This is a genomic window from Streptomyces sp. NBC_01006, from assembly GCF_045162725.1.
In the GTDB taxonomy this organism is placed as follows: Bacteria; Actinomycetota; Actinomycetes; order Streptomycetales; family Streptomycetaceae; genus Streptomyces.
Window position 1 is genome coordinate 1,204,873 of sequence record NZ_CP108700.1, and the last position, 454,735, is coordinate 1,659,607.

At 72.6% G+C, this 454,735-nt stretch carries 403 protein-coding genes and 6 pseudogenes (1 of these 409 cut by a window edge); 178 read left to right on the forward strand and 231 right to left on the reverse strand.

Annotated elements, in window-relative coordinates; genetic code table 11:
- A protein-coding gene (locus tag OG509_RS05385; protein ID WP_406180553.1) for a Crp/Fnr family transcriptional regulator crosses the window boundary here: on the forward strand, positions 1-58 show its final stretch. Its footprint begins 392 nt before the window's first position; the window shows 58 of its 450 coding nt (coding positions 393-450); its start codon lies beyond the left edge, outside the window; the stop codon is at positions 56-58.
- Between the two features lie 260 nt (positions 59-318).
- Positions 319-762: an SSI family serine proteinase inhibitor gene (locus tag OG509_RS05390; protein ID WP_406180554.1), complete on the forward strand. Its 444-nt coding sequence runs from the start codon at positions 319-321 to the stop codon at positions 760-762.
- 82 nt (positions 763-844) lie between these two features.
- Here the strand turns inward: OG509_RS05390 and OG509_RS05395 are convergent, their stop codons facing one another.
- Both OG509_RS05395 and OG509_RS05400 read right to left on the reverse strand, forming a co-directional pair.
- Positions 845-1,696 (reverse strand): GNAT family N-acetyltransferase, encoded by an 852-nt coding sequence (locus OG509_RS05395; protein ID WP_406180556.1) that lies wholly within the window; start codon positions 1,694-1,696, stop codon positions 845-847.
- A gap of 32 nt (positions 1,697-1,728) precedes the next feature.
- Positions 1,729-2,178: a hypothetical protein gene (locus OG509_RS05400; protein ID WP_406180558.1), complete on the reverse strand. Its 450-nt coding sequence runs from the start codon at positions 2,176-2,178 to the stop codon at positions 1,729-1,731.
- 156 nt (positions 2,179-2,334) lie between these two features.
- Between OG509_RS05400 and OG509_RS05405 the strand changes: the two genes are divergently transcribed.
- A complete protein-coding gene (locus tag OG509_RS05405; RefSeq protein ID WP_406180559.1) occupies positions 2,335-3,075 on the forward strand; it encodes an SIR2 family NAD-dependent protein deacylase in 741 nt (246 codons plus the stop codon).
- Here OG509_RS05405 and OG509_RS05410 read toward each other — a convergent pair.
- The 7 genes and pseudogenes from OG509_RS05410 to OG509_RS05440 form a co-directional block, all read right to left on the reverse strand.
- Positions 3,072-3,557, reverse strand: a complete 486-nt coding sequence (locus tag OG509_RS05410; RefSeq protein WP_406180561.1) for a VOC family protein — start codon at positions 3,555-3,557, stop codon at positions 3,072-3,074. The two genes, OG509_RS05405 and OG509_RS05410, sit on opposite strands and share 4 nt — an antisense overlap.
- Positions 3,558-3,695: 138 nt before the next feature.
- Positions 3,696-7,286, reverse strand: a complete 3,591-nt coding sequence (locus tag OG509_RS05415) for a CDP-glycerol glycerophosphotransferase family protein (protein ID WP_406180562.1) — start codon at positions 7,284-7,286, stop codon at positions 3,696-3,698.
- A gap of 179 nt (positions 7,287-7,465) precedes the next feature.
- Positions 7,466-7,840 (reverse strand): hypothetical protein, encoded by a 375-nt coding sequence (locus OG509_RS05420; RefSeq protein ID WP_134068110.1) that lies wholly within the window; start codon positions 7,838-7,840, stop codon positions 7,466-7,468.
- Positions 7,841-7,966: 126 nt separating this feature from the next.
- Positions 7,967-8,413: a roadblock/LC7 domain-containing protein gene (locus OG509_RS05425; RefSeq protein WP_406180565.1), complete on the reverse strand. Its 447-nt coding sequence runs from the start codon at positions 8,411-8,413 to the stop codon at positions 7,967-7,969.
- Positions 8,414-8,493: 80 nt separating this feature from the next.
- A complete protein-coding gene (locus OG509_RS05430) occupies positions 8,494-9,285 on the reverse strand; it encodes a transcriptional regulator (RefSeq protein WP_406180566.1) in 792 nt (263 codons plus the stop codon).
- Positions 9,282-9,701 (reverse strand): hypothetical protein, encoded by a 420-nt coding sequence (locus tag OG509_RS05435; RefSeq protein ID WP_406180568.1) that lies wholly within the window; start codon positions 9,699-9,701, stop codon positions 9,282-9,284. Before OG509_RS05435 ends, OG509_RS05430 begins: the two co-directional genes overlap by 4 nt.
- A 265-nt stretch (positions 9,702-9,966) precedes the next feature.
- A pseudogene (locus OG509_RS05440) lies at positions 9,967-10,197 on the reverse strand (helix-turn-helix domain-containing protein); the annotation flags it as partial.
- Between the two features lie 167 nt (positions 10,198-10,364).
- On the opposite strand from OG509_RS05440, the gene OG509_RS05445 reads away from it, so the two are divergent.
- Positions 10,365-11,624 (forward strand): helix-turn-helix domain-containing protein, encoded by a 1,260-nt coding sequence (locus OG509_RS05445; RefSeq protein WP_406180570.1) that lies wholly within the window; start codon positions 10,365-10,367, stop codon positions 11,622-11,624.
- Here the strand turns inward: OG509_RS05445 and OG509_RS05450 are convergent.
- From OG509_RS05450 to OG509_RS05465, 4 genes are all read right to left on the reverse strand, one after another.
- Positions 11,542-13,482 carry an APC family permease gene (locus tag OG509_RS05450; protein ID WP_406180572.1) on the reverse strand — a complete coding sequence of 647 codons (1,941 nt, stop codon included), beginning with the start codon at positions 13,480-13,482 and terminating at the stop codon, positions 11,542-11,544. The two genes, OG509_RS05445 and OG509_RS05450, sit on opposite strands and share 83 nt — an antisense overlap.
- A gap of 51 nt (positions 13,483-13,533) precedes the next feature.
- A complete protein-coding gene (locus OG509_RS05455; protein WP_406180574.1) occupies positions 13,534-15,003 on the reverse strand; it encodes a helix-turn-helix domain-containing protein in 1,470 nt (489 codons plus the stop codon).
- 233 nt (positions 15,004-15,236) lie between these two features.
- A complete protein-coding gene (locus OG509_RS05460; protein WP_406180576.1) occupies positions 15,237-15,692 on the reverse strand; it encodes a (2Fe-2S)-binding protein in 456 nt (151 codons plus the stop codon).
- A 53-nt stretch (positions 15,693-15,745) separates the two neighbouring features.
- Positions 15,746-17,956, reverse strand: a complete 2,211-nt coding sequence (locus tag OG509_RS05465; protein ID WP_406180578.1) for a molybdopterin cofactor-binding domain-containing protein — start codon at positions 17,954-17,956, stop codon at positions 15,746-15,748.
- Between the two features lie 315 nt (positions 17,957-18,271).
- On the opposite strand from OG509_RS05465, the gene OG509_RS05470 reads away from it, so the two are divergent.
- Both OG509_RS05470 and OG509_RS05475 read left to right on the forward strand, forming a co-directional pair.
- Complete coding sequence (locus tag OG509_RS05470) at positions 18,272-18,520, forward strand: SCO4226 family nickel-binding protein (protein ID WP_106977293.1); 249 nt, start codon at positions 18,272-18,274, stop codon at positions 18,518-18,520.
- Positions 18,521-18,728: 208 nt separating this feature from the next.
- The gene (locus OG509_RS05475; RefSeq protein WP_406180580.1) at positions 18,729-20,162 is read left to right on the forward strand and encodes a PP2C family protein-serine/threonine phosphatase; all 1,434 of its coding nucleotides are present in this window, start codon (positions 18,729-18,731) and stop codon (positions 20,160-20,162) included.
- A 128-nt stretch (positions 20,163-20,290) separates the two neighbouring features.
- Here the strand turns inward: OG509_RS05475 and OG509_RS05480 are convergent, their stop codons facing one another.
- On the reverse strand, positions 20,291-21,772 hold the full coding sequence (locus OG509_RS05480; protein WP_406180582.1) for a hypothetical protein: 1,482 nt from the start codon (positions 21,770-21,772) through the stop codon (positions 20,291-20,293).
- 230 nt (positions 21,773-22,002) lie between these two features.
- On the opposite strand from OG509_RS05480, the gene OG509_RS05485 reads away from it, so the two are divergent.
- Together OG509_RS05485 and kstD are read left to right on the forward strand one after the other, a co-directional pair.
- Positions 22,003-23,127 carry an aminoglycoside phosphotransferase family protein gene (locus OG509_RS05485; RefSeq protein ID WP_406180584.1) on the forward strand — a complete coding sequence of 375 codons (1,125 nt, stop codon included), beginning with the start codon at positions 22,003-22,005 and terminating at the stop codon, positions 23,125-23,127.
- Positions 23,128-23,331: 204 nt separating this feature from the next.
- Positions 23,332-25,128 carry a 3-oxosteroid 1-dehydrogenase gene (gene kstD / locus OG509_RS05490; protein ID WP_406180585.1) on the forward strand — a complete coding sequence of 599 codons (1,797 nt, stop codon included), beginning with the start codon at positions 23,332-23,334 and terminating at the stop codon, positions 25,126-25,128.
- 10 nt (positions 25,129-25,138) lie between these two features.
- On the opposite strand, the gene OG509_RS05495 is transcribed toward kstD, so the two are convergent.
- The 6 genes from OG509_RS05495 to OG509_RS05520 form a co-directional block, all read right to left on the reverse strand.
- Positions 25,139-25,639, reverse strand: a complete 501-nt coding sequence (locus tag OG509_RS05495; protein ID WP_053692757.1) for a hypothetical protein — start codon at positions 25,637-25,639, stop codon at positions 25,139-25,141.
- Between the two features lie 131 nt (positions 25,640-25,770).
- Complete coding sequence (locus OG509_RS05500) at positions 25,771-26,604, reverse strand: maleylpyruvate isomerase family mycothiol-dependent enzyme (protein ID WP_406180588.1); 834 nt, start codon at positions 26,602-26,604, stop codon at positions 25,771-25,773.
- 34 nt (positions 26,605-26,638) lie between these two features.
- A complete protein-coding gene (locus OG509_RS05505; protein WP_406180590.1) occupies positions 26,639-29,416 on the reverse strand; it encodes an ATP-binding protein in 2,778 nt (925 codons plus the stop codon).
- A 159-nt stretch (positions 29,417-29,575) separates the two neighbouring features.
- Positions 29,576-29,980: an ACT domain-containing protein gene (locus tag OG509_RS05510; RefSeq protein ID WP_406180591.1), complete on the reverse strand. Its 405-nt coding sequence runs from the start codon at positions 29,978-29,980 to the stop codon at positions 29,576-29,578.
- Between the two features lie 198 nt (positions 29,981-30,178).
- Entirely contained in the window at positions 30,179-30,919 is a 741-nt protein-coding gene (locus OG509_RS05515; RefSeq protein ID WP_406180592.1) for a response regulator, read from the reverse strand.
- Positions 30,916-32,145, reverse strand: coding sequence for a sensor histidine kinase (locus OG509_RS05520; RefSeq protein WP_406180594.1), 1,230 nt, complete (start codon positions 32,143-32,145; stop codon positions 30,916-30,918). Before OG509_RS05520 ends, OG509_RS05515 begins: the two co-directional genes overlap by 4 nt.
- Before the next feature lie 159 nt (positions 32,146-32,304).
- Here OG509_RS05520 and OG509_RS05525 point away from each other — a divergent pair, with 159 nt between their 5' ends.
- Positions 32,305-32,646, forward strand: coding sequence for a DUF4190 domain-containing protein (locus OG509_RS05525; protein ID WP_406180596.1), 342 nt, complete (start codon positions 32,305-32,307; stop codon positions 32,644-32,646).
- Positions 32,637-32,759, forward strand: a pseudogene (locus OG509_RS05530) (alpha/beta fold hydrolase); the annotation flags it as partial. The gene OG509_RS05525 and the pseudogene OG509_RS05530, both read left to right, overlap by 10 nt.
- Positions 32,760-32,968: 209 nt before the next feature.
- On the opposite strand, the gene OG509_RS05535 reads toward OG509_RS05530, so the two are convergent.
- The 5 genes from OG509_RS05535 to OG509_RS05555 all read right to left on the reverse strand — a co-directional run bounded on the left by OG509_RS05535 (position 32,969) and on the right by OG509_RS05555 (position 37,455).
- Positions 32,969-33,199 carry a DUF397 domain-containing protein gene (locus OG509_RS05535; RefSeq protein ID WP_099896005.1) on the reverse strand — a complete coding sequence of 77 codons (231 nt, stop codon included), beginning with the start codon at positions 33,197-33,199 and terminating at the stop codon, positions 32,969-32,971.
- Between the two features lie 162 nt (positions 33,200-33,361).
- Entirely contained in the window at positions 33,362-34,537 is a 1,176-nt protein-coding gene (locus OG509_RS05540) for a thiolase domain-containing protein (RefSeq protein ID WP_385577426.1), read from the reverse strand.
- Positions 34,534-35,613, reverse strand: a complete 1,080-nt coding sequence (locus OG509_RS05545) for a thiolase domain-containing protein (protein WP_406180599.1) — start codon at positions 35,611-35,613, stop codon at positions 34,534-34,536. The genes OG509_RS05540 and OG509_RS05545 overlap by 4 nt, the downstream gene beginning before the upstream one ends.
- Complete coding sequence (locus tag OG509_RS05550; protein WP_406180601.1) at positions 35,613-36,575, reverse strand: Zn-ribbon domain-containing OB-fold protein; 963 nt, start codon at positions 36,573-36,575, stop codon at positions 35,613-35,615. Before OG509_RS05550 ends, OG509_RS05545 begins: the two co-directional genes overlap by 1 nt.
- 79 nt (positions 36,576-36,654) lie before the next feature.
- Entirely contained in the window at positions 36,655-37,455 is an 801-nt protein-coding gene (locus OG509_RS05555; RefSeq protein WP_406180603.1) for a crotonase/enoyl-CoA hydratase family protein, read from the reverse strand.
- Between the two features lie 188 nt (positions 37,456-37,643).
- Between OG509_RS05555 and OG509_RS05560 the strand changes: the two genes are divergently transcribed.
- Positions 37,644-39,275: an acyl-CoA synthetase gene (locus OG509_RS05560; protein WP_406180605.1), complete on the forward strand. Its 1,632-nt coding sequence runs from the start codon at positions 37,644-37,646 to the stop codon at positions 39,273-39,275.
- A gap of 95 nt (positions 39,276-39,370) precedes the next feature.
- On the opposite strand, the gene OG509_RS05565 is transcribed toward OG509_RS05560, so the two are convergent.
- Complete coding sequence (locus OG509_RS05565; protein WP_406180606.1) at positions 39,371-40,234, reverse strand: alpha/beta fold hydrolase; 864 nt, start codon at positions 40,232-40,234, stop codon at positions 39,371-39,373.
- A gap of 130 nt (positions 40,235-40,364) precedes the next feature.
- On the opposite strand from OG509_RS05565, the gene paaK reads away from it, so the two are divergent.
- Both paaK and OG509_RS05575 read left to right on the forward strand, forming a co-directional pair.
- On the forward strand, positions 40,365-41,666 hold the full coding sequence (gene paaK, locus OG509_RS05570) for a phenylacetate--CoA ligase PaaK (RefSeq protein WP_406180608.1): 1,302 nt from the start codon (positions 40,365-40,367) through the stop codon (positions 41,664-41,666).
- Between the two features lie 129 nt (positions 41,667-41,795).
- Positions 41,796-42,617, forward strand: coding sequence for a YhjD/YihY/BrkB family envelope integrity protein (locus OG509_RS05575; RefSeq protein WP_406180610.1), 822 nt, complete (start codon positions 41,796-41,798; stop codon positions 42,615-42,617).
- A gap of 48 nt (positions 42,618-42,665) precedes the next feature.
- Here the strand turns inward: OG509_RS05575 and OG509_RS05580 are convergent, their stop codons facing one another.
- Complete coding sequence (locus OG509_RS05580) at positions 42,666-44,189, reverse strand: fatty acyl-CoA synthetase (protein ID WP_406187475.1); 1,524 nt, start codon at positions 44,187-44,189, stop codon at positions 42,666-42,668.
- A gap of 173 nt (positions 44,190-44,362) precedes the next feature.
- Between OG509_RS05580 and OG509_RS05585 the strand changes: the two genes are divergently transcribed.
- On the forward strand, positions 44,363-46,834 hold the full coding sequence (locus OG509_RS05585) for a penicillin acylase family protein (RefSeq protein WP_406180612.1): 2,472 nt from the start codon (positions 44,363-44,365) through the stop codon (positions 46,832-46,834).
- A gap of 62 nt (positions 46,835-46,896) precedes the next feature.
- On the opposite strand, the gene OG509_RS05590 is transcribed toward OG509_RS05585, so the two are convergent.
- From OG509_RS05590 to OG509_RS05600, 3 genes are all read right to left on the reverse strand, one after another.
- Positions 46,897-48,051: a calcium:proton antiporter gene (locus tag OG509_RS05590; RefSeq protein ID WP_406180614.1), complete on the reverse strand. Its 1,155-nt coding sequence runs from the start codon at positions 48,049-48,051 to the stop codon at positions 46,897-46,899.
- A gap of 152 nt (positions 48,052-48,203) precedes the next feature.
- Positions 48,204-49,757, reverse strand: a complete 1,554-nt coding sequence (locus OG509_RS05595) for an acyl-CoA synthetase (protein ID WP_406180616.1) — start codon at positions 49,755-49,757, stop codon at positions 48,204-48,206.
- 23 nt (positions 49,758-49,780) lie between these two features.
- Positions 49,781-50,887, reverse strand: coding sequence for a nitronate monooxygenase (locus tag OG509_RS05600; RefSeq protein ID WP_385577396.1), 1,107 nt, complete (start codon positions 50,885-50,887; stop codon positions 49,781-49,783).
- 144 nt (positions 50,888-51,031) lie between these two features.
- Here OG509_RS05600 and OG509_RS05605 point away from each other — a divergent pair, with 144 nt between their 5' ends.
- The gene (locus OG509_RS05605; RefSeq protein WP_406180617.1) at positions 51,032-52,861 is read left to right on the forward strand and encodes a serine hydrolase; all 1,830 of its coding nucleotides are present in this window, start codon (positions 51,032-51,034) and stop codon (positions 52,859-52,861) included.
- A 30-nt stretch (positions 52,862-52,891) separates the two neighbouring features.
- On the opposite strand, the gene OG509_RS05610 is transcribed toward OG509_RS05605, so the two are convergent.
- On the reverse strand, positions 52,892-53,278 hold the full coding sequence (locus OG509_RS05610; protein ID WP_406180619.1) for a VOC family protein: 387 nt from the start codon (positions 53,276-53,278) through the stop codon (positions 52,892-52,894).
- 138 nt (positions 53,279-53,416) lie between these two features.
- Here OG509_RS05610 and OG509_RS05615 point away from each other — a divergent pair, with 138 nt between their 5' ends.
- The gene (locus OG509_RS05615; protein WP_406180621.1) at positions 53,417-53,878 is read left to right on the forward strand and encodes a nitroreductase family deazaflavin-dependent oxidoreductase; all 462 of its coding nucleotides are present in this window, start codon (positions 53,417-53,419) and stop codon (positions 53,876-53,878) included.
- A gap of 6 nt (positions 53,879-53,884) precedes the next feature.
- Here the strand turns inward: OG509_RS05615 and OG509_RS05620 are convergent, their stop codons facing one another.
- The 5 genes from OG509_RS05620 to OG509_RS05640 form a co-directional block, all read right to left on the reverse strand.
- Entirely contained in the window at positions 53,885-55,453 is a 1,569-nt protein-coding gene (locus tag OG509_RS05620; RefSeq protein ID WP_406180622.1) for a phytoene desaturase family protein, read from the reverse strand.
- Positions 55,450-57,537: a protein kinase domain-containing protein gene (locus OG509_RS05625; RefSeq protein ID WP_406180623.1), complete on the reverse strand. Its 2,088-nt coding sequence runs from the start codon at positions 57,535-57,537 to the stop codon at positions 55,450-55,452. The genes OG509_RS05620 and OG509_RS05625 overlap by 4 nt, the downstream gene beginning before the upstream one ends.
- A 33-nt stretch (positions 57,538-57,570) precedes the next feature.
- On the reverse strand, positions 57,571-58,500 hold the full coding sequence (locus OG509_RS05630) for an oxygenase MpaB family protein (protein ID WP_406180625.1): 930 nt from the start codon (positions 58,498-58,500) through the stop codon (positions 57,571-57,573).
- 154 nt (positions 58,501-58,654) lie between these two features.
- The gene (locus tag OG509_RS05635; protein WP_406180626.1) at positions 58,655-59,830 is read right to left on the reverse strand and encodes an agmatine deiminase family protein; all 1,176 of its coding nucleotides are present in this window, start codon (positions 59,828-59,830) and stop codon (positions 58,655-58,657) included.
- A gap of 48 nt (positions 59,831-59,878) precedes the next feature.
- Complete coding sequence (locus tag OG509_RS05640; protein WP_406180628.1) at positions 59,879-61,489, reverse strand: serine/threonine-protein kinase; 1,611 nt, start codon at positions 61,487-61,489, stop codon at positions 59,879-59,881.
- 153 nt (positions 61,490-61,642) lie between these two features.
- On the opposite strand from OG509_RS05640, the gene OG509_RS05645 reads away from it, so the two are divergent.
- The 4 genes from OG509_RS05645 to OG509_RS05660 all read left to right on the forward strand — a co-directional run bounded on the left by OG509_RS05645 (position 61,643) and on the right by OG509_RS05660 (position 65,967).
- A complete protein-coding gene (locus OG509_RS05645) occupies positions 61,643-62,206 on the forward strand; it encodes a TetR/AcrR family transcriptional regulator (protein WP_406187476.1) in 564 nt (187 codons plus the stop codon).
- Positions 62,207-62,311: 105 nt separating this feature from the next.
- Positions 62,312-63,478, forward strand: a complete 1,167-nt coding sequence (locus OG509_RS05650; protein ID WP_406180629.1) for an agmatine/peptidylarginine deiminase — start codon at positions 62,312-62,314, stop codon at positions 63,476-63,478.
- 27 nt (positions 63,479-63,505) lie between these two features.
- Entirely contained in the window at positions 63,506-64,207 is a 702-nt protein-coding gene (locus OG509_RS05655) for an urease subunit gamma (RefSeq protein ID WP_406180630.1), read from the forward strand.
- A gap of 113 nt (positions 64,208-64,320) precedes the next feature.
- Positions 64,321-65,967, forward strand: coding sequence for an urease subunit alpha (locus OG509_RS05660; RefSeq protein ID WP_406187477.1), 1,647 nt, complete (start codon positions 64,321-64,323; stop codon positions 65,965-65,967).
- Here OG509_RS05660 and OG509_RS05665 read toward each other — a convergent pair.
- Positions 65,955-66,563 carry a TetR/AcrR family transcriptional regulator gene (locus tag OG509_RS05665; protein WP_406180632.1) on the reverse strand — a complete coding sequence of 203 codons (609 nt, stop codon included), beginning with the start codon at positions 66,561-66,563 and terminating at the stop codon, positions 65,955-65,957. The two genes, OG509_RS05660 and OG509_RS05665, sit on opposite strands and share 13 nt — an antisense overlap.
- A gap of 271 nt (positions 66,564-66,834) precedes the next feature.
- On the opposite strand from OG509_RS05665, the gene OG509_RS05670 reads away from it, so the two are divergent.
- From OG509_RS05670 to OG509_RS05695, 6 genes are read left to right on the forward strand one after another with little or no spacing between them, the layout of a single operon-like run.
- Complete coding sequence (locus OG509_RS05670) at positions 66,835-67,857, forward strand: agmatine/peptidylarginine deiminase (RefSeq protein WP_406180634.1); 1,023 nt, start codon at positions 66,835-66,837, stop codon at positions 67,855-67,857.
- A 27-nt stretch (positions 67,858-67,884) separates the two neighbouring features.
- Positions 67,885-69,543 carry an ABC transporter substrate-binding protein gene (locus OG509_RS05675; RefSeq protein WP_406180636.1) on the forward strand — a complete coding sequence of 553 codons (1,659 nt, stop codon included), beginning with the start codon at positions 67,885-67,887 and terminating at the stop codon, positions 69,541-69,543.
- Positions 69,540-70,499: an ABC transporter permease gene (locus OG509_RS05680; protein WP_406180638.1), complete on the forward strand. Its 960-nt coding sequence runs from the start codon at positions 69,540-69,542 to the stop codon at positions 70,497-70,499. Before OG509_RS05675 ends, OG509_RS05680 begins: the two co-directional genes overlap by 4 nt.
- Entirely contained in the window at positions 70,496-71,353 is an 858-nt protein-coding gene (locus OG509_RS05685) for an ABC transporter permease (protein ID WP_406180640.1), read from the forward strand. The genes OG509_RS05680 and OG509_RS05685 overlap by 4 nt, the downstream gene beginning before the upstream one ends.
- Complete coding sequence (locus OG509_RS05690) at positions 71,350-72,399, forward strand: ABC transporter ATP-binding protein (protein ID WP_406180642.1); 1,050 nt, start codon at positions 71,350-71,352, stop codon at positions 72,397-72,399. The genes OG509_RS05685 and OG509_RS05690 overlap by 4 nt, the downstream gene beginning before the upstream one ends.
- Positions 72,396-73,193: an ABC transporter ATP-binding protein gene (locus OG509_RS05695; protein WP_406180644.1), complete on the forward strand. Its 798-nt coding sequence runs from the start codon at positions 72,396-72,398 to the stop codon at positions 73,191-73,193. The genes OG509_RS05690 and OG509_RS05695 overlap by 4 nt, the downstream gene beginning before the upstream one ends.
- Before the next feature lie 21 nt (positions 73,194-73,214).
- On the opposite strand, the gene OG509_RS05700 is transcribed toward OG509_RS05695, so the two are convergent.
- Positions 73,215-73,838, reverse strand: a complete 624-nt coding sequence (locus OG509_RS05700) for a TetR/AcrR family transcriptional regulator (RefSeq protein WP_406180646.1) — start codon at positions 73,836-73,838, stop codon at positions 73,215-73,217.
- A 175-nt stretch (positions 73,839-74,013) separates the two neighbouring features.
- On the opposite strand from OG509_RS05700, the gene OG509_RS05705 reads away from it, so the two are divergent.
- Positions 74,014-75,192, forward strand: coding sequence for an agmatine/peptidylarginine deiminase (locus OG509_RS05705; RefSeq protein ID WP_406180648.1), 1,179 nt, complete (start codon positions 74,014-74,016; stop codon positions 75,190-75,192).
- A gap of 100 nt (positions 75,193-75,292) precedes the next feature.
- Positions 75,293-76,234 carry an ADP-ribosylglycohydrolase family protein gene (locus OG509_RS05710; protein ID WP_406180650.1) on the forward strand — a complete coding sequence of 314 codons (942 nt, stop codon included), beginning with the start codon at positions 75,293-75,295 and terminating at the stop codon, positions 76,232-76,234.
- A gap of 48 nt (positions 76,235-76,282) precedes the next feature.
- Here OG509_RS05710 and OG509_RS05715 read toward each other — a convergent pair whose 3' ends face one another.
- Positions 76,283-77,473, reverse strand: coding sequence for an acyl-CoA dehydrogenase family protein (locus OG509_RS05715; protein WP_406187478.1), 1,191 nt, complete (start codon positions 77,471-77,473; stop codon positions 76,283-76,285).
- A 182-nt stretch (positions 77,474-77,655) separates the two neighbouring features.
- Between OG509_RS05715 and OG509_RS05720 the strand changes: the two genes are divergently transcribed.
- Entirely contained in the window at positions 77,656-78,444 is a 789-nt protein-coding gene (locus OG509_RS05720; RefSeq protein WP_406180652.1) for a hypothetical protein, read from the forward strand.
- Between the two features lie 37 nt (positions 78,445-78,481).
- On the opposite strand, the gene OG509_RS05725 is transcribed toward OG509_RS05720, so the two are convergent.
- Together OG509_RS05725 and OG509_RS05730 are read right to left on the reverse strand one after the other, a co-directional pair.
- A complete protein-coding gene (locus tag OG509_RS05725; RefSeq protein WP_406180653.1) occupies positions 78,482-79,318 on the reverse strand; it encodes a ketose-bisphosphate aldolase in 837 nt (278 codons plus the stop codon).
- Positions 79,315-80,217 carry an SIS domain-containing protein gene (locus OG509_RS05730; protein WP_406180655.1) on the reverse strand — a complete coding sequence of 301 codons (903 nt, stop codon included), beginning with the start codon at positions 80,215-80,217 and terminating at the stop codon, positions 79,315-79,317. The genes OG509_RS05725 and OG509_RS05730 overlap by 4 nt, the downstream gene beginning before the upstream one ends.
- Before the next feature lie 150 nt (positions 80,218-80,367).
- On the opposite strand from OG509_RS05730, the gene OG509_RS05735 reads away from it, so the two are divergent.
- Complete coding sequence (locus OG509_RS05735; RefSeq protein WP_406180657.1) at positions 80,368-81,147, forward strand: DeoR/GlpR family DNA-binding transcription regulator; 780 nt, start codon at positions 80,368-80,370, stop codon at positions 81,145-81,147.
- 63 nt (positions 81,148-81,210) lie between these two features.
- Here the strand turns inward: OG509_RS05735 and OG509_RS05740 are convergent, their stop codons facing one another.
- The 3 genes from OG509_RS05740 to tdh form a co-directional block, all read right to left on the reverse strand.
- Entirely contained in the window at positions 81,211-82,125 is a 915-nt protein-coding gene (locus tag OG509_RS05740) for a LysR substrate-binding domain-containing protein (RefSeq protein ID WP_385577171.1), read from the reverse strand.
- 41 nt (positions 82,126-82,166) lie between these two features.
- Positions 82,167-83,375: a glycine C-acetyltransferase gene (locus OG509_RS05745; protein WP_406180659.1), complete on the reverse strand. Its 1,209-nt coding sequence runs from the start codon at positions 83,373-83,375 to the stop codon at positions 82,167-82,169.
- Positions 83,376-83,533: 158 nt separating this feature from the next.
- Positions 83,534-84,562 carry an L-threonine 3-dehydrogenase gene (tdh, locus tag OG509_RS05750; protein ID WP_387289971.1) on the reverse strand — a complete coding sequence of 343 codons (1,029 nt, stop codon included), beginning with the start codon at positions 84,560-84,562 and terminating at the stop codon, positions 83,534-83,536.
- 215 nt (positions 84,563-84,777) lie between these two features.
- On the opposite strand from tdh, the gene OG509_RS05755 reads away from it, so the two are divergent.
- Positions 84,778-85,686 carry an alpha/beta hydrolase fold domain-containing protein gene (locus tag OG509_RS05755; protein WP_406180662.1) on the forward strand — a complete coding sequence of 303 codons (909 nt, stop codon included), beginning with the start codon at positions 84,778-84,780 and terminating at the stop codon, positions 85,684-85,686.
- 54 nt (positions 85,687-85,740) lie between these two features.
- Here the strand turns inward: OG509_RS05755 and OG509_RS05760 are convergent, their stop codons facing one another.
- Both OG509_RS05760 and OG509_RS05765 read right to left on the reverse strand, forming a co-directional pair.
- Complete coding sequence (locus OG509_RS05760; protein WP_406180663.1) at positions 85,741-86,652, reverse strand: class I SAM-dependent methyltransferase; 912 nt, start codon at positions 86,650-86,652, stop codon at positions 85,741-85,743.
- A 106-nt stretch (positions 86,653-86,758) separates the two neighbouring features.
- Entirely contained in the window at positions 86,759-87,691 is a 933-nt protein-coding gene (locus OG509_RS05765) for a LysR family transcriptional regulator (protein ID WP_406180665.1), read from the reverse strand.
- Positions 87,692-87,822: 131 nt separating this feature from the next.
- Here OG509_RS05765 and OG509_RS05770 point away from each other — a divergent pair, with 131 nt between their 5' ends.
- The 3 genes from OG509_RS05770 to OG509_RS05780 all read left to right on the forward strand — a co-directional run bounded on the left by OG509_RS05770 (position 87,823) and on the right by OG509_RS05780 (position 93,319).
- A complete protein-coding gene (locus tag OG509_RS05770) occupies positions 87,823-89,325 on the forward strand; it encodes an MFS transporter (RefSeq protein ID WP_406180667.1) in 1,503 nt (500 codons plus the stop codon).
- Positions 89,326-89,374: 49 nt separating this feature from the next.
- The gene (locus OG509_RS05775) at positions 89,375-91,561 is read left to right on the forward strand and encodes a SpoIIE family protein phosphatase (RefSeq protein WP_406180669.1); all 2,187 of its coding nucleotides are present in this window, start codon (positions 89,375-89,377) and stop codon (positions 91,559-91,561) included.
- Positions 91,562-91,912: 351 nt separating this feature from the next.
- Positions 91,913-93,319, forward strand: a complete 1,407-nt coding sequence (locus OG509_RS05780) for an APC family permease (RefSeq protein ID WP_406180670.1) — start codon at positions 91,913-91,915, stop codon at positions 93,317-93,319.
- A 33-nt stretch (positions 93,320-93,352) separates the two neighbouring features.
- Here OG509_RS05780 and OG509_RS05785 read toward each other — a convergent pair whose 3' ends face one another.
- Complete coding sequence (locus OG509_RS05785; RefSeq protein WP_406180672.1) at positions 93,353-94,393, reverse strand: NAD(P)-dependent alcohol dehydrogenase; 1,041 nt, start codon at positions 94,391-94,393, stop codon at positions 93,353-93,355.
- A gap of 138 nt (positions 94,394-94,531) precedes the next feature.
- Here OG509_RS05785 and OG509_RS05790 point away from each other — a divergent pair, with 138 nt between their 5' ends.
- On the forward strand, positions 94,532-95,338 hold the full coding sequence (locus tag OG509_RS05790) for a helix-turn-helix domain-containing protein (RefSeq protein WP_406180674.1): 807 nt from the start codon (positions 94,532-94,534) through the stop codon (positions 95,336-95,338).
- A gap of 57 nt (positions 95,339-95,395) precedes the next feature.
- Here the strand turns inward: OG509_RS05790 and OG509_RS05795 are convergent, their stop codons facing one another.
- Together OG509_RS05795 and OG509_RS05800 are read right to left on the reverse strand one after the other, a co-directional pair.
- Positions 95,396-97,198 (reverse strand): glycoside hydrolase family 15 protein, encoded by a 1,803-nt coding sequence (locus tag OG509_RS05795; protein ID WP_406180676.1) that lies wholly within the window; start codon positions 97,196-97,198, stop codon positions 95,396-95,398.
- A gap of 70 nt (positions 97,199-97,268) precedes the next feature.
- Positions 97,269-97,826 carry a DoxX family protein gene (locus OG509_RS05800; RefSeq protein ID WP_403739759.1) on the reverse strand — a complete coding sequence of 186 codons (558 nt, stop codon included), beginning with the start codon at positions 97,824-97,826 and terminating at the stop codon, positions 97,269-97,271.
- Positions 97,827-97,959: 133 nt separating this feature from the next.
- On the opposite strand from OG509_RS05800, the gene OG509_RS05805 reads away from it, so the two are divergent.
- The 3 genes from OG509_RS05805 to OG509_RS05815 all read left to right on the forward strand — a co-directional run bounded on the left by OG509_RS05805 (position 97,960) and on the right by OG509_RS05815 (position 100,184).
- The gene (locus OG509_RS05805; protein WP_406180679.1) at positions 97,960-98,424 is read left to right on the forward strand and encodes a MarR family winged helix-turn-helix transcriptional regulator; all 465 of its coding nucleotides are present in this window, start codon (positions 97,960-97,962) and stop codon (positions 98,422-98,424) included.
- 62 nt (positions 98,425-98,486) lie between these two features.
- A complete protein-coding gene (locus tag OG509_RS05810) occupies positions 98,487-98,810 on the forward strand; it encodes a YkvA family protein (protein ID WP_385577126.1) in 324 nt (107 codons plus the stop codon).
- A gap of 90 nt (positions 98,811-98,900) precedes the next feature.
- Entirely contained in the window at positions 98,901-100,184 is a 1,284-nt protein-coding gene (locus OG509_RS05815; protein WP_406180681.1) for an SUKH-4 family immunity protein, read from the forward strand.
- A gap of 30 nt (positions 100,185-100,214) precedes the next feature.
- Here OG509_RS05815 and OG509_RS05820 read toward each other — a convergent pair whose 3' ends face one another.
- Positions 100,215-100,850, reverse strand: a complete 636-nt coding sequence (locus OG509_RS05820) for an alpha-ketoglutarate-dependent dioxygenase AlkB (protein WP_406180683.1) — start codon at positions 100,848-100,850, stop codon at positions 100,215-100,217.
- 359 nt (positions 100,851-101,209) lie between these two features.
- On the opposite strand from OG509_RS05820, the gene OG509_RS05825 reads away from it, so the two are divergent.
- The 6 genes from OG509_RS05825 to OG509_RS05850 all read left to right on the forward strand — a co-directional run bounded on the left by OG509_RS05825 (position 101,210) and on the right by OG509_RS05850 (position 107,911).
- Positions 101,210-103,177, forward strand: a complete 1,968-nt coding sequence (locus tag OG509_RS05825; protein WP_406180685.1) for an APC family permease — start codon at positions 101,210-101,212, stop codon at positions 103,175-103,177.
- Between the two features lie 92 nt (positions 103,178-103,269).
- A complete protein-coding gene (locus tag OG509_RS05830; RefSeq protein ID WP_406180687.1) occupies positions 103,270-103,830 on the forward strand; it encodes a universal stress protein in 561 nt (186 codons plus the stop codon).
- 99 nt (positions 103,831-103,929) lie between these two features.
- Positions 103,930-105,777, forward strand: coding sequence for a glycoside hydrolase family 15 protein (locus OG509_RS05835; RefSeq protein WP_406180689.1), 1,848 nt, complete (start codon positions 103,930-103,932; stop codon positions 105,775-105,777).
- Positions 105,778-105,838: 61 nt separating this feature from the next.
- Complete coding sequence (gene dhaK, locus OG509_RS05840) at positions 105,839-106,843, forward strand: dihydroxyacetone kinase subunit DhaK (protein ID WP_406180691.1); 1,005 nt, start codon at positions 105,839-105,841, stop codon at positions 106,841-106,843.
- Positions 106,844-106,898: 55 nt separating this feature from the next.
- On the forward strand, positions 106,899-107,510 hold the full coding sequence (gene dhaL / locus OG509_RS05845) for a dihydroxyacetone kinase subunit DhaL (RefSeq protein ID WP_406180692.1): 612 nt from the start codon (positions 106,899-106,901) through the stop codon (positions 107,508-107,510).
- On the forward strand, positions 107,507-107,911 hold the full coding sequence (locus OG509_RS05850) for a PTS-dependent dihydroxyacetone kinase phosphotransferase subunit DhaM (protein ID WP_406180694.1): 405 nt from the start codon (positions 107,507-107,509) through the stop codon (positions 107,909-107,911). The genes dhaL and OG509_RS05850 overlap by 4 nt, the downstream gene beginning before the upstream one ends.
- Positions 107,912-107,968: 57 nt before the next feature.
- Here OG509_RS05850 and OG509_RS05855 read toward each other — a convergent pair whose 3' ends face one another.
- Positions 107,969-108,403: an RNA-binding S4 domain-containing protein gene (locus OG509_RS05855; protein WP_406180696.1), complete on the reverse strand. Its 435-nt coding sequence runs from the start codon at positions 108,401-108,403 to the stop codon at positions 107,969-107,971.
- A gap of 134 nt (positions 108,404-108,537) precedes the next feature.
- On the opposite strand from OG509_RS05855, the gene OG509_RS05860 reads away from it, so the two are divergent.
- From OG509_RS05860 to OG509_RS05870, 3 genes are all read left to right on the forward strand, one after another.
- Positions 108,538-108,933, forward strand: coding sequence for a molybdopterin-binding protein (locus tag OG509_RS05860; RefSeq protein WP_053692665.1), 396 nt, complete (start codon positions 108,538-108,540; stop codon positions 108,931-108,933).
- A gap of 112 nt (positions 108,934-109,045) precedes the next feature.
- Entirely contained in the window at positions 109,046-109,867 is an 822-nt protein-coding gene (gene modA / locus OG509_RS05865; RefSeq protein ID WP_406180698.1) for a molybdate ABC transporter substrate-binding protein, read from the forward strand.
- Positions 109,868-110,028: 161 nt separating this feature from the next.
- Positions 110,029-112,020, forward strand: coding sequence for an ABC transporter permease (locus OG509_RS05870; protein ID WP_406180700.1), 1,992 nt, complete (start codon positions 110,029-110,031; stop codon positions 112,018-112,020).
- Between the two features lie 11 nt (positions 112,021-112,031).
- On the opposite strand, the gene OG509_RS05875 is transcribed toward OG509_RS05870, so the two are convergent.
- Entirely contained in the window at positions 112,032-114,695 is a 2,664-nt protein-coding gene (locus OG509_RS05875; protein WP_406180702.1) for a phosphodiester glycosidase family protein, read from the reverse strand.
- A gap of 454 nt (positions 114,696-115,149) precedes the next feature.
- Here OG509_RS05875 and OG509_RS05880 point away from each other — a divergent pair, with 454 nt between their 5' ends.
- Positions 115,150-115,842 (forward strand): DUF4328 domain-containing protein, encoded by a 693-nt coding sequence (locus OG509_RS05880; RefSeq protein WP_406180704.1) that lies wholly within the window; start codon positions 115,150-115,152, stop codon positions 115,840-115,842.
- 27 nt (positions 115,843-115,869) lie between these two features.
- Here the strand turns inward: OG509_RS05880 and OG509_RS05885 are convergent, their stop codons facing one another.
- Both OG509_RS05885 and OG509_RS05890 read right to left on the reverse strand, forming a co-directional pair.
- On the reverse strand, positions 115,870-117,939 hold the full coding sequence (locus OG509_RS05885; RefSeq protein ID WP_406180706.1) for a SpoIIE family protein phosphatase: 2,070 nt from the start codon (positions 117,937-117,939) through the stop codon (positions 115,870-115,872).
- 53 nt (positions 117,940-117,992) lie between these two features.
- A complete protein-coding gene (locus OG509_RS05890) occupies positions 117,993-119,252 on the reverse strand; it encodes a DUF6777 domain-containing protein (RefSeq protein ID WP_406180708.1) in 1,260 nt (419 codons plus the stop codon).
- 97 nt (positions 119,253-119,349) lie between these two features.
- Here OG509_RS05890 and OG509_RS05895 point away from each other — a divergent pair, with 97 nt between their 5' ends.
- On the forward strand, positions 119,350-120,660 hold the full coding sequence (locus tag OG509_RS05895) for a streptophobe family protein (RefSeq protein ID WP_406180710.1): 1,311 nt from the start codon (positions 119,350-119,352) through the stop codon (positions 120,658-120,660).
- Positions 120,661-120,667: 7 nt separating this feature from the next.
- On the opposite strand, the gene OG509_RS05900 is transcribed toward OG509_RS05895, so the two are convergent.
- From OG509_RS05900 to OG509_RS05910, 3 genes are read right to left on the reverse strand one after another with little or no spacing between them, the layout of a single operon-like run.
- Complete coding sequence (locus OG509_RS05900; RefSeq protein ID WP_406180712.1) at positions 120,668-121,627, reverse strand: serine/threonine-protein kinase; 960 nt, start codon at positions 121,625-121,627, stop codon at positions 120,668-120,670.
- The gene (locus tag OG509_RS05905; RefSeq protein WP_406180714.1) at positions 121,624-122,208 is read right to left on the reverse strand and encodes a hypothetical protein; all 585 of its coding nucleotides are present in this window, start codon (positions 122,206-122,208) and stop codon (positions 121,624-121,626) included. The genes OG509_RS05900 and OG509_RS05905 overlap by 4 nt, the downstream gene beginning before the upstream one ends.
- A 6-nt stretch (positions 122,209-122,214) precedes the next feature.
- Positions 122,215-124,602: an FHA domain-containing protein gene (locus tag OG509_RS05910; RefSeq protein ID WP_406180716.1), complete on the reverse strand. Its 2,388-nt coding sequence runs from the start codon at positions 124,600-124,602 to the stop codon at positions 122,215-122,217.
- A gap of 161 nt (positions 124,603-124,763) precedes the next feature.
- Between OG509_RS05910 and OG509_RS05915 the strand changes: the two genes are divergently transcribed.
- From OG509_RS05915 to OG509_RS05935, 5 genes are all read left to right on the forward strand, one after another.
- Positions 124,764-125,831, forward strand: coding sequence for a cation diffusion facilitator family transporter (locus OG509_RS05915; protein ID WP_406180718.1), 1,068 nt, complete (start codon positions 124,764-124,766; stop codon positions 125,829-125,831).
- A gap of 30 nt (positions 125,832-125,861) precedes the next feature.
- Positions 125,862-126,350 (forward strand): NUDIX domain-containing protein, encoded by a 489-nt coding sequence (locus tag OG509_RS05920; protein WP_406180720.1) that lies wholly within the window; start codon positions 125,862-125,864, stop codon positions 126,348-126,350.
- A gap of 48 nt (positions 126,351-126,398) precedes the next feature.
- The gene (locus tag OG509_RS05925) at positions 126,399-127,655 is read left to right on the forward strand and encodes a Tm-1-like ATP-binding domain-containing protein (protein ID WP_406180721.1); all 1,257 of its coding nucleotides are present in this window, start codon (positions 126,399-126,401) and stop codon (positions 127,653-127,655) included.
- A gap of 184 nt (positions 127,656-127,839) precedes the next feature.
- Complete coding sequence (locus tag OG509_RS05930; protein ID WP_406180723.1) at positions 127,840-129,459, forward strand: serine/threonine-protein kinase; 1,620 nt, start codon at positions 127,840-127,842, stop codon at positions 129,457-129,459.
- Complete coding sequence (locus OG509_RS05935; RefSeq protein WP_406180725.1) at positions 129,456-130,079, forward strand: hypothetical protein; 624 nt, start codon at positions 129,456-129,458, stop codon at positions 130,077-130,079. The genes OG509_RS05930 and OG509_RS05935 overlap by 4 nt, the downstream gene beginning before the upstream one ends.
- Positions 130,080-130,100: 21 nt before the next feature.
- Here the strand turns inward: OG509_RS05935 and OG509_RS05940 are convergent, their stop codons facing one another.
- On the reverse strand, positions 130,101-131,390 hold the full coding sequence (locus tag OG509_RS05940; protein WP_406180726.1) for an ATP-binding protein: 1,290 nt from the start codon (positions 131,388-131,390) through the stop codon (positions 130,101-130,103).
- 160 nt (positions 131,391-131,550) lie between these two features.
- Here OG509_RS05940 and OG509_RS05945 point away from each other — a divergent pair, with 160 nt between their 5' ends.
- Positions 131,551-133,008, forward strand: a complete 1,458-nt coding sequence (locus OG509_RS05945) for a hypothetical protein (RefSeq protein WP_406180728.1) — start codon at positions 131,551-131,553, stop codon at positions 133,006-133,008.
- 9 nt (positions 133,009-133,017) lie between these two features.
- Here OG509_RS05945 and OG509_RS05950 read toward each other — a convergent pair whose 3' ends face one another.
- A complete protein-coding gene (locus OG509_RS05950) occupies positions 133,018-133,842 on the reverse strand; it encodes an alpha/beta hydrolase (RefSeq protein ID WP_385573966.1) in 825 nt (274 codons plus the stop codon).
- Positions 133,843-134,021: 179 nt separating this feature from the next.
- On the opposite strand from OG509_RS05950, the gene OG509_RS05955 reads away from it, so the two are divergent.
- On the forward strand, positions 134,022-134,786 hold the full coding sequence (locus OG509_RS05955) for a trypsin-like serine peptidase (protein WP_406180730.1): 765 nt from the start codon (positions 134,022-134,024) through the stop codon (positions 134,784-134,786).
- Here the strand turns inward: OG509_RS05955 and OG509_RS05960 are convergent.
- From OG509_RS05960 to OG509_RS05970, 3 genes are all read right to left on the reverse strand, one after another.
- Complete coding sequence (locus OG509_RS05960; protein WP_406180732.1) at positions 134,756-135,304, reverse strand: NUDIX hydrolase; 549 nt, start codon at positions 135,302-135,304, stop codon at positions 134,756-134,758. The genes OG509_RS05955 and OG509_RS05960 overlap by 31 nt on opposite strands.
- Positions 135,305-135,393: 89 nt before the next feature.
- A complete protein-coding gene (lnt, locus tag OG509_RS05965) occupies positions 135,394-136,998 on the reverse strand; it encodes an apolipoprotein N-acyltransferase (protein WP_406180733.1) in 1,605 nt (534 codons plus the stop codon).
- A gap of 43 nt (positions 136,999-137,041) precedes the next feature.
- Positions 137,042-137,557 (reverse strand): hypothetical protein, encoded by a 516-nt coding sequence (locus OG509_RS05970; RefSeq protein ID WP_406180735.1) that lies wholly within the window; start codon positions 137,555-137,557, stop codon positions 137,042-137,044.
- A gap of 237 nt (positions 137,558-137,794) precedes the next feature.
- On the opposite strand from OG509_RS05970, the gene OG509_RS05975 reads away from it, so the two are divergent.
- Positions 137,795-138,712: an ADP-ribosylglycohydrolase family protein gene (locus OG509_RS05975; RefSeq protein ID WP_406187479.1), complete on the forward strand. Its 918-nt coding sequence runs from the start codon at positions 137,795-137,797 to the stop codon at positions 138,710-138,712.
- A gap of 53 nt (positions 138,713-138,765) precedes the next feature.
- Here the strand turns inward: OG509_RS05975 and OG509_RS05980 are convergent, their stop codons facing one another.
- Positions 138,766-139,560 carry a glutamate racemase gene (locus OG509_RS05980; RefSeq protein ID WP_406180736.1) on the reverse strand — a complete coding sequence of 265 codons (795 nt, stop codon included), beginning with the start codon at positions 139,558-139,560 and terminating at the stop codon, positions 138,766-138,768.
- 158 nt (positions 139,561-139,718) lie between these two features.
- Here OG509_RS05980 and OG509_RS05985 point away from each other — a divergent pair, with 158 nt between their 5' ends.
- The 5 genes from OG509_RS05985 to OG509_RS06005 all read left to right on the forward strand — a co-directional run bounded on the left by OG509_RS05985 (position 139,719) and on the right by OG509_RS06005 (position 146,063).
- Positions 139,719-140,888 (forward strand): glycosyltransferase, encoded by a 1,170-nt coding sequence (locus OG509_RS05985; RefSeq protein WP_406180737.1) that lies wholly within the window; start codon positions 139,719-139,721, stop codon positions 140,886-140,888.
- A gap of 258 nt (positions 140,889-141,146) precedes the next feature.
- Positions 141,147-141,662: a DUF6643 family protein gene (locus tag OG509_RS05990; protein WP_403739850.1), complete on the forward strand. Its 516-nt coding sequence runs from the start codon at positions 141,147-141,149 to the stop codon at positions 141,660-141,662.
- 70 nt (positions 141,663-141,732) lie between these two features.
- Positions 141,733-142,557, forward strand: coding sequence for an MOSC domain-containing protein (locus OG509_RS05995; RefSeq protein WP_406180738.1), 825 nt, complete (start codon positions 141,733-141,735; stop codon positions 142,555-142,557).
- 359 nt (positions 142,558-142,916) lie between these two features.
- A complete protein-coding gene (locus OG509_RS06000) occupies positions 142,917-143,453 on the forward strand; it encodes a hypothetical protein (protein ID WP_406180740.1) in 537 nt (178 codons plus the stop codon).
- Positions 143,454-143,585: 132 nt separating this feature from the next.
- Entirely contained in the window at positions 143,586-146,063 is a 2,478-nt protein-coding gene (locus OG509_RS06005; protein ID WP_406187480.1) for a right-handed parallel beta-helix repeat-containing protein, read from the forward strand.
- On the opposite strand, the gene OG509_RS06010 is transcribed toward OG509_RS06005, so the two are convergent.
- Complete coding sequence (locus tag OG509_RS06010; RefSeq protein ID WP_406180742.1) at positions 145,987-148,545, reverse strand: hypothetical protein; 2,559 nt, start codon at positions 148,543-148,545, stop codon at positions 145,987-145,989. The two genes, OG509_RS06005 and OG509_RS06010, sit on opposite strands and share 77 nt — an antisense overlap.
- A 220-nt stretch (positions 148,546-148,765) precedes the next feature.
- On the opposite strand from OG509_RS06010, the gene OG509_RS06015 reads away from it, so the two are divergent.
- On the forward strand, positions 148,766-149,263 hold the full coding sequence (locus OG509_RS06015; protein ID WP_406180744.1) for an SRPBCC family protein: 498 nt from the start codon (positions 148,766-148,768) through the stop codon (positions 149,261-149,263).
- A gap of 34 nt (positions 149,264-149,297) precedes the next feature.
- On the opposite strand, the gene OG509_RS06020 is transcribed toward OG509_RS06015, so the two are convergent.
- Entirely contained in the window at positions 149,298-150,434 is a 1,137-nt protein-coding gene (locus OG509_RS06020) for a PLP-dependent cysteine synthase family protein (protein WP_406180745.1), read from the reverse strand.
- Positions 150,435-150,632: 198 nt separating this feature from the next.
- Here OG509_RS06020 and OG509_RS06025 point away from each other — a divergent pair, with 198 nt between their 5' ends.
- A complete protein-coding gene (locus OG509_RS06025; protein WP_385573934.1) occupies positions 150,633-151,157 on the forward strand; it encodes an ATP-binding protein in 525 nt (174 codons plus the stop codon).
- A gap of 78 nt (positions 151,158-151,235) precedes the next feature.
- On the opposite strand, the gene OG509_RS06030 is transcribed toward OG509_RS06025, so the two are convergent.
- The gene (locus OG509_RS06030) at positions 151,236-152,573 is read right to left on the reverse strand and encodes an ROK family protein (protein ID WP_406180746.1); all 1,338 of its coding nucleotides are present in this window, start codon (positions 152,571-152,573) and stop codon (positions 151,236-151,238) included.
- Between the two features lie 44 nt (positions 152,574-152,617).
- On the reverse strand, positions 152,618-153,313 hold the full coding sequence (locus OG509_RS06035) for an alpha-ketoglutarate-dependent dioxygenase AlkB family protein (RefSeq protein WP_406180748.1): 696 nt from the start codon (positions 153,311-153,313) through the stop codon (positions 152,618-152,620).
- A 48-nt stretch (positions 153,314-153,361) separates the two neighbouring features.
- Here OG509_RS06035 and OG509_RS06040 point away from each other — a divergent pair, with 48 nt between their 5' ends.
- Both OG509_RS06040 and OG509_RS06045 read left to right on the forward strand, forming a co-directional pair.
- A complete protein-coding gene (locus OG509_RS06040) occupies positions 153,362-154,108 on the forward strand; it encodes a maleylpyruvate isomerase family mycothiol-dependent enzyme (RefSeq protein ID WP_406180750.1) in 747 nt (248 codons plus the stop codon).
- Positions 154,109-154,216: 108 nt separating this feature from the next.
- Positions 154,217-154,468 carry a DUF6332 family protein gene (locus OG509_RS06045; protein ID WP_406180752.1) on the forward strand — a complete coding sequence of 84 codons (252 nt, stop codon included), beginning with the start codon at positions 154,217-154,219 and terminating at the stop codon, positions 154,466-154,468.
- 37 nt (positions 154,469-154,505) lie between these two features.
- Here the strand turns inward: OG509_RS06045 and OG509_RS06050 are convergent, their stop codons facing one another.
- Positions 154,506-155,438, reverse strand: a complete 933-nt coding sequence (locus tag OG509_RS06050; protein ID WP_406180753.1) for a spherulation-specific family 4 protein — start codon at positions 155,436-155,438, stop codon at positions 154,506-154,508.
- 199 nt (positions 155,439-155,637) lie between these two features.
- Positions 155,638-156,336 (reverse strand): TetR/AcrR family transcriptional regulator, encoded by a 699-nt coding sequence (locus OG509_RS06055; RefSeq protein WP_406180755.1) that lies wholly within the window; start codon positions 156,334-156,336, stop codon positions 155,638-155,640.
- 146 nt (positions 156,337-156,482) lie between these two features.
- On the opposite strand from OG509_RS06055, the gene OG509_RS06060 reads away from it, so the two are divergent.
- Entirely contained in the window at positions 156,483-156,941 is a 459-nt protein-coding gene (locus OG509_RS06060) for a nitroreductase/quinone reductase family protein (protein ID WP_406180756.1), read from the forward strand.
- Between the two features lie 130 nt (positions 156,942-157,071).
- Here OG509_RS06060 and OG509_RS06065 read toward each other — a convergent pair whose 3' ends face one another.
- Positions 157,072-158,343, reverse strand: a complete 1,272-nt coding sequence (locus OG509_RS06065) for a geranylgeranyl reductase family protein (protein ID WP_406187481.1) — start codon at positions 158,341-158,343, stop codon at positions 157,072-157,074.
- A gap of 300 nt (positions 158,344-158,643) precedes the next feature.
- Here OG509_RS06065 and OG509_RS06070 point away from each other — a divergent pair, with 300 nt between their 5' ends.
- Complete coding sequence (locus OG509_RS06070) at positions 158,644-160,008, forward strand: dipeptidase (protein ID WP_406180757.1); 1,365 nt, start codon at positions 158,644-158,646, stop codon at positions 160,006-160,008.
- Positions 160,009-160,116: 108 nt separating this feature from the next.
- Positions 160,117-160,806, forward strand: coding sequence for an MBL fold metallo-hydrolase (locus OG509_RS06075; RefSeq protein WP_406180758.1), 690 nt, complete (start codon positions 160,117-160,119; stop codon positions 160,804-160,806).
- 3 nt (positions 160,807-160,809) lie between these two features.
- Here OG509_RS06075 and OG509_RS06080 read toward each other — a convergent pair whose 3' ends face one another.
- The gene (locus OG509_RS06080; protein WP_406180760.1) at positions 160,810-161,850 is read right to left on the reverse strand and encodes an NUDIX domain-containing protein; all 1,041 of its coding nucleotides are present in this window, start codon (positions 161,848-161,850) and stop codon (positions 160,810-160,812) included.
- Between the two features lie 208 nt (positions 161,851-162,058).
- Between OG509_RS06080 and OG509_RS06085 the strand changes: the two genes are divergently transcribed.
- The gene (locus tag OG509_RS06085) at positions 162,059-163,045 is read left to right on the forward strand and encodes a LacI family DNA-binding transcriptional regulator (protein ID WP_406187482.1); all 987 of its coding nucleotides are present in this window, start codon (positions 162,059-162,061) and stop codon (positions 163,043-163,045) included.
- A gap of 10 nt (positions 163,046-163,055) precedes the next feature.
- Here the strand turns inward: OG509_RS06085 and OG509_RS06090 are convergent, their stop codons facing one another.
- Positions 163,056-163,250: a hypothetical protein gene (locus tag OG509_RS06090; RefSeq protein ID WP_406180761.1), complete on the reverse strand. Its 195-nt coding sequence runs from the start codon at positions 163,248-163,250 to the stop codon at positions 163,056-163,058.
- A 200-nt stretch (positions 163,251-163,450) separates the two neighbouring features.
- On the opposite strand from OG509_RS06090, the gene OG509_RS06095 reads away from it, so the two are divergent.
- Positions 163,451-164,158: a hypothetical protein gene (locus tag OG509_RS06095; RefSeq protein WP_406180762.1), complete on the forward strand. Its 708-nt coding sequence runs from the start codon at positions 163,451-163,453 to the stop codon at positions 164,156-164,158.
- Between the two features lie 182 nt (positions 164,159-164,340).
- Positions 164,341-165,093: a WD40 repeat domain-containing protein gene (locus OG509_RS06100; protein WP_406180764.1), complete on the forward strand. Its 753-nt coding sequence runs from the start codon at positions 164,341-164,343 to the stop codon at positions 165,091-165,093.
- A 71-nt stretch (positions 165,094-165,164) separates the two neighbouring features.
- Here the strand turns inward: OG509_RS06100 and OG509_RS06105 are convergent, their stop codons facing one another.
- From OG509_RS06105 to OG509_RS06130, 6 genes are all read right to left on the reverse strand, one after another.
- Entirely contained in the window at positions 165,165-166,463 is a 1,299-nt protein-coding gene (locus tag OG509_RS06105; RefSeq protein ID WP_406180766.1) for a DUF6986 family protein, read from the reverse strand.
- A 153-nt stretch (positions 166,464-166,616) separates the two neighbouring features.
- Positions 166,617-167,579 (reverse strand): electron transfer flavoprotein subunit alpha/FixB family protein, encoded by a 963-nt coding sequence (locus OG509_RS06110; protein ID WP_053689933.1) that lies wholly within the window; start codon positions 167,577-167,579, stop codon positions 166,617-166,619.
- 58 nt (positions 167,580-167,637) lie between these two features.
- Entirely contained in the window at positions 167,638-168,423 is a 786-nt protein-coding gene (locus tag OG509_RS06115) for an electron transfer flavoprotein subunit beta/FixA family protein (RefSeq protein ID WP_078988286.1), read from the reverse strand.
- Positions 168,424-168,626: 203 nt separating this feature from the next.
- Positions 168,627-169,151, reverse strand: coding sequence for a flavin reductase family protein (locus tag OG509_RS06120; RefSeq protein WP_406180769.1), 525 nt, complete (start codon positions 169,149-169,151; stop codon positions 168,627-168,629).
- 71 nt (positions 169,152-169,222) lie between these two features.
- Entirely contained in the window at positions 169,223-169,453 is a 231-nt protein-coding gene (locus tag OG509_RS06125) for a putative leader peptide (protein ID WP_406180771.1), read from the reverse strand.
- Complete coding sequence (locus OG509_RS06130; protein WP_406180773.1) at positions 169,450-169,791, reverse strand: thioredoxin family protein; 342 nt, start codon at positions 169,789-169,791, stop codon at positions 169,450-169,452. The genes OG509_RS06125 and OG509_RS06130 overlap by 4 nt, the downstream gene beginning before the upstream one ends.
- A 236-nt stretch (positions 169,792-170,027) precedes the next feature.
- On the opposite strand from OG509_RS06130, the gene OG509_RS06135 reads away from it, so the two are divergent.
- The gene (locus OG509_RS06135) at positions 170,028-170,750 is read left to right on the forward strand and encodes a lysophospholipid acyltransferase family protein (protein WP_385583872.1); all 723 of its coding nucleotides are present in this window, start codon (positions 170,028-170,030) and stop codon (positions 170,748-170,750) included.
- Between the two features lie 97 nt (positions 170,751-170,847).
- Here the strand turns inward: OG509_RS06135 and OG509_RS06140 are convergent, their stop codons facing one another.
- The 6 genes from OG509_RS06140 to OG509_RS06165 form a co-directional block, all read right to left on the reverse strand.
- Positions 170,848-172,062 (reverse strand): alginate lyase family protein, encoded by a 1,215-nt coding sequence (locus OG509_RS06140; protein ID WP_406180774.1) that lies wholly within the window; start codon positions 172,060-172,062, stop codon positions 170,848-170,850.
- Positions 172,063-172,143: 81 nt separating this feature from the next.
- The gene (locus tag OG509_RS06145; RefSeq protein WP_406180776.1) at positions 172,144-172,761 is read right to left on the reverse strand and encodes a transglutaminase family protein; all 618 of its coding nucleotides are present in this window, start codon (positions 172,759-172,761) and stop codon (positions 172,144-172,146) included.
- A 72-nt stretch (positions 172,762-172,833) separates the two neighbouring features.
- Complete coding sequence (locus OG509_RS06150; RefSeq protein WP_406180777.1) at positions 172,834-173,895, reverse strand: threonine aldolase family protein; 1,062 nt, start codon at positions 173,893-173,895, stop codon at positions 172,834-172,836.
- Positions 173,892-174,656, reverse strand: coding sequence for an SDR family NAD(P)-dependent oxidoreductase (locus OG509_RS06155; RefSeq protein WP_406180778.1), 765 nt, complete (start codon positions 174,654-174,656; stop codon positions 173,892-173,894). Before OG509_RS06155 ends, OG509_RS06150 begins: the two co-directional genes overlap by 4 nt.
- Positions 174,657-174,682: 26 nt before the next feature.
- Complete coding sequence (locus OG509_RS06160; protein WP_406180779.1) at positions 174,683-176,089, reverse strand: DUF6421 family protein; 1,407 nt, start codon at positions 176,087-176,089, stop codon at positions 174,683-174,685.
- A 226-nt stretch (positions 176,090-176,315) separates the two neighbouring features.
- The gene (locus tag OG509_RS06165; protein ID WP_406180780.1) at positions 176,316-177,437 is read right to left on the reverse strand and encodes an LLM class flavin-dependent oxidoreductase; all 1,122 of its coding nucleotides are present in this window, start codon (positions 177,435-177,437) and stop codon (positions 176,316-176,318) included.
- Between the two features lie 49 nt (positions 177,438-177,486).
- Here OG509_RS06165 and OG509_RS06170 point away from each other — a divergent pair, with 49 nt between their 5' ends.
- On the forward strand, positions 177,487-178,134 hold the full coding sequence (locus OG509_RS06170) for a helix-turn-helix transcriptional regulator (RefSeq protein WP_406180781.1): 648 nt from the start codon (positions 177,487-177,489) through the stop codon (positions 178,132-178,134).
- Positions 178,135-178,322: 188 nt separating this feature from the next.
- Positions 178,323-179,015, forward strand: coding sequence for a glycerophosphodiester phosphodiesterase (locus tag OG509_RS06175; RefSeq protein WP_406180782.1), 693 nt, complete (start codon positions 178,323-178,325; stop codon positions 179,013-179,015).
- A 19-nt stretch (positions 179,016-179,034) separates the two neighbouring features.
- On the opposite strand, the gene OG509_RS06180 is transcribed toward OG509_RS06175, so the two are convergent.
- Positions 179,035-179,574 (reverse strand): GNAT family N-acetyltransferase, encoded by a 540-nt coding sequence (locus OG509_RS06180; protein WP_385583848.1) that lies wholly within the window; start codon positions 179,572-179,574, stop codon positions 179,035-179,037.
- A 147-nt stretch (positions 179,575-179,721) separates the two neighbouring features.
- Here OG509_RS06180 and OG509_RS06185 point away from each other — a divergent pair, with 147 nt between their 5' ends.
- From OG509_RS06185 to OG509_RS06195, 3 genes are all read left to right on the forward strand, one after another.
- Positions 179,722-180,249 carry a DUF5134 domain-containing protein gene (locus OG509_RS06185; protein ID WP_406180784.1) on the forward strand — a complete coding sequence of 176 codons (528 nt, stop codon included), beginning with the start codon at positions 179,722-179,724 and terminating at the stop codon, positions 180,247-180,249.
- Positions 180,250-180,340: 91 nt separating this feature from the next.
- Positions 180,341-181,279, forward strand: a complete 939-nt coding sequence (locus OG509_RS06190) for a M56 family metallopeptidase (protein ID WP_385583843.1) — start codon at positions 180,341-180,343, stop codon at positions 181,277-181,279.
- Positions 181,280-181,452: 173 nt separating this feature from the next.
- Positions 181,453-182,082, forward strand: coding sequence for a TetR/AcrR family transcriptional regulator (locus OG509_RS06195; RefSeq protein WP_385583840.1), 630 nt, complete (start codon positions 181,453-181,455; stop codon positions 182,080-182,082).
- 6 nt (positions 182,083-182,088) lie between these two features.
- Here OG509_RS06195 and OG509_RS06200 read toward each other — a convergent pair whose 3' ends face one another.
- The gene (locus tag OG509_RS06200) at positions 182,089-183,576 is read right to left on the reverse strand and encodes an LVIVD repeat-containing protein (RefSeq protein ID WP_406180785.1); all 1,488 of its coding nucleotides are present in this window, start codon (positions 183,574-183,576) and stop codon (positions 182,089-182,091) included.
- Between the two features lie 92 nt (positions 183,577-183,668).
- Between OG509_RS06200 and OG509_RS06205 the strand changes: the two genes are divergently transcribed.
- Both OG509_RS06205 and OG509_RS06210 read left to right on the forward strand, forming a co-directional pair.
- Positions 183,669-184,325 (forward strand): DUF305 domain-containing protein, encoded by a 657-nt coding sequence (locus tag OG509_RS06205; protein WP_406180786.1) that lies wholly within the window; start codon positions 183,669-183,671, stop codon positions 184,323-184,325.
- A 52-nt stretch (positions 184,326-184,377) separates the two neighbouring features.
- Positions 184,378-185,745: an FAD-dependent oxidoreductase gene (locus OG509_RS06210; protein ID WP_406180787.1), complete on the forward strand. Its 1,368-nt coding sequence runs from the start codon at positions 184,378-184,380 to the stop codon at positions 185,743-185,745.
- Positions 185,746-185,769: 24 nt separating this feature from the next.
- Here OG509_RS06210 and OG509_RS06215 read toward each other — a convergent pair whose 3' ends face one another.
- From OG509_RS06215 to OG509_RS06225, 3 genes are all read right to left on the reverse strand, one after another.
- The gene (locus tag OG509_RS06215) at positions 185,770-186,117 is read right to left on the reverse strand and encodes an ArsR/SmtB family transcription factor (RefSeq protein ID WP_406180788.1); all 348 of its coding nucleotides are present in this window, start codon (positions 186,115-186,117) and stop codon (positions 185,770-185,772) included.
- A gap of 96 nt (positions 186,118-186,213) precedes the next feature.
- Complete coding sequence (locus OG509_RS06220; protein WP_406180789.1) at positions 186,214-187,365, reverse strand: NADH:flavin oxidoreductase/NADH oxidase; 1,152 nt, start codon at positions 187,363-187,365, stop codon at positions 186,214-186,216.
- Between the two features lie 80 nt (positions 187,366-187,445).
- Complete coding sequence (locus OG509_RS06225) at positions 187,446-188,786, reverse strand: wax ester/triacylglycerol synthase family O-acyltransferase (RefSeq protein ID WP_406187483.1); 1,341 nt, start codon at positions 188,784-188,786, stop codon at positions 187,446-187,448.
- A 221-nt stretch (positions 188,787-189,007) separates the two neighbouring features.
- Here OG509_RS06225 and OG509_RS06230 point away from each other — a divergent pair, with 221 nt between their 5' ends.
- The 3 genes from OG509_RS06230 to OG509_RS06240 all read left to right on the forward strand — a co-directional run bounded on the left by OG509_RS06230 (position 189,008) and on the right by OG509_RS06240 (position 191,848).
- Positions 189,008-190,108 (forward strand): WD40/YVTN/BNR-like repeat-containing protein, encoded by a 1,101-nt coding sequence (locus tag OG509_RS06230; protein WP_406187484.1) that lies wholly within the window; start codon positions 189,008-189,010, stop codon positions 190,106-190,108.
- An 11-nt stretch (positions 190,109-190,119) separates the two neighbouring features.
- Positions 190,120-190,806, forward strand: a complete 687-nt coding sequence (locus OG509_RS06235) for a uracil-DNA glycosylase (RefSeq protein WP_406180790.1) — start codon at positions 190,120-190,122, stop codon at positions 190,804-190,806.
- 121 nt (positions 190,807-190,927) lie between these two features.
- Entirely contained in the window at positions 190,928-191,848 is a 921-nt protein-coding gene (locus OG509_RS06240; RefSeq protein ID WP_406180791.1) for a sirohydrochlorin chelatase, read from the forward strand.
- A gap of 99 nt (positions 191,849-191,947) precedes the next feature.
- Here the strand turns inward: OG509_RS06240 and OG509_RS06245 are convergent, their stop codons facing one another.
- The 6 genes from OG509_RS06245 to OG509_RS06270 form a co-directional block, all read right to left on the reverse strand.
- Positions 191,948-193,036, reverse strand: a complete 1,089-nt coding sequence (locus OG509_RS06245; RefSeq protein WP_406180792.1) for a lactonase family protein — start codon at positions 193,034-193,036, stop codon at positions 191,948-191,950.
- Between the two features lie 59 nt (positions 193,037-193,095).
- Positions 193,096-194,232 carry a nitric oxide synthase oxygenase gene (locus OG509_RS06250; protein WP_406180793.1) on the reverse strand — a complete coding sequence of 379 codons (1,137 nt, stop codon included), beginning with the start codon at positions 194,230-194,232 and terminating at the stop codon, positions 193,096-193,098.
- Between the two features lie 232 nt (positions 194,233-194,464).
- Complete coding sequence (locus tag OG509_RS06255) at positions 194,465-195,958, reverse strand: FUSC family protein (RefSeq protein WP_406187485.1); 1,494 nt, start codon at positions 195,956-195,958, stop codon at positions 194,465-194,467.
- Between the two features lie 274 nt (positions 195,959-196,232).
- Positions 196,233-196,856, reverse strand: a complete 624-nt coding sequence (locus OG509_RS06260; protein ID WP_406180794.1) for a class I SAM-dependent methyltransferase — start codon at positions 196,854-196,856, stop codon at positions 196,233-196,235.
- A gap of 110 nt (positions 196,857-196,966) precedes the next feature.
- Positions 196,967-199,114, reverse strand: a complete 2,148-nt coding sequence (locus OG509_RS06265; protein WP_406180796.1) for an FUSC family protein — start codon at positions 199,112-199,114, stop codon at positions 196,967-196,969.
- Between the two features lie 48 nt (positions 199,115-199,162).
- On the reverse strand, positions 199,163-199,756 hold the full coding sequence (locus tag OG509_RS06270; protein ID WP_406180797.1) for a histidine phosphatase family protein: 594 nt from the start codon (positions 199,754-199,756) through the stop codon (positions 199,163-199,165).
- Positions 199,757-199,903: 147 nt separating this feature from the next.
- Between OG509_RS06270 and OG509_RS06275 the strand changes: the two genes are divergently transcribed.
- Entirely contained in the window at positions 199,904-200,479 is a 576-nt protein-coding gene (locus tag OG509_RS06275) for an RNA polymerase sigma factor (protein WP_406180798.1), read from the forward strand.
- On the opposite strand, the gene OG509_RS06280 is transcribed toward OG509_RS06275, so the two are convergent.
- Genes OG509_RS06280 through OG509_RS06290 form a run of 3 tightly spaced genes read right to left on the reverse strand, consistent with a single transcriptional unit; the run spans position 200,406 to position 204,559 of the window.
- The gene (locus OG509_RS06280; RefSeq protein ID WP_406180799.1) at positions 200,406-201,491 is read right to left on the reverse strand and encodes a MerR family transcriptional regulator; all 1,086 of its coding nucleotides are present in this window, start codon (positions 201,489-201,491) and stop codon (positions 200,406-200,408) included. The genes OG509_RS06275 and OG509_RS06280 overlap by 74 nt on opposite strands.
- 36 nt (positions 201,492-201,527) lie before the next feature.
- Entirely contained in the window at positions 201,528-202,913 is a 1,386-nt protein-coding gene (locus OG509_RS06285) for a cryptochrome/photolyase family protein (RefSeq protein ID WP_406180800.1), read from the reverse strand.
- Positions 202,910-204,559: an SDR family oxidoreductase gene (locus OG509_RS06290; protein ID WP_406180802.1), complete on the reverse strand. Its 1,650-nt coding sequence runs from the start codon at positions 204,557-204,559 to the stop codon at positions 202,910-202,912. Before OG509_RS06290 ends, OG509_RS06285 begins: the two co-directional genes overlap by 4 nt.
- 87 nt (positions 204,560-204,646) lie before the next feature.
- On the opposite strand from OG509_RS06290, the gene OG509_RS06295 reads away from it, so the two are divergent.
- Positions 204,647-205,126, forward strand: a complete 480-nt coding sequence (locus OG509_RS06295; RefSeq protein WP_406180803.1) for an Lrp/AsnC family transcriptional regulator — start codon at positions 204,647-204,649, stop codon at positions 205,124-205,126.
- A gap of 46 nt (positions 205,127-205,172) precedes the next feature.
- Entirely contained in the window at positions 205,173-205,853 is a 681-nt protein-coding gene (locus OG509_RS06300) for an HAD family hydrolase (protein WP_406180804.1), read from the forward strand.
- Here OG509_RS06300 and OG509_RS06305 read toward each other — a convergent pair.
- The gene (locus OG509_RS06305; RefSeq protein ID WP_406180805.1) at positions 205,801-206,670 is read right to left on the reverse strand and encodes an ABC transporter ATP-binding protein; all 870 of its coding nucleotides are present in this window, start codon (positions 206,668-206,670) and stop codon (positions 205,801-205,803) included. The genes OG509_RS06300 and OG509_RS06305 overlap by 53 nt on opposite strands.
- Complete coding sequence (locus tag OG509_RS06310) at positions 206,618-206,785, reverse strand: hypothetical protein (protein WP_406180806.1); 168 nt, start codon at positions 206,783-206,785, stop codon at positions 206,618-206,620. Before OG509_RS06310 ends, OG509_RS06305 begins: the two co-directional genes overlap by 53 nt.
- 3 nt (positions 206,786-206,788) lie before the next feature.
- Between OG509_RS06310 and OG509_RS06315 the strand changes: the two genes are divergently transcribed.
- Entirely contained in the window at positions 206,789-206,965 is a 177-nt protein-coding gene (locus OG509_RS06315) for a hypothetical protein (RefSeq protein ID WP_406180807.1), read from the forward strand.
- Here OG509_RS06315 and mltG read toward each other — a convergent pair.
- Together mltG and OG509_RS06325 are read right to left on the reverse strand one after the other, a co-directional pair.
- A complete protein-coding gene (mltG, locus tag OG509_RS06320) occupies positions 206,962-207,864 on the reverse strand; it encodes an endolytic transglycosylase MltG (protein WP_406180809.1) in 903 nt (300 codons plus the stop codon). The two genes, OG509_RS06315 and mltG, sit on opposite strands and share 4 nt — an antisense overlap.
- Positions 207,865-207,927: 63 nt before the next feature.
- Complete coding sequence (locus tag OG509_RS06325; protein ID WP_406180810.1) at positions 207,928-209,784, reverse strand: ABC transporter ATP-binding protein; 1,857 nt, start codon at positions 209,782-209,784, stop codon at positions 207,928-207,930.
- Between the two features lie 112 nt (positions 209,785-209,896).
- On the opposite strand from OG509_RS06325, the gene OG509_RS06330 reads away from it, so the two are divergent.
- The 4 genes from OG509_RS06330 to OG509_RS06345 all read left to right on the forward strand — a co-directional run bounded on the left by OG509_RS06330 (position 209,897) and on the right by OG509_RS06345 (position 217,127).
- Positions 209,897-210,358: a MarR family winged helix-turn-helix transcriptional regulator gene (locus OG509_RS06330; RefSeq protein WP_385583774.1), complete on the forward strand. Its 462-nt coding sequence runs from the start codon at positions 209,897-209,899 to the stop codon at positions 210,356-210,358.
- A gap of 66 nt (positions 210,359-210,424) precedes the next feature.
- Entirely contained in the window at positions 210,425-213,361 is a 2,937-nt protein-coding gene (locus tag OG509_RS06335) for an FAD-binding and (Fe-S)-binding domain-containing protein (RefSeq protein ID WP_406180811.1), read from the forward strand.
- A gap of 134 nt (positions 213,362-213,495) precedes the next feature.
- A complete protein-coding gene (locus OG509_RS06340) occupies positions 213,496-215,349 on the forward strand; it encodes an ABC transporter transmembrane domain-containing protein (protein ID WP_406180812.1) in 1,854 nt (617 codons plus the stop codon).
- Positions 215,346-217,127 (forward strand): ABC transporter ATP-binding protein, encoded by a 1,782-nt coding sequence (locus OG509_RS06345; protein ID WP_406180813.1) that lies wholly within the window; start codon positions 215,346-215,348, stop codon positions 217,125-217,127. The genes OG509_RS06340 and OG509_RS06345 overlap by 4 nt, the downstream gene beginning before the upstream one ends.
- Positions 217,128-217,231: 104 nt before the next feature.
- Here the strand turns inward: OG509_RS06345 and OG509_RS06350 are convergent, their stop codons facing one another.
- Positions 217,232-218,023, reverse strand: a complete 792-nt coding sequence (locus OG509_RS06350) for a metal-dependent hydrolase (RefSeq protein WP_133898761.1) — start codon at positions 218,021-218,023, stop codon at positions 217,232-217,234.
- Positions 218,024-218,168: 145 nt separating this feature from the next.
- Between OG509_RS06350 and OG509_RS06355 the strand changes: the two genes are divergently transcribed.
- The 3 genes from OG509_RS06355 (at position 218,169) to OG509_RS06365 (ending at position 222,151) form a co-directional block, all read left to right on the forward strand.
- Positions 218,169-220,691, forward strand: coding sequence for a DEAD/DEAH box helicase (locus OG509_RS06355; RefSeq protein WP_406180815.1), 2,523 nt, complete (start codon positions 218,169-218,171; stop codon positions 220,689-220,691).
- 106 nt (positions 220,692-220,797) lie between these two features.
- Positions 220,798-221,700: an acyl-CoA thioesterase II gene (locus OG509_RS06360; protein ID WP_030158060.1), complete on the forward strand. Its 903-nt coding sequence runs from the start codon at positions 220,798-220,800 to the stop codon at positions 221,698-221,700.
- 49 nt (positions 221,701-221,749) lie between these two features.
- Positions 221,750-222,151: a YchJ family protein gene (locus OG509_RS06365; RefSeq protein WP_387283174.1), complete on the forward strand. Its 402-nt coding sequence runs from the start codon at positions 221,750-221,752 to the stop codon at positions 222,149-222,151.
- Here OG509_RS06365 and OG509_RS06370 read toward each other — a convergent pair.
- Together OG509_RS06370 and OG509_RS06375 are read right to left on the reverse strand one after the other, a co-directional pair.
- A complete protein-coding gene (locus tag OG509_RS06370; RefSeq protein ID WP_406180817.1) occupies positions 222,115-222,978 on the reverse strand; it encodes a DUF6397 family protein in 864 nt (287 codons plus the stop codon). The genes OG509_RS06365 and OG509_RS06370 overlap by 37 nt on opposite strands.
- Positions 222,979-223,080: 102 nt before the next feature.
- Positions 223,081-223,479, reverse strand: coding sequence for a roadblock/LC7 domain-containing protein (locus OG509_RS06375; protein WP_030158066.1), 399 nt, complete (start codon positions 223,477-223,479; stop codon positions 223,081-223,083).
- A 107-nt stretch (positions 223,480-223,586) separates the two neighbouring features.
- On the opposite strand from OG509_RS06375, the gene OG509_RS06380 reads away from it, so the two are divergent.
- Entirely contained in the window at positions 223,587-224,015 is a 429-nt protein-coding gene (locus OG509_RS06380) for a PPOX class F420-dependent oxidoreductase (RefSeq protein WP_406180819.1), read from the forward strand.
- Between the two features lie 40 nt (positions 224,016-224,055).
- Here OG509_RS06380 and OG509_RS06385 read toward each other — a convergent pair whose 3' ends face one another.
- From OG509_RS06385 to OG509_RS06405, 5 genes are all read right to left on the reverse strand, one after another.
- On the reverse strand, positions 224,056-224,739 hold the full coding sequence (locus tag OG509_RS06385) for a GTP-binding protein (RefSeq protein WP_406180820.1): 684 nt from the start codon (positions 224,737-224,739) through the stop codon (positions 224,056-224,058).
- A complete protein-coding gene (locus OG509_RS06390) occupies positions 224,739-225,119 on the reverse strand; it encodes a DUF742 domain-containing protein (RefSeq protein ID WP_030158072.1) in 381 nt (126 codons plus the stop codon). The genes OG509_RS06385 and OG509_RS06390 overlap by 1 nt, the downstream gene beginning before the upstream one ends.
- A gap of 17 nt (positions 225,120-225,136) precedes the next feature.
- The gene (locus tag OG509_RS06395) at positions 225,137-225,580 is read right to left on the reverse strand and encodes a roadblock/LC7 domain-containing protein (protein WP_030158074.1); all 444 of its coding nucleotides are present in this window, start codon (positions 225,578-225,580) and stop codon (positions 225,137-225,139) included.
- The gene (locus OG509_RS06400) at positions 225,580-228,180 is read right to left on the reverse strand and encodes a nitrate- and nitrite sensing domain-containing protein (protein ID WP_406180821.1); all 2,601 of its coding nucleotides are present in this window, start codon (positions 228,178-228,180) and stop codon (positions 225,580-225,582) included. The genes OG509_RS06395 and OG509_RS06400 overlap by 1 nt, the downstream gene beginning before the upstream one ends.
- Before the next feature lie 88 nt (positions 228,181-228,268).
- Entirely contained in the window at positions 228,269-229,096 is an 828-nt protein-coding gene (locus tag OG509_RS06405; protein ID WP_406180822.1) for an MHYT domain-containing protein, read from the reverse strand.
- A gap of 158 nt (positions 229,097-229,254) precedes the next feature.
- Between OG509_RS06405 and OG509_RS06410 the strand changes: the two genes are divergently transcribed.
- Complete coding sequence (locus OG509_RS06410; RefSeq protein ID WP_406180824.1) at positions 229,255-229,854, forward strand: class I SAM-dependent methyltransferase; 600 nt, start codon at positions 229,255-229,257, stop codon at positions 229,852-229,854.
- A gap of 66 nt (positions 229,855-229,920) precedes the next feature.
- Here OG509_RS06410 and OG509_RS06415 read toward each other — a convergent pair whose 3' ends face one another.
- Positions 229,921-230,835, reverse strand: coding sequence for an oxygenase MpaB family protein (locus tag OG509_RS06415; RefSeq protein ID WP_406180825.1), 915 nt, complete (start codon positions 230,833-230,835; stop codon positions 229,921-229,923).
- A gap of 135 nt (positions 230,836-230,970) precedes the next feature.
- Here OG509_RS06415 and OG509_RS06420 point away from each other — a divergent pair, with 135 nt between their 5' ends.
- Together OG509_RS06420 and OG509_RS06425 are read left to right on the forward strand one after the other, a co-directional pair.
- Entirely contained in the window at positions 230,971-231,765 is a 795-nt protein-coding gene (locus OG509_RS06420) for a hypothetical protein (protein WP_406180826.1), read from the forward strand.
- 23 nt (positions 231,766-231,788) lie between these two features.
- Positions 231,789-232,244: an SAM-dependent methyltransferase gene (locus OG509_RS06425; protein ID WP_406187486.1), complete on the forward strand. Its 456-nt coding sequence runs from the start codon at positions 231,789-231,791 to the stop codon at positions 232,242-232,244.
- A gap of 7 nt (positions 232,245-232,251) precedes the next feature.
- On the opposite strand, the gene OG509_RS06430 is transcribed toward OG509_RS06425, so the two are convergent.
- A complete protein-coding gene (locus OG509_RS06430; protein WP_030158088.1) occupies positions 232,252-232,434 on the reverse strand; it encodes a hypothetical protein in 183 nt (60 codons plus the stop codon).
- A gap of 280 nt (positions 232,435-232,714) precedes the next feature.
- Here OG509_RS06430 and OG509_RS06435 point away from each other — a divergent pair, with 280 nt between their 5' ends.
- Together OG509_RS06435 and OG509_RS06440 are read left to right on the forward strand one after the other, a co-directional pair.
- Positions 232,715-234,040 (forward strand): GAF domain-containing protein, encoded by a 1,326-nt coding sequence (locus OG509_RS06435; protein WP_406180827.1) that lies wholly within the window; start codon positions 232,715-232,717, stop codon positions 234,038-234,040.
- A 54-nt stretch (positions 234,041-234,094) separates the two neighbouring features.
- The gene (locus OG509_RS06440; RefSeq protein ID WP_406180828.1) at positions 234,095-235,618 is read left to right on the forward strand and encodes an aldehyde dehydrogenase family protein; all 1,524 of its coding nucleotides are present in this window, start codon (positions 234,095-234,097) and stop codon (positions 235,616-235,618) included.
- A gap of 209 nt (positions 235,619-235,827) precedes the next feature.
- Here OG509_RS06440 and OG509_RS06445 read toward each other — a convergent pair whose 3' ends face one another.
- Positions 235,828-235,938: a hypothetical protein gene (locus OG509_RS06445; RefSeq protein WP_406187487.1), complete on the reverse strand. Its 111-nt coding sequence runs from the start codon at positions 235,936-235,938 to the stop codon at positions 235,828-235,830.
- Positions 235,939-236,136: 198 nt separating this feature from the next.
- Positions 236,137-236,455 (reverse strand): annotated as a pseudogene (locus tag OG509_RS06450) (UDP-glucose 6-dehydrogenase); the annotation flags it as partial.
- 908 nt (positions 236,456-237,363) lie between these two features.
- On the opposite strand from OG509_RS06450, the gene OG509_RS06455 reads away from it, so the two are divergent.
- From OG509_RS06455 to OG509_RS06480, 6 genes are all read left to right on the forward strand, one after another.
- The gene (locus OG509_RS06455; RefSeq protein WP_406180829.1) at positions 237,364-237,660 is read left to right on the forward strand and encodes a lactococcin 972 family bacteriocin; all 297 of its coding nucleotides are present in this window, start codon (positions 237,364-237,366) and stop codon (positions 237,658-237,660) included.
- Between the two features lie 155 nt (positions 237,661-237,815).
- Entirely contained in the window at positions 237,816-239,930 is a 2,115-nt protein-coding gene (locus OG509_RS06460) for a hypothetical protein (protein ID WP_406180830.1), read from the forward strand.
- 46 nt (positions 239,931-239,976) lie between these two features.
- Positions 239,977-240,645, forward strand: coding sequence for an ATP-binding cassette domain-containing protein (locus tag OG509_RS06465; RefSeq protein WP_406180831.1), 669 nt, complete (start codon positions 239,977-239,979; stop codon positions 240,643-240,645).
- Positions 240,646-240,776: 131 nt separating this feature from the next.
- Positions 240,777-241,283 (forward strand): hypothetical protein, encoded by a 507-nt coding sequence (locus OG509_RS06470; protein WP_406180832.1) that lies wholly within the window; start codon positions 240,777-240,779, stop codon positions 241,281-241,283.
- Positions 241,284-241,616: 333 nt separating this feature from the next.
- Positions 241,617-241,802 carry a hypothetical protein gene (locus tag OG509_RS06475; protein WP_406180833.1) on the forward strand — a complete coding sequence of 62 codons (186 nt, stop codon included), beginning with the start codon at positions 241,617-241,619 and terminating at the stop codon, positions 241,800-241,802.
- Between the two features lie 6 nt (positions 241,803-241,808).
- A complete protein-coding gene (locus OG509_RS06480; protein ID WP_406180834.1) occupies positions 241,809-242,237 on the forward strand; it encodes a hypothetical protein in 429 nt (142 codons plus the stop codon).
- A gap of 310 nt (positions 242,238-242,547) precedes the next feature.
- Here the strand turns inward: OG509_RS06480 and OG509_RS06485 are convergent, their stop codons facing one another.
- On the reverse strand, positions 242,548-243,162 hold the full coding sequence (locus OG509_RS06485) for a TetR/AcrR family transcriptional regulator (RefSeq protein WP_406180835.1): 615 nt from the start codon (positions 243,160-243,162) through the stop codon (positions 242,548-242,550).
- Positions 243,163-243,295: 133 nt separating this feature from the next.
- Between OG509_RS06485 and OG509_RS06490 the strand changes: the two genes are divergently transcribed.
- Genes OG509_RS06490 through OG509_RS06500 form a run of 3 tightly spaced genes read left to right on the forward strand, consistent with a single transcriptional unit; the run spans position 243,296 to position 245,994 of the window.
- Entirely contained in the window at positions 243,296-243,754 is a 459-nt protein-coding gene (locus tag OG509_RS06490; RefSeq protein ID WP_406180837.1) for a cupin domain-containing protein, read from the forward strand.
- Positions 243,755-243,783: 29 nt separating this feature from the next.
- Positions 243,784-244,572, forward strand: a complete 789-nt coding sequence (locus tag OG509_RS06495; RefSeq protein ID WP_406180839.1) for an alpha/beta fold hydrolase — start codon at positions 243,784-243,786, stop codon at positions 244,570-244,572.
- Entirely contained in the window at positions 244,573-245,994 is a 1,422-nt protein-coding gene (locus OG509_RS06500) for an MFS transporter (protein ID WP_406180841.1), read from the forward strand.
- On the opposite strand, the gene OG509_RS06505 is transcribed toward OG509_RS06500, so the two are convergent.
- Positions 245,985-246,986, reverse strand: a complete 1,002-nt coding sequence (locus OG509_RS06505) for a helix-turn-helix transcriptional regulator (RefSeq protein WP_406180843.1) — start codon at positions 246,984-246,986, stop codon at positions 245,985-245,987. The genes OG509_RS06500 and OG509_RS06505 overlap by 10 nt on opposite strands.
- A 91-nt stretch (positions 246,987-247,077) precedes the next feature.
- On the opposite strand from OG509_RS06505, the gene OG509_RS06510 reads away from it, so the two are divergent.
- Positions 247,078-247,476 (forward strand): VOC family protein, encoded by a 399-nt coding sequence (locus OG509_RS06510; RefSeq protein WP_406180845.1) that lies wholly within the window; start codon positions 247,078-247,080, stop codon positions 247,474-247,476.
- A gap of 52 nt (positions 247,477-247,528) precedes the next feature.
- Here OG509_RS06510 and OG509_RS06515 read toward each other — a convergent pair whose 3' ends face one another.
- The 8 genes from OG509_RS06515 to OG509_RS06550 form a co-directional block, all read right to left on the reverse strand.
- Positions 247,529-248,236: a hypothetical protein gene (locus tag OG509_RS06515; RefSeq protein ID WP_406180847.1), complete on the reverse strand. Its 708-nt coding sequence runs from the start codon at positions 248,234-248,236 to the stop codon at positions 247,529-247,531.
- 282 nt (positions 248,237-248,518) lie between these two features.
- Complete coding sequence (locus OG509_RS06520; RefSeq protein WP_406187488.1) at positions 248,519-249,754, reverse strand: cytochrome P450; 1,236 nt, start codon at positions 249,752-249,754, stop codon at positions 248,519-248,521.
- 19 nt (positions 249,755-249,773) lie between these two features.
- Positions 249,774-251,417 carry a phytoene desaturase family protein gene (locus OG509_RS06525; RefSeq protein ID WP_406180849.1) on the reverse strand — a complete coding sequence of 548 codons (1,644 nt, stop codon included), beginning with the start codon at positions 251,415-251,417 and terminating at the stop codon, positions 249,774-249,776.
- A 70-nt stretch (positions 251,418-251,487) separates the two neighbouring features.
- Positions 251,488-253,092 (reverse strand): phytoene desaturase family protein, encoded by a 1,605-nt coding sequence (locus OG509_RS06530; protein WP_406180850.1) that lies wholly within the window; start codon positions 253,090-253,092, stop codon positions 251,488-251,490.
- Between the two features lie 73 nt (positions 253,093-253,165).
- Positions 253,166-262,855, reverse strand: coding sequence for an amino acid adenylation domain-containing protein (locus tag OG509_RS06535; RefSeq protein WP_406180852.1), 9,690 nt, complete (start codon positions 262,853-262,855; stop codon positions 253,166-253,168).
- Positions 262,856-262,972: 117 nt separating this feature from the next.
- Positions 262,973-263,794, reverse strand: coding sequence for a sterol desaturase family protein (locus tag OG509_RS06540; RefSeq protein ID WP_406180854.1), 822 nt, complete (start codon positions 263,792-263,794; stop codon positions 262,973-262,975).
- Positions 263,795-264,400: 606 nt separating this feature from the next.
- The gene (locus OG509_RS06545) at positions 264,401-264,721 is read right to left on the reverse strand and encodes a hypothetical protein (protein ID WP_406180856.1); all 321 of its coding nucleotides are present in this window, start codon (positions 264,719-264,721) and stop codon (positions 264,401-264,403) included.
- A 162-nt stretch (positions 264,722-264,883) separates the two neighbouring features.
- Positions 264,884-265,141, reverse strand: coding sequence for a hypothetical protein (locus tag OG509_RS06550; protein WP_406180858.1), 258 nt, complete (start codon positions 265,139-265,141; stop codon positions 264,884-264,886).
- Between OG509_RS06550 and OG509_RS06555 the strand changes: the two genes are divergently transcribed.
- Positions 265,119-265,400 (forward strand): alpha/beta fold hydrolase, encoded by a 282-nt coding sequence (locus OG509_RS06555; protein WP_406180860.1) that lies wholly within the window; start codon positions 265,119-265,121, stop codon positions 265,398-265,400. The genes OG509_RS06550 and OG509_RS06555 overlap by 23 nt on opposite strands.
- Positions 265,401-265,404: 4 nt before the next feature.
- On the opposite strand, the gene hisG is transcribed toward OG509_RS06555, so the two are convergent.
- The 7 genes from hisG to OG509_RS06590 form a co-directional block, all read right to left on the reverse strand.
- The gene (gene hisG, locus OG509_RS06560; protein ID WP_385589606.1) at positions 265,405-266,247 is read right to left on the reverse strand and encodes an ATP phosphoribosyltransferase; all 843 of its coding nucleotides are present in this window, start codon (positions 266,245-266,247) and stop codon (positions 265,405-265,407) included.
- A gap of 47 nt (positions 266,248-266,294) precedes the next feature.
- Positions 266,295-267,629 (reverse strand): hypothetical protein, encoded by a 1,335-nt coding sequence (locus OG509_RS06565; RefSeq protein WP_406180862.1) that lies wholly within the window; start codon positions 267,627-267,629, stop codon positions 266,295-266,297.
- Complete coding sequence (locus tag OG509_RS06570) at positions 267,626-268,633, reverse strand: RimK family alpha-L-glutamate ligase (RefSeq protein ID WP_406180864.1); 1,008 nt, start codon at positions 268,631-268,633, stop codon at positions 267,626-267,628. Before OG509_RS06570 ends, OG509_RS06565 begins: the two co-directional genes overlap by 4 nt.
- 76 nt (positions 268,634-268,709) lie before the next feature.
- A complete protein-coding gene (locus OG509_RS06575; RefSeq protein WP_406180866.1) occupies positions 268,710-269,894 on the reverse strand; it encodes an ATP-grasp domain-containing protein in 1,185 nt (394 codons plus the stop codon).
- The gene (locus OG509_RS06580) at positions 269,887-271,089 is read right to left on the reverse strand and encodes an MFS transporter (RefSeq protein ID WP_406180868.1); all 1,203 of its coding nucleotides are present in this window, start codon (positions 271,087-271,089) and stop codon (positions 269,887-269,889) included. The genes OG509_RS06575 and OG509_RS06580 overlap by 8 nt, the downstream gene beginning before the upstream one ends.
- Positions 271,086-272,285 carry an acetyl-CoA carboxylase biotin carboxylase subunit family protein gene (locus tag OG509_RS06585; protein ID WP_406180870.1) on the reverse strand — a complete coding sequence of 400 codons (1,200 nt, stop codon included), beginning with the start codon at positions 272,283-272,285 and terminating at the stop codon, positions 271,086-271,088. Before OG509_RS06585 ends, OG509_RS06580 begins: the two co-directional genes overlap by 4 nt.
- A 78-nt stretch (positions 272,286-272,363) precedes the next feature.
- Complete coding sequence (locus tag OG509_RS06590; RefSeq protein ID WP_406180872.1) at positions 272,364-273,317, reverse strand: pyridoxal-phosphate dependent enzyme; 954 nt, start codon at positions 273,315-273,317, stop codon at positions 272,364-272,366.
- 314 nt (positions 273,318-273,631) lie between these two features.
- Here OG509_RS06590 and proB point away from each other — a divergent pair, with 314 nt between their 5' ends.
- Together proB and proC are read left to right on the forward strand one after the other, a co-directional pair.
- Positions 273,632-274,789 (forward strand): glutamate 5-kinase, encoded by a 1,158-nt coding sequence (gene proB, locus OG509_RS06595; RefSeq protein ID WP_406187489.1) that lies wholly within the window; start codon positions 273,632-273,634, stop codon positions 274,787-274,789.
- Between the two features lie 55 nt (positions 274,790-274,844).
- A complete protein-coding gene (proC, locus tag OG509_RS06600; RefSeq protein ID WP_406180874.1) occupies positions 274,845-275,654 on the forward strand; it encodes a pyrroline-5-carboxylate reductase in 810 nt (269 codons plus the stop codon).
- A 37-nt stretch (positions 275,655-275,691) separates the two neighbouring features.
- Here the strand turns inward: proC and OG509_RS06605 are convergent, their stop codons facing one another.
- The 19 genes from OG509_RS06605 to OG509_RS06695 all read right to left on the reverse strand — a co-directional run bounded on the left by OG509_RS06605 (position 275,692) and on the right by OG509_RS06695 (position 297,905).
- Positions 275,692-276,690 carry an ABC transporter substrate-binding protein gene (locus OG509_RS06605; protein ID WP_406180876.1) on the reverse strand — a complete coding sequence of 333 codons (999 nt, stop codon included), beginning with the start codon at positions 276,688-276,690 and terminating at the stop codon, positions 275,692-275,694.
- A gap of 1 nt (position 276,691) precedes the next feature.
- Entirely contained in the window at positions 276,692-278,671 is a 1,980-nt protein-coding gene (locus tag OG509_RS06610; RefSeq protein ID WP_406180878.1) for an ABC transporter permease subunit, read from the reverse strand.
- 67 nt (positions 278,672-278,738) lie between these two features.
- The gene (locus OG509_RS06615) at positions 278,739-279,851 is read right to left on the reverse strand and encodes a glycine betaine/L-proline ABC transporter ATP-binding protein (RefSeq protein WP_406180879.1); all 1,113 of its coding nucleotides are present in this window, start codon (positions 279,849-279,851) and stop codon (positions 278,739-278,741) included.
- Positions 279,848-281,374, reverse strand: a complete 1,527-nt coding sequence (locus OG509_RS06620) for a GMC family oxidoreductase (protein ID WP_406180881.1) — start codon at positions 281,372-281,374, stop codon at positions 279,848-279,850. Before OG509_RS06620 ends, OG509_RS06615 begins: the two co-directional genes overlap by 4 nt.
- A complete protein-coding gene (locus OG509_RS06625; protein ID WP_406180883.1) occupies positions 281,371-282,879 on the reverse strand; it encodes an aldehyde dehydrogenase family protein in 1,509 nt (502 codons plus the stop codon). Before OG509_RS06625 ends, OG509_RS06620 begins: the two co-directional genes overlap by 4 nt.
- A 294-nt stretch (positions 282,880-283,173) precedes the next feature.
- Positions 283,174-284,094, reverse strand: a complete 921-nt coding sequence (locus OG509_RS06630) for an NADP-dependent oxidoreductase (protein WP_406180885.1) — start codon at positions 284,092-284,094, stop codon at positions 283,174-283,176.
- Positions 284,091-285,257, reverse strand: coding sequence for an acyltransferase family protein (locus OG509_RS06635; protein ID WP_406180886.1), 1,167 nt, complete (start codon positions 285,255-285,257; stop codon positions 284,091-284,093). Before OG509_RS06635 ends, OG509_RS06630 begins: the two co-directional genes overlap by 4 nt.
- Positions 285,258-285,384: 127 nt before the next feature.
- On the reverse strand, positions 285,385-286,167 hold the full coding sequence (locus OG509_RS06640) for an alpha/beta fold hydrolase (RefSeq protein ID WP_406180887.1): 783 nt from the start codon (positions 286,165-286,167) through the stop codon (positions 285,385-285,387).
- A 73-nt stretch (positions 286,168-286,240) separates the two neighbouring features.
- Positions 286,241-287,446, reverse strand: a complete 1,206-nt coding sequence (locus OG509_RS06645) for an acyltransferase family protein (protein ID WP_406180889.1) — start codon at positions 287,444-287,446, stop codon at positions 286,241-286,243.
- A gap of 16 nt (positions 287,447-287,462) precedes the next feature.
- The gene (locus tag OG509_RS06650; RefSeq protein ID WP_406180891.1) at positions 287,463-288,638 is read right to left on the reverse strand and encodes an acyltransferase family protein; all 1,176 of its coding nucleotides are present in this window, start codon (positions 288,636-288,638) and stop codon (positions 287,463-287,465) included.
- Between the two features lie 55 nt (positions 288,639-288,693).
- Complete coding sequence (locus OG509_RS06655) at positions 288,694-289,872, reverse strand: MFS transporter (RefSeq protein ID WP_406180893.1); 1,179 nt, start codon at positions 289,870-289,872, stop codon at positions 288,694-288,696.
- Between the two features lie 139 nt (positions 289,873-290,011).
- Positions 290,012-291,241, reverse strand: coding sequence for an MFS transporter (locus tag OG509_RS06660; protein ID WP_406180895.1), 1,230 nt, complete (start codon positions 291,239-291,241; stop codon positions 290,012-290,014).
- Positions 291,238-292,275: a zinc-binding dehydrogenase gene (locus OG509_RS06665; protein WP_406180897.1), complete on the reverse strand. Its 1,038-nt coding sequence runs from the start codon at positions 292,273-292,275 to the stop codon at positions 291,238-291,240. The genes OG509_RS06660 and OG509_RS06665 overlap by 4 nt, the downstream gene beginning before the upstream one ends.
- Positions 292,276-292,284: 9 nt before the next feature.
- On the reverse strand, positions 292,285-293,109 hold the full coding sequence (locus tag OG509_RS06670; RefSeq protein ID WP_406180899.1) for a sugar phosphate isomerase/epimerase family protein: 825 nt from the start codon (positions 293,107-293,109) through the stop codon (positions 292,285-292,287).
- 5 nt (positions 293,110-293,114) lie between these two features.
- Positions 293,115-294,212: an alcohol dehydrogenase catalytic domain-containing protein gene (locus OG509_RS06675; RefSeq protein WP_406180901.1), complete on the reverse strand. Its 1,098-nt coding sequence runs from the start codon at positions 294,210-294,212 to the stop codon at positions 293,115-293,117.
- The gene (locus OG509_RS06680; protein WP_406180903.1) at positions 294,209-295,225 is read right to left on the reverse strand and encodes an ROK family protein; all 1,017 of its coding nucleotides are present in this window, start codon (positions 295,223-295,225) and stop codon (positions 294,209-294,211) included. Before OG509_RS06680 ends, OG509_RS06675 begins: the two co-directional genes overlap by 4 nt.
- Positions 295,222-295,905, reverse strand: a complete 684-nt coding sequence (locus tag OG509_RS06685; RefSeq protein WP_406180905.1) for an HAD-IA family hydrolase — start codon at positions 295,903-295,905, stop codon at positions 295,222-295,224. The genes OG509_RS06680 and OG509_RS06685 overlap by 4 nt, the downstream gene beginning before the upstream one ends.
- Positions 295,906-295,914: 9 nt before the next feature.
- Entirely contained in the window at positions 295,915-296,667 is a 753-nt protein-coding gene (locus OG509_RS06690) for an SDR family NAD(P)-dependent oxidoreductase (RefSeq protein ID WP_406180907.1), read from the reverse strand.
- Complete coding sequence (locus OG509_RS06695) at positions 296,664-297,905, reverse strand: sedoheptulose 7-phosphate cyclase (protein WP_406180909.1); 1,242 nt, start codon at positions 297,903-297,905, stop codon at positions 296,664-296,666. The genes OG509_RS06690 and OG509_RS06695 overlap by 4 nt, the downstream gene beginning before the upstream one ends.
- Before the next feature lie 245 nt (positions 297,906-298,150).
- Between OG509_RS06695 and OG509_RS06700 the strand changes: the two genes are divergently transcribed.
- Positions 298,151-298,591 (forward strand): hypothetical protein, encoded by a 441-nt coding sequence (locus OG509_RS06700; protein WP_406180912.1) that lies wholly within the window; start codon positions 298,151-298,153, stop codon positions 298,589-298,591.
- A 3-nt stretch (positions 298,592-298,594) separates the two neighbouring features.
- On the opposite strand, the gene OG509_RS06705 is transcribed toward OG509_RS06700, so the two are convergent.
- The 3 genes from OG509_RS06705 to OG509_RS06715 form a co-directional block, all read right to left on the reverse strand.
- The gene (locus tag OG509_RS06705; protein ID WP_406180913.1) at positions 298,595-299,779 is read right to left on the reverse strand and encodes an MAB_1171c family putative transporter; all 1,185 of its coding nucleotides are present in this window, start codon (positions 299,777-299,779) and stop codon (positions 298,595-298,597) included.
- Positions 299,776-300,321 (reverse strand): hypothetical protein, encoded by a 546-nt coding sequence (locus OG509_RS06710; protein WP_406180915.1) that lies wholly within the window; start codon positions 300,319-300,321, stop codon positions 299,776-299,778. Before OG509_RS06710 ends, OG509_RS06705 begins: the two co-directional genes overlap by 4 nt.
- 189 nt (positions 300,322-300,510) lie before the next feature.
- Entirely contained in the window at positions 300,511-300,969 is a 459-nt protein-coding gene (locus tag OG509_RS06715; RefSeq protein WP_406180917.1) for an Lrp/AsnC family transcriptional regulator, read from the reverse strand.
- Between the two features lie 138 nt (positions 300,970-301,107).
- On the opposite strand from OG509_RS06715, the gene OG509_RS06720 reads away from it, so the two are divergent.
- From OG509_RS06720 to OG509_RS06735, 4 genes are all read left to right on the forward strand, one after another.
- The gene (locus tag OG509_RS06720) at positions 301,108-302,103 is read left to right on the forward strand and encodes an EamA family transporter (protein ID WP_406180919.1); all 996 of its coding nucleotides are present in this window, start codon (positions 301,108-301,110) and stop codon (positions 302,101-302,103) included.
- Complete coding sequence (locus OG509_RS06725) at positions 302,096-303,292, forward strand: aromatic amino acid transaminase (protein ID WP_406180921.1); 1,197 nt, start codon at positions 302,096-302,098, stop codon at positions 303,290-303,292. The genes OG509_RS06720 and OG509_RS06725 overlap by 8 nt, the downstream gene beginning before the upstream one ends.
- Before the next feature lie 427 nt (positions 303,293-303,719).
- Positions 303,720-305,783, forward strand: a complete 2,064-nt coding sequence (locus OG509_RS06730; protein ID WP_406187490.1) for a discoidin domain-containing protein — start codon at positions 303,720-303,722, stop codon at positions 305,781-305,783.
- A gap of 108 nt (positions 305,784-305,891) precedes the next feature.
- The gene (locus OG509_RS06735) at positions 305,892-306,521 is read left to right on the forward strand and encodes a TetR/AcrR family transcriptional regulator (protein WP_406180923.1); all 630 of its coding nucleotides are present in this window, start codon (positions 305,892-305,894) and stop codon (positions 306,519-306,521) included.
- Positions 306,522-306,555: 34 nt separating this feature from the next.
- Here the strand turns inward: OG509_RS06735 and OG509_RS06740 are convergent, their stop codons facing one another.
- Positions 306,556-307,515 carry a LysR family transcriptional regulator gene (locus tag OG509_RS06740; protein ID WP_406180925.1) on the reverse strand — a complete coding sequence of 320 codons (960 nt, stop codon included), beginning with the start codon at positions 307,513-307,515 and terminating at the stop codon, positions 306,556-306,558.
- A 159-nt stretch (positions 307,516-307,674) separates the two neighbouring features.
- Between OG509_RS06740 and OG509_RS06745 the strand changes: the two genes are divergently transcribed.
- Entirely contained in the window at positions 307,675-311,172 is a 3,498-nt protein-coding gene (locus OG509_RS06745; RefSeq protein WP_406187491.1) for a M28 family peptidase, read from the forward strand.
- 72 nt (positions 311,173-311,244) lie between these two features.
- Here the strand turns inward: OG509_RS06745 and OG509_RS06750 are convergent, their stop codons facing one another.
- On the reverse strand, positions 311,245-311,523 hold the full coding sequence (locus tag OG509_RS06750; protein ID WP_406180926.1) for a hypothetical protein: 279 nt from the start codon (positions 311,521-311,523) through the stop codon (positions 311,245-311,247).
- 154 nt (positions 311,524-311,677) lie between these two features.
- Between OG509_RS06750 and OG509_RS06755 the strand changes: the two genes are divergently transcribed.
- The gene (locus tag OG509_RS06755) at positions 311,678-312,964 is read left to right on the forward strand and encodes a VWA domain-containing protein (protein WP_406180927.1); all 1,287 of its coding nucleotides are present in this window, start codon (positions 311,678-311,680) and stop codon (positions 312,962-312,964) included.
- Positions 312,964-313,797 (forward strand): hypothetical protein, encoded by an 834-nt coding sequence (locus OG509_RS06760; protein WP_406180929.1) that lies wholly within the window; start codon positions 312,964-312,966, stop codon positions 313,795-313,797. The genes OG509_RS06755 and OG509_RS06760 overlap by 1 nt, the downstream gene beginning before the upstream one ends.
- A gap of 63 nt (positions 313,798-313,860) precedes the next feature.
- On the opposite strand, the gene OG509_RS06765 is transcribed toward OG509_RS06760, so the two are convergent.
- From OG509_RS06765 to OG509_RS06775, 3 genes are read right to left on the reverse strand one after another with little or no spacing between them, the layout of a single operon-like run.
- Positions 313,861-314,667 carry a hypothetical protein gene (locus OG509_RS06765; RefSeq protein ID WP_406180931.1) on the reverse strand — a complete coding sequence of 269 codons (807 nt, stop codon included), beginning with the start codon at positions 314,665-314,667 and terminating at the stop codon, positions 313,861-313,863.
- A complete protein-coding gene (locus tag OG509_RS06770; protein WP_406180932.1) occupies positions 314,664-315,317 on the reverse strand; it encodes a response regulator in 654 nt (217 codons plus the stop codon). Before OG509_RS06770 ends, OG509_RS06765 begins: the two co-directional genes overlap by 4 nt.
- Positions 315,305-316,540, reverse strand: coding sequence for a histidine kinase (locus OG509_RS06775; RefSeq protein WP_406180934.1), 1,236 nt, complete (start codon positions 316,538-316,540; stop codon positions 315,305-315,307). The genes OG509_RS06770 and OG509_RS06775 overlap by 13 nt, the downstream gene beginning before the upstream one ends.
- A 178-nt stretch (positions 316,541-316,718) precedes the next feature.
- Between OG509_RS06775 and OG509_RS06780 the strand changes: the two genes are divergently transcribed.
- Both OG509_RS06780 and OG509_RS06785 read left to right on the forward strand, forming a co-directional pair.
- The gene (locus OG509_RS06780; RefSeq protein ID WP_406180936.1) at positions 316,719-317,123 is read left to right on the forward strand and encodes an LPXTG cell wall anchor domain-containing protein; all 405 of its coding nucleotides are present in this window, start codon (positions 316,719-316,721) and stop codon (positions 317,121-317,123) included.
- 130 nt (positions 317,124-317,253) lie between these two features.
- A complete protein-coding gene (locus tag OG509_RS06785) occupies positions 317,254-317,526 on the forward strand; it encodes a hypothetical protein (RefSeq protein ID WP_406180938.1) in 273 nt (90 codons plus the stop codon).
- Here OG509_RS06785 and OG509_RS06790 read toward each other — a convergent pair.
- Complete coding sequence (locus OG509_RS06790) at positions 317,520-318,203, reverse strand: DUF2278 family protein (protein WP_406180940.1); 684 nt, start codon at positions 318,201-318,203, stop codon at positions 317,520-317,522. The genes OG509_RS06785 and OG509_RS06790 overlap by 7 nt on opposite strands.
- A 143-nt stretch (positions 318,204-318,346) precedes the next feature.
- Between OG509_RS06790 and OG509_RS06795 the strand changes: the two genes are divergently transcribed.
- Positions 318,347-319,015: a DUF6445 family protein gene (locus OG509_RS06795; protein ID WP_406180941.1), complete on the forward strand. Its 669-nt coding sequence runs from the start codon at positions 318,347-318,349 to the stop codon at positions 319,013-319,015.
- Positions 319,016-319,042: 27 nt separating this feature from the next.
- Here OG509_RS06795 and OG509_RS06800 read toward each other — a convergent pair whose 3' ends face one another.
- Complete coding sequence (locus OG509_RS06800; protein WP_406180943.1) at positions 319,043-320,227, reverse strand: acyltransferase family protein; 1,185 nt, start codon at positions 320,225-320,227, stop codon at positions 319,043-319,045.
- Between the two features lie 274 nt (positions 320,228-320,501).
- Between OG509_RS06800 and OG509_RS06805 the strand changes: the two genes are divergently transcribed.
- Both OG509_RS06805 and OG509_RS06810 read left to right on the forward strand, forming a co-directional pair.
- Positions 320,502-321,167 (forward strand): molybdopterin-dependent oxidoreductase, encoded by a 666-nt coding sequence (locus OG509_RS06805; protein ID WP_406187492.1) that lies wholly within the window; start codon positions 320,502-320,504, stop codon positions 321,165-321,167.
- On the forward strand, positions 321,151-321,801 hold the full coding sequence (locus tag OG509_RS06810; protein WP_406180945.1) for a cytochrome b/b6 domain-containing protein: 651 nt from the start codon (positions 321,151-321,153) through the stop codon (positions 321,799-321,801). Before OG509_RS06805 ends, OG509_RS06810 begins: the two co-directional genes overlap by 17 nt.
- 55 nt (positions 321,802-321,856) lie before the next feature.
- Here the strand turns inward: OG509_RS06810 and OG509_RS06815 are convergent, their stop codons facing one another.
- From OG509_RS06815 to OG509_RS06825, 3 genes and pseudogenes are all read right to left on the reverse strand, one after another.
- Positions 321,857-323,425: a hypothetical protein gene (locus OG509_RS06815; RefSeq protein WP_406180947.1), complete on the reverse strand. Its 1,569-nt coding sequence runs from the start codon at positions 323,423-323,425 to the stop codon at positions 321,857-321,859.
- A gap of 151 nt (positions 323,426-323,576) precedes the next feature.
- Positions 323,577-323,771 carry a hypothetical protein gene (locus OG509_RS06820; RefSeq protein ID WP_385586334.1) on the reverse strand — a complete coding sequence of 65 codons (195 nt, stop codon included), beginning with the start codon at positions 323,769-323,771 and terminating at the stop codon, positions 323,577-323,579.
- 98 nt (positions 323,772-323,869) lie between these two features.
- Positions 323,870-324,186: pseudogene (locus OG509_RS06825) on the reverse strand (ABC transporter ATP-binding protein); the annotation flags it as partial.
- 109 nt (positions 324,187-324,295) lie between these two features.
- Here OG509_RS06825 and OG509_RS06830 point away from each other — a divergent pair.
- Together OG509_RS06830 and OG509_RS06835 are read left to right on the forward strand one after the other, a co-directional pair.
- A complete protein-coding gene (locus OG509_RS06830) occupies positions 324,296-325,264 on the forward strand; it encodes a fibronectin type III domain-containing protein (protein ID WP_406180949.1) in 969 nt (322 codons plus the stop codon).
- 84 nt (positions 325,265-325,348) lie between these two features.
- Positions 325,349-327,451, forward strand: a complete 2,103-nt coding sequence (locus tag OG509_RS06835; RefSeq protein WP_406180951.1) for an ATP-binding protein — start codon at positions 325,349-325,351, stop codon at positions 327,449-327,451.
- Positions 327,452-327,595: 144 nt separating this feature from the next.
- Here OG509_RS06835 and OG509_RS06840 read toward each other — a convergent pair whose 3' ends face one another.
- A complete protein-coding gene (locus OG509_RS06840) occupies positions 327,596-327,781 on the reverse strand; it encodes a DUF5999 family protein (RefSeq protein ID WP_030158228.1) in 186 nt (61 codons plus the stop codon).
- 361 nt (positions 327,782-328,142) lie between these two features.
- On the opposite strand from OG509_RS06840, the gene OG509_RS06845 reads away from it, so the two are divergent.
- Positions 328,143-328,889: a hypothetical protein gene (locus OG509_RS06845; protein WP_406180953.1), complete on the forward strand. Its 747-nt coding sequence runs from the start codon at positions 328,143-328,145 to the stop codon at positions 328,887-328,889.
- 33 nt (positions 328,890-328,922) lie between these two features.
- Here OG509_RS06845 and OG509_RS06850 read toward each other — a convergent pair whose 3' ends face one another.
- Positions 328,923-330,155, reverse strand: coding sequence for an acyl-CoA dehydrogenase family protein (locus OG509_RS06850; RefSeq protein WP_406187493.1), 1,233 nt, complete (start codon positions 330,153-330,155; stop codon positions 328,923-328,925).
- Positions 330,156-330,348: 193 nt separating this feature from the next.
- Between OG509_RS06850 and OG509_RS06855 the strand changes: the two genes are divergently transcribed.
- Entirely contained in the window at positions 330,349-330,993 is a 645-nt protein-coding gene (locus OG509_RS06855; RefSeq protein WP_030860645.1) for a TetR family transcriptional regulator, read from the forward strand.
- Positions 330,994-331,032: 39 nt separating this feature from the next.
- Here OG509_RS06855 and def read toward each other — a convergent pair whose 3' ends face one another.
- Positions 331,033-331,596: a peptide deformylase gene (def, locus tag OG509_RS06860; protein WP_406180955.1), complete on the reverse strand. Its 564-nt coding sequence runs from the start codon at positions 331,594-331,596 to the stop codon at positions 331,033-331,035.
- A gap of 122 nt (positions 331,597-331,718) precedes the next feature.
- Here def and OG509_RS06865 point away from each other — a divergent pair, with 122 nt between their 5' ends.
- The 7 genes from OG509_RS06865 (at position 331,719) to OG509_RS06895 (ending at position 337,594) form a co-directional block, all read left to right on the forward strand.
- On the forward strand, positions 331,719-332,957 hold the full coding sequence (locus OG509_RS06865) for a MurT ligase domain-containing protein (RefSeq protein WP_266669266.1): 1,239 nt from the start codon (positions 331,719-331,721) through the stop codon (positions 332,955-332,957).
- A 19-nt stretch (positions 332,958-332,976) separates the two neighbouring features.
- A complete protein-coding gene (locus tag OG509_RS06870; RefSeq protein WP_406180957.1) occupies positions 332,977-333,705 on the forward strand; it encodes a type 1 glutamine amidotransferase in 729 nt (242 codons plus the stop codon).
- A 215-nt stretch (positions 333,706-333,920) separates the two neighbouring features.
- On the forward strand, positions 333,921-334,946 hold the full coding sequence (locus OG509_RS06875) for a 6-phosphofructokinase (protein WP_385586306.1): 1,026 nt from the start codon (positions 333,921-333,923) through the stop codon (positions 334,944-334,946).
- Positions 334,947-335,038: 92 nt separating this feature from the next.
- A complete protein-coding gene (locus tag OG509_RS06880) occupies positions 335,039-336,001 on the forward strand; it encodes a cytochrome c oxidase assembly protein (RefSeq protein ID WP_406180960.1) in 963 nt (320 codons plus the stop codon).
- A gap of 32 nt (positions 336,002-336,033) precedes the next feature.
- A complete protein-coding gene (locus OG509_RS06885) occupies positions 336,034-336,192 on the forward strand; it encodes a hypothetical protein (protein ID WP_406180962.1) in 159 nt (52 codons plus the stop codon).
- Positions 336,193-336,370: 178 nt separating this feature from the next.
- Positions 336,371-336,868 (forward strand): DUF6328 family protein, encoded by a 498-nt coding sequence (locus OG509_RS06890; protein WP_406180963.1) that lies wholly within the window; start codon positions 336,371-336,373, stop codon positions 336,866-336,868.
- A gap of 15 nt (positions 336,869-336,883) precedes the next feature.
- A complete protein-coding gene (locus OG509_RS06895) occupies positions 336,884-337,594 on the forward strand; it encodes a lysophospholipid acyltransferase family protein (protein ID WP_385586295.1) in 711 nt (236 codons plus the stop codon).
- Positions 337,595-337,643: 49 nt separating this feature from the next.
- Here the strand turns inward: OG509_RS06895 and OG509_RS06900 are convergent, their stop codons facing one another.
- The 8 genes from OG509_RS06900 to OG509_RS06935 form a co-directional block, all read right to left on the reverse strand.
- Positions 337,644-339,308 (reverse strand): alpha/beta hydrolase, encoded by a 1,665-nt coding sequence (locus OG509_RS06900; protein ID WP_406180965.1) that lies wholly within the window; start codon positions 339,306-339,308, stop codon positions 337,644-337,646.
- Between the two features lie 190 nt (positions 339,309-339,498).
- Positions 339,499-340,296 (reverse strand): urease accessory protein UreD, encoded by a 798-nt coding sequence (locus OG509_RS06905; protein ID WP_406187494.1) that lies wholly within the window; start codon positions 340,294-340,296, stop codon positions 339,499-339,501.
- Positions 340,297-340,352: 56 nt separating this feature from the next.
- Positions 340,353-341,039 carry an urease accessory protein UreG gene (gene ureG, locus OG509_RS06910; RefSeq protein ID WP_385586286.1) on the reverse strand — a complete coding sequence of 229 codons (687 nt, stop codon included), beginning with the start codon at positions 341,037-341,039 and terminating at the stop codon, positions 340,353-340,355.
- A gap of 41 nt (positions 341,040-341,080) precedes the next feature.
- Positions 341,081-341,755: an urease accessory protein UreF gene (locus tag OG509_RS06915; RefSeq protein ID WP_406180968.1), complete on the reverse strand. Its 675-nt coding sequence runs from the start codon at positions 341,753-341,755 to the stop codon at positions 341,081-341,083.
- A gap of 30 nt (positions 341,756-341,785) precedes the next feature.
- Positions 341,786-343,507 carry an urease subunit alpha gene (locus tag OG509_RS06920; RefSeq protein WP_406180970.1) on the reverse strand — a complete coding sequence of 574 codons (1,722 nt, stop codon included), beginning with the start codon at positions 343,505-343,507 and terminating at the stop codon, positions 341,786-341,788.
- Complete coding sequence (locus OG509_RS06925; RefSeq protein WP_406180971.1) at positions 343,500-343,811, reverse strand: urease subunit beta; 312 nt, start codon at positions 343,809-343,811, stop codon at positions 343,500-343,502. Before OG509_RS06925 ends, OG509_RS06920 begins: the two co-directional genes overlap by 8 nt.
- A gap of 14 nt (positions 343,812-343,825) precedes the next feature.
- Positions 343,826-344,128, reverse strand: a complete 303-nt coding sequence (locus OG509_RS06930) for an urease subunit gamma (protein ID WP_030158263.1) — start codon at positions 344,126-344,128, stop codon at positions 343,826-343,828.
- A gap of 317 nt (positions 344,129-344,445) precedes the next feature.
- Positions 344,446-344,895, reverse strand: coding sequence for an ATP-binding protein (locus tag OG509_RS06935; protein WP_406180973.1), 450 nt, complete (start codon positions 344,893-344,895; stop codon positions 344,446-344,448).
- A 196-nt stretch (positions 344,896-345,091) separates the two neighbouring features.
- Here OG509_RS06935 and OG509_RS06940 point away from each other — a divergent pair, with 196 nt between their 5' ends.
- Together OG509_RS06940 and OG509_RS06945 are read left to right on the forward strand one after the other, a co-directional pair.
- A complete protein-coding gene (locus OG509_RS06940) occupies positions 345,092-345,979 on the forward strand; it encodes a helix-turn-helix domain-containing protein (RefSeq protein ID WP_406180975.1) in 888 nt (295 codons plus the stop codon).
- A 12-nt stretch (positions 345,980-345,991) separates the two neighbouring features.
- Positions 345,992-346,222, forward strand: coding sequence for a DUF397 domain-containing protein (locus OG509_RS06945; protein ID WP_134068303.1), 231 nt, complete (start codon positions 345,992-345,994; stop codon positions 346,220-346,222).
- Positions 346,223-346,226: 4 nt separating this feature from the next.
- Here the strand turns inward: OG509_RS06945 and OG509_RS06950 are convergent, their stop codons facing one another.
- Positions 346,227-347,399, reverse strand: a complete 1,173-nt coding sequence (locus tag OG509_RS06950; RefSeq protein ID WP_387288592.1) for an 8-amino-7-oxononanoate synthase — start codon at positions 347,397-347,399, stop codon at positions 346,227-346,229.
- A 156-nt stretch (positions 347,400-347,555) separates the two neighbouring features.
- On the opposite strand from OG509_RS06950, the gene bioB reads away from it, so the two are divergent.
- The 3 genes from bioB to bioD are packed head-to-tail and all read left to right on the forward strand — an operon-like array spanning position 347,556 to position 350,836.
- Positions 347,556-348,809 carry a biotin synthase BioB gene (gene bioB / locus OG509_RS06955; protein WP_406180977.1) on the forward strand — a complete coding sequence of 418 codons (1,254 nt, stop codon included), beginning with the start codon at positions 347,556-347,558 and terminating at the stop codon, positions 348,807-348,809.
- Complete coding sequence (locus OG509_RS06960) at positions 348,802-350,115, forward strand: adenosylmethionine--8-amino-7-oxononanoate transaminase (protein ID WP_406180979.1); 1,314 nt, start codon at positions 348,802-348,804, stop codon at positions 350,113-350,115. The genes bioB and OG509_RS06960 overlap by 8 nt, the downstream gene beginning before the upstream one ends.
- 1 nt (position 350,116) lies before the next feature.
- A complete protein-coding gene (bioD, locus tag OG509_RS06965) occupies positions 350,117-350,836 on the forward strand; it encodes a dethiobiotin synthase (RefSeq protein ID WP_406180981.1) in 720 nt (239 codons plus the stop codon).
- 103 nt (positions 350,837-350,939) lie between these two features.
- Here the strand turns inward: bioD and OG509_RS06970 are convergent, their stop codons facing one another.
- Together OG509_RS06970 and OG509_RS06975 are read right to left on the reverse strand one after the other, a co-directional pair.
- Positions 350,940-351,566, reverse strand: coding sequence for a hypothetical protein (locus OG509_RS06970; RefSeq protein ID WP_406180982.1), 627 nt, complete (start codon positions 351,564-351,566; stop codon positions 350,940-350,942).
- 97 nt (positions 351,567-351,663) lie between these two features.
- Positions 351,664-352,086 carry a GNAT family N-acetyltransferase gene (locus OG509_RS06975; RefSeq protein ID WP_406180984.1) on the reverse strand — a complete coding sequence of 141 codons (423 nt, stop codon included), beginning with the start codon at positions 352,084-352,086 and terminating at the stop codon, positions 351,664-351,666.
- 206 nt (positions 352,087-352,292) lie between these two features.
- Between OG509_RS06975 and OG509_RS06980 the strand changes: the two genes are divergently transcribed.
- The 5 genes from OG509_RS06980 to mug all read left to right on the forward strand — a co-directional run bounded on the left by OG509_RS06980 (position 352,293) and on the right by mug (position 357,602).
- The gene (locus tag OG509_RS06980; RefSeq protein WP_406180986.1) at positions 352,293-353,642 is read left to right on the forward strand and encodes a hemolysin family protein; all 1,350 of its coding nucleotides are present in this window, start codon (positions 352,293-352,295) and stop codon (positions 353,640-353,642) included.
- A complete protein-coding gene (locus OG509_RS06985; protein ID WP_406180988.1) occupies positions 353,639-354,664 on the forward strand; it encodes a hemolysin family protein in 1,026 nt (341 codons plus the stop codon). Before OG509_RS06980 ends, OG509_RS06985 begins: the two co-directional genes overlap by 4 nt.
- A 69-nt stretch (positions 354,665-354,733) precedes the next feature.
- Positions 354,734-355,525, forward strand: coding sequence for an SGNH/GDSL hydrolase family protein (locus tag OG509_RS06990; RefSeq protein ID WP_406180989.1), 792 nt, complete (start codon positions 354,734-354,736; stop codon positions 355,523-355,525).
- A 71-nt stretch (positions 355,526-355,596) separates the two neighbouring features.
- Positions 355,597-357,030 carry an adenylosuccinate lyase gene (purB, locus tag OG509_RS06995; RefSeq protein WP_406180991.1) on the forward strand — a complete coding sequence of 478 codons (1,434 nt, stop codon included), beginning with the start codon at positions 355,597-355,599 and terminating at the stop codon, positions 357,028-357,030.
- Positions 357,027-357,602, forward strand: coding sequence for a G/U mismatch-specific DNA glycosylase (gene mug, locus OG509_RS07000; protein WP_406187496.1), 576 nt, complete (start codon positions 357,027-357,029; stop codon positions 357,600-357,602). Before purB ends, mug begins: the two co-directional genes overlap by 4 nt.
- Here mug and OG509_RS07005 read toward each other — a convergent pair.
- From OG509_RS07005 to OG509_RS07015, 3 genes are read right to left on the reverse strand one after another with little or no spacing between them, the layout of a single operon-like run.
- A complete protein-coding gene (locus OG509_RS07005; RefSeq protein ID WP_406180993.1) occupies positions 357,599-358,033 on the reverse strand; it encodes a hypothetical protein in 435 nt (144 codons plus the stop codon). The two genes, mug and OG509_RS07005, sit on opposite strands and share 4 nt — an antisense overlap.
- A gap of 40 nt (positions 358,034-358,073) precedes the next feature.
- The gene (locus tag OG509_RS07010; protein ID WP_406180995.1) at positions 358,074-358,823 is read right to left on the reverse strand and encodes an ABC transporter permease; all 750 of its coding nucleotides are present in this window, start codon (positions 358,821-358,823) and stop codon (positions 358,074-358,076) included.
- Between the two features lie 29 nt (positions 358,824-358,852).
- On the reverse strand, positions 358,853-359,764 hold the full coding sequence (locus tag OG509_RS07015) for an ABC transporter ATP-binding protein (protein ID WP_406180997.1): 912 nt from the start codon (positions 359,762-359,764) through the stop codon (positions 358,853-358,855).
- 109 nt (positions 359,765-359,873) lie between these two features.
- On the opposite strand from OG509_RS07015, the gene OG509_RS07020 reads away from it, so the two are divergent.
- The 3 genes from OG509_RS07020 to OG509_RS07030 all read left to right on the forward strand — a co-directional run bounded on the left by OG509_RS07020 (position 359,874) and on the right by OG509_RS07030 (position 362,963).
- On the forward strand, positions 359,874-361,049 hold the full coding sequence (locus tag OG509_RS07020; protein WP_406180998.1) for a sensor histidine kinase: 1,176 nt from the start codon (positions 359,874-359,876) through the stop codon (positions 361,047-361,049).
- A 4-nt stretch (positions 361,050-361,053) separates the two neighbouring features.
- A complete protein-coding gene (locus OG509_RS07025) occupies positions 361,054-361,704 on the forward strand; it encodes a response regulator transcription factor (protein WP_030158304.1) in 651 nt (216 codons plus the stop codon).
- A 101-nt stretch (positions 361,705-361,805) separates the two neighbouring features.
- A complete protein-coding gene (locus OG509_RS07030; protein ID WP_406181001.1) occupies positions 361,806-362,963 on the forward strand; it encodes an ROK family transcriptional regulator in 1,158 nt (385 codons plus the stop codon).
- A gap of 33 nt (positions 362,964-362,996) precedes the next feature.
- Here the strand turns inward: OG509_RS07030 and OG509_RS07035 are convergent, their stop codons facing one another.
- Positions 362,997-363,770 (reverse strand): GntR family transcriptional regulator, encoded by a 774-nt coding sequence (locus OG509_RS07035; RefSeq protein WP_406181002.1) that lies wholly within the window; start codon positions 363,768-363,770, stop codon positions 362,997-362,999.
- 294 nt (positions 363,771-364,064) lie between these two features.
- Between OG509_RS07035 and OG509_RS07040 the strand changes: the two genes are divergently transcribed.
- From OG509_RS07040 to OG509_RS07055, 4 genes are all read left to right on the forward strand, one after another.
- The gene (locus OG509_RS07040) at positions 364,065-364,916 is read left to right on the forward strand and encodes an alpha/beta fold hydrolase (RefSeq protein WP_406181003.1); all 852 of its coding nucleotides are present in this window, start codon (positions 364,065-364,067) and stop codon (positions 364,914-364,916) included.
- A gap of 106 nt (positions 364,917-365,022) precedes the next feature.
- Positions 365,023-366,618 (forward strand): alkaline phosphatase D family protein, encoded by a 1,596-nt coding sequence (locus tag OG509_RS07045; protein ID WP_406181005.1) that lies wholly within the window; start codon positions 365,023-365,025, stop codon positions 366,616-366,618.
- 213 nt (positions 366,619-366,831) lie between these two features.
- The gene (locus OG509_RS07050; RefSeq protein WP_406181006.1) at positions 366,832-368,283 is read left to right on the forward strand and encodes a GNAT family N-acetyltransferase; all 1,452 of its coding nucleotides are present in this window, start codon (positions 366,832-366,834) and stop codon (positions 368,281-368,283) included.
- 161 nt (positions 368,284-368,444) lie between these two features.
- Positions 368,445-370,187 (forward strand): DUF885 domain-containing protein, encoded by a 1,743-nt coding sequence (locus tag OG509_RS07055; protein ID WP_406181008.1) that lies wholly within the window; start codon positions 368,445-368,447, stop codon positions 370,185-370,187.
- A gap of 91 nt (positions 370,188-370,278) precedes the next feature.
- Here OG509_RS07055 and OG509_RS07060 read toward each other — a convergent pair whose 3' ends face one another.
- Positions 370,279-370,812: a rhodanese-like domain-containing protein gene (locus tag OG509_RS07060; RefSeq protein ID WP_406181009.1), complete on the reverse strand. Its 534-nt coding sequence runs from the start codon at positions 370,810-370,812 to the stop codon at positions 370,279-370,281.
- A gap of 94 nt (positions 370,813-370,906) precedes the next feature.
- On the opposite strand from OG509_RS07060, the gene OG509_RS07065 reads away from it, so the two are divergent.
- The gene (locus OG509_RS07065; RefSeq protein ID WP_053688949.1) at positions 370,907-371,353 is read left to right on the forward strand and encodes an Lrp/AsnC family transcriptional regulator; all 447 of its coding nucleotides are present in this window, start codon (positions 370,907-370,909) and stop codon (positions 371,351-371,353) included.
- Here the strand turns inward: OG509_RS07065 and OG509_RS07070 are convergent.
- The 3 genes from OG509_RS07070 to OG509_RS07080 form a co-directional block, all read right to left on the reverse strand.
- The gene (locus tag OG509_RS07070) at positions 371,343-374,354 is read right to left on the reverse strand and encodes an AAA family ATPase (protein WP_406181011.1); all 3,012 of its coding nucleotides are present in this window, start codon (positions 374,352-374,354) and stop codon (positions 371,343-371,345) included. The genes OG509_RS07065 and OG509_RS07070 overlap by 11 nt on opposite strands.
- Positions 374,351-375,517 carry an exonuclease SbcCD subunit D gene (locus OG509_RS07075; protein ID WP_406181013.1) on the reverse strand — a complete coding sequence of 389 codons (1,167 nt, stop codon included), beginning with the start codon at positions 375,515-375,517 and terminating at the stop codon, positions 374,351-374,353. The genes OG509_RS07070 and OG509_RS07075 overlap by 4 nt, the downstream gene beginning before the upstream one ends.
- Positions 375,518-375,639: 122 nt before the next feature.
- Complete coding sequence (locus OG509_RS07080) at positions 375,640-376,266, reverse strand: YigZ family protein (protein ID WP_387288618.1); 627 nt, start codon at positions 376,264-376,266, stop codon at positions 375,640-375,642.
- Positions 376,267-376,366: 100 nt separating this feature from the next.
- On the opposite strand from OG509_RS07080, the gene OG509_RS07085 reads away from it, so the two are divergent.
- Together OG509_RS07085 and OG509_RS07090 are read left to right on the forward strand one after the other, a co-directional pair.
- Positions 376,367-376,771, forward strand: coding sequence for a CoA-binding protein (locus tag OG509_RS07085; RefSeq protein WP_406181015.1), 405 nt, complete (start codon positions 376,367-376,369; stop codon positions 376,769-376,771).
- A 98-nt stretch (positions 376,772-376,869) separates the two neighbouring features.
- On the forward strand, positions 376,870-377,736 hold the full coding sequence (locus OG509_RS07090; RefSeq protein WP_406181017.1) for an EamA family transporter: 867 nt from the start codon (positions 376,870-376,872) through the stop codon (positions 377,734-377,736).
- A 32-nt stretch (positions 377,737-377,768) separates the two neighbouring features.
- On the opposite strand, the gene OG509_RS07095 is transcribed toward OG509_RS07090, so the two are convergent.
- On the reverse strand, positions 377,769-378,530 hold the full coding sequence (locus tag OG509_RS07095; protein WP_406181019.1) for an acyltransferase: 762 nt from the start codon (positions 378,528-378,530) through the stop codon (positions 377,769-377,771).
- Between the two features lie 136 nt (positions 378,531-378,666).
- Here OG509_RS07095 and OG509_RS07100 point away from each other — a divergent pair, with 136 nt between their 5' ends.
- Positions 378,667-379,218, forward strand: coding sequence for a gamma carbonic anhydrase family protein (locus OG509_RS07100; protein WP_030158329.1), 552 nt, complete (start codon positions 378,667-378,669; stop codon positions 379,216-379,218).
- A gap of 44 nt (positions 379,219-379,262) precedes the next feature.
- Here OG509_RS07100 and OG509_RS07105 read toward each other — a convergent pair whose 3' ends face one another.
- The 4 genes from OG509_RS07105 to OG509_RS07120 all read right to left on the reverse strand — a co-directional run bounded on the left by OG509_RS07105 (position 379,263) and on the right by OG509_RS07120 (position 383,426).
- Positions 379,263-379,910: a DedA family protein gene (locus tag OG509_RS07105; RefSeq protein WP_406181020.1), complete on the reverse strand. Its 648-nt coding sequence runs from the start codon at positions 379,908-379,910 to the stop codon at positions 379,263-379,265.
- A 57-nt stretch (positions 379,911-379,967) separates the two neighbouring features.
- On the reverse strand, positions 379,968-382,481 hold the full coding sequence (locus OG509_RS07110; RefSeq protein WP_406181021.1) for a beta-glucosidase: 2,514 nt from the start codon (positions 382,479-382,481) through the stop codon (positions 379,968-379,970).
- A 121-nt stretch (positions 382,482-382,602) separates the two neighbouring features.
- Positions 382,603-382,803 (reverse strand): type II toxin-antitoxin system VapB family antitoxin, encoded by a 201-nt coding sequence (locus OG509_RS07115; RefSeq protein ID WP_406181023.1) that lies wholly within the window; start codon positions 382,801-382,803, stop codon positions 382,603-382,605.
- Positions 382,804-382,973: 170 nt separating this feature from the next.
- Positions 382,974-383,426: a DUF4442 domain-containing protein gene (locus tag OG509_RS07120; protein WP_181382609.1), complete on the reverse strand. Its 453-nt coding sequence runs from the start codon at positions 383,424-383,426 to the stop codon at positions 382,974-382,976.
- A 95-nt stretch (positions 383,427-383,521) separates the two neighbouring features.
- On the opposite strand from OG509_RS07120, the gene OG509_RS07125 reads away from it, so the two are divergent.
- Both OG509_RS07125 and OG509_RS07130 read left to right on the forward strand, forming a co-directional pair.
- Positions 383,522-384,550, forward strand: coding sequence for a hypothetical protein (locus tag OG509_RS07125; protein WP_406181025.1), 1,029 nt, complete (start codon positions 383,522-383,524; stop codon positions 384,548-384,550).
- A gap of 95 nt (positions 384,551-384,645) precedes the next feature.
- Positions 384,646-385,971 (forward strand): MFS transporter, encoded by a 1,326-nt coding sequence (locus OG509_RS07130; RefSeq protein ID WP_406181027.1) that lies wholly within the window; start codon positions 384,646-384,648, stop codon positions 385,969-385,971.
- Here OG509_RS07130 and OG509_RS07135 read toward each other — a convergent pair.
- The 4 genes from OG509_RS07135 to OG509_RS07150 all read right to left on the reverse strand — a co-directional run bounded on the left by OG509_RS07135 (position 385,958) and on the right by OG509_RS07150 (position 389,955).
- Entirely contained in the window at positions 385,958-386,749 is a 792-nt protein-coding gene (locus tag OG509_RS07135; RefSeq protein WP_406187497.1) for a spermidine synthase, read from the reverse strand. The genes OG509_RS07130 and OG509_RS07135 overlap by 14 nt on opposite strands.
- A 90-nt stretch (positions 386,750-386,839) precedes the next feature.
- Complete coding sequence (locus OG509_RS07140) at positions 386,840-387,685, reverse strand: patatin-like phospholipase family protein (RefSeq protein WP_406181029.1); 846 nt, start codon at positions 387,683-387,685, stop codon at positions 386,840-386,842.
- A 94-nt stretch (positions 387,686-387,779) separates the two neighbouring features.
- Entirely contained in the window at positions 387,780-388,961 is a 1,182-nt protein-coding gene (gene tuf / locus OG509_RS07145) for an elongation factor Tu (RefSeq protein WP_406181030.1), read from the reverse strand.
- Positions 388,962-389,238: 277 nt separating this feature from the next.
- Positions 389,239-389,955, reverse strand: a complete 717-nt coding sequence (locus tag OG509_RS07150; protein WP_406181032.1) for a DNA alkylation repair protein — start codon at positions 389,953-389,955, stop codon at positions 389,239-389,241.
- Positions 389,956-390,004: 49 nt separating this feature from the next.
- Here OG509_RS07150 and OG509_RS07155 point away from each other — a divergent pair, with 49 nt between their 5' ends.
- From OG509_RS07155 to lnt (OG509_RS07175), 5 genes are all read left to right on the forward strand, one after another.
- On the forward strand, positions 390,005-390,730 hold the full coding sequence (locus OG509_RS07155; protein ID WP_385591623.1) for a TVP38/TMEM64 family protein: 726 nt from the start codon (positions 390,005-390,007) through the stop codon (positions 390,728-390,730).
- Positions 390,731-390,778: 48 nt separating this feature from the next.
- A complete protein-coding gene (locus tag OG509_RS07160; protein WP_406181034.1) occupies positions 390,779-391,657 on the forward strand; it encodes an undecaprenyl-diphosphate phosphatase in 879 nt (292 codons plus the stop codon).
- Positions 391,658-391,781: 124 nt separating this feature from the next.
- Positions 391,782-391,958: a hypothetical protein gene (locus tag OG509_RS07165; protein ID WP_099893904.1), complete on the forward strand. Its 177-nt coding sequence runs from the start codon at positions 391,782-391,784 to the stop codon at positions 391,956-391,958.
- A 69-nt stretch (positions 391,959-392,027) separates the two neighbouring features.
- Positions 392,028-392,498, forward strand: coding sequence for a nuclear transport factor 2 family protein (locus OG509_RS07170; protein WP_406181036.1), 471 nt, complete (start codon positions 392,028-392,030; stop codon positions 392,496-392,498).
- A 64-nt stretch (positions 392,499-392,562) separates the two neighbouring features.
- Positions 392,563-394,167, forward strand: a complete 1,605-nt coding sequence (lnt, locus tag OG509_RS07175) for an apolipoprotein N-acyltransferase (RefSeq protein ID WP_406181038.1) — start codon at positions 392,563-392,565, stop codon at positions 394,165-394,167.
- Here the strand turns inward: lnt (OG509_RS07175) and OG509_RS07180 are convergent.
- Positions 394,112-395,017, reverse strand: coding sequence for a Gfo/Idh/MocA family protein (locus OG509_RS07180; RefSeq protein ID WP_406181040.1), 906 nt, complete (start codon positions 395,015-395,017; stop codon positions 394,112-394,114). The two genes, lnt (OG509_RS07175) and OG509_RS07180, sit on opposite strands and share 56 nt — an antisense overlap.
- Positions 395,018-395,099: 82 nt before the next feature.
- On the opposite strand from OG509_RS07180, the gene OG509_RS07185 reads away from it, so the two are divergent.
- Both OG509_RS07185 and OG509_RS07190 read left to right on the forward strand, forming a co-directional pair.
- Entirely contained in the window at positions 395,100-395,624 is a 525-nt protein-coding gene (locus tag OG509_RS07185) for a DinB family protein (RefSeq protein ID WP_406181042.1), read from the forward strand.
- 159 nt (positions 395,625-395,783) lie between these two features.
- Positions 395,784-396,350, forward strand: a complete 567-nt coding sequence (locus OG509_RS07190; RefSeq protein WP_406181044.1) for a hypothetical protein — start codon at positions 395,784-395,786, stop codon at positions 396,348-396,350.
- A gap of 52 nt (positions 396,351-396,402) precedes the next feature.
- Here OG509_RS07190 and OG509_RS07195 read toward each other — a convergent pair whose 3' ends face one another.
- From OG509_RS07195 to OG509_RS07235, 9 genes and pseudogenes are all read right to left on the reverse strand, one after another.
- Positions 396,403-396,927 carry a hypothetical protein gene (locus tag OG509_RS07195; RefSeq protein ID WP_406187498.1) on the reverse strand — a complete coding sequence of 175 codons (525 nt, stop codon included), beginning with the start codon at positions 396,925-396,927 and terminating at the stop codon, positions 396,403-396,405.
- Between the two features lie 95 nt (positions 396,928-397,022).
- Positions 397,023-397,691: a uracil-DNA glycosylase gene (locus OG509_RS07200; protein ID WP_406187499.1), complete on the reverse strand. Its 669-nt coding sequence runs from the start codon at positions 397,689-397,691 to the stop codon at positions 397,023-397,025.
- A gap of 150 nt (positions 397,692-397,841) precedes the next feature.
- A complete protein-coding gene (locus tag OG509_RS07205; RefSeq protein ID WP_406181046.1) occupies positions 397,842-399,425 on the reverse strand; it encodes an ABC transporter substrate-binding protein in 1,584 nt (527 codons plus the stop codon).
- A gap of 152 nt (positions 399,426-399,577) precedes the next feature.
- Positions 399,578-400,351, reverse strand: a complete 774-nt coding sequence (locus OG509_RS07210) for an SDR family oxidoreductase (protein ID WP_406181048.1) — start codon at positions 400,349-400,351, stop codon at positions 399,578-399,580.
- A 19-nt stretch (positions 400,352-400,370) separates the two neighbouring features.
- Positions 400,371-401,132, reverse strand: coding sequence for a 3-oxoacyl-ACP reductase FabG (gene fabG, locus OG509_RS07215; protein WP_053688861.1), 762 nt, complete (start codon positions 401,130-401,132; stop codon positions 400,371-400,373).
- 179 nt (positions 401,133-401,311) lie between these two features.
- Complete coding sequence (locus tag OG509_RS07220; protein ID WP_030158369.1) at positions 401,312-401,695, reverse strand: DUF3037 domain-containing protein; 384 nt, start codon at positions 401,693-401,695, stop codon at positions 401,312-401,314.
- Complete coding sequence (locus OG509_RS07225; protein WP_406181051.1) at positions 401,692-402,531, reverse strand: HipA family kinase; 840 nt, start codon at positions 402,529-402,531, stop codon at positions 401,692-401,694. The genes OG509_RS07220 and OG509_RS07225 overlap by 4 nt, the downstream gene beginning before the upstream one ends.
- A gap of 54 nt (positions 402,532-402,585) precedes the next feature.
- Entirely contained in the window at positions 402,586-403,074 is a 489-nt protein-coding gene (locus tag OG509_RS07230; RefSeq protein WP_406181053.1) for an integrase, read from the reverse strand.
- A pseudogene (locus OG509_RS07235) lies at positions 403,055-403,183 on the reverse strand (IS701 family transposase); the annotation flags it as partial. The pseudogene OG509_RS07235 and the gene OG509_RS07230, both read right to left, overlap by 20 nt.
- A 658-nt stretch (positions 403,184-403,841) precedes the next feature.
- Between OG509_RS07235 and OG509_RS07240 the strand changes: the two are divergent.
- Positions 403,842-403,955, forward strand: a pseudogene (locus OG509_RS07240) (IS701 family transposase); the annotation flags it as partial.
- Positions 403,956-404,022: 67 nt separating this feature from the next.
- On the opposite strand, the gene OG509_RS07245 reads toward OG509_RS07240, so the two are convergent.
- From OG509_RS07245 to OG509_RS07260, 4 genes are all read right to left on the reverse strand, one after another.
- Positions 404,023-406,578, reverse strand: a complete 2,556-nt coding sequence (locus tag OG509_RS07245; protein ID WP_406181055.1) for an alpha-amylase family glycosyl hydrolase — start codon at positions 406,576-406,578, stop codon at positions 404,023-404,025.
- Between the two features lie 164 nt (positions 406,579-406,742).
- Positions 406,743-407,852, reverse strand: coding sequence for an XdhC family protein (locus OG509_RS07250; protein WP_406181057.1), 1,110 nt, complete (start codon positions 407,850-407,852; stop codon positions 406,743-406,745).
- Between the two features lie 73 nt (positions 407,853-407,925).
- Positions 407,926-409,401, reverse strand: a complete 1,476-nt coding sequence (locus OG509_RS07255; protein ID WP_406181058.1) for a glycogen synthase — start codon at positions 409,399-409,401, stop codon at positions 407,926-407,928.
- Between the two features lie 10 nt (positions 409,402-409,411).
- The gene (locus tag OG509_RS07260) at positions 409,412-410,851 is read right to left on the reverse strand and encodes an MFS transporter (protein WP_406181059.1); all 1,440 of its coding nucleotides are present in this window, start codon (positions 410,849-410,851) and stop codon (positions 409,412-409,414) included.
- A gap of 255 nt (positions 410,852-411,106) precedes the next feature.
- On the opposite strand from OG509_RS07260, the gene OG509_RS07265 reads away from it, so the two are divergent.
- The 6 genes from OG509_RS07265 to OG509_RS07290 all read left to right on the forward strand — a co-directional run bounded on the left by OG509_RS07265 (position 411,107) and on the right by OG509_RS07290 (position 417,691).
- The gene (locus OG509_RS07265) at positions 411,107-411,808 is read left to right on the forward strand and encodes a 4'-phosphopantetheinyl transferase (RefSeq protein ID WP_406181061.1); all 702 of its coding nucleotides are present in this window, start codon (positions 411,107-411,109) and stop codon (positions 411,806-411,808) included.
- A 153-nt stretch (positions 411,809-411,961) separates the two neighbouring features.
- Positions 411,962-413,254 (forward strand): MFS transporter, encoded by a 1,293-nt coding sequence (locus OG509_RS07270; protein WP_406181062.1) that lies wholly within the window; start codon positions 411,962-411,964, stop codon positions 413,252-413,254.
- Positions 413,255-413,310: 56 nt separating this feature from the next.
- Positions 413,311-415,005 (forward strand): AMP-binding protein, encoded by a 1,695-nt coding sequence (locus OG509_RS07275; protein ID WP_406181063.1) that lies wholly within the window; start codon positions 413,311-413,313, stop codon positions 415,003-415,005.
- 120 nt (positions 415,006-415,125) lie between these two features.
- On the forward strand, positions 415,126-415,365 hold the full coding sequence (locus OG509_RS07280) for an MbtH family protein (protein WP_406181065.1): 240 nt from the start codon (positions 415,126-415,128) through the stop codon (positions 415,363-415,365).
- A 5-nt stretch (positions 415,366-415,370) separates the two neighbouring features.
- Positions 415,371-416,681, forward strand: coding sequence for a condensation domain-containing protein (locus OG509_RS07285; protein WP_406181067.1), 1,311 nt, complete (start codon positions 415,371-415,373; stop codon positions 416,679-416,681).
- The gene (locus OG509_RS07290) at positions 416,681-417,691 is read left to right on the forward strand and encodes a ferritin-like domain-containing protein (RefSeq protein WP_406181069.1); all 1,011 of its coding nucleotides are present in this window, start codon (positions 416,681-416,683) and stop codon (positions 417,689-417,691) included. The genes OG509_RS07285 and OG509_RS07290 overlap by 1 nt, the downstream gene beginning before the upstream one ends.
- A gap of 60 nt (positions 417,692-417,751) precedes the next feature.
- On the opposite strand, the gene OG509_RS07295 is transcribed toward OG509_RS07290, so the two are convergent.
- The 12 genes from OG509_RS07295 to OG509_RS07350 form a co-directional block, all read right to left on the reverse strand.
- Positions 417,752-418,477 carry a thioesterase II family protein gene (locus OG509_RS07295; protein WP_406181071.1) on the reverse strand — a complete coding sequence of 242 codons (726 nt, stop codon included), beginning with the start codon at positions 418,475-418,477 and terminating at the stop codon, positions 417,752-417,754.
- A 241-nt stretch (positions 418,478-418,718) separates the two neighbouring features.
- Positions 418,719-421,043 carry an amino acid adenylation domain-containing protein gene (locus tag OG509_RS07300; RefSeq protein WP_406181073.1) on the reverse strand — a complete coding sequence of 775 codons (2,325 nt, stop codon included), beginning with the start codon at positions 421,041-421,043 and terminating at the stop codon, positions 418,719-418,721.
- On the reverse strand, positions 421,040-421,321 hold the full coding sequence (locus tag OG509_RS07305) for a phosphopantetheine-binding protein (RefSeq protein ID WP_387282168.1): 282 nt from the start codon (positions 421,319-421,321) through the stop codon (positions 421,040-421,042). The genes OG509_RS07300 and OG509_RS07305 overlap by 4 nt, the downstream gene beginning before the upstream one ends.
- Before the next feature lie 93 nt (positions 421,322-421,414).
- Positions 421,415-427,891 carry a condensation domain-containing protein gene (locus tag OG509_RS07310; RefSeq protein ID WP_406181075.1) on the reverse strand — a complete coding sequence of 2,159 codons (6,477 nt, stop codon included), beginning with the start codon at positions 427,889-427,891 and terminating at the stop codon, positions 421,415-421,417.
- Positions 427,888-428,112, reverse strand: coding sequence for a hypothetical protein (locus OG509_RS07315; protein WP_406181077.1), 225 nt, complete (start codon positions 428,110-428,112; stop codon positions 427,888-427,890). The genes OG509_RS07310 and OG509_RS07315 overlap by 4 nt, the downstream gene beginning before the upstream one ends.
- Before the next feature lie 154 nt (positions 428,113-428,266).
- Positions 428,267-429,847 carry a benzoylformate decarboxylase gene (mdlC, locus tag OG509_RS07320; protein WP_406181079.1) on the reverse strand — a complete coding sequence of 527 codons (1,581 nt, stop codon included), beginning with the start codon at positions 429,845-429,847 and terminating at the stop codon, positions 428,267-428,269.
- Between the two features lie 47 nt (positions 429,848-429,894).
- A complete protein-coding gene (locus tag OG509_RS07325) occupies positions 429,895-432,237 on the reverse strand; it encodes a xanthine dehydrogenase family protein molybdopterin-binding subunit (RefSeq protein ID WP_406181080.1) in 2,343 nt (780 codons plus the stop codon).
- A complete protein-coding gene (locus OG509_RS07330; RefSeq protein WP_387282163.1) occupies positions 432,234-432,710 on the reverse strand; it encodes a (2Fe-2S)-binding protein in 477 nt (158 codons plus the stop codon). The genes OG509_RS07325 and OG509_RS07330 overlap by 4 nt, the downstream gene beginning before the upstream one ends.
- A complete protein-coding gene (locus tag OG509_RS07335) occupies positions 432,707-433,573 on the reverse strand; it encodes an FAD binding domain-containing protein (protein ID WP_406181082.1) in 867 nt (288 codons plus the stop codon). The genes OG509_RS07330 and OG509_RS07335 overlap by 4 nt, the downstream gene beginning before the upstream one ends.
- Positions 433,570-433,836, reverse strand: a complete 267-nt coding sequence (locus OG509_RS07340; protein ID WP_319724066.1) for a hypothetical protein — start codon at positions 433,834-433,836, stop codon at positions 433,570-433,572. The genes OG509_RS07335 and OG509_RS07340 overlap by 4 nt, the downstream gene beginning before the upstream one ends.
- A gap of 33 nt (positions 433,837-433,869) precedes the next feature.
- Positions 433,870-434,448: an aromatic-ring-hydroxylating dioxygenase subunit beta gene (locus OG509_RS07345; protein WP_387282161.1), complete on the reverse strand. Its 579-nt coding sequence runs from the start codon at positions 434,446-434,448 to the stop codon at positions 433,870-433,872.
- Positions 434,441-435,763 carry an aromatic ring-hydroxylating dioxygenase subunit alpha gene (locus OG509_RS07350; protein ID WP_406181084.1) on the reverse strand — a complete coding sequence of 441 codons (1,323 nt, stop codon included), beginning with the start codon at positions 435,761-435,763 and terminating at the stop codon, positions 434,441-434,443. Before OG509_RS07350 ends, OG509_RS07345 begins: the two co-directional genes overlap by 8 nt.
- Before the next feature lie 259 nt (positions 435,764-436,022).
- Here OG509_RS07350 and OG509_RS07355 point away from each other — a divergent pair, with 259 nt between their 5' ends.
- Entirely contained in the window at positions 436,023-437,297 is a 1,275-nt protein-coding gene (locus OG509_RS07355) for a cytochrome P450 (protein WP_387282159.1), read from the forward strand.
- A 43-nt stretch (positions 437,298-437,340) separates the two neighbouring features.
- Positions 437,341-438,765, forward strand: coding sequence for an aminobutyraldehyde dehydrogenase (locus tag OG509_RS07360; RefSeq protein WP_406181086.1), 1,425 nt, complete (start codon positions 437,341-437,343; stop codon positions 438,763-438,765).
- A 57-nt stretch (positions 438,766-438,822) separates the two neighbouring features.
- Here OG509_RS07360 and OG509_RS07365 read toward each other — a convergent pair whose 3' ends face one another.
- The 9 genes from OG509_RS07365 to OG509_RS07405 form a co-directional block, all read right to left on the reverse strand.
- Positions 438,823-439,623, reverse strand: a complete 801-nt coding sequence (locus OG509_RS07365) for a thioesterase II family protein (RefSeq protein ID WP_406181088.1) — start codon at positions 439,621-439,623, stop codon at positions 438,823-438,825.
- 1 nt (position 439,624) lies between these two features.
- On the reverse strand, positions 439,625-441,097 hold the full coding sequence (locus OG509_RS07370) for a condensation domain-containing protein (RefSeq protein ID WP_406181090.1): 1,473 nt from the start codon (positions 441,095-441,097) through the stop codon (positions 439,625-439,627).
- 155 nt (positions 441,098-441,252) lie between these two features.
- Entirely contained in the window at positions 441,253-442,482 is a 1,230-nt protein-coding gene (gene glgA / locus OG509_RS07375) for a glycogen synthase (RefSeq protein ID WP_406181092.1), read from the reverse strand.
- Positions 442,464-443,357 carry an HAD family hydrolase gene (locus OG509_RS07380; RefSeq protein WP_406181094.1) on the reverse strand — a complete coding sequence of 298 codons (894 nt, stop codon included), beginning with the start codon at positions 443,355-443,357 and terminating at the stop codon, positions 442,464-442,466. Before OG509_RS07380 ends, glgA begins: the two co-directional genes overlap by 19 nt.
- Complete coding sequence (locus OG509_RS07385) at positions 443,351-444,187, reverse strand: LacI family DNA-binding transcriptional regulator (RefSeq protein WP_406181096.1); 837 nt, start codon at positions 444,185-444,187, stop codon at positions 443,351-443,353. Before OG509_RS07385 ends, OG509_RS07380 begins: the two co-directional genes overlap by 7 nt.
- A gap of 148 nt (positions 444,188-444,335) precedes the next feature.
- Complete coding sequence (locus tag OG509_RS07390) at positions 444,336-445,454, reverse strand: winged helix-turn-helix transcriptional regulator (protein ID WP_406181098.1); 1,119 nt, start codon at positions 445,452-445,454, stop codon at positions 444,336-444,338.
- A 118-nt stretch (positions 445,455-445,572) separates the two neighbouring features.
- The gene (locus tag OG509_RS07395) at positions 445,573-446,367 is read right to left on the reverse strand and encodes an SDR family oxidoreductase (protein ID WP_406181100.1); all 795 of its coding nucleotides are present in this window, start codon (positions 446,365-446,367) and stop codon (positions 445,573-445,575) included.
- On the reverse strand, positions 446,364-447,278 hold the full coding sequence (locus OG509_RS07400) for a VOC family protein (RefSeq protein WP_406181101.1): 915 nt from the start codon (positions 447,276-447,278) through the stop codon (positions 446,364-446,366). Before OG509_RS07400 ends, OG509_RS07395 begins: the two co-directional genes overlap by 4 nt.
- A gap of 52 nt (positions 447,279-447,330) precedes the next feature.
- Positions 447,331-448,851, reverse strand: coding sequence for a class I SAM-dependent methyltransferase (locus OG509_RS07405; protein ID WP_406181103.1), 1,521 nt, complete (start codon positions 448,849-448,851; stop codon positions 447,331-447,333).
- Positions 448,852-448,990: 139 nt separating this feature from the next.
- Here OG509_RS07405 and OG509_RS07410 point away from each other — a divergent pair, with 139 nt between their 5' ends.
- On the forward strand, positions 448,991-450,187 hold the full coding sequence (locus OG509_RS07410) for an NAD(P)/FAD-dependent oxidoreductase (RefSeq protein ID WP_406181105.1): 1,197 nt from the start codon (positions 448,991-448,993) through the stop codon (positions 450,185-450,187).
- 313 nt (positions 450,188-450,500) lie between these two features.
- Positions 450,501-452,105, forward strand: a complete 1,605-nt coding sequence (locus OG509_RS07415; RefSeq protein WP_406181107.1) for an ABC-F family ATP-binding cassette domain-containing protein — start codon at positions 450,501-450,503, stop codon at positions 452,103-452,105.
- A gap of 100 nt (positions 452,106-452,205) precedes the next feature.
- On the opposite strand, the gene OG509_RS07420 is transcribed toward OG509_RS07415, so the two are convergent.
- A complete protein-coding gene (locus OG509_RS07420; protein ID WP_406181109.1) occupies positions 452,206-454,275 on the reverse strand; it encodes a radical SAM protein in 2,070 nt (689 codons plus the stop codon).
- 105 nt (positions 454,276-454,380) lie between these two features.
- On the reverse strand, positions 454,381-454,698 hold the full coding sequence (locus tag OG509_RS07425) for an aldo/keto reductase (protein ID WP_406187500.1): 318 nt from the start codon (positions 454,696-454,698) through the stop codon (positions 454,381-454,383).
- Between the last annotated feature and the right edge of the window lie 37 nt (positions 454,699-454,735).

Sequence of the window (454,735 nt, forward strand, 5' to 3'; positions counted from 1 at the left end):
GCAGACCCGCACCCGGCTGATCGACCTCTACGCCCCTCGCATCGCGACGACGCGCTAGGGCGGAACCGGAACCGGCCCGGGACCGGCCCGGGACCGGCCCGGAGCCGGCCCGGACCCGCCCTCGGGAATGTTTCAGCGCGTGTGTTCGGCCGTTTCGTCGCTCCACTCCCCCACAGGTCAGCACCCCTCGCACGGCTGCGGTCTGCATACATTCGCTTACGATCGGTGACGGAAAATGGGGGTACGAACGGGCGTTCACGGTCCGTGTCGGTAAGACTCCTGTCCGCTATCCGAAGCAACCACTCAAGGGAGTTCGAAATGCGGTCCATCGCAAAGGGTCTCGGCCTCGGTTCCGCCGCCATGGCGCTCACCGCTCTCACGGCCCTGGCCTGGCCCGGAGCTGCCGACGCCGCACCGTCCGGTGCGGAGAGCCTGTACGCGCCCTCCGCCCTCGTCCTGAGCATCACGGCCGGGGAGGACGCCAGGTACGGCACGGTGGTGCGCGCCGTGACGCTCGTCTGCGCGCCGACCCCGGGTGGGACGCACCCGTCCCCGGCCGCCGCGTGTGCCGAACTGCGGGCGAACTCGCGCCAGTTGGACGCGGTCGCCGCGCCCGGCCCGGGCGTCGACTGTACCCGGGAGTGGAACCCGATGACGGTGACCGCGGACGGGGTGTGGCAGGGCCGCCGGCTGAACTACTCGTACACCTTCGGCAACCCGTGCGGTCTGCGGCACACCAGCGGCGCGCTCTTCGGCTTCTGACCCGGCACGACGCGACCGGCCGGGCGGCGTCGTGCGACCGCCGCCCGGCAGCCGGCTCCCGGCCCGGAGCTCCCCGCGTCCGTCAGCCCAGTTCGAGGCTGGTCACCCCGTACAGCCCGGCCAGTTCCACCTCCGGGGCCGGCCCGGTATACATCCGGGCGGCCTCGAACGAGGGGGCCAGCCCCAGGCCGGCCAGCAGGTCGGTGGCCACCGGATTGGCGTCGGGCACGTCCACGGCGACCGCCCCGTCGGGGGTGTGCTCCGCGAGCCGGTGCAGCAGGGCGGCCGCGACGGCCGGGGTGGAGGCGTACAGCGGGCCGATCCGGGAGGCCCCGCTGCACGGGCGGATCACCCCGAGCCCCTCGATCCGGCCGTCGCGGACGGCGGCGAGGGCGGTACGGCCCGGCAGCCCGGTCCAGGCGGACAGGAAGGCGTCGCGCGACTCGGGGAAGAACCGGCGGTCGTAGGCGGCGAGCATCCCGAAGGGCAGCGACGCTGCGTCGACCACCTCGAACCCGGCGCCGCCACCCGAGCCGTTCGGCTGCGGGACGCCCTCGTGGCGTACGTTGTTCCAGGCCGAACGGAACCCGGACTTGCGGTAGTTGTCCTGCTGGTCGACCACCCCGTCCAGGCCGACGAGCCGCCCGTCGAGCCGCTCCATCCCGGCCTGCCACAGCCGGATCCCGTAGCCCTGTCCGCGGAAAGCGGGACGGGCGATGTAGAAGCCGATGAACCCGAAGGCGGACCCGTACCGCACGGCCGAGATGCAGGCCACCGGCTCGCCGTCGATCCGGCCGACGAGGAAGCCGGCCGGATCGGCGACCGCGAACGCGAAGCGGTCGGAGTCCCCCGGGTTCCACCCCTCCTCGTCGGCCCAGCGGCGGATCAGTTCCATGTCGGCGGCGCTCGCGCCGCTGATCTCGAATCCCGTCATGTCCGGTGTTGTACCAGACGGAGTACGGGAGGTCAGCCGGCGCAGATCACGTCGTCGAGCTTGATCGGCCGGGAGTCGAGGCGCACGTAAGCGGTGAAGGTGTCCGGCTGGCCGGCCCCCCAGCGGGTGGTGACGGTGGCCCAGCCGACCCCGGCCGACTGGGCGACGGTGACCGGGCCGACCGCGATGTCCCAGGGCTCGTTCGAGGGCTCCTTCTGGGCGCAGAGCAGCACGTCCGAGCTCGGAGCGTGCGCCTGCTTCTCCTTGAGCTGCTGCGAGACGCGCTGGTCGCGGTCGTGCACGGAGGGGCCGTGGTGGCCGTAGAAGGCGGTGAGGAAGGCACCGATCTCGGAGCCGGTGTGCCGGTGGCGGGCGCCGACCGGGGCGGGGTCGGCGGCGGCGTCGGCGGGGGCGGGGGTCGGGGCCGGCAGCGCGAGCAAGGTCAGCAGCAGGGCACCGAGGCTGTACGAGGTGATCTTCATGCGGCATGTGTAACCACCGGGCGTCTTCACGGGCAGGGGTGGGCCTCGGATCTCACTCCTGTGGGGGGCGGGATTCACCGCAGGAACACCCCTCCCGGACCCGCCGCCGTTTAATACGGTCGCGGGTCCGGACCGACCGTACGTAGGGTCGGGGACATGGGGAAGCCGCTCGTCGCAGTGTTCAGTGGGGCCGGGATGTCCACCGATTCCGGGATTCCGGACTACCGGGGGCCGCAGGGGTTGTGGCGCCGGGATCCCGAGGCCGAGAAGCTGGTGACGTACTCGTACTACATGGCGGATCCGGAGATCCGGCGCCGCTCCTGGCGGATGCGTGCCGAAGTCGGGGCCCTCGGGGCGCAGCCGAATGCCGCGCATCTGGCCGTGGCCGAACTGGAGCGCACCGGCACCCCGGTACGGGTGATCACCCAGAACGTGGACGGGCTGCACCAGCTCGCCGGGATGCCGCCGCGCAAGGTGTTCGAGCTGCACGGGACCGCCCGGGCGGTGGTCTGCACGGCCTGCCACGCCCGGTCGGGGATGGACGAGGCACTGGCCCGGGTCGCCGCCGGGGAGCAGGATCCCGCCTGTCTGGTCTGCGGCGGGATCCTCAAGTCGGCGACCGTGATGTTCGGCGAGCGGCTCGACCCCCAGGTGCTGGCGCAGGCCGTGGCCGTGGCGAAGGGCGCTCACGTGTTCATCGCCGTCGGTACGACGCTCCAGGTGCAGCCCGCCGCCTCGCTGGCCGGGATGGCCGCCGAGGCGGGGGCCCGCCTGATCATCGTGAACGCCGAGGAGACCCCCTACGACTCCCTCGCCGACGAGGTGATCCGCGAGCCGATCGGGACCGCCCTCCCGGCCCTGCTGGCCCGTATCGCGGCGGGCGGCGACGAGGCCTAGCCGGCGTCGGCCGCCCTGCGCATCTCCGCCACGTCCAGCTTCTTCATCTTCATCATGGCCGCGGTGGCGCGGGCGGAGCGCCCCGGGTCCGGGTCGGTGACCAGCTCGATGGCGCCGTCCGGGATGACCTGCCAGGACACCCCGAACTTGTCCTTGACCCAGCCGCAGGCGGATTCCTCGCCGCCGTCCTTCGTCAGCTCGTCGTAGTAGTAGTCCGACTCCGCCTCCTCGGCGCAGTGGATCTGGAACGAGATCGCCTCGGTGAACGGGAACTGCGGGCCGCCGTTGAGGCCGATGAACTTCTGGCCGTTGATCTCGAACTCGACGGCCATCACGTCACCGGCCTTGCCCGGTCCCGCCTCGTTGTAGTAGCCGGTCCGCCCGATCTTCCCGTCCTTGAAGACGGACACGTAGTAGTCGGCGGCGGCCGCCGCGTTGCCGTCGAACCACAGACATGTGGTGAATCCGTTGCTGCTGCTCATGACTGCCTCCAGGCGGGTGCGTGGTCGAGTCCGTGCGGTGGGGCACCGTCTCGCTCCTATACAGACCGGCCCCGGGCCCGAAATTCATCGGTGGGCCCGGGGCCGGTCGGCAACGCTTCCTGAATGCACTCCAACGGCTTACACCGCCGGCTTGGCCCCCATGGAGAGCATCCGGTCGACGACGCGCTCGGCGGCGGCGCCGTCGTCCAGGTCGCAGAACTCGGCGCGGAACGCGGCGCGCGCCTCCTTGAACTCCGCCCCGACCGCTTCCGCGCCCCGCACGGCCTCGATCAGGCTCGCCGAGTCCGTCAGCAGCGGGCCGGGGGCCTTCGCCGCCAGGTCGAAGTTGAAGCCGCGCAGCGTGGTCCGGTAGTGCTCCATGTCGTACGTGAAGAGCAGGATCGGCCGGTCGGTGAGCGCGAAGTCGAACAGCACCGAGGAGTAGTCCGAGATCAGGACGTCGGCGACGAGCAGCAGGTCCGTCGCGTCGGGCCAGCGGGACACGTCGACGACGAACCCGTCGCGCACGTTGTCCCGTACCTGCTCGGTCACGTGGTGGTGGCCGCGGACCAGCAGGACGTGGTCCTCGCCGAGCTCGCGCCGCGCCGCGTCCAGGTCGATCTGGAGGTCGAGCTTGTAGCCGCCCGACCAGCCCTCGCGGTTCTCGCGCCAGGTCGGCATGTAGAGGACGACCTTCTTGCCCTCGGGCAGGCCGAGCCGGCGGCGGACCTCGGCGATCCGCTGCGCGTCGGGCTTGACGAGCGCGTCCGTGCGCGGGCTGCCGGACTCGATGACCTCGCCCTGGTAGCCGAGGGCGCGCTTGAGCAGCGGTGTCGCGTACGAGCTCGGGGAGGCGAGCAGCGACCACTGGGCGCTGTCGTGCTCCAGCGCCTCCAGGATCTCGGGGCTCGTGTAGTAGTCGTGGATGAAGTCGTGGCCGATCTCCTTGATCGGCGTCCCGTGCCAGGTCTGGACGACGATCTGGCCGGCGCGGCGCTGGAAGCGCTGCGGCACGCTGTCGTTCACGACGTAGTAGCGGGCCCGGGCCAGGACCTCCCAGGCCTCGGTGCTGTCGTACTGCACGGCGCGGGCGGTCGGGGGGACCTCGGCGCGGCCGTCACGGACGAGCCAGACGTGGTCCAGCTTCTCGCCGCGGCGCAGCAGTTCCTCGTGGATGGCGCGGGGCGCGTCGCCCGCTCCGTTCCCCTGGTGGGTGTCGTAGACGACGATGTCCTTGACCGGCAGGGCGCGCTGCGCCGGGTAGGTCTCGTACCGGGTGACGCGCTGGGCGTACCGGGTCCGGTCGTGCGGGCTGAGCAGCGGGTCAGCGACGAGCACCATGCGGTCGTAGAAGCGGGCCTCGACCCGCATCCGGCGGCCCTCGACGGTGATCGCGTGCGGTCCGGCGTGCAGGGCGGTGGGCGCGAGCTGCACCGGGGCGCCGCGGTCGACGCCGAGCAGGCCGGCGGTGGTGCCGCCCTGGGCGAGCGGGCGCAGGGTGGGCCACCAGCGGCCCTTCGGCAGCGTGGTGCGGCCGGCGTAGGACTCGGGGAGGACGGGCTCGAAGACGGATTCGAAGCGGTCGCCGTCCCGGGTGACGGGGTAGCTGAACTCGGTGCCGTGCGCGTCGTGCAGGACCAGCTCGTACGGCTCGTCCGCGGGCGCGACGAACCGGCCCTTGATCGTGAGGGTGCCGTCCTGGCCGGTGACCGAGTCGACGAGCGGCGGCGAGGGCTGCACGGAGAGGGTCAGGTGTCCGGTGTTGCCGCGCTTGGCGAAGAGGGCGCGGTCGGCGTTCCCACCGGTCAGGGGAACGACCAGGCCGGCGAATCCGCCGCGCTCGTCGTGCGCGAGGCGGTGCTCGGAGCCGTCGGCGCCGACCACGGTCAGGCTCCACGGCTCGGGGGTCCACTCGCCGGGCTCGCACTCCGCGTCCGGTACGGCGGCCAGCTCGGCCAGCGGTACGCGGACGGTGAACGGGATCCGGCCGGCGCCGCGGGAGCCGCTCGCGGCGGCGGTCTCGATCGGGAACGTGAGGACGGCGGCGGTGGAGACGTGCTCGGCGCGCAGGGTGGCGCCGGCGCCGATCTCGGCGGCGAGCTCGCCGGCCACCTCGACGGCTTCCTCGCCGGCCCGGCGGACGTCGAGGGCGCGGGCCCGGACGGTCTCGACCTGGATGGTGAGGGCGCCGGTGGCGTTCGGGACGATGCGGACGTCCGGGGTCACCCAGTGGGCGGGCGGGTTCTGGCCGGAGTCGGACTCACCGCCCTTGAGGCGGGCGCGGTGCAGGCCGCCGGCGCCGGTGACGGCGACGGAGGTGGTCCATATGCCGTCGGTCCACTTGCCGCCCGTCTGGAAGGCGGTGGGGTCGACGACGGCGGTGAAACCGGCCCAGTCGGCGTGGCGCAGCGCGAGGTGCGCGGCGTTGACGGTGGCCATCGGGGAGGCGACCGTACGGGCGGTGACCACGGTACGGCGGCGCTTGCCCCCCTCGCGGAAGACGAGCATCTTGCGCGAGCCGAGGCGGCTCTCCGCGCCGAGGTGGCCGGGAAGCGCGTAGCCGCGCAGCAGCAGCTTGCCGTCGCTCCAGACGGCCTGCTCGAGGCGGCTGACGACGCGGCGCTCGCGCGGGCCGAGGGTGAGGATCTTGGCGGGGACCGGCGGACGGCCGTGCAGGAACGGGTAGTCGGCCTGCGGGCGGGCCAGCCCCTTGACGGGGACGCTGTACGAGTAGTCGCTCTGGTGCTGCGTGAGGGCGATGAAGTCCTCGACGCGGCCTTCGCGGGCCAGGTACGCCTTGAGGCGGTCGGCGACGGTCAGGTCGGACCAGGGGCCGGTACCGATCTCGCGGACGAGGCCGCCGACCTCCTTGACGAAGGCGGCGCGGAAGTCGGCTCCGCCCTCACCGACGTACTTGTAGATGAGCGGGAGTTCCTCGCTCAGCACGTTGTAGTCGTAGTCGCGCAGGTAGCGGGCGTACTTGGCGCCCTCCTTGGCCTTGAGGGCCTCACGGACCAGGCGGACGGAGGTGACGCGGTCGATCAGGGAGACCGGGTCGGTGGAGCGCTGGGTGATGGAGCGCTCGCCGGTCTCGCGCACGCGCCAGTGGTAGACGCAGTCGCTGATGATGTCGACGCTGGACGCGAAGTAGTGCGCGGGGATGCTGACGGGGGCGTCCTCGTAGAGGATGCCCTCGGGGTACTGGAAGCCGTGCTCGTCCCAGAAGCTGCGCCGGTAGACCTTGTTCCACGCGGTGCGGTCGGTGACCAGCGCCGGGAACTTGGAGATGTGGGTCTTCAGCTGCGTCTTGGCGAAGGCGGCCCGGTGGCCCCAGGACTGCTGCATGCCGACGGAGCGGAAACGCTTCACGTTGCCGCCGGCGAAGTCCGAACCGGTCTCGTCGAGGGCCGCGATCAGACGCTCGTACGCGTAGTCCGGCATCGTGTCGTCACTGTCGACGAAGGCCAGGTACTCGCTGTCCTCGGAGGCGTGGCGGGCGCCCACGTTGCGGGCGGCGCCGAGTCCGGCGTTCTCCTGCATGACGACCCGGAAACGCTTGTCCCGCGCGGCGAAGGCCTTGGCGATGACGGCGCTGGTGTCGGTGGACCCGTCGTCCACGAGGATGCACTCGAAGTCGGCGAACGTCTGGGCGGCAATGGACTCCAGGCACTCGTCGAGATAGAGCTCGACGTTGTAGACGGGGACGACGATGCTCAGGCGCGGGGGCATGGGTGGCGGGTTCTCCAGCGTTTCAAGCTATTTCGATGATCAGGTGATGAGAGCATCCTACTCGGTAACGGGATGATAAAGTCCCCCCATCCTGGACATATGACCCGTGACCTCCGGGGCGGACGGCAAAGAATTCAGCCGCCCGCCACCTCGGCGTCGGAGTCGCACCGAACGTCTGCTCAGATTTCGAGCTCCGCCTCGATCTTCTTGAGCTGGTGCCGGGCCATCGCGAGGTTGGCCCGGCCGCGGTCGAGCGCGAGGTAGAGGAAGAACCCCTTGGAGTCGCGGCTCTTCAGCAGCCGGATGAGGTGGTACTGGGTGCCGAGGGTGATCAGGATGTCCTCGATCTCGTCCTTGAGGCCGAGCATCTCCATCGTGCGGACCTTGGCGCGGACCACGTCGGTGTTGCCGGCCGCGGCCACCGTGAGGTCGAGGTCCTTGCCGCCGCCGATGGTCCCGAGGGCCATGCCGCTGCCGTAGTCGACCAGGGCCGCGCCGATCGCGCCGTCGATGGTGGCGAGGGTTTCCTTGAGAGCGGTCTCCACGTTGGCCATGAGTGGCTCCTCTTCTTTCTTGTTCTCTGTGTTCTGGCGAATTTCAGGCGGTTCACCGGTGGGTTCCGGTGGATTCCGGTGGGTTCCAGTAGGTTCCGGAGGGTTTCCATGCCTGTTCTGTACTGACTACGCCTGGTCCGTACCGACATGGACGTGCGGGACCTCGGGGCCTCGGCGCCCGAGGACGTGGTCGATGAGCTCGGCTATGCGGAGGCTGGAGCGGCGGGCCTCCAGGTGGAGCCGGCCGACGTTGACGCGGGGCTCCGCGATCAGGGTGAGGACGGCGGCGTCCCCGGCCGCGTACGTGGCCACGTATCCGTGTTCGCCGCGTATGAGCAGTTCGCGGAATCCGCCCTGGCCGGTGGTGTCGCTGAGCCGCTGGGCCACGCCGAGGGCGGCGGCGGTCAGGGCCGCGACGGACTCCACCTCGGTGGCCGCGCTGTCCTGCGCGAGGACCAGGCCGTCGGCGCTGCCGGCGAGGGCGCCGGTGAGCTGGGGGACCCGGGCGCGCAGCCTGCGGAGCTCGGCGAGTATGTCGGCTTCGGCCTCGGGGGGCACCATCGCCGTGCTCATGTCGGCCTTTCTCCTTTCGGGCTGCCTCCGCTCGGAGCGGTCGGCGCGCTCCAAGCGCAGAGCCGGTCGCAGCGGGAGCCTCACAGGCTTGCCTCCAGTGCGTCGCGTAACCGGCGGAGCAGCGCCACGTCCGGGGATTGGGTCTGGGTGATCCAGTCGGGCAGGGGTGTTTCGACCGGCGCCAGGACCGGCGCGTGCGGGGTCTCGACGAGCCCGGCCGCCGCGAGGCGCCGTACGTCGAGCAGCGTGTGGAAGGCCGGGCGGCCCAGCACCCACGCGAGGTCCGCCGGGGTCCGTGCGCCGTCCGCCCTGGCGAGCAGGGCCCGCTGGCGGGGGGTGACGGTCTGGCCGGGGGCGGCGGCCCGGGGCACCACCGGGGAGGTGTCCAGCAGCGGGTACGGCCACACGGCGTCGAGCAGCTCGCGCCGGCGCCGGGTCTCCCGTTCGACGGCGGCGGCCGGGACCGAGCGGACGGAGCCGATCCAGTGGGTGGCCCCACGGCGGAACCGGGAGGGTCCGGTGCCCGGGGAGAGGGCGAAGAAGGCGGCGTCGAAGATGGCGGCGAGGTGGCAGATCTCCAGTTCGCCGCCGGCGAGACCGCCGCTGTCCACGAGGAAGCGGGCGACCTGGCGGCGGGCGCCGGCCCGGTCCACGGCCTCGCGCCAGCGCTCGGGGGCGAGGCCGCCGCCGGTGGTGAGCAGGACGTCGAGGCCGGGGGTGGCCGGGCTCTCGGCGTGCACTATGCGGCCGTCCTCCAGGAAGAGGGTGCCGCGGTCGCGGAGCAGGGCGCCGGTGGCGCGCTCTGCGGCGAGCCGGGTCAGGAGGGGCGAGACGGCGACGGCGGCGAGGCCGCCGACCTGGACGGCGGTCATCTGAGGACCAGCCCCTCGGCGAGGATGCGGAGTCTGTGCCGGGCGAGGGCGAGGTTGCCGTCGGTACGGTCCAGCCACAGGTGGAGGAAGACGCTGCTGTCGAAGCTGGTCTCGACGAAGCGGAGGACGTGGTAGCCGGTGCGGGTGGTGACGATCAGGTCCTCCACCGGCAGGCCCAGGCCCGCTTGGCCCAGGTCCGGTCCTGATGCGGAGTCGGGCGCCGGCTGGGCGAAGGACTCGTACTCGGCGGCCGCCCGGGCCAGCTCGGCGGTCTCGGCGGCGGTGGTCTCGTGGTCGCCGACCGGCGAGTCCCCGGCGGTGCCGAGGGCCAGTCCGCTGCTCCAGTCGACCAGCGCGGCCCCCCGCGCACCAGGCAGGGCCATGGCTTCGAGCAGGCATTCGTCGATCCCGGGCACGCGGGCTCCCCTCCCGGCCAGACGTGCGAAGTGCACGGTCTACGGCGCGACAGGAGGGAACTTACTCACGTTCCACTGCACGGAAGGGGCTTCTGGCATTTTCCGCGGGAACATGCACAGAACCACGCGGCTGCGTGGCCGGAACCCGTCGACTTCTGATCACGAATGTTGATCACGCAAGAGGGCGCACGGGGCGGCACAGGGCGCGCGGGTGTCACCGGGGGGCTCGGTCGGCGGCTCACGACGCAAGCGGAAGATGCTCCGCGAGCCGGAAGGCGCCGCCCTCGCGCTCGACGTAGCCCTCGTGGCTGAGGGTGCGCAACAGGTGGTAGACGGTGGGCAGCGGAATGCCGGTCAGCCGCGCGAGCCGTTTCGCCGTCACCCCGCCCTCCGCGTACATCGCCTCCAGAAGGCGCAGCGCCCGCTGCACGGAACCGATCAGGGTGGGTGCGCTCTCGCTGCTCTCGCTGTCCTTCTGACCGCCGTCGGTGACCATGAATACTCCCCCTGCTCCGGTACGAGTCCTGGCACCCCCATGAAAGTCGTTCCCGGCCCGCAATCCCAGCTGACTCGCGCACATCCGGACATAAGATCACCACGCCCCGGCGGTCGCCCGGTCCCGGCCCTCCCCACCACCCCCTCCCCCGTGTCACCCTGCCCGTCATGGAGCGGATCATCGAGGAGATACGCGAGGACCTGTCCCGCCGGATCACCGTGACGGCGGACCGGCTCGCCGACCGGACGCTGGCCGAGGATCCCGCGTACGCCGCCCTGCTCGGCCGGGCCGAGCTGCGCGAGCGGATCCGCCTCGACCTCCGGCAGTCCGTCGAGGGCCTGGACCGCGGCATCCGCGGGCTGCCCGTGGAGCTCGCGGGCGCCCGCGCCACCGGCACGCTCCTGGCCGAACAGGGTCTGCCGCTCGCCTCGTTGCTGCGCACCTACCGGCGCGGCGGCCGCATGGTGTGGCAGACCCTCAACGAGGCGGTGGCCGCGCACGATCCGGCGGCGCTGCCCCGGCTGCTGCCGGCCGCGGGCGTGCTGTGGGACGTACTGGACCAGCTGACGGACGCCATGGCCGACGCGTACCGCGGCACGGAGACCGCGCGCCGCGACCGCGACCGGGAGCGCCGGGCGGCCCTGCTCGACGCGCTGCTCGACGGCGCGGGCCCGCCGGACGGCCCCGCGGCCGTGGATGCGGCGGACCGGCTCGGCCTCCCCGGGCGCGGCCGCTTCGCGGTCGTCGTACTCGCACCGGGCGCACCGGGAAGTCCGGGTGGTTCCGGCGGCCCGCTCGCCCCGGACGGCCTGCGCGTGCTGTGGCGGATCCGCGCCGAAGGGGAGACCGGCCTGGTGGAGCTGGGCCACCATCCCCTGGAGTCCGTACGGGAGCTGCTCGGCCCGCTCGCGGCCCGGGCCGGGGTCAGCCCGGTCGTGGAGAGCCCCGGGGACCTGGCCCGGGCGCACCGGCTGGCCGCGCTCGCGCTGCGCACCGCCCCCGCGTCCGGCGGTCCGTGCACCGCCCTGCTGGACGAGCGGCTGCCGACCGCGCTGGTCGCCTCCCAGGCCGAACTCGCGGGCCGGCTGCGGCAGGTGGTGCTCGGCCCGGTGCTGGCGCTGCCCGCGGAGGACCGCCGGGTGCTGCTGACCACGCTGGGTACCTGGCTGACCTGCCAGGGCTCGACGACGTACGCCGCACAGCGGCTGTACTGCCACCGCAACACCGTCTCGAACCGGCTGCGCCGCCTGGAGCAGCTGACCGGCCGCACGCTCTCCGACCCCGCGCACGTGGTGGAGCTGGCACTGGCCCATGCGGCGGTGCTCCAGCGCGCGAACGCCCCCGCTACCTCGTCGACTTCGCCGACTCCGCCGACCGGGCCGACTCCAGCAGGTACGGTACGTCGATCACCGCGACCCCGGGGGTGAACAGCAGCCTCGCCTTCAGCCGGAGCGCGTTCTGGTTGTGCAGGGGCTGCTCCCACCAGTGCCCCACCACGTACTCGGGGATCACCACGGACAGGATGTCCGTCCCCTCGGCGGCGGCCAGCTCCTGCACGTACGCGAGCACCGGCCCGATGACCTCGCGGTACGGGGAGTGCAGGATCTTCAGCGGTACGCCCGGGTCGTGCTCGGCCCAGGCCTCGCGCAGCCGCCGCGCGTCCTCCTCGTCGGCGGCGACGGTGACGGCGGTCAGGGTGTCCGGCCGCAGCGCCTGTGCGTAGCCGAGCGCCTTCAGCGTCGGGGCGTGCACGTTGGACACGAGCACCAGCACATGGTGGCGGGAGGGCTTGCGCGGTTTGATCCCGGAGGCGACGGCGACCTGGGCCGAGACCCTGTCGTAGTGCCGGCGGACCACCTTCATGCCGAAGAAGAGCAGCGGCATCGCGATGACGACCAGCCAGGCGCCGTGCGTGAACTTGGTGGTCAGGACGATGATCAGGACCACGGCGGTCAGGGTGGCGCCGACCGCGTTGATCGCCAGCCTCCGGTGGATGTGGATCCGCTCCGCCCTGGGCGTGGCCGGGGAGGCGAGCTCCCGCCGCCAGTGCCGGACCATGCCCGACTGGGAGAGGGTGAAGGAGACGAAGACGCCGATGATGTAGAGCTGGATGAGGCGGGTCAGCTGGGCGTCGAAGGCGACGATGAGGGCGACGGCGGTGAGCGCGAGCAGCACGATGCCGTTGGAGTAGACGAGACGGTCGCCGCGGTTGAAGAGCTGGCGCGGCGCGTACCGGTCCTTGGCCAGGATCGAGGCGAGCATCGGGAAGCCGTTGAAGGCGGTGTTCGCGGCGAGGATCAGCACGCCCGCGGTGACGGCCTGGAGCAGGTAGAAGAGGAAGTGCCAGTTCCCGAAGGTGGCACGGCCGATCTGGGCGAGCGCGGTGGACATCGGCGTGCCGGCCGGCAGGCCCAGTTCCGTCGGGTCGGCGGCGACGTGCACCTGGTAGACCATGGCGAGGATGGTGATGCCGAGGAACATGGTCACCGACAGGACGCCCATCACGGCGAGGGTGTTGGCGGCATTGCGGCTCTTGGGCTTCCGGAAGGCGGGCACGCCGTTGCTGATCGCCTCGACGCCGGTCAGCGCCGTACAGCCCGAGGCGAAGGCGCGCATCACGAGGAGCACCAGGCCCAGGCCGGTGAACGTGGCTTCCGCGGTGATCGGGAGGTCGGCGGACTCGGCGCGGATGGTGTCGCCGGTCGCGATCCGGACGGCCGCCACGGCGAACATGACGTAGATGACGAGGACGAATCCGTAGGTCGGAACGGCGAAGATGCGTCCCGACTCCCGTACGCCGCGCAGGTTCATCAGCATCAGCAGCACCACGAACCCCACCGACAGGGCGACTTCGTGGTCACTGAGCGAGGGGATCGCGGAGGTGATGGCGTCCACGCCGGAGACCACGGAGACGGCGACGGTCATGACGTAGTCGACGAGCAGTGCGCTGGCGGCCGTCAGGGCGGCGGTCTGGCCGAGGTTCTCCGAGCTGACGATGTAAGCACCGCCACCACCGGGATAGGCGTAGCAGGTCTGCCGGTAGGAGGCGACGACCACGATCATCAGGAAGACGATGGCGGCGGCCGCGTACCAGGCGAGGTGGAGCAGCGCCGCGCCGCCGAGGGCGAGGATCAGCAGGATCTCCTCGGTGGCGTAGGCCACGGAGGAGAGCGGGTCACTGCAGAAGATCGGCAGCGCGAGCCGTTTGGGCAGCAGGGTCTCGCCCAGCCGTGCGGTGTCGAGCGGTTCACCCACCAGCACGCGCTTGAGATTGATACGCCTCATCCCGGCATGATCGTGCATGTTTCATGCGGTTTGTCCCTCATTGGGGCTGTGTCATGCCGCGGGCCCGGCGAGCCGGGCCAGTTCCTCGGCCCGGTGGGCCAGCCACAGGTCGTGGCGGGCGCTCGGCGACTGGAGCAGCGAACGCTCCAGCAGGGCCTCGATCCGGGTCAGCCGCTTGCGCGTGCCCGGCACCGAGATGCCGAGCGCGAGCGCCGCCGGGACCAGGTGCGCGTCGTGCCGCAGCCAGGCCCGTACGGTCTCGCGGGCGCCGGGCGGGGCCTCGCGCCCGGTCAGCGGCGCCAGGTGCGCGCGGGCCCAGGCCGCCAGGTCGGGGTGGCGCAGTACGCCGTCCAGATCGGCCGGAGCCCCGGGCGGGACCCCCGGGGAGGCACCCGGCCCGCCCGGGGTCAGCCGGAGCGCGAGCGAGAGCTCCGCCTGCTCGGGCAGGCGCGCGAGGTCCCTGCCGAGCACCGACTCGATCAGGCGCAGCCGGGTGGCCAGGGTGTTGCGGTGGATCTTCAGCAGCCGCGTCGCGTGCGGGCCGAAGTTCAGCCACGCGTGGGCGGTGGCCCGCAGCTCCTGCGGGCCGGGGTCCTGGGGACGCCGGGGTTCGTACGTGTGCAGGGGCGCGAGCAGGGTCTCGGCCCAGCCGGTCCCGGCCGCGTGGGCGGCCAGCTCCAGCTCGGGCCCGGGACCGAACCTGGCGTGCCGCCCGGCGCGGCCGCGGGCGACGGCCAGGGCGTGGAACGCCTGGGTGTACGCGGCCGGGGCCTCGCGCAGCCGCAGGTGCCCGCTGACCCCGACGGCGCGGTCGCGGGCCGCGCCCACCAGCGCCTCGGACAGCGGATCGTGCTCGGCCGAGACCGTCGCGGGACCGGCCGGGACCAGGGCGATGAGGTGGCGTACGTACACCGGGCAGCGCACGATCCAGGCCCGGCCGCCCGTCAGCTCCTCGCAGAGCCGGGCCACCTCGCCCCGCTGCCCGGCCCGGCATTCGACGACGTACATCCGCAGCGGGTCCGGCAGCGAGGGCGTGAGCGCCTCGGCGATCTGGTGGGCGGTGGAGAGCCGGCCGTTCATCAGCAGGTGCAGGACCGCCTCGCGGGCACGCGATTCGGCGAGCTCGGCCCGCTCCTCGCGCCGCTCGGCCTCCTCGGCGCGCAGGACGAGGGCCAGCACCGCGGCGGAGTCCGCGAGCAGCGCGGGCGCTTCCGGGTGGTGCGGCAGGTCGAGTACGGCGGCCAGGGCGCGGCCCCCGTCCAGCGCGAACAGCAGCGCGGCCGAGCGCTCGCCGTGCAGGACGGCCGAGCGCACGCCCCGGGTGCTCAGCTCCGCGGCCCCGCGGACGGCGAGCTCGGGGCCTGCGGGCGCGTCGGCGTCCACCACGCCGGTCCAGCCGCCCAGCCGGGCGGCGAGCCACTCCAACAGGGCGGCCGAGCCGCCGGAGTGGGCGATCCGGTGCACCTTGACGATGTCCTCGGACCGGCTGCGGGACCGGTCGGCGTGCGGTGGCGCAGCCACGGGCGGGTGCGAGATGAGAGGCTCCCTTCGGTCCGGGGTGCGCGGTCGCGGTCGGGCACCCGTCGTATCACTGTGCTCCGTGATACCCGTCCCGCGCCGTCACTGTGCAGGGCGGACCCTGCCAACCGGCGGCCGGGCGCCTAGGTTTGACCCCGAGCGGTCGGGTCCCGGCATCGACGGGGGAGTCGCCGGGACCCCTCTCGCCCACGGCCGCGCGGCTGAAGCCGGGCGGCTCACATCCGGGCGGCCGCGCTGCGGATGGCCTCCCGGATACGGAAGTAGGTGCCGCAGCGGCAGATGTTGGCGATCGCGTCGATGTCCTCGTCGGTGGGCGCGCCGGTGCGCTTGAGCAGCGCGACGGCGGCCATGATCTGGCCGGGCTGGCAGAAACCGCACTGGGCGACGTCCTGTTCGAGCCAGGCCTCCTGTACGGGGTGCAGTGCGTCCCCGTCCGCCAGTCCCTCGATGGTGGTCACCGTCTTGCCGGCGCACGCGGAGACGGGCACCACGCACGGGCGGATGTCCGACCCGTCGAGATGGCTGGTGCAGGCCTTGCAGACGTCCACGCCGCAGCCGTACTTGGGGCCGCGCACGCCCAGCATGTCGCGGAGCACCCACAGCAGGGGCAGATCGTCGGGCGCGTCCACGGTGACGCTCCGCCCGTTGACGGTGAAGGTGTGCGAGGGCACGGCGGACTCTCCTGAACTGGGCTACCGGCTAGCGGGGGGGGTACGGGGTGAAGTCAGCGGGGGTACGGGGTGAAGTCGACGTCGAAGTCGAGGGGGAAGCTGCGCGGCTTGGCGCCGGTGGCCCTGGCCCAGGCGTTGGCGATCGCACCGACCGCCGCCGGGACGCCGAGCTCGCCCGCGCCGCCCGGCTCCTCCCCGGTGGCCGGCAGCACGAAGACCCGTACGTCCTGCGGGGTGTCGCGCTGCCGCGCCCAGTGGAACTGGCTGTAACTGCCTTCCAGCGGCAGGCCCTTGTCCAGGTGCAGACCGGCCTTCAAAGTGGTGGAGATCGCGTCGGTGAGGCCCCCGATCATCTGAGCCTCCAGTCCGCGCGGATTGACGGGCAGGCCCACGTCCACCGCGATGACTGCCTTGGTGACGCGGACGCGCTCCGGGTCCCGGGCGTCGATCTCGACCAGGCAGGCCGTACGGGACTTGTACTCCTCGTGGAAGGCGATCCCCTGCGCGCAGCCCGCCGGCATCGGCCGCCCCCACTCCCCCTCCGTCGCCGCCATGTCGAGCACAGCGCGCTGGGCGTCGGTCTTCAGGAAGGTGCGCCGGAACCGGTACGGGTCCTTGCCGGTCCGCGCGGCGAGTTCGTCGACCACGATCTCCTCGGCGCCCCGGGTGTTGGCGGAGTACACCGAGCGCCAGGACCCGGTCGGGATGCCGGTGGGCACCTCGCTGAGCCCGTGGGTGGTGAGGCCGAAGTGGTAGGGGGACTTGATCGTGGTGTGGAACAGGGTCTGCGCGAGGGTGGCGTTGCCGATGCCGAGCGGCAGGCTGGCGGCGGTGGCGGTGATGATCTCGCCGAGCCCGTGCCGGAAGTCGGTCTCGGCGGCGGCCACCCGGTGCTCGAACGAGAGCACCTCGCCCAGCAGATGGGTGGCGCGGATCTTGTGGTGGGTGGCGGGGCGCATCCGGCCGTGCCGGGTGTCGTCGACGCGGGTCCACATCAGCCGGACGGGACGGCGGCAGGCCTTCGACACCCGGGCGGCCTCCAGCGCGGCGTCGAAGAAGAGCCGCCGCCCGAAGGAGCCGCCGGCCTGGACCACGTGCACGGTGACCTTGTCCAGCGGCAGGCCGAGATCGGCGGCGATGGTCTCGCGGGCCACGATCGGGGACTTGAGCCCGGACCAGATCTCGGCGCGGTCCTCCCGTACGTCGGCCACCGCGGAGTTGGTCTCCATGGGCGCGTGGCTGACGAAGGCGAAGTCGAACTCGGCGTCCACGTACGGGGTGAGCAGCGGCGGCACCAGCAGCGGCGGGGTGGCGGCGCGCAGCTTGGCGCGGACCTGCTCGTCGGAGAGCCGGTCGGCGGGGCCGGGGCCCCAGGTGACCTGGAGGGCGGTCTTGGCGTCGAGGGCCTGGCCGAAGGTCTCGGCGACGACGGCGACGCCGGTCGGGACGGTGACCACGTGCAGGACGCCGGGCATGGCCCGGACGGCTGCGAGGTTGGCGACGCCCTTCACGCTGCCGCCGAGGCTGGGCGGGCGGCGCACCACGCAGGGCTTGGCGCCGGGCACGTCGAGGTCGAGGGTGTACTGCTGGGCGCCGGTCACCATGGCGCGGGCGTCGATCCGGCCGGTGGGCCGGCCGACGAGGGAGTGCTCGGCCGCCTTCTTGGGGGTGGCGCCGAGGACGATCAGGGCGGGGTCGGCGGCGGCCGCGGCGAGGCCGCCGTACGCGGCGGTGCGGCCGTCGGGCGCCCGTACGACACCGTTCGCGGTGGTCAGCGAGGAGGCGGCGAGGTTCCAGCGGCGGGCGGCCGCGGCGACGAGGCGGGCCCGGGCGGTGGCTGCGGTCTGCCGGACGGGCCCGTAGAGGGAGCGGATGGAGTTGGAGCTTCCGGTGAGCTGGTTGAACAGCAGCTCGGGCCGCGCGTCGTCCAGTTCCACGCGGACGGCGGCCAGCGGCGCGTCGAGCTCCTCCGCGACGAGCATGGCGACGGCGGTGGTGAGCCCCTGGCCGACCTCCTCGCGGGGCAGCCGGAAGCGGATGCTCCCGTCCGCCTCGACGGAGAGCGCCAGCAGGGCCGAGGTGGGCGCGCCGGCCAGGATGAACAGGTCGCCGAGGTCCACCAGATCGGCGGGGGCGGGCAGGCTCGGGACCACGGCGTGGGCGGGCTGCGGGGCGAGGGCGTCGGCCCCGGCCCGGGTGACGAGGGCGAGCGTCGGCGCCGCGACGAGGTAGGTGAGGAAGGAGCGGCGGCTCTGCCCGGTCATGTTCTGCGTCCCCACCCTGCGCGGATCCGCGTGCACGGACCTCCACCGGCTCATTACCGGCACGTAGCGTAGCGATCATGGGATGATCTGTGAAGCGAGTGCGGCCGGCCCGCGCACGGACGGGGTCCTTCGTTCGGGGGTACCCCCGCGGGGGTGTTGATCCGGCTCGCTTACGGATTGCGCCGCCCGGAAGTGTCGTACGCCTCGCCCGTGCGATCGATCCGCGCCCTCCGGAGGGCCGGTTTCCGGCCGCGGGAGGACGATGGGAGGAGAGACGGCCGTACGCGCCGAAATCTCGCGAGGAGGTGTGCGGCGGTGACCATGTACATGGATGTCCACCACGGCATGAAGGGCATTACGGCAGCCGAGCTGATGGCCGCCCACAAGGCGGATCTGGCGATCGAGCACGAGGAGAAGGTGCACTTCGAGCGCGCCTGGGCCGACCCCGCTTCCGGCACGGTGTACTGCCTGTCCGAGGCTCCCTCGGCCGATGCCGTGATGCGGATCCACGAGCGCACGGGACACCCGGCCAGCGAGATCCACCCGGTGCCGATCAGCGTGTGACGCCGGAGACCACAGGCAGGCCCCGGAAGGACTGACCGGAAACGTTCGTACACGCGAAGGGGGGGCCGGGAGGCCCTTGGCATATGCCTGAAGCAAGGCCGTTACGGATGTTGCCAAACGCCTTACGGGTCGTCGCCGCCTGTGCAACAGTCGTAACCGGTCCTTCCTTCAGACATGGCCGTGCCGCGCCGCCTGTATCGGAGTTCTCATGCCGTCCCACCTCTTCGCGGACCGTCCCGCGCAGCCACCCGAGCCTGGGTCGGTGGACGCACTGATCTCGCAGACCCGGCGGCTCCGCGGCGAGGTGGACGCGGTGCGCCGCGACACCGTCGCCGACGACGACGATGCGCAGGGCCGCTGGCAGCGGGCGCTGTGCGATCTGGCCGTACACCAGCTCGACGACCTGGGCGAGCACTTGGGCCAGCTCAAGGAGGGCCTGCCGGCCGCCCCCGAACTCGACGGGCTCGCCGAGGGCGCGACGGAGAACGACTCGGCCGGGCCCGAGGCGCAGCAGACCCGCGTCGGCAGCGCCGAGTGGAACCTGCTCACCGACGAAGTCAACTGGTCCGAGGAGCTGTTCCAGATCTTCGGCCGCTCGCCCGAGGCGGGACCGCTCCCCCTCGACGAACTCGGCTCCACCCTCTTCTCCGAGGACCAGCCGCTGCTGACCTCGATGGTGACGGCCTGTCTGGTCGACGGGAGGCCGATCGACGGCGAGTTCCGCATCGTCCGGTCCGACGGCCGCGTCCGGACGCTGCACATGCGAGGCGAGCCGGTGCTCGACTCCGACGGCTGCACGGCCTCCATGTGGGCCGTGCTCCGGGACGTGAGTGAGCTGCGCCGAAGCCAGCGCGCCGTACGCGAGTCCCGTGACTCGCTGCAGCGCCGGCGGGAGATCGCGCAGACCGAGCACCGGCTGGCGGTCGAGTTGCAGGAAGCCGTGCTCCCCCCGTGGCGCGGCTCCCTGCGGTTCCCGCACCACATCACCGGCGCGCTCGACGTCGCCGCGCACTATCTGCCCGCCGCGAGGAGCGGGCTGATCGGCGGGGACTGGTACGACGCGCTCGAACTGCCCGACGGCCGCTCGCTGCTGACCGTGGGCGACCTGACCGGGCACGGGGTGACGGCCACCTCCGGGATGGCGATGATGCTCGGCGCCCTGCGCGGCATGGCGATGGCCGGGATCGAGCCGGGCCCGCTGATGGGCTGGCTCAACCAGCTCCTGGAGGCCTCCGTCCAGCCGGCGCTCGGCTCGGCGGTGTGCTGCCGCTACGATCCCGCCCGCCGTGTCCTGTCCTGGGCGCAGGCCGGCCACCCGGCCCCGCTGCTGTTCCGCGGCGGCTCGGGCCGCACCCTGCAGCCGCCGGAGGGCGTACTGCTGGGCGCGACCTCCGGGGCGGCGTACGGGCAGGCCGAGGAACGGCTGGACCCGGGCGACGTGCTCGTCCTGCACACGGACGGACTGACGCCGCGCAGCATCGAGTTCAGCCGGGCGGACGGAGCCGAGCGGCTGCTGGCCCTCGCGCCGCGGTTCGCGGGCGCGCGGTCGGCGCAGGACTGCGTGCGGATGGTGGTCGAGGAGTTCGGTGTGGGTGAACGCGAGGGCGACGCCTGCGTCCTGGTGGCCAGGGTCGGGGGCTGACCGCCCCGCGACGGACGGGTACCGCTTCAGGGCCGCGCCGCAAGGCGCGGCCGTTCTCGTCTCCGTACAGGTGTCGTGCGTACAGGTGTCATGTGGCCAGGTGTCGTGGGGACAGATGCCATCGGGGGCTAGACGGTGTGCTGCGACGGGCTGTTCGGCAGGGCCAGTTCGATCTCCGCGCGCAGGTCCTCGATCCCCGCGTACCCGGCGTACTGTCCGGTCAGCCGGTACATCTCGCGCAGCCGGTCCCAGGTCCGGTGCGAGGAGGTCTCGTTCATCGAGACCAGCGCGAGCCGGGCGTAGCGGTCGGCCTGCTCCGGGTCGTCGGCGATGAAGCAGGCCGACGCCATGGAGATGTAGTCGAAGATCTGCGAGCGCTGGTGGCCGCCGGAGCGCAGCCGCAGCGCCTCCCGGGCGTGCCGCTGGGCGATCGGCGCGGCCGACGGGTCGTGATCGGCGAGGGTGCGGAAGGCAAGGGCCTGCATGCCGTGCAGATCCGCCTCGTCGAAGTTCTGCATCCACGACGGCGGGGGGACGTCGCCCTTGTCCGAGACGAACAGGTCCTCGGCCTCGCCCAGGGTCCGGCGCATGGCCTGGCCCTTGCCCATCGCCGCCTGTGCCCAGGCCTCGATGGTGTGCAGCATGGCGCGGGTACGGGGCAGGGTCTGCTCTCCGGAGCCGGACTGGGCCAGCTTCATCAGGTCCAGGGCCTCGTGGGGCTTGCCCAGGTGGACCATCTGGCGGGCGGCCCGGGACAGCGCTTCGCCGGCCCGCGGCCGGTCCCCGCCCTCGCGGGCCGCGTGCGCGGCGATCACGAAGTACTTCTGCGCGGTGGGTTCGAGGCCCACGTCGTGGGACATCCAGCCCGCCAGCACCGCCAGGTTGGCCGCCACCCCCCACAGTCGCCGCTGGAGGTGGTCGGGGTGGTGGTACGCGAGCATGCCGCCGACCTCGTTGAGCTGGCCGACCACGGCCTTGCGCTGCAGTCCGCCTCCTCGCGAGGCGTCCCAGGCCCGGAACACCTCCACGGAGCGCTCCAGCGCCTCGATCTCCTGGGAGCCGATGGGGGCGGCTTCGTAGCGGTCGTAGCCGATCGGATCGGCCTGGTAGGAGTCGCCGAAGTTCTGCGCCGCCTTGGCGGGGGCGGGATCGGTGTGGAGCCAGTCGTTCATGGCGTGGGTGAGGGCGGAGCCGGCGGTGAGCGCGACACCCGCGCCCATCAGACCGCGACGGTTGAGCATGAGGTCCATTCCCGTGAATTCGGTGAGGACCGCGGCTGTGCGTTCGGGCGCCCAGGGCACTCCGTCGGGGTTCTCCTTCACCCCGTCCGGCTGCCGTTTGGTGGTGCGCCGCTGCCGTACGAACCCGAGGTCCTCGATGGTCACGACACGACCGAGCCGCTCGGTGAACAGGGCTGCCAGTACGGTCGGCACCGGTTCGCGCGGGGTCTCCCCCACGTCGATCCAGCGCCGTACCCGCGAGGTGTCCGTGGCCAGCTGGTGGTGGCCCATGGCCGCCGCCTGCCGGTTGACCATCCTCGCCAGCTCACCCTTCGACCAGCCGGCCAGACCGAACAAGTCGTTCAGGCGGGTGTTTGGTCCTTTGCTCACGTCAAGCCCCCAGGTTCTCGGCTGATTTGACAGTAGCCCGCCGTCAGAGGCCCCGTGCATATTCGCCAGCCTTCGCCAGGGCACGCTTCGTGGTCCGCCACCCACGGCCGGGTGTCAGGTAGGAATGCGCCTCCCCGACCCGGTCTCCGGGCGGAACTCCCCAGGGTGAAGTACGGGACCGGCGGGGTGGCGTACGCAACTCGTCGGCGCACGAAGGGATCCGTAACGCCATGTACGCAGCAACGTCCTCCGTGTCCGCCCCGGTCCGGCCGCACCGCACGCTCCAGGCGGGCGGCGGCCCCTACCTCGATCCCGGCCGCCAGGCGGCACCGGCGCAGGGCGCCGTACGGGCGCGGCGGATGCCGGGTGCCGGATCGCAGCCGCTCAGCGGAAGAATCGACCTCTCGGGGCCGCAGGGTGCGCAGCTGCGCACCGCGCTGGCCTCGGTGCAGAGGATCTGTCCGGAGTTCGCGCCGGTCCAGGTGCTGCGGCGCAGCGGCCGGTCGGTCCTCCTGGTCGGGACGACAGGCCGGATGACCGCGGTCGCCAAGGTCTTACTGGACCACTCGCCGGAATGGCGCGAGCGGTACCGGCACGAAATAGGGTCGTACCGGGCGTTCGTCCGGCACCGCCCGCCGGTCCGGGTGCCGCGGCTGATCGCCGCGGACCCCGAGAACTGCACGCTGGTGGTCGAACGGATGGCGGGCCGGGTCGCGGCTTTGCAGAGGCACCCCGTGGAAGCCCCGCCGCGGGCCGACGTACGGGCCGCGCTGGGCGCGGTGTGCCGGGTGAACCAGTGGCGTCCGCCGGCCGATCTTTTCGGGGACCCGCTGAACTACGGGCAGCGCGTGGCGCGGTACCACGAGCTGGGGCTGCTCACCGACCGGGATCTGGGTGATCTCCAGAAGCTGCTGTGCGGGCTGAAACTGGCGGGCGTCCAGCGGCAGTTCAACCACGGTGACGCGCTCCTGTCGAACCTGCTGCTGTCCCCGGCGGGGCCGGTGCTGCTCGACTGGGAGCACGCGGGCTGGTACCTGCCCGGTTACGACCTGGCCACGCTGTGGACGGTACTGGGCGACGCCCCGGCCGCCCGCAGCCAGATCAGCCGGCTCGCCCAGTCGGCCGGTCCGGCCTCGCGGGACGCGTTCCTGGTCAACCTGATGCTGGTGCTGACGCGGGAGATCCGGATGTGCGAGACGGCGGTCCAGCGCTCCATGCTGGCCACCGCCCCGAGCCACCCGCTGCCGGCGGGCTCCCTGTCCTCCGGCGAGGAGCAGCGGCTGCTGCTGCGCCGTCTGCACGACGACTGCGGCATGGCTCGCAGGGCGGTCCGGGCGGCGGTCGGAACCCGCTGATCCCGGCGGTCCGACCCCGTACGAAAATCCCGTGCCGTACGCACCCGGTGTGCGTACCACGGGATTTCGTGCGTTCAGGGCCGTCTCGCCACCCCTGCACATGCCTTGACATCACATGATCCCCCGAACACCTTTTCTGACTCGGCATCAGAAATGCTGGAGCCGCCGACCGCCCCCGCCCTCCCACTCCGCTGGAGCCCGCCCATGTCCTCCGCAAGCGCCGAGTCCGCATGCCCCACCCCTCCTTCCCGCCGTACGGTCCTCGCCGGTGCCGGGGCGGGGGTGCTCGCCGCAGCCGCGCTGCCGTCGCCCGCCGCGCGCGCCGCCGACGGAGCCGGTACGGGGGTTCCGCTCGGTGAGTACGACGTGGTCGTGGTCGGGTCCGGGGCCTCCGGGATGACCGCCGCGCTCACTGCCGCCAAACGGGGCCTGAGCGTGCTGGTGGTCGAGAAGGCGCCGACGTTCGGCGGTTCGGCGGCGCGCTCCGGGGCCGGGATCTGGCTGCCGAACAACTCGGTGATCCTGGCGGCGGGCGTGCCGGACACCCCGCAGAAGGCGGCGACGTACCTCGCGGCGGTCGTCGGCGACGGCTCACCGGCGGAGCGGCAGGCGGCCTTCCTCGCCAACGGTCCCCGGATGCTGGACTTCGTGATGGCCAACAGCCCCTTGCGCTTCCGGTACATGGACGGGTACAGCGACTACTACCCGAACCTGCCGGGCGGGCTGCCGAACGGCCGGTCCATCGAGCCCGACCAGATCGACGGCAATGTCCTGGGCGCCGAACTGGCCCGGCTGAACCCGGCGTACATGCCGGTGCCGGCCGGGATGGTGGTCTTCAGCCAGGACTACAAGTGGCTGAACCTGGCGGCCGTGAACGCCAAGGGCCTCGCGGTGTCCACGGAGTGCCTGGCGCGCGGCACCAAGGCCGCGCTGTGCGGGCAGAAGCCGCTGACGATGGGCCAGGCGCTGGCGGCCGGACTGCGGGCCGGGCTGATGCAGGCGGGGGTGCCGGTGTGGCTGAACAGCCCGTTGGTCGACCTGGTGCAGGAGGGGGGCGCCGTCACCGGTGTCGTGGTGGAGAAGGAGGGCGTACGGGGTGTCGTACGGGCCCGCAAGGGCGTGATCGTCGGCTCGGGCGGCTTCGAGCACAACGCGGAGATGCGGGCGCAGTACCAGCAGCAGCCCATCGGCACCCAGTGGTCGGTCGGCGCCAAGGAGAACACGGGCGACGGGATCCGGGCGGGGCAGCGGGCCGGGGCGGCGCTGGCGCTGATGGAGGACGCCTGGTGGGGACCGTCGATCCCGCTGCCCGGGCAGCCGTACTTCTGCCTGGCGGAGCGCACGCTTCCCGGCGGGCTGATCGTGAACCGGGCGGGTGCGCGGTTCGTCAACGAGGCGGCTCCGTACAGCGACGTGGTGCACGTGATGTACGAGAAGGACCGGGGGGCTGCGGGCTCGCACATCCCGGCCTGGCTGATCGTGGATCAGAACTACCGCAACAAATACCTGTTCAAGGACATCCTGCCGACGATCGTCTTCCCCGACGCGTGGTACGAGGCGGGCGCGGCGAAGAAGGCGTGGACCTGGGACGCGCTGGCGGGCCAGATCGGGGTCCCGGCGGGGGCGCTGCGGGCGACCCTGAACCGGTTCAACGCCCAGGCGTGGAACGGCACCGATCCCGATTTCCACCGGGGGGACACGGCGTACGACCACTACTACACGGACCCCGGGGTCCAGCCGAACTCGTGCCTGGCCCCGATCTGGGCACCGCCGTTCTACGCCTTCAAGATCGTGCCGGGTGACCTGGGCACGAAGGGCGGCATCGTCACGGACGCCCGGGCCCGCGCGCTGCGCCCGGACGGATCGGTGATCCGGGGCCTGTGGGCGGCGGGCAACGCGAGCGCGGCGGTGATGGGCCACAGCTACGCGGGGGCGGGATCGACGATCGGCCCCGCGATGACGTTCGGCTACGTGGCGGCGAACGACATCGCGGACGCGTAGCGCCGGGTGCCTAGCCCTGCTGGAAGAGCTCGGCGGGGAGCGGCTTGAGCAGTGCGTACAGGTCGTCGGTGATGGGCCGGTCCCAGCTGGCGATGGTGACCAGCACGTTGTCGCTGCGGTCGAACTGCACGCAGCTGATCCGGCCCTCGGAGAGCTTGACCTTCCGGACGATGAGGAGGTTGTCGCCCTGCATGACGGGGCAGTCCTCGATGCCGGTGACCTCGACGTCCTCGTCGTTCTCGAGGGCGTCGAGGAGCTGGGCCACCTCGAAGGGGACCTGGCCGTCGGTGAGCTCCCGGGCCGGGGAGCCCTCGGGGAGGTTTCCGATGATCATCGCGGGGCCGCGTCCGCCGAACAGGTCGTAGCGGAGAAAGACGCCCTGGCAGCTGCCGTCGGGCGCGGGCAGCAGCCCGGCCCCGAGATTGCCCGGCCAGTCCCCCGGGTCCATGGCCAGGACGTCGAAGTCCGGGCCGGCGGGTGTGGCGGCGCGGTTGCGGCGGAGGAAGGACATGCCGCCATGGTACGTGCCCGCCCCGCTTTCCGGCCCCGGGCCCCTCTCCCTCGGGGCGCGGGTCGGGCCGCCGCCGCACGGAGCCGCTCCCGGCCTGATCCGGAAGACGGGCCGGACGGGCCGGACGGGCCCTAGACCGGCGGGACCAGGGTGAAGTAGTGCGGCAGCAGGTCCGCGGCCCCGCTTACCGCCAGAGCGGTGGCCGGGATCCGCCGCCAGAGGAACAGCATCAGGTCCGACGCCGTGCCCGCGGCCTCGACGTCCACCGGGTCGGTGGCCCCGTGCTCCACCGTGACCTGCTCCCCGGAGAACGTGACCGTCCAGACCCCGGGGCCGTCCGTGCGCCGGAAGCGGTACCGCTCCCCCGCCCCGACCGGGGCCCCGGCCACGGCCCGCCGGAACGGGGCCATCGCCTCGAAGGTCTGCGGGACCGCGTCCGCCGCGATCTCCGCGTCGACCGGCCCCGGCGTCCCGGTCGCGGATTCCGCGTCCCACCGGTGCACCGCCAGCTCGATGGTCTGCATGCGCAGCCAGAAGCCACTCGTGTGCTCTGCGGCATCCGGCGACCACGTCCACACCGGTACGTCGGGCCCCAGCTCCCGGAAGTGGTCTTCCAGCTGCCGTGCACCCTGCGCGAACCATTCCGTGAGCGCGTCCGGCACCGGCCCCCGGTTCGGCGCCGTCTCGGGCTTCGGCCAGGCCGCCCGGACCGCCGGATCCTCCGGGATCCCGAAGATCGTGAGGTCGGTGTGGTCCGGCGCCTCGGACAGGCGGTCGCGCAGGATGCGGCCGACGAAGCGGTGCACCGCGCCCAGGTGGCCGAGGAGGTCGGAGGCCGACCAGCCGGGGCAGGACGGCACGAGCGGGACCGGTCCGCCGCCGGCTTCGGCGATCGCGCGCGCGATGGTCTTCTCGAAGGCCGCCGTCTCGTTGCGGAAGTGGGCGAGGCGCTGGTTGTGGTCCATGGCCTCACCCTGCCCCGGCCGACACCGTCCCGTATCAGCTTGAGCTGCGGGCGAACGCCGCCAGCGCGTCGGCCAGTCCGTTCCGGTCCGTGCCCAGTTTCCGGTAGACCGGCGACAGGTCCCGGCCCCGGGCCGCCGGTGCGTCCCGTACGGCCAGCTCCGCCAGCCGGTACTCCTCCTCCGTCAGCCCGGCCGCCCACGCCCCCTCCCCCGCGGCGCCGCCCAGGCTCGCCACCAGTGCGTCCGCCCCGCACTCCCGCGCCGTCACCACCGCCCGCGCCAGCAGCTCCGGGTCCCCGAGCTCCGTCCCCAGCGCGGCCAGCGCGCACGCCAGCTCGTACCCCGCCGGCGAGGCGGACAGCAGTTCCACCGCCTCCCGCAGCAGCCCCTGCCGCTCTTCCGGAGCCACCACCTCCGCCGCCACCCGCAGCGCCTGCCCCACCCCCGACGGGGCGCCGAAGGCGCGGGCCCGGCGTATCGCGTCGGCCGCCAGGGCCCGCGCCCGGTCGGGGTCCTCCGCCGCCACGGCCCGGGCCAGGTGCAGCTGCCACGGGCACCAGGACGGGTTCCGGATGCCGCGCGGGCTCAGCCTGCGGTCCACGGCCTCCAGCTCGGCCGCCGCCGCCTTCGTCTGGCCGCGGGCCAGCAGCAGTTCGGCGTACACGGTCTGCGAGTCCGGGAAGACCACCGCCGCCGGGAAGGACTCCCCGAACGCGTGCTCCCGCGCCAGCTCCCACGCCTCGTCCACCCGTCCCCGCGCGAGCAGGGTCGTGGCGAGGATCGCGATGGCGTACCAGTGCACGGGCGTACCGCGCCCCACCCGCTCGGCGAGCCGCAGCCCGGCCCGGGCCAGCTCCTCGGCCTCCGCGAGCCGCCCGCGCCGGTAGCGGATGTACGCGCGCAGGCTGTACGCGAACGACAGGTGGGCCCCGCGCCAGCCCTGCCGCTCGAACTCGGCGGTGCCCGCCTCGAACAGCTCCTCCGCCCGGCCGGGCCGGTCCGCGTACATGTGGACCATGGCGGCGAGCACCGGCACCTCGAAGCCCCGGTCCTCGTACGCCCAGCTGAACTCCGTGCCCAGGGCGCGTACCGCGTGGTGGAGGACCACGTCCACCGGCTCACCGCGCAGGCAGGCGTCCCAGGCGCGCAGCCCGATGACGTACCGCTCGGTGAGGTCGCGGCCGGTCAGCCGGTCCGCGAGGCGGGTCAGCCGGCGCGAGCGCGCCGGGGAGTCGGGCTCCACGGCGTTGAAGGCGTCCCACATGAACTGCTCGGACTGCAGGCGCAGCCGGGCCCGGACGTCCCGGGTGTACGGGATCTCCCGCGCGAGCGAGTCCGAGGCGTCGGCGAGGCGGTCGCTGTGGGCGAGGACCTGGGCGAGCCGGATGACGATGCCCTGGCGCAGGGCCGGGTCGTCGAAGGGTTCGGCGAGCGCGGCCCGCAGGTGGTTGACGGTGTTGGCCGGTTCGGTGAGGAGGGAGGCGCAGCCGAGCTCGTACAGCACGGCGGCGCGCTCGTCGAAGTCCGGGGGTTCGCGCAGGGCGCGCGCGAGCTGGCGGCGGGCGGCCTCGGGGGCGCCGGCCCGCAGGTTCTCGGCGGCGGCCTCGCGCAGGGTCCGTACCACCCAGGGGTCGTTCTCGGGGTGGGTCTCCAGCAGGTGGCGGGCGGCGGCGGAGGACCCGAGTCCGGCGTCGACGACGGCCACGGCGGCCTGTCCGTGGAGAGCGACGCGCAGGGCGTCGGGGATGGCCCGGTAGAGGGCGGTGGCGATGAGCGGGTGGACGAACTCCAGCCCGGCGTCGGGCTCTTCGCCGGGACCGGACAGGATGCGGGCCTCCCGCAGCCGTGCGGTGGCGTCGGCGGCCTCCTCGGAGCCGAGTCCGGCGACCCGGGCGGCGAGCTCCTGCGGGATGGCGGTGCCGAGGACGGCGCAGGCCCAGCCGAAGCGGACGGTGGAGGGGCCGAGCCGCTCGAAGCGGGCGACGAGGCCGCTGCCGCGCTGGGCGGCGGCGAGGTCGCGCAGCAGCGGGGCGCTGGCCGAGGTGGGGTCGAGGCCCTTGTCGCGGACCTTGGCGGTGAGTTCGACGGCCTCGAAGGGGTTGCCGGTGGTGACGGCCCAGGCCTCGCGGCAGAAGGCGTCGTCGGCGTGGTCGCCGACGGCCTCGCGGACCAGGGTGGAGACGGCGGCCTCGGTGAGCGGTGCGAGGGCCGGCGGGCGGTGTCCCGCGCGGCCGGGCAGCGTACGGAAGGCCTCGGCGTGGGCCGGGAGTTCCTCGGGGCGGTACGCGACGACGAGGAGCAGCGGGAGGTGTTCGGCGCGCGGGGCGAAGGCGGCGAGCCAGGAGAGGGATTCGGGGTCGGCCCAGTGCGCGTCGTCGAGGACGAGGGCGACGGGGGCGCGCTGCACGGTGAGGTGGGTGAGAACCCAGTCGAGGCCGTCGCGCAGGCCCTGGGGGTCGGGCGGGGCGCCCTGTTCGGGGGCGCACAGGCCGAGCGCGGGGCCGACGATGGAGTACCAGCTGCCGAGGGCGGCGCGCAGTTCCTCCTCGGAGCGGCCGGCCAGGTGGGGCTGGATGAGCTGGCGGGCGACGTGGAAGGGCTGGCTCTGCTCCTGTTCGCCGCCGCGGGCGGCCAGCAGGGTGCAGTTGCGGGCGAGGGCGCGGCGGCGCACTTCGGCGAGGAGGGTGGTCTTGCCCAGGCCGGCGGGGCCGGAGAAGGCGAGCAGCGTGCCGCCTGCGTCGCCGGTCGCGGAGTCGCCGAGCTGCTCCAGGGCCTCGTCCACGGTGGCGAGTTCGGCCTCGCGTTCGAACATTTTGCGCCGTCTGCGATTCGGGCGTTCCGTCATGGCTGGTACCCCCCAGGCCGGTTCGGGGGAACAGCGTACGCCCGCGCACGCACGCGGAAAGGCGTTCGGCCGAGAAGGATCGGAATCTTCGGGATCGGGTGTCCGGGCCGTTTACCGGTGTCTCGATTACATCGAACGGTTTGCCAGTTCTTCCAGTACGGCCACGGCTTCGGCCGCCCGCTCGGCGGGCACGAAGAGGTGGTCGTGGTGGTACCCGGCGATGACGTTGCAGCTGAGTCCGTGCGCGGCGAGCTCGGCGGCGAAGGCTCCGGTGAGGCCGACGGCGTCGAGGGCGGAGTGGATGCGCAGGGTGATCCACGCGGCGGTGTAGTCGTAGGCGAGGCCGGCGGCGTCGGCTTCCTCCTGGCGCAGGACGAGCGTGAGCCCCTCGGCCTCCAGGACGGTGGCGACGGGGGTGGTTCCGGCCGGGGGCGCCGTGGCTCCGGAGACCGTGCAGAAGACGTACCGCCCTTCGTGCAGCTCGGGGCGCATGCCGCTCAGCAGTTTCCTCAGGTCGCTCTCGCCGCTCATAACGCCACCCTACCCATCGTCCCGCTATGCCCGATTCCGCGCCTGCGGCGTCGGCGCCCGCGGAGGGTGAACGGCACACCTCCTGGCTGGAGCTGTCTTCGACCTGACGGCGGTGGCGGGCGTCGCCCAGGCCGTCGCCGGCCGTCGTACGGGCGGCGGTACCTGAGTCGGTGGCGATCGCGCGGGCCGTGTTGCGCCTCAGCCGGTGAACCCCGGCACCACCAGACCTGATTCGTACGCGATCACCACCGCGTGGGTCCGGTTCTGCGCACCGAGCTTGGTCAGCACGTTCCCGACGTGCGTCTTCACCGTCTCCAGGCTCACCATGAGCGACTGCGCGATCTCCGGGTTGGACAGGCCGGTGGCCATCAGCCGCAGCACCTCCTCCTCCCGCTCCGTCAGCGCCGCCTTCGGCAACGCCTCGGCGGAGCCCAGTGGGCGGGCGGTGACCATCCGGCGCAGGGTCGCCGGGAAGAGGATCGCTTCCCCCGCCGCCACCACGCGTACCGCCTCGGCGATCTGCCGGACCGGAAGCCGCTTGAGCACGAAACCGCTGGCCCCCGCGCTGAGTGCCGCAGTGACGTAGCCGTCGTTCTCGAAGGTGGTGATCACCACGACCTTCGGAGGTTCGGCCGACCGGGCCGGCTCGGCAAGGAGTTGCCGGGTGGCCTCGATCCCGTTGCACCGCGGCATCCGCACATCCATCAGGACCACGTCCGGCCGCAGCCGCCGCGCCTGCTCGACGGCCTCGACGCCGTCGGCTGCTTCTCCGACCACCGCGATCCCCGGCTGCGCCGCGAGCAAGGTGCGCAGACCGCTGCGGGTCACCTCGTCGTCGTCCGCGATCAAGAGGGTGACGGGGGTAGGGGCAGGGCTGGTGGCGGCGGGGCGGGAGCCGGCGCCCGTCATGGCGGCCGAGCTCGCGTCGGAGGCGGTCATGCCGAGCCCCGTACCGGCAGCCGGACCGCCAGCCGCCAGTGCCGCGGCCCGTCCGGGCCGACCTCGATCTCACCGTGCAGCAGCCGCACGCGCTCGGCAAGGCCGGGCAGGCCGTGCCCGGACGTCCGGAAGACACCCGCGCCCGTACGCATGCCCGCGCCCGCCCCATTGACCACACCGAGTTCCAGCCCGTCCGGTGCTGCCGCCACCCGGACCCCGATCGGGCCGCCCGTCCCGTGCCGCAAGGCGTTCGTCAGACCTTCCTGCAGGATCCGGTACGCGGCCCGGGAGAGCGTCCCCTGTACCTGGGCCGGCTTGCCGGACAGCTCCACATCAAGGACCGCGCCCGCGTGACGCAACCGGTCGAGCAGGTCGGGCAGGTCGGCCAGGGTCCGGGTCGGTGCCGTCTCCGCCTTCTCCTCACGCAGTACGCCCAGTACGTAGTCCAGGTCCTCCAGCGCGGCCCTGGCCGACTCCTCGATGCTGCGCAGCGCGGCCCGCGCCGCCACCGGGTCGGCGGAGAGCACCTCGCCCGCGACCGCCGCCTGGATCGTGGTCGCGGTCAGCGTGTGCCCGATCGAGTCGTGCAACTCGTGGGCCAGCCTGTTGCGTTCGGCAAGGCGCTGCTCCCGCTCGGCCATCAGCGCGAGCCGCTCGGCCGACGAAGGACCCAGGAGCCTGGGCGCCAGCCACCGCAGCACGCTCGTCACCACCACGCACACGACCGCCGCGAGCAGCAGGCAGCAGAGCGCCACCACCCAGCTGTGCCATCCGCCATCGGACCGCAGCGACCGGCCGAACAGACTCAGCCCGGCCTCGGCCCTGAGCCACCCCCCGGGGATGGCAATCCCCATGAGGACCAGCACACCGCTCGTCAGCGCCCCCGTCCACCCCAGCGCCACGTGCAGCACCAGCCAGAGGGGAGTCCGCCAACGGTCGGCGCCGGACGGCACGGCGGCAGGGGCCGGCAACGGCACCCTCAGAAGTTGGCGGGCGAACGCGATCAGTGCCCGCCGCGTGGTGCGGGCCAGGCCGACCGAGCCGATCAGTGCTGCCCAGACCAGGAGGACCAGGACGGCCTGCACTCCATAGGGAGCGGATGGCCACGCCAGTGTCGGCAGCAGGGCGAAAGGCAGCAGCGGAAGGCTCGCCAACGCGCCGCAATAGGCGAACAGCATGCCCGAATACGTGGAGCCGCGCAGCAGCGGCCGAAGTCCCCTGATCATGATCGCCCCAGTATGACCGGGCAGCTCACCGATGGCCTCCCCCGATCGGGGGAGCACCTTCTCCCGCCTTCCCGCGATGCGCATCCGCGACGCCGGAGGCCAGGATCGTGCCCTGAACAGTTGACCGGAGGACGTTTGATGAACACGCAAGGAACAGAGATGCCGACGCATCACACGGCATCCGCCAACGGCCTGGCCGGGGCCGCCGTGGTGCTAGGCGTCATCGGCTTGAGCACGTCGATCTTCTTCGTCGGCGGCCTGCTCGGCGGCATCGGCCTGATCCTGGGCATCGTCGCCCTGACGACGGCCAAGCGGACCGGCATCGGCCGGGGCAAGGCCCTCACCGGCGTGGTGACGTCGGCCATCGCGATCGCGGTGTCCGTCCTGGCCGCCGTCTTCTTCGTCTGGTACGCCAACAAGACGCAGGACTGCTATCAGCCCGACAGTTTCCAGCAGTACAAGCAGTGCGTCCACCATCAGCTCACCGGGAACGCGACATGAACGCCATCCGTGCCGTGCTGGGGGACAAGAAGATCTCCTACCTGGGGTTCTCCTACGGCACCTACCTCGGCGCCGTCTACGCGCAGACATTCCCCCGGCGAACCGACCGGTTCGCGTGAAACCACTCGATCAGCACCCTGATCAGGTCGAAGGACGCCAAGCAGCCCGGAGGCAACGCGAAGCGGCGCCGCCACTCGTTCGAGTGACGGCGCCGCTGAAGTTGAGGACATGCTCTCGCCTCGGTGGTTCCCCAAGGGCCCGATTGGCCCCTCAGCGGCCCCCAAGGCCGGGAAATGGCCTCGCTTTCCGGGAACCCACGCGACTACGTCAGGTCGAACTCGCCGCCCCTCGCGCCCAGTACGAACTTGCGCCACTCGTCGGGCGCGAAGATCAGCGAAGGGCTCTCGGGGCGCTCGCTGTTGCGCATCGCGATGAACCCCTCGACGAAGGCGATCTGGACGTCGCCCGCTCCCCGGCTGCTCGACTGCCAGTCCGCCCCGCTGAGATCGAGGTCCGGCTTGCCCCAGCCGGCTGCCAGGGGCTGTGAAGTCATGCTCTCGGCCACGTGCGTGCTCCTCCCGGTACTCCCGGTACGTCGTCCGGGGGCCAGAGTAACCATCGCAGCGGGTGCCGCACAGGCCACGGTGAGTCACCCGTGGCCGGTCCGGCACCACGCCGCGCGCCCGCCCCGCGCCCGCCCCGCGGCCGAGTCCGTTCAGGAGGCGGGCGGTTCGGCTCCCACCAGCCACATCGCGAAGAACTGCGCACCGCCGCCGTACGCGTGGCCCATGGCCCGGCGGGCGTCCGGGACCTGGTGTTCGCCGGCCCGGCCGCGGACCTGGAGCGCCGCCTCCGCGAAGCGGATCATGCCCGAGGCGCCGATCGGGTTGGTGGACAGCACCCCGCCCGACGGGTTCACCGGGAGGTCGCCGTCGAGTTCGGTGACCCCGGCCTCCGTGAGCTTCCAGCCCTCGCCCTCCTGCGCGAAGCCGAGGTTCTCCAGCCACATCGGTTCGTACCAGGAGAACGGCACGTACATCTCCACCGCGTCGATCTCCCGCCGCGGATCGGTGATCCCGGCCTGCCGGTAGACGTCTGCCGCGCAGTCCTTGCCCGCCTGCGGCGACACGAAGTCCTTGCCCGCGAAGAGCGTCGGCTCGCTGCGCATCGCCCCGCCGTGCACCCAGGCCGGCGGCCGCGGCGAACGGGCCGCGCCCGCACGGTCGGTGAGGACCATCGCGCAGGCACCGTCCGAGGAGGGGCAGGTCTCGGAGTACCGGATCGGGTCCCAGAGCATCGGCGAGGCCTGGACCTTCTCCAGGGTGATGTCGTGCTCGTGCAGGTGCGCGTACGGGTTCTTCAGCGCGTTGCGGCGGTCCTTGTACGCGACGAGCGAGCCGACCGCGTCGGGCGCGCCGGTGCGCCGCATGTACGCGCGCACGTGCGGGGCGAAGAACCCGCCCGCCCCCGCCAGCAGCGGCTGCTGGAACGGAACGGGCAGCGACAGGCCCCACATGGCATTGGACTCGGACTGCTTCTCGAACGCCAGGGTCAGCACGGTGCGGTGGACCCGGGCGGCGACGAGGTTGGAGGCGACGAGGGCGGTGGAGCCGCCGACCGAACCGGCCGTGTGGACGCGGAGCATGGGCTTGCCGACCGCCCCGAGGGCGTCCGCCAGGTACAGCTCCGGCATCATCACGCCCTCGAAGAAGTCGGGGGCCTTGCCGATGACGACCGCGTCGATGTCCGCCCAGGTCAGCTCGGCGTCGGCGAGGGCGCGCACCGCGGCCTCGCGCACGAGCCCCGCGATGGAGACGTCGTGGCGGGCGGCGACGTGCTTGGTCTGGCCGATGCCGACGACGGCGACCGGCTCCTTTCCCGTACGCGTCATGCGGGTTCCCCTTCCAGGACGGCGACCAGGTTCTGCTGGAGGCAGGGGCCGGAGGTGGCGTGCGCGACGGCCCGGTCGGACTCGCCGCGGTGGATCCGGGCGGCCGCCTCGCCGATCCGGATGAGGCCGGCGGCCATGACCGGGTTCGCGGCGAGCGCCCCGCCGGACGGGTTGACGGCGACGTCGTCCCCGCCGAGTCCCAGTCCCAGCGCCTTGCGGAGCACGACCTCCTGGGAGGAGAACGGCGCGTGCAGTTCGGCGGTGTCCACCGGGGCGTCGAACACGCCCGCGTGCTCGGCGGCGATCCGGGTGGACGGGGAGTCGGTGAGGTCGCGCAGGCCCAGGCCGTGCGCCTCGATGCGGTGGTCGATGCCGGTGATCCAGGCGGGGCGCGCGCACAGCCGCCGCGCGGTGTCGCCCGCGGCGAGGATGACGGCCGCCGCGCCGTCGCCGATGGGCGGGCAGTCTCCCGTACGCAGCGGCCGGACCTGGTAGTCGCCCTGCGGGACGGCGCCGCCGCTGAGCTGGGCGTGCGGATTGGCCTCGGCTGCGGCCCGGCTGCGGGCGCCGATGGCCGCGAGGGCGCCCTCGTCGGTCTCGCCCGCGTCGATCAGTGCCTGTGCCTGGAGGGCGGCCAGGGCCACCGAGTCGGGCCAGAGCGGAGCGAGGTAGTACGGGTCGAGCTGCCGGGTCAGGACGTCCCGTACGGATCCCGGGGAGGACTTCCCGTACGAGTACACCAGCGCGGTGTCGGCCTCGCCGGTCTGGATCTTGACCCAGGCCTCGTACAGGGCCCAGGCGCCGTCCATCTCGACGTGCGACTCGGAGATCGGCGGCCAGGCGCCGACCCCGTCGAGGGTCATGGTGAAGGAGAAGGCCCGGCCGGCGAGGTAGTCGCTGGATCCGGAGCAGGTGAAGCCGATCTCGCCGGCCTTCAGACCGGTCTGGGCCAGCACCCGGTGCAGGACCGGCATGACCATCTCGACTTCGCTGAGTTCGTCGCTGCGGCGCAGGTGGTCGCTCTGCGCGAAGGCCACGACGGCCACGTCCCGCGCGTACCTGCTCGTCGTGGGCATCAGATGAGCTCCTTGTACGCGTCGTAGTCGGCGTCCGGCTCGCCGGTGGGGCGGTAGTGGTCGGGGTGGCGGCCGCCCTCGGTCCACACGGGTTCGACGCGCAGGCCCATGCGGACCTGGTCGTACGGGATGCCCCCGATCCGGCCGTGCAGGGCGAGGTCGGCGCCGTCGAGGGCGATGTGGGCGTAGACGTACGGGACCTCGATGTCCAGGTTCTTCGCCTTGATGTTGACGATGCAGTACGTGGTGACCGTGCCCGCCGGGCCGACCTCGACCTGGTCGGTCGTGGCCACCCCGCAGGTGGGGCAGGCGCCGCGCGGCGGGACGTACACCTTGTGGCAGGAGGGGCAGCGCTCACCGACGGTCCGCCGCTCGGCGAGGGCGTTGATGTACGCGGTCTGGGCGCGGCCGGGGCTGTAGGTGTAGTCGAGGCGGGCGGCGGCGACGATGCCGGTGACGGCGTCGGCGAACTGCCCGTCGTGCGGGGTCGCCTGCGCCGTCTCCGCCGCCTCGTGCGGCTCGAAGCAGGCGATGTCCGTGATGGCGCCGGTGCGCTCGTCCGACCAGCGGATCCGTACCCGCATGCCGGTGCGGACGGCCTCGGGGCCGGGGGCGTCGAGGGCGTGCAGGATCGCGGTGTCGGCGCCGTCGAGGCGGACCAGGACCCAGGCGAAGGGGGCGGCGAGGGGCTGGTTCGGGCGCGGGGAGCCGTTCCACGCCCAGGTGGTGACGGTCCCGGTGGCGCCGACCTCGACGAGCTCGCGGATCTCCTCGGCGGTGACGGGATCGTACTCGACGGGCGGGACCATCACCTTGCCGTCGGCGGTCCTGATGCCGAGGACGACGCGCTCGCGCAGCCCGGTGAGGAAGGCGCTCTGGACGGGCCCGAGGGAGCGGGTGAAGGGGAACTCGACGACGAGGGGCGCGCGCAGCACCTCTGGCGGGGACGCGGCGGGTGTCATGGCTGTCTCTCCGATGTTCTGATGTTCCGAACGGCTGGGGGCGGGATCACGCGCTGGGCCACTTCCGGACGGCCGGCGGCTACTCCCGCCGGTACACGGCGGGCCGCTTCTCGGCGAAGGCCCGCGCCCCCTCCTTGGCGTCCGCGGTGTCGAAGACCGGCCAGCCCCGCAGCAGCTCCGAGGCCAGGCCCTCCGCCTCCGTCAGCTCGGCGGTCTCGTAGACCGAGGCCTTCACGGCCTCGACGGCCAGCGGCCCGCACGCGTTGATCTGCTCGGCGATCTCCAGGGCCTTGGCCAGTGCGGTCCCCTCGGGGACGACCTGCCCGACCAGCCCGATCCGGGCCGCCTCGTCCGCCGGGTACGGCCGGCCGGTCAGCAGCATCTCCAGGGCGTGCGTGCGCGGGATCTGCCGGGGCAGCCGTACCGTCGAGCCGCCGATCGGGAACAGGCCCCGCTTGACCTCGAACAGTCCGAAGGTGGCGCCCGCGCCCGCGACCCGGATGTCCGTGCCCTGCAGGATCTCGGTCCCGCCGGCCACGCAGTACCCCTCCACCGCCGCGATCACGGGCTTGCGCGGCCGGTGGTGGCGGAGCATGGCCTTCCAGTGCAGGTCGGGGTCGGCCTTGAGGCGGTCGCGGTACTGGTCGCCCGCCATCCCCTTCCCGGCCAGCGCCTTGAGGTCCATCCCGGCGCAGAAGTCCCCGCCCGCGCCCGTCAGGACCACCGAGCGGATCGTGTCGTCGGCGTCCGCCTCCAGCCAGCCGTCGTACAGCCCCACCAGCAGCGGCAGCGAAAGCGCGTTCTTCGCCTCCGGCCGGTTCATGGTGAGCACCAGCGTGGCGCCGTGGCGCTCCACGGTCAGGTGTTCCGTCCCACCCATTGCCGTCCTCCCGTCTCAAGACCTAGAACAGGTTGCAGGAGGGCCGGGTGCAGTTCAATAGTTTTCTGACACACAGTCAGTTTTCTTGGGCCACGCCCTTCCCACTTGGGCTGAGCGGCGCTCTAATGACCGCCGCGGGGCAACAGCCACGGCCCGGCAACGGGAAACCTCGGGGGTGAGGAGGAACGGTGGAGTACAACCTTGCCGACCTGTTCGAGTCGGTCGTCGACGTGGTTCCGGACCGCGAGGCCCTGGTGTACGTGGACCACCCCGGCACCGGCGCCGAGCGCCGCCTCACGTACGCGGAGCTGGACACCGCGGCGAACCGCATCGCGCACCACCTGCTGGACAGCGGTTTGACGGCCGGCGAGCACCTGGGACTGCACCTCTACAACGGCATCGAGTACCTCCAGACCGTCCTGGCCTGCCTCAAGGCCCGCCTCGTACCGGTGAACGTCAACTACCGGTACGTGGAGGAGGAGCTGGTCTACCTCTACAACGACGCCGACCTCGCCGCGCTCGTCTTCGAGGGCGAGTTCACCGGGCGCGTGGCCGCCGCCCTCCCGCAGACGACGAAGCTGCGCCACCTGATCCGCGTCGGGGCCGTCCCCGAGGGCGCCCCGGAGCCCTCGATCGCGCCGGTCGCGTACGCGGACGCGGAGGCGGCCGGGTCGCCCGCGCGCGGCTTCGCGCCCCGCTCCCCCGACGACCTGTTCATCATCTACACGGGCGGCACCACCGGCATGCCCAAGGGCGTCATGTGGCGCGCGGAGGACCTGTTCTTCGCGGGGCTCTTCGGCGGCGAACCCTCGGGCGAGCCGGTGAAGCGGCCCGAGGAACTCGCCGAGCGGGTCGCGTCGAAGGGCGCCGGGCTCACCTTCTTCCCCGCTCCCCCGCTGATGCACGGCACTTCGACGCTGACCTCGTTCATCGCCTTCAACTACGGCCAGCGGGTGGTCATCCACCGCAAGTACGCGCCGGAGGAGGTGCTCCGTACGATCGAGAAGGAGAGGGTGTCGAGCGTCTCGCTGGTGGGCGACGCGATGCTCCGGCCGCTCATCGACGCCCTGAAGGGCCCGCTCAAGGGGACCGACCTGTCCTCTCTGTTCAGCGTCTCCTCGTCCGGGGCGATCATGTCGGAGACGGTACGGGCCGAGTTCCAGCGGCTGGTGCCGAACGTGATGCTGCTGAACAACTTCGGGTCCTCGGAGTCCGGGTCGAACGGCCGGGCGGCCGACGACTCCGGCCCCGAGAAGGGCTTCCGACTCGTGGTCAACGACCGTACGCAGGTGGTGGACCCGGTGACGCACGAGCCGGTGCCGGTGGGCGTACCGGGGCGGCTCGCGCAGCGCGGCCACGTCCCGCTCGGCTACTACAACGACGCGGCGAAGACCGCCGAGACCTTCTTCCAGAAGGGATCCGAGCGGTGGGTGCTGCTCGGAGACATGGCGACGGTCGACGAGGAGGGCATCGTCACGGTCCTCGGGCGCGGCTCGCAGTGCATCAACACGGGCGGCGAGAAGGTCTATCCGGAGGAGGTCGAGCAGGCGCTGAAGTCCCATCCGGACGTGTACGACGCCCTGGTCGCCGGGGTGCCGGACGCGAAGTGGGGCAGCCATGTGGCGGCGGTGGTGCAGCTGCGGACGGGCGCGCCCGAGCCGAGCCTGGACGACATACAGCGGCACTGCCGGACCAGGCTGGCGGGGTACAAGATCCCGCGCCAGCTGGTCGTGACGCCGGCCATCCAGCGCTCACCGAGCGGCAAGGCGGACTACCGCTGGGCGAAGTCGGTGGCGACGGAGGCGGACGCGGCGCGCTGACCCGCGGGGTTGCGGAGGCGGTGGGCGGGGCCCTCTCGGGTCCCGCCCACCGCCGTGCGGTCCGGGCGGCCGCCGCAGCCGGAGGGCTCCGCCGCTCAGGCTCCGGTGGCCAGGAAGCCCTCCACGCGGGCTGCGAACCACTTCGGGTCGTCCAGCCACGGGAAGTGCGCGCCGCCCGGCTGGACGTCGGCGACGCCCCGCGGGAAGAGCCCCGCCAGTTCGGCGGCGAGGGCGGCCGTCGGGTAGTTGTCCAGCTCCCCGGCCAGCACCAGCACCTCGCCCGCCACGCGCCGCAGGGCGGCCCGGGTGGCGGGCGGGTCGAAGGCGCCGGGCCCCGCGTAGGCGGCGGCCGCCACCGCGTTCTTCTCCCGGTCGCTCGCCTCGACGTGGGCACGCGCCTGCGCGTCCCAGCGCCCGTACGCGAGGGGCATCACCCGGCGCCAGTCCGCCGGGGTGGGGGCGCCGCCGGCCGCCAGGATCCCGAGTATCTGCTCGTACGCGGCGATGGCCGTGTCGTACGGCTCGCCGCCCGCCCGCTTGCGGACCACCTCCAGGCGCTGCTCCGGGGTCGAGTCGATGCCCACGGCCCAGCAGGTCGGGGTGATCAGGGCCAGGCGGCGCAGCCGGTCGGGGTGCGCGGCCGCGTACAGCTGGGCGAGGTTGCCGCCGGCCGAGTGGGCCAGTACGTCCATGCGCTCCAGGCCGAGGTGGATCCGGAGCGCCTCGACGTCGGCGACCTGGTGGTCGACCCGGTACGTGGACTCGTCGGCCGGGACAGCCGAGCCGCCCGTACCCCGCAGGTCGAGGAGGACCAGCCGGCGTCCGGCGGCCAGCCCGCCGAGGTCGCCCATGTAGGAGGAGGCCCGCATGGCGCCGCCGGGGAGACAGACGAGCGGCTCGCCCTCGCCCCGGACGTGGTAGGCGAGTCCGGTTCCGTCGTATGTGGTGAAGATCGACATGGGCCCATCCCATCATGCGATCACTCGTTCGAGTCATTGATTTCGCCGCCGGGCTGGGGCAATCTACCGAATGATCGGTCGGTTAACCCGAATCAAAGCTCCGGTTCACGGTTCAAGATGAGGTGACGGCATGACGGCGCATGCGGATGTCCACGACGACGGAGAGCGGCTGAGCGCCGACGAGCTGGCCGCGCTCCAGCTGCGGCGGCTGCGCGCCACCTTGAGCCACGCCTACGAGCGGGTGCCGCACTACCGGCAGGCCTTCGACAAGGCCGGTGTGCACCCCGACGACTGCCGTTCCCTCTCCGATCTCGCCCTCTTCCCCTTCACCACCAAGGCCGACCTGCGCGACCAGTACCCGTTCGGCATGTTCGCCGTGCCGCGCTCCGAGGTGCGCCGCATCCACGCCTCCAGCGGCACCACCGGCCGCCCCACCGTCGTCGGGTACACCGACGAGGACCTCTCCACCTGGGCGGACGTGGTGGCCCGGTCCATCCGGGCGGCGGGCGGCAGACCGGGCCAGATGGTGCACATCGCGTACGGGTACGGCCTGTTCACCGGCGGCCTCGGCGCGCACTACGGCGCGGAGCGGCTCGGCTGCACGGTCGTCCCCGCGTCCGGCGGGATGACCGACCGGCAGGTGCGGCTGATCCAGGACTTCCGGCCCGAGGTCATCATGGTGACGCCCTCGTACATGCTCACGCTGCTGGACGAGATGGAGCGCCAGGGCATCGACCCGCGCAGCACCTCGCTGCGTACGGGGATATTCGGCGCGGAGCCGTGGACCGAGGAGATGCGCCGCGAGATCGAACAGCGGCTCGACATCGACGCGGTGGACATCTACGGCCTGTCCGAGGTGATGGGCCCGGGCGTGGCACAGGAGTGCGTCGAGACCAAGGACGGCCTGCACATCTGGGAGGACCACTTCTATCCGGAGGTCGTGGACCCGTTCACCGGAGAGGTGCTGCCGGAGGGCGCGTCCGGGGAGCTGGTGTTCACCTCGCTCACCAAGGAGGCCATGCCGATCATCCGCTACCGGACCCGGGACCTGACCCGGCTGCTGCCCGGTACGGCCCGGCCGGCCTTCCGTCGGATGGAGAAGGTGACCGGCCGCAGCGACGACATGATCATCCTGCGCGGGGTCAACCTCTACCCGACGCAGATCGAGGAGATCCTGCTCCGTACTCCCGGTCTGGCCCCGCATTTCCAGCTGCGGCTGACCCGGGAGGGCCGGATGGACGCCCTGACCGTACGGGTGGAGGCGCGCCGGGAGGCGGATTCCGCTCAGCGGCAGTCCGCGGCCGCCTCCGTGGTCCGCGCGGTCAAGGACGGCATCGGGGTCTCGGTGGCCGTCGAGGTGGTCGACCCGGAGACCCTGGAACGCTCGGTGGGCAAGATCAAGCGCCTGATGGACCTGCGCGAGCCGCGGTAGCCGACCGGGGGTGCGCGGTGCCGGGACGGGATCCGGCGCGGCCTCGGCCGGGCCCCGGAACCACCCCTTCGGGCCCACTTGCGGGGAGCCTCCGAGAGTCGGCGGGTCCGTCCGGGTAGTCCATGAGGCGTGACCTCGATCCTCCGCCAGCTCCACGACCGGCTCCAGGCCTCCCCGGCCGGGCTGGCGTGGAGCCGGGGGCGGGAGATGGAGCTCATGCACCGGGCCATGGGCTTCGCCGCCCTCGGCTTCCTGACCCTGGTACCGCTGCTGGTGGTCGTCGCGGCCGCCGCCCCCGGCAGCGGCTCCGGCTTCGGCCGCTGGCTCGGCCAGGCCCTCGGGGTCACCGAGTCCTCGCGGGCCCGGGTCGAGATGCTGTTCGCCGCCGCGGACCTGGCGCTCGAACGGACCACCGCGTTCGGGCTCGCGGCCCTCGCCGTCTTCGGCCTGACCTTCGGCTCGGCCGTGCAGACCGGGTACGAGAAGGTCTGGGACCTGCCCACCGCCCGCTGGCACACCATGTGGCGGCACGTCGTGTGGCTGGCCCTGCTGGTCTGCTACCTCGGGCTGCTCGTCGGGATCCCCGCACCGTCGAACGACGCCGTCGGCACGATCCTCGGCACCACCGGCGACCTGCTCGGCACCATCCTCTTCTTCTGGGGCTCCCAGCGGCTGCTGCTCGGCGGCCGGGTCCGCTGGCGGGCCCTGCTGCCGGGGGCGGTGGCGACCAGCCTGGGCCTGCTCGGCCTGCGGGTCTTCTCCAAGCTGGTGTTCTCCCCGCTGATCGCCTCCAACGCCGTCACGTACGGCCCCTTCGGCACGCTGCTGGTCGTCCAGTCCTGGCTGGTCGGCGTCGGTTTCGTGGTCTACGGCGGCGCCCTGGTCGGACGCCTGGCCCACGAGCACCTCACCCTCCGCCGCCTCCGGGACACCGGCCTGCTGCCCGAGTGACACCCCGGCCGGGCCTACCGGGCCACCGACCCTGCCGTCCCTGCCGGGCTACCGGCCCTCCCGGTCCTCCCCGTCCTCCTGACCGAAGCGGTCGCGGAGTTCGCGCTTGAGGATCTTGCCGCTCGCGTTGCGCGGAAGGGCGTCCACGAACACCACCCGCTTCGGGGCCTTGAAATGGGCCAGCTTCTCCCGCGCGTACGCCAGCAGCTCCGCCTCCGTCACCTCCCCGCGCGGCACCACGACCGCCGTGACCGCCTCGATCCACCGTTCGTCGGGCAGGCCCACCACCGCCGCCTCGGCCACCCCCGGGTGGGTGTAGAGCGCGTCCTCGACCTGTCGCGAGGCCACCAGCACGCCGCCCGAGTTGATGACGTCCTTCACCCGGTCGACGACCGTGAAGTACCCCTCCGCGTCCCGTACCGCTAGGTCCCCGGAACGGAACCAGCCGTCCCGGAACGCCTTCTTCGTCGCCTCCGGGTCGTTCCAGTACCCCAGGCAGAGCTGCGGCGAGCGGTACACCACCTCGCCCGCCGTCCCGTCCGGCACGTCCGCGCCGTCCTCGTCGACGACCTTCGCCTCGACGTGGCGGACCGGCCGCCCGCAGGACTCCATCCGCCCCTCGTGCTCGTCCGGTCCCAGGACGGTGGCCAGCGGGCCGATCTCGCTCTGCCCGAAACAGTTGTAGAAGCCGAGCCCGGGCAGCCGCGCCCGCAGCCGCTCCAGCACGGGCACCGGCATGATCGAGGCCCCGTAGTACGCCTTGCGCAGCGCGCCCAGATCGCGGCGCCCGAACTCCGGGTGGCCCGCCAGCCCGATCCACACCGTGGGCGGCGCGAACAGACTGTCCGCCCGCCCCGCCTCCACCAGGGCGAAGATCTCCTCGGCGACCGGCGCGTCCAGGATCGTGTTCTGCGCGCCCACCGCCAGGTAGGGCAGCAGGAAGACGTGCATCTGCGCCGAGTGGTAGAGCGGCAGCGAGTGCACCGGCCGGTCCGCCCCGGCCAGGTCCAGCGCCTCGATCGCGCTCTCGTACTCGTGGACCAGCGCCTTGTGCGTCATCATCGCGCCCTTGGGCAGCGCGGTGGTGCCCGAGGTGTAGAGCAGCTGCACCACGGCGTACGGGTCGCGGTCCGGTACGAAGGGCAGCGGATCGGCGAGCTCCCCCAGGAACGAGCCGGGCGCGTCGCGCAGCGGCCGTACGGCGTGGCCCTCGGGGATCCGCCCGGCCAGGTCCGGATCGGCGAGGACCAGCGCGCTCGTGCAGTCGTCCAGGATGTACGCGAGGTCCTCGCCGGTGAGGTTCTGGTTGACCGGGACGTGCGTGAGCCCGGCGCGGGCACAGGCGAGGAATGCGAGCAGGTAGGCGTCGGAGTTGTGGGCGAACGTCGCGACCCGGTCGCCGTCGGCCAGCCCGTACCGCTCCCGCAGGACGGCGGCGCCGGTGGAGACGGCGGCGTCGAGCTCCGCGTACGTCCACGTCCGTTCGCGGTAGCGGACGGCCTGCCGTTCGGGGACCCGCAGCGCGCTGTCGCGCACCAGCCCGTCGACCGTGTTCTGCCGCACCGCCCGCATTGCCGTCATGGCGTGATCCTCGTCTCCGCGCACACCCGAGGTCAATGACCCGGAAAGCCGGGATACCAAACGGGATGTTGACAGATCATCAGGTCGCCTGCGTGAGTGTGGGGGCACACAAGCACCGCCTGTACCGCGGGCAACCCAGCCCATCCGCAGGCTACTTGGGAGGCATGTTGCGCTTCTTCGATGGATACGGTCGCACCCGCCCGCTGCTCCGGCGCGCCGCGCTCGTCGGCGCCGCCCTGCTCGCCGCCACCGCGGCGGCCCCGCAGGCCTCGGCCGCGACCGCCGGGGCGGCGGCCGCCGACCGCACGCCCTCCGGCGGCGGCCTGTCGGCCGTCATCCGGTACACCGAGAACGGCATCCCGCACATCCTGGCCCAGGACTACGCGCACCTCGGCTTCGGCACCGGCTGGGCCCAGGCCGCCGACCAGGCCTGTGTGCTCGCCGACGGGTTCGTGACCGTGGCCGGCGAGCGCTCGCGCTGGTTCGGCGCCGACGCGGCGACCGACGGCTCGCTGTCCTCCGCGAGCAAGAACCTCACCAGCGACCTGTACTTCAAGGGGGTCCGCGAGTCCGGGACCGTCGAGAAGCTCCTCGCCACGCCCGCCCCGGCCGGTCCCACCCGGGACCTCAAGGAGCTGATGCGCGGCTGGGCCGCCGGGTACAACGCCTGGCTGGCCCAGAACAAGATCACCGACCCGGCCTGCAAGGGCGCCGCCTGGGTGCGCCCGGTCACCGCCCTCGACGTGGCCGCCCGCGCGTTCGCCGTCTCGGTGCTCGGCGGCCAGGGGCGCGCCGTGGACGACATCGCGGCGGCGCAGCCGCCCGCCCGGGCGGCCTCCCTCACGGCGGGCCCGACCACCGGCCCGAGCACCGACCCCGCGGCCGCCGCCGAGGCCGCCCGGGCCTTCTTCGACACCGGCCGCTACGACATGGGCTCCAACGCGGTGGCCTTCAGCGGCTCCACCACCTCGAACGGCCGCGGCCTGCTGCTCGGGAACCCGCACTACCCCTGGCAGGGTGGCCGCCGGTTCTGGCAGTCGCAGCAGACCATACCCGGCGAACTGAACGTCTCCGGCGGCTCCCTGCTGGGCACGCCCGTCGTGAACATCGGCTTCAACGAGAAGGTGGCCTGGAGCCACACCGTGGCCACCGGCACCCCGCTCAACCTGCACCAGCTCACCCTGGACCCGGCCGACCCGACCGCCTACCTGGTCGACGGCAAACCGGAGAAGATGACGCAGCGCCAGGTGACCGTCCAGGTGGCAGGCGGCGCTCCGGTCGGCCGCACCCAGTGGTGGACCCGCTACGGGCCCGTCATCACCGGCCTCGGCCCGGGCCTGCCACTGCCCTGGACAGCCGGCACGGCGTACGCGCTGAACGACCCGAACGCGGCCAACCTGCGCGGCTCCGACACCGCCCTCGCCATCGGCAAGGCCCGCTCCGTCGCCGGGATCCAGGACGCGCTGGGGGGCACGCAGGGCCTGCCCTGGGTCAACACGATCGCCGCGGACTCGGCCGGCGGCACGCTGTTCACCCAGTCCCAGGTGCTCCCCCGGATCACCGACGAGCTCGCCGCCCGCTGCTCCACCCCGCTCGGCCGGGCCACGTACCCGGCGTCCGGGCTCGCGGTCCTCGACGGTGCGCGCGCCGACTGCGCGCTCGGCTCGGACCCGGACGCCGTGCAGCCGGGGGTGTTCGGCCCGGGGAAGGCGCCGACGCTGCGCGACGCCCCGTACGCCGAGAACTCCAACGACAGCGCCTGGCTGGCCAATGCCGAGACGCCGGTGACCGGCTACGAGCGGATCTGGGGCAGCCTCGGCACCCCGCGTTCGCTGCGGACCCGGGGCGCGGTGGAGGACGTCTCCGCGATGGCCGCCAAGGGCGGGCTGACCGTGGCGGACCTGCAGAAGCAGCAGTTCGCGAACCGGGTGCCGGCCGGCGACCTGGCCGCGGCCGACGCGGCGAAGGCCTGCGCCGCCCTGCCCGGCGGCGCGGCCACCGCGAGCGACGGCCGGTCGGTGGACGTCTCCGCGGCCTGCGCCGTGCTGGCGGGCTGGGACCACCGGGCCGACACCGGCAGCCGCGGCGCGCTGCTCTTCGACCGGTTCTGGCGCAAGCTGACCGCGAGCACCCCGGCCAAGGACCTGTGGCTGGTGCCGTTCTCGGCGGCGGACCCCGTACGCACGCCCCGTACGCTCAACCAGGCGGCGCCCGGGATCGGACGGGCGCTCGCGGACGCGGTCGCGGAGCTGGGGGCGGCCGGCATCGCTCTGGACGCGCCGCTCGGCGAGCACCAGTTCGTGGTGCGCGGCGGGGAGAAGCTGCCGGTGCCGGGCGGCACCGAGGCGCTGGGCGTGTGGAACAAGATCGAGGCGCCGTGGAACGCGGCGGCCGGCGGCTACCCGGAGGTCGTGCACGGCTCCAGCCACATCCAGGCGGTCGGCTGGGACGGCAGCCGGTGCCCGGTGGCGCGCACGCTGCTGACGTACGGTCAGTCGTCGAACCCGGACTCGCCGTACTACGCCGACCAGACCCGGCTGTTCTCCCAGGAGCGGTGGGTGACCTCGCGGTTCTGCGAGCGGGACATCCTCACCTCGCCGCAGCTGAAAGTGGTCTGGCCGCGCGAGCGCCGCTGACCTGTTCCATTGACCTGTGTCATTGCCCGGCGGGGCCGGATCGTTCCGGCCCCGCCGCGGGCTCAGGGGCTGACGGCGAGGAACAGGTACGCGGCCAGCAGTACGAGGTGCACGCCGCCCTGGAGCAGCGTGGCCCGGCCGGGCGCGATGGTGAGGGCGCTGACCACGACGGTCAGGGCGAGCAGCACCATGTGGATCGGCCCGAGGCCCAGCAGCAGCGGGCCGGACAGCCAGATGGTGGCGAGGGCGATGGCGGGGATGGTGAGTCCGATGCTCGCGATGGCGGAGCCGTAGGCCAGGTTGAGGCTGGTCTGGACGCGGTCGCGGCGGGCGGCGCGGACGGCGGCGAGGGTCTCGGGGGCCAGGACGAGCAGGGCGATGATCACACCGACGACGGCGTTGGGCAGGCCCGCTTTGGCGACGCCCGCCTCGATGGTGGGCGAGACGGCCTTGGCGTCGCCGACCACGGCGATGAGCGCGACCAGCAGCAGGCCGAGGCTGACCAGGGCGGCGCGGGAGGTGGGCGGCGCGGCGTGGGCACCGTCCCCGTCACCGTCCCCTCCGCCGCCGGAAGCCGCGGCCCCGCCCCCGGCCGCGTTGCCCGTACCGGCCTCGGTGGCCACGGGCAGGAAGTAGTCCCGGTGGCGGACCGTCTGGACGGCGATGAACAGCCCGTACAGGGCGAGCGAGGCGACGGCGGCGAAGGCCAGCTGGGCGGTGGAGAACTCCGGCCCCGGCTTGCTGGTGGTGAACGTCGGCAGGACCAGGCTGAGGACGGCCAGGGTGGCCACGGTGGCCAGGGCCGCCCCCGATCCCTCGGCGTTGAAGACGGCGACCCGGTTGCGCAGGGCGCCGACGAGCAGGGACAGGCCGACGATTCCGTTGCAGGTGATCATGACGGCGGCGAAGACGGTGTCCCGGGCGAGTGAGGCGGTCTTGTCGCCGCCGTCGGCCATCAGGGTGACGATGAGGGCCACTTCGATGACGGTGACGGCGACGGCCAGGACGAGTGAACCGAACGGCTCGCCCACGCGCAGTGCGACGACCTCGGCGTGGTGCACGGCCGCCAGCACCGCGCCTCCGAGGCAGAGGGCGACCAGGGCCACGGCGTATCCGGGCAGATCGCGTCCCCAGCTGAAGACGAGCGCGAGGAGCGCCACCACGGGGACCACGACGGTCCAGTCGGTCAGGGGGAATCTGCTGGGTGCCGTACTCATATCAGCCAACTTGCCAGAAGCGTCCCCCGAGTGCGGCGCAAGGGACGCATCCAGGGCTCTGACGTGCCACTTCTCACGACATGTCGGGCGTGGCGGACCGAGTCCCGGCTCGCCACGCCCAGGCGCTCACATCGCGTGCTCACATTGCGCGCTCACATCGCGCGCTCGCGGCCCTCCCAGTACGGATCGCGCAGCCGCCGCTTGTACAGCTTGCCGTTCGGGTCGCGGGGCATCGTCTCGATGAAGTCGACCGACTTCGGCCGTTTGAAGCCGGCGAGCTGCCGCTCGCAATGGTGCAGGATCTCCGCGGCGAGGGCGTCCCCGGCGACGAAGCCCTCGGCCGGTTCGACGACCGCCTTGACCTCCTCGCCCCAGTCGGCGTGCGGGATCCCGAAGGCGGCGGCGTCCGCGACCGCCGGGTGGGTGAGCAGGGCCGATTCGATCTCCGCCGGGTAGATGTTCACCCCGCCCGAGATGATCATGTCGATCTTGCGGTCGCGCAGGAAGAGGTACCCGTCCTCGTCGATCAGCCCGAGGTCGCCCACCGTGAAGAAGTCGCCGATGCGGTTCTTCTTCGTCTTGCCCTCGTCCTTGTGGTAGCTGAAGCCGCCGGTGTTCATCTTCAGGTAGACGGTGCCGAGTTCGCCGGGCGGCAGCCGGTTGCCGTCGTCGTCGAAGACGGCGAGCTCGCTGATCGGCCAGGCCTTGCCGACCGTTCCCGGTTTCTTCAGCCAGTCCTCGGCGGTTGCGAACGCGCCGCCGCCCTCGCTGGCCGCGTAGTACTCCTCCACGCAGGTGCCCCACCAGTCGATCATCGCCCGCTTGACGTGGTCCGGGCAGGGCGCGGCCCCGTGGATCGCGTGCCGCATCGAGGAGACGTCGTACGCGTCCTTCGTCTCCTGCGGGAGCGCGAGGAGCCGGTGGAACTGGGTCGGGACCATGTGGGTGTGCGTGCAGGCGTGGTCGTCGATGAGCCGCAGCATCCCCTGCGGGGTCCAGCGGTCCATCAGCACCAGCGGGTGCCCGATGTGCAGGGCGGCGCCCGCGAATTGGAGGACGGCGGTGTGGTAGAGCGGCGAGCAGACCAGGTGGACGTTGCCGTCGAACGGCCGGATGCCGAAGATGGCGAGGAAGCCTCCGAGGTACGTCTCCTCCGGGAGCTTGCCGGGCAGCGGGCGGCGGATGCCGCGCGGACGCCCGGTGGTGCCGGAGGTGTAGTTCATGACCCAGCCGAGGGTGCGCCCCTCGGGCGGTGTCGCGGGCTGTCCACCGAGGAGCCGGGCGTACGGGTGGAAGCCCGCGACCGTTCCGACGGCGTAGCGGTGGCTCGCGGGAAGGCCCGCCTCGTCGGCCGCGGCGGTGGCGGCTTCGGCGAAGCGCTCGTGGGCGATGAGGACCTTGGCGCCGGAGTCGGAGACGATCCAGGCGATCTCGGGGCCGACGAGGTGGTGGTTGACCGGGACCAGGTAGAAGCCGGCCTGGGAGGCGGCGAGGTAGGCGGTGAGGAACTCGACGCCGTTGGGGAGGACGACGGCGAAGACGTCGCCCTTCTCCATTCCGGCGGCGCGCAGTCCGTGGACGAGGCGGTTGACGTCGGCGTGCAGCCGCCCGGCGCTCCACTCCTCACCCTCGGGGGTGATCAGTACGGTGCGCTCGGGGTCGGCGGCCGCCTGGGCCCAGAAACCGTTGGGGGGCTGGTCACTCATGGCAGTCATGCTGATCACGCCTCTCAGGCCCGGCCGGCGATGCGGTTGATGCGGTCGATGGCGCGCTCGAAGCCACTGGTGAGGTCGTCGAAGACGGCCTGGACGCTGCGTTCGGAGTTCATCCGGCCGACGATCTGGCCGACGGGGGTGCCGAGCAGCGGCCGGACCTCGTACTTCTGGATGCGGGAGACGGCCTCGGCGACGAGCAGTCCCTGGAGCGGCATCGGGAGCGCGCCGGGGCCGGCCGGGTCGTCCCAGGCGTCGGTCCACTCGGTACGGAGCTGGCGGGCGGGCTTGCCCGTGAGGGCGCGGGAGCGGACGGTGTCGCCGGAGCCGGCGGCCAGCAGCTTCTCGGTGAGGGCGCGGGAGTGCAGGTCGGCCTCGGTGGTGGTGAGCCAGAGGGAGCCGAGCCAGGCGCCCTGGGCGCCGAGGGCCAGGCCGGCGGCGATCTGCTCGCCGCTGCCGATGCCGCCTGCGGCGAGGACGGGGAGCGGGGCGACGGCCTCGGCGATCTCGGGGACCAGGACCATCGTGGCGATGTCGCCGGTGTGGCCACCGGCCTCGTAGCCCTGGGCGACGACGATGTCGATGCCGGCTTCGGCGTGGCGGCGGGCGTGCTTGGCGCTGCCGGCGAGGGCGGCGACGAGGACCCCGTGGTCGTGGGCGCGCGCGATGACGTCGGCGGGCGGGGAACCGAGGGCGTTCGCCAGGAGTTTGATGGGGTAGTCGAAGGCGACGTCGAGCTGGCGCCGGGCGACCTGTTCCATCCAGCCGGTGATCCGCCAGCCGGAGGCCTCGCCCTCGGCGAGCTCGGGCACGTGGTGTTTGGCGAGGGTGTCGCGGACGAAGGCGCGGTGGGCGGCCGGGATCATCGCCTCGATGTCGGCTTCGCTGATGCCGTCGACGGCTTTCTTGGCCGGCATGACGACGTCGAGGCCGTACGGCTTGCCGTCGGTGTGCTCCTGCATCCAGTCGAGGTCGCGTTCGAGGTCGTCGGGGGCGGTGTAGCGGACGGCGCCGAGGACGCCGAAGCCGCCGGCGCGGGTGATGGCCGCGGCGACCGCCGGAAAGGGCGTGAAGCCGAAGATGGCGTGCTCGACTCCCAGTTTCTTGCTCAGCTCCGTCTCCATGGGCGGCAGCATGCCGCAGCCCGGCGGCCGAGGGAAGAGGTTTCTGATGACTCGTCAGATTCTTTACGGGCCGGTCGGTGCGGGGCACGCGACGCCTGCGGGCAGATACTTCGGGAGGGCGGTTCGGCGAACAGGAGGCCGGTGGTGGAGGAGCTCACGGGGGACGGGGAAGCACGCCGCAAAACCCCTGCCGGGGCGGTGCTGAGCCGGCGGCGGCTCGGGGGGCGGCTGTTGGCGCTGGGCGGGGTGCTGCTCCTGCACGCCGCGCTGCCCGGGGCCGCGGGGGCCGCGGGGAATCCGGCCGAGCGGCGGGCCCTTCAGGGGCTGCGCCTGCGGTACGGGTCGGCGCGGCAGGCGGGGCTGGTCGAGAGGCACCTGGAGGCGGCGGCCGACGAGGCCCGGCGGTTCCTGGGACCCTCCCCGGAACACCCCTACTACGCCGGGGCCGTGGTGCTCGCCGGCCGGGGCCGCACGATCGCCCTGCACCGCGCCATGGGCGAGGCCGTTCGGTACGCCGACTACGACGGCCGCACCGACCGGGTCCGGGAGTTCCCGGCGGCTCAGCGCATCCCGATGGCCGAGGACACCGTCTTCGACCTGGCGTCGCTGACCAAGCTGTTCACCTCGCTCCTTGCCGTGCAGCAGATGGAGCGCGGGCGGTTGGAGCTGGAGGCTCCGGTGGACCGGTACCTGCCCGAGTTCACCGGCGGCGGCAAAGAGCTGATCACGGTACGCCAGTTGCTCACGCACACCTCGGGGCTGCGCTCGTGGGCCCCCTTCTACCAGCAGCCGACCCGCGCCGGGCAGTTGAGGATGCTGTGCGGTGTGCGCCCGCAGGACACGCCCGGGACGGTGTACCGGTACTCGGACCTCAACCTGATCACGCTACAACTGCTCCTGGAACGGATCACCGGTCACACTTTGGATCTCCTGCTCCACGACGAGATCACCGCTCCGCTCGGGATGCACCGCACGCGTTACAACCCACCGCTCTCCTGGCGCCGCCTCATCGCCGCCACCGAAGTGCAGCGGCCCCCCTGGTCCGGCCTGGACCGCGGACTGGTCTGGGGCGAGGTCCACGACGAGAACGCGTACGCCCTCGGCGGCGTCGCCGGCCACGCCGGCGTCTTCGGCACCGCCTGGGACCTGGCCGTCCTCGCCCGCACCCTCCTCGACGGCGGCGTCTACGCGGGCAAGCGCATCCTGCGCCCCGCCTCCGTCGAACTGCTCTTCACCGACTTCAACACCGCCTTCCCCGGCGACGACCACGGCCTCGGCTTCGAGCTCTACCAGCACTGGTACATGGGCGCCATGGCCACCCCGCACTCCGCCGGCCACACCGGTTTCACCGGCACCTCCCTCGTCCTGGACCCCTCCACCGACTCCTTCCTCATCCTGCTCGGCAACTCCGTCCACCCCGTCCGCACCTGGCGGGCCGGCAGCGCACCGCGCGTCGCGGTCGGCAACCGCTTCGCCCGCGCCGTCCCGGTCCGTACGAAGCACGGCGGCCCGGCCTGGTACTCCGGCATGGAGACCGGCGGCTCCGGCACCCTCACCCTGCCGCCGCTGACCCCGGCGACGGCCGCGGCCCGGCTGCGCTGCGCCGTGTGGTGGGACACCGTGCCCGGCGAGGGCGCCTTCCACGTGGAGGCCTCGGCCGACGGGGAGACCTGGGAGCCGCTGCCGTTCAGCACGCAGCGGTCGACGGGCGGCACCCCCGAGCAGTGGCCGCAGGGCAGCGCCGGCGGCTGGTCCGCCCGCATATGGCACCGCCTGGAGGCCCCCCTCACCGCCTGGGCGGGCCGCCCGGTCCACCTGCGCTTCCGGTACGCCGCGACCGGCCGCTACGTCGGCCGCGGGGTGTACGTGGACGTCGTACGGGTGGCGGAACCGGCCCGGCTCCTCTTCGCGGAGGACCGCCCGGCCGACGCGTCCCGTATGCAGGCCGCCGGCTGGACCCGCTCGACGGACTGACGCGCCGGGCGTACGGCCACCGCTGCGGCGTCAGGCCTCGCGGACCAGGCAGAAGGGGTGCCCGGCCGGGTCCGCGTAGACGCGCCAGTCGTCGGGCACGGCCCCGGTGCGCGCGTCCAGCAGCTTCGCGCCGCAGGCCAGCACCTGCTCCTGCGCCCGGTCCAGGTCCGCCGCCGCGAAGTCCAGGTGGAACTGCTGGGGGTGGGCGGGGTCCGGCCAGCGCGGCGGTCGGTGGTCCGCCACCCGCTGGAAGGCGAGCACCTGACCCGACGGGGTGTGCAGCGTCGCCCAGTGCTCGTCGACCGTCCAGCGCGGGTCCGGCCGGTTGACGGTCCCGCCCAGCACCTCCCGGTAGAACTCGGCAAGCCGCAGCGGATCGGGACAGTCCAGCACCACACACTGAAGTTCGGCGATCAAGGCCCGATCCTAGAGCGGCTCCCGGCGCCGACCTAGGCGGTGGCATAAAACCGTGCCCGACGCTGTTCGCACTCGTTGGGTTTCGTTGAGTCTTCAACCCCCCGCAGGCAGCTCAACAACGAAGGCAGGTACAGGCACATGGCGACCACCGACATCGACTGGGACCACCCGAAGGACCCCAGGCAGGGCACCTGGCAGCTCGACCACGTCAAGCAGTACGTCGCGACGAACGGGGCCGAGGGCCACGACTGGAACGGCACCCAGACCCTGCTGCTCACCACCGTGGGCCGGGTCTCCGGCCAGACCGTGCGCACCGGGCTCATCTACGGCGAGGCCGACGGCCGCTACCTCCTCGTCGCCTCCAAGGGCGGCGACCCCGAACACCCGCTCTGGTACAAGAACCTGACGGCCCACCCCGAGGTCCGCATCCAGGTCGGCCCGAAGGTCGTCCAGGGCACGGCCCGCACGGCGACCCCCGACGAGCGCGCCGCGTACTGGCCCGTGATGGTCAAGCACTGGCCCGCGTACGACGAGTACCAGACCAAGACCGACCGCGAGATCCCGATCGTCGTCATCGAGCCCGTCGGAGTCGCCGCGTAACTGCGGTCAGTGCCCCAGGACGGCCATCGCCGCGTTGTGGCCGGGGACCCCGCTGACGCCTCCTCCGCGCACGGCGCCCGCGCCGCACAGCAGGACGTTGGCGTACGGGGTCCCCACGCCCCAACGACCCGCCGCGCCCTGGTCGTCCGCGTACGGCCACGACAGGTCCCGGTGGAAGATGTGCCCGCCGGGCAGCCGCAGTTCTCGCTCCAGGTCCAGCGGGGTCTTCGCCTCGATGCACGGCCGCCCGTCCGCGTCGAAGGCCAGGCAGTCGGTGAGCGGTTCGGCCAGGTGCGCGTCCAACTGCGCGAGCGTGCCGGTCAGCAGCACCTCGCGCGCCCCCTGGTTGTCGTGTCCGAACAGCCGGGCCGGGGTGTGCAGGCCGAACAGGGTCAGCGTCTGGTACCCCTGCGCCACGAGCTCCGGTCCGAGGATCGAGGGGTCGGTCAGCGAGTGGCAGTAGATCTCCGAGGGCGGTACGGACGGGAGTTCCCCGGTGGCCGCCTCGGCGTAGGCCCGCGCCAGCTCCGCGTACCCCTCGGCGATGTGGAACGTGCCGCCGAAGGCCTCGCGCGGGTCCACCGAGGTGTCCCGCAGCCGCGGCAGCCGCCGCAGCAGCATGTTGACCTTCAGCTGTGCGCCCTCGACCGGGGGCGCCGACTCCGCCTCGCCCAGCAGTTCCCCCAGAGTCCGCGGCGAGGCGTTGACCAGCACCGTCCGTCCGACGACCCGTCCCTCCCCCGTCGCCGTACGGAACGTCACCTCGGCCGGCGCCCGCCCGTCCGTGTCGATCCGGAGCACCTCGTGCCCGGTCGCGATCTCGGCCCCGGCCGCCCGGGCCGCCGCCGCCAGCGCATCGGTGAGCGCGCCCATCCCGCCGACCGGAACGTCCCAGTCCCCCGTGCCGCCGCCGATGACGTGGTACAGGAAGCACCGGTTCTGTACGAGCGAGGCGTCGTGCGCGTCCGCGAAGGTACCGATCAGGGCGTCGGTGAGCACGACGCCCCGCACCAAGTCGTCCGTGAAATGCTCCTCGACGGCCCGCCCGAACGGCTCCTCGAACAGCATCCGCCAGGCCGCTTCGTCGTCGATCCGGGCCCGCAGCTCCGCCCGCGTGGGCAGCGGCTCGGTCAGCGTCGGGAACACCTTCTCGGCGAGCCGCCCGGTCCGCCCGTAGAAGGCGCGCCAGCTCTCGTACTCCCGCTCCGAGCCGGTCAGCCGCGCGAACGACTCCCGGGTGCGGGACTCCCCGCCGCCGACGAGGAGCCCGCCGGCCCGCCCGTCGCGCTCGACGGGCGTGTACGAGGACACCGTGCGCTTGCGTACGGCGAAGTTCAGCCCCAGGTCGCGCACGATCTTCGCCGGGAGCAGGGAGACGAGGTACGAGTAGCGCGAGAGCCGGGCGTCGACGCCGACGAAGGGGCGGGTGGAGATCGCGGCGCCGCCGGTGTTCCCGAGCCGCTCCAGGACCAGCACCGAACGGCCCGCCCGGGCCAGGTACGCGGCGGCCACCAGTCCGTTGTGCCCGCCGCCCACGATCACGTCGTCGTATACATCGTGCCCGAAGCTCGTCATGGCTCTTGGTAACACACCTGGCCGAGCCGCTCCAGACAGTGCGCCTCGTCGGCGTGGGCCGCCACCGTGTCCGGATGGTCGTCGCCGAGGGAGCGTTCGCGGATGCCGGAGAGGTCCCGGTAGACGGGCAGGGCCTCGTCCCAGCGGCCCAGCCTGCCCAGCCCGACGGCGAGCTCGCGCCGGCTGACGAGGGTGTCGGGGTGTTCGGCGCCGAGCGCCCTGGCCCGGGCGGCGGCCACCTGCCGGGCCTCGGCCACCGCCTCCTCCCAGCGCTCCAGCCGGCCCAGGTTGACGCCGAGGACGTGCCGGGCGCGGAGCGTCTCGGGGTCCGCGGCCCCGTAGGCGCGGGTGCGGTCGCGGACCAGGCCCCGGAACAGGTCCAGGGCCTGGGCGGCGTGGCCGGTGCGGCCGAGCGCGATGCCGGCTTCGTAGCGGGCGGCGAGGGTGTCCGGATGGTCCCGGCCGAGCACCCGTTCCCGTACGGCGGCGACGTGGCCGAACCCGTCCAGGGCCTCCTGCCAGCGGCCGAGGCGGCCCAGCGCGTACGCGACCTCGTACCGGGTCAGCAGCGTGTCAGCGTGCTCGGCGCCCAGCACGGCCGCCCGGTCGGCGGCGACCTCGGAGGCGGTGCGGTGGGCGTCGGCGAACCGGCCCAGCGCCCCGAGTTCGCAGGCGAGGTTGTGACGGCAGCGCAGCGTGTCGGGGTGGAGCGGGCCCATGGCGCGCTCCCGGGCGACGAGGACCGCGCGGTAGATGTCGTGGGCCTCGCGGTGGCGTCCGAGCCGGCTCAGTTCGTACGCCGCCTCCTGGCGCGCCGCGAGGGTGTCGGGGTGGTCGGCGCCGAGCACCCGGGTGCGCCCCTCGACGACGGCCTCGTACACGGCCAGGGCCTCCTCGGGCCGATCCGCGCGGCTGAGGGCGAACGCCCGGGTGTGGCCGGCGGCGAGCGCGCCGGGACCGGCCCCGTCGAGGCCGGTCGCGTCGGAGCCGGACGCGTCCGGGCGCGCGTACGGGACCCCGTACGGCGCGGTGAGCCGCGGGTCCTCGGCCGCGGCGGGGCGCAGGATCCGGTGCTCGCCGCTGGGGCGCCCGGCGGTCCAGGAGCCGGTGAGCACGGCCCAGGCGCCGCTCGCGGGGCGGGCGGCCGGGCCCGCCTTGCGGCCGGCGGTCATACCGTCGGCCCAGGCGGGCAGGGGCGCCTGGGCGCCGGGCAGGCCGCCGGGGCCGAGGCGGCCCTCGACGAGGCGCCGGTGGAGGTCGCGGGCGTCGCCGGGGCGGTCCTCGGGGCGCTTGGCGAGCAGGTCCAGGACCGCCTGCTCGAAGTACTCGGGCAGCTCGGAGCGGTGCCGGCGCAGCGGTACGGGCGCGTTGTCGCGGTGGCCGACCAGCACCGACCAGGAGTCGCCGAGGTCGAAGGGCGGGGCGCCGGTGGCGATCTCGTACAGGACGCAGCCGAGGGAGTAGAGGTCGCTGCGGTGGTCGACCTCGCCTCCCGCGATCTGCTCGGGCGACATGTAGTGCGGGGTGCCCATGGCCATGGCGCCGCCGGTGAGTTTTGCGGTGAAGCCGATGTCGTGGGCGAGGCGGGCGATGCCGAAGTCGCAGATCTTCACCGTGCCGTCGGTGAGCCGCATGATGTTGGCCGGTTTCAGGTCGCGGTGGACGACTCCCTGGTCATGGGTGTAGCCGAGGGCGGCGGCGAGCTGTTCGGCGGTGTCGACGACCACGTCCACGGGGAGCGGGCGCGTCTCGTTGTCGTCCAGCAGCTGGCTGAGGTTGCGGCCGTCGAGGAGTTCCATGACGAGGTACAGGGGGCCGCCCGCGGCGCTGTCGTCGCCGAAGTCGTGGACGACGGTGACCCCGCGGTGCTGGAGGGAGGCGGCGACGCGCGCCTCGCGGCGGAAGCGTTCGCGCAGGACCTGGGTGAAGTGGTTGTCCTGCTCGGGCCCGAGCGGTTTGAGGCACTTCACGGCGACCTGCCGGCCCAGCGACTCGTCCCGGGCGCGCCACACCTCGCCCATGCCGCCGCGCCCGATCAGATCGAGTGACCGGTATCGGCCCTGGATCAGTCTGGACTCCGCCATGTCTTAAAGCCGCCCCCGTTGTCGTGCTCCGTCCTACGCCCTCCCCGGCCGGTCCAGTATGGCCGCTGGTGTACGCAGTGTGTACGCCGAGGGGCGGCTCCCGGGGCCCATGCGACGCATCGCTTTCAAGATGTGACCTGGAGGCAGCTGCCACCGCAGACCTGCGGGAATGCTGCGCAGCAGGGTACCGGTGAGGCGCAGGCGACGGGTGATGACGGGCGCCGGTGGCGCCGCGCGCCCGTACAGCCGGTGCGCGTAGCCGGGGAGGGAACCGTAGGCCAGTTCCGCGATCGGGCGCCACAGCAGGTTTCGGCCAGGGACGAGAAGGGCAGGGGTGGGCGGGCTCCGCAGGAAGGCGACCACGGCGCGGGCGTCGGGTCCGGCGGCGAGCTCGGGGCGGACCTTCTCGAAGTACGCGGCGAGGGCCGCCGTGCCGGCCGGGACCTGCGCCGGGTCGAGGCCGACGAGGCGGGCGCCCACCCGGTTCTCGTCGACGTAGCGGTCGGCCTGGGCGGCGGTGAGCGGGACCCCGGAGCGGCGCAGGACGTGCAGGAAGCTGTCGATCTGCGCGCAGTGCACCCACAGCAGCAGCTCGGGGTCGTCGACGGGGAACCGCTCGCCGGTGGCTGGGTCGGTCGCGGACAGCGCCCGGTGGATCCGGCGGACGCGGGCGCCGGCGCGCTCGGCGGCCTCGGTGGTGCCGTATGTGACGGTGCCGACGAAGTCGGCGGTACGCAGCAGCCGGCCCCAGGCGTCGGAGCGGAAGTCGCTGTTCTCCACGACCCCGCGGACCGCGCGGGGGTGCAGGGCCTGGAGGTAGAGCGCGCGGATTCCTGCGATCCACATGATCGGGTCGCCGTGGCACTGCCAGGTGACGGACGCGGGCCCGAAGAGCCCGGGGTCGGGCCGGCGGTCGGGCTCGGGCTCGGGCGGGGTCGGTGCGCTCCCCGGGGTCGCGGTCATTCCCGTACCTCCCGTGTCGCCTCCGCTCCAGCCTACCGAGGCGCGGCGGGCCGGAGCAGAGGTGCGCACCCCGGCGCGTGGAAGCGCGCCCACCCCGTGCCGCACCACCCCGCACCACCCCGCGCGCGCCTGGGCCGCGCCGTCGAACCACCCGCTACTCGGCCGCGGGCTTGCCCGGCTGGTCGTGCGTCGAGCAGTGGATGCCGCCACCGCCGGAGGCGATGGTGTCGATCTTCACGGGCACGATCTCCCGCTGGGGGAAGTGCTCCTGGAGGATCCCCTTCGCCCGGTCGTCGGCCTTGGCATCCCCGAACCTGGGCATGAAGACGGCCCCGTTGGCCACGTAGAAGTTCGCGTACGTGGACACGAACGCGTCGCCGCGGCCGGTGATCCTGTCGAGGTCGGGCTGGGGCAGGTCGACGACCTCCAGCCGCTTGCCGCGCGCGTCGGTCGCGTCCTTGAACACCGTCCTCGCCTGATCGGCCGCGCGCGACCACACGTCGGGCGGGGTGCCGGGGAACGCCTGGTCCAGCAGGACGACGCCCGGGGCGGTGAACCGGACGAGGCTGTCCACGTGCGCGTCCGTGATGTCCTGGCCGCGCACCCCGGCGAGCCAGATGACCTTCTTGATGCCGAGGGTGCTCCCCAGCTCGGCCTCGATCTGGTCGCGGCTCTTGCCGGGATTGCGGTTCTTGTTGACCACCGAGCTCTCGGTGACCAGCAGGGTGCCCTGGCCGTCGGTCTCGAAGGAGCCGCCCTCGGCGACGAGCGGGGCCTGCACGCGCTCGATCCCGTACTTGGCGAGCAGGACCCGGCCGACCTGGGCGTCGTTGCGGTGCTCCTGCTTGTTGCCCCACCCGCTGAAGTTGAAGTCGACGCCGAGCAGCCTGCCGGGCTCCTCGACGAACACCGGCACGGTGTCGCGGGCCCAGAGGTCGTCCACCGGAACGGCGATCACCTCGACCTCCGAGCCGCACGCCTTCTGCGCCGCCGCCTGCTGGTCGGGCCGGGCGAGCATCACGACGGGTTCGTACGCGGCGACCGCTCGGGCCACCCGCGCGATGTCCTCCCGTACCGCCGGCAGCTGCTCGTACCAGACCCGGTCCAGCGCGGGCCAGGACATGAACGTCCGCGCGTGGCTCTCCCACTCGGCGGGGAACCTGCGTCCGGCGGCCGTGATCGTACCCGGGCCGGGGGTCGGCGAGGCATCGGTCCCGGCATCGCCGGAATCGGCCGGAGCGCAGGCACCGGCTCCGAGGGCGAGCGCACCGCCGATACCGGCGAAGGCCCGCAGAGCAGTACGACGGGGCATGGAGGAAGGGGAGGTCATGGTTCCACTGTGACACTGACTGAATATTCAGTCAATGAGCCGAGCGGGTCATCCGTCGCGGCGGTAGTAGTCCACGGAGACCTTCACCGGGCCTTCGCCGGGGCTCGCCGTGAGCACGGTCACGATCCCGACGTCCCGGCCGTCCTGGGCCCGTACGCAGAAGGCCCGGCCGGCGTGCAGCGCGGTGAACGGCAGCGCCGTGACGGGTTGGCTCTCGATGCCCTTGAGACAGTCGGCGAGCCCCTGCCCGCCGGCCGGCATGACGTACGTGTCACTTCTCTCGGACACGTAGAACTCGGTGGCGCTCCGGCCGACGTACCAGGAGGCGGTCTCCTGCGGTACGACCCGGCCCGCCTTGACGTCGAACTCGTAGCTCTGGTCCGGCGAGGTGAGTTCGGTGCCGGTGTGGACGGCGGTGTACCCGGCGGCCGGAGAGGCGGCGTCCGCGTCCTCACCGTCCTCGGAGTACGGGTCGAGCAGCGCGAAGGCCCCGCCGGCGCCCAGCAGCAGGGCGGCGCCGGCCACCGCCACCGTACGGCCCCGCCCGCGCCCGGACGCCGACGCCCGTCTGCGGCCGCGCGGCTGCGGGTCCTGCGCCGCCGGGGGATGCGGGGCGGCCCCGGCCGGAGCCTGCCCGGAAGGCCGCGGTACGCGCGGGGCGGCGACGGTGTGCGCCGCGTCGAAGGCGGTGGCGGTGGCGGTGGCCGGCACGGCGACCGGCGCACCGTCCGGCGGTGCGGGCAGATCGGCATGGCGGCGGAGCTCGGTGGTGACCTGGTGCGGCAGCCAGTCGTCGGTGAAGCGCAGCTCCCCGCCGACCGCGGGGTGGCTGCGTACGGCCTCGATCACCTGGGCGGTGGTCGGCCGGTGCGCCGGATCCTTGGCCAGGCAGTGCCACACCAGCGGCTGCAGTCCGGGCGGGACCCCGCCCAGGTCCGCCTCCTCGTGCACCACCCGGTACAGGGCGGCGGAGTCGGGGCCGGCGCCGAAGGGCGGCACGCCCCCGGCCACGTAGGCGGCGAGCGCGCCCAGGGCGAAGACGTCCGTGGCCGGGCCCGCCGGCCGGCCCAGCGCCTGTTCGGGGGCCATGAAGGCGGGCGTTCCCACGCGCAGCCCGGCGCCGGTCAGCGCGCCTGCGTCCGCGGCCCGCGCGATGCCGAAGTCGATGACGCGCGGCCCGTCGGCGGCGATCAGGACGTTGGCGGGCTTCAGATCGCGGTGGACCACGCCCGCCCGGTGGATCTCCTGGAGCGCCTCGGCGATGCCGGCGACGAGCAGGAGCACGGTGCGCACGGGCAGCGGGCCGTACGTGTGCACCGCCTGCTGGAGCGAGGGACCGGGTACGTACGTGGTGGCCAGCCACGGCGTGGGGTCGTCGGTCCCCGAGTCGACGACCTGGGCGGTGTACAGCCCGTGGATGCGCTGCGCGCTGGCCACCTCCTGCGCGAACCTGCGGCGGAACTCGGGGTCACCCGCGAGCTCGGGCCGGACCACCTTCAGCGCCACCGGGCGGCCGCCCGGGGTGTGGGCGAGGTAGACCCGGCCCATTCCGCCGGCGCCGAGCCGCGCGACCACGCGGTAGCCGCCCACCTCGCGCGGATCGTCGGCGGCGGGCTCCCGGAGGTGGTGCGGGGCGGTACCCGGGTGTCGTGTCGTCATGGCTCTCCCGGCGACTGGGGCGGATCGGCGGCTGGTGCGGTCGCCCGAACGACCCCGGATCCTATCCGACTGGAATTTCAGTCAGGAATGCAGTCGTAGGCGTCATGCGCACCCAGGTAGGGTGTCGGCGTGGCGGACCGTCGAACAGCAATCATGGAAGGGGCCGCGCGGGTCATCGCCCGACGCGGCGTGCGCGGCCTGCGCGTGGAGGAGCTCGCCTCCGAGGCGGGCGTGTCCACGGCGTTGATCTATTACCACTTCAAGGACCGCGCCGGAATCCTGCGCGCGACGCTGGAGTTCATCAACGACCGCGCCGGACGGTACACCACGGAGCGGGAGGCCGACGCTCCCGCGCTGGACGCCCAGGGCGAGCTGGAGGAGACCCTCCTCCTCGAATTCCAGGACAGCCCCGAGGTACGGGAGAACAGCACGGCCTGGGGCGAGCTGCGCGCGACGGCCGTCTTCGATCCCGACCTGCGCGAGGACCTGGCCCGCGCCACCCTCGTCTGGGTGCAGGAAGTGGGCGAGCTGCTGGGCCGGGTCCGGCCCATGGCGGGAGCCGCTGCGCTCGCCGGCGCCGCCGAGCGCCTGACGGCCCTGGTGGAAGGCCTGAGCTCACGCTGGCTGAGTGGCAGCCTGCCGCTGGCGCACGCGCGCGAACTGGTGACCACGGCCATCGCGGCCGAGCTCCGGCACCTGGGGCAGCCGGGCGGGTAGCCGCCGCGGCGAGTACGAGCCCCACCCCAAGCCCCTCCCTCCGGGTAGGGGCTTCTGTTCGTCCCGCGTATTGGCTGAATTTTCAGTCAATGACAGAGTCGGGACATGAGCACCTCCCACGACAACGGCCGCTCCCTCCTCAGCCGCCTGTTCGGTTCCGGCCAACCCTCGCGCAGGCGCGTCCTCGGCGCCGCGGGGCTCGGAGCCGCGGGTGTGGCGCTGGGCACCATGGCCGCGGCCCCGCAGCGGGCGAGCGCCGCGATACCGAGCCGCCGGGTGGACCGGGACGACGTACCGCATGCGCGTACGTGGATGTCCTGGCCCTCGCGGTCTGCCATCTGGGGCGGCCGGCGCCTCGCCGGGGTACAGGAGGACATCGCCCTGATCGCCCGGACCGTCGCCCGCTGCGAGCCGGTGGTCCTGTGCGCCCCGGACTCCTACACGGCCGCCAGGGCGCGGTCCCTGTGCGGACCGGGGGTCACGGTGCTCGACTCGATCCCCGCGGACGACCTCTGGATGCGGGACATCGCACCGGTCTTCCGCCGTGACGGCCGCGGCGGGCTCGACGCCCTCGGCCTCAACTTCAACGGGTGGGGCGGCAAGCAGACGCACTCCTACGACGCCGATGTCGCGCGGCTCGTCGCGGACGACGGCCATCTGCCCTTCATCAGGACGGACTTCGTCGGCGAGGGCGGGGCGATCGAGACGGACGGCGACGGCACCCTCATGGCCACGGAGAGCAGCCTGGTCAACAAGAACCGCAACCGGGGCATGAGCCGGGCCGAGATCGAGGGCGCCGTCCTGCACGCGTACGGCGCGGACAGGATGATCTGGGTCCCCGGCATCAAGGGCAAGGACATCACGGACGACCACATCGACGTGACCTCGCGCTTCGTGCGCCCGGGTGTGGTGATGGTGCAGGTCCCGCCCGCGGACCGGGACGACGTCTGGGCCCGCGACGCCCGGGAGCAGTTCTCGATCCTCTCCCGCGCCACCGATGCCCGGGGGCGGCGGCTGAAGGTGATCCGGGTGGAGGGCCCCGACACCGTCCGGTCGAAGGACTCCCAGTTCGTGGACTCCTACCTCAACTTCCACGTGGTCAACGGAGCGGTCATCACCGCCCGGTTCGGGGACGCGGTGAAGGACGCCGCCGCCCTGCGCGCCCTGGCTGAGGCCTTCCCCGGGCGGGCGGTCGTCCAGATCGACGTCGACCGGCTCATGGCGGGCGGCGGCGGCATCCACTGCTCCACGATGCACGAGCCGCTCCCGTAAGACCTCCGAGCACCGAATCGAGGCAGTATGCGACTGACACCCACCGAGCGGGACCGGCTGCTTATCTTCACGGCAGCGGAACTGGCCCGCGCCCGGCGCCGCCGGGGTGTGAAGCTCAACGTTCCCGAAGCGACCGCGCTGATCACGGACACCGTGTGCGAGGCGGCCCGGGACGGACGCCGCCTGGCCGAGGCGATCGAGGCCGGGCGCAGCGTCCTCGGCGCCGACGACGTACTGCCCGGCGTACCCGACGTGGTCACCGGCCTCCAGGTCGAGGCGGTGTTCGACGACGGGACCCGGCTCTGCGTCATCGACGACCCGCTCAGGCAGCGGGGTTCACTCGGCCTCGCCGCCCCCGGTGCGACCCTGCCCGGGGACGGCGAGGGCTACCGGCCCGCCGAACCGACGCTGCGACTGCCGGTGCGCAACACAGCGACCGTGCCGATCAGCGTCTCCTCGCACTTCCACTTCTTCGAGGCGAACCCCCGCCTCGCCTTCGACCGCGCGGCGGCGTACGGCACGAGGCTCGCCGTTCCGGCCGGCTCCACGGTCCGCTTCGATTCCGGATCCACCGTCTTCGTGGAGCTCCTGCCGATCGGCGGGGCGCGCGTCGCCATCGGTTTCGCCGGGCTCGTCGACGGACCGCTGGACGCCCCGGGCGCCCGCGAGGCGGCGCTGGCCAAGGCCCGGGCCACGGGCTACCTCACCGCATACCAGGAGCAGGCATGAGTGGCAGCGTCTTCGACGCCGCCGGCTGTCACGGCCGGCCAGGCGCGGCCCCGGCCGACGGCAGGGACCCGTACGACTACGTCGCCGTGCACGGGCCGCGGGCCGGGGACCGGATGCGGCTGGGCGACTCGGGCCTCATCGTGCGCGTCGAGTCCGACTCCCAGCGGCCCGGCGACGAGTTCCTGGCCGGGTTCGGCAAGACCGCCCGCGACGGACTGCACCTGAAGGCCGCCGCCGTCCGCGAGACCTGCGACCTGGTCATCAGCAACGTCCTCGTGATCGACGCCGTCCTCGGCATACGCAAGACCAGCATCGGCATCCGCGAGGGCCGTATCGCCTCCATCGGACGGGCGGGGAACCCCGACACGCTGGACGGGGTCGAGGTCGTGGTCGGCACCGGGACGACCATCGTCTCCGGCGAAGGCATGATCGCCACCGCCGGCGCCGTCGACACCCACGTCCACCTGCTCTCGCCCCGCATCATGGAGGCTTCCCTGGCCTCCGGCGTCACCACGATCATCGGCCAGGAGTTCGGCCCGGTCTGGGCGGTGGGCGTCAACTCCCCCTGGGCGTTGCGCCACGCGTTCAACGCCTTCGACGCCTGGCCCGTCAACATCGGCTTCCTGGCCCGTGGTTCCTCCTCCGACCCGGCTCCGCTCATCGAGGCCCTGGCGGAGGGCGGCGCGTCCGGCTTCAAGGTCCACGAGGACATGGGCGCGCACACCCGCGCCCTGGACACCGCCCTGCGGGTCGCCGAGGAGCATGACGTCCAAGTCGCCCTGCACACGGACGGGTTGAACGAGTGCCTGTCCGTCGAGGACACCCTGCGCGTCCTGGACGGGCGTACGATCCACGCCTTCCACATCGAGGGCTGCGGCGGCGGACACGTCCCCAACGTCCTGAAGATGGCGGGCGTGCCGAACGTCATCGGCTCCTCCACCAACCCCACCCTGCCCTTCGGCCGGGACGCGCTGGCCGAGCACTACGGCATGATCGTCTCGGCGCACGACCTCAAGGTCGACCTGCCCGGCGACGCCGCGATGGCCCGCGACCGGATCCGGGCCGGAACGATGGGCGCCGAGGACGTCCTGCACGACCTCGGGGTCATCGGCATCACCTCCTCCGACGCCCAGGGGATGGGCCGCGCCGGCGAGACGGTACGCCGTACGTTCGCCATGGCCGGGAAGATGAAGGGCGAGCTCGGCCCCCTGGACGGCGAGGGCTCGTACGGTACGGAGGCGAGCGGGGACGACAACGAGCGCGTCCTGCGCTACATGGCCAAGCTGACGATCAACCCCGCCATCGCCCACGGCTTCGCGCACGAGGTCGGCTCGATCGAGGTGGGCAAGCTCGCGGACATCGTCCTGTGGTGGCCCCAGTACTTCGGCGCCAAACCGCAGCTGGTCCTCAAGGCCGGATTCCCCGCGTACGGGGTGACCGGCGATCCGAACGCCTCCACCGACCGGTGCGAACCACTCGTCCTCGGACCGCAGTTCGGAGCGCACGGCGCCACCGCCGCCGACATCTCCGTCGCGTTCGTCGCGCAGGCCGCCGTCCGGAACGGCGATCAGATGCCGACGCGCCGGCGCCGCGTGGCGGTCCGCGGGACGCGGGGCATCGGACCGGGGAACATGCTCCGCAACGCCCGTACCGGCACGGTCGACGTACACCCCGGCACGGGCCTGGTCTCGCTCGACGGCGAGCCCCTCGTCTCGGCGCCCGCCGATTCGGTCTCGCTCAGCCGCCTCTACTTCCTGTAGCCGGCTCCGAACACCTCAGGCTCAGCGGTGGTGTTCAGCTCCACCTCGATGGCGTCCATGAGGAGCCGGCGTGCGTGCTCCAGGGGCAGCGAGCCGCTGAGCCAGCGGACGCTGAGGCCTTCGAGGAGGGCCGTCAGGCGTTCGGCCGCGGCCGCGTGCGCCGGCGCCGTGCCCATGGGCCGGGCGTGCGCGAGCAGGTCGGCGATCTCGTGCACCCAGGTGTGCGTGGCCCTGGCCACGTCCTCGCGCAGGTCGGCGTCGAAGACGGCGCTGGCCCTGAGCTCTCCCCACGCGGTGCTGTTCTCCCGTACTTCCGGGGTGTCCTGGAGTTCGAGGAGCAGTACCTGCGCCAGTTCGGTCCGCGGGTCGAGGGAGTCCAGTGCGGGATCGCGCTCCGCCGTGTAACGGTCGGCGCGGTCGCTGATGAACTCCAGGGTCCGGCGGAGGATCCCGGCGCGATCGGTGAAGTGGTAGTAGATCAGCGAGGTGGACACCCCCGCTTCGGCGGCGAGCTCTCCCACGCGCAGTCCGCGCACGCCGCGGCGCGCGATCACTCGCGTGGCGGCCCTGAGTATTTCCGTTCGACGGTCTGACACGAGGTGTCACTCTACCCGCCGAGCCGGTCACATGGGGCCATTTCCTGATCGAACAGTCAGGCACTTCCCCAGCCCGGTTGCCCACCATATCTGCTGGTCAGACACCCGGACTTGCGGCGCATCACAGCACCCCAGCGCCCACGAATCCCCTCGCAGGGCGCGCGACTGGCCGAATCGACGAGCACTTGACCAGAAGCATTGACTGAATTTTCAGTACGGAGGAGGATGCGGGGCACACGCCCCTCCCCTCCCTTCACACACAGGAGCGACCATGACGGATTTCCGGATGCCGGCCGAGTGGACCGAGCACGAGGGCTGCCTCATGGCCTGGCCCACGCGTCAGGAGCTGTGGGGTGAGGTCTTCGACGAGGTGAAGACGGAGTACGCGCAGGTCGCCGGCGCCATCGCGCAGTTCGAGCCGGTGACCATGGTGGCGCTTCCCGGCTCCGGCGCCGAGGCCCGTGAGCGGTGCGGTGAGGGCGTCACCGTCGTGGAACTGCCGCTGGACGACTCCTGGTTCCGGGACTCGGGACCGATCTTCGTGCTCGGGCCCGACGGGCGGCGTGCGGGGGTGGACTTCCGCTTCAACGCCTGGGGCGGCAAGCACCACCCGTACGACACCGACGACAAGATGGCGGCCGCCCTGCTGGAGCACTTCGGCGTGGAGCGCATCGCCTCCCCGATGATCCTCGAAGGCGGCGCGATCACCGTCGACGGCGAGGGCACGCTCATCACCACCGAGCAGTGCCTGCTGCACCCCAACCGCAACCCGGGGATGAGCAAGGAGGAGATCGAGGCCGAGCTGATTGCCCGCCTCGGCGTCACCAAGGTGATCTGGCTGCCGTACGGCGGTCTGCTGGACACCGAGACGGACGGGCACGTGGACGGGGTCTGCGCGTTCGTCGCCCCCGGCAAGGTGGTCGTACAGCTGCCGAGCGACCCGGAGCACCCCGACCACGAGCGGATGCGCGTGAACCGCGCCGTCCTGGAGGAGGCCACCGACGCCGCCGGGCGCCGACTGGAGATCGTCGACCTGCCGCAGAGCGCCTTCGTCGAGGTGGCCGGCCGTGAGACCGAGGTCGGCTACCTGAACTTCTACATCGCCAACGGCGGGGTCGTCGTCCCGGTCGCGGGCGTCCCCGAGGACGAGGGGGCGCTCGCCGTCATCGCGGCCGCGCTGCCCGGCCGCAAGGTCGTCGGCGTCCGCTCCCGCGTGATCGCGTACGGGGGCGGCGGCGTCCACTGCATCACCCAGCAGGTGCCGTCCCCGGTGCCCGTCGCCACCTCCCGCTGAGCGCCGAGCAAGGAAGAGAGAGCACCGATGCCGAGATCCCTTCCCCGGTCCGGGACCCGCACCGCCGCCCGCACCGCGGCCGCCCTCACCGCCCTCGCCGCCGTCTCCCTGGTCGCCGCCTGCTCCGGCCCGCCCAAGGACGGACCGGCCCCCGGGAGCGCCGCGTTCAAGCTCTCCGCGGGCACCCCGGCCGCCGCCGGCGAGCTGGACTCCTTCACCTGGGCCCTGTACGCCGAACCGCCCACGCTCGACTACATCGCCGCCTTCGACTACCCGCAGAACACCATCGTCTCCAACCTCTGCGAGAGCCTGATGCGGTGGACCCCGCAGCTCACCGTGGCTCCGGGCCTGGCCGAGAAGGCCGCCAACCCGGACCCGAACACCTGGGTCTACGATCTGCGCCCGGGCGTGAAGTTCCACGACGGCGGGGTGATGACCGCGGACGACGTGGTCTTCAGCCTCGGCCGGCAGCTCGACCCGGAGGGCGGATCGGCCTGGAACAGCAACTTCGCCAACGTCGAGTCGATCACCAAGACGGGCCCGCTCCAGGTCACGGTCAAGCTGAAGCAGCCGGATGCGCAGTTCCCCCAGTACATGGCGACCGCCGCCGGTGTCGTGGCCTCGAAGGCCGGTGTCGAGAAGGCGGGCAAGGACTACGGCACCTCGGGCAGCCTGGACTGTACAGGCCCTTTCAAGCTGGGCACCTGGAACAAGGGCCAGTCCATCGAGCTCCAGCGCTTCGACGGCTACTGGGGCGCCAGGGCGAAATCGGCGAAGGCGGTCTTCACCTTCCTCACCGACCCGTCCGCCCGTACCAACGCGATGCTCAACGGCGAGGCCGACGGCGGGTACCTGATCCCCACGGAGAGCTACGACCGGCTGAGCAGGAGCGGGGTGGGCACGCTCTGCTTCGGCGAGGGACTCAGCACCGTCAACGTCAACGTCACCAGCATGAAGGGCGCGCTCGGCGACGTACGGGTCCGCCGGGCCCTGTCCATGGCGCTGGACCGCCGGGGGTTCGTCAAGGCGGGCCTGGGCGGCGCAGGCACCGCCACCAACTCCCTCACCACCAAGGCCGTCTGGGCCGCGGCCCCCGAGGACGTCCGCAAGGCCGCCTTCGACGGACTGCCGTCACCCGAGCAGAACATCGAGCAGGCCAAGGCGCTGATCAAGGAGGCGGGCGCCACCGGCAAGACCGTGACCATCGCCACCAGCGCGATCGGCCAGGACGTATCGCTGCTGGCCACCGCGGTCCAGGCCGCCGGGAGCAGGATCGGGCTCGACGTCCGGCTGAAGACCATCGCCCCGAACGCCTTCACCGCCCTGTTCACCGACCCCCAGGCGCGCGAGGGCCTGGACATGTTCCCGGAGACGTACTACGACTCCATCACCGACCCGATGGACCTGCTCGGCAACTTCCAGACCGGGACGTTCCAGAACTACGCCGGCTACAGCGATCCGGCGTACGACGACCTCGTCACCAAGGCCCGGGCCGAGTACGACCCGGCCCGGCGGATGGCGACGGCCGCCCAGCTGCAGAAGAAGGCGGCCGACGAGGTCCTGTGGATCCCCGTGGCCGAGTGGCCGACGGCCCTCTTCCTGAACAAGCGGATCACCGGCGCGCCGACCACCATCTCGTACCTGTACTACCCGTGGGCCGCCGATGTCGGGGCGGCCGCGCGATGAGTTTCCTGAGATTCGCCGTACGCCGGCTGGCCGAGATGGCAGCCACCCTGTTCGGCGCCTCGTTCGTCATCTTCGGCGCGATGTACCTGGCGCCCGGCAATCCGGCGAGCTTCCTGCTCGCCGGGCGGTCGGCCTCCCCGGAGGCCCTGCGGGCGATCAACGCTCAATACCACCTGGACGATCCGTTCGCGGTGCAGTACGTGCGCTGGCTCGGCCAGGTGGTGCAGGGCGACTTCGGGCGCTCGATCACGTACCGCACCGACGTGTCCCGGCTGCTGGCGGACCGGCTGCCCAGCACCCTGCTGCTGATCTCCATGGCGCTCGTACTGGTCCTCGCCGCCGGCCTGCTGCTGGGCTGGATCGGCGCGGTCCGCGGCGGCGCCGCCGATTCGACGATCCTCGTCACGACCACCTTCGCGATCGGCACCCCGTCGTTCGTGGCCGCGGTCCTGCTCCAGGGCCTGTTCGCGGTGAAACTGCACTGGTTCCCCACCGGGGGCACGGGCGAGGGCCTCGGCCAGATGCTATGGCACCTGACGCTGCCCGCGGTCGCGCTGGCCCTCTACCTGATCGGGATGCTCGCCCGCGTCACCCGGGCCGCGATGCTCGAAGTCCTCGGCCAGGAGCACGTCACCGTCGCCCGCAGCCGCGGGGTCGCCGAACACCTGGTGGTCCGGCGGCACGTGTTCCGCAACGCCCTGGGCACCGTCCTCACCACGGGCGGGCTGATCGTCTCCACCCTGCTGGTCACCACCGTCCTGGTGGAGTCCGCGTTCAGCGTGGGCGGCATCGGCCAGCTCCTCGAACTGTCCACCACCACCAAGGACTTCCCCACGGTGCAGGCCATCTCCCTCATCATGGTCGCCCTGTTCATGACCGTGAACCTCTTCGTCGACCTGCTCCATCCGCTGGTCGACCCCCGGGTCGCCCTCGGCCCCCGGAAGCAGGCCGCATGAGCGCCACCGCCCTGCTGCGCCGGCCCGGCCTCGTCCGGATCCGGAGCTCCCGCGCACCCCTGTCCGCGCTCTGCCTGGGCTTCGTCGCCCTGGTCGTGCTCACGGCCCTGCTCGCCCCCTGGATCGCCCCGTACGATCCGAACGCCGTCGACCTGGGCAACGCCCTGGCCGGGCCGTCCGCGGAGCACCTCCTCGGGGTCGACGCCTCCGGGCGCGACACGCTGTCCCGGCTGGTCCTGGGCGCCCGTACCTCCCTGCTCGGCCCGCTCGGGGTGGTGGTCTTCTCCACCCTGGCCGGGGTCGCCATCGGGACGGCCGCGGCCTGGCGGGGCGGTTGGCTGGACTCCGTCCTGTCCCGCAGCACCGAGCTCGTCTTCGCCTTTCCCGGCATGCTGCTGGCCATCCTGATCGTGTCGGTCTACGGGGAGGGGTTGCCGGCGCCGGTCATCGCGCTGGCGATCGCGTACCTCCCGTACGTCAGCCGGCTCACCCGCTCCCTCGTCCTCGCCGAGCGGATGCGCCCGTACGTGGAGGCCTACCGGGTGCAGGGCCACTCCGGACTGCAGATCTGCCTGCGGCACGTCGTCCCCGGGGTCGCCCCGGTCGTCCTCGCCCAGTCCACGATCAACTTCGGCTACGCCCTGATCGACCTGGCCGGCCTCTCCTTCCTCGGCCTGGGCGTACCCGCCCTGACGCCCGACTGGGGCCGCGTGGTCTTCGACGGCAAGACCGCCATCCAGTCCGGCTACCCGCTCTCGGCGATCGTGCCGTGCGCGGCCATCGTCCTGACCGTGGTCGCCTTCAACGTCGTCGGCGAACGCCAGGCCGACAAGGTCGCCAGGAGGGACCGTTGAACACCCTCGACATCCAGGCGCTGCGGCTGTTGCTGCCGGACAGTGCCAGGCCCGTCCTCGACGGCGTCGACCTCACCGTCGCCGCCCGGGAGACCGTGGCCCTGGTCGGCGAATCCGGCTCCGGCAAGACCCTCACCTCGCGCAGCGTGCTCGGCCTGCTGCCGGCGGGTGCGGCGGCGGAGGGGGCCGTACGGGTCGTCGGCGACGACGTACTGACGATGACCGCCGGGCAGCTGCGGCTCCTGCGGACGAGCACGGCGGCCATGATCTTCCAGGACCCCCGGGCCGCCATCAACCCGATGCGCCGCGTCGGCGACTTCCTCACCGAGAGCCTGCGGCTGAACGCCCGGATGAAGAAGGACGCGGCCCGGGCGCGGGCGGTACAGATGCTGGAGGCCGTCGGTCTCTCGGCGGCCGCGCTGCGGAAGTACCCGGGGCAGCTCTCCGGCGGCATGCTCCAACGGGTCATGATCGCGGCGGCGCTGATGGGCGACCCGGCGCTGATCCTCGCCGACGAACCCACCACCGCCCTCGACGTCACGACGCAGGCGGAGGTGGTCGCGCTCCTCGGCGAGCTGCGCGAGAGCTTCGGCACCGGGCTGCTGTTCGTGACCCACGACCTCGGGCTCGCCGCGGCCATCAGCGACCGGGTGTACGTGATGTACGCGGGCCGGATCGTGGAGACGGGCCCCGCCGAGGAGCTGTTCGCGCGGCCGCGCCACCCGTACACGGCCGCGCTCCTCGATTCCACCCCGCGGCTGGACGCGCCGCGGGGCCGGCTCGCCGCGATCGAGGGCCGGCTTCCGAGCCTGCGCGAGGAGGTGGTGGGGTGCCCGTTCGCGGCGCGGTGCGCGTACGCGACCGACCTGTGCGGCCGGGAGGCGCCCGCGCTGCTGCCGCTCGCGGAGGGCGTGGCGGGTGTGGCAGGCGTGGCGGGCTCCGCGGGGGCGGCTGGTCATCTCGCCTCGTGCCACCACAGTGACCGGGTCCGCGGCGCGTCGGCCGGGCAGGACCGGTCCCCCGCCCGAAAGGAGAGCCACCGATGAGGAAGACCGTGCTGGAGGCCGTCGGCCTGCACCGGGCGTACGGGCCCGTCCGGGCGGTGGACGACGTCTCGTTCCGGCTGGCCGAGGGCGGCTCGCTCGGCATCGTCGGCGAATCGGGCTCGGGGAAGACGACCACCGCCCGTATCGTCGTCGGTCTCGAACGGGCGGACGCCGGTCAGGTCCGCGTCCACGGCCGGGACCGGGGCGATCGCGTACGCGGCAAGGCGCAACGCCTCGCGCGGGCCCGGGAGGTGCAGATGGTCTTCCAGGATCCGTTCCTCTCCCTGGACCCGCGCACGACCGTGGGCGGGGCGCTCCGCGAAACCCTGCGGCTGCACTTCCCCGAAGCCGATCACGGCCGGCGCATCACCGAGTTGCTCGACCAGGTGGGTCTGGGGGCACGGGAGGCGGACGCCCTGCCGCGGCAGCTTTCGGGCGGGCAGCGCCAGCGCGTCGCGATCGCCCGGGCGCTGGCGGTGGAGCCCGCCGTCCTGGTGCTCGACGAGGCGGTGGCCGCGCTGGACGTGTCCGTGCAGGCGCAGATCCTGAACCTGCTCGCCGACATCCGTGAACAGACTGGCATCGGCTACCTGTTCATCACCCACGACCTCGGCGTCGTGCGCTGTGTCACCGACGATGTCGTCGTCATGCGGCACGGCCGGATCGTCGAGGCGGGCCCGACCGCTCAGGTCCTCGCCGCGCCGGAGCATCCTTACACCCGGCTGCTGTTGGAGTCCGTCCCCCGGCCGGGCTGGGATCCGCAGGGCATCGCGGCGGCGCGGCGCGCGCTCTGAGAGGGGGGCGGGCGGCGCGGATCAGGGGCGGCGTACGGCTGCCGCGGTGAGGCCCTCGACGAGGACGCGTACGGTCGCCTCGGGGTCGACGCGGGGGTCCAGGGACTGGAGGGCGGCGAGCCCGTCGGCTGCGGCGGCCAGCGCCGTTCCCGGCGGAACGGGGTCGAAGGCTCCGGCGTGCTCGTCCGCCAGCACCTGGAACAGCCGGACGAAGCACTCGCGCCAGCGGCGGTACTCCCCGTCCACCGCGGCCCGGACCCGGTCGTCGTTCAACGCGAACCAGTGGAGGGCGGAGTGCAGGCGTGAGAGGTCCGGGCCCTCGGGCTGCGTGAGCAGTCCGATCACGCGCTCGGCGCGCTCGGCGAAGGAGCCGGGGCGGTCGACCGCGGCTTCCATCGGGCCGATCCACTCGGGCCCGATGTCCGCCACCACGGCCACGATCAGGTCGGTGCGGTCCTGGAAGTGGTAGTGGCACATCCCGTGCGAGATCCCGCAGAGCGCGGCGACGTTGCGGGTGCTGAACCGGGCGAATCCCTCGCCGGCCAGCAGGGTACGGGCGGCGGCGATCAGCCGCGCGCGGGTCTGCTCGCCCTTGGCGGACGACCGCCGCCCGCCCTCGCCCTGTGCTGCCAGTTCTGCTGCCACGGCGTCACTCTAACGACCCCGCGTCCACCGCACCGGTGGAACGATCACGCCCCTCCAACTCCCTTTCCGTATAGGCAAGTTGAAGCTGCACGAATTATTGACCGAGCGCTCGGTCAGTAATACGTTCCGGGCCAATCGGTGGAGCGATCCACCCCTGGCTGATCGGAGAACAGTGATGAACGATCACGCTGCACCCCAGGACCCGGCCGGCAGAACGCCGCGGCGGAGCCTGGACAGGCGAGGCTTCCTCACGGCGGCAGGTCTCGCGGCCGCCGGCGCCGCACTGGCCGCCGCGGGCGGCGAGGCTTTCGCGGCCACCCGCCCCTCGGGGAGAACGACGGCCGCCGGCGGGTTCGCGGTCCCGCTCGACACCGTCCGGCACACCCGTACCTGGATGGCATGGCCGGACAGCTCGGCCATCTGGGGGCGGAAGCTGGCGGGCGTCCAGGCCAACATCGTGCTCATCGCGAAGACCGTCGCCAAGTACGAGCCGGTCGTCATGTGCGCCAATTCGGCGAGCGTGTCGAAGGCGATGAGCGCCAGCGGACCGGCCGTCACGGTGATCGGCTCGATCCCCGTCGACGACTGCTGGATGCGCGACAGCGGACCGGTGTTCCGTACGAACGGCGCGGGCGGACTCGACACGGTCGGCCTGAACTTCAACGGCTGGGGCAACCAGCAGACCCACGCCAAGGACTCCCTGGTCGCCGCGCGGATCGCGGCCTACGTCGGGGTCCCGTTCACCACCGCCGCCTTCGTGGGCGAAGGCGGCGCGGTGGAGACGGACGGCGCCGGCACCCTCATGGCCACCCGCAGCAGCATCATCAACCCGGACCGCAACCCCGGCCTGACGCAGTCACAGATCGAGGCGGCGATGTGCGGCGCCTTCGGCGCCTCCAAGGTGATCTGGTTCAAGGGCGTCCTCGGCCGGGACATCACCGACGACCACGTCGACGCGACCTCCCGCTTCCTCGCCCCCGGCCAGGGGCTGGTCCAGATGCCGCTGTCGAGCGACACCGACCCCTGGTCGAACGACGCGCGCCAGCAGTACCAGATCCTCTCCACCTCCACCGGCACCCAGGGCAACCCCATCTCGGTCACCAAGCTCCAGGGCCCGGACTACAACCTCATCCGGTCCACCGACCCGAACTTCGTGGGCGCGTACGCCAACTACTACGTGTGCAACGGGGCGGTCATCGCCCCCCAGTTCGGCGACACCCGCGCCGACGCCGGAGCCAAGTCCGCCCTCCAGCGCCTCTTCCCGGGCCGCACGGTCGAGCAGCTCAACATCGACAGCCTCGGCGCGGGCGGCGGCGGCATCCACTGCGTCACCCAGCAGCAGCCCGCCCCGTAACCACACCCACCACACCCACCACACCCACCGCACGGAATGCGCGGGTGCCCCGGGAAAAACGTCCTTCACCGGGGCGCCCCCGTCCTGTGATACTGCTCCGATGATCAACCCACCTACCGCTGCGCTGGACTCGTTGTCCGGGCTCGCCTTCGGTGACGCCTTCGGTGACCGCTGGTTCGGCATCCTGCGCCGCGAGGGCCCAGCGGCCCTGGAAGCGCGGATCCTGCCCCCGGAGCCGCTGTGGCGGTGGAGCGACGACACCGCCCAAGCCCTCGTTCTCGTCCGGGAACTCGCCGAGGGCGGCGGCACCGTCGACCAGGACCGCTTCGCCCTTCGCCTCGCCGAGGCCTACGCCGACGACACGCACCGCGGCTACGGGGCCTCGATGCACGACGTGCTCCGCCGGATCGGCGCGGGCGAGCCCTGGCCGGAGGTGGTCACCGGTCAGTTCGACGGCCTGGGCTCCTGGGGCAACGGAGCAGCCATGCGCGTCGCCCCGCTCGGCGCCTGGCACGCCGCGGACCTCGACACCGTCGCCGAGCAGGCCGCCAGGCAGGGCGCGGTCTCACACCACCACCCGGAGGCCGTCACCGCGGCGGTGGCGGTCGCCTTGGCCGCGGCGCTGGCCACCCGCAGCCGGGGCGGGGCCGCCCCGGCGCGGCCGGACTTCCTCCGGGCCGTCGCCGAACGGCTCCCCGTCGGCGACGTCCGGTCCGGGGTGCGGATCGCGGCCCGGATGCCGGAGCACACTTCGGTCCGGCACGCCGCGGAGGTACTGGGCTCCGGCTACCGGATGTCCGGACCCGACACCGTCCCCTACGCGCTCTGGTGCGCGGCGGGACACCTCGACGACCTGCACGAGGGCCTGTGGTCGACTGTCGCCGGGCGCGGCGACATCGACACCACGTGCGCCATCGCGGGCGGGGTCATCGCCGCTCGCACGGGCGTCGCGACCCTTCCGCCCGCCTGGCACGCGGCCCTTGAACCGCTGCCCCCGGCCGTGTCGGCGACAGACCGGAGCGGGATCGATTCCCGGCCTTGATGCCAACTGTCCTTCTCTTGCGCCGACTACGGTTCCCCGTCACGGCGTTCAGCGGCGGACTCGGGGCATGCCCAGGCCGATCCAGGAGATGATCTCGCGCTGGATCTCGTTGTTGCCGCCGCCGAAGGTGAAGATGACCGCGCTGCGGTAGCCGCGTTCGAGTTCGCCGTGCAGGACCGCGCCCGCGGAGCCGTCCTTGAGGGAGCCGGCCGCGCCGACGACCTCCATCAGCCAGGCGTACGCGTCCCTGCGGGCCTCGGAGCCGTACACCTTGACGGCGGAGGCGTCCTGCGGGGTCAGGGTGCCGTCCTGGACCGCGTTGACCATCTGCCAGTTGAGCAGCTTCATCGCGTCGAGGCGGACGTGGGTGCGGGCGAGGCGGCCGCGGACCCAGGAGAGGTCGATGACGCGGCGGCCGTCGGCGAGCTTGGTCTCCGCGGCCCAGCGCTGGACGTCGTGCAGGGCGCGGATGGCCATCGTGCCGTGGGCGGCGAGGGTGACGCGCTCGTGGTTGAGCTGGTTGGTGATCAGGCGCCAGCCCTTGTTCTCCTGGCCGACGCGGCGGCTCGCGGGTACCCGGATGTTCTCGTAGTAGCTGGCGGTGGTGTCGTGCGAGGCGAGGGTGTTGATCAGGGTGCAGGAGTAGCCGGGGTCGGCGGTCGGTACGAGGAGCATGGTGATGCCCTTGTGCGCGGGGGCTTCCGGGTCGGTGCGGACGGCGAGCCAGACCCAGTCGGCGGTGTCCCCGTTGGTGGTCCAGATCTTCTGCCCGTTGACCACGTACGTGCCGGTCTCCTCGTCGCCCTCGCGGACCGCCTTGCACTTGAGGGCGGCGAGGTCCGTACCGGCGTCCGGCTCGCTGTAGCCGATGGCGAAGTCGATCTCGCCGGAGAGGATGCGCGGGAGGAAGTACGACTTCTGCTCGTCGGTGCCGAACTGCATGATCGTGGGGCCGACGGTGTTGAGCGCCATCAGCGGGAGCGGTACGACGGCCTGCGCGGCCTCGTCGAAGAAGATGAACTGGTCCATGGGCGACATCCCGCGGCCGCCGTACTCCTTGGGCCAGCCGACCCCGAGCCAGCCGTCGGCGCCGAGCTTGCGGATCGTCTCCCGGTAGAAGCGCTTCTGGGCGGCGGGGTCCTCGTAGCGGGCGTAGACGTCCTCCGGCACCAGCTCGGCGAAGTAGGCGCGCAGCTCGGTGCGCAACTGCTGCTGCTCAGGCGTGTATTCGAGGTGCACGGCCCCTCCGGGTGTCTCGCGGTCCAGCCGGTCGCTGTGGTGGCGGCGCACAGAGTAGAACGTGTTCCAAGAAGGGGGAAGGACTCGCGGGCCCCCGTTTCCGCCGATCGGCCGTCCGGGCGCCGGTCCGTGACCGACAATGGGCGTGCGGGGCGCGGGAGTTCGAGGATCCGGGGGGACACGTGGACGAGCAGGCCTGGGAGCGGGAATTCGCCGGGCGGGACCGGCTGCCGGAGCACCGGGATCTGCCGGGAGGTCAGGACCGGATGCCGGGGCGTCAGGACCGGCTGCCCGCCGGCCGGGCCGAGGACTCCGGGGGCGTGACCCAGATCCACGAGCCGGGAGCGCTGCCCGTCGATCCCGAGGCTCCCGACCGCCTGCGCTCGTGGGAGCTGCTGCCGGACGACGTACGGGCCAAGGCGCTCGAAAAGGCCGGCCGGTCCCTGGTGTGGTGGGCCCAGACCTACTCCGACGGCACGCCGTTCGCGCTGGTGCTGGGAGACCGGGGTCTGTGCCGGGTCCAGCCGGTGTACCGGGACGGCAGGGCGCAGGAGCACCGGGGTGAGCGGGTCCGGGTGGAGCCCGGCTCGCTGCGGACCCGTTCCTTCGACGTGCGTACGCCGCCGGCGGGCGGCGGCCCGGCCGCGGCGCCGGGCCGTCCCGGCGCGCCGGTGGAACGGCTGGTACTGGACCCGCCGGAGGCGCAGGGGGTGCTCGGGCACTTCCCGCTCGACGTGCAGGACTTCCTCCAGCGGCCCTTCCTGGCCGGCCGGCGGACCGTCACGGCCGAGTGGTACTACGAGGAGACCGTCGAGCCCTCGCACACCGGTCTGTTCGTCCTCCTGTGCCTGTCCACCGACCGCCACGTCACCGCGATCGAGGCCCGTCGCACCCTGGCGACGGGCGCGACACCGGACCGGGCCCGCTGGCACGCCCTCACGTGCCACGAGGCCCGGCTCGTCCCCCGCTGACCGACCCCCGCGCCGCGCCGCCCGTCCCGCCCCGTCGTCAGTTCAGCGCCGTGATCATCGCCGCGGCCGTCGCGGCCATCGCCGTACGGGCCGCCGTCAGGTACGGCCGGGGGTCCGCCGGGGTCAGGTGGGTGCGGATCGCCTCCGTCATGGCCACGTTCAGCGCGGTGCCGATGTTGACCTTGCGGATGCCGCCCGCCACCGCTGCCGCGAGTTCCGCGTCCGGCAGCCCCGAGGAGCCGTGCAGCACCAGCGGCACGTCCACGGTCTTGGCCAGGCGCGCCAGCAGCGCGTGGTCCAGCTCGGCGGTGCGGCTGGTCATCGCGTGGCTGCTGCCGATCGCCACGGCCAGCGCGTCGACACCCGAGTCGGCCACGAACCGCCGGGCCTCGTCCGGATCCGTACGGGCGCCCGGCGCGTGCGGGTCCAGCGGCGCCGCGCCGTCCTTCCCGCCCACCTCGCCCAGCTCGGCCTCGATCCACAGACCGTTGGCGTGCGCCCAGTCGGCCGCGGAGCGGGTGGCCTCCAGGTTCTCCGCGTACGGGAGCTGCGCGGCGTCGTACATCACCGAGCTGAACCCGGCGTCCGCGGCCTGCCGGAGCAGGTCGGGGCTCTTGACGTGGTCCAGGTGCAGGCCGACCGGGACCCCGGCGGCCTCCGCGCACGCGGCGGCGGCGCGCGAGATCGGCAGCAGCTGACCGCCGCGGAACTTCACGGCGTTCTCGCTGAGCTGGAGGATGACGGGCAGACCCGCCCGCTCCGCCCCGGCGACGACGGCCTCGGCGTGCTCCAGCGTGATGATGTTGAACGCGGCGACGGCGCGGCCGGCGGCAGCCGCGTCGAGGACGAGCGTCCCGGCGGAGACGAGGCTCATCGGACCGCCTCCTCACCGGCGGTGAGGATCACCGAGCGGGTCAGGTTCCGCGGCCGGTCCGGATCGAGGTCCTGGTGGGCGGCCACGGCGAGCGCCAGCCGGTGGACCCGTACCAGCTCGGCGAGCGGGTCGAGCCGGCCGGCCACCCACTGACCGCCGGTGGCCCGCACCTGATCGGCGAGCCCCTCGGGGGCCTCGCCGAGCGACCAGGTGAGGGTGCCGGGCCCGGTCACGCTGATCGGGCCGTGCCGGTACTCCATCGCCGGATACGACTCGGACCAGGAGAGGGAGGCCTCGCGCATCTTCAGCGCGGCCTCGTGCGCGAGGCCCACGCTCCAGCCGCGGCCGAGGAAGGTGAACTGCCCGCGGGTCGCCGCCTGTTCGGGCAGTGGTTCGGCGAGCGCGGTCCGGGCGTCGGCGACGGCGGCGGGGGTGTGCTGGCCGAAGTGGGCGCGCAGCAGGGTCAGGGCGGTGGTCGCGAAGCGGGTCTGCACGACGGACTGCTCGTCGGCGAAGTCGAGGACGACGAGCTCGTCGGCGAGGGTCATCACCGGGGTCGCCGGGTCCCCGATGACGGCGGTGGTACGCACTCCGGTGTCCCGCAGCCCGGCCAGCAGGTCGAGCACCTCGGTGGTGGTGCCGGACCGGGTGAGCGCGACGACCCGGTCGTAGCGGCGGTGCAGGGGGAACTCCGAGGCGGGGAAGGCGTCGGTCTCCCCCTGCCCCACCTCCTCGCGCAGGGCGGCGGCCGCCTGGGCCATGTAGTACGAGGTCCCGCACCCGACGATCGCGGTACGCTCCCCCGGCTGCGGCAGCAACGCCCGGTGGGCCGGGGCCAGTTCGGCGGCCCGCTCCCAGCACTCGGGCTGCGTGCCCAACTCGTACGCGACGTGGCTCATGGCGGCTCCCTGGCGTGGTGGGTGCAGTTTCCTGCAAGGTAGCGGCCCATTTCACGCAACTTCAAGCACCCTGAGGGGTTGATCTCCTGAGTTAATGTCGACGCGTAGGCCGTTGGAGTACACCCGAGGGGGTCGATCATCGTGGGGTCCATGACCCGCAAGGAGCGCTGGCAGACGCTGCTGGACCTGCTGGTGGAGCGGGGCGAGCTGGAGGTCGAGCCGACGGCGGAGGCCCTCGGCGTGTCCGCCGCGACCATCCGCCGTGACCTCGACCAGCTGGCCGAGCAGCAGCTGCTGGTCCGCACGCGCGGCGGGGCGGTGGTGCACGGCGTCTCGTACGAGCTCCCGCTGCGTTACCGCACCTCGCGCCGCGCGGCGGAGAAGCACCGGATCAGCGCGGCGGTGGCGGAGCTGATCACCCCGGGCGAGGTGATCGGCCTGACGGGCGGGACCACGACCACGGAGGTGGCCCGCGCCCTGGCCGGCCGCCCGGACCTCGCGGCGGGCTCGCCGGCGCTGACGGTGGTGACCAACGCGCTCAACATCGCGGGCGAGCTCGTCATCAGACCTCAGTTCAAGATCGTCCTGACGGGCGGGGTCGCCCGCCCCCAGTCGTACGAGCTGACGGGCCCGCTGGCCCAGCAGGTCCTGGGCCAGCTGACGATGGACACGGCGGTGGTCGGCGTGGACGCGTTCGACCCGGCGGACGGTGCGGCGACCCGCCACGAGGACGAGGCGGCGATGAACCGCCTCCTGTGCGAACGGGCCCGCCGGGTGGTGATCGCGGCGGACTCCAGCAAACTCGGGGTCCGCGCCTTCGCCCGCATCTGCCCGACACGGTCGGTGGACGTCCTGGTGACGGACACGGCCCTCCCGGACGACGTGGCGGCACGGTTCGAGGCGGCGGGGGTGGAGGTCCGGAGGGTGTAGTCGACGCCGGGTCGACCCGACGCGCCACGCCCCGTCCCGTCCCGCCCCGCCGCGCCGCGCCGCTCAGTGCGTCGGGAGCCTTCCCGCCTCCTCCGACAGGGCTGCCAGGATCGGGGCGATCAGGGGGTGGGATTCCGCGCCCCGGCGGGTCGCGGCGAAGACCCTCCGGGTGGGCGTCGCGCCCGATACCGGGCGGACCTGGACCTCCTTGAGGTCCATGCCGCGCAGCGCCGAGCGCGGGACCAGAGCCACCCCGGCCCCGGCGCCCACCAGGGCCGTCACGGCGCGGAAATCGTCCGAGGAGTGCACGAACCGGGGCTGGAACCCGGCCAGTTCGCAGGCGAGCAGGGTCACGTCGTGGCACGGGTTCCCGGGGTACTGCCCCACCCAGTCCGCGCCGGAGAGCTCCGCCAGCGGGACCTCCGGGAGGTCGGCCAGGGCGTGCCCCGAGGGGAGCACCGCGTCGAAGGGCTCCGCGTACAGCGGGAGGACCGACAGGCGGCCGTCGTCGGCGCCCGGGGCGCCGCGGTACTCGACGGCCAGCGCGAGGTCGGCCGCGCCGTCGAGCAGCAGGGGCAGGCTCTGATCGCCTTCCGCGTCCCGTACGCGCAGCCGGATGCCCGGGTGCTCGCGGGCCAGGCGGGCGATGGCCGGGGCGAGCACCTCGGCGATGCCCGTCGCGAAGGCGGCCACCGTCACCTCGCCCGCCGCACCTCCCGCGTAGGCCGCGAGCTCGGCTTCGGCACGCTCCAGCTGGGCGAGGACCTCGTGGGCGTGCCCGAGCAGGATCTCGCCGGCCGCCGTCAGCCGTACGCCGCGACCGCTGCGGGTCAGCAGTGCGTGCCCGGTCTCCTGTTCCAGCGCCGCGAGCTGCTGGGAGACGGCGGAGGGGGTGAGGTACAGGGCTGCGGCCGCGGCGGTCACCGTACGGTGGTCCGCCACGGCCCGCAGGATGCGCAGCCGGCGGGGGTCGATCACCCCACCATTCTCGCAGGTGGAGCGCCCTGCCCGACCCGCGCTCAGGCCTCCGTGGCCGCCAGGGCCGCACGGGCGTCCGCGAAGGCCGCCACCGCGCGTTCCACGTCCGCCGTCGAGTGGGCCGCCGAGAGCTGGACCCGGATGCGGGCCGCGCCCATCGGGACCACCGGGTAGGAGAAGCCGATCACGTACACGCCGCGCTCCAGCAGCAGCTCCGCCATCTTGGCCGCCTCCGCCGCGTCACCGATCATCACCGGGGCGATCGCGTGGTCGCCGGGGAGGATCTCGAAGCCGGCCTCGGTCATCTTCGTGCGGAAGAGCGCGGTGTTGGCGGCGAGCCGCTCGCGCAGGTCGCCCGCCGACTCCAGCAGGTCCAGGACCTTCAGGGACGCGGCGGCGATGACCGGGGCGAGGGAGTTCGAGAAGAGGTACGGGCGCGAGCGCTGGCGCAGCAGCTCGACGATCTCGGCGCGGGCCGCGACGTAGCCGCCGGAGGCGCCGCCGAGGGCCTTGCCGAGGGTGCCGGTGATGATGTCGACGCGGTCCATGACCCCGTGCAGCTCGGGCGTACCGCGGCCGCCGGGGCCGACGAAGCCGACGGCGTGCGAGTCGTCGACCATGACCATGGCGTCGTAGCGCTCGGCCAGGTCGCAGATCTCGGCGAGCGGGGCGACGTAGCCGTCCATGGAGAAGACGCCGTCGGTGACGATCAGCTTGCGGCGCGCGCCGCCCTCGGTGGCTTCCTTCAGGCGGGCTTCGAGTTCGGCCATGTCGCGGTTGGCGTGCCGGAAGCGGCGGGCCTTGGACAGGCGGATGCCGTCGATGATCGAGGCGTGGTTGAGGGCGTCGGAGATCACCGCGTCCTCGCCACCGAGCAGGGTCTCGAAGACGCCGCCGTTGGCGTCGAAGCAGGAGGAGTAGAGGATCGTGTCCTCCTGGCCGAGGAACGAGGACAGCCGCGCCTCCAGCTCCTTGTGCACCTCCTGCGTACCGCAGATGAAGCGGACCGAGGCCATGCCGTAGCCCCAGCGGTCCAGCGCGTCCTTCGCCGCGGCGACCACCTCGGGGTGGTCGGCCAGGCCCAGGTAGTTGTTGGCGCAGAAGTTGAGGACCTCGCCGGGGGCGCCGCCGGCGGTGACCGCCACGGCCGCGTTCTGCGGGGTGCCGATGACGCGCTCGGGCTTGTGCAGGCCCGCGGCGCGGATCTCGTCGAGGGTGGTGCGGAGGTCTTCGCGTACGGACTCGAACATGGGCTTCGGCTTCTCCTTGTGCGGCGGACGAAGGGGGCCGGGCCCCGCGGAGGGGGGAGGGTGGGCGGGGCCCGGCCGTAGGGAGATGGTTCGGTGGGACGGAGGCGGGGAGGAACGCAGGGCCGTTGCGCCCTCCGCTCCAGGGGCCGGAAGGGCCGTTACGCCGTCCAGTCCAGGATGATCTTGCCGCTGCGGGCGGTGGCCGCCTCGTCGAACGCGGCCTCGAAGTCCCGGTGCGAGTAGCGGCCGGTGATGACCGGGCTGAGGTCGAGCCCGCCCTCCAGCAGCACCGTCATCGCGTACCAGGTCTCGAACATCTCGCGGCCGTAGATGCCCTTGATCGTGATCATCGAGGTGACGACCTTCGCCCAGTCCACCGGGAACTCCTGCGCCGGCAGGCCCAGCATGGCGATCCGGCCGCCGTGCGTCATGTTGTCGATCATGTCGCGCATGGCCTCGGCGCGGCCGGACATCTCCAGGCCGATGTCGAAGCCCTCGCGCAGGCCCAGCTGCGCCTGCGCGTCGGCGATCGTCGACTTCGAGACGTCGAGCGCGAGCGTGGCGCCGGCCTTGCGGGCGATCTCCAGGCGCTCGGGGCTGACGTCGGTGATGACGACGTTGCGCGCACCGGCGTGCTTGGCCACGGCCGCCGCCATGATCCCGATCGGGCCCGCGCCCGTGATCAGTACGTCCTCGCCGACCAGCGGGAACGACAGCGCCGTGTGCACGGCGTTGCCGAACGGGTCGAAGATCGCCGCCACGTCCAGGTCCACGGCCGTCCGGTGCACCCACACGTTCTGCGCGGGCAGGACGACGTACTCGGCGAAGGCGCCGTCGCGCCCGACGCCGAGGCCGACCGTGCTGCGGCACAGGTGGCGGCGCCCGGCCAGGCAGTTGCGGCACTTGCCGCACACCAGGTGGCCCTCGCCGCTGACCAGCGCGCCGATCTCGATGTCCCGGACGTCAGCGCCGAGCGCGGCGACTTCGCCCACGAACTCGTGGCCGAGCACGAGCGGGGTCTTGACGGCGCCCTGCGCCCAGCCGTCCCAGGAGCGGATGTGCAGGTCCGTGCCGCAGATGCCGGTGCGCAGCACCTTGATCAGCACGTCGCCGGGGCCGTACTCGGGCTCGGGGACGTCCATGAGCCACAGCCCGGGCTCGGCCTTGTGCTTGACGAGTGCCTTCATGGGGGTGGCTCCAGGCATGCGGAGGGGGCGTTGCAACCACTGGTGCGGGTGCGACGTATCGACAGGTACCAATCTGCCGAGCGCGGAGGTGATCAGTCCATCGAGGATTTCTTAAGCGGGTCGACAGCCCAGCTTCACGCCTATGCTCCTCACGTGAAGGGCTGTGGCCTGGGCAGGGGCCCGCGGCCGGGGCAGGGAATGGGGAGGTGAGGGGCGTGCCGAGTCTGCGCAGCAGGGCGCTGTCGGTCGCGCTGATCGCGGCGGGGCGGCGAAGACGGTTCGCGAGTGCCGAGGCGGTACGCGCACGCGTGGCGGAGACGGCCCGCCGGCCGGCGTCCCACTTGCCGCCGCGCTCGCTGGGCCGGGTCGCGGACGTCTCCCGCACCTTCGTCGGCGCCTGGCCGGTGTACGACGCCTCGCCGCGCGGGATCGAGCCCGCGGCCCAGGTGCTGTACGTGCACGGCGGCGGGTACATCAACGAGCTGGTCCGGCCGCACTGGTCGATGATCCGGACCCTGGTCACGGAGGCGCGGGCCCGCGTCGTCGTACCGGCGTACATACTTGCCCCGCGGGGGACCGCCGACCGGACGGTTCCGGTGGCCGCGGACCTGCTGAGCGGGCTGATCGCGAGCGGCGGAGCGGGCGGCACGGTGCTCATCGGGGACGCCGCGGGAGCCGGGCTGGCACTGGCCGCCGCCCAGCGCCTGCGCGACCGTACGGGGGCCCAGCCCTCGCGGATCGTACTGATCTCGCCCTGGCTGGACCTGACCATGAGCCACCCCGACCAGCCGGCGATCGAGGCGGCCGACCCGTTCCAGGCCCGGTCGGGGCTGCTGGAGGCGGGCCGGCTGTACGCGGGCACCCTGGCCACCGACGACCCGCGGGTGAGCCCCCTGCACGGCTCCTTCGCGGGGCTGGCACCGCTGACGGTGTTCACCGGCACCCGGGACGTGCTGACGACCGACAGCCGGGAGCTGCTCGGCCGCGCCCGTGCGGACGGGGTGGAGGTGGAGTTCCACGAGGAGCAGGGGCTGCCGCACGGGTACCCGTTGCTGCCGGTGCCGGAGGGTCGGGCGGCCCGGGACCGGATCGTGGAGCTGATCAGGTCCGCCGCCGACGAGTGAGCCCGGGCGGGCGGGCCGACGGGCCGGCCGATGGATGGGCCGTGGTGGGGGCCGTCATGCGGTGCAGGTCATCAGCGAGCTGATCGGCCAGGCCCGGTAGGCGGTCCAGTACGCCTCGTCGCGCGCGCCGTCGGCGGGCGGGGTCCGGTTCGGCTGCCAGCCGACCGTGGAGAAGCCCGCCTCGACGGCGGCCTCGGCGAAGTCGGCGTGCGCCCATTCGCGGAACTCGAAGTCGGCCGGGGGCTGGGTCAGGAACTGCGCCTTCAGCAGCGGCGCGTCGCCTTCCTGGACGCGGTCGACGATCCGGACCCCGTACGGCGACCAGTCGACGTTCGGGAACGCGCCGGCGTTCGGCACGATGGCCAGCAGCCGGCCGCCGTCGCGCAGGTTGGCGCGGATGGACCGGAACATGGCGTGCAGGGCGGACCGGTCGCCGGCGTAGTTGAACAGGTACACGGCGGTGGCCAGGTCGAAGGGGCCCATCTGCGGCAGCTTCGCCGCGTCGGCGACCACGTATTCAATGGATCCGGCTTCGATGGATCCGGCTTCGATGGAGCCGGCTTCGATGGAGCCGGCTTCGATGGACGCCGCCTCGATGGGCTCCGCCGCGCCGTGGCCCTCCTCGGTGTCCCCGTCCGCTCCCGGAGCCGCCGCGCCCGCCGGCCGTACGGCACCCACGGCGAGCTCCAGCGCGCCCACCCCGTTCCCGCCGATCACCCCGTGCGCACGGGCCAGCCGGATCATCTCCTCGGAGATGTCCACGCCGACGGCCCGCCGGGCCCCGCCGCGCGCCAGCAGCCGCGTGTTGTAGCCGTATCCGCAGGCCAGGTCGAGGGTGTCGAGCCCGCGCACCCCGCCGAGCGCGTCGAGCGCCCCGAGCAGGGTGTGGGTGTCGGCCGCCGCGAAGGCCGCCGTGGTCTTCGACTCCACGAAGCGCTCGCCGATGGTGTCGTACTGGAACCGCATGCTCTGCCTTCCGTGGCGGGGTGGGACGCGTGCGTATCGTGCCCCGGAGCGCGGCCGGCCAGGACCGGTGCGGCGGCCCGTCCCCCGGACGGGGGAGGCGTTCGGGTCAGTGCGTACGGCGTACGGGGTGCCCGGCCACCGCCGGGAGCAGTTCGCGTGCGCAGCCCCGCAGCCAGGCGTGCGCCGGGTCGGCGTCGTGGCGCGGGTGCCAGGCGATGCCGAAGGGCAGCGTCGGCAGATCGAGCGGCACCTCGAAGGCCTCCAGCCCCAGCTCGGTGGCGAGCGGCACGGCCTGAGTGGCGATCAGGCCGACGAGGTCGCTCTCGCGCAGCAGGAACAGGGACGCGGGGTAGGAGCCGACGCTGCCCACCACCCGCCGGGACAGGCCCTGTCGGGCGAGGGCCGCGTCCACGGGGCCCTCCAGCCGTCCGCGCCGGGAGACGATGAGGTGCTCGGCGGCCGCGAACCGGCGGGCGGTCATCCGGCCCTTCAGCAGCGGGTGGCCGGCCCGGGCCACGCCCATCATGTGCTCGTCGAAGAGGTGCTCGACGCGCACCTCGGGAGACCGGCTGTCCACGACGCCGAGTTCGAGGTCGGCGATGCCCTCGCGCAGCGCCGGGGTGTCCACGTGGCTCTCCGACAGGAAGCGCAGCCGTACGCCCGGCGCCTCCCGGGCCACCCGGGAGAAGAGCGTGCCCCCGAAGGTCGCGGCGAAGGCGTCGTGGGCCAGCACGGTGAAGGTACGGGTGAGGGTGGGCAGGTCGACCTGCCCACCGCTCAGGAACAGGGCCCGGGCCCGTTCCACGACGGCCCGGACCTCGCCGTGGACGGCGAGGGCGTGCGGGGTCGGGACCATGCTCCGCCCGGCGCGCACGAGCACGGGGTCGCCGAGGGCCTTGCGGATCCGGCCGAGGGTGCGGCTCATGGCGGGCTCGGAGAGGTGCAGGCGGGCGGCAGCGCGGGACACGCTCGACTCCTCCAGGAGGACGTCCAGGGCGACGAGGAGATTGAGGTCCAGGCCGGATTGCGCCACACGCATTCACCCCTTGCAGAACTTGCACTGGAAAGCAGGTCACGCCAACTCTACGGTGAGGCACAGGGGATGGCGCCGACCGCGTTCCCCTCCCCCACGCCACACCACTTCACCGTCACCGACTCCGAGGAGGAGCCGTGCTCCGCCATGCCCTCAAGCGGGATGCCGCAGATCCCGAAGCAGATCGCGAAGCAGATCCCGGCACAGGTCCGTCCGCCCCGGCGCCCGCCGCCCTCACCCGGCCCGCATTGCTCGTCCTGTGCGCCTGCGTGCTCGTCGCGCAGGCCATGGTCGCGGCCGTCAACCTGCTGATACCGCAGCTCGCCGCTTCCTCCCTGCACCCCACCCCCGGCCAGCTGGTCTGGGCGGTCGACGCCTACGTCATCGTGTTCGCCGCGCTGCTCATCCCGGCCGGCGCCCTCGGCGACCGGTACGGCCGCAAGGGCGCCCTGCTGGCCGGGCTCGGGCTGTTCGCCGCGGGCGCGGCGGTCAGCGCGCCCGCCGCGGCCCCGGCGGTGCTCATCGCCGGGCGCGGCCTGTGCGGGGCCGGTGCGGCCCTGATCATGCCCGCCACCATGTCCGTACTGATCCACCTGAGCCCGCCCGAGCGCCGCGGCCAGGCGCTGGCGACCTGGACGCTGGCCGCCGGCCTCGGGGGCCTGGCGGGCAACGTCGGTGGCGGCCTGGCCGGGGAGTACCTGACCTGGCGGGCCCTGTTCTGGGCGGCCGTCCCGCTCGGCGCGCTGCTCGCGCTCGCCGTGGCCCGTACGGTCCCCCGCACGCCGGCCCGGTCCGACGCCTCCGTCGACCCGCTGGGCGCGCTCCTGCTGGCCGGGGCGCTCCTCGCGGTCGTCTACGGGATCATCGAGGGGCCCTCGTACGGCTGGACCTCGGCGGCGGTGCTGATCGCCTTCGGGGCCGGCGCCGGGCTGCTCGCGGCCTTCACCGGCCACGCGCTGCGCGCCGCGCACCCGTTGCTGGACCCGCGGATCTTCGCCTCGCGCAAGCTGCGCGCCGGGTCGCTCGGCATCGGCGCCGCGTTCTTCGGGCTCTTCTCCCTCTTCTTCGTCAACGCCCAGTACCTCCAGTACGCGAAGGGCTTCTCGCCCGCTGTCGCCGGTCTGGCGATCGTCCCGCTGACCATCGGCATGGCCGTCGTGCCGAAGCTCGGCGCCCGGCTGGCGGAGCGGACGGGGCCGCGGCTGCCGGTCGGCGCCGGGCTGGGCCTGATCGGGGCCGGGCTGCTGCTGGTCTCCACGGCCGACGCGGACACCCCGTACGCCCTGTACGCCTGCTACCTGCTGGTGCTGTCGGTCGGGACCGGCCTGTGCGCGCCCTCGCTGACCCTGACCGTGGTCGCCGAGCTGCCGGCGCACCAGGCCGGGCTGGGCTCCGGGCTGAACACCGCGGCCCGGGAGATCGGCGCCGCGCTGGGGGTGGCGGTGGTCGGCACGGTGCTGGCCTCCCGGTTCCACGGCGATCCGCAGGATCCGGCACAGATCGGCGCCTTCACGGACGCGATGGGGGCCGCGCTGCGCACGGTCGCCTCGGTGCTGCTGCTGGCAGCGCTCGCGGTGGTGGCCGGCTACCGCGGCGGCGCCGGTGCGGGGCGCGGAAGCCGGGAGGGGGCTGGGGGCTGAAGCGGGGAGACCGGGCGCTGACGCCCGGCCCCCGCCCACCGGCGCCGGGATGCAGCGTCCGGCGTCCGGGGGGCATGCTGACTGTGTGACGGCGAGACCGGACAGCGGCCCCGCCACCGACGCCACGGTCCGGGTGCTCGCGCGGGCCTGCGTCGATGCGGTGCATGCCGTCGGCGGGTTTGCGGGCGGGGTATACCTGCGCTCCGGAGCCGAGGGCCCGCTGCTGCTGGCCGTGGTCACGGGGCTGCCGGTGCGGCTGTTCCGTCCGTGGTGGCGGATGCACGTGAACCGCCCGTACCCGGTCGCCGAGGCCTACCGCTCCGGACAGTCGGTGCACCTGCCCGACGCGGAGGTGGCCATGCGGCGCTTCCCGCAGCTGATGGCAGGGCTGCCGTTCCCCTTCGGCTCGCTGTACGAGCCCGTCATGGCCGGGGCCGAGCGGTTCGGGGTGCTGTTCGTCCTGCGCCCCGCCACCCCGGGGATTTCGGTCAACGAGGCCGACCGGGAGCGGCTGCGTACCGCCGCGGACGGGCTGGCCGAGGGACTCGCCGCGTTGGGCGCGGCCGCCGAACCGGTGCTCTGGACCGGCGATCCGGTCGGCGTGCCTCCGCCGGACACCGCGCAGGGCGCCCGCGAGGCCGTGGAGCGGCTGACCCTCGCCGTGCTCTCCATGGACCGTGAGGGCAGGGTCCGCTACGTCAACCGTGCCGCCGCCGACCTGCTGGGGCTGGGCGCGCCGGAGCTGCGCGGGCGGGTGCTGTGGCAGGCGGTGCCGTGGCTCGGGCAGCCGACGTACGAGGACCACTTCCGCGGGGTGTTCATGTCCGGGGAGCCTGTGCGCTTCCCGGCCCGGCTGGGCCGGCAGCCGGACGCGGGCTGGGTGGAGGTGGACCTGTACCCGGGTGTGGACGGGGTGACCGTGACGATCGACGCGGCCGAGCCGCCCGTCTACGCGCCCGGATCGGTGGTCCGCCCGGGCGCGGGGCTGGGGCTGGGTTCGCCGGCCGACCGGGCCTCGGCGCTGTACCGGCCGGTGGCCCTCGCCATCGCGCTGACGGAGGCGGTCACGGCCCGCCAGGTGTCGGCGGTGGTCACGCAGGAACTGCTGCCCGCCTTCGGCGGCCGCCAGCTGGCGATCTACCTGCTCAACGAGCGGCATCTGCACCTGGCGTGGGAGACGGGCTTCCCGCAGGGCTTCCTGGACCGGTTCGACGGGGTGGCGCTGGATGTGCGGCTGCCGGGCGTGGAGACGCTGACCACGGGCCGGCCGATGTTCTTCGAGTCGATGGAGCACCTGGCCGCCGCCTATCCGGGGATCCCGCTGGACGCCCATGTCGGGGCCCGCGCGTTCCTGCCGCTGATCGCCTCGGGCCGGCCGGTGGGCTCCTGCATCCTCGGCTTCGACGCGCCGCGCGGGTTCAGCCCGGAGGAGCGTACGGTGCTGACCGCGCTGGCCGGGCTGATCGCGCAGGCCCTGGAGCGGGCGCAGCGCTACGACACGGAGGCGGCGCTGGCCCGCGGACTGCAGTCGGCGCTGTTGCCGCACCGGCTCCCGGTGCACGAGAACGTGGAGACGGTGGGCCGGTACCTGCCGGGCACGCAGGGCATGGACGTGGGCGGCGACTGGTACGACGTCGTCGAGACGGGCGAGGGCCTGCTGGCGCTGGTGATCGGGGACGTGCAGGGCCACGGGGTGGCGGCCGCCGCCACGATGGGTCAACTGCGCAGCGCCGTACGGGCCTTCACGCTGGCCGGCAGTGCGCCGGACCAGGTGGTGGCGGGCACCAACCGGCTGCTGATCGATCTCGACCCGGGCCAGTTCGCGAGCTGCTGCTACGTGCTGCTCGACCCGGTGTCGGGCCGGGCGCGGGCCGCCCGGGCCGGGCACCCGCAGCCGCTGCTGCGGCACGCGGACGGGCGGGCCGAGGTGCTGGACCTGCCGGGCGGGGTGGTGCTCGGCATCGACGCCGGCGCCACGTACCCGGTGACGGACCTGCGGCTGGCGCCGGGCTCGGTGCTCGCCCTGTACACGGACGGGCTGGTGGAGGAGGCGGGCACGGACATCGACGTCGGCGTGGAGCGGCTGCGGGCTGTGCTGGCCGCGGCCGGGCCGTCGCCGCTGACCGAGCTGGCCGACCGGCTGATCGGCGGGGCGGGGGGCTCCGCGGACCGGCCGGACGACATCGCCCTGCTGCTGGCCTCGCGTACGGACGGCCGGGCCGCCGCGAGCAGCTGATCCGGACCGACCCGGAAGCGACCCCGAGCCCCCACCCGGGTGCCCACTCCGTGGGCAGGTGGTGTCGCCCCGGGCACATGTCGGCAAAGCGGAAGAAAATTTGCCCGCCCTCCGCTGCGGTTCCCGCACCCGCACTCCGTGCAGCGTTTACGCGGTCTTAACGCTGCCGTAGGGCCACCGCCGCGGGACCCGACGATGGAATCCGCAGGAGAACTGCTCTTGACCTGCGAATCCCGCAGGGATTCGATGTCGGCCCGGGAGCCACTGAACCACTCTGCTCACCACCGCCTCGGAGGCGATACCGCTCCCGCACCTCAGTTCACCGCACCAGCCGATCGGAACCCCGCACCGATGTCTGAAACGATCAGCGCCCCTCAGGCCCTCGCCCCCGCCACCGGGCCCGTCCCCCAGAAGCTCAAGCGTTCCATCGGCGTCGTCGGCGGCACACTGCTGACGCTCTCGTGCGTGACGCCCGCTTCGACCTTGTTCGTCGTCGTGCCCGACCTGTTCGCCAGCCTCGGCTCGTGGACCGCCCTCACGATCGCCATCGGTTCGCTGCTCTGCATCGGCGTCGCGTTCTGCTACTCGGAGCTCGGCACCCTGATCCCCAGCGCCGGCGGCGAGTACGCGATGGTGTCGACCATGGCTGGCCGGCTGGCCGGCTGGCTGGTGTTCGTCCTCTCCCTGCTGGTCGTGATGATCGTGCCGCCCGTGATCGCCATGGGCACGGCCGACTACCTCGCGCCGATCGTGCACATACCGGCCCCGGTCGCGGGCGGCGGCGTGATGCTGCTCGCCACCCTCGCCGGCCTCCTCGACCTGCGGGCCAACGCCTGGATCACCGGCATCTTCCTGGTGCTGGAGGTGGTCGCCGCCGCGCTGGTCGCCGTACTGGGCTTCGCGCACAGCGAGCGCGGCGCCGACGCGCTGGTGCACGGCACGGTCGCGGCAGAGGGCGGCGGTACGTCCACGGTGACCGCGATGATGGTGGTCTCCGGGCTCGCCATCGCCCTGTTCATCACGCAGGGCTTCTCGACCGCCGTCTACCTGTCGGAGGAGCTGGAGAACCCGCGGCGCAACGTCGCCCGTACGGTGCTCGCCACCCTCGCCATCTCCACGGCCGTCATCCTGATCCCGGTCATCGCGATCACCGTCGGCGCGCCCGACCTCACGGCGCTGTCCGAGGGCGACCTCGGCGGGATGGTCACCGCCTGGTCCAACTCGGCCGTCGGCACCTTCGTCAGCCTGTGCGTCGCCCTCGCCATCATCAACGCCGGCATCGTCATGGTGATCCAGAACTCGCGCGTGCTGTTCGCCTCCGCCCGCGACAAGGCCTGGCCCGCGCCGGTCAACCACGCGCTGTCCAAGCTGGGCCGCTTCGGCTCCCCGTGGGTGGCCACCCTCCTCGTCGGCGTCCCGGGTGCGGCGCTGTGCTTCGTCAACCTCGACACCCTGTACGGGGTCACCGGCGTCTCGGTGACCGGCATGTACCTGCTGGTCGCCGTGGCCGCGCTGTTCGCCCGGGGCCGGGCGCACCGCGAGGTGGCCGCCTGGAGGATGCCGCTGTGGCCGGCCGTGCCGATCGTGCTGATCGCCGTACTCGCGTACATCCTCACGCAGCAGGAGACGCAGTACCTGCTGTGGACCGGCGGGATCGTGGCCGTGGCCACGCTGTACTGGGCGCTGTACCTGCGGCCGCGGCAGGACACCCGCTGGCTGGTCAGCGTCCCGGAGGACGACGAGCCCGCCGCCGTCTGATACGCGCTCCCCGATGGACGGGGCCGTACGGGGTCAGTTCCCGTCGGCCCCGTCCATCGTGATGACGACCTTGCCGAAGGGCGCGTCCGTCGCGTACTCGCGGTAGGCCGTGCGCGCCTCCTCGAAGGGGTGCACGCGGTCGATGACCGGGCGCAGGCCGTGGGCGGCCACCGCCCGGTTCATGTCCTCGAACTGCGTGCGGCTGCCGACGAACACCCGGCGGATCGTGGCCAGACTCGATGCGTACGCCGCGTGCGAGATCTCGATCCCGGACTTTCCGGCGCTCGCGGTGATCAGCAGGGCGATCTGCCCGTACAGGGCGCTCGCCCGCACCGACTGTTCGATGGTCTCGGGGCCGCCCGTCTCCACGACGAGGTCGGCGCCGAGGCCGCCGGTGAGGTCCCGTACGGCCCGGCCCCAGTCGGGGGTGCGCCGGTAGTCGACGACCTCGTCGGCGCCGAGTGCCTTGAGGCGGTCCGCCTTGTCGGCGCTGGAGGTGGTCGACACCACCCGGCAGCCCAGCAGTTTCGCGAACTGCACGGCGAAGAGGGCGACCGGACCTGTCCCCAGCGTCAGTACGGTCTGACCGGGCAGCAGCGGGTCCCCGCCGGTCAGCGCGTGCCAGGCGGTGACCCCGGCGCAGGGCAGCGTGGCCGCCTCCTCCCAGGTCAGGTGGTCCGGGACGCGGACCGCCCACTGCTCGTCGAGTACGGCGTACTCCGCGAGCATCCCGTCGAGGGTGCAGCCGGGCTGGTCGAGCGCGTCCGGGGTGATCCGGCCGGTGCGCCAGCGCGGGAAGTACGCGCAGGACACTCGGTCGCCCACCGCGAACCGGGTCACCGCCTCCCCGACGGCGACCACCTCGCCGGCGCCGTCGCTGAGCGGGACCACGCCGGGTACGGCGGGCAGCGGGTAGAGCCGGTCGAGGATGAGCAGGTCCCGCTTGTTGAGGGAGGCGGCCCGGACGGCGACGACGATGCCGGTGGGGCCGGCCGGCTCGGGCCGGGGTCCGCCGGAGTCGCGCAGCGCGATTCCCTCGATGCCGCCGAATGCTTCCAGGTGGTACGAGCGCATTGCGTCCTCCGGGCTTGTCGGTGCCGTGGTGCGGCGGGGTGTGGCGGGGTATGACGCCCAGATTCCGGGGTCGGGGACACGCCGGCAATTCCCTCCGGGGAATCGCCCGGTCCGGCCGGCGGCGGCTAGAAAGGGCACATGGCCACCACCGCTGCCCACGCACCCACCCCGTTCGCCCGTGAGGTCCGCCGGCGCCGGGCGCTGCGCCGGTTGAGCCAGCTCGAACTGGCCACCCTGGCCGGGACCACCCAGCGGCACCTCAGCTTCATCGAGAGCGGCCGCTCGGTGCCGGGGCGGGCGATGGTGGTCCGGCTCTCCGAATCCCTCGGGCTGACGCTGCGGGAGCGCAACTCCATGCTGCTGAGCGCTGGTTACGCGCCGGCGTACGCGGAATCGCCGCCGGAGTCGGCGGCCGTCGGGCCGGCCATGGAGGCCCTGCGCTCCATCCTGACCGGGCACCTGCCGTACCCGGCGGTGGTCGCCGGTCCACGCGGCGAACTCGTGCTGGCGAACGCCGCGTTCGAGGTGCTGAGCGAGGGCGCGGCCGCGCATCTGCTCGCGCCGCCGGTGAACGTGCTGCGGCTCGCGCTGCATCCCGAGGGCATGGCGCCGCGCGTGGCGAACCTCGCGGCGTGGGGACGGCACATCACGGAGAGCCTGCGAGCCCGGGCCACGGCCCACCCGGACCCGGAACTCGACGCGCTCATCGGCGAGTTGACCGGCTACCTGCCGCCGGCCCCACCCCCGGGCCCGGACCACCTGGGCTTCGCGGTCCCCCTGCGCCTGCACACCACCGAGGGCGAGCTCCGGCTCCTGACGACGCTGACCTCGTTCGCGACGGCCGTGGACGTCACCCTGGCCGAGCTCCACCTGGAAGCCTTCCTCCCGGCCGACCCCCCGACCGCCACCCTCCTCCACCGCCGCGCGACCGCCACCCCCGCCTGACCCGCCACCCCCGCCTGACCCGCCGCAACCGCCCGGCCCGGTCCGGCCGCGGGGCGGTCAGGGCGTGGGTGGGGGTTGGGTGCGGCCCAGGGTGATGGCCGTGTTCACCAGGCCTACGTGGCTGAACGCCTGCGGGAAGTTGCCCAGTTGGCGGCCGGACACCGGGTCGTACTCCTCCGCGAGGAGTCCCACGTCGTTGCGTACGGCCAGCAGCCGCTCGAACAGCTCCCGGGCCTCCTTCTCCCGCCCGGTCATGTGCAGCGCGTCGGCCAGCCAGAACGAGCAGGCGAGGAAGGCCCCTTCGTCGCCGGGCAGCCCGTCCACCGACGGGCCCTCGGTGCTGTAGCGGCGGACCAGGCCGTTGCTGCCGAGCTCCACCCGCACCGCGTCGACCGTGCCGATCACGCGCGGGTCGTCGGGCGGCAGGAATCCGACCCGCGGGATGAGCAGGGTGGCGGCGTCCAGTTCGCGGGAGCCGTAGTACTGCGTGAAGGTGCCCCGCACCGGGTCGAAGCCGTTCTCGATCACGTCCTGGTGGACCTCGTCCCGCATGGTCCGCCAGCGCTGCACGTCACCGAGGAGCGAGGGGTCGCTCTCCATCGTGCGCACGGCCCGGTCCGCGGCGACCCAGGCCATCACCTTGGAGTGCACGAAGTGCCGGCGCGGCCCGCGCACCTCCCACAGGCCCTCGTCCGGCCGCCGCCAGTTGCGCTCCAGGAAGTCGAGGAGCGCGAGCTGGATCCGCCATGCGTGCCGCTCCGAAGGCAGCCCGTTCGCCCTGGCCAGGTAGAGGGAGTCGAGGACCTCCCCGTACACGTCGAGCTGGAGCTGGTCCACGGCCGCGTTGCCGACCCGGACGGGGGCGGAGGAGGCGTAGCCGCGCAGCCACGGCAGGTCGGATTCGGGGATCCGGCGCTCGCCGCCGATCCCGTACATGATCTGGAGGTCGGCGGGGTCTCCGGCGATCGCGCGCAGCAGCCAGGAGCGCCAGGCGCGGGCCTCGTCCAGGAAGCCGGTCTCCAGGAGGGAGCCGAGGGTGAGGGTGGAGTCGCGCAGCCAGCAGTAGCGGTAGTCCCAGTTGCGGACGCCGCCGAGCTCCTCGGGCAGGGAGGTCGTGGCGGCGGCCGCGATACCGCCGGTCGGGGCGTACGTGAGGGCCTTGAGGGTGATCAGGGAGCGGGTCACCGCCTCCCGGTAGGGGCCCTCGTAGGTGCACTGGGCGGACCAGTCCCGCCAGGCGGCGAGGTTCTGCCGGAGCGTGTCGTACGGGTCGACGGTCGCGGGGCGCGGTTCGTGCGAGGCGTGCCAGGTGAGGACGAAGGCGACCTGCTCGCCCGGGGCGAGCGTGAACTCGGAGCAGGTGCTGTTGGCCTCGCCCCAGGTGGGTACGGACGGTTCGCTGCGGAACCACGCGGAGTCGGGCCCGGCGACGGCGACCCGGTCGCCTTCGGCGCGGCGGACCCAGGGGACGACGTGCCCGTAGTCGAACCGCAGGCGCAGGACGCTGCGTACGGTGACCTCGCCGGTCAGGCCTTCGACGATGCGCATCACGTCGGGGGCGTTGTCGCGCTGCGGCATGAAGTCCGTGACCTTGAACGAGCCGCCGTCCGGGGTGTCCCAGTACGACTCCAGGACCAGCGAGCCGTCGACGTAGGCGCGGCGGGTGCACTGCTCGTCGTCGGCGGCCCCGGCGGGCGAGATGCGCCAGTGGCCGTTCTCCTTGTCGCCGAGGAGCGCCGCGAAGCAGGCGGGCGAGTCGAAGCGCGGCAGGCACAGCCAGTCGATGGACCCGTCGCGGCCGACGAGCCCGCTGGTCATGAGGTCGCCGATGAGTGCGTAGTCTTCGATGGGTTGTGTCATTTGTGCGCTGTTCCCCCCAATGCCCGGGTCCAATCAATCCGGGACCCGGGCACCCTGCGGAGCGCGATGGTCAGTTGCGTACGAGGAGCAGCGCGCCCGCGATGACCACGGCGAGGGCGACGGCGAGGAGGCCGTGGGCCAGGCGGTGGCTGCGCAGTACGGGCAGGAAGCGGTCGGCGGCGTACTTGCCGGGTCCGGTCAGGGCCACGGCGGCCGCGGCGACGGTCAGGAGCAGCTCGTACTCGATGCCCTTGGGGGCGAAGAACGCGCCGGCGCCGTGGACGGCGATCGCGTTGATCATGGTGCCGACGACGGCGGCCCCGGCGAGCGGGGTGAGCAGCCCGAGGACGAGGCCGAGGCCGCCGAGGGTCTCGGTCAGGCCGGCGACGACGGCCATGGCGTCGCCCGCGGGGTAGCCGCTGGCGGTGAAGAACTGGCCGGTGCCGCTGATGCCGCCGCCGCCGAACCAGCCGAAGAGCTTCTGGACGCCGTGGCCGGCCATGGTGAGTCCGAGGACGACGCGCAGGAGGAGCAGGCCGGCGTCGTGGGCGGAGGTGGAGAGGGCGAGCGGGACGGCCGGTACGGCTGCGGCCTGCGGCTTCGTTGCGGTGACGGAGGGGCTGGTCATGGGGGGGGATCCTTCCGGTCGGGCGGTCCGGGCGGGGACGGGGTTGCAGTGGAGCAGGGTTGTTCAAATTCGAACCGCCAGCCCCGACCCTAGCGAGTGATTCAAATTGGAACAACCCGTGTAGGCTGGGCGCATGGCTGAAACGAGATGGCTGGACGAGCGCGAGATGCGCGCCTGGAGCGGCTTCCTGGCCGCGTCCGCCTTGGTGAACCGCCGCCTCGACCAGCAGCTCAAGGACGACTCCGGCCTCTCGCACCCGCAGTACGAGATACTCGTACGACTCGCCGCGGCTCCGGACGGCGAGCTGCGGATGACAGAACTGGCCAATGGCCTGATCAATTCGAAAAGCGGGCTGACCTACCAGGTCACCCAGCTGGAGAAGGCGGGACTGGTCCGCCGCCGCAGCTGCCCCTCCGACGTGCGCGGGGTCTTCGCCGTCCTCACGGACGCCGGCCGGGCCCGCCTGGAGGACGCCGCGCCGGGGCACGTGGCGGCGGTCCGGGAGTCGCTGATCGACGTGCTCACGCCCGCGCAGCTCGAAGCGCTGGCGGACGGGCTGGGCGAGGTCAGCCGCCGACTGCGCGAGCACGGCGGTTGACGGGCGGCGGATAGTGGACGGCAGGGCGCGGATGGCGCGGCCGGACGGGGTATAGGGGTGACATGGACGCAACGGTCTGGCTGACGATCGCCGCGCTCGTCGCCCTCGGTCTGGCGATCGCGGCCGGTGTGCTCCTCGTACGGGTCTTCGCGGCGCGGCGGCTCCTGCTCGACGCCGGGATCCCGCTGCGCGACAAGGCGCTGTTCTGGGTCGCGGTGATCTACACCGTCTCACCGGTGGACCTGATCCCGGACCCGGTGTACCTCGACGACATCGGCGTACTGCTGCTGGCGCTGCGCTCCCTGCACGCGGCGGCCGCGGCGGTGCGGCCGGGCGCGACGGCGGCCTCGAAGCCCGCCGCGGCGAAGGAGCCGGACCCCGCGTAGCGGCGGACCCCCACGGGCCGCGGAGGGCCATCACGGGCCCAACATCCCCTGGGTCGGGGACTGTCAGTGGCCTCCGGCACCATGGTCGGCATGCCTCGCGAAGATCTTGACGCCCTGTTCCCCTCCCCCGCCGCCCCGCTGGAGGCCGGAGCCGCCCGGATACGGGAGTGGCCCGACCCCGAGGTGGGGGACGGGATCGCCCGTGAGGTCTTCAGCCAGGCCGAGGCCGTGTTCGGGTACGCGGAGGTGTCGCGGGCGGAGTTCGGCTCGTGGCTCCACTTCGCCGCGAAGGTGCTGGGGCACGACGCGTACGCGGAGCGGATAGCCGCGGCCGAGCCCGGCATGCCGTGGCGGACCGTATGGGCCTGGTGGCGGCCGGTCGGGGCCTTCCGGGCCGAGCCGAACCTCAGCGGGGACGCCTCGGCGGTGGTCTTCGACGGGCCGGACGGCCGGAGCCTGCTGAAGGTCTGGTCGCTGTGGACCGAGGAACGCTGGTTCGATCTGGCCTCCGGCGCGCCCCACCCGGCGCCCGCCGCCGGGGAGTTCACCCGGCGCACGGCGGAGCCCGAGGAGGCGGAGCCGTTCCTCTTCGACCCGGACGAGGAGGCCTGGGCCCTGCACTGCCCCGGCACCTGGGAGGACCCGGTACCCCTCGGCGGGGGCCGCTTCCTGCTCGCCGAGGCCCGCGGGATCGTGGTGGTGGAGCGCAACGGGGCGGCGTCCGCGACCGGTTGGCCCGCCGGCGGCGCCGACACCTCCTCGTGGGACGAGGGCGCGAGCAATCCGTGGTTCGCCAGCCCGGAGCCGGGCGAGACCCCGCTGGACGCGGCCCGCGTGGAAGCGGTGTTCGGCGCCGACCGTACGGTCCGCGTACCGGATGCGCGGCTGCCCGCGGAACTGACCCACCTCCCGACCCGGGAGCTGATCAGCACCGTGGGCCTGCCGCGCCACTGGGCGGCGGGCGTGACCTCGTTCGAGCTCGCCTGGTCCGAGGACGGGCCCGGGGAGCCGGAGTCCGAGGACCACTTCGCAGGCCTCCTGTACCTGGGGACGTTCGAGCTGGGCTACGCCGACGAGGGCCATGTGCTCCTCCACCCGGAGACCGGCGCGGTGTCCCTGGTCCGCGAGGGCGAGGGGCCGTTCCCCTTCGCCCGGGACACGGAGACGTTCGTACGCCTCCTGGAGGCCGTGCGCCGCTTCATGGGGGCGTGCTGGGACCCGTATCCCGAGGAGAACGGCTACGGCTCCTTCCTCTTCGAGGTGGGGAAGCTGGAGCCTGAGGTCCTGGAGTCCGACGATCCCGAAGAGCCCGGCGCCGCGGTCTGGGAGCACATCTTCGCGTCCATCACGGAGCTGAGCGTCTACGGGTACTGAGCGGGGCCCCGAAGACGAGGGACCCCGGCTTCAGCGGACGCCGCGGGGGCGGTACTGGATGCTGATGCGCGGGCCGACGGCGCGGGTGGACTTGGGGATGGCGTGCTCCATCGTGCGCTGGCAGGAGCCGCCCATCACCACGAGGTCGCCGTGCCCCAGGGGCAGGCGCAGCAGGGTGGATCCCCCGTCGCGGGGGCGCATGACGAGGTCGCGGGGGTCGCCGACCGAGAGGATCGCGACCATCGTGTCCTCGGTGGCGGACCGGCCGGTGCGGTCCCCGTGCCAGGCGACGCTGTCGCGCCCGTCGCGGTAGAGGCAGAGCCCGGCGGTGGCGAAGGGCTCCCCCAGCTCGGCGGCGTAGTGCCCGGTCAGCGCGGAGCCGGCCTCGGTGAGCACCGGGTGCGGCAGCGGTTCGCCCTCGTCGTAGAAGGCGAGCAGGCGGGGTACGTCGACCTCGCGCTCGTACATCTGGCGGCGCTCGGCGCGCCACGGCACGTCCTCGGCAAGGTGCTCGAACAGCGTGTCGGCGCCCGAGAGCCAGCCGGGCAGGTGGTCGACCCAGGCCCCGGCGCCGAGCCCGGTCCGGCGCAGCCCCGAGAGGGGGCCGAGGCGGATCTCGTCGCCCTGGTCGAAGAGGGAGCCCTGGAGGCCGGGGATCGTACGCACGGATCCATCATATCGCGCCACTCGAACATTCGATCGATTCATGGCCCACGGGCGCCCGCTCCCCCGGAATCGGGCCGTCAAGGTATCGCTAGAGAGGCGTTAAGGAGCCGTCAAGACCGGTGGGGGTCGCGGGCTCGGACGGCAGTCCACGCAGGGCCGTGGTACGGCACGTCTACGCAGGTGGGAGGCGGGTTCGGGGTGGAGTACGGGGCTCCGCCCAACCGGAGCAATCCCCCGAGCGGCACCGTCAAGGGCCCGTCAGCATGAGAACGCGCGCGTGCACGAATGATCGAGTTCCGTACGCTTGCCCAGCCGTCGCACCGATGGCCGGATCCAAGCCGTACGAAGGAGCACCCGCGATGGCCACCCCCACCCAGCCGAGCCGCCTGAGGGCATGGCTCCTGGAAGGCCTGACCGACCAGACCAGACACCGTTCGGGCCATCGGCCGGTGGAGGAGCCGGACGGGAGCCCGGCGGCCGAGGCCGCCGACCACGGGCGGCCGTGGTGGCGCGTGATGTGCCTGACCGGTCTCGACTACTTCTCCACCCTCGGCTACCAGCCGGGCATCGCGGCCCTCGCGGCCGGCCTGCTGTCACCGCTGGCGACGATCGTGCTGGTGGTGCTGACCCTGCTGGGGGCGCTGCCGGTCTACCGCCGCGTCGCGGAGGAGAGCCCGCACGGCGAGGGGTCCATCGCGATGCTGGAACGGCTGCTGTCGTTCTGGAAGGGCAAGCTGTTCGTCCTGACCCTGCTGGGCTTCGCGGCCACCGACTTCCTGATCACGATCACCCTGTCGGCGGCCGACGCGACCGCGCACCTGGTGGAGAACCCGCATCTGACGAGCACGCTCAACGGCCATCAGGTCCTGATCACCCTGATCATGATCGCCCTGCTGGGCGCGGTGTTCCTCAAGGGGTTCAGCGAGGCCATCGGGGTGGCCGTGGTCCTGGTCTTCTCGTACCTCGCGCTGAACGTCGTCGTCATCGCGGTCGGCCTGTGGCAGGTCGCCAGTGAACCGCACGTCATCACCGACTGGAAGGAAGCCCTCACCGCCGAGCACGGCAACGTGTTCATGATGATCGCCATCGCGCTCGTGGTCTTCCCGAAGCTGGCGCTGGGTCTGTCCGGGTTCGAGACCGGCGTCGCGGTCATGCCGCACGTCCAGGGCTCCCCGCAGGACACGGAGGAGAAGCCCGCGGGCCGGATCCGCGGCACGAAGAAGCTGCTCACCACCGCCGCCGTGATCATGAGCGTGTTCCTCATCACCAGCAGCTTCGTCACCACCCTGCTGATCCCGCCCGCAGCGTTCCAGCCCGGCGGCGAGGCCAACGGCCGCGCCCTGGCCTACCTGGCCCACGAGTACCTGGGCTCCGCGTTCGGCACGGTCTACGACATCTCGACCATCCTCATCCTGTGGTTCGCGGGCTCCTCGGCCATGGCCGGCCTGCTCAACCTGATGCCGCGCTACCTGCCCCGCTACGGCATGGCCCCGCACTGGGCCCGCGCCCTGCGCCCGATGGTCATCGTGTTCACCCTGATCGCCTTCCTGGTGACGTGGATCTTCGACGCCGACGTCGACGCCCAGGGCGGCGCGTACGCCACCGGTGTCCTCGTCCTGATCACCTCGGCGGCCGTCGCCGTGACCATCGCCGCCCGCCGGGCCGGGGAGCGCGGCTGGGCGATCGGCTTCGGCGTGATCTCCGCCGTCTTCGTCTACACCACCGCGGTCAACGTGGCCGAGCGCCCCGACGGCGTGAAGATCGGTGCCTGCTTCATCGCCGGCATCATGGCCCTCTCCCTGCTCTCCCGCCTCGCCCGGGTCTTCGAGCTGCGCGTCACGCACGTGGAGTTCGACGACATGGCACGGCGGTTCATCCGCGACACCGCCAACCGCACGATCCGTTTCATCGCCAACGAGCCCGACAACCGGGACCTCGACGAGTACCGGCTGAAGAAGGCGCAGATCCGCGCGGACAACGACATCCCGGCCGAGGACGACGTCATGTTCGTCGAGGTCACCGTCCTGGACGCGTCGGAGTTCGAATCCGGCATGCGGGTGCGCGGTGAAGTCCTGCACGGCCGCTACCGCGTCCTGACCCTGGAGAGCTCCAGCATCCCCAACGCGCTCGCCGCCCTCCTCCTCCACGTACGCGACGAGACCGGCCAGCGGCCGCACATCTACTTCGAGTGGACCGAGGGCAACCCGATGGCCAACTTCTTCCGCTTCTTCCTCTTCGGGCAGGGCGAGGTCGCCCCCGTCACCCGCGAGGTCATCCGCGAGGCGGAACCGGACCGCAACCGCCGCCCCCACATCCACGCCGGCTGACGGCGAGCGGTATCAGCAACCCGTCATGGTTCGCGGCCTCCCCGTCAGGAAGCCGTCAGCGGACCACCCGTATCCGCCCGCCCGGCGCTTGCATGGGAGCCGGCAGCAGACCGGACGAGGGGTGGACGGTGGACGCAGTGCGGCACAGAGTCGTGGTCGGTGTGAGCGGGAGCTCGGGCAGCCTGACGGCCCTGCACCGGGCCGCCGCCGAGGCCCGGGCGCGGGGCGCGGAGCTGTGGGTGGTCCTGGCCTGGCAGGCGCCGGGCGGGGACATCGGCAGCCGCGGGCCGGGCGGGGTCCCGGTGCTGGCCGCCGCCAAGGCCGCGGCCGTGGAGCGGCTGCGGCTCGCCCTCGACACCGCGTTCGGCCCGGTCGGACCGGGCGTGACCCTCGCGGGCCACGCCGTACGGGCCACGGCCGGCGCGGCCCTCGTCGACGCGGTGGGCGGCCCCGAGGACCTGCTGGTCGTGGGGACGGGCGGGCGGGGGGCCGTACGCCGCCTGCTGCGGCCCTCGGTGGCCCGCCACTGCCTGGCGCACGCGCCCTGCCCGGTACTGACCGTGCCGCCGTCCCCGCTCCAGGCCGAACTCGACGCCGTCCACCGGCGGAACGTCTGGCGGCTCCCGCTGGACACGCGCGAACTCGCGGAGTGACTCGCCGAGTGACGCACGGCTAGCCGGTCCGGCCGGGCGCGATCCGGGCACCGTACGTACCGTGGGAGGGCAGGGCAGCCACTCACCACCGGAGTCGCCATGAGTGCCTATCCCCCGATCGCGGACCACGGTCTGATCGGCGATCTCCAGACGGTCGCGCTGGTCTCCAGCGCCGGGACCGTCGACTGGTGGTGCACGCCTCGGTTCGACTCGCCCAGCATCTTCGGATCCCTGCTGGACCAGGCCGAGGGCGGCCACTGCCACCTCGCGGTCGATCTCGACCAGGTCCCCGACGTGACGGTCAAACAGCTGTACCTGGCCGACACGGCCACGCTGCTGACCCGCTTCATGACCCCGGACGGCGTCGGGGAGGTAGCGGACTACATGGTCCCCGACCCGTCCCCCGAGGCCACGGACCGGCATCGGCTGCACCGGACCGTACGCGTGGTGCGGGGCACTCTGCCCTTCACCCTGGAGGTCCGGCCCCGGTTCGACTACGGCCGGGCCCCGCACACCCTGAAGCTCCTGGACGAAAGTACGGCCTTGATGCAGGGCCCGGGAACCGACCTGTTCGTCCAGACGAGCGCCCCGATCACCCTCACCCCGGACGGGCAGGACGCCGTCGCGCGCTTCACCCTCGCGGCGGGCGAAGTGGCCGCCGTCGTCCTGACGGCCGACGCCACCGGCGGCCCGCGCCCCGATCCCCTGAACCGCGAGCGCGCCCTGGCGGACTTCGACCGGTGCCGGGGCTTCTGGCACGACTGGCTGCACGCGTCCACCTACCGGGGCCGCTGGCAGGGGATGGTGAACCGGTCCGCCATCACCCTGAAGCTGCTCACGTACGCCCCCACCGGCGCGCCGATCGCCGCCGCGACCATGGGACTGCCCGAGCAGATCGGCGGGGAGCGCAACTGGGACTACCGCTACACCTGGATCCGCGACGGCTCCCTGACGGTGCGCGCGCTCACCAAACTCGGTTTCACCGAGGAGGCCATCGCCTTCCGCCACTGGGTCCGCGACCGCTTCGAGGCCGGCGGCACGGCCGCCGGTTACCCCCTCCAGATCATGTACCGCGTCGACGGAGACCCCCGTATGCCCGAGGAGGTCCTCGGGCACTGGGAGGGGTACCGGGGTTCGGCACCCGTCCGGGCCGGCAACGCCGCCGCCGACCAGGTGCAGCTCGACATCTACGGCGAGGCCGCCTACGCGTTCGGCGAGGGCAACGACATGGGTGCGCTGCGCGGCTGGAGGGCGTTCACGACGCTCATGGACTGGTTCTGCGACCGCTGGAACGTTCCGGACGAGGGAATCTGGGAGACCCGCGGGGGCCGCCAGGACTTCACCTACAGCCGCCTGATGTCGTGGGTCGCGTTCGACCGGGCGATCCGCCTCGCCCAGACGCACTCGCGGCCCGCGGACATCGCGCGCTGGACGGCGGCCCGCGACGCGATCTTCCTGCAGATCGGGGAGCGCGGCTGGAGCACCGAGCGGCAGGCCTTCGTCCAGAACTACGCCTCGGACGTCCTCGACGCGTCGCTGCTGCTCATGCCCAAGGTGGGTTTCATCTCGTCCACCGACCCTTCCTGGCTGTCCACGCTCGACGCGATGGACCGGGACCTCGTCAGTGACAGCCTGGTCTACCGCTACGACCCGGCTGCCTCGCCCGACGGGCTGCGCGGCTCGGAGGGCACGTTCAACCTGTGCAGCTTCCTGTACGTCGAGGCGCTGGCCCGGGCCGGCCGGATCGTCCAGGCACGGTACGCGTTCGACAAGATGCTCACGTACGCCAACCACGTCGGCCTGTTCGCCGAGGAGATCGGGGCCTCCGGCGAGCAGCTGGGCAACTTCCCGCAGGCGTTCACACACCTGGCGCTCATCGACGCCGCGTTGGCGCTCGACGAGGAACTGGACCGCCGGTCGGCATGGGCCCGCCGTCCGACTGGGTAGGGGAGCGAAGGCGCTGTCCCCCTCCCCCCCCGCCATTTGCCGGCCTCATCAGGAGATACCCATGCGGATGCTGATCAACAGTCCCGAGACCGTCGTCGCCGATGCGCTGCGGGGGATGGCGGCCGCGCATCCCGAGCTGGAGGTCGACGTGGAGCGGCGGGTCGTCGTACGGCGGGACGCCCGGGCCGGGGGCCGGGTGGGGCTGGTGTCCGGCGGCGGGTCGGGGCACGAGCCGCTGCACGCCGGGTTCGTGGGGTACGGGATGCTGTCGGCCGCGTGCCCCGGGGAGGTGTTCACCTCGCCGGTGCCCGACCAGGTGCTGCGGGCGGCCGCTGCCGTGGACTCCGGGCAGGGGGTGCTGTTCGTCGTCAAGAACTACACCGGGGACGTGCTGAACTTCGAGATGGCCGCCGAACTCGCCGAGGAGGACGGCCTGCCGGTGGAGCGCGTGCTGGTCAACGACGACGTGGCCGTCACCGACAGTCTGTACACGGCGGGGCGGCGCGGCACCGGGGCCACGCTGTTCGTCGAGAAGATCGCCGGTGCGGCCGCCGAGGAGGGCGCCCCGCTGGAGCGGGTCGCGGAGCTCGCCCGGCGGGTCAACGCCTCCTCGCGGAGCTTCGGGGTGGCGCTCAGCGCGTGCACGACGCCGGCGAAAGGCAGCCCGACGTTCGACCTGCCCGACGGGGAGCTGGAGTTGGGGATCGGCATCCACGGCGAGCCGGGCCGCGAGCGGCGGGCCATGATGCCGGCCCGGGAGATCGCGGAGCTCGCGGTGGGAGCCGTACTGGAGGAGCTCGGGGAGGTGGCTCCGGCGGACGGGCCGGTACTGGCGCTGGTCAACGGCATGGGGGCGACGCCGCTGCTGGAGCTGTACGGGTTCCACGCGGAGGTGGCGCGGGTGCTGGCGGAGCGCCGAGTGCCGGTGGCGCGGACGCTGGTCGGAAACTACGTCACGTCCCTGGACATGGCGGGGTGTTCGGTGACGCTGTGCCGCGCAGACGAGGAGCTGCTGCGGTTGTGGGACGCGCCCGTCCGGACTCCGGCCCTGCGGTGGGGCTGCTGAGAAGGTGGGCGGGCACGGTGCGGACAGGGTTGTGTACACGGGTGAGGAGACGGAATTGCGTGACGCGGAATTCTTCCGGCGTTGGATGACGGCCGCCGGGGCCGTGGTAGAGCGCGAGGCGGACCGGCTGACCGAGCTCGACTCCCCCATCGGGGACGCCGACCACGGGAGCAATCTGCTGCGCGGCTTCACGGCGGTACGGGCGGCCCTCGCTGAGGATCCCGCCGCGAGTCCGGGGGCAGTGCTGGTGCTGGCGGGGCGGACCTTGATCTCGACGGTCGGCGGGGCCTCGGGCCCGTTGTACGGGACGCTGCTGCGGCGCACGGGCAAGGAGCTCGGGGAGGCCGCCGAGGTCTCCGACGAAGCTCTGCGCAAGGCTCTGTACGCGGGAGTGGGCGCGGTGGCGCAGCTCGGCGGGGCGGCGCCGGGCGACAAGACGATGCTGGACGCGCTGGTGCCGGGGGTGGCGGCGCTCAGCACCTCGTACCGGGTGGCCGCGGACGCGGCGGAGAACGGGGCCCAGGCGACGGTGCCGATGCTGGCCCGCAAGGGGCGGGCCAGCTACCTCGGTGAGCGGAGCATCGGCCACCAGGACCCCGGGGCGACCTCGGCGGCCCTGCTGCTGGGGGCTCTCGCGGACACGGCGGACACGGCGGACGCCGTATGAGCGGGCCGACGGTCGGGATCGTGCTGGTGTCGCACAGCGCGGTGGTCGCGCAATCCGTGGCGGACCTGGCGCGGGGCCTGGCGGCGGGCGGCCCGGTCGTCCCGGTGGCCGCGGCGGGCGGCACCGCGGACGGCGGCCTGGGTACGGACGCGGACCGCATCGCGGCGGCCGCGCACGAGGTGGACCGGGGCGCGGGGGTCGCGCTCCTGGCGGACCTGGGCAGCTCGGTCCTGACGGTCAAGGCGCTGCTGGTGGAGGACGAACTCCCGCCGGGGTCCCGGCTGCTGGACGCCCCGTTCCTGGAGGGGGCGGTGGCCGCGGTGGTGGCGGCCTCCGCGGGCGCCCCCTTGGACGCGGTGGCGGCGGCGGCCGAGGAGGCCTACACGTACCGCAAGGTCTGACCCGCGGGCCGGGGCGTCCCTTTTCGGATCGCGCCGGCCCGGCTCGGCCCGGTCCGGTCAGCGGCCGCGGGCGCGGAGGGATTCGATTTCGCGGCGGTCCCGCTTCGTGGGGCGGCCCGTGCCGCGGTCGCGGACGCCGACCACCTCGGCCTCGATGCGCGTCGGCGCCGGCGGGCTGTTGTCGACGAAGCATTCCGCGGCCACCGGCGCGCCCACCCGCTTCGTCACCGGCCGCTTCACCACCACGATGCGCTCGCGCCCCGCGTGGAACAGCCGTACCTCGTCCCCCGCCCGCACCATCTGCGCCGGCTTCGCGCGCTCCCCGTTGACCTTCACGTGGCCCGCCCGGCAGGCGGTCGCCGCGACCGAGCGGGTCTTCGTCAGGCGGACCGACCAGATCCAGGCGTCCACCCGGGCGGATCCCGTGGTTCCCGTTCCCGTAGCCGTTCCCGTTGCCGTTCCCGCGCCCGTTCCCGTTGCTTCATCAGCCATGCCGAAACCTTAGCCAGCCGGCCCGCCCCGAGCGGAATGCATATTGGCGGAATCGCCAAGAGGCGTGGCATCTGCCATGTGTATCAGCCCAAGGGAATTGCAAATGCGGGATACGTGCCCCTACCTTGTCGCTCATGCAGTCCTACACCATCGGACAGGCGGCGCGCCTGCTGGGCGTCAGCCCGGACACCGCCCGCCGCTGGGCCGACGCCGGCCGTGTCGCGACCCACCGCGACGACGCCGGACGGCGACTGATCGACGGCCGCGACCTGGCCGCCTTCTCCGTGGCGGTGGGCCAGGGCGCCCACGCCGAGGACGAGGAGCCGTACACCTCGGCCCGCAACGCGTTCCCCGGCATCGTCACCGCCGTCAAGCTCGGAGACGTGGCCGCCCAGGTCGAGATCCAGGCAGGTCCCCACCGCCTGGTCTCCCTGCTCACCCGTGAGGCCGTCGAGGAACTCGGACTGGAGGTCGGCATGCAGGCCACCGCCCGCGTGAAGTCCACCAGCGTGCACATCGACCGCACCTGACCCTCCAGCACCAGCGCACGTTCTCACCCGCTCCGCCCGTCACCGGCGCGGGTCACCACCACGCGGAACCGGCACCAGGCCGGCCGCCGACCCGACCGAGGAGCACCAGCTCATGTCCCCGAGCCTGAATCGCCGCAGTGCCTTCACCGCCGCGCTGACCGCCGCCCTCCTCGTACCCGCGCTGGCCGCCTGCGGCAGCAGCGACAAGAAGGATTCCGGCGCCGCGGCCTCCCCCTCGGCCAACGCCTCCGCCTCCGCCGAGCCCAAGGCCGCGAGCCTCACCGTCCTCGCCGCGTCCTCCCTCACCGACGTCTTCAAGACCGCGGGCGCCGCGTACGAGAAGGCGCACCCCGGCACGAAGGTCACCTTCTCCTTCGCCGGCTCCCAGGAGCTCGCCGCCCAGGTGAAGCAGGGCGCCCCGGCCGACGCGCTGGTCACCGCCGACACCAAGACCATGGACGGGCTGAAGGCCGAGACCAACGACCCGGCGATCATCGCCAAGAACCGCCTGGTCATCGCGGCCGGCAAGGGCAACCCGTTCAAGGTCGACGAGCTGAAGGACCTGGCCGACAGCAAGCTCAAGGTCGTGCTCGCCGCGCCCGAGGTCCCGGTCGGCCGCTACGGCAAGCAGATCCTCGACGCCCAGAAGATCGAGGTGAAGCCGGTCTCCCAGGAGCCCAACGTGCGCGCCGTGCTGAGCAAGGTCGAGCTCGGCGAGGCCGACGCCGGCCTCGTCTACAAGACCGACACCATCAAGTCCGGTGACAAGGTCTCCGTCGTGGACATCCCGGACGCCGAGAACGCCGTGGCCTCCTACCCGGCCGCCACCCTGAAGGCGTCCAAGAACGCCGAGGCCGCCGCCGCGTTCGTGGCCTGGCTGAGCACCCCCGAGGCGCAGAAGATCCTCCAGGACGCGGGCTTCCAGAAGGCGTAACCGGCGCCGCGGCCGCCAGGATCGAGAGGGACTGCCTGGTCCGGGGGGACGGGCGGTCCCTTTCGGCGTGTCCCCGCCGACGCGCCGTACTCCCGTACTCCCCACGCTTCCCGTACTCCCCGCGCTTCCCGTCCCCCCGTACGCTTCGGCCAGGAACCCACATGAGCAGACACCGCACCCGCACCCGGCCCCCCGTGACCCTGGCGCTCCCCGCGCTGCTCGCCGTCGCGTTCCTGCTGCTGCCCCTCATCGGCATCCTGACCCGCACCGAGTGGGGCGAGGTCGGCGCCCACCTCACCAGCCCGGGCGTGGTCCAGGCGCTGCGCCTGTCGCTCTTCGTCTCCCTGTGGGCGCTCGGCCTCTCACTGCTCCTCGGTGTGCCGCTGGCCTGGCTGCTGGCCCGTGTCCCGTTCAAGGGGAAGGCGTTCGTCCGCTCGCTGGTGCTGCTCCCGATGGTGCTGCCGCCGACGGTCGGCGGCGTGGCGCTGCTGCTGGGCTTCGGCCGGCGCGGACTGCTCGGGCCCGGGCTGGAGGGCACGTTCGGGATCACTCTGCCGTTCCACACGTCAGGGGCCGTCGTGGCGGCCACCTTCGTCGCCATGCCCTTCCTCGTCATCAGCCTGGAGGGTGCGCTCGGCGGCCTCAAGCAGAGCTACGAGGAGACCGCCGCCTCCCTCGGCGCCTCGCCGGTCCGGGTGTTCTTCACCGTGACCCTGCCGATGGTGGCGCCCGGCCTGATCGCGGGCGCCGCCCTCACCTGGGCCCGCGCGCTCGGCGAGTTCGGCGCGACCATCACCTTCGCGGGCAACCTCCCCGGCACCACCCAGACCCTGCCGCTCCAGGTGTACCTGCTGCTCCAGGACGAGCCGGAAGCCGCCACCTCCGTCTCGCTGCTGCTGCTCGTGATCGCCATGGCCGTACTGATCGCCCTGCGCGGCCGCTGGACCGGAACCCCGGCCGCCGCCAGGCCCGCCGCGGCGCCGGAGATGCCGGACGAGGTGGCGGCCGCGGCCCCCGGGACCGAGCGGACGCCGGGCGCGCCGGTGCCGGCGGACCTGCCAGCCGGCCTGTCCGCCGCCCTGCCCGACGGCCTGCCCGCCGCCCCCGACGACGGTGGCCACTGGCCGCTGCACGCCACCGTCACCGGCTTCAACGAGCTCACCCTGGACGCCGAGCCCGGCACCACCATCGCCGTCGTCGGCGAGAACGGCGCCGGCAAGACCACCCTGCTGCGCGCCCTGCTCGGCCTCACCCCGCGCGCCCACGCCGAACTCCGGCTCGGCGACACCGACGTCACCGAGCTGCCCCCGCACAAGCGCCAGGTGGCCTGGGTCCCGCAGGACGGCGCACTGTTCCCGCACCTGAGCGCGCTGGCCAACACCGCGTACGGGCTGCGCGCCCGCCGGGTGCCGCGCGCCGAGGCCCGCCGCGAGGCGCAGCTGTGGCTGGACCGGCTCGGTGTCGGCCACCTCGCCGCCCGCAAGCCCGCTCAGCTGTCCGGCGGCCAGGCCCAGCGCGTCGCCCTGGCCCGCGCGCTGGCCGCCCGGCCCCGCCTGCTACTCCTCGACGAACCGCTCGCCGCCCTCGACCAGACCACGCGGGCCCGGGTCCGGCACACCCTGCGCACGCACCTGGCCGGCTTCGGCGGGGTCTGCCTCATCGTCACGCACGACCCCGTCGAGGCGGTCTCCCTCGCCGACCGGGTCCTCGTCCTCGCCGGCGGGCGCACCCTCCAGGACGCCCCGCCCGCCGAGGTCACCCGCCACCCCCGCTCCCCCTGGGTCGCCCGGATGCTCGGCCGCAACGCCTGGTCCGGCACCGCGTCGGCCGACGGCCTCGTACTCGCCGCCGGGGGCCGCCTGGTGGTGGCGGAGGCGCTGCCCGAGGGGTCCCCGGCGCTGGCGATCATCGGCCCGGAGGCGGTGTCGGTGCATCGCGACCGCCCGGCCGGCAGCCCGCGCAACGTCTGGCAGGGCTCCGTACGGGAGATCACCGCGGTCGGCAGCCGACTGCGCGTGCTGGTCGGCTCGGCCGAGGCCCCCGACCTGGTCGCGGAGATCACCCCGGAGGCCGCGGCCGAACTGGGCCTGGTCGACGGCTCGAAGGTGTGGACCAGCGTGAAGGCGACCGAGGTCACGCTCGTCGAGCTCTGACGCGTACGGGTTCAGGGCGTGTGCCGGACCGAGAGCCAGTCCCCCCGGGCGAAGGCGTCGACGCCGACCAGGGTCCGGCCGGTGCGCGGGGCGGCCACCGACAGGACTCCCTCGGAGCGGTCCGTGGCGAACTCCGGGGCACCGAGGGTGAGTACGGCGGCCCGTTTGCCGGTGGTGCGCCGGAACTCGGCGAGCAGACGCCCCGCCAGGGCCGCCTCCTTGAGGTCCACGCGGTCCGGCGCGTACGCCCGTACGACGGCCAGCGCGCCCGTGTCCGGCTCCCGCGCGGCGGCCGCCAGGGCCTCCCGCAGGGCCCGGATCCGGTACAGGCCGCCTCCCCCCAAGGTGGGCTTCGCGGTGTCGAGCGACAGGAACCGCACACCTCGGTGCACGAACTCCGGCCGGTCGGCGCCGGTCAGCGCGAAGTCGGCACCGCCGTCCCCGCCCCCGACGGCGAACCGCCAGGGCCGCGCCCGGACCCCGGCCTCGGTGGCCACGACCGGATCCCGGACCACGGGCACGGCGGCGGGTCCCGTCGGCGGGGTCCGGGCGCCGAGCGTGTCGAGCGCGAGCCGTCCGGGGCCGGTCCCCCCGACCGCCGAGAGCCGGGCCACGGTGAGCGGCGGCCGGGCGGTGGCCGGGAGCGGAAGGGTCACCTCCCGCCAGCCGGTCCAGTCCGCGGCGGGCCCGCCCACGGTGACGGCGGCCCCGTCCGCGTCGGCCAGTTCCACGGCGGGCCGGGCCCCGGAGCCGTCACCGCCGACCCAGAGCGTGAGCGAACGGGCGAGCTCCGGCACGGGCAGGGGGCGCGGCGGAGCGGCACTCCCCTGCGCCCCGGCCCGGGGCAGATCCAGGGCGAGCCCCGCGCCCGGATGCCCCCCGGCCACGGAAGCGCCCGCTCCGGTCCACTCCCCGGCGTCGGCCAGATCGGCGAGCGGCAGGGTCACCAGCCCGACGCCGAGCGGGATTTCGACGGCCGCGCCCGGCGAGCCGCCGGCCGCCCGGACCGTGGCGCGCAGGTGGCCCGTGGCCTGGGGGACGCGGGCGGTGACGGTGAAGCCGCCCCGGCCGTCATCGGCGACGCTCCACCGGGACCGGTCGAACTCCAAGGCCACGTCCCGGGGTTCCACGACGGCGGCGGCGCCCTGCACGTCGTACCCGGTGAGCCGGAATCCGGCCTTCTCCCCCTGTTCCGCGAGCCCGATCCGGGCCGGCGTGGGCCGGATCCGGGTCAGCGGGCCGAGCACCTCAAGCGGCAGCGCGCCATGCGCCGTCGCGCGCCGGGCGTGCGCCGTCGCACGACCGGGGCGCACGGCGTGGAACACCCCGCCGGAGTCGACCCGGCCGGCCCCCTCGGCGTACCACACCGGCGCGCCCGGGGCCGGGCCCAGCAGCGCGTCGTACCCGGTGGCCGAGAGGGTCCGGGTGAGCCCGGGGAAGACCCGGGTGAACTCCTCGGTGGTGCCGCCGACGGGCTCGATCCGGTACCCGGCGGTCCGGCCGGAGCCCGCCGGGGCCGTGAGGACGAGCCCGTTCGCCACGGGCCGCGGCCGCCCGTCCGACGGGGAGTTCTCCAGTGCCAGGGCCGTTGCCCCGCTCAGCCCCGCGAGCAGGGTCGAGGAACCGCCGCCGTCGAGGTTCATGGCCTCGTACGCGCCGAGCCGGTGCATCAGCCCGCCCAGCGCGGTCAGGGTCAGGCCGCCGCTGTCCCGCTGGCGGCCGTCCACGGTGAGGATCCGCAGCCGCCGCCCGTCGCGCGAGAACCCGACGGCCGTGCGCGGCGCGGCGGTGTCGTTCGGTTCGCCGTCGTGGTTCTGCGGGACACCGGCCACGACGAGGGCCTCGCGCCCGCCGACGGCCGCCACCGGGGTCGGTCCGTCGCCGCCCGGGACGGCGCGGGCGGCGACGGCCACGGCGTCCCCGGGCCGCAGGGCGGCGAGTTCGGCGGCGGCCGGCTCGCCGGCGGCCGCCGACAGCAGCGTGGTGCCGGGTTCCGGACGCTGCCGGCGGGCTGCGCCTCGTACGGGCGGGGCCGCGGCCGTGACCCGGCCGTCCCGGACCGCCACGGCGGTACCCAGGGCGGGCAGCTCCGCCCCCGGCCAGTCGGAGGTGTACGCGGACAGGCCCCCGGCGGCCGGCCGGGCCGCGTTGTAGCCGGTCAGCGGGCGCACCGCGCCACCGGGCAGGGTGACGCTCCCGTCGAGGCCGAGGCGCAGGACCCGGCCCCTGCCGTCGGCGCCGAACCCGACGGCCGGGGCCTCGCCGGGCCCCGGACCCGCGGAGTGCAGCAGTCGGCCGCCGCCGAGGCCGGGGCCCAGCGGTGCGCCCGTACCCCGGATGTCGAAGAAGTCGCCGTTCACGGCGGCGACCACGCGCCGCCCGGACCCGGCGGGGTGGCGGGCGGCGGACTCGGCGACGGTGGCCGGGCCGTGCCCGCCCAGGTACTCGGCGTGCACCCCGCCGCTCCCGCCGAGGTCGACGAGGAGCTCGTCGATCCGCAGCCAGCGGTCGGCCTCCAGCCGGTCGTACGACTCCAGCCGGATCCCGGGGGCGATCTGCCGGCCGGTACGGGCGGTCTCGATCCCGTCGGACCCCGCACCGGCGGCGAGCGCGGGGGCGGGGGTGACGAGGACGACGGTGAGCAGGACGGGCAGCAGCGGACGCAGGCTCAGCACCCAGGCAGGATCGGCCACTCGGCCCGCCCCGGGCGGGCACGACCGCCCGCGCCCCGCGGTTTCAGCCATTCGCCCGTCATTCGGCCCGCAGAAAGGATTTGGCCGCCGGATGCCGGGCTGGCAAGGTTCGAGCGTGCCCGCCGCAGGTCAGCGGGCATCCGCATCTCAGTCGCATGTTCCCGTGGGGGGTACACACCGCATGTCCTTGAACGAGCCGCAGGGCCCGCCGACTCCACCTCCGGCTCAGCCGCCGGCCGAGGCCACGGCCACGGCCGTATCGCAGCCCCCGGCCGAAGCCAAAGCCTCAGTACCGGCACCGGCACCGTCGCCGGAACAGCCTCAGCCGTACCCGGCGCAGGCCCAGCCGGCCCAGCCCTACCCCGGACAGCCCTACCCCGGACAGCCGTACCCCGGCCCGCCCCAGCCCGGGTACCCCGGCGGCCCGTACCCCGGCATGCCGTACGCCGCTCCGTGGCCCGCCACCGACGTGCTGCGCTCCCCGCGCGGCCTGGCGGTCGCGGTCACCGCGCTGCTGGGGGTCGCGGCCGCGGTCAACCTGTTCTCGGCGGCCATCAGCGGGTACGTCTTCTCGCTCATGAAGCGCGTGAGCGCCGACCCGGCGGACGTCGGCCAGGGCACGCTCGACCGGTCGGACATCCTGACGGCGGTCGCCGGCTTCCTCCAGGCCCTGATCCTGCTGGCCACGGCGGTCGTCTTCATCATCTGGTTCCACCGCGTGCGCGTGAACGGCGAGATCATGCGCCCCGACGCCTTCGTCCAGAAGCGCGGCTGGGCCATCGGCGCTTGGTTCATCCCGATCGGCAACCTCTTCCTGCCGTTCCAGATCGCCAAGCAGACCTGGACCGCCAGCACCCAGCTCGGGCCCGACGGCTCCTTCCGCGAGGTCTCGGCCGCGCCCCTCAACGCCTGGTGGGCCCTGTGGGCCTCCTCGCTGGTGCTCGACCGGGTGTTCAGCTTGATGTACAAGGGAGCCGACACCCCTGAGGCCCTGCGCGACGCGTCCGCCGTCGGGATGGTCACCGACCTGGTGACGGTCGCCGCCGCCGTCCTCGCCATCGTCTTCGTCCGCAAGCTGACGGCCATGCAGACCACCAAGGCGGAGCAGGGCCCGTACGCGGCGGTCTGATCCGCCGCCCGGTGGCGCCCCCGCACGTCACGGCGCCACCGCGTGCCCCGGTACGGCGAACTCGCACCACACGCTCTTCCCGCCGCCCCGGGGCTCCACGCCCCATTCCTCGGCCAGCCGGTCCACCAGCAGCAGGCCGCGCCCCGACACCGCCCAGTCGTCCGCCTCGCGCCGGCGCGGCAGGGCGCTGCTGGAGTCCTCGACCTCGATCCGGATCCGGCCCTCCGGGGTCAGCCGTACGTTGACGTGGCCGCCGCCGTCGGTGTGCACGAGGGCGTTGGTCATCAGCTCGTCCGCCGCCAGTTCGATCTCGTCGGCCCGGTCCGCGGCGCCCCACGCGGCCACCGCCGCGCGGATCAGGTGGCGCGCCATCGCCGGGCCGTCGGGGTCGCCCGGGGCGAGCGGCAGGCGCAGCGGGCCGCCGCCGCGCGGGACGGGGGTGCCGCGGCGGCGCAGCAGGAGCAGGGCCATGTCGTCGCCGACGCCCGCGTCCCCGACCAGGTCGCACAGGACGTCGGCGAGCTCCTCGACGTCCACGGGCCCGGCGCGGACCGCCTCCATGAGCTCCTGCATCCCTGCCTCGGGGGCGCCGTCCGGCCGTTCGAGCAGGCCGTCCGTGCACAGCACCAGGGTGTCCCCGGGGTGCAGTTCGAGGCTGGTGACGGGGTAGCCCGAGCCGACTCCCGGCTTGTCGCGCGACGGCAGCCCGAGCGGGAGTCCGCCGGCCACCGCGATGCGGTGGCAGCTGCCGTCGCCGCGCCGCACCACCGGTTCGAGGTGCCCGGCGCGGACCAGCTGGAGCCTGCCGGTGTTCAGGTCCACCTCGGCGTACGTACAGGTGGCGTACCGCTCCGTATCCAGCTCCCGCAGGAAGGTCGAGGCCCGCGCCATGGCCGTGCCGGGGGTGTGTCCCTCGGCTACGTACGCGCGCAGGACGATCCGCAGCTGGCCCATGACCGCCGCCGCGTCCGTGTCGTGCCCCTCCACATCGCCGATCATCACCCCGACGCGGCCCTCGCCGAGCGGGACCACGTCGTACCAGTCCCCGCCGATGTCCCGCCCCATCCGGGCGGCCCGGTACCGTACGGCGATCCGCGCGCCCGGCACCTCCGGGATCCGGCGCGGCAGCATCGCCCGCTGCAGACCCTCCGCCAGATCGTGCTCCTGCTCGAAGAGGATGGCCCGCTGGAGGCTCTGCGCGATGCCGCTGCCGAGCGCGACGAGCAGGTTCCGCTCCTCGGCGGTGAAGTCTCCGTCCCGCGTGTACAGCAGCCCGAGCGCGCCGACGGCCCGGCCCTGGGCGATCAGCGGCAGGTAGACGCCGCTGCGCACGGAGAGCGGCTCGATGTACGGCCAGAGCTGCGGGTAGTGCTCCTGGAACTCCTCGCGCGAGGCGATGAACACCGGCTGGAGGTTCCGTACGGCCTCGCTCATCGGGAGCCGCGCATCGATCCGGGTGTACTCGATCTCGGGGACGTACGAGCCGAGCTGCCCCTCGGCGACGAGGTGGATCCGGCCGCCGTCGACGATGCCGAGCATCACGCTGACAGCGCCGAGGTGGCCGAGGGCCTCGGGGTCCTTGAGGACGTCGGTCACGTCGTTGACGGTGCGGGCGTGGGCCAGGATCGCGCTGGTCCGCTCGACGACGCCGGTCATCCGGCGCCGCCCCTCGGCCTGCTCCCCGCCGGCTCCGGGCTCGCCGGGGTCGTGGGCGGCGTCGCGCAGGATCCCGATGATCCGGTACGGGCGGCCGTTGGCCTCGCGCAGGATGTGGCCCTGGATGTGGGTCCAGACCGGGGTTCCGTCACGCAGGCGGGTGCGTACGTACGCCCCGTAGTGGCTACGGCCGTCCTTGAGCGCCTGCGCGACCCGGGCGTCGAGCCGGACCTCCTCGCCGGGCGGCACCCGCACCCGCAGCCCCTCGGGGGTGCCGGTGAACTCCTCGGGGCGCAGGTCGAGGACCTCGAGGGCGGTGGGATCCAGATGCATCTGCCCACTGTCGAGGTCCCAGTCGAAGGTGCCCATGCGGTTGAGCGCGAGGCTCATGTCCGGCTGCGCGGGCCAGTCGACCTCGGGGCTCGCTCCCCTTTCGGCCATGCAGCCAGGGTCTCACCGTTCCCGGACGCCTGCCCGCACAGGCCGCCCGCCGGTCAGCCGGCGCCGTGGGCGGACGGCGCGGCGGAGTCGGACGGGTTCCCCGGCGGGGGCGCGGACGCGGGCTTGGACGCGGGCTTGGACGCGGGCTTGGACGCGGGCTTGGACGCGGGCTTCGACGCGGGCTCGGACGGCGGCTCGGACGCGGACGGGGACGCGGACGGGGACGGCGGCGGGGGCGAGGACTCGGGCGCCGACTCGGCCGGGGAGCGCGAGGGGGTCGGCGGGGTCGGGGACTGCGCGGAGGTCGCGGGAGCGGGGTGCGACGGTGTGACCGGCGCGGGCGGGAGCACCGGCGGCGGCACGGGCTTGTCGTGCTTGCCCTGGTGGTCGCCCCGGTCCCGCGCGAACCAGCGCCCGTCGTGGTGGTCGTAGACCACGAACTCGTGGACGACCGTCACCGACGGCACGATGGCCACCACCTTCGACGGCTGGTACGAGCTCCACGGCTGCCCGTGCCGCTTCGGGTCGGCGGCCAGCGCGACCGGGGGCCCGAGCGGGTTGCCGCACGCGCACCGCACCCGCGGCACCCCCCGGTCGTCGATCAGTACCGCCGTCCCGGCCTGGAGCACCGCCTGGAAGCCGGTGGCCTTCCCGTCGTGGTAGCCGTGGTTGGTGACCCGGGTGTCCGTGCGCAGCTGGACCGGGGTGAGCGCGCGCAGGTATCCGGGCACGGACTCGGGCCGGATGCCGAGCGCCGAGGCGAAGGCCCCGTTCTTGGCGGGCTGGGCGGACAGCAGCCGGACCTGCTTCTCGACGTCGCAGCTCGCCACGGACCGGGTGCCGCCGTACAGGCCCGGCGCCGAACCGCTGATGCTGCGCGTGGCGGTGGTGCCGGTGCCGGGCGTGGCGCTCTGCGCCGACGGCGCCGGGCTCTGCGGCGGCTCCACCGCCTCCTGTGTGGCGGTGGACTGCGTGAAGGGGGCGGGGCCGGTGGCGGAGGCCGGCTGGAGGAACACCTCGCCGCGGGCGGAAGGGGAGCCACCTGGCCGGGTCAGCACGACGGCCAGGACCACGGCGGCGGCCACCGCGACGAGTGCGCCGGCCACCCGGGGTACGGATCGCCACCAGGGCCCCTTGGCGGGCGGCCCCGGCGGCGTCCCTCCGGCCGGCGGGGCCGGCGGAGTGGGCGGCGGGCCCTGCCGCCCGCCCGAGAGGGGGCCGGACGGCGGACCGGTGGGGCGCGGGCCCGGCGGCTGCGAGGACTGCGTGGGCCGCTGCGGCTCCTGGCCGGGGCCGGAAGGTTGCGTGGTCACGGGCTCTTCTTCCAGGCGGCGGAGTTCCGGTCCCTGCGGACCATTGTGTGCGTCGTCCCGGTGGTGGCCGCAAGCCGAGCGTGCCTACGGTTGCAGCGTGAGCGAGAGCAGTCCGTCGTCACCGGGTCCGGTACCACCGCGCTCGGCATCCGGGGCCTCGGCGCGGGCATGGCGGGACGCCCTCGTCGCCGTCGTGGCGGGCTTCGCGGTGATGGCCGCCGTCGCCGCGGCCGGTCTGGCCTGCGCGGGAGCGACCGGCCTGCCGGGCGGCGCGTTCCCCCGGGTGGTCGCGGCGGTCGTCGTGATGGCGGTCGGCGGATCGGTCGAGGTGACGGGCGGGGCCGGGTTCCTGGCCGAGGCCGACGCGAGCCTGTCCGTACTCCCGCTCTCGGTGAGCCTCGCCGGGGCCCTCACGACCGGCTCCCTCTTCCTGCGCCCCCTGCACAACCGGGCGGTGGCCCGGCCGGGGGAGCTCCTGGCCCGGGCCGGACCCTTGGTCCTGCTCTGGCTGCTCGCCCTCACCGGCGCCGCGCTCCTCGCCCGCCACACCTTCGGGATCGCCACCGGCGACTCCCCGGTGGCCGACCTCGGCGAACTCCTCGACGTCTCCCCGACGGTGGGTTTCCGGGCGGCCCTGCCCGCAACGCTCGGCTGCGGGCTGCTGTGGATCCTGGGCCTGCTGCTGATCGCCCTGCTGGTCTCGCGCCGCGCGCCGCTCCCGGCCGGCCTCGTCCGCTTCCACACGGCGGTGCGGCCCGCCGCGTTCGCCACCGTGGCGCTGCTGCTCGCGTACGTGGTCCTCGGCATCGGCGTCGGTCTGGTGGTGGCCGCCACCCAGGGGCACGCGGACCGGACCTTCGCCGTGATCCTGCTCGGCCTGCCGAACCTCGCCTGGTTCGCGCTCACCCTGGGGTTCGGCGGGGCCTGGGAGGGCAAGGTCGAGGGGCCGTTCGGGCTGCCGATGCCGCAGTTGCTGGACGAGGTGCTGCGCGGGCACGACCTGTCCCGGGTCGATGTGGCCTCGCTCGCGCAGCGGGACTCCCGCGCCTGGTGGCTGGTGGCGGTCGCCGTCGTGCTGCTGCTCGGCACGGGCTTCCTGGCCGCCGTACGCTCCCCGGCCGGCGTCCGCGCCTGGCAGCACGCGCTCCATCTGGGCGTGGCCCTCGCCCTCGCCACCCTGATGGTGTGCCTGCTGGCCGGTGTCCAGGCCCGGTTCGGGCTGTCGCTGCTGGGCATCGGGGACGTCGGCGGGCTCGGCGGCAACGTGGAGCTGCGCCCGGTGCTGTGGCGCAACGTGGGCCTCGCCCTGGTCTGGGGTGCGCTCGCGGGCTTCCTGGGCGCGCTGCTGGCCCGCCCGGTGCACCGCCGCGGTCTCGTCGAGAAGCCGCCTGTCGCCACGGAGAAGTGACCGGTTCTCAGGCGGCGCCTCTGGTGCCTTCGCCCCGGAACACCGGCAGCGCCCAGCGCGGTGGCGGGGGTGGGGCGCCGGGCGGCGCAGCCGCCCGCGCGCCGGCCCGGCGCAGCGCCCCCGTGAACTCCAGGCAGCTGCTCCACCGGTCGTCCGGGGATTTGGCCAGGGCCTTCGCCAGCACCTCGTCCACCGCCGCCGGCAGGCTCGGCCGCCGTGAGCTCACCGCGGGCGGCGGATCGAACTGGTGGGCCCACAGCAGCGCCATGTCGTCGTCCCGCCGGAACGGCGGGCTGCCGGTCAGCATCTCGTAGACGACGCAGCCCAGGCTGTAGACGTCGCAGCGGGCATCGACCGGCTTGCCGGAGATCTGCTCGGGCGCCACGTAGTCCAGGGTGCCGACGAACTGCCCGACGCTCGTGAACCCGGTCAGTGACAGCGACTTCTTCGTCAGCCCGAAGTCCGTCAGGTACACGTGCTCGGGGTGCTCGCGGTCCGTCCCCTCCGCGACCAGGATGTTCCCCGGTTTCACGTCCCGGTGCACCAGGTCGTGGGCGTGCGCCGCGTCCAGCGCCGAGGCGACCTGGCCCGCGATCCGGGCCGCGGTCTCCACCGGCAGCGGCCCGGTGCGGTCCAGCAGGGCGCGCAGGTCCTGTCCGGGGACGTAGCGCATCGCGATGTACAGCAGCCCGTCGGTCTCGCCCGCGTCGAAGACCGGCACGATGTGCGGGTGGTCGATCGCCGCGGCGACCTTCGACTCGTGGGCGAAGCGCTGCCGGAAGACGTCGTTGCGGGCGAGTTCGGGGGCCAGCAGCTTCAGGGCGACCGGCCGGTCCAGCCGCAGGTCCCGGGCGAGGTAGACGACCGCCATGCCGCCGCGGCCGATCTCGCTCTCCACCAGGTATCCGGCGATCTGCTTGCCGCGCAGGTCGGAGGGGCGCCCGCCGAGGGGCTCGGCGGCCGTCACGGCCCTGCGCTCCCGGGCGGGGTCACGATCCGCGTGGGCTCATGTCCGACCGACGGCTCCGGCGGCTCCGGCTCGGCCGGGACCCCGGGCCCCTCGCCGACCGCGTACGGCACGAGGCCGGTGCCGTCCCCGTACATCCAGCGCCCGGTGGCCTCCTCGTACAGCCAGACGGACTCCCCGTCGACCACGATGCCGGCCCGCAGTCCCCGGGTCGCCCGCCGGAAGGCCTCGGCGTCCGTGCGCCCCGAGGCGAGGTCGGCGGCGGCCTGCCGGTAGCGCTCCAGGGCCTCGGCCCCGTGCGCGAGCAGCGGCAGCGGGTCCTCGGCGCGCGACGTCGGCCGGCCTCCGGTCGGCGGCGGCTCGGGTACGGAGACCAGGAGCCGCGCGTCCACCCAGGCGGACCAGCCGTTGGCGCACAGGATCTGCCCCCACTCCCCGCGCCGGGACAGCAGTCGTACGGGCAGGAAGGGGTCCAGGGCCGCGGTCGGCCGGGAGAGGTCGGCTTCCTCCCAGGCGGACAGCCCCTCCCGGGGGACCACATGGGTGGGGTGGAACTCTGCGGGACCGGTCGTACTGGTCATCGGCGGCTACTTCCGCATGATCGCGGGCTCGTGGCGGCGCAGCAGCCGCAGGACCAGCACCCCGAACAGGACGGACAGGGCGACGAGCATCCCCATGTCCAGCAGCCACACCCCGGCGCTGTGCGCGAAGAGCGGGTCGTCGGTGAGCTTCCCGGGCACGATCGCGCCGAGGTCGATGGTGCCGGCCATGGCGCCGAGCGCCCACCGGGAGGGCACCAGCCAGGCCAGCTGTCCGATCACCGGTACGCCGTCGAGCTGGAGCAGCGCCCCGCAGAAGACCACCTGGACGATGGCGAGGAGGACCAGCAGCGGCATGGTCACCTCCTCCTTGCGGACCAGGGCGGAGACCAGCAGGCCGAGCATCATCGCGGTGAAGGACAGCAGGGCGACGGCGAGGGTGATCTCGACGAGGGGCGGCATGAAGACGCCTTTGCCGCCGGGGGCGTTGGTGTCCACTCCGTACAGGCCGACCAGGGTCAGCACCACGGCCTGGGCGACGGTGATGGCGCCCAGCACCAGCACCTTGGACATCAGATAGGCGGATCTCGACAGGCCGACGGCCCGTTCCCGCTGGTAGATGACGCGCTCCTTGACCAGCTCGCGCACGGCGTTGGCGGCGCCGGTCAGCACGCCGCCCACGCACAGGATGAGCAGGGCATTGATCGCGGTCTCCGCGGTGAGGGTGCTGCCGGCGAGGGCCCTGGCCATGGCGCCCATGACGAACGGCAGCGCGATCATGATGGCGAGGAAGGTGCGGTCCGCGCTGAGCGCGGCGGCGTAGCGGCGCATCAGGGTGGAGAGCTGGGAGCCCCAGCTCTGCGCCTTGGGCGGCGGGGCGGCGAAGGCGGCCGCCGCGGACCGGTCCTGTGCCGACCGGGGCTGCCGCGCGGCGCTCTGTACGTACGTGCGGTGCTGCGGGGAGCTGCGGTACTCCCCCGCCCAGTCACGGTCCCGCTCGTTCTCGAAGGCTTCGAAGGCCTCGGGCCACTGGGCGAAGCCGAAGAAGGCGAGGGTCTCGTCGGGCGGCCCGAAGTACGCGATGCGCCCGCCCGGGGCGAGGACCAGCAGCCGGTCGCAGACGTCGAGGCTGAGCACGCTGTGGGTGACGACGATGACGGTGCGGCCGTCGTCGGCGAGACCGCGCAGCATGTGCATGACCGAGCGGTCCATGCCGGGGTCGAGCCCTGAGGTGGGTTCGTCCAGGAAGAGCAGGGAGGGCTTGGTCAGCAGTTCGAGGGCGACGGAGACGCGTTTGCGCTGGCCGCCGGAGAGGCTGTGGATGGGCTGGTCGGCGCGCTGTTCGAGGCCGAGTTCGCCGATCACCTCGTCGACGCGGGCCTGGCGTTCGGCCGGGGCGGTGTCCTGCGGGAAGCGCAGTTCGGCGGCGTAGGTGAGGGCGCGGCGGACGGTGAGCTGGGCGTGCAGGATGTCGTCCTGGGGGACGAGGCCGATGCGGCTGCGCAGTTCGGCGTAGTCGCGGTAGAGGTCACGCCCGTCGTAGAGGACCGTGCCGTGGTCGGCGGGGCGCAGTCCGGTGAGGGCGCCGAGCAGGGTGGACTTGCCGGCTCCGCTGGGGCCGACGACGGCGAGCAGGCATTTGGCGCCGACGGGGAAGGAGACGTCGTCGAGGAGGGTCTTGCGGCCGTGGTCGACGGCGACGGCGAGGTCCTGGACGTCGAGGGAGACCTCGCCGGTGTCGACGTACTCCTGGAGTTGGTCGCCGACGAGGCACAGGGCGGTGTGGCCGATGCCGATGATGTCGCCCTGGGTGACGGGGGCGCGGTCGGTGCGGGTGCCGTTGAGGAAGGTGCCGTTGTGGCTGCCGAGGTCGGCGATCTCGTACGTGCCGTCGGCGAGGGCCCGCAGTTCCGCGTGGCGGCGGGAGACGACGAGGTCGTCGATGACGAGGTCGTTGGCGGGGGCGCGACCGATGCGCACGGCGGTACGGGCGGGCAGCGGGCGCACGGTGGTGGGCCGGCGGAAGGTGCCGGTGAGGGACGGGTGGGACACCGAGGACGGACGGGAGCCGCCGGCCGGAACCGCCGAAGCGGCCGGGGCCGGGGCCGGGGCCGGGGCCGGGCCGAGCAGCAGGGCGCGCGGGCCGTCGGCTGCGCTGCCGAAGCGCAGCTCGCTGCCGGCGCCGACGTTCCAGGCGTGGATGCGGTGGCCGTCGGCCCAGGTGCCGTTGGTGCTGTCCTCGTCCTCCACGGTCCAGTGGTCGCCGTCGGGGCGCAGGATCGCGTGGTGCCAGGAGACGCGGGCGTCGTCGAGGCAGATCTCGCAGAGGGGGTCGCGGCCGACGTGGTATGTCCGGCCCGGGACCATCGCGGTGGTGCCGGCGTCGGTTTCCAGGACGAGCTCGGGCGCGGTCGGCACACCGGGGCGCTGGGCCATGTGCAGATTTTCCCACGATCCGCCCCACTCGGCAGGGATCTACATCACCGCAGGTCAGCGGCCTCTTATGGGTAATGACAACGGTCCCCGTTGCAGCCTTTGCCCATTGCGTCACGGTGCGCTTCACTTCACGCGTCGGAACCGAACACACGGGGGACGCCATGAGTGGGCACGACCACGCGCACGACGGCCACGCGCCGCACGACCACGGCCGCGATCAGGCCGCCGGCCACGATCACGGCGGGCACGGCGATCACGGCGGGCACGGCGGGCACAGCCACGGCGTCGCCGCGGACGCCGACCGCCGCTGGCTGGCCATCGCGCTCGGCCTCATCGGCACGTTCATGGCGGTCGAGGTCGTCATCGGCATCGTGGCCCAGTCGCTGGCCCTGATCTCCGACGCCGCCCACATGCTCACCGACGCCGTCTCGATCGTCCTCGCGCTGATCGCGATGCGGCTCGCGGCCCGCCCGGCGCGCGGCGGATTCACGTACGGCCTCAAGCGCGCGGAGATACTCTCCGCCCAGGCCAACGGGCTCACCCTGCTCCTGCTCGCGGTCTGGCTGGCGTACGAGGCGGTCCGGCGGCTGCTCGACCCGCCGCCCGTGGCGGGCGGGCTGGTCCTCGTGACGGCCCTCGCGGGCATCGTCGTGAACGTGGCCGCCGCCTGGTGCATCTCCAAGGCGAACCGCTCCTCGCTCGCCGTCGAGGGCGCCTACCAGCACATCCTGAACGACCTGTTCGCCTTCATCGGCACCGCAGTCGCCGGTCTGATCGTGCTCACCACGGGATTCGTCCAGGCCGACGCGATCGCCACGCTGGTGGTCGTGGTGCTGATGGTCCGGGCGGGCTACGGGCTGGTCCGCGACTCCGGCCGGATCTTCCTGGAGGCCGCCCCGGCCCACATGGACCCGGACGCGGTCGGCGACCGGCTCGTCGGACACCCGCCGGTGACCGAGGTGCACGACCTGCACATCTGGACCATCACCTCCGGGCAGGCGGCGCTGTCCGCGCACGTCCTGGTCGAACCGGCCGGCGACTGCCATGCCGTACGGCGCGACCTGGAGCGGCTGCTGGAGAAGGAGTACGGGATCACGCACACCACCCTCCAGGTGGACCACGTACAGGAGGCCCTGCTCACGGTCGGACGGCCGGGCGCGGACCCGGCCGACCCGCATTGCGCCGACGCGCACGGCCCGGTGCACCGGCAGGGCCCGCACGACCACTGAGGGGCCCGTTCGCGGGGCATATATGGACGCATGACACAGAAGCGCAGCGCCGGACTGCTCCTGTTCCGCCCGACCGCCGGGCCCGCCGGCTCCCCCGACGACGGCATCGAGGTGCTCCTCGGCCATATGGGCGGTCCGTTCTGGGAGCACAAGGACGACGGGTCCTGGGCCATCCCCAAGGGCGAGTACGAGGAGGACGAGGCGCCGATCGACGCGGCCCGGCGGGAGTTCACCGAGGAGATCGGCCTGCCGCCGCCGGAGGGCCCGTACCTCCCGCTGGGCGAGCTGCGGATCCCCGGCGGCAAGCTGGTGACGATCTGGGCGGTACGGGCGGACCTGGATCCGGCGCTGATGGTGCCCGGGACCTTCACGATGGAGTGGCCTCCGCACTCGGGCCGGACACAGGAGTTCCCCGAACTGGACCGGGTGGCCTGGTTCACTCCCCCGGTGGCCGAAACCAAGCTGATCGCCTCTCAAATCCCCTTCCTGGAGAGGCTGTTGGGGCTGCCGCGAGGTTGACCCGACCTTGACTTGCCAACAAACCCCACCCGCGTGGACATTGCACATATGACGAACGTCGTGCTGGTGGGAACCCTGGACACCAAGGGTGTCGAGTACGGCTGGCTGCGCGAGAGGCTGCTGCGCACCGGCGTCGAAGTGATCATGGTCGACACAGGAATCATGGGCGATCCCCGGGTGCCCGCGGACGTACCGCGCGAAGCGGTGGCCCGGGCAGCGGGAACGGAGCTGTCGGAACTACGTGCGGCCGCCGACCGGGGCGCGGCCGAGACGGCGATGGCCAAAGGTGCCGAGGCGACGCTGTTACGCCTGCACGCCGAGGGCCGGCTGCACGCGGCGCTCGCCATAGGCGGCAGCGGCGGCACCTCCATCGCCACCCGGGCCATGCGCGCGCTGCCGCTCGGCGTGCCGAAGCTGATGGTCTCGTCCATGGCGTCCGGGGACGTGGCCCCGTACGTCGGATCCTCGGACATCACGATGATGTACAGCGTGGTGGACATCGCGGGGATCAACAGCATCTCCGCGCCGGTCATGGCGAACGCGGTCGAGGCGGCCGCGGGGATGGCGAAGGCCTTCGAACGGGCCTCCCGGGAGCTGCGCCGCCCTGCCCGGCTGGGCGCCGGCTCCCGCCCGCTGATCGCCGCGAGCATGGCGGGCGTCACCACGACCGGTGTGGACGCCGCCCGCGAGAGACTGACCGAACTCGGCTACGAGGTACTGGTCTTCCACGTCAGCGGCACCGGCGGCCGCACCCTGGAGACCCTGGCCGGCCAGGGCATCTTCGCGGGCGTCCTCGACCTCACGCTCAGCGAGCTCGCCGACGACCTGTGCGGCGGCATCCTCACCGCCGGCCCCGACCGGCTCAGCGCCGCCGGGCGGGCCGGGATTCCGCAGGTGGTGAGCCTGGGGGCGCTGGACATGGTGAAGTTCGGCCCGCTGGAAACCCTGCCCGAACGGGCCCGCTACCGCCGGGTCCACGTACACAACCCGTCCATCACGGTGGTCCGTACGACCCCCGCCGAATGCGCGGAGCTCGGCCGCCGGGTCGCCGCCAAACTGCGCGCCGCGACCGGTCCCACGGCCGTCTGCATCCCGCTCCGCGGACTGTCCACGCTCGGCGCCCCTGGCGGCACCTACCATGACCCGGACGCGGACCGGGCCCTGTTCTCGACGCTGCGCGAGGGGCTGCGGGGCAGTTCCGCCCGGCTCTACGACTACGACACCCACATCAACGACCCGGACTTCGGGAGGGCGGCGGCCGACCGGCTGCACACCATGATCGGCGCGGAGCGGGCCGCGGCCTGACCCCCGGACGACCCGTGTACAGCCCCCGTAAAACCGCCCTGACCACCGTGTGAAATGCTCCGCGCGGTTGGGAACCGGCCGTGGCGGAAACCGTGTCCCTGGGTGTGCCCGCTCGCCACGAGCGGGCCCGGCGGACGGGGCCCGGTGAAGCCGCGGACGGGGACACGAGGGCGGGGACGGGGGCATGACGATGAAGAACGCGTGGACGGTGCCCGGCTATGCGCAGGTCCGGGAGCTCGGCTCGGGCGGCAGCGGCCGCGTGGTCCTCGCCGTCCACGAGGCCACGGGCACGCCGGTCGCGGTGAAGTACCTCAGCGACCGGCTGCGCGAGGACCCGGCGTTCGTCGCGGAGTTCCGGGCCGAGGCCCGCCTCCTCGGCGGCCTGGACACCCCGTACGTGGTCCGGTTGTACGAATACGTCGAGCACACCGAGGCGCCCGGCGGCGCCGCCATCGTCATGGAGCTGGTCGACGGGATCTCCCTGCGCGCCCTGCTGAAACAGGCCGGGCAGGCCGATCCCGAGGCCGCGCTGGTGCTGCTGAAGGGCTCGCTGCTGGGCCTGGCCGCGGCGCACCGGGCGGGCGTCGTCCACCGCGACTACAAGCCCGAGAACGTCCTGGTCTCCGCCGACGGCTCCTCGAAGCTGGTGGACTTCGGGATCGCGGCGCGCCGCGGTACGACGCCCGGGGTGGCCGGCACCCCGGCCTACATGGCCCCCGAGCAGTGGCAGGGCCGCCCGGCCTCGCCCGCGGCGGACGTGTACGCGGCGACGGCGACCTTCTTCGAGTGCCTGACCGGCCGCAAGCCGTTCGCGGGGGAGAACTTCGCGGAGCTCGCGGTCCAGCACATAGAGGCGCCCGTCCCGGAGACCGAGGCCCCGGAGCCGGTCCGCCCGCTGATCCGGCGGGGTCTGGCCAAGGCCCCGGAGGAGCGGCCGGAGAACGCCGAGGAGTTCGTGGCGGAGCTGGAGGGCGTGGCGCTCGCCGCGTACGGGGCCGACTGGGAGGAGCGCGGCCAGCGCAAGCTGGCGGCGCTGGCCGCGCTGCTGCCCCTGCTGTTCCCCTCCGCGGGCGCCCCGGCCGCGGGGACCACTGCGGTGGCGACGACCACGATCGCGGCGCCCTCGCGCTGGGCCCCGGGCCGGCGCGGGCTGATCGCGGGCGGCGCGGCCCTGGTCCTCGGGGTCCTGGCGGCGCTCACCTACAGCGCGGCCGGCGGGGAGGCCGGCGGGGCCGCGGCGCTGAACGCGTTCGCGACGTCGAGCGCGAGCCCGGGCGGTACGGGCCCCTCGCCGGCGCCGGGCCCGAGCGCGTCGGCGAGCCCCTCGCCGTCCGCTTCCCCGTCCCCCTCCCTCTCTCCGTCCGCGTCCGCGTCGCCCTCCTCCACTCCGAGCCCGAGCTACTCGCCGGTGGTGACGCCCACGGTCACGGCGCCGACGAGCGCTCCGCCCACCACTGCGCCGCCTTCGCCGAAGCCGACGGTGGTCGTCGGCGCGGTGTCCGTCACCGTCCGCCAGACGGGGAACTCCATCGGCCAGGCGACGGTGACCGTCGAGGCGAAGGGCACCGCGCCGGTGACGGTGGTGCTCGAATGGTTCACGGGTGACGTGGAGGGGAGGCTGGGCAAGCCGGACGGCTCCGCGGACGCCCTGACCTACCAGCCGGGCGCCGCCGCGCCACTCGTCAAGACCCACACCTTCTCCGGCACGGGCTGCTACTGGGGCGTGCGCGCCACCACCAAGCCCGCCGCCGGCAACGGTTCCTCGACCAGCCAGGTCTTCATCAGGCGGTGCACGATCTCATGAGCGACAGCGACAGCGACAGCGACGACGACTACAGCGCCACCGTCCTCGGCAGCCACTGGTTCAGCGGGCCGCAGCAGACCCGGCCCCAGCCGCAGGTGCCGCATCAGGAGGCCGTGCCCGACCGGGTCGAGGGCTCGGTCCTGAGGTTCGGCCCCGGGGTGACGGCCGCCATGCCGGCCCCCTTCCCCGTGGTCGCGGAACCGGCGCCGCCCCGCCGTCGGCGCGGGGAGTGGCGGCGGTACACCCTGGCCGCCGCGATCCTGCTCGTGGTGCTCGGGTACCTGGCCTGGCAGCGGTACGGACCCGCCCTCGAAGTACGGGACGTGACGGTCGCCACCGCCGACCCGCGGGGTCCCGGCTGCGACTCGACCGCCGATGTCGTGGCCGTCGTACGGACCAACGGGCGGCCGGGGACCCTCACGTACCGGTGGGTGCGCTCCGACGGCACGCAGTCGGAGCAACTCACCGAGCGGGTGCCGCGCGGGCGGAAGGAGGCCCGGCTGCACCTGCTGTGGACCTTCCAGGGCCGGGGCACGTACGGGGCCGAGGCGAAGCTCCAGCTGGTCTCGCCCGGGCAGCGCACCGCGGCGACGCGGTTCACGTACCGCTGCGCCGGCTAGCACCCCGACCGGACCGGGGTTTCAGAACCTGGCGTGGGCGGTGATGTCCGCCTCGAACTCCCCCGTCATCGCCGGGGTCACCGTCGGCCGGCACTGCGCGACCGCCGCCAGGTAGTCCTGTGTGGAGGCGCCGAGCTGGGCCGCCGCCGCTCCGCGCGCGCCCACCGCCTCCAGATCCCGCTCGAAGGACACCTGAGCCGCGATCCGCGCCGCGTGCTCGATGTCGGCCGGGGTGAACAGCTCACTCGCAGCCACCAGAGCCGCCACGTCCACGTCGGTGCGGCCCGCCGTGTAGCGGGACCAGATCGCGGCGCGCGCCCCGGCGTCCGGGGTGCCGATCGGGATCAGGTAGTCGAAGCGCCCGGGCCGCAGGAACGCCGGGTCCAGGGAACGGATGGAGTTGGTGGCGCACACCAGCAGCCGTTCGTCGCCCTCCCGGAATCCGGGGATCAGCTTCAGCAGCTCGTTGGTGACCCCGTGGATCCCGCCGGGCTGCGCGGGCTCGGTGCGTACGGGCGCGATCTCCTCCACCTCGTCGATGAAGACGAGGACCCGCTCCAGCTCGGCGATGCGGGCGAACGCGTCGCTCAGCGCGGTGGCCAGGTTGCCCTCGTCGGCGAGCCGGGAGGGCAGCAGCTCCACGAAGGGCCAGCCGAGCCGGGAGGCGATGGCCCGGGCGAAGGTGGTCTTGCCGGTGCCGGGCGGGCCGAAGAGGGTGATGGCGCGCGGCGGCCGCACCCCGTGCGCGGCGGCCCGCTCGGGCTCGGCGAGCGGGAGCACGACGCGCCGTTCTATGAGGTCCTTCTCGTGCTCCATTCCGGCGACCTTGGTCCACAGGTCATTGGGCAGGAAGCGGCCGCCGAGGTCGTCGAGGAGGCCGGCCGCCGGTCCGTGCAGCGGCTCGGTCTTCTCGAAGTAGGCGACGGCGGGCTGGCGCGTGTACCCCGCGTTGAGCAGGCCCTCGCCCAGCAGGTCCTCCTCGGGCAGGACGTACGCGATCCGCCCGACGCGGGCGGCGATCAGCCGCCGCTCCAGCTCGACGAGGAGGGCGCTGGCCAGGCCGCGGCCGCGCCAGCCTGCGGCGATCGCTATCCGCATGACCCAGGCCCGCTCGCCGGTGACGCAGGCGAGGGCCGCGCCGATCGGGACGCCCTGGTGGACGGCGACCACGCAGGGCTGCCGGTCGGTGAGGGCGCTGATGCACTCGGCGAGCGAGAAGACGGATTCCTGGCCGAGTTCGGCCGTGGTGTCGATCAGGTGGACGACAGCGGCGAGATCGCTCTCGCGGTAGTCGTGGATCAGCCAGTTCACCGGGTACCGCCCCTCGTTCGTGCTCCTGCGGCGAGGCTAGGGGCGGGCGGGCCCGGCGATCACGCTCCGCGGTGCACAACAGCCGGTCCGGAAGTCCTCCGCCGCGTCCATAGACTGGTGTCTTCCACCCGAACGCCAGACCGAGGATTCCAGCACCTTCATGCTTTGCCACATACCCGCGGCCAGACGCGGGCCCCTCGTCTGGCTGCTCCCCTTCCTGTGGACCGTCGCCCTCGGCCTGTGGGGGCTCTCGCGGCAGAACAGCGTGTGGCGGGACGAGGCGGCGACCTGGCAGGTGGCCGGGCGGTCGGCGGGCGAGATCGTGGACATGCTCGGCAACGTCGACGCCGTGCACGGGCTGTACTACCTGCTGATGCACGGGCTCTTCGAGCTCTTCGGGGCCGGTACGACCACGCTGCGGCTGCCGTCGGTCCTGGCGGTGGCGGCCGCAGCGGCGTGCGTGGCCGTGATCGGGCGGCGACTGGCCGGGTTCTGGGCGGGGCTGGGCGGCGGGCTGGCGCTCGGGCTGCTGCCGGCCGTGCAGTTCTACCTCCAGGAGGGCAGGCCGTACGCGCTGGTCGCGGCCGGTGCCGGGCTCTCCACGCTGCTGCTGGTGTCACTGCTGTCCGCGCCGCCGGGGCCCGGGCGGCGGGCCTGGCCGCGGTGGACGGCGTACGCGGTCACGGTGCTGGTGTGCGCGCTGCTGAACTGGCTGTCGCTGCTGGTCCTGCCCGCGCACGCGGCGACGCTGTGGTGGGTGCGGGCCGGGCGCGGTGCGTGGCTGCGCTGGGCGGCGTACGGGGCCTGCGCGGTCGCGGGGGCGCTGCCGCTGGTGCTGTTCAGCCGGAGCCAGTCCGACCAGGTGTCCTGGATACCGCCGCTGACCTGGCACATGATGATCGGCCCGGCGATCCTGCTGACGCTCGGGGGTGTCTGCGCCCTGGCGGACCGGCCGCGCGCGGGCCGGCTGTCGGCGACGGCCGTGGGGCTGCCGCTGCTGGCGGTCCCGCAGCTCGGCCTGATCGGGATCTCCCTGGTCCAGCCGCTGTTCCTGGACCGGTACGTGCTGTTCAGCATGGTGGGTCTGGCCCTGCTGATCGGGGCGGGGCTGGGGGCGGCCGTACGGGCCGCCCGGCCCCTGTTTCCGAGGGGAGCCGGTCTGCTCGTGCCGGGTGCGGTCGGGATCTCGGTGCTGGCGCTGCTGCCGGTGGAGCTGGGCAAGCGGGCTCCGGCCAGCCGGGTCGACGACGTACTGGCGGTGGCCGGGGAGGTGGCCCGCCTGGGGCGGCCCGGGGACGCGGTGCTGTTCGTACCGGCTGCCCGGCGGGACACGGCACTGGTCTCGCCGGGGGCGTTCGCGGGGCTGGCGGACGTGGCCCTGGAGCGCAGTCCCGTGGCCTCGGCCACCCTCAAGGGCGAGGAGGCGGATCCGGCGCGGATCCGGGAGGCGCTGCTCCGGCAGTCGCGGGTGCTGCTGGTGACGGACGCGGCGAAGGTGGCGAAACCTTCGGGGGCCGCCCGGGACGCGGCGAAGGCGGCGGTGCTGAAGGAGCGCTTCACGGTGGTGGAGGACCGCCAGGTCCGGGGCCGCCGGGTGACGGTGTACGAGCGCCGGTAGGGAGTGTTCTCACGCGGCCCGGGGGTGGGCCGCCTCGGTGTGGGAGTCCAGCCAGGACAGCGAGGCGCGGGCCAGGTCCGGCCAGCCGTGGTCGACGGTCAGGGAGTGGCCGCGGTCCTCGAAGCACTGGTACTCGGTCGTCGCGTGCGAGTGGCGGTACTGCTTGTAGGTCGAGCGGGTCAGCAGGTCCGGGACGGTGTGGTCGAGCCTGCCGGACAGCAGGAGCAGCGGACCGCGGGTCTCGTTGCCGGTGTCGACCTCGGCCGGGGAGTGCGGGGTGAAGTTCCCGAGCGCGAGCTGGAACAGCGGACGGGCGCTGCTCGGGATGGTCCACTCGTCGTACAGCTCCTCGGACTCCTCCTCGGAGACGGCGTTGGCGAAGCCGTAGCGGAACTGCTCGCGGTTGAGCGAGACCGACCGGCGGGTGTTGCCCGGGTTGTGCAGGACGGCGAACGTCGACTTGGCCTGGGCCGGGGCGATGGCCTTGACGCCCTTGATCTGTCCGGGGCAGATGGCGACGGCGGCCTCGGCGAGGCCCTGGCCGAGCAGGTGCTGTGCGATGAACCCGCCGACCGAGTGCCCGACGAGGACGGGCCGGGCGGGCAGGTCGCGGATGACCTTGGCGTGCGCGTCGGAGATCTCGACGAGTCCGACCCCGGCCTGGTCGTCGGGCCGGCGGCGGGCTTCGGCGACGGTGTCCGGGACCCCGGGCCACTCCGGCAGGACGGGCTCGTACCCGGCTTCGCGGAAGGCGTCGGCCCACCCCTCCCAGCTCGTGGAATGCAGCCAGAGGCCGTGGATGAACACCACGGGCGTGCGGTGCTGTGCGGTCATGGCGGGACACCTCCTGGACCCCCCTGCCGCCTCTGCCAGTCTCGCCCGCGCGGCGCACGACCGCCTGCGGAGCCCGAAACCACGGCACGAGCAGGGAGCGCCGATTCACAGGACATTCATATGGAATACCGGGCTCCGGGCATAGCTTCAGCGGGGAGGCTCGGGGCATGATCCCGCGCATGCTTCCCCGACCGGCCCACGGCCCCCGCGCCCGGCGGACGTCACGGATCCTGCTCGCGCTGGCCGCGATGGCCACGCTGCTGAGCGTGGACCTGCCCGACGCGGCGGCCGTGCCGCCCCTGGGGGTCACCGCCGAAGCCGGGTCCGACCCGACGGCGAACCGGGTCGGCGCCCTGTTCGCGGGCTCCCTCGACGGCGGGCACTTCTGCACCGCGGCCGTGGTGCACAGCGACGACCGCGATGTGATCGCCACGGCCGCGCACTGCCTGGACAACCCGGACACCACCGTGTTCGCGCCGGGCTACCGGGACGGCAAGGCCCCGTACGGCGTGTGGAGGCTGACGGGCGTGTCCGTCGCCCCGACCTGGACGGACGGGAGGGACCCGGACGCGGACGTCGCCTTCGCGACGGTCGCCCCGGCGGACGGCGGCACGGCGCGCATCGAGGACGCGGTGGGCGGCTTCCCGGTGGCCACCGAGCAGCCGGACGACGTGACGGTGACGATCCTCGGCTACCCCAGCGACGACGAGGCCGCGCTGCGCTGCGCGAACACCACGAGCCTGTTCTCCGAGACCCAGCGCCGGATCGACTGCCCGGACCTCAGCGGCGGCACGAGCGGCAGCCCCTGGCTGGCGGACGGCGCCCTGGCCGGCGTCCTCGGCGGCTACGAGGGCGGCGGCACGGTCCCGGAGGTCTCGTACAGCGCCGTCATGGACGACCAGGCACTGGAGCTCTACCGCGAGGCGGCCGTCTCCGCCGGCTGAGCCTCAGTACCGCCTTCGGGCACTCGGCGCTGCTCCGCCCGGACCCCGGCGACCGGGGCGAACCAGGTCGGGTCCTCGCGCTGGGCGCGGTGGATGCGGTCCACCGCGAAGGGTTCCAGCGGGGGCAGGGCGTCCACCTCGAACCAGGCCACCTCCAGCGACTCGCCGTCGTTGACGCGGGCCTCGCCGCCGGTGGCGCGGCAGCGGAAGGTGATGTCCTGGAACTGGCAGACGTCGCCGTTCGGGTACGTGATCGGCTCCAGCATCTGGACCAGCACCACCCGCTCCGGGACGCAAGTCACCGCCGTCTCCTCGTACACCTCGCGCACCGCCGTCTGCGCGGGCTGCTCCCCCGGCTCCGCGATCCCGCCGACCACGGACCAGTGGCCGGTGTCGGAGCGGCGGCCGAGCAGCACCCTCCCCTCGTCGTCGAAGACGATGGCGGTGACCCCGGGCAGCAGGAGCAGCTGGTTCCCGGCGGAGGCGCGGATCTGGCGGATGAACTCGGGTGTGGTCATCCTCCGACCCTACGAGGCCGCGCGCACCGACCGGCGCGGGGAGGGGCGGTGCGGGGCGGGGCGGGGCGGGGCGGTCCCCCGGGTCCGCCTCAGGCCGCCGTCCGGCGGGACCGGACCCGGCGGGCGAGGGTCCAGCCGAGGCCGCCCGCGGCGACCAGGAGCAGCAGGTACTCCGGCAGCGGGCCGTAGCGGGTGGCCGGGGTCTGCGTGGAGCGCAGCGGGATCTCTGCGACGAGCGCATCGGCCGTGAACATCTTCGTCTGCCGGACGATCTCCCCGTCGGGGCGGATCACGGCGCTGACACCGCTGGTGACGGGCACGAGCACGGTCCGGCTGTGCTCGACCGCGCGCACCCGGTCCATCGCGAGCTGCTGGTACGTCATCTGCGAGCGGCCGAACGTGGCGTTGTTGCTCGGTACGGCGATCACCTGCGCACCGTCCTGGACCGTGGAGCGCACGGCGTCGTCGAAGGCCGCCTCGAAGCAGGTGACCATGCCGACCGCGCTGCCCGCCATGGCGAAGACGCCCGGCTCCTTGCCGGGGCCGAAGTCGCGCTGCACCCGGTCCACGTCCGAGCTGAAGAGCCGGACGAAGGACCGCATCGGGATGCGCTCGCCGAAGGGCTGGATCTTGCGCTTGTCGTACGTGTCGACGGGCCCCTTGACCGGGTCCCACAAGATCATCGTGTTGCGCAGCGGCCCGGTCTCCGGGGCCAGCACGGAGCCGATCGCCACCGGCACGCCGATCGCCTTGACCGCGTTGTCGATGACCTCGTACGCGTCGGGCTGGGTGTACGGGTCGATGTCGGAGGAGTTCTCCGGCCAGACCACGAAGTCGGGCTTCGGGACCCGGCCGGCCCTGACGTCCGCGGCGAGCTGGAGCGTGCGGTTGGCGTGGTTGTCGAGGACCGCGCGGCGCTGGGCGTTGAAGTCGAACCCGGCGCGCGGGACGTTGCCCTGGACGACGGCGGCCACCGCCGTGCCCTCCTCGGCGGCGTCCGAGACCAGCGGCCGGGCGGCCAGGGCCCCGGCGAGCGGGGCGGCCACGGCGGTCGCGGCGAGCAGCGCGGCGGTGGCCCGCCGGGTGTCGATGCCGACGCGCAGCGCCTCGTAGAGCCCGAATCCGCACAGGGCCACGGCGAACGAGAGCAGCGGGGTGCCGCCGAGGGCGGCGAGCGGGAGGAAGACGCCGTCGGCCTGGCCGAAGGCGAGCTTGCCCCAGGGGAAGCCGCCGAACGGGGCCCGGGCGCGCAGCGCCTCGCCGGCGATCCAGACGGCCGCGCCCCACAGGGGCCAGGCGGGGAGCCGGCTGACGAGGGCGATCCCTAGGCCGGTGAGGCCGATCAGGAGGGCTTCGACGGTGGCGAGGGCCAGCCACGGGACCGGGCCGACGCCCTCGCTGGTCCAGATGAGCAGCGGCAGCAGGAAGCCCAGGCCGTGCAGGAAGCCGAGGCCGAAGCCGGCGCGGGCACGGCGGCCGCGGAGGCAGGCGCCGAGCAGGGCGAGGGCGAAGGGGGCCAGCCACCACAGCGGGCGGGGCGGGAAGCTCAGGTAGAGCAGCACGCCGGAGCCGACGGCGAGGGCGGCGCGCACCGGCCAGGCGGTCGCCCACCGTCGGGGGGACGCGGCCGGGGTTGCGGGTTCCGCTTCTCCGTCGACACCGGGTCCGGGCTCTGCGGTGACACTGCTGCTCATCTGCCGGAGTGTACGTGCCCGCCCGCGGGCAGCGGGAGAACCGTCAGTGGGCAAGTGCGCGCAGGTGGGTGCGGATGACGCGGACCGCGTTCTCGGCGTCGTCGACGGTGACGGTGAACACCTTGCCGTCGCCGAGCCGCAGCTCCACTCCCTCGCCGCGCCGGACGATCACGGCGGTTCCCCTTTCGGGCCGCCAGCGGTAGCCCCAGCCGCCCCACTGCTGGGGGGTGATCCGGGGAACGAACTCGGCGGAGGCCACCTCCGCGAGCCGGATCTTGCGGCGCGGCAGCCCGATGTGGCCGCAGCGGACCTCCATGGCCTCCGCGTCGACGGTGACGGCGACGTAGACGAAGGCGAGCGTGCCGTAGAGGATCAGCAGTCCGACGGCGAGGCAGCCGATCACGGACATCAGCAGCGGGACGATGCCGGAGGTCCAGTTCGAGTCGACGGCCAGCCCGACGCCGAGCGCGAGGCAGGCCGCGCCGGCCGCGGCGAACAGCCATTGCACCCGGTTGGAGGCCCGTCCCGTCCACAGCGGACCCGGGGGGTGAACCGTCATGTGTAGCAGCGTACTCACGTTCCGCATGTGCGGCACCGCCTCCGGACCACTCGGCGCGGACGCGTCGCACGCGTCGGAGCGCCGTCGTATGCGCGCCTGCCCGACCTGAACCTCAAGTAAACCTGAGGTGCTCCGGTCGCCCAGGTGACCGCTCACGACCACCCCGAGGGCGGGGTGATGCTTGCGCACGCGGTGTACTGGCCTGAGCACGCCCCGAACCGCCGAGGAGGAATTGTGATCGCTCGACTCGACCGCGCCGTGGGCGCCGTTCTGGGCTCGGCCGTCGGCGACGCCCTCGGCGCGCCCTACGAGTTCGGCCCCGCCGGGGAACTGACCGCGCGCGGCCGGGAGATGCGCGGGGGCGGCGGCTGGGATCCGGGCGAGGCGACCGACGACACGCAGATGGCGGTCCTGGTCGGCGAGTCCCTCCTGGAGCACGGCGGGCTCGAACTCCCCGACGTCTTCGGGCGGTTCCAGCGCTGGGCGGCCGCCGAGCCCAAGGACATCGGCCTCCAGACGGAGGACGTGCTGACGAGCGGCGACGCCTGGGACCTGGCCGCCGCACTGCACTTCCAGATCAACGCGCGGGCGGCGGGCAACGGTTCCCTGATGCGGGCCTCCACCTCGGCCGTGTACTTCGCCGCCGAGGGGCGGGCGGGGACGATGGACGCCGCCCGGCGGATCGCGGCCCTGACGCACGGCGACCGGGCCGCCTGGGAGGGTACGGCCGTACTGCACGAGCTCGTACGGGTGATGCTCGACGGGGGCGATCCGCTGGCCGCGCTCCCCGAGGTGCTCGACGCGGTGCACCCGGAGCACCGCGGCCGGTACGCGGTCGTCCTCGGCCCCGACTGGCATCCGGGACTGGCCACCGAGTTCAACGGAGCGGTGTGGCCCTGCCTGGGCTCCGCGGTGTGGGCGCTGCGGACGACCACCGGGTTCGCCGGGGCCGTACGGGCAGCCGTGGACCTGGGCGGGGACACCGACACGGTGGCGGCGGTCACCGGCACCCTCGCCGGGGCCCGCTACGGCCAGGCGGCGATCCCGCCGGAGTGGACGGCTCCGCTGCACGTACCACTGCCCGGGTTCGGGGACCGGGTGCTGGACGCGGACGGGCTGCGCGCACTCGCTCGGTCGCTGGCGGGCCGGACGTAGCGCCAGGGGGTGTCCGCAAAGTCCTAGGACTTTGCGGACACCCCCTGGCGGGGTCAGCGCCCGACGGCCGCGCCCTCGCCCGCGAGCAGCCGCCCTTCGGCGTACCCGAGCGCGGCGGCGGGGAGCGCGCCCTCCTCCCCGCTGAGCAGGACGGTCAGGGTTCCGGTACGCGGCAGGCCCGGTTCGGGGAGGGCGCCGAGACGGCGCAGCGCCTGTACGGCGACGGCCTCGGCGGAGCCGTGGTAGCGAAGCTCGGCGCCGCCGGTCCGCTCGGCCAGGGCGGCCCGGATGGGCGTCTCGACGAGCTCGTAGTGCGTGCAGCCGAGGACGACGTCGGTGACGTCGGCCGGGGTCAGCGCGGCGGCCGCGGCAACCGTCGCCGCGACGGCGCTGTCGTCCCCCGCCTCGACGGCGTCGGCGAGTCCCGGGCAGGGCACCTCGGTGACCCGGGCCCCGGTGGCGAAGTCACGGATCAGTCCGCGCTGGTAGGGGCTGCCGGTGGTGGCGGGGGTGGCCCAGATGGCCACGCGCCCGCCCGGTGCGGCGGCGGGCTTGATCGCCGGCACGGTACCGATCACCGGGATCCCGGGTTCGAGCTCGGCCCGGAGGGCGGGCAGGGCGTGCACGGTGGCGGTGTTGCAGGCCACGATCAGGGCATCCGGCCGGTGCCCGGCGGCGGCCCGGGCCACACCGAGGGCCCGTCCGGTCAGATCGGCGGGCGTACGAGGCCCCCAGGGCATGCCGGCGGGGTCGGAGGAGAGGACCAGATCGACGTCGGGCCGCAGCCGCCGCATTGCGGCAGCCGCCGCGAGGAGGCCGATCCCGGAGTCCATGAGGGCGATCTTCACCTCGTCACCTTAATGGAAGCCCGCCCCCGAGGTCCGCCGACCCCGACCCGACGGACCCCGCGCCCGCCCCACCGCCACGCCCCGCCCCGCCTCGCCTCGCCTCGCCTCGCCTCGGCCAAATCCACGACACCCCCCTCCGTCTTCGGCACACTGCCCGCATGGGCCTTCTCTGCGCCGCCTGCGCCTCCCTCGCCACCTGGATCTGGCTCACCTTCGCCCAGGGCATGTTCTGGCGGACCGACGTGCGGCTCCCGCCGCGTGGCGCCCCCGGCCGGTGGCCGTCCGTCGCCATCGTGGTCCCGGCCCGGGACGAGGCCGAGGTGCTGCCGTGCAGCCTTCCCTCGCTCATCGCCCAGGACTATCCCGGCGAAGCCGAGGTCATCCTGGTCGACGACGGCAGTACCGACGGCACCGGCGACCTCGCCCTGCGGCTGGCCGGGGAGCACCCCGGACTGCCCCTCACCCTGACCTCCCCCGGCGAGCCGGAACCCGGCTGGACCGGGAAGCTGTGGGCGCTGCGCCACGGGATCGCGCTCGCCCGGACCGCCCACGCCGCCGAGCCCGAGTACCTCCTGCTCACCGACGCCGACATCGCGCACGAGCCCGACAGCCTCCGCGAGCTGGTCGCGGCCGCGACCACCGCCGAGCTCGACCTCGTCTCACAGATGGCCCGCCTGCGTGCCGTCAGCCCCTGGGAGCGGCTCGTCGTACCGGCCTTCGTCTACTTCTTCGCGCAGCTCTACCCCTTCCGCCGGATCAACCGGCCGACCGGGCGGACCGCCGCCGCGGCCGGCGGCTGCGTCCTGCTGCGCACCGAGGCCGCCGTACGGGCGGGCGTGCCGGATTCGATCCGGCACGCCGTCATCGACGACGTCTCCCTCGCCCGCGCCGTCCGCCGCTCGGGCGGCCGGATCTGGCTGGGACTCGCGGAGCGGGTGGACAGCGTGCGCCCGTACGCCGGGCTCGGGGACCTGTGGCGGATGGTCTCGCGCAGCGCGTACGCGCAACTGCGCCACCAGCCGCTGCTGCTGGCCGGGACGGTGGCCGGGCTCGTGCTCGTCTACCTCGTCCCCCCGGCCGCCCTCCTCGCGGGACTGGCGACCGGGCACGCCGCCACCGCGTGGGCGGGCGGGCTCGCCTGGCTGCTGATGGCGGGCACCTATCTGCCGATGCTGCGCTATTACCGGCAGCCCGCAGCACTCGCGCCACTCCTTCCGCTCACGGCCCTCCTGTACCTCCTGATGACCGTCGACTCCGCCGTTCAGCACTACCGGGGCCGCGGCTCCGCGTGGAAGGGCCGAACCTATGCCCGCCCGAGTGACGCCTGAAACGGAAAACCACCCCCCGGCCCTCCCCGTTGCCGATGTCATCCCAGGTCATCGCATTGTGACGCTGCGTCAGTGGCAAGTCGGTGCAACAGCCAACCGGTGAGTACGAGTAGGAGCAACCCGGGGCGGAAGTGGCGAAATCGTGCACGTGAACAGGAAGTGAAGGGTGTGGCTCTGACCTGGGAATATGCAGGTCAGCGCGGTGTTCGTCACACCTCGCTATGGACCCGGTGAAGTCGTGGGCTTAACTTAGGTCCCATGACCTCCCCCCGCTCCACTTATGGCGGCGGTTACTACTCCGCGCCCTCCTTCCCGGACACCCCCATCTACGACTCCCTCGTCGCCGAACGCGGCACCCCGCAGATCGCCCCGATCCGCGTTCCGGCCGCGTACGACTCCCCGAGCTCCGGCTATTCGAGCGGCGGGTACCTCCCTGCCCTCGCCTCGTCGCTGCCCGCCCTGCCGGCCGCGCTGCCCCCGGCCATGCCGCAGCAGCAAGCCCCGGCGTACGGGTACCCGTACCAGCAGCAGGCACCCGCACCGATGCCCCTGCAGCAGGCGCCCGCTCCGTACATCCCGCAGCAGCAGCCGGCCGTGGCCCGCGCGGGCTACATGCAGCAGGCCCAGCCGCAGCAGCCCCGGCCGGTGGCCACGGGCACCGGGTACGAGGCGATGCGTCCGGCCGCACCGCGCCCGATGCAGGTTCCGGCTCCGGTTCCGGCCGCCTCGTACGAGGACCCGTACGGCCGCCCGTACCAGGGGCGCGGCTACTGACGGATCCGGTACTGACAGATCCGGGGACGCTCACTGGGGCGGGCGCGGGGGCTCCTGGCAGGATGCTCCCATGTCGAACTTGTACGTCCAGGCGCTCCACATCCATCCCGTCAAGTCGGTAGCGGGGACAGCTCCCGACGAGATGGCCGTGGAGCCCTGGGGTCTGTCCGGGGACCGGCGGTGGGCACTGGTCGACACCGAGGGCACGGTCATCACCCAACGCCAGCAGCCCCGGCTGGCGTTGGCTGCGGCGCGTCCGCTGGGGGGCGGCGCGGTCGCCCTGTCGGCGCCGGGCATGGCCGAGCTGGCCGTGGAGGTGCCGGAGCCGGGTCCGCTGGAGCCCGTCACCCTGTTCGGCAAGAAGATCGAGACCGTGGTCGCGGCGAGCGCCGCGGCCGACTGGTTCAGCGCCTACCTGGGGGTGCCGGCGCGGCTGGTGCACATGGACGACCCTGCCGTACGGCGGCCCGTCGACCCGCAGTACGCGCTGCCGGGCGAGACGGTGAGCCTCGCCGACGGCTATCCGGTGCTGCTCACGACCCTCGCATCGCTGGACGCGCTCAACTCGCTGATCGCACAGGGGGACCATCCCGAGGAGGGTCCGCTTCCGATGAACCGTTTCCGCCCCAATGTGGTGGTCGCCGGCGCCGAGGCGTGGGCCGAGGACGGCTGGCGGCGCATAGCGATCGGTGACGCCGTCTTCCGCGGGGCCCGGGAGTGCGGGCGGTGCATCGTCACGACCACCGACCAGGCGACGGCGCAGCGGGGCAAGGAGCCCCTCAAGACCCTCGCCCGGCACCGGCGGATCGGCAAGTCGCTGGCCTTCGGGCGGCAGCTGGTGCCGGTGCGGACGGGGACGGTGCGGGTGGGCGACGAGGTCCGCGTCCTGGAGTGAGCGGGGCGGCGGCGACCCCTCGGAATGACACCTTCGAGGGGCTGTGGGGGAACGCTGGAACCAAGCACCGTGAGCGGACCGTTGGTGCATTCGACGGCTGTGACAGGAAGGTGCGGAAGCAAGCTCGGCTACGACTGTGGCTACGGCTGCGGCTGAGCCCTCGCTTCCGGGACTTCATGCACCGGATCGGGTGACACGGCTGCCGCGCGTCCCGGAATGCGCCTTGCCCGGGGGTGCGGGAGGCTTGGACCGCAGGCAGACGGAGGCAAAGGGGGTGCCGGACCGTGTGGACAGCAACGGGTGTGTGGCGTTGGCGGCGCAATCCACTGCGCCGGCCGACTGATCTCTTCGAGGCATGGGTGGCGTTCGCCGCACTGGTGTGCGTCCTGCTGGTGGCTCCGGCCGTCGGCACGGTCGCGGGCCTGGAGGTGGACGGCACGCTGCAGCGGGCCGCGCGCGAACAGCGGCAGGAGCGGTACCTCGTCCCGGCGGTGGTGGTCCGGCCGGCCGTGGAGCCGCCCGCGGGGACGGAGGCCGATCCGTCGGCGCAGCGGCAGACCCCGCAGCGCACGCAGATCGTGGCGTCCTGGACGGCGCCCGACGGCAGCAGCCACCAGGGCACGGTGCCGGCCGCGGAGGAACCGCCGCAGGCGGGCGACCGGTTCCGGATATGGACCGATACGCAGGGCCGGCTCGTGGGGCGTCCCCTCGACGCGTCTTTGGCGAGCGCCCACGCGGCGGTGGTGGGCCTGGCCGCCGCGATCGGCGCGGCCGCGCTGGTGGAGACGGTCCGCCGCCTCGTCGTACGAAGGCTCATGCATCGTCGGTACATACGGCTGGACCGCGCGTGGGCGGCGGCGGGACCGGACTGGGGCCGGGCGGGCGCGGGCAGCTGACCTGGCATCTCACCGGCTCCGCGCGCGCTACGGTGGAGCGGCCGAAGTCGGTCGCCGCCAAGGCGGTGGGCGGCGGCGGTGGTTTCAGTGGCTTCGATGGCACGAGCACGAGGGCGGGGGCACGACAGCACCATGGCACAGGGCACGGTCCAGGTGACGCACGGCGGGTCTTCGCGGTGGCGGCGCCGCTCCGGTGAGTATCCGACGCTGGCCGCCGCGCTCGCCGTCGCGGGCGACGGGGATGTGCTGTCCATCGCTCCCGGCACCTACCGGGAGAACCTGGTGCTCGACCATGCCGTGACCCTGCGCGGGCCGGAGGGCTCGGTGGGGTCGGTACGGATCGCCCCGCTCGACGGGGTCGCGCTGACGGTGCGCGCCTCGGCCGTGGTCCAGGACCTGCACCTGGAGGGGCAGGACCGGGCGGCGCCCGCGCTGCTGGTCGAGGAGGGCTCGCCCGAGCTCATCGACCTGCGGGTCAGCACCCGGTCCGCGGCGGGGATCGAGGTGCGCGGCGGGGCCCGGCCCCTGGTGCGGCGGTGCACGGTGGAGAACCCGGCGGGCGTCGGGATCGCCGTACTGGACGGCGGTGGCGGGGTGTTCGAGGAGTGCGAGGTGGTGGCCGCCGGGCAGACCGGGGTCTCCGTCCGCGGCGGCGGGCGGCCGCGGCTGGAGCGCTGCCGGATCCACCACGCCTCGGGTGCGGGCATCGCGGTCACCGGCGAGGGTTCGGGCCTGGAGGCGCTGGGCTGCGAGGTGTACGAGATCAAGGGCACGGGGGTGCAGATCGCCGCGCGTGCGGCGGCCCGCCTCACGGACTGCTCGGTGCACCGCACTTCGACGGACGGGGTCACCCTCGACACGGACGCGGTGCTCACGATCGCCGGCTGCGACATCCACGACATCCCGGAGAACGCGGTGGACCTGCGCTCCCGATCCGTGCTCACGCTCAGCCGCACCACCGTCCGCAGGTTCGGCCGCAACGGCCTGTCCGTGTGGGATCCGGGTACCCGGGTGGATGCCGAGTCCTGCGAGATCCACGACAGTACGGGCGACTATCCGGCGGTGTGGATCAGCGACGGGGCCACCGCCTCGCTGAGCTCCTGCCGGGTGCACGACGTACCGGACGCGGTGTTCGTCCTGGACCGGGGCTCGCGCGCCGACGTGGTCGACAGCGATCTCTCCCAGGTGCGCAACACGGCCGTCTCGGTGAGCGACGGGGCCACCGCGCAGGTCGACGACTGCAGGATCCGGGAGGCGGCGACCGGGGCCTGGTTCCGCGACCACGGCAGCGGCGGCACCCTCGCCAACTGCACGATCGACGCGGTCCAGACGGGGGTGATCGTCACCAAGGGGGCCGATCCCGCGCTGGAGCGGTGCACGGTCAGTTCCCCCTCCGAGTCGGGGTTCTACGTGTCGGCGGGCGGCCGCGGCAGCTTCCAGTCCTGCCGGGTGACGGGCAGTTCCGGCTTCGGCTTCCACGTCATCGACGGCTGCCGCACCACGCTGACCCGCTGCCACACCGAGCGCTGCGCGCGCGGGGGTTACGAGTTCGCGGAGGACGGCCCGGTCGCCGAGGACTGCACCAGCGACGAGTCCGGATCACGGCTCGCCGCCCAGTCGGCGGGAGCCGGGACCGGGGCTCCGGCCGGTGAGCGCGCGGGGATCCGTACGGTCGGCGCGGTCCGGGGCCCGGCGGTGGAGGCGGCTCAGGTGCCGACCCCGCGCGGCGTGGCGGAGGCGGACCGGGAGTCGCCGGGGGCGGCGCGCGGCTCCGGCGAGGTGCTGGGGCAGCTCGACGGGCTGGTGGGCCTGGACAGCGTCAAGCGCGAGGTGCGGGCGCTCACCGACATGATCGAAGTGGGCCGGCGGCGGCAGCAGGCAGGCCTCAAGGCCGCCTCGGTACGCCGCCATCTGGTGTTCACCGGCAACCCCGGCACGGGCAAGACGACGGTGGCCCGGCTCTACGGGGAGATCCTGGCCTCCCTCGGTGTCCTGGAGCGCGGCCACCTGGTCGAGGTCTCCCGGGTGGACCTCGTCGGCGAGCACATCGGTTCCACGGCGATCCGTACCCAGGAGGCGTTCGACCGGGCGCGCGGCGGGGTGCTGTTCATCGACGAGGCGTACGCGCTGGCTCCGGAGGACTCCGGGCGGGACTTCGGGCGCGAGGCGATCGACACCCTGGTGAAGCTGATGGAGGACCACCGGGACGCGGTCGTGGTGATCGTCGCCGGGTACACGGCGGAGATGGACCGGTTCCTGACCGTCAATCCGGGTGTGGCCTCGCGGTTCTCGCGGACCATCACGTTCGGGGACTACGGGGCGGAGGAGCTGCTGCGGATCGTGGAACAGCAGGCGGAGGAGCACGAGTACCGGCTCGGGGAGGGCACCGCGAAGGCGCTGCTGGCGTACTTCACGGAGCTGCCGAAGGGGCCGGCCTTCGGCAACGGCCGCACGGCGCGGCAGACCTTCGAGTCGATGGTCGAGCGCCATGCGGGCCGGGTGGCGCAGCTCTCGGACCCGGGCACGGACGAGCTCACCCTCCTGTTCCCGGAGGATCTCCCGACACTTCCGACACTTCCGACCCTTCCGGTGCTGTCGACGCCTTGTTGACCCTGGGGCCGGGCACGGCCGGGGTGGCCGGATCCGGTGTGACGGGTGGGGCCGGTACTGCGCCTGCGGAGTGTGCGGCCGGTGCGTTGCCTTGCCCGGTCCGCCGGAACCGGGCAAGGCGGGCCGGTCCGGCCAGCCGCGCCAGGAGGGCGTCGCGCTCGGTGGCGAAGGCCGGGTCGGCCTGGTAGTCGAAATGGCCGAGGATCGGCGCGGGCAGCGGGTAGCGGGCGCTGCGCCCATACGCGAGCGGATCGGCCAGCGGCCCCCGGTCGACGGAGTCGGCGGGGCCCGGGGCCGGTGGGGCAGCTGGGCCTGGCGGGGTGGTGCCGGCCGGTGGGAGGACGGGGCCGCCGATCGGGTCCGTGGCGCGCCAGAGGTTGCGCCAGCAGTCGATGTCGGCGTGCAGCGCGGCGATCGGGCCCTGGCCGAAGTACGCCGGGAACCAGCGCCCGTAGAGCCGCCGGAGCGGGGAGCCGTACGTGAGCAGCGCGACCCGGCGGCGGACCTGCGGCGGCAGCTGCCAGACGGCGGCGGCCGCGAGGACACTGCCCTGTGAGTGGCCGGAGATGACCAGGCGGCCGCCGGTGCGGCCGGTCCAGCCGGTCATCCGCCACGTCAGGTCGGGGACGGCGCGCTCGGCGTAGCAGGGCGGTGCGAACGGATGGGCGGCGCGCGGCCAGAAGGTGCCGACGTCCCACAGCACGCCTATGGTGCGGCGGGCGGCGGGGTCCCGGTAGGCGCGGCGGCCCCAGGCGACGAACGCGGCGATGCCGAGGCCTATCAGCCAGGACCCGGCGTCCTGCGCCGCGCGGGCGGCGGTCTCCAGCAGCGGGTGGGCGCCGCGGGCCGCCTCACCCGGGACCTGCCCGCTGAGCCAGGCCCCGGCGAGGGCGCCCCCGCCGAGCAGCAGGGTGATCCCGGAGACCGCGGCCACGAACCAGGGCGCGGAGTCGGTGAGCGCGGCGGCGGCCCGGGCTCCGGCGATCCGGCGGCTGCGGTTCTCGTCGGGCGGCTCCCCGGGGTACTCGGCGGCCACCCCGGCGGCGAGCCGGCGCCGCGCGAGGACCCCCCGTACGGCGAACCAGGCCGCGAGCAGCGCCAGTACGAGGAGCAGCGGGGGCAGCACGGCCGCCTGCCAGGACAGCAGCACAGGCGGCGCGGGCACCGGTGCCCCGGCCGACGAGGGGGAGGCCCCGCCGTCCAGCCAGTCGGCGACCCGCTGGGCGACCCCGCCGGACATCACCCCGCCGAGGGCGCAGCCGAGCATGGCGATGCCGGGACCGCCGAGCCCGTACAGGGCGGTCGCCGGGTCGGGGGCCAGCCGGTACAGGCGGACGGCGACGGCGGCGAGCAGCAGGACGCAGCACCCCTGCCCGAGCATGAGCACGCCGAACGCGAAGTCGCCGGGGAGCCGCCCGGTGGAGGTCCACCCGGGGCGCGACCAGCCGGCGTAGAGCAGTACGGCGGCGAGCAGCGCGAGGGCGGAGCCGGGCAGCAGGGTGACGGCGGCCCGGTCGAGGCGGTGGTCGGCCCGGTCCTCGGTGCGGCCGCGCCGGCAGACGACCCAGGCGACGGCAACGGCCCCGGCGGCGAGCGCCGCCTCCACCGCCCAGCCGAGGGCTTCGAGTACGGGGCCGCCGCCGGCACGGCGGTCGTAGCGGGCGGTGGGCGCGGCGACGGCGGCCGCGACGATCAGCAGCCCGGCGGCGGTGTGCGCGGCGCGCAGCCGGGCCACGATGCGCCGCCCGTACCAGAATCCGGGCCGGCCGAGCGCGGGCGTACCGTCCGGCTCGGCGGCGAGGACGACGGTCTCCGCCGGCGGGGGCTGGGACTCGTACGCGCTCCACGTACGGTTCGACAGGTACCACAGCAGCCCCGTCAGCGCGGCCGGGACCAGCGCGCCGAGCGCGAGCCGCCGCCCCGGCTGGCCCCACCAGCCGCCCGGCTCCAGGAAACCGAGCCAGGACCGGGAGCCGGTGCAGGCGCCGGAGCCCGCGCACTGCCAGGCGAGGAGATCGAGCGCGACCTCGCAGGCGGCCGCGATCAGCAGCAGGGTGAGGCTGAGCGCGAGGACCCGTACGAGGACCCCGTACGTGCGCACCGCGCGCGGGGCCGGACCGGTGGCGGGCGCGGCCGGCCGGGCCCAGTGCGCGAGGTTGACCACCATGAAGGGCAGGAGCAGCAGCCACAGGGCGCGGGAGCCGTTGCCGGAGGTGAGCCGGGACCAGCAGTAGGCCTCGACCACGGGCCGGCCGGCGTACCACTCGGGGTGGGCCTCGGCGTCGACGTCCGCGGCGCGCCGGAACACGGCGGCGGTGGAGTCCCCGGTGATCCGCACGGTGCGCGGATCACCGAGCAGTTCCTCCGGGGGTGCGCCGTGGACTCCGTGCACGCGGAGTTCGAGGGCCAGGGGGCGTGGGGGTGTGAGGAGTTCGAGGGCCAGGGGATGCAGGGGCTGCGGGGGCTGGGGGTTGTCCGGCACGACGGCCTCCGCTCGCGGGGCGGGGTTCAGCGCACCTCCAGCATCCCGCGCCCCGCACCCCCTGCCTAGGGGGTGTCCGGGTGACCTTCGCGGCCGGGGCCTCGTACCGGGGCCTCCTACGCGGGCCCGCGTAGCGGCGTACGGGCGGCGGACATCTGACGGTCCGGCAGCTAAGGTACGCGGACGCACGTTCCACTGCGCACCCCCAGGAGGGACCGCCATGGCTCGCCGACTCCGCCCGGTGGGGCTGGACTTCATCGAGGACGCCCCGACCCGGCTGCGCTTCGCCGCACGGACGACGGCGGGGCCCGATGCCGTGTACCGGGCCCTGGCCGAGGACGTCGAGGGGTGGTCGCAATGGTTCGGGGCGGTGACCCTGGCCCGGCCGACGCACGGCGGCGCGGGCCGGGAGGTCCGGCTGGTCGGCGGGACCCGCTTCGAGGAGACGATCATGGCGGCGGATCCGGAGCGGCGTTACGCGTACCGGGTCGACGAGACCAACGCCCCCGGGATCCGCGCCCTGTTGGAGGAGTGGCGGCTCACCCCGGCCGACCCTTGCTCCGGCACCCTCGTCCGCTGGACGTTCGCGGTGGACGGACCGGCGCCGCTCCGGCTCGCCCTCACCGCAGCGCGTCCGCTCCTGGGGCAGTCGTTCCGGTCCGCGGTCCGCGCACTGGACGCCCGCCTGACGTCCCAGCGCCCGGCCGCCGGTCAGTGACACGGAGTTCGGGCCGGGGGCCCGGCCCGGCCGGTCAGGCCGTCGGCTCACGCCAGACGCCGGTCGCCAGCAGGGTTTCGAGGGTCTGCGTGTACGGGGCGATGTCCAGGCCCTGCGCGGCCAGCCACTCGTCCGAGTAGTACTTGTCCAGGTAGCGGTCGCCCGGGTCGCACAGCAGGGTGACCACGCTGCCCTTGCGGCCCTCGGCGACCATCTCCGAGATGATCTTCAGCGCGCTCCACACGCCCGTCCCGGTCGAGCCGCCCGCCTTGCGGCCGATGGCCTGTTCGAGGGCGCGGCAGGCCGCGACGCTCGCCGCGTCGGGGACCTTCATCATGCGGTCTATGGCTCCGGGCACGAAGCTCGGCTCCATCCGCGGCCGCCCGATGCCCTCGATGCGCGACCCGCAATCGCTGCTCGCGTGCGGGTCGTTGTTGGTCCAGCCGTCGAAGAAGCAGGAGTTCTCCGGGTCCGGGACGCACACCCGGGTGTCGTGCTGCATGTAGTGCACGTAGCGCGCGATGGTCGCGGACGTACCGCCCGTACCCGCCGTCGCCACGATCCACGCCGGCTCGGGGTAACGCTCCAACCGCAGCTGCTGGTACATCGATTCCGCGATGTTGTTGTTGCCGCGCCAGTCCGTCGCGCGCTCCGCGTACGTGAACTGGTCCATGTAGTGCCCGCCCGTGCGGGCGGCGAGCTCCGCGGACTCCTCGTACATCTTCATCGAGTCGTCCACGAAGTGGCATTCGCCGCCGTGGAATTCGATCAGCCGGCACTTCTCCGGGCTGGTCGTACGCGGCATGACGGCGATGAACGGGACGCCGATCAGCTTCGCGAAGTACGCCTCGGAGACGGCGGTCGAGCCGGACGAGGCCTCGATGACCGGGCGTCCGGGGCGGATCCAGCCGTTGCACAGCGCGTAGAGGAAGAGCGAGCGCGCGAGGCGGTGCTTGAGGGAGCCGGTCGGGTGCGTGGACTCGTCCTTGAGGTAGAGGTCGATGCCCCATTCCTCGGGGAGCGGGAAGCGCAGCAGGTGGGTGTCGGCGGAGCGGTTGGCATCGGCCTGAACCTTGCGGACGGCCTCCTTCAGCCAGGCGCGGTAGTCCGCGTCGCTACGGTCGACGTCGATTGTCGTAGCCGTCGTACCGGAGGTACGGGTGGTGCTCATGCGCCTTGCTCCTTCGTGCGTTCTTTCGCCCCCTGCTTTCGCAATGTACCTCCCTCACCTGCACAAACAGTCACTTTGAGTATCCATGCGGATCGCTTTCGATCGCGTTCGGTTGCATACACGGGCACCGTGGGTGACCCTGGTGGAGCATTACTGAGGGTGCAGCACCCGTAACACTCATGTCGGGGAGTCGCAGCCGTGATCAGTCATTCCCGCAGGCACTGCGTGGTCGAACTGCAGGCCTTGCCGTCCCGGATCGGACAGATCCGAAGGATCGTTTCAGCGCAATTGCGCCATTGGCAGCTCGATCCGCTCATAGACCGGGCTGCGCTCGGCGTGACGGAGCTGCTCAGCAACGTCCACCGCCATGCGCAGCCGGACAAGACCTGCACGGTCGAGATCGAGCTGCGGCTGGGGCGGCTCACCGTCTCGGTGTACGACAGCGATCCGCGGCTTCCCGTCCTGCGGGAGGCGGCCGCTGACGCGCTGGAGACCTGCGGGCGCGGGCTCGCGCTGGTCGCGGCCGTCAGCGAGGCCTGGGGGGCGCGGAACCAGGCCGACGGCCCCGGCAAGGTGGTGTGGTTCTCGCTCCGCGCCGCCCCGGTCGGCAGCGGCTCCAAGCCCGTACGGGAGCCCGCGCCGGCGGTGGTGGTCGCGGTGGACCCGAGCGCCCTCCCGGCAGCCGTGCCGGTGGCGGCCTCGGTCGGCGCAAGGCCCGGGTAGGGGTTCCGCCGCCACACCCCGCGGACCACGCCCCGGCGGCGGGCCCCGCCCGGCGCCGGGGCGTGGTCCGCGGGGTGCCTAAGCCACTGCCCCCAGCGTGCCCAGCGGGTCGTCCAGGACCGGCTGCCAGGCCAGCTCAGCGGCGCCCACCAGGCTGTTGTGGTCCAGGGTGCAGGGCAGGATCGGTACTCCCCCGCTGCGGCCCCACAGGCTGCGGTCCGCGACCACCGCGCGCAGCCGCTCCGGGTCCGCGTTCAGGAGCTCCCGGTGCAGCCCGCCCAGGATGATCCGGTCCGGGTTCAGGATGTTGACCAGCCCCGCGAGGCCCAGGCCCAGCCGGTCGATGAGCTCCTCGGCGGCCGCCCGTACCGCCGGCTGCGCGTACTCCTCGCCCAGCAGGTCGCGGGCCTGCTGGAGCAGCGACACCTCCGGGCCCGGGGTGCGGCCCGCCGCGGTCAGGAAGGCCAGTGGATCGGCTTCCACGTCCAGGCAGCCGCGGCTGCCGCAGTGGCAGGGCCGGCCCTCCGGGTTCACCGTGAGGTGGCCGACCTCCAGGGCCAGCCCCGAACTCCCGCTGTGCAGGCGCCCGTCCAGTACGAGAGCGCCGCCCACCCCGCGGTGGCCGGTGGCCACGCACAGCAGGTGCTGGGCGCTGCGGCCCGCGCCGTGCCGGTGCTCGGCGAGCGCGGCGAGGTTGACGTCGTTCCCGGTCAGGGCCGGGCCCTCGATCCCGGCCGCCTTCACGCACTGCGTGAAGATGGCCCGTACGGGAGCCCCGGCCGGCCAGGCCAGGTGCAGCGGGTTCAGCGCCGTACCTTCCGGCTCGGCGACCGCCGACGGCACCGCGAGCCCCGCGCCGATGCAGCGGCGGCCCGTCTCGGCGAGCAGGGCCGCGCCCGCCTCGACGACCTCGCCGAGCACCTGGGCCGGATCCGCGGAGACGGTGACCTTGCCGGGAGCGGTGGCCACGATCCGGCCGCCGAGGCCCACCAGCGCGGCCCGGAACCCGTCGGAGTGAACCTGCGCCGCCAGCGCCACGGGGCCGTTCTCGTCGATGGAGAGCCGGTGCGAGGGGCGACCCTGGGTGCCTCCGGCGCCGCCCGGGCGGGAGTCGACGCGGATCAGGCCCAGCGCCTCCAGCTCGGCGGCGACCGCCCCGGCCGTGGCGCGGGTGACACCGAGCTCGGCGGTCAGGACGGCGCGGGTCGGGGCCCGGCCCGTGTGGACGAGCTCCAGCGCCGGGCCGAGGGCGCCGCGGCCCCGCTCCAGCTTGGTCCTCGCCGAAGACGCAGCCGCGGACCCGGCCGAAGACGGTCCCGAAGACGCGGATTCGGCCGCCGACGCGGAAGACGCCGCGGACAGCGCGGACACCGCGGTCACATCCCCCACCCGCGGCGGGGCCCCGTTGCCGTTCATGAGAGCGATCCTCGCATGATCGGCGGTGTGCGCGGCGCCGACGATCAGTCGGGGGCCGCCCCGAGGCCACCGACCCGCAGGGTGATGTTCAGCCGCCCGGTCAGCCCGAGCCCGGGCGGGGCGGTGCCGGGCAGGACCTTCGGCACCCCGTGATGGGCCAGCCGGGCCGGGCCGCCGAAGACGAACAGATCGCCGCTGCGCAGCCGGACGTCCTGGTACGGGCGGCCGCGCGAGTCGGTGTTGCCGAAGCGGAACACGCACGTATCGCCGAGGCTGAGGGAGACCACCGGAGCCCCCGACTTCTCCTCGGCGTCCCGGTGCATGCCCATGCGGGAGTCGCCGTCGTAGAAGTTGATCAGTGCGATGTCGTACGCGTACGGAGCCGCAGCCGCGGCCGTCGGCGCTACCGCTGCCGCATCGTCGTTCCCGTACGCCGCCGCCACCGCCTCGCGCCCCAGCTCCGCGAGCCAGCCGGGCATCGGCTTGACCGGGGCCCCGTCGCCGTCCACGGCGGTGCGGGCGTACCCGTACGGATACCAGTGCAGCCCGAGGCACACCTGGCGGGCGGTCATCGTCCCGCCGCCGGGAGTCCGTACGGTGCGCAGGCCTGCGGGCGGCCGCGCCCAGGCGCGGCAGGCGGCGAGCAGCTCCCGCTGGCGCCCGGGCCCGAGCCAGTCGGGCACGTGCACGGCGCCGGGGGCGATCTCGGTCCGCTCGCGCGGGAAGAGTTCCCCGTCCATGGCTCCATTCTCACCGGCATTGTCGGTGGCCGGTGCGACACTGCCCGCATGAAGATCTCGGAGTACGTGGAGACGCTTGCGCAGGAAGGCGAGTTGCTCGCCGACACGGCCGAGCGGGCGGGTACGGAGGCCCCCGTGCCCACCTGTCCCGGGTGGCGGGTCGCCGATCTGGTGCGGCACACGGGCGCGGTGCACCGGTGGGCCGCCGGGTACGTCAGGGACGCGGTCGTGGAGCCGGGCCCGTTCCCGGACGCCCCGGAGCTGGTCGGCGCCGAGTTGCTGGCCTGGTACCGGGAGGGTCACGAGGCCCTGGTGCGGACGCTGACCGAGGCTCCGGCCGACGTGCAGTGCTGGACCTTCCTGCCGACGGCCGCGCCGTCACCGCTGGCCTTCTGGGCGCGCCGACAGGCGCACGAGACGGCCGTGCACCGGATGGACGCGGAGGCGGCGCTCGGCGTGGTCTACGCGCCGGTGGCACCTGAGTTCGCTGAGGACGGGGTGGACGAGCTGCTGACCGGCTTCCACGCGCGGCCGCGCAGCCGGATGCGGACGCAGGAGCCGCGGGTGATGCGGGTCCGCGCCGCCGACACGGGCGCGGTGTGGACCCTGCACCTGTCGCCGGAGCCGCCCCGCACGGTGTCGGGCGACACGGGCGACCCGGCGGACTGCGAGGTGATCGGGACGGCGTCGTGGCTGTACGCGGCGCTGTGGAACCGCCTTCCGCTGATGGGACCCGGGGTGACCGGGGACGAGTCGCTGGCGCGGCAGTGGGCCGAGGCGGCCGGGATCGGCTGACGGACTCCAGGGGTGGGGCGGGGCGGGAGCTGGGGGCGCCGCGCGGGCGGTCGAAGCAGCCTCAAGGCACTCTTGTGACGGTGCGGTACGGGATGTGACACTGCGTGGATGGGGCGACGGACGCAGGAGGATCGCGACGCGATCACGATAGAGATCGGCTACGCGTTCGTCAGCGGATGCTTCGCGGCCGCGCTCGTCTTCGGGGCGGTGTACGGCCCCGCCCTGGTCTTCGACGTCTCCCCCACCGCCGACGCGGTGCTCACGGTGGCGGCCGGGGTCCTGGCCGGGGCGGTGTTCCTGTTGCGGATCACCCACGTCCTGTGGCGCTTCGCCCGCCGCCCGGAGAACGACGGCCGCTGACCTCTGGCGCTCCGGCCGCCGCCGACCGCCTCGTCCGTCAGCCCAGGGTGGCGGCGTACAGCGTCTGGGTTCGGTATTTCCAACTCGGCGACTCATCCCAGGGGTTGGGCATCCGCGTGCCGGTCGCGTAGGCGTATCCGGCGCCGCGGTCGAAGGCCGTGCGGAGCGTGGTGCGCATGGCGGTGGCGTCCGGGACGGCGTGGACGAGGTGCCAGAACGCGGTGCCGGTCGGGTCGAGTTCCGTACCGGCGCGGTAGCCGCCCGAGTCTGCGAAAACGTTCCCTCCGAGCCAACCGCTTCCCGTGTACGCGGCGTACGTGTCCTCGAAGGTGACGAAAACGTCCGCGGTGCGGTGGCCGGGCTCCAGGTAGCAGTCGGCGATGGCGGTGCCGGGGTTGTCGACCACCAGCTCGGCGGCCGTGGGGTCCGCGGCGTCCATGGTGTCCTGCACGTACTCGCGCAGCTGCGCGTAGTGGTCGCGGGTGGCGTTACCGGGGCCGCAGTCGCGGCTGACGACGTCGAAGAAGATGCCGTCCACGTGGAGTCGGCCGTCGCGGGTCTTGAGGTAGTTGTCGACGGAGGCCTTGACGGCGGCGATGTCGCGGTTGCCGTGGTCCGTGTGGACGTAGCCGAGGACCTTCGTCTTCTCCCCGGTGGCGGTGGTCCCGGCCCGCAGGACGTCGGCGCGGGCCTGCCAGCGGGCGTCGAAGGGGGTGTCGCCGTTGCCCGGGTTGAGGACGACCACGGACGCGGCGGGCGCGGTGGCGACGAGGTCGCCGAGCATGCGGTCCCCGGCCCATGCGTACGCGGGGACGCCGATCTCCAGGCCCCGCACGCCGGCTGCCCGGGGTCTCGGGGCCGGGACGGCGTCCTCGGCCACCGTGCCGGCCGAGGCGGGCACGGCGGGCGCCGGGGCGGCCAGTAAGGAGGTGACCAGGACGGCGTACAGGGCCTTCACGGCGCGGGCCATGACTGTTCCTCCGACAAGGGGCGGGGGCAGGAGCACGACCCGACGAACACTAGACGGGCGCCCGTTCGGCGAAAGCCGAACCACTCGTATTGATGCGAGGAACAGACAAGCGATCTGTCACCTCATCATGTGAATCACGCGCATCACGCGGCCACACGGGCGGCCGCACAGACAGTCGTACGGATGGGCACCCGGGCCGTCATACGGCGGGCAGCCCGACCCCGTGGGCCAGTTGGCCCGCGGCGTGGGTGAAGAACGTGGCTCGGTCCTCGACGACCCGGTTGAACTGGCCGAACAGCTCGAAGGAGATGAGGCCGACCAACTGCGCCCAGGCCGCGACCAGGGCGGCGGTGACCTCCGGGGGCAGCCCTTCGGCGAAGTCCGCGGTCATCCGTACGGCCTCGGGGCGCAGGGCGGCGGGCAGCGGCGGCAGCGCGAGGCCGCGCCCGGCGTGGGCGGCCCGGACGATGCCGATGAGGGTGTTGCCGACGCGGGAGGCGGGGGCGACCGTGTCCATGGGGGCGCTGTAGCCGGGGACCGGGGAGCCGTAGATCAGGGAGTACTCGTGCGGGTGGTCCAGGGCCCAGGCGCGGACGGCCTCGCAGACGGCCGTCCAGCGCTCGCGGGGGGCGGCGCCTGCGGCGCGGGCGCGGGCGTCGGCCTCCTCGGCGGCGGCGCCGACGCTGTCGTAGGCGTCGACGATGAGGGCGGTGAGGAGCTCATCGCGGCTCGGGAAGTAGCGGTAGAGGGCCGAGGAGACCATGCCCAGCTCGCGGGCCACGGCGCGCAGCGAGAGCTTGGCGGCACCCTCGGCGGCGAGCATGCGGCGCGCCTCGTCCTTGATGGCGGCGGTGACCTCGATACGGGCCCGCTCCCGGGCCCCGCGCACGGTACTCATACGAGCAGTGTGCCAGAAGGCAGAGCACTGCCCAAAAATCAGAGCGCCGCTTCATTCAGAGAGCAGTGCTCTTGCTTTGGGGCAGCAATCCGTGCACACTGATCTCAAGCGAGAGCACCGCTCTCCCAATGCCCCCGGAGCAAGCCATGAACGCGCCCACCCCGTACTACGTCCAGGCCAGCCCGCTCGCCACCCGCTTCAACTCCCTCTTCGGGAAGCTGGCCCGGCTCGGCATCAGCCTGGCCGGCACCGCCGAGCTGTCGGTGCGCGGCCGCAAGTCCGGCCAGATGCAGCGGATCCCCGTCAACCCGCACACGTACGAGGGCGAGAAGTACCTGGTGTCGGCGCGCGGCCACTCCCAGTGGGTCCGCAACATGCGGGTGGCGGGCGGCGGTGAGCTGCGCGTGGGCCGCAAGGTGCGTACCTTCACGGTCACCGAGATCACCGATCCGGTGCAGAAGGCCGCCGTGCTGCGCGCCTACCTGGAGAAGTGGGGCTGGGAGGTCAACCGGTTCTTCCAGGGCGTCACCGCCCGGTCCACCGACGCGGAGCTCCAGGCCACCGCCGGCGACCACCCGGTCTTCCGCATCACCGTGTCGAACTGACGCACACGGAACACGGCGCACCCCACGCTGTGCCCCGCCCCGCCCAAAAACAGCGGCGGCCTTGCCCGCACACCCGGCAAGACCGCCACCCTCGTCCGCACCCCGGCCAGGAAGGGCCCGGGCCGGCGCTTTAAGCCTTCTCCGTCTCCTGGCCCTGGCCCTGGCCTTGTCCCTGCTCCGGACCCTCGGCCCGGTTCCGCGCCTGCTTGCCGTCCAGGATGTGCAGCGCCTTGCGGGCGATCGGATACGTCCGCACCAGGTCCGGCAGCGTCGTCGCACCCCGGGTGATGCGGGCGAAGGCCAGCCACGCCGGCCGGAAGCCGGTGATCGCCGCGTGCATCAGCCCCGGCCGGGCCTCGAAGGCGGTCAGCATCCGCTTGCCGACGCCCATCTCCACGCCCAGTCCGGCCTTGACCGCGAACGCGTAGTTCAGGGCCTGGCGGCGCGCGTCCACCGCGTCCTGCGCCTCGGAGATCTTCACCGCCCACTCCCCGGCCAGCCGGCCCGAGCGCAGCGCGAAGGAGATCCCCTCGCGGGTCCACGGCTCCAGCAGTCCGGCCGCGTCGCCCGCGACCAGGACCCGGCCCCGCGACAGCGGCGATTCGGGCTTGCGGCAACGGGTCAGGTGCCCGGACGAGATGGCGGGTTCGAAACCGGCGAGTCCGAGCCGGGCGATGAAGTCCTCCAGGTACCGCTTGGTCGCGGCCCCCTCGCCCTTCGCCGAGATGACCCCGACGGTCAGGGTGTCGCCCTTGGGGAAGACCCAGCCGTAACTGCCGGGCAGCGGGCCCCAGTCGAGGAGCACCCGCCCCTTCCAGTCCTCCGCGACCGTCTCCGGAACCGGGATCTCCGCCTCCAGGCCGAGGTCCACCTGCTCCATCTCGACGCCCACGTGCGCGCCGATCCGGCTCGCACTGCCGTCCGCGCCGACCACCGCGCGCGCCAGGACGGTCTCCCCGTCGGCGAGGACCACGGCGACCGTGCGCCGGTCGGGCACCGCCGCCCCGTGCTGCTCGACCCGCGTGACGGCCGTACCCGTACGGACGGTGGCGCCGGCCTTCTCGGCCTCGGCGACCAGCGCCGCGTCGAACTCCGGCCGGTTGACGAGGCCGAAGAGCATCTGCCGCGAACGGCGGGTCCGGGTCAGCTTCCCGTTCAGCGAGAAGGTGACCGCGTGGATGCGGTCCTGGAGGGGCAGGACGAACCCGGGCGGGAGGGCGTCGCGCGAAGGGCCGATGATCCCGCCGCCGCACGTCTTGTACCGGGGCAGCTCGGCCTTCTCCAGCAGCAGTACGCGCCGCCCGGCCTTCGCCGCCGCGAACGCGGCCGAGGCGCCGGCCGGCCCGGCCCCGACCACGACCACGTCCCATACCTCACCGGTGCCCCCGGGCACCTCGGCCACCCCGTCCTCCGCCCCCTGAGCGGCCTGCCCTGCTGCTGAGTCGGGTCCCCCGACGGTGCTGTCGTCGCTGCTCACGATGTGCTGCTGCTCCTGATCATGCGGTTGCTCCGATGCAGCCAAATCCTACGGCGCGAGTCCGGCCCGTCCTGCTGTGCGAGGATCGGGACTGTCTTTCGCCGTACCCGGCATACGCCCACCACGCGGATGCGGGCGGCGTACACGTACCGCCGAGTACACATACCCGGCGTACGCGTACACGGCGTACACCTACACAACGTCGCACCCAAGAGGAGCGTGCCCATGTCCCAGAATCCGATCGCCGAGACCATCGCCTCGCTGATGCCCCGCGCCAAGCAGGAGCTGAGCGAGCTGGTGGCCTTCCAGTCGGTGGCGGACTGGGCGCAGTTCCCGCAGAGCGAGAGCGAGGGCGCGGCCAACTGGGTGGCCGACGCGCTGCGCGCCGAGGGCTTCCAGGATGTGGCGCTCCTCGACACCCCGGACGGCACCCAGTCGGTGTACGGCCTTCTGCCCGGCCCGGAGGGTGCGCCGACCGTCCTCCTGTACGCGCACTACGACGTGCAGCCGCCGCTGGACGACGCCGCCTGGATCTCCCCCGCCTTCGAGCTGACCGAGCGCGACGGCCGCTGGTACGGGCGCGGCGCCGCGGACTGCAAGGGCGGGTTCGTCATGCACCTGCTGGCGCTGCGCGCGCTGAAGGCCAACGGCGGGGTGCCGGTGAGCGTGAAGGTGATCGTCGAGGGCTCGGAGGAGCAGGGCACCGGCGGCCTCCAGCAGTACGCCGAGGCGCACCCGGAGCTGCTGACCGCCGACACGATCGTCATCGGCGACACGGGCAACTTCCGGCTCGGCCTGCCGACGGTCACGGCCACCCTGCGCGGCATGTGCCTGATCAAGGTGAAGATCGACACCCTCGGCGGCAACCTGCACTCCGGCATGTTCGGCGGCGCCGCGCCCGACGCGCTGGCCGCGCTGATCCGGCTGCTGGACTCGCTGCGCGCCGCGGACGGTTCGACGACCGTCGACGGCCTGGCCTCGGACGCCGCCTGGGAGGGCCTGCAGTACCCGGAGGCGGACTTCCGCGCCGACGCGAAGGTGCTGGACGGGGTCGGGCTGATCGGCGAGGGCACCATCGCGGACCGGCTGTGGGCCCGCCCGGCCGTCACCGTGCTCGGCATCGACTGCCCGCCGGTCGTCGGCGCCACCCCCTCGGTGCACGCGAGCGCCGGCGCGCTGATCAGCCTGCGCGTGCCGCCGGGCGTGGACACGGCCGACGCCGTCAAGCTGCTGGAGGCCCACCTGGTGGCGCACACCCCGTGGCAGGCGCGCCTCGAACTCGAAGTCGTCGGCCAGGGCCAGCCGTTCCGGGCGGACACCGACAGCCCGGCGTACGCGTCGATGAAGGCGGCCCTGCAGGAGGCCTACCCGGGCCAGGAGATGCAGATCAGCGGTATGGGCGGATCGATTCCGCTGTGCAACACGCTGAACTCGCTCTACCCGGAGGCGGAGATGCTGCTGATCGGGCTGAGCGAGCCCGAGGCGCAGATCCACGCGGTGAACGAGAGCGTCTCGCCGGAGGAGCTGGAGCGGCTGTCGGTCGCGGAGGCCCTGTTCCTGGTCAACTACGCGGAGTCCAAGCGCGGCTGACCTGAGGACCGGTCGGCCTGTCGGGCTGCGCTACGGGCGAACTCCGCTCCCGGTGAAAGGCCGGCCGGGAGCGGAGCCGACGGACGGACACGGACGTACGTTCGGGGCATGGATCTTGTCGAAGTACTCCCGCAGCGGCTCCACATGCTCCGTTTCCCGATCGGCCAGGCGTACCTGTGGCGCGACGGTGAGGCCCTGACCCTGATCGACTCCGGCCACGTCGGCGCCGCGGCGGCGATCGAGGAGGCCGTCCGCTCCCTGGGGCTGAGCCCGGAGCGGCTGGAGCGGATCGTCCTGACCCACTGCCACCGCGACCACGTCGGCGCCGCGGAGGAACTCGCCGGGCGCTGGGGTGCGCAGGTGCTGGCGCACCGGCTGGACGCCCCGGTGATCCGGGGCGAGCTCCCGGTCCCGGAGCCGGTGCTGATGGACTGGGAACTCCCGCTGTACGCGCACGGCCTGACGGTGCCGCCGGCGCCGCCGACGCGGGTCGACCGGGAGGTCGAGGACGGGGAGGTGCTCCCGTTCGGCGGCGGAGCGGTGGTGGTCCACGCCCCGGGCCACACGCCGGGCAGCATCGGCATCCATCTGCCGCGCCACGGAGTGCTGTTCGCGGGCGACTGCATCGCGGGGGTGGACCGGGTGATGCTGGGCGTGTTCAACGTGGACCGCGCGGGGGCCCAGGCCTCGTTCCGGAGCCTGGCGGCGCTGTCCCCGTCGGTGGCCTGCTTCGGCCACGGCGACCCGCTCACCGAGTCCGCGGCGGCCACCCTCAGCGCAGCCGCGGACACGCTCTAGGGGTCACGGCGTGGGGCGGCCGGCCTCCAGGTAGAGGGGGCGGCCGCGCTCGCGGGCCCGCAGGGCCCAGCGGAGGCGCTCGTAGCGGACCGGTGGGAGCAGGCCCGCCGCCTCCTCCTCCGTGACGAACCGCCACGCCCGCAGCTCCGGACCCGGAAGCCGGAGCCCCGCCGCGGCGGCGGGTGAGAGCCGGCCACCGTCGAACAGCAGCCGCAGTCCCCCGTACGCCGGAGGCACCGGCGGCTCCCAGTCCACGACCAGCAGCCCCGGTACGGCGTCCAGCCTCAGGCCCAGTTCCTCCGCGACCTCCCGCACGCCCGCGCCGCCCGGCGCCTCGCCCGCCTCCACGACCCCGCCCGGGAACTCCCAGCCCGGCTTGTACGTCGGATCGACCAACAGCACCCGGTCCTCGTCGTCGAACAGCAGCACCCCGGCCGCCACCGTCTCCCGGGTCGGCTCCGGCGTCTGCACGATGTCGCAGACCCGGGCCGCGTCCGTGCGTACGGCTTCGGCTATCCGCTCCGCCGTCTGCCGCACGCTCAGGGCGCCGTTGTCGATGACGTGCGCGTCCGCCGCCAGCCAGCCGCCCAGCGCCTGCTGGTAGGCGGGGATGTGGTCGTACGCCCACTGACGCACCCTCACGTCCACGTCGGCGGGGTCCCCCGGCTCCTCCCGCGTCGCGATCCGCTCGCGCAGGATCGTTTCCTCCGGGGCGAGCAGCACATGCCGCACCGGAATCCGGCGCGCCGCCAGCCCGCCGAAGATCTCGTCCCGGTACTCCTGCCGCAGCAGCGTCATCGGCACCACCAGCACCCCGCCCAGCTCCGCGAGCATCGCGGCGGCCGTGTCCACCACCAGGCGCCGCCAGCTCGGCAGGTCCTGGTAGTCGGAGACCTCCGCGAGGCGTTTGCGCGGCAGCAGTTGGCGTAGTGAGTCGCCGACGAGCTCCGGGTCGTACAGGGTGCTGTCCGGCAGGATCCCGGTCAGTTCGCGGGCCGTGCTGGTCTTCCCGGCGCCGAATGTGCCGTTGATCCAGACAATCACGTCTACCCCTCTCCCCATGGCTCGTCCGGAGCCCCCAGTGGCTTGCCCGCATCACCCTGCCACGGAAACCCACTCCCCGGCCCAGTGCTTATCCTCAAGGTCGGAAAGATCGGATCCCAGACCCGCCCACCCCGCCACCTCCGGAGGTTTCCGTCCCGTGCCGCAGACCCGCCGCCCGTCCGACCCCCGCTACGGCAACCGGCCGACCATGAAGGACGTGGCGTCCCGCGCGGGCGTGGGCCTCAAGACGGTCTCGCGTGTGGTCAACGGCGAGGCGGGGGTCACCCCGGACACCGTGCGGCGGGTCCAGGAGGCCATCGACGCGCTCGGTTTCCGCCGCAACGACAGCGCCCGCGTGTTGCGCAAGGGGCGTACGGCCACCGTCGGGCTGGTCCTGGAGGATCTCGCGGACCCCTTCTACGGACCGCTGAACCGGGCCGTGGAGGAAGTGGCCCGGGCCCACGGGGCGCTGCTCATCAACGGGTCCAGCGCCGAGGACCCCGACCGGGAGCGGGAGTTGGCGCTGGCGCTGTGCGCGCGCCGGGTGGACGGGCTGATCGTGATCCCGGCCGGGGACGACCACCGCTACCTGGAGCCGGAGATCCGGGCGGGGGTGGCCACGGTGTTCGTGGACCGGCCGGCGGGCCGGATCGACGCGGACGTGGTGCTGTCGGACAGCTTCGGCGGTGCCCGCGCGGGCGTCGCGCACCTGATCGGGGGCGGCCACCGCCGGATCGGCTTCATCGGGGACCACCCGCACATCCACACTGCGACGGAGCGCCTGCGCGGCTACCGCGCGGCGATGGCGGACGCGGGCCTGCCGGTGGCGGAGTCCTGCGTCTCCCTCGGCTCGACCTCCCCGGACCGCGTCCGGGAGGCGGCCCGCGCGATGCTGACGGGCCCCGACCCCGTCACGGCGGTTTTCGCCGGGAACAACCGGGTGACAGTGACGCTGGTACGGGTCCTGGCCGAGCACCCGGTGCCGGTGGCCCTGGTCGGCTTCGACGACTTCGAGCTGGCCGACCTGCTGCGGCCCGGGGTGACGGTGGTGGCCCAGGACCCGGCGGCCCTGGGCCGGGTGGCCACGGACCGCCTGTTCCAGCGCCTCGCGGGCGCCGCCCTCGACCCGGCCCGCATCGAACTCCCGACCCGGCTGATCCCCCGCGGCTCGGGCGAAATCCCCCCGGCCGCATAAGGGGTTCGCTTCAGAAGATCAGCCCGCGCAGTACGGGTACGGCCCCGCCGGCGGCGGTGAGCCCGGCGAGTACGGACAGGGCGACGGGAACGCCGCCCAGGAAGCTCAGCCCGCCGACCACGCCGCCGATCAGCAGGGCGCTGACGAGCACGACGGCGGTGTGCAGGGACAGGAACGGCTGCTGCGTCTCACGTGGAGTGGTCATGGCTCGATTGCACCCCCGGCCGGGCCGCCGGCAGGCACGTACGGAACGAACCCGGTCCGAGCCGATCGCCCCGGAAACCCCCTGAACGACACTGGTGTTCGGCGGAACGCGCCCCCCGTTCCGAGCTGTTCGGGAAAGTTCCGGACTGTTCCGCCCGCGGCGTTCTAACCTGGGCGGCCACACATGGCCGAGGGGGGGACATGGGGGACATCGCGCCGCAGCCGCACGGCACCTTCACGACCTTCGAGGAGGGACTCGCCGCGCTCGCCGGTGATCTGACGCGATTACGGATCGAACGGGGCATGCCCTCGGACCGCGATCTGGGAGCGCGCGCGACCGGATCCATGACGCAGATCCGGCTGGCGGTGGCCACCCAGAGCGACATCTTCAACGGCAAGCGGCTCGTCCGGTTGGACACCTTCATGGCGCTGGTCCGGGTCCTGCTGTCCTACGACGAATACGGCCGTCCGACCGCCGTCCCCTCCCACACGGCACCCGAACTCGATGCCTGGCGTCGGCGCTGGCGGGAACTTGCCGCGCTGCAGTCCTCCGGGCACTCCCGTGCCCGTGCGGCCCGCGCCGCGCAGAGCGCCACCGAGGGCGCGGAAGCGGTACGGGAGTCCCTTGGGGAATCGGCCACCGGACCCCGCGCCCCCGCCGAGCCCCACCAGCCCGCCGACTCCCTCGGCCCGGCCGACCGGGCCCGGACACCACGGCATCCTGAACCGGTGGCCGATCCGACGGCCGGACCGGCCCCCGAGCCCACCGCCCGACCGGACCCCGACCAGCCCGTCGGCCCGCCCGCCGGTCCGCCCACCCGCCCGGCCCCGTACGCCCTCCGGCACCGCCTCGTCGGGCACCTCGCCTGTGGGACACGACGACCGGCCTGTCCGTCGGCCCGCCGCTGAGCGACCACGCCGGCCGGGTCGAGGACATCGCCTTCTCGGCGACCGGACGGCTCCTGGCCACCTCGTCCTCCGACGAGACGGTCCTGCTGTACGAACGGGCCGCCACACCCCGTACGACACCGCTCGCCGCCAAGGCCCTGGCCTCCGCGCCGGGAGAACGGCAGCCGGTCCGACTGCCGCCCGTGCAGGCCGGAGCCGCCCTCGTCAGGGTGGCCTGCTCCCCCGACGGCCGCCTCGTCGCTGCGACCACCGGTGCGGGATCCGTACAGGTGTGGGACCCGGTCACGCGTCTCCCCATCGGACCACCCCTGGTCGAGGGCACCGTCCTGCCCTGGTGTCTGGCGTTCTCGCCCGACGGCCGACTCCTCGCCACGGGGAGCGCGGACTGGACTCTGGCGCTCTGGAAGGCCTCGGGAAAACGCCTCGGCGAGTCCCCGCAGGCCCACGTCAACGAGGTCGTGGGAATCGCCTTCGCCCCGGACGGGAGGCGTCTGGTCAGCTCCGGCGCGGACGGCCGGGTGCAGTGGTGGGCTGCCGGCCCACGGCTGCGCTTCGACGGCCTCTCGCTCGGCCACCAGGGCACGGTGTGGTCGGCGGCGTTCTCACCGGACGGAACCGTCCCGGCCACTGCGGGAGCTGACGCCACCGTGCGGCTGTGGGAGCCGAACGGCGGCGGGCAGATCGGCGAGCCGCTGACCGGCCACTCCTCGGCGGTGTACGAAGTGGCGTTCTCGCCGGACGGGCGCCTGCTGGCCTCGGCCGGCGAGGACGGCCGGGTCCGGTTGTGGGACCCGTCGGCTGGCCGGCCCGTGGGCGGTCCGCTCGAAGGCCACGCCGAGGCCGTCAACGCCGTGGCCTTCTCCCCCGACGGGAGCCTGCTCGTCACCGCGGGCCGGGACGGAACCCTGAACCGCAGGATCATCGGCCCGCCGTAAAGCGCGCCATGACACGCCGCGAGGCCCGGCCGGGGCGTCCCCGGACCGGGCCTCGTCCATCAAACGGCGGATCAGGCGGTCGCCGTCAGCGTCGCCGAGCGGCGCGGGATCGCGAACGCGTCCAGCTCGGCGCGGGTCAGGCCGGTCAGGGCGGTGACCTCCTCCGCACCCACCGCGCCGCAGTCCAGGCCGCGGACCAGGTAGCCGGCCAGGGCCTTGGCCGTGGCGGGCTCGTCCATCACGTCGCCCTCGATCTTCGCGACGTACGCCTTCAGCCGCGCGGCAGCGGCTTCGAGGCCCTCGCGGTAGAAGGTGAACACCGCCGCGTAGCGGGTCGGCAGGTGGCCCGGGTGCATGTCCCAGCCCTGGTAGTACGCGCGGGCCAGGGCCCGGCGGGTGAGGCCGTAGTGCAGCTTCCACGCCTCGTGGACGTGCTCGGTGCTGCCGATCGGCAGGACGTTCGTGGAGCCGTCGGAGACGCGTACGCCGGTGCCGGCGGCCGCGACCTGCATGATTGCCTTGGCGTGGTCGGCGGCGGGGTGGTCGCTCGACTGGTACGCGGCGGAGACCCCGACGCAGGCGCTGTAGTCGAAGGTGCCGTAGTGCAGGCCGGTGGCGCGGCCCTTGGAGGCCTCGATCATCCGGGCCACGGTGGCGGTGCCGTCGGAGGCGACGATCGACTGGCTGGTCTCGATCTGGATCTCGAAGCCGATCCGGCCCGGGCGCAGGCCGCGGGCGGTCTCGAAGGCCTCCAGCAGCTTGACGAAGGCGCTGACCTGCTCGGCGTACGTGACCTTCGGGAGGGTCAGGACGAGGCCCTCGGGCAGCCCGCCGTGCTCCAGCAGCCCGGACAGGAAGATGTCGGTGGTGCGGATGCCGCGGTCGCGGACGTTGGACTCCATGCACTTCATGCGGATGCCCATGTACGGGGCGTTCGTGCCGTTGGAGAAGGCTTCGGAGACGAGGCGGGCGGCGCGGGCGGCCGCCTGGTCCTCCTCGTCGTCGGAGCGGACGCCGAAGCCGTCCTCGAAGTCGACGCGGAGGTCCTCGATGGGCTCGCGCTGCAGCTTGGCGCGGACCCGGTCGTAGACCGGTACGGCGAGCTCGTCGGAGATGCCGAGGACCTTGGCGAAGGTGGCGGCGTCCGGGGCGTGCTCGTCGAGGGCGGCGAGGGCCTGGTCGCCCCAGGAGCGGATGGTGTCGGCGGCGAAGACGTCACCGGGGACGTAGACCGTGTGGATGGGCTGGCGGGTGCCGGGGTCGCCCGGGTAGTGGCGCGCGAGCTCCGCGTCCACCGGCGCGAGGGAGGCGCTGATCCCCTCGCTGACCGCGCCTGCGAGGCTCGTCGCCACCTTCTCCTGCTGACCCATCGTGCACTCTCCTCTTTTTCCGCTTCACGGAAGCATAGATCCGCATAGCAGAATTTAATGAGGGGTTCTTGTCTAGTCAATGGTTGCAGGAAACACCTCGGGGCCGCGTGGTGAGTGTCACCACGCGGCCCCGAGTCACAGCATCGACGCAGGTCAGCCCTTGCGGGCCTTGATCTCCTCGGTCAGCTGCGGGACGACCGCGAAGAGGTCGCCGACCACGCCGTAGTCGACCAGGTCGAAGATCGGGGCCTCGGCGTCCTTGTTGATGGCCACGATGGTCTTCGAGGTCTGCATGCCGGCGCGGTGCTGGATCGCGCCCGAGATGCCGGAGGCGATGTACAGCTGCGGGGAGACCGACTTGCCGGTCTGGCCGACCTGGTTGGAGTGCGGGTACCAGCCGGCGTCGACGGCGGCGCGCGAGGCGCCGACGGCGGCACCGAGGGAGTCCGCGAGCTCCTCGATGATGTGGAAGTTCTCGGCGCCGTTGACGCCGCGGCCGCCGGAGACCACGATCGCGGCCTCGGTCAGCTCGGGGCGGCCGGTCGACTCGCGCGGGGTGCGGGAGACGACCTTGGTGCCGGTGGCCAGGGCGCCGAAGGTGACGGCGAGCGCCTCGACGGTGCCGGCGGCCGGGGCGGCCTCGACCGGAGCCGAGTTCGGCTTGACGGTGATGACCGGGGTGCCCTTGGAGACACGGGACTTGGTGGTGAAGGACGCGGCGAAGGCGGCCTGCGTCGCGACCGGGCCCTCGTCACCGGCCTCCAGGTCGACGGCGTCGGTGATGATGCCGGAGCCGATGCGGACCGCCAGGCGGGCGGCGATCTCCTTGCCCTCGGCGGAGGAGGGGACGAGCACGGCGGCCGGGGAGACGGCGTCGTACGCGGCCTGGAGCGCGTCCACCTTCGGTACGACGAGGTACTCGGTGAACTCGGGTGCGTCGGCGGTCAGGACCTTGACCGCACCGTGCTCGGCGAGCACGGCGGCGGTGGCCTCGGCACCGGCGCCGAGGGCGACGGCGACGGGCTCGCCGATGCGGCGGGCCAGCGTCAGCAGCTCGAGGGTGGGCTTGCGGACGGCACCGTCCGCGTGGTCGACGTAGACGAGAACTTCAGCCATGGGACTGCTCTCCTGCGATTGCGAAGTATCTGGGGGCTAACAGAGGTGACCGAAGCTCTTAGATGAACTTCTGGCCGGCCAGGAACTCGGCCAGCGACTTGCCGCCCTCGCCCTCGTCCTTGACGATCGTGCCGGCGGTGCGGGCCGGGCGCTGCGTCGCGGAGTCGACCGCGGTCCAGGAGCCCTCGAGGCCGACCTCGTCCGACTCGATCTCCAGCTCCTCCAGGTCCCAGGACTCCACCGGCTTCTTCTTGGCGGCCATGATGCCCTTGAAGGAGGGGTAGCGGGCCTCGCCCGACTGGTCCGTCACGGAGACGAGCGCCGGGAGGGAGGCCTCCAGCTGCTCGCTCGCGGAGTCACCGTCGCGGCGGCCCGTCACGGTGCCGTCCTCGACCTTGACCTCGGAGAGCAGGGTGACCTGCGGGACGCCCAGACGCTCGGCCAGGATCGCCGGGAGCACGCCCATGGTGCCGTCGGTCGAAGCCATGCCGGTGATGACCAGGTCGTAGCCGGCCTTCTCGATCGCCTTGGCGAGCACCAGCGAGGTGCCCATGACGTCGCTGCCGTGCAGGTCGTCGTCCTCGACGTGGATGGCCTTGTCGGCGCCCATGGACAGCGCCTTGCGCAGCGCGTCCTTGGCGTCCTCGGGGCCCACCGTCAGGACGGTGATCTCGGCGTCGTCGGCGTCTTCGGCGATCTGCAGCGCCTGCTCGACGGCGTACTCGTCGAGCTCCGACAGCAGACCGTCGACGTCGTCGCGGTCGACCGTCAGGTCATCGGCGAAGTGCCGGTCGCCGGTGGCGTCGGGCACGTACTTCACACAGACAACGATCCTCAGGCTCACGCCGGCTCTCCTACCGCATCGTCTTTTTTCTGATACCGCCTTGTGCAGGCAGCATAGGCGCCTTGTCGGGCGGATCCCGGTCGGGGCGGCCCGCGCTCCGAAGGGAATGTTACTCGTCAGTACACCGTGGGTGCTCCACGGTGGCAAGGCCGGTGAACTGTGATCTGTCCAACGCCGCCCGAACCCGCCCCAGCAGGGACGATTCAGTCGCGCAGCGCGTTGAAGCGACCCTGGTGGTACAGCAGCGGCCGGCCTTCCCCGGCCGGGTCCCCGGTCACCGCCTCCGCGATGATCACCCGGTGCGCCCCGGCCGGCACGCGCGCCACCACGCGGCACACCAGCCACGCCAGTACGTCGTCCAGCACCGGAACCCCGTACGGACCCGGGGCCCAGCCCGTGCCGGGCCCGAACCGGTCGGCTCCGCTGCGGGCGAACAGGCCCGCGAGGTCCTGCTGGTGCTCGCCGAGTATGTGGACGCCGAGGTGCTCGGAGTCGCGTATCGCGGGCCAGCTGGAGGCCCCCGTGGCGATGGTGAAGGACAGCAGTGGAGGATCGGCGGAGACCGAGTTGAGCGAGGTCGCGGTGAACCCGACCGGGCGGCCGCCGTCCTCGGCGGTGATCACGGCCACTCCCGCGGCATGCCGGCGGAAGACAGAGCGCAGCAGGTCGGGCGAGCCGGGCCGGCCGGAGTCGGCGGTGGGGACGGTGGAGGCGGTCGGGGCCGTCATGGAGGTGCTTCCTTCTGCCGCGGAGGCGGCGGACACGGGCGCGATGGGATCGGGTCGGGGACCGGGTTCGTTCAGTGGCCCTGACAACGCGCGCTCGCGTAGCGGACGAGGTCCACGTGGACCCGCCCGTAAAGCAGGAGTTCATACCGCATGCCGCCAGCCTGGCGATCTCCCGTGTACACAGTCAAGCCGCATCGGGCAGATGCGAGGCGCGTCACGCTGCGTGCGGGCGCGTGCACCGGCGCGCCGGTCATCAGGCGGGCCATCGGTCCGGTCATCGGGCCGGCCGCCGTGCCCGTCATACCGCGGCGCCCAGCGCGGCGATCACGTCCGCCTTGCGCGGCATCCCCACCGCGCGCCGCACGATCCGGCCCCCGGCGTCGAGGACGAGCACGGTGGGCGTCTTCTCGATGCAGAGGGCGCGCACCAGCTCCAGACGGGCCTCAGCGTCGATCTCGATGTGCTCGACGCCGTCGACCAGGCCGGCCACGTCGGCGAGGATCCGCCGGGTGGCCCGGCAGGGCTGGCAGAACGCGCTGGAGAACTGCACCAGGCTGGCCCGGCGCCCGAGCGGTGCGCCCAGTTGCGCCGCGCCCAGCCGTACCAGGCCCGTGACCTGCCCGTCCTCGTCCCCGTGCACCCCTGCTCCCGTCGCCGCGGACCTCGTTGCCGCATCATTGAACTGCGTTCGTACGGTGATCCGAGCGCCCCGGCTACGCGCCGCATTCCCGGCGTGACGAGAATCTCCTCGGGCACGGTCGTCTGGGCTGGCCAGCAGCCCGCGTATGGGGCACGATCCCCAAGGGCAGCGTACCTACGCAGCCGTAACTTCCGGCCGGGAGCACCTCCCCAGGCAGAAAGCGGGGTCTCCCCCTCATGGCTGAGCTCGTCTATCCTCCGGTGATCGGCGCCGCCCACACCCTCTTCAGGGCGCTGGACATCCGCATCGACATGAAGGGCACGGAGAACATCCCGCGCAAGGGCGGGGCGGTTCTCGTGTCGAACCACATCGGCTACCTCGACTTCATCTTCGCCGGCCTGACCGCGCGGCCGCAGAAGCGCCTGGTCCGCTTCATGGCGAAGGAGTCGGTGTTCCGCCACAAGGTGTCCGGTCCGCTGATGCGCGCGATGAAGCACATCCCGGTCGACCGCAAGCAGGGTGAGACGGCCTACCAGCACGCCCTCGACTCGCTGCGCGCGGGCGAGATCATCGGCGTGTTCCCGGAGGCGACGATCTCCCAGTCGTTCACCCTCAAGAGCTTCAAGTCGGGCGCCGCGCGCATGGCCCAGGAGGCCGGCGTCCCGCTGATCCCGGTGGCGCTGTGGGGCACCCAGCGGCTGTGGACCAAGGGCCGCCCGAAGAACCTCAAGCGCAGCCACATCCCGGTGACGATGCGGGTCGGCGAGCCCATCGAGGCGCCCACCGACCAGTACGCCGGGGCCATCACGCGCCGCCTGCGCGAGCGGGTGCAGGAGCTGCTCGACGCCGCGCAGAGCGCCTACCCGGGCAAGCCCAAGGGCCCCGAAGACACCTGGTGGCTGCCGGCGCACCTGGGCGGCACCGCGCCGACGGCCGCCCAGGTCAAGGAAGCGGGCTGATCCCGCACCATCAGGTCGGGTGATCGTGCGGCCCCGCTGTTCACGGCGGGGCCGCGGTCTCGTGCCGGCGTGCCGGCGTGCTGGTCGAGCCCGATCGTCAGTTCGGGTTCTCGGCGTGGGTCAGCGTCTCCCATGCCTCGAAGTGGTTCTCGGTGCCCGCCGGGCGCCGCCCCTCGGTGAGCTTGCGGGTGTTCTCCATGCTGACGCCCAGGCGCGTGTGCAGGGCGTTGTAGCCGACCTCGGTGGCCGGGCCGATGCCCTTCGTCACGCTCCCGCCGCACAGCCAGGACGGCACCTTCGCGCCGAGTTCGTACTGGGCGTGGAAGCCGAGCGCGTACCGGAACCGGTCCTTGAACTGCGGGTACAGGTCGCGTCCCTGGATCCGCGAGGTCTCCGCGACGTGCATGGTCGCGGCGATCGCCATCCCGGTGTGGCCGAAGTCCCGGCAGGTCTCCTGGGCGAGCCCGTCCACGAAGGTGCTCTGGCCCTGCCAGTAGTCGATCAGCTCGCTCTTGGTGTCGATGGTCGAGCGCGGCGGGTACGCGGGCTGCGCCCCGTCCGAGGCGAGGTAGAAGTACGCCGGGACCCGGCCTAGGTAGATCGCCATCGCCTTGTCGTAGCTCGCGCGGTCGTCGAGATGGACCGAGATGCCGATGGCGGCGTCCATCATGATCAGTTCCCAGTTGCCGTTGCTGTTCGGCTTCCCGTTGATGACCTCGGGCAGGTAGACGTCGCGCAGCATGGTGGCGAAGCGCCCCTGGTTCGGCCAGCCGCCGGTGTACGTGTGCTTGATGATCTCGGCGGCGCGCGGCCAGGTGGAGCCCGCCCAGCCGCTCTGCAGCGGGGCGTTGGTGTTGGTGTGGTCCTTGATCTTCGCGGACCAGGCGTCCATCAGCTCGATCGACTTCTTCGCGTACTTGGCGTCCCGGGTGATGTACCAGGCGAGGGCGTCGCTGTACGCGGCGATGGCGTCCTCGCGCTCCTCGGAACAGCCGTTGTCCGGGTTCGAGTACGAGCCGCACTCGACGACGGCGCGCGGTTGGGGCGTACGCGACTGCGAGCCGTACGGGCTGGCGAGCATCGCGTCGAACGCCGACTTCCACGGCTGCTCCCCCGCCTGCACCTTCGTGCGTACGAAGTCCAGCTGGGCACGGCTGCTCAGGACTCCGGGGTGCGCGAACTGCGCCGGAGCGGCGGCTGCGGCGGGAGCGGGAGCCGGCGGGGGCCCGGCCTGGGCGGTGGGGGTGAGGGTCAGGGCCGCGGTCAGGCCGAGTGCCAGGGCGGCCAGAGCTGTGGGAACTCCGTAGCGCATGGAGCACCTTCCGTTCGGGGTGGGGGGAACGGGGGATGTTCTGCCGCCGAAAGTACTCATGGGCATGCCAAGTTGACAACGTCATCCGACAGGAAACTTTCCTATCTCCGTCGGGAGGTTGCGCCACAGCTCCGGCCGATCGGCGGACCCCTGGAGGGCCGCCAGCGCGGCGGGGTGCGCAGCGGCGTACAGCTCGGGGTAGTCGACCTCACCGAGCCCGGGGCGCACAGGGAAGGCGAGTTGCTCGGTGTCCAGCGCGAACCGGGCGTCCACGCCGGGCTTGTTGCCCCGCGGGTCCTGGCGGGCCCAGTCCGCGGCCCCCGGCAACCGGAGGGCGATCAGCCCGTGCACGACGGGGTTCGAGCCGTCGTCGTCGGTGAGCCGCTGGTAGCAGAGGCCGGCCGGGATGCCCCGGGCTCGCAACAGGGCGACCAGCGCATGGGACTTGGCGAAGCAGATGCCGTTGCGGGTGCGCAGCACGTCCGAGGCGCGCCAGGAGACGCGCAGATCCCCGGAGTCGGCGGAGTGCGGGATGGTGTCGCGGACGAACTCGAAGGCGGCCTTGGCGTATGAGTATGCGTCGCCGGTGGCGGCCCAGAGGGCGTCGGCGGTCTCCTCCACGAGCGGGTGGTCGTGGTCGATGACCTCATCTGCCGCCAGATAGGCGTGCACATCCGGGCTTTGCGGGATCAGCTGCATGGCCCGGAGCATAGGCATACCCCCGACCGCAAATCAATGAATTTGCGGTCAGGGGTATATCTATTCAGATCTTCAGCGGGACAGCTCTTCCTTCAGCGCCTGGAGGAAGCCGTCCACGTCTTCCTCCTGGGTGTCGAAGCCGCACATCCAGCGCACGTGGCCGGCTGCCTCGTCCCAGAAGTAGAAGCGGTAGCGCTTCTGCAGCCGCCGCGACACCTCCTGCGGCAGCTTCGCGAACACCGCGTTGGCCTGCACCGGGTAGAGGATCTCCACCCCGTCGGTCTCGCGCACCCCCGCCGCCAGCCGCTGCGCCATCGCGTTGGCGTGCCGGGCGTTGCGCAGCCACAGGTCCTTGGCGAGCAGCGCCTCCAGCTGTACCGATACGAACCGCATCTTGGACGCGAGCTGCATCGACATCTTGCGGATGTGCTTCATCTGCCGGACCGCGTCCGGGTTGACGACCACCACGGCCTCGCCGAACATCATGCCGTTCTTGGTGCCGCCGTAGGACAGCACGTCCACGCCCACCGTGTTGGTGAACGTGCGCATCGGCACGTCGAGCGAGGCCGCGGCGTTGGCTATGCGGGCCCCGTCGAGGTGGACCTTCATGCCGTGGGCGTGCGCGTGCTCGCAGATCGCCCGGATCTCGTCCGGCGTGTAGACCGTGCCGAGCTCGGTGTTCTGGGTGATCGAGACGACCTGCGGCATCGCCCGGTGCTCGTCCTCCCAGCCCCAGGCCTGCCGGTCGATGAGCTCGGGGGTGAGCTTGCCGTCCGGGGTCGGGACGGTGAGCAGCTTGAGCCCGGCCATCCGCTCCGGGGCGCCGCCCTCGTCGACGTTGATGTGCGCCGACTCGGCGCAGATCACCGCACCCCAGCGGTCCGTCAGGGCCTGGAGGGCCGTGACGTTCGCGCCGGTGCCGTTGAAGACCGGGAAGGCCTCCGCGTACGGGCCGAAGTGGCTGCGGATGATCTTCTGCAGGTGCTCGGTGTACTCGTCCTCGCCGTAGGCGACCTGGTGGCCGCCGTTGGCCAGGGCGAGGGCCTCCAGGATCTCCGGATGGACCCCCGCGTAGTTGTCGCTCGCGAATCCGCGCACCGCCGGATCGTGGTGGCGGTGGGCATCGGTCTTCACGGTTGCGGAGTGAGCCACAGACGCTGTCCGTTCACATCGATGGCGGGCCGCTCCCAGACGCCGGCGATGGCCTCGGCCAGCTCCTTGACGTCGGTGAAGCCCGCGAACTTCGCATTGGGGCGCTCGGCGCGCATCGCGTCGTGCACCAGTGCCTTGATCACCAGGATCGCAGCCGCGGCGCCCGGGCCGTCCTCGCCCCCCGCCTTGCGGAAGGAGTCGGCGAGGGCGAGCGTCCAGGCCTCGGCGGCCGCCTTGCCTGCGTTGTACGCGGCGTTGTTGGCGACCGGCTTGTGCGCGCCGGACTGGCTGATCAGGACGTAGCGGCCGCGGTCACTGCGCAGCAGCCCGTCGTGGAAGGCGAGCGAGGTGTGCTGGACGGTGCGGATCAGGAGCTTCTCCAGGAAGTCCCAGTCCGCGAGGTCCACGTCGGTGAAGGTCTTGCTGCCGCGCCAGCCGCCGACGAGGTGGACGACCCCGTCGATCCGGCCGAACTCCTTCTCGGTCCGCTCGGCCCAGGCCTTGGTGGCCGCGAGGTCGAGCAGGTCCACGGTGTCACCGGTGACGGTGGCGCCGCCGTGGGCGTAGCGGGCCGCGTCCACGGACTCCGCGAGGCGCGTCGGGTCGGCGTCGGCCGCGACGACCACGGCACCGGCCTCGGCGAGGCGGATCAGGGCGGCGCGACCGGCGGGGCCGCCGGCCCCGGCGACCGCCACGACGGCACCCTGGAGCTTGCCGTTCCCGGACTTTCCAGCGCTGTTCATCTGTGCAGCCTCCTGTGCGCGAGCGCTCACGCGGCGACCCGCTCGGCCGAATCGGCGTTCACTGCAGTGATGCCCTTCGTGGAGGCGATCACTCCCTTGAGCTTCTTGGCGAGCGCCTCATAGAACATGCTCAGCGGAAACTCGTCGGGAAGCACGTCGTCGACGAGCTTGCGCGGCGGCTGCGTCAGGTCGAGGGCGTCGGGGCCCTTGGCCCACTTGGAGCCCGGGTGAGGGGCGAGGTAGGTGGAGACGAGCTCGTACGCCTTGAACCAGTGGACGAGCTTCGGGCGGTCGATGCCGGCCCGGTAGAGGTCCTCGATCTCGGCGCACAGCTGGTTGGTGACCTGCGGGGCGCGCATCCAGTCGATCTTCAGCTTGTTGTCCGTCCAGCGCACGACGTCGTGCTTGTGGAGGTACGCGAAGAGCAGCTGGCCGCCGAGGCCGTCGTAGTTGCGGTTGCGGTCACCGGAGACCGGGAAGCGGAACATCCGGTCGAAGAGGACGGCGTACTGCACGTCGCGGCCGTGCTCGTTGCCCTCGGACTCCAGCTTCACGGCCTCCTTGAAGGCGGTGAGGTCGCAGCGCAGCTCCTCCAGGCCGTACATCCAGAACGGCTGGCGCTGCTTGATCATGAAGGGGTCGAACGGCAGGTCGCCGTGGCTGTGGGTGCGGTCGTGGACCATGTCCCACAGGACGAAGGCCTTCTCGCAGCGCTCCTGGTCCTCGACCATGCGGGCGATGTCCTCGGGCAGCTCGATGCCCAGGATGTCGACGGCGGCCTCGGTGACCTTGCGGTAGCGGGCGGCCTCGCGGTCGCAGAAGATGCCGCCCCAGGTGAAGCGCTCGGGGGCCTCGCGGACTGCGATGGTCTCCGGGAAGAGCACGGCGGAGTGCGTGTCGTAGCCCGGGGTGAAGTCCTCGAAGGTGATGCCGAGGAAGAGCGGGTTGTCGTACCGGGTGCGCTCCAGCTCGGAGAGCCACTCGGGCCACACCATCTTCAGGACGACGGCCTCGAAGTTGCGGTCGAGGTTGCCGTTCTGCGTGTACATGGGGAAGACGACCAGGTGCTGGAGCCCGTCGGCGCGCTCGGCGGCCGGGTGGAAGGCCAGCAGGGAGTCCAGGAAGTCCGGCACCTTGAAGCCGTCCGCCACCCACTTGCGCAGGTCGGAGACGAGCGCGCGGTGGTACGCGGTGGCGTGCGGCAGCAGCGGCGACAGGGTCTCCACGGCGGCGATCACCTGCTCGACGGCTGCTGCGACCTCGGTCGGAGCCGGGGCGTCCGCGGCCTCGAAGTCGATCGAGCCGTCCTTGGCCTGCCAGGGGCGGATCTCCTCCACGGCGGCCTTGAGCTCGGGCCACGCCGGGTGGTCGACCACCCGCGCACCGGCGGCTATCACCGCACCGCCAGAACCCGGCACAAGAATTTCCGTCATGTCACTTCCTCCACAGGAGAACCTCGCGTCAACACAGCGTATGGGTGCGGGCCCCTCCTGCTCAAGGGGCTGTGCGGGAAATTATCCTGCGCGACCCCCATGGACACCGTAATTCTTCCCGCCGTCCACCGTCCCTGCGAGCGCTTCGCCCCTTTCGCGCACCGCCAACCGCACCCGTCGGCCCCGCGGGCGGGTGCCCGCGGGGCCGACGGGTGACGTCCGTCACTCAGGCGGTGCGGAAGTGCGGGATGACCTTCTCGCCCCACTGCCGCAGGGTTTCCAGGCAGGCCTCCTGCGGCACCGTGCCCATCTGGATCAGGCACATGATCTCGTCCGCACCCGCCTCCTTGAGCCGCTGCACGTACGCGATGGCGTCGTCGGCGCTCCCGTACGCGTGATCGGCGTGGAAGGTCGCCGTCGAGGTGGGCCGCACCGGTATGGCCTGCTCGTGCAGCCGGGCCACCACCTGCTCGGCCGCCCGGCGCATCTCCGTCGCCTCGTCGGCACCCGCGACCACGGCCTCGTCCGGGACGCCGGCGCCGCCGTACCAGTGGCCGATGGACTGGGCGAAGAACCGCTGGCCGCGGATGCCGATCCGGCGCGCCTCGGCCGGATCGTCGAGCACGACGGTCGGGCAGAGCACCGAGAAGTGGTCGTTGACCGCGGTGGAGACGAAGCGCGTGCCGTCCCGGCCGGCCACCGCCCCGTCGTACACGGCTCGCATCCTGGCGATGGACTCCGGCCCGGCGAAGCCCATCACCAGGGCCCCGACGCCCAGTTCGGCGGCCTGTACGAGGGTCTCGGCGCGGCTGCACGCCAGGAACAGCGGCGGATGCGGGGTCTGGCGCGGCCGCGGCAGGATCGGGTGCGGGTCGATGTCGATCAGCTCTCCGTGGTACTCCAGCTCCTCCTCCTGCCAGGCCTTGCCGATGATCCGCAGCGCCTCCTCCACCTCCTGCGTGGTGCGCTCCCGGTCGACCCCGCACAGGGAGGTCTCCTGCTCGGTGCCGCCGCGCCCGGCGCCCAGGTCGAGGCGGCCGCCGGAGAGCAGGTCGAGCATGGCGGCCCGCTCGGCCACCCGGACCGGGTGGTTGAAGTTGAAGGGCATGCAGACGACCCCGTGGCCGATGCGTATGGTGTGCGTCCGGGCCGCGACCCAGGTGAGGAAGACCTCGGGCGCCGACATGTGCGCGTACCACTTCAGGGAGTGGTGCTCGACGGCCCAGATCCGGTCGAATCCCATCTGCTCGGCGAGCACGGCCTGCTCCACGCAGTCGTGGATGACCTGGTGCTCCCGCTCCACGGTCGGGTCGGCGAGCTGAGCTTCGAAGATCACGGAGAATTTCACGATGCCTCCAGGGTTGCGTCCCGTGCCCGGCCTTACTTCAATTCGGAATATGACTAGTAGTCAGACGTCGAAGAAGCAAGACCTACCGGCGACCGCGTGGGCCGTGCTCGGGCTGCTGTCCTTCCCCGGGGAGCGCACCGGGTACGAGCTGAAGAAGTGGGCGGACTCCTCCCTGCGCTTCTTCTACTGGTCCCCGGCCATCAGCCAGATCTACGCCGAACTGCGCCGGCTGGAGGAGCTCGGGTACGCGGCCTCCGCCCGCTCGGGGCCGGAGGAGGCGCGGGCCAAGCGCCGCTACGCCATCACCGATGCGGGACGCGCGGCCCTCGCCGGCTGGGCCTCGGACACCGCGGAGGCCGGACCCCCGGTGCTCAAGCACGGGCTGCTGCTGCGGATCTGGCTCGGCCACCTCGCCGAGCCGGAGCTGCTGCGCGCGATGGTCGGCGACCACCTGGAGCACACCCGGGACGAACTGGCCGCCGTACGGGAGGCCATGGCGCAGGCGGACGACGTACCGGAGTGGGCCTTCCCCGCGCTCGCGCTGCGCTGGAGCGAGCGGCAGCACCTGGCCGAACTGGAGTTGGGCGAGGCCCTGCTGGCCGATCTGGCGGAGCTGGACCCGGCCGGTACGGGGACCTCGGCCGGAGCCCTGGCCGCGGATCGTCAAGGCAGCGGGGACGCGCCCACGCCCGGGTGACGCGGCAGGGCCGCCGCGGCGCGCTCGGCGGCGTACAGCCCTGGCGGGAACCGGCCGAAGGCCCCGTTCCGGGCGCTGCACGGGCGGTCCCATCGCATCCCCGGCGCACTAGCATGCGTCCTCACCGCCCGGCCGGTAGGGACACCGCGACCGTGCGGCGAGCCGCCGTCGACGGAAGCGAGAGAACCTTGACTTTCCTCACCATCGGTCACCGCGGGGTCATGGGTGTCGAACCGGAGAACACCCTGCGGTCGTTCGTCCGCGCGGAACGTTCCGGGATGGACGTCATCGCGCTGGATCTGCAGCTGAGCAAGGACGGCGTGCTCGTCGTCCTGCACGACGCCGAGGTGGACCGCACCACCGACGGCTCCGGAGCCGTCGCCGACCTGACCCTGGCCGCGCTGCGCGAGCTGGACGCCGGCCGGGGCGAGCGCGTACCGGTCTTCGAGGAGGTCCTGGACGCGGTCCGGACCCCGCTCCAGGTGTCGGTCCAGGACGGGCCGACCGCGGCGGCGCTGGCGGAGCTGGTCCTGCGCCGCGACCTGGGCGCACGGGTGGAGGTGGCCTCCTTCAGCGACGAGGCGCTCGCCGAGGCGGCCCGGCTGCTGCCGGGAGTGCGCAGCTGCCTGTACGCGGACCGGCACCTCGGGCACCGAAGGACCATCGTGGACCGGGCGCTGGCCGTCGGTGCGCACACCGCCGCCCTGAACATCCGCGAGCTCACCCTGGACACGGTGGAGTCGGTCCACGCGGCCGGGCTGCGGGTGACCGGCTGGACCGTCAACACCCTGCAACAGCTGCGGGTGGCGCGGGCGCTCGAACTGGACGGCGCGTCAACCGACTTCCCGGAGATCCGCAGCACGGGCCGGTTCATCGCCTGACGGCGGCTCCCGCTGCGTACTACAACGGCTTGACCAGCAGTTCGAAGGCCAGGTCGTCGCGGAGCGGGACGCCGAAGCGCTCGTCGCCGTAGGGGAAGGGGCTCAGTTCGCCGGTGCGCCGGTATCCGCGGCGCACGTAGTAGGCGATGAGCTCCTCCCGTACGTTCACCACCGTCATCCGCATCTCCTTGGCGCCCCACGTCTCGCGGGCGCGGCGCTCGGCCTCGGCGAGTATCTCCTTGCCGAGGCCGCCGCCCTGCAGCCCCGGGCGGACCGCGAACATCCCGAAGTAGGCATGGTCGCCCCGGTGTTCGAGCTGGCAGCAGGCGACGAGCTCGCCGGCGCGCTCGACGACGAGCAGGACGCTGTCGGCGGAGTCGATGATCGCGCGGACCCCGTCGGGGTCGGTGCGCTGCCCGTCCAGGTAGTCCGCCTCGGTGGTCCAGCCCGCGCGGCTGGCGTCCCCGCGGTAGGCCGATTCGACCAGGATCACCAGTTCAGGTACGTCCGTCTCCACGGCACTGCGGAAGTTCAGGGCGGTGGGGTGGGCGGTCGACATCGGGTGCTCCCGTTCTGCTCGGTGGCATATGACATGCCCGGTGCGGCAAGGAGAGCCTAACCCGGAGCGGCGTGCGGACATCCGGGCCTGGGCATCTCTTCCCGTGACGCCGACGAACCGGGAGGTTCCGCCGTGCACGGTCCCGCGATGTCACTTTCCGCTTCCCTCTCCGCCTGGCTCCTCGTACTGCTGTGTGCCGTGAGCGGTGCGTACTGCCTGTGGCGGGTGCGCAGATCGGAGCGGGAGGCACGCGGCGGGGCGGCGGGCGAGGCGCTGATGGCGTTCGGGATGGCGGCGATGGCCGTGCCCCCGGGCATCGGGCCGTGGGGGCCCGGGATCCTGCTGGCCGTGTTCTGCGGGGCCGCGCTGCACGCGCTGTGGCTGCTGCGGGGCGGGGTGCACCACGCGCACCACCTGGTCGGCTCGCTGGCCATGGCGTACATGGCGCTGACGATGGCCGACGGGCACGGGCACGGCGGGGGCCTGCCGCTCGTCACCGGGGCGCTGCTCCTCTATTTCGCGGGGTACGTGCTGCTCGGCGGGGCCCGGCTGGTGACGGCGGGCGGGGGTGCGCAGCCGGTCGCGGGCGGGCCGCCCGTGAAGGCCGCGGAGCTGACGCGGGCGTGCCGACTCGCCATGGGAATGGGGATGTTGGCGATGTTGCTGAGTCTGTGAGGCTCGGGGAGCCGATGGGCAAACGTGTCCTGCGTCACCAATCGCGAAAGGCCGTACCCGCAGGTAGCCCCGCGCTCATAGGCTGGTGGACATGATGGTCCCCGCCGCACTCCTGTTGCTCGGCGCCCTGACCGCGGTGCTCGCCCCCCGTCTGCTGGCCCGGGCCGACTGGCCCGAGCGGGAGCCCGTCGTCGCGTTGTGGGTGTGGCAGTGCGTGGTGGGCGCGGTGCTCCTGTGTCTCGCCCTGTCGATGCTGCTGAGCGCGGCCGCCGCCTGGCTGGCGGTCCGGGGCCGGCTCTTCGCGGCGGCCCCGCACGGGGTGGTCGACGCGTACGCGCTGGGCCCGACCGGCGGCCCGTGGGCCGTGGGGACCGCGCTGGCGCTGGCGGGCGGCGGGCTGTGGACCGGGGCCCGGCTGACCCGGGAGGTGCTGCGGGCCCGGGCCCGGCGCCGGGCGCAGGGCGCCGAGCTGCTCGTACGGGCGCCACTGCTGCCCGGGGAGGACCCGGCGGGGGCGCGTCTCGTCGTCCTGGAGGGGACGCGGCCCGACGCGTGGTGGCTGCCGGGCGCGGCCCCGCAGCTGGTGGTGACCACGGCCGCGCTCGGACGGCTCAAGGGGAGTCAGCTGGACGCCGTACTGGCGCACGAGCAGGGGCACGCGCAGGCCCGGCACGACTGGCTGCTGCACTGCTCGCGGGCGCTGGCGGGCGGGTTCCCGCAGGTGCCGGTCTTCGCGGCGTTCGAGGCGGAGATGCACCGGCTCGTCGAACTGGCCGCCGACGACGTGGCCTCGCGACGGTTCGGGAGGCTGACGATCGCGCTGGCGCTGGTCGGGCTCAACGAGGACCGGGGGGTGTTCGGGGCCTACCCGAGTCCGCAGCCGCACGTGTCGGAGCGGGTGCGGCGGCTGCTGTCGGCGGCGCCCCGGCTGTCGGCGGGCCGTCGGCTCCGGCTGACCGCACTGGCCACACTGGTCCCGGCGGTCCCGCTGGTCGTGGCCCTCATGCCGGGTCTGAGCGCACTCGCCTGAGCGCACCCGCCTGATCCCACCGGACCTGATCCCGCCCGTCCGGGCGGCAGGCCGAAAGTCGTCTTGCCCCGAGTGTGGAAGTCCCTGCTCTGGGTGATCCCCCGCGTCACCCAGAGCAGGTGGCCCCGTGCGCTGAGTATATTGGCTGGGAGCCAGTCAACGCAGGAGTAAGCATGTCCCCGCGCAGCGCATCGGTCAATGAAGAATTGCGCAGACGTTCCCGGGAGCGGCTGCTCCAGGCCACGGTCGAACTCGTCGCCGAACGCGGCTACGAGGCCACGACGCTCGGCGACATCGCCGATCGGGCGGGCACGGCCCGCGGCCTGGTCTCGTACTACTTCCCGGGCAAACGGCAGCTGCTCCAGTCGGCCGTCCACCGGCTGATGCACCTGACGCTGGGCTCGGCCCTGGAGCGCGAGCCGCGCAGCGACGACGGCCGCGAGCGGCTCGCCCGCGCCGTCGACGCGATCCTCGGGCTCGCCCGGGACGAGCCGCTGCTGATGCGGACACACATGGCGGGCATCCTCCAGGCCGAGGGGTTCGTCCAGTGCCCGGAGCAGCAGCGGCTGGCGGAGCTGCTCCGGGACACGGTCACGCGGTACGGATCGGCGGACGTGGACACCGACTACCCGCTGCTGCGGGCGCTGCTGATGGGCGCGGTGGTCGCGGTCCTGCTGCCGGGGGCCCCGATGCCGCTGGCGCGGCTGCGGGCGGAGCTGTTCCAGCGCTACGGGCTGGACTGGGAGCTCGGCTTCCCGCCGGACGGCGGACCGCCCGGCGGAACGTTTCCCTCAGCGGGCTGAGCCGGCTCAGTGGTACTCGGGCTGCGTCTGCACGTTGAGCCGGTCCATCCACACCCGCTTCGCGCTCTCGGTGCGCCAGTCGTCGATCCGCAGCACGTCGAGGCCCTTGGCGATGTCGTTCGAGTAGACGTACCCGTTGTAGTAGTACGCCGACCAGGACCCGCCGAGTCCGAGCTGGTCCGTGGTGAGCGGGCCGCGTTCGAAGTAGCCGATCTCCTTGGGCCGGGCGGAGTCGGTGAAGTCCCATACCGAGACGCCGCCCTGGTACCAGGACTGGACCATGATGTCGCGGCCGCCGCCGACCGGGATCAGCGAGCCGTTGTGCGCCACGCAGTTCTCGGTGTCGGCCTGGATGCGCGGGATCTTGAAATAGCTGCGGAAGACGAGTTTGCGCTGGTCGCCGCGGCCGGTGATGTCGTAGATGCCGTCGGCCCCGCGGTTCGGGCCGGTGGCCTCGTTGCAGGTGGCGCCGCCCCCGCCGCCCAGCTCGTCGGTGAACACCACCTTGTCGGCCTTCTCGTTGAAGGTCGCCGAGTGCCAGAACGCGAAGTTCACGTTGTCCTGCACCCGGTCGATGACCCGAGGCTGCTCGGGCTTGCTGATGTCGAAGAGGATGCCGTCGCCCATGCAGGCACCGGCGGCCAGCTTCTTCGACGGCAGCACGGTGATGTCGTGGCAGCCGGTGGTCTTGCTGACACCGGGGTTGGTGGGCGCGCCCGGATTGCCGCCGTCCGGGAAGAGGACGGGGAAGGCGACGACCGCCGCCTGCGTCGGGTTCTTCTTCGGGACCTTGATCACGGAGATGCCGTCGTGCGGCGGCTGACAGTCGGGAAACGCCTCGTTCGGGGAGTACGAGGCCACGTAGAGGTAGATGTCGCGCTCGCCCGGCACCAGTGTGTGGGTGTGGGAGCCGCAGTTGGTCTCCACGGACTTGATGTACTTGGGGTTCTTCTTGTCCTTGATGTCGAAGATCTTGATGCCCTCCCACGAGGACTTCTCCGTCGCGGGCTGCGAGACGCTGTTGCAGGAGTCGTCGCTGCGTGAGGAGTCGGTGGAGAGGAAGAGCAGGTCCCCCTGGACGGAGACGTCGTTCTGGCCTCCGGGGCAGAGCACCTGACTGACGGTCTTCGGGGCCTTCGGGTTGCCTATGTCATAGATGGTGAAGCCGTTGTAGTTGCCGGCGTAGGCGTACTTGCCCTGGAAGGCCAGGTCGGTGTTGATGACGCCCGGGTAGGTGCTCGGGATGTTGGTCAGGTGCTTGACGTTGGCGCTGTGCACGATCTCGTCCTGGCCGGGGATCTCGCCCGGGGCCAGTGCGCGGCCGCCCGCCGCCGGGTCGCCGCCCTGCGTGGCAGCCCTGCCGGGCGATAAGTCCCCGGGATCGGGGGTGGCGGCCGCGGGACCGGCCGCGAACAACGTGGTCAGCAGCCCGGCCGCGGCCACGGCCGCCCCCAGACTCCTGTGCCGCACTCTGGTGGTGTGCTTCGAGGTCACTGCGCCCTCCCATGGGAGTCCGGTCGATTCCGCTCGTGGTGGGAACGTGCCCGCCGGGGTACTGGAGCGGTCCCCGGCAGTATGTTCCCTTCATGGACATGGCAAAAGGGTTACTCGGCCGAACGACCGCGGCGGCCGTGGCCGCCGGGATCCTGCTCGCACTGGCCGGCTGCCGCGGCGGGGACGGCGGCGACGGGGCGAAGAACGGGGGCGCGGCGGTCATCGCCCCCGGCAGACCGGGTGAGCGGGCCCGCACCCTCTCCCCCGAGGAGGCCGCGAAGCGGCAGCCGGACGACGGTCCCAACGCGGCCGACCGGGCCTACGTACAGCACATGATCGAACACCACCGGCAGGCCCTCGCGATGAGCGCACTGGCCCCGGACCGGGCCTCGGCGGATGCGGTCAAACGGCTCGCCGAGCGGATCTCGGCCGCCCAGCAGCCCGAAATCGGCGCGATGGAGAAGTGGTTGGCGCGCTACCCGGCACCCTCCGGGGTCCCGGCGGCCGGCCACGACCACGGCGCGATGCCCGGCATGGCGACCGGGCAGCAGCTCGAACAGCTCGCCGGGGCGAAGGGCGCCGAGTTCGACAAGCTCTTCCTCACCCTGATGACCGCCCACCACGAAGGCGCCGTCAAGATGGCGGGCGAGGCGCTGGCCTCCGGGAACAACGGCGCGGTGGAGGAAATGGCCAACGAGGTGGTGGCCACCCAGACCGCCGAGATCCACCGGATGCGCGCGATGGGCTGACGGCCGCCGGGCCCGGTGGCATGCTGGGAGCACCTGCGGGAGGAGCTCCGCCGTGCTTCGTGTCGCCGTCGTCGGTTCGGGCCCCAGCGGGGTCTACGCCGCTCAGACCCTGGTACAGCAGCGTGAGGTGCCGGGCGTCCGCGTCGACGTGCTGGACCGGCTGCCCGCGCCGTACGGGCTGGTGCGCTACGGGGTGGCCCCCGACCACGAGAAGATCAAGTCGCTCCAGGGCAGCCTGCGCACCGTGCTGGAGGACGAGCGGATCCGCTTCCTCGGCAACGTCGAGGTCGGCGGAGCCCAGCTGTCCACCGCACGGCTGCTGGAGCTGTACCACGCGGTGGTGTACTGCGTGGGCGCCGCCCGCGACCGGTTGCTCGGCATCCCCGGCGAGGATCTGGCCGGGGTGCACTCCGCGACGGCCTTCGTCGCCTGGTACAGCGGCCACCCGGACGCAGTGGCCGAGGCCTTCGACCTGCCCGGGGTGGGCTCGGCGGTGGTCGTCGGGGCGGGCAACGTGGCCGTGGACGTGACGCGGATGCTGGCCCGGGGCGAACAGGAACTGGCCCCGACCGACATGCCGCAGCCGGCCCTGGGCGCGCTCGCGGACAGCGGTGTGAAGTCGGTGTCGATGGTGGCCCGACGCGGGCCCTCGCAGGGCAAGTTCACCACCAAGGAGCTGCGGGAGCTGGGCACGCTGCCGGGCGTGGCGGCCGTGGTGGACCCCGCCGAGCTGGCCCTCGACCCCGCGTACGCCGACCAGGACGCGGCCGCCGCACTGCCCGCGGTGGCCCGGCGCAACCTGGAGGTGCTGCGCGGCTGGGCCGGGCAGGACCCCGGCGGCGCGCAGCGCCGGATCGGCCTGCGGTTCTACCTGCGCCCGGTGGAGGTGCTGGCCGGCCCCGGCGGCCGGGTCGCCGGGATGCGCTTCGAGCGGACCGCCCCGGACGGCCGCGGCGGGGTCACCGGGACGGGCTCGTACGAGGACATCGAGGCGCAGCTGGTGCTGCGCTCGGTGGGGTACCAGGGGGTCCCGCTGCCGGGCCTGCCGTTCGACCCGGTGAGGGCCACGGTTCCGCACGCCGCGGGCCGGGTGCTGCGCGAGGGCCGGGCCTCGGTGGGCGAGTACGTGGCGGGCTGGATCAAGCGCGGCCCGACCGGGGTGATCGGCACCAACCGGCCCTGCGCCAAGGAGACGGCGTCCTCGCTGCTCCAGGACGCGGCGGTGCTGGCCCGTCGGGAGCTGCCGGGCGACCCGCTGGACGCGCTGCGGGCGGCGGGACTGCACCCGGTGGAATGGCCGGGCTGGCTGGCCATCGAGACGGCGGAGACCGATCTCGGGCGCTCGCTGGGCCGCCGCTCGGTGAAGATCCCGGACTGGCCGGGCCTGCTGACAGCGGCGACCGCAGGCCCGGGCACCTGAGCCCGGGCCCGTGCCCGGCCGGCCCTAGCGCGCCAGGCGCGCCTCTTCGGCGGCGGCCGCCGCGAGCACGCTGTCGAGCAGCCCCGGGAACAGGCTCTCCAGCTCCGCGCCGCGCAGGCCGTTCATCTTCGCCGTCCCCCGGTACACCTGGCGGACGACACCGGCCTCCCGCAGGACGCGGAAGTGGTGCGTGGTCGTCGACTTGGTGACCGGCAGGTCGAAGTACGAGCACGCCAGCTCGTCCGGCGTGGCCGCGAGGTCCCGCACGATCGACAGCCGGATCGGGTCCGACAGGGCGTGCAGCACCGCTTCGAGCCGGATCTCGGCGAGCCCGGGATGCGCGAGCGCACGGGTGGTGGCCGTATCCGTCACGTCTGACCTCGTCTCGTCCGGCTCCCCTGTTCGTACGAGAACCACCGTAGTACATCGACTGCCGCCGGAGGGGACGCGTACGGCCGAGCGCGGCGGCTACCAGGCACGGTGGTACGAGACGGGCACCCGTACCCCGGTGCCCGGCTCGGCGGCCCGTTCGGCGCCCAGTGCGGCGGCCGCGGTGCGGGCCCAGTACGGGTCGCGCAGCAGCTCGCGGCCGAGCAGAATCGCGTCCGCCTGCCCGTCCGCCAGGATCGCGCCGGCCTGCTCCGGCTCGGTGATCAGCCCGACGGCGGCCACCGGGAGGCCGGTCCGGGCCTTGACCTCGGCCGCGAACGGCACCTGGAAGCCGGGCCCCGCCGGGATGTTCGCCTTCGGGGCCATCCCGCCGGTGGACACGTCCAGCAGGTCCACCCCACGGCCCTGGAGCAGCGCGGCCAGCCGGACCGTGTCCTCGGAGGTCCAGCCGGACTCCTCCAGCCAGTCGGTGGCGGAGACCCGGAAGAACAGCGGCAGCTCCTCGGGCCACACCGCCCGTACGGCGTCGACGACTTCGAGGGCGAAGCGGGCCCGGTTCTCGAAGGAGCCGCCGTACTCGTCGGTGCGCCGGTTGATCTGCGAGGAGAGGAACTGGCCGATGAGGTAGCCGTGGGCGCCGTGGATCTCGACGACCTCGTAGCCGGCGGCCAGCGCGCGCCGCGCGGCGGCCGCGAACTGCCCGGTGATCTCGTGGATCTCGGCGGTCGTCAGCTCGTGCGGCACCGGGTCGCCCTCGGCGAACGGCACCGGGCTCGGGGCGCTCGGCAGCCACCCGTCCGCCTCGGGGCCGACGTATCCGCCGCCCTCCCAGGGCCGGCCGGTCGAAGCCTTCCGCCCGGCATGGGCGATCTGGATGCCCGGGACGGCGCCCTGGGCCTTGATGAAGGAGGTGATCGGGCGCAGCGCCTCGACCTGAGTGTCGTTCCAGATGCCGAGGTCGTACGGGGAGATCCGGCCCTCCGGGGAGACGGCGGTGGCCTCCTGGAGGATCAGGCCGGTGCCGCCCACCGCGCGGGCCGCGTAGTGCGCGAAGTGCCAGGCGTGGGCCACGCCCGCGGCCGGACCCGAGGCCTCGGCGACGTACTGGCACATCGGCGCCATCCAGATGCGGTTCCGCGCGGTGACCGAGCGCAGGGTGAAGGGCTCGAAGAGGGCCTCGGCGTGGGTGGCGGAGACGTGGGCGGCGGGGGCGATGGGGGCAGCACTCATGAAGGACTCTCCGGAGGTGGCCGGGCACGCCGCGGATCGGCGGCTTGTACGAGAGTCAGCGTACTACGATTCATCCCGTACTACGAGACCTCTCGTACAAGCTCGGCGAGCTCGGCGCGCAGCGCCTCCGCGAGGGCCGCCAGATCCGGCACGGCGGCCGCGTCGGCGACCAGGCCGTAGTGGACCGTGCCCTTGTACGTGGAGACCGCGACCGCGAGGGAGTGGCCGCGGGCGAGCGGGGCCAGCGGATAGACCTCGCGGACCCGGCTGCCGCCGAGCGAGAAGGTGAAGCCGGGCAGCGGGACGCTCGTGACCAGGATGTCGAAGAGCAGCCGGGCCGCCTGGGCTACCAGCGGGCCGCCGAGCCGGTGGCCGAGGGGGTGGACGTGGTCGGCGAGCAGGGCGACGGCACCGGCGCCGCGCGCGGGTCCGGCCTCCTTGTTGCGGTCCATGCCGAGCCGCACCCGGTCCAGGCGCAGCAGCGGGTCCGCTTCGGAGAGCGGGAGCCGGAGCAGGTAGCCGGAGAGCCGGTTGCCGTACTTCGCCGCACCACCGGGCCGGCGGCGGGATACCGGTAGCAGGGCGCGCGGGCCGGGACCCTCGGGCTCCGGGTCGCCGCGGCCCAGCAGCCAGCGCCGCAGGGCGCCCGCGACCAGGGCGATCAGCACGTCGTTGACGGTTCCTCCGGCGACCTTCCGGATGCGGTTGACGTCGTCGAGGTCGAGCGCCAGGCCGGCGACCACGCGGGTGCCGGTCTGCGCCGGGACGGCCGTCAGGGCCGCCGGGACCCCGAGGGGCAGGCCGGCGCGGGCCACGGAGGCGCCGATCTCCAGGGCCTGGCCGACGTCCTGGACCCGGGCGGCCAGCATCCCGGGGAGGCCGCGCAGGGCGGAGCCGGCGGCGGGCCGCGCTGCCGGGACCGGTCGCGCGGGACCCCGTACGGTCGGACCCTCGTCGAAGAGCAGGGCCGCCAGCGCCAGGGCCCCGAGCCCGTCGGCGAGGGCGTGGTGGAACTTGAAGAGCACCGCGAAGGAGCCCGGATCGGGCCCGGCCAGGACGTGCGCCTCCCAGGGCGGCCGGCCCCGGTCCAGCGGCCGCGCCATCAGGGGCCCGGCGGCGGCCCGCGGGTCGGGGGTGCGGACGAGGAACACGTGCCGGGCGGGATCGAAGTCCGCGTCGGACGACCAGGCGGCGGCGCCGATCGGCAGCAGCACGTCGTGGATGCGGCGGCGCAGGCCGGGGACGGCAGCGCAGCGGGCGGTGAGCAGTGCGGCGGCGCGGACGGCGGGGTCGGGGCCGGCGCCGGGGGTGTCGCGCGGGGCGGCCTCGAAGACCGCGAGGGCGCCGAGGTGCATGGGATGGGCGGCGGATTCGATCCGCCAGAAGGCGAGGTCGAGCGGTGACAGGTGCTCGGTGGCCACGTATTGCCTCTCGCGTGCGGTGGCAGAGGTGGAAGTCAACCCCCATCGGCCTCCTACGATCAAGTAGCCACCCTTTGGATACGCCTGTTGATCGATGGCGACCGACTGCTCGGCGCAGCGGACCGGCGCAGCGGCCGCTGTCGGCGGCCGGGTGCAGACTGGCTGGAAACGGTACGCAGCGACCGGGACGGCGAAGTCCGGAGGTGTCGGCCATGTCGGCCATGTCCGAAGTGATCCTGCTCGCGGGGACCCGCAAGGGCCTGTTCATCGGCCGCAGGCGGGGCGGCGCCTGGGAGCTCGACGGGCCCCATTTCAACGCCCAGGCCGTCTACGCCGTCGCGGTCGACCGGCGGGGAACCGTACCCCGGCTGCTCGTCGGCGCCGACAGTTCGCACTGGGGGCCGTCCGTGTTCACCTCCGACGACCTGGGGGCGAGCTGGCACGAGCCCGCAGCCCCCGCCGTGAAGTTCCCGAAGGACACCGGGGCCTCGCTGGAGCGGGTCTGGCAGCTGCATCCGGCCGGCCCCGAGGCGCCGGACGTGGTGTACGCCGGGACGGAGCCGGCCGCGCTGTTCCGCTCGACGGACCGCGGGGAGTCCTTCGAGCTGGTCCGCCCGCTGTGGGAGCACCCGAGCCGGGGGAGCTGGGTGCCGGGCGGCGGCGGCGAGGGCCTGCACACGGTGCTGACGGACCCGGCCGACCCCGCCAGGGTGACGGTGGCGGTCTCCACCGCCGGGGTGTTCCGGACCCTGGACGGCGGCGCCCGCTGGACCCCGTCCAACGAAGGCGTCTCGGCGGTGTTCCTGCCGGATCCGCATCCGGAGTTCGGCCAGTGCGTGCACAAGATCGCCCAGGACGCCGGGGACCGGAAGCGGCTGTACCTGCAGAACCATTGGGGCGTGTACCGCAGCGACGACGCCGGGGCGCGGTGGACCGACATCGGCGCCGGCCTGCCCTCCGACTTCGGCTTCGCGGTGGCCGCGCACCCGCACCGGCCGGACACCGCGTACGTCTTCCCGCTCAACGCCGACTCCGACCGGGTCCCGGCGGAGCACCGGTGCCGGGTGTTCCGTACGCAGGACGCGGGCGCGACCTGGGAGCCGCTCACGCGCGGACTGCCGGCCGGGGACCACTACGGGACGGTGCTGCGGGACGCCCTGTGCACGGACGACGCGGACCCGGCGGGGGTCTACTTCGGCAACCGCAACGGCGAGTTGTACGCCAGCGGCGACGACGGGGACAGCTGGCAGCTGCTGGCCGGGCATCTGCCCGACGTCCTGTGCGTACGGGCGGCGGTCATCGCTCACCGAATCGGCCAGTAGAGTGACTCGCTGTGGCAGCACGACCGTTGAACGAGATCGTCGAGCCGGGCTGGGCCCGGGCTCTGGAGCCGGTGACGGCGCAGATCGCCGCGATGGGCGACTTCCTGCGCGCCGAGATCGCGGCGGGGAGGACGTACCTGCCCGCCGGGGCGAACGTACTGCGCGCCTTCCAACAGCCCTTCGACGAGGTGAAGGTGCTCATCGTCGGCCAGGACCCGTACCCCACCCCGGGGCACGCGATGGGCCTGTCCTTCTCGGTGGCGCCCGACGTCAGCCCGTGGCCGCCCAGCCTCGACAACATCTTCCGCGAGCTGTACGCGGACCTGGGCGTACCCCGGCCGGCGAACGGGGACCTGACCCCGTGGACCCGGCAGGGCGTACTGCTGCTGAACCGCGCGCTGACCACCGCCCCGCGCAAGACCGGGGGCCACCGCGGCAAGGGCTGGGAAGCCGTCACCGAGCAGGCCATCCGGGCGCTGGCCGCGCGCGGGAAGCCCCTGGTGTCGGTGCTGTGGGGCCGGGACGCCCGCAATCTGCGGCCGCTGCTCGGCGAGTTGCCGGCGGTGGAGTCCGTCCACCCCTCGCCCATGTCCGCCGCCAACGGGTTCTTCGGCTCGCGGCCGTTCAGCAGGACCAATGACCTGCTGGTCCGCCAGGGAGCCCAGCCGGTGGACTGGCAGCTTCCGGCCGCCGGTTGATCTTTCGGTTGGTCTTTCTGTTGAACGGTATACGACATTCCACGGATAAATACGGACAGAAGCCGCCCGTTGAGGCCCTGCCCGAACACTCGGTTCCGATAAGCCAGTAGCATGCGGCGCCATGAGCTCCCCCACTGGGCCCGCGAATGGCCTGCCCGTACGAATGCCGCGACCCCGCCCTGCCGGACGGCACCGCCGACCCGAGCCCGCGGTGGCGCCCGAGGGCGCGCCCGCGCTGGTGCTCGCCGTGCCCGGTGCCCCTTCGGCCGCCTCCCGTGGGCTGGCGGAAGAGATCGTCAGCATCGGCCGCTCCGAGCTGCCGGGCCTGGACGCCCGCATCGGCTTCCTCGAGGGTGATGACGCCGAGGGCTCCGAGTTCCCGGCCCTCTCCCGCGTGCTGACCTCGGTCGCGGCCGAGCGCGTCGCTCGCGCGGAGTTCGCCCGCGCCGCCGGTCACCAGGTGCCCGCGCCGACCGGCCCGGACGCCGTGGTCGTCCCGCTGCTGGCCGGCCCCGACGCCGACCTGCTGCGCCGGATGCGCCAGGCCGTCATGGACTCCTCGGCCGCCGCCGAGCTGGCCGAGGTGCTCGGCCCGCACCCGCTGCTCGCCGAGGGCCTGCACGTGCGGCTCTCCGAGGCCGGACTGGCCCGCGCCGACCGCGCCCGGCTGTTCACCGTCACCACCGCCGCCGACGGCATCATCGTGGCCACCACCGGCGGCGAGGAGGCCGTCCAGGCCGCCGCGGTCACCGGCATGCTGCTGGCCGCGCGCCTCGCGGTGCCCGTCAAGGCCGCCGCGCTCGACCAGGAGGGCTCGGTGGCCGCGGTCGCCGAGCAGCTGCGCAGCGAGGGCTCGACGCAGCTCGCGCTGGCCCCCTACCTGATCGGCCCGGAAGCCGCCGAGGGGCTGCTGGACACGGCCTGCAAGGAGGCCGACTGCGCGGCCGCCGAGGTGCTCGGGGCCTACTCGGCGCTGGGCAAGCTGGTCGTCACCCAGTACTCCGCGGCGCTCGGTCTCACCCAGGGCGCCGCTGCCCACTGATCCCGCACAGGTCCGCTCGGACGAGGGCCCGCGCCCCCGGGGGTCGAACTCCCGGCGCGCGGGCCCTCGTCCGTGCGTACAGGGCTGCGGGCAGTCGGATCAGACGAAGACCACGCAGGTCGCGGCCGGCACCGCCACCGAGCCGGCCCGGCGCGGCTGCCCGGTCAGGGGGTCGACGTCGAACCAGGTGACGTCCCCGGAGCGCTCGTTGGCCGCGTACAGCCGGCGCCCCGAGGGGTCGACTGCCAGGTCCCGCGGCCAGCTGCCGCCGCAGTCCACGCTGCCCACCAGCCGCGGCCTCTCGGCCCCGTCGGCGAGCGAGAGGGTGGCGATGGCGTCGGCGCCGCGCACGGCCGCCCACACGAAGCGGCCGTCGGGCGAGGGCACCACGGCCGACGGGTAGGCCCGTACGGCCCCTGAAACGGCCGCGGACGCGACCGGAACCTCATCGATCGGTTCCAGTTGCCCGGAGCCGGCGTTCCAGCGGCAGACGGTCAGCTGCGGCTCCAGCTCGTGCAGGACGTAGACCACCTCGCCGCCCGGGTGGAAGGCGAGGTGGCGCGGGCCCGTCCCGGCACGCAGCACGGTCTCGCCGTGCAGGCGCAGCGCCCCGGTGGCCGGGTCCGGCGCGCAGACCCGGACCGAATCGGTGCCGAGGTCCACGCTGAGCACCCAGCGGCCGCTCGGATCGGGCAGCACCTGGTGGGCGTGCGGCCGTTCCTGGCGGCTCTCGTCGGGTCCCGAACCCTCGTGCGCGAGGACCGAGGCCGGCCCGGAGAAGCTGCCGTCCGCGGCGAGCGGGAGGCTGCTGACGCTGCCGGAGGTGTAGTTGGCGGTCAGCAGCCGGCGCCCGGCCACGCCGAGGTGGGTCGGTCCGGAGCCGCCGACGCGGACGGCGGGGCCGAGGGCGGTGAGGCCCTCGGGGGTGGGCCGGAAGGCGGCGGCCGCACCCTGCTCCGTCTCGCTCACCGCGTAGAGCACCCCGGTGTCCCGGTCGAGGGTGAGGTACGAGGGGTCCGCGACCGCGTCGGTGGCGGAGAGGAGGGTCAGCGCACCGGTCGCCGGGTCCACGGCCGCGGAGGTGATGCCGCGGCCGCCTCCCGAGGTGAACGAGCCGATGTGGGCCCGCAGTCCGCCGCCCCTGCCGTCCGTCCCGTTCGCAAGATCCGTACCGTCCGCGCCGTCCACGGGATGCCCCTCTCCACCGCTCCGGATCGATCCGTGCGGAGCCGACGGTAACAGAGGGTCTAGACCAGATCTCGCCCTTGGGCCCGTTCCTGCGCGCCCGGGTGGTGCACGTACGCCGTCGAGCTCGGGCGGTCGTCGTACGTGCGGTGGAAGACCGGGGTCGCGGAGCCCGAGATCGGCGGCACTATCCAGGACCAGTCGGCGCCCACCTCCCGCCCCTTGCGCTCCTCGCGCTCTATGTGGCTGAGGAAGCGCCGGGACTCGGTGTGGTGGTCCGCGATGGTGACCCCGGCCCGGTCGAAGGAGTGCAGTACGGCCCGGTTGAGCTCGACGAGCGCGCGGTCCTTCCACAGCGAGCGGTCGCTGGTGGTGTCGAGGCCGAGGCGCCGGGCGACGGCGGGGAGCAGGTTGTACCGGTCGGTGTCCGCGAGGTTGCGGGCGCCGATCTCGGTCCCCATGTACCAGCCGTTGAAGGGCGCGGCCGGATAGTGGATGCCGCCGATCTCCAGGCACATGTTGGAGATGGCGGGTACGGCGTGCCAGCGCAGCCCCCACTCCGCCCAGCCGGCGTCGTCGGGGTGCTCGATCGGGACTTCCAGCACGGCGTCCGCGGGGGTCTCGAACCAGCGGGGCTTGTCGTCGACGCCCTGGACCACCAGCGGCAGCAGATCGAAGGGGGTGCCCGCGCCCCCGGTCCAGCCGAGGCCGAGCAGGACACTGGTGAGCGGTGCGTTGCGGGCGTCGCCCACGGTGACGGAGTGGTGGTCCCCGTATCCGGCGTACCGGACGAGTTGCTCGCTCCAGATCAGCGGGCCGGGGCGGTCCGGGGTGTCGGGGGCGAAGACGGTGATGGTCGGTCTGACCCGGCCGCCGTTGGTCGCGTCGCGCAGGTGCTCGAAGCACTCGGCGGCTATGTCGTCGGCGTCGGTGAGGTCGCGGCGGTCGCGCACGCGCAGCGAGTTCCAGTACAGCCTGCCGATGCAGCGGTTACTGTTGCGCCAGGCGACACGGGCCCCGTGGACGAGCTCCTGCGGGGTGTGCCGGTAGCTTCCGGTGTCCGCGAGCTCGGCACGCACGGTGGCGAGCCGGGCCCGCGGATCACCCGCCGGCGGATTCTCCCGGTGGAAGAGTCGGATGAACTCCTCGGCTGCTTCCCACACTTGGGCTGTGGTCGAGCGCTGTTGAAGTATTTCCATCCCGGGCGGTTACCCCCTGTCCGACCAGATCCACCCTGTACGTGCCAGATGAATGTGCTGTCAACAACCACCCGTTGTACATGCCGCAGGTCAGCGGCATACCGCACGCACGGCCGGAACAACTCCACCGAGTGATCTTCGGGCCATTGCCCTGCGGAGGGGTCCTGACAGGGCGTAAGATCTGCCGCCATCGGGGCCCTGACCTCGTAGGTCAGGGCCCGGGCGGGCCGGATCAGGCGCCGACGGCGAGGGGCGCGCGGGGGTCGGTGCGCAGAGGGGTGTGGAGGGCCGCGAGGGCGTGCTCCAGGCCGTGCAGGTGCGCGAGGGCCGGCTCCTCGCCGGCGGGCCGGGGATGGGCGGGAACAGCGCGTTCCGCCGCGGCCCGCGGGGCGGTCAGCGCCTCAACGGCGCTCTCCACCCGCCAGCAGGCGGCGGCCAGCCGGGCGTCGTGCGAGGCCTGCGGGTCGGCGGCGACGGCCACCAGTCCGCGCACCTCGCGGGCGCAGTCGTCGAGCAGCCCGAGGACCTGCCGGGCCCGGGCCTTGCGGGCGCGCAGCGGGCTCAGCGGGTGGACGAGCGGCGCGAGGGCCATCCGTACGCGGGCCAGCAGCAGTTCGAGTTCGGCGGCGTGCGGGGCGGGATCGGCCTCGGGGTCCCCGGCGAGGCGGTCGAGCGCGGCCGCCGTGGACGCCCGTACGCAGTGCAGGGCGCGCTGGATCCAGGCATCGTTGGCGGCGTGCGTGGTCACCGGGAGGACGAGCACCACGGCGAGGGCCGCGCCCAGCGCGCCGATCGCGGTCTCCTCGAAGCGCAGGAGCAGCAGGCCGGGGTGCAGGACGCCGAGGAGCCCGTAGAGCAGTCCGGCCATGACGGTGACGAAGAACATCATCCAGGAGTACGAGGGCGCCGCGGTGTAGAAGATCCCGAAGACGCATACGGCGACCAGGGCGGCGGTGGGCGCGGGCGCCCCGTGCAGGGGTACCGCGATCAGCAGCCCGGCGGCGATGCCGACGACCGTGCCGAGGACCCGGCGGAACCCGCGGACGAGGGTTTCGCCGCGGGAGGCCGTGTTGACGAAGATCCACCAGGCGGTGCCGACGGCCCAGTACCAGCGGTCGTCGGAGAGCGCCTGGCCGATGCCGAGCGCGAAGGCGCAGGCGGCGGTGGCCTGGAAGGCCTGCCGCGTGGTCGGCCGGGCCAGGCCGGTGCCGGGCAGGCCGGGCGGCGCGGCGGGCGGCGGGGTGCGCCGCTCGATCGGCCAGAGGAGGAACCGCACCGCTCCGGCGGACAGCAGCGCCAGCCCGACGGCGGCGTACAGCTCGGGAAGCTGGCCGGGTACGGCGTGCAGGAACTGGGTGACGAAGAACATCATGAAGCCGAAGATCCCGAGGGCGTGCCCGCGCGGCCCCCAGCGGCGGGCGTAGACCCCGGCGAACACGACGGCGAGGAAGGCGGCGTCCCGGGCGAGCGGCACCCCGTGCAGGGTGGTGGCCAGTGCGAGGACGGGGAATCCGGCGACGGGCAGCAGGGCGCTGGTCACCCGCTGGGCCCGCACGGTCGTGTCGAGCACGGTGAACAGGGTGAGCAGGGCCGCCAGTCCCCCGGTGATGGAAGCGGTGAGGGAGAGGCCGCAGAGCTCGGCCACGGCGACGGCGAGCCCGACGCCCAGCACGGCCCGCAGCGAGTTCCTCAGTCTCAGGCGCCCCGGATCCGGAGCCACGAACATCCTCTTCACGGCGGTGTGCCGCCCCCCTTGCAGTGGTGCGCGCCGGTCCGGCGTCCGCCCGGGGGTGGTGGGCGGCAGGCGGGCACGGCGAAGGCGCCGCGCTCCGGACCGGCCTCGTTGCCGCCCGGCGCTGCGCGGCGCCGTAAGTACATGGATACGACACAGATAAGCATCTGAGGGCCCACTGGCTCAACACAGCTCCGAATCACTGGGCCATTGGCCCAGTACCGGAGGGTATTTATCGGCCACCTGAGGCCAACGGACCAGCACTCGCTCAGGCGGGGCGGCGGGCGTAGCAGAAGAAGTGCTCCTCGGGCTCGACCCCCGCGGGCCGGAACAGCGCGGTGTGGTGCTCCACCACCTCCAGGCCTGCCGCGCCCAGCAGCCGCAGGTGCTCCGCCGGGGACAGGCTGCTGACGGTGACCTCGTGCCCCATCCAGACGATGTCGAGGTCGCTGATGTCACCCGGCACGGTCGCCAGTACGAAGTACCCGCCGGGCGCCACCCACGAGGCCATCCGCTCCAGGGCCGCCGCGATCTCCCGCTGGTCCATCACGAGCAGCGGGAAGAAGGAGCACACCGCGTCGAAGGAGCCCTCCGCGGGCTCGTACGTCCGTACGTCGGCCTGCTCGAAGCGGGCCTGCGGAACCCGGGAGCGCGCGAGGTCGACCATGTGCGCCGAGACGTCGATGCCGGTCACCGCGCAGCCGGCCCGCGCGAGCGCCTCGGCGGCCGGGCGGCCCGTACCGCTGCCCACGTCCAGCACGCGGGCGCCGGGGGTGAGGCGGGCGGTGAGCCAGTCCAGTGCGGCGAGCTGACCGGGGACGCGCCCGAACACCCCCTCGTACCGTGCGCCGACATCGTCGAAGACCTCCGCCGCGGATTTGCCGCCCTTCATCGGCTCCCCCACCTTCACCCTCGATTCCTGTTCGCCACCGCCCGGCCGGTCCGGACGCCGTGGAGGTTCTGCCCGGGCCGGCGGCCGGGAAACGGCGGGGGCCCCTGCGCTCACCCCGGGGAGTGGGCCGCGGCGCGGCCCGACGCGATGAGCTGGAGGTCCGCCGTCAGGGAGTCGAGCCAGGCCGTCGTGGCGAAGTACGCGGGCCCGGCATCGGGCGGCGCCGCGTCGGTGGGCGCGGGCAGTGTGTCCGGAAGAAGGGCTACGGGACCGCCCGGCGGGCCGTGCCGGGTCTTGCGCGGGGCGTCGGCCGCTGCCGCCGCGCGGCGCAGTCCGGCCGCCACCCGGGCCGCGTACTCGCGCAGTCCCGCCGCCTCACTGCGCGCGAGCGGTGTCCCGTCGGCGCTGCCCAGCACCCGCCCGCCGCCCCAGAGCACGTGGTGCCCGGTCATCACCGCGGCCTGCCAGTCGGCACCGGGCCCCACCGGGCGCTGCCTCTCGCTCTGGTACTGGGCGTACGCCGACTCCGCCATCGACAGCGTGGTCCGGACCCGGTGCTCCGCGTCCCCGGGGGATTCCGGCAGCCGCCCGGGCGCCGCGACGACGGCGGTGGTCGACTCGACGTCGTCGGCGCAGGCGCGCAGCAGCCCGGCCACCGCCCGGGCCAGTTCCTCCTGGGCCCCGCGCGGCCAGGCGAGCAGCCCGCACACGATCCCGATCGCGCTGCCGATGAGCACGTCCAGGAAGCGGACCTCGGCCAGCTGCCAGGTGACCGGGGCCAGCTGGGCGAAGACGAGGGCGACGACGAGCGTGAACATCGCCTGCGCCCAGCCCACGCCCCGTACGGGACCGAGCGTGAACGTGAGCAGCATCAGCGGCGCGAGCGCGATCGCGTACACGGTGGTCTCCTCGCGGGCCAGTGCGAGCACCGTGCCGGCGGCGAGCGCGCCCACGCAGGTGCCGATCAGCGCGCTGCGCACGGTGCCCCGGGTCTGCACGGCGGTGGTCCGGGTGAGGCTGATGACCGCGAGCATGGCCCAGAAACCGTGCGGGAGGGAGTCGAGCCCGGCCACGGTACGGGCCACCGCGAGGGCCAGCGCGATCCGTACGGCGTTCTGGAAGTGGACGGAGCGCGGCCCCGTGTGCGCGGCGAGCCGGTGCCACCAGAGGCGGGGGGTGCTCTGCCGGACGTACCAGAACCGGTCCGCCGCGTCCGCGTCCGGGTGCGCCCCGCGCCCCTCCACGGCGATCTCCGATGCCGTGCGGAGCGCCACGGCGGCGTCCGCGACCTCCAGCAGCGCGGCCTGCCGGCGGCGGGACTCGGGCAGGTCGGCCGGGGTACGGGCGTTGCGGGCGCGCAGGCGCAGCAGCTCCGCCGAGTCCACCGGGGGCGGGCGCCCGTCGCGGAGCAGGGTGGCGGTCCCGGTCGCCGATTCCCGGACCGCGCCGAGGAGGTCGAGCCCGGCCTGTCTCGGCTCCCGCCCGGCCGGCGGTGCGGGCAGGTTCCGCAGCCGGGAGAGCAGGGTGCGCGCGGCCAGCCCGGTGTGGGCCATGGCCCGCTCGCGCAGGCCCGGCCCGGCGGGCCGTTCGGCCTCCGGGACGTGGGAGGGGCGCAGCGCCTCGGCTGCCGCCCGGGCCCGGTCGGCAGCCGGAGCGGCCAGTACGTGGGGCGGCTGCCCCAGCGCGGCGGCGCACCGGGCCGCCTCGGCCACGGCGCCCGCGGCCCGCTCCGCGTAGGTCACCGGGCGGGGGTCGGGCAGGATCAAGGCCTCGGCGAGGATCAGCAGCAGGAGGCCGGTGAGGGTGCCGACCAGACGCTCGCCGAGGGTGTGCGGGAGGTACGGCGGGAAGCTCGGCAGGATGTACAGGAGTTGGAGCCCGGGTGCGGCGCCCGCCGGCCGGGGTCCGGCCGCCGCCGAGAAGGCCAGGCAGAAGCCGATGACCGCCATGCCGAGGACGGCGCTCCAGGTCCGTACGGCGAGGAAGGTGCCCACGGTCACCAGGAAGCAGGCCACCGGGAGCAGCTTGACCACGACGGCGGCCCGCTGCCGTCCGGTGCCGGGGATCCGGGCGAGCCCGGCCAGGGAGACGGCGGAGAAGAGGGCGTAGGTCGCGCCGATGGGCCGGTCGTATCCGTACAGGAACACGAAGAAACCGGTGCAGGCGGCGAGCGTGGTGCGGACCGCCCGCCGTGCGGCCGCCGGCACCGGGCCGGTGCCCGTCCGGAGTTCCCGTTCGAGTTCCCCAAGGGCTCGCACGTTCTCAGAATCCCACGTGTACGGCCGCGGGACCTGGGGGCGCGGAACTCAGGGGTGGGTGTTCCAGCCCGCGATCACCGGGAGGCCGTGTTCGGTGGACAGGATGCTGACCGTGCCGGTGCGCAGCAGGAAGAGCCGGCCGTCCTGCGGGGGCAGGCCCAGGTAGCGGGCGGTCAGGACGCGCAGGAAGTGGCCGTGGGCGACGAGGACGGCATCGCCGCGGTCCTCGGCGAGGACCGCGGCCGCCCGGGCCAGGGCGCAGTCCGCGCGGGCGCCGACCTGGGCGGCGTCCTCGCCGGGGTGTTCGGCGTCGCCGGGCGGGACGCCGTCGGTCCACAGGGACCAGTGCGGCCGCGTCCGCCGGATCTCGGCGGTCGTGATGCCCTCGTAGCCGCCGTAGTCCCATTCGTACAGGTCGGGGTCGGTGACGCCGCCGCTCAGTCCGGCGAGTTCGGCTGTGGCGACGGCCCGGCGCAGCGGGCTGGTCAGCACCAGGGAGAAGTGCCGGTCACGGAAGTACGGGGCCAGCGAGATGGCCTCCTCGACGCCGGTGGCGGTCAGCGGGATGTCGGTCCGCCCGGTGTGGCGCCCGTTGGCGCTCCAGGCCGTCTCGCCGTGTCTCACCAGCAACAGGTCGCTCATGCTCCGGACCCTAAACCCTCCGGCGTGTCGGCGCCGGAGGATTCCTGCTGTTCCGGGGCAGGACGGCGCGTTCGGGGACGGGACGGCAAAATCGATGCGCAAATGCTGCGAGTGGCTCGTCGGGTGCGTGCTCGCGAGGGTCGGAGCATGGACGAGAGCGAGCGCGAGGAGTGCGTGGCGGCGGGTTTCGCGGCGGGCGACGAGCGGTGCATGGAGGCCGTCTACCGGCGCTGGCGGCCGCTGGTGCACTCGCTCGCCCACCGGTACCTGGGCGAGGAGCGGGAGGCCGAGGACATCACCCAGCAGGTGTTCCTCGCCGTCTGGCACGGCCGGCGCCGCTACCGGCCCGGGCCCGGCGGGCTCGGGGCCTGGATCACCGGCATCACCCGCCACAAGGTGGCCGACGCCCTGGAGGCGCGGACCCGGCGGGCCCGGGCGGCCGAGGCCGCCTCGCGCGCCTCCCGCGGTGTGGCCGAGCGTCCCGCAGGCCCGGCGCGGCAGGAGGCGGAGCAGGTCCTGGACCGGGTGCTGGTCCTCGGGGAGCTGGCCAGACTGCCCTCCGAGCAGCGGCGGGTGCTGCACCTAGCCTTCTACGCGGACCTGACCCAGACGCAGATCGCGGACCGCACGGGGCTCCCCCTGGGCACCGTCAAGAGCCACATGCGAAGGGCCCTGCACCGGCTGCGCCGGTCGCTGCCCGAGGCGGCGCGAGCGACTCGATGACCGCGAGGCCCGAGCGCAGCCCGTACAGCCGCTCGGTGCGCGGCGCCGGTGCGTCCGCGCCCCAGCCGGGTCCGGCGAGGAGCAGCGCCGGGCGGGCCCGGGCACCGCGCAGTCCCCACTCGATGCCGGCCACCGACCGGGCCAGGGCCGGGTCGGCGGTCGTACGGGACTGCGACCACAGGACGACGGTCCGCGGACCGGTGCGCCGCACGGCGTCGCGCAGGGCCTCGGCGGGCAGGGCTGCCCCGAACATCCGGGCCGGCACGCCCCGCTGGCCGAGGACCGCGGTCAGGGCCTCGATGGGCAGGCTGTGCTGCTCGCCGGGGACGCAGGCGAGGAGTACCGGCGGGCTCCGGGGCGGCTCGGGCAGGGGCCGGATCCGGTGCAGCGCTGCGGAGATCTGCCAGGACAGCAGGTGTTCGACCTCCACGTAGCGCTCCCCGACGGTGGCCCATTTGCGGCCCACGGCGTGCAGGGTCGGCGCGATGACCTCCTCCCAGGCCGTGACGAGGCCGTCCTCGGCCAGGGCCGCCTCCAGCAGTTCCGCCACGGTCGGCGCGTCCAGGCGTACGGCGGCCCGCGAGAGCCCCCGGCACTCCGGACGGACCGCGCCGAGCGGTAGGGCGTCGGGCCCGCCGGGAGCGGTCGACGGCGCCGCCTCGGCGCGGCGCGCTCGGGGGGCTCCTGGGGCTTCTGGGGCTTCTGGGGCTTCTGGGGCTTCTGGGGCTTCTGGGGCTCCGCCGAGCGCGGCCCGGGCCGCCTCGGCCGGCGGCACCCCGTCGGCGGTGAGCCGGCACATCAGCTCCAGCCGGGCGATGTCCCCCGGGGTCCAGCGCCGGTGCCGGCCGGGCTCCCGGCGGGCCGGGCCGATCGCGTACCGGCGCTCCCAGGAGCGCAGGGTCGTCGGCGAGACCCCGAGGCGGCGGGCGACCGCGCCGGTGCTCAGTGCGGCGGCGGGCCGGGGCGGCGGTGGTGTTTGGGGCGGCGGTGGTGTCTGGGGCACGCGGTCCACCCGCTCACGATAGGGCTCGGGAGCCGGGCCCACCGTTCACCGCGCTCCCCGTCCGCTCCGGAACCGGTCGAGCCCGTCGGCGAGTTCCACGATCCGGTCCGGGTAGGCGTACAGGGCCCGCTCGGGCGCGGGCAGCCGCCAGGGCTCGTGCACCTTCGGGGCGTCCAGCCCGGCGAGCTCCGGCACCCAGCGGTGCACGAAGCGGCCCGCCGGGTCGTAACGCAGGCCCTGGCGCACCGGGTTGAGGACCCGGTTGGGGCGGGTGTCGGTGCCCGTCCCGGCCACCCACTGCCAGTTGAGCTGGTTGTCGGCGAGGTCCCCGTCCACGAGGAGGTCCAGGAAGTACCGGGCGCCGACCCGCCAGTCCACGTACAGGGTCTTGGTGAGGAAGCTGGCGGTGAGCAGCCTGCCCCGGTTGTGCATCCAGCCCTCGTGGCGGAGCTGGCGCATGGCCGCGTCGACCACCGGGTAGCCGGTACGGCCCTCCTTCCAGGCCTCGGTCTCCTCCTCGGCGGCCGCCCCGGTGCGCCACTGGTCGCGGCGGTCGCGGTAGTCCCGTACGGCGGTCTCGGGGCGGGCGGCTAGCACTTGGTGGTGGAAGTCGCGCCAGCAGATCTGCCGGACGAAGGCCTCGGCGCCGGGGTCCGCGGCGGGGCCGGAGGCGGCGCGGGCGCGGTGGACGGCTTCGGTGGGCGAGAGCGTGCCGAAGTGCAGGTGCGGTGAGATCCGGGAAGTGGCGTCGCCGGCCAGGTCGTCGCGGGAGTCCGCGTAGCGGGAGAGGCCCGCGCGCAGCCAGCGCCTGAGGAGGTCGCGGGCCTCGCGTTCGCCGCCGCGGGCAAGGCCCGGGGAGACCCCGGTGACGTCCGCGCGGCGCGGCAGCGGGTCGGAGCCGATGCCGTCGGGCACGTGGACGGAGCGCGGCGCGGGGGCGACAGTGCGGGGCGGCAGTTCGGACCAGCGGCGGAAGTACGGGGTGAACACGGCGAAGTGGTCGGAGCCTGCGGGGAGTACGGCCCCGGGGGCGGCGACCGTGACCACCGCCTCGTGCACGTAGAGCCGTACTCCCTCGGCTTCGAGGGCTGCGCGCAGCCGTTCCTCGCGGGCGTGCGCGTACCCGCTGACCCCGGCCGCCATGTGGACCTCGTCGGCGTCGCACTCCCGGACGAGGGCGCGGACTTCGGCGACGGCGTCGCCGGAACGCAGCACCAGGCGGCCGCCGCGCTCGCGCAGTCCGGCGTCGAGATCGGCCAGGCAGTCGGCGAGGAAGGCGAGCCGGTTGGGCGCGGCGAAGCCGGCCGCGTCCACGGCCCGGTCGCGGACGAAGAGCGGTACCACCCGGTCGCAGGAGGAGAGGGCCGCGCGCAGCGGCGGATGGTCGTGCAGGCGCAGGTCGGAGGTGTACAGGACCACCGCGACGTTCATGGGTTCTCTCGCTCCGCGTCGGGACCGGGGGGACGGCTGTCGTCCGGTACTTCGGCGGACCGGGGCCGGTCGGATGCGGGCCGGTCGGATGCAGACCGGTCGGATGCCGGGTCCCCGATCGCGGCGGCCTCCTGGTCCAGGCGTTGGGCTGCGCGGGCGATGTTGCGGGCCATGCCCCCGAAGACGACGGCGTGGAACGGTGACACGCTCCACCAGTAGAGGTGGCCGAGCAGCCCGTGCGGATGGAACAGGGCCCGCTGCCGGTACCGGGCGCCCCGGACCGCACCGCCCTGGTCCCGGCCCGGCGGCGCGGCCGGGTCCGCGTACATCTCCAGCCAGGCCAGCCCCGGCAGCCGCATCTCCGCGCGCAGCCGCAGCAGGCGGCCCGGTTCGATCTCCTCCACCCGCCAGAAGTCCAGGGAGTCCCCCACCCGCAGCCGGGCCGCGTCGCGTCGGCCGCGGCGGATGCCGACGCCGCCGACGAGCCGGTCGAGCCAGCCCCGTACGGCCCAGGCCGGCGGGAAGGAGTACCAGCCGTTCTCCCCGCCGATGCCCTCCACCACCCGCCACAGCGCGGCGGGCGAGGCGTCGACCGCGCGTTCGCGCCGGTCGGTGTAGAGGCTGCCGCCCGCCCAGTCGGGGTCGGTCGGCAGCGGGTCGCTGGGCGCACCGGGCGGGGAGGCGGAGGACCAGCGGGTGGTCACGTTCGCCTCGCGCACCCGCCGCAGGGCCAGGGACACGGCCCGGTCGAAGCCGATCGGGGCGCCGGGCGGGTCGGGGACGTAGCGCGCGATGTCGTGCTCCGTGCACACGACCTCGTGGCGCAGGGATTCGGCGAGCGGCCGGGCCAAGGCGCGCGGCACGGGCGTGACGAGGCCGATCCAGTGGCTGGACAGCCGCGGGGTCAGCATCGGGACGCGCAGGATGAGCCGGTGGGGCAGGGCGGCCACGGCGGCGTAGCGGCGCATCATCTCCTCGTACGTGAGCACGTCGGGACCGCCGATGTCGAAGGCGCGGCTGACCTCGGGCGGCATGGCGGCGCTGCCGACGAGGTAGCGCAGGACGTCGCGGACCGCGATGGGCTGGACGCGCGTGCCGACCCAGCTGGGGGTGACCATGACGGGGAGGCGTTCGGTCAGGTAGCGCAGCATTTCGAAGGAGGCCGAGCCGGAACCGATGATGACGGCGGCGCGCAGGACGGTGGCCGGCACCCCGGAGCCGAGGAGGATCTCGCCGACCTCGGCGCGGGAGCGCAGGTGCGGGGAGAGGTCGCGTACCGGGATCCCGGCCGGGGTGAGCCCGCCGAGGTAGACGATGCGGCGGACGCCGGCCGCACGGGCCTGTTCCGCGAAGACGCGGGCGGCGGTGCGGTCGCGGTCCTCGAATCCGGATCCGGCGCCGAGGGCGTGGACGAGGTAGTAGGCGACGTCGATGCCGCGCAGGGCCGCCGCGACGGACTCGGCGTCGACGACGTCACCCCGGACGACCTCGGCGTCCCCGGCCCACGGGTGGTCGCGCAGCTTCTCGGGGGACCGGGCCAGGCACCGGACGCGGTGTCCGGCGTCGAGGAGCTCGGGCACCAGGCGGCCCCCGATGTATCCGCTGGCCCCGGTGACCAGGCAGTGCAGACCGGTGGTGGCCTTCATCGCTCTCTCCGTTCTCTCCGCATCTCTCCGCTCCTCGGCCGCACTCGCCGGAAGGGCACCGCACTGGGCCATTGGTACAGTCGCGGCATGGCGGTGGACGAGCTCGACACCCGGATCCTGCGTCTTCTGATCGAACAGCCGCGCACCAGCGTCCGCGAGTACGCCCGGATCCTCGGGGTCGCGCGCGGCACCCTGCAGGCCCGGCTGGACCGGCTGGAACGCACCGGAGTGATCACCGGAGCGGGTCCCGCCCTCTCCCCCGCCGCACTCGGGCATCCGGTGCTGGCGTTCGTGCACATCGAGGTCACCCAGGGGCACCTGGACGAGGTGGGCGACGCCCTCGCCGCCGTGCCCGAGATCATCGAGGCCTTCTCGATCACCGGCGGCGGGGACCTGCTGACCCGGGTGGCGGCCCGGGACAACGCGCATCTGGAGGACGTGATCCAGCAGCTGATCCGGCTGCCGGGCGTGGTCCGCACCCGTACGGAGGTGGCGCTGCGCGAGCGCGTCGCGCACCGGCTGCTGCCGCTGGTGGAGTCCGTGGGACGGGCAGCGCGCAAATCCTGACAGGATGGGTGAGAAAGGTAAGTAACCGGCAGGACGGGCAGAGCGGATGATTTCCGTCATATTCGATCTCGACGGCACCCTCGTGGACAGCGAGCCGAACTACTACGAGTCCGGGCGCCGCACCCTGGCGCGGCACGGGGTCCCGGATTTCACCTGGGAGCAGCACGCGCGTTTCATCGGCATCGGCACCCTGGAGACGCTGGAGATCCTCAGGGACCGGTACGGGATCCAGGCCCCGGTGGAACAGCTGCTCGCCGAGCAGAGCGCCGCCTACCTGGAGCTGGCCCGGGCCGGGACCGAGTCCTTCCCCGAGATGCGGAAGTTCGTGGAGCGGCTGCACGCGGAGGGGGTCCCGATGGCGGTGGCGTCCGGGTCCTCGCGCGAGGCGATCGACGCCGTGCTGGCGGTGACGGGCCTGGACTCGCTGCTGACCACGGCGGTCTCCGCCGAGGAGGTGGTGCACGGCAAGCCCGCCCCCGACGTCTTCCTGGAGGCGGCCCGCCGCCTCGGCGCGGACCCCGCCGACTGCGTGGTGGTCGAGGACGCGGCGCCGGGGGCGCAGGCCGCCCACGCGGCCGGCATGGCCTGCGTGGCGATCCCGTACGTGCCGACCACCGCCACCGACCCGGCGTTCACCGGTGCCGGCCTGCTGTTCCGCGGCGGGCAGCCCGATTTCAGCGCGGAGGCGGCCTACGAGTGGCTCTCGTCGCGACGGGCCGCAGCCTAGGACTTACCCGGTCCAGCAGCTCAGGCGGGCAAGACCGGGTCGAAATCCCCGGACCGTGCCGCCACCGGGTGGGTGACGGCCTGCGCCCGTCAGCTATCCGTCCGCCGTGCAGGACCGTTACGTCGTCGGCCAGCCGGTGCGCCTCGGTCAGAGCATGTGTGGAGGTGACGATGGTGTGGCCGTGATCGGCCAGCTCCGTCAGATGATCCGACAGCTGCTCTGCCATGGTCGGATCGAGACCGGACATCGGCTCGTCGAGCAGCAGAATCGGGGGGCGGCCGAGGAACGCTTTGGCCAGGCCCACTCGTTGGTTCTGGCCGCGACTCAGGCTGCCGACCCTCTGATCGGCGAGTCCCTCAAGTCCCAGCAGCGTCAGGACATCGGCGATCCGTGCCTCCGAAGGCCCGGATGCCAGGCCCAGTACACGGGCCCAGTAGCGCAGGTTGTCCATCACGCTCAGCCGGTGCGCCAGCGCCGACCGATGGCTGGCGAGCCCGATCGCGGATTTCACGTCCGCCTGACGGTACGGGTTCTTGCCGTCGACCAGGACGGTCCCCTGCATCGGGGGCAGGATCCCCGCGAGGACCCGGAAGGCCGTCGTCTTACCGGAACCGTTGGGTCCGAGCAATATGTGAACCCCCGGACCGTATTCAAGGTCTATGTCCCGTAAGACAACGCCGCTCCGATACGCTGCGCAGACTCCCTCTGCCGTCAGTGTGGCCATAGGTCCCACCTCGCACCGCAGATGATCAGTCGCCCTTCCGTCAGGCCGTGCCGAGTTCGGCCGGCGATCGGGCGAACTCGGGCTTCCCTGCATGGAGCTCGCCCGGTTCCTCTGCCTGCGGGGCAACCGACGCGGGCATGGCGGCGACGACCGGGCAACCGATCATCACCGGGGCGAAGCTCCACAACCCCATGGTCACAATGATCATCCCGTGGAGCATGACGTCAAACACCAGGGCAACTTTGCGCCATCGGTCCGACCCGAGCAGGCACACAGCGATGATCAGCTCCACGAGCAGCGCCCCCAGGTCATGCCGACCACCACCACGGGGATGCTGGCCCGCGGTACGGGCGGCACCCTCCCGCCGGCCGCCGTCCACTCCGCCTAGCCGGCGCGGGAGCCTGCCCGGGCGGGCCCGGCGGCGGCCTCGCGGGTGCCCGAACCCGTGCCCGAACCGGCACCGGCACCGGCCCGGATTCGGTTGAACTCGGCGACGTGCTTCTTGTGCTCCTCGTACGTCGCCGAGAAGCGGGTGTCCCCCGGCTTCACGGTGACGAAGAACAGCCAGTCTCCGGGCGTCGGCGCGACGGCCGCGGCCATGGCCTCAAGGCCCGGGCTGTCGATCGGCGTCGGCGGGAGCCCTTGGCGCTCGTAGGTGTTGAAGGGGCTGTCGATCCGCGTCTCGCTCAGCTTGGTGTCCACCGTGTTGCGGCCCAGGGCGTAGTTGATGGTGGAGTCCATCTGGAGCGGCATCGACCGCGCCAGCCGGTTGTGCACCACCCGGGCGACCTTGCCCCGGTCGCTGCGGGATTCGGCTTCCGCCTCGATGATGCTGGCGAGCGTGGCCGTCTGATACGGGGTCATCCCGTGTGCCTTGGACCCGTCGGCGACGGCCTTGGTCGCCAGCTTCCGGTTGGCCGTGTCCACCATGTAGGCGAGCAAGGCGGCCGGCGTGGACTTGGAGGTCACCGGATACGTCGCCGGGAACAGGAAGCCCTCCGGATTGCCCTTCGCCTCCGCGGGCAGGGCCAGTCCGGCCGTGGGGACCGCCGCCTTGGCGGAGCCGGCCGGGAGCTTCAGCTCGCGGTCGATCGCGGCGTACACCTGGGGTGCCCGCCAGCCCTCCGGGATGGTCAACTGGCGCGGCTTCTCGGGGGCTCCTCCGTTCCGCAGCAGCGGAAACAGAGCGGCCGCACCGATGGCGAGCAGCATGCCGAGGAAGAGCGCCAGACGGCCCCGGCGAGTGAGCCGGGAGCGACGCCGTGGCGGCTGGTACTCATGGCGCATGCGGGCACGCTAACCCGCGAAACGCCATATTTGCCGCATCACACCCGCACGCCAGTCATACGATCACACGTTTACCGGTGCAGGTTGCGCGACCTTCTCGGGCACGAGCGCGGCTTCCCGGTCCCGACGGACCAGGGCCGCGTACCGGCCGTCCGCCTCCAGCAGCTCCTCGTGCGTACCGCGCTCGGCGATGCGGCCCTTGTCCAGTACGACGATCTGGTCGGCGTCGCGGACGGTGGAGAGCCGGTGCGCGATGGTGATCGTGGTGCGGCCTTGGGACAGGTTGTCGATGGCCCGCTGCACGGCATGCTCGGTGCGGGTGTCGAGCGCGCTGGTGGCCTCGTCGAGGATGAGCACCGGCGGGTCGCGCAGGATGGTGCGGGCGATGGCGAGGCGCTGCTTCTCGCCGCCGGAGAAGCGGTAGCCGCGCTCGCCGACCAGGGTGTCGTACCCGTCGGGCAGGGACTCGATGTGCTCGTGGATCTGGGCCGCGCGGGCCGCCTCGGCTATCTCCTCGTCGGTGGCGTCCGGCTTGGCGAAGCGGAGGTTGTCGGCGACCGAGGCGTGGAAGAGGTACGTCTCCTGGGAGACCACGCCGATGGAGCGGGCCAGCGAGTCGAAGTCGAGATCCCGGACGTCCACCCCGTCGAGGGCGACGCGGCCGCCGGTCACGTCGTAGAGCCGGGGTACGAGGTAGCTCAGCGTGCTCTTGCCAGAGCCGGTCGGGCCGACCACGGCGAGCGAGCCGCCGGCCGGGACGGTGATGTCGATCCCCGTCAGCGTGGGCCCGTGCTTGGCGTCGTACGCGAAGTGCACGTCCTCCAGCCGGACCTCGCCCCGGGCCCGGTCCAGGCGTACCGCGTCCGCGCGCTCGGTGATGTCCACCGGCAGGTCGAGGTACTCGAAGATGCGGCCGAACAGGGCGAGCGAGGTCTGGATCTGCACGCCGGTCGACAGCAGGCTCACGGCGGGCCGGAACAGGCCCTGCTGGAGCGTGACGAAGGCGACGAGGGTGCCGACCGACAGCGAGGGGGCGCCCGGCCGGAGGGTTATGCCAGCGGCCCAGTAGATGAGCGCGGGCATGGCGGCCATGACGATGCCGATGGTCGACATCCGCCAGCGCCCGGCCATGCTGGAGCGCACTTCGAGGTCGACGAGCTTCTCGGACTCGTCGGAGAATGACCGGGTCAGCGAATCGGCGCGGCCCATGGTGCGGCCGAGCAGGATGCCGCTCACAGACAGCGACTCGGTGACCGTCGCGGCCATGGCCGCCATCTGCTTCTGCCGCTGCAGGGTGATCTTCTTGCGCTCGCGGCCCACGCGCCGGCTGATCCACACGAACAGGGGCAGCAGGAGCAGCGAGACGAGGGTGAGCCGCCAGTCGAGCGCGAGCATCGCGACGATGGAGGCGATCACGGCCGTCAGGTTGGAGACGAGCGAGGTCGCGGTGGAGGTGACGGTCGCCTGCATGCCGCCGATGTCGTTGGCTATGCGGGACTGCACCTCACCGGTCCGGGTGCGGGTGAAGAAGGCCAGCGGCATCCGCTGGAGCTGGGCGTACACGGCGGTGCGCAGATCGTGCATGACGCGCTGGCCGACGGTGGTGGAGATCAGGGTCTGGAGCACGCCGAAGACGCTGGTGACGACGGCGGTGAGGATCATGCCGAGCGCGAGCAGGCTCAGCAGCCCGGTGCGCCCCTGCGGGATGGCGACGTCCAGGATCTCTTTCAGCAGGAACGGCGAGGCCACCGCGACCAGCGAGGAGGCGCAGACGAGCAGCCCCACGACGGCAAGGCGGCCGCGGTAGGGGCGGAACAGGCCCACGATCCGGCGCAGCTCACGCGGCTGCTCCGCGGGGGCGGGGCGGTTGGGATCGAGGGCTTCTTTCGATGGGATCCATTTCGGCTCTTCGGGGCGCATGAGCCTCCTTCTGACGAGACCTGGCTGAGTACAAGACCTACGAGACTCGAATGAGCATAGCTCATTGTTACCTATACTCACAATGAATGTGGTCCTGGTACTGTTTCCCAGTATGAGGACCGCTTCCGAAACCGACAGCACGGACGGCGTGCTCGCCGAGCAGCTGCTGCGGCTGACCCGCCGGCTCCACCGGATCCAGAAGCACCACCTGGAACCGCTCGGCATCACCCCCGCCCAGAGCCGGCTGCTGCGCCTCGTCTCGCACTACGACGGCGACCGGCCTCCCCGGATGGCGGACCTCGCCGCCCGCCTGGAAGTCGTGCCCCGCGCCGTGACCACGCTGGTGGACGGCCTGGAGGCCGCCGAATGCGTACGCCGCGCGCCCGATCCGGCCAACAGGCGGGTCATAAGGATCGAGCTGACCGACACGGGCCGCGCCACGCTGCGCCGCCTGCGCAACGCGCGAACCGACGCGGCAGAGGAGATCCTGGCTCCGTTGACCGCCGAGCAGCGCGAGGTGCTCGGCGGTCTGCTGAACGCTCTGACGGACGCCCCGATGGAGCACGGCTGCTGAGAGGGCCGCCCCGGGGCCGCAGAGAGTTCCTCGGACTGGGCCGAACGAGTAAGCGAGGGGTCGCGCATGCCGCTGCTGGAACCGAAGCCCGGAGCCCTGCGGCCGCACAGCGTCGGCGGCCCCGCCCCCGACCGCGTTCCCGACCACCGCGGCGCCGGCACCCCGGAGCCGCTGCGCGCCGAGCTGACGGAGCTGCTGGGCGCCGAAAAGGTGCTGTGGAAGGTCTCCGACCTGGTCCGCTACGCCTCCGACGCCTCGCCGTACCGGTTCGTGCCGCAGGTGGTGGTGGTCGCCGAGGACATCGACGACGTCTCCGCGGTCCTCTCGTACGCGCACGGCCGCGGACGCGAGGTCGTCTTCCGTGCCGCCGGGACCTCGCTGAACGGCCAGGCCCAGGGCGAGGACATCCTGGTCGACGTACGCCGCCACTGGGCCGGCATCGAGGTGCTGGAGGAGGGCCGCCGCGCCCGGATCCGACCCGGCACCACCGTGGCGCGGGCCAATGCCGCCCTCGCCCGGCACGGCCGCGTCCTCGGCCCCGACCCGGCGAGCGCCATCGCCTGCACGCTCGGCGGGGTCGTCGCGAACAACGCATCCGGCATGACCGCGGGGACCACGAGGAACTCGTACCGCACCCTCTCCTCGCTGACCTTCGTGCTGCCCGGCGGGACCGTCGTGGACACCGCCGATCCCCTGGCGGACGAGGAGCTGGAGCGCGCGGAACCGGCGCTGTGCCGCGGGCTGATGGAGATCAGGCGCGAGATCGAGGCCGACCCGGAGCTCGTCGCGCGGATCCGGGCCAAGTACGAGATCAAGAACACCACCGGCTACCGCCTGGACGCGTACCTGGACGGCGCCACCCCCGTCGAGATCCTGCGCGGCCTGATGGTCGGCTCGGAGGGCACGCTCGGCTTCATCGCCGAGGTCGTCTTCGACACCGTGCCGCTGGACCGCGAGCTCACCAGCGCGCTGCTCTTCTTTCCCTCGCTGCCCGCCGCGGCGGCTGCCGTAGCGCTGTTCAACGAGGCGGGCGCCCTCGCCGTGGAGGTGATGGACGGCAACACCCTGCGCGCCTCGGTCAGCGTCGAGGGGGTCCCCGCCGACTGGGCCGGGCTGCCGAAGGACACCACCGCCCTGCTGGTGGAGTTCCGCGCGCCGGACGAGGCGGGCCGCGCGGAGTACGAACGCCGCGCCGCCGAGGTCCTCGCCGGGCTCGACCTGGTCGCTCCGGCGGCTTCGATCACCAACGCGTTCACCCGCGACGCGAGGACGATCAACGGGTACTGGAAGGCCCGCAAGGCCTTCGTCACCGCCGTCGGCGGAGCCCGCGCCCCCGGCACCACCCTGATCACCGAGGACTTCGCGGTGCCGCCCTCCCGGCTGGCCGAGGCCTGCGAGGCGCTCCTCTCGCTCCAGGCCGAGCACGGCTTCGATGCTGCCGTCGCCGGCCACGCGGCCCACGGCAACCTGCACTTCCTGCTCGCCTTCGACGCGGCGAAGCCCGCCGACGTCGAGCGGTACGGGGCCTTCATGGACGCCTTCTGCCGGCTGACGGTGGAGCGGTTCGACGGCTCGCTGAAGGCCGAGCACTCCACCGGCCGCAACATGGCCCCCTTCCTGGAACTGGAGTGGGGGTCCCGGGCCACCGAGCTGATGTGGCGGACGAAGCGGGTCGTCGACCCGGACGGACTGCTCGCCCCGCGCATCCTCCTCGACCGCGACCCGACGGCCCATCTGCGCGGGCTGAAGACGATCCCACGGGTGGAGGCGGTGGCGGACCCCTGCATCGAGTGCGGGTTCTGCGAACCGACCTGCCCCAGCGAGGACCTGACGACCACGCCGCGCCAACGGATCGTGCTGCGCCGGGAGATGATGCGCCAGCAACCGGGCTCCCGGGTGCTGGACGGACTCCTCGACGCCTACGGCTACGACGCCGTGGACACCTGCGCGGGCGACTCCACCTGCAAGCTGGCCTGCCCCGTCGGCATCGACACGGGCGCGCTGATGCGGGAGTTCCGCCACCGCCGGCACAGCCCGCGCGAGGAGCGGGCCGCCGCGCTCGCCGCACAGCGTTTCAAGGCCGTCGAGGGATCCGCCCGGCTGGCCGTGGCCGCCGCCGACAAGATCACTGCCCGGGTCGGTGACCGCCTGCTGGAGGCCGTCACCGCGGTCGCGCGCAAGGCCGTACGCCCCGACCTGGTTCCGCAGTGGCTGCCGCAGCTTCCCGGCGCCGCCGCCAAGAGGCTGCCCCGGACCGAGCGGGTGGGAGCGGCGGCGGTGTACTACCCGGCCTGTGTGAACCGGATCTTCGGCGGCCCGCAGGGCCGGTCCGGCCCCTCGCTGCCCGAGGCCGTGGTGGCGGTGTCGGAGCGGGCCGGGAAGCCGGTGTGGATCCCCGGCGACGTCTCGGGCACCTGCTGCGCGACGATCTGGCACTCGAAGGGCTACGACGCCGGCAACCGGGTGATGGCCAACCGGATCGTGGAGGCCGCCTGGGGCTGGACCGCCGGCGGGCGGCTGCCGCTGGTGGTCGACGCCTCCTCGTGCACGCTGGGCATCGCGCACGAGGTGGTCCCGTACCTGACGGACGACAACCGGGCGCTGCACGCGGAGCTGACGGTTGTCGACTCCGTCGTGTGGGCGGCGGACGAGCTGCTCCCGCACCTGGAGGTCCGGCGCACGGTGGGCTCGGCCGTGCTCCATCCGACCTGTTCGATGCACCACTTGGGCGACGTGGCGCAGCTGCGGGCGGTGGCCGAGGCCTGTGCGACGGAGGTGGTGGTTCCGGACGATGCGGGCTGCTGTGCCTTCGCGGGTGACCGGGGCATGCTGCATCCGGAGCTGACGGCCTCGGCGACGGAGCGCGAGGCGGCGGAGGTGATCTCGCGCCCGTTCGACGCGCATCTGTCGGCGAACCGGATGTGCGAGGTGGGCATGGACCGGGCCACCGGCCGCAGTTACCACTCGGCGCTGCTGGAGCTGGAGTGGGCGACCCGTCCTTGACTTGGCGATCCGCGGCGGGACGCGCCGCACACCCCGCTGCGTAGGGCCTTGGCCAACGCAAAATCGATTGCCCGGAACCGGTCCGGAAGGCGAACCTTGCACGGTTTGGACCACTCGACCAGTCATGGGGCGTCATGCAGATCAGCGATCTTCCGTATCCGGATCCCGGGGTACCCGACGCCCGTTCAGGCCCGCGCTTCCTGGTGTGGCTGGGCCGCGGCCAACTCGGCGGACAGGCCCGGAGCCTGTGCTGGGGACTGGTGCACTTCTGCGGCGTCGCGGGGCTGCCGTACGCGGTGGGGCTGGGCGTCGACGCGGTCGTCCGGCGCGACGGCACCGGGCTGCTGCTGGTCGGCGCGCTGCTGGCACTGATCGGCGTGGCCATCTCGGTCGGCGACGCGATGCTCCACCGGACCGCCGTCACCAACTGGATCACCGCCGCCGCGCGGGTGCAGCAACTGCTCGCCCGCAAGACCGCCGAACTGGGCTCGGCTCTGACCCGGCGGGTCGCGGCGGGCGAGGTGGTCGCGGTCTCCACGGGCGACGTGGAGAAGATCGGCTGGTTCGTCGAGGCGGTCTCCCGCTTCCTTGCCGCCGCCTTCTCCGTCGTCGCCATCTGCGTCGGCCTGCTGTTCTACGCGCCCGCCATCGGCGTGGTCGTCGCGATCGGCGTCCCCGTGCTGGCCCTGTCCGTGCTGCCGCTGCTGCCGCGCGCCACCCGGCGCGCCGACGTGCAGCGCGAGAAGGCCGGCAAGGCCACCGAACTCGCCTCCGACACCGTCGCCGGCCTGCGGGTGCTGCGCGGCATCGGCGGCGAGGAGCTGTTCCTGGGCCGCTACCGCGAGGCCTCTCAGGAGGTCCGCAAGGCGGCCGTGCGCAGCGCCCGGATGTGGGCGCTGATCTCCGCGATCCAGGTGCTGCTCCCGGGAGCCCTGCTGATCACCGTGGTCTGGTACGGCTCCGCACTCGTGCTGGACGGCCGGCTGGAGGTCGGTGAACTCGTCGCCGCCTTCAGCGCGGTGGCCACGATGCTCTACCCGCTGCGGCACTTCGAGGAGATCGCCATGGCGTACTCCTTCTCCCGGCCCTCCGCCGTGCGGGCCGCGCGGGTGCTGTCGCTGACGCGTACGGACGCCCCCGAGCCGGAGGCGCCCGACGCCGGGATCCCGCGGGCTCCGGCCCCGGGCGGGGACCTGTACGACCCCGCGACGGGACTGCTGGCCCCAGCGGGCCGGTTCACCGCCGTGGTGTGCGGGGATCCGGACCTGGCGGGCCGGCTCGCCGAGCGCCTCGGCGGGCATCCGGCGGACGACGGCCCGGCTGCCGAGCGGGTCTCGGTGCTGCTGGGCGGGGTCGCGCTGGACGAGCTCGCGCTGGACACCGCGCGCAGGCTGGTCCTCGTACAGGACAAGGACCCGGTGCTGCTGTCCGGGACGCTGCGCGAACTGTTCGCCGTACCGGCGTCCGGAGCGGTCGAGCCCGGGGCGGCGCTGGCCGCCGCCCAGTGCGCGGACGTCCTGGACGCGCTGCTGCAGTCGGCGCCGGACGGGGTGGAGGACCCGATGGACGCGCGGATCACCGAGCGCGGCCGGTCCCTCTCGGGCGGGCAGCGCCAGCGACTCGCGCTGGCCCGGTCCCTGGCGACCGACCCGGAGGTGCTGGTCCTGGACGAGCCGACCTCGGCCGTCGACTCGCACACCGAGGCGCGGATCGCGGACGGGATCACCACCCTGCGCGCCGGGCGCACGACGGTGGTACTGGCCTCCTCGCCGCTGCTCCTGGACCGCGCGGACCGGGTGGTCCTGATTCACGAGGGCGCGGTCGCCGCGACCGGTACGCACCGCGAACTGCTGCACGGCGAACCGCTCTACCGGGCGGTCGTCACCCGCGAGACCGACGAGGAACAGCGGGCGGCCCGGCCGGAGCTGACCCGGCTGGAAGAAGCCCGGCTGGAAAAAGCACTCACAGAGATCGAGGAATCCGCATGATCGGCGTGGCGCCGCCGCAATACGATCCGGCGGCCCCCGCATCGGCCGCCACCCTGCCCGTGGGCACGACGGCGACCGTACGGGGCTATGTGCGCGGCCTGTTCCGCCGCCACCGGCGGGCCTTCGTGGTGCTGGTGACGGTCAACGCGGCCGCGGTGACCGCCTCCATGGTCGGCCCGTACCTGCTGGGCCGGGTCGTGGACCAGCTGGCGGCGGAGGTCCGTGAGCTCCATCTGGGGCGCGTGGCCCTGTTGTTCGCGCTGGCCCTCGTGGTCCAGACGTTCTTCGTGCGGCTGGTCCGGCTGCGCGGCGCGATGCTCGGCGAGGAGATGCTGGCCGATCTGCGCGAGGACTTCCTGGTGCGGTCCGTGGGCCTGCCCCCGGGCGTGCTGGAGCGGGCCGGCACCGGTGACCTGCTGTCGCGGATCACCACCGACATCGACCGGCTGGCCAACGCGATGCGCGAGGCCGTGCCGCAGCTGGCCATCGGCGTGGTCTGGATCGGGCTGCTCTTCGGGGCGCTCACGGTGACCGCGCCGCCACTGGCCCTGGCCTCGCTGGTGGCGCTGCCGGTGCTGGTGACCGGCTGCCGCTGGTACTTCCGGCGGGCGCCGTCGGCGTACCGTTCGGAGGCGGCCGGGTACGCGGCGGTCGCGGCCGCGCTCACCGAGACGGTGGACGCCGCGCGCACGGTCGAGGCGCACCGGCTCGGGCCGGGCCGGATCGCCCTGTCGGAGCGGCGGATCAAGGAGTGGACGGCGTGGGAGCGGTACACGCTGTACCTGCGGACGGTCCTCTTCCCCGTCGTCAACGTCACCTTCGTGACGATCCTCGGCTCCGTGCTGATGATCGGCGGCTACTGCGTGCTCCAGGGCTGGATGTCCGTGGGACAGCTGACCACCGGTGCGCTGCTGGCGCAGATGATGGTCGATCCGATCGGCCTGATCCTGCGCTGGTACGACGAGCTGCAGGTCGCCCAGGTGTCGCTCGCCCGCCTGGTGGGCGTACGGGAGATCGAGCCGGACGCGGGTGACGCGGACGTCTCCCCGGAGGGGCGGGACGTCCGGGCCGACGAGGTGCGCTTCGGCTACCGGGAGGGCGTGGACGTGCTGCACCAGGTGTCCATGTCCGTGCCGCCGGGCACCCGGATGGCGCTTGTCGGCCCCTCGGGGGCGGGCAAGTCCACGCTGGGCCGGCTGCTGGCGGGCATCTACGCGCCGCGGACCGGCGAGGTCACCCTCGGCGGGGCGCAGCTGTCGCGGATGCCCGCGGAGCGGGTGCGCGAGCAGGTGGCGCTGGTCAACCAGGAGCACCACGTGTTCGTGGGCTCGCTGCGGGACAACCTGCGGCTGGCGCGCACCGGGGCCGGTGACGCCGAGCTGTGGGCGGCTCTGGGCGCGGTGGACGCGGATGGCTGGGCCCGGGCGCTGGAGAGCGGCCTGGACACCGAGGTGGGCTCGGGCGGTACGGCGCTGACCCCGGCGCAGGCGCAGCAGATCGCGCTGGCCCGGCTGGTGCTGGCGGATCCGCACACGCTGGTGCTGGACGAGGCCACCTCGCTGCTGGACCCGCGGGCCGCGCGGCATCTGGAGCGTTCGCTGGCCCGGGTGCTGGACGGCCGTACGGTGATCGCGATCGCGCACCGGCTGCACACCGCGCACGACGCGGACGTGATCGCGGTGGTCGAGGGCGGCCGGATCAGCGAACTGGGCTCGCACGACGAGCTGGTCGCGGCGGACGGCGCGTACGCGGCCTTGTGGCGTTCCTGGCACGGCTGACCGGCCCGCACCGCCTGCCGTACGAGGTGCCGTACGAGGCCCCGGTCCCCCGCAGCCGCGCGGGGGCCGGGGCCTTCGCCGTGCCGGACGAACTCCCGGATGAGCTAGATGAAGCCGAGGGCGGAGGCTCCGCCTATGCCGCCGAGCAGCATGAACACGGGCATGAGCACCTTGAGCTCCACCCAGCTGCCGGCCCGGAAGCGCATGCCCTTGGGCGGGCCGATGGGATACCAGCGCTTCCCGGCGATCGGCAGGGGCCACAGGATGGGGCAGCCGGAGACGGTCAGCGCGTCGCCGATGTCGTGGACCAGGGCGCCGAGCAGGATCGGCAGGCCGAGCCAGAGGTATTCCTGGCCGGGGCCGGTGAACAGCCATCCGGCGCCGTTGCCGGGCTGGTCCAGCACGCCGGCCAGGATCCAGGCACTGGTGGCGCCCAGCAGCCAGACCAGGACGTCGCTGGACATCCGGGCGGCCCGCCACAGCAGGCCCTCGACGGCCAGGACCAGGTGGACGAAGAGCAGGACGAGCACGCCCCAGCGGTCGGTGGTGGCCGCCAGTGCGGAGGACCCGGCGCCGATCAGGACGGCCCACAGCCAGGTGTGCGTCAGGGTGCGGTGGCCGCCGGTGCGGCGGGCGTCCTTGGGTGCGCGGGTGGCCTTGTAGACGGCGTAGGAGATCTTGTCGACCACCTCGCACAGGCCCCGGGAGAGCGGGCCGAAGGCGCGCGAGATCGTCGCCGACTTGTGGTCCAGGTCGGGGGCGAGGGCCGCGCCGGCACAGATGAGCGCGCCGACGACGAGGACCGGCCAGGGCATCGGGTGCCCGGCGGCCGCGGCCGCCGCTCCCACCCCCAGCCAGGCTGCCGCCCCGGACAGTGAGTGCGCCGGACCCATCATGGTCGTTCCCCGCCCCAGTCGTGTGGTGGTCGGGCCCTGTTGACGGTTTCGTTCGGGCCCGGTCAACGGCACAGCGTACCGGCGGTGATCTTCGATCCGTCCGCCGGTTCCCTCTTCCGGCGGGAAGCCAGGCAAGATGGGGGGTGTGACCCTCATTGATCAGCTCCCGCCGAACGCCGACCCCGACGCCCTCTTCGAGGCTTTCTCCTCGTGGGCGGAGGATCAGGGCATCACCCTGTACCCGGCTCAGGAGGAGGCACTGATCGAGGTCGTCTCCGGGGCGAACGTGATCTTGTCCACCCCGACCGGCTCCGGCAAGAGCCTCGTCGCGGCGGGCGCGCACTTCACCGCCCTCGCCCAGGACAAGGTCACCTTCTACACCGCTCCGATCAAGGCGCTGGTGTCGGAGAAGTTCTTCGACCTGTGCAAGCTCTTCGGCACCGAGAACGTCGGCATGCTGACCGGCGACGCCTCCGTGAACGCGGACGCCCCGGTGATCTGCTGCACCGCCGAGGTGCTGGCCTCCATCGCCCTGCGCGACGGCAAGTACGCCGACATCGGCCAGGTCGTCATGGACGAGTTCCACTTCTATGCCGAGCCGGACCGCGGCTGGGCGTGGCAGATCCCCCTGCTGGAGCTCCCGCAGGCCCAGTTCGTCCTGATGTCGGCGACGCTCGGCGACGTGAAGCGGTTCGAGGAGGACCTGACCCGCCGCACGGGCCGGCCGACCTCGGTGGTCCGCTCCGCGAGCCGGCCCGTACCGCTGTCGTACGAGTACGTCACGACGCCGATCACCGACACGATCACCGAGCTCCTGGAGACCCGGCAGGCCCCGGTGTACATCGTGCACTTCACGCAGGCCCAGGCGGTCGAGCGGGCGCAGTCGCTGATGAGCATCAACATGTGCACCCGCGAGGAGAAGGACAAGATCGCCGATCTGATCGGCAACTTCCGCTTCACCACCAAGTTCGGCCAGAACCTCTCCCGCTACGTCCGGCACGGCATCGGCGTCCACCACGCAGGCATGCTGCCCAAGTACCGGCGCCTGGTGGAGAAGTTGGCCCAGGCCGGCCTGCTGAAGGTGATCTGCGGTACCGACACCCTCGGTGTCGGCGTCAACGTCCCCATCCGCACGGTGCTGTTCACCGCGCTCACCAAGTACGACGGCAACCGGGTCCGCACGCTGCGCGCCCGCGAGTTCCACCAGATCGCCGGCCGCGCGGGCCGGGCCGGCTTCGACACGGCGGGCTATGTGGTCGCCCAGGCGCCCGAGCACGTCATCGAGAACGAGAAGGCCCTCGCGAAGGCCGGCGACGACCCGAAGAAGCGCCGCAAGGTGGTGCGCAAGAAGGCTCCCGAGGGCTTCGTCGCATGGTCGGACACCACGTTCGAGAAGCTCATCGCCGCCGACCCGGAGCCGCTCACCTCCCGGTTCAAGGTCACCAACATCATGCTGCTGTCGGTCATCGCCCGTCCGGGCGATGCCTTCCAGGCGATGCGCCACCTCCTGGAGGACAACCACGAGCCGCGCAAGGCGCAGCTGCGGCACATCCGCCGGGCCATCGCGATCTACCGCTCGCTGCTGGACGGAGGCGTGGTCGAGAAGCTCGACACCCCGGACGCGGAGGGCCGCACCATCCGGCTCACCGTCGACCTCCAGCAGGACTTCGCGCTCAACCAGCCCCTGTCCACCTTCGCGCTGGCCTCCTTCGAGCTGCTGGACCCGGACTCCCCCTCCTACGCGCTGGACATGGTCTCCGTGGTCGAGTCCACCCTGGACGACCCGCGGCAGATCCTGGCCGCGCAGCAGAACAAGGAGCGCGGCATCGCCGTGGGCGCGATGAAGGCCGACGGGATCGAGTACGAGGAGCGGATGGAGCGTCTGCAGGACGTCACGTATCCCAAGCCGCTCGACGAGCTCCTCTTCCACGCCTACGACGTGTACCGCAAGAGCCACCCGTGGGTCGGAGACCACCCGGTCTCCCCGAAGTCGATCATCCGCGACATGTACGAGCGCGCGATGACCTTCACCGAGTTCACCTCGTTCTACGAACTCGCCCGCACCGAGGGCATCGTGCTGCGCTACCTGGCGAGCGCGTACAAGGCGCTGGACCACACCATCCCCGACGACCTCAAGTCCGAGGACCTCCAGGACCTCATCGCCTGGCTGGGCGAGCTCGTCCGCCAGGTCGACTCCAGCCTGCTCGACGAGTGGGAGCAGCTGGCGAACCCGGAGGTGGAGACGGCGGAGCAGGCCCAGGAGAAGGCCGACCAGGTCAAGCCGGTCACGGCGAACGCCCGCGCCTTCCGCGTCCTGGTCCGCAACGCCATGTTCCGCCGGGTGGAGCTCGCCGCGCTGGACCACGTCGACCAGCTGGGCGAGCTGGACGCCGGGTCCGGCTGGGACGCCGACGCCTGGGGCGAGGCCATGGACGCGTACTGGGACGAGTACGACGACCTGGGCACCGGCCCCGACGCCCGCGGCCCGAAGCTGCTCCAGATCGAGGAGGACCCGGCGCACGGCCTGTGGCGCGTCCGCCAGACCTTCGCGGACCCGAACGGGGACCATGGCTGGGGCATCAGCGCCGAGGTCGACCTCGCGGCCTCCGACGAGGAAGGCCGTGCGATCATCCGGCTGACCTCGGTCGGTGAGCTCGGCGCGCTCTGACCTCCCCCTGGACTCCGTCCGGGGGGACCCCCACCCGCAAGCGACCGGCCCCGCCGACGCCGGTTTCCCGCCGGCTCCGCCCGGACCCAACAGTGGAGAACCTCTGATGACGAATCCCGCCGAGAGACTCGTCGATCTGCTCGACCTGGAGCAGATCGAGGTCAACATCTTCCGCGGCGCCAGCCCGCAGGAATCCCTCCAGCGCGTCTTCGGCGGGCAGGTCGCCGGCCAGGCCCTGGTGGCGGCCGGCCGCACCACCGAGAGCGACCGCCCGGTCCACTCGCTGCACGCGTACTTCCTGCGCCCCGGCATCCCCGGGGTGCCGATCGTGTACCAGGTGGAGCGGGTGCGCGACGGGCGGTCCTTCACCACACGCCGCGTCACCGCGGTCCAGCAGGGCAAGACGATCTTCAATCTCACCGCCTCCTTCCATCATCCGGAGGAGGGCAGCATCGAGCACCAGCTGCCTCCCCGACTCGACTTCCCCCACCCGGACACGCTGCCGAAGGTCGCGGACGAGATCCGCGAACACTTGGGCGCGCTGCCCGAGGCGCTGGAGCGGATGGCCCGCCGCCAGCCGTTCGACATCCGGTACACGGACCGGCTCCGCTGGACTCCGGAGGAGCTCAAGGACGCCGATCCGCGCAGCGCGGTGTGGATGCGCGCGGTCGGCCCGCTGGGCGACGACCCGCTGGTACACACCTGCGCCCTCACCTACGCCAGTGACATGACCCTCCTCGACGCCGTGCGCATCCCGGTCGAGCCCCTGTGGGGCATGCGCGGCTTCGACATGGCCTCCCTGGACCACGCCATGTGGTTCCACCGGCCGTTCCGCGCCGACGAGTGGTTCCTTTACGACCAGGAGTCGCCCATCGCGCACGGCGGCCGCGGCCTTGCCCGTGGCCGCATCTACGACCTGGAGGGCAGGCTGCTGGTCTCCGTGGTCCAGGAAGGCCTCTTCCGCCCGTACGCCGAGAACGCGGCCAAGCCGCCCGTGTCACCCCAGTAACCCACCCCCTTCCGGCAGTCCGTCCCGTCCACGAAGAGCTGAGCGCACCATGCCCACCCCGGCCCTCCCCTGCCCCTGCGGGCTGCCCGCCGCCTACCCGGAGTGCTGCGGCCGCTTCCACTCCGGTGCACAGCAGGCGCCCACCGCCGAGCTCCTGATGCGCTCCCGGTTCAGCGCGTTCGCCGTCGGCGACACCGCCTACCTGCTGCGCTCCTGGCACCCGAGCACCCGGCCCGGCCGGCTCGACCTGGACCCCGGCCAGCGCTGGGAGCGCCTGGAGATCCTCGCCACCGAGCGCGGCGGGATGTTCGAGACGGAGGGTTCGGTGGAGTTCCGGGCGCACTACCGCGAGGGCCGGCACACCGGTTCCCTGCACGAGCACAGCGCCTTCACCCGGGAGGCCGGGGCCTGGGTCTACGTCGGCCCCCTCTCCCCCGTCGACTTCGGCTGACCGCGGGCCCCGGTCAGCGCGAAGTCCAGGCTGGTGCGGTACCAGTGGACCTCGTCCGGCGGCTCTGCCCGCAGCAGCCGGAGCGCCACGGCAGCCGCGGCCGGGATCTGCGGGTGCCCGTAGGGCGGGGGCGGGGCGAGCGCGGCCAGCACGATCCGCTCCGCCGGATCTGGCACGGCCTCTCGCAGTTCCTCCTGTGGGAGGACCGAGGCGAGCACGGCGGCCCGCTCCCAGGGGTCGGCGGTTCGTCTCAGCAGTAGCCCCACATGCCGCCCGCGCCACTTCCGCGGCCGCAGATCCGCCTTGGCGGCCAGCAGCTCCCGGTCGGCCGGGGGTGCGCTCCCGCGCAGCATCCCCGACTCCCGGTCGGCGAACTCCCTCAGCTCCGCGGCCAGATAGAGCCACACCGCCGCCCGGTAGCGGTTGATCCGGTAGGCGACCGGGGTGATGTGCCCGCAGCGCGCGAGCCGGGTGAACCGGCCCGGGCTGATGCCCAGCACCGCGCCGGCGGCCTCGGCTCCGGCCAAGGTCTCGACCCGCTCGCGCAGCGCGTCCGGGAACCCCTCGGCCGACCGGATCCGCTCCAGCTCGGCCCGCGTGTAGCGCGCGGCCCCTCCCGGCGCCGGCGGCCCGGCCCGTACGATGCCCAGCTGCACGGCCCGGGCGAACTCGGTCCGGGTCAGCCTCAGTTCCTCGGCCGCCCGGGCTCCACCCACCGCCGCATCCGGCAGCAGGTCCGCCCGTACCACCCCCGACGGCCCGGCCGCCCGTACCACCGGCAGGGCCTGCCCCCGTACATCCGACAAGACCTGCGTCGCGACCTCCATGACGGTCCTCCCCCACACGAGACGATTACTCTGTGTGAAGACCGTAACTCAGCGCTACGATACCCGCGAGGCCTGTGGATAACTCCGGAAACCCGGCAGGCCTCAGCCCCCCGTGATCCGCCGCTCTGCCACTCCCAGGTGCTCCCCCACCCGGTTGACCAGCAGCGTCATCTCGTACGCGACCTGGCCGATGTCGGCCTCCGCGGCGCTCAGCACGCACAGCGAGCTCCCCGCGCCCGCCGCCATGACGAACAGGGCGCCGTCGTCGTACTCGACCATCGTCTGCCGTACCTCGCCCGCCCGGAAATGCCGGCCCGACCCCTTCGCCAGACTCTGCAACCCCGCCGCCACCGCCGCCAGATGCTCCGCGTCCTCCCGGGCCAGCCCCGCGCTCGCGCCCGTCACCAGGCCGTCGTTGGAGAGCACCACCGCATGCCTGACCTGCTGGACCCTGCGCGTCAGATCGTCGAGCAGCCAGTCGAGTTGCTTGTCCAGTGCCATTTCGAGCCCCTCCCCGTTGACGCCGCCGGCGTGGCCGCGCCCCACCCCTCGTAGTAAGTGCCGCCAGCCTTCCCCACCAGCGCCTTTCGGGCAAGGAGGATGTCCCCATGGCGAAGAAGATGACTCAAGAGGAATGGCGGGCATTCGTCTCGTACGGGACCCGGACCGGCAAGCTGTCCACTGTCCGCGAGGACGGCAGCCCCCACATCGCACCCGTCTGGTTCGTTCTCGACGGCGACACCTTCGTGTTCAACACCGGCAAGGGCACGGCGAAGGGGCGCAACCTGCTGCGCGACGGCCGGGTCGCGCTCTGCGTGGACGACGACCGTCCGCCGTACTCCTACGTCGTCCTCCAGGGGCGCGCCGAGATCGGCGAGGACCCGGAGGAGATGCTCCCCTGGGCGACGCGCATCGCCGCCCGCTACATGGGTGAGGAGCGCGCCGAGGACTTCGGCCGCCGCAACGCCGTCCCCGGCGAACTCCTCGTCCGCGTCCCCATCGACAAGGTGATCTCCGTCGACGGTGTGACCCACTGACGCGGGCGCCGCCGCCCCCTCGCCGCCCCAGGCTCGCCCCTCACACGGAATCGGCCTGCGGCTCCACCGAGTCCAGCAGCCGGGCGGTGTGCACCCGCCCGGCGTACTCGACCAGCCTGATCAGCACTTCCTTCCCCGAGTCCTTGTCCCGCGCATCGCACAGCACCACCGGAGTTCCCGGCTCCAGGTCCAGTGCCCGCGCCACCTCGTGCGCCCCGTACCGCCGCGCGTCCGTGAAGCAGTTGACGGCCACCACGAACGGGATGCGCCGGTGCTCGAAGTAGTCCACAGCCGGGAAGCAGTCCTCCAGCCGGCGCGTGTCCGCGAGCACCACCGCGCCGAGGGCGCCCTGCGACAGCTCGTCCCACAGGAACCAGAACCGGTCCTGCCCCGGCGTCCCGAACAGGTAGAGCGACAGTCCGGAGCGGATGGTGATCCGCCCGAAGTCCATGGCCACGGTCGTGGTCGTCTTCTGGGCGACCCCGCCCGTGTCGTCGACCCGTTCGCCCGCCTCGCTGAGGAGTTCCTCCGTCCGCAGCGGCCGGATCTCACTGACCGCGCCGACCAGTGTCGTCTTGCCGACCCCGAACCCGCCCGCCACGAGTATCTTCAGCGCGAGCGCGGCCAGTTCCCCGTCTTCCTCGGGATCCGCACCCGGATCGAGATCCGTCTCCGGGTCGGGCACCGAGGCCCGTCCGCCGGTTCCGTCGTGGTGTTGTCCCATCACAGCGCTCGCAATCCCTCGATGACTTCACGCAGAATCCGCTCGTCCGGCAGCCGGGCGGGCGGCACCGGCCGGCTCACCTTGACGTGCCCGCCCTCCAACAGGTCCCCGAGCAGCACCCGCACCACGCCCACCGGCAGGTCCGCGTCCGCGGCGAGCTCGGCCACCGACTGCGTCTCGGACCGGCAGAGCCCGAGCAGTGCCCGGTGTTCGGGGCCGAGCAGCGACTCGGCCGCCGCGTCCCCGCCCTCGCCGTCCACGACGACCAGCGCGATCAGGTCGAACCGGACCCCGTGGGGCCCCGGCTTCGTACGCCCGCCCGTCATGGCGTACGGACGGACGAGCGGGCCCGCGTCGGCGTCGTACCACTGGCCGTTCATGTACCGGACCGCCGCTCTCAGCCCGCGGCCGGCGGCCGCGCCGCGAACCGGGGCGGGGTGTACAGGTGCTCCCCGACCCGCTTCACCAGCCGGGCCATCTCGTACGCGATCAGCCCGATGTCGGCGCTCGCCGCGCTCAGCACGGCCAGGCAGGATCCGTCCCCGGCGGCCGCGACGAAGAGGAACCCCTCGTCCATCTCCACCATCGTCTGGCGCACGCCCCCGGCGTGGAAGTGCCGGCCCGCGCCCTTCGCGAGACTGTGGAAGCCGGAGGCAACGGCGGCCAGGTGCTCGGCGTCTTCCCGGCTGAGCGCGCTGGACGCGCCCACCGCCAGGCCGTCGTTGGACAGGACCACGGCGTGCCGGACCTCGCGGACCCGGACCACCAGATCGTCCAGCAGCCAGTCCAGTTCGCCGGACCTGCGGATTCCGTCGGGATTGAATCTCTGGTGCTCGATCATCACACTTCTCCTTCGCTGCCTGCGTGGGCGCCGGTCTCCTGGCCGCCGCGGACCCATCCGGCCCGGTAGGAGGCCATCCGGTCCCGGACCTCCTCCGGGCTGCGCCCGGGCGGCTCCTCGGGCGGACGCACCCCGGTGGGGGCCTTCGGGGCGGGGGCCTCGCGCAGCTGCGGCACCAGGCTGGCCTGGCGTACGCGGCGCGGCAGTTCGGTGACCGCCGCGCCTGCGGGGCCCCGCGACCGCAGGGAGGCCACCGGGGCCGGGGCCGGGTGCGGCGCCTCCTCCCGTACGGGGCTCCGCTCCGGTGCCGGGATGCCGCGCGGTTCCTCCCGTACCGCCGACCGGCGCGCGTCCTCCCGTACGACGGCCATCGCGGGCGGCGCCGGCGCCGGCTCCCGCGGCTCCGCCGCAGGCTCGAAAGGCTCGTCCGGAGCCGGCGCCGGGGCCTTCGCCGGCGCGGAGCCGGTCTCGATCGCGCCCTGGAGCAGGGAGTTCGGCAGGAGCACCACGGCGGTCGTGCCCCCGTACGGCGACGTGCGCAGGTGCACCCGCACGCCGTGCCGGGCCGAGAGCCGGCTGACCACGAAGAGCCCGAGCCGGTCGCTGTCGAAGAGGTCGAGGGCCTCGGACTGCTCGATGCGCCGGTTGGCCTCGTGGAGGGACTCTCGGCCCATGCCGAGCCCGCGGTCCTCGACCTCCAGGACGTATCCGGCGCCGACGGGCTCGCCGCTGACGCGGACCTTGGTGTGGGGCGGGGAGAACTGGGTGGCGTTCTCGATGAGTTCGGCGAGCAGGTGCGTGAGGTCGGCGACCGCGCCGCCGAGTACGGCGGCCTCGGCCAGCTGGCGGACCTCGACGCGTGGATAGTCCTCGATCTCGGAGACGGCGGCCCGTACGACGTTCGTCAGCGGGACCGGCATCCGCCAGGCCCGCCCGGGGGCGGCCCCGGAGAGGATGATCAGGCTCTCGGCATGCCGGCGCATCCGCGTCGTGAGGTGGTCGAGGCGGAAGAGGTCGCCGAGTTCGCCGGGGTCGTCGGCGCGCCGCTCCATCGAGTCGAGCAGGGTGAGCTGCTTGTGGACCAGGACCTGGCTGCGGCGGGCGAGGTTGACGAAGACGCCGCTCACGCCGCTGGCGAGCTCGGCACGCTCGACAGCGGCGCCGAGGGCCGCCCGGTGGACGGTGGCGAGGGCCTCGCCCACCTGGGTGATCTCGTCGTCGGCGGGCGGTGGGGGCGGGGTCTCGGCCTCGATGTCGATGTCCTGGCCGGCCCGCAGCCGGTCCATGGCGTGCGGGAGCTTGCGGTGGGCGATCTCCAGGGCGGTGTTGCGCAGCGAGACGAGCTCCACGACGAGGGCGCGGCCGATGCGCACCGAGATGACGAGGGAGGCGGCGACTGCGGCGAGACCCAGCAGTACGGCGGCTCCGGCGGGGCTCAGGCCGCCCTGGGCGAGGGGGTCGGTGCGGTCGACGGCTCCGGCGTGCGCGGCGGCGGCGATCTCGCGCATCGAGGTGCTGATGCCCGTGTACGCGGCGTCCCAGCCGGCGGGCGCACCGCGGGCCGTGTCCTTGGCCGGTCCGGCGGCGGATCCGGCTCCGGAACCGGTGCCGGAACCGCCGGCCGCTCCCGTGGCCGCCCCGGCCGTGAGCACCCGGTCCTCGGCAGCGGTCAGCTCGGCGTAGGCGGCGCTCTTCGCGACCGACTGCCAGGCGGCCTGCTGGGCGGCGGGCAGGTCGTCGGCGCTGCCCGCGGTGAGGGCGCGGCGGGTCTCGATGACGCCGGTGAGGCGCCGAAGCGTTTCGGCGGTGCGCGGCCCGGGCGCGGCGATCAGCGCGTCCTCGCGGGAGAGGAGCTCTCCGGCACGGGCGAATTCGAGCAGGACGCGGGCATCGGGGCCGAGTTCGGCCTCCGCGCCGCCGGTGAGGGAGCCGTCGACGGCGAGGGCGCTGTCGACCACGCGCGTGTAGGTCTCGTACGCCGCGTCCTGGGTCGCCCGCCGGTCCGTGACGTCCTTGCGGGTGGCGCCGAGCCCCTCCGCCGCGGCCACGAAGGCGCCGACGCGGACCACGACGTCGGTGCGGTGGTCACCGGACTCGGCGACGGTGTGCCGGTCGCCGAGCCGGAGCCGCCGGACGGCGGCGTCGGTGCGGCGAGCCTGCTGTTCGAGCGCGGTGCGCTGGTCGGAGACGGGATCGGCCAGGTAGCGGACGGCGGCGCGCCGTTCGGCCTGGAGCTCGGTGACGGCGGCCGCGACGGGGGTGCGTATCTGCTGGTCGACCCGCTGGGCGCGGGTGAGCCGGGCGATGTCCTGGGCGGTGCTGACGGTCGCGAAGCCCCAGAGGGCGAGGAGCGAGACGACCGGGACCATCAGGAGCGACACGATCTTCGCGCGGACGGAGGCGGGTCGCAGCCTCGGCCGCAGCCCCGGCCGGCGGGACCCACCGTCGGTGGCGGCCGCCGTCGCCGGGCCGGATCCGCCGGTCCGCCCGCCCTCCGGCGCCGGCTCCTCGGCGGGTGGTCCGGCGTGGGCCCGGCGGCCGCGCGCCGGGGGCGCGGGCAGCTGCGGCGCCGCTGCCGGTGGTCTGCGGGGTGTGCGCATGGGCTCCTCGTTCCGGGTGCGGTCCAGCAGGGTGGTTCGGGACAGGTCGGCAGGCAGGCACAGGCAGGCAGGTCGGCTGGTCGGCAGATCAGCGGGCCGCCGCGGGCGGCACCGCGGACGCCGCCTGCACCGGCCCCGATGCCGGTGCCTGCCCGCCCAGGTACCGGGCGGCCGACATGGAGGCGGCGTGCTCGTCGGCGGTCGGGGACAGCGCGACGAACGCGGAGGTGATGAACAGGTACGAGCCGAGCCCGACGGCGAGCGGGAAGATGAACTGCATCGCGGTGGCGCCGGGCAGGGCCTGGTCCGAGGGGACGACACGGACGGCGACCGCCAGCATCCCGGTGTAGTGCATGCTGCTGACGGCCGCGCCCATGACGAGCGAGGCGACGGCCACGGCGACCGGTGCCTTGATGTTCAGCGCGGCCCACAGCGCGGCGGTGGCCGCGACGACGGCGATGGCGACCGAGAGCCCGACCGTGAGCGGGTCGTACGAGATGCTGCCGTGCAAGCGCAGGGCGGCCATCCCGAGGTAGTGCATGCTGGCGACGCCGAGGCCGGTGGTGAGCCCACCCAGGACCAGGGCGCGGCCGCGGGCCCGTCCGTAACCGACGGCGAACACCCCGGCGCCGACGACGAGCACGGCGACGAGGAGGCTGAGGATGGTCAGCGGCACGTTGTAGTGGATCTCGGTGCCGGTGACGTTGAAGCCGAGCATCGCGACGAAGTGCATCGTCCAGATGCCGGTGCCGATGGCGGAGGCCGCGGTGAGGAGCCAGTTGCGGCGGGAGGATCCGTTCGTCGCGGCGAGCGCGCGGACGGTGCAGCGCAGCCCGAGGGCCGCGCCGATGGATGCCATCACATATGACAGTACGGGTGTCAGCCAGCCATAGGCCGCGTGGTCGAGGTGTCCCATGGCCCCGGGACGCTAGTCCGGGTGAGGGCGCGAACAAGGGGAGCATTTCGAAAGCAGCTGGAACTGCTGGAATATGACAGAGCTACGTACGTCTTCGATCACGCCACGTGCCACCTTGCACACGCACCGCGCGGAACCCCATGGGGGATCATGTCCACATGAGCGAAGACCACACGCACGTGCAGGAGTTCTTCGGAACGCGCGCCGCCGACTGGGACCGGAAGTTCCCGGCGGACGGGCCCGCGTTCACCGCGGCCGTGGCCGAATTCGGCCTGCGCCCCGGGGACCGCGTCCTCGACGCGGGCTGCGGGACCGGGCGGGCGCTGACGGCGCTGCGCGCCGCCGTCGGCCCGGCCGGCACGGTGCTCGGCGCGGACCTCACCCCGCAGATGCTCGCCGCCGCACGGCGGGCCGGGCGGGACGCCGAGGGCGCGCTGCTGCTCGCGGACGTGGCCCGGCTGCCGCTGCGCGACGGGGTGCTCGACGCCGTGTTCGCCGCCGGGCTCATCTCGCACCTGCCCGATCCGGAGGCGAACCTGCGCGAGCTCGCCCGCGTCGTCCGCCCCGGCGGCCGGCTCGCCCTGTTCCACCCCATCGGGCGGGCGGCCCTGGCGGCGCGGCAGGGCCGCGACCTGACCCCGGACGACATGCGGGCCGAGCACAACCTGGGCCCGCTGCTGGCCGGTTCGGGCTGGGACATGACCTCGTACGCCGACGAGGACGCCCGCTTCCTGGCGCTCGCGCTGCGCCGCGCCTGACCGGCCCCTCCCCACACCCACTTCGTACGTCGGCACCTGGCCCGGGATCCGAGGAGGTGCCCCGGATCACGCCGGAGGCTGGGCCTCGGCCTCGGCCGGTCGGCGGGGATGCGGTACGGGGCATCCCCCCGAGCCGGGCACCGGAAACGTGCCGAGCTCGCCCACGTCATAGCCCTGGGGGTAGCCCTTGATCTCCGGGTTCTGCCGGGCGTGGTGCGGGGCCTTGCGCGGCGGCAGCAGCCGGACGGCGCGCCCGCGCAGCTTGAGGGCGCCCCGGAACAGCCGCTTGACCTGCGGGTGGGGGCTCTCGTAGCGGAAGGCGGACAGGAGCGGCTCGTCGAGGAGGGAGAGAGCCAGTGCGCGCGCCGCGGGGGCGAGCGGCGCCGGGTACCAGGAGGCCATCAGGCCGATGGTGGAGTCGGCGACCTCGCGGCCGCCCTGGTCCCAGCCGAAGTGGGCTTCTTCGTACGCGTTCATGGTCTCCTCGAACTCCTCGTAGGAGCCCGGGATGTCCTTGATGCCCATGTGCCGGCCGAGCTCGGCGTAGTAGTTCGCGGCGGCGCGGCGCTCGTGGTGGGTCAGCGGGCGCCAGCCGTAGGCGTCCAGCCAGCGCACCGGAATCACCACGAACGTGGACAGGACGTAGCGCATGTCCTCGTTGCTGATGTCGTAGGCGCGGTGCATCTGGTTGACGCGGCGGATCGCGGTGCGTCCGGTCTCGCTCTCGAAGCCGTGCTCCACGACGGCGTCGAGGAGCAGCGAGGTGTCGTCGTAGCGCTTCTGCGGGCGGTCGGTGAACTCGGCGGTCTCGGCGAGCAGGCGGCCGATGCTGGGGACGGCGTACGTCCGCAGGAGGGCGAGCTCCAGGGCCCGGGTGAAGTCCCAGGGGAACTCGTAGGTGGTGGTGAGCCGGTAGATGGCGAGGAAGTCCTTGTCGGGGTCCAGACGGAGGATCTCCCTCAGCCGGTCGTAACGCTGCACCGGGTGTCCCTTTCTGTGGCGGGTGGCCAACTCTACGTGCAGGTGGCGGGCTTGGAAATCGACGGCCGCAGGCTCTCGACGCGGGGGTTACCCGCTGGTTAGGGTGCGCCGACGAGAGAGCGACCGGGAGGCCACGTGACGGACGAGGAGGGGGGCGGTTCGCTCTATGTGCTCACCGCCGTGCTGCTGACCCCCGCGCAGTTTCCGAGCATCCTTGGCGACGATTTCCCGGAGGCCTGCTCGCTGCTGGGTGTGAAGCCGGCGGCGCAGGGATACGGGCTGGTGCTCGGCCAGGACGAGGAGGGCGCGCGCTGGACGGTCGTCGTGGACGACGTCTCGCTCGTGGCCATGGCGATCGCCTCCTGGGACTGCGGCATGGAGTACGACCTGTCGCCCGACGAGCGGTCGATCGTGGTCTCGCTGGCGGGCTGGCCGCTGGCCCTGTCGGTGGCGGCGCCGGGTATCCCGGAGCCGCACGACCCGGAGCAGGGCGCCGACGGCACGGGGCGGGTGCCGCTGGCACCGCCGTCCGCGGAGGCGTGGGGGCCGGTGCAGCGGCGGATGGGCGCGGACCAGATCGCCCGGGAGTGGACGGACTGGCACGAGCGGATCGCGACGGACGGCGGCGCGGCGGCCGCGGCGCACCCCGGGCTCGCGCGGGCGCTCCGGGAGGCCCTGGAGTACACGCAGAGCCCGCCGCCGCCCGGCCGGGTCCGGTCCTCGTTCGCGGGCGAGGGGGTCCGGACGCTGCGGGTGGACGGCCGCGGGTGGTCGCTGGTGGCGCGGACCGGCGACACGGCCTTCGTACTGCTGGACGAGGAGCCGAGCGAGGTCCTCACAGTCCCCCGCGACGGGGATCCCGATCTCGGCCTGCCGAAACTGCCGGAGCTGCTCGCGGCCCTGGACCGCGTCGCCGTACGCCCGGCCTGAACCGAAGGAGAGACGCTGTGCTGGTGGAATCGGAGCCGGTGGCCGTGGTGGTGGGCGGCCGCGCGGAGGCGGTCGACGACGACTGGGGGCGGGAGACGGCCGTGATCCGCCTGGACGCCGGGCGGTTCGGCCCGGAGGCCCTGTACGGGCTGGCGGAGTTCTCGCACCTGGAGGTCGTCTACCACTTCGACCGGGTCCCGCTGGAGAAGATCGAGACGGGCGCGCGTCACCCCCGGGGCAACCCCGGCTGGCCGCTGGTCGGCATCTTCGCCCAGCGCGGCAAGAACAGGCCGAACCGGCTGGGCGTCTCCAGGTGCCGGATCCTGAAGGTGGACGGCCTGGACGTGCACGTGGAGGGCCTCGACGCGGTGGACGGCACCCCGGTCCTGGACCTGAAGCCGTACATGGCCGAGTTCGGCCCGCGCGGCGAACTGCGCCAGCCACAGTGGGCCACCACCCTGATGCGCGACTACTACTAGCCGCGCCTCAGCGGCCCAGCTGCTTCCTGGATATACCCCGCAGGCGACGCCGCTGGGAGGAGTCCAGCAGCAGGTAAGCGGCCGCCGGCACACCGATCAGGACCAGCAGTCCTGCCCAGAACCCGACCGTCCAGAACAACACGATGGCTGCCGCCACTCCGGCAACCGCGACCTTGCCGCGCTTGGACATCTGCGGACACCTCCACCTGTCGTCGTCCACTACCCCCCTCAACGCACCGCCGCGACCACGCGTTCCCGACCACCCCTCCTAGCGAAGACTCCGTACGCCTCCCGGCGCGGGCTGCCCCGTCCGTGCCCCGTCCGGCCCACGCGGCGGCCACCGTGCGCGGCCGCGCCGCGACGCCGTGGCGGCATTTCGGGCGCCGTGTGGCCGACACGGCGCTTGTCGCGACCCGGTACCCGCACGACGATGGGGGCGCTCCGGGTACCGCGGCACCACGGGAGGGTGAATGGACGATCCGTCGGTGGCACTGCCGGGCGGGGCCGATCCCGCCGAGCGCACGCGCGTACTGCGCCGGGCGCACAGCGCGTTCACGCAGGACGGGCGGGTCGAGGCTCCGGTCCGGGCGGTGATCGCGAATTCCTGGCGGCGGTGCGCCCGGGCCCGGGTCAGCCCGGAGTGCACGCCCCGGGTGGAGCTGGCGGAGGCGGACCTCCGGTCGTACCGGGCACAGCACCCCCTGGCCCGGGTGATGCCGGTGGTCCGGGATCTCGTGGGGGCGTTCGCGGCGCACGGGGCCCATCTGCTGGCGGTGTGCGACGCGCGGGGCAGTCTGCTCTGGGTGGAGGGCGAGTCGGCCACGCTGCGGCGGGCGGAGGGGCTCGGTTTCGTGCCGGGCGCCCGCTGGGCGGAGACGGCGATGGGCACCAACGCACCCGGCACGGCGGTCGCCGTCGGGGAGCCGGTCCAGGTCTTCGGGGCCGAGCACTTCAGCCGCCGGGTCCACCCCTGGACGTGCGCGGCGGCCCCGGTGCGCGATCCGCGGACCGGCCGGCTGCTCGGCGCGGTGGACATCACCGGCGGGGACGGCCTGGCCCATCCGCACTCCCTCGCCTTCGTGCAGGCGGTGGCCCGCGCCGCAGAGGCCCAGCTGGCGCTGCTGGACCCGGTCCCGCCGGCCGCCGGGGACACCCTCGGCGCCCTCGGCCGGGACGAGGCGCTGCTGGTCGGCGGGGGTGCCAGGGTCCGCCTGGGGAGGCGGCACAGCGAGATCATGGCGCTCCTCGCGCACCACCCGGCAGGGCTGTCGGGCGAGGAGCTGGCGATCGCGCTGTACGAGGACGAGTCGGTGTCACCGGTGACCCTGCGCGCCGAAATGTCACGGCTGCGCGGGCTGTTGGGGGACCGCGCCCCGCTCTCGCGCCCGTACCGTACGGCGGCGCCGCTGGAGGCGGACTTCACCCTCGTGACCCGCCACCTGGCGGCCGGCGCCGTTTCGGCGGCCCTCCACCACTACGCGGGCCCGCTGCTCCCCGGCTCGACCGCGCCGGGCATCGTCCGGCTGCGGCGCCGGATCGAGGGCCAGGCACGGGCCGCGGTGATCGCCCGGGCGGACGCGGGACTGCTGAGCGACTGGGTGTGCACTCCGTGGGGCGCGGACGACGCGGCGGTGTGGCGGGCGCTGGCCGCAGCGCTGCCGCCGGAGGGTCGCCCGGCAGCGCTGGCCCGCGTACGGGACCTCGACGAGGAACTCGGCGCCGAACCCTCCCTCGTACGCCCGGAGCCGACTCCGCCCCCGCGGCGTGCAACGTATCCGCAACCTGCCCGCTCCTAGCCTCCTCCCGAGCGCTGTCCGACGGCGGCCGGCGCCCGGCAAGGGGAGGACACCATGGCCCGTTACGCTGCGCCCGGTACCGAAGGCGCGCTGATGTCGTACGCGTCCCGGTACGGCCACTTCATCGGCGGCGAGTACGTCGAGCCCGCCCTCGGCGCCTACTTCGCCAACCCCTCCCCCGTCAACGGCCAGACCTTCACCGAGGTCGCGCGCGGCACGGCCGAGGACGTGGAGCGGGCGCTCGACGCGGCGCACGCGGCGGCGCCCGCCTGGGGTCGCACCTCGGTCGCCGAGCGGTCCACCATCCTGCTGCGCATCGCGGACCGGATGGAGCAGAACCTGGAGGCCCTGGCGGTCGCGGAGACCTGGGAGAACGGCAAGCCGGTCCGGGAGACCCTCGCCGCCGACATGCCGCTGGCCATCGACCAGTTCCGCTATTTCGCGGGTGCGCTGCGCGCCCAGGAGGGGGCGCTGAGCCAGCTCGACGACGACACCGTCGCCTACCACTTCCACGAGCCGCTGGGCGTGGTCGGGCAGATCATTCCGTGGAACTTCCCGATCCTGATGGCGGTGTGGAAGCTGGCTCCCGCGCTGGCGGCCGGGAACACGGTGGTGCTGAAGCCGGCCGAGCAGACCCCGGCCTCTGTCCACTACTGGCTGAGCCTGGTGTCGGACCTGCTGCCGCCGGGTGTGGTGAACATCGTCAACGGCTTCGGCGAGGAGGCGGGCAAGCCGCTGGCGTCCAGCCCGCGCGTGGCGAAGATCGCGTTCACCGGGGAGACGTCCACAGGGCGGCTGATCATGCAGTACGCGGCGGAGCACCTCAAGCCCGTCACCCTCGAACTCGGCGGCAAGAGCCCCAACCTCTTCTTCGACGACATCTGGACCACCGACGACGACCTGCGCGACAAGGCGCTGGAGGGGTTCACCATGTTCGCCCTGAACCAGGGCGAGGTGTGCACGAGCCCCTCGCGCGCGCTGATCGAGCGGGGCCGGTACGGGGACTTCCTCGACGCGGCCGTGGCCCGTACCGAACTGATCGTGCCGGGGCACCCGTTGGACACGGACACGATGATCGGCGCGCAGGCGTCCGAGGAGCAGTTGCGGAAGGTCCTGTCGTACGTGGAGATCGGCCAGAAGGAGGGCGCGAAGATCCTGACGGGCGGCCGGCGCATCGAGCAGGACGGTGAACTCGCGGGCGGCTTCTACGTGCAGCCGACCATCTTCGAGGGCGACAACCGGATGCGGATCTTCCAGGAGGAGATCTTCGGCCCGGTGGTGTCCGTGACCTCGTTCCAGGACTTCGACGACGCCGTCCGGATCGCCAACGACACGGCGTACGGGCTGGGCGCGGGCGTCTGGACCCGCGACATCAACACCGCGTACCGCGCGGGCCGCGCGATCCAGGCGGGCCGCGTGTGGACGAACTGCTACCACGCCTACCCGGCCCACGCCGCCTTCGGCGGCTACAAACAGTCGGGCATCGGCCGCGAGACCCACAAGATGATGCTGGAGCACTACCAGCAGACGAAGAACATACTGACCAGCTACTCCCCGAAGCGTCTCGGCTTCTTCTAGAGGCACGAGAAAAGGCGCCTGACCTGGGCTTTCGCCCGTCAGGCGCCTTCCGCTCGACCCGCTCGAAGCGGGAATCCATTTACTCCGTTCCGCCCAGTTCCTCCCACCCCTCTCCCGCTCCTGACCAGCGCTTGCGGACCAGTCAGGGACCAAACCGGTTCCTCGCGGGCCAGGTCGATGACGCGCCGGCGGGCGTTGACGGAGGCCGCTTACCGGAGCATGCCGACAGCTTCTGCGGCGTCGAGCTCGTCGGCGCGGGTGATGAAGCCGCCGAGGTCCTTGGGCAGGCAGCCGCCGCCGAACCCGAGGCCGGGCCGCATGCCGTGGCGGCCGATGCGATGGTCGTAGCCGAGGATGTCGGCGAGCTCGGCGGTGGCCCAGTCGGTGACGAGCGTCGGCGTTCCCGCCACGATGATCTTGGCGAACGCCTGCCGCAGGATCGACTCCGCCCAGGAGTGGAGGGTGTTGAACCCGAGGACGAGCCGGTCGGGGCGCAGGGTGTCCTCGACCGCGAAGGACTCGGGGAGGAACTCCGGGTTCCAGGCGACCTCGATAGGGTCCCGGGCCGGGGCCATCGACTGGAGGAGTTCGGCGATGCGGGGTGCGGTGCCGACCGGGACGGTCGACTTGACCGCGTTGACGGCCGGGGTCATCAGGCCGGGGGCCAGCTGGGTGACGGTGTCGAAGAGGTCGGTGAGGTCGCAGGCGTCGGCGCCGGGCTTGCTGCGGGGTGCCGACCCCGATGAAGTTCAGGTCGGCGAACTCGGCGGCCTCGCCGTAGGAGGCGGTGAAGCGGAGCCGGCCGGAGGCCGTGTGCTGGGCGAGGAGGTCGTCCACGTCGCGTTCGAAGGACGGGGCCTTGCCGGAGTTGAGGGGATCGACCTTTAAGGACCAAGGACGCCCCGCGTGTCCTGGCGTTCACCAAACTCATCGAGGCACGCGCCCACGCCCGCGAGAACAACGCCAGGGCCGCCTCACGGGCCCTGGCCGCGTCCGAGGACCTCATCAGCCAGGCCGACCAGACCAGCGGCGACGAGCCGGCCTGGATCGAATCCCATCACCACGCGAGGCTGTCCGCAGACGCCGCCGAGGTCTTCCGCGACCTGAAGAACCCGAAGGCATCGCTCGCCTGGAACCAGCGGGCCGCAGCCATGCCCTCCGGGGTCTTCACCCGGTCCGTCGACATCCTCGCCCGCGTCCAGTCCTTCCCGGGCCAAGGGAGTACGTCCGCGAGTTCAACACCGCCCTCGCACCCTGGCGGCGCGAGCCGGCCGTCCGCGACTTCATCCACCGCCCCCGCACCGAACTCGGCGTCGCCGCCTGAGCATGTCATCGACGACCAGGCCCGCCTCGTCCACGCCTGGGCAAGTCCGATCAGGTTCCGGCCAGGGGGCCGGGGGTTGTCACCCGGTTTCGAGGGAGACGCCTGTCAACGGCCACTGAACTGATTGGCTGTTGACAGGCCTGGACGAGGTGGTGACCGCGATGACGCTCACCCGGTGGGGAGCACACCGTACAGGCTGCGCCGGCGTCGCGAGGGTGTCCGGCCGCACTGCCCCTTTGCCGCTCACTGCCCGGCGAGTCCCGCCGCAGACGACGCTGATGTGCCGTGCATGGTTCTGCGCCATGGGCGAGCCTGGTTGCAGAGGGCAAGCATTTTCGGCCAAAGCCAATGAAGGTCGCTGACCTGCTGGTATGCCTAGATGCGTGCAGCCCAAGCCGTTACCTCGGGGCACGGATCGCTGATGGCTAGCACATTTCAAGCCATCGTCGCCGTCGCGGCAGGTTTCATCGTCCTGGGTGCTGCGGTTCCCGCGGTGGCTGCACAGTCGGACGTCAGTGGCGGCACCTGGTACTTCGGCACCAACAGCAGCGACTTCGTCTACTCGAACTACTACCACCCCGACCGGTGCCACGGCTCCTCCGCGAAGGGCAAGTACCTCGCCCAGAGCGGCAACGTCGACAAGGACAAGACGTCTTACGCGTCGGCACCTGAGGCGATGTGGGGCAACGAGTCGTACTACCGTTCCAACTGCGACTGAGACACCGCATGGCTTCGGATGCGTCGGATGTTCCGTAGCCGCTTTGACCGTGTGGGGCCCGGCAAGCCGGTCCCCACACGGTCGGCCCCACCGACGGTCTTCTCCGCGGCCGTCCCAGCGCATGCTCCCCCGACCACTCCGACCTAGGTATTCGATTGCTGCACCGAGGTATCAAGTTCGTCTACGCCGCCGTGTTCGCGTTATCCGCACTGGTGGCGTTTCTGTTCGTGCGGGGACTGGACGAGGACTACGTACTGGGTCACTCGGCTGTGGTCTGGGTACTCGACTCCGACGATTCCGTCAGCGGTTCCGACGTCGCGCGCGGCGTGGCGGCCTTTGCCGCCGAGCACAAGGTCACGGTGGCCCGTGAGGTGCCCGATCTGCGGAATCCCGATGGTCTTCGGCACCTTTACCTCGCCACCGGCGCCCCGAATTCGGTAGCAGCGTCGTGGCTGAAGGAGGGCTATCCGGCGTTCGGCCGGGACCTCCACACCGAGGTCCATCCCCTCGCCGAGATCGGGCAACGGGATCCGCGTGGCTACTACTACGTGTTCGGGCCGCCGGAGGCATCCGATGCGCTGGTAGCCAAGTTCAAGAACCTCGGGCTGCGAGCGACCATCCACCACCCGCTCTCCTTCGAAGAACTGACCCCCTTCTACGCGGACAGCATCCTGGTCTTGTCCTTCGCCGTGGTCGCCCTGGCCGCCATCACCATGACCGGTGCGAGTGTCCTGCTCAACGCGAAGGCGTACGGGGTGCTGCGCCTGCAGGGCAGGTCATTCACAGACATCCTCTTCCGAGATCTCCGCCAGTTGGCCGGGTTCGCCACGATCGCTGCCACCGCGGTGGTAGCCGGTGCCCTGGTCGTTCTGGCCCTCTACAACGGCCTGGCCTGGCTTGGCCTGTTCGCCTCGGTGGCCACGGGCATCGCCGGCCTCCTCGTCCTTCTGATCCTCGCCGCACACGCGGCCATGCTCGCCCTGACGTTCAGGACCGACGTCCTGCGCGCCCTCAAAGGCGAACTTCCGGCCCGGGCCGCATCCACTTCCGCCTACCTGGTGCGCGTACCCGCTCTCCTGCTCGCCTTCGGCATCGCCACCTCCACCGTGCTCGCGGCCCAGGACGTACTCTCCCGCCAGGACAGTCGCGAGCTCTACGCCAAGGTGGGTGACACCGCCGCCATCCGTCTCAACGGCAGCCTGGGCGAAGAGGACACCAAGACGCTGGAGGCCAAGGTGGGGCAGTGGCTGCGCCAATCCGACGCAGCGGGCGAGCTCATCGTCGCCGGCCGCCGGGACCTCCAGGACCTCGCCCCGGGCGCCGGCCTTCCCCAGGGCGAAATGCTCATCGTCAACGAGACCTTCCTCGACCGACAACCCTTCCTCGATCCGGCAGGCCGTCGCTACGCCCCCGCCCCGAAGGACGGCAAATCTCCGGACTCCCGCCCGGTGCGCCTGATCGTCCCTGCCTCTCTGAGCCGGCATGCACCGACCATCGCCGCCGAGATACCCGGAACCCTCAGCCCGGGCCACCGCGAACGGATCAAGGCCGACCAAATCGAGACGCTCCAGGCGGCGAACGGCCAGCAGGTCTTCGGTTACAACGCCGGGGAGCAGGTCCACACGGCCGCACGCAACACCAAGGAAGACCGCTCCCTCGTACACGACCCGGTTCTGCTGGTGGTCCCCAACGGGTCGACGTACCTCACCGACAACGCCTACACCTCGTTCGCGACGCAGGGAGGTGTGGTCTTCCCGGAACCGGTCGACATCCAGAAGGGGATCGACGCGAAGAAGCTGCAGACGTACGTGATCGCCATCCGCCCCGTGGGGCAGAACGCGGCACTGCAGATGCGGGACTCCGTCAACGATCTGCGGATGCAGCTGTTCAATCTCGGCATCGCCGTCACCGTGCTCATCATTACCGGCATCGGTGTCTGCATCGTCTACTCGCGCAAGAACGCCCAGGCGATTTTCGTCAAACACATCAGCGGCTGGAGGTTCGTCGCCAGCCACCGCTCCGTGCTCACTGTCGAAGGGATCCTCGCACTTCTGCTGGTCGCCTGGGTTCCCTTCCAGGTGTGGCAGCAGAACCGGGAACTGGAGCAGTACACCGCCGTCGGTATCCCCGCACCAAGCCAGCCCGCACAGATCACTGCGCTGGACCTCGGCCTCACCGGCGGGCTGGTCGCCCTGGAAGCCGGTGCGGTGCTGCTCGCCCTGGCCGTCTTCCACCGCCGCATCGTCAAGGAAGGGGCAGCCGAAGGGTAACCACTCCTACCGACGCCCCCACCCCTTCCCCCGCAGGAGCACTGCCGTGATCAGTATCGAGAACCTCTCCAAATCCTTCGGCCGGCGGACCTTGTGGTCCGATGTCGACCTCACCGTCAACAGCGGTGCCATGCTTGCCCTCGTCGGCCCCAGCGGATCAGGAAAGTCCACTCTCCTCAACTGCCTCGGCCTCCTCGAAGCTCCGAGCTCGGGCGCGATCCTGTACGACGGCAAGGACATCACCCGCTTCGATCGGCGCGGAGTCCGACGTTTCCGCCGCGAAGTGCTCGGCTACCTCTTCCAGAACTACGCCCTGATCGAGAACGCCTCCGTCGCCGCCAATCTGGAGGCCGCCGTCAAGCCGCGTCGGGCCCTGAGGAACAATCCGCGAGTCACCATTGCGGAGGCTCTCGACCGTGTCGGGCTCGCCGGCAGGGAGAAGGAAAAGATCCACCTCCTCAGCGGCGGGGAACAGCAGCGTGTTGCGCTCGCCCGGCTCATGGTCAAGCAGCCCGCCCTCGCCGATGAACCGACCGGGGCTCTCGACCACGACAACACCGTCATGGTCGTGGACATCCTCCGCGAGATGAGCGAGGCAGGATGCGCCGTCGTCATCGCGACCCACAACGACTACGTCCGCGACCGCTGCGACACCGTCTTCTCCGTTGACACGGCCACGCTGACGACTCCCCTCCGAGCCGAATCCACATACTGAACGGCCCCCTCACGCTGGTGATCGCTTCGGTCGGGGGCCGTCTGAGCAGGACGGGTGAGCATTGCAGGGCGGCGCTGGCTCGGTGCTCGCTCACTACCTGCCCGACGGGTCACGCCCTCTATCTGCTGGGGGTGGTTTTGGCGCGCGGCGGCCGGCACACGGCCGGGCTCACGACCGGATCCCTGCTCGTGGGCAGCGCCCGGCTCGCCCACCAGGCCGACCGCGCCCTGGACCGGGTCGCCGCGGCCACCCCGGAGGACGAGGAACAACTGCTGCTGGAGTACCTGCGATGCTTCGGCCACCTGGTGTACAGCCTCGACCCGGCCGAACCCACGGCGATCGACGATCCTTCGATGCTCCGCTCGGTGATCGCCGGCCGCCGCGACGGCGGCGAACCAAGCGCCCTGACACCGGCATCGAGCCATGACGGCGCCCCAGCAGGCCGGCTCGAACGCGGTCCGGTCGGCCGGCTGCGGCGCGGGGTCCGCCTGTGGCGAACCACTGGAGCGGAGTACTGGACGAGGCCCTGCACTCCTTCACGCTCGGCTGGCCGTTCATGCGAGCCGGATATCTCGCACTCGGCCGACGACTGGTACTCGCCGACCTGCTCGACGTCGACGATGACGTGTTCCACCTGACCGGGGAGGAGCTGAGCGGCTGGGTGAACGCCGCCGCGGACGACCCGTCGTGGCGTGAACTGGTGCGTGAGCGCCGGCTGCGGCGCCAGTGGCAGCGGCGGCTCAATTTGCCCGATGTGGCCCCGCCGACGCGCGGATCACGCTCTTCGGGTCCGGCATCACCTCCTTGACGCTGTTCGGGACCGAGCGGGGGGAGCACACGGGCGACGGGCTGAGCGGATCGGAGGTGAGTCCGGGGAGCTACACGGGCCGGACCCGGGTGATCCACGAGTTCGCGGACGCGGGCGCGCTGGAGAAGGGGGAGGTTCTCGTCGTACGCCTGGTGACACCGGCGTGGGCGCCACTGCTGGCCCGGGCCGGCGCGGCTGGAACACGATGTTCACCGACTCGCGGATCCGGTTCCCCCTCCTGGTGCGGATCGAGTTCGCCGTCCAGGCGGCGGCCGTGAGCCCGGAGGGGGTCGGCGAGTTCGTCCGGGTCGGCTACCTGCTGCGCGAGGGAGCCGTCGCCTGGGTGTAACTGGCCGTGCTGACGGTGCTGTCCGTACTGATCGTGAGCGTCGCGCGCACTCCGTCCGCCCCCGCCCGGGAGAGTCGGCTGCGCAAAGTCATGTTCGACGCGCGCACGGCACTCGGGCCGGTCCGCCGTCCGCACGTCTTCGCCGAAGCGGGGGCGGCCGCGCTCGCCACCCGGGCACTGGACTTGCCGGCTGCGGTGACCACCGCGGAGGCTCTGGATCTACGGCTGTCGGTGGCCGTCCTGGTGCTCGTACTGCTGTCGATCGAGGTCTCCGGCATCTTGCCGACCCTGCCGGGCCAGCTGGGTACCTTCGAGGCGGCCGTGCTGGGCACCAGCGGGCGCCCTTGGGCAGGCAGAGGGTTTGGCCTTCGCGCTGGTTCCCCATGCTCAACAAGTGCTCCCCCAGATCCCGCTGGGGGCTATCGCCATGGCTGACAACTCAACGGATCACGAGCCGCCCAAGCCGCCGTGGGAGTCCCTGTGGATTCCCTGGCGGGACTTCTGGCTTCCCGCCGACCCCGTGGACGCGATGCGCAAGCTTCGCATCGCGTACGACCGCGCCGCAGGCGAGCGCGTGAAGGTCTGCGGTCACATGGGTGCGGCAGAACTACCACTCCCGTGCGGTCGAGGTGCCGTGGGAACGGCGTTTCATCCGTCAGGCCTACGCTGCCGACGTGTCCGGCTCGGGGCGATGGCCCTTCTCGGTAACGCTTCGCGACGTACGAGGGTGACGTGAGCGCGGTCGTCAGCGTCGGACGGCGGCCCGGTGTACGGCGGCCTCGGTGAGCGTGCTCGCTGTGCGTACGGCGCTGGCCACGGCCTCGTCGGGGGCGAGCCCGCACAGGTCCATGAGGCAGAAGAGGGCCTCCGCGCTGACGGTGACGGCCAGGTCCCGCTCGAGCTGCGCGAACGCTTCCGGCTCCGCCTCCCCCAGCGCGTCCCGCAGCGGGATCAGCGCATGGTCGATCAGGCCGAAGCGGATGCCGGGGCGCGCGGCGGCCGTCCCGGGCCGGGTGACGGTGGCCGCGATCATGGCGCGTACCGCCCCCTGGCGGGCAAGGACGCCGCGGAGCATGAACTCGCAGGCGAAGGCCACCCGTTCGACGGGGTCGGTGGAGCGGGCGACCGGCCGCAGCGCGTCGGCGGGCGCGGGCCAGACCCCGGCCAGGGACTCACCGATGAGCGAGGGGAGGTCGGGGAAGTACCGGTAGGCGGTGGCCTCGGAGACCAGGGCCGCGCGGGCGATCGCGGGCATGGTCACCTCCGCGCCGGTACCGATGAGTGCGCGGGCGGCCTCGACGATCGCGGTGCGCGTGCGCTGCTTCTGATTGCTGCGGCCCGCCCCGGCCCCTGTCGTCATCACTACGTCCCCGTTCCTCCGCGTATAGGCGCGTACCGACCCTACCAGCACCCTCTCGTTATGAGAGTTCACTTGCATAACGCCGGTCCACCCTCCTATTCTCGTGAGAGCAAACTCTCACGAAGGAGCGGCTATGACGCAGGTTTCCGTGGTCGGCCCGGACGGCGGCGAGACGATCCGCCTGGGGCGGACCCAGATGCGCATCCTGGAGGACGGGGCCACCACCGGCCACCGGCTCGGGATCGGCGAGATCACCCTCGCCCCGCACACCGAGGGACCCCCGCAGCACCGGCACGCCCAGCACGACGAGGGCTTCTACGTCGTCTCCGGCACCGTGCACTTCACCATCGGCGAGACCGTCCACATCGCCCCGCCCGGCACGCTCGCGATGATCCCGCCCGGCGCCCCGCACACCTTCGCCAACCTCGGCGACGAACCGGCCGTGATGATCAACACCTTCACGCCCGACCTCTACGTGCAGTACTTCCGCGATCTGCGCGACATGATCGCCGGCTCCGGGGAGCTGACGCCGCAGGCGACCGTCGAGGCGATGAGCCGCTACGCCACCGTCCCCGCCACCGACTTCGCATGACACCCCCCGTACCGTCCAGGAGGAATCCCATGACCAGCACCGTCCACACCCTCGCCCACCCCTCCGGCACGCTCGACCTCACCGTCGACGACCAGGGCCAGGGGCGCACCTATCTGCTGCTCCACGGTGGCGGCGGCCCCCAGACCGTCGCCCCGTTCGCGCGGCTCCTCGCGGAGCAGCGCGACGCCAGGGTCGTCACCCCGGTCCACCCCGGCTTCGGCGGCACCCACCGCCCCGACTGGCTGACGGACGTCACCACCCTGGCCGAGAGCTACGCCCTGCTGCTGGACGAGCTCGACCTCTCAGGGGTCACCGTCGTCGGCAACTCCATCGGCGGCTGGATCGCCGCCGAACTGGCCCTGGTGGGCAGTGACCGGATCAGCGCCGTCGTCCTCGTCAACGCGGCGGGCATCCACGTCCCCGGCCACCCGATCGCCGACACCTTCTCCCTCACGCCCGCCGAACTCTCGAAGCTCGCCTTCCACGACCCCGCCGCGTTCACCGTCGACCCCGTCACCCTCCCGGAGGCAGCGCGCGCCGTCATGGCCGCCAACCGCTCCGCCCTGGAGGTCTACTCGGGCCCGCACGTGATGGCCGACCCGACGCTGCGCGGACGGCTGGCCGCCGTCGCGGTACCGGCCCTCGTCGCATGGGGCGCCAGCGACCAGGTCGTCGACGCCGACTACGGCCGCGCCTACGCCGCGGCCTTCCCCGACGGCGAATTCCGTCTCCTCCCCGACACCGGACACATGCCCCAGATCGAGACCCCCGGCCAACTCCTGTCCGTGGTAGCGGACTTCGCCGAGGCCCGGCACTGAGTGGGAAGCACCCTCGCTCCCGAGCCGGGCCGCGGCCGGCAGCTGCTCGTGCTGGCGATCTGCTGCCTGAGCGTGCTGCTGGTCAGCCTCGACACCACCATCCTCAACGTCGCCCTTCCCGCGATCGGGCAGGACCTGAACTCCTCGGCGACCGGCCTCCAATGGACCCTGGACGCATACACCATCGTCCTGGCCGCCCTGCTGACGTCGGCCGGTTCCACCGCCGACCGCCTCGGGCGCAAGCGCGTCTTCCGGATCGGGCTGGTCCTGTTCACCGTCGGGTCGACGCTGTGCAGCCTCGCACCGACGACGGGCTGGCTCGTGGCCTTCCGCACGGTGCAGGCGGCGGGCGGATCCATGCTCACCCCGGTCGCCATGGCCATCCTCACCCATGCCTTCCCCCATCCGCGCGAGCGGGCACGGGCGATCGGCGCCTGGGGTGCGGTCGTCGGGCTGAGCATGGCTGCCGGTCCGGTCCTCGGCGGCCTCCTCGTGCAGTCGGCGGGGTGGCGGTCGGTGTTCTGGGTGAACGTGCCGATCGGCCTGGCCGCGCTCCTGCTCACCACGCTCCACATCTCCGAGTCCCGGGCACCACACCCCCGTCGGCCGGACCCGGTGGGACAGATCCTGGTGATCGTCCTGCTCGGCACGCTGACGTACGCCCTCATCGAGGGGCCCGGCGCGGGCTGGACCTCGCCCCCGGTCATGGCCGGTCTGATCGCCGCGGCCGGCGCGCTGGCCTGGCTCGTACCGTACGAGAGCCGGCGCGACGAGCCACTGATCAACCCGAGGCTGTTCCGCAGCGGGCCCTTCAGCGGAGCCACGGCGACGGCGGTCTTCGCGTTCGCCGCGCTCAGCGGCTTCCTGTTCGCCAACACCGTCCACCTGCAAGGCGATCTCGGGCTGAGTCCACTGGACGCCGGGCTGCGGCTGCTGCCGATGGCGGCGCTGTCGCTGCTGTGCCCGCCGCTGTCCGGGCGGATCGTCGGCAGCCGCGGCCCGCGCGTTCCGCTGCTGATCGCGGGGGCCGGTATGGCCTCCAGCGGCGCACTGGCCGCACTGGTCACCCGCTCGGCCCACCCCTCTCCGCTCCTGCTGTCCCTGTCGTACGCACTGTTCGGGCTGGGCTTCGGCTTCGTCAACGCACCCGTCACGACCACGGCGGTGGCCGGTCTGCCCAGCGCCCAGGCCGGGGTGGCCGCCTCGATCGCCGCGACCAGCCGACAGGTCGGCGCGGCCCTCGGCGTCGCGGTGATCGGAGCCGCCGCAGCCTCCGGGGCGCGGTCGGCGGCCTGGTGGGCCATCACCGGATGCGGACTGGCCGTCCTGGCCCTGGCCGCTCTCACCTCCGGCAGCCGGCCCGCAGGTACCGCACGACGCGCCGCGGACGGTACGGGGACCTTGCTGATCCGTCAGACCTGAGGCGGTCTGCGCCGGGCGGAATCCGCGAGCCTGCCGGCGAGCGCCTCGACGAGGGCGCGGAGCTCATCCGGTCGTTCGATGACGAACGGCCGGTCCAGCGACGCGAGCACGGCGGGCAGCCAGTCGAGCCGTTCCACGCGCAACTCGACGCGGGACCATGGCGTGGCGTCCGAATCCGCGCCGCTCGCGGACGGTGGTTCCTCCACGATCGCGATGCCGGCGGGAAGCCGGGTGCGGATCTGCTCGGCCGTCGCCTGGACTCGCAGGGTCACCTCGTGGCGGTGCGGAGCGGTGGCCAGCCCGGCCAGGACGTGCTCCGCCGGGTCGAGTCCTGCGGGCGGCTCGAACGCGCCGGGCAGGGTCCTCGCGCCGGCGATGCGATCGAGCCGGAACGTCCGGTCCTCACCGATCGCGGGATCCGCACCCCTGACGTACCACCTGCCCGAGTGGGCGACGAGCCCGTACGGGTGCAGCGTGCGCTCGCTGCGCCGGCCGTCGGCGGCGGTGTACCGGATCGAGACCGGCCGGTGATGGCACACCGCGTCGGCGATCGCGAGCAGGACCCCGGCTTCCGGGGCGGCCGACTCGTCGGGCGGAGCCGTGAAGGCGAGGGAGCCGAGCACGGCGTCGAGTCTGCGGCCGAGCCGCTCGGGCAGCACCCGCCGGACCTTGGCCGCCGCCGTCTCGCTCGCCGAGCCGGTGGCCGTCATCAGGCCGGCTCGTCGGCCCGCGACCAGGCCGAGCAGCACGGCGAGCGCTTCGTCATCGCTCAGCATCAGCGGAGGCATGCGGTATCCGGAGGTGAGCCGGTAGCCGCCGTAGCGGCCGCGCACGGACTCGACGGGCACGTCGAGGTCGATGAGGTGGTCGACGTACCGCCGCACCGTGCGCTCGTCGACGTCGAGCCGACCGGCCAGTTCGGCCACCGTCCGGATGCCTCCCGACTGCAGGAGTTCCAGAAGGGCGAGGACGCGAGCAGTCGGTCGGGACATGCCCAGAAGTCTCCCTCAGATACCGGGCGGATTCTGTCCGGTATCGGTCGTAGCGTGCGATCAGAAGCACCGATCTTCCAGGAGAGAACCCATGGACTTCGTCTCGATCCGCATCATCACGGGCGACACCGCCCGCCTCGTCGACTTCTACGAGCGCGCCACCGGAGTGCGGGCGAGCTGGTCCAACGAGGACTTCGCCGAGCTCAGGACCGCCTCGGCCACCCTCGCGATCGGCAGCACCCGTACCGTGCCCCTGTTCGCGCCCGGTTCCGCCCGCCCGGCCGACAACCACAGCGTCATCATCGAGTTCCTCGTCGACGACGTGGACAGCGTCCACCGGAACCTGACCGGCTTCGTGGAGAACTTCGTCAACGCGCCCACCACGATGCCCTGGGGCAACCGCGCGCTCCTGTTCCGTGACCCCGACGGCAACCTCGTGAACTTCTTCACCCCGGTCACCCCGGCCGCCATCGAAAAATTCGCTCGCTGACGGGAGCACCGTCCCGGGCAGGCGGCTCACGGGTGCGCCGTCCAGCGGTTCGTCAGGCGAGGACGTTGACCGCCCGGGCGATGACGAGTCCCAGGATGACCAGGGAGACGATGGACTGGAGGGTCATGACGCTCTTGGCCCAGGGGGCGAGAGGCATGACATCGGTGGGACTCAATGCGGTGGAATTGGTGAATCCGAGGTACAGGTAGTCGATGTAACGGGGGCGCCAGTGCGAGGCGTTCAGTTCGGGGCTGAGCTGTTGGGGAAAGGCGAGTGCGGGGGTGGACGGCATGTGTTGGGCCCGGGCGGCCGGCCCGCCGCAGTCGAGTTCGAAGTACAGCAGGGAGAACGCGAGGACGGTGGAGGCCCAGACGCTGCCGCCGGCCAGCAAGAGGGCATTGGCGGAGTTGGTCTCGCTCCCGCCGTGGATGAGATCGTCGATCAGCCGTACGGTTGACCAGATGGCGCCGCACGCCAGCACGGTGACCAGGGCGATCGACACCGCGCGCAAGGCAGTCGAGCGGCGGCTGATCCGCACGGGATCGCCCGAGATCAGCGCCACCAGGAGCAGTCCTTCGGCGAGGGGAAGCGCCCATCGGGGCCCCAGGCGCAAGTCGTCGGGCAGGAGCAGGGTCAGCACCGCGGAAGCGATGACGGCTGCGGCCATCGGCCAGCGGGTCTCGGCGTGCACCACAGGCTGCGGCTCCGGCTCGTCCGCGCTGTTCGCACCGTTCACATCAGAGGGGTTCTGTCCGGTCACGGCCGACTGCTGCCCGGGCTCGGTGGCGGGTCAGATCGCGATGTCTGCCGCGGTCACCCGGCGCCGGGCGCCGCACACGACGAGTGCCCGGTCCGCGGCGACGGCACGGCGAGCGGCGCCGGTCGCCCATGATGTCGCGTTCATCTGCGGCTCCTCGAAGGTGAAGGCTCGTGGCGGCGGCTGCCTCGACGACCGTTCCTCGCTCGCCCGGACTCGAAGCTGGATCTTGGATCCCACCGTAGACCGAAGCAAATACGGCGGCGCGACCGACACGCTCGATCCTCACCAGGCGACGGGCAGTGACCGGAGGCCGCTGAAGAACTCCTTGGACCGCCATTGCAGCTCCTCCTCCGGTACGGCCAGCCGCAGACCCGGTAGGCGCGCCGTCACACGCTCCAGGGCCGTCTGGAGTTCGAGGCGGGCCAGGTGGGCGCCCAGGCAGTAGTGGATGCCGTGTCCGAAGCTGATGTGCGGAGTGCCCGGCCGGTCGAGCACGATGCGGTCGGGGGACGGGAAGACGCCGGGGTCGTGGTTGGCGGCCGCCTGGGAGACCACGACCGGTTCACCGGCCCGGACCAGGACACCGCCCAGTTCCACGTCCTCGCCCGCGTAGCGGGGCAGAGTGAGGCCGTTGAGCAGGGGGACGAGACGCAGGAGTTCCTCGACGGCGCGGGGGACCACGTCGGGTCGGTCCCGGACGGCCGCCAGTACGTCCGCCCCGTCGGCGCCCGCCTCCCGCGGGAGCAGCAGGACCGCGAAGAAGTTGGCGATCTGGTTGGTGGTGGTGACGAAGCCGCCGATGAGGATCTCGTTGAGCAGCCCCGTCAGTTCGTCCTCCGTCAGGACGCCTTCGTCGCAGGCACGGACCAGGACCGTGATCAGGTCGTCCGCGGGCGCACGGCGACGGGTCTCGATCCATCCGTACATGCGGGTGAAGAAGTCCTTGGCGTCACGCTGCACGGCCTCGCTTGTCACGCTGCCGGAACACACGGTGTCCGCCCATGCCCGTACGGCCGGCTGGTCGGCGTCGGGGACCCCGGTGAGTTCGCAGATGAGGGTCATGGGCAGCGGGAAGGCGAGGTCCTCCACGAGGTCGGCGGGCGGTCCGGCTGCCGCCATCCGGTCGAGCAGCCCGTCGGTGACCTCGCGGACGTGGCCGCGGAGCCGTTCGATGCGCCGGGCGGTGAACTCCTTGGCCAGCAGTGCGCGCAGCCGGGTGTGGTGGGGGGCGTCGAGGGCGATGAGGCCTCCGCCGGCCCGGGGCATGGGACCGATACGGGGCTGGTCGCGGCGGACGGCCTCCGCAAGGCTGAACCGGGGGTCCGACAGGACGGCGCGCACGTCCTCGTAGCTGGTGGCGAGCCAGGCGTCGTCTCCGTACGGCAGCCGGACGCGGACGGGGGGCTGATCGCGCAGCCGCCGGTAGCCGTCGGGCAGACCGAGCCCCCTGGTGGTCCAGAACGGGTACGCGAGGGGCTCCGGGGAGGTGTCCGGGGCGGGGGTGACATGAGGGGGCATGGTCACGGAGGTGCCTTTCTCAGCGGTGGGGGCCGACGGGGATGTCGACGTGGGTCGGCAGGGGCGCGCTGGTGTCGACGGAGGCTGTGAAGCCGATTCCGTCGTCCCGGCAGATGAACTGCATGACCTGGCGCCCGGCCGCGGCCGCGCGGATCAGGCCGCCGGTGGTGGCCCAGACCCCGGAGAGGTAGAAGTTCCCAAGGCCGGGCAGGACGGGTCCGTTCTTCTTGACGAGTTCCTCCATCGCCTCGCCGCTCTCCACGAAGGGCTGCCAGCCGAGGAAGGTGCCCTCGAAGCTGCCGGTGTAGCGGATCTGGGTGAGGGGGGTGCAGGTGTCCCGTACGGCGACGGAGTCCTTCAGCCCCGGGTACAGCCCGTCGAGGAAGTCGACGACGGCGTCCCTGGTACGCCGCTTCGCGAGGGCGTAGGCCTTGCCGCGCCGGACCGGGAGGGTGTGGAGTTCCGTCCCCCTGCGGGCACGGCTGAGCCGCTCCGGTCCCTCGGCGAGCTCCCGCCAGGGGGCGGTGTCGGAGAAGTAGGTGGCGTAGATGACGGTGGTGTCCCGGGGCGAGAGCTCGGGGTAGAAGCGGCTGCGGAACTGGACGTTGAGGCTGGGGTGCCGGATGCCGGTCAGCCGGGAGGCCGTCGCCTCGTCCAGCAGATGGGTGGTGGTGGGGTCGGCGTCCGGGAACGGGCGGCGCAGGCCGAGGAAGACGCTGGCGTAGCCGGGGAAGACCATGCCCGGCTGGTGCAGGGTCTCCCGGTACAGGGTGGCGTACTCGCCTTCCAGGTAGCGGCCGTCCAGCAGGTCGAGGAGGGTGGTGGGGCCGTCGCAGGCCGAGACGACGATGTCGGCGTAGTGCTCCTGGCCGTCGGAGAGGCGTACACCGACGGCCCGGTCGTTCCTGACCAGGATCTCCTCGACCATGGCGTTGTACGTGATCTCGCCACCCAGGCTCAGGTAACGCTGCTCGATGGAGCGGGCCAGCCCCAGGGAGCCGCCTTCGGGCACCCCGGCCGACCGGTGGGCCTGCGCGGCCATCTGGAAGTAGAACGGCAGGACGGGGAAGCCCGGGTGCTTCTCGTAGAGGATGTAGTTGAAGGCGTCCCTCAGGAGCGGGTCCTTGAAGCGGGCCGAGTACTCCGTCATCAGCACGGACATCGAGGTGCGGAAGAGGTTGAAGTACGGCAGGAAGCCGGCCAGCATCCGCCAGCGCTCACGGCGGGTCATCAGCGCCACCGGCTTGAGGAAGGGGTACGTCGGCAGGCAGGCGATGAACTTGCGCAGTCCCGCGCAGAAGGACCGGATGGCGCGGGCGTCGGGCGGGGACAGGGACAGCAGGTGGCTTTCCAGCCGGTCGGGGTCGCAGTAGAAGTAGACGGTGCGGCCGTCGCTGCCCCGCACGGTGTTGAACACGTCGAAGTGCCGCATCTCCTTGCCCTGGAGCGCGCCGAGTTCGAGCCAGATCTGGTGCATCTCGTTTCCGGGACCGTTGCCGAGCAGCCAGCTGATGCAGGCGTCGAAGGTGAAGTCACCGCGGCCCCATCCCGTGCAGCAGCCTCCCGGGATCTCGTGCATCTCGAAGACCCGGGTGCGGTAGCCGTTCATCTGGCCGTACGCACCGGTGGACAGGCCGCCGAGACCCCCACCGATGATGATCATGCTGTTTCTGCGCGTCGTTGCCGTTGTGGTTGCCGTTGTGCTTGCCGTTGTCGTCGCGGTCACTTGACGGTCACCTCACCCTGCGGGTTTCGAGCTGGGGCAGCCTTCCGAGCTTGTCCGGATGCCAGGGGACCGTGCCGCCGCTCTCCCAGGCACGGAAGTCCAGACCGAGTTCCTTGCACAGGTACTGGGTGACGAACCGGCCGCTGGCGGCAGCGCGGATCAGGCTGCCGCCCCCGAACCACTGGCCCGCCATCGAGAAGCCGTCCAGGCCGGGCAGCCGCATCCGGTCCTTGTTGATCAGGCCGGTGATCACGTCGTCGGCCGGTGTGAAGGACTTCCAGCCGAGGATGCTGCCGCCCCGTACACCGGTGTACCGCTCCGTGGTCGCGGGCGAGGCCACGTCCACGACCTCGATGGCGCGGCCGATGCCCGGGTGGTGCCGTTGCAGGAAGCCCCGGACGAAGTCCGCCACCTCCTGTTTGCGGGCCCAGTACGCCTTGCGGTCGCTGGTCCGCAGCCGCTTCCAGGAGTCGTAGTCGCTGAAGTAGGTGCAGTGGACGACGGACTTGCCGGGCGGAGCGAAACCGTCGGAGTAGCGCGAGCGCATCTGCACGACGAGGCTCTTCTGGAGGACGCCGGGCAGCGCTGCGCTGTCCTCGTCGGAGAGCAGGTAGGTGGTGCTGTGCCGGGCGGCCGGGTCCAGTTCGGCGTCGAGTCCGACGAAGGCCGAGACCACACCCGGGTAGAGCACGTCCGGGCGGCTCATCATCTCGCTGAAGAGCCTGTCGATCTTCGGGCTCGTATAACGGCCGCCGAGCAGCCCCTCGATGGTGGTGGCGCCGTCGCAGGCGGAGACGACGTGGTCGGCGAAGTGCCGCTCCCCGCCCCGAAGTTCCACTCCGATCGCGCGGTCGTTCTCCACCAGGACGCGTTCCACCCTGGCCCGGTAGTCGACCCGCCCGCCGAGTGCCGTGTAGCGCTCCTCCACCGAGCGGGCCAGGCCCAGGGAACCGCCCTGCGGAAAGCCCGCGTTGAGGTGGAACGCGCTGGCCATGTTGAACAGGTAGGGCAGCAGCGGGAAGACCTCGTGGTCCTGGAAGAAGATGAACGGGAAGGCCCGGCGCAGCAAAGGGTCTTCGAACCGGTCGCAGAACTTCTCCATGCGGGTCACGGCGGTGCGCCACAGCAGCCCGAACGAGGGCAGGACGGCCCGCAGGGTGGCCAGCTTCTCGCCCGCGGACTGCAGCGGCGGCGGGGTCAGGAAGGGGTAGAGGTTGATGCGGGTGAAGCGCCGCAGGTCGCGGCAGAACGCACGGATCGGGCGGGCGTCGCCCGGCGAGATCTCCAGGAGGTGCGCTTCGAGGCGGTCGGGGTCGTTGTAGAAGGTGACCGAGCGGCCCGTCTCGTCGGTGACGGTGTTGAACATCTCGAAGTTCGCGATGGACTTGCCGTCGAGGGCGCCGAGCTCCCGCCAGACCCGGCTCGCGTCGTTGCCCCGTCCCGTGCCGGTGAGCCACTCGATGCAGTAGTCGAAGACGTAGTCCTGGCGCGACCATGCCGTGCAGCAGCCGCCGGGCAGGACGTGGCGCTCGAAGATCCGGGTCTCCGCGCCGCTCATCTGTGCGTAGCAGCCGGTGGAGAGGCCGCCGATGCCCGCGCCGATGACGATCACGCGGGGCGCCCTTCCCGGGCCGCGGCCACCTCCCGGGGCCCATCGGCCCCTGTCCTCCCATACGGGCCTGTCGTTACGCGCCACGGGGAGCCCCCTGCGTGCTGCCGTCGCCGAACGCGGAGAGGACCAGGGTCGCGTTCCGTTCGGCGGGCTTCTCGTCGAGCATCTCCGCGTGCAGGCCCGCGCCGCGTACCAGGCGGCTGACGGTGGTGGAGGCGCTGTGCCAGCTGCCGCGCTGTCCGGCCGCGTAGAACTCGGCCTTCGCCTCGTCGGAGATGACGGTGACCATGGCCGCGACCGCTCCGCGGTTCGGGGTGCGCCCGCAGTACTCCAGGTAGTCCCTGGCCTGTTCGAGGGTCTGAGCGGTGACGGTCTCGGAGTGGGTGTGACGGCGCAGGTGGTCCCGCAGTTCGCGCTCGAACGCGTCGGTGTGCTCGGCGGAGAGCCCGTACTCCTCCTCGATGCGGTACGAGTCCATGATCACGACCTGGGCCACCACGCGCCCCCGCCGTTCGAGCTGCTTGGCGACCTCGAAGGCGAGGTTGCCGCCCAGGGAGTAGCCGAGGAGGAGGCAGGGCCCCTCGGGGTGCAGCGACTCCACGAGGTCGGCGTAGCGCGTGCTCTTGTCACCGTCGACGTGGTTGAAGGCGATCAGCTCGTACGGCCGGAGGTGTGCGGCGAAGTGGCGGTAGACGAGGCCGTGACCGCCGGCCGGCGGGAAGCAGAAGACGAGCGGTCCCTCGCCCGTGTTGAAGGACAGGTGGGAGAGGTTCCCGGAGATCCGGCCGGTGACGATGTCCTCGACCGTACGGGCCATGCCGTGCAGGGTGGTCACCTTGAAGAGCAGGCCGACCGGGATCGCGATGCCGAACTCCTTCTGGAGGCGGTGGATCAGCTCGATGAGGGTGATGGAGCTGCCGCCGGAGTCGAAGAAGTCGCTGTGCAGGCTGATGCCTTCGAGGCCGATCACCGCCTTCCAGTGGGCTGCCATGCGCTCCTCGTAGAGCGTGACGGGTGGTTCGTGGCCCTCCTGCGCGGGCTCGGCCCGGGGCACGGGCAGTGCGTCCGGGTCCACCTTCCCGTTCGCCGTCAGGGGGAGGGCGTCCACTGTTTCCAGGCGGGCCGGGATGAGGTACGTGGGCAGGTGGGCGGCGAGGTGGCGGCGCAGGGCGCGGGTGTCCGGCTCGGTGCCGGCGGCGCGGACCACGTACGCGCAGAGGGTCGGCTCGGCGCCACAGTCGGTCCGGACCATGGCATGGGCGTCGGCGACCTCGGGGAGCGCCGTCAGCAGTGACTCGATCTCCCCCGGCTCGATGCGGTGGCCGCGCAGCTTGATCTGGGCGTCGGCGCGGCCGAGCAGGTGGATGCGGCCCCGGGCGTCCCTGCGCGCCAGGTCCCCTGTGCGGTAGAGCCGCTCGGGGACGGCACCCGGACCGCGGTCCAGGGTGACGGTGACGAAACGGCGGTCGGTCTGCTCCGGGTCGCCTGCGTAGCCCAGGGCGAGGCCGGATCCGCCGGCCCACAGCTCGCCGGTGACCCCGGCCGGTACGGGCCGCCGGTGGGCGTCGAGGACGTGCAGCACGCAGTTCGGCAGCGGGGTACCGATGGGAACCATGCTGTTCGGGTCGAGGCCGTCGGTGGGGCCGTCGAAGCGGGCGCTGTCGACGGTGGCCTCGGTGAGGCCGTAGGAGTTGACGACCCGGGTCTCCGGCCCGCACAGCGCGCGCAGCCGCTCGTACTCGGCGACCTTCCACGTGTCGGATCCGACGATCACCAGCCGCATGAAGTCCAGCCGGTGGCCGCCCTCCTGGCAGTGGGTCATCAGCGCGCGGACCACGGCGGGGACGAATTCGGCGCAGTCGACCCCCTCGGCGGTCATCGCCTCGTGCAGCCGCGCCGTGTTGAGGAGCAGCTCGCGGTCGGTGAGGACGAGCCGGCCCCCCGAACACAGGGCACGGACCAGGTCACCGGTGAACACGTCGAAGGACACGCCGGCCATCTGCAGATGGACGCCTGGGCTCGTCTCCAGTCCGTACTCCTCGCGCCAGGCGGTGCAGAGAGCTGCGAGGGCGCCGTGGGACACCTCTACGGCCTTGGGCCGGCCCGTCGAGCCGGAGGTGTGGATGACGTAAGCGGGTGCGTCCGGGCCGACGGGTGCGTCGTCGGCGCAGGTGGCGGCGGAGACGGCCGGGTCTTCGAGGTCCTGCGCCATGACGTCGGTCAGGAACTCGGCGCCGGGCACGTCCAGCCGCCCGGCGCCCGCCGGGTCGGTGAGGACCAGGCGGGCGGCCGCATTGCCCGCCATGAAGGCGAGCCGCTCCACGGGATGGTCGGGATCGAGCGGCAGGTAGGCGGCCCCCGCACGCAGTACGGCCAGCAGCGCGACGATCAGTTCGGGCGACTTCGGCAGGCACACCGCGACGACGCCGCCGCCCGCTCCCCGGGCCCGCAGCCGCCCGGCCAGGACGGCGGAGGCCCGCTCCAGCTCCGCGTAGGTCATGTGGCGGGCGGCGCCCCCCGGACCCGCGGCGGGAACCGTGACCGCGACCGCCTCCGGGGTACGGGCCGCCACCCGCGCGAACCGGAGGTGCACCGGCGGTTCCGGGGCCAGTACGGGTCCCCTGGCGGCCGGGCCGTGCAGGATCTCGTGGCGTTCGTCCTCGCCGAGCATGTCGAGCCCGGCCACCGCTCGCTCACCGGGAGCGCGGGTCAGCGCGTCCAGGAGGTTGCGGTAGTGCCCGGCCAGCCGACGGGCGGTCTCGGGCCGGAACAGGTCGGTGTTGTACTTCAGGACGCAGTGGAAGCGCCGCTCCGACTCGTCCTCGTACGCCGACAGCGTGAGGTCGAACTGCCCTTCCTCCTCGGGCAGTTCGATGTAGTCGAGGCGGTAGCCGTACTGCTCCGAGGACACCTTGTGGGCGAGCAGGATGAACATCGCCTGGAAGACCGCCGAGCGGCTGGGGTCGTGTTGGAGGCCCAGCTTCTCGACCAGCAGGACGAAGGGGTACTCCTGGTGGTCGATGCCCCCGAGCACCGTCCTGCGGACCTGGGCGAGCAGATCGGCGACGGTCGGGTCACCGGCCAGGTTCGCGTACAGCGGCAGGGGGTTGACGAAGTAGCCGTACACGGACGACAGGTCCTCGTCCGTGCGACCGGTCACCGGGCTGCCGACGACGATGTCGTCCTGACCGGAGTGACGGTGCAGCAGCAGGTAGTAGGCGCACAGCAGCACCATGAAGACGGTCACGTCGTGTTCGCGGGCCAGGGCGTGGACCCGGGCGCTGAGTTCGCCGTCGAGGACGAAGAACTCCGAGGCTCCGTTGTGGGTCTGCACGGCGGGCCGGGGTGCGTCGGTGTGCAGGGTGAGCGGCGGAACCTCGGCGGGCAGCGCGCCGCGCCAGTAGTCCAGCATGCGGTCGGCGTCGGGGGACGCCAGGAACCGGTTCTGCCGGTTGAGGAAGTCGACGTACCGGCCCCGGACCGGCGGCAGTTCGACGACGCGGCCCGAGCGCATGCCTTCGTAGAGGGCGAGCAGTTCCTCGATGAAGGTGAAGGTGGAGATGGCGTCGGAGACGATGTGGTGGACCGCCTTCATCAGCACCCACCGGTCCGGACCGCGCCGGAAGAGCCGGAAGCGCATCAGCCGGTCGTGCGCGAGATCGTACGGCCTGCGGTACTCCTGGACGATCAGCTCGCGGATCTCGTCCCACTCCAGGCCCTCGACGTCGAAGACCCCCGTGTCCGGTTCGACGGCGTCCGAGACGGTCTGGAGCGGCCGGCCGTCCTCCATGACGAAGTTGGCCCGCAGCACGGGGTGCCGGGCCACGAGGGCACGGACGGCGGCGGTCATCAGCTCGGGATCGATCTCGGTGCGGACCTCGACGGCCCCACCGATGTTGTACGCGAAGCCGTCCGGGTGGAGCTGCTTCAGGAACCACAGCGCCTTCTGGTTCTGGGTCAGGGGGTGGCGGGACGGATCCTCGTGGATCTCCACCGCCGCCGCCGGATCCGGGCCCGCCGCCCTCGCGGCGAGCTCCCTGGTGGCGTCGTGGAGCTGCGCGGTCAGTTCGTACAGCGGGGCCCCGCTGAGCAGCGCCACGACCGGCAGCGCGACCCCGGTGGCCGCCTGGATCCTGGCCCGCAGCTCCATGGCGAGGAGGGAGTCGATGCCGTGGGCACCGAGGCCTGCGTCCAGGTCGAGTTGGTCGGTGCTCATCCGCAGTACGGACGACGCGCAGCCGAGGAAGAGGTCCGCGACGAGCCGGGTGCGCTCCTCTTCACAGGCGGCGTCCCGGAACCGGTCCAGATAGCGGGCCTGTTCGTCCGGCGCGCCGCTGCCCGCGGCGGAGCGGTCCGCCGCCGTGGCCTTCGCCGCCTCGGCGGCCAGACCCCTGACCAGCGGGGGCGGTGACGGGTACCAGGCGAGGAAGGTCTTCCAGTCGACGACGGTGGCGATCAGGAGCTGGGTGCGGCCTTGGCCGAGGACCCGCTCCAGGACGGCCATGCCCGCCGACGGGGAGAGCGAACTCATGCCCCGGACGGTGCGGTAGTGCTCGACCAGGCTCAGTTCCTCGATCATGCCGGTCGCCCAGGGCCCCCAGTCCAGGCTGAGCGCGGGCATCCCACGGGACCTGCGGTGATGGGCCAGGGCGTCGAGGAAGGCGTTGCCCGCGGCGTAGTTCGTCTGGCCGGTGGTGGTGAGCAGGGACGCGACGGAGGCGAAGAGGACGAAGTGGTCGAGCGGCTCGTCGCGCAGATGGCGGTGCAGGAGCCAGGCGCCCGCCACCTTCGGGTCGAAGACGGAGTCGAACGCGGTGCGGTCCACGGCCCGGACCGGCGTGTCGCGTACGTGCCCGGCGAGGTGGAAGACGCCCCGCACCGCGGGCGCGTCCCGGTCCCGGTAGTCGGCGAGCCACCGCGTGAGGGCGTGCTCGTCGGAGATGTCGAGGGAAGCATGGACAGGGTGGGCGCCGAGGGCCTCCAGTTCCTTGACGAAGCGAACCGGGGAGTTCGCCGGGGAGTCCGGGTCGAGGGCGCGCCAGGTGGCGCGGTCGGGGAGTTCCGTGCGGCCGACGAGGATCAGGTGCCGGGCGCCCCGGTGGACGAGGTAGCGGCACAGCAGCCGGCCCAGCGCGCCGAACGCCCCGGTGACGAGGTACGCGCCGTCCGGGCGCAGCCTGGGCGGGAAGGGGCGGGTGAGGCCCTCGGGGCGGGCGAGGCCGCTGATGAGGCGTCGGCCGTCGCGCAGGGCGACCTCGTCCTGCGGCCCGTCCACGGCTGACGGGGCGAGGATCTCCCGGAGCAGCGCTTCGGCGTCGGCCTGCGTCGCGGCGTCCCGGGAGGCCTGCGAGGCCTGCGGGCCGGACCCGTCCGGGGTGCCTGCCGGGGGGAGCGGCAGGTCGATCAGCTTGCCCCGGTGCGCGGTCAGCTCCTGGTGGCGCAGCACCCGGCCGATGCCCCAGACGGGCGCGCCGAGGGGTTCGACCGGGTCTCCGGGGACGGCCGCCTGGGCCCCCCGGGTGATGAGGTGCAGGGCGGCCGGCGCGGCCGACTGCCGGGGGTCGTCCTGAAGGGCCTGGGCCAGTGCGACCACGGAGTAGGCGCCCAGCGCGCTGTGGGCGTCGAGGTGTCCGCGCCCGGTGTCCTCCAGGGCGGGCAGATCCAGGTTCCAGAGGTGGACGACGGTGTCGAGGGCCGGACCATCGTCGGCGGCGAGCTCGGCGAGCAGCCTGCGCAGGTCGTCGGCGCTGCCGGGGACCACCTGGGAGTCCCGTCCTTCCGGGTCGAAGGCATAGCTGTCCCCCGGCCTTACGAGGTGGCAGTGCGCGCCGCTCGTGGCGGCGAGTGCCGCGAGGCGGTCCGCCACTGCGCCGGGCCGGTCCGCGAACAGCAGCCAGGTGCCGTGGGCGGGCGGACCCGGGTCCGGGGCCACGGACAGGTCCGCAGCCGTCTCGGCGTCCCGGCCGCCGGACTCCAGCGGTGCTTGCGTCCAGGTGAGTTCGGCAAGCCATCCGTCGATGGTGGGAACACCCACCGTGGCCGACGTCTGTTCCACGTCGGCGGCGCGGAACCCGCGGACGTACCCGAGCGGCTCGCCGTCCTCGGCGTAGAGGGTGATGTCACCGACGAGTTCGTCCTCCGCCCGCCGTGTGACGGTGGCGTGCGCCCACAGCGGCCGGTCACCGACCGGGAGCGTGCGCACCGCGTCGATGGTGAGCGGCAGGAGCATCCCACTCTCGGGAACCGCGTCCGCGGACGAGAGTCCCGCGACGAGGAGCGTCTGGAAACAGGCGTCGAGCAGAACCGGATGCACATGGTGCCCGGCAGCGCTGCCGACGCACACGGGTGGCCGGATCAGAGCCAGGGCCTCGCCCTCTGTCCGCCACACTTCCCCGATGCCCCGGAACGCGGGGCCGTAGTCGTACCCGAGGGCGCTCAGCGCGTCGTAGCACGCGGTGGAGTCGAGGCGCCGGTCCGCCCGTGCCCGGATCGCCTCCCCGTCCACCGGGGAGGTACGAGCGGGCGCAGTTCCGCCGCGCACCACGCCACAGGCGTGTACGGAGGGGGCATCGCCGCCGGTGGCCACGGTGAAGGCGGAGGTCTGCGCGGAGAGCGACAACTGGACGGCTCGGGGGGCGTCTTCGGGCAGGAAGAGGGCCTTGCGCAGTTCGATGTCCCCCAGCTCGGCGTCCGTGCCACCGGTCAGGGACCGGAGCGCCTGGTACGCCATCTCGACGTAGCCTGCCGCCGGGAACAACGTCCGACCCTGGATGCGGTGATCGGCGAGGTAGGGCGTGCTCTCCACGTCGAGCGCCACTTCCCAGGCGGGCTCCGCGGTGGCGAGACGCCGGCCCAGCAGCGGATGGTCGACCTCGCCCAGCCTGATCTGCGCCACGGGCGCGGGTTCGGTCCAGTACCGGTCCCGCTTCCACGGATAGCGGGGCAGCGGGACCCGCCGCCCCCGCGGGTGCAGTGCTTCCCAGTCGACGGCGCAGCCGAGGCTGTACAGCGCGGCCAGGGAGGTCGTGAAGCGCAGGGCTTCGCCTTCGGCGCGCCGGATCGAGGGCAGGGTGGTCACGGTCTGGTGCGAGCCCCCGGCCCCGGGCGTGACCGTGGTCGTGGCTGTGGCCGTGGCCGTGGCCGTGGCCGTGGCCGTGGCCGTGGCCGTGGCCGTGGCCGTGATGACGGCCGTGGGGTCGCCCGCACGGGCGGCGAAGCACTCCTTGATGGAGTGACCGAGCACCGGGTGGGGTCCGATCTCCAGAAAGGTGCGGTGTCCGTCGTCGATCATGGCGTCGACGGCCGAGCGGAACCGGACGGTGTCACGGACGTTGTTCCACCAGTAACCCGCGTCGAGTTCGGGCCCCTCGGCGCGCCCCTCCCGGCCGGTGAGATAGAGGGGCAGCCGCGCGGGACTCGGTTCGATCCCGGCGAGCTCCCTCAGCAGATCGGCCCTGATCTCCTCCATCCCGGCGCTGTGGTAGGGGACCTGTACGTCCAGGAACTTGGCGAACACGCCGTCGGCGTGCAGCGCTTCCGCGTACTCGGTGAGCGCCGCCCTCTCCCCTGCCAGGGTCAGCGCGCCGGGGCTGTTCACGGCGGCGACGGACAGGCGGTCCCCGAAAGGCGCCGCGCGCCGTGACGCCTCGTCCTCGGGCAGACCGACGGCCAGCATGGTGCCCGTTCCTGCGAGCCGGTGCTGCAGGCGACTGCGGTGCAGGACGATCCGTACGGCATCGCGCAGGCTGTAGATCCCGGCCTCGTAGAACGCGGCGATCTCGCCGGTGCTGTGGCCGACGACCGCGGAGGGGTGAACCCCGTGGGCGTGCCAGAGCGCGGCGAGGCCGACCTGGACGGCGAAGTTGGCGGGCTGTGCGAGCCAGGTCTGCGCCATCCGGGACTCGTCCTCGGCGGCGTTGAGTTCCGCGGTCAGCGACCAGCCGGCCTGTGCTGCGATCTCGCGGTCGACGGCCTCGACGGCCTCCCGGTAGGTGGGCGAGGTCTCGAACAGCTCGCGGCCCATGGCCCACCACTGCGGCCCCATCCCGGTGAACACCCAAGCGGCCAAGTCCTGTTGTCCCTCACGGCGCCTGCCGTGCAGGACGCGGGGGTGCTCCTCGCCCCGGACGCACGCCGCCAGCGCCTCGTCCAGATCGTGACGCGTCTCGTACACCACGGACAGCCGGGCGTCGTGGTGCTGCCTGCGGCGGGCGAGGGAGTGGGCGAGGTCCGCGACGGAGGCGGGATCGGCCGCGGAGTCTGCCGCGTGCGAGCCCTGGGCTGCCAGTTCCGCGCGGACGGCCTCGGCCAGTGGCGGCAGCACGGAGGCGTCGTGGGCACTGAGCGGCAGCACGTTGAACGGGAGGCCGTCGGTGGCGGAACCCTGCTCGGGGACGCGGGTCGGTGTGTCCTCGGCGGTGCGTGCGGGCGCCTCTTCGAGCAGCACGTGCGCGTTGGTGCCGCCGAAACCGAAGGAATTGACGCCCGCGCGGGCCGGTCCCTCGTGAGGGGGCCAGGGGGTGACCCGGTCCGGGATCTCGTACGGCGCGGAGTCCAGGTCGATCGCGGGATTGATGCGTTCCAGATTGATGTGCGGAGGGATCAGCCGGTGTTCGAGGCTGAGCGCGGTCTTGATGAGACCGGCGATCCCCGCGGCGGACTCGGTGTGCCCGATGTTCGTCTTGACGGAACCGATGTAGCAGGCGGCGCCCGGCTTGCGGCCGACGGCGAGGGCGCTCGCCAGCGCGTTCGCCTCGATCGGGTCGCCCACCGGCGTGGAGGTGCCGTGGGCCTCCACGTACTGGAGGGTGCCCGGGGTGATCCCGGCCCGGGCGCAGACCTGCTCGATCAGCGCCGCCTGGGCGTCGGCGCTGGGGACGGTGATGCCGTTGGTGCGTCCGTCCTGGTTGACGCCGGTCTCCGTGATCACGGCGTGGATCGGGTCGCCGTCGCGGACCGCGTCCGAGAGGAGCTTGAGGACGACGATGCCCACGCCCTCGGCTCGGACGTAGCCGTTGGCGTCGGCGTCGAAGGTCCGGGAGAGGCCCTCGGGTGAGAGGAAGCCGCCCTTGGTCTCGGCGATGGTGTATTGCGGTGTCAGATGCAGCAGCGTGCCGCCCGCCAGGGCCAGCGAACTCTCGCCGCGTCGCAGACTCTCGCAGGCCAGGTGCACGGCGACGAGCGAGGAGCTGCAGGCGGAGTCGATGGAGAGGCTGGGGCCGCGGAAGTCGAAGCAGTGCGAGAGCCGGTTCGAGACCATCGTCATCATCGTGCCGGTCGCCGTATGGGCTTCGAGGGTGTCGAACCTGAGGTCGGAGAACTGCAGGATCTTGTAGTCCAGGGTGAACGCCCCGACGTACACCCCGACGTTCCGCCCTGCGAGTTCGGCCGGCTTCTGTCCGCCGTCCTCCAGGGCCTCCCAGGCGACCTCCAGGAGTTTGCGCTGCTGCGGGTCCATGGCGTGCGCCTCGCGGGGGCTGATGCCGAAGAACGCCGGGTCGAACTCGTCGAAGCCGTCGATGTAGCCGCCGCGCCCGCCCACGAGGCGGCCCGGTTTCGCCTTGTCCCTGCTGCCCAAGCCCGCGGCGTCGTACCTGTCGGGCGGCGTCGGCGTGATGCAGTCCTTCCCCTCGATCAGGTTTCGCCAGAAGGACCGGTGGTCGTTGGCTCCGCCCGGGAAACGGCAGCCGATGCCGATGACGGCGATCTTCTCCGGGGGCGTTGCGGGCGTGACCGGCGGGGACGTACGGGCTTGTGCAGACATGGGCGTTCCTCGAGTCGCGAAACGGGCGCACGCGAAAGGAGCGGCGCGCGCCGCATGAACGTGAGCAGGCAGGAGACAGAGAAGGCGGGGAGAGCTGGTGCGGAGAGCGGAGACCCGTCACCCGGCGGAGCGGCGCCAGGGGTGGACGAGCGTGGTGAGAATGCGACCGGTGGCCGGGAAGGCGCGGGGATCGGTCAGTCCGACCGCCGCCGGCTCACGGCCGGGACGCCAGGTGAAGGTGCCGAAGAGTCTGTCCCATACGGACAGGTCGGAGCCGTAGTGACCGGCCTCGGACAGCTCGGTGCTGTGGTGCAGTCGGTGTTGTTCGGGACCGGCGAGGACATGGTTGAAGGGCCCCAGCCTCACCCGGATGTTGGCGTGGACGAAGTAGCCCTGCGCCACGACGAACAGCCCCACACCGAAGACCGCGCGCTCGGAGAATCCCACCAGCGCGAGCGCCAGTTGGACGAATCCCTGCGAAATCACCACGTCGGCCACGTGGTTGACCCCGTTGTTGGCGACGTTGACCTTCCCCGGCACGTGGTGCACGCCGTGCAGTCGCCACAGCCATGCGTAGGCGTGTCCGGCCCGGTGCACCGCGTAGCTCGCGAGGGAGCCGAGCAGGAGTGCCAGCGGGATCTCACCCCACAACGGAAGCGCCGGATACGGATTCGCCACCGCACCGACGGCCAAGAGCACCAGGCTCTGCCCGAGCGCGCCCCCGATCGCGGTGAGGACGTAGTACACGGCGTAGTACCCCCACTCCTGGCGGTCCGGCCGCCAGGCGGGGTTGTACGGGATCAGGAACTCCAGCACCACGAGAAGGCCGAGTACCGCGAACTGGAAGAGGAAGGTGGCCGTACCCGGTGCCCATCCTCGCCACTCGGTGAGAGCGAAGACGGCGACGGCGGCGAGCAGCAGGACGGGCTGAGCCGCCATGGCCACTACATCTCGCGCCGATAACCGAGGCATGGCACTCCTCTTCAAGGCGACGACGAGACTCCTGCGAGAGCGCTCCCATCACGCGGAAGGCGGTGGAAGCAATCACAGTATGTAGCCAGAGAGACACGTAGCGCAACAGGTTCAGGTCCTCTCAACCTGGCATACTTCGCGGGGTGTTGACGCACGTGGCAGACGAATCGATTCATCCCCGCGAACCTCGTCAGGCGCTGTCTTCATGCGTCAGAGGGACCACGGGGAAGGGACGCGCGGATCGGGGACGTAGACGCAGTAGGTCCCCGTGCGGATCGTGCGGTCGAGGTGGTCACCGAGCTCCGGAGAGGCGTCGCGGAGGCGGCCGATGGCCTTGCGCAGAGCCTGGGTGACGGCGGAGCGGGCCCGTTCGGAGGCGGCGCCGGCGTGCCGGTCACGCCCGCCGAGTCCGACGGCCCGGGCGAGCTCGTCGATCAGGAATCCACGTTCGAGTTCGGCCTGCTCCTGTCGGGCGATGTCGTTGTCGGCGCGGGCTCCTCCATGTCGTCCTCGATCTCGGCGAGCCGCCGGCCGTACATCTGCTTGGCGCGGTCGTCCAGGAGGGGACCGGCGTCACCGGTCCGAGCTAGCTGTGCCGGCGTCGCCGAGGAGCTCCAGACCCCGTTCGACCTCGCCGTCGAGGATCACCAGCCGGGCCTGGGCCACGCGCCCGATCGCCGCTGCGGCCGGATCGGTGTGCGAGCCGGTCTCGATCGCCCGCTCGGCCCAGTCCCGTGCCGCTTCGAGGTCACCGCCGAGGCAGCGCTCGAAGGCCCGTACCGCCGCGAACCACGCGTGCGCTCCGGTCACCGGCGCGGGATCGAGGAGCCGCTCCGCGCGGCGCAGCCAGCCCCGTACGGGTGCCATGAGCTCGGTGTCGAACAGCAGGTGCATGGCGACCCGTACGGCGGCCCCGGCCGCGGCGGCGTCCTCGCCGAGCCGAGACGGCTCGCCGTGGAGCTGCTCCCAGGTCTCGATCGTGACGTCAAGGTGTCCGGCGGCATAGGCGACGTCGGCGAATTCGGCGAGCTCCGCCGGACCGAGCCAACCACGACCTCATGGGAGGACATCATGGACACCGTCACGGTGAACGGCATCCAGCTCGAACACGAGATCCGCGGAACCGGGGAGCCGCTCCTGCTCATCAGCCCGGTCCTCGCCGACGGGTTCGTCCCGCTCATGGCCGAACCGGCACTCGCCGAGCGCCACCAGCTCATCCGCTACCACAAGCGGGGCTGGGGCGGCAGCACCCACCCCCTCGGGGAGGTCTCCATCGCCGACCACGTCGCCGATGCCGTCGCGCTGCTCGACCACCTCGCCATCGCTGCCCGCCCTGGCCGAATGGCGGTTCGACGCCGACGACGCCGCGCAGATCCGCCGACCGGTGCCTTCCGTGCTGGGAAGCGAGACCCGACCGCTGTGGGTCGAGGTCGCCGCGTTCCTCGGCTCGAACGTGCCCGCTGTAGAGGAGTGCGTCATCGACGGAGTGGGCCACCTGCTCCACATCGAACGGTCCCGGCCGGTCGCCGAGGCCCTGGCCCGGTTCCTGGCCCGCCACCCGCTCACATGCTGACTCCTCAGAGTCGGCAGGCGTGGATCGCCGTGGTCAGGATCGCGCGGGCACCCAGTGCGTAGAGGCCGTCCATGATCTGCTGCGCGTCCTTGGCCGGGACCATGGCCCGGACGGCGACCCACCCCTCGTTGTGCAGCGGGGAGACGGTGGGCGCTTCGAGCCCGGGGGTCAGGGCGACCGCGTCATCCAGGTGTTCGGCGCGGCAGTCGTAGTCCATCATCACGTAGGCGCCGGCCACCAGGACGCCCTGGAGGCGCCGGAGGAACTGCAGGGCCCTCGGATCCTGCGTTCCCGGGCGGCGGACGAGGATGGCCTCCGATTCCATGATGGGTTCGCCGATCACTTCGAGACCGGCGTTGCGCAGCGAGGTTCCGGTCTCCACCACGTCCGCGACCACCTGGGCCACGCCCAGCTCCACGGCGGTCTCCACGGCGCCGTCGAGGTGGACGACCGAGGCCTGGATGCCGCTGTTCGCCAGGTGCTTGGCCACGATGTTCTCGTACGAGGTGGCGATCGTCATGCCGTCGAAGTCGGCCGTGTCCCGCGCCGAGCCGGGCTTGACCGCGTAGCGGAACGTCGAGCGGGCGAAGCCGAGCGCCAGGACCTCCTCGGCGTTGACACCCGACTCCAGCAGCAGGTCGCGGCCCGTGATGCCCAGGTCGAGCCGCCCCGCACTGACGTACACGGCGATGTCCCGGGGGCGGAGGTAGAAGAACTCGACCTGGTTTCCGGGGTCGACCAGGACGAGCTCCTTGGCCTCCTTGCGCTGCTGGTAACCGGCCTCCCTCAGCATGGCCGAAGCCCGCTCGGACAAGGAGCCCTTGTTGGGAACCGCGATCCTTAGCATCCGACAGAACTCCTTGTGTGCGAACGACGAGGGGTGGGTGTGCGGGGCTACGGGGTGTCGAAGGTCAGGACCCCGGCCGCCTCCGCGCCGCTGGAGGCGTTGATCGCCGAGGCGGACCTCGGCGGGGCCTGGCGCAGGAACGTCCCGGCGAAGCGGCCGCCGAAGACCAGGGGTGCCAGGACGACCTCGCGCCCGGACGGGTCGGCTCCGGGTACGTCGACGACGGCGGGTCGGAGCCTGCGCTGGAGGACGTAGGTCTCGCGCGGGTCGGCGAGGCGTTGTTCCAGCAGGGCGCGCCACTGGCCGTCGTCCTGGGTGAATCCGAAGGCCAGGTCCTTGCCCCCGTAGGCCGATGCGGGTTTGCAGATGAGCTCCTCGCGCTCCGCGAGGGCGCGGTCGAGGGTGTCCGCCCGCAGCCGGAAGGTCACCGGGACGTGTGCCCGCGCCAGGGCCCGTTCCTCGTCGCTGAGGAGGTGGTCGAACTCCGGCTCGGTGAGCAGGGCCAGGTTGGCCTTGTTGTCGTGGAGGGCGGTCGCCGGGGCACCGATGAAGTCGATCTTCTCTGCGATGTCGAGTTCCATCAGCCTGCGGGTGAGGGCGGGCGGGACGTACTTCTTGGTCTCGTGCCAGGTGTACATGGTGACGACCACGTCGATCCGCTTGCCCTCGAACGAGGCGCCCTCCTCGTCGAGTTCCAGGTCGGTGACGAGGCCGCAGCTGATCTCGTACCCGCCCGACCGGATCATGTCGACGAAGAAGCGCCGGCCCGAGTCGGAGTCCGCGGGGTTCGCGATCGCCTCGAACACGTGGAGCGGCCGCTCCGTGTCGTGCTCCCGCAGGAGGCCGACGAACATGTCCAGCCAGACGTGCGAGGTGGCGGCGGCGCCCGGGGTGAGGCCGCGCGCCGCGAGGAAGCGGGCGTAGTCCGAGTCCAGGGTGGCCTCGGTGTAGGGGGCGATCGTGCTCATGCCTCCCATCGGAGTGGAGACGTTCAGTTCGACCAGCTGGAGTCCGTCGTCGGTGACCACCAGGTCCGGCCGCATGACCGCCGTGGCCGTGCGGCCCGTCCGCGGGTGGCGCAGCGCGCTGATCATCAGCTCCGCGTCCTCGGCGGGGATACCGAGGTACTCGGCCCAGGCCTCCAGGTCGTCGCCGAAGGCACGGCGCGGGAAGTCCGAGACCAGCTCGGCGAGGCGCAGGCCGAGGTCGGTGACCTCGTCGGCGGCGGCCCCGTGGAAGACCACGGGCGGGTACGCGTGCACCCAGCCGGGGCGGTGCAGCCGCTTCTGGAATCGCTCGTTGTCCGCGTCGGCCGCGCCGGTGGCGGCGAACTCCGTCCAGGCGGCGGTGGCCCGGGGGTCGAGCGAGGACCAGGCGGTCACGAGATCTTCCCGGCGGCGCGCAGCGCGGCGAGCACGGCGTTGACGGTCTCGGAGGACTGGTCGACGCCGGTGGCCCGGAAGGAGTAGTTGAGCCCGCCCGGGTTCACCAGGTTGAACTCCATGATGTACGGGTACGCCATGTCGATGCCGGAGTAGAAGATGCCCAGGTCCATCATGCGCTTGCCCAGGGCCCGGACGAACTCGTCCTCCTCCGGGGTGAGGGTGAGGCCCTCGAACTTGGTGCCGAGCGTGACGTTGGCGCGGTCGTCGTTCTCGAAGTGGAAGCGGCGGAAGCCGCAGACCGGGACGTCGCCGGCGATGATCACGCGCTTCTCGTTGTTGCGGACGTTGGGGATGTACTCCTGCACGGCCGTGTACCGCTTGGAGAGCCCGATGATGTTGCGGCTGTACATCTCGTAGCGCGGAACGGCGTTGCCGGTGGCGGCCTGGAGCAGTGCGGGGCGGTTGCGCTCGTTCTTGTTGACGAAGTACACGCCGGCGCCGCAGCCCTCGTTGGTCGGCTTGAGCACCCAGGTGCGGTTCTCGTCGGACTCGACCAGCCCGGTGAGGTACTCGAAGTCGTTCGACACGTAGGAGGCGGGCAGGTGCTCCGCGGGCACCGCCGCACTGAGGGTGATCTTGGAGTTGAGGTAGAAGAGGGCGGAGGCGTCGTTGACGAAGGGGACGCGCTGGTTGAGCAGCCACAGCAGCTGGAAGGAGTCGGCGAGCGCCTCGGGGTGTGTGCCGGTGAGGACCCAGACCAGGTCGAAGTCCTCGGCGGAGGCGTAGGACTCGCTCAGCGCCGGGAAGTCGTGGCCGGTCAGGTACTCCTCGCTGAGCTGCACCCGGTCGACGACCACGATGTTGTCGTGCAGGCAGAGGGTGTCGATGTCGCCGACGTGGACGTCGTGCCCCTCGCGGTGGAGCGCGCTGGGAATGATCGAGTGGTTGTCGAGCCGGAACTTCGCCGCCTCGGAGACGAGGACCAGGATCTTGTACGACATGGAAGTGCCTTTCGGGCGCTGGCGTGTTGGTGCAGGGGGGGTGGGGGGGAGGAAGTGGCGGAGCGGGCGGGGAGGCTCAGCGGCCGGCGGTGAGGGTGCGTACGGCGAGGTCGAGACGGCTCTCCAGCTCCTCGCGGTTCGCGCCGAAGGCGACCACGAAGCCGTGCCGGTCCCCGGACCGGTGTACTTCCGGGGGGAGCTGGCCCGCCGGGACGGAGATGGCGACCTCCGTGACCCCGGGCAGGGCGGCCACCTTCGCGGTCTCCGCGTCCGTGACGGTGACCGGCGCCGTACGGTCGAAGGTGACGTAGCGGATCCCGGCGACGCGGTCGCGGGTGGGGGCGCCCGGGACGGGCAGGCCGAGGGAGTCGGCCATGGCCTGTTCGAAGAGGTCCTCGCCGAGGGCCAGGTCCAGCATGTCGCTGATGCGGTCGCCGCCGGGGCGGCCGTGCGACTCGATGAGGCGGGGCCCCTCGGCCGTGAGCATGACCTCGGTGTGCGAGGGGCCCGTACGGTAGCCCGCCGCGTCCAGGGTCGCGGTGACCAGGACGGCGAGGGCCTCCTCGTCCTGCGGGGCGAGCCGTACGGGCAGGGTGTGGCCGGTCTCGACGAATCCGGGGGCGCCGGTGGTCGCCTTCTCCGTGATCGCGAGGATCCGGTGGCCCGCGGACGAGCTCATCGCCTCCACGCTGTACTCGGTCCCCACGAGGAACTCCTCGACGAGGTGCGGGGAGTCGAAGTCCAGTGAGGCCAGGTAGGTGTCGAGATCCTGCGGTCCCGCGAGCTGCCGCACCCCGGCGCTGCCGGTGCCGTCGGCCGGCTTCACGATGCATGGGTAGCCGATGTTCTCGACGGCCGGGCGGATCTGGCTCTTCTCCGTGCAGAGCCGGTACGCGACGGGCGCGCCGGCCCGGTCTGCGACCGCGGACCGCAGCTTCGCCTTGTCCCTGAACGCCTCCATCGCTTCGGGCGGGTTGCCGGGCCAGCCGAGGCGGTGGTTGACCAGCGCGGCCACGACGCAGCCGAGTTCGCCGAAACCGAAGCAGCTGACCGGGGCGGGCAGGTCAAGGGCGCGGAGCCGGTCGATGAGGTCCTCGGGGTCGGTCGTCCACGGGGAGTGGAAGGCCAGTCCCGCACCGTCCGCGGGCAGTGGCCTGCCGGGTTCGGGGACGGTCACGGTCGCGGCGCCCAGCTTCCGGGCCGCGGCCAGGACATGACTGCGGGGATTGAGCAGCACGGCGGTCGGCTGTGTGTCAGACATGGCGCGTACGCACTTTCGGTAGGAGGAGACAGATCGCCGCGGCGGCGAGGGAGGATCCGACGAGCAGCAGCCACACCTCGCTGCCGCCCCGCGCGCTCTGCAGCAGGTAGCCGCCCGCGCTGGAGCCGAAGAGGCTGCCCAGGGCTCCGGCCGCGCTCATCGCGCCGAGTGCGAGTCCGGTGCGGCGGGTGGCGGCGGCGTTGACCGCCTGCTCGTCGAGGCTGGGGCCGATCAGCATCTCGGCCAGCGTGACCGGCACCACGAAGGCGAGCAGCGAGTACCACCCGGCGAGCGGTATCAGCGTGGCGTAGGCGCAGGCGAAGGCGAGGAAGCCGAGGACCAGCAGGGTGCGGGCGGTGGCGCGGCGGAACACGTGGCGCAGCAGGGTGTACTGGAACAGCACGACGAGCAGGCCGTTGACCGTGAAGACCACCGAGATCGCCGCGGTGCTGCCGGTCATCTCGTTCGCGGTGATCGGGAGCAGGACGTTGAGCTGGCTGTAGATCGCCCAGTACGCGACCCCCAGCCCGCACAGGGGCAGCCACTGCCGCAGTGTCCACGGCGTGGTGGGCGCCCCGTCCCCCGCCCGGGCGGGGGCGGGGGCCCGTCCCGCGGCGGGCCGTGACCGGGAGGCCGGCACGGACCGTCGAAGGAGCAGGCAGGTGCCGAGGACGAGGTGCGAGAGCACGCAGGCCGCCAGGATCCAGCCGAACCCGAGCGGGTACACCGCGGCGCCCAGCGCGGGCCCGGCCACGACTCCGACGTTCACGAACGTCGAGCGCAGCGCGAGCATCGTGCGCGGATCGGTGCCGTCCTGCGAGACGAGCAGCGTCTTGGTCGACAGGCCCAGCAGCGAACCGCCGACTCCGACGGCGACGATGCCGGCGACGAGCGGCTCCGGAGCGCTGCCGCCGCCGAGCCCGAGGAGCACGTAGCCGAGGACGCGCAGGAGGAATCCGGCGGACATCACCCGGTGGGCGCCGAACCGGTCGACGAGCAGCCCGGTCAGGAGTGAGAACGCCTGGCCGGAGAAGGCGAGCAGACCGACCAGGAAGCCGGTGCGGCCCGCCGGGATGCCCTGCGCCGTCAGTTCGATGGCCAGCAGGGGCAGGAACATGAAGGTGGTCAGGCCGGTGAAGAGCACCGCCACCAGCAGGAGGCGCGCGGTGGGCGACGCCTCTCGCCAGGCGTTCACGACGCGGGGAGCCGGGCGGGTCCGTCGGCCTCGATCAGGTTGTTCAGGATCCACTCCTCGACCTGGAGCAGGCGCTGCTCCACCTCGGCGGTGTCGGCTCCGCGGACCAGGGCGAAGCACAGGTTGGAGGTGCTGTTCTGTGCCACGGCGCCGAGCGCGAGCTGCTCGTTGACCTGGTAGTGCTCGACCCAGTCGAACGGCAGGGTCTGCGGTGCGCGCACCGGTCGGCCCTGGGGGACGATGCCGATGGAGCCGCGGAGTTCGGCCGGCGGGGCGGTCGGCGCGGGGTCGACGGGCAGACCGCAGGACAGCCGCAGCCAGGTGGCGTGCAGATCCAGGCCGTAGGTGAGGCGGGTGAGGGCGGGGATGCGGGAGCCGCCGACGCGCGAGGCGATCTCGCACAGTACGAACTCGTCCTCGGGCGTGCGGAACACCTCCAGGTGGTAGGCGCCGGTTTCCGGGGTGTCGAAGGCTTCGAGGACCCGGTCGAGGAACTCCTCCAGCCGCTGGGAGAGTTTGCCGCCCGGGTCGAGCTGGAGGGAGCCGTTGTTCTGGCCGGAGAGGACGCCGAGGCAGTCGCGCAGGTACCGGGAGGAGGCCACGAAGCGGTAGCCGGGCGCCAGGATCGCGTCGACGTGGTAGATCTCGCCGTCGACGAAGTCCTCGACCATGAGGTCCTCGCGCCAGTGGCGGCGGCTGAACTCCATCAGGTCGTGCTCGTCGCGCAGCACCGCGATGTCGCGCGAACCGCCCTGGCTGACCGGCTTGACGACGACCGGGTAGTCGTTCTCGTCGATGAACCGGGTGAGGTCGACGATCGTCGCCAGCCGGGCGTAGCGCGGGGTGGCGACGGTGCGGCCCGCCGTCTGCTTCATGACGACCTTGTCGCGGAACTGCCGTGCGCTGCGCGCCGACTGGCCGGGAATGCCGAGGTCCTCCCGGATGCGCGCGGTCCGTTCGAGGTCGTACTCGTTGTCGGTGATGATGTGGGAGAAGGACCGGGTCCGTGCCAGCTGCCGGATGCGCAGTTCGGCGTAGGGGACGAACTCGCAGTCCTCGACGTGTTCGTAGGAGCCGAGCCCCGCGGTGTGCGCGAGCGGGTTGTGGCTGAAGACGTGGAGCCCGTCCGCCAGCTCGTGGAGCATGGCCGGATAGTCGTGCTGGGCGCCATAGTTGATGATGGCGACATCGGTCATGGGTGCGGCCTCTGATTCTTTACGGTGGAATTCGGCGATCCCGGGTCGGCCGTGCGGGCATTTCGCCCCGCGGGCCGGTCAGCCCTGCAGGGCGAGCACCGGCAGGTCGTCCTGGACGCTGTATTGCCTTCGGCCCCAGTTCATCGTGGACCAGGGTCCGGTCATCTCCTCCAGTGCGGAAATGACGACCGGCCGGTATTCGGGGTCCTCGACGAGCGGGCCGTCGGGCGGGAAGACCTGCTTGATGTAGCGGTGTCCGGGGTCGGCGGCCATGAAGACGACGGGACCGCCGGAGGGCTCGGTCGAGCGGATGTACCGGGCGGCCTGCCAGCCGGCGCCGGCGGACAGCCCGGCGAAGACGCCCGTGGTGGAGAGCAGGTGGCGGCAGCCCGCGGCCGACACGTCGAAGTCGACCCAGTGGATGTCGTCGTAGGCGCTGTAGTCGATGTTGTCGAAGCGGATCCCGCTGCCGATGCCGGCGATGATGAACCCGTCGAGCGGGAAGTTCTCGGAGCCGAAGGAGCGGCTGCCGAACGGCTGGATGCCGGCCACCCGGACGTTGGGGCACGACTCGCGCAGGTAGCGGCTCATCGCGCTGGTCGAGGCTCCGGTGCCGACGCCGCCGACCAGGGTCATCTCGGCCCAGCCCAGCTCCTTGAGGAGCAGTTCCGCGACGTGTTCGTAGCCGGCGTAGTGCACGTCGTCGTGGTACTGCTGCATCCAGTACGCGTCCGGGTTGCGCCGGAGGTAGTCGTGGACGAGCCGGACGCGGGCCTCCTGGTCGTGCTGGAGATTGCCTCCGCCGCCGGCGACCTGGTCGTAGGTGGCACCGAGGTACTTGAGCTGCGTCTTGATCCCGTCGTCGACCGCGACGGACGCGAAGACGTGGCACTTCAGTCCCAGCTCCCGGCAGACCAGGGCGAGTGCGTGGCCGTAGATGCCGCTGGAGCTGTCGACGAGGGTCTGGCCGTGCCGGATCACCCCGCGCGCCAGGAGCTCCTTGACCGCCCGGTAGACCGACGTCACTTTCATGACCTCGAACCGGAGGACATATATTCCGTCGCCGAGATCTATCAGATCCGGTTGTGCCATTTTCTCCGTGAATGACGAATACACCGTACTCCGTACTCCCTTCTTTGCTTTTGCGTTACGGGCCTACTGATGCCCCGCAAAGTTGGGGCAGGTGGGTACCGAATCGGTCCCGAACGGTTCCCGGAGAACGGGAAGGAAAAGGTAATGGCGCATGAATGAATCGGAGCCCCGCAGCCACCTCCCCACTGCCCCCGAGGAGAGTTCCCGTGACACCCGAATCCGCGCCGGGCGATCCGCGCATCGAGCGTGCGGACGTGGCCGAGGCCCACCGGATCGTGGTCAAGATCGGCTCGTCCTCGCTCACTTCGGACTCCGGACGGCTCGATCCGGGGCGGCCGGCGGCCCTGGTCGAGGTCCTGTCCGGGCTGTACCGGCAGGGAAAGAGCGTCGTGCTCGTCTCCTCCGGCGCCGTCGCGGCGGGACTGGCCCCGCTGGGCTTGACCGCGCGGCCCGATGAACTGTCCGAGCAGCAGGCGGCCGCCAGTGTCGGCCAGGGGCTGCTCATGGGCACGTACGGCGCGGAGTTCGGCAGGTACGGCATCCAGGTGGGGCAGGTGCTGCTCACGGCCGGCGACATCACCCGCCGCGACCACTACCACAACGCCCGGCGCACCCTGAAGAAGCTCATGCACATGGGGATCGTGCCGGTCGTCAACGAGAACGACGTCGTCGCCACCCACGAGGTCCGCTTCGGGGACAACGACCGGCTCGCGGCGCTGGTCGCCGAGTTGATCGGCGCGGACCTGCTCGTCCTCCTCTCCGACGTGGAGGCGCTGTACGACGGGGACCCGCTGGCCCCCGGAACCCGCCCGATCGCCGAGATCCGCGGACCCGCCGACCTCGCCGGGATCCGTACGTGTACCCCGGGACGCTCGGGAGTGGGAACGGGCGGCATGGGGGCCAAGGTCCAGGCGGCGATGACCGCGGCGAGCGCCGGGATCCCCGTGGTGCTGGCCGCGGCCTGGCACGCCGCACGGGCGCTGGCCGGCGGGGAGACGGGAACGTACTTCCACGCCGCCCGGCAGCGGCCCGCCGAGCAGCTGTTCTGGCTCGCCCACGCCACGGCGCCGCAGGGTCGGATCGTGCTCGACGCCGACGCCGTGCGGGACGTGCGCGAGCACGGCGGGCCCGTGCTGTGGACCGGAGTCACCGCCGTCGAGGGGCAGTTCACGGTGGGCGACCCGGTGGACCTCGCCGACGGTGCGGGCAGGTCCGTCGCCCGCGGCCTCGCCCGGCTGGCCTCGGATGATCTGGTCCGGCTGCTCGCCGGGTTCCCCGTACCGGACGAGGGGCCGGGAGCCGTGGCGTACCCCGAGGTCGTCGGCGCGGAGGACCTGGCTCTGTTCGCACCGCACGCACACGCACACGCACACGCACACCCCTACGCGTACGCGGAGACGAGTACGGCGTGACCCGGCCGTCCGGCCCTTCACCTCTTCCGTCACTTCCACCACGAGGGAGCAAGTCATGACGTGCAAGGTCGCCGTGCTCGGCGCGGGCAAGATGGGTGAGGCACTCCTCGGCGGCCTGCTGCGCTCCGGCTGGCCGGCGCAGGCACTCGGGGTCACCTGCCGCCGCAAGAAGCGCGCCGCCGAGATGGAGGCGCGTCACGGGATAACGGCGCTGGGCAACACGGACGCCGCCGCGTGGGCCGATGTGCTGATCCTCGCGGTGAAACCGCAGGACATGGGCGCGCTGCTGGAGGAGATCGCCCCCGCGATCGCCCCCGGGACCCTGCTGATCAGCGTGGCGGCCGGGCTCACCACGGCCTTCTTCGAGGAACGGGTCCCGGCCGGCGTCGCGGTGGTCCGGGCGATGCCCAACACGGCGGTGCTGGTCGACGAGGGGATGACCGTCCTCTCCGGCGGCAGCCACGCCTCGCAGCAGCACGTGGAGCAGGCCGCGGAGCTGTTCCGCGGCGTCGGCCACACCCTCACCGTGCCGGAGGCCCAGCAGGACGCCGCGACCGCCCTCTCGGGGTCGGGGCCCGCCTACTTCTACTTCCTCGTCGAGGCGATGACCGACGCGGGCGTCCTGCTGGGGCTTCCGAGGGACAAGGCCCACGAGCTCGTCGTACGCAGCTCCGTGGGCGCCTCGGTCATGCTGCGCGACTCCGGTACCCACCCGGTCCGGCTCCGTGAGGCGGTCACCTCGCCGGCCGGCACCACCATCAGCGCGGTGCGGGAGCTGGAACGGCACGGCGTACGGGCCGCCCTGATGGCGGCCCTGGAAGCCGCTCGCGACCGCAGCAGCGAGCTGGCGGCCTCGTACGCGTGATCGTGCGCGGGGATCACGCGAGTGCGCCGCTCCCGCGTCAGGACGGGAGCCAGGCCCGCCAGGTGGCCTCGTTCTCCTTGACCCAGCGGGCCGCCGCCTCCTGCGGCGCCAGCTTCTCGTCCGCGATCATCAGGGAGACGTCGTTCTGCATCTCGGTAGTCCAGCGGAACTTCTTCAGGAAGGCGGCGGCGTCACCTCCGCCGTCCGCGAAGCGGGCGTTGAGGAACTTCTGGAGCGGGGTGTGCGGGTACGCGCAGGCCACCTTCTCCGTGTCGGCGTCACAGCCCTCCTCGTGGGCGGGCAGCTTCACCTCCGTCATCGGGACCTTCTCGAACAGCCACTGGGGCTTGTACCAGTAGCTCAGGAACGGCTTCTTCTCCTTGGCGAACTGCCTGATCTGCGTGATCTGCGCCGCCTCCGAGCCCGCGAACACGACCTGGTAGTCCAGGCCCAGGTTCTTCACGAGCGCCTTGTCGTTCGTCACGTAGGACGGGGAGCCGTCCAGCAGCTGGCCCTTGCCGCCGCTCTCCGCCGTACGGAAGTCGCCGGCGTACTTGTTGAGGTTCTTCCAGTCGGTGACGTCCGGGTGTTCCTCGGCGAAGTAGGTCGGTACGAACCAGCCGATGTGACCGGTCACCCCGAGATCGCCGCCCCGCTTGATCGTCGCCTTGTCTTCGACGTACCGCTTCTCCTGCTCCGGGTGGCCCCAGTCCTCCAGGATGGCATCCACCCGACCCTGGCTGAGCGCGTCCCAGGCGGGTACCTCGTCGATCTGGACGGTGTCCACCCGGTAGCCGAGCTCGTGCTCCAGCAGGTACTGGGCGACGGCCACGTTGGCCTGCGCGCCCACCCACGACTGCACGGACAGCGTCACCGTGCGGGAGCCCTTGGCGTCGGCGTACGGGGAAGCCTGGCGGGTCATGTCGGCGGCCCCGCAGCCGGTGAGGGCCGTCAGTGCGACGGCGGCCGCGAGGGCGGCGCAGCGGGTACGGGCCGCGGTGATGCGTGTACGAGTGCGTGTGCGTGTGCGAGCCATCTCAGGCCCCCTTTCCGGCAGGGTCGCGGCGTTGCGTCGGCTGCGTGAGGCGGTCGAGCACCAGGCCGAGGCAGACGATCGCCGCACCTGCGACCAGACCGGTCGCCAGGTCGCCCTGGGCGAGACCGAAGACCGCGTCGTAGCCGAGCGCTCCGCCGCCCACGAGACCGCCGATGACGACCACGGCGAGGACCAGCACCACGCCCTGGTTGACGGCCAGCAGCAGCGCGGGCCGGGCCAGCGGCAGCTGGACCTGGAGCAGCTGCTGACGCCCGGTCGCGCCCAGCGAGCGCGAGGACTCCAGAGCGGCCGGGTCCACGGCGCGCACTCCCTGGGCCGTGATCCGGACCACCGCGGGCAGCGCGTAGACCACGGCGGCAGCGACCGCCGGGGCGCGGCCCACACCGAACAGGGCGACGACGGGGATCAGGTACACGAACTGCGGCATCGTCTGGAAGACGTCGAGGACCGGACGCAGCGCGCGTCCCAGTCGGGTGCTGCGGGCCGCGGCGACCCCGAGCGCGAAGCCGAGCAGCAGCGTCACGGCGACGGCGGCCAGTACCTGGGACAGCGTGTCGAGCGCCGGGTCCCAGACGCCCAGCACGCCGATCGCGGCCATGGCGAGGACGGCGGTCGCGGCGGTGCGCCAGGTGCCGATGAGCAGCGCGAGGGCGGCCACGGTCAGCAGGACCGCCCACCAGGGCAGCCACTGCAGGCCGTGGCGCAGCGGGTTGAGGACCCAGGTGGTGAAGTGCCCCGCCCAGTCGGCGGTGCCGCCGACGAGGGGCACGCCGGAGTAGAGGTGTGCGGTCATCCAGTCGACCGCCCGGTTGACGGGTTCGGCGATGTGCACCGTCCACCCGTCGGGCCAGGAGAGCCGGTCGCTCAGGCGCCCCCCGAGGGCGACGGCGGCGGTCACCGCGGCAGCGACGGCCCAGCCGAGCCGGGACCGGCCGGCCTCACCCGCGCCGATCCGCTCCCCCGCCGCGGCGGTGACCCGGTCCAGGACGATGGCGAGCAGCACGATCGGCACACCGGCGGCGAGCGCGGCGCCTACGTCCACGGAGGCCAGCGCCTGGTAGACCCGGTCGCCGAGGCCGCCCGCGCCGATGACGGACGCGATCACTGCCATCCCCAGTGCCATCATGATCGACTGGTTGACGCCGAGCAGCAGTTCCTTGCGGGCCAGCGGCAGCCGGGCGGTCAGCAGCCGCTGCCTGCCGGTGGCGCCGAGGGAGGTGGCGGCCTCCACGACTCCGGCGTCCGCGCCGCGCAGCCCGAGTGCGGTCAGGCGGGCCATGGGCGGGGCGGCGTACACGACGGTCGCGAGGACGGCGGCGGGCACGCCGATGCCGAAGACCAGCACGACGGGCAGGAGGTACGCGAAGGCCGGCAGCACCTGCATCGTGTCCAGCACGGGCCGCAGGATCCGGTGCATGGGGTCCGACAGGCCTGCGGCCAGCCCGAGGAGGCCTCCGAGCAGTACGGACGCGGCGACGGCGACCACCATCAGGGCGAGCGTCTGCAGGGTGGGCACCCACATGCCGAGCAGACCGCACACGGCGAAGGCGGCGACGGAGGTCAGCGCGAGGCGCACGCCCGCGACACGCCAGGCCACCAGTCCGGCGGCGGCGGTGACGCCGGCCCAGCCGAGGGCGAGCAGCAGCAGGTACACCGCGCGGACGGACACGACCACGAGGTTGCTGACGTGCCCGAGGAAGTAGAGGAACAGCGGGTGGCCGTCACGGTTGTCGATGATCCAGTCGCTGGCGCGGTCGAGCGGCCCGGACAGGTCGACGGCGAGCGACGCCGGCCAGCTACCGCCGCCCAGGAGCAGGGAACCTAGGAGGAGTGCGAGGGCCGCGCCCGCGCCGATCAGCCGGCCGCGGTGGCGCGCGAGTGCGCGCAGCGCGCCGGGCCCGGCTTCCGAGGAGGCGGTCGTGGAACCCGTGGTGGCAGGGGTGGTGGCGGTGGCGGTCATCGGCCCCACCGTCCGGCGTCGGAGCCGGTCGTGCCGCCCGGCGGCGGCCAGGTCGTATGGGCGTACATCAGGCCACCGCCTTTCCCGTCGCGACCGGGACCCCGGCGACGACACCGAGGAGTCCCGCGTGGTCGACCACGCCGAGGCAGCGGCCGTCCTCGACGACCCGCGCGTTCTCGCCCGTACGGGCGACGGCCTCGATGGCCTCGTGGACGGTGGCACCGGGGTCGAGCGCGGGGCCGGCCTCGCGCTCGCCGGCGAGGGCGGGGCGCATCGCCGAGCGGACGGTCAGCACCTGTTCGCGCGGCACGTCCCGGACGAAGTCCCTGACGTAGTCGTCGGCGGGGGCGCCCACGATCTCCTCCGGCGTGCCGAGCTGCACGATCCGGCCGTCGCGCATCAGCGCGATGCGGTCGCCGAGCTTCAGCGCCTCGCTCAGGTCGTGCGTGATGAAGACCATCGTGCGTCCCTCCTCCCCGTGCAGGCGTACGACCTCCTCCTGCATGTCCCGTCGGATGAGCGGGTCCAGCGCGCTGAACGGCTCGTCGAACAGCAGGACTTCGGGGTCCACGGCGAGTGCGCGGGCCAGGCCCACGCGCTGCTGCTGACCGCCGGACAGCTGGCTCGGCCTGCGGTGCTCCATGCCGTCCAGGCCGACCTTGGCGACGAACTCCGCCGCCCGCTCGCGCCGTTCGCCGCGTCCCACGCCCTGGATCTCCAGTCCGTAGGCGACGTTGTCGAGCACCGTGCGGTGCGGCAGCAGACCGAAGTGCTGGAAGACCATCGCCGCGCGGTGGCGGCGCAGCTCGCGGAGCCGGCCGGTGTCCATGGACAGCACGTCCTCCCCGTCGATGGAGATCGCGCCCGAGGTCGGCTCGATGAGCCGGGTCAGACAGCGTACGAGCGTCGACTTGCCCGAGCCCGACAGGCCCATGACGACGAAGACCTCGCCCTTGCGGACGTCGAAGGAGACGTCGCGGACGGCGGCGGTGCAGCCGGTGCGCTCGCGCAGCTCGGCGGCGTCGAGGGCGGCGAGTTCCTTGTCGGCGGGCACGCGGTCGGCCTTCGGGCCGAAGACCTTCCACAGGTCGCGTACGGAGAAGACGGGTTCCGCAGGCGTCTGCGGCGGGGTGGGCGCGGCGGTGTGCGGTGCAGTGTTCGGAGTGCTCGGAGTGGTCATCGGGGCATGCCTCCCAGCAGGTCGGCGCATTTCTCGCCGACCATCAGGACGCCGATCATCGGGTTCACGGCGGTCATGGTGGGGAATACGGACGCGTCGGCGATCCGGATGCCGGTCAGGCCCCGGATCCTCAGGTCGGGTGCGACGACGGCGAGTTCGTCGTCGGCGGCCCCCATCCGGCAGGTCCCGGCCGGGTGGTAGACGGTGTGCGCCACATGGCGGGCGTACGCGCTGAGTTCCTCGTCGGAGGTCACCTCGGGCCCCGGGCAGACCTCGCGCTTCAGCCATCCGGCCAGCGGTTCGCTCGCCGCGATCCGCCGGGCGATGCGGATCCCGTCGACGAGGGTCCGGCCGTCGTAGTCGTCCTCGTCGGTGAAGTACCGGAAGTCGAGGGCGGGCTTGTCCTCGGGGTCGGCGCTCGTCAGGTAGAGCCGGCCGCGGCTGCGCGGCTTGGGGATGTTCGGGGTCATCGACACGCCGTGCGCGGGCCGTTCGTAGCCCAGGCGCTCGGGGTTGTCGGTGAAGGGGATCTGGTAGAAGTGGAACATCAGGTCCGGGCCTTCGGCCTGCGGATCCCGGCGGACGAACAGCCCGGCGTCGGAGTCCATCGCGGAGTTCTCCGGGATCGGACCGTGCGTCTCCCACACGATGACCGACTCGGGGTGGTCGAGCAGGTTCTCGCCGACGCCCGGCAGGTCGTGCACGACGGGAATGCCGAGCTTCTCCAGGTCGGCGCGCGGCCCGATGCCGGAGTGCAGCAGCAGGCGCGGGGTGTCCACGGCCCCGGCGCACACCAGGACCTCGCGCCGGGCGCGTACGACGTGCTCCGCGCCCTCCTTCGTACGGATGTGCACGCCGGTGGCGCGGGTGCCCTCCAGTTCCAGCCGGAACGCCCAGGTCTCCAGGGCGATGTGCAGGTTCGGCCGGTCCAGGAACGGGTGCAGATAGGCGACGGAGGCGGAGGACCGCTTGTTGTTCTCCGGGTGGTAGGCGAGGTCGAAGAAGCCGGCGCCCTCGTGGAAGGGAGCCCTGTTGAAGCCCTCGACGCGCGGCACACCGAGCGCGGTCTGCGCGGCGTCGACGAAGTCCCGGGCGATCGCGTTCCGGTCGGCCTCGTCGACGGGGACGATGTTGTTGCGCAGCCGGGCGAAATAGGGATCCATGGCGGCCGCGTCCCACCCCTCGGCACCGGCCTGCGCCCACTCGTCCCAGTCGGAGGGGAGGGGCTTGAACGCGATGAGGGTGTTGTGCGAGGAACAGCCGCCCAGCACCCGCGCACGGCTGTGGCGGATGTGCGAGTTGCCCCGGGGCTGCTCGGTGGTGGGGTAGTCGTAGTCCAGCTCACCGCCGAGCAGCCCCATCCAGCGGCGCAGGGTCAGGACGTCTTCGCGGCCGACGTCACTGGGGCCGCCCTCGATGACGGCGACGCTGACGTCCGGGTCCTCGGTCAGCCGGGAGGCGATCACGGAACCCGCGGTGCCGCCGCCGACGACGACGTAGTCGTACACGTGCTGGTCGTTCATGCCTGGTCCTTCTCCGCCGCGCCCGCGAACCAGCGCACGGGGCGCGGGGCGAGGTTCTGGTAGATGTGCTTGGCCTCGCGGTATTCGCCGAGACCGCCGGGGCCCAGTTCGCGGCCGATGCCGGACTTTCCGAAGCCGCCCCATTCGGCCTGCGGCAGGTAGGGGTGGAAGTCGTTGATCCAGACGGTGCCGTGGCGCAGCCGGGCCGCGACCCGCCGGGCGCGGTCCCCGTCGGAGGTCCACACCGCTCCGGCGAGTCCGTACTCGGTGTCGTTGGCGAGGGCGACGGCCTCTTCCTCGGTGCGGAAGGTCTCCACGGTGAGGACGGGGCCGAAGACCTCCTCGCGGACGACGCGCATGCCGCGGTGGCACCGGTCCAGGACCGTGGGCCGGAAGAAGTAGCCGGGACCGGCCGGCTTCTCGCCGCCGGCACGCAGGACCGCACCCTCGGCGAGGGCGGAGGCGACGTACTCCTCGGTCCGCGCCAACTGGGCCGCGGAGACGAGCGGGCCGCACTCGACGCCCTCGTCGGTGCCGCGCCCCAGGCGGATCAGCTCGGCCCGGCGGGCGAGCTCGGCGACGAAGCGCTCGCGCAGCGGCTCCTCGACGATGAGGCGGGAGCCGGCGGAGCAGACCTGGCCGCTGTGGATGAAGGCGGCGTTGAGCGCCTGGTCGACGACGGTGTCGAACGCTTCGGGCGTCGAACAGGCATCGGCGAAGACGACGTTGGGGTTCTTGCCGCCCAGTTCGAGGGCGACCTTCTTCACGCTGTCGGCGGCCGCCCTGGCGACCTTCGTGCCGCTGACGAGCCCGCCCGTGAACGAGATGAGGTCGACATCGGGGTGTTCGGCGAGCCGGGCGCCGACCGTGCCCCCGGGACCGGTGACGATGTTGGCGGCGCCGAGCGGAAGTCCGGCCTCCAGCAGGAGTTCGATCAGCACGACGGTGGTCAGCGGGGTGATCTCACTGGGCTTGATCACGAACGTGTTGCCGGCGGCGAGGGCGGGCGCGATCTTCCAGCTGGCCTGGAGCAGCGGGTAGTTCCATGGCGTGATCAGGGCGCAGACCCCGACCGGCTCGTGCACGACGACACTGCGGATCTCGTCGGAGCCCGCGTCGACGACCCGTCCGCCGTTCTCGTTCGCCACGAGGTCGGCGAAGTAGAGGAAGGCGTCACGGACGCAGTCGACGTCGACGCGGCCCTCCTCCAGCGTCTTGCCCGCGTCCTGGCTCTCCAGGGCGCCGATCCGCTCGCGGTCGCGCTCCAGCAGGGCGGCGACCCGCCGCAGCAGGGCGGCCCGCTCGGCGACCGGCGTACGGGGCCAGGCACCGTCGTCGAACGCGGCGCGCGCCGCGGCCACGGCCTCGTCGGTGTCCTGGACGCCGCCCTCCGCCACGACCGCGAAGGCGGTCGCGTCGACGGGGTCGATGATCTCGCGCGTGGCGCCGGAGAGGGCTGCGCGCCACTCTCCGCCCACATGGATGCTCTGTTGTGCTGCGGTCACGTTGCGTATTGCCTTTCGTCCTCTGAATCCCCCTGCCGGTTGCACCGACACGATCCGGCCGCCTGCCCCGGGTCCTGACATCCATGCGCAATGCCTTGCCGAGAGTGATCTTGTTCACCCGTCAAGCCGGGGCAAATACGGACATCAGTCGCAGGTCGTACGGCCTGGGAATCACAGAGGCCTACAGCTGTCGCAGACCGTCACACAGAGTAGGGGCGGTCATCCGGCTCCAGCCGCGAAAGGGCCCCGGGCTGCCGGTGACGGCGGCCCGGGGCCCTTCGGCGCGTACGGCCGTCAGCCAGCTTCCGGTGTCAGGAGGATCTTGCCGCGGGTACCGCCCGCTTCGAGGGCGGCGTGCGCCCGGGGCGCGTGCTCGAACAGCAGGACTTCGGCGATGCGCAGCGTCAGGTGTCCTTCCTCGACGCGGCGGGCCAGGCCGTCGAGCATGGCTCCGTCGATCCGCACGCCGTAGACCTCCACGGCGACGTCCCGCTCGGCCTCGGGTACGGCGAAGGGGGTCAGCGAAATGAAGCGTCCTCCGTCGCGCACCGCCGCGATCGTCTCCGGTCGTCCCGCCGCATCGATGACCGCGTCGAACGCGCCCGCAGGCAGGCCGTCCGTGTCCGCGTGGACCTCGGCGGCCCCCAGATCCCCCAGGATCCGCTCGTCGCCCGCGCGGGCGAGACCGGCCGGACGCAGGCCGCGCAGGGCCGCCAGCTGGACGGCGAAGCCGCCCACCGCACCCGCGGCGCCGCTCACCAGGAGCCGCCCGGAGAAATCGGGGCCGAGCCGCGTCAGTGCCTGCTCGGCGGTGAGGGCGGCCAGCGGAAGGGCGGCGGCGTGCTCCAGCGGTACGTTCACGGGCGCGGGGGCGGCGAGCACCTCGTCCAGGGCGACGTACTCGGCCGATACTCCGGCTCCGTCGGCCAGCGGTGACCGCATGGCGACCACACGGTCGCCCGGGACGAAGCGGTTGGTCGCGGGGCCCGCCGCGACGACGGTGCCGGAGACGTCCCAGCCGACGACGGCCGGCAGGACCGGGGAAGGGATGTCGCCCCGGCGCACGGCCAGGTCCACCGGGTTCACCGCGGCGGCGGCCACCCGGACGAGGATCTCGCCCGGGCCCGGCCGCGGGGTCCGCGTCTCGGAGACGGCGAGCACCTCCGGCGGCCCGTAGCTGTTGATGACGACGGCCTTCATGACGGCGGCTTTCATGCGGTGGTTGCCTTTCGGGTCCGCCCCAGGTGGCGCATCGCCGGCTTTTCCACGGCCACGTACAGCAGCCATGCCACGACGAGGGTCGCCAGTGCCTCGATCACCAATACGCCGATGCCGGCGGCGGTGCCGAAGAACTTCTCGGGGCCGAGTAGTTCACGTACGACGTTGAGCAGGATGAGATGGACCATGTAGAAGGCGAAGGAGACTTCGCCGAGCCAGATCAGCGGCCGGCTGCGCAGCACCGAGGGGCGGCCGGAGACGTCCTTGAGGGCGACTGCCGGGATCAACAGGGCCATGGGGATGACGAAGACCGCGTCGAGTGCGTACAGCCACGGGACGTAGAGGGACAGGGCGTACGCCGCCACGCAGGCGAGGGCGGCGGGCAGCGGCTTGACGCCGAAGCGGCGGCCGGTGACGACGATGCGCGCCATCAGCATCCCGAGGACGAAGTCCAGGGCGCGTACGGGCGGGAGCATGTACACGCTCCAGTACTGCCAGACGGAGGCCGCGGAGCCCTCGGGCATCGGCGGGTTCACCGGCAGCACCAGGTAGGCGAGGGTCGGTACGGCGATCACTGCGGCGGCGGTCCCGGCGGCCCAGCGCCACAGGCGGTCCGACGGGATCCTCTTGATCCAGCGCAGGAACAGCGGGAAGCAGAGGTAGAAGAAGAGCTCGCAGGCGAGCGACCAACTGGGCGGGTTCACACCGAGGAAGACGGAGAACTCCGGGATCCAGGCGTGGACGAGGAACAGGTTCGGCACCGCCTGCCACCACTGGGTGGTGGCTCCCGCGAGCAGTGCCAAGGCGAGCACCCAGGTGACCAGGTGGTTCGGGTAGACCTTGAAGAAGCGCCGGCGCCAGAAGTGCCGGGCCGGGTCGTCGGGCCGTGCCGACCAGGTCAGCACGAATCCGCTGAGGATGAAGAAGAAGCTCACCCCGGCCCATCCCGCGTTGCTGAACAGCCACCTGTATCCGTCGGCGACGTCCTTCGAGGCGAACGGGTTGAGCGCGGGCAGGGCGAGCGAGGAGTGGTAGCCGAACACCAGCAGGGCAGCGAAGAACCGCAGGCCGGTCAGGGAAGGGAGCCTGCCGTGCACGGCCCGGTGGGGCTCGGTGGCGTGCTCCGTCGGTATCGCGGCAGGTTCCGCGGTCGTGGACAAGGTGTCTCTCCGGAGGAAGGCGTAAGGCGGGAGCTGGAGGCAGGAAGGGGAAGGGGGCAGGGCCGTACGGCCGGAGCGGGCGGGCCGGTGGTACCCGCTCCGGCCCCGCGGAGACGAACGGCCCCGGTCAGTCCCGGTCGAGGAATCCGGTGAGCAGCTCGACGAGTTCGGCCGTCTTCTCGAAGATGACCATGTGGCCGCTCTCCAGCTCCGCGTACTCGCTGCCCGCCACGGCCGCGTGCAGTTCCCGCGAGTGCTCCACGGGGATGAGTACGTCCCGGGTGGAGCCGATGACCAGGGTGGGGGCGGTGATGGCGGGGAGCCGGTCGGTGATGTCGACGTGGTGGTCGAGCTCGATCTGCTGCAGCGTCCACTCCTCGGCCTTGATCCCTGCGACGGTGGCCTTGACGCCCTCGCTGCCGAAGCCGGCGAGGAAGGGCGGCGAGAAGATCAGCAGCGCGCTGTACGCGGCGAAGGCCTCCTCGTCGACGGCCGGGAGCCGCCGCCACAGGTCGGTGGCCAGCTGCTGGCGCGGGTCGTCGTTGCGGGCCCAGCCGTTGATGACGACGAGCCGGCGGACGAGTTCGGGGTGCTTGGCCGCGGCGGCGGCAGCGACGACCGCGCCGAGGGAGAAGCCGACGATGTCGAAGGGCTCGTCGGTGACCGCGCGGGCCGCGCCGATCGCCTGCTCCACCAGCTCGTCCAGGCTCAGCTCGTCCGCGTGCAGCGGGGTCCGGCCGCTGCCGGAGCAGTCGGGGGTGATGACGGTGTGGCGGTCGGTGAAGTGCTCGCGGATGTGCCCGAACTGGGCCTCGCCGTGACCGCCCGTACCGTGCACGAACAGCAGGCCGGGGCCGCTGCCCTCGGCGGTGTACTGGACGGGGGTGCCATTGACGTCGATCGTGGGCATGGACGCTCCTCAGGGTGCGAAGTGGTGACGTGGAAATCGGTGGGGGAAAGGAAAAGGGGTGATGAAGCGCCGTTCAGCGCAGGGCGGGGGCGGGCTGCCGCTCTTCCCGGGCGGGCTCGGCCGCGGCCGATCGGTGCGGAGCCGGGCGGGCCCATCGCCGCATGACGGGGCGTTCCACGCACACCAGCAGCAGCCAGCCGACCAGCAGGGTGGCGCAGAAGAAGCCGAGGAGGACCAGGACCCCGGGCAGCGGGGCGAAGAGCTTCTCGTCCATCAGGGCCGTGCGGCCGAAGTACATCACCACGTACTGGGCGAGGTAGAAGCCGAAGGAGACCTCGCCGAGCCACCGCATCGTGCGCCCGCGCAGCACGGTCGGTGCGCCTTCGACGTCGGCCCGGGCCACCGCGCAGATCAGCAGCGCGACGGGCACGATGGTCGCGACGTTGAGCCCGTACAGGAACGGCACCGCCAGCGCCACGGCGTAGCCGACCACGCACAGCACGGCGGCCGGGAGGATCCGGATCCGGGGGAACGCCCCGGCCAGTACGAGCCGGGCGAGGATCATGCCGAGCACGAACTCGAACATCCGCACCGGCGGGAAGTTGTACCCGAACCAGAACTCCCACAGGGAGATGCCGAAGCCCTCGGGGGTGGGCGGGTGCTGCGGCAGGAGGAAGTCGGTGACCAGCTGCACGGCCACCATGCAGGCGACCATCACGGCGGCCCAGCCCCACAGCGCACGCTCCTTGATCCGCAGCACGGGACCGATCAGGAACGGGAAGAGCAGGTAGAAGAGCAGCTCGGAGCAGAGCGACCAGCTCGGCGGGTTCACGCTGATGAAGGTGGCGTGCTGCGGGAACCAGGAGTGGATCAGGAAGAGGTTCGGCAGCCACGCGGACAGCGGGGTCGTCGCGCCGGCGAACAGCACCATGGCGAGGGCCCACATCACGATGTGGTTGGGGAAGATCTTCAGCAGACGCCGGCGCCAGAACCCGGTGGCCGTGTCGTTCGGCTTGGCCGACCAGGTCAGCACGAACCCGCTGAGCACGAAGAAGAACGAGACGCCCATCCAGCCGGCCTTGCTGAACAGCCAGCGGAAGCCTTCTTCCCAACCCTGGTCGGCGAACGGGTTCATGGGCGGGTCGCTGAAGGTCGCGTGGAAGAAGAAGACCAGGGCGGCGGCGATGAAGCGCAGCCCCGTCAGCGAGGGGAGCTTGGATCTGGAAGGCCCGGGAGCGGGAGCCGCGCTCGTGGCGGCGGTCGGGGAAGGCGAGGTCATGGGGAGCGAGGTCCTTTCAGGAGACGTGGGTCAGCCGGCGCTGCGGCGGGGCTTCGGCGGGAACCGCCTGCTCCCGGTCCGGGCGGCGGGGGCGGGCCCAGCGGCGCATCGCCGGGCGTTCCACGCAGACCAGGAGCAGCCAGCCGAGGGCGAGCGCACCGGCGAACTCGGCGGCCACGACGGCGATGCCGGTCGGGGTCGCGTACGTCCGGTGCTCCATCAGCGTCGTGCGCGCGAAGGACAGGACGATCTGCTGGGCGAGGTAGAAACCGAAGGAGACCTCGCCGAGCCACCGCATCGTGCGCCCGCGCAGCACGGTCGGTGCGCCTTCGACGTCGGCCCGGGCCACCGCGCAGATCAGCAGCGCGACGGGCACGATGGTCGCGACGTTGAGCCCGTACAGGAACGGCACCGCCAGCGCCACGGCGTAGCCGACCACGCACAGCACGGCGGCCGGGAGGATCCGGATCCGGGGGAACGCCCCGGCCAGTACGAGCCGGGCGAGGATCATGCCGAGCACGAACTCGAACATCCGCACCGGCGGGAAGTTGTACCCGAACCAGAACTGCCAGACCGTCACGTCGGTGCCCGGTGCCGGCGGGCTGCTCGGTGCCAGGAAATCGGTGACCAGCTGTACGGCCACCAGACAGGCGGCCATGGCGGCGGCCCAGCCCCACAGTGCACGCTCCTTGATCCGCAGCACGGGACCGATCAGGAACGGGAAGAGCAGGTAGAAGAGCAGCTCGGAGCAGAGCGACCAGGAGGGGGTGTTGAGCCCCATGTGGACGGCCGGGTCGGGGAACCACGACTGGAGCAGGAAGAGGTTCGGCAGCCACACCTTGAGCGGGACCGCCGTTCCGGCGAACAGCACGATGGTCAGCGCCCACGTGGCGATGTGGTTGGGGAAGATCTTCATCAGGCGCCGGCGCCAGAACCCGGTGACCGTGTCGTTCGGCCTGGCCGACCAGGTCAGGACGAACCCGCTGAGCACGAAGAAGAACGAGACGCCCATCCAGCCGGCCTTGCTGAACAGCCAGCGGAAACCGTCGGCGACCCCCTCGTCGGCGAACGGGTTCATCGATATGAAGATCAGGGAGGCGTGGAAGAAGAAGACCAGGGCGGCGGCTATGAACCGCAGTCCCGTCAGCGAAGGGAGCTTGGGTCTGGCGGGCGAGGCGAGGCTGCTGGGCATGGGGCTGGCTGACTCTCTCGTTCGATCTGGTTCGGTCTCGTTCGGTGGACGCGGTTCAGGAGGCCGGCGCGGAGGTGACGGCCTCGGAGCCGACGGCCTTCGGGCGGCGGCGCGCGGCACGCACGGTCTGGGTGAGCAGCAGGGCACCGAGGGCGGTGAACGCGGCGGCGCCGATCGTCACCGCGCGGGTGCCGAAGCCCTGGTCGATGACCTGCCCGCCGGCCCAGGAGCCGAGCGCGGCGCCGAGGCCGAACGCGGACATGTTGACGGTGAGGGACAGCGTCGGCGCGTCCGCCGCAGCGGAGAGGACCTTGGCCTGGAGTCCGGGGATCAGGGCGAAGGTGGCCATGGAGAACAGGACCAGGAAGACGGCCGTGCCGATCGCCGAGGGCGCGGCGAACCAGTACAGGAGGCAAACGGCGGCGAGCGTCCAGGACTGGCGGAAGACGGCCGCGTCGGCGGACCGGTTCGCGGACCGGCCGCCGAGGGTGTTGCCCGCGATGGACCCCAGACCGTAGGCGACGAGTACGACGGGAACCCAGGCCGAGGGGAAGTGCCCGACGTCGGTGAGCAGCGGCACCATGTACGTGATCAGCGTGAACATGCCGCCGGAGCACAGGACGGTGGCCAGTACGGTGCCGACCACCTGCCAGTCCTTGAACACCCTCAGCTCGTGCGCGGCCGATGAGCCGGCCGTGCGCCCGTCGTCCGGGATCACCAGCAGGATCAGGGCCGCGGCGATCAGGGCGAGTACGGCGACGCTGCCGAAGGTGGCGCGCCAGTTCAACTGCTGGGCGACCAGGGTGCCGAGGGGGACGCCGAGCACCGTCGCCAGGTTGACGCCGAGTTGGGTGGCCGCGACGGCGGAGCCCTCGCGGCCTTCGGCGGCCATGCTGCCCGCGGTGACGACGCAGACGGCGAGGAAGGTGCCGTGGATGACAGCGGTCAGCATGCGGCCGGCGACCAGGAGGCCGAAGGTGGGCGCGAGGCTGGAGACGACGTTGCCGGCGACGGAGACCAGGAGCAGCGCCACGAGCAGGTACTTGCGGCGGATGCGGGTGGAGACGGCGGTGACGATCGGCCCTCCGACGACCACGGTCAGCGCGTAGACCGTGACGAGGAGGCCGGCGGTGGGGATGGTCACCGACAGGTCTGCGGCCAGGTCGCCCAGCATTCCGCTCGGCGCGAGTTCGGCGGTGCCGACGCAGAAGATGGCCAGGATCAATACAGCCATACGGGACCGCATGAATTGCCTCTCGTGAGCAGCGGGCAGCGGTGGGAGTAGGTCGGAGGAATCGGCGTACACAAAGCCGTTTCCAAAGCCTCAAGATGACCCTAGTAGCAACTTGTCTTATATACAAGCAGCTTGAACACTAAGAGAGCGCTGGGACCGGCCGACGTACGAGAACAACGGCCAGGACCACCGCCCCGAGGGCGAGCGACACCGTCGGCAGCCAGGCGGCCGACCGGCCGAGCAGGGCGGCGCCCAGCGCCGATCCGCCGGCGATCCCGATCTGGAAGCCCGTGACGTAGACCGAGGAGGCCCGGTCGGCGTCCCGTGCCGCCAGGCGCATGACCGCCGTCTGGAACACCGGCCCGGCGGCGGCGAACGCCCCGCCCCATACGGCGACGGCGGCGCCGACGACGGCGTACTGCACCGCCCGCGGAGCCGGTACGAACGCGAGGGCCAGGAGGCCGACCCCGGCTGCGAACGCCGCCATGGTCACGGTCGCCGCGCGCTGCGGGGCGCGGTCGTTGTGCCTGCCGATGAGGTAGGTCCCGGCGGCCCCCGCGACACCGAAGGCCGCCAGCAGCACGACGACCGCGCCCGAAGCCCCGGTGACCTCGGTGACGATGAGGGCGAAGTACGTGTAGCTGAGGAAGTGCGCGGTGACGAGCACCACCGCGACGCCGCACAGGGCAAGGACGGCGGGCCAGTCCACCCGACCCTCTTCCGCGAGCGCGGGCACGGCCGGGGCGTCCTCCGTTCCCGCGGAGCCGGTCCGTTGCGGCCTCAGGGCCCAGGTGAGCGCGTACGTCACCGCCACCGTGGCGGCCGCCAGCACCAGGGCGGTGGCCCGCCAGCCGATCAGCCCGCCGATGAGCGTCGTACCGGGGCTGCCCACGATCGCCGCGAGCGACGCACCGCCGAACACCGCGGCGGTGGCGGTTCCCACGTGCTCACGCGGCACCAGGGTCGCGGCCGCCGGCGCGATCAGCGACCACAGCACCCCGTGGGTCAGCGCCGCGGCGACCCGGCTGACGGCCATCATGGCGAACCCGGTCGAAGCGGCGGCGAGCACCTCCGCGACGACCAGGACCCCGAGCGAGACCATCAGGGCCGTGCCGCGCGAGACGCGCGCGGCGAGCGCCACGGTCGGAACGGTGACCACGGCGGCGACCACGGCGTATCCGCTGATGAGCAGCCCGACCTGACCGGCCGTGACATCGAGGTCGGCAGCGATTTCCGTGATGAGCCCGACCGGGAAGACCTCGAAGGTGACGTACACGAACGCGGCCCCGGCGAGCACGGCCAGCCGTGCCGCGGTGGGTCCGTCGATCCGCCCGGCCGCCGCGGGCGCAGGCGCCGCCGTACGGCTCATCGGCCCGCCTCGGCGCCGACGCCCTGATCGAGCCGCACCAGGACCTTGGGCCGGCCTCGCCCGCCGTCCGTCAAGCGGGCGTAAGCGGCGTCCAGTTCGCCGAGCGGGAAGACCCGGTCGACGAGGGCGTCCAGATCCACCGCGCCCCGTTCCACGAGGGTCACGAGCCGGTCCCAGTAGCCGATGCCGGACAGGACGCCGTGGACCGTGACGTCCCGGATCACCAGGGCCGCCGCGTCGAATCCGTCGACGGCGTGGTGCGGGGTCCCGAGCTGGGCCACCCGTCCGCCGGGCGCGACCAGCCGGACGGCCGCGCGGACGGCGGCCGTGCTGCCGGACGCCTCGATCACGGCCTCGTACGCCCCCTCGTCCGCGTCGGCGGGTGCCTCCGAGGCGCGCAGTCCGAGGTGGCCCGCCAACTCCCGGGCGCCTGGCTGCGGGTCGAAGACGACGGGGTCGGCGCCCAGGGCCCGCGCGACCTGGGCCGCCGCCAGCCCGAGCGTGCCCGCACCGAGGACGGCGACGCGGTCGCGGTCGCCCACTTCCAGCCGGTCCAGCGCGTGGACCGCGGCGGCGGTCGGCTCCAGCAGGGCTCCCGCCTCGTCGGAGAGCCCGTCGGGTATCCGGGTCAGGGTGTCCACCGGTACGGCGATCATCTGTGAGCCGGCGCCCGGGCGGTCGCCGAGCACGCCGATCTCGCTGCGGTCCGGGCAGTAGCGGATGCGGCCGGCCCGGCACTGCGGACACCGGCCGCAGGTACGGAAGTTGTGCCCCGAGACCCGCTGTCCCGCCAGGGCCGGGTCCACGCCGGGGCCGAGGCCGACCACCGTGCCCATCCACTCGTGCCCCGGGACGAAGGGGTAGCGTTTCAGGCCGTCGCGGAGATAGTTGCTGGTGCCGTCGTAGAAACCGAAATCGGTTCCGCACAGGCCCAGCAGACGCACCCGGACCAGGACCTCCCCGGGGCTCGGTTCGGGCGGGTCGACCTCCGCGACCGACAGCGTGCGGGGGCCGGTGAGCTGAATGGCTTTCATCGTGCGTCCTCATATAGGGCTGAGCCCGGCCGCGTTGCGGCAGAGCGTGACGTCCTCGCGCAGGCGGTCAGGCGCCTGCCGGTAGTCGTTCTCCACGAGCACGGAGCGGACGGCGCACTGCCGCAGCAGGGCGGGCAGCGCGTGGAAGGCGGAGCCGGGCGGCGGCGCGGCTCCGTCTGCGGCGGGGGCGGGACCGGGGGCTGCGTCCTTCACGTGCAGGTCCGGCAGGAGCAGCCCGTGCGCCGCGACCTCCCGGGCGAAGGCCAGGGGGTCCTCCCCAGCCTCTTCGAGGTTGCCGGTGTCCAGCACCAGGCGCAGGGCCGGGTGGTCCACCGCGCGGGCGAGGGCGAGCGAATCGCGGGGGCCGAGGGGCGACTCGTACGCGAGCGTGAGGCCCGCCTGCGCGACGCGCTCGCCCAGGGTGCGCAGGGCGTCGGCCGTACCGGCCCTCAGCCGCTCGGTCCTCGGCAGGCTCCGCCGGAAGCCCGGGACGTGGAGCACCTGCACCCCCAGGCGCAGTGCGCAGTCCAGGGCCCGTTCCAGTACGGCGAGCGCCGCCGGATCGGCGGTTCCCCGCTCGTCCGCCAGTCCGATGTCGTTGACGTGGTTGACCGCGAGGACGGGGACCGGGATGTGCTCGGCGATCGCCTCGGCCGCGCGCAGTTCGGCGGGTTCGCTGAGCAGGGGGCCGCGGTGGGCGCCTCCGAAGTCGAGGTGCAGCAGGTCGGATCCGGCCGCCACGGCCATGCGTGCCGCTGCCCGCCGGTCGGTGCTGATCCGCCACTGCGGCGCGGCGACCGCGGGCCTGGTGGTCGCGGCCGCCGTGGCCGTCACGGCCGTCACGGCCGTCCGCCGATCCGGATGGCGGTCTTGAGCACCCGCCGCCCGTCGGCGACCCGGCCGCCCGAAGCCAGCAGCGAGTTGACGAGGTCCGCCGCGCCCGCCAGGTCCACCTCGTGGGTCAGTACGTCCGCCCCCAGGGGTTCTTCGCCGTCCTGTGCCAAGAGGAGTCCGACCGCCTGCCGCAGGTGCTCCCCCGACACCCCGCGGTGGCCGTGGAGCAGCAGTGGTCCGGCAGGCCGGTCGAAGCGGTGCACCCGCGGCGGCCAAGGCCTGCCCCCGCAGTTGTCCGCGCGCAGGGCCGCGACGTCGATGCGGCCCGCGGACAGGGGGATGCGGCCGGAGGGCAGGCCCGCGTGCACGTCGACCAGCAGCGTGCCCCGTACGTGGAGGTCCAGGGCGGACAGCGCTTCCCGCGTCCCGGTGCGCGGCGTGGCGATCACCGCGGCGACCGGTGAGGGCAGTGCCGCGAGCGCCTGCGGCAGGCCCGGATCCCCGGGGTGGACGGCATCGGGGCCGTGGCCCACCAGGAGCGTGGGCAACCCGGGGAGTTCGCGCTGCCAGGCATCGCGGGCCAGCCGTCCGACTATCCCGTCGCCCCATACCACCAGGGCAGCGGGGCGTGTCGTACGGAGGGCCGTGCGCAGGCCGTACAGGACGGAGGCCAGCGGCTCGGCCAGTGCCGCCACCCGCGGCCGGTCCGCTCCGTCCGGCACCGGCAGCACCAGTCCCGCGCGTACGGCGGTGGCGGGGATGCGGGTGCGTTCGGCCCACAGGCCCGGCAGATTGTGCCCCAGCAGGAACGAGGGGTCGTCGGGGTGGGTCGGGTTCACGGTCACCAGCGAGCCCGCCGGCAGTCCGCAGTCCCCCGGCTCCACCAGGCGGGCCACGCCTTCGTGTCCCAGAACGGGGCTCGCGTCGGGCCGCAGCCCGCGCAGGATCTGCCAGTCGGTGCCGCAGATCCCGGCGACGGCCGGAGCCAGCAGGGCGTCGCCCGGTGCGAGGCGCGGGGTCGGCACCTCTGCGACCTCGACCCGGGTGCGGCCCCGGGCGTCCGGGGCCAGCCGCCGCAGCACGCGGTGGGTGGCCGCGCTCACGGGACAATCCCCGGCAGCCACTCCCCGATGCGTTCCGCGCCCCGCAGCGCGTCGACCGCGCCGGGGCCGCAGAACACCAGCCGGTCGGCGAGCCACTCCGCGTCCCGGCCGCGGTCGGCGTAGGAGGTCGCGGCGGCGAGCTGCCGGCGCAGCTCCTCGGCGTAGGGGGCGCCGAGCCCCTCGACCACTCCCCCGCCCAGCCCCAGCAGGTCGAGGTGCGGGTCGAGGCACCACAGGGTGCGCAGCATGTTCGCGACCGGTTCGACGCACAGTTCGAGCAGCCGCCGCGCGCCGGGGTCCCCTGCCGCGATCGCCTCGGGGAGCCATGCCGGGAGTTCGGAACCCGCGGCGAGGCCCAGCCGTTCGGCGAGACGGGCGATGCCGGGACCGGAGGCGATCGCGGCCAGGTGGCCGGGGGCGCCGCAGGCGCACGGCAGCCCCGAGCGCTCGGGCACGGAACCCGTGACCATGGCCGGGAGATGGCCGATCTCGCCCTGCAGGCCCCGGTCGTCGACCGGAATGTGCTTGCGCTCCCAGTCGGCGACGCGCAGCGCGATACCGCTGCTGATGGTCAGGTACCCGATGCGCCGGGTGCCGGGCCCGGCGTGCCCGGCGGCGAAGTCCGCGAGGGCGGCGGTGACGTCGTTGACCAGGTTCCAGGTGACGTCGGGACGGCGCCGGCGCAGCGCCGCCGCGAGGTCGTACGGTGCGGCCTCCGGTCCCCACAGCGGCGCCGATCCGTACACCGTGCCGGTGAGGTGGTCGATGGCCGCGCCGAAGGAGAGCGCTGCCCGGGCGCCGGGAGGCGCCGCCCGGCAGAGCAGGGCGACCATGTCCTCCCGCAGTTCGGCGACGGACCGGCCCGGCTGGTTGAGCCTGCTGGGCGAGCGCAGCCGCTCCACGGGCGCCTGCTCTCCGCCGACCCGCAGCCGCGTCCAGGTGCCGCCGACGTCCGCCGCGAACGTGGCCGCGGCGACGCGTCGCGTACGGGGCACCGCAGGGGCGTCGATCACCGCGCGCCCCCCGTACGGGCGGTGACCGGCTCGGGAACGGTGAGGACGACGCATGCAGACCCGGACTCCGGCTCGGCGACCCGGAACCCGCGGAAGTCGGCGTACCGCTCCGCCGCGTCGTCGTACGTGGTCAGGCCTCCGATGACGACGGTGCGTGCGCCGCTCTCCAGCCCCGCCAGGACACCGGCACCGGAGTCCTCGAACACGATCGTGGCGGCCGGTTCGACCCCCAGCACGGTGGCGGCCCGCAGGTAGCCCTCGGGGTGCGGCTTGCCGTGGGCCACGTCGTCCGCGGTCACCATGACCTCCGGCAGTGGCAGTCCCGCGGCGGCGAGTCTCACCTCGGCCAGCCTCCGGCCGGCCGAGGTCACGACGGCCCATGCGTCCGGCGGCAGGGCGGCGAGGAGTTCGGCCGCGCCCGGTATCGCGGTGATCCCGGTGGTCTGCGACTCCTCGTCCGCGACGAGCCGCCGGGTCTCCGCGGCCGCGAGCTCCGGATCGGGGAGGAAGCGGCTCACGGTCTCCCGGGTCGGGCGGCCGTGCGCGTAGGCCAGGACGTCCGGCAGGGCCAGTCCGTGCCGGGCGCAGAAGCCGGCCCAGGTGGACTCGACGAGCGCGGTCGAATCGACCAGCGTGCCGTCCATGTCGAACAGCAGCGCTGACGTGTGCAGGTGTGGCAAGGGGTTCTCCTACCGGGGGGAGTTGGCCAGGGGGCGCGACTGGGACGCCGGCGCACCGTCACCGACGGGCGACCAGCTGCCGTCGGCGTGCACGACGAGGGCCTCGCCGTGCTCGGCCGCGCCCCGGCTCCGGGCGAGTTCGGCGGCCAGCGGCGCGAACGTGGCCGGGGCCATGTAGCCGCTGTAGTCGAAGTCCTGCGCCCGGCGGGCGCGGATGCCCGGGGTGTCGACCATGCCTGCGGGGAGCGCCTGGACGAGGCGCACCCCGGAGGGGTCGGTCTCCTCGGAGACCGACTGGATGAGCGAGCTGGCCGCGGCCTTGGTGGCGGCATAGCCCGACCGGTTCGGACCGGCGTTGTAGACCACCTCGGAGGAGATGTGCAGGAACAGTCCGGGAGCGGCCTCGCGCAGCACGGGCAGGGTCGCCTTCAGCGTCCACGCCAAACCGTGCACGTTGATGGCGAACTGGTCCGTCCAGTCGGTGTCGTCGGTCTCCAGGAACGGCTCGCGCCGGGCGGTGAAGTAGACGGCCGAGTAGCAGACCAGGCCGACCCGGGACGGCATGCCGGACCGCAGCGCCTCCTTGGCCTGCTCGGCGTCGAGGAAGTCGAGGCGGTGCCACACGAGCCGGTCGGCGCCGGGGCCGGCCGGCCTGCTGCGGCTGAAGACGTGGGTCTCGATGCCCCGGGCGGCCCAGGCGTCGGCGACGCCCCGGCCGATCCCGGTCGATCCGCCGACCACCACCGCCGTGTCCGCGGTCATGCGCCGATCCGCTCGTATACGGGCGCCGTGGCGGCCCGGGCCGGCGTTCCGGCGTGCTCGCCCAGCAGCTGCGCGGCGTCGCGCAGTTCCGCGGGCGTGACGTCGTTGACGAAGCGGTGCCGTCCGATGCCCATCGGCAGCGGCAGCCGCTGCTGGCCGTCCCGGTGGCGCACGGTGTCCCGCAGGGCGTCCTCCAGCAGTGTCGTGTCGTGCAGCACGTCGTTCCACAGCGGCAGGCCGAGCGCCCGGATCACGGCGTAGACGCGCTCGGCCTGGGCCGCGCTGACATCGCCGCGCAGGGTGGCCAGGGCCGTCGTCAGCGCCATGTCGATCACGACGGCTTCTCCGTGCAACAGCTCGGGGAGCGCGTGCATCTCCAGGGTGGGGCTGAAGGTGTGGCCGTAGTCGACGCAGCGCTCCAGCGTCGACTCCCACAGGTTGGGCTGCAGTTCCTCCAGCATGAGGTGGATGGACTCGGCGATGATCGCGTTCGCGGCCGTGGCGAGTTCCCGGGACGTCCCCTGGAGCCGGTCGGCGCGTACGGCCGCGCCGTGGCTCTCCAGCAGGTTGAACAGGTCCTCGGACCGGATGAGGGCCATCTTCAGGATCTCGGCGAGGCCGTTGCTCACGTGCCGCAGCGGCAGGGTTCGCAGGAACGACCGGTCCAGGAACGTGACCGTCGCCGGGGCGTACGTGCCCAGGCGGTTCTTGCCGAGCTCGTAGTTGACGCCGGTCTTGACCCCGACTCCGGCGTCCACGAGACCGATCAGCGTCGTGGGGATGCGGATGTACGGCGTCCCGCGCCGGTAGAGGCTGGCCGCGAAGCCGACGATGTCGGTCAGTACGCCGCCGCCGATGGCGATGACGGGCTCTCGGCGGCGGTCGATCCCGAAGCTGTTCATCGCGTCGACGACCCGGCACACGGCGTCCCACTGTTTCACGGTCTCGTCGGCCCGCAGGGCCACGACGGTCGCGTCGATCCCGTGGGCGGCGAAGTAGGCGCGCACCTGGGCGCCGTAGAGCAGATCGACGTTCTCGTCGATGACGACGAGCCGCCGGTCGCCCCGGTTCATGGGCACCTCCGGGCAGCCGGTCAGCAGTGCCGTGTTGTCCGGCGAGAAGAGGCCGTCGGAGCTGACGACGTGGTAACGCACCTGGCGGACGGCCTCGACCGTCCATGCCGGGCCGTTGTCGACGGCCTGGCGAAGCCCCTGAGTGAAAGCAGTACCGCTACGCATGTCCCCTCCAGTTCGAGCGCCACATGACAAGGCAAGAGAAGTCTGTATCGGCGTCTCGTCCAATATAGTAGCAGCACGACTTCGGCGGCGTCGCGTGTGTTAAAATTTCCGCAAGCGCCGATATAACAAGCGAGCGCGCGCGCACATGGGAACCTCGTCGAGCCTGAAGACCTCTGTGCTCACATACCCAACCCACGTCGCAAGAGCCCCCGGAGGTCGGACGCATGGCAACGCTGGCGGAACGCTTGAACTCCTGGTTTGCCGACGCCGCCACGGCGGACGCGGTGGGCCGCCTGCGCGAGCCGTCGACGTCCGAGGTGGCCCAGGCGATCTCGGAGGACCCCCGGCACAGCGTGACGATCTCGCGGAGCTATCTGACGGCGCTGCGCAACGGCTCCCAGACCAACCCCACGGTCAGCGTGCTGTCGGCGATCGTCACGTACTTCCAGGGCCGGAACATGAGCCTGCCGGTGTCGGTGAGCGCCCTCATCGACGAAGAGCCGCCGGCGCGCACCGCCGGACTGCCGGACGAATGGGCGGCCCTGGCCGACCGGCAGGTGCGGTCGATCGCGATGCGGGCGGGCCAGTTCACGCCGGAGCTGCGCGATCAGCTGCTGTCGATCATGGACGTGCTGGACGCGTCGCGGCAGACCCCGACCCCTCCGTCGGAGCGCGACGGCGCGTAGCCTCTAGGACATCTCCGCCGGCTCCGCCACCCGCCGGTCGCGCATCTCGCGCAGTTCGAGGGAGAGCCGGACGAGCGCGGCGAGATCCTCCTCGTAGTCGGTCCCCCCGGCGCCGCACCGCAGCTTGGGAGCCAGTACGAACACGGAGGCCGTCGGCGGGCCGTCGTCCCGGCCGTTCCGTTCGAGAAAGCGGCACAGCGCGCGGTCCACGAGACACGCGGACGTCCTCGGATCGTCGTCCGCCACGGGCGCCGGCCTCTCCTCCGCCACGAGTTGCAGGTACGGGCCGAGCCTCGTGAGTCCGTCCCGGCATTCCACGTAACGCCGGTACACGGCCGGGGCATTCACGAGGAGGAAACCGGGCCGGCGGCCGCGGTGGTCGAGAACCAGCTCGGGGTGGATTTCCACCAGCCGGTTCCACAGTTCCTCCAGACCGCAGAATTGGGTCTGGTAGTCGAGCCTCTCCCGCACGATCTGCACCACGCTCACGAAGGCCGGCAGACTCAGCCCCGCGCACACCACGATCGTGGCGATCTGGCCGAATCCGAAGACATCGGCATACGTGACCCTCCGCCCCGGCTCGCGCAGCGTCGGCAGATTCACCCAGAGGAACCGGAATACGCAGGAGAGTGCCAGCGCGGTCAGGCCGACGGAAATGACGCCCAGCGAAAGCCGGTGCAGGGAACGCCCCTTGCGCGCGTGGCGCGCGGCGAGCACCGCACAGGCCGCGTACCCGAAGAGCAGGTAGAAATTGCCGAAATTGTAGAAGGTCCGCACCCGCCAGTCGACGAGGTACCTGGACGTGAGCACGTGGTTGCGCAGGGGGGACGGGAGGGCCACCGTCATCGCGGTCATCACGGTCAGGCAGATCGCGCAGGCGACGACCTCCCACGGCCACGGCGCACGCCAGCGGGTGAGCGGGCTCTCGCGCAGGAACGCGACCATGAGGCAGAGACCGGTCAGAACGGCCACGTTGTAGGTGATTTTGGTGAACCCGGGGAGAGTGACGCCGTCGAGCCACATGAGGATTCGAGGCTGGCTCAAGACGTTCCCGAGCCCCATGAGGAACAGTGCCAGGAAGAGGTGCAGGCGCATGGGGTCACGGAAGCGCTGTTGGACGAGTGCGGGGATCATCCAGGCCGCACCGCCCAGAAGCGTGACGATGGCGACCAGGTTGAGTGCGCTCACGTCAGCCCGTCTGTGAGGACCAGGCTGTTGTAGACCGAGGGCTGCCACGGCTGGTCGAGGCCGTAGCGCCGCGCGCGCCGGCTCATGGAAATGGCCTGGTTCATGATGGTCGAGGCGATGATCTCGGCGTCGCGCTCGTCCCGGTCCGAATAGCACGTCCGCAACTGCATGCCCGCCGGCCGCTCGCCCGCGATGTCATAGGCGATGATGTGCCCCACCTCGTGCAGAATGATGTGCGCCTGGTGCGCTTTGGTGGTCTTCGCCTGATAGGCGATCACATCCTCGTCCTGGCGCGAGATCAGGACACCGAAGGGCCCGTCGGCGGGCAGATCCCATTCGAGCAGGCTGATCGGCGTGCCACGGTCCTCGCCGAGCAGCTCACACAATGTGGTGACGCTGAGCGGCAGCTGTGGCGCCAGCCGGCGTATCAAGCGGCGGCTGTGAGAGCGCAATCGGGCGTCGCGCAACCGATTTTCCCGTGCACTTGTTTCCCGTGCACTCGGCGACCGCTTCAAGACACGCCCGTCCTGATTGCGGAACATATGGCCCCTCCCCGTGTACCGCATTCGACCCAAACCTCGAACGACAACAAGCAGTCGATCCCGGCAGGCCGGCCATCGGGGCAAATCTACGCCACAGCCCTGCATACCACGTGGCCACGAGATCAAGATCACCATCTTGTAACACTGGCGGGAAACTTCCCCGTCGGCCGCACGTTCCCCGTCGGGTTTTCACGAGGGGGTCGGATAGACCCTGGACTGCTTCACGCTGCCGAAGGCGAAGCTCGACTCGATCGACGCGATGCCGGGGATGGCGTGGATCCGGTTGCGGACGAGGGATTCGTACGCCTCCAGGCTCTCGATCACCACCCGGAGCAGGTAGTCGCTACTTCCGGCCATCAGGTAGCAGTCCTGGATGTGCTCGATGAGCGCGACGTGCCCCTCGAAGACGGCGACCGCCTCCTTCGTGTGGCGGTCCAGGCGGATCCGGACGAAGACCGTGATCGGCAGGCCGAAGGCGACCTGGTCGACCATGGCCGTGTAGCCGCGGATCAGGCCGGCCTCCTCCAGGCGCCGCACCCGGCGCAGACAGGGCGACGGGGACAGCCGTACCCGGTCGGCGAGGTCCTGGTTGGACAGCCTTCCGTCGGCCTGCAATTCGCGGATGATCTGCAGATCGACTGCGTCCATCGCCCCTCCTCGGCCACTCCTTGGCAGATTCTGCCTCAAACGTATGTCCGAGAGACAGAACTGGCAATCGGCTGCCCCGGCAAAAGACCTAGCGTTGCTGCTTGGCCGGATCCGGCCCCCCGAGGCTGGAGGAGCCCCTTGGTCACCACGAATGCCGGACCCGCGACGGCGGCCCCGCCGGCCGCCCGCGCCCCCGGCCTCCTGCGCCTGTCCCCGCAGGCGAAGGGCACCCTGGCACTGGTCGTGACCGTGCTGATCTGGGCCGCCTTCGCGCTCAGCGCCCGGGCCCTGAGCTCCTCCTCCCTGCTGCCCGCCGACGCGGCCCTGCTGCGCTTCGGCGTCCCGCTGCTCGTCCTGGCGCCCGCGCTGTGGCGGCGCCGCCGGCGGATCGCCGCCGTCCGCCCGGCCACCGCGCTCAAGATCGCCTGTGGGGCCGGGGTGCCGTTCTTCCTGGCCGCGATGTACGGCGGCTCGCTCACCTCGGCGGCGTTCGTCGGCTCCATCGTCCCCGGGATGGTCCCGCTCTTCGTCTCCGCGCTGATGGTCGCCGGCGGCCGGGGCGCGCCCCGGGGCACGCAGGCGGCCGGCCTCGGGCTGATCGCGGTCGGCGTGGTCGCCCTGGTCTGGCGCTACGTCGTCCCGCTGAACACGCAGGTGCTGGCCGGCGCCGGCATCCTGCTCGTCGCGAGCGGGCTGTGGGCCCTGTACACGGTCGGGCTGAAGGAAGTGGACCTCGATCCCGTCGGATCGATCGGCCTGCTGTGCCTGCCCTCGTTCGCGGTGATGGCGCTCCTGGTCCTGACCGGGGTGCTGCCCACCGGCCTGGCCTCGGCCGCGGGGAGCGACATCGCCCTGTTCCTGGTGGTGCAGGGGCTGGGGGTCGGCCTGTGCGCGGGCCTGCTGTACGCCTTCGCCATCCGCAGCCTCGGCGCGGAGCGCAGCTCCACCGTGGGCAGCCTCAGCCCGGTCGCCGTGGTCCTGCTCGCCATCCCCCTGCTCGGCGAGTCGCCGACCGCGGCCGTGCTCGTCGGCGTCCCCCTCATCACCGCGGGCGTCGCCCTCGCCAACCGGCGACCGCGCGACCGCAACCGCCCCCTCCCCCGCATCCAGCCCGAGGTTCCCGATCATGCTTGAGCTCCTCCTCCCGCCGCCCGTGGACCCGCTGTGGGACCTCACCGAGGCGTACGGCGCCGACGCCCGGCCCGAGCGCCTGAACCTCGTGCTCGGCGTCTACCGCGACCAGACGGGCGGCACCCCGGTCATGGCGGCCGTGCGCGAGGCCGAGATGCGCCTGGCGGAGCGCTCGGCCTCCAAGGAGTACCGGGGGCTCTCCGGCAATGCCGCCTTCAACCGGGCGATGCTGTCACTGGTCCTGGGCTCCGGCGGCGGCGCGGCCGAGCGGGCCGTGGCCGTCCAGACCGTCGCGGGCAGCGGCGCACTGCGGCTGCTGGCCGATCTGATCTGCCGGACCCGGCCGGGCACGACGGTGTGGATCAGCGACCCGGCGTACGTCAACCACCGGCCCATCCTGGAGGCCGCCGGGCTGACCGTGCGGACGTACGGCTGGCTCGACGCCGAGGGACGCTTCGACACGGCGGGCATGCTGCGTGACCTCGGTGGGGCGCGGCGCGACGACGTCGTCCTGCTCCAGGGCTGCTGCCACAACCCGACCGGGGTCGACCCGTCCGCGCAGGCCTGGGAGGCCGTGGCCGAGCTCGCCGCCGAGCGCGGCTGGGTGCCGTTCGTGGACCTCGCGTACCACGGGCTCGGCGACGGCCTGGAGGCCGACCTGGCGGCCACGCGGCTGCTGGCGGAGCGGGTGCCGGAGATGCTCGTCGCCATCAGCTGTTCGAAGAACTTCGGGCTGTACAGCGACCGGACCGGCTGCGCCGTCGTACTCGGCGCCTCGCGCCAGTCGCTGCGGCACGTGGAGACGGCGCTGCAGAACGCCGCCCGCACCCTGTACTCGATGCCGCCGGAGCACGGGGCCGCGGTGGTGACGGCGATCCTCGACGACGACGGGCTGCGAGCCCTGTGGCGCGCCGAGCTGGACGGGATGCGGGTCCGGATCGAGGACAACCGGCGCGGGCTGGCCGCGGAGCTGACCGCGCTGGGGTGGGGCGCGCAGGCCGATGTGCTGGCGCGGCAGAAGGGGATGTTCTCGATGCTGCCGCTGACGGCACGCCAGATGCTGCGGCTGCGCAGCCGATTCGCCATCTACGGGACGACGGCCGGGCGGATCAACATCGCGGGGCTCCCGGCGCACCGGGTCCCCTGCCTCGCGCAGGGCGTCGCGGCCGTCCTCGGCGAGGGCGCCGAGTAGGCCGTGTCTTTTGGATCAGGCCGGGTCAGCCCGCGGCGTCTGGCGCCGTGCATCGCAAGGCGGAGGAGGGAGTCGACGCGGTGGGGGCACCTCCCAGCGGTAGCTGGGGGACGTCGGCGACCGACGAGAACGCGGCGAGGTGCGGTGCCGGACGCCGCGGGCCTGGGGGCACCTCCCAGCGGAGCTGGGGGAGCATGATCCGAAAGACACGGCCTAACCCCGGCGCCCGCCCGCGGCGCTCCCACGGATCAACCCGGCCCAACACCTGACATTCCATCAGGTCAACCGTCCCGGACTCTTGACTCTGTTACCGCCGGTAGCCATTCTCGTCGCAATGCCTGCGCGGGACATGACAATCAGCCGGCTCCCTCAGACGGTATGCGTCCTCGACCGCGCCATCCACCGATCGATGACGTGAGTGATGACCATGACCCGAGCCCCGCACCGAAGGCGCAGGCCCCTCGCGCTGCTCGCCCTTCTCCTCGCCATGGTGGCCATGGCCCTCGGCCCCGCGCCCGGCGCGGCCGCCGAGGGCGATGCCGGCTGGTGGAACCCCACCGCGCGACCCGGGCCCGACTCCCAGATCAACGTCACGGGCGAGCCGTTCAAGGGCACCGACGCCCAGGGGCGGGTCCGGGGCTTCGTCGACGCCCACGACCACATCATGTCCAACGAGGGCTTCGGCGGCCGGCTCATCTGCGGCAAGGCGTTCTCCGACCTGGGGGTGGCCGACGCCCTCAAGGACTGCCCCGAGCACTACCCCGACGGCTCCCTCGCGATCTTCGACTTCATCACCAAGGGCGGGGACGGCAAGCACGACCCCACCGGCTGGCCGACGTTCAAGGACTGGCCCGCCCACGATTCCCTCACCCACCAGCAGAACTACTACGCCTGGATCGAGCGCGCCTGGCGCGGCGGCCAGCGCGTCCTCGTCAACGACCTCGTCACCAACGGGGTGATCTGCTCGGTCTACTTCTTCAAGGACCGCAGCTGCGACGAGATGACCGCCATCCGCCTGGAGGCGCAGAAGACGTACGACATGCAGGCCTTCATCGACAAGATGTACGGCGGCCCGGGCAAGGGCTGGTTCCGGATCGTCACCGACTCCGCGCAGGCCCGCGACGTCGTCCAGCAGGGCAAGCTGGCCGTGGTCCTGGGCGTGGAGACCTCCGAGCCGTTCGGCTGCAAGCAGATCCTGGACGTCTCCCAGTGCAGCAAGGCGGACATCGACCGCGGCCTCGACGAGCTGTACCGGCTCGGCGTGCGCAGCATGTTCCTCTGCCACAAGTTCGACAACGCCCTGTGCGGGGTCCGTTTCGACGAGGGCGCGCTGGGAACGGCGATCAACGTCGGGCAGTTCCTGTCCACCGGAACCTTCTGGAAGACCGAGCAGTGCACCGGCCCGCAGCACGACAACCCGATCGGCCTGGCACCGGCGCCATCGGCGCAGAAGGAGTTGCCGGCGGGGGTGTCGGTCCCCTCGTACGCGGCGGACGCGCAGTGCAACTCCCGCGGTCTCACCGACCTCGGTGAGTACGCCGTGCGCGGCATGATGAAACGCAAGATGATGCTCGAAGTCGACCACATGAGCGTCAAGGCCGCGGGCCGGGCCTTCGACATCCTCGAATCCGAGTCCTACCCGGGCGTGATCTCCTCGCACAGCTGGATGGACCTGGGCTGGACCGAACGCCTCTACAAGCTGGGCGGGTTCGCCGCCCAGTACATGAACGGGGCGCAGGGGTTCAGCGGCGAGGCCGCCCGTACGAAGGCGCTGCGCGACAAGTACCAGGTCGGCTACGGGTACGGCACCGACATGAACGGGGTCGGCGGCTGGCCCGGCCCGCGCGGAGCCGACACCCCGAACCCGGTGAAGTACCCGTTCCGCAGCACCGACGGCGGCTCCGTCATCGACAAGCAGACCACCGGGCAGCGCACCTGGGACCTCAACACCGACGGCGCCGCGCACTACGGCCTCGTCCCCGACTGGATCGAGGACATCCGGCTCGTCGGCGGCCAGGGTGTCGTGGACGACCTCTTCAAGGGCGCCGAGTCCTACCTGCGCACCTGGGGGGCGTCCGAGCAGCACAAGGCCGGCGTCAACCTCGCCGCGGGCGCGCCCGCCTCGGCCAGCTCCGCCGAGTGGAACCCGTTCGTCAGCTACGCGCCCGGCCGGGCCGTGGACGGGGACACGGGCACCCGCTGGGCGAGCGACTGGAACGACGACCAGTGGCTGCGGATCGACCTCGGCTCCCCCGGCCTCGTCAAGCGCGTCACCCTCGACTGGGAGCGCGCGTACGGGAAGTCGTACCGGATCGAGGTCTCGACGGACGACGTGAACTGGCAGACGGTGTGGTCCACGACCACCGGCGACGGCGGCCTGGACACGGCGCGGTTCGCCGGGGTCCCGGCCCGGTACGTACGCGTCCACGGAGCGGGCCGCGGCACGCAGTGGGGCTACTCGCTGCACGAAGTCGGCGTCTACAGCAGCTGACGGCCCGAAGCGGCGCCCGTGGGCCGGGGCCCTCGGGATCGGCTCGTCCGATCCCGAGGGCCCCGGCCCCGGCCGTACCTCCGCGCGTACGAAGGGAACCGATTCCGCATGGCACGGATGCCGTTGGCGCAGCGGCGCAGGCAGCTGACCGAGGCCGCGATCCGCGCGATGGCCCGCGACGGCGTCCCCAGGACGACGACCCGGTCGATCGCCGCCGAGGCGGGCGTGTCGCTGAGCGTCTTCCACTACTGCTTCGACTCCAAGCAGGCGCTGCTCGAATCGGTCATCGAGACGATCACCGAGCACTATCTGGCGGTGGTCAGGGAGGCGATCCTGCCGCGCACCACCCTCCGCGAGACCGTCCGGGCCGGCTTCCAGGCCTACTGGGACCACGTCCGCACCCACCCCGCCGAGCACATGCTCACGTACGAGCTCACCCAGTACGCCCTGCGCGAGCCGGGGTTCGAGCACCTGGCGCGGCGCCAGCACGAGCTGTACTGCGCGACGTACGCGGAACTGATCGAGCAGGTCCGCCTGGGTATGGGGACCGGACTGCGCGTACCCGTCCCCGTGCTGGCCCGCTACCTGGCGGCGATGACGGACGGGCTGACCCTGAACTTCCTCGTGCTCGGCGACGCGGCCGCGGCGGCGGCGATCCTCGACATGGTGTCGGACCACGTGGCCGGCCTCGTCCACGACGACCGGCTGCTGCCGTCCTCCGGGCCCCTCCGCCCCTGAGGGCCGCGCCGGCTCCCCTCAGGGCCGCGCACGCTCACCCGAGGACCGGGTGCGCCTCCGGATGAGCGTTCCACCACGCGCGGTGGAACGGGTTGTTGTCCACGTTGGCCAGGTACGCGCCGGCCGCCGCGCGGTAGAGGGAGTCCGCCTGGCCGGCGGAGACCGCCGAGCGGTTCCAGGCGAGCCGGATACGGCCCGTGATCGGAGTGCCGAGCAGCGGGCGCATCACCGTGCCCTCCACCGCGGGGGCCGTGGGCTGGGTGAGCGAGATGGCGCGGCCCGCCGCCACCAGGTCGTGCCGCATCTTGCGGTCGGTGATCCGGTGGCGCAGGGAGGGGGCGAAGCCGGCCTTCGCACAGGCCTCGACCAGCGCTTCGGGACCGCCGTCGTCGTCCTCCACCAGGGTCATCCACTGCTCGCCGGCCAGTTCGGCGAGGTCCAGGACCTCCCGACCCGCCAGCGGGTGCCGGGTGGACATCCGGATGCAGAAGGGCTCCTTGGGCACCAGGGTCCGGGCCAGGGTGCCCTGGGGCAGCGCGACCTCGTGGTCGTTGACCTCGCCGTACACGATGACGTCGAACCGGCCCGCTCCGAGCATCCGTACGAGCGCGGTCACCGAATCCTCCACGTCCACGGTGATCTCCCGCCCGGACAGGGTCAGGTCGGTCCGCGCGAGCAGTCCGTCGATCAGGACGAGCAGGATGCAGCCGAGGCGCAGCGGGGCGTCGGTCGCCATCGCGCGGGTCTCGGCGCCGAGGGTCTCCATCTCGGTGAGCACGCGGCGCGCCTTGGCCAGGACGAACTGGCCCAGCGGGGTGGGCTCCACCCCGCTGCGGCCGCGGACGAAGAGCTCGCCGCCCGTGACCCGCTCGATCCTGCGCAGCTGCGCGGAGAGCGCTGGCTGGGAGACCCCCAGCCGCCGGGCCGCGCCACCGAGACTGCCGGACTCCGCTATCTGGCACACGGCTTGCAGATGCCTCAACTCCAGCTGCATTCCGGCAGCTTACGCAGCGTGACCCCACGGCACCATAACGCGGACCTTATGCGCGCAGGTATGTCCCAATCTCGCCATGTCCACGCCCATACTCGGCGCCAACACCCACCCGTACCCCCCACACACGATCGGAGTGGACTCTTGCAGCCCACCAGATGGATGGCCTCCGTGGCGGCCATGGCGCTGACCGCGGGCCTCGCCGGCACGCTGGCCACCGCCGCGTCCGCCTCACCACAGGCTCAGCCCCCCGCACCCTCCCCGCAGGCCAAGTCCGCAGAGCGCGCGGTCACCGCCGCCGACGCGGCGGTCCGCAGCGGCCTCGACACCCTGGTCAACTCGCCCCAACAGCAGTACGACCGGCGCCTGGTCACCCCGTGGGTGCAGGACCTGTACTCCGTCTCCTACGAGCGCAGCTACCGCGGCCTGCCGGTCGTCGGCGGCGACGCGGTCGTCCTCGCCGACGGCGAGGGCCGGGTACGCGCCGTCCAGTCGGCCTCCGCCAGCGCGATCGACGTGGCGACCACCCCCTCCGTCACCGCGAAGGCGGCCGAGGCCGTCTCGCGTGCGGAGCTGGCCAAGGTCGACGAGGTGCAGGGCAGCCGGCTCGTCGTCAAGATCAAGGACGACAAGCAGGTCCTCGCCTGGGAGACCGTCCTCTCCGGCAGCACCAAGACCGCGCCCAGCAAGCTGCACGTGTTCGTGGACGCCCGCACCGGCAAGGTCGTGGACCGCCACGACGAGGTCGTCGCCGGCAGCGGCTCCAGCAAGTGGAACGGCCCGAACCCGCTCACCATCGACACCACCGCCTCGGGCGGCTCGTACTCGCTGCGCGACCCGAACCGGCCCGGTCTGAGCTGCGCCGACTACAGCACCGGCAGCGTGTTCACGAAGTCCTCGGACTCCTGGGGCACGGGCAACGCGACGTCCAAGGAAACCGGCTGCACGGACCTGATGTTCGCCGCCCAGAAGCAGTGGGACATGCTGAGCCAGTGGCTGGGCCGCAACGGCGTCAGCGGCAACGGCCGCAGCTTCCCCGGCAAGGTGGGCCTGGGCGACCTCAACGCCTACTGGGACGGCAGCTCGGTCACCATCGGGCACAACAGCGCCAACGAGTGGATCGCCGGGATCGACGTGGTGGGCCACGAGTACGGGCACGCCATCGACTCCAACACCCCCGGCGGCACCAGCGGCCAGGAGTCCGGGCTCGGCGAGGGCACCGGCGACATCTTCGGCGCGCTGACCGAGGCGTACGCGAACGAGCCGGCCCCGTACGACACCCCGGACTACACCGTCGGCGAGATGATCAATCTCCAGGGCCGGGGGCCGATCCGGAACATGTACAACCCGCCGGCCGTCAACAACGACCCGGCCTGCTACAGCTCCGCGATACCCGGCACCGAGGTGCACGCGGCCGCCGGGCCCCTGAACCACTGGTTCTACCTGCTGGCCGAGGGCAGCAACCCGGGCGGCGGCAAGCCGAGCAGCCCCACCTGCAACCAGTCCACGGTCACCGGCGTCGGCGTGCAGACCGCCGGCAAGATCTTCTACGGCGGGATGCTGCTCAAGACCAGCAGCATGTCCTACAAGAAGTACCGCACGGCGACGCTCAGCTCCGCCAAGTCGCTCGACCCGGCCACCTGCAACCTGTTCACCAGGACCAAGGCCGCCTGGGACGCGATCAGCGTGCCCGCCCAGCCGGGCGACCCGACCTGCACCCCGAGCGGGCAGAACGACGACTTCTCGATGGCGCTGAACCCGTCCTCGGGCACCGTCCAGCAGGGCGCCTCGGTCACCACCACCGTGACCACCAGCACCACCACCGGCCAGGCGCAGCAGGTGACGCTCACGGCCACCGGCCTGCCGTCCGGGGTGAGCGCCTCCTTCAACCCGGCCACCGTCCAGTCCGGCCAGTCCTCGACGCTGACCCTGTCCGCCACGGCCAACGCGGCGCCCGGCTCCTCCACCGTCACGGTCAAGGGCCAGGGCCCGAGTCTCGCGCACACCGTCGACTACGCGCTCAGCGTCGGCAGTACCCAGCCCGGGAACGACCCGCCGAACATCAACGTGGCCAACGTCCAGGCGCATCTGACCCAGCTGAACACCATCGCCTCGCAGAACGGCGGCAACCGCCGGGCGGGCAGCGCCGGTTACACCCAGTCCGTGGCGTACATCAAGGGCAGGCTGCAGGCGGCCGGCTTCACCGTCACCGAGCAGAACTGCACCTCGTGCACCTACCCGTCCAACAACCTGATCGCGGACTGGCCCGGCGGTCCGGCCGACCAGACCGTCATGTTCGGCGCCCACCTCGACAGCGTCTCGGCGGGGCCGGGCATCAACGACAACGGCTCGGGCTCCGCGACCCTGCTGGAGAACGCGCTCGTCCTCGCCCAGAAGAGCCCCACCCTGACCAAGCACGTGCGCTTCGCCTGGTGGACCGACGAGGAGCAGGGCCTGAACGGCTCGGAGTTCTACGTGGGCCGGCTCAGCAGCGCCGAGAAGGCCGCCATCAAGGGCTACTACAACTTCGACATGGTCGGCTCGCCCAACGGCGGCTACTTCATCAACAACCTCAACTCCACCACCGCAGCACCGCTGAAGGCGTACTGGACCTCGCTGAACCTCGCCCCCGAGGAGAACACCGAGGGCCAGGGCCGTAGCGACGACTACTCCTTCCAGCAGGGCGGCATCCCCACCTCCGGCTACGCGGCCGGCGCCAGCGCCCGCAAGACCTCGGCGCAGGCGACCAAGTGGGGCGGCACCGCGAACGCGGCGTACGACTCCTGCTACCACAGCTCCTGCGACACGGCGAACAACATCAACGCGACGGTGCTGGACCGCAGCGCCGACGGGGTCGCCTACGCGATCTGGAAGCAGGCCGTCGGCGGTGACACCCCGGCGCAGGACTTCTCGATCGGCACCTCCCCGGCGGCCGGCTCCGCCACCCCGGGCACCAGCGTCACCTCCACGGTGAACACCACCACCGTGAGCGGCAGCCCGCAGACGCTCGCCCTGTCGGTCTCCGGCGCCCCGTCCGGGGTGACCGCGACGCTCAGCCCGGCCTCCGTGCAGTCCGGCGGCTCCTCGACGCTCACCGTGCAGGTCGGCGCGGCCACCGCGGCGGGCACCTACACCCTGACCGTCACCGGCACCGGCACGGTCGCCCACAGCACCACCTACACCCTGACCGTCGGCGGCGGGGGTACGTGCACCCCGAAGCAGGTCGTGGTCAACGGCGGCTTCGAGAGCGGAAGCAGCCCGTGGACCGCCACCGCCGGGGTCGTCACCAACCAGTCCGGCCAGGTCTCGCACAGCGGCGCGTACATGGCGTGGCTGAACGGCTACGGCGCTTCGCACACCGACAGCGCGTCGCAGTCGCTGGCCCTCCCGGCCGGCTGCGCCACGGCCCGGCTCGCCTTCTACCTCCACATCGACACCGACGAGGACGAGAACGTGGTCTACGACCGGTTCACCGTCTCGGTCGGCGGCCAGACCCTGGAGACCCTGTCCAACCTGGACGCGGCCCCGGGCTACGTGCTCAAGAGCTACGACGTGTCCCGGTTCGCCGGCCAGACCGTCACCCTGACGTTCCAGGGCGTGGAGGACCAGTCCCTCCAGACCTCCTTCGTCGTGGACGACGTCACCCTCCAGGCGAGCTGACGCCCGCCTGATCCCTTCCCGAGCGGCATGAGCCCCGGCCCCCGCGGCCGGGGCGCGTGCCGCTCGGCCGCGTCAGTAACGACGCGGGGACATGACCTGGGGAACGGCGTCCGGGGCCTCCAGGACGCAGCGCGGGACGCCGGGGCCGGGTGTCGCACGTACGGACACCGATGTCGGCGGATCGGTCGGGATTTCCACCTGCACCGTGACGGGCCGGTCGTGGTGCGTGGTGCCGTGCCCGGTCTCCTTGCCGTCGACCAGGATCTCCACCTCGACGTGGCGGCCGGTCTCGACGGTGGCGCTGACGGAGTGCCCCGCATGATCGATGTGGAAGTGATGGCGTCGTCTCATGAGATCGCCTCCGTCGGGGCACTGCCGACCGTCCCCCCGTCCAGGGTAGCCGCGGGCGGCGCCGACGGCAGGTCGGCCGTGGGCGGCGGCGGGCGGCCGGGCTTCCCCGGGGAGCGTTTTGGCTCCGGGGGCCGATCCTCAATACGATCCGGCGATGATCACAAGAAAATGGGTGGCGGCCGGGGCCTGCGGCCTGTTGGCCACTCTGGCGGTCGGGCTCTTCCCGGCGAATGCCGCCGCCGGTGAACCGGTGGCGAAGGAGTCCCCCAAGGTCGAGCTGGTCCTCGACGTCAGCGGCTCGATGCGGGCGACCGACATCGACGGCAAGTCCCGGATGGCCGCGGCGAAGCAGGCGTTCAACGAGGTACTGGACGCCACGCCGGACGAGGTACGGCTCGGGATACGGACCCTGGGGGCCACCTATCCCGGTGACGACCGGCAGCTCGGCTGCAAGGACACCAAGCAGCTCTACCCGGTCGGCAAGCTCGACCGGACCGAGGCGAAGACGGCGGTGGCCACCCTGGCCCCCACCGGCTGGACGCCGATCGGGCCCGCCCTGCTGGGCGCGGCCGAAGACCTCAAGGGCGGTGACGCCACCCGGCGGATCGTGCTCATCACCGACGGCGAGGACACCTGTGCCCCGCTCGACCCGTGCGAGGTGGCCCGTGACATCGCGGCCCAGGGCATCCACCTCGTCATCGACACGCTCGGGCTCGTCCCCGACGCCAAGACGCGCAACCAGCTGATCTGCATCGCCGAGGCCACCGGCGGCACCTACACCTCGGTGCAGCACACCGCCGAACTCTCAGGCCGCGTCAAGCAGTTGGTGGACCGGGCGGCGACCCCGGTCGTCACCCCGGTGGCCACCGAGGGCGCCAAGCAGTGCGCCGGCGCGCCGCAGCTCGGGGCGGGCCTGTACACCGACCGCGAGACGTTCGGCGAGCACCGCTGGTACCGGGTGGACGTCAAACCCGGCCAGGAGCTGCGCGCTTCGGTGAGCATCGCCGCCGACCGCGCCGTCAGCAACGACTACGGGGTCATGCTGCGCGCGACGACCGTGCACGGACGGGAGATCGTCCGCGGCTCGGAGGCGGGCGACGGACGTACCGACATGATCTCGACCGGTCTGCGCTACCCGAAGGCCGAACTCGACGACCCCGACGCGGAGAAGGACGGTGACGGCAAGCCGGCGGTGGAGACCGTCTGCCTGCAGGTCAGCAACTCCTTCTCGGCGCCCGCCTCGGTCAAGACCACGCCGGGCCTGCCCGTCGAGCTCACCATCGACGTGGTCGACGGGCCCGACGGCGCGTCCGACGCGGCGGCGTTCGGTCTCGGCCGCGGCTGGTGGCTGCTCGGCGTGCTGGTGCTCGCCGGCCTCGTCGCCGGTCTGCTGTGGGGCTGGATCTCCCGCTGGCGTATCTCGGTCTGGAGGACCAACTGATGCGTACCGTACGCATACTGACCGCCGCCGCCCTCGCCGCAGGCGGTGTGCTCGCCATGGCGGGCGCCGCCCTGGCGGACACCCCGTCGGCGAGCGCGAGCGCCAGTGCGAGCCCGGGCGGCAAGGCCTCCGGGCCGACCGAGGCGGGCACGGCCTTCCGTACCGCCACGGCGATCCAGCCGGGCCAGCGGGCCACGGCCGACGCGTCCACCGGTGACTACCTGTACTGGGCGGTCCCGCTGGACTCGGGGCAGCGGGCCACGGTCAAGGCCACGGTGAAGCTGCCTCCGGCGGCGAACCGGCACGGAGCCTCGACCTGGCAGCTCGACGTCTACGACGGGCTGCGCCGCCGCCAGGCGTGCACGTACGGCACGCAGCAGGCCGCGGCGGCCAAGGAGGCCGCCTCGGTCGAGCTGTCCTGCACCCTGCGCACCGTGCGCCCGGGTGCGGAGCCCTGGGCCAACGACCCGCTGCCCGGCAGCTACTACGTCCGTCTGACGGTCGTCGGCGTGGCGGAGGAGGACCTCGGTCTTCCGGTACGGGGCGAGGTCGAGGTCTCCACCCGCGACACGGGAGGCGCCTTCGCGGTGGACGGCGCCCTCGCGGCACCGCTCGTACCGGGCATAGGCAAGACCGTGCAGGCGGGCTCGGGCAGTCCGGCCCCGCAGCCGGCCGCCGTCGGCGAGCCGGCCGACGGCTGGTCCGGCGGCCGGTGGTCCGACCGCTGGGTCTGGACGGCGGCGGGCGGACTGCTCGGCGCCCTCGCCGGCATCTTCGGGTACTCCCTCACCCGCGGCGGCGGCCGCCCCTCCCGGGTCCCGCCCCGCGCCTGACGGCCACGGCGGCCACGGCGCCCCGCCGTGGCCGCCGCAGCACACTTCCCAGGGGCGCGGCCCTCAGTAGCCCGCCTCCGCGCGGCCCGCGTCCGCCGAAATGTCCAGCCGGCCCGGCGCGGCGGGGTCGTCCATACCGGGCGCGACGTCACAACGGCCCGCCCCGGCACGGGCCGTGACCCGGAAGCGGGTGTCCGCGGGCACGGTGAGCCGGAGCCGGCCCGCACCCGCCCGGGCGGTGACCCGCTCCGGCGGGGCGGCGAACCGGGCGACGGCCGAGCCCGCCCCGGCCCGGATCTCGGCCTGCGGCGAGCTGAGCCCCGAGGCTTCGAGCGAGCCCGAGCCCACGCTCGCCCGCAGCGGTCCGCGCAGCGCGCTCAGCCGGAGCGTCCCGGCACCGACCTCGGCGTCGACGGCGCCGCCCAGCCCGCTGATCACCACCGTGCCGGAGCCGGCCGTCACCTTCACCGGGATGCCGGCGGGCACGGTGACGCCCAGGTCGACCGAGCAGCCGACGCCCGATGTCACGAGGTCCGCGACCGCGGGGCAGTGCGCCGTCAGCTTCAGGGTGTCGCCGAGCCAGCTCTCCTCGATCTTCGGGGCGGCCACCGACCAGTGCGTCTCGGCCCGGTAGACCACCTGCCCGTCGGAGCGGGGGGTGAGGCGCACGTCGGCACCGCCCGCGTCGATCTCCACGGCGGACACCGGCCGTTCGCCGCTGCCGCCGCTCAGCGTCCCGCTCTCGCTGGAGGCGTACGACCAGACCTGCCAGGCGGCGGGGGCGACGACCGACACGGCGCTCAGGGCCGCGGCCGCGATCCACGCCGTGCGCCGGGGACGCGACCCGCCCGGGCGTCCGCCCCCGCTCACGAGGTGCCGTCCAGGAAGCGCAGGACCGCGAGGACCCGCCGGTGGTCGCCGTCGGCCTGCGGCAGGTCCAGCTTGGCGAGGATGTTGTTGATGTGCTTGGCGACCGCGCTCTCGCTGACGACGAGCTGCACCGCGATCCCCGCGTTGGAACGTCCCTCGGCCATCAGCGCGAGCACCTCCCGCTCGCGCGGGGTGAGCCGCTCCAGCGGGTCGAGGCCCCCGCCGCGGCGCAGCAGCAGCTGCGAGACGACCTGCGGGTCGAGGGCGGTGCCGCCGGCCGCGACCCGCCTGACGGCGTCGATGAACTCCTCGACGTCGGCGACCCGCTGCTTGAGCAGGTACCCGATGCCCCCTGCCCGACCGGCCAGCAGGTCGGCGGCGTAGCGCTCTTCCACGTACTGCGACAGCAGCAGGACCGAGGTCCCGGGCCACTGTTGACGGACCATCAGGGCGGCGCGTACGCCCTCGTCGGTGAAGCCGGGCGGCATGCGGACGTCGACCAGGGCGAGGTCGGGCTCGTGCGCGGCCACGGCGGCGAGCAGTCCCTCGGCGTCCCCCGTCTCGGCGGCCACCTCGAACCCGGCCATTTCGAGGACCTTGACCAGCCCTATTCGCAGCAGGACCGAGTCCTCGGCGATCACAGCCCGCACGGCAGCTCCACAGTCACGACGGTCGGGCCCCCGAGGGGGCTGTTGATCAGGATGGTTCCGTCGACCGACCCTACGCGTTTGCGCAGGCCCACCAGCCCGGTCCCGCGGGCCGGGTCCGCGCCGCCCACCCCGTCGTCGGTGACGGTGATGCGCAGCAGGTCGGCGTCCCGGCGGGCCTCCACGCGGCAGCGCGAGGCCTTGGCGTGCTTGGCCACGTTGGCAAGGGCTTCGGAGACGACGAAGTAGGCGACGGCCTCGACGGTGGGGCCGGGCCGGTGCGCCAGCTCCACGGTCAGTTCGACGGGCAGGGGCGCCCGCGCCGCGATCCCGGAGAGGGCCGCGTCGAGTCCGCGGTCCTCCAGGACCGCCGGATGCAGGCCGCGTACGAGGCTGTTGAGCTCCTCGATGGCCTCCTTGGCCTCCCGGTGGGCCTCGTCGATCACGGCCTTCGCCTCGGGCGGCAGATCGGTGAGCGTGGCCCGGGCGATGCCGAGGTTCATCGCGAGGGCGACCAGGCGCTGCTGGGCGCCGTCGTGCAAGTCCCGTTCGATCCTGCGGCGTTCGAGGTCGGCGGCGTCGAGGACGTCGGCCCGGCTCTCGGCGAGGTCCTCGACGCGGCGTTCCAGCTCCTTGGCCCGGTTGGGTCCGAGGAGGGAAGCCGCGGCGAACGCGTCGAGCCGGGCCAGGGCGGCGGCCAGCCACGGAGTGGCGAGCAGCAGCAGAGCGCCGAGCACGGTGGCGGCGTCGTAGGCCCGGGTCCAGCCCGGGTACGCCTCCTCGGCGGGTAGCAGCCACGACCATCCGTACACGGTGGCCCCGGCGAACCCGCACGCCCAGGCGAGGACGATCAGCGCCCCGCCCACCCCCGCGAGCGGGCTGACCAGCAGGTGGTACCCGTACTGCCGCCAGGTCGACTCGGAGCGCAGCCGTTCGAGCAACGCCCGCGGACGCAGCGGCCGGTGTCCGTACGCGACGGCCGGAATCTCCCGCTCCAGCAGCTCCCGGAACCGGCTGCGCTGGAGCCGGGTGAGCAGCGGGGTCAGGAGCAGCAGCGCGAACAGCGTGAACGGGGCGGCTTTGAGGAACACCAGCACCGATACGGCGGGCAGGGCCATCGGGATCGCGGCGGCGGTGAACGCGGTGCTGCGCCAGGCCCACGCCGACCAGGGCGCGTGGTCGGCGATCCAGCGTGTGGTACGCCTCGGCGCCCCGGAAAGTCCCATGCCCGTACGGTAATCGCACTGGCCAGCGCCGCTCCATCACCCTGGTACCCGGTCGGGGGTGTAGCCAGTGCCACCCCCGGTTCGGACGGTGCCGCTACTGATTTCGGTCCTCCGCGCGACCAGAGTGATCGTCGTACCCGGAGGACGGACCACCGGGGCCGGAAGGAGCTCCACCGCCATGACCCTCGTCGCCCCGCGCTTCCAGGCCCGCCGCACGCCCCGGCCCCGGTCGGCCACGCTGCTCACCGGCGCCGGGGTGGTACTGCTGCCGTGGATGGTGGTGCTGGCGAAGACGCTGCCGCAGACCGCGGAGGTCGCGAACTGGTCCACCGCCTGGATCGGGCTGGACGCCCTGCTGGCCGCGGGACTGAGCGGTACGGGTCTGCTGCTCAGGCGCCACGATCCCCGCGCGGCGCCCTTGGCGGCCGCGACGGCCGCGCTGCTGCTGGTGGACGCCTGGTTCGACGTGACGACCTCGGCTCCGGGCGGCGCCCGGGCGACGGCCCTGGCCCTGGCGGTGTGCGCGGAGCTGCCGCTGGCAGCGGTCTGCGCGGCGGTGGCGACCCGCCGCCCGGTGCTCTAGCGTCGGAAGGGCGGGGGTGACCGATGCGTCGAGCCCGTCGCTCCCCGGAGTGCCCGCTCCGCGCCGCCTCCGCCCGTGGTCCGGCGCACCGGCGGACCACGTGACCGACCGAGAGAGCAGGTGCATCCGCATGCGTCCGTCGGCCCGTATCACCAGCGTCCTCGCCGGCTTCGTCCTCGCCGCCGGGGGTGCCCTCTTCGCCGCCCCGGCCGCCACCGCCGCCCCCACCAGCATCCAGGAGTGCGAGCAGTACCTCGTACAACACGGCAAGCAGGTCACGGACGGCGTGGGGCAGGCGTGCTACGAGGGCCAGATCGGCAACCAGACCAGCTGCGCCGCGAGCCTCCAGGCGGTCGGCATCTCCGCGAAGGACGCGAGCGGGGCCTGCCGCGCGGCTCACTGAGGGGTGTGCGTCGCCGAGGAGACCGGATGACCGTCGGCGTCGGTGGGTTCCCGCTGCGTGGAGAACCTGGAGACGAACACGTCGAAGAGGCCGTCCGGGCGCCGGGTGAGCGTGGCCCCGTCCTGCCAGATGCCGTTGTCCGGCCACCACTGGCTGCCGTAGGGGTCACCCTGGTTCTGGTGGATGTTGTGCATGCCGAGCCCCTCGTCGAAGGGTTCGCCGAAGACCAGGACCGGCCGGCCCACGACGAGGATCGGCTCCAGCGCCTGCGAGGCCTCCAGGTACGAGCCCGAGATCCAGGGGCGGGGCGGGTTGAACCGGTCCAGGATCCGCTGGAACCACTGCGGCGGGTGGCCGCCGAGCAGACAGCCGGGCCGGTCCGCGAGCGCCGGGTGCCGGAGGTAGTCGAGCGCGCCCGATCCGGAGGTCCGGGCGAGGTCGTGGTAGCCGGGTGACGGCGAGGCGACGGGGTCGAGCACCGAGGCGTGGAGGGTGAAGACCTTCCACTGGACCCCGATCGTGGAGTGCTTGCTGTCCACGTCGACGGCGCATTCGTAGCGGCCGGCGGGCGCGTCGACCTCCAGGTGGACGTGGAACCAGCGGCCCTGGTCGTCGAGCCGGTCACGGAAGTGGCGGTGCAGGGTTCCGGACAGCACTCCGTAGTTTTCGAGCGGCATGCCGCCAGTGAACCACCCGGTCCGCCCGGTGGCGGGCGCCCGCAGGCGTGTCCCGGCGATCTCCCCACCCATGGCGAACACTTGACGGAACGTTGACTCCTTCCGGAGCGAGCGGCACCGGGCCCGGTGGCTACCGTCCCTGCATGCCCCTACCTCCCCCCCTCCCGGTCCTCCCGTACCGCAAGCCGACCCGTGGGCGCGACTACTGGGTACTGGATGACGTACTGCCCGACCCGGACGCCGTACGGGATCGCTGCCTGGCCAAGGACGACTGGACCGAGGGCTATCCGCACAAGCCCGAGAGCTGGCCGGGGCTGCGCGCGATGCCGGGTCTGGAGCCCGATGAACTGGCCCTGGTGGAGCGGCTGGTGCGCAAGTGCACCGGCGCGCCGAAGATCTGGGCCGAACGACCAGCGGGCGGCGGAACGTTCAACCACAACTGCGTCCAGGTCGTCGGCGAGGGCGAGTGCGAGCCGCGCCCGCACACCGACTCGCGCAGCCTGTGCCGCTACGCCGCCGTGCTCTACCTCAACCCGAAGGTGCCGAAGGACTGTGGGACGAGCTTCTACCGCCAGAGCCTGCCGGGCGGCGCACTGGGCGGCAACCAGGTGATCGCACCGCACAACAACCTGGTCGACGCACTGGGCACCCGCTTCGTCTCCCCCGATTCCTTCACCGAGGACGTACGGGTCCCCCATCGCGCCAACCGGCTGCTGCTCTACTCCGCGAACCTGATCCACAGCGCCACCGGCTACTGGGGCCAGACCCTGGAGGAGAAGCGGATGACGGCCGTCTTCTTCTGGAAGGCGTAGCGCCGCCGCGGGATTCGGGCCGCCGGTTCAGCGACGGGGCGTGCGGACGCGCTCCGCCTCGGGCGCCGGCGGCTGGGCCGGGACCGCGGGGACCGGTTCCGGGTGCGCGGTGTGCCGGCGGATGTCGTGCACGGCGCGGCGCATTCCGGTGCGCAGCCGGCGCCCCAAGGGGCGCTCTATGAGCCGGTGCACGAGCCAGGCGAGCGCCACCATGAGCGCGGTGACGCCCAGGACGAGGGGGACGGGCCGCACCTCGTGGCGGAAGTGGTGGATGACCGTCAGCCCGGCCATCATGTGGATCAGGTACAGCGGGTAGGTGACCTCCCCCGCGTGCCGCAGCCAGCGCCACCGGACGCGGTCGAAGGCACCGAGGGCGATCCCCGCCATGACGAGGAACCCGCAGGCGATGAGGACGTGGGCCGGCCAGACCGGCGTCCGCGCGGCGACGCCGCTCCCCAGATTGCTGATCATCCGGCCCTGGACGTAGCTCTGCGCCAGGACGAACTGAAGGCCCGCGATCCCCCACAGGACTGCGTTGGGCCCGAAGCGGCGCATGAGGTGGAAGGCGATTCCCGCGATGAAGTACGGCGAGAAGGTCGGGATCGCGAAGAAGGACAGCACTCCGCTGTCAGCGGTGGGTGCCACCACTCCGGCCACGGTCCAGACCGTGCAGAAGACCACGCAGTTCCGGTAGGTGACGCCGCGCAGGACGACCAGCGCGAACAGCGCGTAGAACTTCAGCTCGACGAAGAGGGTCCAGTACGCGTCGTCGATGTGCGGGACCTTGATGCCGCCCTGGAGCATCGACAAGTTGACCACGACGTCGCTGAACGCCTTGATCCCGCGCACCTCCGGCCAGGCGAACAGGACGCCGGCCGTGAAGAGGACGGCCGCCCAGTAGGCCGGGAACAGCCGGGCGATGCGGGAAGTGGCGAACTCGCCCACACCGCGGCCCCAGGCGCTCATGCAGATGACGAACCCGCTGACGACGAAGAAGATCTCGACGCCCAGCCAGCCGTAGGCGGCGCAGGTGCTCATGACGGGGAAGACGGTGGCGGCCGGTTCTCCCCAACCACTGTCGAGTGCCAGGTAGTGGTAGCAGAGGACACCCAGCGCGGCCACGATCCGGACGCCGTCCAGGGCGGCCAGGCGGGCACCGCTCCCCGGCACGGCCCCCGGCCCGGGGTGTCCGATGGCTCTCGACGCGCTCATACCGTGGTTGCCGCTTCCGTGTGTGACTGCCCGATGAACGGATTTGATCAACGGGCACCCTACCGGTCACCCCACCGGCACCCCTGTTCGCCTGTGCGCCTGTTCGCCGGGCAAGGTGTGACGGAAGTCTGACGGACCGCCGCCGGGCCTGGCGCGGGCGCGGCCGCGGTGGTCGAATCGGGCTGTGAGCCCAGCACCCACAGCCGTACCCGCACCCCAGCCACCGGACCCCGACGGTCAGGGCACGCCCGTCGGGCGCCGCCTGGTCCTCGGCATGGTCGGACTCGGCGCCGCCGGGCTGGTCACCGCCCCGTACCTCCAGGACGGCTTCGACGCCTTCCTCGGCGCGGCCTCGGCCAAGGACCCCACCGGCCTCACCGGCCTGCTGCCGAACGGCGGCGGGTTCCGCTACTACTCGGTGGCCTCCTCCGTCCCCGAGCGCGGCCCCGAGAACTACCGGCTCACCGTCGACGGCCTCGTCGACCGCCCCATGACGTACACCCTCGACGCGCTCCGAGCGCTACCGCAGACCCGCGTCGTACGGGACGTCCAGTGCGTCACCGGCTGGCGGGTTCCCGGCACCCCGTTCGAGGGGGTGCCGCTGGCGCGGCTGCTCGATGCCTCCGGGGTGCGCCCGGAGGCCCGGGCCATCCGCTTCAGCTGCTTCGACGGCACCTACACCGAGTCGCTGACCCTCCCCCAGGCCCGCCGGGACGACGTCATGGTGGCGCTGCGGATGCAGGACAAGCCGCTGAGCCACTCGCACGGCGGTCCCGTCCGGCTGTACGTCGCCCCCATGTACTTCTACAAGTCCGCGAAGTGGCTCTCCGGCATCACCCTCACCCGTGACGTGGAACCCGGCTACTGGGAGGACCTCGGGTACGAAGTCGACGCCTGGGTCGGCCGGTCGAACGGACGCGACGATGCCCCGACCGTCTGATCCGGTACGGCAGCGCACCGAGCGGATCCACCGGTTCAGCCGCGCCGAGCGGTGGATCCACCGGTCCACCGCCGCGCTGATGGGCCTGTGCGTCGCCACGGCAGCCTGTCTGTACCTGCCTCCGCTCGCCGAGCTCGTCGGCCGGCGCCACCTCGTCGTCACCGTGCACGTCTGGTCCGGGCTGCTGCTCGTCGCGCCCTTCCTGCTGGGGCTCGCCTCACGCGCCTTCCGCGCCGATCTCCGGCGCCTGGGCCGGTTCGGGCCGCACGACCGGGTCTGGCTGCGGGCCGCCCTGCGGCGCGACCGGGTGACCAGGCGGCCCGCCGGGAAGTTCAACGCCGGGCAGAAGGTGTACGCGGGCTGGCTGGCCGGGGCGGTACTGGTGATGGCGTGCACCGGCATGCTCATGTGGTGGACCGGGCTCGTACCGCTGGTCCAGCGGACGGCGGCCACCTTCGTCCACGACTGGCTGGCCCTCGCCGTCGCCGTCGTGCTCGCCGCGCACATCGGCAAGGCCCTGGCCGACCCCGAGGCGCGCCGCGGGCTGCGTACCGGCTCCGTAGGCCGTGCCTGGGCCGAGCGCGAGCACCCGCTGTGGCAGCCCGAGCAGGCTGAGCGGGCCGAGCAGCCCTGACGCCCCGAGGACTGAGGGGCCGGCCGACGCGGATCGCGCGTCGGCCGGCCCGGCGTCAGCCGCCGTCTCGTACCGCGACGATGCCGTTGAAGACGCCTACGTACGCGGTGCCGTCGGGCCCGAGCGTGATCGGCGCCCAGTTGTTGTCGTACAGCGGCCCGGTGCCCGTCAGCTGCCGCCAGCGGCGCTCTCCGGTGCGGAAGTCCACCGCCGTCAGGTACCAGGCGTCGATCCCCCAGGCGTTGGGCTCCTTCTCGTAGAAGTACAGCAGCCCGTTCGCGGTGGAGAGCTTCGGGACGACGGAGGGCGAGCGGACGGAGCTCTGCCACACCGTGTCGCAGCCGCTGCCGTCGGCGCGGACGTCGATCCGGCTCGCCCCGCCGACGACGGACTTGCCGAGCAGCAGGCTGGTGAGGTTCTCGTAGCCGTAGTTGTTCTCGACGACGATGCTGTTGCCCCAGGTGATAAGGGAGTTGTCGGTGGTCGAGGCACCGCTGCCGAACACCGGGACCTTGCAGACCAGCCGCCGGTCGGCGGGTACGTCAGTGCCCCGCCGGTAGACCAGGACGTTCATCCGGTCGTCGGCGTTGTCGGTGATGGCGACGTAGCCGTCGCCGAAGAGGTCCGGGGTGGTGCCCGAACCCTGGTTCACGGAGCCGGGTTTGGTTCCCGTACCGCGGTCGTACGTCTGGCGCCACTGCATTTCGGGGGTGCCGTCGGTGGCGGCGCGGAAGCTGTAGAGGGCGTGGTCGGAGACGATCGACACACCGTCCTCGGCGACCGAGAAGGAGTTCTGGATCTCCTCGCCCGGGAGGCTGATCGAGCGGATCTGCGAGGTCCCCGGGTCCACGGTGCCCACGCGGCCCTGGCGGGTGACCCACCAGATGCGGCCGCTCCAGTCGGGCATCACGGAGGTGACGGGGTCGCAGGTGCCGCTGGGCCGCAGGTTGGTCCAGGTGACGCAGTCGTGCGGGACCTGGCCGGTGAGGTCCCAGTCGTCGTCGACGGCGAACGTCCAGCTGCCGTCCGGCTGCTGTGCGTGCGAGAGGCGCAGGATGTGCTGGCGGGAGTCGGCCAGCACGGCCCGGTCCTGGTCGTCCAGGTAGAAGTAGGCGCCGCCCGAGGTGTCCTTGAAGATCTTCGAGAAGTCGAGGGAGGTGATCGCCTCGACCATCGAGGAACGCTGCGGGAGCTGGTGTTCCGCGAGCGTGGCCAGCGTACGGGGATCGAGGAGCTTGACCTTGAAGCCGGTGAAGGTGCCGCACACCGTGACCAGCCGGCCTCCCGAGTCGAAGGTCGCGGTGGCGCATTCGCCGCCGAGGGCGGCGATCTTCTCGCTGCTCACCTGCGGGTTCCGGCCGAGCGGCCCGGACCAGGGGGAGGTGGCGCTGCCCCCGGCGTCGGAGTGCATGCCGCTGCGGCCGTTGGGCGCGAGGAAGGGGTGCTGGGGCGGGGCGTCGCCGGGCAGCGGCACGGCAGCCGCGGGGGCGCCGTCGTAGTGGCTGACCAGGCGGTGGCCGGGGGCCTGGGGTATCTCCGCGGCCTGCGCCGGGGAGATCCCGTACATCGCGGTGAACACGATGAGGGCGGGGACCACGGCGCAGTTCAGCGCTCTTCGGAACATCCGGGCTTCCTCCGTTCTCTTCCGTTGTTGACAGTTCGTATGACGTCGCGCCGCCGCCAGACGCTAGATCGCACGGCCTGAGGAGTCCATGGAGGAGCCGGATGATTCATGAAGGCGCAACAGTTGATCAATTCGCCGCGGACCGGCCGGCTTACGGGCGCAGACCGGAGACCACCTGGGCCGTGGCCGTCAGACCGTCGTGGATGGTCGCCGCCATGCTGCTGCTCGCGAGGTAGAAGCCGAGCAGTACGCAGACGAGGGCGTGGGAGAACTTGAGGCCGCCGCTGCGCATGAAGATCCACGCGAGGACGAGGAGCAGCACGACCACGGAGAGCGAAATAACCATCGATACCTCCTTAGGCGGCGCCATCGTGGCGCAGGAGGGGGTGCCTTCGGGCGAAACCCGTGTCCGCCGTACGGGTGTTGACCGTCCGTGACGGGCGATCAGTGCTTGACGATCCCGTCCCAATGGGTCGTACGGTCGCACCGGCGGGCGAGCGGGACCGGATCGTGGCCGACCGCCGGCGGCCCGGCCCCCGTGTCGGCGCGGTACTCCTCGGCCACCCCCACCAGGGCGGCCGTGGTGGAGGCGTCCAGCATCGCGGTCATCTCGTCGCAGACCGGCCGGGCGGGCGCAGTACCAAGGCGCGGGCCAGGCAGGCGCGTTGCAGCCGGCCGCCGCTGACCTCGTGGGGGCGCCGGGCGAGCAGATCCTCGCCGAGGCCGACACGCGCGGCCAACTCGGGGACGATCTCGTCGGCATCGGCCGACGGGGAGAGAGCGCCGCGCGCGGGTCTTGCCGCACCGCCCGCAGCCATGCCATATATGTCTAGACCTTTACGAGGAAGCGGAAGCCGAGGAAGGCCCACCGTGCGACGCACCGCCCCCCTGCTCGCCCTCTGCCTGGCCGCCACCGGGCTCGCTACCGGGCTCGCCGCCTGCACCGCCGCCGACACCACGCCCCCCGCGGCCCCCGCCGGGATCACCGCGCAGGCCGGCAGCGCCACCTCCGTGCACGTGATGTGGCAGGCGGCGGCCCCGGCCGACGCGGTGACCAACTACCAGGTCTTCCAGGCGGGCCGGCTGGTGCGCGAACTCCCGGCCGACAAGACGATGGTGGACATCACCGGCCTCACCCCGCAGACCGGCTACGCCTTCACGGTCCGGGCCCGGGACGCCGCAGGGAACACCTCCGCCCCGAGCGCCTCCGCCGAAGCCACCACCCCGCCCGCCAAGGCCGAGGACCGCCAGCCTCCCACCGCCCCCGCCCGCACCACGGGCCGGGCCGACGGGCCCCGGTCCGCCACGCTGTCCTGGGCCGCGGCGAGCGACGACACCGGCGTGACCGCGTACGACGTCTACCAGGGCGGCATACGGATCCACACGGCAGGCCCCGGAGAGACCGGCACCACCCTGACCGGCCTCCAGCCGGACACCGTCTACACCTTCACCGTCCGGGCCCGCGACGGCGCGGACAACTCCTCCCCCGACGGTCCGGCGGTGGACGTGACCACCCCGCCCTCCGCCGGGCAGGGCCCGGGCACCGCGCCCGCCGAGTTCACCGCGACCGCCTCCCCCGGCGTCGTCACGCTGACCTGGACCGCCCCGGACACCGGCCGCCCGACCGCCGAGTACGAACTCCACGTCAACGGACGGCCCGTCACCGTCATCCAGTTCGGCTCCGGCGCCGCACCCGCCTCCGGAGCATCCGGGGTGGAGCACCGGATCACGGTGACCGAGCCGGCCGGCACCCGGTGGACCCTCAAGCTGCGCGCCCGGCTGCCCGACGGCAACTGGGGAGCCTTCTCCGCGGAGCGGAGCATCGTACTCGTGGCATGAGGCGCACGGCCCGTCTCCCGGCAAGGTGACGGCAATCCGAACGGAACGGCACGAACGGGCAAGAAGATCGCGCACAATACACCCGTGTTCGGTGAGTACGCGTTCAACAGAAAACGGCCGGATTCCGCGGAGCCCGACGGCGATCCCGAGCCGGCTCCCTGCGCCCCGCCGGGAAATCTGCCGCCCGGCCCGACGGGGTTCATCGGGCGGGAGAGCGAACTCGCCGAGCTGCACTTCCTGTTGCGCTCCCGCAGGCTGACCACCCTCACCGGGGTGGGCGGCGTCGGCAAGTCCCGCCTCGCCCTGCGGGCCGTCAACGATCCCGAACAGGCCCGGCCCGACGGGGTCTGGTGGGTGGAGCTCTCACCCCTGCGCGACCCCGGCCTGCTCACCATGACCGTCGCCCACGCCGTCGGCCTGGCCGACCACTCCGCCCGCCCCCTCGACGAGGAGCTGTGCGCGTGGATGGCCGACAAGGAACTGCTCCTCGTCCTCGACACCTGCGAGCACATGGTGGCCGAGTGCCGCCACCTCGTCGGTGAACTCCTGCAGTCCGCACCCGGGCTGACGGTCCTGGTCACCTCCCGGGAGCCCCTCGACAGCCCCTGCGAGAAGGTCGTCGAAGTCTGCCCGCTGCCCTGCGACGGCCCCGAGAGCGACGCCCTCGCCCTCTTCCGCGCCCGGGCCGTGGCCTCGACCCCCGAGGCCGCGGCCGCCTTCGACGACCCCGAACGGGCCCGGCTCGCGGCCGGGGTGTGCCGCCGCCTCGACGGGATCCCGCTGGCCCTGGAACTCGCCGGCGCCCGGCTGCGGGTGTGGACCCTGGAGCAGATGGCGCAGCGCCTGGGCACCCGCTTCGCCGTGCTGTCCGACAGCGGGCCCGTCCACCAGCCCCGGCACCGGACGATGCGGACCGCGATCGGCTGGAGCCACGAGCTGTGCGAACCGGTGGAACGGCTGCTGTGGGCCCGGCTGTCCGTCTTCACCGGGGACTTCGACGCCGCCGCCGCCCGGGCGGTGTGCTCGGGCGGCCCGCTGCCCGCCTCCCGGGTGGAGCGGGTGCTCGCGGGCCTGGTCGCGAAGTCCGTCGTGCGGCGCACCCTGGAGCGCGGGGCGGGCGCCCGCTACCGGATGCTGGACACCATCCGCGAGTACGGCCACGACTGGCTGACCGAGCTCGGCGAGGTACAGACCGTCGCCGACCGGCACGCCCACTGGTACGCGGCGCTCTGCCAGGCCGCCGACCGGGGCTGGATGAGCCCGGACCAGGTGGACTGGTACCGCAGGATGACCGCCGAGCACGCACAGCTGCGCACGGCGCTGGAACACCTCCTCGGCGCGGACCCGGCGGCCGCTCTGGAGATGGCCGGGGCCCTGTGGTTCTTCTGGTTCTCGTGCGGGCACGTCCACGAGGGACGCGGCTTCCTGGAACGGGCCCTGCGGACGGCACCGGGCACCGGCGCCGCGTACACCCAGGCCCTGTGGGCCCTCGGGCTGACCGCCCTGCTCCAGGGCGACATGGACGCGGCCCGGGAGCTGGGCGCGGAGTGCACCCGCACGGCGGCCCGGCTGGCGGATCCCGAGCCGGAGCTGCGCGCGGCGTATCTGCACGGGGTGTCGGTCCTGATGCCCGGGGACCCCGTACGGGCGCTGGAGCTGGCCGGGCCCCGGGCGCGGGCCGGCCACGGCGGCCGTACGAGCGGCCCGGGCTGGCTGCTGTGCCGGCTGGCCACCGGCTACGCCCTGTGCGACCTGCAGCGCTTCGAGGAGGCCGCGGAGGAGGCCCGGGAGCTGCGCGAGGCCTGCGCGGAGCTGGGCGAGCGCTGGCTGCGGGCGTACGCGGACTACGTGCTGGCGGTCGCGGCGCTCGGGCTCGGTCACTACGGGGAGGCGGCACGCCACGTACGGGCGATGCTCTCCGGGAAGCGGCTGCTGGGCGACCGGTTCGGCATCGCGCTGGGCCTGGACGTGCTCGCGGCGGCGGTGGCGGCGCTGGGCGACGGGGAACTCGCGGCGCGGCTGCTGGGCACCGGGCACGCCTGGTGGCGCACGGTCGGCCGGCCGCAGATGGGCTCACCCTCGCTGACGGCCTTGCGGGACCGGGGCGAACGGCAGGCCCGCGCGGCGATCGGCGACGAGGCCTACGAGGCCGCGTTCCTGGGCGGAACCGCGGCGTCCACCAGCTGAACTCCAGCCGGTGGGGCCGCGTAACGTCGGGGCTCCCGTCAGTACGGGAGGGGTCTGCCCGACGGTGTGCGCAGGTCCAGGTCTCGTGGTGCGGGCTTGGGGACGGGCTTGCGGATCAGCTGCTGGCGCATGCGGCCTCCTAGCTCAGACCAGGGCCGGGCGGCGGGGTTCCACCGCGCGGCCGTCGGGGAGCAGCTCACCGGTGTCGTCGAAGACCACCAGGCCGTTGCAGAGCAGGCTCCAGCCCTGTTCGGGGCGGAAGGCCACGGTGCGGGCGGCGTCGTGATCGGCGCTGTCGGCGGACGGGCAGGGGGGCTGGTGGGAGCACATGGCGCACCTCCTCGCAGTGTGGGGCGGGAGGGCCGGTGGTCACCCGGTCGAATCCGCGATCCACGGTGGCGGTGAGTATTGCTGATCGCCGCCCCCGGACGGAACCCATATTCGTGGTCCAGTTCAGGGTGTGTATGCCCGCTCACCATGCGCTCATGCCCGGTATTCGGATCGTTCACCCGACGCCCCTTGGAGGGGGCGGCCACGGGGGCCTCGGCGGTGTTCGCGGCGCGTACGGGAGTGGCCGGGATCACGTTCGGCGCGGGCCCGTTGGCCGGCTGCCGCGGACATCGAGACGCGGGCTAGGGTGCCGGTGATCACCGACCGCCCGGTGGTCGCCGCGAGACCCGAGGAGACATCCGTGGCCACTCCGCCACCGCAGCACGGCGCCGGCCCCTACCACCCGTACGCCCCGCAGGGCAGCCCCTACCCGTACGGCGTGCCGCCGCAGGCGGTCCCGTACGGCCTCCAGCCGGGGGTGCAGGCCCCGTACGGCTGCCGGGTGTGCGGGGCCCAGCCGGCGGTGCAGGCCACCGTGCGCGGGCACCAGGGCATGCTCGTCCTGATGCGGTTCCTGCGCCAGGAGGGGCCGTTCTGCCGCGACTGCGGGCTCGCCACCTACCGCAAGATGTCCGCGGACACGCTGTGGCAGGGCTGGTGGGGCCCGCTGTCGGTGTTCATCACGCCCGTCACCCTGCTGATGAACCTCGGCGCGCGGGCGCGCTTCCTCAAGCTCGCTCCCCCGGCGGGCGCCATCGTGCCCTCCCTGAACCCCGGCAAGCCGCTGTGGCGCCGGCCGTCGGCGCTGCTCTTCCTGGTGCCGCTCGTGCTCCTCGCCTTCGCGCCCCCCGTGCTCGTGCTGCTGGGCCTGATGGCTGGGGGCGACGAGCTGCCGACCGGCCCGGCCATCGGGACGTGCGTGCGCGATGCGGACAAGCTGCGCAACGAGAAGCTGGTGCCGGAAGCCTGCGGTTCCCCGCTGGCCAAGTACCTGGTCACCAAGGAGCGGGGCACCGGCGGCGCGGACTGCGCCGACGGCGACCTGATCAGCGTCCCCGACAAGTGGGTCGAGGGCGCCCACTCGCTGTGCCTCACGCCCGTGCACTGACGGACTCACGCGTGAGGCACGGCGCGCGAGCGGCTAGCGGATCGGCATCTGCGAGATCGTGCGGGCGATCACCAGCCGCTGGATCTCGCTGGTGCCCTCGAAGATCGTGTAGATCGCGCTGTCGCGGTGCATGCGCTCCACCGGGTACTCGCGGGTGAAGCCGTTGCCACCGAGGATCTGGACCGCCTGGGCGGTGACCTTCTTGGCGACCTCGCTCGCGAACAGCTTCGACATGGACCCCTCCGCCGAGGTGAAGGGCTTGCCCGCGACCGCCATCCAGGAGGCCCGCCACACGAGCAGCCGGGCCGCGTCGATGGAGGTCCTCATGTCGGCGAGCTGGAAGGCCACGCCCTGGTTGTCGATGATCGGGCGGCCGAACTGCGTACGGGTCTTGGCGTAGTCGAGGGCCACCTCGTACGCCGCGCGCGCCGTGCCGACGGCCATGGCGCCGACCGCCGGGCGCGAGGCCTCGAAGGTGGCCATGGCGGCGTTCTTCACGCGCTCGCCGCCACCGCCGGCCCTGGCCCGCTCGTGGGCCCGCGCGAGCCGCTCGTCCAGCTTCTCCTTGCCGCCGAGCAGGCAGGAGCCGGGGACGCGGACGTCCTCCAGGACCACCTCGGCGGTGTGCGAGGCGCGGATGCCGTGCTTCTTGAACTTCTGGCCCTGGGACAGGCCCGGGGTGTTCGGCGGCACGATGAAGGAGGCGTGGCCCTTGGTGCCGAGCTCGGGGTCGACGACGGCGACGACGATGTGGACGTTGGCGATGCCGCCGTTGGTCGCCCAGGTCTTGGTGCCGTTCAGCACCCACTCGTCCTTGGCCTGGTCGTAGACGGCGCGGGTCCGCATCGAGCCGACGTCGGATCCGGCGTCCGGCTCGGAGGAGCAGAAGGCGGCGACCTTCACGTCGTCGGGCGTGCCGTACATCTGCGGGATCCAGGTCCCGATCTGCTCCTCGGTGCCGTTGGCGACGACGCCGATGGCGGCGAGCCCGGTGCCCACGATCGACAGGGCGATGCCCGCGTCACCCCAGAACAGCTCCTCCATGGCCACCGGGATGCCGAGGCCGGTAGGGTCGAAGAACTGCTGGGCGTAGAAGTCGAGCGAGTAGATGCCTACCTTCGCGGCCTCCTGGATGACGGGCCACGGAGTCTCTTCGCGCTCGTCCCATTCCGCGGCGGCGGGCCGGATCACTTCGGCCGCGAAGCCGTGGATCCAGTCGCGTACCTGCTTCTGGTCGTCATTGAGCTCCATGGTGAACTCCGCCATGTTCCCCTCCAGCTGTGCGTCCACCAGTGCGTTACTAGCGGTAACCCGTACGGTGGCCACAGTCTGTTACCGACGGGTAATCACTGTCAAGCAGAGCCGTCCACAGTGCAGCCGATTCAATCGCGAGGGTGTGCGGGGTGTTACGTTGCGTGGGCGTCACGCACCATCGCAAGGGCGGGGAGAGAAACACGTCATGGAGACCACTCAGCAGGCCGGCGAACCGGGAGCGGCCGAGCGCCGCAGGCGGGAGCTGCTCGAAGCGGCCGACCGGGTCGTCCTCCGGGACGGCCCCAAGGCGTCCATGAACGCCATCGCGGCGGAGGCCGGCATCACCAAGCCGATCCTCTACCGGCACTTCGGCGACAAGGCCGGGCTCTACCAGGCCCTCGCCGTCCGGCACACCGACGCCCTGCTCGACTCGCTGCGGGCCGCGCTGGACGCCCCGGCCGAGCGCCGCAGCCGCGTGGAGTCCACCCTGGACACCTATCTCGCGGCCATCGAGGCCCGGCCGCAGGTGTACCGGTTCCTGATGCACCCGGCCGAGGACTCGCACGCCGCCGAGCGGGGCTTCGACGTGGGCCTGCACTCGGCCCCGCTGCTGCGCCGGCTCGGCGAGGAGCTCGCCGACGTGATCGGCGAGCGCGTGGACCTCGGCCCCGGCGGCGAGCGCCTGGCCCGCATCTGGGGCCACGGCATCGTCGGCATGATGCACGCCGCCGGCGACTGGTGGCTCGGCGAACGCCCCTGCGACCGCGCGGAGTTGGTCACCGGGCTCACCGACCTGCTGTGGGGCCGGCTGGCCACGGCCGGCAACCGTGTGGACGGCCCGGGGTTCTGACGGGCCCGGCAGCCCGAGGGCCCGCCGGATCGGCCGCGCTCAGTTCTGCGCGGCCCCGGCGGCCCGTGCGCCCCACGGCGTCTTGCGGATCGCCCGCCGCAGCCGCCTGGCCCGCAGCCCGGTGACCCGGTCCGCGTAGACCGTGCCGTCGAGGTGGTCGCACTCGTGCTGGAGGCAGCGGGCGAAGAACCCCGTGCCCTCGATCCGTACGGGCGCGCCGTCGGAGGTGACCCCCTCGACGACCGCGCGGTCGAAGCGGACCGTGCCCGCCTCCAGGCCGGGCAGCGACAGGCAGCCCTCGGGGCCGCGGAACTCGTCCCCGTCGGCCACCACCAGACGCGGGTTGACGATGTGCCCGACGTGGCGCACGTCCTCGTCGTCGGGGCAGTCGTACACGAACACCCGCTGCCCGACGCCGATCTGGTTCGCGGCGAGACCGACGCCCTCGGCGGCGTACATCGTCGCGAACATGTCCTCGATGAGCCGGTCGAGGGCCGGGCCGAATGCGGTGACCTCCGCGCACGCCGAGTGGAGCACCGGGTCGCCCAGCAGGCTCATGGTGCGGACGAGGCCGGTGGTACCGGGGATGGGGCGCTGTCGCATGGCCGTAAGGGTACGACGGGCGAATATATGAGGAGATCCGCGGCGCCCTGGGGCGCCGCGGTCAAGGCCCCGGCCGGTACTGGATAGGCTGGGGCCGACCGACGCAAGGAGGACAAGGGACGATGGCAGGCAACACAGAGCCGCTTTCGCCGCGGGCCAAGCTGGCCGTGACGGCGGGCAAGGCCGCGGCGGCGGTGTCGCGGGCCGCGGGACGCGGAAGCGGATCGGTGATCGGTGGCAAGGTCGCACTCAAACTCGACCCCGATCTCCTCGGAGCGCTCGCGCAGCATCTCGACGTCGTCCTCGTCTCCGCGACGAACGGCAAGACCACGACGACCCGGCTGATCGCCGAGGCCCTGCGGGCCAGCGGTCCGGTCGTCTCCAACGCCCTCGGCGCGAACATGCCGGCCGGCATCACCTCCGCCCTCGCGGGCGGCTCGGACGCCAAGTACGGCGTCATCGAGGTGGACGAGAAGTACCTCGCCGGAGTGGCCCGGGACGTCACCCCCAAGGTGATCGCCCTGCTGAACCTCTCCCGCGACCAGCTGGACCGCGCCGCCGAGACCCGCATGCTCGCGGAGAAGTGGCGCGAGGGCCTCCAGGGCTCCAAGGCCGTCATCGTCGCCAACTGCGACGACCCGCTCATCGTGTGGTCGGCCTCGTCCTCGCAGAACGTGGTGTGGGTCGCCGCCGGCCAGGAGTGGAAGGACGACGCCTGGTCGTGCCCCTCCTGCGGTGGCGTCATGCAGCGCCCCGGCGACGACTGGTTCTGCGGCGAGTGCGGTTTCCGGCGCCCCACCCCGAGCTGGGTGCTGTCCGGGGACCACGTACTGGACCCGCACGGCTCGGCCTGGCCGATCCACCTCCAGCTGCCCGGCCGCGCCAACAAGGCGAACGCCGCCACCTCGGCCGCCGTGGCCGCCGTCTTCGGCGTGCCGCCGCAGGTCGCGCTGGAGCGGATGTACCAGGTGCAGGCCGTCGCCGGCCGCTACGACGTGGTGAACTTCCAGGGCCGTGAGCTGCGGCTACTGCTCGCGAAGAACCCCGCGGGCTGGCTCGAAACGTTTTCGCTGATCGACCCGCCGCCGACCCCGGTGATCCTCTCGGTGAACGCGCGCGGCGCCGACGGCACGGACACTTCCTGGCTCTGGGACGTGGACTACCCGCGCCTGGCCGGCCACCCGATCTTCGTGATCGGCGACCGCAAGCTGGACCTGGCGGTCCGCCTGGAGGTCGCGGGCCTGGACTTCCGCGTGTGCGAGACCCTCGACGAGGCCGTGCAGCTGGCGCCGCCCGGGCAGATCGAGCTGATCGCCAACTACACCGCCTTCCAGGACGTGCGCCGCCGCGTCGGCAACTAGAACCCTCAAGGACAAGAGCATGAGCGACAACAGCCTGCGTCTGGTGTGGGTCTACCCGGACCTGCTCAGCACGTACGGAGACCAGGGCAACGCCCTCGTGGTGGAGCGCCGGGCGCGCCAGCGCGGCCTGGACGTGCAGCGCGTGGACGTGCGCAGCGACCAGCCCATCCCCACCTCGGGCGACATCTACCTGATCGGCGGTGGTGAGGACCGCCCGCAGCGGCTCGCCGCGGAGCGCCTGCTGCGCGACGGCGGCCTGGAGCGGGCCGTCTCGAACGGGGCGATCGTCTTCTCCGTCTGCGCCGGCTACCAGATCCTCGGCAACGAGTTCGTCAACGACATGGGCGAGCGCCAGGAGGGCCTCGGCCTGCTGGACGTGGTCACCGTGCGCGGCGAGGGCGAGCGGTGCGTCGGCGACGTCCTCGCGGACATCGACCCGCGCCTGAACCTGCCCCAGCTGACGGGCTTCGAGAACCACCAGGGCGTCACCCACCTCGGCCCGACCGCGAGGCCCTTCGCCCGCACCCGGCTGGGCCGCGGCAACGGCACGGGCGACGGCACCGAGGGCGCGTACAACGACACGGTCTTCGGCACCTACATGCACGGCCCCGTGATGGCGCGCAACCCGCAGATCGCGGACCTGCTGCTGAAGCTGGCCCTCGACGTGAACGCGCTGCCGCCCATCGACGACCAGTGGTACGAGGCGCTGCGCGCGGAGCGCATCGCGGCGGCCACGCAGCCCGCGTAACACCCGCGCGGACCGCTCATCGGGGCGGCCCCGCAATCATGTGTTCGGCCCGGTTTTCCCTTGGGGGAACCGGGCCGACGTGGTTTCGTACGACGAGTATGACCAGCATGTGGAGGATGGTTCAGTCCACCGCTCCACCGCTTGTAGGGTGGCCGTAGTTCCAACCGGACGACGTGGTCCGGTCGTCGGCCCACGTTGCAAAGGTTCTTCCTGCCATGCGCATTGGTGTGCTCACTTCCGGCGGCGACTGCCCCGGCCTCAATGCCGTCATCCGCTCCGTCGTGCACCGCTCCGTCGTCGACCACGGCGACGAGGTCATCGGCTTCCACGACGGCTGGCGCGGCCTGCTGGAGTGCGACTACCGCAAGCTCGACCTCGACGCCGTGGCCGGCATCCTGGCCCGCGGCGGCACCATCCTCGGCTCCTCCCGGGTGCAGCCCGCGCACCTGCGCGACGGCGTGGAGCGGGCTCGCGGGCACGTGGCCGACCTCGGCCTGGACGCCATCATCCCGATCGGTGGCGAGGGCACCCTGAAGGCCGCGAACCTGCTCTCGCAGGCCGGTCTGCCCATCGTCGGCGTCCCCAAGACCATCGACAACGACATCGCCTCGACGGACGTCACCTTCGGCTTCGACACCGCCGTCGGGGTCGCCACCGAGGCCCTGGACCGGCTGAAGACCACCGCCGAGTCCCACCAGCGCGTGATGGTCGTGGAGGTCATGGGCCGCCACACCGGCTGGATCGCCCTGCACTCGGGCATGGCCGCCGGCGCGCACGCCATCGTCGTCCCGGAGCGCCCCTTCGACATCGACGAGCTGACGGCGATCGTCGGCGAGCGCTTCTCCGCGGGCAAGCGGTTCGCGATCGTCGTGGTCGCCGAGGGCGCCAAGCCGCGCTCCGGCTCCATGGACTTCCAGGAGGGCGGCACCGACCAGTACGGGCACGAGCGCTTCGCCGGCATCGGCAACCTGCTCGCGGTCGAGCTGGAGCGGCGCCTGGGCAAGGAGGCCCGTCCGGTCATCCTGGGCCACGTCCAGCGCGGTGGTACGCCGACCGCGTACGACCGGGTCCTGGCCACCCGCTTCGGCTGGCACGCGGTCGAGGCGGCGCACCGCGGCGAATTCGGGATGCTGACCGCGCTGCGCGGCACCGAGATCGAGATGGTCCCGCTCGCCGACGCGGTACAGACCCTCAAGACGGTCCCGGCGGAACGGTACGCCGAGGCGCAGAACGTTCTGTGATGTTTCCCCCCTTCTGACCCTGCCCCCGGACGCGTTCGCCTCCGGGGGCGGCACTACTGTGGTGGGGCACCACGGGTCAAGGGAGTGAACAGATGGATCACAGCGGTCACGGCATGGACATGAACATGGACATGGACCTGCCGCCGTTCACTCTCGGGCGCGGGCTGGAGTTCTCCTTCGACGCGTTCTTCCTGATCGGCTCGCTGGTGGGCCTCGGCCTGTACGCGTGGGGCGTGGTGCGACTGCGCCGGCGCGGGGACGCCTGGCCGCTGGGCCGGACCATCGCCTTCACCACGGGTGTGCTGACCGTCGCCCTGATGATGTGCACCAAGCTGAACGACTACGGCATGGTCATGTTCAGCGTGCACATGGTCCAGCACATGGTCATCAGCATGCTCTCCCCGATCCTGCTGCTGCTGGGCGCGCCGGTGACGCTGGCGCTGCGCGCGCTGCCGCCCGCCGCACGGGGCGTCAAGGGACCGCGTGAGCTGCTGCTGATGCTGCTGCACAGCCGCTACATGAAGGTGATCACCCATCCGGTGTTCACGATCCCCCTGTTCATCGCCAGCCTCTACGCCCTCTACTTCACCCCGCTCTTCGACTTCCTGATGGAGAGCAAGGCCGGGCACATCGGCATGATGGTGCACTTCCTGGCCGTCGGCCTGGTCTTCTTCTGGCCGATCATGGGCGTGGACCCGGGTCCGCACCGCCCCGGCTACGTGATGCGGATGCTGGAGCTCTTCGCCGGCATGCCGTTCCACGCCTTCTTCGGCATCGCGCTGATGATGGCGAGCGAGCCGATGATCAAGACGTACGCGAACCCGCCGGCCTCCCTCGGCATCGATCCACTGCTCGACCAGCAGTGGGGCGGCGGCATCGCCTGGGCCTTCAGCGAGATCCCCTCGGTGCTGGTGCTGATCGCGCTGGTCTACCAGTGGTACCACTCCGAGCAGCGGGCGGCGAAGCGCTCCGACCGGGCCGCGGACCGCAACGGCGACCAGGAGCTGGAGGCGTACAACTCCTATCTCGCCTCGCTCCAAGCGCGTGGCCAGTAGCGCGCCGGTACCTTCGCGGGCGACCATGGGGCATGACCGGATCCGTTAAGGCGATGGCCGTGATGACCTTCGCCGCTCTGGTGGCCGTCGCCACGTACTCCGTGGCCCTCGGCAGCAACGGCTGGCTGTGGTTCGGCTGGGTGGTCCTCGGCCTGCTGACTGCCGCCATGGCCGCGTCCAGCAAAACCTGAACCAGCGCCTCCGCACCTCCCTTACACCTCCCGCCGCAGCCTCCCCAGGCCTGGCCCCTTTGGCCGATTCCGATCGGCCCCCACATGAACCCCCGGCAACGCCGTCCGTTCTATTAGGCAACGGAGGTCAGCCAAGGAAGTTCCATGTGACGCCGAACCCCACGGCCTGGAGGATCCCATGTCCCACGGCACCGACGGCGCTCCATACGCCGAACCCGGAGAGGACGAGGCCGCCGGCAAGGCCTACGCCGAGATCCTCCAGGAGGTACGCATCGCGCAGACGGCGGTGCAGTTCCTGCTCGGATTCCTCATGGCCGTGGCAGTGAGCCCGCGCTTCGCCGCCCTCGCGGCGGCCGACCGGACCGTCTACGTCACCGCGCTGGTGCTGGCGTTCGGGGCGGTCGGTTTACTCACCGCGCCCGCGCCCCTGCATCGGCTCGTGTGCGATTCGATGGACAAGACCCGGCTCGTGCACATCGCGGGGAGGCTCGCCCTGTGGGGCGTCCTGCTGCTGATGCTGGCGATGTCGGCGGCCGTACTCCTCGTCCTCAGCCTGGTCCTGAGCCTGTCGCAGGCCGGGCTGCTGGCCGCGGTGATCCTGTGCTGGCTGGTGGGATTCTGGTTCGCCATGCCCATCTGGCACCGCGTCCGGCACACTGACCTGACCCCCAGGTGAAGGGAAAATGCCCCGGTGTTCTACCAATTGCTCAAGCACGTGCTGCTCGGTCCGCTGCTCCGGCTGCTGTTCCGGCCGCGCATCGAGGGACTGGAGAACATCCCTGCGGAGGGAGCCGCGATCATCGCGGGCAACCACCTGTCGTTCTCCGACCACTTCCTGATGCCGGCCATCCTCAAACGCCGGATCACCTTCCTCGCGAAGGCCGAGTACTTCACCGGTCCCGGGGTGAAGGGACGGCTGACCGCGTTCTTCTTCCGCAGCGCCGGGCAGATCCCGGTGGACCGCTCCGGCAAGGACGCCGGGCAGGCCGCGCTGCGCGAGGGGCTCGGGGTACTGGCCAAGGGCGAGCTGCTGGGCATCTACCCGGAGGGCACCCGCTCGCACGACGGGCGGCTCTACAAGGGCAAGGTGGGCGTGGCCGCGATGGCGCTCGGGGCCGGGGTGCCCGTCGTACCGTGCGCGATGGTCGGCACCTTCGAGATCCAGCCGCCCGGGCAGAAGATCCCGAACATCCGGCGGGTGACCATCCGCTTCGGCAAGCCGCTGGAGTTCTCCCGGTACGACGGGATGGAGGGCGAGCGGGCCGTTCTGCGGGCCGTCACCGACGAGATCATGTACGCGGTCCTCGGACTGTCCGGCCAGGAGTACGTCGACCGGTACGCCGCCGAGGTCAAGGCGGAAGAGGAGGAAGCGCGGAAGAAGGCCCGGCGCAAGACGCGCTGAGCCTTCTCCCGTGCCGTGCCCTACCGAGCCCCGCCGGGCTCTGCCGGCCTTAGCGGACGGCGGGCAGCTCCTCCAGCGCCGGGAGCGCCGAGGCCGGAGCCTTCGCGAGCGACTTCGCGGCGGCCGGGGCCGGGGGAACCGGCGTGGCGTGCGGACCGCACTTCACGTCCTTGGCGTCGACCTTGCCGGTCAGCAGGTAGGCGTCCACCCGGGTGTTGATGCAGGGGTTCACCAGGCTGGTGACACCGTGCGAGCCGGCGTTCTGCTCGGTGATCAGACGCGAGCCGGCGAGGCGGCGGTGCAGCTCGACGCCGCCCTCGTACGGGGTGGCCGCGTCACGCTCGGACTGGACGATCAGGACCGGCGGCAGACCGCGCTTGGCACCGACCTCGATCGGGTTGCTCTGCTTGGACTTCCAGGTCGCGCAGGGCAGGTTCATCCACGCGTTGGACCAGGTCAGGAACGGGTACTTCTCGTGCAGCTTGGAGTTGTCCCGGTCCCACTTGGCCCAGCTGGTCGGCCACTTGGCATCGGCGCACTCGACCGCGGTGTACACGGCGTTGCTGTTCTCCGAGGCGGCGTTGCCCTTGGTGTCGGACATGTCCGGGGCGATGGCCTCGATCAGCGGCTTCTCGTCACCGGCGGCCCAGGCACTGAAGGCCTGCGCGACCGGGACCCACGAGGAGTCGTAGTACGGGGCGCCCTGGAAGAAGCCGATGAGCTCGTTCGGGCCGACGACGCCGCCGAGCGGGTTTGCCTTGGCCTGGGCCCGCAGCTGCTGGTACTTGGCTTCGACCTTGGCGCGGCTGTCGCCGAGGTGGAAGACGGAGTCGTACTTGGCGACCCAGTCCTGCCAGTCGTTCCAGCGCGTCTGGAAGGCGACGTCCTGGTCCAGGTTGGCCTGGTACCAGATGTTGTCGGTGTCCGGATTGACCACGCTGTCGACGATCATGCGGCGCACGTGGCTCGGGAACAGCGTCGCGTAGACGCCGCCGAGGTAGGTGCCGTAGGAGACGCCGAGGTAGTTCAGCTTCTTCTCGCCGAGTGCGGCCCGGATGACGTCCAGGTCGCGCGCGGTGTTCGGCGTGGTCATGTGCGGCAGCATCTCGCCGCTGCGCTCCTTGCAGCCGTCCGCGTACTCGGCGGCGAGCTTGCGCTGGGCGCGCTTGTCCGCCTCGTTGGACGGGACCGGGTCGGCCTTGGGAGCCTTGACGAACTCCTGCGGGTCGATGCAGGAGATCGGGGCGGAGTGGCCGACACCGCGCGGGTCGAAGCCCACGAAGTCGTAAGCCTTGGAGGTGTTGACCCACAGCGGGCTCTTGGTGGTGACCCGGCGCGGGAAGCGCATGCCGGAGCCGCCGGGGCCGCCCGGGTTGTAGACGAGCGCGCCCTGGCGCTCCTCCTTGGTGCCGGTGTTGCCGATCCGGTCGACCGCGAGGTCGATGGTCTTGCCGAACGGCTTGGCGTAGTCCAGCGGGACCTTGACCCAGCCGCACTGGATCGGGGCCTCGAAGCCCCAGTCGGCGGGGCAGTCCTTCCACTCGACCCCGGTGGCGGCGGCCCGGGCGGCGGCGAGCTGGACACCCAGCGCCTCCGGAAGCCCGTTGTTCTGGCTGGACGGAGCCGCGGCGGCCGGCGGGGCCAGCAGCAGGCCCGCGGCCAGCGCTCCGGTGATCAGAGTGGCAGCGCTCCCCAGCGCTGCAGTGCGTATCACGTGGTTGTTCCCCCTGCGTCAGACCCGGCCGGAAGAGGCCGGGTTGGTCGGGTCATTCGGTCGAACAGGGGGATCCTTTCGCCTGACCTACACCTGACAACAGAGCGAGGTCGCGTTCTTTGCCAACCCGATAACCGGAAAGGCGTGTACCGCTGAGCGGTGTCCCATTCGTCCCAGGTTCGCTCAGCGGTTACCAGCCGTACGTGAGACACGCCGCGTCGAGTACCTCGCGCAGCCGCAGGGCGTCGGGGGCCAGAGCCGTCACGAGGACGGCGGGTCCGGCCAGCGGAGTGACCGCCGCGAACTCCCCGAGCACCGCGGCCGTCGGCGCCGATATGGCGAACGCCGGGTCCACGACCAGGAGCTGACCGAGCGCCCGGTGGCCCGCGAGCCCCGCCGGGCCGTCCCAGCCGCCGGGCGCGCCCGGTCCGCAGGCCACCTCCTGGTCCAGCAGCGGGCTCCCGCCCCGGGTCACGGTGAGCCGGCTGCGCAGCAGGCCCGGCACCTCCCCCGAACGGCCCAGTACCTGCTCCTCGCGCAGCAGCAGCCGGGCCGTGGGGGCGAGTTCGGCACGGGTGCGCACCCGCAGGTCGCTGCCGCGTACGGAGACCAGCGGCTCCGGCAGCCACCGCAGCGCCGAGTCCTCGGCCAGGGTCAGCCGTACGTCGTACCGCGCGGGCGCACCACCGCGCCCGGGCAGCGCCAGGGTGGCGGCCGCCGAGGCCAGGGCGAGGCGGGCCCCGGGGCCGGCGGCGGCCTCCACCGTGAGGTGGTCCCCGCCGAGCGGCGCGCTCATCGCGCCGACCAGCATCACGCCGGCCTCGGCGGGCGTGCCACGGGTGCGGCGCAGCGCGAGCGGCCCTTCACCGGCCAGCAGCGGCAGGGCGGTTCCGCCCCGGCCGTCGGCGACGGCGGAGATCCGGGCGGTGGCCCGGACACCGGGCGGAGCCGGGGCCGGGGCGGGCCGGGCCGGGGCCGGTGGGGCCAGGCCGGGCGGAGCCGGGGCCGGCGGAGCGGCGGGAGGCGCGCCGGCCACCGTAGGACTCATCGGGCGGCCCAGGCGGCGATCCGCTCGCGCACCCAGGCGGCCACCGGAGCCACGCCCTGGCCGCCGCGCAGCGACTGGAAGGCGACGGGGAGTTCGCCGCGCTGCTCGGCGGCGTCGCGGGCCATCCGGTCCAGGTCGGAGCCCACGTAGGGGGCGAGGTCGGTCTTGTTGACGACGAGCAGGTCGGCCGTGGTGACCCCGGGGCCGCCCTTGCGCGGGATGTCGTCGCCTCCCGCCACGTCGATGACGAAGATCTGGGCGTCGACGAGGCCGCGGGAGAAGGTCGCGGTGAGGTTGTCGCCGCCGGACTCGACGAGGATCAGGTCGAGCGGGCCGACCGTCTCCTCCAGCTCCTCCACCGCCTCCAGGTTGGCGGAGATGTCATCGCGGATGGCGGTGTGCGGGCAGGCGCCGGTCTCGACCGCGCTGATCCGCTCGGGCGGCAGGACGGCCTCGCGGAGCAGGAACTCGGCGTCCTCCCGGGTGTAGATGTCATTGGTGACGACGGCCATGGACAGCTCGGCGCGCAGGGCGCGGCAGAGCGCGGCGACGGTGGCCGTCTTGCCGGAGCCGACGGGTCCGCCGAGTCCGATGCGCAGGGCGCGGCGCGAGCCGTCCGCCCGTACCGGCTCGGCGCTGTGGGTGTGGCGCTGGGGGTAGGTCACACCGTGGTCGAGGTGCATGGGGATCTCCAAGGGGATGGGGGGGGAGGCGGCCGGAGCCGTCAGGAGGCGAACAGCCGTACCGGCCAGTCGGCATGGAGCTCCGCCGCGATCTCCAGCAGTGGTGAGGAGGCCGCGGGCAGGGCGTCGGGGCCTACCCGCAGGGCCCGGTCCGCGGCCCGCGCGGCCCGGCCGGAGACGGCGTCGAGCTCGGGGGCGAGGCGAGCCAGGACCCCGCTCGCCTCGAAGGGGTCCAGGCCCAGGAGGCGTACCGTTGCCGTCGCCGGTCCGCTCACGCTCTCGTACGCCGCCACGTGCGCGGCCTCCAGCGGCCCGAGCCCGGCCGCCCGGGCGGTGAGCCCGAGCACCACCGGCTGGTGCGCCCCGCGCGGAAAGGCCGCGGCAAGCGCGTCGAGTTCGGCGGCCGGCCAGGTGGCCCGGGCGGCGCGCAGCAGCTGCCGGCCCAGCCGCCGGGCCGCGGTGCGCAGCGCGGGCGAGGGCGTGCGGGCGTCGGCGGCGGCGTCGAGGACCGCCGGGTCGAGCCCGAGGGCCGCGGCGGCGGCCAGTCCGGCGGCGGTGAGTCCGGCCGTGTGGAGCCGGCCGCGGCAGAATTCCTCCAGGGTGGCGGCGTCGTGGATCCGGCCGGCCTTGCAGGCGGCCTCGGCCCCGCCGGAGTGGGCGTGCCCGCCCGCGGGGAAGCGTCCGTCGGCGAGGACGAGCAGTGCGGCGAGGCTCATGGGGCCTCCGCCATCAGCAGGGGCTCCATGTCAGAAGAGGAAGTATCTCTGCGCCATGGGCAGTTCCGCGGCGGGTGCGGGCTCCACCACCTCGCCGTCGATGGTGACGGTGAACGTGTCGGCGTCGACCTCGACCCTCGGCATGGCGTCGTTGTTGCGCATGTCCGACTTGCCCACCTTGCGGGTGCTCTCGATGGCCACGAACTGCTTGCCGAGTCCGAGCCGTTCGGGCAGCTCGTCGTCGAGCGCGGCCTGCGCGGTGAAGTTGACCGAGTTCAGCCCGGGTGCCCGGCCGTGGCTGCCGAACATCGGACGGGGCAGCACCGGCTGCGGGGTGGGGATGGAGGCGTTCGCGTCGCCCATCTGTGCGTAGGCGATCTGGCCGCCCTTGATCACCACTTCGGGCTTGACCCCGAAGAAGGCGGGCGTCCACAGCACGAGGTCGGCGAGCTTGCCGGTCTCCACCGAGCCGATCTCGCGGGCGAGGCCCTGGGCCACGGCAGGGTTGATCGTGTACTTGGCGACGTAGCGGCGGGCGCGGTGGTTGTCGGCCGGCCCGTCGCCGGGCAGGAAGCCGCGCCGCTTCTTCATCACGTGGGCGGTCTGCCAGGTGCGCAGCACGACCTCGCCGACGCGCCCCATGGCCTGGGCGTCGGAGGAGATGATCGAGATGGCGCCGAGGTCGTGCAGTACGTCCTCGGCGGCGATGGTCGAGGGCCGGATCCGGGACTCGGCGAAGGCCAGGTCCTCGGGGACGGCCGGGTTGAGGTGGTGGCAGACCATCAGCATGTCGAGGTGTTCCTCGATGGTGTTGACGGTGTGCGGCCGGGTCGGATTGGTGGAGCTGGGCAGGATGTTCGGCTCGGAGACCACGGTGATGATGTCGGGTGCGTGCCCGCCGCCCGCGCCCTCGGTGTGGTACGAGTGGATCGTCCGCCCGGCGATGGCGGCGAGGGTGTCGGCGACGAACCCGGCCTCGTTGAGGGTGTCGGTGTGGACGGCGACCTGGGCGCCGGTCTCCTCGCAGACGCTCAGGCAGGCGTCGATGACGGCGGGGGTGGCCCCCCAGTCCTCGTGGATCTTGAAGCCGAGGGCGCCGCCGCGCAGCTGGGAGTGCATGGCTTCGCGGGACATGGTGTTGCCCTTGCCCAGCAGGCCGATGTTGACGGGGTAGGACTCCAGGGCCGCGAACATCCGGGCGAGGTGCCAGGGTCCGGGCGTGACGGTGGTGGCCTTGGTGCCCTCGGCGGGGCCGGTGCCGCCGCCGACGAGGGTGGTGATGCCGGAGGCGAGGGCCTCGTCGATGACGGTCGGCGAGATGAAGTGCACGTGGGCGTCTATGGCGCCGGCCGTGACGATCTTCCCGTTGCCCGCGATGATCTCGGTCTCGGGACCGATCACGAGGGCGGGGTCCACCCCGTCCATGGTGTCGGGGTTGCCGGCCTTCCCGATGCCGCAGATACGGCCGTCGCGGATGCCGATGTCGGCCTTGACGATGCCCCAGTGGTCCAGGACGACGACTCCCGTGATCACGGTGTCGGGGGCGCCTTCGGCGCGCGTGGTCCGGGCCTGGCCCATGGACTCGCGGATCACCTTGCCGCCGCCGAACACGGCCTCGTCGCCGGAGCGTCCGGGGCCGCCGCTCAGGTCCCGCTCGATCTCGACGAAGAGGTCGGTGTCGGCGAGCCGGATGCGGTCGCCCGCGGTCGGCCCGAAGAGGTCGGCGTACGCGCGGCGGTCGAGCTCAGCCATCGAGCGGCCCTCCGATCTCCCCGCGCAGGCCCGGTACGGTGCGCAGCCCGCCCAGCGGTACGAGTTCCACGGCGACCGGGATGCCCGGCTCGAAGCGCACGGCGGTGCCGGCGGCGATGTTGAGCCGCAGCCCGCGGGCCGCCGGGCGGTCGAAGTCGAGGCCGGGGTTGGCCTCGGCGAAGTGGTAGTGGGAGCCGACCTGGACGGGCCGGTCGGCGGCGTTGAGCACGGTGAGGCGGGTGACGGGCCGGCCCTCGTTGAGGCGCACCGGGCCGTCCCCGTGGACGATTTCGCCGGGGATCATGCGGGTTCTCCCCTTCAGACGATCGGTTCGTGGACGGTGACGAGCTTGGTGCCGTCCGGGAAGGTCGCCTCGACCTGGACGTCGTGGATCATCTCGGGGATCCCCTCCATCACCTCGGCGCGGCCGAGCACCGTGCGGCCGGAGGCCATGAGCTCGGCCACGGTCCGCCCGTCTCGGGCCCCTTCGAGGATGTGCGAGGTGATCAGGGCGATCGCCTCGGGGTGGTTGAGGAGGACGCCGCGCGCCTTGCGCTTCTCGGCCACGTCCGCGGCCACGTGGATGAGCAGTCGTTCCTGCTCGTGCGGTGTCAGTTGCACTCGTATCACCAAGCTTCCAGGACCATGTCAGCGTCGCGTCGGGCCGACCCTAAGCGGCCTTCAACACTTTGTTGACCTGCACGTATCCGGGCCAAGCGTCTCTTGCCCAACGCAGGGGAAGGCTTTCCGTCCCGAGCACCGGCGCTTTGCCGAAGGATGGGTGATCATTGACGGACGGCCATGGCCGCCACGCTAGGCGCCGCGTTTTTCCGCCGCGTTAACCCACGTTTCAGGGAAGCACTCGGTTCAACTCCCGGGCCGCCCGCACCCGGTTCCGTATACGGACACCCGGGAGGAGTTACGGCCCTGGGCCTGGATCAGCAGCCCGAGACGCTCTTCGCGGGGGCTCCGACGGGCCAGGGGAGGGCGATCCAGACGGTCTTGCCGCCGTCCTCGGTGGGGCTGACCGAGAGCCGGCCGCCCGCTTCGGCGGTGAGCCAGCGGATGATGACCATCCCCCGGCCGTTGTCCTGCTGCACGGCGGCCGGGAGGCGCCTGGGCCAGCGCGGGTGACTGTCGGTCACCCCGACGCGCAGCCACTCCCCGCGCTCCAGGCGGACGTCGACGGTGAAGGTGGGCGACTGGCCGAAGGTGTGCTGGACGGCGTTGGTGGCGAGCTCCGAGACGATCAGCCGGATGCTGTCCGCGGTGTCGGCCTCGTCGGGCAGTCCCCATTCACCGAGCACCTCCGCGACGTAGCGGCGGGCGGTGGCGACCGAGGCGGGATCGCTCGGCAGAGTGACGGATGCTTCCTGGAGGTCTGCCATGGCGACGGTCCCTTTCCCACCGGGGCGAACCGCCCCGGATCTGTGCTGGACGCCAGAGTGCCACCCATCGTCCCGCCGGTGCGGCCGTTCCCCCAAGATATGCATATATCTGTCGCTCAATGCGGTGAACTCTGCTACGGAAGAGCGTATTTGGACGGCAGACTGGTGCGAGCTGTGCCGGTGGAAGGAGGCGGGTATGCAGCACGGTCCCGCGGTGCGTCGGCGCAAGCTCGGCGAGGAACTGCGCGCCCTGCGCGACCGGACCGGACTCACCAGTGGTGAGGCCGCCCGGATCGCGGGGTGGCACCAGTCGAAAATCAGCCGCATCGAGACAGGGCGCAGTGGCGTGAAACCGGAGGACATCCGCCTCCTCCTCGATGTGTACGGAGAGGTCGTCAGCCCCGAGCAGCGGGCGCTGCTTGAGGCCCTGTCGGCCTCGGCGGCGGGACCCGCAGCGGGCGGGGGCGAGGCCGGACGCGGCCGCCAGTGGTGGCACGACTACCGGGGCCTGCTGCCCCAGGAGTACCGGGACTTCATCAGCCTGGAGGCGAGCGCCCGCGCGGCTCGTACGGTCGAGCTCTCCGTGGTGCCGGGCCTGTTGCAGACCCCGGAGTACGCGCGGGCGGTGACCCGGGCCGCGCTGGGCGGGCTGCCGGAGCCCAAGGTGGACGCGCTGGTCGACGTACGGCTGGCCCGGCAGTCGGTGCTGCGGGCGGATCCGCCGCTGGAGCTGAGCGCCGTACTGGACGAGGCGGTGCTGCGGCGGCAGATCGGCGGGCCCGGGGTGATGGAGGCGCAGCTGCGGCATCTGGTGCAGGTGGCCCGGTTGCCCCAAGTGCGGCTGCAGGTACTGCCGTTCAGCGTGGGGGGTCATCTCGGCCTGACAGGACCGTTCGTTATTTTCTCATTTCCGAACATCGCCGATCTGGATGTGGTGGTACTCGACCATTTGACGAGTAGCCTCTACCTGGAGCGGAAGGAAGACCTTGAGGCGTACAGCGCCGCATTCCGCACCATCCAGGCGCACGCCCTCCCGCCCCAGGACTCGTCGGATCTCATCAGCTCACTCGCTGACGACGCGTAAGGAGGCACCCCCGTGTCCGCAACCCCCCTATCCACCAGCGGACTTCTGATCAGCGCGCGGTGGCGGCGGAGCAGCCGCAGCACCGGAATGAACAACTGCGTGGAAACCGCCGTCCTCGGTGGCGGCGGCCTGCTGGCCGTCCGCGACTCGAAGCGGACGGACGGCCCGGCCGTGCTCTTCACCGAGCCGGCCTGGAACGGCTTCCTCGCAGCCGTACGGGCAGACGTGGACGTACTCGCGTGAGGCCCTAGCAGTCCGTGGCTCCGGCCGGGGCGGTCTTCAGGATCGTCTCGACGGCCCGGTCGATCTCGTCCCCCGTGAGATCGGCCCGTGCGGTCAGCCGCAGCCGGGAGATGCCGTCCGGCACGGACGGCGGACGGAAGCACCCCACGGACAGACCTGCCTCGCGGCAGTCGGCGGCCCAGCGCAGTGCCGCCGCGGCCGACGGGGCCCGTACCGACACCACGGCCGCGTCCGGCCGGGCCGCGGTCAGGCCGGACGCGGTGAGCCGCCCGTACAGCCGGTCGGCCACCTCGCGGGCCCGGCCGGCGCGCTCCGGCTCCCGCCGGAGCAGGCGCAGGCTCGCCAGCGCCGCGCCCGCGGCGGCCGGTGCCAGCCCGGTGTCGAAGATGAAGGTCCGGGCGGTGTTGACCAGGTGCCGGATCACCTTGGCCGGACCGAGCACGGCCCCGCCCTGGCTGCCCAGGGACTTCGAGAGCGTGAGGGTGGCCACCACCCCGGGCGCGCCCGCGAGGCCGGCGGCGTGCAGGGCCCCCCGGCCGCCCTCCCCCAGGACGCCCAGCCCGTGCGCGTCGTCCACGACCAGGGCCGCGCCGCGCTCCCGGCAGGCGGCCGCGTACGCGGCGAGCGGGGCGGCGTCCCCGTCCACGGAGAACACCGAGTCGCTGACCAGCAGCGCCCGGCCCTCCTGTGCGCCGAGCGCCTTGCGCGCGGCTTCCGGATCGGAGTGCGGGATCACTTCGATGCCGGCGCGCGAGAGCCGGCAGCCGTCGACGATGGAGGCGTGGTTGCCCGCGTCGGAGACGACGCGCGTGCCGCGGTCGCTGAGCGCCGTGACGGCCGCCAGGTTGGCGGCGTACCCGGAGGACAGGACGAGCGCGGCCTCGAATCCGCAGAACGCCGCGAGCTCCCGCTCGAGCTCCGCATGAAGCTCGGTCGTACCGGTCACCAGGCGTGATCCAGTGGCCCCGGCCCCCCACCGCTCGGCCGCCTCGCGCGCGCCGCGTACGGTCTCGGGGTGGCGGGACAGGCCGAGGTAGTCGTTGCTCGCGAGGTCCAGCAGCGGCGAGGAGGCCGGGCGGGGGCGCAGCGTCCGGACGAGTCCGGCCTGCTCACGGGCCCGCTCCGCGTCGTCGATCCAGGCGAACACGTCATCGGGCTCGGGGCTGTGCTGGCTCATCGGCGGGTCCTCGTTTTTTGTCGGCAATCCACAGACCTGCCTGACCCTAACGGCCGCCACTTGAGTGCCAGGTGTGGCGATCCACACACTCCGTTCCGGCCATGTTGTGCGATCTCTCCTTGGCCGGGAGTGCTCGTGTAGTCCAGGATCGGCGTCATGGACCTGCTGAACACCCTGGTGGACAAGGGGCTGCGGCGCGAGCTGCCGACCCGCGAAGAGGCGCTTGCCGTACTGGCGACCTCTGACGACGAACTGCTCGACGTGGTGGCCGCGGCCGGCAAGGTGCGCCGCCAGTGGTTCGGGCGTCGGGTCAAGCTGAACTACCTGGTCAACCTGAAGTCCGGGCTCTGCCCCGAGGACTGCTCCTACTGCTCCCAGCGGCTGGGATCGAAGGCGGAGATCCTCAAGTACACGTGGCTCAAGCCGGAGGAGGCCTCGCAGGCCGCCGCGGCCGGTGTCGCGGGCGGCGCGAAGCGCGTGTGCCTGGTGGCGAGCGGGCGCGGCCCGACGGACCGCGACGTCGAGCGGGTCGGCAGGACGATCGAGGCGATCAAGGAGCAGAACGAGGGCGTCGAGGTGTGCGCCTGCCTCGGCCTCCTCGCGGAGGGCCAGGCCGAGCGCCTGAAGGACGCGGGCGCCGATGCCTACAACCACAACCTGAACACCTCCGAGGCCACGTACGGCCAGATCACCAAGACCCACACGTACGCGGACCGGGTCGACACGGTGCAGAAGGCGCACGCGGCGGGCCTGTCCGCCTGCTCCGGTCTCATCGCGGGCATGGGCGAGAGCGACGAGGACCTGGTCGACGTCGTCTACTCGCTGCGCGAGCTGGACTCGGACTCGGTCCCGGTCAACTTCCTGATCCCGTTCGAGGGCACCCCGCTGGCCAAGGAGTGGAACCTCACCCCACAGCGCTGCCTGCGGATCCTGGCGATGGTCCGGTTCGTCTGCCCCGACGTGGAGGTCCGGATCGCCGGCGGCCGCGAGGTGCACCTGCGCTCGATGCAGCCGCTCGCGCTGCACATCGCCAACTCGATCTTCCTCGGCGACTACCTCACCAGTGAGGGCCAGGCCGGCCAGGCCGACCTCGACATGATCGCGGACGCCGGTTTCGAGGTGGAGGGCGCCGGTACGACGACCCTGCCGGCGCACCGCGCGGACGCGTTGGCGGCGGCCAGGGCCGCGGCCGGCCAGGGCCCGTGCGGCTCCTCGGCGGCCGAGGCGGGCTGCGGTTCGGCGTGCGGCGGCTGCTCGGGCCACGAGGCCGTCCCGGCACAGGCGGCGGTCGCGGCATCGGCACCGGTGCCCGCCGGGGCGCCGGCCCAGGCTCCGGCCGGCGAGGTCCGCCCGGACCTGGTGGCGGTCCGCCGCCGGGGCGCGGGAACGGACCTCGCCCCCAATGCCTGACCAGCACCACTCGCTGCCGGCCGCGGAACTGCTCGCGCTGGACCGGCAGCACGTCTGGCACCCGTACGGTCCGATGCCCGGGCGGCAGGAGCCCCTGGTGGTCTCCTCCGCCTCGGGGGTCCGGCTCCGGCTGGCCGAGCCATCGCAGGGGCAGGACGAGCTGGTCGACGGCATGTCCTCCTGGTGGTCGGCGATCCACGGCTACAACCACCCGGTGCTGAACGAGGCCGTGACCGACCAACTCGGCCGGATGTCACACGTGATGTTCGGCGGACTCACCCACGAGCCCGCCGTCCGCCTCGCCGCCCGGCTGGTCGAGATCACCCCGCCCGGCCTGGAGCACGTCTTCCTCGCCGACTCGGGGTCGGTCTCGGTCGAGGTCGCGGTGAAGATGTGCCTCCAGTACTGGCGTTCCATCGGCCGGTCCGGCAAGACCAGGCTGCTGACCTGGCGCGGCGGCTACCACGGGGACACCTGGACGCCGATGGGCGTCTGCGACCCCGAGGGCGGCATGCACGAGCTCTGGGCGGGGATCCTCCCGCAGCAGCTCTTCGCGGACGTCCCGCCGAGCGGATTCGACGCGCCCGTGGATCCCGCGTACGTCGACCACCTGCGCTCCCTGCTCTCCGCCCACGCGGACGAGCTGGCCGCGGTGATCGTGGAACCGGTGGTCCAGGGCGCGGGCGGCATGCGCTTCCACAACCCTGGATACCTGCGGGTGCTGCGCGAACTGTGCGACGAGTACGACGTCCTGCTCGTCCTGGACGAGATCGCGACGGGCTTCGGCCGCACCGGCGCCCTGTTCGCGGCCGACCACGCCGGGATCACCCCGGACGTGATGTGCCTCGGCAAGTCCCTGACCGGCGGCTACCTCACGCTGGCCGCCACCTTGTGCACGGAGCGGGTGGCGAACGGGATCTCCCGGGGCGCCGTCCCGATCCTCGCCCACGGGCCGACGTTCATGGGCAACCCGCTCGCCACGGCCGTGGCGCTGGCCTCGATCGACCTGCTCCTCGGGCAGGACTGGCAGCGCGAGGTCAAGCGCATCGAGGCGGGTCTGCTGGAGGGCCTGGCCCCGGCGCGGGAGCTGCCCGGTGTGCGGGACGTAAGGGTCCTGGGCGCGATCGGCGTGGTCCAGCTGACGCACGAGGTCGACGTGGCTGCGGCGACCCGGGCCGCGGTACGCGAAGGCGTGTGGGTACGGCCGTTCCGGGACCTGGTCTACGTGATGCCGCCGTTCGTCACGGACGACGCCGACGTGGCCCGCATCTGCCGTGCGGTGTGCGCGGCCGCGCAGGAGGGCTGACATGACGGTACTGATGGTCTCGGGCACGGGCACGGAGATCGGCAAGACGGTGGTCACGGCGGCGGTCGCGGCCGCCGCCGTGGCGACGGGCCGCTCGGTGGCGGTGCTCAAGCCGGCTCAGACGGGCATGGAACCCGGCGCTCCGGGCGATGCGGCGGAGGTGGTCCGCCTGGCCGGGCCGACGGTCACGGCGGTGGAACTGGCCCGCTATCCGGAGCCGTTGGCCCCGGACACGGCGGCCCGCCGGGCGGGCCTGCCGACGCTCTCCCCGACGGAGATCGCGGAGGCGGCGCGGGACCTGTCCGGCTCCCACGACCTGGTCCTGGTGGAGGGGGCGGGCGGGCTGCTGGTCCGCTTCGACGAGGCCGGCCACACCCTGGCCGACGCGGCCCGCCTGCTCGACGCCCCGGTCCTGGTGGTCACCCCGCCGGCCCTCGGCACCCTCAACTCGACGACCCTGACGGCGGAAGCCCTCCGGGCACGGGGGCTCAAGGCGCCGGGCGTGGTCATCGGCAGCTGGCCGGCGGAGCCGGACCTGGCCTGTCGCTGCAACCTGGCGGACCTGCCGTCGTCCTCGGGGCTCCCGCTGTTGGGCGTCGTACCCGAAGCCTCGGGATCCCTGTCCCCGGAGTCCTTCCGCGCGGCGGCTCCCACGTGGCTCTCCGCCGCCCTGTCGGGCACCTGGTCCCCGGAGTCCTTCCTGAGGACCTGGCAGCCCTGATCCGACACCCCGGACCGATCAGGTCCGGCGGCGCCGACCGGCCCGCCGGGCCTTGCCGTTCGCGGGGCCTTCCCGTCCGCGGGCCTTCCCGTCCGCGGGGCGTTCAGTGGCCGCCGCGTGGCTCGTGGCAGCCGCCCTCCATGTAGGCGCCCTGCGCCTGCACGCTCACCGGCGGGCTCGCATGACCCGTCACGCACGGCCCGCTCTCCGGAATCGACAGGACGAACGAGAGGTCGCCCGTGCTCGACGCGTACACGTCTCCCGTCTCCACCTTGTAGCCCATCCCGGTCAGGAGCCCGCTGAGCTCCTGCGCCGTCCGCGGTGCGCCCTTCCCGTCGGAGCCGCCCAGCGCCGCCTTGATCCGTGCGGCGTGCGCGTCGCCGCGGCACTGGGCGGCGGGCGTGAGCGCGGCCTGGTTCTTGTACGCGTGGTTCTCCGCGTACTTGCGCGCCGCCGGGTCCGTGGGCAGGTCGTCCGGCGCGGCCGACGAGGTCGGCGCCGCGCTCGCCTTCCCCTCGCACAGCGCGGCCACCTCGGGGAAGAGCTTGTCGTGGCGGCCCACCGCGGCCGCCGCCCGGGCGGCGTAGTCCGTGCTCTGGCCGGGCGCCGGCACCGGGGACGGGTCCGCGACCGCGCCGCTGCCGGCCGCCGTGGTGCCGCAGGCGGTCATGGCAAGCATTCCGGCGGCCAGCAGCGCGGCGCGGGCGGGGGTGGTCGTACGGGATGTCACTGGGTCTCCACTTCCTGGGGGCCCCAGCGGCCGGGGCGCATGATCGGATCACCCGATTGTCGTCACGGTACGGCCCCGAACTCCTGAGTACGCGTACTCAGCCGAGCGGCTTGACCCAGCGGGTCCACTGGTCCCCGGGGTGGTACCCGCCGGCGGCCCATGCCCCGTGCGCCCGCTCGTTGCGGTCCAGCACCATCGCGTCGGCGCGCCGTCCGCCGAGCTCGCGGAACCGCTCCTCCGCGGCGGCCAGCAGCGCCGACCCGATGCCCTGGCGGCGGCGATCCGGGTGCACCGCGAGCCGGTACAGGTGGCAGCGCCAGCCGTCGAAGCCCGCTATCACGGTGCCGACCAGTTCGCCCTCGCGCCTGGCGAGCAGCAGGGCGTGCGGATCGCGGGCGTGGAGGCGCTCGACCCCGGCGAGGTCGTCACTGATACTCGTTCCCTCGGCGGCCGTCTTCCAGAAGTCGAGCACGGCGGTGAGATCAGCGGCGGACGCGGGACCGATATGAAGATCACTCATGGCCGGATCCCATCATCCGGTTGCGCTCCGCCAAAAGAATGATCCGACCTCTTTGCCTTTCCTTTACTATGGTGCAAGCGGTCGACCGACCCGAAAACCGACCCGAACGAAAGGTGTGAGCGTCCGCCCATGGGCGAGCCCCCCAGTACCCGACATCGCGCGATACCCCTCCTCCTGGCTGATCATGGGACGGAGGTGACCGACCGATGACCGAAGTGCTCCTGCTCCTCGTGGCGCTGCTGCTCTGCCTTGCCTGCGGGGCCTTCGTCGCGGCCGAGTTCTCGCTCACCACCGTCGAGCGCAGTGAGCTCGAACAGGCCGCCGAGCGTGGCGAGCGCGGAGCCGAGAGCGCCCTGGAGGCCGTCCGGAGCCTCACGTTCCAGCTCTCCGGCGCACAGCTCGGCATCACCGTGACCGGCCTGGTCATCGGCATGATCTCCAAGCCCTCGATCGCCGCCCTGCTCCAGGGCCCCTTCGAGGCCATGGGGCTGTCGGCCGACACCGCCTCCACCACCGCCCTGATCCTGGGCACCGTACTGTCGACCGTCGTCCTGATGGTCGTCGGCGAGCTGGTCCCCAAGAACTGGGCGATCTCCTCACCGCTGGCCATCGCCAAGCGCGTGGCCACCACGCAGCGGGTATTCAGCCGCACCTTCCGGCCGTTCATCAGCCATCTCAACACCACGGCGAACCACATGGTCCGCCGGCTCGGCATGGAGCCGGCCGAGGAGCTCGCCTCCGCGCGCACCCCGCAGGAGTTGGTGGCGCTGGCCCGGCACTCCGCGAAGGCGGGCGCGCTGGAGAAGGACACCGCCGAGCTCTTCGTGCGGACCCTGAACCTGGCCGACCTGACCGCGGAGAACGTCATGACCCCGCGGGTCCAGGTCACGGCCCTCGACGTGCAGGCCACCGCCGAGGACGTGGCGAACGCGACGCTCGCGACCGGCCTGTCGCGCTTCCCCGTCTACCGCGGCAGCCTCGACACCGTCGTCGGCACCGTCCACATCAAGGACGTGCTCGCGATGCCCGCCGAGGAACGGCACCGCCGCCCCGTCTCCCGGCTGCTGCGCGATCCGCTGCTGGTACCGGAGTCGCTGACCGTGGACCGGCTGCTGGACCTGCTGTCCGGCCGCCAGACGATGGCCGTGGTGATCGACGAGTACGGCGGCACGGCCGGCGTGGTCACCCTGGAGGACATCGTCGAGGAGGTCGTCGGCGAGGTGCGCGACGAGCACGACCCGCACGAGACCTCGGACCTGGCCCCGGCCGGTACGGACGCCTCCGGGCGCCCCCTCTACTCCGCCGACGGCGCCGTGCGCACCGATCAGCTGGAGCGGATCGGACTGCGCGTGCCGGACGGCCCGTACGAGACCCTCGCCGGGCTGATAGCGACCGAGCTGGGCCGGATCCCGGCCGTCGGCGACAGCATGGAGCTGGCCGGCTGGCGGCTCGACGTGGTGGACGCCAGCGGCCGGCGGGCCGCGCGGGTGCTGCTGCACGCGCCGGCCGAGCCGGCGCAGGAGTCCTCGGACAAGGGTGGGGAGGGAGCGCGATGACGGTGCTCCAACTGCTGATCGGCCTGGCGACCCTGGTCGTCAACGCCTTCTTCGTCGGCGCCGAGTTCGCGCTGATCTCGGTGCGGCGCAGCCAGATCGAGCCGTACGCCGAGCAGGGCGACCGGCGGGCCCGCGCCGTGCTGTGGGCGCTGGAGCACGTCTCGGCGCTGATGGCGGCGGCCCAGCTGGGCATCACGCTGTGCACCCTGGTGCTGGGTGTGGTGGCCGAGCCGGCCATCGCGCACCTGCTGACCCCGCTGTTCGACCTGGTCGGGGTGGACTCGAGGCTGACCCACGTGATCTCGTTCGTGGTGGCGCTGGCGCTGGCCACGTACCTGCACATGCTCTTCGGCGAGATGCTGCCGAAGAACGTGGCGCTGTCCGAGCCGGTGCGCACCGCGCTGCTGCTCGGTCCGCCGCTGGTGACCCTGGCCCGGGCGCTGAGGCCGGTGATCTTCGCGATCAACGCCTTCGCCAACCTGCTGCTGCGGATGCTGCGGGTGGAGGTGAAGGACGAGGTCGCGGCGACGTTCACGGACGACGAGCTGGCCCGGATCGTGAAGGACTCCAGCGCCGCGGGGCTGATCGACGGCCGGGCGAGCGAGCGGCTGCACGACGCCCTGGAGCTGGGCCGGCGGCCGGTCACCGATGTGGTGCTGCCGCTGGACCGGGTCGTCGTGGCCCGGGAGGGCGTCACGCCGACGGCCCTGCAGCGACTGTCCGCCGAGTCCGGGTACTCCCGTTTCCCGGTGATCGACGCCCAGGCCGGGATCCTCGGGTACCTGCACGTCAAGGACGCCCTCGACGCGGACGGGCCGGAGCGGGACCAGCCGTTCCCCGTCTCCGCGCTGCGTCCGATCGCGCAGGTACGGGCAGAGACCCCGCTGGACGACGTACTGACCGCGATGCGGCGCAGCCGGACGCATCTTGCGGCGGTCATGGGCTCGGGCGGGGCGATGACGGGCCTGGTCACGATGGAGGACGTGCTGCGCGAGCTGTTCGGCAGGCCGGCCTCCGCCTGACGCGGTTGCCACCGCGGTGGTGCCCCGGCCCTGCACGGCCGGGGTACTGCGCGGTAGCATCGCTGCGCCATGGAGATGAATGCGTCTTACACCAGTTTCGTCGCGGTCGGCGACTCCTTCACCGAGGGCATGTCCGACGTGCTGCCCGACGGCTCCTACCGCGGCTGGGCCGATCTGCTGGCCGCCCGCCTCGCGGCGCGAGAGCCCGGCTTCCGCTACGCGAACCTCGCGGTCCGCGGGAAGCTGATCGGGCAGATAGCCGAGGACCAGGCCCCGGTCGCGGCGGCGATGGGCGCGGACGTGGTGACGCTGGTCGGCGGTCTGAACGACGCGCTGCGGCCGAAGGTGGACATGGGCCGGGTCCGCGGGCACCTGGAGGAGGCCGTGGGGCTGCTGGCCCCCACCTGCGGGACGCTGGTGCTGATGCGCTCGCCGGGGCGCAACGGGCCGGTGATGGACCGGTTCCGGCCGCGCATGGAGGAGCTCTTCGGCATCATCGAGGAGCTGGCCGCCCGGCACGGGGCCCTGGTCGTGGACCTGTACGGGCCCGGGGTGCTGGCCGACCCCCGCATGTGGGACGTGGACCGGCTGCACCTGACGGCCGAGGGCCACCGCCGGGTCGCCGAGGCGGTCTGGCAGACGCTGGGCCTGCCGCCCGAGCAGGACTGGCGCGCCGAGCTCCCGGCGGCGATACCGCCGGGCTGGGCCGTGCGCCGGTCCCAGGACCTGAGCTTCGCCCGGCAGCACCTGCTGCCGTGGGTCGGCCGCCGCCTGACGGGCCGCTCCTCCGGGGACGGCCGACCGGCCAAGCGCCCGGAGCTGCTCCCGTACGAGGCAGGCGCGCGCGAGCAGCTCTCGTAGCAAGGCACAATCCGGGGCGGGGTCCCTACCTGCGTAAACGCACAGCTGCGGCCCAAGTAGAATCCCTACACGTGACAGCCAAGCCCCGCATCCCCAATGTCCTGGCCGGCCGCTACGCCTCCGCGGAGCTCGCCGTCCTGTGGTCCCCCGAGTACAAGGTGACGCTGGAGCGGCGGCTGTGGCTCGCCGTGCTCCACGCCCAGAAGGACCTCGGCATCGAGGTCCCGGACGCCGCCCTCGCCGACTACGAGCGCGTCCTGGAGACGGTCGACCTCGCCTCCATCGCCGAGCGCGAGAAGGTCACCCGGCACGACGTGAAGGCCCGCATCGAGGAGTTCAACGCCCTCGCCGGCCACGAGCACGTCCACAAGGGCATGACCTCCCGCGACCTCACCGAGAACGTCGAGCAGCTCCAGATCCGGCTCTCGCTGGAGCTGGCCCGCGACCGTACGGTCGCCGTCCTCTCCCGTCTGGGCAAGCTGGCCGGCGAGCACGCCGAGCTGGTCATGGCCGGCCGCTCCCACAACGTCGCCGCGCAGGCGACGACCCTGGGCAAGCGCTTCGCCACGGCGGCCGACGAGCTGCTGGTCGCCTACGCCCGGCTGGAGGACCTGCTCGGCCGCTACCCGCTGCGCGGGATCAAGGGTCCGGTCGGCACCGCCCAGGACATGCTCGACCTGCTGGGCGGCGACGCCGCCAAGCTGGCCGACCTGGAGCAGCGGATCGCCGCCCACCTCGGCTTCGCCCAGGCCTTCACCTCCGTCGGCCAGGTCTACCCGCGCTCGCTCGACTACGACGTGGTCACCGCCCTGGTACAGCTGGCCGCCGCCCCCTCGTCGATCGCGAAGACGATCCGCCTGATGGCCGGCCACGAGCTGGTCACCGAGGGCTTCAAGCCCGGCCAGGTCGGCTCCTCCGCGATGCCGCACAAGATGAACACCCGCTCCTGCGAGCGCGTCAACGGCCTGATGGTCATCCTGCGCGGCTACGCCTCGATGACCGGCGAGCTGGCCGGCGACCAGTGGAACGAGGGCGACGTGTCCTGCTCCGTGGTCCGCCGGGTGGCCCTGCCCGACGCGTTCTTCGCGTTCGACGGCCTGCTGGAGACCTTCCTGACGGTGCTCGACGAGTTCGGCGCCTTCCCGGCCGTCGTGGCCCGCGAGCTGGACCGCTACCTGCCGTTCCTCGCGACCACCAAGGTCCTGATGGGCGCGGTGCGGGCGGGTGTCGGCCGCGAGGCCGCCCACGAGGTCATCAAGGAGCACGCGGTGGCCTCCGCGCTCGCCATGCGCGAGCAGGGCGCCGAGCGCAACGAGCTGCTGGACAAGCTGGCCGCCGACGAGCGGATGCCGCTGGACCGGGCCCAGCTCGACGCCCTGATGGCCGACAAGCTGTCCTTCACGGGCGCGGCCGGTGACCAGGTGGCCGCGGTGGTATCCCGTATCGAGGCGATCGCCAAGCAGCACCCGGAGGCCGCCGGGTACGCACCGGGATCGATCCTCTGACCGCCGAGGAGCTGAGCGCCGCCCGTGACCGCGTCCTCCCGGACGTGGTCGCGGGCGGTCTGCGTGTGCTGTTCTGCGGGATCAATCCGGGTCTCCTCTCCGCCGCGACGGGCCACCACTTCGCCCGCCCCGGCAATCGTTTCTGGCCGGTCTTGCATCTGTCCGGCTTCACCCCGCGCCGCCTGGATCCCGCGGAGCAGGAAGAGCTGCTGACCTACCGGCTCGGCATCACCAACGTCGTCGCCCGCGCCACGGCCAGGGCCGACGAGCTGAGCGCCGAGGAGTTCCGCGAGGGCGGCCGCATCCTGACCGCCAAGGTGGAACTGCTGCGCCCGCAGTGGCTGGCGGTCGTCGGAGTCACCGCCTACCGCACCGCCTTCGGCGAGCGGAAGGCACAGATCGGACCCCAGGACCGGACCATCGGCTCCACCCGCGTCTGGGCGCTTCCCAACCCCAGCGGCCTCAACGCCCACTGGACCGCGGAGTCCATGGCCCAGGAGTACGCCCGCCTCCGCTCGGCCGCCGAGTCGGCTGCCGAGCAGACTCCCCAGCCGAACCCGGACACCCCCTAGGGCGGGTCGATCACGGTCACCGCGGCCATCAGCTGCGGTGAGTGGTCGGCCCCCCAGCGGGCCTCGTAGACGGCGACCCAGCGGTCCCCGACCCGCCAGAGGTGGAGGTGGTCGCTGGTGTCGCCGATCTCCTGCCACGGCTGCGCCACCTCCCCGGCCTCCGTCCGCAGCCGCAGGCTGTCGAGCGTGAACCGGTCGGGCGTGCCCCAGCGCTCCTCCAGCCGCTGGGCCAGGGCGTCGAACTCGGCGGACACCTGGTCCTCGTGCGCCAGGCGGTCGGCCGCGTCCTCGTCCCCGTACCACCGGCTCCCGCCCAGCTCCGCGAGGTGGTAGCCGGGCCCGCTGGTGCCCACTTCGGACCTGCCCGGGACGTCGGGGAAGGCACGCGTCCGGAGCCGGTCGATCGTGTCGAGATGCTCTGCCGTGGTCATACCGTCAGTATCGCGTCGAGGTCTGACAACTGGCCCGGCGTCACGCGTCCCGCCGGCGCACCGCCAGCCAGCCGCCGGCCAGCGCGGCCGCCGCCCACAGCGCCAGCACGCCGAGGCCGCTCCAGGGACCGAGCCGACCGCTGGACTCCAGGTGCATGACGAGCTGCCCCGCCTGGTCCGGCAGGAACTCGGCCACGCCGCCCGCGGCCTGGCCGATGATGAACGGCGCCATGACGACGAAGGGTATGAGCACGCTCAGCACGATCGCCGCACTGCGCAGCACCGCTGTCAGTCCGGCCGCGAACAGGGCCATGAGCGTGAGGTACACACCGCTGCCGAAGACGGCGCGGAGGGTGCCCGGGTCCCCCAGGGACATCGCGTACTGGCCCATGAACGCCTGGCCCAGGACGAAGGTGAGCAGGCCGGTGACCTGGGCCGTCAGGAAGGCGAGTGCGCCCACCATGGCGATCTTCGACAGGTAGAGGCGCGTACGGCTCGGCACCGCGGTCAGCGACGTGCGCAGGGCGCCGTTGTGGAACTCGGCGGCCAAGGCGCTGGCCCCGAAGGCGAACGCCGCTATCTGGCCGAAGTTGATGCCGTAGAAGGCGCCGAGGAGCGGGTCCTCCCCCATGCTGCCGGCCTCGGCCTGGCCTACGGCGGCAGCGGCCAGAGCCTGTATCCCGGCGGTGGCCAGGAATATGGCGATCAGCGCCCCGAACGTGCCGCGAAGGGACCGTATCTTGATCCATTCCGAGTGCAGGACGGGGACGGTGGGCAGAGCGGCGCTCATGGCGAAGCCTCCTTGGGTCTTGGGGAAAGTCAGTGGGTGGCGGCGAACTGGGCGTGGTCGGCGGTCAGGTCGAGGTAAGCCTGCTCCAGCGAGGCGCGTTCGTCGGAGAGTTCCAGCACGGGGATGCCCTCGCGGGCTGCCATGCCTCCGAGCTGCTCGGCCCGTATGCCCTCCACCGTCCAGCGCCCGTCTCCGGTACTCGCCAGCTCGAAGCCGTCCCGGGCCAGGGCCGCCCGGAGACGGACCGGGTCCGAGGTCCGCAAGCGCACCTTCGGGGTGCTGCGGGCCTCGATGAACTCCTCCATGGAGGAGTCGGCCAGCAGCCTGCCCTGTCCGAGCACGACCAGATGGTCGGCGAGCGCCGCGGTCTCGGACATCAGATGGCTGGAGACGAGCACCGTGCGGCCCTCGGCGGCAAGGCCGCGCATCAGCTCGCGGATCCAGATGATGCCTTCGGGGTCGAGCCCGTTGGTGGGCTCGTCCAGCAGCAGCACCTCGGGATCTCCCAGCAGCGCGGCCGCTATGCCGAGACGCTGGCGCATGCCGAGCGAAAAGGTCTTGACCCGACGCTTTGCCGCCGAGGCGATCCCCGCCTGCTCCAGTACCTCTTCGACCCTGCGGACCGGGATGCGGTTGGCAGCGGCGAGGAAGCGGAGGTGGTCCCGGGCGGTGCGCCCGCCGTGGGCCGCCTGGGCGTCCAGGAGTGCACCCACCCGGTGCAGCGGGTCGGGGAAGTCGGCGAACCGGGCCCCGCCGATCCTGGCCGTCCCGGAGGTGATCCGGTCCAGGCCCAGCAGCAGGCGCATCGTGGTGGACTTGCCGGCGCCGTTGGGGCCGAGGAATCCGGTGACCCGCCCCGGCAGGACGTCGAAGGTGAGGTGGTCCACGGCTCGGGTGCGGCCGTATTCCTTGGTCAGTTCTCGGATCTCGATGCTGTTCATGGCTCAAGATTCGCTGCCCGCCCCACCCCCGCTCCTCCCCCATGCGAGGGTGCCGTCTCCCCCACGTGGGGGAGACGTATCCGGGCCGGTCACTGCCACGATGGGGGGCATGTACCGACTGCTCCGTGCCCCGCTCCAACCGGTGACCTACTCACGCTGGTTGCATCTGTGCGTGCCCGTGCTGCTGCTGGCCCTGTGGATGTTCATAGAGCCGGCGTGGCCGTGGATGCCGTTGGTCATCGTCATACCGTTCGGCCTGGTGCCCTGGGTGCGGCTGGCCGAGGGGCTGCAAGCGCAGTTCCTGCTCACCCCGCACGACCGCGGCGACCTCGACAGCGGCATCAGTGCCGCGCCGTCGGCGCGGTGGAGCGACCGGTGGCGGACACTGCTGTGGCTCGAGACACGGCTCGTCATCGCGCTCGCCGCCATGGCCGCGACCGTATGGCTCCCGGTGGTGACCGTCGAACTCGTCGCCGCGGCGCTCGGACACCCGCTCAACTCGGACCTCATGATCCCCTTCGTTCCGCCGCGTTGGGCCGCCGCACTGCTCGTTCCCGTCCCGTTGGTCCTTCTCATCGCCATAGTGGTGCTGCTGGGCGAGCTGGTCACCGCGGTCGCGCGCCGGCTGCTGGGGCCTTCGGCCGCCGAGCGGCTCACCGCCCTGGAGGCCCGCACCGAGCAGCTGTTGGAGCGCACCCGCATCGCGCGGGAGCTGCACGACTCGATCGGGCACGCCCTGACGGTGGCCGTGGTGCAGGCGGGGGCGGCCCGGGCCGCCGGCAACCCCGAGTTCACCGACAGGGCGCTGAGTGCGATCGAGGAAACGGGCCGGGCCGCGCTGGAGGACCTGGAACGGGTCCTGCTGATCCTGCGGGAGTCGGCGCAGCCCGTCTCCCAGCGGCCGACGCTGGCCGAGGCCGACCGGCTGCTGGAGTCGGCGCGGGCATCGGGGTCTGAGGTCGACGCCCAACTGACGGGGCCGCTGGAGCAGTTGCCGGGCCCGGTCACCCGGGAGGGCTACCGGATCCTGCAGGAGGCGCTCACGAACGTGCTGCGGCACTGCGGGCCGGTGCCGGTCAAGGTCCGGGTGGAGATGGCCGTCGGCAGGCTGGACATGGAGGTCATGAACCCGCTGCCGGAGGGGCCCGCCTTCATCCCCGGCAGCGGGAGCGGGCTGCGCGGGATGCGGGAGCGGGCCGCGCTGCTCGGCGGGGAGGCCGAGACCGGGCCGTTCGAGGGCAGTTGGAGGGTGCGCGCACGGCTTCCGCTGGAGCGAATACGCTGACCGGATGCCGGTTACCGTTCTGCTCGTCGATGACGAACCCCTGGTGCGCGCGGGTCTGCGTGCCGTCCTGGATGCCCAGCCCGACATCGAGGTGGTGGGTGAGGCGGCCGACGGGGCCTCCGTCGTCCCGCTCGTGCGGCAGCTGAGGCCGGACGTGGTGGCCATGGATGTGCGGATGCCGCTGCTCGACGGGATCGAGGCGACGCGGGCCGTGCTGCGGACCGTGGATTCCCCGCCGAAGATCCTCGTGGTGACCACGTTCGAGAACGACGAGTACGTGTACCAGGCGCTGCGGGCCGGGGCGGACGGATTCTTGCTGAAGCGGGCCCGCCCCTCCGAGATCGTGCACGCGGTGCGGCTGGTGGCCGAGGGCGAGACGCTGCTGTTCCCGGCGGCCGTGCGGGCGCTGGCCGCGGAGTACGGGAACCGGCAGGCGCGGGCGGTACTGAAGCGGGCCGCGCTGACCGAGCGGGAGGAAGCGGTACTGCGGGCGATGGCCCGAGGGCTGACGAACGTCGAAATCGCCAAGGAGCTGATCGTCGGCACGGAGACGGTGAAGTCCCACGTGAGCGCGATTCTGGGCAAGCTCGGGGCGCGCGACCGGACCCAGGCGGTGATCACGGCCTACGAGTCGGGATTCGTCGCCCCGGCCTGAGGGGAGGAGCCGGTTCCGGCCGATGGGGGGCTGCGTCTCGCAGCGGCCCCGGGGGCACAGTACGATCCGGCAGACAAGCTCGCTAGCTGGGAGGACACACGTTGGGGCAGCTGACCGGCGGGGATCCCTCTCTGCTCCGGCGGATCAATTCGGCCGTGGTGCTGCGTGCGCTGCGGGCGGCCGAATCGCCGACCCTCACCGACCTCACCCGGGTGACCGGACTGTCCCGGCCGACGGTCGAAGGTGTGGTCGAGGGGCTGATCGGGACCGGGCTCGTCGTCGAGGCCGGCGCGGAGGAGGGCGCGCGGCGCCAGGGGCGGCCGGCCAGGCGCTACCGGTTCCGGGCCGAGGCGGGGCATCTGCTCGGCATCGAGATCGGCTCGCACCGGATCGCGGTGCTGCTGTCCGGGCTGGACGGGCGGGTGATCGGCGCCGGCACGAAGGAGGTCGCCGAGACGGCGTCCGCCGACGAGCGGCTGGAGCGGGTGCGGGCGGCGGTGGCCGATCTGCTGCGGCGGGCCGGCGTACCGCGGGACTCCCTGCGTGCGGTCGGCGTCGGCAGCCCCGGGATCGTGGAGGCGGACGGCACCGTACGCCTGGGCACGGCACTGCCGGGCTGGACCGGACTACCCCTCGGGGAGCGGCTGAGGCGCTCGTTCCGCTGCCCGGTACAGGTGGAGAACGACGCCAATGCGGCCGCGGTCGCCGAGCATTGGAAGGGCGCCGCGCTGGACACCGACGACATGGTGTTCGTGATGGCGGGGCTCAGCCCCGGCGCGGGATCACTGATCGGAGGACGGCTGCACCGCGGCTTCGGCGGGGCGGCCGGCGAGATCGGCGCCCTGCACCTGCTGGGCCGTGATGTCACGCCCGAGAAGCTGCTGTCCACGACCGGCGAACCGCTGCACCCGCTGGACGAGCAGGCGGTCGCCGAGGTCTTCGCGATGGCCCGCCGGGGCGACGGGCGGGCCGTGGCCGCGGTGGAGCGCTTCATCCAGCGGCTGGTGCACGACGTGGCGGCGCTGGTCCTGGCCATGGATCCGGAGCTCGTCGTGGTCGGCGGCTGGGCGGCCGGCCTGGCCGGTGTCCTGGACCCCCTGCGCCGCGAACTGGAGCGCTACTGCCTTCGTCCCCCGCGGGTGGCGCAGTCCCTGCTCGGCGAGGCCGCGGTGGCCACCGGGGCCCTGCGCCTGGCGCTGGACCACGTGGAAGAAGAGCTCTTCGCGGTGGAGAAGACGGTCACGACCCGCCGCCGCTGACCCCGCGGCGGCGGACGGGCGGAGTCTCAGCCGTCAGGAGGCGACGCGGGCTTCGTGCGTTATCTCCACATCGCCCGCGTCACCGAAGGTCAGGCGGCAGGTGTCCGCGCGGTACGTGGCGACCGAGACGGCGGCCGTACCCGCGGCGGTGAAGTACCGGGTGGTGACCACGAGCACCGGCGCACCCGGCAGCCGGTCCAGTTCCTTGGCGTCGTCGGCACGCGCCGAGCCGAGCTCCACCGAGCGGTCCTGCCCGTCCAGGGCGAGCCGCTGAAGCTCCCGCAGCACGGCCCGGGCGCGCGCCGGTCCGGCCGGGGCGTCGATGGCGGAGAGGCCGGGCACGGAAGCGGCCGGCACGTACAGCAGCTCGGCGGCTACGGCCTGCCCGTGGGAGACCCGGGTCCGGCGCACGGTGTGCAGGGGCCGGTCGGTGGCGCCGGCGCCACCGAGGAGCTTCAGGACGGCGGCGGACGGCAGGGCGGCATCGGCCGGGTCCGCGTCCACGACCTCCCAGCCGTCGACGCTCTCGCCGGGCCAGCTCTGCCCCGTACTGCCGACGGCCACGCCGACCCGCGGCGGGGCCACGGTGGTGCCGACCCCGCGGCGGCGCTGCAGCCGCCCTTCGAGTTCGAGCTGCTCCAGGGCCTGGCGCAGGGTCGCGCGGGCGACTCCGAAGCGGGCGGCGAGCTCACGCTCGTTCGGCAGGACCTCGCCCACCGCGAAGTCCTGGTCGAGCGCCTCGCTGAGGACGGTCTTGAGGTGCCAGTACTTAGGCTCCGGCACCGTTTCGAGCTGCGTGGTCCCCACCCTGACTCCTCCTGCCATCGCTGCAATCGCCGTGTTCCAGCGGCAGTTCCGCGCCCTTGTTTATTAAAGGTTCCTGCACTATCCCTGCGACGATAGGACGGCACTCCCCCTTGGTCAAGACCAATCCTCACCCCTTTACCGGGCACATCGGGCATACGTATCAAGCCGTTCATGCGATGTTCTCGCTCCCCGACACGCGTCCGGGGCTTGTCCCGCAGGGCTACCGGGCGGTAATCATGGCGGTAGTCATTACTGACAGCCTGTCTCACACGCGTCCACCCGACGAGGAGCTGCATGACCGCCACGGTCTCCTTCCCGATCGAATCGCCGCTGGGCCCCCGCACCGCCACCGTCGCCTACGAGCGCAAGGGCGCCGGCGCACCGCTTCTCCTGCTGCACGGCATCGGCCACCACCTCCAGGCCTGGCACCCGGTGACCGACATCCTGGCCGCCGAGCACGACGTCATCGCCGTCGACCTGCCCGGCTTCGGCCTCTCGGAGCCGCTGCCCGAGGGGGTCCCGTACGACCTGGGCACCTTCGTCCCCGCGCTCGGTGCGCTCTGCACGGCCCTCGGCGTCGAGCGCCCGCACGTCGTGGGCAACTCCCTCGGCGGGCTCCTGGCCCTCGAGATGGGCCGCAGCAACCTGGTCCGCTCGGTCACCGCGCTCTCCCCCGCCGGCTTCTGGACCGAGGCCGAGCGCAAGTACGCCTTCGCCACCCTGCGCGCGATGCGCGTCGGCGCGCTCACGCTTCCCCACTCCACGCTGGAGCGGCTCTCGCGCAGCGCCGCCGGCCGGGCCGCGCTCACCGGCACGATCTACGCGCACCCGGCCCGCCGGTCACCCGAGGCCGTGGTCGCCGAGACCCTCGCCCTGCGCGAGGCCACCGGATTCGAGGAGACCCTCGCCGCCGGCCGCTCCGTACGGTTCACCTCGGACGTGCCCGGCCTGCCGGTCACCATCGCCTGGGGCTCCCGCGACCGGCTGCTCCTGCCCCGCCAGGGCGTACGCGCCAAGCACACGGTCCCCGACGCCCGGCTGGTCCGGCTCCGCGGATGCGGCCACGTACCGATGAACGACGACCCGGCGCTGGTCTGCCGCGTGGTTCTGGACACGGTGCGAGCCACAACCGGCCAATCCGCCTGACCTGCTGACGGCTGTTCATCCACGGTTCGGTTGGGCGACGCGGGCGGGCCGGTGTACGACGGCACACTGGTCCGACCCGTCCCCGCCGGCCCCTGGAGACGCTCCGATGGCACCGATGCCGCACACCCGACGGTCCCTGCTCGGCGGTTCACTCGCCGTTCCTGTGGGCCTTGCCCTGTCCGGCGCGCTCGCCGCGCCCGCCTTCGCCGCACCCACCACCGCCGCGGCGTTCACCCGCTCCGGACGCCCGAGCGCTTCGTGGGGCACCCAGTCCGGTGAGATCACCGCGCACTCGGCCACCATCTGGACGCGCTCCGACCGGCCGGCGCGGATGTACGTCGAGACCTCCCCGAGCGAGTCGTTCCGCTACGGCGTCCGGCGGCACGGCGGCCCGTTCCTCGGCCCCGCCACCGACTTCACCGGCACCACCACCCTGCGCGACCTCCCGCCCGGTCAGCAGATCCACTACCGGGTGGTCCTGGCCGACCCGGACGACCCGCGCCGCACGGGCGAGCCGGTCCGCGGCACCTTCCGGACCACCCCCGTCTCACGCCGCCACAACGTGCGCTTCCTGTGGTCGGGGGACCTCGCCGGCCAGGGCTGGGGCATCAACCCGGACCTCGGCGGCTACCGCGTCTTCGACGAGATGCGCCAGCGCGACCCCGACTTCTTCCTCTTCAGCGGGGACACCATCTACGCCGACGGGCCGATCCAGGCCTCCGTCCCCCTGCACGACGGCAGCATCTGGCGCAACATCACCACCGAGGAGAAGGCGAAGGTCGCCGAGACCCTCGCCGAGTTCCGCGGGAACTTCCGCTACAACCTGCTCGATCGCAACCTGCGCGACTTCAACGCCCAGGTGCCGGTCCTCGCCCAGTGGGACGACCACGAGGTGCGCAACAACTGGTACCCCGGCCAGGTGATCGACGACCCCCGCTACACCGTGCGCGACGTCGACACCCTCGCCGGGCGCGCACGCCAGGCCTTCGGCGAGTACTTCCCGGTCACCGACCTCCGCGGCGGCCGCGCCGAGGGCCGGATGTACCGGGTGATGCGGTACGGGCCGCTGCTCGACGTCTTCGTCCTCGACATGCGCACCTACCGCGACGCCAACTCCCCCGGCCGCCAGACCGTGGACCCCATCGGCATCCTCGGCCAGGAGCAGCTGGCCTGGCTCAAACGCGAGCTGTCGCGCTCCCGCGCCACCTGGAAGGTCATCGCCTCCGACATGCCGCTGGGCATCGTCGTGGCCGACGGCACCGAGAACTTCGAGGCCGTCGCCCAGGGCGACCCGGGCGCCCCGCTCGGCCGCGAGCTCCAGATCGCCGAACTCCTGCGCCACATCAAGCACCAGCGCATCACGGGCACCCTCTGGCTCACCGCCGACGTGCACTACACGGCCGCGAACCACTACGCCCCCGAGCGGGCCGCCTTCACCGACTTCGCACCGTTCTGGGAGTTCGTCTCCGGTCCCATCGGCGCGGGCGGCTTCCCCGCCGGGAAGCTCGACGCCACCTTCGGCCCCGAGACGGCCTACGTCCAGTCGGCCCCGCTCGCCAACATGTCACCGTCCGAGAACCCCCCGTACTACGGGGAGGTCGAGATCGACGGCGAGTGCGGGGAACTCACCGTCCGATTGCGGCGCCAGGGAGGCGGCGTACTCTTCACCACCTCGCTCCAGCCCGGACGCGTGGGCCAGTAACCACCGCAGGTCCCCGGGGGATCCCGGGCCTCGGCGCCGGCCGTCCGGGCCCCGGAACCCCCGGGTCCCGGACCGGGCCCCCGGCTCGCCGCCGCGGATTCCGGATGGCTGCACCCCTCTCGAAAACCGGGCGAAATCGGCCAGACGGACACTTAACCAGTCGGACACAGATCGTTCGTGATCACGCAACACCCCTGCGTCACAGTGGCATGCATGACTGAACGCAACCACGCCTCCGCCCACCGCCACCACCGCCACCACTGGCGCCGCGACCTCGTCGAACTGGCCGCGCTGTTCTGCGCCGTCGCGGTCGCCGACGGCATCGCCAATCTCGTCGCGCACGGCCCCCACGGCCCGGTCCTGCTCATCGCCTCGGCCATCGCACTCCTGGTCACGACGGCGTTCCACACCTGGTGGGCACGCCGCCACAGCCATGCACCGCCGCCGCCGAGCACAGCGCCCTCCGATCCGGCCCCCGGCGGCACGGCCGGGGCCACCTCCGCGTCGGGGTCCGCGTCGGAGAGCGCCACCGCCGCCACGACCGCCCTGTGGCGGATGCGGACGACCGTACGGGACGAGCCCGGCAGCCTGGCCGCGATCTGCAGCGCGCTCGCCCACCACGGCGTGGACATCCTGACCCTCCAGACCCACCCGCTCCCCGAGGGCGGCACCGTCGACGAGTTCCTGCTGCGCTCCCCGCAGCAGCTGGCCTCCTCCGAGCTCTCCCGCGCCATCGCCGGGGCCGGCGGCCACAGCACCTGGATCGAACGCGCCGACGCGCACGACCTGGTCGACACCCCGACCCGGGTCCTGGGCCTGGCCACCCGCACCGCCCTGGACGCCGCCGAGCTGCCCCTCGCCCTGCGCCAGCTGCTCGGCCGCTGCACCATCCACTCGATCCCGGCCACCACCCTCTCCGGCCGCCCCAACGCGGGCGCCGACGCCCCCGTCGAGGGCGTCCTGGAGGCGACGGTGATGCGGCTGCGCGACCCCTCGGGCGGTGCCATCACCGTGGAGCGCCCCTATCTGCCGTTCACCCCGACCGAGTTCGCCCGGGCCCGCGCCCTCGTCGAGCTCGACGCCCGGCTCGGCCCGCGCGTGCCGCGCAGCCAGGACGTGCTGACCCTGCCCGAGGGCAACGAGATCACGGTCCGCCGCGCCGACGGCTCGGACCTCGCCGCCGCCCGCGCGATGCACGACCGCTGCTCCGAGCGCACCCTGGGCCTGCGCTACCACGGCCCCGTCTCCGACGCCGACCGCTACCTCGGCCACCTGCTGAGCCCCCGGTTCGGCCGTACGCTCGCCGCCACCACCGCGTCCGGCAAGCTCGTCGCCCTCGGCCACCTGCTGTGGGACGGGGACGAGACCGAGGTCGCGCTCCTGATCGAGGACGACTGGCAGCGCCGCGGGATCGGCTCCGAACTGCTGGGCCGCCTGATCTCGATGGCCGTGGAGGCCCGCTGCGACAGCGTGTACGCCGTCACCCAGGCCTCCAACACCGGCATGGTCGCGGCCATGCGCGGCCTCGGGCTCCCCCTCGACTACCAGATCGAGGAGGGCACCCTGGTGATCACCGCCCGGCTTGACGCGAAGCCGGCCGCCTCCCGGGGCGTGTACGAGCTCCCGCGCGCGCAGCAGCCGTACGGCCAGCACCACCCGCGCTGAACCCGGACCACCGGGATCGCGTCAGGTGGCGTGAACTCGCCCCCGGACGCACGCCGTTGACCGCACGGGAGCGGCACCACGCTCCGCCGCTCCCGTGCACGTCAGGAGGCTGAAAGCGAACGGTGATGACGCGGGGCCTTCCCTCGTACGAAGATGGCCGCATGTCAGAGACCCTTCGCAGCGACAGCGCCTCCCGGCTGCCCCGCCAGGTCGCCGACGCATACGTCGACGACCTCATTGCCATCGATCCGATCGCGGGCACCTATCTCGGTGTCGCCGCGTGCTCCAGCCGGCTCCCGGACTTCTCGCCCGCCGGCCGTGCGGCCGCCGCCGACCTGTCCCGTTCCACCCTCGCCCGCCTCGACGCCGCCGAGCGGCTGCCCGGCGCGGACAGCGACGCCGAGCGCCGCTGCGGCCGCCTCCTGCGCGAGCGCCTCAACGCCGAACTCGCGGTGTACGAGGCGGACGAGGACCTGCGGACCGTCAGCAACATCCATTCGCCCGCGCACGCCGTCCGCGACGTCTTCACCCTGACCCCGTCCGACACGGACGAGGACTGGGCCGCGATCGCCGAGCGGCTGCGCGCGGTCCCCGCCGCACTCGCCGGCTACCGCGAGAGCCTCGAACTCGGCCTGGACCGCGGCCTGTACGGGGGCCCGCGCGCCACCGCCACCTTCATCGACCAGCTCACCACCTGGGCGGGCGAGGACGGCGCTGACAGCGACGGCGCTGACAGCGACGGCGCGGACGGCGACGGCGCGGGCTTCTTCGGCGAACTCGCGTCCCGCGGCCCGGAGACGCTGCGCGCCGGGCTGGAGGAGGCGGCCGCCGGAGCCACCGCGGCCGTCGCCGGACTCCGCGACTGGATGCGCGACGTGTACGCCCCGGCCGTCGCGGACGCGCCGGACCAGGTGGGCCGCGAGCGCTACGCCCGCTGGTCGCGGTACTTCAACGGCACGGACCTGGACCTGGACGAGGCGTACGCCTACGGCTGGTCGGAATACCACCGGCTGCTCGCCGAGATGAACGCCGAGGCCGCCAAGATCCTGCCGGGCGCGGGTCCTTGGGAGGCGCTGGCCCACCTCGACGAGCACGGCACCCACATCGAGGGCGTCGACGAGGTCCGGGCCTGGCTCCAGGGCATCATGGACGAGGCCATCGAGAACCTCGACGGCACCCACTTCGAGCTCGCCGAGCGCGTGAAGCGGGTGGAGTCCATGATCGCCCCGCCGGGCGGCGCGGCGGCCCCGTACTACACGAACCCCTCGGAGGACTTCTCCCGTCCGGGGCGCACCTGGCTGCCGACGATGGGCCAGACCCGCTTCCCGGTGTACGACCTGGTCTCCACCTGGTACCACGAGGGCGTTCCGGGCCACCACCTCCAGCTCGCACAGTGGGCGCACGTCGCGGACCAGCTCTCCCGCTACCAGGCCAGCGTCGGCCTCGTCAGCGCCAACGTCGAGGGCTGGGCGCTGTACGCGGAGCGCCTGATGGACGAGCTGGGCTACCTCAAGGACGCCGAGCAGCGCCTGGGCTACCTGGACTGCCAGATGATGCGCGCCGCGCGCGTCATCGTGGACATCGGCATGCACCTGGGCCTGGAGATCCCGGCGGACTCGCCGTTCCACCCGGGCGAGCGCTGGACGGTGGACCTGGCGCAGGAGTTCTTCGGCCTGCACAGCGGCCGGCCGGCGGACTTCATCGAGAGCGAGGTGACCCGCTACCTGTCGATGCCGGGACAGGCGATCGGCTACAAGCTGGGCGAGCGGGCCTGGCTGCTCGGGCGGGACAACGCGCGTGCCGCGCACGGCGACTCCTTCGACCTGAAGGCGTGGCACATGGCGGCGCTGTCGCAGGGCTCGCTGGGCCTGGACGACCTGGTGGACGAGTTGTCGAAGCTCTGATCGACGGCGCCGGCGCTCACGCGTACGGGCCGCCCGCTCCCCCTGCGAGGGAGCGGGCGGCCCGTACGGCGTTCCGGCGCGGAATCGGCCGTCAGCAGCCGCAGTCGTCCGAGTCGGTCGGCGCGGTCAGCGGGTCCGCCTCGCCGCGCTGTCGGCCGCCCTGCCAGGTCTCGACCTCGAAGCCCTCGCGGATCCAGTACTCGATGCCGCCGAGCATCTCCTTGACCTGGAAGCCGAGCTGGGCCAGGGCGAGCGCGGAGCGGGCTCCCCCGTTGCAGCCGGGGCCCCAGCAGTACGTGACCACGGGAAGGCTCTTGTCGAGGAGCCGCTCGGCCTGCTCGGGGACGAGGGCGGTCGGCAGGTGGACCGCACCCGGCACGTGGGCCTGGTCCCAGGCCGGGGTGGAGCGGGAGTCGACCAGCTGGAAGCCGAGCTCGGCGCCCTGCTCGCGGTGGGCCTTGAAGGCGGCGGCGACGTCGGACACGTCCGCGTGGAAGGCGAGGCTCGCGGCGAAGTAGGCGGCGGCCGCGGCCGGGGCGGCCGGGGGCACCCGGAGCACGGGGTTGGCGGCGGGAGCGGGGGCCGGGGCGGCGGCCGGGGCGGCGCTGTTCTGTGTCGTCGTCATGGCTCTGAATCTACGAGCCGCTGATCATCCCGGGAAGTGGCTTTCCCCGGCCTTCCCCTTGTTCAGCCGGGGATTCCCCTGCTACACCTGCCTCATGACCGACTATTCCCCTGACGCCACCGACTGGCGCATTCTGACGGCCCTCCAAGAGGACGGCCGGGCCAGCTTCGCCGATCTCGCGCGCGCCGTCTCGATGTCCGCGAGCGCGGTCACCGAGCGGGTGCGCCGCCTGGAGGAGGCGGGCGTGATCACCGGGTACACCGCCGTGGTGGACGCGGAGAAGCTGGGCAAGTCCATCCTGGCGCTGGTCAGGCTGCGCTATCCGCACGGCAACTACAAGCCGTTCCACGACCTGCTGGAGGCGACCCCGGAGATCCTGGAGGCCCACCACGTCACGGGCGACGACTGCTTCGTGCTCAAGGTCGCCACCCGTTCGATGGGCCACCTGGAGGAGGTCGCGGGCCGGATCGCCGGCCTCGGCTCCGTCACCACCAGCATCGTGTACTCCTCGCCGCTGTCCCGCCGCCCGCTCAGTCCGTGACGGACGCCGTGCGGTGGCGGACCACCGAGCCGCCGCGCTGCTTGACGATCTCCAACTGGGCCTGGACGCGGGTCCGCAGGTCGGCGACGTGGCTCACGATGCCGACGCTGCGGTCCCGTTCGCGCAGCGAGTCCAGTACGTCGAGCACCTCGTCGAGCGCCTGGTCGTCGAGGCTGCCGAAGCCCTCGTCGATGAACAGGGTGTCCAGGCGCATGCCGCCCGCCTCGTCGGTGACCACGTCGGCCAAGCCGAGGGCCAGGGCCAGCGAGGCGAAGAAGGTCTCACCACCCGACAGCGTGGCGGTGTCCCGCTCGCTGCCGGTCCAGGCGTCCACCACGTGCAGCCCGAGGCCGGATCGCCCGCGTCCGCTCGCCTTGGCGTCGGAGTGGACGAGCGTGTAGCGGCCGCCGGACATCCGCAGCAGCCGTACCGTCGCGGCGGCCGCGACCTGCTCCAGGCGGGCTGCCAGGACGTACGCCTCCAGCCGCATCTTGCGCTCGTTGTCGGCGGAGGTGCCCGCGGTGAGCCCGGCCAGCCGGGCCACGCGGTCGTACGCCTCGCGCAGCGGGCCCAGGGCGCGCAGCTCCTGCTCCGCCTGGCGGGACAGCCGGTCCAGCTCCGCGCAGCGCACCCGGGCCGCGTCCACGGCGGACCCTGCCGTACGAAGCTTCGCCGCCGCCCGGGCTTCGTACGCCTCGGCGGCGTCCGGCGCGGCCGGGGGCAGTGTCGCGGCCAGGGCGGTGTCGGTCTCGCCGAGGCGGTCCGCCAGCATGGCCTCCTCCGCCTGCCAGGCGTCCGTCCTCCGTTGGAGCGCGGTGCGTTCGTAGTCCGGAAGGACCGCGTCCGCGGCGGCCTCGGTGGTGTCGAAGCCGGCCTTGAAGGCGGCGTCGGCGAGCTGGGCATCGGCCTCCTTGAGCCGGGCGGCGGTGTCCTCGGCCCGGCGCAGCGCGGCGGCGGCCCCGGTGACCATCCGGACCCGGTCCTCCAGGGTCCGGGCGCGGGCCGCGACGGTGGGCGCGCCGTCCCGTACGAGGGCGAGCTCCTCCTCCAGCGAGGCCTGCTCCTGGTCCAGGGCCTCGCGCCGGGAGGCCCGGCCGGCGGCCCTGCGCTCGGCATCGAGCCGGTCGGAGCTGCGTACGGCGTGCTCCCGCTCGGCGCCGGCCAGCCGCTCCCGGGCGGTGTGCAGCCCGGCCGCCGCGGCGTGGGCGGCGGCGTGCCGGGAGCTCAGGTCAGAGGTCAGCGCGAGGAGTTCGCCGGTGGTGGCCTCCCCGGCGGCCGCCGCGGCCTCGCCCCGCGCCTCCTGGACGGCGGCGAGTTTCCGCTCGACGGCGGCCCGGCTCCCCTCGGCCCGCTCGTAGCGGGCGTGGGCGGCGTCCTCGGCAGCCCGGTCCACGTGCCCGGGGGCCGGGCGCGCCGGAGCGGGGTGCTCCGCCGACCCGCACACCGTGCATGCCTCCCCCGCCACCAGCGCCTCGGCGAGCTCGGCGGCAATCCCGCGCAGCCGGGCCTCCTTGAGCTCCAGCCAGCGCTCCCGGGCGGCGGTCGACTCCTCGCGTACGGAGAGCAGTTCACCCTCGGCGCGCTGCGCATCGGCGTCCAGCGCATCCCGGCGCTGGGACGCGGTCAGGTGCATCCGGGCCGGCTCCAGCCGCCCCGCGAGCTGCTCGGCCAGCGTCGCGGCCTGCTGGGCGGCGTCCACCCGCTCGGCCAGCGCGGTCCGGGTGGCCTCCCAGCGGGCGAGCCAGTCGGCGGAGTCCCGCAGCTGCTCCTCGGCGTCGCGGGCCTCCCGCTCCAGGGTGGCCCGCTCGCGGCCGATCTCGGCGCTGCGCTGCTCGGACCGCTGGGCGGCGCCGAGCGCTCCGAGGTCCTGGCGCAGCCGCTGCTCGACGGCGGACAGCTGCTCGGTGCCCGCCTCGGCGAGGGCCGGCGGGAGCTGCGCGCGGGCGGCGGCCTCCGCGTGGGCGGCGGACAGGTGGGCCGCCGAGGCGGCTCCGCGCAGTTCCAGGGCGGGGGCCGCCAGGGCGCCGCGCCGGGCCCGGTCCAGCAGGGCGCGGACCCGCTCCCGCTCGGGCTCCGCCTCGGCGAGCAGGGCGGTGCGGCGGGCCGTCTCGGCGTGCCGGCGCTGGAGGCGGTCGAGCTCCCGCGCCTCCCTCGCGGCCCGCCGGGCGGCGGCGTGCCGGCCCTCGACGGCGGCCAGCGCGTACTCGGCGACCGTCAGCCGCTCCCGGGCCGCGCAGCGGGCGACGGCGGCCCAGGTCCGGACGGCCCCGGCCAGCCCGGGATCGCCCGGCTGGTGCCCGGGCAGCGGCCAGGCCCGCAGGTCGGCGCTGTCCCCGGCGGCCTGGGCGAGCCGCTGGGCGATGCCGAGCACCTTCTCGTCGCCGGCGCGGACCTTGGCCTCGGCGGCCCGGCGGCGCTCGGCGAGCAGCGCCTCGACGGCGGCGAAGCGGCGGGTGTCGAAGAGCCGGCCCAGCAGCCGGCCCCGCGCCGCCTCGTCGGCCCGCAGGAACTTGGCGAACTCGCCCTGCGGCAACAACACGACCTGGCAGAACTGCTCGCGGCTCATGCCGAGCAGCTGCTCGATCTCCTCGCCGATCTCCTGATGGGAACGGCTGAGCGCCTGCCAGCGTTCCCCGTCGTACTCGCGCAGCCAGCTCTGCGCCTTGTCCTTGGTGGTGCCGGTGCCGCGCTTCTTCGGCCGGTCCTGCTCGGGGCGCCGGGTGATCTCCAGGCGCCGCCCGCCCGCGGTGAGTTCGAGGGTGACCTCGGTGGGGGTCCCGGCGTCGGCGTGGTCGCTGCGCAGGCTGGTGCCGGGGGCCTGGCGGGGGCCGGGCACCGATCCGTACAGGGCGTGGCAGACGGCGTCGAGGACGGAGGTCTTGCCCGCGCCGGTGGGGCCGTGGAGCAGGAAGATCCCGGCGCCGGACAGCGCGTCGAAGTCGATCTCCTGGGGTTCGGCGAAGGGGCCGAAGGCGGTGATCCTGAGCCGGTGCAGCCTCATCGGCGGGTCTCCTGCCGGCTGTCGTCCGCCCGTACGTCCTCGAAGGCGCCCTGGAGCACGGCCCGTTCGGCCTCGTCGGCGACCCCGCCGCCGCGTACGTGGGCGACGAAGTCCTCGGCGATCTCCTGGTCGCTGCGCCCCTTGAGGCGCTGGGCGTACGAGGCCCCGCCGGACTCCTCGCGGCCCTCGGGGTCGAAGGCGAGGCTCAGGGTGTGCGGGAAGCGGGCGGCGAGCCGGGCCATGGGGTCCTCGGGCCGGACCGGGTCGGTGAGGGTGGCCTCGATCCAGGAGCCCTCGTACGCGTCGTACGCGGTCTCCTCCAGCAGCGTGTCGAGCCGTCCCCGGAGCCGGGCGAGCGGGCGCGGCACGGGGGTGTCGACGCGCTCTGCGGCGATCTCTCCGGCCGGGCCGAGGTCGATCAGCCACATCGTCTTGCGGTGGTCGGCCTCGGAGAAGGAGTAGGCGAGCGGGGAACCGGAGTAGCGGACCCGTTCGTTGATCGTCTGGCAGCCGTGGAGGTGGCCGAGGGCGGCGTAGTCCACCCCGTCGAAGACGGAGGCGGGCACGGCCTCGACCCCGCCGACGGCGATGTCGCGCTCGCTGTCGCTGGCCAGCCCGCCGGTGACGAAGGCGTGGGCGAGGACGACGGAGCGGGTGCCGGGCGCGCGCGCTGCGAGGTCGGCCCGGACCAGGTCCATGGCCGCGCCCAGCACTGCCTCGTGGCTCACCTTCTGCGCGGCGAACCGGTCCTTGACCAGGGCGGGCTCCAGGTACGGCAGTCCGTACAGGGCCACCTCCCCGTGTACGTCGGCCAGCACCACGGGGTCGGCGCAGCCCTCGGGGTCGGTCCGCAGGTGGATCCCGGCCCGGCCGATCAGCCCGGCGCCGACGCCGAGCCGGCGGGCGGAGTCGTGGTTGCCGGAGATCATCACGGTGGGCACGCCGAGGTCGGCGAGCCGGTGCAGCGCCCGGTCGTACAGCTCGACGGCGGGCAGCGGGGGCACGGCCCGGTCGTAGACGTCGCCGGCGACGAGGACGGCGTCGACCTCGCGCTCGCGGACGGTCTCGACCAGGTGGTCGATGAAGGCGGCCTGGGCCCCGAGCAGGTTCACGCGGTGGAAGGACCGGCCGAGGTGCCAGTCGGAGGTGTGCAGGAGCCTCACTCGCCGGCCCCGCCGGACGTCTCGCCGCACATGTTTCTTCCGTCCCCCTGGTCGTCCCGGTCGTCTCCCGCTCGCTGAGCCCCTCTACGCTAACGCGTCACCGGGGCCCCCGGGCCACGTCCTCAGGACGCGTACGTCTCCCCGCCGAGGGTGAGGGTGGCGCTGCCCGCCGTACTGTCGGCGAGCCAGGCCTCGAAGGCGGGCAGGTCCGCCTCCGGCAGGGCGACCTCGATCTCGACCGCGGCCCCGTAGCGCAGGTCCACCACGGTGCGGCCGGTGGAGCGCAGGTCGTTCTGGGTCTTGCCGGCCCGCTGGTGGTCCACGGTGACGGTGGCCAGCCGGTAGCGGCGGCGGGTGAGGGTGCCGAGCGCGTCGAGGGCCTCGCCGACGACTCCGCCGTAGGCCCGGATCAGGCCGCCGGCGCCGAGCTTCACACCGCCGTAGTAGCGGGTGACCACGGCCACCGCGAACCGGATGTCGCGGCGCATCAGCATCTGGAGCATGGGCACCCCGGCGGTGCCGCCGGGCTCCCCGTCGTCGCTGGCCTTCTGGACGGAGGCGTCGGCGCCGATGACGTAGGCGAAGCAGTTGTGCGTGGCGGTGGGGTGCTCCTTGCGGACGCGCGCGATGAACTCCTGCGCCTCCTGCTCCGTCGCGGCGGGCGCGAGCGAGCACAGGAAGCGCGAGCGGTTGATCTCCGACTCGTGCACGCCCTCACGGGCCACCGTCACGTACTGGTCCGACTTCACCGCTCCACCCTACGGGGAATCGGACACGTGTCCTTTCGGTTGATCACGGGTGCGGGCCGGAGCGCCGGGCCGCACCTGAAGGCAACAGGAGGCGGCAACCGTGTACGGCGACCCGGCAACCATCCGCAAGATCCTCACCGAGCTCGGCGACACCTGGGCCGTGGTGGGCCTGTCCAACAACCGGGACCGGGCTGCCTACGGGGTGGCCCGCACGCTCCAGCGGTTCGGCAAGCGGGTCGTCCCCGTGCACCCGAAGGCGGAGGCGGTGCACGGCGAGCAGGGGTACGCCTCGCTCGCGGAGATCCCGTTCGAGGTGGACGTCGTGGACGTCTTCGTGAACAGCCACCTGGCCGGGGCCGTCGCCGACGAGGCCGTGGCCGTGGGGGCGGACGCCGTCTGGTTCCAGCTCGGCGTGATCGACGAGGCCGCCTACGCCCGGACCCGCGAGGCCGGCCTGGAGATGGTGATGGACCGCTGCCCCGCCATCGAGATCCCGGCCCTCTGACCGACCCGTCCGCGGTGGCGCGGTGCGGCTGAACTAGCGTGCGGGGTGTTGCGCGCCGGACTCCCCCGTTCACTGCACCGTACTGCGAGGCCCCTGTCATGACCGCCCTCTTCGCCCTGGCCACAGCCCTGCTGTGGGGTCTCGCCGACTTCGGCGGCGGGATGCTGACCCGCCGGCTGCCGGCGCTCACGGTGGTCGTGGTCTCCCAGGTGCTCGCCGTCATCGTGCTCGGCGCCGTCGTCCTGGCTACGGGCGCCTGGCGGGAGGCCGGGCCCCAGCTGTGGTTCGCGGTCGCGGCGGGCCTGGTCGGGCCGGTCGCCATGCTCTGCTTCTACGAGGCGCTGGCGCTCGGGCCGATGGGCGTTGTCTCGCCGCTCGGCTCGCTCGGGGTGGTCGTGCCCGTCGCGGCCGGGCTGGCCCTGGGCGAGCGGCCCGGGCTCGGCCAGTTCGCGGGGATCGCGGTGGCGGTCGTGGGCATCGTCCTCGCGGGCGGCCCGGAGCTGCGCGGTGCGCCCGTACAGCGCCGGGCGGTCGTGCTCACGCTGACCGCGGCCTTCGGGTTCGGTGCGGTGATGGCCCTGATCGCGCACGCGTCGAGCAGCGTCACCGGGCTCTTCCTCGCCCTGTTCGTCCAGCGGGTCACCAACGTGGCCGCGGGCGGCGCGGCCCTGTGGGTCCGGACCCGGCGCGGCGCCCCGGCCCTGCCGGCGGGGACGGGCCCGCGGATCCTGTGGGGGCTGCTGCCCGCGCTGGCCTTCGTCGGGCTCGCGGACGTCGCGGCGAACGGCACGTACTCCGTGGCCGCCCAGCACGGTCCGGTGACCGTGGCCGCCGTACTGTCCTCGCTCTACCCGGTGATCACCGCGCTCGCCGCCTTCGTCGTCCTCAAGGAGCGGCTGCGGACGGTCCAGGCGGCCGGCGCCGGGCTGGCCCTGGCCGGAACGGTTCTGCTCGCCGCGGGCTAGCGGGCAGACCGGCCGGCGGGCAGGCAGGCGACCTAGTGCGTGTCCGCCGAGCGCTGCTCGGCCTCCGCCAGCAGCGCCACCGCGCGCAGCTGCTCCGGCGTCACCCCTTCCGGGATCGGCACCGGCGCGGGGGTCCGCAGCGGCGGCTGCCAGCCCGTCTCCGGCTGCCACCGGCGGACGATGCGCGCGGGCGCCCCGGCCACCACCGCGTGGTCCGGCACCTCGCCCCGTACGACGGCCCCCGCGGCCACCACCACGTTGCGGCCCAGCCGGGCCCCCGGCAGGATCACCGCGCCCGTGCCGAGCCAGCAGCCCGGGCCTATCTCCACCGGCGCGCTGCGCGGCCACTGCTTGCCGACGGGCTCGTGCGGATCGTCGTAACTGTGGTTCGTGGAGGTGATGTACACCCCGGGTCCGCAGAAGGTGTCGTCCCCGATGGTGATGCGGGTGTCGGCTATGACGTGGGTGTCCCGGCCGAGCACGACGCCGTTGCCGAGGACCAGCACCGGCTCGGTCCCGAGGTCGAGCCCCGGCATCATCCCGGCGGTCAGCGTGACCTGCTCGCCGATGATGCAGTGGTCGCCGAGGCGGATCCACGGCTCTCCGAAGACCGTGCCCTGGGGGAAGGCGAGGCGGGTGCCGTGTCCGATCGCGCCGAAGCGCAGCCGTCCGGGCGTCTGCGCGGTGACCGCACCGGCCTGCTGCATCCAGCGCCAGCCGGCGTGGACCGCGCGATTGGCGAGCCTGCGGCTCAGGCCGGTCAGCGATGAGAACGTGTTCTGGTTCTTCGGCACCGGGTCACCGTAACGCGCGGAGCGCCCGTGCGCGCCGTGATCTTCACCCCATCGCCGGTCGGGCCGGGCCCGTGCCCTACCGTGCCGGTAGCGCGACAGCAGGGCACTCCAGCACACAGGACTGAGGAAGAGAAACATGACGTATCACGCGGACCGGGGCCAGGCACTCGTCGCGGGCGTGGGCGGCAAGAGCCCGCAGATCGACCCCACGGCCTTCGCCGCACCGACCTCGGTCGTGGTCGGCGACGTCACGATGGCCCCGAACTCGAGCATCTGGTACTCGGCGGTACTGCGCGCCGACTGCGGCCCCATCTCGCTCGGCGCGGACAGCAATGTGCAGGACAACTGCACGCTGCACGTCGACCCCGGGTTCCCGGTCTCGATCGGCGAGCGCGTCTCCATCGGCCACAACGCCGTGGTGCACGGCTGCACCGTCGAGGACGACTGCCTCATCGGCATGGGCGCCACCGTCCTCAACGGCGCGGTGATCGGTGCCGGCTCGCTGGTCGCCGCGCAGGCACTGGTCCCGCAGGGCATGGTGGTCCCGCCCGGTTCGCTGGTCGCGGGCGTGCCGGCCAAGGTGCGGCGCGAGCTGACCGACGAGGAGCGCGAGGGCATCAAGGTCAACGCGCTGATGTACGCGGACCTGGCCAAGCAGCACCGCGCCGCCGTCCAGCCCCCGCAGTAGCCGTACGCAGGTGCCCGCGCCCCTCCCGCGCCCCGCGGCCGGGGCTACTCGGCCGCGGCGGCCGCCTTCTCCGTTTCCGCCGTGGCCGCGGCCGCCTTCTTCATCCGGCCGCGCAGCACCAGCGTCACCGTGAGGCCGATCACCAGGGCGAGCACCAGCGCGACCCAGGAGAAACCCTTGAGCCACGGCTCCGCGACGATGCCGATGGTGTAGATGACGGCCGTGGTGCCGCCCGCCCACAGGATTCCGCCGAGGACGTTCGCGACGAGGAACCGCCAGTACGACATGTGCAGGACACCCGCCAGCGGGCCCGCGAAGATCCGCAGCAGGGCCACGAACCGCCCGAAGAAGACGGCCCACATGCCCCACTTCTCGAAGGCGCGCTCCGCCTGGGCCACGTGCTCCGGCCCGAAGTGCTTGGGGAAGCGCCTGCCGAGGCGCTCCAGCAGCGGCTTGCCGCCCCTGCGCCCGATCGCGTAGCCGATCGAGTCGCCGACGATCGCCCCGGTGGACGCGCAGATCCCCAGGACCACGGGATCGATCTCGCCGTGCTGCGAGGCCAGCAGCGCCGAGCTGACCAGGATGATCTCTCCCGGCAGCGGGATGCCGAGGCTCTCCAGCCCGATGACCAGACCCACCAGGAGATAGATGCTGACCGCCGGAATCGTCTCCAGCCATTCCTGGATGTGCACCGGTACGTCCTCCCGAATCGCGGCGGCGCGTCCCCAGTGACCCGCCGAACGGGCAGCCTATCTGCTCGTGACCACAGCCTTTGCCCGCAGGTGGAGTTCGCGGGAGGAACGGCCCGCGAACACTTCACGACGGCCTGAACCGAGCGCCCAGGCACGCGCTTCGGGATCCCAGGAGGACAGCGCGCGGGCATCGATGTCGAGAACCACCTGCTGCGCCTCGCCGGGTGCCAGGGTGAGGCGCCGATAGCCGGCCAGCGCGCGCACCGGCTGGTCGAGTTTCAGCTCCGCGGAGGGGCCGACGTACACCTGGGCCACCTCGGTTCCCTTGCGGTGCCCGGTGTTGCGGACCGTGAACTCCACCCGCAGCCCGCCGCGCTCCGGCCGCACGGCGAGGTTCTCGTACTCCCAGGTCGTGTACGAGAGCCCGTGCCCGAACGGGAACAGCGGGGCCACCCGCTGCGCGTCGTACCAGCGGTGGCCGACGTGGACGCCCTCGCCGTACTCCTGCCGCCCGCCCACCCCCGGGTAGCGCAGCGGGTCCCCGCCGACCGGGGTCGCCTGCTCGTCGGCCGGGAAGGTCTGGGTGAGCCGGCCGCCCGGGTCCACGTCCCCGAAGAGGAGGTCGGCGGTGGCTCCGGCGCCCTCCTGGCCCGGGTAGTACATCTGGAGGACCGCTCCGGTACGGGAGAGCCACGGCATGCTCGTACTGGAGGAGGTGTTGAGCACGACCGTGGTGCGGGGGTTCACGGCGGCGACCGCCTCGATCAGCCGCGGCTGCCCGCCGGGCAGCCCCAGCGAGGTGCGGTCGGTGCCCTCGGTGGCGTCCTCGTAGGCGAACAGCACGACGCTGTGCGCCTGCTCGGCGGCCTTCACGGCCTCGGCGAGGTCGGCGGCGCGGGTCGCCTTCGTGGTGTGCCGCAGCCGGAACCGCTGCCCCTTGGCCCCGCCCTCGGCGAAGACGGAGAGCCGGTGGGTGCCCGCCGTGAGGGTGAGGGTGCGGCGGCGGACGGCGAGCCCGTCGGGCGCCGCTCCGAGAAGTCCCCCGGCGAAGTGCTCGGCCACGCCCTGCCGGACGGGGAAGAGCTCCTCGCCGTCGAGGCGCACGCCGGGCCGCCTCCCGGTGTAGTGGACGAGCAGCGTCCACTCGTCGTCCGCGGCGAGCGTGAACTCGCCCTCGTGGCTCCAGCTCCGCCCGGCCTCCACGCGCCGGTCGGCCAGGTCCGCGGCCGGGGTCAGCAGGTGCGCCGGGAGCGGGCGGCCGTACAGGTCCTCGCCGAGCGCGTAGTGCACCGTACTGCCGTTGCCGGCGCGCCGCCTGATGGCGTCGAGCGGGGCGGGCGCCTGGTCGGGGACCACGTGTGCGCTGCCCCCGCCGCTGACGAAGGGCAGCTGCCCGGTGGGGCCGATCACGGCGATCGAGCGGGCCGCGGCGCCGGTCAGCGGCAGGGTGGCGTGCTCGTTGCGCAGCAGCACCGCACCCGCGGCCGCGACCCGGCGGGCGAGGCGGGCCCCGGCGGCGGCGTCGCGCGCGGGGCGGGCCGGCGGGCGCGCCGCGAGCAGCCCGAACCGGTCCATGGTGACCAGGATCCGGCGTACCGCGAGGTCCACGGTGTCCTCGTGGACGGAGCCGCCGCGCACCGCCTGCTGGAGCGGGGCGCCGAAGCGGGTGCCGCCGGGCATCTCCATGTCGAGGCCGGCACCGATGGCGGCGACGGTGCTGTGGGCGGCGTTCCAGTCGGACATCACCCAGCCGCCGAATCCCCAGCGCCCGCGCAGCAGTTCGTCGAGCAGGGGCTTGCTCTCGCAGGCGTACGTGCCGTTGACCTTGTTGTACGCGCCCATCACCGCGCCGGCCCCGGCGGCGACGGCGGCCTCGAAGCCGCGCAGCTCCGTCTCGTGCAGGGTCTGTTCGGCGGCGACGGCGTCGACGGTGTCGCGGCCCTGCTCCTGGTTGTTCAGGGCGAAGTGCTTGACGGTGGCGATGAGCCCCTCGTCCTGGATGCCGCGGACCACCTGCGCGACGAGGTCCGCGGTCAGCCGGGGGTCCTCGGCGAAGGTCTCGAAGTTCCGCCCGGCGTACGGGGTGCGGATCAGGTTGGCCATCGGGGAGAGCAGCACGTCCTGGCCGAGCGCCCGGCCTTCGCGCCCGATGACCCTGCCGTACTCGCGGGCCAGCGCCGGGTCGAAGGCGGAGGCCAGCATGACGGGGGCGGGCAGTGCGGTGGCGGGCTTCGCGACCCGTACCCCGGCCGGCCCGTCGGCGAGCCGCAGCGCCGGGATGCCGAGGCGCGGTACGCCGGGCACGTACCCGGCCTGGCCGAGCGGGGCGGGGTCCGGGCCGCCGTGCAGCAGGGCGGTCTTCTCCTCCAGGGTGAGCCGCTCCAGCAGGGCGTCGATGCGGGCGGCGCTGCCGGGCCGGGCCGCGGCTCCGGTCGCCGCGGCGGATGCCGAGGCCTTACGGGGGACCGCGCCGCCGGGCGGCACCGCGGCCACGCAGCCGCCCGCTCCCAGGGCGGCGCCCACCGCCCCGAGCAGCCCGATCGCGCGGCGTCTGGACACGGCCTCGCTCATGGGCGCTCCCTGCGGCTGCGGCTCGGGTCGGCGGGAGCGGCCCGCGCCGGACCGCTCCCCCGCCCACTGTGCGCTGCCGCCCCGCCCTTGCCCGCCGGACGCGCCACCGCCACTCCGGGTTTCAGCCCTGCGGCGGCTGCTCCAGGGCGTCGGCCTCGCGGCGCGGCGCGTCCTGCGCCTGTACGCGCGCCTCGGTGCGGTGCCCGCGCGCGATGTAGTCCCGTACGACGGCCTCCACGGCGTCCTGGGGCGAACCGATCCCGGCGAGGACCATCACCTCCACCACGAGCTCGGCGTCGAGCTTGATCTCGACCTTGGCCACGGCCACCTCCGGTTCGTCGCCCGCGGACTGCGAACCCTGCCCGCGGAATCCAGCCCTGCCCGCGCTCCTGCCCGTGAAAACACGAACCCGCCCGGGACGCGGGTCCTCTCGTCCTCGGGCGGGTCCTCGACCGGCGGCCGCGCCGCCGGTGGCCGGCGTGCGGCGGCCGGTTACGCGTTCGGGCGCAGGGTCCAGACGACGGTCATCTCGCCCGTCACAGCCTCGTCCTCGCGCTGGATGGCGATGGTGACGGGGAACTCGGGGCGGCCGCCCGCGTCGAGTTCGGCGATGACCTCGGCGGCCGGGCGGCCGAGGGTGGCGGTGGCCGTCACGACGCCCTTGGCGAGCTTCTTGTAGCCGATCTCGGCCTTGACGGCGAGGGGCACGGCGCGCGAGAGCTGGTCGCCGAAGGCGGCCAGGACGATCGCGCCGCTCGCGGACTCGGCGAGGGTGAACATGGCGCCGGCGTGCGGGCCGCCCACGTGGTTGTGGTAGTCGGGCTGGTCCGGCAGCCGGACGACCGCACGCTCGGGGGTGGTCTCCAGGAACTGGAGGTTCAGGGTCCGGGCCATCGGCACCGTCGCGGCGAGCAGTTCGCCCACGTTCATCTGATCTGCGCTCATGGGACGCGATGTTACCCGCGAGTAGACACCCTGGCCAGACCTTCACACGGGGCGGACGTGCCTCCCGGTACCCGCTCCCACTATCGTTACCGGCCATGTGGCCAGGACAGCAGCAGCCGCCCGGGGGACAGCAGAACCCTCAGGACGCGCATCAGAACCCGTACCAGCAGCAGGGGCAGCAGGGACAACAGCCGAACCCCTACCAGCAGCAGCAGCCCGGCTACGGATACCCGCAGGCCGGCTACCAGACCCCGCCGCCGGTCCAGCCGTGGGGCCAGCCGACGCAGGCCATGCAGCCGCCGCAGAGCGGCGGGAGCCCCTTCGCGACGAAGACGGTGGCCATCGTCGCCGCGGCCGCGGTCGTCGTGGTGGCGGCCGGCACCGGCGCGTTCGTCCTGACCCGGGACGACAAGAAGAACGACGCGGCCGACAACAAGCCCGCCGCCGCCTCCTCGGCCCCGGCCACTGCCCAGGCCCCGGCCTCGCCCGGCGCCAACCCGCGCGCCGGCGGCGACGTCAAGCCGGTGATCCCCGGCTGGAAGGTCGTCCTCAACCCCAAGTACGGCACCGCCTTCGACGTCCCGCCGGAGTGGAACGTCGCGAGCGCCGGCGTCATCTCGGGCTTCGAGGACGCGAGCAAGAACGACGGCATGCCGCTCACCACCTTCTCCGCGCCGGCCTTCCTCAAGGAGGACTGGTGCAAGGTCGACTCCAACAAGGACGGCCGCGAGGAGTCGACCGGACTCGCCGGGACGGGCACCAAGGGCGGCCAGGGCGCCAAGGACACCGCCGAGGCGGTGAAGAACGAGGCCGGCAACTGGGCGTTCGCCGCGTACGCGCAGAAGGCGCCCAAGGGCACCGTGAAGGTCTCGGAGCCGAAGGAGTACACCACCTCCTCCGGCCTCAAGGGCCACATGGCGACCGCGACGGCGGTCGGCGTGCCCAAGGCGGACAAGTGCACCACCGACGGCAAGTCCATCGCCTTCAGCTTCAAGACCGCCAACGGTGACTTCTCCAGCTGGATCCTCTACAGCGCCACCGGCGTCCAGGGCGAGGTCCCCCAGGAGACGATGGACAAGATCCTCAGCTCGGTGCGCCTCAACGGGACCGCCGGCAACGGCTGACTCACCCGCCGGCCCCTTCGGCACCATTCGTCCCACCCCGCGCCCCGGGCCCTAGTCCGTTTGGATTCTCGGCCCGGGGCGTGGATAGTCCGGGGGTGAGCTCTCCCCCCACCGCCCCGTCCCGTACGACCGCGCACCGCCGCCGGCCCGCCTGGGCGGGCCGCAACTACACGCTGCTCACGGGCGCCGCGGTCGTGACGAACCTGGGCAGCCACGGAGCACTCATCGCCTCGGCCTTCGCCGTCCTGGAGGCCGGCGGCTCCGGCGGTGACGTCGGCCTGGTGGCGGCGGCCCGTACGCTCCCGCTCGTCCTGTTCCTGCTCATTGGCGGCGCACTCGCCGACCGGCTGCCGCGCCACCACGTGATGGTCGCGGCCAACGCCCTCAACTGCGTCTCGCAGGCGGCCTTCGCCGTCCTCGTCCTGACCGGGCACCCCCAGCTGTGGCAGATGATGCTGCTCACCGCGCTCTGCGGCACGGGCCAGGCCTTCTTCAACCCGGCCGCCGAGGGCATGCTGCTCTCCAGCGTCTCCGGCGAGCACGCCAACCGCGCCTTCGCCCTCTTCCGGATGGCGATGAACGGCGCCGGCATCGGCGGGGCCGCCCTCGGCGGAGCCATGATCGCCGCTATCGGCCCCGGCTGGGTCCTGGCCGTGGACGCCGCCGCGTTCGCGATCGCCGGAGCCCTGCGCGCCTTCCTCGACGTCAGCCATGTCGCCGGCCGGGCTCCCGGCGGCGGGCTGCTGGCGGACCTGCGGGAGGGCTGGGTGGAGTTCCGGACCCGGCCCTGGCTGTGGAGCATCGTGCTCCAGTTCTCCGTGGTCGTCGCCGTCGTCGGCGCCGCGGAGGCGGTGTACGGGCCTCTGGTCGCCCGGGACCGACTGGGCGGGCCGGCCCCATGGGGCCTGGCACTGGGGTTCTTCGGCATCGGCACCGTCGCCGGGGCCGTCCTGATGATGGTGTGGAAACCGCGCCGGCTGCTGCTGGTCGCCACCCTGTGCGTGTTCCCGCTGGCGCTGCCCTCGGCGGGCCTGGCGATCCCGCTGCCGGTCTGGGGCCTGTGCACGGTGATGTTCGTCAGCGGGACCGCCATCGAGGTGTTCGGCGTGAACTGGATGACGACCATGCACCAGGAGATCCCGGAGGAGAAGTTCTCCCGCGTCTCGGCCTACGACTGGTTCGGCTCGGTATCCATGCTCCCGCTGGCGACCGCCGTGGCCGGCCCGGTCGAGTCGGCCTTCGGCCGCACCTCCGCCCTGTGGGGCTGCGCCGCGCTGGTGGTGCTGGGCACCGCCGCGGTCCTCTTCGTCCCGGACGTACGCCGCATGACCCGCAAGCCCGCTCCCCCGAAGGCCGCCTCGGTCCCGGCCGCCACCGTTCCCGACCCGGCGGACGCGCCCACCGGCGTCACCCCAGGCTGAACGCGCCCTCCGGCGGCTCCGGCGAGGCGACCGCGTCCGCGTCCGCCACCGGCACGGCCCCCTTCATGAACCGGGCCAGGGCCGCCCCGTCCTCGACCCGCGCCGCAAACGCGTCCGCCGCGCACCGCCGGGACAGCGCGGCCACCGGCAGCTGCGCGTCCGAGGCGAGCAGTACGGCGTTCCCGAACCGCCGCCCGCGCAGCACCCCCGGCTCCGCGACGAGCGCGAGCTCCGCGAACACCGCGCCGAAATTGGCGAGCTGGGCCCGCAGGAACTCGAACGGAGCCCCGTCGGCCAGGTTGGCCGCGTACACCCCGCCCGGCCGCAGCACCCGCGCCGCCTGACGCGCGTACTCCACGGAGGTCAGCTGCGCCGGTACGCGCGAGCCGCCGAACACGTCGGCGACGAGTACGTCCGCGCTGTCCGCGGTCGCTCCCTCCAGCCAGGCCCGCGCATCGGCGGCGTGCACCGTGACACCCGACCCGGCCGGCAGCGGCAGGTGCTCGGCGACCAGATCCACCAGTGCGGCGTCGAACTCCACGACCTCCTGCCGGGAGCCCGGCCGGGTCGCCGCCGCGTAGCGGGGCAGCGTCAGCGCGCCGCCGCCGAGGTGCAGCAGGTCCAGCGCGGCCCCGGGCTCCGCGACGCAGTCCAGGACGTGCGCGAGCCGGCGTACGTACTCGAACTCCAGGTACCCGGGATCGTCGAGGTCCACGTACGACTGCGGTGCGCCGTCGACGGTCAGCAGCCAGGCCCGCTCCCGGTCCACGTCCGGCATCAGTTTGGCGGTGCCCTGGCCCACGTCCCGGATGACCGGGATCTGTTCGTCGCTCACCGCACCATTGTCCGGCAGGCGGCCGGCGGCGGGTCAGCCCGCCCAGACGGCTGCCGCCTCGGCGGCGTGTTCCGCGGCCTGCGCGAGCCCCGCCCGCGCCGCCGGGTCCCGCCGCGCCGGATCCAGGACGTTGCGCCCGAAGGCCTTGCGGGCCTGCGCGGACGGGGTGATCAGCAGAACCCTCGCCCCCGCCTCGCGCAGCCGCGCCGCCTGGGCGGCGGGCGAGGGGACCAGCCCGGATCCGAGCGCCATCGGCGCGATGATCACCACCCGCGCACAGCCCGAGGCCAGGTCCGCATTGGTCGCCGATCGGATCCCGCCGTCGATGAACCGGCGCCCGCCGACCGTGGCCGGCGGCCACACCCCGGGCACCGCGCAGCTCGCCGAGACCGCGTCGACCAGCCCGGCCCCGCTCTCGCGGTCGAAGGCGGCGAGCTCGCCCGTGAGCGCGTCGACGGCGGTGACGACGAGCCTGCGCTCGGGCCACGCGTGCGAGACGAGCCGGGCCGCCAGCACCTCGCGCCGCTCCGCCTCCTCGCCGGTGTCGGCGGCGAGCGCGAGGGCGCCGACCCGCCTGCGGTAGCTCTCCGGATCCCGCGAGCGCACCATCGCGACGGCGTACCGGGCGATGAGCCCCGTACCGAGCCGCGCGGCGACCTCGCCGGCGGGGTCGCCGAGCTGGCGCTCGTACAGCTCCCGCGGGGTGAGCAGCCCGGAGGTGAGCTGGGCGCCCACCACCGAGCCGGCCGAGGTGCCGACGACGAGGTCGGCGGCGGTCAGGTCCACGCCCGCCTGCGCGAGCCCGTACAGGATCCCCGTCTCCCAGCCGATGCCGGTGAGTCCCCCGCCGCCCAGCACCAGTGCCGTATCGCCGCTCATCCCCGCCCGCCCCTCTCCGTACGCCCGTGGTGACGGCAGTCTGGCGCAGCCGGGCCGCCGCCACCAGGGCGGGGTCGCCGCCGCGGGCGGCGCCTCAGTCGAGCACGGCCGTGACCGTCCCCGCGCCGACGGTCCGCCCGCCCTCGCGGATCGCGAAGCCGAGCCCCGACTCCAGCGGTACGTCCCGTCCGAGCTCGACGGTCATCGCGACCGTCTCCCCGGGCCGGGCCACCGCGGCCGCGCCCAGGTCCACGTCCCCCACCACGTCCGCGGTGCGGATGTAGAACTGCGGCCGGTACCCGGACGCCACCGGGGTGCTCCGCCCGCCCTCCCGCGCGGAGAGCACGTACACCTGCGCGGTGAAGCGGCGCCTCGGTACGACGCTCCCGGGCGCGGCGACCACCTGCCCGCGGCGTACGCCGTCGCGCGGGACCCCGCGCAGCAGCAGCGCGACGTTGTCCCCGGCCTCGGCGGACTCCATCGGCTTCCCGAAGGTCTCCAGGCCCGTGACCACGGTCTCCACGGCCTCGCCGTCGCCGCCGAGGATGCTCACGCGGTCGCCCATGCGGACGCTGCCGCGCTCGACGGCGCCGGTCACGACCGTCCCGCGCCCGGTGATGGTCAGCACGTTCTCCACCGGCAGCAGGAACGGCGCGTCCGTGTACCGCACCGGCATCGGCACGTACGTGTCCACCGCGTCGAGCAGTGCCTCGATCGCCCCGGTCCAGCGCGGGTCGCCCTCCAGCGCGCCGAGTCCGGAGACCCGTACGACCGGAGCGGCGTCCCCGCCGTAACCGTTGGCGGTGAGCAGCTCGCGGACCTCCAGCTCGACCAGGTCGGTGAGCTCGGGGTCCCCGGCGTCGGCCTTGTTGAGCGCGACGACGATGTGGTTGACGCCGACTTGCCGGGCGAGGAGCACGTGCTCGGCGGTTTGCGGCATGACCCCGTCGAGCGCGGAGACGACGAGGATCGCCCCGTCGAGCTGGGCGGCGCCGGTGACCATGTTCTTGACGTAGTCGGCGTGCCCGGGCATGTCCACGTGGGCGTAGTGCCGGGTCTCGGTCTCGTACTCGACGTGCGTGAGGTTGATGGTGATGCCGCGCCGGGCCTCCTCGGGGGCCCGGTCGATGCGGTCGAACGGCACGAAGGAGGCGCCGCCGCGCTCGGCGAGGACCTTGGTGATGGCGGCGGTGAGGGTGGTCTTGCCGTGGTCGACGTGACCCATGGTGCCGATGTTCAGGTGCGGCTTGGTGCGCACGAAGGCCGTCTTGGCCATGATGTCTTCCCGAATGCTTCCGAAGCTGAAAACGGGACCCCTGGAGCGAACCGACCCTCCCCCTGTGGGGTCCGCCGGACGATCCGGGAAGGGTCAGCTTCGTGCGCCGTCGAATGCGGCGAAGACAGTTGCCTCGAGGGCTTCGAACGCCTCGAAGAGGAAAGCGGCAGCCTTCGGCGCGTCCGCGACTGCGGACGGCGCTGCGGGAAAGGCGTACCGGGACATGCCCTGGATCCTGCCGGACCGGCCCCGCCGCGTCGAATGAATTACCGCGCGGTCAGAGGTTCTTGAGCGCTTCGCGTGCGGACAGGGGGGAAAGCGAGTCCCGTTCCGCCTCGACGAAGGCGCGGACCGCCTCCGGATCCGTCTTCGCGTACTCGCGCAGCGCCCAGCCGATGGCCTTGCGGATGAAGAAGTCCGGGTGGCCGCACTGGCGGCGGCAGTACGCGAAGAGGCGTCCGGTGTCCGTCGCGGACTTGTGGCGCAGCTGGTGGAGGAGGGCGGTGCGGGCGAGCCAGAGGTCCTCGTCCCCGATCCACTCGTCCATCACGGCCGTGAGCTCCGGGTCGGCGGCCACGAGCGGGCCGGCCGCGTGCGCCGCGAGGAGGTCGACCGTGTCCCACCACGGAACGGTGACGATCAGCCGGCGCACCACCGGCAGGAAGCCGGAGGAACAGACCCGGACGTGGCGGCGCAGGTAGTCCACGGCGAAGTAGTGGTACTCGCGCTCCGGGAGCTCCCAGCACCGCAGCACGAGCGCCGCGACGTCCGCCTCGGCCGGCTTCGCGCTCTGCCCGGTCACGGTCTTCGACAGTTCGCGCCGCAGCGGGGTGCGGATGCCGAGGAAGGGCGCGGCGTCCTTCATGTACGCGGCCATGGACCGGGCCTGCTGCGGGTCGGCGGCCTCTCCGTACGTCGTCGTCAGGCGGTCCATGAGGGTGTCCGCGAGGGCGCTGCGCGGGACCTTCGGGGGTCGCTGGTCGTTCGGCCGCATGAGGCCCAGATTACGGCGCGACGCCGCATTGGTCGGTTAGTCTCCCCTGATGTCCCTCCTCCTCGCGCCGTGGACCCGGCTGTCGCTCCTCGTCGTGCTGCTGCTGGCGGCCGGCGTGTGCGTCGTGCTGTACGAGCCCCAGCGCATCCTGTCGGAGGGCTGGCCCCCGGGACTCCCGGTCGGTGCGGCGGTCCTGCTGTTCGCGGCCGCGTACGGGGTGGGCACGGCGGCCCTGGTGCCGCGGCCGCTGCTCAACCTCGCGGCGGGAGCCGTCTTCGGGATCCCCTTCGGCCTGGCCGCGGCGGTCGGCGGATCGGTCATCGGCGCCGGGATCTCCTTCGGGCTGGGCCGGATGATGGGCCGCGACGCCGTACGGCCGCTGCTGCGCGGCCGCTGGCTCCGGGCGGCCGACGACCAGCTGGCCCGGCACGGCTTCCGCTCGATGCTGGCGGTCCGGATCTTCCCGGGCCTGCCCTTCGCGGTCGCCAACTACTGCGCGGCGGTGTCCCGTTGCGGCTGGCTGCCGTTCCTCCTCGCGACGGCGATCGGCGTCGTACCGAACACCGCCGCCTACGTGGTCGCGGGCGCGAGCGCCTCCTCCCCGGACTCCCCCGCCTTCCTCGCCTCCTTCGGCTTCATCGCCGTCTCCGCGGTGGCGGCCGCGGTCGTCGGATGGCGCGGGCGGCACCGGCTGGCGCCCGTACCGGCGTGCGAAACGCACGATCCGGTGCCCGTGCACCCCCCTGTGGTCAGCGCCGCTCCCCATGGGCCCTAGCATCGGAACCGAACTGTCCGACGATCACAAGGACGAGCACACCCCGACATGAGCTGGTTCGAATCCCTAATCCTCGGTCTCGTCCAGGGGCTTACGGAGTTCCTCCCGATCTCCTCCAGCGCCCATCTCCGGCTGACCGCGGCATTCGCCGGCTGGCAGGACCCGGGCGCGGCCTTCACCGCGATCACGCAGATCGGCACCGAGGCCGCCGTGCTGATCTACTTCCGCAAGGACATCGCGCGGATCATCTCCACCTGGTTTCGCTCGCTGTTCAACGCGTCGCTGCGCTCGGAGCAGGACGCCAAGATGGGCTGGCTGGTGATCGTCGGATCGATCCCGATCGGTGTCCTCGGCGTCGCGTTCAAGGACCAGATCACGGGCCCGGCCCGTGACCTCCGCCTGACCGCCACCACCCTGATCGTGATGGGCGTCGTACTCGGCATCGCGGACCGGCTGGCCGCCCGCGACGAGGAGGGTGGCCGGCACCGCGCCATCCGTGAGCGCAAGACGCTCAAGGAACTGGGCGTCAAGGACGGCCTGATCTTCGGTCTCTGCCAGGCGATGGCCCTGATCCCGGGTGTCTCCCGCTCCGGCGCGACAATCTCCGGCGGTCTGCTGCTGGGCTTCACGCGTGAGGCGGCCGCCCGCTACTCGTTCCTGCTCGCCATTCCGGCCGTACTGGCCTCGGGCGCGTTCGAGATCAAGGACGTCGTCGAGAGCCCGGGGCACATCACCTGGGGGCCGACGATCTTCGCCACGGTCATCGCGTTCTTCGTGGGCTACGTCGTCATCGCGTGGTTCATGAAGTTCATCTCCAGCAAGAGCTTCATGCCCTTCGTGATCTACCGGATCGCCCTGGGCATCGTACTGTTCGTGCTGATCGGCATGGGCGTGCTCAGCCCGTTCGCCGGCGAGTCGGCCGGCTGACGCCGCCATCGCTCACCGCTTCGCGTGAACCGGAGGCCGCTCGGGAACGTTCCCGGGCGGCCTCCGCGTCGTTGTGCCTGAAGAGACCTGAAGAGACCGGAAGGCAAACAGCAGGGGGTGTCCCGTGGGTCGAGTGGTGCTGGAGCGGTTTCCGGCCGGAAGTCCGAGGGGAAGCTGGCCCGCCGAGGAGTACGCGGCGGAGCGGATGCGCGAGGGCGTGCCGGCCGAGGTGGTGATGGACCTGGCCACCGACGCGTTCCTCGTCGTGGTCCGGCAGCGGGAGGCGCATTCCGGTCATTGATCCACCGCGCGCGGATCCGGACCGCGCACGCCCCTTGGCGTCGCCGCCCCGCGCCCCCACACTGACCCGATGACGCAGCGTGTGGACCTCGCCACGGTCATGGACCGGATGGCGATCGACGAGGTGGTCACGGGGTACGCGGTGGCCGTGGACGACGGCGACTGGGCGGCGTACCGCGCGCTGTTCACTCCCACCGGGCGGGCCGACTACGGCTCGGCGGGCGGGATCGAGGGCCCGGCCGCCGAAGTCGCGGACTGGCTCGCGGAGACCATGAAGCTCTTCCCGGTACGCCAGCACCTCATCGTCAACCGGCTGATCCGGCTGGAGGACCGGGGCGGCTGGCCCGGCGACCGGGCCGAGGTGCGGGCGGACTTCCTCAATCCGATGCGGCTCGCCGGGCCGGAGTTCGACGGGACGGTGACCGCGCCGAACTTCGTGGCCGCCGGCCGCTACACGTTCGCCCTCGCCCGCACGTCCGACGGCGGCTGGCTGCTCACCCGCGTCACCGTCGACGAGAAATGGCGGCACATGACCGCATAGGCACCGATCCTGCTCGGGCGGCCGTCCGGACGGCCCTGTTCCACACTGGAAGCGGAGGCACGCCATGGTCGCGAAGCGGACCCGGTACCGGCGTGCGGCGGCCGCGGTCGCCGCCGGGGCGCTGCCGTGCCTCGCCTTCCCCGCCCCCGCGCTCTGGTGGTTCGCGTACGTCGCCCTCGTGCCCTGGATGCTGCTGCTGAGGTCGGCGCCGACCGGGCGGCGCGCGGCCCTGGAGGGCTGGCTCGGCGGCGCCGCCTTCATCGTCGCCGTCCACCACTGGCTGCTGCCCAGCCTGCACGTGTTCCTGCTGCCGGTGGCGGCCCTGGTGGGGCTGCTCTGGATCCCCTGGGCCCTGCTGGTGCGCGAGTTCCTCGGCGGGACCCCGGAGCCGGGCCGGGCGGCGGCCGCGCTGCTCCTCGTACCGGCGGGCTGGCTGCTGTCCGAGCTGGCCCGGTCCTGGCAGGGGCTGGGCGGGCCGTGGGGGCTGCTGGGGGCCAGCCAGTGGCAGGTGCCGCCCGCGCTGCGGCTCGCGTCGGTGGGCGGGGTGTGGCTGGTGAGTCTGCTCGTGGTGGCGGTGAACTGCGCGCTGGTGCTGCTGATATCCGTACCGGGGGCCCGGGTTCCGGCGGTGGCCGGGGTGACGGGGTGCGTGGTGCTGACGGGGGCGGTGTGGCTGTGGGTGCCGCGGCCCGAGGTGTCGGGCACACTCCGCGTGGCCGTCGTACAGCCGGGCCTGGTGGCGGACGGCCCGGACAGCGCGGAGCAGCGGTTCGACGCCGGGGAGCGGCTGACGCGGACGCTGGCCGGGCAGCGGGTGGACCTGGTGGTCTGGGGCGAGAGCAGTGTCGGGGCGGACCTGGCCGCGCGCCCGGACCTGGCCCGGCGGCTGGCCGCGCTGTCCTCCGGTGTCGGGGCTCCGCTCCTGGTCAACGTCGACGCCCGGCGGCCGGCCGGCCCGGTGGCGGGGCCGGTTGCGGGACCGGTCGCCGCAGCCGCCACGCCGTCCGGGGGCGGCATCTACAAGAGCTCCGTCCTCGTCGGCCCCGGCGGACCGACCGGCGACCGGTACGACAAGATGCGCCTGGTCCCCTTCGGCGAGTACATACCGGCCCGGTCGCTGCTCGGCTGGGCCACCTCGGTCGGCAGGGCCGCCGGCGAGGACCGCCGGCGCGGCGCGGAGCCGGTCCTGATGAACCTGCCGGGGCGGCCCGGTGTCCGGATCGGACCGCTGGTCTGCTTCGAGTCCGCCTTCCCCGACATGAGCCGCCGCCTCACCGGCGACGGGGCGGCCCTGCTGATCGCCCAGTCGGCCACCTCCAGCTTCCAGCACAGCTGGGCCCCGGCACAGCACGCCTCGCTCGCGGCCCTGCGCGCCGCCGAGGACGGCCGCCCGATGGTGCACGCCACCCTCACCGGGATCAGCGTGGTGCACGGCCCGTCCGGCGAGCGGATCGGCCCGGCGCTGCCCACCTCCGCGCGCGCCGCGCAGGTGTACGAGGTCCCGCTCTCCCGCGGCTCGACGTTCTACGTCCGCTTCGGGGACTGGCCCGGGGGCGCCTGCCTCGCGCTGCTGGCGGCGTACTGCGCGGTCGAGGGAGTCAGGTCGCTCGGGCTCAGGAAGCCTGCTCCAGAGCCGACGACACCACCCGCTCGCACAGCTCGTGGGTGAGCAGCGCGTCGCGGGCGCTGAGCGTCCTGCCCGCCGCGACGGACTCCAGGAAGGCGTCCACGACCTGCTCGATGCCGCGCTGGCGGGCGACCGGGACCCAGTCCCCGCGGCGTCGCACCGTCGGCTGGCCGCGGTGGTCGATGATCTCGGCGAGGTTGACGACCTGCCGCTTGGTGTCCTGCCCCGACACTTCGAGGATCTCCTCGGTGGAACCGGACAGCCGGTTCATGATCCCGAGTGCGGTGAAGCCGGGGCCCGACATCTGGAGGACGACCTGGTGCATCAGCCCGTCCCGGACCTGGGCCCGGACGTCGATGTGGTCGGCATCCCCGGGGAGCAGGAAGCGCAGGGTGTCGACGACGTGGATGAAGTCGTCGAGGACCAGGGTCCGCGGGTCCTCGGGCAGCCCGACCCGGTTCTTCTGCATGACGATCAGGTCCCGCGGGTGTTCGGCGCACTGCGCGTAGCCGGGCGCGTGGCGGCGGTTGAAGCCGACGGCGAGCGAGACCCCGCGCTCCTCGGCGAGTTCCACGAGCCGCCGCGAGTCGTCGAGCTCGTAGGCGAGCGGCTTGTCCACGTACGTCGGCACGCCCGCTTCGAGCAGCCGCGCCACGATCTCGGGGTGAACGGCCGTCGGGGCGTGCACGAATGCCGCGTCGAGGCCCTCGGCCAGCAGTCCGTCGAGCGTGGTGTGGCGGCGGCCGGCCGGGACGTGGTGGATCTCCCCGATCCGCTCCAGCGTGGCCGGGGTCCGGGTCTGCAGGTGCAGTTCCACGCCCGGGCGGGCGGTGAGGACGGGCAGGTACGCCTTCTGGGCGATGTCGCCGAGTCCGATGACGCCGACCTTCACCGGGAACCTCCAGGTTGGTCCTTCTGGGACTTCCGCAGCTTAATCCCTGGTGGCGGGGCTCGCGTTCGCCGAGGATGGCGGCATGACCACGACCACCGGATCCCACCGCACCGAGCCCTCCACCACCGCGAACGAGCGGGAGATGCTGGACGGCTGGCTCGACTACCACCGCGCCACCCTCGTCTGGAAGTGCGAGGGCCTCGGGGCCGAGCAGCTGGGCCGCGCCCCGCTCCCCCCGTCCGAGCTGAGCCTGCTGGGCCTCGTACGGCACATGGCGGAGGTGGAGCGGTACTGGTTCCGGGAGATCATGCTGGGCGAGGACCTGCCCGAGCTGTACTGCACGCAGGAGGACCCTGACGGGGACTTCCACTTCGGCCCCGGGGACACCTGGACCGAGGCCGAGCAGACCTGGCAGACCGAGATCGAGCTGGCGCGGCAGGCCGCGGCGGGCCGTCCGCTGGACCTGGTGTCGGATCCCGAGAGCCACCACCGCGGCGAGACGTTCAGCCTGCGCTGGGTCTACACGCACATGATCGAGGAGTACGCGCGCCACAACGGGCACGCGGACCTGCTGCGCGAGCAGATCGACGGCGCCACGGGCGACTGACCCGGGTCCCACACCGGCCGGCCGCCGGCCGCTGGGCGCAGGTGGGGGGCGGGTGGGGGCGGGTGGGGGCGGGTGTCCGGCGGATGTCCGTCACCCGTGCGGGGTCATTTTCGGCTCCGGGTTTTCGCAACGGGGTCCTCGCACAGCAGAGTTGCGCGAGTGCATCCAACGCGAACCACGACAAAGCTGCTGCTCGGAGTCGCCTGTGCCGTCTCGGCCGTCTCCGGCTGCGTGAATGTGACACCCGCCCCGATGCAGCCGGCGGCCGCCCCCGGCTCCGCCGCTCCACCGCCCCGGCACGATCCGCGCGGCGGACCGGGAGCCGTGCCGGTGGAGGTCCAGGCGCCCGTCCTGGAGGCCCTGAAGGCGGTACCGGGGCAGTCCGCGCAGCCGGCGGCCCCCCGTGGAGGCGCGCCGTCCGCGCCGCTCGGAGCAGCTGCTGCGGCGGCGGGCGGGTCGGGCGCGTCGGGCGCGGCCACCGAGGAGGCCTCACAGGCCGTCCCGCCGGTGCCGGACATCCCGGAGCCGCGCCGGGCCGCCCGGCGCCCCTCGGGGGGCAAGGGCGGCCGTACGGACCGGCCGGGGCCGGACGCGGAGGTTCCGCGCGAGTTGATGAAGGAGCTGCCGGTCCGGCCCGCGGACGTGTGCGCGCTGGGCCGCCGGCACGGGCGCTGGCACCCGGACAGCCCGGAGGCCCGCATCTGCGCGGGCGTCCACGAGGGCTGAGCCGCCCAGTCTCCGATCCGCTGAGCCGCTGAACCGCCGATCCGCCGGGCCGCTACGGGTGCTGCTCCGGGAACGGCCGGGGCCCCCGGCCCGGTTCCGCGGCCAGGCGCCGCTCCAGCCGGGCGATGGCCGCCCGTACGCCGTTCCCGTACCCGTCGTCGGACAGGGCGCCGGTGGCGGCCCGGGCCCGGGCCAGGTGCAGCCGCGCCGCCTCGGGCCGCTGGAGTTTCACGTAGTCGGCGGCCAGGTTGAGGTGCAGCGACGGGTAGAACACGCGCACGGCCGGATGGGGCTCGTGCTGCGCGGGCAGCCCGTCCCGCAGCCCCGGCCCCAGACCGTCGGCGGCGGTCAGGGCCCGCAGGTCCCAGGCCAGTTCGTCGGCGGGATCGTCCTGGGCGTCGGCCATGTAGTGCGCGAGCGTGCAGCGGTGGAGGGAGTCGCCGTCCTCGCCGATCTCGGTCCAGATCTCGCCGAGGCGGTTGCGGGCCTCCTCGCGGTCACCGGCGTGCAGCAGGATGACGGCCTGGCCGATCCTGGTCATGACGGCGTCCTCCGACGCCTCCTGCTGCTCCGTCACGGCGGCCTCCGGCTCGCTCTGCCGGACCTGCTCCGGTCCGGTCGTCACGACGCTAACCGGAGGCACCGGTTATGGCACCGAGGCGCGGTGGGGCGTCAGCCCAGGTCCGGGATCGTCCAGTCGATCGGCTCATGGCCCTGGGCCGCGACGGCCTCGTTGATCTGCGTGAAGGGCCGGGAACCGAAGAACTTCTTGGCCGACAGCGGGGAGGGGTGGGCCCCCTTGACGACCGCGTGCCGCTCCTCGTCGATGAGCGGGAGCTTCTTCTGCGCGTAGGCGCCCCACAGGACGAAGACGGCCGGGTCGGGGCGGTCGGCCACGGCCCGGATCACCGCGTCGGTGAACTTCTCCCAGCCCTTGCCCTTGTGCGAGTTGGGCTCGGCCTCACGGACGGTGAGGACCGCGTTGAGCAGCAGGACGCCCTGCTCGGCCCACGGCATCAGGTACCCGTTGTCCGGGATGGGGGTGCCCAGCTCCGCGTGCATCTCCTTGTAGATGTTGCGCAGGGAGGGCGGGGTCTTGACCCCGGGCCGCACGGAGAAGCACAGGCCGTGGCCCTGGCCGGCCCCGTGGTACGGGTCCTGGCCGAGGACCAGGACCTTCACGCGGTCGAAGGCAGTGGCTTCCAGGGCGGCGAAGACCTGCTCGTGGGGCGGGTAGACCGGCCCGTTCGCCCGCTCCTTCTCGACGAACTCGGTGAGCTCGCTGAAATAGGGCTTCTCCAGCTCGTCGCCGAGGACGGGGAGCCAGGACTCGGGCAGCATCTGGGTCACGTCTACAACCTCCGGTACAAGTTTCGCGCGCGCTGCGCGGTGCAACAGCTCCAGAACCTACCGGGGGCCACTGACAACGCCGCATCCGCGGGCGCCCGGAGGCACCCGCGGATGCGGTGTGGACTGCGGCCGGCGCCGCGGCTACCAGCTGGTCTTGCGGTACAGCTCCCACATCTGCATGGCGGTCTGCGGGTCGAGCGCCCGCTCGGCGCCGGCGATGTCCTCGCGGGCGGCGACGTACAGCTTGCCCTGCCACAGCGGCAGCAGCCGGACGTCCTCGGCGAAGATCTGCTGGGCCTGCTCGAACTCGTGGACGCCGGCCGAGCGGTCGCTCTCGCGGCGGGACTTGGGCAGCAGGTCGGTGAGGATCTCGTTGGGCTCGTACGGGGTGCCGACCGCGTTCTCCTTGCCGATGAACGGCGCGATGAAGTTGTCCGGGTCCGGGAAGTCGGGGAACCAGCCTCGGCCGAAGACCGGGTACTCGCCGTTCTTGTAGCCGACCTGGAACACCTTCCAGGGCTGGCCGCGCAGCGTGACCCTGAAGAGGCCGCTCTCGTCCAGCTGGCGCTTGAGCTCGGTGAACTCGTCGGCGGTGGAGGCGCCGTAGCGGTCGGTGGTGTACCAGAAGGTCAGGTCCACGGGCGTGGGGACCCCGGCGTCCTTGAGGATCTTCTGGGCCTTCTTGACGTCCGCCTGGCCGTACTTGTCGTAGAAGGGCGTCTTGTGGCCCACGACACCCTTGGGGACCATCGAGTACAGCGGTTCGGCGGTGCCCTGGTAGACCTTGGAGACGATCGCGCCGCGGTCGACGATCTGGGCGATGGCCTGGCGCACCGGCAACTTGGCGACCTGCGGGTCCTTGGGGTTGAAGACCAGGTAGCGGATCTCGGCGCCGACGTTCTCGACGACCTGGACGCCCGCGTTGTGCGAGGCGGGGGTCTGCAGGTCCTTGATCTCGGGGGCCGACAGACCGCGGTAGGTGGCGTCGATCTCCTTGGCCTTGAGCGCGGCGACCATCTTGGTGGAGTCCGCGAAGTAGCGGATCGTCACGCCGTCGTTACGCCGGTTCGCGAAGCCGCTGTAGGACGCGTTCTTGCCGAGGACCGCCTCGCTGCCCTCCTTGTACGAGTCGAGCACGAACGGGCCGGAGCCGGTGATCTTGCCGTCCTCGCGCACCTTGTCGGCCGGGTAGTCCTTGGGCGCGACCAGTGAGGCGGCCGGCGAGCCGAGGACGAAGGGGAAGGTGGCGTCCGGGGTCTTCAGGTGGAAGACGACCGTCAGCGCGTCCGGGGTCTCGATCTTGTCCAGGCTGCCGAAGAGGTCCTTCGGACCGGTCTGGGAGTTGATCGTCCGGATCCGGTCGAGCGAGTGCTTGACCGCCTTGGCGTCGAGCGGCTCCCCGTCGGAGAACTTCAGGCCCTTCTTCAGGGTGCAGCGGTACGACTCGTTCCCGGAATCCGTGAACTCGCAGGTCTGGGCGGCGTCGGGCTGGGGCTTGGTGGAGCCCGTCGGGAATGCCAGCAGGGTCTGGTAGACGTTCCGGTACAGCTCCCAGGAGCCGTCCCAGGCCGCGGCGGGATCGAGGGTGCTCGGCGCGCTCGTCGTGCCGACGACGATTCTCTTCGCGGTGTCGCTGCTGTCGTCCGAAAGCAGACCGCATCCGGCGAGCAGGGATATGGACGCAAGGGCTGCAGTGATCTGCAGGCATCTGGTCCGGATGAACACGTGCACGCTCCTCGATCAGCCAGGGGTGCGGCAGACCCTACCGCAGTGCCTCACAAATCCAATGGGCAGGTTTCATGTGACACTTGACCGATTTCGTGCATGTTAGGTACGCATTTGCCTCCCTCTGGGAGGCAAATGCGTCCGATTATCGATCAGTGCACCCCGGCATTGAGGAACATTCCTCCGTCAACGATCAGAGTTTGGCCAGTGATCCATTCCGCTTGTGCAGATGTAAGAAAAGCCGCGGCCCCGCCGATGTCCTGCGGCAGTCCCAGCCGGCCGAGCGGATAGGCAGCAGCGGCCTCCTGCTCCCGGCCCTCGTAGAGCGCCTGGGCGAACTTCGTCTTGACCACCGCGGGGGCGATCGCGTTGACCCGGACCCCGGGCGCCATCTCGTGGGCGAGCTGGAGGGTGAGGTTGACCATGGCGGCCTTGCTCATCCCGTACGCGCCGATGAAGGGCGAGGCGGAGACGCCGGCGATGGACGCGATGTTCACGATCGCGCCTCCGTTGTCCTTCTGCCAGGCGTGCCAGGTCCGCTGGGCGAACCCGAGCGCCGAGATCACGTTGGTCTCGAAGACCTTGCGCGCGACGCCGAGGTCCAGGTCCGCCATCGGACCGAAGACCGGGTTGGTGCCCGCGTTGTTGATCAGGAAGTCGACGCGCCCGAAGGCCTCCATCGTCCGCTCGACCGCGACGGCCTGGTGGTCCTCGTCGTGCGCCTTGCCGGCCACGCCCATCACCCGGTCCGCGCCGAGCGCCTCGACGGCCGCCTTGAGGGCGTCCTCGTTGCGCCCGGTGATGCACACCCGGTCGCCGCGGGCGACGAGCGCCTCGGCGATGCCGTAGCCGATGCCCCGGCTGCCTCCGGTGATCAGCGCGACCTTGCCGCTGTCCGCTGCCCGCTCCGTGCTGTTGTCCGCCATGACCTGCGCCTGCCTCTCGTCAGTTGAGCGGGCCGCCGGCCACGTACATGACCTGGCCGGAGACGAAGCCGGCGGCCTCGCCCGTGAAGAACGCGATCGCATTGGCGATGTCGTCCGGGCGGCCGACGCGCTGGACGGGGATCTGGGTGGCCGCGGCGGCCTGGAAGTCCTCGAAGCCCATGCCCACGCGCGCGGCCGTCTGGGCGGTCATCTCCGTGACGATGAAGCCGGGCGCGACCGCGTTGGCGGTGACGCCGAACTTGCCGAGCTCGATGGCCAGCGTCTTGGTGAAGCCCTGCAGACCGGCCTTGGCGGCGGAGTAGTTGACCTGGCCGCGGTTGCCCAGCGCCGAGCTGCTGGAGAGGTTGACGATGCGGCCGAACTTGGCCTCCACCATGTACTTCTGACAGGCCTTCGACATCAGGAACGCACCGCGCAGGTGGACGTTCATGACGGTGTCCCAGTCGTTCTCGCTCATCTTGAAGAGCAGGTTGTCGCGCAGCACGCCCGCGTTGTTGACCAGGATGGTCGGCGCGCCCAGGACGCTCGCGACGCGCTCGACGGCCGCCTCCACCTGCGCCGCGTCGCTGACGTCGCAGCCGACCGCCAGGGCCTTGCCGCCTGCCGCCGTGATCGCCTCGACGGTGTCCTTGCAGGCCGCCTCGTCGAGATCGAGTACGGCGACGGCCCGGCCCTCGGCGGCCAGGCGCACGGCGGTGGCCGCGCCGATGCCCCGGGCCGCCCCGGTCACGATCGCGACGCGCTGCTCGGTGGTGGACATGGTGGATCTCCTCGCCCTCGGAATCCTCATCAGCGGCTCCCCATTGGTGAGCAACCGCTTAGTAGCCTCAGCTGAGGAGACGCTAGGAGCCCTGGCACCCGGTGTCAACGGCCGCCGCCGCCAAGGCTCCCCAGGTCGTGGCGGCCGCCGTACGGATCACCCCGCGGACGGCCGTACGATCAGCGGACCAGCAGGTCGAGCAGCCGTTCCACCTCGGCCTCCGGGTCGGCCGTCAGGCCGGTGTGCACCGGCCCGGGCTGCACCACCGTGCTGCGCGGGGCGATCAGCCAGCGGAACCGGCGGCCCGCGTCGTCGCCGGCCGCCTGTCCGGCCCGCTCACCGCCGCTGCACACGCCCTCCACGGCACGCAGCGCCGCCCGTACGCCCGCCACGTCGGCCTTCGGGTCCAGGGCGAGGAGCTTGGCCTCGTCCAGGTGGGTGCGCGCGGCCACGTACGAGCGGGCCCGGCAGTAGACGATCACGCCGGCGTTGAAGCACTCGCCGCGCTCCATCCGGGGCACCACGCGCACCAGCGCGTACTCGAACACGTCCCGCTTGGTCACTCGCTGTCGCTCTTGTTCTTCCGGGGGCGGGGGTCGAGGCGGTCGGCGAGCCAGCCGGGGGGACCCGACCCGGGCTTCACCTCGGCCTCCATCGAGATCCTCTCGTGGATCGTGGCCGCGCGCGGCAGCAGCACGTCCACGTAGGCGCGGCGCAGCGCGCCGGTGGAGTCGAAGCCGGGCTCGTCGACCAGCCACTCGTCGGGCACGTCGGCGACGACCTCTTCGAGGAGTTCGCGCGTCACCAGGGGCGCGAGCGCGGCCGCGGCGGCCGTGACGTCCGGGCCGAAGGGGGCCAGGACATGGTCGGAGGCGTTGTACGGCTTGGCCGCGGCGCTTTCGGCGGTGGGCCAGTTGTGGTGCCAGATCATGGTGGCGCCGTGGTCGATGAGCCACAGGTCCCCGTGCCAGACCAGCATGTTCGGGTTGCGCCAGGAACGGTCGACGTTGTTGATCAGCGCGTCGAACCAGACCACGCGCCCCGCCTCGGCCGGGTCCACCTGGTACGCGAGCGGGTCGAAGCCGATCGACCCGGGCAGGTAGTCCATCCCGAGGTTGAGCCCGCCGCTGGCCTTCAGCAGCTCCTGGACCTCCTGGTCGGGCTCGCCGAGCCCGATCACGGGGTCGAGCTGCATCTGCACCAGCCGCGGGACCCGCAGGCCGAGGCGCTGGGCCAGGCGCCCGCAGACGACTTCGGCGACCAGGGTCTTGCGCCCCTGACCGGCTCCGGTAAATTTCATGACGTAGGTCCCGAGGTCGTCGGCCTCGACGATCCCGGGGAGCGAGCCGCCCTCACGCAAGGGCGTCACATAGCGGGTCGCGGTCACTTCTGTGAGCATTTCCCCAGGTTATCTGGCGATCGCACTTTACGATCCAAGGCCCGGGTCAAGTCTCTACCCATCCCGCGAAGACCGCCCATCAGCCCTGGGGAGAATCTGGGGAGTTCTGGCCAACAGCCCGATCCCCCGCTCCCCCAGCAGCCCGTCGATGGCCCGGCGTCCCTTGCCGCCGGCCTCAGGCGTGAAGTGAGCATAGTGGTTGAGCGTGATCATCGGGGACGAGTGCCCCAGCCACCGCGCCAACGTCACCACTGACTCGCCTGCCTCCAGAACGACCGAGGTGTAGGTGTGCCTCAGGACATGGAATCCGTCCCCGTGCACCGCCTCCCACTGCCAGGGCTTCGCTCCTTTGGCTTGCGCGGGGATCACCCCAACCCGAGCCAGCTCAGGCTTCCACACGTACGTGTTGAAGGTGTTCACCGCGATGGCATTTCCGAACCTCGTGGTGAGCAGCAAAGAGAACTTCTTCGGCGGCTTCCCCGGCTCGCCCGATGGCAGCCCCACCTCCACAGCAGCGTGCTGTCGCCGCGCGACAGCGGTCACGGTCGTCGGTCCAGGACTTGGGCAGGTCGAGCTCCCGGTCCACCAGAGCGCGGCCGGCTGTGGTGGCGTAGGCGGCGAAGACACCGGCCCGGCAGTTCTCGGTGCGGCCTGGGGCTCGTAGCTGAATAACTGTCAGAGTTGATCTGTGCAGGTGTCCTCGCGTGACGGTAGGCGGGCTTGTAGTTGGGCGAGGGTCCGGGCTGAGGTTCCTGGTAGCGGAGTGACCACAACGCGGTGCAGGTCCAGGAGGCCGTGACCGTCTTGGAACTGGGTTGGACAGGTTGGTGCGGGTGACGTTCAGGAGCTGCGCCAGAAGTGTGCTGGTAGCGGCTCTGCGGCGGCGTAACAGGGCTGTCAGCAGGCGGTGGTAGTGGTCGAGGCTGCTGACCTACGGGTGGAGGTAGCTCCGCGGGCGGTGTAAGCGTCGCTGGAATGCCGCGTCGGCCAAGGAATCCCAGTACGGTTCCGAGACAGCGACCGGACGGTCGAAGGCGGAGCGTGACATGCCGGCCAGGGTCGGGTTGCTCGAACTGGTCAAGCAGTTCGCGGTGACGTTGGAGGAGCGTGATCGTTGGGCCGGGCATGCATCCGTGGGTGGGGTTGTCCGATCATGTGCGACTGGGTGTGGTGACCCGTTGGGTGACGCCGGAGCTTGTCGGTGAAGTGCCGGAGAAATGTGGGATCCGCGACAATAAGTCCGGCGACGCGCTGCCGGCCGGGTCTTCGTTCACGCGGGCACGCAGGCGTCTGGGGCCGCGGGTCTTGGAGAACTGCGCCGCCGGATGCGCGATTACGTACGCGGACTGCTCGCCCCGGTGGCCCGCAAGAACAGCTGGCAACTGGCCGAGCAGGCCGGCCATGCAACTCCCGACGGTCTCCAGCACCGCCCGCTACACTCCAGCCGCCCAACGAAACCCGCAGGTCAGACAGCGAAATCCTGCCGGCGTACTAGGGCCGCGGCCTGGTGGGGATCGTCACGCCAGAGGCGCTGAGCAGCGTGCCGTCGGACGCGTGCTGGGTCGCCAACAGCTGGCTGCGCCTCGCGAGGCCGGCGCGCGAGAGGTCCCGTCGGTCGACCTTGAAGGCGGAATAGCCCTGCAGGTGCGGGTACCTTGCGAGCTGTTCAGGGGTGAGTCCGCCGGGTTCGGGCCCGAGCCGGATCCAGTAGCCGGGCTTGTTCAGGGCCCCGTGCTCCACTCGCAGCCGACCGGAGGGGTCGTAGACCAGCTGGGCGGAGGCGCCTGAGGGCAGTTGCCCGGTCTTCCAGGCGACGGTCTCCTGGTCGATCCAGTGCACCGCTGTGGCGTCGATGCCCGGGGAAGGAGAGGCGCCGGAGGCAGGCGTGGCCGCCGGCGGGGCCTGCGAGGTGGCCACACCTGTGGTGAAGCTTCCGGTGGTGGACCGCAAGCGGCCCTCGGGGTCTTTGACCACGGCCTTGTAGCAGACTCTGGTGCCTCGCGGGACGCCGCCGACGTCATGGGTGATCTTGTAGCTGCCGTTGTCGGCGGCTCCGAGCTTCTGCCAGGTCCCGTTGCCGACCCGGGCGGCGAAGAAGACCTGATCGAACCCCCCGCCGGCCACGTCCGCGGCGATGGTGACCGTGCCGGTCGAGCCGTCCGCCGGCGTCCGCATGGTGAGCCGGGGGGAAGCGGCCGCCCCCGCGACCCTGTCAGCCGCCTTGTAGACCACGGACGAGAGCGGCGGGACGGTGAGGGTGAGCTTCCGGTCGGCCGCGCTGGTCTTCCGGGACCCCGCCGCCGGGTACAGCTGCCCGAACTCCATGCCGGCCGAGAAGGTGTCGAGCGAGACGCTCTTCGCCTCGGGCGAGTTGTTGACGGCGACGACGTATTCGATCCGCTGTCCGGCGTCGATCCGGGAGAACGCGTAGACACCCGGACCGTCGGCCGCGTACCGCTCGATCTGGGCTCCGTCGGCGAGCGCCGGATGGTTCCGGCGCAGCTCGGCCAGTCCGGCGATGTGCCGGTAGAGCGGGGCGGTCGGATCGTACCGGTCCGCGGAGCCCGGGCTGCCGCCGATCACCTCGTCCGTGTTGAACGAATCCGTCTTGGAGGCGAACAGGTCCTGCCGGGCATCGACGTCCCCGCCCGCTCCCGTGAATCCCTGTTCGTCACCGTAGTAGACCGTCGGCTGGCCCCGAGTCAGGAACAGCAGGTCGTGGCCCAGCCGGTCCTTGCTCAGCAGGTCGGCCGGACCGGCTCCTGGGTTGTCGGTCCGCAGGAATCCGCCGAAGCGTCCCATGTCGTGGTTGCCGAGAAAGGTCGGCAGCCCGTAGGCGTTCGTACGGGCGGTGGTGTAGCGGTAGTCCTGTGCGTACAGATCGGCAAGGGCGCGGGCCGAGCCGCCCTGGGACACGTACGAGCGAGCCGCGCTCTGGAACGGGAAGTCCAGGGTGGCCTGCAGCTTCCCGTCGGTGACGTAGGGAGAGGTGACCGCGGGATCGGCGGAGGAGACCTCGCCGAACATGAAGAAGTCCGCGTTTCCCCGGCGCGTCGCGTGGCTCTTCACGGCAGGCGCCCACTGCCGCCAGAAGGCCATGTCGACGTGCTTCGCGGTGTCGATCCGGTAGCCGTCGAGCCCCGTTCTGGTGATCCAGTCCTGATAGACCTCCTCGAATCCCTTCACCACCCTCGGGTTCTGTGTCGCGAGGTCGTCGAGGCCGAAGAAGTCTCCTTCCACGGAAGACTCGCCCTCGAAGGTCGAGTTCCCGCGGTTGTGGTAGAGCGTCGGGTCGTTCAGCCAGGACGGAGACTTGACGGTGGCGTCTGAGGGGGTACGGAAGACCGGCGTGTACGGGAATGAGTCCACGGTCAGGTCGGGCCAGGAGTAGCCGCCCCGGGCCACGTTCTGATTCGCGATCGCGGTGAGGTCGACGGGCCTGCCCTCCTTGTCCAGGGTGGGGAAGGCCCCCGACGATCGGTAGCCGTCGGCGCGTTCCGCGTAGTCGATGACGTCCGCCGTGTGGTTGGTGATGATGTCGAGGAAGACCTTGATACCCCTGGAGTGCGCCTTGGCTATCAGCTCCTTGAGCTGGGCTTCGGTGCCGAAGTGCGGGTCCACTTGGGTAAAGTCGGTGACCCAGTAGCCGTGGTAGCCGGCCGACGCCCAGGGCTCCGCACCCTGCACCGGCTTGTTCTTGAAGACGGGCGCCAGCCAGATCGCCGTGGTGCCCAGTCGCTGGATGTAGTCCAGCCTGTCGATCACTCCGGGCAGATCGCCACCGTGGTAGTAGTACTTGCTCGTGGGGTCGAGCCCGTTGTCGGTCCGCCCGCCGGGGAGGCCCCCCGTGTCGTTGGCCCTGTCGCCGTTGGCGAAGCGGTCGGGGAGTACGAAGTAGAGCTGCTCCCGGGAGAGATCGTGACGCGTAGCACCGGAAGCGAGTTCCCGGTCCGAAGGCGGTGACGAGCAGGCGGGCAGCGCTGCCGCGGCGGGCGCCGCGGACAGCAGGGAGGCGACAAGTCCGGCCGCGAGCAGCACGTTGCTCACGCGGGACCTTCTCGAAGCGGCGGGCGAGACGGACAACAGGGTCACGCGAGGGCTCCCTAACGGTCGGATCAAGAGCTCGGAATCAGGCGGTGCGGGGGGGTGCGGTGCTGCGGGGGCGCGTCTGCGTCGGCTTCTCCTCGCCCACGTCGTCCCTGGTGCTCGGCTCACGCAGGTTCCTCACGGCCTGCGTGGAGGAGCGCGGAGGAGCCGGTGAGCGGGACGCCCGTGCCGCCGTAACGGGCGGCGAGGATCTCTGCGGCGATGGACACGGCGGTCTCCGCCGGGGTCCGTGCGCCGAGGTGCAGGCCCACCGGGGAGCGGAGCCGGGCCAGCGCCGGCTCCTCGACGCCGGCTTCGCGCAGCCGTGCCATGCGCTCCTCGTGGGTACGTCGGGAACCCATGGCCCCCACATACGCCACGGGCAGCCGAAGGGCGGCCTCCAGGAGCGGGAGGTCGAACTTCGGGTCGTGCGTCAGGACGCACACTGCTGTCCGTTCGTCCACCCCGGTGGTCGCCAGATAGACATGGGGCCAGGCCACCACCACCTCGTCCGCCTCCGGGAAGCGCTCCGGGGTCGCGAACACCGGGCGTGCGTCGCACAGCGTGGTCCGGTACCCCAGTTGCGCCCCGATCCGTATCAGGGCGCCCGCGACGTCCGTCGCCCCGAACACGATGAGACGCGGCGCGCTGGTGGACGTCTCGACGAAGAGGGTGATCGTGGTGCCCTCCACCTCACGCCGGATCAGGCCGGTCCGGTCGGCCGCCAGCCACCCGGCGGCCTCACCCGCCACGGCCCGGTCCCACGCGGCGCGTCCACCGAGCGATCCGCGGTACGTCCCGTCGGCCGACACGGCGAGGATGGCGCCACTCGGTACGTCAGGGCCGGCCACCACGCGGACCAGCGCGACGGGAAGGTCCCTCGCCACGGCGTCCAGTGCGGCGTCTAGGACCGGTGTGGCCCGCGGGCCCACCGGCGTGACCAGGATGTCGATGACACCGCCGCAGGTGAGCCCCGCGGCCAAGGCCTCGTCGTCGCTGTAGCCGAAGCTCTCGACGACTCGCTGCCCGTCCGTGATCGCCTGCCGGCACAGCTCGTAGACGGCACCCTCCACGCAGCCGCCGGAGACCGAGCCGATCACCGCGCCCTCGCGGTCGACTGCCATGGCCGCGCCCGGCAGCCGGGGTGCGCTGCCCTTCGTCGCGATGACCGTGGCCACGGCCAGCTCCCGTCCCTCCGCCCGCCATCGGCGCAGTTCGCGAGCGAGGTCCAGCATGTTGCCCACCTTTCCGGGATCGGGGTGACGGATGGCGTGGGAACCGGTGGTGCACGGCGGCCAGGGGCCCTGCTCACTCGGCCGCCGAGGACACCAGCCGTCCTCGCCGCGCCGCTGTCTCTCGGTAGAGCTGGGCGAACCCGTCCGCGGTGTTCCCCCACGACCAGTCCTGGCGCATCACCCGCTGCCGCGCCGCGGCCAGTTCGCCGGGCTGCCCGGCGCGCCAGCGCATGGCGTCGAGGACCGTGCCCCGCACGCTCTCGGGCGTCAGTTCAGGGATGAACATCCCGCTCCCGCGGCTGGGATCGGTCCGCAGGTCGGTCACGGTGTCGGAGAGCCCACCGACAGGGCTGACCAGGGGCAGGGTCCCGTAGCGGTAGGAGATGAGCTGGTTGAGACCGCAGGGTTCGGTTCGCGAGGGCATGACCGTGAAGTCGGAGCCCGCGTAGATCAGCCATGCCCAGTCCTGGTCGAACTCGGGCAGGTACGCGACCGAGCCGGCCGACTCCTCCACCACCCTCCGCAGCAGCGGCCGGAGTTCGACGGCGGCCGGACCTGCCAGAGCCAGCTGCACCTCGCCCTCGCGCAGCAGCGGAGCGAGGCCCTCCAGGAGCAGGTCGGTGCCCTTCTCCGGTACGAGCCGTGAGCACACACCGAGGACCGGAACGTCTCCGTCCACACGGAGTCCCGTACGGCGCTGGAGAGCGGCCTTGTTGCGGCGCTTGCCGTCCTCGGCGGAGTGCGGCTCGAACGGGACGGTGAGCCGGCCGGCCGCGGCCGAGTCCCACACGTCGGCGTCGACGCCGAACACGATGCCGCGGGTGCGTGCACTCGCCAGGGCGGCACCCACCGGGGTGCCGGCGAAAGCCGTGGCCATCTCGCGGGCGTAGCCCGGGCTGCAGGTGGCGACGGTGTCGGCGTGCAGCAGACCGAGCAGAAGCATGCTCGGATCGTCGCCACCGGCCGCCGCCAGGATCCGGACCGAATCGTCGGACAGGGCGAGCCGGTCCAGCGAGTGTTCCTTCAGTCTGCCCTGGTACATGCCGTTGTGGACGGTCAGCAACGTGGGCAGCTCCGGATCCCGGGCCCGCAAGCCGGCCAGGGCGGCACCCGACTGCCAGTCGTTGGCGTGGACGAGATCGTACGTCCGTCCGTCGCGCTCGACCCACTCGGCAACGCAGTGACCGAAGAACGCGGCGCGTTCGGCTTCGTCGGCGAAGGGGTGGTAGTCGTCGTCGCAGTAGATTGCGCCTCGGTCGTACCAGGCGTCGCAGCGCACGAGATGGATGGTGCACGGGGCGTCGTGGTCGCGCAGCCGCAGGATCGTGGCTGAGGCGCGCCGGCCGGCGATCTCGATCTCCGGGATCCGGCACACTTCCTCGGTCCGCAGACCGTGGCGCTCCACGAGCCAGGGGTAATAGGGCAGGACGAGGTCGTGCTCGATGCCGTGCCAGCGTTGGAGCGCCGCCGGCAGGGCACTGCTGGCGAGTCCCAGTCCGCCCTCGGCGAAGAGCGGAGCGTACTCCTGTGTGATGAAGAGACACTTCAAGGGAACCGCCTCATTGTTCTGTTCGGTTGGGTATCCAGCGCGTGCTCACCACGACGGCCACGAGGACGGGGACCGCGGCTGCGAGGATCGCCGCGCCGTAGCCGGCCCCGGACGACACGTCGCCGGATCTCGGGCCGACCCCGGCGATGCCGGTGAGCACTGCGAGGCCGAACGCGCTGCCGACCTTCTGGGAGGTGGTGAGTACGGCCGAGGCTGAACCGGCATCACGCTCGTCCGGACCACTCGTGCCGCAGGCGGTGAAGGTGACGAAGACGAGGCCACCGCCGAAGCCGACCAGGCACTCGGGTCCGAGCACCTCGAACCAGTAGGACTGGCCGGAGATCCGGCCGAGCCAGACGAGCCCCACGGCGAAGAGCAGGAGGCCGGTGATGATCACGGCCCGCGGGCTGTGGACGTTGAGGAGCCGGCCGGCCAGGGCGGAGGCCGCGGTGATGGACAGGACTATGGGCAGAATCGCCAGACCGGCCGCGGACGGTGAGTAGTCGAGTACTTGCTGTATGTAGAGACTGAGGAAGAAGATGACCGGGCCGATGGCCATGTTGACGAGGGCCGCGACCGCGTTGGCCCCGCGAACGGCACGGTGCCGCAGCACCCTCAGAGGGAAAAGTGGGTCGAGGCTGCGGCGCTGGCGTACGACGAACCAGCAGAGCAGGCCGAGCGAGAGCCCCCCGAGGCCCAGGGTTCGTGCGGAGAGCAGTCCGGTGGGGCCGGCCTCCACCAGGGCGTACACGAGAAGCGTCATACCGGCGCAGCCGGTGAGTGCGCTGCCCAGGTCGATGCGGAGCCGCGCGGGCCGCGGGCCGTCCGCGGGCAGCAGCCGCCGGGCCCAGGCCGCAGCTGCGGCCGCGACCGGCACGTTGACGAGGAACGTCGACTGCCATCCGAGTGTTTCGGTGAGGACACCGCCGAGGAAGTAGCCCACCGAGCCGCCGGTCGCAGCGACGGCACCGAGCGTCCCGAGCGCCTTGCCGCGCCGGGCCCGCTCCTCGGCCGTACCGCTGGGAAAGACCTGCACGAGCAGCGAGAGTGCGGTCGGCGAGATGACGGCGGCGGCCAGGCCCTGGACCGCGCGGGCCGTGATGATCAGCTCCGGCTCGGAGGCGAGGCCGCCGAGCAGCGAGGCGAGTGCGAACAGCGTGAGGCCGCCCGTGAAGACGCGGCGGCTGCCCAGGGTGTCTCCCAGTCGCCCGCCGAGCAGGAGGAAACCACCGAACGTGAGGATGTAGGCGTTGGCCACCCAAGACAGGTCCGAAAGGCCGAAACCAAGCCCTTCCTTGAGGGCGGGCAGCGCCACTTCGACGATCGCGGAGTCCAGGTTGAGCATGAAGTGGCTGCTCACCAATAGGGCCAGCACGGCGCTGCGGTTCACGGTGCTGCCGGGCGGCGACGCGGCCCCCGTGGGGACGCTCGGTTTGTCTGTCAGCGACACATGAGTCCTCTTGGAGTAGGGCGCAGCAGAGCCACGGCGGGCAGGTCGGGGTCACGTGGAACACCGGGAAGGGCAGGGCAGGTACCCGGTGCGAGCAGCTCCCGGCGGAGGTGGCGCACCATGGGGAGGACCGCTGGGCTCGGCCTCGGCGCATCATTTCAACGGCCTCCGCCTGTTCCCGGCAAGTCGGTGACCGACGTCCCGACGGACAGTCACTTGGCTTGTTCCGGCCGGGTCACCGAGCATGGCCTGACCATGGAACGGCTCTCCTTGCTCCAGAAGATCCTTCCCGCGTGCACGGCCTCGGCGGAGGCGTACGACGACGACACGGCATACCCGCTCTTCCCGGAGGAGGCTTCGGCGGTCGCCCGGTCGGCCGAAGGCAGACGGCGGGAGTTCACCACCGGTCGCGGCTGTGCCCGCCGGGCGCTGTCGGGTCTCGGGCTGCCGCCGACGCCGGTACCCAGGGACGAGCAGCGCGCGCCCGCCTGGCCGGCCGGGGTGATCGGCAGCATCACGCACTGCGTGGGATTCCGGGCCGCTGCGGTGGCCCGGGCGGATGATCTGGCCGTGCTCGGTATCGACGCCGAACCGCACCGGCCGCTGCCGGCGCGGGTGGGCAAGGAGATCGCGGTCGACGCGGAAAGCGCACGCCTCACGGTGCTGCGCCGGGAAGCTCCGCGCATCTGCTGGGACACCGTGCTGTTCAGCGCCAAGGAGTCCGTCTACAAGGCGTGGTTCCCGCTCACTCGTGCCTGGCTCGGCTTCCAGGACGCGGAGGTCGACCTGCGGGCGGACGGCACCTTCGCGGTGCGGGTGTTGCCGGCCGTCACGGAAGCGGGCCCGTCGGGGTTCGCGGGGCGCTGGCTGGTCGGCAGGGGGCTGGTGGTCACCTCGGTGACGAGCGCACGATGGCCTGCCCGGTCGCGGCCGGGCTCCGCTCCCCCGCGGTACTGAACGCCCCGAGGGCCATGGCCGGACACCGTCCAACCGCGGCGCCGCCGCAGTTGAACAGACCGCTCAACACAGCGCCCGGGAGCGCGCCTTGTCGGCCTGTCCGCCACTCGACTACGGTCACCGGCCGTAGTCCCCGACTCCGAAAGGCGCACCATGGCCGAATCAGGTCCCGGCACCCCCTCCCTCTGGCGCAACCGGGACTTCCGTCTGCTGTTGGGCGGGCAGGTCATCTCGTTCGTGGGCGACCAGGCCCAGTTCTTCGCCCTCCCGTTGATCGTGCTGGCGGTCTCCGGATCGGCGACGCAGGCGGGGCTCGTCACCGGGCTGGGCACGGCATCGTTCCTGCTGTTCGGCCTGATCGCAGGGGCCCTGGCAGATCGCTGGAACCGCAAGGTCACCATGATCTGGTGCGAAGCGGGCCGTGCGGTCCTCGTCGGTTCCGTGGTGGTGGCACTCGCCACGGACAGCCTGACGCTGCCGCACCTTTACGGGGTCGCCGCGCTCAACGGCCTGCTCAGCACTCTCTTCCTGTCGGCCAACAGCGCCGCCCTGCCTAATGTGGTGGGGCGCGAACAGCTGTCGGGCGCGCTCGGGTACAGCGAGACCGTCCACAACACGATCCGGGTCTTCGGGGCGGTGGCCGCCGGCGCGCTCTACTCCCTCAGCCGTGTCCTTCCGTTCGCCGTGAACGCCGTGTCCTTCGCCGTGTCGGCCCTGAGCCTGCGGCTCATACGGGGTGACTTCCAGGAGGAGCGGCGCACCGGGCCACGTCCGCGCCTGACGGCGGAGATCCGCGAGGGGCTGAGCTGGGTGTGGCACCAGCCGGTGATCCGGTTCCTGACCTTGGTGAGCGCCGCCGACAGCGTCCGCTACGGCGCCGGCTACCTGGTCATCGTCGTCCTGGCGCAGGAGGCCGGGGCGTCCGCGGTGGAGATCGGTGTGATCTTCAGCGGTGCCGCTGTAGGCGCGCTGCTCGGTGCCCTCGTCTCGGACCGCGTCGTCAAGCGCTATCCGCTCGGCCGTATCGCCGTGACGATGCTGTGGCTGGAGGCGCTCGGTTTCCCCCTGTACGCGATCGCCCCCAATCCGACCACCCTGGGGCTCGTCGCGGCGCTCGAATCGCTGGTCGCCCCCGTTTACATGGTGGCGATCTCCACCTACCGGCTCGCGATCACCCCGGACGAGCTGCGCGGCCGGGTCAGCAGCACGGAGTCCACCTTGACCATGAGCGCCCTGGCCATCGGTTCGGCGCTCAGCGGCACGCTGATCACCGTGCTGGGCACCGAGCGGGTCGTCCTGCTGCTTTCCCTGTGGATGCTCTGTCTGGCGGTACTCACCTCGACCCGGCGTGCCGTGCGCACGGCACCGATCGCCTCGCTCGCGAAGCCCGCGCCCCGGCCCGGGAGCGGGACCGGTGACGAGAGCGTGGTCCGCACGGGCGGGTAGCCGCGGGCCGGAGGCGCACGGCCGGACGTACCGGCGGCGCACGAATGTGAGGTGTCATGGAGCAACATCCGCTGCTGGACGCGCTTGTCGACCCCGACCCCCGGCGCGGCATCCGGTTCTACGACGGGCTGGGGGGCTGGGATTTCCATCCGTACACCGAACTCGCGCGTGCCGCCTTCGTGTTGGCGGACCGGCTGCGGTCACTCGGTGTCGCGCCCGGTGAGGTCGTCGTACCGGCGACCGGAACCGGTCCCGAGTTCGTGGCCACCGTGCTGGGCACGGTGGCCGTCGGTGCCACTCCCGCCCCGCTGGCTCCTCCTCTCGTGTTCGAGAATCCCGACGCCCATCGGCGCCACGCGGAGCGGATGTTCGCGTCCATCCGGCCTAAGGTCCTGGTCACCCGTCCCGAATGGGCCGACCCGCTAGGCGCGGTCCCTGTCGGGCCCGACTGCCCGCGGGTGCTCAAGGTGACCATGGCCGAGTTGTCGGCGGCGGCCGGGGTGCCGCAGGCCCTCGCGTGCACGCCCGAGCGGGCACTGGTGCAGTTCACTTCGGGGTCGGGCGGCCCGGCCAAGGCGGTGGCCGTCACGACCGACGCGCTCTCCGCCAACCTGGCTGCGGTGCGCCGCTGGCTTCGGATGGGATCGTCGGACGCGACCGCGACCTGGCTGCCGTTCCATCACGACATGGGCCTCGTCGGCTGCCTGCTGACGCCGCTGTCGATCGGCGCCGATCTGTGGGTGATGCGTCCCGAGGATTTCGTGCGCACCCCGCTGGAGTGGGTGCGCTGCTTCGGCACGCTGGGAGCGCAGCTCACCGCGTCTCCGGCCTTCGGACTCGAGCACGTGGTACGCCGGGTGCGGGCCGAGTCCCTGGAGGAGATGGACTTCTCCGGGTGGTCGGCGGTCATCACAGGGGCCGAGCGCGTGCCGCCGCAGGTGCTGCGGCAGTTCGCCGCCCTGCTGTCACCGTTCGGGTTCCGCTCCACGGCCTTGCTGCCCGCGTACGGGCTGGCCGAGGCGACCCTCGCGGTGACCGGGTCGTCGCGCGACGACGAACCGCGCTCCGTGTCGGTCGACCCGCGTGCGCTCGATGTCGGCCGTCGTGTGCGTCCGAGCACCGACGGCACCGAGGCGATGGAACTGACGGGCTGTGGACGCCCCTTGGTCGCCGGGAGCCGTGTGCTGGTCACCGACCGGCTGGGGCGGCCGCTGCCCGAGGGGCATGTCGGCGAGATCGTGGTGGGCGGCCCCTCGGTGGCCGAGGGCTACGCGGGGGCCGACGCGGGGACCGGCGAGGGCGTCTTCAGCGGGGGCCAGCTCCGGACAGGCGATTGCGGCTTCTTCGACCAGGGCGAGCTGTTCGTGGTCGGACGGCTCGGTGACAGCCTCAAGTGCCGTGCGACGACCGTGTTCGCGGAGGACCTGGAGGCCTCGGTGGCGCGGCTGCCCGAGCTGCGGACGGCCGGGGTGGCCGTACTCCTCGGCGCCGCCGGGGGGCGCGACACAGCGGTCGTGGTCGTGGAGCGCCGTCCCGGGCCCTGGACGGGGGAGGTCGTACGTCGGCTGCGGCGCCGTGTGCCGGGTCTCGACGTGGTCATCGTGAACGGCCCTCGCGGCACGGTGCTGCGCACCTCCAGCGGGAAGCCCCGGCGCCGGGCGATGTGGCGGGCTCACCTCGCCGGCGAACTGGGCGGCAGGGCGTTCGAGTCGAACGTCCTGGACGCCGGCTCGATCGCCGCGACAGGATGACGAACCGGCCTCGCCGTTCCAGCTGCTCCCCCGCTCATGCGCATGTCAGGCGCGCGAGCGACACGGCGCCGGCACGAAGCACCCACCTCCCCCTCTTTCCCTCCCGACGAAGGGCGACAGATGCGATCCGACGGTTCTTCCCGCTTCCACGTTGTCGTCAACGCGGAGGAGCAGCACTCGATCTGGCCGTCCGGCCACGCCCTCCCCGAGGGCTGGCGGCTGGAGGGCACCTCGGGCTCCGAGGACGAGTGTCTGCGCCGCATCGAGAGCGTGTGGCCGGACATCCGCCCGCTCACCGTCCGTACGCTGCCCGCCGCGAGGGCTGCCACCGCCCCCGCCTCGACCGCCTGCCAGGGATGACCCCGATGAATGACGTGACGACCGTCGAACGCTCAGCCCCCGCCTCACTCGGCCAACGTCTTCTCGGCCTCATGGAGCACTATCGGGGCGGCGAGTCGCCACTCGCCGTACCGGTCTTCTACCGGCTCGCCGGGCCACTCGACCACACCGCGCTGAGGGCGGCCCTCGACGCCCTGGTCGACCGGCACGAGGCGCTGCGGACGACGTACGAGACCTCGCGCAGGCGTCTGGTGCAGCATGTCCACGAGCCCCGTCCGGTGCCCCTGGAGTCGCTCCGGACAGACGGCACTCCCGCCGCCCTGGAGGGCGTCATGCGGGATCTGGTCCGCACCCCGTTCGACCTGGGGGTCTCACCGGTGCGGGCGACGCTGCTCGAGGTCGCGCCCGAGGAGTCGGTGCTGATGCTGAACATCCATCACCTGTCCACCGACGGCTGGTCCGGGGGCGTGCTGGCCGGCGACCTCGGCCGGCTCTACCGTCCGGGCGGCTCGGCGGTCGTGCCGCGGCCGGAGCGGCCGCCCATGCAGTACATGGACTTCAGTGAGTGGCAGCGGGACCGCTTCGAGTCGGGAGCGCTGACCGGACAACAGGAGTTCTGGCGTTCCCGGCTGGCCGGTGCGCAGCCCCCCGCGCTGGTGGGGCGCCCCACAGGAAGGGCCGACGGCGCCCAGCGGCCCGGAACGCACACGTTCGACCTGCCCGAGTCTGCCGCCGCGAGCCTGGCGGAGATCTGCAGGTCCCAGCGCACCACGACGTTCGCCGCCGGACTCGCCGTCTTCACGTCCGTGCTGCACACCTACACCGGGGACACGGACTTCGGCCTCGCCTCGATGTTCGCCAATCGGCTGCGGCCCGAACTCGCGGACACCGTAGGCTTCTTGACGAACCTTCTGGTGCTGCGGGTCAAGATGCCGCAGCGGCCCACTTTCGAAGACGTGCTGGAGGCCACCCAGGACATCGTGTTCGACGCGCTGGGCAACCAGGAGATCCCGTATCACCTGGTGCCGCAGGCGCAGGGCGAGCGGGGCGCGGGGCTTGAGAACATCCTCTTCCAGGTCATGGCCGGACCCGAGTACCAGCTGTCCCTGGACGGACTGGAGGTGAGCCAGCTGGCGCCGCCGGACGGATCGGGCAGCCGCTTCGACCTGGAGTTCGCGCTGATCCCCGAGCGCGCCGGTGTCCAGGGCATCGTCTGGTACGACCAGCGTCGGTTCGAGAGCTCGTGGGTACGCCGGCTCGTCGACGATTTCGCGCGAATGGCCGTCCACGTGGCCGAACACCCGGACCGGCCTGTGGGTGAAGGCGGACGGCGCTGATGCCCGCACCTCAAGCCGTCGAGCCCGCCCGGCTCATGGTGGAGACAGCGGTCAGCGCCGTGCTCAACTGGGACTACGACGCTCGGACCACGCGCCTGTCGCAGCTGTACGAGTCGGCCAAACTCGCCCAGTGGAACGCGTCGACGGACATCGACTGGTCCCTGCGGGTCGGGTTCGGCTCTCCGCTGCCGGAGGGCTCCGCGTACGCGCTGGGCACGTTCCGTTCCTCGCCGCTCGCGCACCGCGGCAAGGCGGGCTGGGACGCCTTCCGCTGGGAGGTGCAGGCATGGATGGTCTCTCAGTTCCTGCACGGGGAGCAGGCGGCGCTGGTCTCGTGCGCCCGGCTGGCCGAGGTGCTGCCCGAGGTGGAGGCGAAGCTGTGCGCGATCAGTCAGGCCGGTGACGAGGCCCGCCATGTCGAGGCGTTCGCCCGGTACGTACGTGAGCACGTACCGGACCCCTATCCGGTGACGGAGGCGCTGCGGGCGCTGTTCCAGGACGCGCTGGTGGCCCGGGAGTGGGAGTTCACGGCCCTCGCGATCCAGTGTCTGGTGGAGCCGGTCGCACTGGCCGGGTTCCGGCTCGCGGAGGCGACCTTCCACGATGCGCTGATCAAGCAGATCGTGGTCAGGGTCGCCAGGGACGAGGCCCGCCATGTGTCGTTCGGCGTCCTGCTGCTCAAAGACGTGCTGCCCGAGCTGTCCGACGCCGAGCGTGCGCACCGGGAGGAGTTCGTGCTGGAGGCGATCGAGCTGCTGCGGCTGCGGTTCCTGCTGACCGACGTGTGGGAACGGCTCGAAGTCGACCAGGCGGCGGGGGTGCGGTTCGCCACGTACGATCCGGGCCTGGCCGCGTATCGCAGGTCCCTGTTCTCCCGGATCGTACCCATGCTGGCGCAGATCGGGCTCCTGACGCCCACGGTGGTGGCGCGGCTGGACCGGCTGGATCTCCTCGACCGTGCGGCCGCGCGGACCGTGGAACGGATGCGCCGGGGCGGCCGCGCCGGCTGACGGGCCGTCGCGGCAGCCGTCGCACGCCCGGCGTACCCGGGCACCTCGGGTACGGATTCCTCAGGGCTGATGCCGGTCCAGGGCCGCCGCCACGTCCGCCGGGCTGTCCTGCAGCAGGTTGTGGCCACCGGGAAGCATTTCGAGGTGGAAGCCCACCGAAGTCCATTTCGCCCAGGACACGACGTCCTCGACGGGTATCGCGTGCTTCCCGGTCCCCAGCAGGGCGAGGATCGGGGCGTCGATGGGCTCCGGCTCGTGAGCGTGGCTCTCGATCGCCCGGTAGTCGGCCCGCAGGGCCGGTTCGACGAGGTCCAGGAGGTCCGGGTCGTCGAGGAGTTCGTCCGGCAGATAGCCGTCCTCCCGGACCCGCGCGAAGAACTCGTCCGGGGGCAGTCGCCAGGACTCGGTCACGGGAATCCGGTCCGGGGACTGGTGCGCGGATACCGCGAGGCCCCGCAGCTGCGCCGCGGGCAGCCGGCGGGCGACCTCGTAGGCGATGACCGCTCCGGCGCAGTGTCCGTAGAGGTAGACCTCACGGCTCCCGGCGTGCGCGGCGATCTGTGCGCTCAGGGTGTCCGCGAGCACGGCCAGGTCGGAAACCGGGGCCTCGGCGGTACGCGATTCCCGACCCGGCAGCCGGACGCCGACCGCGGTCCACCGCTCACCGAGCGCACGGCACATCTTCTTGACGGCCGCGACTCCCGCGCCGGCATGCGGAATCGCGTAGAGAACTCTCTCGCCTTCCGATGCCATCGCTATTTCAACAAGCCCTCGATTGTTCGCCATGCGCTGCATCCTAGGCTCTCCGAAGATATCCGCCGCCACGTTCAATCTGCTCGTTCCCCTGACACGCGGTTCACGTGAATTCCTGCCGGACCACCCGAAGAAATGCCCGGACGGAGAATGCAATACCCGGTCCAGGAGTCGTGGTTTCCTCGGAAAGCATTCCCGATGTGCCGGCCTTCGAGGAGGGGGGAGGGAGGCCGCCCGCCGGGCGGGTGGGCCTCCCTCCCCGCCCTCTGCCGTCTCAGCCTCCGCTGATCAGCGCACCGCGGTCGACCTTCCCCGTCGCCGTCAGCGGCAGGGTCTGCACGGCCGCGATCCGCGTCGGAACCATGTAGGCGGGCAGCTGAGCCCGAAGGTGACTCCGCACCTCCTCGACCCCGACCGGGGACGCGGCCTCCGGGACGTAGGAGGCGGCCAGGTGCTTGCCTCCGGGTCCGTCGACGGCGACCACGACGGCTGTCCGCACACCCGGGCAGCGCACCAGCGCACTCTGGACCTCTCCGAGTTCGATGCGGTAGCCGCGTACCTTGACCTGGTCGTCGAGACGGCCGAGGAACTGCAGGTTCCCGTCGGGCAGCCAGCGGGCCCGGTCGCCGGTCCGGTACATGCGTTCTCCGGGCCCGGGTGCCCAGGGGTCGGGCAGGAACTTCCGGGCGGTGAGCGCGGGGCTGCCGACGTAGCCGACGGCGACGCAGTCACCGGCGATGTGGAGGTCGCCGGGCGTCCCGACCGGGGTGGGCCTCAGGTTCTCGTCGAGCACGTAGTAACGGGCATTGGTCATGGGCCTGCCGTAGGGGATGCTCGGCCACTCGGGATCCACCGCCGTGACCGGGTAGTGGTTCGACCACACCGTGCACTCGGTGGCACCGCCGAGCGCGATCACCTTCGCCCCGGGGAAGGCCGCACGCATCTCGTCCGGCAGCGGCAATGGAATCCAGTCGCCGCTGAGCAGGACGAGCCGCAGCCCGTCGCGTCCCCGCGCGTCGCGCTCTGCGAGGAAAGGGGTGAGCATCGCCAGCGCCGCGGGGGCCGAGTCCCAGAGGGTGACCGGTTCGCCTTCCAGGATGTCGATGAGGACGTCGGGTTCGGCGATCTCGCCCTGCGTGGCGACACGGACCGAGCCTCCGGCGGCGAGCACCCCGAACATGTCGTACACGGACAGGTCGAAGCAGAACGAGGTCACGAAGAGCACTTGGTCCGGAGGGCTCACCCGGTACGTGCCGTTGATCCATTCGATGAGGTTGACGGCGGAGCGGTGCTGGACGGCCACGCCCTTGGGGGTGCCCGTGGAGCCGGAGGTGAAGATGGCGTACGCGAGGTCGTCGGCGGTGACCGCGTCCCGCGGCGGGAGCGCGGGGCGTGCGGCGACGGCCGCCCCGGTCCAGACCCGTCCGCCCCGGTCCGCCTCCGGTACGTGCCCGACGAGACGGATCAACGCGTCGTAGCGACCGGCCAGTTCGCCGTTGAAGCCTCCCTCGGTGCGCCGCTTCACCTCCACCTCGGCAACGGTGGGCAGCACCTCGGAGAGCCTGTCCAGCAGGGCGGGGGGAACCCTGAGTCCGGCGTGCGCCTCGATGTCCGGGTCGATCAGGTCGGCGAGCAGGATTCCACCGCCCGGGCGCAGCAGGCCACTGAGCGAGGCGAGCGTCTGCAACAGGTAGTCCATGTCGGGCAGGAACTGGACGGTGCTGGCCATGACGATCAGGTCGAACGGCCCCTGAACGACGTCCGCGACCTCGTGCGCGTAGGTGACGAGGCCCTCGACCCGGAACCCGCCGGCGGCCGCGGTGGCGAGGTTGCGCCGCACCGCGACGCCCGACGGGTCGGCGGCGACGTACCTCCGCGCGCCGGGAGCGAGAACCTCCGTGACGAGCCCGGTGCCGCAGCCCACCTCCAGGATGTCCGCGCCCCGGCCAGCGGCCTCCTGTGCCAGGCCCGCCACGTGCCGCGCGTACGCGGTCACGTCGGCGGGTGTGTACGGGCGGTCGGAGCGCCGCAGGTTGAACCCGGCGGCTTCCAGCGGGTCGGGTTCGCCGGAGAGGAAGTCGAAGAACTCCTCGACCTCGGTGCGGTCCAGAACGGGTGCCCAGGTGCTGTCGGCGTCGATGTCCGGGCAGACGACTTCGGTCACGGTCGGCACCTCCCAGCGGATCTCCTGCACGGTCCGCAGGTGCACGGCGCCTGTGATGACGCACCGTACGCCGAGGTCGCGCAGGAGCCCGGTGACCCGCTGTCGCGGCCAGGCGGGATCGATGGGGAGGTACGCGGCCCCCGACTTGAGCACACCGAGCAGGGAGGCGACGGCGAGCGGAGTACGGTCGCAGTACAGCGCCACGAAGTCGCCGCGCCCCAGACCCCGGTCGTGCAGCAGCCGTGCCATGCGGTCGCTCCACGCGTCCAGTTCGGCGTGAGTCGTCACCCGGCCGTCGGCTCCGACGAGGGCCGGGCGCCCGGGGTGGCGGGCGGCGGCCTCGCGCACCAGGTCCGGGACGGTCGCCGTGCGCCGGTAGTCACGGGTGGTGTCGTTCCAGGCGGGCGGCGGGAGCCGTTCGTCCGTGGAGGTCATCGCGGCTCGCCTCCGTTCTGTCCCACGATCGCCTCGATCGCCCGCGACAGGCTCTCGACGGTGGGGTTCTCGAAGAAGAGGCGCAGCGACAACCGTTGCCCCTGGGCCTTGCCCAGGCGAGCCATGATGCGGGCGACGAACAGGGAGTGTCCGCCGATGTCGAAGAAGTCGTCGTCGTCGGCGAACGTGTCGTCTTCCAGGGCTGCGGCCCAGGCCGCACGCACCTGCTCGGTGATGTCGGTGATGCGGGCGGGCTGGGTGGACGGGCCCGATGGCATGTCGTGCCTCCTTGGGGCGGCGGTCGGTGCTTCGGTGGGACCGGGGTCGTGAGCGACGAGCGAGGGGCCGCGCTCACCGGCGCGGGACGATGCTCAGCGTCCCGTGGTGGAGAGACGGGCGACCAGCTCGGTCAGCGCCTCCCCCATGTGTGAGAGCAGTTCCTCCGCCGGCGGCCGTCCGGGGCCCTCGGCGTGTACGACGCGCAGGCGCATCCGTCCTCCGATCGGCATCGCACTGAACTCCAGCTCGTAGGGACGTGCGTTCGCGGGGGCGCGGTCGGCCACCTCGCCCAGGACGGCCGGTGTGAACAGGTCCCGGGTGACGGCCTGTTGTCCGCTGCCGCCGAGCAGCACACCCATGCGGCCCAGGTAGTTGAAGTTGACCGTGGCCGGCGGTACGACTGCCATGCGGTCGCGTACGGAGGGATCGGTCGCGGCATGACGCAGCAGGCCGTAGCCGACGCCGTCGGCGGGAACTCCACGCAGCTCATCGCACATCGCGCCGTACACGGCCAGGGGATCCGGGTCCCGTGGCAGGTCGAATCGCACCGGATGCACGACCGTGAACCAGCCTACGGTGCGACCCGGATCGACTCCCTCGAACAGGTGCTCCCTGCCGTGCCGTTCGAGATCGATGCGGACCTGAGCCTCCCCCGTCCACCGGGCCACCGCGTAGGCGGCCGCGGCCAGAACGATGTCCTGCGGGCGTGTCCCCACCGCCTTACCCGCGCGCGTCAGCAGTGCGGCCGTGACCTCCTGCGACAGGTCCGCGGTCACCACGCGTGCGTCACGCTCGACGCCCGGTGGCACGAGCCGGCCGGCCGGCCGTTCCGTGTCGCCCGGCGGTGCCCAGTGGTCCAGTTCGGTCCGCACGGCGGCGGAGTCGGCGTGGGCGTGCAGCAGAGTGGTCCACCGGAAGTACGGCACGAAGGGCGGCAGCCGTACGTCCTCCCCTGCGGCAAGCTGGCCGTAGGCCGTGGTGAGGTCGTCCACGACGATCTGCCAGGAGACGAAGTCGATCACCAGATGGTGGGCGACGAGCAACACGTGAACGGTGCCGGCGCCGGCGCCGTCGGCCGGGGCGGGGAAGACCGCGGCGGCGAACAGCGGGCCCTTCTCCAAGTCGAGTGAGGCGTGCAACTCCTCGGCAACGTCCTCCGGTGCGCGGGCGCACTCCTCCTCGACGAGGTGGACGGCCACTCCTTCAGGGTCGTACCACTGTCGTGGGGCGGCTCCGGCCGTCGGCCGGGTGAAGCGGTGCCGGAAGACCGTGTGGTGCAGGGCGACCGACCGCAGTGCCACCGCGAGCGCGGCACGGTCGACCACCCGTGTCGTCCTGAGGAGGACCGCCTGGTTCCAGTGCGACCGCTCGGCCGGTTCGAGATCGAAGAACCACTGCTGGACAGGGGCCAGGGGGATGGTCCCGGCAAGCCCGGGGTTCTCGGACGGTGACCGGGTCGGCACGCGCGAGGCGCCGTCTTCCCGTGCCGACGGCTCGCCGGGGTCCGGCCGGGCCGCCCCGCCGGTGTCCTCGGCCACCGCGGCGAGTTCGCGGAGCACGGGGTGGGTGAACAGCTGCCTGGGAGTGATCCGGATGCCCTCGTCCGCGGCGCGGGAGACGATGCGCAGGCCCGTGATCGAGTCGCCGTCGAGATCAAAGTAGTCGTCGTCCGGTCCGACGCAAGGGGCGCCCAGGATCTCCTTCCAGATGGTGGCGAGCCGGCTTTCCATCGAGGTCATCGTTCCGGTGTCGGCCGTGGCCGCCGCCTCGACCCCCATGGGGTCGGCCGAGGCCGCCTCCGGCGCGGGAGCGGTCCGCGCCGTCTTCGCGTTGCCGGCCACGGGCAGCCGGTCGACGAGCAGGTACTCGGCCGGGAGCATGTACTCGGGGAGTGCGCGGCGCAGCCCGTGGCGCAGCGCCGCGGCCGTGAGCCCGTCGCCGGTGCCATCGTGCCCATCGCCGCCCGGTTCGACGTAGGCCACGGGCACGCCGTCCGTGCCGGGGACGACCAGCGCCCGGGCGACGGCAGGCAGGCGGGTGAGGGCCGCCTCCACCTGGGCCGGTTCGACGCGATAGCCGCGCACGGCCGTACGGTCGCCGATCCGGCCGAGGACCACGACGTCACCGTCGGGCAGGTAGTGGCCGGCATCGCCGGTGCGGACCGGTGACGGCCCTCCCGGCAGTGAGGCTCGCTGCCCGGCAGCCGGGGGTCCGGAGCCGGGCGGCGCGGCGGACGGGGCCTGCACCACGCAGAGCTCGCCGACGACGCCGGGGGGACACAGCCGCCCCGAAGGGTCGAGGACATAGCACTCGACGCCGGGAACGGGGCGGCCCACCGGTACGGGCAGGTCGTCGCGCAGCACATGCCGCGGAGCCTCGTGGGCGCGCACCACCGGGAAGGTGTCGGCGCCGCCGTACTCGTGCACGACACGCGTCCCTCCGGTCGCCGCGGTCACCTCCCGCAGCAGTCCGCCCGGCAGGGTCTCACCGCTGATGGCGAGCGCCGCCGTGCGCGGCCTGCGTCCGGCCAGCGCGGGAAGGAGCGCGGCGCACTCCGTGGGGGTGAGCGCCACAAGGGCGAAGTCCCTCTCGGCAGTGAGGAGTTCAGCGAGTTCACGCGCACTCCCGCCAGCCGCGGTGAGTACCACGCGGCCCCCCGCGGCCAGCACGGCGAGCAGCCGGGCCAGCATCCGGTCGGGTGCGAGCGACCCGTGTACGAGCACTCCATCGAGAGAGCCGTACTGTTCCCGGAGCCACTGGGCCCAGGCCGCGAGCGTCCGGTGGTCCAGTACGGACTCGCGCGGCGGGCCGGTCACTCCCGACGTGCGCTGGATCACCGCGGGCAGGCCGCCAGCCGTGCTCTCCGGCCCGGAGCCCGGCACTCCGGGCAGATCCACGCCGGCGGCGGACGGTAGGTCGTCCACGCAGACGACGGGCAGGCCGATCGCGCCGAGCCGGTCGCGGCCCGATGCCGTGGTGATGACGAGATGCGCGCCGTCGCCCGCCGCGACGGCCCGAACGCGGTCGGGCGGGCTGTCCGCCCGGACGGGGTCGCAGGCCACGGAGGCCAGCATCGCGCCGAGGCCGGCGACGGCCAGGTCGGCGGTGGGCGGCAGCCACACCACGGCGACGGCGCCGGACCCGGGGCGTGTGGCCCGGACGCGGTCGGCCAGCGCGCCTGCCCGCCGGACCAGTTCCCCGCGGGTGAGCAGTTCGCCGTCCGCCTCGACCGCCGTCACTTGCGGCATGGCGGCGGCATGGCGGACGGTCTCCTCGGTCACCGTCCGCGGGTTCCGGGGGCCCGGCCCGCCGCGCGAGGCGGCGAGCAGTCGGTCACGGGTTCCGGCGTCCAGCACGTCGATCCGCCCCACGGGAGTCCGCGGGGTCCGCAGCACAGCCCGCAGCACGTTCTCGAACTGCCCCGCCAGCCGCACGACGGTCGGCTCCTCGAAGAGCTCGGTGCTGTACTCCCAGGCGATCGCCACCGAGTCGGACGCTTCGTACACCGACGCAGAGAGGTCGTAGACGACACCGCGCTGACGCAGCGCCATCGATTCCAGAGCGAGCTCGCCGAGGCGCAGCGTCCGGCCGCTGCCGCCGGACAGGAACCGGCCGACCGCGAGCCGGGCTTCGTCGTGCGCCTTGTTCTGGCCGAAGGCCACCTCGACGAGAGGCGCGCGGCTCCGGTCGCGTCTGAGACCGAGCCGCTCCACGATCCGCTCGAAGGGCAGCGTCCGGTGTTCGAGGCCCTTGAGCAGACTGTCGCGGACCCGCCCCAGCAGTTCTTCGAACGGCTCGTCGGGGTCGATCGGCGTCCGGCAGACGACCGGGTTGACGAAGTATCCGAGCACGTCCTGGAATTCACGCCGCTGCCGGTTGGTGGTGATGGCTGCCAGCGCGATGTCCCGCTCCCCGGTGCAGGCGTGCAGCAGAACGTGGAAGACGGCGAACAGCACGGTGTACACGGTGGTGCCGCGTTCGCGGACGAACGCCTCCAGCTCCTTGACGGACTCCTGACCGAGGTCGTGGAAGTAGGTGGCGCCGTGCTGCGCCTGGACTACGGGGCGGGGCTTGTCCAGGGGGAGCTCCAGAGCAGGCGGCGGATCGCGGAGCACCTCCCGCCAGTAGGCCCAGTCGCGCTCCCCCACAGGCCCTTCGGCGGACCTGGCGTGCCAGCGGGCGTAGTCGGTGTAGGTGTGCGGCTGCGGGGGCCGGTAGATCTCTTCGCCGGTCACCGCCGCCGAGTAGGAGGTCTCGATGTCCCGCAGCATCGTCACCAGCGACCAGAAGTCGGAGGCGATATGATGGGTCGTCACCAAAAGGACGGGGCCGCCGTCGCCGGCGTCCGTGTAGAGCCGCACCCGCATCGGGTGCTCCGTCTCCAGGGCGAACGGCCGGAACGCCTCGGCGCTCAGCTCCCGTTCCATCTCTTCGGGGTCGAGTGGCGTCCCGATCACCTCGAAGTCCGCGCGGGCCCGGGCCGCCACGTGCTGGAACGGCTCACCGCCGCGCACCCCGAACGTGGTGCGGAGCACCGGGTGGCGGTCCACCAGGTCCTGGAAGGTCCGCCGGAGGGCGTCCGCCTCACAGCCGGAGGTGATCCGGGCGGCAAAGCTCTGGTTGTACGCGGCGCTCTCAGGGGCGAGTCGGTCCGCATGCCAGATCGACAACTGGTTTGCGGACAGCGGGAATTCACCGATGCTTCGCCCTTCGACTGCCAGCGGCTCCAGCGCCTCGCCGGTCTGTTCGGCGAGCTGCCGGGCCAAGGCCCCGACGGAGGTGCCGGAGAGCAGGTCGTGCAGGGCGACGGCACGGCGGAGGCTGTCCTCCAGAGCCATCTTGAGCCGCAGCGCACGCAGGGAGTCCAGCCCCAGGTCGCGCAGCGCAGCTTCGGGGCCGTGCTCCTCGGGCACCTCCCCGGTCACGGCGGCCACGCAGCGCAGCACATGGCCCGCGATCAGCCGGGTGCGCGCCTCGAGGTCGGGCTCCGCCCAGATGTCGTCGGCGGCCGGCGGCCCGCCGGGCTCCTGCACTGCCGCGAGCAGGGTGGCGAGTGCGGCGCGGCGCGTCTTCCCGAGCGGGGTGCGGGGGATCTCCTCGACGGCCACGAAGCGCGCGGGCACCTTGTAGCCGGTGAGGTGTCCCTCGCAGTGGGCCGCGAGCCGGGTGGTGTCCAGGGCGCCGCGCGGCACCACGGCGGCGATGAGCAGATCACCGCCACCGGCCAACGGCAGCCCGACCACGGCGGCTTCCGCGACGTCGGGATGGGTCTCCAGGACCTCCTCCACCTCGACCGGGTTGACCTTGTGCCCACCGGTGTCGATCAGGATGCGCTTGCGTCCGGTGACGTAGAGGCGCCCCTCGGCTGTGAGCCTGCCGAGGTCACCGGTGAGGTGGCGGCCGTGGACAGGGTTCCGCGTCGCCGCCTGTCCGGCGTATCCGGTCATCACCGAGCCACTGGTGACAGCGATCTCCCCGGTCTCGCCGGGCGGCAGCGGACGGCCCCGGTCGTCGAGGATCTCCACCCGGACACCGTTGAGCGGGCGGCCCACGGACTCGGGCACGACGGGGCCGGGGCCGCAGTCCCAGGACACGCTGCCCGCCTCGGAACTGCCGTAGGTCTGGCGCACGGGCACCGCGAAGCGCGCCAGGAAGCGCTCCTGGACGCCCGGGGCGAGGAAGTTGCTGCCGGACAGACACAGGCGTACCGACGAGAGGTCGGCCTCCTGGTCCGCGGGCCAGTCGGCGAGCGCCGCGAGGAGGTACGGAACGGCGGGGAAGACGGTGACCCGGTGCTCCTGCAGCAGGCCGAGGATCCTCTCGACGTCGAGTGCCGGAGCCCCGTCAGGGACGCTGCCCGAGTCCCGCGGTTCGACGAGGACCAGCGTGGCGCCCACGAGCACGGAGACGATCATGCAGCAGAACTGGCCGAGCGCGTGGAACAGGGGAACCGGGCAGAGGATCACGTCGTCGGGGGTGATCCCTGCCGTGGAAGCGATGTTGTCCGCTTCGGCGAGCTGGTTCCCCTGGCTCCTGCGGATACGCTTCGGTTCGCCCGTGGATCCGGAGGAGTGGGTGAGCACCCAGGGGCCGTCGGACGGCTCGGGTGCGGTGGGGGAAACGCCCGCGGTCGGTACCCCTGCGACCGCCAGGGCGTCGAAGGCGTGGGCGCCCGGGCCGGGCTCGCCGACGACGATCAGTTGCGGCGAGCGGCGCCACCTGGCGCCCAGGTGTTCCAGGAGGGGCGCCCGGACGGTGTCCGTGATGACGACGGCGGGTTCGCACCCCGCCGTGCGGTCGAGGATCTCGTTGAACGTCAGATCCGGGTCGAGGGCCTGCACTTCGGCGCGCATGCCTGCGGTGGCGAAGTAACCGATCACGAATTCGGGGCAGTTGGGCAACACGATCAGCACCCGGTCGCCCGGTACCACGCCGAGCCGGCCGAGCCCGGCGCGCAGCCCCGCAGTCCGGTCGCTCAGTTCGCGGTAGCTGAGACGGCGTTCGCCGAAGGCGACTGCGGTGCGGCTCGGATCGCGGGCGACGACGGCGCGCAGCCTCGCTTCGATCACCGGGCACCTCCGTCGCCCTCGCCCTGCCGCAGTTGTGCGAGGACGTAGTTCTCCACGTCACTCACCGTGCGGATGCTCTGGGCGCTCTCCTGGTCGATGGGGGGCAGGGCGTATTCGTCCTCCAGGGCGAAGGCGAGTTCCAGCAGAGCGAGCGAGTGGTAGCCGAGCGTCTCCACCAGGTCGGGGTCGGTCCCGTCGGCCGCACCAGCGTCCGGTGCCATGCTGATCACGATGTCTCGGATCTGCCGACGCGTGTCTTCCTCGGTCCGCTGTGTCATGGGGTGGTCCTGTCTGTTGGTCCCGTGGGGTGTCCTCTGTCCGGATCGGCACACAGCGCCGGGGCGCCGGGTTCCGCCGGATGTACGCTGCGTCCGCTCATCGCCCGGTCACGACCTCCAGCACGTGGGGGCGGGCGGAGGTGAGTGCCGCGCGCAGGGCGTCGGCGAGCAGTTCGGGCCGCTCGACCCGTGAGGCCTCACACCCCTGGGCGCGGGCGAGGCCGACGAAGTCCAGGCCCGGCAGGGCGGTGCCGACCGCCTTGCCGATGCCGAAGCGCTCGGCGAACCGGTCGACCGTCGCGTACGAGCCGTTGTTCACGACGATCACGGTGAGCGGCAGGTCCAGCTCCGCCGCCGACCACAGGGCCTGGACGGAGTACATGGCGGAGCCGTCGCCGACCACGGCGATCACCCGTCGGCCGGGCCTTCCGAGCGCCATGCCCACCGCCGCGGGCAGAGAGTGCCCCAGCGCTCCGCTGGCACAGGTGTAGAAGCTCTCCGGCCGGGTGTTGGGAAGGTACTCGCACATCACCGGGCGGCTGCTGGGCGCCTCCTCGACGATGACGCTGTCCGCGGGGCGCAGCCGGGCGAGCGTCTGCATGAGGAACGGCTGGCCGATGGTTCCGTCGTCCGGGGCCACGGGACGTGGCCGTGGCCGCCGGGGCGGCTGCGCGCGCGTCGTCTGCGGGGCGTACCCGAGAAGATCACGTACGCCCTGCCGGATGCTGGTCACCACCGAGGTGCCGACCGGGGTCCACGCCGCGGTCTGCGGGTCGTCGGTGAGCTGGAACAGGGCGGTGTCCGGGGGGAGGACGGGGCCGGCGCCGGCGACGTGGTAGGTGAACACCGGCGCCCCGAGGGAGAGGACGACGTCGTGGCCGGTGAGCTGCTCCACGATGCCCTCGCGCAGGGGTGGCAGGAATCCGGCGAAGAGCGGATGGTCCTCGGGGAAGGAGCACCGATGGGACATTGGCGGGGCCCAGACCCGGGCCCCGTGCTGTTCGGCGAGGGCCACCACGTCGTCGAAGGCTCGCTCCTGGTCGACCGCGGCGCCCACCACGAAGGCCGGCCGGGCCGCGCCGGCCAGCGCGCGGCCGACATCGTCGAGGCGTTCGGGGTCGCCGCGCAGGGCGGTGCTCACGGTGCGCGGCGCCAGGGGCTCCGCGGGGGCCGCCCAGTCGTCGGCGGGGACGGAGACCAGTGTGGGACCCTGGGGCGGCGTCATGGCGAGGTAGTAGGCGCGGGCGATGGCCGCCGGTACGTCCTGGGGACGGGCGGGTTCCCGGCTCCACTTGACGTACGGGCGGGGCAGTCCCACCGCGTCGTCGTTGAACAGGTACGGCTCGCCGCCCAGGAGTGAACGGGCCTGCTGGCCGGCCACGATCACCAGTGGGGTGCGGTTGCGGTGGGCGGTGAAGAGGCTGCCCATCGCGTGCCCGACCCCCGCCGCCGAGTGCAGGTTGACCACGGCGGCGTTGTGGGTGGCCTGGGCGTGGCCGTCGGCCATGGCGAGCACCACGGATTCCTGGAGGCCGAGCACGTAACGGAAGTCGGCGGGAAAGTCGCGGAACATGGGTAGTTCGGTGGAACCCGGGTTGCCGAAGACGGTGGTCAGGCCGAACGATCTGAGCAGGTCGAAGGTGACGTCGCGCACGGTCGGGGTGAAATCGTCCGCCATGGACGGAACCTCCTGAGTACGAGGGGTACGGCGTGGTGCAGGTGCGGTCAGCCGCAGTCCGTCTTGGCCGCAGCCAGAGCGGACCAGACACGGAACGGCGACAAGGGCGTGTCCGTCAGTCGTTCACCGATCTCGGGCACCGCGTCGGCGACGGCGTCGGCAACGGTCGCCGGGGGCGGGATCGCGCCTCCCTCGCCCAGCCCCTTGAACCCGCCGGGGATGATCTCGCTGGGGGTGACTCGGTCCTCGATGGTCACCGGCGGCACGTCACCGACGGACGGCAGGACGTAGTCGCCGTAGGCCGCGGTCAGTGGACGTCCGGTGGCGGGATCGTGCACGACCTCCTCCAGGAGGGCGATACCCAGCCCCTGGGCGACTCCGCCGGCGATCTGGCCGGCCGCGATAAGCGGATTGACCAGGACCCCGCTGTCGTTGACGGTCCAGTAGTCCTCCACCGACGTCCGGCCGGTCTCCAGGTCGACGGCGACGGCCGCGCCGTGTGCGCTGTAGGAGTAGGTGAGGGCCGGCGGGTCGAAGTCGACCGACTCCTCCAGCCGGATCCGGTCGGGGTCGGGACGGCCCCAGCCCTTCCAGCCGCGCGAGGCGACCTCTCGCCAGGCGATGGTGGTGTCACGGCCGGCGACGCGGAACACGTCCCCGTCCATGGAGACGTCCGCCGGGTCGGCCCCGAGGTAGCCGGCGGCCAGCAGGCGCATCCGTTCCCGCATCTTCTCGGCCGCCTTCATCAGAGCTCCGCCGGCCAGCGTGAGCGACCGGCTGGCCTGCGAGGTGAGGTCCGAGTACGGCGAGGTGGCGGTGTCCCCCAGCTCGACCGTGATCCAGTCGAGTGGGACACCGAGCCGGTCGGCCGCGATCTGGGCGAGGGCCGTATCGATGCCCTGGCCGATCCCGACGACACCGGAGAAGACAGTGACGGTTCCATCGTGGTTGACGCGCAGCCGGGCACTCTCCCAGCCGCTCCAGTCGATGCCGAAGGCCTCCAGGAGCGCTGACGGTGCGAATCCGGTGATCTCGACGCTCGCGGTCACCGCGACCCCGCGCCGGAGCGTCGGGGTGGAGGCCCGCCGACGGTCCGCGCCGATGGCGGCGGCGCGCCTCAGGGCTGCCGGATAGTCGCCGCTGTCGTAGGTCAGCCCGGTGCGCGTCGTGTACGGCATCTCGCCCGGTCCGATCATGTTCCGGAGCCGCAGCTGGACCGGATCGAGACCGCGTTCCCGCGCGGCCTCCGTGACCAGCCGCTCCCGGATCCAGGAGGCCTCCTGCATCCCGTAGCCCCGGTAGGCGCCGGTGGGTACGACATTGGTGAACACGCCGGTCACCGTGGAGCCCGCCCGCTCGAAGCGGTACGGCCCCTCCAACGCGAGGCCGGTCACCTGGAACGGGCCCGAGCCCGCCTGGATGGCGAACGCCCCGAGGTCGCCCAGGATGTCGGCGTGGACCGCCAGGAAGGTGCCGTCGCCGTCCAGGGCAAGACGACCACGGGCCTGCTGTCCGCGCCCCTGGTAGGTCGCGGTGAGGTTCTCGGTCCGGTCCTCGATCCACTTCACCCGGCCGCCGAGCACCATGGCGGCCAGGCAGACCAGCGCCTCGTCGACGTACAGGGTGACCTTGCTGCCGAAGGAACCGCCGATGTCGGGGGCGACGACCCGGACCTCATCGGCGCGGAGCCGCAGCGCCGCGGCCAGTTCCCGCCGGACCACGTGGGGCGACTGTGTGCTGCTCCACACGGTGAGCCGGCGGGTGTGCCCGATCCACTCGGCGAGCAGCCCGCGCGGTTCGAGGGGGCTGTGGCTGACCCGCTGGACGCTCAGCCGTCGCTCGACGACATGTGGCGCGGTCCGGAAGATCTCCTCCAGTTCGTCGGCGGGGTCGCCGAAGTGGATCGTGCCGGCCACGTTGCTCCCGGTGTCCTGGTGGACCAGGGGTGCGTCGTCCGCGAGCGCCGCGTCGATGCCGACGACGGCGGGCAGCGGGTCGATGTCGACCGCGACGCGTTCGGCCAGGTCCTCCGCGACGGCGCGGCTGTCCGCCACCACCAGGCCGATGGGCTGGCCGACGTAGCGCACGATGCGCGCCTGCGGGTCGACGTGCAGGGCAGCCTGGCCGGGCAGCCGCCAGGAGGTGGGCAGCGGGTCGAGCCGCTCGGCGATGTCGTCGGGCCCGAGAACGAGCCGGGCCTCGCCGCCGGCCAGCACCGCCGTGGCGTCGAAGCGGGTGACGACGCCATGGGCCTCGGTGCTGCGGAGGACGACCGCGTGCAGGGCGCCGGCTTCGTCGATGTCGTCGACGTACCGGCCCTCACCACGCAGCAGCCGCGCGTCCTGGATGCCGGGCACGGAGCGGCCGATCACGGGTTCGGGCCAGTTCACCGGGCGCCCTCCCCGCCCTGCCAGTGCCGCTCCACGGCGGAGCGGATCCCGGCGTATCCGGTGCAGCGGCACACGTGGCCGTCGACGACGCTCTCCAGGGCATCCGCCGCGCACAGTCCGGCGCGCTCGGCGTAGTGCAGGCCCATGAGCAGGCCGGGGGTACAGAATCCGCACTGGAGCCCGTGCTCGGCCATCATCGCCCGCTGCAGAGCGTTCAGTTCGCCGTCGGGTGCGAGCCCCTCCACGGTCTCGACGTTCTTGCTGTCGGCCTGGAAGGCCAGCATCAGGCAGGAGCGGACGGGCTCGCCGTCGACCAGCACGGTGCACGCTCCGCACACGCCCTGCTCGCATCCGACGTGCGTGCCGGTCAGCCCCAGGGAGTGGCGCAGGAAGTCGCTCAACAGCGTGCGGGCCTCCGCGGGAGCCGACCGCACCGTTCCGTTGACGGTGAGGGTGATGTCCTGGAATCTCATGCGGCGTTCCTCTCGGGCACAAGACGGGTGACCGCCCGGCGCAGAGCGGTGCGCAGCATGTCGGTTCGGTAGGCGGCGCTTCCGTGGAGGTCGCCCGGCGGGTCGGCGGCGGCGGACGCGGCGTCGAGGACGCCGCTGAGGGACGTTCCCGGCGGCTGTCCGACCAGTGCGCGTTCCGCCTCTCGCAGCCGCACCGGCCGGTCGGCGATGCCGGAGGCCGCGAGGCGGGCCCGTACGACGACCGGCCCCTCGACGGCGACGGCAAGGCACACCCCGACGAGGGGCCGCCCCGCGCTGCCGCGCCGGGACACCTCCTCGAAGCGGTGGCGGAATCCGGGTCGGCGTGGGATCGCCACCGCGGTGAGCAGCTCGCCGGGCCGACGCGCGGTGAGGTGCGGCCCCTGGAAGAAGTCCTCGGCGTCGAGTGTCCGCGCTCCCTGGGTGCTGTGCAGGGTGAGCCGGGCACCGAGGGCGACCACGCACGCGGGCAGCTGCCCCGCGGGGTCCGCGTGGCAGAGCGAGCCGCCCAGCGTGCTGCGGTGGCGTATCTGCCGGTGGGCCACGAGGCCGGCGGTGTGGGCGAGGACGGGGAGGGCCGCGGTCAGGGCGGGATCGGCCTCCACGTCACTGAGCCTGGTCATCGCGCCGACGCGTACGGAGTCGGCGGTGACCCGGATGCCCGCGAGCCCGGCGACCCGGTTGAGGTCGACCACGGTCGCCGGCCTGACACGCCGCTGGTTCAGCAGGGGAACCAGGCTCTGTCCGCCGGCCAGCGGCACCGCGGGCCGGTCGGCGCCGGCCAGGAGCGCGAGGGCTTCGTCGAGGGTCCGGGGCACCTGGTAGTCGAAGGCCGCCGGTTTCACCGCGCCTCCTCGGGGTCGGCGTCGGGAGAACCCTCTGTGCGCACCCGCACCAGTTCGACGGCCTGCGGCGGAGTGAGGTGGCACAGTGCGTCGAGTACGGTGGCGTCCAGCAGCACCACCGCTCCGGAGCGCTCCGATTCCAGTTTGAGCCGTTGACCGTTGCCCGTGGGGCTGACCGTCACACGCACCGCCGCCGACTCGCAGACGATCCTGCACAGTTCCGATTCCTGCCGCCCTGCAGAACTCCGGGCGAGTCCGCTCATGACGATCCCTTGCAGTCGTGGCCGCATCGGCCGTCAGAAGATGATGGAGAGCTGTTCATGCGTGGGCACTTCGATGTCGAGGAGCGCGCGCCGCCGCAGCAGGCGATACGACCCCCCGCCGAGGTCGGTCACGATGTCCTGGCGGCTCGCGGTGACGGTCGCGCTCTCGCCCCGGCCCCGGTTCCAGGTGGCGAGCACACCGCACTCGACACGCCAGGTCCCGACCCGATGGGTGGCGAACACGCGGACAGGCCCGAGGAAGTGGCGCACGACGCCGCCGGGGCGGTCCGACCAGGCGTGCCTCAGGCCCAGTCGGCCGAGCTTGAGGGCGAGCACGTGCTTCGTCGCCTCGAAGAGCATCGCCCGATCGCTGTGCCGGGACAGGTCCGGGTCCTCACGCAGCAGGGGCACCGGAACCTGGTAGAGGAAGTCGTCCTCCAGCAGGTCGAGCCAGTCCTGGTACTGGCGGTCGTCGAGCAGCGCCGACTCCTCCTCCAGGAACTCCCGCAGGGGCCGGTCCATCTCGCGGTGGCGGGCGCCTCGTCCGGGGAAGGGCTGCTGCTCGGGCAGCGGCCGCGTCGGCTCCGCCCGCGCCATGCTCGCGTCAGTCACGGGGGGCCTCCATGAGTTCGGCCCAACGCCGGTAGAAGCCACGCTGGTTGTGTTCGGAGAGGGTGAGGTGCTCGGCCCGGCCCGGACCGGGGAAGTCGGGGACGGGCGTCCCGAGCCCCATGCCGAGGGAGAGGTCGGTGGGCGCGTCGTCCGCGACGCTGCCGCTGATCGCCGCGTCGATCCGGGCGAAGTTCTCGAAATCGTCCATCTCGAAGAGGATTCCGCCGGCGGACTGCGACCGGGCCTGGAAGGCGTACGAGCGCCGCTTCCACTCCTCGCTCATCGACCTGGGAACCAGCGTCCAGTAGGTGCATTCCGTGTGACGCGCGTCGATCGGCGTGTGCACGCGCCAGACGAAGTACTTGGTCAGCGGATCGGTGTCGCGGCCGACGGCCCGGTCGTGCGAGACGCTCAGGAAGGCGGCGTTGGGGAACACCGTGCCGTGCACGACCTCGCAGTGCGAGTTGAACCTCACCTGCTCCTCGGTCTGCGCTGCGGTGAAGCGCGGCCACTCCTCCGGCGGATAGCCGAGGTAGGCGGCCTGCGTGAGGTCGCGCTCGAACGTGGGGTTCGCCTTCTCGACGACGTATCCGGCGCGCACCGCATGACCCTGCGGGGTACTGATGTTGATGCCCATCAGGTCGAGTTCCCCCTTGCCGAGGGTTCCGTCGGCAAGGCTGCTGCCGTAGATGCCCTGCTCGAAGGCGGCTTGATGGGTCGTCTGCATGTGATAGCCGTCGCCGGCGAAGTTGTCCGTGGAGATCTTCCAGTTGCCCTTCACGACGGAGCGCTGCGGCGGCCCGTAGACCTCCCAGTCGCCCCCGGTGAGGTCGAGCATCGCGTCCAGGTACCAGCGGAAGTCGCCGAGGTACTCCTCCAGTGGAGGTGCCTGCTCGTTCCAGGTGGCGAAGATGAAGCCGCGATAGGCGGTGGCCCGGGCCCGCGGGAGGCCGTAGGCCTCCTTGCGGAAGTCCTGCGGGTAGTTGCTCCGGAGGCTCGGCACCCCGACGAGGCGGCCGTCGTTGGAATAGGTCCAGCCGTGGTAACTGCACCTGAAGTGGGCGGAGTTGCCGAAGGTCGCACGGCAGAGCTGGGTGCCCCGGTGACTGCAGGAGTTCAGCATGACACTGATGCGGCCCTCCTCGTCGCGGGCGACGATGACGCCGTCGTCCCCCAGCCGCCGCACCGCGTAGTCGCCGGCGTCGGGCAGTTCGGACTCGAAACCGAGCAGCTGCCAGCTCGGCCGGAACACCCGGCGCATTTCCTCCTTCAGTACGTCTTCGTCGAAGAAGGCGCGACGATCGAGCCGATACATCTTTTGCGCCTCCTCCGAACGAGCTGCTTCCAGCATCGTGATCCCCCTTTTCCAGGCCGGCGGGAACGACGTTCACCTTCGACGACCCGAGAGGCTAGAGCCTCGGGCATCTGTCTGACCAGTAAGCAGTCGTGAACAGTCCCACTGTTCAACATCGTTCGACGCCGTTGCCAGTGAGCCGCCGCTTCTGTTCTAGTCAATCGACACGCTTCTATGTCGCATTTCCCCCTTTGCAATTCTCCGAGACGGAGGAATCCCCTTGCCGACCCACGCCCTCTCTGCGGAAGAATTCACGCACAACGATCTGGAGTACATTCCGGACCCGTTTCCGTTCTACGAGAAGATGCGTAACGAGAGTCCCGCCTTCCGCTCGGACCGCATCTTCGGCGGCGCGTGGCTGTTCTTCGGTTACGAGGACTGCCTGCGGCTCATGAAGGACGAGCGCCTCTCGAACGCCCGGGCCGCGGTTCCGCTCTGGTTCCTGCCCGAGTCGCAGCGGGAGGAGTTCGCCGACATGATCGGCGTATACGAGCGCTGGCTCGCCTTCCATGACGGGAAGGAGCACACGGTGAACCGCCGCCAGGCCAATAACAGCTACCGGCCCTTCAGCGACGAGTGGCTCGAGCCGCGCATCCAGGGCCTGGTGGACGGACTCCTGGACAAGGTCGACCCCTCCGGCTTCGACCTCATGTCCGAGTTCGCGTTCCCCCTGCCGGCCATGGTGATAGCCGATGTGCTGGGCGTCCCGGTCGAGGCCCATCCCGAGCTGACCCGCTGGACCGACGACATCGCCCACCTCTTCGGGTCGACGCAGGTCACCGTCGAGCACCTCAAGCGCACCCAGGCCAGCACCCGTGAGCTGACCGAGTTCCTGGCCTCCCCCGAGTGCGCCGAGAGCGCCGCCCGTCAGAACGGGCTGCTGCACACGCTGCGTACCACGGAGGTACACGGGCACCGCTTCTCCGAGCAGGACGTGGTGGCGCAGGCCGCGCTGTTGCTGTTCGCCGGCGTCGCCTCGATCCGGTACCTGATCGGCAACAGCGTTCACGTCCTCGACCGGTGCACCGCCGAGGAGCGGGACCTCCTGCAGACTCCGGCGGCCGTACCGGACGCGATCGAGGAACTGCTGCGCCTGTGCACCCCGGTGCAGTTCGTGGGCCGGGTGGCCCGCGAGGACATCCCCTACACCACCGCCGCCGGCGAGGAGATCGTGCTGCCGGCCGGACGCCCGATGATGCTGTACGTGGCGTCCGCCAACCGCGACCCGCAGCAGTTCTCCGAGCCCGACAAGCTGGTGCTCGACCGGCCGGCCCCCAACACCCATCTGACCTTCGGCGCCGGCCGTCACCTCTGCTTCGGAGACCCTCTGGTGCGCCAGACGATGCGGATCGCGCTGGCGACGCTGTACCGGCGGATGCCCGGGCTGCGCGTGCTGCCGCAGACCCTCAACTACAACAACAACCTCGGCTTCCACGGATTCACCGAGCTGCGCGTCCAGGACGGCAACGCGATCGCGGCTCCCGGGCCCGCGTGATCCGTCCGTACCCCGCCCCGCCCTTTTTCCCGAGGAGACCTTGATGCCCCTGCCCAGACTGTCCAACTTCGTGGACGGGAAGAAGACCGAGCCCCTCGACGACGGTTTCGCCGAGCTGCTCGACCCGTGCACCGGGACGGCGAGCGCCCTCGCTCCCGTCAGCGGCCCCCAGGACGTCGATGCCGCGATGAGGTCGGCAGCGACCGCGTTCGCACAGTGGCGACGCACCACGCCTGCCGAACGTCAGCAGGCACTGCTGCGCATCGCCGACGCCCTGGAGAGCCGGATGGAGGAGTTCGCCGAGGCCGAGCTCCTCGACACCGGAAGCACCGCGGCCGCCGGCGAGGCGCCGCTGATGGTGGACCAGCTGCGGTTCTTCGCGGGGACGGCCCGACTCCTGGAGGGCAGCTCCGCCGGCGAGTACTCCGCCGGTCACACCTCGTACGTGCGCAGGGAGCCGGTAGGCGTCTGCGCCCAGCTCGCCCCATGGAACTTTCCGCTGCTCATGGCCGTGCTCAAGAGCGCGCCGGCCATCGCGGCGGGGAACACCGTGGTGCTCAAGCCCGCCGAGACGACGCCCCGGTCGGCCCTCTTGTTCGCAGAGCTGGCTGCGGAGTTCCTGCCTCCGGGGGTCCTCAACGTGGTCTGCGGGGCCCCCGCGACCGGTCGGCTGATGGTGGAGCACCCGGTGCCCGCGATGGTGTCGCTGACCGGATCCGTCGAGGCCGGCATCGCCGTCGCCCGTTCGGCCGCCGCCGACCTCAAGCGGGTCCATCTGGAACTGGGCGGGAAGACCCCGGTGGTCGTCTTCGCCGACGCCGACCTGGACGCCGCCACGGCGAAGATCATCGAGGGCGCGTTCGGCAACGCCGGGCAGGACTGCACCGCGGCCACCCGGGTGCTGGCCGACCGGGAGATCCACGACGAACTGGTGGAACGCCTCGCAGCCGCCGCGCGGGCCGTTCGCCCGGGCCCGCCGACCGACCGGGCCGCGGCCTACGGACCGCTCAACAACGCCGCCCAGCTGGAGCGGGTGCGCGGCCTCGTCGAGCGTCTGCCGGAGCATGCCGAGGTCATCGTCGGAGGGAAACAAGCGGGCGAGGCGGGATACTTCTTCGAGCCGACCGTCGTCAGCGGAGTCCGGCAGGACGACGAGATCATCCGTACCGAGGTCTTCGGCCCGGTCGTCACGGTCCAGCCGTTCGCGACCGAGGAGGAGGCGGTGCGGCTCGCCAACGGTGTGGAGCAGGGCCTCGCCTCGGCGGTGTGGACGTCCGACCACACCCGCGCGATGCGGCTCACCGGTCTCCTCGACTTCGGCACGGTCTGGGTCAACACCCATCTCGGCTTCCCCTCGGAGATGCCGCATGGCGGGTTCAAGCACTCCGGCTACGGCAAGGACCTGTCGATGTACGGGTTCGAGGCCTACACACGGATCAAGCACGTAATGCACCACGTAGGCGCATAGCACGGTCGGCACGGACGAAGGCGCCGGAGGGGTTTCCCTCCGGCGCCTTCGCGCTGCTCAGGACCGGGTACGCGGCACCCCGGCGGGAAGGTCGCACAGCTCCCCGCCGACCAGTTCGCACATCCGGCGCTCCCGGGTCGTCACGAACAGGTGCCCTCCCTCGATGCTGTACGAGGTGAACGGGCCGCTGGTGTGCAGGCGCCAGGCCGCCACGTCCGCAGCGTCGACCAGTGGGTCCGCGTCTCCGCCGAAGGCGCTGACGGGGCAGGCCACCCGCGTGTCGGAGGGGCGCCGATAGGTCTCGGCGGCTGCGAAGTCCACGTGCAGGGTCGGCAGGAACAGCTCCGCCAGTTCGTCGTCGTCCAGTGCTCCCCCCGGCTCGGGCTGGAAGCGGCGTACGGCCTCCAGGAACGGACCGGGCGCCAGCGTGTGCAGGCCCCCGTAGTGCAGCGGCCTGTGCGGTGCCCGGGATCCCGAGACGAACAGCCGGGCAGGGGGAAGTCCGTCCCGGGTGAGTCGCAGCGCGGCCTCGAAGGCGATGAGCGCCCCCATCGAATGCCCGAAGAGGGCGTACGGGCGGTCGATGTCAGCGCGCAGCACAGGGACCAGGGCGTCGGCGAGCGCATCGACCGTGCGCAGCGGCTCTTCTCGAAGCCGCCGTTCGCGTCCCGGCAGCGCTACGGGCACGACCTCCACGGAGGCCGGGAACGTCCGGGCCCAGGGGCGGTACGCGCTCGCCCCCGACCCAGCCCAGGGCAGGCAGTACAGGCGCACCGCGGCTCCGTCGCGGTGGCGGGGCACCGTCAGCCACCCCCCTCCGCGCACCGTCCCCGTGCCCGAGGGGCCGATCGCCGCCATCTCAGGCCTCCCCGAGTTCGTGGAGCACACCGATCAGCTCCTCGACCAGCCGGCCGGCCCGCTCGGGCGTGAACCACCTGGTGGTGTGGGTGAGCAGGCCGTGCAGGGAGCGTCCGTCGTCAACCAGGGTGAGGAAGAGGTCCTGGTACTGCTCGGCGACGGCCAGGGACACGGGAACGGGCTCGACGTCGCGGTCTCCCGTGTCCAGGGGCATGTCGATGTAGTTGAACAGCACCTGACCGAAGTCGGCACCGGTTTCGAAGAGCGCCTCGATCGGCAGCGAGTGGGTGAGCCCGTCCAGGTAGGAGTCGCGGACGGCACCGAGGCGGTCGGCGAGGTCCTCGCTCCGGCGCAGGTCCAGCCGGAGCCACAGGGTGTTGGCGAAGAACCCGACGGTACGGGCGAAGTCCCGGGTACCCCGGTTGGAGACGGACGTGCCGATCACGATGTCCGACCGACCGGTCATCCGCTCCAGGGCGATGGCCAGTGCCGTCAGCGGCACGACGGACGCCGGCGTGCCCGCGCGCGCGGCGGAGCGCACTGCGGCCACCGCGGACTCGGGGACGGTGAACGCGTGCTGCAGGCTGGGCAGGCTCACGGTGTTGCCGCCCCCGAACAGGGGCTGGGCGCCTTCCAGTCGTCGCTGCCAGTACGGGAGGTGCCTGGTGTCCTCACCGGCGCCGAATTCCGCGTACGGCCTGGTGGCCGGGAGCCGCGGCGGCTGGTGACCGTGTTCCAGCGCGCGGTAGCAGGCCAGCAGTTCGTCGGCGAGTACACCCATCGACCAGCCGTCGGTGTTGAGGTGGTGGACGACGAGCACCAGCAGCCACTCCTGGTCGGCGAGACGCAGCGCGTCGAGGCGCAGCAGCGGCCCGTCGGCGAGATCGAATGGCTCGCGGACCCGTACGCCGGCCTGCGGAAGGGCGTCCTGGACGGTGACCGCCCGTTCACCGCCCCGCAGGTCGGCCGTGCGGATCGCGACCCGGACATCGGGCAGCACCCGTGCGACCGGCCGTTCCCCGTCGCGCGGGAAGACCGTGCGCAGCGCGGCGTGCCGTTCGGTGAGCCACTGCAGGCTCCGCTCCAGGAGGGGGACGGAGAGGTCTCCTCCCCAGCGCAGCAGTGTGTGCACGTTCAGCGACGGGTGGTCGTGGGTGGCCATCCATTCCTGCGCCCGGGAGAGACCGGACGGCCCTCCGGAGAATTCCGGCCCGGTGTCCCGGGGGGCGGTGGCGGGGGTGGGCAGGGCAGCGGCGAGCGCGGCCAACTCGCCCAGCACCGGGAACCCGAATACCTGGCGGGGGGTGAATGCCAGCCCGCGCTCGGCGGCCCGGTCGATCATCCAGAGGGCTTTGAGAGAGTCACCGCCGATCTCGAAAAAGCTGTCCTCCGGCGATATGGTGTCGCGTTTCCGCTGCAATACCTCCGCCCATATGTCGGTCAGTACGTCCAGGGCTGCTTCATATTCCGGCACGAGGCGCCTCCTCTGTCTGCGATCACGCCTCGCCAGAGAGTACGAACCAGACCCGCGTTACCCAAAGGAGCGCTCAACTCAGTATTCGCCCAGGCGTGGAATCGTCTCGCTTCGCACGGAACGACTTGTCGTGCGCGGCCCGGAGCAGTGAGTTGTCAGACGGCCGGGCCCTGTCGTGCGATCGACGCGTAGACGTCTCTCACTTCGCGTACGGCGCGCTGCCACGAGAACGTCTCGACGGCGCGCAGACGCCCGGCCTGCCCCATCCTCTCCGCGGTGTCCGGGTCGTCCAGCAGAGAATTCACCCGGGCGGCGAAGTCCTTGGCGAAGACGAAGGGATCATCCGGCTGCCCGCCGGTCTCTGGCCCCCCGAGCAGGGGCACGAGCCGGCCGGTCTCGCCGTCGACGACCACCTCGGGGATGCCGCCGGTCGCGGAAGCGACGACCGGCGTGCCACAGGCCATGGCCTCCAGGTTCACGATGCCGAGCGGTTCGTAGACCGAGGGGCAGGCGAACACCCGAGCGTGCGTCAGCAGTTGGACCAGCGCACGGCGAGAGAACTCCCCACCGATCCAGTGGACGTCGACACCCTGGTCGCGCAGCCGACCGACCCCGTCCGCGAACTCCGCGCGGGCCTCGGAGGTATCGGCGGCCTGCGCCACGATCACCAGGCGGGTTCCGGGAACGAAGTGCTGGGCGGCCCGCAGCAGATGGTCGAGCCCCTTCTGCCTGCTGATCCGGGCCACGCTCGCCACGATGGGGCGGTCGGTGCGTATGCCGAACGACTCCAGTGCGTCGCTGCTGTGGTCGGGGGCGAACTCCTGGGTGTCGATGCCGTTGTGCACCACGCTGACCCGGTCGGGGTCGAGTTCGGGGTGGAGGCGCGTGATGTCCTGTGCCATGGCCCGCGAGACGGCGACCACCCGGTCGGCCGCACAGAGCGCGGTCCGTTCCATGGAACAGGACAGGGCGTATCCCCCGCCGAGCTGCTCCTTCTTCCAGGGCCTGAGGGGTTCCAGGCTGTGTGCCGTCACCACGTGCGGAATGCCGTGGAGCTGCTGGGCGAACCTGCCGGCAAGACCCGTGTACCACGTGTGACTGTGCACCACGTCCGCGCCCGCCACGGCGTCCGCCATGGCGGCGTTGACCGCGACGGCCTGCAGGGCCGGGTTGGCGTCACGCAGTTCGGCCGGCACCCGGTGGGCGAGCACATCCGGGGCGCCGGCTGCCGCGGCGGACGGCACGTCAAGGGTGTCGGACGGACCGTAGTGGTGGACCCGCAGGTCCACCAGGGGGCGCAGCCGACCGGCGAGGGCCGTCACATGCACACCAGCGCCCCCGTACACATAGGGTGGGTACTCGCGGGTCAGCAGGTCGACGCGCATGGGGCGGTCCTTTCCGGTGCGTCGGGAGGCACAGGTCGGTTGAGAGGGTCGCTGCTCGCCTGGCCGGAAGTCCGTGTCAGCCCTTCGAGGACACGGGCGACCCCGTCGTCGTCGTGGTGGGGCGCCACCTCGTCGGCCACGGCCTTCAGGTCGGGATGGCAGTTGCCCATGGCCACGCCGTGGCCCGCCCGGCTCAGCAGGGGGATGTCGTTGGGCATGTCTCCGAAGGCGATCACGTCGGCGAGGTCGACACCGTAGCGCTCCGCGGCAAGAGCCAGGCCCGTCCCCTTGTCCGTACCGGCGGGCAGGATCTCCACCAGACCGCGGTCCGAGTGCGTGACGGCGGCCAGAGGGCCGCAGACCCTTGCGGCGAGCGCGGCCAGATCGTCGTCGAGGAGCACGGGGTGGCGCAGGAAGACCCGGTCGACCGGCCGGCGCCACAGGTCCCGGGGACGGCAGGTCCGGACCGGCGAGAGGGTGTCGCGGACCGGGAATGCGGGTGTCCGCACGAACTCGCCTTCCGGACCGGAGGTGTTCACGGCAAGAGACAACTCGCCGGGCACGCCCAGCTCGGCCAGCTCGGCCAGCAGCCGGGCCACCAGGGTGCGGGCCAGATCCCGGTCGAGGGCGACCGTGCTGAGCACCCGGCGCGCGGTCACGTCGTACAGCTGGGCGCCCTGCCCGCAGACGGCGATCCCCCGGTACCCGAGAGCGTCGAAAACCTGCCCGCACCCGGAGGCAGGCCGTCCTGTGACGATCAGATGTCTCATGCCGCGCAGCCGCGCGGCCCGTAGCGCTTCGAGTGTCCGCGGGGCGATGCTCCTGTCGCTTCTCAGGAGTGTGCCGTCCAGGTCCGTGGCCGCCAGCCTCAGCATGCCCGACCGCCACGGGGTGCGGGGCCGGTCGATCCCCGGACCACGAGTTCGGAGGCGAAGACGAGGTCGGCGCGGGGCACCGGCACACCGAGCAGTGCCTCCTTGAGCGCCTCGGCCGCACTCTGTGCCATCCGCCGCACGGGCAGCTGCAGCACCGTCAGCGGCGGGTCGGTGTAGCGGTTGGACGGCGCATCCTCGAGAGCGATCAGCGATACGTCGCCGGGCACGGTCAGTCCGCGGCTCCGCACCGCATCGAGCACGCCGAGCGCGAGCAGTCCGTTGTCACAGACGACGGCCGTGCAGCCGGCGTCGAGTAGTGCGCCGGCGGCAGAGTACCCGCCCTCCGGCGAGGAGATCGTCTGTTTCACCAGGACCGGGCTCCGCGCCAGAAACGTTTCTGCACGGTCGCCGGCCGCCTGGTCCGCGGTGTGCGTCAGGATGAGCCCGATCGCGGTGTGGCCCAGCCCGGAAAGGTATCCGAGCGTCCTGTCGGCGGCCACCGCGTCGTCGGTGCAGAGCTGCAGGGCGGTGGAGCCCTCCGCCCCGGCGTGAACGACGAAGACCGGTGCGCCCGGTCCGGCGGTGAGCCCGCCCTCCGGCGCCTTCGCATCGCCGGTCCGCACCGGTCCGATGTGCACCATCCCGTCGATGCCGCGTGCCCTGAGCCGCCCGGGCAGCTCTTCGTGCCATTGTTCCTGCCACTCCCTGCCGGCCGCCTCCGGGCAGAGGACGGAAAGCAGCCCCTGCCGCAGCAGGGCGTGTGCCATCTGGCTCGCCAGGTGCAGGAGCAGGGGGTTTTCCAGTTCCGGCACGACGACGGCGACCAGCACGGTCGCGGGCTCCCGGGACGGCGCAGCAGCCGCACGGTTCACCGTTGTGTTGGCCATCGGTTCTCCTTGGGTCGCACACGGTGTGCGGGCGAACTGTGTTCAACAGCTGCGTTAACGCAGTTGAACAGAAGGTCTGCACGCATCCGGGTCAGACTGCCTCGGAGCGGATCAACTCGGTCTCCTCGCCCAGCTCTTGGGCGAGGTAGCGCCACATCTCCGCATATCCGAGGAACAGCTCGGCCACCAGCAGGCGACAGTGCGGCGGAACGCTTTCGGCGATCTTGCGCCGCTCGCGCGCGGCGTGCGCACAGGAGTCGAAGAGGCGCAGAACCAGTCGGCCGGTGTCGTTGAACCGGAGCGAGGGGTCCCTGCGCAGGGTGTCGAAGATGGGCATCAGGTCCGAAAGGTTCCGGCTGGGCAGCATCGGCGCGTTGGTGCCGGCCACCGGCCTGGTTCGCCGTCCGGACTGCGGCTTCCCGCCGCGGAGCTTCAACGGCACAGGGTCCACGCCCTGACGGATCCGTTCACGTACGTCGGCGACCGTCGCCGGGGAGATGCCCACCTTCCGGGCTATCTGCCGCAGTGAGGCACCGGGGTTGGAGCGGATGAGCTCGCTCGCCAGTTCCCGGCCCTGCACGCTGTTGACCGGGCGGGCCCGGCCGTCGAGACCGACCCGCACGGCGACCTGGGGTTCGTCGTCGGCCATGCCCCGGCGCACCTCGGCCACTTTCTTGGCGGACAGGCCGGTCACGGACGCCACCGCGCGGTCGGACCACTGCGGATGGGAGACGAAGATGCGCTGCACGGCGGCGATCCGGTCGGCCCTCGCCAGCGGCAGGCCATGGGCCACGTTGACCGCCACCGACAGGACGAACGCATCCTTCTCGTCGCCGTCGAAGAACTGCACGGCTATCCGGTCCTGGCCCCGGAGCTCGGCGGCGCGTAACCGGTGCATTCCGTCGACCACGCGCATGGTGGCACGGTGCACCGTGATGGGCGGCAGGGCTAACTCGCTGTCGGCCAGGGCTTGCGCGTGGCCTGCGTCCGCACCCGATTTCCGAAGCGTACCCAAAGTCACGAGCTTCACAAGGGGAACGAGTTCGACAGGGGAGTGGCGGAGCTCGCTCTCGCACTGCGCCACATAGGAAAGGGCGTCGCCCTCACGCGTCTTCAGCTGCTCATATACGCTCAACGCAGGCTCCTCGAAGGAAAGTTGCAGAGTATGGGCATCCATCGAGAAACATACCTTGATCGTTGCTGTGCGCAAACGAATAATCTGATCTCGCGGGCTGTAGTTGAGAGCGCTCCGAAGGGACACTCCAGGGGGCCGGACCGGTGCGGGGCCGACCCCCTCATCTCTCGACCGCCACCCTCACGGGGCGCGATCACCGCACCGACAGTCCACCGTCGGGACGGAGCACTTCCCCCGTCATCCCCGCCGCCTGGGGTGAGGCCAGGAACCGGTAGAGCGGAGCCAGTTGCGACGGTTCCATCACGACCCCGAGGGGGTTGAACTCGCGGATGGTGCGGACGATGGGCTCCGGGTCGGCAAAGACCGGTCGAATCGCCGGGCCGGGCCCCGCCACCGCACGAAGCCCCGTCACCACTCCCCCGGGGGCCACCGCGTTGACTCGTATCCCGGGCGCCAGATCTGCGGCCAGATGACGGACGAGCCCCAGGGCCGCATGCTTGGCAGCCGCGTAGGCGAGGCCCGCGCCGTTTCCGCTGACCAGGAACGACGCGTCGGAGAGGGTGAAGACCATGCAGCCTCCCGTGCGCTCCAGCGCGTCGGCGGCGGCCCGGGCGCCCAACATGTACCCGACCACATCGACGTCCAGGACCTTCCGGGCCACCTCGGCCAGCTTCTCAGCCGGGAGGTCCCGCAGCCGGGTCCCGGCATCGTGGATCCCGGCGTTGCCGACGAAAACGTCGAGCCGGCCGAACCGGTCGAGGGCGGCGGCCACAGCCCGCTCGTTGTCCCGGACACTGCACACGTCGCCGCGGACGGCGGTCGCCCCGGCCGGCAGGGGCCGCCCGGGCTCCTCCTGGTCCAGGACGACGACACGGTACCCGTGCGCCGCGAAGTCCTCGACGACGGCCAGCCCGATACCCGAGCAGCCCCCGGTGACCAGGACCACCGGCGATGTTCCGCCCGTCGCACCACTTCCCTGCGCACTCATACCGGCGGAGCCGCCCACAGGCCCGGGTCGGGAGTGCCGAGCAGGGTGGTGGCGACCAGCGCGTCCCGCGCGTTGGCGGTTCCCCACACATCGGTCGTCTGGGCCGTCGCCGGGTAGACCTTCGGCGTCCAGCCGTGCTCGTCGTCGATCATCTGGGCCGCAGTGGTGTACTCGAGCACGAATCCCGACGACGGGTCCTGGAAGTACGAGAAGGTGTTCTGCCCGACCCCGTGGCGGCCGGGCCCCCAGAGCGGCGGCATGCCCTGGCGCATCATCGCGCCGGTCGCCCGCATGAACTCGTCGAGTCCACGCACTTCGAAGGCCACATGGTTCAGCGAGGTGTGCGGCGCCCTGGTGAAGGCGATGACGTGATGGGCCCGTCCGGTGCGCATGAAGCACATGATGTCCTCGACCCAATCCGACACCCTGAACCCGAGCACGGACTCGTAGAAGGTGCGGGCGGAGTGCAGGTCGGGGGTGTTGAGCACGACGTGGCTGATCCCGATCGGGCGGGTCTCCGTCTCCTCCACCGGCCGGAAGGCCCGGCCCGCCACATCCGAGGACACCTCGACCGTACGGCCGTCGCAGTCGAGGAACCACAGTCCGTACCCGCCCCCGAGGTCCTGTCGCTCGCCGGGTTCGCGCACGATCTTCGCCTGGGGATGACGTGCCACCCGCTCGGCTATCTCGTCCACCTCAGTGGCCGAGGAGGCGGCCAGCGAGATCAGGTCGACCCGGGGTTCGGGGGTCTCGCGAAGGCGCAGTACGTGGCTCTCCGGGCAGCCCGAGCCCAGGTAGAGCCGGCCGTCGTCGTTGCCCACCGCCTCCAGTTGCCAGCGCTTCTCGTAGAACTCCCGGGCCGCGGCAAGATTCGGGACCCCGAATCCCACATGGCGGACGTGCGTAACCATGCTTCATCCTTTGCAGTTCGGTGTGCCTGGTGAGGGGTACGGCCGGTGCCGGTCAGCTCAGTTCCGGCACGAAGACCAGGTCCTGGAGCCGCAGCCCCGGCGGAAGGTCCGCGTTGACCGTTCGGAGCACCTCTTCCCGGCAGCTCAGTTCCACCCGGGGCGGGAAGACGGGCTGCCGCCAGGGCCGGCCGGCGCCGGCAACGCCGGGCACCGCCTGGCAGACGGCTGCCGGGGTGTGCCCGGACGGCACGCACCAGAGGTCGAACCTGCCGGCGCCGTCGTCATCGGGTGTCCACCGCAGCCTCGCGGACCATCCGGACTCCTCGGCCAGCAGGCACAGCCGCTCGGGGTCGAGACCGCTCACGGTGCCGCGCTCGCCCGTCGGGTCGCCGCCACCCTGATGGCAGGTGCCACCGGTCCCGGCCGGGGCCGTGTCCCGGGCCGAACCGCTCGCCTCCCGCAGCGCGAGAGCCTCGGCCAGCCGCGCGTTGGGGACACCCCGGAATCCGAACGGCTGCTCCTCCCCGGCAAGACGGATCCGTAGCTGTTCGACCGTCAGGGTCTCGCCGTCGCACCACTCGGGTTCGGCGTCCGCCAACGGACAGCCGACGTGCGCCACGGCGTCGTACCGGAACAGCGTCATCTCGGTCGGCGAGGCACCCCGGCGCGGGGCGGTCTCCGTACCCGTTATCCCGTCGATCCGCTCCACCAGGGAGTGCAGGTACCCGGGATGCAGGCTCAGCTCCCCGTCGAGCCTCAGCTCCCGGTCCATCTGGGCAGTCAACTGCGCGTGGTCGGCCCCGGCCGGCGCCCGCCGGTGGTGCTTGAGGCCGACGAGGGCGTCACAGAGCCCCGCATGTCTCAGGTCGCCCAGGAAGACGTGCCCGCCCGGTGCGACAGCCGGCAGGACCCGGTGCAGGACCTCTTCGAGATACAGGATCGAAGGAAAGTACTGCGCGACCGAGTTGATGATCACCAGATCGTAGGGGCCGCCCTCCACGTGCGCGACGGCCGGCCCTTGGGCGACGGTCGTGGCTGTTCCCGGGGCGTGCTCCTTCAGTTCGGCGGCCAGCTCCCTCAGCAGGAGCACGGCCTGCTCCGAGAAATCGGTGGCGGTGTAGACATCCGGGCCGAGCGCGCGGACGAGGGGATCCATCAGCAGACCCGTACCGGCGCCTATCTCCAGAATTCTGCGGGGCCCGAGAGCGGAGATCCGCGCCACGGTCGTGTCGACCCACTCGGCCATCTGCGCAACGGAAACCGGACGTCCGGTGATGCTGTCCGTCCACCCCGTGATTCTGGACGTCTGTGGAGTGGTGTCGAGCGCGGCGACTTCATAGCAGTCGTCGAAGACGGCCTGCCATGAGTCCACCACCGGATCGGCGTCCCCGGCCGGACCACCGCCGGGGTCCGCCACCGGGACGACATGGGCTACGAGCCGTCCGCTCTCACCCGGCCCGCCCTTGGCGTGTTCGACTCTCGCCGCCCGGACGCGAGGATGAACGCGGAGCGTGGCTGTGACCGTCTCGACTTCATCCTGCTCGGCGAAAGGGACCGCCTGAGGTTCCGACATGGACTCACCTCCTCGAATTCCCGTCAATTCGCAATAAGGCACTGGAGTTTAGGAGCACGAAGCCGTTCGGTGCACGGCTGTGCAGGTGTTCATATCGAGCATCGACCGGCGGCTGCCGCGCCTCCTAGAGTCGCCGTCCATGAGCCCGTACGACGTGATCGTGGTCGGCGCCCGCTGCGCCGGAGCTCCGCTCGCAATGCTTCTCGCCCGCACGGGGCACTCGGTTCTGCTGCTGGACCGCGCCTCCTTCCCGAGCGACACACTCTCCACCCACTGGATCCTGCGCCCCGGTGTCGAACTCCTCGCGTCCTGGGGCCTGGAGGACCGGCTCGCGGCCACCGGCTGCCCCCCGATCGACCAGCTGCGCGTGGACTTCGGCGGCACGGTGCTGTCCGGCACGCCGACAGCCGCGAACGGACCGGCGACGACGTACGCCCCTCGTCGTTCCGTACTGGACGCCCTGCTGGTCGACGCCGCGCGGGAGGCGGGTGCCGAGGTGCGCGAAGGATCCTCCGTACGTGATGTGGTGTGGGAGAACGGTGTCGTGGCCGGGGTCCGGGGACAGGACGCGCGGGGGGTGTCCTTCGCCGAGCGGGCCCGGCTGGTGGTCGGCGCCGACGGTCGCGGTTCGACGATCGCGCGGGCGGTGGGCGCGCGCGTGACGAAGGATCGCGGACCGCTCGCCGCCACCCTCTACGGATACTGGTCGCACGTGCCGGCCGACGGGGCGGAGACGTTCGTACGACCAGGGCTCGGAGCTTCCCTGTGGCCCACCCACGACGGACTGACCGTCGTGGCGCTCACCCTGCCCCGCACGGACTTCCTCGCCCATCGCTCCGGATCCGAGCGGCTGTACCTCGACACCCTGGATCGCCTGCCGGAGCTGCGGGCACGAATGCACGGCGGGCGGCTCGCCGAGCCGGTCAGGGCCGCCGGCCTGCTGCGCAACTTCTTCCGCCTGCCACACGGCCCGGGCTGGGCGCTCGCGGGTGACGCCGGGCAGCACAAGGACCCGATCGGAGCGCACGGCATCTCGGACGCGTTCACGGACGCCGACAGTCTCGCCCGGGCGATCGGGCAGGAGTTCTCCGGCGCACTGGCGCCCGGACGGTCCCTGGCCCGCTACGCCGCGCGGCGTGACGCCGGCCGGGCGGCTATGTTCGAATTCGTCTGCCGTCAGGCGGAGTTGCAGCCGTTGGACGAGGAGTTCACCCGAGTCCTGCGTGCGTCGGCCGAGGACCCCCGCCTCCGGGGAGAGCTCCTTGACGTGTTCGCCGGGAGCCGACGTGTGGAAGAGCTCTTCAGGCTCGCCCGGGCGGGCCGGCCGGACCAGTAGCCGTCCCGGGCTTCGGCCGCCCCTCCCCCGTCGCGTGCCCGGCCGCCTCGCGCAACTGCTCCCGGTCCGCACTTGAACGACGACCGCCACCGCGTGCGAGGCGGAGGCGGCCATCGGTGGATGAACGGACCGGAGAAGCTGACTCGGACGTCGAGGAACTCACGGCTGTAGCGCCGCGGGCATCGCCATAAGGCAGTGCACGGGAGGGGGCCGTCCGATAATCTGGGGGCATGTCTACGCCCCGGATTTCCTAGCTCACGAACCCGCTTCCACGCCAGAAGTGTGTCCGTTTGCTTTCTCGGAGCGTCATTACATGATCACCGTTCATGGTGTCGACCTGCGCGTCGGCGCCCGTCTGCTGCTGTCCGACATCTCCTTCACCGTCGCGCCCGGCGACCGGGTCGGCCTGGTCGGCCGTAACGGCGCGGGCAAAACCACCCTGTTGAACACCCTGGCCGGGCACACCCGGCCGGCTGCCGGAACGATCTCCCGCACGGCATCCGTCAACTACCTGCCGCAGGACTCCCGCGCCGCGGATCCGTCCGTCACCGTCACCGACCGAATCCTCTCCTCCCGCGGCCTGGACCGGGCGGTCCGGGCCCTGCGGGACGCCGAAGCCGCCATGGCGGAGGCCGCGGGTGATTCCGAGCAGGCGCGGGCCATGGATGCCTACGTCCGTGCGGAGGCGACGTTCCAGAGCGCGGGCGGCTACACGGCGGAGGCGGAGGCGGCCCGCGTCGCCGCGGGTCTCGGGCTGCCGACGCGCGTCATGACGCAGCCGGTCGGCGAACTCTCCGGTGGCCAGCGACGGCGGGTCGAGCTGGCCCGGATCCTGTTCGCGGGCGGTGACGGCACGCTGCTGCTGGACGAGCCCACGAACCACCTCGACGCCGACTCCATCGCCTGGCTGCGCACCTTCCTGGCCGGCCACAGCGGCGGGCTGATCCTGATCAGTCACGACATCGATCTGATCGCCGAGACGGTCAACCGGGTCTTCCACCTCGATCCGCAGCGCGCCACCATCGACGTGCACAACACCGGCTGGGCTGCCTATCTGACCCAGCGGGAGAGCGACGAGCGGCGGCGATCGCGCGAACGGGTCAACGCCGAGCGCAAGGCAGCCTCCCTGCACGCCCAGGCCGACAAGATGCGGGCCCGGGTGGCCACGGCCACCGCCGCGAAGAACATGTCCCGCCGCGCCGACCGGATGCTGGCCGGCCTCGAACCCACCCGGCGGTCGGACAAGGTGGCGAGGATCAGCCTGCCCGAACCCGCCCCCTGCGGGCGGATGCCACTCGGGGCCGTGAGCCTGGCCAAGTCGTACGGCGGCCAGGCGGTGCTCCACGGTGTGGACCTCGCCGTGGACCGGGGCAGCCGACTGGTGATCCTGGGGCTCAACGGCGCAGGGAAGACCACCCTGTTGCGCCTGCTGGCCGGCCGGGAGACGCCCGACGGAGGCCGGGTGGTGCGCGGGCACGGGCTGCGGCTCGGCTACTTCGCCCAAGAGCACGAGACCCTGGACTCCGCGCGTACCGTCCGGGAGAACCTGGCCACCGCCGCGCCGCAGTTGAGCGACGGCGAGGTACGGCGCGTACTCAGCTCGTTCCTGTTCACCGGGGACGACGCCGACAAGCGTGCGGAGGTGCTCTCGGGAGGCGAGAAGACCCGGCTGGCGCTGGCCACGCTGGTCCACTCCGGTGCGAACGTGCTCCTGCTGGACGAGCCGACCAACAACCTCGACCCGGCGTCCCGTCGTGAGGTCCTGGCAGCGGTGGGCACCTATCCGGGCGCCATCGTGATGGTCACCCACGACGAGGGCGCCATCGAGGCCCTGCGCCCGGACCGGGTCCTGCTGCTGCCGGACGCCGACGAGGACCTGTGGAGCGAGGACTACCTGGACCTGGTCTCCCTCGCCTGACATCCGGACGCCCGCCCCCGGCGCTGCCGGATCGTGCCTGGCCCGCGACGCCCTGCATCGGACGCCGCGGGCCTTGCCGGCCTGATCCTGAAGGAGCTGCCTAGGCGCCTCGGCGGTCCCTCAGCGGTTCGCCTCGACGGCGCAGGACCTGCGGCGCCCGCAGCTCATGGGCGAGCAGACGCTCGGCTGCGGCTGCGCGCTGCACCGGGTCGAGCAGGGCCAGGGCCGCGAGCAGCCGTTCGGCTGTGGCCTGGTCGACGCTCTCCTCCTGGTTCCCGTCCTGCTCGCTGCTCCCGTGACCGAGGAGCCGCCCGGTCTCGGCATCCAGCGGGGCGTGCGCGCCGATGCCGTCGTCGCGGGCCCCGGCCGAGCGGCGCAGCGGTTCGGCGGCCTGCTCCGGAAGCAGGCCGGCGTAGCGGGGCAGGTCGGCGTCGTCTGCGATGAGCAGCAGGTGCTTGGCGATGAGCCCGGCCTCCGGGAAGGGGGTGCCCACCGCGAGGGGGGCGAGCGTCTCGGGCGCCAGGCCGAGGACGCAGCCGGCGTGCAACAGCACCTCGCGCACGCGCCCGGAGCCGGGCGCGTCGGGCAGCAGGGCCGCCGTGCGCTCCAGAAAGCCGGTGAGCACCTTCTCGGGTCCGGCGGTGTCGGCCTGGTCGCCACCGCGGTAGTAGCACGCCAGGTACCCCTGCCACCAGGCCAGCTGCACGGCGTACAGCTCGGCGATCGTGACTTCGTAGGCGTCGTGGGCGAGCAGCCCCTCCTCGGCGAGGGCCTTGAGCGCCGGGACGAGGTCGCGGTAGACCAGCCGCACCCAGGTGTGCGGCGAACGCTGGATCCCCCAGCACTCGCCATGCGCGTGGTCGCCCAGCAGCTCGGCAAGGCTGACCTCCCCGGCGACGAACTCGGTCCGGAGGCCCGTCGCGGTGGTCTCGAAGCGATAGAGGTGGTCGGAGGTGAGCGGCGCTCGCGGGGTGGGGAGCGCATGATCGATCAGCTGCTCCAGTTCCTGGTACTGCAGCTGGAGTTCTTCGAAGGCGATACCGAGGCTCGGATACAGCGGGTCGGCGAACCGGACCTTGATCTTGGCGATCTCCTCCGACAGCGCCTGGTAGAGGAAGACCTTGTCGAACCGGTAGCTGAACGAGAGCCCGACATAGGGGAAGACAGTGCAACTACGGCACTCCGAGCGGTGGCCGACCTCCTCGTCGCGTACGCGCACGAACTCCTCGTCCTGCACCAGTTCGCGCAGCGGGCGGTCCCACGGCACCGAGTTGTCGAACGCGTGGTAGCAGGGCAGCACCAGGCGTCCGTCCGGGCCTACGGTGAGGATTCGCTTGTTGGCGAAGCAGGCCGTGGGCGCGGTCGGATCCAGGTTCTCCATGTACTTGCGGAAGTGCAGGTTGATCAGTGCGAACGGCTCGTGGAGCAGCCGCATCAGCTCGGCGGCGATCGGTCCGCCGACCGGCCCCGAGCCTTCCATGCGGTCCGCCCGCGCGGCAACGGTGTCGTTGAGCGGCTTGCCGTTCTGTTCGATCAGCTTGAGCTTGCGTGCCGTCCTCTGCATGTCACGGACGGTGTCCTGCTCGTCGAAGTACTCGAACATCCCGGAGAAATAGATGGTGATCCGGTTCTCGTGGGCGAAGCGCAGCAGCTCCGGCATCTCGTCCACGTTCTCCCGGGTGACGACGCAGATCAGCTTCAGGTTGCCGGAGCCGGTGGCGATGATGCGCTGGATCACGTCCAGGGCCCGGTCCAGGGTGGGCACTCCGCGGATCTGCCGGTACCGCTCGGGCCTGAGCGTGTCCAACGAGATGTTCATGGTGTCGACGTACGGCACGATCGCGTCGATGTGCTTGGCGAACCGGATGCCGTTGCTGGTGACCTCCACCGTCATTCCGAGGGACTTGGCGTACTGGACTATCCCGTCGATGTGCGGGTGCAGCACCGGTTCGCCCCCGGTGAAATCGACATAGCGGACGCCGAGTTCGTGCAGCTCGTCCAGAATCTGACGGGCCCGTTCCAGGGTCAGCTCCTCGTAGCCCTTGAACTTGTCGTCCTGCCATACGTTGCAGTATCCGCAGAGCGAGTTGCAGCGGAAGGTGACGTAGAAGCGGGCGGACTGCAGAATGCCGGGCGCGCCGGCGGTCGTGCATGGGGTACTCGCGGTCACTGTGTTCGTTCTCCGTCTGTATGTGCGGCAAGGTCGAGCAGGTTTGGATGTCGGTGACGTGGGCGACGCAGTGTTCGAGCGGGCGGTGCAGAAGCAGGGGGTCGATCACGTCGGTGCCCAGCCGGGTGAGGCTCTCCTCCACGCGCCGCAGCACACTCTTGCCGCGCAGGTCGTACGGGCCGGGCCGGTCGCCCTCGGCCAGGCGGATGCCGCACTTGGACTGCAGTTCGATCCGCTCGCGCAGCCCGGGCGCGCCAGCACCTCGCCGAAGACCGCCTCGGACTTCCCGGACCGGTGGATGTCCGCGCGGTCGAAGTGCGTGATCCCCGCTTCCAGCGTGGCCTCGACGGCGGCCTCGGCGTGGTCGATGTCCTGGGCGGTGTAAGGGGCCGCGGTCCCGGCCGCCCCCCCGGGCCCGTACAGCCGTACAGCAGCCGGCCACGACGCGCTGGCTCCGTGT

Excerpts from the sequence above, each read along its gene's own strand:
- OG509_RS05390 (WP_406180554.1), top strand. The coding sequence starts at position 319 with ATGCGGTCCATCGCAAAGGGTCTCGGCCTCGGTTCCGCCGCCATGGCG.
- OG509_RS05395 (WP_406180556.1), bottom strand. The coding sequence starts at position 1,696 with ATGACGGGATTCGAGATCAGCGGCGCGAGCGCCGCCGACATGGAACTG.
- OG509_RS05400 (WP_406180558.1), bottom strand. The coding sequence starts at position 2,178 with ATGAAGATCACCTCGTACAGCCTCGGTGCCCTGCTGCTGACCTTGCTC.
- OG509_RS05405 (WP_406180559.1), top strand. The coding sequence starts at position 2,335 with ATGGGGAAGCCGCTCGTCGCAGTGTTCAGTGGGGCCGGGATGTCCACC.
- OG509_RS05410 (WP_406180561.1), bottom strand. The coding sequence starts at position 3,557 with ATGAGCAGCAGCAACGGATTCACCACATGTCTGTGGTTCGACGGCAAC.
- OG509_RS05415 (WP_406180562.1), bottom strand. The coding sequence starts at position 7,286 with ATGCCCCCGCGCCTGAGCATCGTCGTCCCCGTCTACAACGTCGAGCTC.
- OG509_RS05420 (WP_134068110.1), bottom strand. The coding sequence starts at position 7,840 with ATGGCCAACGTGGAGACCGCTCTCAAGGAAACCCTCGCCACCATCGAC.
- OG509_RS05425 (WP_406180565.1), bottom strand. The coding sequence starts at position 8,413 with ATGAGCACGGCGATGGTGCCCCCCGAGGCCGAAGCCGACATACTCGCC.
- OG509_RS05430 (WP_406180566.1), bottom strand. The coding sequence starts at position 9,285 with ATGACCGCCGTCCAGGTCGGCGGCCTCGCCGCCGTCGCCGTCTCGCCC.
- OG509_RS05445 (WP_406180570.1), top strand. The coding sequence starts at position 10,365 with ATGGAGCGGATCATCGAGGAGATACGCGAGGACCTGTCCCGCCGGATC.
- OG509_RS05450 (WP_406180572.1), bottom strand. The coding sequence starts at position 13,482 with ATGAGGCGTATCAATCTCAAGCGCGTGCTGGTGGGTGAACCGCTCGAC.
- OG509_RS05465 (WP_406180578.1), bottom strand. The coding sequence starts at position 17,956 with ATGACCGGGCAGAGCCGCCGCTCCTTCCTCACCTACCTCGTCGCGGCG.
- OG509_RS05475 (WP_406180580.1), top strand. The coding sequence starts at position 18,729 with ATGCCGTCCCACCTCTTCGCGGACCGTCCCGCGCAGCCACCCGAGCCT.
- OG509_RS05485 (WP_406180584.1), top strand. The coding sequence starts at position 22,003 with ATGTACGCAGCAACGTCCTCCGTGTCCGCCCCGGTCCGGCCGCACCGC.
- kstD (WP_406180585.1), top strand. The coding sequence starts at position 23,332 with ATGTCCTCCGCAAGCGCCGAGTCCGCATGCCCCACCCCTCCTTCCCGC.
- OG509_RS05495 (WP_053692757.1), bottom strand. The coding sequence starts at position 25,639 with ATGTCCTTCCTCCGCCGCAACCGCGCCGCCACACCCGCCGGCCCGGAC.
- OG509_RS05500 (WP_406180588.1), bottom strand. The coding sequence starts at position 26,604 with ATGGACCACAACCAGCGCCTCGCCCACTTCCGCAACGAGACGGCGGCC.
- OG509_RS05505 (WP_406180590.1), bottom strand. The coding sequence starts at position 29,416 with ATGTTCGAACGCGAGGCCGAACTCGCCACCGTGGACGAGGCCCTGGAG.
- OG509_RS05510 (WP_406180591.1), bottom strand. The coding sequence starts at position 29,980 with ATGAGCGGCGAGAGCGACCTGAGGAAACTGCTGAGCGGCATGCGCCCC.
- OG509_RS05515 (WP_406180592.1), bottom strand. The coding sequence starts at position 30,919 with ATGACCGCCTCCGACGCGAGCTCGGCCGCCATGACGGGCGCCGGCTCC.
- OG509_RS05520 (WP_406180594.1), bottom strand. The coding sequence starts at position 32,145 with ATGATCAGGGGACTTCGGCCGCTGCTGCGCGGCTCCACGTATTCGGGC.
- OG509_RS05525 (WP_406180596.1), top strand. The coding sequence starts at position 32,305 with ATGCCGACGCATCACACGGCATCCGCCAACGGCCTGGCCGGGGCCGCC.
- OG509_RS05535 (WP_099896005.1), bottom strand. The coding sequence starts at position 33,199 with ATGACTTCACAGCCCCTGGCAGCCGGCTGGGGCAAGCCGGACCTCGAT.
- OG509_RS05540 (WP_385577426.1), bottom strand. The coding sequence starts at position 34,537 with ATGACGCGTACGGGAAAGGAGCCGGTCGCCGTCGTCGGCATCGGCCAG.
- OG509_RS05545 (WP_406180599.1), bottom strand. The coding sequence starts at position 35,613 with ATGCCCACGACGAGCAGGTACGCGCGGGACGTGGCCGTCGTGGCCTTC.
- OG509_RS05550 (WP_406180601.1), bottom strand. The coding sequence starts at position 36,575 with ATGACACCCGCCGCGTCCCCGCCAGAGGTGCTGCGCGCGCCCCTCGTC.
- OG509_RS05555 (WP_406180603.1), bottom strand. The coding sequence starts at position 37,455 with ATGGGTGGGACGGAACACCTGACCGTGGAGCGCCACGGCGCCACGCTG.
- OG509_RS05565 (WP_406180606.1), bottom strand. The coding sequence starts at position 40,234 with ATGTCGATCTTCACCACATACGACGGAACCGGACTCGCCTACCACGTC.
- paaK (WP_406180608.1), top strand. The coding sequence starts at position 40,365 with ATGACGGCGCATGCGGATGTCCACGACGACGGAGAGCGGCTGAGCGCC.
- OG509_RS05580 (WP_406187475.1), bottom strand. The coding sequence starts at position 44,189 with ATGCGGGCGGTGCGGCAGAACACGGTCGACGGGCTGGTGCGCGACAGC.
- OG509_RS05585 (WP_406180612.1), top strand. The coding sequence starts at position 44,363 with ATGTTGCGCTTCTTCGATGGATACGGTCGCACCCGCCCGCTGCTCCGG.
- OG509_RS05590 (WP_406180614.1), bottom strand. The coding sequence starts at position 48,051 with ATGAGTACGGCACCCAGCAGATTCCCCCTGACCGACTGGACCGTCGTG.
- OG509_RS05595 (WP_406180616.1), bottom strand. The coding sequence starts at position 49,757 with ATGAGTGACCAGCCCCCCAACGGTTTCTGGGCCCAGGCGGCCGCCGAC.
- OG509_RS05600 (WP_385577396.1), bottom strand. The coding sequence starts at position 50,887 with ATGGAGACGGAGCTGAGCAAGAAACTGGGAGTCGAGCACGCCATCTTC.
- OG509_RS05615 (WP_406180621.1), top strand. The coding sequence starts at position 53,417 with ATGGCGACCACCGACATCGACTGGGACCACCCGAAGGACCCCAGGCAG.
- OG509_RS05620 (WP_406180622.1), bottom strand. The coding sequence starts at position 55,453 with ATGACGAGCTTCGGGCACGATGTATACGACGACGTGATCGTGGGCGGC.
- OG509_RS05625 (WP_406180623.1), bottom strand. The coding sequence starts at position 57,537 with ATGGCGGAGTCCAGACTGATCCAGGGCCGATACCGGTCACTCGATCTG.
- OG509_RS05630 (WP_406180625.1), bottom strand. The coding sequence starts at position 58,500 with ATGACCGCGACCCCGGGGAGCGCACCGACCCCGCCCGAGCCCGAGCCC.
- OG509_RS05635 (WP_406180626.1), bottom strand. The coding sequence starts at position 59,830 with ATGACCTCCCCTTCCTCCATGCCCCGTCGTACTGCTCTGCGGGCCTTC.
- OG509_RS05640 (WP_406180628.1), bottom strand. The coding sequence starts at position 61,489 with ATGACGACACGACACCCGGGTACCGCCCCGCACCACCTCCGGGAGCCC.
- OG509_RS05645 (WP_406187476.1), top strand. The coding sequence starts at position 61,643 with ATGGAAGGGGCCGCGCGGGTCATCGCCCGACGCGGCGTGCGCGGCCTG.
- OG509_RS05650 (WP_406180629.1), top strand. The coding sequence starts at position 62,312 with ATGAGCACCTCCCACGACAACGGCCGCTCCCTCCTCAGCCGCCTGTTC.
- OG509_RS05655 (WP_406180630.1), top strand. The coding sequence starts at position 63,506 with ATGCGACTGACACCCACCGAGCGGGACCGGCTGCTTATCTTCACGGCA.
- OG509_RS05660 (WP_406187477.1), top strand. The coding sequence starts at position 64,321 with ATGCGGCTGGGCGACTCGGGCCTCATCGTGCGCGTCGAGTCCGACTCC.
- OG509_RS05670 (WP_406180634.1), top strand. The coding sequence starts at position 66,835 with ATGACGGATTTCCGGATGCCGGCCGAGTGGACCGAGCACGAGGGCTGC.
- OG509_RS05675 (WP_406180636.1), top strand. The coding sequence starts at position 67,885 with ATGCCGAGATCCCTTCCCCGGTCCGGGACCCGCACCGCCGCCCGCACC.
- OG509_RS05680 (WP_406180638.1), top strand. The coding sequence starts at position 69,540 with ATGAGTTTCCTGAGATTCGCCGTACGCCGGCTGGCCGAGATGGCAGCC.
- OG509_RS05685 (WP_406180640.1), top strand. The coding sequence starts at position 70,496 with ATGAGCGCCACCGCCCTGCTGCGCCGGCCCGGCCTCGTCCGGATCCGG.
- OG509_RS05695 (WP_406180644.1), top strand. The coding sequence starts at position 72,396 with ATGAGGAAGACCGTGCTGGAGGCCGTCGGCCTGCACCGGGCGTACGGG.
- OG509_RS05705 (WP_406180648.1), top strand. The coding sequence starts at position 74,014 with ATGAACGATCACGCTGCACCCCAGGACCCGGCCGGCAGAACGCCGCGG.
- OG509_RS05710 (WP_406180650.1), top strand. The coding sequence starts at position 75,293 with ATGATCAACCCACCTACCGCTGCGCTGGACTCGTTGTCCGGGCTCGCC.
- OG509_RS05725 (WP_406180653.1), bottom strand. The coding sequence starts at position 79,318 with ATGAGCCTCGTCTCCGCCGGGACGCTCGTCCTCGACGCGGCTGCCGCC.
- OG509_RS05730 (WP_406180655.1), bottom strand. The coding sequence starts at position 80,217 with ATGAGCCACGTCGCGTACGAGTTGGGCACGCAGCCCGAGTGCTGGGAG.
- OG509_RS05735 (WP_406180657.1), top strand. The coding sequence starts at position 80,368 with ATGACCCGCAAGGAGCGCTGGCAGACGCTGCTGGACCTGCTGGTGGAG.
- OG509_RS05745 (WP_406180659.1), bottom strand. The coding sequence starts at position 83,375 with ATGTTCGAGTCCGTACGCGAAGACCTCCGCACCACCCTCGACGAGATC.
- tdh (WP_387289971.1), bottom strand. The coding sequence starts at position 84,562 with ATGAAGGCACTCGTCAAGCACAAGGCCGAGCCCGGGCTGTGGCTCATG.
- OG509_RS05760 (WP_406180663.1), bottom strand. The coding sequence starts at position 86,652 with ATGCGGTTCCAGTACGACACCATCGGCGAGCGCTTCGTGGAGTCGAAG.
- OG509_RS05765 (WP_406180665.1), bottom strand. The coding sequence starts at position 87,691 with ATGCGTGTGGCGCAATCCGGCCTGGACCTCAATCTCCTCGTCGCCCTG.
- OG509_RS05775 (WP_406180669.1), top strand. The coding sequence starts at position 89,375 with ATGCAGCGTCCGGCGTCCGGGGGGCATGCTGACTGTGTGACGGCGAGA.
- OG509_RS05780 (WP_406180670.1), top strand. The coding sequence starts at position 91,913 with ATGTCTGAAACGATCAGCGCCCCTCAGGCCCTCGCCCCCGCCACCGGG.
- OG509_RS05785 (WP_406180672.1), bottom strand. The coding sequence starts at position 94,393 with ATGCGCTCGTACCACCTGGAAGCATTCGGCGGCATCGAGGGAATCGCG.
- OG509_RS05790 (WP_406180674.1), top strand. The coding sequence starts at position 94,532 with ATGGCCACCACCGCTGCCCACGCACCCACCCCGTTCGCCCGTGAGGTC.
- OG509_RS05795 (WP_406180676.1), bottom strand. The coding sequence starts at position 97,198 with ATGACACAACCCATCGAAGACTACGCACTCATCGGCGACCTCATGACC.
- OG509_RS05800 (WP_403739759.1), bottom strand. The coding sequence starts at position 97,826 with ATGACCAGCCCCTCCGTCACCGCAACGAAGCCGCAGGCCGCAGCCGTA.
- OG509_RS05805 (WP_406180679.1), top strand. The coding sequence starts at position 97,960 with ATGGCTGAAACGAGATGGCTGGACGAGCGCGAGATGCGCGCCTGGAGC.
- OG509_RS05810 (WP_385577126.1), top strand. The coding sequence starts at position 98,487 with ATGGACGCAACGGTCTGGCTGACGATCGCCGCGCTCGTCGCCCTCGGT.
- OG509_RS05815 (WP_406180681.1), top strand. The coding sequence starts at position 98,901 with ATGCCTCGCGAAGATCTTGACGCCCTGTTCCCCTCCCCCGCCGCCCCG.
- OG509_RS05825 (WP_406180685.1), top strand. The coding sequence starts at position 101,210 with ATGGCCACCCCCACCCAGCCGAGCCGCCTGAGGGCATGGCTCCTGGAA.
- OG509_RS05830 (WP_406180687.1), top strand. The coding sequence starts at position 103,270 with ATGGGAGCCGGCAGCAGACCGGACGAGGGGTGGACGGTGGACGCAGTG.
- OG509_RS05835 (WP_406180689.1), top strand. The coding sequence starts at position 103,930 with ATGAGTGCCTATCCCCCGATCGCGGACCACGGTCTGATCGGCGATCTC.
- dhaK (WP_406180691.1), top strand. The coding sequence starts at position 105,839 with ATGCGGATGCTGATCAACAGTCCCGAGACCGTCGTCGCCGATGCGCTG.
- OG509_RS05850 (WP_406180694.1), top strand. The coding sequence starts at position 107,507 with ATGAGCGGGCCGACGGTCGGGATCGTGCTGGTGTCGCACAGCGCGGTG.
- OG509_RS05855 (WP_406180696.1), bottom strand. The coding sequence starts at position 108,403 with ATGGCTGATGAAGCAACGGGAACGGGCGCGGGAACGGCAACGGGAACG.
- OG509_RS05860 (WP_053692665.1), top strand. The coding sequence starts at position 108,538 with ATGCAGTCCTACACCATCGGACAGGCGGCGCGCCTGCTGGGCGTCAGC.
- modA (WP_406180698.1), top strand. The coding sequence starts at position 109,046 with ATGTCCCCGAGCCTGAATCGCCGCAGTGCCTTCACCGCCGCGCTGACC.
- OG509_RS05870 (WP_406180700.1), top strand. The coding sequence starts at position 110,029 with ATGAGCAGACACCGCACCCGCACCCGGCCCCCCGTGACCCTGGCGCTC.
- OG509_RS05880 (WP_406180704.1), top strand. The coding sequence starts at position 115,150 with ATGCCGTACGCCGCTCCGTGGCCCGCCACCGACGTGCTGCGCTCCCCG.
- OG509_RS05885 (WP_406180706.1), bottom strand. The coding sequence starts at position 117,939 with ATGGCCGAAAGGGGAGCGAGCCCCGAGGTCGACTGGCCCGCGCAGCCG.
- OG509_RS05905 (WP_406180714.1), bottom strand. The coding sequence starts at position 122,208 with ATGACCAGTACGACCGGTCCCGCAGAGTTCCACCCCACCCATGTGGTC.
- OG509_RS05910 (WP_406180716.1), bottom strand. The coding sequence starts at position 124,602 with ATGGCCCAGCGCCCCGGTGTGCCGACCGCGCCCGAGCTCGTCCTGGAA.
- OG509_RS05915 (WP_406180718.1), top strand. The coding sequence starts at position 124,764 with ATGAGTGGGCACGACCACGCGCACGACGGCCACGCGCCGCACGACCAC.
- OG509_RS05920 (WP_406180720.1), top strand. The coding sequence starts at position 125,862 with ATGACACAGAAGCGCAGCGCCGGACTGCTCCTGTTCCGCCCGACCGCC.
- OG509_RS05925 (WP_406180721.1), top strand. The coding sequence starts at position 126,399 with ATGACGAACGTCGTGCTGGTGGGAACCCTGGACACCAAGGGTGTCGAG.
- OG509_RS05930 (WP_406180723.1), top strand. The coding sequence starts at position 127,840 with ATGACGATGAAGAACGCGTGGACGGTGCCCGGCTATGCGCAGGTCCGG.
- OG509_RS05935 (WP_406180725.1), top strand. The coding sequence starts at position 129,456 with ATGAGCGACAGCGACAGCGACAGCGACGACGACTACAGCGCCACCGTC.
- OG509_RS05945 (WP_406180728.1), top strand. The coding sequence starts at position 131,551 with ATGCTTTGCCACATACCCGCGGCCAGACGCGGGCCCCTCGTCTGGCTG.
- OG509_RS05950 (WP_385573966.1), bottom strand. The coding sequence starts at position 133,842 with ATGACCGCACAGCACCGCACGCCCGTGGTGTTCATCCACGGCCTCTGG.
- OG509_RS05955 (WP_406180730.1), top strand. The coding sequence starts at position 134,022 with ATGCTTCCCCGACCGGCCCACGGCCCCCGCGCCCGGCGGACGTCACGG.
- OG509_RS05960 (WP_406180732.1), bottom strand. The coding sequence starts at position 135,304 with ATGACCACACCCGAGTTCATCCGCCAGATCCGCGCCTCCGCCGGGAAC.
- lnt (WP_406180733.1), bottom strand. The coding sequence starts at position 136,998 with ATGAGCAGCAGTGTCACCGCAGAGCCCGGACCCGGTGTCGACGGAGAA.
- OG509_RS05970 (WP_406180735.1), bottom strand. The coding sequence starts at position 137,557 with ATGACGGTTCACCCCCCGGGTCCGCTGTGGACGGGACGGGCCTCCAAC.
- OG509_RS05985 (WP_406180737.1), top strand. The coding sequence starts at position 139,719 with ATGGGCCTTCTCTGCGCCGCCTGCGCCTCCCTCGCCACCTGGATCTGG.
- OG509_RS05990 (WP_403739850.1), top strand. The coding sequence starts at position 141,147 with ATGACCTCCCCCCGCTCCACTTATGGCGGCGGTTACTACTCCGCGCCC.
- OG509_RS05995 (WP_406180738.1), top strand. The coding sequence starts at position 141,733 with ATGTCGAACTTGTACGTCCAGGCGCTCCACATCCATCCCGTCAAGTCG.
- OG509_RS06005 (WP_406187480.1), top strand. The coding sequence starts at position 143,586 with ATGGCACAGGGCACGGTCCAGGTGACGCACGGCGGGTCTTCGCGGTGG.
- OG509_RS06015 (WP_406180744.1), top strand. The coding sequence starts at position 148,766 with ATGGCTCGCCGACTCCGCCCGGTGGGGCTGGACTTCATCGAGGACGCC.
- OG509_RS06020 (WP_406180745.1), bottom strand. The coding sequence starts at position 150,434 with ATGAGCACCACCCGTACCTCCGGTACGACGGCTACGACAATCGACGTC.
- OG509_RS06030 (WP_406180746.1), bottom strand. The coding sequence starts at position 152,573 with ATGAACGGCAACGGGGCCCCGCCGCGGGTGGGGGATGTGACCGCGGTG.
- OG509_RS06035 (WP_406180748.1), bottom strand. The coding sequence starts at position 153,313 with ATGGACGGGGAACTCTTCCCGCGCGAGCGGACCGAGATCGCCCCCGGC.
- OG509_RS06040 (WP_406180750.1), top strand. The coding sequence starts at position 153,362 with ATGAAGATCTCGGAGTACGTGGAGACGCTTGCGCAGGAAGGCGAGTTG.
- OG509_RS06045 (WP_406180752.1), top strand. The coding sequence starts at position 154,217 with ATGGGGCGACGGACGCAGGAGGATCGCGACGCGATCACGATAGAGATC.
- OG509_RS06050 (WP_406180753.1), bottom strand. The coding sequence starts at position 155,438 with ATGGCCCGCGCCGTGAAGGCCCTGTACGCCGTCCTGGTCACCTCCTTA.
- OG509_RS06055 (WP_406180755.1), bottom strand. The coding sequence starts at position 156,336 with ATGAGTACCGTGCGCGGGGCCCGGGAGCGGGCCCGTATCGAGGTCACC.
- OG509_RS06060 (WP_406180756.1), top strand. The coding sequence starts at position 156,483 with ATGAACGCGCCCACCCCGTACTACGTCCAGGCCAGCCCGCTCGCCACC.
- OG509_RS06070 (WP_406180757.1), top strand. The coding sequence starts at position 158,644 with ATGTCCCAGAATCCGATCGCCGAGACCATCGCCTCGCTGATGCCCCGC.
- OG509_RS06075 (WP_406180758.1), top strand. The coding sequence starts at position 160,117 with ATGGATCTTGTCGAAGTACTCCCGCAGCGGCTCCACATGCTCCGTTTC.
- OG509_RS06085 (WP_406187482.1), top strand. The coding sequence starts at position 162,059 with ATGAAGGACGTGGCGTCCCGCGCGGGCGTGGGCCTCAAGACGGTCTCG.
- OG509_RS06090 (WP_406180761.1), bottom strand. The coding sequence starts at position 163,250 with ATGACCACTCCACGTGAGACGCAGCAGCCGTTCCTGTCCCTGCACACC.
- OG509_RS06095 (WP_406180762.1), top strand. The coding sequence starts at position 163,451 with ATGGGGGACATCGCGCCGCAGCCGCACGGCACCTTCACGACCTTCGAG.
- OG509_RS06105 (WP_406180766.1), bottom strand. The coding sequence starts at position 166,463 with ATGGGTCAGCAGGAGAAGGTGGCGACGAGCCTCGCAGGCGCGGTCAGC.
- OG509_RS06110 (WP_053689933.1), bottom strand. The coding sequence starts at position 167,579 with ATGGCTGAAGTTCTCGTCTACGTCGACCACGCGGACGGTGCCGTCCGC.
- OG509_RS06120 (WP_406180769.1), bottom strand. The coding sequence starts at position 169,151 with ATGACGGCCCCGACCGCCTCCACCGTCCCCACCGCCGACTCCGGCCGG.
- OG509_RS06125 (WP_406180771.1), bottom strand. The coding sequence starts at position 169,453 with ATGACGGGCACGGCGGCCGGCCCGATGACCGGACCGATGGCCCGCCTG.
- OG509_RS06135 (WP_385583872.1), top strand. The coding sequence starts at position 170,028 with ATGGCTGAGCTCGTCTATCCTCCGGTGATCGGCGCCGCCCACACCCTC.
- OG509_RS06140 (WP_406180774.1), bottom strand. The coding sequence starts at position 172,062 with ATGCGCTACGGAGTTCCCACAGCTCTGGCCGCCCTGGCACTCGGCCTG.
- OG509_RS06145 (WP_406180776.1), bottom strand. The coding sequence starts at position 172,761 with ATGCAGCTGATCCCGCAAAGCCCGGATGTGCACGCCTATCTGGCGGCA.
- OG509_RS06155 (WP_406180778.1), bottom strand. The coding sequence starts at position 174,656 with ATGAACAGCGCTGGAAAGTCCGGGAACGGCAAGCTCCAGGGTGCCGTC.
- OG509_RS06160 (WP_406180779.1), bottom strand. The coding sequence starts at position 176,089 with ATGACGGAAATTCTTGTGCCGGGTTCTGGCGGTGCGGTGATAGCCGCC.
- OG509_RS06170 (WP_406180781.1), top strand. The coding sequence starts at position 177,487 with ATGACTAGTAGTCAGACGTCGAAGAAGCAAGACCTACCGGCGACCGCG.
- OG509_RS06180 (WP_385583848.1), bottom strand. The coding sequence starts at position 179,574 with ATGTCGACCGCCCACCCCACCGCCCTGAACTTCCGCAGTGCCGTGGAG.
- OG509_RS06185 (WP_406180784.1), top strand. The coding sequence starts at position 179,722 with ATGTCACTTTCCGCTTCCCTCTCCGCCTGGCTCCTCGTACTGCTGTGT.
- OG509_RS06190 (WP_385583843.1), top strand. The coding sequence starts at position 180,341 with ATGATGGTCCCCGCCGCACTCCTGTTGCTCGGCGCCCTGACCGCGGTG.
- OG509_RS06195 (WP_385583840.1), top strand. The coding sequence starts at position 181,453 with ATGTCCCCGCGCAGCGCATCGGTCAATGAAGAATTGCGCAGACGTTCC.
- OG509_RS06205 (WP_406180786.1), top strand. The coding sequence starts at position 183,669 with ATGGACATGGCAAAAGGGTTACTCGGCCGAACGACCGCGGCGGCCGTG.
- OG509_RS06220 (WP_406180789.1), bottom strand. The coding sequence starts at position 187,365 with ATGAGTGCTGCCCCCATCGCCCCCGCCGCCCACGTCTCCGCCACCCAC.
- OG509_RS06230 (WP_406187484.1), top strand. The coding sequence starts at position 189,008 with ATGTCCGAAGTGATCCTGCTCGCGGGGACCCGCAAGGGCCTGTTCATC.
- OG509_RS06240 (WP_406180791.1), top strand. The coding sequence starts at position 190,928 with ATGAGCTCCCCCACTGGGCCCGCGAATGGCCTGCCCGTACGAATGCCG.
- OG509_RS06250 (WP_406180793.1), bottom strand. The coding sequence starts at position 194,232 with ATGGAAATACTTCAACAGCGCTCGACCACAGCCCAAGTGTGGGAAGCA.
- OG509_RS06255 (WP_406187485.1), bottom strand. The coding sequence starts at position 195,958 with ATGTTCGTGGCTCCGGATCCGGGGCGCCTGAGACTGAGGAACTCGCTG.
- OG509_RS06260 (WP_406180794.1), bottom strand. The coding sequence starts at position 196,856 with ATGAAGGGCGGCAAATCCGCGGCGGAGGTCTTCGACGATGTCGGCGCA.
- OG509_RS06270 (WP_406180797.1), bottom strand. The coding sequence starts at position 199,756 with ATGAGCGACCTGTTGCTGGTGAGACACGGCGAGACGGCCTGGAGCGCC.
- OG509_RS06275 (WP_406180798.1), top strand. The coding sequence starts at position 199,904 with ATGGACGAGAGCGAGCGCGAGGAGTGCGTGGCGGCGGGTTTCGCGGCG.
- OG509_RS06285 (WP_406180800.1), bottom strand. The coding sequence starts at position 202,913 with ATGAACGTCGCGGTGGTCCTGTACACCTCCGACCTGCGCCTGCACGAC.
- OG509_RS06290 (WP_406180802.1), bottom strand. The coding sequence starts at position 204,559 with ATGAAGGCCACCACCGGTCTGCACTGCCTGGTCACCGGGGCCAGCGGA.
- OG509_RS06295 (WP_406180803.1), top strand. The coding sequence starts at position 204,647 with ATGGCGGTGGACGAGCTCGACACCCGGATCCTGCGTCTTCTGATCGAA.
- OG509_RS06300 (WP_406180804.1), top strand. The coding sequence starts at position 205,173 with ATGATTTCCGTCATATTCGATCTCGACGGCACCCTCGTGGACAGCGAG.
- OG509_RS06305 (WP_406180805.1), bottom strand. The coding sequence starts at position 206,670 with ATGCAGGGAAGCCCGAGTTCGCCCGATCGCCGGCCGAACTCGGCACGG.
- OG509_RS06310 (WP_406180806.1), bottom strand. The coding sequence starts at position 206,785 with ATGATCATTGTGACCATGGGGTTGTGGAGCTTCGCCCCGGTGATGATC.
- mltG (WP_406180809.1), bottom strand. The coding sequence starts at position 207,864 with ATGCGCCATGAGTACCAGCCGCCACGGCGTCGCTCCCGGCTCACTCGC.
- OG509_RS06325 (WP_406180810.1), bottom strand. The coding sequence starts at position 209,784 with ATGCGCCCCGAAGAGCCGAAATGGATCCCATCGAAAGAAGCCCTCGAT.
- OG509_RS06330 (WP_385583774.1), top strand. The coding sequence starts at position 209,897 with ATGAGGACCGCTTCCGAAACCGACAGCACGGACGGCGTGCTCGCCGAG.
- OG509_RS06335 (WP_406180811.1), top strand. The coding sequence starts at position 210,425 with ATGCCGCTGCTGGAACCGAAGCCCGGAGCCCTGCGGCCGCACAGCGTC.
- OG509_RS06340 (WP_406180812.1), top strand. The coding sequence starts at position 213,496 with ATGCAGATCAGCGATCTTCCGTATCCGGATCCCGGGGTACCCGACGCC.
- OG509_RS06345 (WP_406180813.1), top strand. The coding sequence starts at position 215,346 with ATGATCGGCGTGGCGCCGCCGCAATACGATCCGGCGGCCCCCGCATCG.
- OG509_RS06350 (WP_133898761.1), bottom strand. The coding sequence starts at position 218,023 with ATGATGGGTCCGGCGCACTCACTGTCCGGGGCGGCAGCCTGGCTGGGG.
- OG509_RS06360 (WP_030158060.1), top strand. The coding sequence starts at position 220,798 with ATGACGAATCCCGCCGAGAGACTCGTCGATCTGCTCGACCTGGAGCAG.
- OG509_RS06365 (WP_387283174.1), top strand. The coding sequence starts at position 221,750 with ATGCCCACCCCGGCCCTCCCCTGCCCCTGCGGGCTGCCCGCCGCCTAC.
- OG509_RS06370 (WP_406180817.1), bottom strand. The coding sequence starts at position 222,978 with ATGGAGGTCGCGACGCAGGTCTTGTCGGATGTACGGGGGCAGGCCCTG.
- OG509_RS06375 (WP_030158066.1), bottom strand. The coding sequence starts at position 223,479 with ATGGCACTGGACAAGCAACTCGACTGGCTGCTCGACGATCTGACGCGC.
- OG509_RS06380 (WP_406180819.1), top strand. The coding sequence starts at position 223,587 with ATGGCGAAGAAGATGACTCAAGAGGAATGGCGGGCATTCGTCTCGTAC.
- OG509_RS06385 (WP_406180820.1), bottom strand. The coding sequence starts at position 224,739 with ATGGGACAACACCACGACGGAACCGGCGGACGGGCCTCGGTGCCCGAC.
- OG509_RS06390 (WP_030158072.1), bottom strand. The coding sequence starts at position 225,119 with ATGAACGGCCAGTGGTACGACGCCGACGCGGGCCCGCTCGTCCGTCCG.
- OG509_RS06395 (WP_030158074.1), bottom strand. The coding sequence starts at position 225,580 with ATGATCGAGCACCAGAGATTCAATCCCGACGGAATCCGCAGGTCCGGC.
- OG509_RS06400 (WP_406180821.1), bottom strand. The coding sequence starts at position 228,180 with ATGCGCACACCCCGCAGACCACCGGCAGCGGCGCCGCAGCTGCCCGCG.
- OG509_RS06405 (WP_406180822.1), bottom strand. The coding sequence starts at position 229,096 with ATGGGACACCTCGACCACGCGGCCTATGGCTGGCTGACACCCGTACTG.
- OG509_RS06410 (WP_406180824.1), top strand. The coding sequence starts at position 229,255 with ATGAGCGAAGACCACACGCACGTGCAGGAGTTCTTCGGAACGCGCGCC.
- OG509_RS06430 (WP_030158088.1), bottom strand. The coding sequence starts at position 232,434 with ATGTCCAAGCGCGGCAAGGTCGCGGTTGCCGGAGTGGCGGCAGCCATC.
- OG509_RS06435 (WP_406180827.1), top strand. The coding sequence starts at position 232,715 with ATGGACGATCCGTCGGTGGCACTGCCGGGCGGGGCCGATCCCGCCGAG.
- OG509_RS06440 (WP_406180828.1), top strand. The coding sequence starts at position 234,095 with ATGGCCCGTTACGCTGCGCCCGGTACCGAAGGCGCGCTGATGTCGTAC.
- OG509_RS06445 (WP_406187487.1), bottom strand. The coding sequence starts at position 235,938 with ATGCGGCCCGGCCTCGGGTTCGGCGGCGGCTGCCTGCCCAAGGACCTC.
- OG509_RS06455 (WP_406180829.1), top strand. The coding sequence starts at position 237,364 with ATGGCTAGCACATTTCAAGCCATCGTCGCCGTCGCGGCAGGTTTCATC.
- OG509_RS06485 (WP_406180835.1), bottom strand. The coding sequence starts at position 243,162 with ATGACGACAGGGGCCGGGGCGGGCCGCAGCAATCAGAAGCAGCGCACG.
- OG509_RS06490 (WP_406180837.1), top strand. The coding sequence starts at position 243,296 with ATGACGCAGGTTTCCGTGGTCGGCCCGGACGGCGGCGAGACGATCCGC.
- OG509_RS06495 (WP_406180839.1), top strand. The coding sequence starts at position 243,784 with ATGACCAGCACCGTCCACACCCTCGCCCACCCCTCCGGCACGCTCGAC.
- OG509_RS06505 (WP_406180843.1), bottom strand. The coding sequence starts at position 246,986 with ATGTCCCGACCGACTGCTCGCGTCCTCGCCCTTCTGGAACTCCTGCAG.
- OG509_RS06510 (WP_406180845.1), top strand. The coding sequence starts at position 247,078 with ATGGACTTCGTCTCGATCCGCATCATCACGGGCGACACCGCCCGCCTC.
- OG509_RS06520 (WP_406187488.1), bottom strand. The coding sequence starts at position 249,754 with ATGCCCCCTCATGTCACCCCCGCCCCGGACACCTCCCCGGAGCCCCTC.
- OG509_RS06525 (WP_406180849.1), bottom strand. The coding sequence starts at position 251,417 with ATGATCATCATCGGTGGGGGTCTCGGCGGCCTGTCCACCGGTGCGTAC.
- OG509_RS06535 (WP_406180852.1), bottom strand. The coding sequence starts at position 262,855 with ATGTCTGCACAAGCCCGTACGTCCCCGCCGGTCACGCCCGCAACGCCC.
- OG509_RS06540 (WP_406180854.1), bottom strand. The coding sequence starts at position 263,794 with ATGGCGGCTCAGCCCGTCCTGCTGCTCGCCGCCGTCGCCGTCTTCGCT.
- OG509_RS06545 (WP_406180856.1), bottom strand. The coding sequence starts at position 264,721 with ATGCACCTGCTGTTCGACACCGAGCTCATGGCACCCGTACGGGGCTGG.
- OG509_RS06555 (WP_406180860.1), top strand. The coding sequence starts at position 265,119 with ATGCCGTCGCGCTGCTCGACCACCTCGCCATCGCTGCCCGCCCTGGCC.
- hisG (WP_385589606.1), bottom strand. The coding sequence starts at position 266,247 with ATGCTAAGGATCGCGGTTCCCAACAAGGGCTCCTTGTCCGAGCGGGCT.
- OG509_RS06570 (WP_406180864.1), bottom strand. The coding sequence starts at position 268,633 with ATGTCGTACAAGATCCTGGTCCTCGTCTCCGAGGCGGCGAAGTTCCGG.
- OG509_RS06575 (WP_406180866.1), bottom strand. The coding sequence starts at position 269,894 with ATGTCTGACACACAGCCGACCGCCGTGCTGCTCAATCCCCGCAGTCAT.
- OG509_RS06585 (WP_406180870.1), bottom strand. The coding sequence starts at position 272,285 with ATGACCGATGTCGCCATCATCAACTATGGCGCCCAGCACGACTATCCG.
- OG509_RS06590 (WP_406180872.1), bottom strand. The coding sequence starts at position 273,317 with ATGAAAGTGACGTCGGTCTACCGGGCGGTCAAGGAGCTCCTGGCGCGC.
- proC (WP_406180874.1), top strand. The coding sequence starts at position 274,845 with ATGACGTGCAAGGTCGCCGTGCTCGGCGCGGGCAAGATGGGTGAGGCA.
- OG509_RS06605 (WP_406180876.1), bottom strand. The coding sequence starts at position 276,690 with ATGGCTCGCACACGCACACGCACTCGTACACGCATCACCGCGGCCCGT.
- OG509_RS06610 (WP_406180878.1), bottom strand. The coding sequence starts at position 278,671 with ATGACCGCCACCGCCACCACCCCTGCCACCACGGGTTCCACGACCGCC.
- OG509_RS06615 (WP_406180879.1), bottom strand. The coding sequence starts at position 279,851 with ATGACCACTCCGAGCACTCCGAACACTGCACCGCACACCGCCGCGCCC.
- OG509_RS06620 (WP_406180881.1), bottom strand. The coding sequence starts at position 281,374 with ATGAACGACCAGCACGTGTACGACTACGTCGTCGTCGGCGGCGGCACC.
- OG509_RS06630 (WP_406180885.1), bottom strand. The coding sequence starts at position 284,094 with ATGAAAGCCGCCGTCATGAAGGCCGTCGTCATCAACAGCTACGGGCCG.
- OG509_RS06640 (WP_406180887.1), bottom strand. The coding sequence starts at position 286,167 with ATGCCCACGATCGACGTCAATGGCACCCCCGTCCAGTACACCGCCGAG.
- OG509_RS06645 (WP_406180889.1), bottom strand. The coding sequence starts at position 287,446 with ATGACCTCGCCTTCCCCGACCGCCGCCACGAGCGCGGCTCCCGCTCCC.
- OG509_RS06650 (WP_406180891.1), bottom strand. The coding sequence starts at position 288,638 with ATGCCCAGCAGCCTCGCCTCGCCCGCCAGACCCAAGCTCCCTTCGCTG.
- OG509_RS06655 (WP_406180893.1), bottom strand. The coding sequence starts at position 289,872 with ATGGCTGTATTGATCCTGGCCATCTTCTGCGTCGGCACCGCCGAACTC.
- OG509_RS06660 (WP_406180895.1), bottom strand. The coding sequence starts at position 291,241 with ATGAGCCGTACGGCGGCGCCTGCGCCCGCGGCGGCCGGGCGGATCGAC.
- OG509_RS06665 (WP_406180897.1), bottom strand. The coding sequence starts at position 292,275 with ATGAAAGCCATTCAGCTCACCGGCCCCCGCACGCTGTCGGTCGCGGAG.
- OG509_RS06690 (WP_406180907.1), bottom strand. The coding sequence starts at position 296,667 with ATGACCGCGGACACGGCGGTGGTGGTCGGCGGATCGACCGGGATCGGC.
- OG509_RS06695 (WP_406180909.1), bottom strand. The coding sequence starts at position 297,905 with ATGCGTAGCGGTACTGCTTTCACTCAGGGGCTTCGCCAGGCCGTCGAC.
- OG509_RS06710 (WP_406180915.1), bottom strand. The coding sequence starts at position 300,321 with ATGTTCCGCAATCAGGACGGGCGTGTCTTGAAGCGGTCGCCGAGTGCA.
- OG509_RS06715 (WP_406180917.1), bottom strand. The coding sequence starts at position 300,969 with ATGGACGCAGTCGATCTGCAGATCATCCGCGAATTGCAGGCCGACGGA.
- OG509_RS06725 (WP_406180921.1), top strand. The coding sequence starts at position 302,096 with ATGCTTGAGCTCCTCCTCCCGCCGCCCGTGGACCCGCTGTGGGACCTC.
- OG509_RS06730 (WP_406187490.1), top strand. The coding sequence starts at position 303,720 with ATGACCCGAGCCCCGCACCGAAGGCGCAGGCCCCTCGCGCTGCTCGCC.
- OG509_RS06735 (WP_406180923.1), top strand. The coding sequence starts at position 305,892 with ATGGCACGGATGCCGTTGGCGCAGCGGCGCAGGCAGCTGACCGAGGCC.
- OG509_RS06740 (WP_406180925.1), bottom strand. The coding sequence starts at position 307,515 with ATGCAGCTGGAGTTGAGGCATCTGCAAGCCGTGTGCCAGATAGCGGAG.
- OG509_RS06745 (WP_406187491.1), top strand. The coding sequence starts at position 307,675 with ATGGCCTCCGTGGCGGCCATGGCGCTGACCGCGGGCCTCGCCGGCACG.
- OG509_RS06750 (WP_406180926.1), bottom strand. The coding sequence starts at position 311,523 with ATGAGACGACGCCATCACTTCCACATCGATCATGCGGGGCACTCCGTC.
- OG509_RS06755 (WP_406180927.1), top strand. The coding sequence starts at position 311,678 with ATGATCACAAGAAAATGGGTGGCGGCCGGGGCCTGCGGCCTGTTGGCC.
- OG509_RS06760 (WP_406180929.1), top strand. The coding sequence starts at position 312,964 with ATGCGTACCGTACGCATACTGACCGCCGCCGCCCTCGCCGCAGGCGGT.
- OG509_RS06775 (WP_406180934.1), bottom strand. The coding sequence starts at position 316,540 with ATGGGACTTTCCGGGGCGCCGAGGCGTACCACACGCTGGATCGCCGAC.
- OG509_RS06780 (WP_406180936.1), top strand. The coding sequence starts at position 316,719 with ATGACCCTCGTCGCCCCGCGCTTCCAGGCCCGCCGCACGCCCCGGCCC.
- OG509_RS06785 (WP_406180938.1), top strand. The coding sequence starts at position 317,254 with ATGCGTCCGTCGGCCCGTATCACCAGCGTCCTCGCCGGCTTCGTCCTC.
- OG509_RS06790 (WP_406180940.1), bottom strand. The coding sequence starts at position 318,203 with ATGCCGCTCGAAAACTACGGAGTGCTGTCCGGAACCCTGCACCGCCAC.
- OG509_RS06795 (WP_406180941.1), top strand. The coding sequence starts at position 318,347 with ATGCCCCTACCTCCCCCCCTCCCGGTCCTCCCGTACCGCAAGCCGACC.
- OG509_RS06800 (WP_406180943.1), bottom strand. The coding sequence starts at position 320,227 with ATGAGCGCGTCGAGAGCCATCGGACACCCCGGGCCGGGGGCCGTGCCG.
- OG509_RS06805 (WP_406187492.1), top strand. The coding sequence starts at position 320,502 with ATGGTCGGACTCGGCGCCGCCGGGCTGGTCACCGCCCCGTACCTCCAG.
- OG509_RS06810 (WP_406180945.1), top strand. The coding sequence starts at position 321,151 with ATGCCCCGACCGTCTGATCCGGTACGGCAGCGCACCGAGCGGATCCAC.
- OG509_RS06815 (WP_406180947.1), bottom strand. The coding sequence starts at position 323,425 with ATGTTCCGAAGAGCGCTGAACTGCGCCGTGGTCCCCGCCCTCATCGTG.
- OG509_RS06820 (WP_385586334.1), bottom strand. The coding sequence starts at position 323,771 with ATGGTTATTTCGCTCTCCGTGGTCGTGCTGCTCCTCGTCCTCGCGTGG.
- OG509_RS06840 (WP_030158228.1), bottom strand. The coding sequence starts at position 327,781 with ATGTGCTCCCACCAGCCCCCCTGCCCGTCCGCCGACAGCGCCGATCAC.
- OG509_RS06850 (WP_406187493.1), bottom strand. The coding sequence starts at position 330,155 with ATGGCGGAGTTCACCATGGAGCTCAATGACGACCAGAAGCAGGTACGC.
- OG509_RS06855 (WP_030860645.1), top strand. The coding sequence starts at position 330,349 with ATGGAGACCACTCAGCAGGCCGGCGAACCGGGAGCGGCCGAGCGCCGC.
- def (WP_406180955.1), bottom strand. The coding sequence starts at position 331,596 with ATGCGACAGCGCCCCATCCCCGGTACCACCGGCCTCGTCCGCACCATG.
- OG509_RS06865 (WP_266669266.1), top strand. The coding sequence starts at position 331,719 with ATGGCAGGCAACACAGAGCCGCTTTCGCCGCGGGCCAAGCTGGCCGTG.
- OG509_RS06870 (WP_406180957.1), top strand. The coding sequence starts at position 332,977 with ATGAGCGACAACAGCCTGCGTCTGGTGTGGGTCTACCCGGACCTGCTC.
- OG509_RS06875 (WP_385586306.1), top strand. The coding sequence starts at position 333,921 with ATGCGCATTGGTGTGCTCACTTCCGGCGGCGACTGCCCCGGCCTCAAT.
- OG509_RS06880 (WP_406180960.1), top strand. The coding sequence starts at position 335,039 with ATGGATCACAGCGGTCACGGCATGGACATGAACATGGACATGGACCTG.
- OG509_RS06885 (WP_406180962.1), top strand. The coding sequence starts at position 336,034 with ATGACCGGATCCGTTAAGGCGATGGCCGTGATGACCTTCGCCGCTCTG.
- OG509_RS06890 (WP_406180963.1), top strand. The coding sequence starts at position 336,371 with ATGTCCCACGGCACCGACGGCGCTCCATACGCCGAACCCGGAGAGGAC.
- ureG (WP_385586286.1), bottom strand. The coding sequence starts at position 341,039 with ATGCACCTCGACCACGGTGTGACCTACCCCCAGCGCCACACCCACAGC.
- OG509_RS06915 (WP_406180968.1), bottom strand. The coding sequence starts at position 341,755 with ATGAGCCTCGCCGCACTGCTCGTCCTCGCCGACGGACGCTTCCCCGCG.
- OG509_RS06920 (WP_406180970.1), bottom strand. The coding sequence starts at position 343,507 with ATGGCTGAGCTCGACCGCCGCGCGTACGCCGACCTCTTCGGGCCGACC.
- OG509_RS06925 (WP_406180971.1), bottom strand. The coding sequence starts at position 343,811 with ATGATCCCCGGCGAAATCGTCCACGGGGACGGCCCGGTGCGCCTCAAC.
- OG509_RS06935 (WP_406180973.1), bottom strand. The coding sequence starts at position 344,895 with ATGGCAGACCTCCAGGAAGCATCCGTCACTCTGCCGAGCGATCCCGCC.
- OG509_RS06940 (WP_406180975.1), top strand. The coding sequence starts at position 345,092 with ATGCAGCACGGTCCCGCGGTGCGTCGGCGCAAGCTCGGCGAGGAACTG.
- OG509_RS06950 (WP_387288592.1), bottom strand. The coding sequence starts at position 347,399 with ATGAGCCAGCACAGCCCCGAGCCCGATGACGTGTTCGCCTGGATCGAC.
- bioB (WP_406180977.1), top strand. The coding sequence starts at position 347,556 with ATGGACCTGCTGAACACCCTGGTGGACAAGGGGCTGCGGCGCGAGCTG.
- OG509_RS06960 (WP_406180979.1), top strand. The coding sequence starts at position 348,802 with ATGCCTGACCAGCACCACTCGCTGCCGGCCGCGGAACTGCTCGCGCTG.
- bioD (WP_406180981.1), top strand. The coding sequence starts at position 350,117 with ATGACGGTACTGATGGTCTCGGGCACGGGCACGGAGATCGGCAAGACG.
- OG509_RS06975 (WP_406180984.1), bottom strand. The coding sequence starts at position 352,086 with ATGAGTGATCTTCATATCGGTCCCGCGTCCGCCGCTGATCTCACCGCC.
- OG509_RS06980 (WP_406180986.1), top strand. The coding sequence starts at position 352,293 with ATGACCGAAGTGCTCCTGCTCCTCGTGGCGCTGCTGCTCTGCCTTGCC.
- OG509_RS06985 (WP_406180988.1), top strand. The coding sequence starts at position 353,639 with ATGACGGTGCTCCAACTGCTGATCGGCCTGGCGACCCTGGTCGTCAAC.
- OG509_RS06990 (WP_406180989.1), top strand. The coding sequence starts at position 354,734 with ATGGAGATGAATGCGTCTTACACCAGTTTCGTCGCGGTCGGCGACTCC.
- OG509_RS07005 (WP_406180993.1), bottom strand. The coding sequence starts at position 358,033 with ATGACCACGGCAGAGCATCTCGACACGATCGACCGGCTCCGGACGCGT.
- OG509_RS07010 (WP_406180995.1), bottom strand. The coding sequence starts at position 358,823 with ATGAGCGCCGCTCTGCCCACCGTCCCCGTCCTGCACTCGGAATGGATC.
- OG509_RS07015 (WP_406180997.1), bottom strand. The coding sequence starts at position 359,764 with ATGAACAGCATCGAGATCCGAGAACTGACCAAGGAATACGGCCGCACC.
- OG509_RS07020 (WP_406180998.1), top strand. The coding sequence starts at position 359,874 with ATGTACCGACTGCTCCGTGCCCCGCTCCAACCGGTGACCTACTCACGC.
- OG509_RS07025 (WP_030158304.1), top strand. The coding sequence starts at position 361,054 with ATGCCGGTTACCGTTCTGCTCGTCGATGACGAACCCCTGGTGCGCGCG.
- OG509_RS07040 (WP_406181003.1), top strand. The coding sequence starts at position 364,065 with ATGACCGCCACGGTCTCCTTCCCGATCGAATCGCCGCTGGGCCCCCGC.
- OG509_RS07045 (WP_406181005.1), top strand. The coding sequence starts at position 365,023 with ATGGCACCGATGCCGCACACCCGACGGTCCCTGCTCGGCGGTTCACTC.
- OG509_RS07050 (WP_406181006.1), top strand. The coding sequence starts at position 366,832 with ATGACTGAACGCAACCACGCCTCCGCCCACCGCCACCACCGCCACCAC.
- OG509_RS07055 (WP_406181008.1), top strand. The coding sequence starts at position 368,445 with ATGTCAGAGACCCTTCGCAGCGACAGCGCCTCCCGGCTGCCCCGCCAG.
- OG509_RS07060 (WP_406181009.1), bottom strand. The coding sequence starts at position 370,812 with ATGACGACGACACAGAACAGCGCCGCCCCGGCCGCCGCCCCGGCCCCC.
- OG509_RS07065 (WP_053688949.1), top strand. The coding sequence starts at position 370,907 with ATGACCGACTATTCCCCTGACGCCACCGACTGGCGCATTCTGACGGCC.
- OG509_RS07070 (WP_406181011.1), bottom strand. The coding sequence starts at position 374,354 with ATGAGGCTGCACCGGCTCAGGATCACCGCCTTCGGCCCCTTCGCCGAA.
- OG509_RS07090 (WP_406181017.1), top strand. The coding sequence starts at position 376,870 with ATGACCGCCCTCTTCGCCCTGGCCACAGCCCTGCTGTGGGGTCTCGCC.
- OG509_RS07100 (WP_030158329.1), top strand. The coding sequence starts at position 378,667 with ATGACGTATCACGCGGACCGGGGCCAGGCACTCGTCGCGGGCGTGGGC.
- OG509_RS07110 (WP_406181021.1), bottom strand. The coding sequence starts at position 382,481 with ATGAGCGAGGCCGTGTCCAGACGCCGCGCGATCGGGCTGCTCGGGGCG.
- OG509_RS07120 (WP_181382609.1), bottom strand. The coding sequence starts at position 383,426 with ATGAGCGCAGATCAGATGAACGTGGGCGAACTGCTCGCCGCGACGGTG.
- OG509_RS07125 (WP_406181025.1), top strand. The coding sequence starts at position 383,522 with ATGTGGCCAGGACAGCAGCAGCCGCCCGGGGGACAGCAGAACCCTCAG.
- OG509_RS07135 (WP_406187497.1), bottom strand. The coding sequence starts at position 386,749 with ATGCCGGACGTGGACCGGGAGCGGGCCTGGCTGCTGACCGTCGACGGC.
- OG509_RS07140 (WP_406181029.1), bottom strand. The coding sequence starts at position 387,685 with ATGAGCGGCGATACGGCACTGGTGCTGGGCGGCGGGGGACTCACCGGC.
- tuf (WP_406181030.1), bottom strand. The coding sequence starts at position 388,961 with ATGGCCAAGACGGCCTTCGTGCGCACCAAGCCGCACCTGAACATCGGC.
- OG509_RS07150 (WP_406181032.1), bottom strand. The coding sequence starts at position 389,955 with ATGCGGCCGAACGACCAGCGACCCCCGAAGGTCCCGCGCAGCGCCCTC.
- OG509_RS07155 (WP_385591623.1), top strand. The coding sequence starts at position 390,005 with ATGTCCCTCCTCCTCGCGCCGTGGACCCGGCTGTCGCTCCTCGTCGTG.
- OG509_RS07160 (WP_406181034.1), top strand. The coding sequence starts at position 390,779 with ATGAGCTGGTTCGAATCCCTAATCCTCGGTCTCGTCCAGGGGCTTACG.
- OG509_RS07170 (WP_406181036.1), top strand. The coding sequence starts at position 392,028 with ATGACGCAGCGTGTGGACCTCGCCACGGTCATGGACCGGATGGCGATC.
- lnt (WP_406181038.1), top strand. The coding sequence starts at position 392,563 with ATGGTCGCGAAGCGGACCCGGTACCGGCGTGCGGCGGCCGCGGTCGCC.
- OG509_RS07185 (WP_406181042.1), top strand. The coding sequence starts at position 395,100 with ATGACCACGACCACCGGATCCCACCGCACCGAGCCCTCCACCACCGCG.
- OG509_RS07200 (WP_406187499.1), bottom strand. The coding sequence starts at position 397,691 with ATGCTGCCCGAGTCCTGGCTCCCCGTCCTCGGCGACGAGCTGGAGAAG.
- OG509_RS07210 (WP_406181048.1), bottom strand. The coding sequence starts at position 400,351 with ATGGCGGACAACAGCACGGAGCGGGCAGCGGACAGCGGCAAGGTCGCG.
- fabG (WP_053688861.1), bottom strand. The coding sequence starts at position 401,132 with ATGTCCACCACCGAGCAGCGCGTCGCGATCGTGACCGGGGCGGCCCGG.
- OG509_RS07225 (WP_406181051.1), bottom strand. The coding sequence starts at position 402,531 with ATGCTCACAGAAGTGACCGCGACCCGCTATGTGACGCCCTTGCGTGAG.
- OG509_RS07250 (WP_406181057.1), bottom strand. The coding sequence starts at position 407,852 with ATGCTGGACCTCGCTCGCGAACTGCGCCGATGGCGGGCGGAGGGACGG.
- OG509_RS07265 (WP_406181061.1), top strand. The coding sequence starts at position 411,107 with ATGGAACGGCTCTCCTTGCTCCAGAAGATCCTTCCCGCGTGCACGGCC.
- OG509_RS07270 (WP_406181062.1), top strand. The coding sequence starts at position 411,962 with ATGGCCGAATCAGGTCCCGGCACCCCCTCCCTCTGGCGCAACCGGGAC.
- OG509_RS07275 (WP_406181063.1), top strand. The coding sequence starts at position 413,311 with ATGGAGCAACATCCGCTGCTGGACGCGCTTGTCGACCCCGACCCCCGG.
- OG509_RS07280 (WP_406181065.1), top strand. The coding sequence starts at position 415,126 with ATGCGATCCGACGGTTCTTCCCGCTTCCACGTTGTCGTCAACGCGGAG.
- OG509_RS07285 (WP_406181067.1), top strand. The coding sequence starts at position 415,371 with ATGAATGACGTGACGACCGTCGAACGCTCAGCCCCCGCCTCACTCGGC.
- OG509_RS07290 (WP_406181069.1), top strand. The coding sequence starts at position 416,681 with ATGCCCGCACCTCAAGCCGTCGAGCCCGCCCGGCTCATGGTGGAGACA.
- OG509_RS07295 (WP_406181071.1), bottom strand. The coding sequence starts at position 418,477 with ATGGCGAACAATCGAGGGCTTGTTGAAATAGCGATGGCATCGGAAGGC.
- OG509_RS07300 (WP_406181073.1), bottom strand. The coding sequence starts at position 421,043 with ATGACCTCCACGGACGAACGGCTCCCGCCGCCCGCCTGGAACGACACC.
- OG509_RS07305 (WP_387282168.1), bottom strand. The coding sequence starts at position 421,321 with ATGCCATCGGGCCCGTCCACCCAGCCCGCCCGCATCACCGACATCACC.
- OG509_RS07315 (WP_406181077.1), bottom strand. The coding sequence starts at position 428,112 with ATGGCACCGGACGCTGGTGCGGCCGACGGGACCGACCCCGACCTGGTG.
- mdlC (WP_406181079.1), bottom strand. The coding sequence starts at position 429,847 with ATGGCGGACGATTTCACCCCGACCGTGCGCGACGTCACCTTCGACCTG.
- OG509_RS07330 (WP_387282163.1), bottom strand. The coding sequence starts at position 432,710 with ATGAGATTCCAGGACATCACCCTCACCGTCAACGGAACGGTGCGGTCG.
- OG509_RS07340 (WP_319724066.1), bottom strand. The coding sequence starts at position 433,836 with ATGAGCGGACTCGCCCGGAGTTCTGCAGGGCGGCAGGAATCGGAACTG.
- OG509_RS07350 (WP_406181084.1), bottom strand. The coding sequence starts at position 435,763 with ATGTATCGGCTCGATCGTCGCGCCTTCTTCGACGAAGACGTACTGAAG.
- OG509_RS07360 (WP_406181086.1), top strand. The coding sequence starts at position 437,341 with ATGCCCCTGCCCAGACTGTCCAACTTCGTGGACGGGAAGAAGACCGAG.
- OG509_RS07365 (WP_406181088.1), bottom strand. The coding sequence starts at position 439,623 with ATGGCGGCGATCGGCCCCTCGGGCACGGGGACGGTGCGCGGAGGGGGG.
- glgA (WP_406181092.1), bottom strand. The coding sequence starts at position 442,482 with ATGCGCGTCGACCTGCTGACCCGCGAGTACCCACCCTATGTGTACGGG.
- OG509_RS07380 (WP_406181094.1), bottom strand. The coding sequence starts at position 443,357 with ATGCTGAGGCTGGCGGCCACGGACCTGGACGGCACACTCCTGAGAAGC.
- OG509_RS07395 (WP_406181100.1), bottom strand. The coding sequence starts at position 446,367 with ATGAGTGCGCAGGGAAGTGGTGCGACGGGCGGAACATCGCCGGTGGTC.
- OG509_RS07400 (WP_406181101.1), bottom strand. The coding sequence starts at position 447,278 with ATGGTTACGCACGTCCGCCATGTGGGATTCGGGGTCCCGAATCTTGCC.
- OG509_RS07405 (WP_406181103.1), bottom strand. The coding sequence starts at position 448,851 with ATGTCGGAACCTCAGGCGGTCCCTTTCGCCGAGCAGGATGAAGTCGAG.
- OG509_RS07410 (WP_406181105.1), top strand. The coding sequence starts at position 448,991 with ATGAGCCCGTACGACGTGATCGTGGTCGGCGCCCGCTGCGCCGGAGCT.
- OG509_RS07415 (WP_406181107.1), top strand. The coding sequence starts at position 450,501 with ATGATCACCGTTCATGGTGTCGACCTGCGCGTCGGCGCCCGTCTGCTG.